The organism is Aeromonas sp. 9A, assembly GCF_963900955.1.
Taxonomy (GTDB): Bacteria; Pseudomonadota; Gammaproteobacteria; order Enterobacterales; family Aeromonadaceae; genus Aeromonas; species Aeromonas salmonicida.
Genome location: NZ_CAWRFG010000001.1, coordinates 4187822 through 4645609, shown reverse-complemented (window position 1 = coordinate 4645609; position 457788 = coordinate 4187822). Strand labels below are relative to the sequence as shown.

The window sequence follows — 457788 nt, the reverse complement described above, 5'->3', positions numbered from 1 at the left end:
CTGCCGAAGAGCTCGCAAACCTGTTTGTGGGCGTCTGCGGTGAGCAACTCGACGAGCATGGCCAGAACCTGATCCGGGTAATGGCTGAGAATGGTCGCTTGGGTGTGCTGCCGGCGGTCCTTGCTGAATTTGTCGCGTTCAAGGCTGAACTGGATAAAGAAGTTCAGGCTGACGTGATTTCGGCGATCGAACTGACCGACCAGCAGAAAGCCAATATTCAGGCTTCTCTGGAAAAACGTCTCGCGCGCAAAGTGAAGCTGAATTGCAGCATGGATGCGTCCTTGATGGCCGGGGTGCTCATCAAGGCCGGTGATCTGGTTATCGACGGCTCTGTCCGCGGTAAGCTGGATCGCATGGCCGACGCGCTGCAATCTTGATTGGGGTATTAGAGCATGCAACTGAATTCCACTGAAATCGCCGAGCTTATCAAGCAGCGCATCGCGCAGTTTGATGTCAAAAGTGAAGCGCGTAACGAAGGTACCATCGTCTCTGTGAGCGACGGTATCATTCGTATTCACGGCCTGGCCGATGCCATGCAGGGTGAGATGATCGAGCTGCCGGGCAACCGCTTCGCTCTGGCATTGAACCTGGAGCGTGACTCCGTTGGTGCTGTGATCATGGGTTCCTATGACGGTCTGTCAGAAGGAATGAAAGTAAAAGGCACTGGCCGTATTCTGGAAGTGCCGGTAGGTCGTGGTCTGTTGGGCCGGGTGCTGAACACCCTGGGTCAGCCGATCGACGGTAAAGGTCCGGTCGAAAACGACGGCTTCTCGCCGATCGAAGTGATCGCCCCGGGCGTTATCGAGCGCAAGTCCGTTGATCAGCCGGTTCAGACCGGTCTGAAAGCCATCGATGCCATGATCCCTATCGGTCGTGGCCAGCGTGAGCTGATCATCGGTGACCGTCAGGTGGGCAAGACCGCCATCGCGATCGATACCATCATCAACCAGAAAGACTCCGGTATTAAGTGTGTCTACGTTGCGATTGGCCAGAAGGCCTCCACCATCGCCAACGTGGTACGCAAGCTGGAAGAGCACGGCGCCCTGGCCAACACCATAGTGGTGGTTGCCTCTGCGTCCGAAGCTGCCGCCCTGCAATACCTGGCTCCGTATGCCGGTTGCTCCATGGGTGAGTACTTCCGTGACCGCGGTGAAGACGCGCTGATCATCTATGATGACCTGTCCAAGCAGGCCGTAGCTTATCGCCAGATCTCCCTGCTGCTGCGCCGTCCGCCAGGACGTGAAGCTTACCCGGGTGACGTTTTCTATCTGCACTCCCGTCTGCTTGAGCGTGCTGCTCGCGTCAACGCCGAGTACGTAGAGAAGTTCACCAATGGTGCCGTGAAAGGCCAGACCGGTTCTCTGACCGCGCTGCCGATCATCGAAACCCAGGCCGGTGACGTGTCTGCATTCGTACCGACCAACGTGATTTCCATCACCGATGGTCAGATCTTCCTGACTTCACAGCTGTTCAACTCCGGTATTCGTCCGGCGGTTGACCCGGGTATCTCCGTATCCCGTGTGGGCGGTGCTGCTCAGACCAAGATCGTCAAGAAGCTGTCCGGTGGTATCCGTACCGCACTGGCCCAGTATCGCGAGCTGGCGGCATTCGCCCAGTTCTCTTCTGATCTGGACGAGGCAACTCGCAAGCAGCTGGATCACGGTGTGAAAGTGACCGAGCTGATGAAGCAGAAGCAATACTCTCCGATGAGCGTTGCCCAGCAGTCGCTGGTGCTGTTCGCCGCCGAGAAAGGCTATCTCTCCGATGTCGAACTGAACAAGATTGTCGACTTCGAAGCCGCTCTGCTCTCTTACGCCAATACCCAGCATGCTGAGCTGATGGCTGAAATCAATGCCAAAGCAGATTACAACGACGCGATCGTTGGCAAGCTGACTGCGTTGCTGGATGACTTCAAGGCAACCCAGACCTGGTAAGCGTGTGTGGCAGCGCGAGCTGCCACCTGATGGAGAGTAAGAGATGGCCGGCGCAAAAGAGATACGTAACAAGATCGGGAGTGTGAAAAACACTCAGAAGATCACCGGCGCTATGGAAATGGTGGCAGCAAGCAAAATGCGCCGTGCGCAGGAACGCATGTCTGCCAGCCGTCCGTACGCTGAAACCATGCGCAAGGTGATCGGCCATATCGCCCAGGGGAACTTGGAATACAAGCACCCCTACCTCATGGAACGTGAGGTCAAGCGAGTGGGTTACATAGTCGTCTCCACCGACCGTGGCCTGTGTGGCGGTTTGAACATCAACCTGTTCAAGGCTGCCCTCAATGACATGAAGCAATGGAGCGCGAAAGGTGCCAAGGTTGACCTGGCTCTGATCGGCAACAAGGCCTCCAGCTTCTTTGAACGGCACGGCGCCAAGGTGCAAGCTCATGTCGCAGGACTGGGTGACAACCCGAGCGTCAATGACCTGATTGGTTCAGTCAAGGTCATGCTGAAGGCTTACGACAACGGTGAGATTGACAGGCTGTATCTGGTGTACAACAAGTTCGTGAACACCATGGTGCAGCAACCACGGGTCGATCAACTGCTGCCTTTGCCCGTAACTGAAGACAGCAAGCTCGCCAAGAAACACCACTGGGATTACATCTATGAGCCGGATCCCAAGCAACTGCTGGACACCCTGCTGATTCGCTATGTCGAATCCCAGGTATACCAGGGGGTGGTAGAAAACTTGGCAAGTGAACAGGCAGCCCGAATGGTTGCCATGCAAGCCGCGACTGACAACGCCGGCAACCTGATTAACGACCTGCAACTGGTGTACAACAAGGCCCGTCAGGCCAGTATTACCCAGGAACTGACAGAGATCGTATCCGGTGCTGCTGCGGTGTAAGGCAAGGGTTATCAAAGGTTTAGAGGATTTGACATGAGTAACGGTTTCATCGTCCAAATCATCGGCGCTGTGGTGGACATCGAGTTCCCGCAGGATGCCGTGCCCCAGGTGTACGACGCAGTCAAGGTCGTCAGCGAAGGTCAAGGTCAGGGTCTGGTGCTGGAAGTTCAGCAACAGATCGGTGGCGGCGTCGTTCGTTGCATCACCATGGGCTCCTCCGACGGTCTGCGTCGTGGGTTGGAAGTAATGAATAGCGGTAAATCCATCCAGGTGCCGGTCGGTGTATCGACTCTGGGTCGGATCATGAACGTACTGGGTGAGCCGATCGACGAAAAAGGTCCGATCGGTGAGGAAGAGCGTTGGTCCATCCACCGCGCGGCCCCCAGCTACGAAGATCAGTCCAACAGCAACGACCTGCTGGAGACCGGCATCAAGGTTATCGACCTGGTATGTCCGTTCGCCAAGGGCGGTAAAGTCGGTCTGTTCGGTGGTGCCGGTGTAGGCAAAACCGTCAACATGATGGAGCTGATCCGTAACATCGCCATCGAGCACAGCGGTTATTCCGTGTTCGCCGGTGTGGGTGAGCGTACCCGTGAGGGTAACGACTTCTACCACGAGATGATGGAGTCCAACGTACTGGACAAAGTATCTCTGGTTTACGGTCAGATGAACGAGCCGCCCGGAAACCGTCTGCGCGTAGCGCTGACCGGCCTGACCATGGCCGAGAAGTTCCGTGACGAAGGTCGTGACGTGCTGTTCTTCGTGGACAACATCTACCGTTACACGCTCGCGGGCACCGAGGTATCCGCACTGCTGGGCCGTATGCCGTCTGCAGTAGGTTACCAGCCGACCCTGGCCGAGGAGATGGGTGTTCTGCAAGAGCGCATCACCTCCACCCGGACCGGTTCCATCACGTCAGTCCAGGCCGTTTACGTGCCTGCAGATGACTTGACCGACCCGTCTCCGGCGACCACCTTCGCCCACCTGGACGCCACTGTCGTTCTGTCCCGTCAGATCGCGGCACTGGGTATCTACCCGGCCGTTGACCCGCTGGACTCCACCTCCCGTCAGCTGGATCCGCTGGTCGTTGGCAAAGAGCACTACGAGACTGCTCGTGGCGTTCAGACAGTACTGCAGCGTTACAAAGAGCTGAAGGACATCATCGCCATCCTGGGTATGGATGAACTGTCAGAAGAAGACAAACTGACCGTAGCCCGTGCCCGTAAGATAGAGCGTTTCTTGTCCCAGCCGTTCTTCGTGGCAGAAGTGTTTACCGGTTCTCCGGGCAAATACGTGCCGCTGAAAGAGACCATCCGTGGTTTCCAGGGCATCCTGAAAGGCGAGTATGACGATCTGCCTGAGCAGGCGTTTTACATGGTTGGCAGCATCGACGAAGTCGTCGAGAAATCCAAGAAACTGTAAGCCTCGATAGGAGGGCCCATGGCTGAGATGATCTCCTTTCACCTGGATGTGGTGAGCGCCGAAGGGAAACTGTTTTCCGGTCGCGTGCAATCTGCTCAGGTATCAGGCCTCGAGGGTGAGCTGGGTCTCCGTCACGGTCATGCTCCGTTGTTGACTGCCATCAAGCCGGGCCTGGTCCGTCTGGTGAAGCAGAATGGAGCGGAAGAGGTGCTGTACATCTCCGGCGGTATGCTGGAAGTACAACCCGAATCTGTGACCGTACTGGCGGACACTGCGATTCGTGCCAAGGATTTGGATGAGGCGAAAGCCCTGGAAGCCAAACGTGCGGCCGAAGCGCGGATCCACAGCTCCCATGGTGATATCGACTACGCCCAGGCCGCCACCGAGCTGGCCAAGGCGATGGCCCAACTGCGGGTTATCGATATCGTCAAAAAGAATTACCGTTAATTGCGGTGATGTAAAAAGCGACCTTCTGGTCGCTTTTTTTTTGCTCGTTGGATAGACTCCGCCGAGTATTTTTTCATGTTCCAAAGGTCGAATTATGTCCCTCAACGTCGTGATCCTGGCTGCGGGTAAAGGTACTCGCATGCGCTCTGCCCTGCCCAAAGTGCTGCATCCGGTAGCCAATAAACCCATGGTTTCCCATGTGATCGACACCGCCCGCCAGGTCGGTGCCGAGCAGTTGCATCTGGTGTATGGCCACGGTGCCGAGCTGTTGAAGGAGCGGATCCTGGCGCCCGACTTGAACTGGGTGCTGCAGGCGCAGCAACTGGGTACCGGCCATGCCGTCGCCCAGGCGATCCCGTTCTGGAAAGATGAAGATGACGTGCTGGTGCTGTACGGCGACACCCCGCTGATCCAGCCAGAGACACTGCAACGGCTGCTGGCCGCCAAGGCCGACAAGGGCATGGCGCTGCTGACAGTGGTACTGGACAACCCCACCGGCTACGGCCGTATCGTGCGGGAAAACGGCCAGGTGGTCGGTATCGTCGAGCAGAAGGATGCCAATGCCGAGCAGCTGACCATCCGTGAAGTGAACACGGGTGTGCTGGTAGCCAACGGCGCCGACCTGCGTGGCTGGTTGTCGCGCCTGGACAACAATAATGCCCAGGGCGAACTCTACCTGACCGACGTGATCGCTATGGCCCATGCCGATGGTTGCCCCATCGCCGCCGTCCATCCTGACAGCGCCATGGAAGTGGAAGGCGCCAACAACCGGGTTCAGCTGGCAGCGCTCGAGCGCAGCTACCAGAAGATGCAGGCCGAGAAGCTGATGATCGCCGGTGCGACCCTGCTCGACCCCGCTCGTTTCGATCTGCGTGGGTCGCTCGAGATCGGCGAAGAGGTGGTGATCGACGTCAACGTCATCATCGAAGGCAAGGTGACGCTCGGCAACCATGTGCGCATCGGGGCCGGCAGCGTGCTGAAGGATTGCGTCATCGGCGATCATACCGAGGTGAAACCTTACTCCATCATCGAAGGGGCTCAGGTGGCGGATCTGTGTTCCGTCGGCCCGTTTGCCCGTCTGCGTCCTGGCGCCGTGCTGGAGCAGGATGCCCACGTCGGCAACTTCGTCGAGATGAAGAAATCCCGTCTCGGGGTCGGTTCCAAGTGTGGTCACCTCACTTATCTGGGGGATGCCGAGGTGGGTGCCAAGGTGAACATCGGTGCCGGCACCATCACCTGCAACTACGACGGTGTGAACAAGTTCCAGACCATCATAGAGGACGATGTGTTTGTTGGCTCCGATACCCAGCTGGTAGCGCCGGTGCGCATCGGCAAGGGTGCTACCCTGGGGGCCGGTTCAACCATCACCAAGGATGTGGCCGAGAACGAGCTGGTCATCACCCGTGTGCCCCAGCGCCACATCAAGAATTGGGCCCGTCCGGTCAAGAAGAAGTGATACCCGATCAATAAAATGCAACCGGCGCCTGATGGCGCCGGTTTTGTTTCTGGCAGATCCCTTATGGTTCGCGGGTGGGTGAGTTGTTGCCCATCACGCGATACCAGTCCAGCTTGCGGGTCAGCATCATGACCAGCGCCAGTATGGCGAACAGCAGCAGGGCGCCGAGCAGCAGGGCTATCTCTTCTGCCTGCAACAGGCCGAACAGTATGGCGTAAACCAGCCCCAGCAAGGCCGCGAAGCCGAGCCCCTGTTTAGGCCCGCCCAGCACATGGCTAAGGTAAAAACCGTTGAGCAGCACGCTGGAGAGACTGGCGATGAGATACGCCCAGCCAAAGCCCAGATGTTCGGTCAGTGCCAGCAGCACCAGATAGAATATTGCCAGCCCCATGCCCACCAGAGCGTACTGGATCGGGTGTACCCGCAACCCCTTGAGCAGTTCGAACATGAAGAAGCTGATGAAGGTGAGGCCGATAAACAGCAGTGCATACTTGGCCGCCCGCTCGTTCAGCTGATAGTGATCCACCGTCTGCACCAGGCTGACGCTGAAGGCGGGCAGATCGCCGCTGACTCCCTTCATCATGCGATTGAAGCGGGTCTCCATGTCGGTGGCAAACCAGCTGGTCTGCCAGCTGGCCTCGAAGCCTTGCTGATTCAAGGTCCGGTTGCCGGGGAGAAAGTCGCCGATGAAGTTGGGGTGAGGCCAGTTGCTACTGAGGTGAAGCTTGCTGTCCTGGCCGAGCGGCACCACTTCGAGGGTGTTCATGCCCTGCAAATTCAGTTCGATATGGAAGACGCCATTGTCGTCCGGCAAGGTATCGAGGGGGGCATGGATACCGGCCAGACCGTCACCCAGCCGGGCACCAGGGGCAAACGGAATGCGCGCTTCCCCCAATTGCAGTTCGGGGACGCTGTTGATACCGCGGGCATCGGACAGCACCAGGCTCAGATAGGGTTTGCCCGCCACCAATGCCGGATCGGCGCCATCGACGCTCAGATCGGGATCACCGGATACCAGTGTCTTGCCTTCCAGCCGGGTTGGCAGATGCCCGGAGAGGGTGATCCGGGTCTGGTAGACCTGGGCCTGATAGATGCCGAGCTTGCGGGGGGTCACTTCCATGCTGGCCCGCACATCCAGCTGTTCCGGCAGCAGGTAGCGGTAGAGCTGCAGCTTGCGTTCGAAGCGCTTGCCATCCTGCTCCATGATGACGGTGCGGGTGTATGGCTGCACCACGACCGGCCCGAGCAGCCGCTGCGGTCCGCTGCTGCTGGCCATGATGCTGTGGATGGCCTGACTGCGATAGGCCTGACGCTCCCGGTTCAGCTCCATGATGGATTGCACCGGCACCATCAGCAGCAGGCTGAGCAACAGCAGCAGAAAGATCTTGTGGGTGAATATCTGTTTGACCATGACACGTCTCCTTGTTGACGGGAACAAGTGTGCCGGGCTTGGGTGAAGAGGAGATGGGGCCGTGTGAAGCGGGAGTGAAGGGTGATAAAAAAACCGGCGCCTTGCGCCGGTTCTGGGATCACAGCTTCTTCAGCTGGTCAGGCAGGGCGGCAAACACCTCTTCCTTCGCCTTGAGCGAGGCGAATTGCTTGCCGGGCTTTTGCACGACAGTGTGGACAAAGATGAGCTGCTTGCCCGGTTTGCTGGCCCAGCCGACAAACCAGCCGATCTGCTGATCCCGATTGAGGGTGCCATCCAGCAGCTTGGGGTAGCCCATGCCGGTCTTGCCGTGGATCTGCCAGCCATCGATGTCGGGCTGGCGCAGGATATTGGCCGTGTGCTGCAGTGTCTGTGCGGAGACCGGCAGCTTGCCGCTCACCATCTTGCCGAGGAAGCGGGCCTGCTCCTGAGGGCTGATGGCGAGGCTCGAACTGAGCCAGGCCTGGGTCAGACCATCGTGCTTGCCGGGATTGCCCGCAAGATCACGGTTGCCGTAGTCGAAGCGGTCGACATACTGCTGGAAGCGCTCCGTCCCCAGCCACTCCGTGAGACGCTGGGAGTACCAGACCACAGAGTAGGTGAGCCAGCGGCTCGGGGTGGTGGTCTCGCGCCAGGCTGGCAACCAGTCATCGTCGCCGGGTTTGAATGGCAGAGCGGGCAGATTTTCATCCACCAGGAAGCCGCTGTCATAACCCATCAGCGCCAGCGGTATCTTGAAGGTGGAGGCGGGTGGCAACTGGCTGGAGCAATCCCCCTGGCTGCTGATGGGCTTGCCTGTGCCATCGGCAAACAGCATGCAGCCGGAGGCCGCGCTGGCTGGCAGTGAGAATATCAGGCCTGCTGCGAGCAGGCCGGGTAACAGGATCCGGGACATGGGGTCTCCTTGGAGAATGGGACAAAGGGCCGGGAGGCGGCAGCATAGCGCCGCTTTATGTGCCGAATGTGAAGTATCAGCCAGCTGGCAGCCAGAGTTCGGCCAGCACGCCACCTTCTGGCTGGTTGCAGAGGTTCAGCCGACCGCCATGCTGGCGTGCTACTTCTGTGGCAAAGCTGAGCCCCAGACCGCTGCTCTTGCCCTTGTCTGGTCTGGGCAGGGAGTAGAAACGCTCGAAGATGCGTGGCAGGGCATAGTCCGGAATGCCGGGGCCCTGATCCCGTACCTGAAAGCGATAGCCGTCTGCATGCATCTCGCCGGTCAATCTGACCGTGCTGCCGGCAGGGGAGAAGTCGAGGGCGTTGTCCAGCAGGTTGCCGAGGGCTTGCTCTACCAGCAGGGGATCCCACTTCTGCTTTGAGGCGTCGGCCAGTTCGGCCACCAAGGTTACCTGACGACGCTGGGCTATGATCTGGCGGGCATCAAGCACCCGCTTGCCCAGTCTGGCGGGTTCGGTTGCCTGGCGATCCAGCCCCTGCCCCGATTCCAGCTTGGCCAGTTGCAGCATGCGTTCTATCAATTGTTGCATGCGGGCTGTTTCCAGATTGATGTTGCCGATGAAACGTCGGGCCACCTCGGGGGGGGGCGCTTCGGCCAGCAGCTCTCCAGCCCCGCGAATGGCGGCCAGCGGGCTTTTGAGCTCGTGGGTCAGGCTGTGTACATAGGATTCGATATAGGCCTTTCCATCGAGCTGACGGCGCATGGTTTCGAGGGAGCGACCGAGTCGCTCCAGCTCCGGGCTGTGGAGTCCCGGCAGAGTGGCGGGCTGGTTGTGACTGACCGCATCGGCGTAGTGCACCAGCTTGCCGATGGCGCGGTTGAGCCACCATACCAGCAGGGCGCCGATCAGCAGAGAGATGAGCAACAGCATGGCTGCCGCCTGCAATAGCTGGTGTTCGCTGCGCTCTATCATTGGCATCAGAGTGCGGTTGGGTTTGGCGACCGTGAGGGAGCCCAGTATGTTCCCCCCTTCACGCAGCGGCGCGGCCACGTGCATGACGGAGCTGGCGGGATCATCCGGATCGCTGCGGGTACTGCGAGCCCCGTACTGGCCGCGCAGGGTACGGTAGACGTCGTTCCAGCGCGAATAGTCCTTGCCCAGATCCACCCCGTCCGAGTCATAGACCACCTTGCCTTTAGCGTCGGTCACATAGATGCGATATTCAGCCTGTTGCTTGAGGTGCCCGTCGATCAGGGCATTGATGGGGCTCTGGTTGAGGCGGGCGAAGGCGCTGGCCAGCCTGCCATCGGCCATTTTTCCTTCCTGCAGATCGTCCAGTGCCAGCGGTGCCAGCATCTGGGCCATGTCAACCAGGGTATCTTCAGTGGCGCTGCGCACCCCGGGTTTTATCTCCTCGACGAAGATCTCCAGCACAAACCAAGCCGCCAGCGCGAAGATCAGCACCAGTCCGCACAGCAGTTGCAGTCCTATTCTCATACCAGTTCTATCCGTTTGTATCCGGGCGCCAGACCATATGCTTGCTGCAGGCCGATCCTCATGCCAGTTCCAGGCTGTAGCCCAGCCCGCGATGGGTCAGGATCAGGTTGGCGTCAGCGTCACGTTCCCGCAGCTTGGCGCGAATGGTCTTGATGTGGGTGTCGACGGTGCGATCCAGGCTCTCTTCCGCCTCGCTCCACACCAAATCCATTAACTGCTGACGAGAGTAGACCCGCCCAGGTGCCTGCATCAGCGTCTTGAGCAGCAGGTACTCGTAACGGGTGAGGGCCAGCGGTTGGCCGTGAAAGCTGATGCGGGCCCTCTCCTCATCCAGTGCCAGCAACTGGCTCGGTTGGGTGGCTGCCGGCTGGCTGCGGCGCAGTATCACTCGTACCCGGGCACACACCTCCCGTGGCGAGAACGGCTTGGCCACATAATCATCGGCGCCAATTTCCAGCCCGATCAGCCTGTCTATCTCCTCGCTGCGGGCGGTGAGAAACATCAGGGGGGTGTCGCAGCGGGCCCGTACCTGCTTGCATAACTCGAAGCCGCTGATATCCGGCAGCCCCACATCCAGGATCAGAAAATCGGGTCGCGTCTGTTTCAGTCGCGTCAACAGCGGCTGGCCAAGGGGAAACCACTCCACTTCGAAACCATCGGTTTGCAGCGCATAGATCAGGGTGTCGGCGATGCTGGCCTCATCTTCCACCAGCCAGATGACTTTTTTTTGCATGGCGTCCTCGTCGCAAATCAGCTGCCCCATTCTGGCATCGAACCAAATCGGATCCTATTTGCTGTTTTACTTTTCCGAAAAAGGCGCTAACATTTCGTCATTCTTTCGAATCGAAACTTAATGATGACCAAACGTAATACTCAGCAGCGCCGTCACACTATAGTGAATCTGGTGCAGGAGCAGGGTGAAGTGAGTGTCGATACCCTCGCCAAGCACTTCTCCACCTCGGAAGTGACCATCCGAAAAGATCTCGCTGTGCTGGAAACCGGTGGTCTGCTGTTGCGTCGTTATGGTGGTGCCGTGCCTCTGCCGAGCGAGATGGTGGTGGACAGCAATCCGGAGCAAGTTTCGAAACGAAAGCTATCAATTGCCCGTGCCGCCGCCGAACGGATCCGCGATCACAATCGCGTCATCATCGACAGCGGCAGCACCACCAGCGCCATGATCCCCATGCTGGGCAACAAGCGCGGCCTCATCGTCATGACCAACTCCCTCAATGTGGCCGGTGCCCTGCGCGAGCTGGAGAACGAACCCACTCTGCTGATGACCGGTGGTACCTGGGATCCCCACTCTGAATCCTTTCAGGGTCAGGTGGCGGAGCAGGTGCTGCGCTCCTATGACTTTGACCAGCTGTTCATCGGTGCCGATGGCATAGATCCCGAGCGAGGCACCACCACCTTCAACGAGCTGGTGGGCCTGTCCCGGGTGATGGCAGAGGTATCGCGGGAGGTCATCGTCATGGTCGAGTCGGAGAAGATTGGCCGCAAGATCCCCAATCTGGAGCTGCCCTGGTCGAGCATCCATACCCTGGTGACCGATGAAGGGCTGGCCACCTCGGCCAGAGAACAAATTCAAGCCAGGGGGATCACGCTGATCTGCGCCCCGGTTGTTGGCTGACATTTTTATCTGAACCATCCAAATCAATTTCCGTTTATTACGTCTTGAGGAGAAGTGTATGTGTGGCATCGTCGGGGCCGTAGCCCAACGTGATGTGGCTGAAATCCTGGTAGAAGGCCTGCGCCGTCTGGAATATCGCGGCTACGACTCGGCCGGTGTGGCCGTGTTCAGCGCCAACCAGCCGCTGCAGCGGGTTCGCCGTCTGGGCAAGGTGGCCGAGCTGGCCAAGGCGCTGGAGGAGCAGTCCGTCCATGGTGGAACCGGTATCGCCCACACCCGCTGGGCTACCCATGGCGAGCCGTCCGAGCGCAATGCCCACCCCCACGTCTCCGAGCATATTGTTGTTGTGCACAACGGCATCATAGAGAACCACGAAGAGCTGCGTGCCGAGCTGCAGGGGCTGGGTTATGTGTTCAGCTCAGACACCGACACCGAAGTGATCGCCCATCTGGTGCACCATGAACTGAAATCTGCCGACAGCCTGCTGGCCGCCATGCAGATTGCGGTGAAACAGCTGCGCGGTGCTTATGGCACTGTGGTGATGGACAGCCGTGATGACAGCCGCGTGGTCGTGGCTCGCTCCGGCTCCCCGCTGGTGATTGGCCGTGGCATAGGCGAGAACTTCATTGCCTCCGACCAGATGGCGCTGCTGCCGGTGACCCGTCGCTTCATCTTCCTGGAAGAGGGTGACGTGGCCGAGGTGACCCGTCGCGACGTGCACATCGTCGATACCCACGGTGACGCCGTGGTGCGCGAGGAGCTGGAGTCCGAACTTTCTCACGATGCCGGTGACAAGGGCGAATACCGTCACTACATGCTCAAGGAGATCTACGAGCAGCCCAAAGCGATTACCAATACCCTGGAAGGTCGTCTGGGTTCGGATCACGTTGTGGTCGAGTCGTTCGGCAACGGCGCCCGCGCCATTTTTGACAAGGTCGAGCACGTCCAGATTGTCGCCTGCGGCACTTCCTACAACTCGGGCATGGTCGCTCGCTATTGGTTCGAAGAGATAGCCGGCGTCTCCTGCGACGTGGAGATCGCCTCCGAGTTCCGCTATCGCAAATCCGTGGTGCGTCCCAACAGCCTGCTGGTGACCCTGTCCCAGAGTGGCGAGACCGCCGATACCCTGGCCGCCCTGCGACTGGCCAAGCAGTCCGGCTACATGAGCTCGCTGGCCATCTGCAACGTGCCGGGTTCCTCTCTGGTGCGTGAATCGGATCTGGCCTTCATGACCCGTGCCGGTGCCGAAATCGGCGTGGCTTCCACCAAGGCATTCACCACCCAGTTGGCCGGTCTGCTGATGCTGGTGGCCTCCGTTGGTCACTGCCGTGGCAACCTGAGCGCCGAAGCCGAGGCCGAGCTGGTCAAGGCGCTGCAAGCACTGCCACTGCGCATCAAGGAAAGCCTGGCGCTGGCCAAGGACATAGAAGCGCTGGCCGAAGAGTTCGCCGACAAGCACCACAGCCTGTTCCTCGGCCGTGGCAGTCAGTACCCCATCGCCATGGAGGGGGCGCTCAAGCTCAAAGAGATCTCCTACATCCATGCCGAAGCCTATGCCGCCGGTGAACTGAAGCACGGCCCGCTGGCGCTGATCGATGCCGAGATGCCCATCATAGTGGTGGCGCCGAACAACGATCTGCTGGAGAAGCTCAAGTCCAACGTGGAAGAGGTCCGTGCTCGTGGCGGTATTCTCTACGTGTTCGCCGATGCGAACGCCGGCTTCAAGAGCGATGCCACCATGCGGGTGATGAGCCTGAACCACGTGGAAGAGATGATTGCCCCCATCGTTTACACAGTGCCGTTGCAGCTGCTGTCCTATCATGTTGCCCTCATCAAGGGCACGGACGTGGATCAGCCACGCAACCTGGCGAAATCCGTGACAGTGGAATAAGCCCTGGTCCGGAATGAAAAAAGAGCCGCAATGCGGCTCTTTTTTTGTTTGGTTATCTGGCGGAGTAGTCGTTATGACAACCGCAGGTTGGTGATGGTCACGTCGTCCAGCGAGGGCACTATGATGCCGCTGGAGATGCTCTTGGCGATCGCCTGGTTGCGGTTCTTCGAGTCCGTCTTGTTGGTGACCTGATTGAGGTGGAAATTGACTGTGCGTTCGCTGATGCCGAGTATGGTGGCGATCTCCCAGGAGGTCTTGCCCTCACTGGCCCAGAACAGGCACTCCTTCTCCCGATCCGACAGCTCAGTGAGGTGCTTCATCAAATCCGGTCTGCTCTTTATCAGCTGCAACGCCGAATTGAAGATGTAGCTGGCGCAGAACGACAGCAAGGGAACGTTTTCAAACATCAGATCAGAATTGGATTTTTCCTTGCTGATGAAAGAGAGGATGCCGTGTTCCCCCTGCGGCGTATGCAGCGGGAAGGAGACACCGTTTCTTACTCCGAAATCGGCTGCCAGATTCATGACTTCCCGGCTGGCGCTGGGTAGCCAGGGTGAGTCGCAGTCGAGCTTGTTCCAAAAGATGGGCTGGGTCTGCTTCAGGCCCAGGAACACCACTGGATCCTGGGTCAGGTAGTGCCGTTCGCTGTAGGCTTCGAACCAGCTGGTGGGGCAGTTGTTGAACAGTGCCACATGGGATTTCTGCATGCTGATGGGGAAAATAATCAGCAGACGGAAGTAATCAAAGCCCATTTGATGACTGAAGCGCTCCAGTTGCTGCTGGATCTCGCTGGTCTTCTTGGCCTTGGTGAATCGATCGATGTGTTCCCAGATCGCATCGTTAAACATGTACATCTCCTTTTTCGATCCCTATCACATTGATCGAAAAGATATTTTTTATTTATTGATTTGGTGTTGTGACTACCAACGCCAGTGACTCCCGTGCTTGCTTAAAAATTATCCTGTTTTTTCCACCGAAGGCCAAGAAAATCATCTGATTGCCACTGACCCCACTCTTTGAGATAATGAGAATAGTTATCATTGTTAAGATTTATATCATGAACAAGTTTTGGGGTTTGGCCTTGTTGCCATTGTCAGTCCACTTCGCTGCCAGCGCCGACGATCTGGTCGCGCCTGCACTGAAGAACAGCATAGCCGCCGGGAAAGTCTCCCAGCAGCGTGTGGAAAAAGCCGCCGATGCGGCCGTTGCCGCCAGACTGGAGCTGCAAAATGCGCAGCTGCAACTGCGTGATCTGGAAGCCTACAACCGCTACATGCAGTCTTTGGTGGCCGATCAGCAGAATGAGCTGGGCAAGTTGAGCCAGCAGCTGGAGGCGGTGCAAGAGACCCGGCAGGGCCTGATCCCGCTGATGCTGCAGATGCAAGCCGATCTGGAACAGCTGGTGCAAGATGATCTGCCGCTGCGCAAAGAAGATCGCCTAGCACGGGTTGAACAGCTGAAAGCGACTCTGGCCAGAGCCGATGTGAGCGAAGCGGAGAAATTCCGTCAGCTGCTGCAGGCCTATCAGATTGAAGCCGAATACGGCAGCCGGATGGACAGTTATTCCGCCGAGCTGGCGCTGGATGGCGCGCAGCGCCGGGTCGACGTGTTGGCGCTGGGCCGTGTCTCCCTGCTGGCCATGACAGCCGATCGCAGCCAGGCATGGCGTTGGTCTACGGAAGCAAAGCAGTGGCAAGCCCTCGACAGTCAGTGGCTCTCCCCCATCGCCGATGCACTGGAGATGGCCACCGACAAGAAAGTCCCGCAATTGCTCCATGTGCCCCTGTCGGTCAGCCGTAGCCAGGAGGCTCAGTCATGAAATGGTTCCCCCTCGTTATCGCCCTCTCCCTGGGTGCCAATGTGGCCGTCGCCGATGAGGCCTGGCAGCAGCAGGAGCAGGCTCGCGAACAGCAGGCTCAGCAGGATCTGGCGACCGTCTCCAAAGAGCTCAATAGTGCCCGCGCCAAACTGGCCGAGGCGCAGCGTCTGAGCAAGGAGCTGGCCAGCCAGTTCGCCAGCAATGAAAAGCAGCTGGTCGAGCTCAACGGCCAGTGGGAGCAAGCCTCCGGCGACATGAATGAAATTTTTGCCGTGACCCGTCAGGGCGCCAGCGATGCGGTCAAGCTGCTGGCCGAATCTGCGGTCGAGGGTCAATATCCCGATCGCCTCGCCCCGTTGAAAGCCATGGCGCAGGAGAAGCAGGTACCGGATCGCGCCGCCCTCGCCCTGTTGCCTGCGACTCTGCTGCAAGAGATCCGCGAGTCTGGCCGGATTGCCCAATTCGACGGCAAGGTGCTCGATGCCCAGGGCGCTGCCAGCGAGCAGTCGCTGACCCGGGTTGGCAGCTTTGCCCTGTTTGGTGGTGACGCTTTCCTGCAGCCCACAGCCGAGGGGTTGAGCCCTGTGCTGGGTCTGCCAGGTGGTGTGCTCTCCGAGGTCGCGGCCTATCAGGGTCAGGAGGGAGAAACTCTGCCGCTGGATCCTTCCCACGGCACCCTGCTGGAGATGTTGGCACAGGCGCCTACTTTCTGGCAGCAAGTTCAACAGGGTGGCCAGGTCGGCGCCATCATAGTGTTGCTGGCCGCCATCGGTCTGGGGATCGCCGCAGTGCGATTGTGGAGCCTCTCCCGCGAGCTGACTCTGGTGCGTCGCCAGCTCAAGAGCGGCGAATATCACGCCGACAATGCCCTCGGTCGGGTACTGACGGTCGCGGAGCAGCATCCCGAGCTGAGCATGGAAACCCTCGAGCTGAGGCTGGATGAGGCCATCCTGCAGGAGACGCCCCGCATGGAGCGCGGCATCGGCATGGTCAAGGTGATCGCGGCTATCGCTCCCATGCTGGGTCTGCTCGGTACTGTGACCGGCATGATCGGTACCTTCCAGGCCATCACCCAGTTTGGTACCGGCGATCCCAAGATCATGGCGGGCGGCATCTCAATGGCGCTGATCACCACGGTTCAGGGTCTGGTTGCTGCCATTCCGCTGATCCTGGCTCACAGCCTGCTGCAGTCCCGCTTCACCGAGCTCTCCAATGTGCTGGAGCAGCAAGTCGCCGGCATCCTGGCCGAGCGCGCCGAGAGCAATAACAACGGGATGGAGCGGGCAGCATGATGCTCGACATCTGGCAACAGTTGCAGAGCTTCATGGGGCGTGGCGGCCCCGTGCTCTGGGTCATTCTGGCCCTGCTGGTGCTGATGTGGATTCTGATGATCGAGCGGCTGCTCTACCTCAATCTGGGCTTTGGTCCCTTGCAGCAACAGCTGCTTGGCCGCTGGCAGGCGCGCAGTGAGCGCCACAGCTGGCATGCCAGGGCCATTCGTGGTCGCTGGCTGGCTCAGGCCGAGCTTGAGCTCAACCGTCATCTGATCTTCATCCGCACCCTGGTGGTGCTCTGCCCCATGCTGGGCCTGCTCGGTACAGTGACCGGCATGATAGGCGTATTCGATGCGTTGGCCGCGGCCAACCGCTTTAACCCGGAGAGCATGGCGGGCGGTATTTCTCGCGCCACCATCCCCACCATGGCAGGCATGGTGGTGGCCCTCTCCGGCGTCTTGTTACTCAGCCGACTCGAGAGCCAGGCCAAGCGTGCGCTGGCCAAGACCCGGGACGGCCTGCGAGAAGAGAAGGTAATGCAATGAGACGGCAATCCAAACGTCAGCGTGACGAAGTGCAGATCGACATGACTCCCATGCTGGATATCGTGTTCATCATGCTGATCTTCTTTATTGTCACCACCTCCTTTGTGCGTGAAGCCGGGCTTGAGGTGCATCGGCCCCAGGCCAGTCAGGCCAAGGCGCAGAAATCCTCCAGCATCATGCTGGCGATAGGTGCCCAGGGCCAGATCTTCCTCGACCGCAAGCAGATAGACGTGGAGCGGGTACAGGCCAGTATTGCCCGCCTGTTGGCGGAACAGCCCGATGCCAGCCTGGTGATCCAGGCCGACGAGCGAGTACCGCACGGCAAGGTAGTGCGGGTGATGGATGAGGCCAAGGCGGCGGGCATTGCCAATATTGCCGTGGCGGTGGCACCGAAATGAAATACAAGTTGATGAGTCTGGGACTGGGAATTGCCCTCAGTATGGGGATCCTGCTGTTTATGGCCACGCTGGTTGAACCGCCCCGAGGCGAGAAGGTGGCGAGTGAGCAAAAATCCATCGTCATCAACATGCAGAATGAAGTGACAGAGGTGCAGGTGCGTGAGCGCCCGGTACCGCAAGAGCCTGAACCCCTGCCGGAACCTCCCGCCGCACTGGCGTCGACTCCCCTGCCGTTGCCGGCTGCAGCGCCGCTGCCTTCGGTGCAACCTAGCCTGGATCTGGTCTCCAGCCTCAGTGCTGTGCAGGTCTATGCCCCCGGTGTGGCGACCAGCACGGCTCCCGTACTGAGCGGTAACTTTCATGGTCAGCAGCAAGGCGCCGGTGTCGGCGCCGGCGATATGTTGATGCCGCTGCAACGGATCGAACCGGTTTACCCCTATCGCGCCCAGCAGGCGGGGATCGAAGGCGCCGTGACCCTGCGCTTCAGCGTCGATGCAGAAGGGCGAGTGCAGGATGTGGAAGTGATCGAGGCCAAGCCCAAGCGTCAGTTCGAGCGGGCGGCCATTCAGGCGATCAACAAGTGGCGTTATCAACCAAGACCGGGTGCTGCCGACAAGCTGGTGCAAGTCATCACGCTCAAATTCAAACTGGAGTCATAACTATGTTGCGGATCTGGATCTGTCTGCTGGCCTTGGTCAGCCAAGCCTGTCTGGCCATGGAGGTCAGCCCTCACTTCTCCCGCCAGCTTGAACCCGTGATGAAGCTCTATCAGTCCGGCCAGTGGCAACAGGCTCAGAGCAAGGCGTCTGTACTCAAGCCAAACACCGATGCCGAGCGCGCCTGGCTGGCCCAGTTGCAGGCTTCGCTGGCTGCCAATTTGCAGCAAACCGCCCAGGCAAGCCGCTATGTGGAGCAGGCGCTCACCTATAAAGAGTGGCCCGAGCAACAACAACTCCAGCTGCTGCGCCTGCGTGGCGATATCCAGGCCCAGCAATCCAACTGGTCTGGCGCCATCGCAAGCTACAAGGCGGCACTGGCGATCAAACCCGACGATGCCTTGCGCCTTCGTCTTGCCGGCCTCTATTACCACAACAAACAGTATGGCGAGGCCGCCAGCCAGAGCGAACAACTGTTGAAAAAGGGCTGGCAGAAGCAGGCAGCCATCATTCGCCTCTCTGCCCTTACTGCCTTGCAGCGCTACGGGGTAGCAGCCGATCAGGCCGCCGAGCTGATCCGCCACGAGCCGAAAGAGAGTAAATGGTGGCAACAGGCGGTTTCGCTCAACCTCTCTGCCAAGCGTGGTGATCAAGCGCTGGCTCTGTTGCAGACAGCCATCGATAGAAAATTGATGGACGATGCCGCCGCCCGCAATCAGTTGATCCGTCTTTATGCCTGGCAGGGGCTGCCTTATCGTGGTGCTCGTCTGCTGGAAGCTGCCATGGCCAAGGGACAGATGAAGCAAAGTGCCGAAAACCGGCAGTTGCTGGCCCAGTTGTGGGAGGGCGCTCGTGAATGGCCAAAAGCGGTTGATAGCTGGCAGTTGCTCGCCAAACAGCATGCTCAGCCCAAAGCGGCCATGCGTGCAGCCGAACTGCTGCTTCAACAAGGCAAGACGGAAGCCGCTATGACCCAGCTTGCTGCCATCAAGTCAGTGAAAGGCGAACAGGGTAATAGAGCCAAGGCGTTGCTGGTGCAGGCATACCTTAATAAGGAGCAATATACCCAGGCGCTGAAACTGGCCCGTGAACTGCAACAGCAGGATAACTGGCAACAGCGGGCAACCAGCTGGGTCAACTATATTCAGGCCCAAAGCGAAGAATTGAGCAAAAAATCGGCGTAAATAGAGGCTTATGTCTTGGTTTCAGGGGGTTCAGCCTGCTTTTTCAGCAAACGAAAGCATTTTTGCAAAAAGCCCTTGTCATCCCGGCGCGGCTCCCTATAATGCGCCCCTACCAGCACGGCGGAACACGCCGAACTGATGAGCCAGCTTCCTTGCGAAGTCGGCGCCGAAAGAAAAGCGAAAACAACCGCTTGACTTTCGAAGTGAGGAGCGTAATATGCGCCTCCTCAACGCGACAAGCGTGACGCTCTTTAACAATTTGAATCAAGCAATCTGTGTGGGCACTCACAGCATCGAACATCAAACAATTTTGTTGATTTTCAATGTCTGGTGAAGTGANAAATCGTTATTCACGTCAGCTTTCTCAGATTATTCGGTTCGTCCTGAACCTCACTCTTCGAGCCCGCCTTCGGCGGTTTCGATTTGTTCCGGACAAATCGATGAAGAATTTGCCTGGCGGCCATAGCGCCGTGGAACCACCTGATCCCATGCCGAACTCAGAAGTGAAACGCGGTAGCGCCGATGGTAGTGTGGCATTCGCCATGCGAGAGTAGGACACTGCCAGGCTTCAATTAAGCAATCACAGCGATGTGGTTGGTCGTGTGACAACGTAAGGTTGTTGCGGACAAGAGATTTAGATAACGCACGCAGTGCGGTCTTTACCGGTTAGTGTGCTGATATGGCTCAGTTGGTAGAGCGCATCCTTGGTAAGGATGAGGTCCCCAGTTCGACTCTGGGTATCAGCACCAGTAAATATTAAAGCCTCCCAATCGGGAGGCTTTTTTGCATCTGCGTTTCTCAGTTTACTGAGATTTTTCTGGCATCCAGATAGAGACGGGTCTGATCCTAGGCCCCTATTTCGGTCAATCCTGCCTTCATTCCGGTCAATTCCCTTTATTGTTGCCGTTTACCAATAGTGTCAGCTTCATATGTATTCAACATGAATGCTGTTCTATTAAATTGATCCGAGCTAAGTTGTCGATTGGAAAGGTAATAGGTGTCAGAAAAAGGATGAAAAACATGCTGATAAAGAATGTGTGTCTGACTGACAGGGAGGGGGTGTGGCAAATCCTCTGTCAGGATGGGTTGATCCGGACCATAGCGCCCATGAGCACTCATATTCTGTCTGCCCGGGAGCTGGATGGGGAAGCAGGCCTGGCTATTGCACCTTTTATCGAACCTCATATTCACCTCGACACTACCCAGACCGCCGGGGAGCCGAGCTGGAACCTGTCCGGTACCCTGTTCGAGGGGATAGAGCGCTGGGCCGAGCGCAAGGCGCTGCTGACTCATGAAGATGTGAAGCAGCGGGCCATCCAGACCCTGAAATGGCAGATGGCCAACGGCATCCAGTTTGTCCGCACCCATGTGGATGTCTCCGACCCCAATCTGGTGGCCCTGAAAGCCATGCTGGAGGTGCGGGAGGAGATGAAGGAGTGGGTCGAGCTGCAGATCGTCGCCTTCCCGCAGGAGGGGATCCTCTCTTATCCCAACGGCAAGGCCTTGCTGGAAGAGGCGCTCAGGCTGGGAGCCGATGTGATTGGTGCCATACCCCATTTCGAGTTCACCCGGGAATACGGGGTCGAAAGTCTGCATTACATCTTCGATCTTGCCGAGAAGTATCAGGTTCTGGTGGATGTTCATTGTGACGAGATCGATGACGAGCAGTCCCGCTTTATCGAGACACTGGCGACCCTGGCCTACGAGCGCGGCATGGGCCATAGGGTGACCGCCAGCCATACCACAGCCATGCACTCCTACAACGGGGCCTATGCTTCCCGCCTGTTCCGTCTGCTCAAGATGGCGGATATCAACTTCGTCGCCAATCCGCTGGTGAACATCCACCTGCAGGGCCGGTTCGATACCTATCCCAAGCGTCGTGGCATTACCCGGGTGAAGGAGATGCTTGAGGCCAACATCAATGTCTGCTTCGGCCACGATGATGTGTTCGATCCCTGGTATCCCATGGGCACCGCCAACATGCTGCAGGTGCTCCACATGGGGCTGCATGTGTGCCAGATCATGGGGTATGAGCAGATCAACGACAGTTTGAAACTGATCAGCAGCCATAGCGCCCGCACCCTGAATGTGCAGGATCGCTACGGCATCGCGGTGGGCAAGCCAGCCAATCTGCTGATCCTGCCCGCTGAGAATGGCTTTGATGCGGTGCGCCGTCAGGTGCCGGTGCGTTACTCCATTCGCCATGGTCGGGTGATTGCCGAGACCAGGCCAGCCCAGACCTCACTCCATCTGGATCGGGTCGAGCCGGTCGATTTTCGCCGCTAAGACGGCACTGCTGTGTCGATTAATTGCCTGTCTGTCCTCTACTGTGGATATTTTGCATAATGTCGGCCTGATATTACGGAGTCTGCCCCATGCAAACCTGGTTATTTGTTGCAGCCGGTGGTGCTATCGGTGCCTGCCTGCGCTTTGGTATATCCGAGCTGATGGCGTTATTGCTTGGTCGCCATTTCCCCTATGGCACCCTGGTGGTCAATGTGGTGGGCTCTTTCATCATGGGTATCGCCTTTGCCCTCATCAGTCACGGTCATGTGGTGGAACACCCTGTGAAGCCATTGCTGATGGTGGGGATTCTCGGGGCCCTGACTACCTTCTCTTCCTTCGCGCTGGATACAGTCGTGCTGGCGCAGCAGGGGGCCTACCTGAAGGCGGTGCTGAATATGGGTCTCAACCTGTCCCTCTGCCTGGCCATGGTGTTGCTGGGGATGCAGTTGGTCGCCAGCCGGGTTTAAGGTGTCCGCACGCCATTGGCTCTGGTAAACTGGCGACCATTCTTTGCTCTATGGGTGTTTAAGGGATGTCAGAACAGACTACGACAACGCATTTTGGCTTTAAAACCGTGGCCGCGACCGAGAAGGAAACTCTGGTTGCCGGCGTCTTCCATTCGGTGGCAGCCAAGTATGATCTGATGAACGATCTGATGTCGTTCGGCATCCACCGCCTGTGGAAGCGCTTCACCATCGATTGTTCCGGTGTGCGCAAGGGCCAGAAGGTGCTGGATCTGGCCGGTGGTACCGGTGATCTGACCGCCAAGTTCTCCCGCATCGTCGGCGAGACAGGTCAGGTGGTGCTGGCAGATATCAATGACTCCATGCTCAAGGTGGGCCGCGACAAGCTGCGCAACCTGGGGGTGGCGAACAACGTATCCTATGTGCAGGCCAACGCCGAGGCACTGCCCTTCCCGGACAATCACTTCGATGTCATCACCATCGGCTTCGGCCTTCGCAATGTGACCGACAAGGACAAGGCGCTGGCCTCCATGTTCCGTGTGCTCAAGCCGGGCGGCCGTCTGCTGGTGCTGGAGTTTTCCAAGCCGGCCAGCGAAGTGATCGCCAAGCTCTACGATCTCTACTCCTTCAAGTTGTTACCGAAAATGGGCGAACTTGTCGCGAACGACGGTGAAAGCTACAAGTATCTGGCAGAATCCATCCGCATGCACCCGGACCAGCAGACCCTGAAGGGGATGATGGAAAATGTCGGTTTCGAGCAGGTTGAGTTCTACAACCTGACCCAGGGTGTGGTTGCCCTGCACCGTGGTTACAAGTTTTAAGGTTGCCTATGCCGATGGATGCCATGGTCACTGCCGTGATCGAAACCAGCCTCAATCAGCTGCTGACGCTCGACAAGCAGAGCCCGGAGCGGTTGCGCAAGCTGACGGGCAAAGTGCTCAAGCTGGAATTGCGTGAGCTCAAACCGCTCTGGTTCGTCTTCTCCGATCGCCGGCTCGATGTGCTGGCTCAGCATGAGGGTGAGGCCGATGCTGTGCTCAGCCTGTCGCTGACGGCGCTTGGCCTGCTGAAAGACCCGTCCGCTCTTACCCGTTATATCCGCGAGGAGAAGCTGGATCTGAGCGGCGATCCCCAGCTGGTGCAGGCGTTCAGTGTCTTGCTTGGCGAGCTGGATATCGACTGGGAAGAGGAGCTGTCGCGCTATACCGGCGACGTGCTGGCTCACACCCTGTTCAGCGGTGCCCGTCAGGCGTGCCGCGTGCTGGGGCGCGAGCTGTGCCGCTCCCAGCGTCAGTTGGCCGAATACCTGACCGAAGAGATCCGGCTCGCTCCCGGTCCGCTGGAGGTGGCGAGCTTCAACGATGATGTCGAGGTGCTGGCCCAGCAGCTCAAGGCCGTCGAGCTGCGACTGGCACGCTTCGAACAGCAGGTAGCCTGATGACCCCGAAGGAGTTCAAGCGCCTCTATCGCATCATCACCATACTGCTGGAGCAGGGCATAGATGAACTGGTGCCTGCCCGCTATCAACCCTGGCCAGGTCGTCTGGCTCGTCGCAGCCTGTTCTGGCTTAAGAAAAAGCAGCCCGACCTTAGCCGGGGTGCCCGCATTCGCCTCGCCTTCGAGGCTCTCGGCCCCATCTTCATCAAGTTCGGTCAGATGCTGTCTACCCGGCGTGATCTTCTGCCGCCAGATATCGCCGAAGAGCTGGCCATGTTGCAGGACAGGGTTCCCCCCTTCTGCGGTCAGGCAGCCCGTCTCAAGATCGAGGAGAGCCTGGGTTGCCCCGTCGAGACGCTGTTCGACGATTTCGACGAGACACCGCTGGCATCGGCCTCCATCGCGCAGGTTCATACCGGTCGATTGAAGGAGAATGGCCGCGAGATCGTCATCAAGGTGATCCGCCCGGATATAGAGCCGGTCATCGAGGCCGATCTGCGTCTGATGCAGACCCTGGCCCGTCTGGTGGCCCGTTTCGTACCCCAGAGCGCGCGCCTGCGACCCATCGAGGTGGTGGAAGAGTATCGCAAGACCATACTCGACGAATTGAACCTGATGCGAGAAGCGGCCAATGCCATCCAGCTGCGCCGCAACTTCACCGGTTCCGATGCGCTCTACGTGCCCGAGGTGTTCACCGAACACTGCCGTGAGCATGTGCTGGTGATGGAGCGCATCTACGGTATACCGGTTTCCGACATTCCGGCATTGGAAGCCAACGGCACCAACATGAAGCTGTTGGCCGAGCGGGGTGTGGAAGTCTTCTTCACCCAGGTGTTCCGTGACAGTTTCTTCCACGCCGACATGCACCCGGGCAACATCTTCGTCTCCTATGAGCATCCCGACAATCCGCTCTGGATCGGCATAGACTGCGGCATAGTCGGTACCCTGAATCGGGAAGACAAGCGCTACCTGGCCGAGAACTTCCTCGCCTTCTTCAACCGCGACTATCAAAGGGTGGCGGAGCTGCATGTGGAGTCTGGCTGGGTACCACCCGATACCAAGGTGGATGAATTCGAATTTGCCATTCGCACAGTGCTGGAACCCATTTTCGAGAAGCCGCTGTCCGAGATCTCGTTCGGCCACGTGCTGCTCAACCTGTTCAATACAGCCCGTCGCTTCAACATGGCGGTGCAGCCGCAACTGGTGCTGCTGCAAAAGACTCTGCTTTATGTGGAGGGGCTGGGTCGTCAACTCTATCCCCAGCTGGACCTGTGGCAGACCGCCAAGCCTTATCTGGAAAACTGGATGCACGAGCAGGTCGGGCCCAAAGCGGTGTGGAATGCCATCAAGGAGAAGGCGCCATTCTGGGCGGAGAAGCTGCCGGAGTTGCCCGAGCTGGTCTACGAGACACTGCGCCAGACCCGTCACCAGCAGCGCCACTTCGACCAGATGTTTGCCGATTTTCGCCGTCATAGCCGGCGGCAGGGGCAGGCACGCTACCTCTTAGGGGTTGGAGCCAGCCTGCTGTTGGTGGGTGTATTCTTGCTGACTCAAAAACAACACATTGAATGGGGACAAATCAGCCTGGCTGGTGCCGGATTATGCTGGCTGCTTGGGTGGTTCAAGGCCCGTTCACACTAATTGCCTGCTTGCACACCTCAAGTGCCAGTTTGGAAAAGATTGCGTGCTGGTATCAGTATCGTGCTCGTCAATAACACACTCGCGCTCCTTGGCGCCAATTTTGGAGAAATATCATGGGTGGTATCAGTATTTGGCAGTTGTTGATCATCGCGGCCATCGTAGTCTTGCTGTTCGGCACCAAGAAATTGCGCGGGATCGGTGGTGATCTGGGCGCGGCCGTCAAAGGCTTCAAGAAAGCCATGTCTGACGAACCCGAGACCAAGCCGGCCGAGAAGGATGCAGATTTCGATCCGAAACAGCTGAACGATGCGGCCACTAGAGCCGAGGCCGCCAAGCAGAAAGACAAAGATCAGGCTTAAGCCATGTTCGATATCGGTTTCTGGGAGCTGGTTGTCATTGGCATCGTCGCCCTGGTGGTGCTCGGTCCCGAGCGGCTGCCCGTGGCGATCCGTACCGCCAGCCACTGGATCAGACTGATCCGCAGCACTGCCAACTCGGTCAAGTCCGAGCTGGAGCAGGAGCTGAGGTTGCAAGAGCTGCACAACGACCTGAAGAAGGCCGAACAGTTGCAGATGAGCAACCTGAGCCCCGAGTTGCAGGAGTCTATCGAGCAGTTGAAGGCGGCGGCACAATCGGTGACCCGTCCCTATGAACAGCAAAATACCATCCATCCTGCCCCGGCTGCTGCCGAGGTGAAGGTTGAACCTGCGCAACCTGCCGCGGCCATGACTCATGACGAGGCGCCCATGGCGACATCCGTTCAGAGCACGGATGTCCCTGCCGACAAAAAAGAGGAGGTGAAGCCATGAGTCAGGCCGAACAACCTCTGATCAGTCATCTGATCGAACTGAGAACCCGGTTGCTGCATGCCATTTCGGCCATCCTGCTGGTGTTTGTCTGTCTGGTTTACTTTTCCAACAATATCTACGACTTCGTAGCCCAGCCGCTGCTCAGCCAGTTGCCGGCAGGCACCAGCATGATAGCGACGGATGTGGCAACCCCCTTCCTGACCCCCATCAAGCTGACGATAGTGGTCTCCTTCTTCCTGGCCATACCTTATCTGCTGTATCAGGCCTGGGCCTTCATCGCCCCCGGTCTGTACAAGCATGAACGGCGTCTCATCATGCCGTTGGTCTTCTCCAGTGCGGCACTGTTCTACGCCGGCATGGCGTTTGCCTACTACGTGGTGTTCCCGCTGGTGTTCGGTTTCTTCACCAGTACGGCGCCCGCCGGCGTGACCATCGCCACCGACATCGCCAGTTATCTGGACTTCGTGCTGACCCTGTTCTTCGCGTTCGGGGTGGCGTTCGAGATACCTGTGGCCACCATACTGCTCTGCTGGACCGGGGTGACCAACCCCCAAAGCCTGCGGGAGAAGCGCCCTTACGTCATCGTCGGGGTATTCGTGGTCGGCATGTTGCTGACGCCACCCGATGTCTTCTCCCAGACCCTGCTCGCCATTCCCATGTGGGCTTTGTGGGAGATAGGTCTGTTCTTCGCCCGCTTCTACGTGAAGAAAGAGGATGAAGAGCAACAGGAACAACCGGATGTGGAGAGCTGAGGCTCTGTTCGTCACCTGTTTGCCTGACGGCGAGAGGATGACGAAGTCCGCAGGAATAGCAGAACGAGGGGAGCTGAGGCTCCCTTCCTCTTTTCATGCCCCCGTTCGAGGCGTATGGTGATGCCCCATCGAGTAGATGGTTTTCAAATACCTGATATGTCTTCCTTTTGTTTGGAACGTCTCATCCCATGATCGACATTGGTCTCAACCTCACCAGCAGCCAGTTTGCCGGTGAACAGCCTGAACTGGTGGCACGCGCCCGTGCCGCCGGGGTCGAGGCACTGATCCTGACCGGTACCGATCTGGCCGGTAGCCGCGAAAGCGCTGACCTGGCTGCGCTGTGGCCGGGTTACTGTTTCTCCACCGCCGGTGTGCATCCTCACGATGCCAAAAGCGTCGATGATGCAACCCTGCCAGCCCTGCGTGAGTTGGCAGCCCTGCCACAGGTAGTCGCCATCGGCGAGTGCGGTCTCGACTACAACCGAGATTTCTCCCCCCGTCCGGTGCAGGATGCGGTGTTCGACGCCCAGCTGGCGCTGGCTGCCGAGCTAGGGATGCCGGTATTTCTGCATTGCCGCGATGCCCATACCCGTTTTGTCGAGATCCTGCGTCCCTGGCTACCCAAACTGCCGGGGGCCGTGCTGCACTGCTTCACCGGTTCCGACGAGGAGCTGGACGAATGTCTGGCGCTGGGACTGCATATCGGGGTGACTGGCTGGCTCTGCGACGAGCGCCGTGGTCAGCTGCTGCGCGAGCAGGTGGCTCGCATTCCGGCCGGTCGGCTGATGATAGAGACAGACGCCCCCTATCTGGTACCGCGGGATTTGAAACCCAGACCCAAACGCAACGAACCCGCTTTTTTGCCGCATATCGCCAAGGTGGTGGCGGCCTGCCGTGGTGAAGCGCCCGAGGCCTTGCTGGCCCATACCCGGGCCACCTCCGCCGCGTTCTTCCAACTTCCTCTTCAGGAGTGATTCATGGCTACAACTCTTCCGGGCGCCTTTCCGGGTCGCCGCCTGCGCCGGGTGCGCAAACATGATTTCAGCCGTCGTCTGGTGCGCGAGAACGTACTGACCGCCAACGATCTCATCTATCCCGTGTTCGTGCTGGAGGGGGAGAACCGTCGTGAGGCCGTCACCTCCATGCCGGGGGTGGATCGTCTCTCCATCGACCTGCTGCTGGCGGAAGCCGAAGAGCTGGTCGCCCTCGGCGTGCCCGCTATTGCACTCTTCCCGGTGACCCCGCTGGAGAGCAAGAGCTTGTTGGCGGAAGAGGCTTACAGCCCGGACGGTCTGGCCCAGCGGGCGACCCGCGCCCTCAAGGCTCGTTTCCCCGAGCTGGGGGTCATTACGGATGTGGCACTCGACCCCTTCACCACCCATGGTCAGGACGGCATCATAGATGATGAAGGCTATGTGCTGAACGACATCACCACGGAAATCCTGGTGAAGCAGGCGCTCTCCCACGCCGCCGCCGGGGCCGATATCGTTGCGCCGTCCGACATGATGGATGGCCGCATCGGCGCGATTCGCGCCGCACTGGAAGCGAACGGCTTCATCAATGTCCAGATCATGGCCTACTCCGCCAAGTATGCCTCCTGCTACTACGGCCCGTTCCGCGATGCGGTGGGCTCTGCCGGCAACCTCGGCAAGAGCAACAAGGCCACCTATCAGATGGATCCGGCCAACAGCAACGAGGCGTTGCACGAAGTGGCGCTTGATATTCAGGAAGGGGCTGACAGCGTCATGGTCAAGCCGGGCATGCCCTACTTGGACGTGATCCGTCAGGTGAAGGATCAGTTCGGCGTGCCGACTTTTGCTTATCAGGTGAGCGGCGAGTACGCCATGCACATGGCGGCGATCCAGAACGGTTGGCTGAAGGAGAAGGAGAGCATCATGGAGTCCCTGCTCTGCTTCAAGCGAGCCGGTGCCGATGGCATTCTCACCTACTTCGCCAAACGGGTTGCCCAGTGGCTGCAGGAAGACGCCAGACGCTGATGTCCGCCGTCTCATTTCGCTCACAATGCCGGCCCCTGGGTCGGCATTGTCGTCTCTGATAGCTGGATCGCTGCTTTAATGAGCATGTTTTCGCGAAAAGTGGGCAACTGACCCGGTTCACGGCGGCAAAGGCTTGATTAATGAGGTTCCTGCCTACATCTTAGGTAGTCCAAGCAGGCTTCTGGACGGCAGGGGCTGTAAGAGAATTTAGAGGTACCGCAGGATGAACAACCCTTTGCTGACAATGGACTCGCTGCCCCCCTTCAGCCAGATCCAGCCCGAACAGGTGCAAGCTGCCGTGACGCAGGCCATCGCCGATTGCAAACAGAAGATCAGCGATGTGCTGGCCCAGCGCGATTCCCATACCTGGGACAGCCTGATTGCCCCGCTGGAAGAGGTGAATGACCGCCTGGCACGAGTCTGGTCGCCGGTCAGCCATCTCAACTCCGTCCTCAACAGCGAAGCGCTGCGCGCGGCCCACGACGCCTGCCTGCCGCTGCTGTCCGAATTCCAGACCTATGTCGGTCAACATGAAGGCCTCTATCAGGCTTATCTGGGCCTCTTTGAGAGCGATGATTTCCCTCGCCTCGATGGTGCCCAGCGCAAGGAGATCCAGAATACCCTGCGCGATTTTCGTCTGTCCGGTATCGGTCTGTCCGCCGAGGCGCAGCAGCGCTACGGTGAAATCCAGGCCCGTCTCTCCGAGCTCGCCTCCCGCTTCAGCAACAACGTGCTGGATGCGACCCAGGGCTGGACCAAGCTGGTGAGCGACGAGGCCGAACTGGCCGGTCTGCCACAAAGCGTACTGGCTGCCGCCCGTCAGCTGGCGGAGCAGAAGGGTCAGCAGGGCTGGTTGTTCACCCTGGATATCCCCTCCTATCTGCCGGTCATGATGTATGCCGACAACCGCGAACTGCGTGCCGAGCTGTACGAGGTATTCACGACTCGCGCCTCGGATCAGGGCCCGAACGCCGGCAAATGGGATAACTCCGCCATCATGACTGAGCTGCTCACCTTGCGTCGCGAGCTGGCCCAGCTGCTGGGCTTTGGCAGCTATGCCGAGCTTTCCCTGGCGACCAAGATGGCGGAAAAGACCGAACAGGTAGTGGGTTTCCTCACTGATCTCGCAGCCAAATCCCTGCCGCAAGGCAAGGCCGAGCTGGAAGAGATCCGCACCTTTGCCGCCGAGCATCACGGTCAGCGCGAGCTGGCGGCCTGGGATCTTCCCTATTACGCCGAGAAGCTCAAGCAGCACAAGTTCTCCATCTCCGACGAGCAACTGCGCCCCTACTTCCCTGCCAACAAGGTAGTGAAAGGGCTGTTCGAGGTGGTGAAGCGGGTATTCGGCATCAAGGTGCGCGAGCGTCTCGGCATCGACACCTGGCATCCGGACGTGCGTTTCTACGACATCTTCGATGCCGAGGATGAGCTGCGCGGCAGCTTTTACCTCGACCTCTATGCCCGTGAGCACAAGCAGGGCGGCGCCTGGATGGATGTCTGCCTGGGTCGTCGCTACCGTCAGGATGGATCCTTGCAAAAGCCGGTGGCCTACCTGACCTGCAACTTCAACGGCCCTGTGGATGGCAAACCGGCCCTGTTTACCCACGACGAGGTGGTGACTCTGTTCCACGAGTTTGGCCACGGCATTCACCACATGCTGACCCAGATCGACGTGGCCGGTGTCGCCGGCATCAACGGCGTGGCCTGGGATGCGGTGGAACTGCCGAGTCAATTCCTGGAGAACTGGTGCTGGGAATCCGAGGCGCTGGCCTTTATCTCAGGCCACCATGAGACCGGCGAGCCATTGCCTGCCGATCTGCTGGAGAAGATGCTGACCGCCCGCAACTTCCAGGCCGCCATGCAGATGTTGCGTCAGCTGGAATTCGCCCTGTTCGACTTCCGTCTGCACCAGGAGTTTGACCCGACCAACCCGGATCAGATCCCGACCCTGCTGGCCGAGGTGCGCAGCCAGGTGGCCGTGATGACGCCGCCTGCGTTCAACCGTTTCCAGCACAGCTTCTCCCACATTTTTGCGGGCGGCTATGCGGCGGGTTACTACAGCTATAAATGGGCCGAAGTGCTCTCGGCAGATGCCTTCTCCCGCTTCGAGGAGGAGGGGATTTTCAATCCGGCCACAGGCCAATCCTTCCTGAAGAACATCCTGGAGAAGGGCGGTTCCAAGGAGCCGATGGAGCTGTTCCGGGCCTTCCGTGGCCGCGAGCCCCAAGTGGATGCTCTGCTGCGCCATAGCGGGATTGCCGCGTGAGACTCAGTGCCCCAGGCGGCCTTGAGCTTCAAGCAGGTACACTTTTGCGGCATAGTGGGATCTCCGCGTGATTTTTGAGATAAAAAGGGACCTTTTGGTCCCTTTTCTCAAGGCTTTTTAATATCTTGCGGAGTGCATGTTTGCACTGTCCCCGCCTCTTGAGTAGAGTCGGGTTCTACCTTCCAGGGAGAGAAAGAACCTTGCCATGAGGCGAGCACTCGAGTCTGTCTATCAAATCATCTCAAGTCTGTCTCATTCGAGTGGTCAGGGATATTTCGATACCTTTGTGAGTGAAATCGCAGCAGCGATCGGGGCCGACTTCGTCCTGATTTCAGGTAGGGATCAAGCGGGGCTGTTTTTCAAGGTCCATGCCGCCCATCCCGCATCTCTCGATACCACAAGCTTCACTTTTCCGGTCAGCGCCACCCCGGGGGAAATCACCCTGCAAGAGGGGGAGGCCTGGTTCAGCGACCGCGTCCAGCAGTTGTTCCCCCATGCTTCTGTGTTGCAGGCCTGGCATATCCAGGCCTATGCGGGGACCGCCCTCAAGAATGCCCAGGGCGAGACCATAGGCATCTGCAGCGTGCTATTCAAACGGCCGCTCGCCAACATGGACAAGGTGATGGGGCTGTTGCGACTGCTGGCCCCACTGGCCGGCCGTGAGCTGGCGCTGATGCTTCAGCAGCAGCCGGTGCAGAGCCAGCCCGAGTATCACCACTTCCTGCACACCATGATGTCACACGCCCCTGTGGGGATCGGCAAGCTGGATCTGGATGGCAAGATCCTCTGGACCAACCCGGCCATCGAAAAGATGCTGGGCTACAGCCAGAGCGAGCTGCTGCACCGTACCGCCGCCGAGCTTAACCACCCGGAAGACTGGCTGCGCAGCGTCTCCTGCTATGCGGAGCTCAAGCGTGGCGAGCGCACCGCCTTCACCCAGGAGAAGCGTTACCTGCATCGAGATGGCCAGGTGCTGTGGGGTCGGGTGACCGTCACTCTGGTGCGGGATGAACATTTGCAGCCCGACTACCTGATGGTTGTGCTGGAAAATATCGATCCCCTCAAGCGCCATGCCGAGCAGCTCAAGCTCTCCCACCGGGTCTATGACAACCTCTCCGAAGCCATTCTGGTGTGTGATGCCGACAGTCGCATCATCTCGGTCAATCCGGCGTTCGAGCAGATCACCGGTTACAGCGGGGAGGAGGTGTGCGGCCAGCGTCCCAGCATGCTCAAATCCGGGCTGCACGATCAGGCCTTCTATGCCGACATGTACCATGCGCTGGAGCGGGTGGGCGTCTGGCGGGGGGAGGTGTGGAACAAGCGCAAGAATGGCAAGCTCTACCCCCAGCAGTTGATGATCAGCACCTTGCGGGAAGGGGGCAAGATCAGCCAGTACATAGGCATTTTCAGCGATCTCTCCCAGACCAAGCTGGCGGAACAGAAGATTGCCGCCCAGGCCAACTACGACAACCTCACCGGCCTGCCCAACCGCTGGCTGTTTGGTCGCTGCCTCAGCCGCTTCTGCGAGCGGGGCGAGCGCTTCGCGCTCATGGTACTGGATCTCAACAACTTCAAGGCGGTCAACAACAGCATGGATCACCACGCTGGTGATGCCCTGCTGCGCGAGGTATCGGATCGGCTGGTGAGCCGGGTGCGCACCGAAGATCTGGTGGCCCGTATCGGCGGCGACGAGTTCGCGTTTCTGGTGCCCGGCATCGTCAACCGCCGTCAGGCCGAGGTGTTTGCCAAACAGGTGATCGGCGGCTTTGCCCGCCCCTTCATGCTGGCCAACCAGCACCTCTATGTGACGGCCACCATAGGCATCACCCTCTGCCCGGGGGATGGTGTCGAGAGCGACGAGCTGCTGCGCAACGCGGAGCAGGCGTTGTTTGCCGCCAAGCGCCAGGGGCGGATGCTGGGCAGCTACTGCGCCTCCATGCGGGAAGAGGTGCGCCAGCGCCACCAGATGCAGCAGGATCTGGCGGAGGCCATCAAGCTCGAGCAGCTGACCATGGCCTATCAGCCCATCTGGGACAACCGCAGCGGCCGGGTGGCCAAGCTGGAGGCACTGGTGCGCTGGTATCACCCGCACTGGGGTCAGGTCTCACCGGCGGACTTCATTCCGCTGGCGGAAGAGGCTGGGCTCATTCAGGGGCTGGGTGCGCTGGTGCTGTGGCAATCATGCCGGGATCTGGCGCGCTTGCAGCAATCCGGCTTCCCGAACCTGCAGATGTCGATCAACCGCTCCACCCTGGAGTTCCAGACCATAGATCCGGAGGCGAGCGAGTGGCTCAAGGTGATCCACCACTTCGGACTCGACCCTTGCGACATCGTCATCGAGATCACCGAATCTCTGCTGATGGAGACCAGCGATCAGCACAGGGTGCGGATCGATGCCCTGCGCGAGGCGGGCTGCAAGCTGGCCATCGACGACTTCGGCACCGGCTATTCGGCCCTCAACTACCTGCGCAACTTCCCTGTGGATCTGGTCAAGATTGACAGGGCCTTCGTGCGCCATATCCCGTTCAACGAACAGGACAGGCTGCTGCTCGACGGCATCATCAACATAGTGCACAACCTCGGTATGCAGGTGGTGATCGAGGGGGTGGAGACCCGCGAGCAGCTCAACTTCCTCTGCCAGAAGGGGTGTGCCTTCACTCAGGGTTTCCTGCTCAGCCGCCCGCTTGCCTATGACGACCTGGTCGAATATCTGCAACTCAACGACAAGAGCATGTTCCTGCAGATCAGCTAGCAGATGATCACTCTACTGGTTTCAGCTTGTCCTGCCTGCCCTTCAGTGTCTGATAGTCGTCACCGAGATAACGCAGATAGATACGATCCAGTATCCCCTCTTCCAGCATTTGCTGGAGGGCCTTGTTGTACGCGGGCAGCAGTGCTGCCCTCTGCTCGCCAAAGCAGAGGTAGAGCGGAGTCGAGTCGATGAAGGGGGAGAGGGCGCGGATCTGGACATCTTGCTCCTTCGACAAGATGGGGGCAGAGAAGTAATCCAGGATGATCATGTCGACCCGGCTCTTTTCGAGCAGCAACAGCAGCTGCTTGTCCGAGTGCGCCTTGATTGGCACCCAGCCGGTATGGTTCTTGATTTTCTCCGTGTAGTCATAGCCCCTGACCATGCCGACCTTCATCCCTTTGGCCAAGTCCCATGAGAAACGTTGCAAGGGGCTGTCGGCGCGCACATAGGCAGCCAGGGGGTAAAAAGCGGTAGCGAGATCCGAGTGATGACACTCTGACAGCGGGGCATTATCCAGAATGCCGTCGGCGAGCCGGGTTCTGACATATTGCTCGCAACGCCCCCAGGGCAACTCGATCAGGGTGAGATTCATCCCCAGACGTCGGGCAACCTCCCGATGGATCTCCACCGATATCCCCTCGGTCAGACGTCCCTGTTCCGCATAGGAAAAGGGGGGCCAGTCTACCCCGCATACCTTCAGGTCTGTACTGCTCTGTGCAGCGAGCAACAGGGCGATGAGCATGTGCATGGGGTTTTCCTCCCTACAGCGATGGAAAGGGGCTGTGGTACACTCGGTTTACTGAACTTAGAACGCCTTCAAAGACCATGCAAATCCTCCTCGAAGACCCCACCAAGGCCGCGCAGGCACAAGCGCTGGCCAGCCAGCTGAACCAGACCGACTACCCCCAGTTCGCGCTGGTGTTTACGCCCGAGCGGCTGGAGCTGCGCAAGCTGGACGAACCCAAGCTGGGGGCCGTCTATGTGGACTTTGTGGAAGGAGCCGTAGCCCACAGACGCAAGTTCGGCGGCGGGCGCGGCCAGTCCATTGCCAAGGCGGTCGGGCTCAAGGCCGGTGCAATGCCTACCGTGGTGGATGCCACTGCCGGGCTCGGCCGCGACGCCTTCGTGCTGGCTTCCCTCGGCTGCAAGGTGACCTTGATTGAGCGCAGCCCTGTGGTGGCGGCTCTGTTGCAGGATGGATTGATACGGGCGGCGCAGGATCCCGAGATAGGCCCTTGGGTCAGCGAGCGGATGCAGCTGCTGCAAGGCCCCGCGGTGGATAACCTGCTGGCGCTGCCAGAACGGCCTGATGTCATCTACCTCGATCCCATGTTCCCCCACAAGCAGAAGTCGGCGTTGGTGAAAAAAGAGATGCGGGTGTTCCAGTCGCTGGTGGGGCCAGATCTCGATGCGGATGCCCTGTTGCCGGCGGCCCTCAAGATGGCGGAGAAGCGGGTGGTGGTGAAGCGCCCCGACTACGCAGGCTGGCTCAATGAGCACAAGCCCAGCATGGCCATCGAGACCAAGAGCAACCGCTTCGATGTCTATGTCATGGCGGCGTTGGCGGCGGGTTAACAGCCAGTGTGAGCCGCGGATGTAAAAAAGGAGGGCCAACACCATGTTGGCCCTCCTTTTTTTTACTGGATTCAGCGAGTTGGAGCGAAGCGGATCAGCTTCTCTTCCCCTTGCCAGTTCAGGCGCAAGGTCGCCAACTCTGCCAGGCTGAGCCGCTCGCCACTGTGCAACAGCAGATACTCGACACCCTCGCTGGCTTCTATGGTGCGGATCTTGTCATCCCACTGGTAACCATCACGGCTGGTGAGGCTCACCGGCAATTGCCAGCTGGCGGCAATTTCAAGCCAGTCGTAGAGATCGCAGCTGATGGGTTGGTAATCCGGCATGATCGGCTCCCAAACAAGCAAGTTTCTGGGTCAGGCTTCCAGCAAGCGAGTAGGCCAGCCCATCTTCTGCTGGCGTTCCACTTCGAGACGCAATTCGCTGGCGCGCAGGTAGTGCTCGTCCATCCACCCCTTGGGCAGGGTCAGGGTCAACGCCTCTTCCTCGGCCTGCAGGGTGAAGTTGGGTACTGTGCCCTGGGTACGGCGCATGCAGAGGATCAGCGAGATGCGCAGGATGCGGGCCAACCGGATCGCCTGACGACCCGTGACGGCACCCTGTTTTTCCAGGGTTTCCAGCTTGAATTCATCCCGCTGGTTGAACAGCAGGGCCGACAACAACTTCTTCTGTGCTGGGGTAAAACCCGGCATGTCGATATTGTCTATGATGTAGGCCGCGTGTTGCGGGGCCTTCTTGTACTCGATACAGAGGCCAATCTCGTGCAGCAGGGCCGCATAACGCAGGATAGGCCGACCGTAACGTTTGGAGAGGCGCCAGGCCGGTTGCAGCTGGTTGAACGCCTCTATGGCGGTGTCACGCACCCGCTCGGCGTGCTCTTTATCCAGCTGATAGCGGCTGATGAGGCTGTCGGCGGTACGATCCCGGGCATCGCAGTCGTGATTGTTGCCAAGCAGACCGTAGATAAGCCCTTCGCGCAAGGCACCGCCCGCCAGGGTCATGCTCTCTATGTTCAGGGTTTCGAAGATGGCGATCAGGATGGCGAGACCGGAGGGGAACACGGTCAGCCGCTCGGCCGCCAGTCCTTCCAGCTGTAGCCGGTCCAGCCTGCCGCAGGCGATGGCCTGACCCATCAGCTCCTGCAACTTGGGCAGGGTGACCCGCTCGCTCTTCCCTTGCGCCAGCATGATCTCCTGCAGCGCCTGTACAGTGCCGGAGGCGCCGACGCAGGTGCGCCAGCCAAGGACGCAGTAATCTTCCGCCACCTTCTCCAGCACCGCCTTGGCGGCGGCAATCGCCTGCGCAAAGCGGGCTTCACTCAGCTCGCCATCACCGAAGTGGTTGTTAAGCCAGGTGACGCAGCCCATGTGCAGGCTGTTGAGCAGTTTCGCTTCGCTGTGCTCGCCAATCACCAGCTCTGTGCTGGCGCCGCCGATGTCGATTACCAGCCGGTTGCCTTCCCCGGCCGAGGTCCAGGAGACACCCTCGTAGATGGTCTTGGCCTCTTCCTCGCCAGAGATGATCTCTATGCTGTGGTTGAGCACCCGTTCCGCTTCGCTCAGGAACTCGTCGACGTTGGTGGCAAGGCGCAGAGTGGCCGTGCCCACCACCCGTATATTGTCGGCCGGAATGTCCTGCAGCTGCTCGGAGAACAGACGCAGGCAGTCCCAGCCCCGCTCCATGGCGGCACGGCTGAGACGAAATTCCGGATCGAGCCCGGCGGCGAGGCGAACCTTGCGCTTGACCTTGGTGACGGTGCGCAGGGCACCGGCGACCTCGCGCACCACCAGCATGTGAAAGCTGTTGGAGCCGAGGTCAATGGCGGCATAGAGAGGCGAGTTGTGCAACTGGGCCTGTCCTTCAGCTCTTGCGTGGCGGACGACGACGGTTGTTGCTGTTGCCACCGCCCTGGCGATCCCGCATGTTGCGGTTCACCGGCTGACGGTTGCGAACGACCCGTTTCGGGGCAGTCACGTCATCCAGCAGCGCTTCACGGTCGTATTTGCTGACCGGGATCGGGTGGTGGATGTACTCCTCGATGGCCGGCAGGTTGAAGGCATAGTCTTCACAGGCCAGGCTGATGGAGTGACCGCTCTTGCCGGCACGACCGGTACGACCAATACGGTGTACATAGTCTTCGGCATCGTCGGGCAAGTCGTAGTTGAAGACGTGGGTCACATCAGGAATGTGCAGACCACGGGCAGCCACGTCGGTAGCGACCAGTATGTCCAGGGTTCCCTTGGTGAAGTCTTCCAGGATCTTCATCCGCTTCTTCTGCGGCACGTCACCGGTCAGCAGACCGACGCGGTGGCCGTCATTCTCCAGCCACGCATGCACGTCTTCACAGACATGCTTGGTGTTGGCGAAGACGATGGCTTTTTCCGGCCACTCTTCTTCCATCAGGGAGAGCAACAGCAGCATCTTGTCTTCGTTGGAGGGGTAGAACAGCTCCTCCTGAATGCGGATGCCGGTCATCTGCTCCGGCTCTATCTGCACATGTTCCGGGTGGTTCATGTGTTCATAGGCCAGCTCCTGCACCCGCAGGGAGAGGGTGGCGGAGAACAGCATGCTCAGACGCTCGGTCGGGGCAGGCATGCGGCGGAACAGGAAGCGGATGTCCTTGATGAAGCCCAGATCGAACATGCGATCCGCTTCATCCAGCACCACGACCTGAATATTGCTCAGATCGATTACCTTGGACTTGAAGTAGTCGATGATGCGACCCGTGGTGCCGATCAGGATGTCGACGCCCTGCTCCAGCACGGCCAGCTGCTTGTCGTAACCTTCGCCACCGTAGGCGAGGCCGAGTTTCAGGCCGGTGGATGCGGAAATGGTGTCGGCATCGTTGTAGATCTGCACTGCCAGTTCCCGGGTGGGCGCCATTATGATGGCTCTGGGTTGGTTAACCAGACGGGGATTGCTCAGCGGGTGGGTCAGCAAATAGTTGAATGTCGCGGCCAGGAAGGCAATGGTCTTGCCGGTCCCTGTCTGAGCCTGACCGGCGAGGTCATGACCTTCTACCAGCAGTGGCAGAGACAGCGCCTGGATGGGCGTGCAATAGTGAAATCCCTTTGATTCCAGACCAGCCAGAACTTCGGGTTCGAGGCCCATTTGGGCGAATTTTTCGGTCGTTAAGTGTGTTTTGCTCATGGCGGTAGGTTATCAGGTTAGGCTTGCAATAATAAACAGGATCATTTCAAATAGGGCAACTATTGCCTTTGTTGATACGTCAATAAAGCCTTAATTACTGACTGGAGTTGGAGATGAGTGACAAGATTGTTCAGCTGAGCGATGCCAGCTTCGAGGCAGATGTAATCAAAGCCGATGGCGCCGTTCTGGTCGACTTCTGGGCCGAATGGTGTGGTCCGTGCAAGATGATTGCCCCTATCCTGAACGAAGTCGCCCAAGAGTATGCCGGTCGTGTGACAGTGGCGAAATTGAACATCGATCATAACGCCGACACGCCGCCCAAGTATGGCATTCGCGGTATTCCGACCCTCTTGCTGTTCAAGAATGGCGAAGTGGCTGCGACCAAGGTCGGCGCCCTGTCCAAGACTCAGCTGAAAGAGTTTCTGGACGTTAACCTGTAATAATCAAAAAGGAGCGCATTGCAATAATGCGCTCCTTGTGTTTTATCACCTAGACGCTCATCCCGATTGGTGCTAGCTTATCGTTCGTTTGCTAACCTTTTTGCCTGACTCTTTGCTTAGCAGCAGCCTGGCAAGTCAAATCCGATCAGCATCAATCCAGCAGACTGTCTCCTCATTTCAATCCTTGCTTACAGACTTTCACCACTATGAATCTGACTGAATTAAAGAACACTCCTGTGTCCGAGCTGGTAAAGCTTGGCGAATCCATGGGGTTAGAAAATCTGGCTCGGGCGCACAAGAAAGATATTATTTTCGCAATCCTCAAGGCGCACGCCAAGGGTGGCGAGGATATCTTTGGCGACGGTGTGCTGGAAATCCTGACCGACGGTTTTGGCTTCCTGCGTAGTGCAGATGGCTCCTATCTGGCTGGCCCGGACGATATTTATGTCTCCCCGAGCCAGATCCGCCGTTTCAACCTGCGAACCGGCGATACTGTTTCCGGCAAAATCCGGCCACCGAAAGAGGGCGAACGTTATTTCGCGCTGCTCAAGGTCAACGAGGTCAACTACGACCGTCCGGAAAACGTCCGCAACAAGATCCTGTTTGAAAACCTTACCCCCCTGCATGCCAACGAACGTCTGCGCATGGAACGGGGTAACGGTTCTACCGAAGATATCACAGCCCGTGTGCTGGACCTGGCTTCCCCCATCGGTAAAGGCCAGCGTGGTCTGATCGTGGCGCCGCCCAAGGCCGGTAAGACAATGCTGCTGCAGAACATCGCCCAGAGCATTGCCTACAACCACCCGGACTGTGAACTGATCGTCCTGCTGATCGATGAGCGTCCGGAAGAAGTGACCGAGATGCAACGCATGGTGAAGGGTGAAGTGATTGCTTCCACCTTCGACGAGCCTGCTTCCCGTCACGTTCAGGTTGCCGATATGGTTATCGAGAAGGCCAAGCGTCTGGTCGAGCACAAGAAGGATGTGGTCATCCTGCTGGACTCTATCACCCGTCTGGCCCGCGCCTACAACACTGTCATCCCGTCATCCGGCAAGGTACTGACAGGTGGTGTGGATGCCAACGCCCTGCACAGACCCAAGCGCTTCTTCGGCGCCGCTCGCAATGTTGAGGAAGGCGGCAGCCTGACCATCATAGCCACCGCGCTGGTGGATACCGGTTCCAAGATGGACGAGGTTATCTACGAAGAGTTCAAGGGTACCGGCAACATGGAACTGCACCTCTCGCGCAAGATTGCCGAGAAGCGCATCTACCCGGCCATCGACATCACCCGTTCCGGCACCCGGAAGGAAGAGTTGCTGACCACCGGTGATGAGCTGCAGAAGATGTGGATCCTGCGCAAGATCATTCATCCCATGGGTGAGATCGACAGCATAGAGTTCCTGATCGACAAGTTGGCGGCCACCAAGACCAACGACGAATTCTTCGACTCCATGCGGCGTCAGCAGAAGTAATCTGGTCGGAAAATGAAAAACCGCGGCTCATGTCGCGGTTTTTGTTTATCTATTTTCCGGTCGCCTGAGTAGTATGAAACCTCGATGTCACAAGGATAGGGACGTCATGAAGCTTGTATTCTGGATATGGCTGGGCTGGTTGATGGCCTTGCCGGCACATGCCTCGCCTCCTTCCCCACCCAGGGCTGCGCTGGTGGCCGACGAAGGATTGCAGGGCCATCTCGATTTTCTGGCTGGCCGATTGCAGCAGGGGCAGTTTGCCGCCATCGATGCGCTGCTGGACTCCCTGGCCGTGGGCCAGCGCGAATATCTGCTGTGCCAGCTGCTTGCCACCCTCGGCAAGACTTCCGGGGCCAGTACCCCGGAGCAGCTTGCCTGGGTGCGCGCCCAGGCGGTCAAGGCACCCCGATGGCTGGTAGAAAAAGAGGTGGATGGCTTTCTGGTCCAGCTGCCCGCCTACGATTTTGCCGCTGCGGCGCGGCTGGTGCTGAACCGCTGGCAACAGCAGGCCTGGCAGGGCAATTATCGCCAGTTGCTGGCGCAGGACAGCTTCCAGTTCAAGCAGATATACAACAGCCGCAACCCTGAACTGGCCTTGCAGCAAGAGGCGCTGCTGGCGGTGCTCGATCAGCAGCCTGCTTCTGTTTTGCAGCGTGAAGCCCATCGACTTGCCGCCATGAACATTTTCCTGCCCGATAACCAGCTGCTGCGACAACTGGTCGAACGCACCGGCGATAGCGCTCTCTATCTAAAGCTGTGGCGTCAACCAGTGGATCACGATAGCGTGGCCGCCCTGAAAAGCGTGGCTCGTTTTCACCAGGGTCAGGATGCAAGCAGCCTGCTGATCGCCGCCAGCCGCAACAGTCGCCTGAAACAGCCAGCCTTGTACCAGCTCAGCCAGCTCTCCCCCTTGCCCGAGGCGGCTCAGCAATTCCTGCTGGCCGAGCTTGGCAATCGCAATTACAGCGGTCAGGTCGCCAGCCTCTTGCTGCAGATGGATGAACCCAGGTTGCTTGCCCAGTTCGCCGATCGGCTCACACGACAGGAAAAGCGTCATTCGAGTTCAGTGATGCTGCCTGATACGGGTACACCCGCTGCCCAGCCAGGGTTATAATGCGGCACCTCCTGAACCCGGTAGGGTACCTGCATGAAATACAAGGATTTGCGTGATTTCATCGCGCAGCTGGAACAAAACGGACAACTAAAGCGCATCACTCGCGAGATAGATCCCTATCTGGAGATGACCGAAATCAGCGATCGCACCCTGCGTGCGGGTGGCCCGGCCCTGCTGTTCGAGAATCCCAAAGGCTACTCCATGCCGGTGCTGACCAACCTGTTCGGCACCCCGGATCGGGTCGCCATGGGAATGGGCCAGCCCAACGTCGGCGCCCTGCGCCAGGTGGGCACCTGGCTCTCCTACCTGAAGGAGCCCGAGCCGCCCCGTGGGCTCAAGGAGCTGATGGAGAAGCTGCCCATCTTCAAGCAGGTGCTCAACATGCCGACCAAGCGGCTCTCCTCCGCCCCTTGCCAGCAACTGGTGCTGGAAGGGGAGGCGGTCGATCTGGACCAGATCCCGATCCAGCACTGCTGGCCCGGTGATGTGGCGCCCCTGGTCACCTGGGGTCTCACCATTACTCGCGGCCCTTACAAGAAGCGCCAGAACCTCGGTATCTACCGCCAGCAGAAGATCGGCAAGAACAAGCTGATCATGCGCTGGCTCGATCATCGCGGTGGCGCCATCGATTTTCGCGAGTGGCAGGAAGCTCACCCGGGGGAGCGTTTCCCCGTGGTGGTGGCGCTTGGCGCCGATCCTGCGACCATACTCGGTGCTGTGACCCCTGTGCCCGACTCCCTCTCGGAGTATGCGTTTGCCGGTCTGCTGCGTGGTAGCCGCACCGAGGTGGTAAAGGCCCTCAGTTGCGATCTGGAAGTACCCGCCAGCGCTGAAATCGTGCTGGAAGGTTATCTGGAGCCGGGCGAGTTGGCGCCGGAAGGACCCTATGGGGATCACACAGGTTACTACAACGAGGTGGACGAGTTCCCGGTCTTTACCATCACCCACATGACAATGCGTCGCGATGCCATCTATCACAGCACCTACACTGGCCGTCCACCCGATGAGCCTGCCGTGCTGGGGGTGGCATTGAACGAAGTGTTCGTGCCGCTGCTGCAAAAGCAGTTCCCCGAAATCGTGGACTTCTACCTGCCGCCGGAGGGGTGTTCCTACCGGATGGCGGTGGTGACCATCAAGAAGCGTTATCCCGGCCATGCCAAGCGGGTGATGCTGGGTGTCTGGTCCTTCCTGCGCCAGTTCATGTACACCAAGTTCGTTATCGTCTGTGACGACGACATCAACGCCCGTGACTGGAAGGACGTGATCTGGGCCATCACCACCCGGATGGACCCTGCCCGTGACACCACACTGATCGAACACACTCCCATCGACTATCTCGACTTTGCCTCGCCTGTGTCGGGTCTGGGTTCCAAAATGGGGCTGGATGCTACCAACAAGTGGCCGGGGGAGACCAACCGTGAATGGGGTCAGCCCATAGTCCAGGACGAAACGGTGAAGCAGAAGGTGGATTCCATCTGGGCCGAGCTGAATATTCTCGGCTAAACACGGCAGCCATGGTGCAAAAGGTTGAGGATCTCCGGGCGGAATTGGGTATGCTCGGGGAACCTGACCAGATGCACTGGTCGTCAGTCCACAGTGAATCAATGAGCGAAAGCGGGCCGAGCGAGCCCGTCACAAGGATAAGAATGCAACGTATCAAGTGCCGCGTAGAGGAACTGCGCGAATATGCCGACACCATCTGGCACGTGGCTCTGACGCCGCTGCAAGAGATCAGCTTCAAACCCGGTCAGTATCTGCTGGTGGTGATGAGTGATTCGGACAAGCGTCCCTTCTCCATCGCCAACTCACCGACTCGCCCCGGTGTGCTGGAACTGCAAATCGGTGCAACCCCGGAGAACGCCTACGCAGGCCAGGTGTTGGCCCGTATGCGCGAGCAGGGGGAAATAGAGATTGAACTGGCGGCAGGCAAGGCCTTCCTGCGGGAAGAGTCGCCCCGTCCACTGATCCTGATGGCGGGTGGCACCGGCTTCTCCTATGCCCGCTCCATCCTGGAGTATCTGATCGATACCGGCAGCAAGCGTCCTGTGTTCTTCTACTGGGGCGTGCGTCAGGCCCACTGGCTCTACGAGCTGGAGCAGATGCAGCAGTGGGCGAGCGATTATGTGCCGCTGACCTTCATCCCTGTGGTGCAAGAGCCGGAAAGCGACTGGACCGGCAAGAGCGGGCTGGTGCACAAGGCCATCATGGATGATTTCGTCAGTCTGCATGACTACGACATCTATGTGGCTGGCCGTTTCGAGATGGCGGGCGCGGCGCGCGAGGAGTTCAAGATCCTCGGTGCAGAGCCTGAGCGCATCTTCGGCGACGCCTACGAGTTCATCTGAGTTCGGAATGGGAATCGGTAGGTATCAAACCGGCGGCAGTCGTACATGTCGGCCGATTACGCTTCGCTAATCGACCCTGCCGGCTTCTCTTCGGCGAGCCAGAAACAACAAACCCCAGCCAGGCTGGGGTTTGCTTTATGTGCTGTCCGGACCAGCGGCCACGGCCGGGTTATTCGCCCTTGGCGCCAAACTGCTGTTCCAGCTGTGCCAGCTTGGCCTCGAGGGCCGTCAGCTTCTCACGGGTGCGCAGCAGCACCTTGGTCTGCACGTCAAACTCTTCGCGACTGACCAGATCCAGCTTGTTGAGCTGAGACTGCAGCACCTGACGGATCTTCTTTTCAACCTCTTCACCCATGCTGCGAATGCCGGGCGGCAGGGAGTTGTGCACCTGTTTGGCGATCTCTTCCAGTTTCTTCGGGTCGATCATGTGATTCTCCTTAAGCAATGGCGCCATTCTACCGACAATTCATCCCCTTTGCCGAGATCGGGGTGGCTTTTTGCCATCAGGAGCACAGGGTGTGCTGGTCGGGTCTGGTATCCGGAATGAAGCTGTTAACCTATCGAGTCCCGTTTCTATTCCAATTCCTTGATGTTGTACACAAAAAAAGCAGATCAGATGACCGACCAGACGCTTAACAATTGTTGCGTTGCTGTTAAGATGGTTCGGTCGGGTTTTCACCCTCCCCCGTCAGCACATCATGGATAACAACTAAAAAGAGATAAGGATATGAAAAAGAAGCTCATTTACGCCGCAGTTGTCAGTGCCCTGTTGGCTGGCTGTGGTGGCAGTGACGATAACAAAGGCGATACCTCAAGCTATCTCGACTATCTGTTGACCGGTTCCAATGCGGTGCGCCCCAGTGCCCTGGCGGCACGGGCCAGCGATGGCACCCTGAAGTTCTCTACCGAGACGGCAGATCTCTCCAATCCTGTCTCTGCCATGTCAACGCTGGATGGCTGGTCCACGACCCAGGCTATCCAGATTGTGCCCGTCACCTCGTCCGGCATTCAGGTTCAGGCACCGACTGCGGCCGAGTTCAGTGCCTCAGTGGCGCCGCTCTACCTGCTGGAGCTTGCCTTCGACAGCGCTGCGTTGCGCCCGAATGGCGTGAAGAAGGTGCTGACCTACGGGGTGGATTTCGTGGTGGCCGCATCGGCTGGCAAGTTGAATCTGGTGCCGCTCAAGCCGCTCAATCCCTCTTCCTACTACATGATAGTGGCCACCGATTCGCTGAAAGACAGCACCGGCAGCCCGGTACGGGCAGGTAGCGACTACAGCAACTACAAGAACAACGCGGGCAGCAATGCGCAGGAGCAGACCATCAATGGTCTGATCGCGCTGCAGGAAGGGTTGTTCAAGGCGGCAACGGGTATCGCCACGGATCACGTGATCTTCTCCGACTGGTTCGGTACCCAGTCAGGCGCCGATGTGCTGGTGGCCGTGAAAGGCGCCGCCGCATCTGTCGTGTTGCAAGGGCTGGATGCCGCCAAGGTATGGAAGCAGGATGCGTTGGGCAATACCAGCCTGCCCGGTACTTACACCCTGGCCGTGACCGGCAACGATGACTTCCTGACCCAGCTGGACAATGAGCAGTTCCTGCCGCAGGAGCAGAAGGATGCCATTGCCGCCGCCGTCGCCGCCAGCCCGACGCTGACCGGCATCGCCGGCATGACGCAGGTCTACACAGGTACGGTCAAGCTGCCTTATTTCCTCTCCTCACCGGCGACCGCCGGTTCATGGGACAAAGCCAAGACCCAGTCCTGGCACGGTGCCATCCCCAGCCTGTACGCCATCGCCAATGCGCTGAAGGCATCTGACAGCGAAGTGATCGCCGGTCTGGTGGGCGCGGGTGTGGATCCGGCCCTGCTGGCAGAGTTGATGGCCGATCCGACTCGTCAGAGCGAGTTGCTGGCCGAGGCGAGCAAGCTGGTCGGGGTGACCCTCACCTCCGGCGGCAAGCCGCTGGATGCCGAGCAGAACATTGGTCGCTTCAATCCGTTGCCGGCACTGGAAGAGGTGCAATCCGTGCCGATGCGCATCTTCGCCAAGGATGCACTGAACACCATCACGGACGTGATCATCTATCAGCACGGCGTCACCTCGGTGAAAGAGAACGCCTATGCACTGGCACTGGGTCAGATTGGCGCCGGTATGGCGGCGAGCAAGAAGGTGGCGCTGGTGGTGATCGATCATCCGCTGCACGGTGAACGTGGCTTCGCCTTGAGTGGCAGCATGGATACGGTGACCACCTCCGACAATCCGACGCCGTATCTGAACCTGAGCTACCTGACAGTGGCGCGGGACAACCTGAAACAGAGCGTGGCGGATCTGCTGGGTCTGCGCATGGCGGTGGGTCTGGCCAATAGCCAGAACGCCATCGGCAGTGCCGGCAACCTCAAGGTACATTTCCTGGGTCACTCCCTGGGCGCTATTGCGGGAGCCAACCTGCTGGCGGTTGCCAACCAGCCGATCGGCAACCCGACGGCGGATGCCCTGTTCAAGTTTGATACCGGTGGTCTGGCCATGCCGGGTGGCGGCATAGCACCGCTGTTGCTGAACTCGCCGACCTTCGGCCCAACCATCAAGATGGGCGTGCTGACCGGTGGCAGTGCCGAGCTGAAGGCGGCTTTCACCGCCTATGCGCCCAACTGCCAGACAGCAGTGCCAACCTGCTTCGTCAACGAGTTCCTGCCTAGCCTGGATGCAACCACTCAGGCGACCGCAGCCAGCACACTGCAGAGCTACAGCTTTGCGGCCCAGTCGGTACTGGATTCGGCGGATCCGATCAACCTCGCCAGCGGCATCAAGGCGGACTTCCCGCTGTTTGCCACCGAGATAGTGGGTGACGGTGCCCTGAGTCTGTCGGATCAGGTGATCCCGAACAGCATAGCGTCCGCTCCGCTGGGGGGCACAGAGCCGCTGTTCAAGCTGCTGGCCCTGCAACCGCTGACCGCCACAGGCGCAGCCAACCACCATGCTGCTCGTTTCGTGGCTGGCGGCCACAGCTCCTTGCTGGCACCGGACGAGAACTTCGATCCGACCGGCGACGTCACTACCGAGATGCAGACCCAGTTCGGCAGCTTCTTTATGAGTGGCGGTACTGCGGTGCAGGTCACCGACAGTTCTCTGCTCAAGCAATAACGCTGCAGACCATAAAAAACGCCGCCCCTCGGGGCGGCGTTCTCGTTTCTGCGAGCGGGGCGGGGCCCGGCCGTCAGGCAGGCTGGTGGTGTCTGTCCAGCCAGCCTTGCAACAGGCCTACCAGCAGGCCAACCAGATGGGCCATGTTGGCGGTGCTGGTGCCAAGCATGTCGAAGAAGCCGAGCACCAGCCAGAACAGCATGAAACCCATCAGGGCCGGTGGCAGAGTGAGACCGCAGGCCGGCTGCAGTTTGCTGCGCAGCCAGCAGTAGCCCAGCAGGGCATAGACAACACCGGAGAGGCCGCCAAACAGCGGTCCGCTGACGAAGAACTCGGCGATATTGGGCAGGGCAGCCCCCACCAGCAACAGGACCAGCAGCTTGCCGCTGCCGAGGCGTTGCTCTATCTGGCCCCCCAGATACCACCACCAGAGCAGGTTGAACACCAGATGCAGTATCGAGAAGTGGATAAAGGCCGGGGTGAAGTAACGCCACGCCTGCCAGTCGGTGAACTGGGCCAGGGTCGGGTGGAACGCCAGCTCGTCGAAGATGGGCAGGCCGATGGCATCTAGGGCATAGATGGCCAGACAGGCGATGATCACCACCAGGGTCAGTGGCCCCGCCTGATGGAGGAAATCGGTGACGGGATCCGTCATCCCCTTGCTGTAATCGATGCGGGCATCCGCCTGACCTGACTGCCAGGAGGCCTCCATGTAGCGGGGATGGGACGGATCGGCCAGAAAGCGCTTCACCTCCAGCTGGGCCTGGGCGAGGCGCTGTTCATCCGCCAGCCAGACCGAGACGCCGAGCTCTGACTGGGTCAGCTCGCAAGAGATGCCGAGGGTGGCGAGATAGTCCACCAGCGCCTGGGCCATGCGGGCGTTGTCGAGCACCAGCAGCTGGATCATGCGTCGCCTGCCTCGATGGGAAACTCCCGGCGCCACGCCTCGAAGCCGCCATCCAGGCTGTAGACCTCGTCATACCCCTGTTGCAGCAGGTACTGGGCAGCGCTCTGGCTGCTGTTGCCGTGATAGCAGATCACGATGACAGGGGTGTCGAAATCCACCTCGTCCATGAAGCGCACCAGGGTGCCGTTGGTGAGGTGGAAGGCACCGACCGCATGAGCTGCCTCGAAGGATTGGGGATCGCGAATATCCACGAGGCGGGCTTCACCGGCAGCGAGCTTCTGGTGGGCATCATGGGCACTGATATGGGCAAACTGGTCCATTTGCATGTCCTGCGAATAGGTAACTGGAGGCCAGTTTACCGCAAGCCTGCGCTGGTGCTAAGCCCGCAATGTGTCCGGTCGTCCCGTCGGGAAGATCGCAATTTTCTTCAATATCAGAACCAGGCTCATGGGTAGGGTGAGATCTCGATATCTTCAACGAGCATTATCCATGGAAATGAGTCTGTTGTTATCCATGGCCGGGTTTGCCCTGGCCATGTCCATCTCTCCCGGCCCGGTCAATCTGGTCGCCCTCAGTGCGGGGGCGCAATATGGTTTTCGCGCCAGCCTGCGCCATGTGGTGGGGGCCACCCTGGGTTTCATCCTGTTGTTGCTGCTGATGGGGCTGGGTCTCGGCGCTGCCCTGTCGCACTGGCCAGTGGCGCTCGATGGCATCCGCTGGGGAGGCATCCTCTTCCTGTGCTACATGGCCTGGCTGCTGATGATGGACAGCGGAGAGATAGAGAGTGAAGGCGGCACGCCACCCGCTTTTTTATACGGCGCCCTGATGCAGTGGCTCAATCCCAAGGCCTGGCTGGCGGCCAGCATGGGGATGGGGGCCTATGGAGCCGTGGGCGATGTGGGCCAGATAGTGTGGTTTACCAGCCTCTATCTGGTGATCTGTCTGGTTTCTATCGCTTGTTGGGCCTATGTCGGCAGTTGTCTGCAGGCAGTTTTGCTCTCGCCTCACCGCTTGCGCTGGTTCAACCGGGCGATGGCCATGTTGCTGTTGCTCAGTGCCGTTTATCTGGTTCTGGAACCTTGAGGAAGGCACTGCGACTGGTATTGACCCGGGGTCGCGGCGACCAGCCGCTTGAACTGGCGCTGGAAGTGGGCCTGATCGGAGAAGCCCGTCGCCAATGCCACCTCGACCAGGGGCCGTCCCTGAGCGAGCAGGGTTCGTGCCTGGCGTATCCGCTGGTTGAGCAGGTAAGCGTGCGGGGTCATGCCGTAATGGCGGCTGAATACTCGCACCAAGTGGGACGGGGTCAGCCCGGCGACTGTGCTCAGATGCTGCAAAGTGAGGGGCGTCGCATACTCGTCCTTTATCAGCTCGGCGGTGCGTCTCAGATGCAGGGGCGGTGGCTCGCTCCATCTGGTGGGAGTGAGCCTTGCCAGCAGCTGGTGGCTGAACAGGTGGCAGGCGACCTCCTTGGCGAGGTGATCTTGCTGGTCATCTTGCAAAGTACGATAGAGGCGTAGCAAACCTGCATACAGCAAGGGATCCCGACTGGCCGTCATGTCGAAGGGGCGAAAATGGGCCCCCAGCCCGGCTTCCTCCTGCTGGCCGCGCAGCCAGTCGGTATCGAGGTAGAACATCAGATAAGACCAGGGGTGATCGGCGATGGGGTTGCAGGCATGTACCTCTTCCGGATTCATCAGTACCAGGGTGCCTGCGTTGACCTCCTGTTTTGTCTGCTGGTTGAGATAGTGACTGTGACCACCCGTGATGGCGCCAATGGAGAAATGGGCGTGGCTGTGTTTTTCATAGCAGACGCGGCGGCCATCCTGCACCGCTCGCGCCTCTATGAACGGCAGGGCAGGGTCACGCCAGAAGCTGTGGTGATCCGCCTCCGCCCTGGCCCTGCTCATGGGTTAACCACCCAGATAGGCCTGCCGAACGGCCGGGTTGGCCAGCAGGGCAGCCCCCGAGTCTTGCAGCACCACATGGCCGTTTTCCAGCACATAGCCCCGGTCGGCCAGCTTGAGCGCCTGGTTGGCGTTCTGCTCCACCAGAAAAATGGTCATCCCTTTCTGGCGCAGCTGCTCTATGGTGTCGAAGATCTGCTGGATGACGATGGGGGCCAGCCCCAGCGAGGGTTCGTCCAGCAGCAGCAGGCGCGGCTTGCTCATCAGGGCGCGACCTATGGCCAGCATCTGCTGCTCGCCGCCGGACATGGTGCCGGCCCTTTGCTGCAGTCGCTCGTGCAGGCGGGGGAACAGGGTGAACACCTGATCCAGCAGGCCGTGCTGCTCTTCCTTGTCGACGAAGAAGGCACCCATCAGCAGGTTCTCCTCCACCGTCAGGCGGGCGAAGATGCGGCGCCCCTCCGGCACCACGGCTATATCCTTGCGCATGATGCGAGCCGTGCTGAGGGAGCTTATCTGCTCCCCCTCGAACCAGATGCTGCCGCTGCTGGGCTTGGGCTCGCCGCACAGCGTCATCAACAAGGTGGTCTTGCCGGCGCCGTTGGCGCCGATCAGGGTGACGATTTCCCCCTCTTTTACCTCGACGCTGACATCGTGCAGCGCCTGAATTTTGCCGTAGTGGGTCGATACGTTGCGAAGTTCTAACATCGTGACTCCTTGGGTCCTACGATTCGCCCAGATAGGCCTTGATCACAGCCGGATTGTTGCGGATCTCATCCGGCTTGCCGTGGGCCAGCGGCGCCCCCTGATTGACCACGAAGATGCGGTTGGAGATGCCCATCACCAGCTTCATGTCGTGCTCAATCAGCAGCACTGAGACGCCGAATTCGTCCCGCAAGCTGATGATGAGATCGTTCAGCTCATCGGTTTCGTTCGGGTTGAGGCCGGCGGCCGGTTCATCCAGCATCAGCAGGTCGGGCCGGGTCGCCATGCAGCGGGCTATCTCGAGGCGGCGCTGCTGACCATAAGCCAGGTTGCCGGCGGCCCGATTGGCGAGATCCTTGAGCCCAACCTTCTCCAGCCAGAAGGCGGCCTGTTCCAGCCCCTCCTGCTCGGCACGGCGAAAGGCCGCTGTCTTGAACAGACCGGCGATAAAGCCGGTGTTGAGGTGCCTGTGCTGGGCGACCAGCAGGTTCTCCACCGCCGTCATCTCCTTGAACAGCCGTACATGCTGGAAGGTGCGCACAATTCCCTTGCGCGCTATGAGGTGACCGGGCAGCCCCTGGATCTCCTCACCCTTGTAGCGGATGGTGCCGCCGCTCGGGCGGTAGAAGCCGGTCAGGCAGTTGAAGACTGTGGTCTTGCCCGCGCCGTTTGGTCCTATGATGGAGATGACCTCCCCCCTGTCGACATCCAGCTTGACGCCGTTGACTGCGAGCAGTCCACCAAAGCGCATCGACAGATCAGAGACTTCCAACAACTTCTTCTGATTCGCGCTCATTTCTGTAGCTCCAGGTGAGGTCTGGTCATCGGCAGCAGTCCTTGTGGCCGCCAGATCATCATGAACACCATCAAGAGGCCGAACATCAGCATGCGGTACTCGTTGAATTCACGGGCCAGCTCCGGCAACACAGTCATGACGATGGCCGCCAGCACCACCCCTATCTGGGAGCCCATGCCGCCCAGCACGACGATGGCGAGCACTATGGCCGACTCGATGAAGACGAAGGATTCAGGGCTGATAAACCCCTGACGGGAGGCGAAGAAACTGCCGGCGAACCCCGCAAAGGTGGCACCTATGGTGAAGGCGGTCAGCTTGATGATGGTGGGGTTCAGCCCCAGGGACTTGCAGGCGATTTCGTCTTCCCGCAGCGCTTCCCAGGCTCGGCCCAACGGCATGCGCAGCAGGCGATTGATGACGAACAGGGTGGCGACAACCAGCACCAGTGCCATCAGATAGAGGAAGATCACCTTGTGGTTGGCGTTGTAGGCGATGCCAAAGAAGTCGTGGAAGGTACCAAAGCCCCCATCTTTGACGGTACGGTTGAATTCCAGTCCAGCCAGGGTCGGCTTGGGAATGCCGGAGATGCCGTTCGGGCCGCCGGTGAGGCTGGTCATGTTGTTGAGCAGGATGCGGATTATCTCGCCAAACCCCAGGGTGACGATGGCCAGATAGTCCCCCCGTAGCCGCAATACCGGAAAGCCGAGCAAAAAGCCGAAGGTGGCGGCCATCAGCCCTGCGATGGGCAGGCACTCCCAGAAGCTCAGGCCGAAATAGGTGTTGAGCAAGGCATAGCTGTAGGCACCGACGGCGTAAAAGCCCACGTAGCCCAGATCCAGCAGGCCAGCCAGACCGACCACCACGTTGAGCCCCAGCCCCAGCATGATGTAAATCAGCGCCAGGGTCGCCAGATCGATGGCACCGCGAGAGGCCATGAAGGGCCAGCTCACCGCAAACAGCAGCACCAGAATGGCGGTGACATTGTAGAGCCGTGGCGCTTCTTCCGGGCTTGGCAGCACCAGCTTGGTGAAACCGGTGGAGAAGCCGCTGATGGAGGCCTGAAACAATCTGCCGATCTGGCCACGCAACAGCTGGAACCAGAACACCAGTGCCGCCCCGCCCACCAGCCAGGCCAGCGATATGTCGAGGCGGCTCACGACCAGCAACTGGCTGCCTTGCGTCTCTAGCCGAAAGCCAAGCAACCAGAAGGAGAGCACCATCAGCACCAGGCTGGCGATGCAGGCATGAATAAATTGATGTTTCATACTTTTTCGACCTCCGGACGACCCAGAATGCCGGTGGGCATGAACAGCAAGACACCGATCAGCAGGACGAAGGCCATCACATCCTTGTATTCGGTGCTGAGATAGCCAGCGGTGAGCGCTTCAACCACCCCCAGCAGCAGGCCGCCGAGCACGGCGCCGGGTATGCTGCCGATGCCGCCCAATACAGCCGCGGTGAAGGCTTTCAGCCCGGCCATAAAGCCGAGATAGGGATTGATGACGCCGTAGTACATGCCGAGCAGCACGCCGGCGACGGCGGCCAGGGTGGCCCCCAGCACGAAGGTGATGGAGATGACCACATGGGTATCAATCCCCAGCAGGTTGGCCATCTTGATATCTTCCGAACAGGCCCGGCAGGCCCGTCCCATGCGGGATCGGCCGATGAACTGGGTGAGTGCCAGCATGGTGATGAAGGTCACCACGAAGATGATGAGCTGCATGTAGGAGAGGCTGGCCTGAAAGCCGTCTTCTCCACCCAGGGTCCAGCCCCCGGAGATCAGGGTGGGCATGGCGATATCCCGCGAGCCCTGCGCCATTCGCATCATGTTTTGCAAGAAGATCGACATGCCGATGGCGGAGATGAGGGGGATGAGGCGGTTGCCGCCCCGCAGCGGGCGATAGGCGACCCGCTCTATGGTCCAGCCATAGGTTCCGGTAATGATGATGCTGACCAGGAAGGCGCCTCCCAGCAGCAGGAAGGTGCTGTCGATGCCCATCATCATGAGCCCGGCCATCACCATAAAGGCGACATAGGAGCCGATCATGTAAACCTCGCCGTGGGCGAAGTTGATCATGCCGATGATGCCATAGACCATGGTGTAGCCGATGGCGATCAACGCATAGGTGCTACCTATGGTTAACCCGTTCAGCAGTTGCTGAACCAGGTAAAGGAGGTGTTCGGACATACTACGTTCCCTGTGCTTGCCCGCAAGAAGGGAGGGGTGACTCACGTCACCCCGACCGGCAGATTATTTGACTTGAGTGGAGGTACCGTCGGCGTGCCACTGGAACACACCGAATTCAAAGCCTTTCAGGTCGCCACTCGGTGCCCAGCTCAGGGTGCCCATGACGGTCTCGATCGGCGTGGCCTTGATGGCGGCAGCGACGGCAGCCGGGTCATCTTCACCCGCCTTGGCGATACCGGCAGCCAGGGTTTGCACCGCGGCGTAGGTGGTCCAGACGAAGGGACCGGAAGAGTCCTGTCCCTTGGCCTTGAACGCGGCGACCAGCGGGGCGTTGGCCGGCACCAGATCGTATTTGTTCGGTAGGGTGACCAGCAGGCCTTCTGAAGCCGGGCCACCGATGGCGGAGATGTCCTTGTTACCTACCCCTTCCGGACCCATGAACTTGGCCTTGAGCCCTTTCTCGGCCGACTGGCGCAGGATCAGACCCAACTCGGGGTGATAGCCGCCGTAGTAGATGAAGTCGACGTTCTCTTTCTGCAGTTTGGCGATCAGGGCGGAGAAGTCCTTGTCACCGGCTGTGATGCCTTCGAACGCCACCACTTTCACGCCGGCTTTATCCAGCGAGGCTTTCACGCTGGAGGCGATGCCTTCACCGTACTGCTTCTTGTCGTGGATGACGGCCACGCGCTGGGGCTTGACCTGCTCGATGATGTACTTGGCGGCAGTCGGGCCCTGATCGCTGTCCAGACCTATGGTGCGCAGGGTCAGCTGGTAGCCACGTTCGGTGATCTTGGGGTTGGTGGAAGCGGGGGTGATCATCAGCACGCCTTCATCTTCATAGATGTCGGAGGCTGGCAGCGTATTGTCGGAGCAGAGGTGGCCGACTACGAACTTGACCCCGTCGTTGATCACCTTGTTGGCGATCGCCACCGCCTGCTTGGGATCGCAGGCATCGTCATAGATGACGGCTTCGATCTGCTTGCCTGCGATACCGCCAGCCTTGTTGATCTGTTCGACCGCCATCTTGCCACCGGTGAACTGCATGTCACCGTATTGGGCGACCGGGCCGGTCACAGGGCCGGCGATGCCGATCTTGATGGTGTCCGCCGCATGGGCCAGCGATACCGATCCGAACAGAGCCATAGAAACCGCTGTCCTGACTGCAATTTTGCTCAACTTATTCATCGATTCGTCCCTTAATCAGTGGATTGTTTCATTTTCCATGTGTCATTCCGAACCAGGATCCCGCCAGTCCGGCAATAGGTATGGTTCTATCATTCCTCGCTGGGCAATAACAAGCTGTTAAAGATACTAACCAGAGAGGGTGGAATAAGGATTTTTTGAAACAAATAACTGATATTGCTAGTTTGCTTGGGTGTTACTGCTGATTTATCAAGTTAACATCTTCACAACAAGGTGTGCTGGTGGTAAATAGTAGAGGAAAAAACTGACGATATTTTACTCTGACGCTGCTCCCAATTTGACCAAAATCCGTTTGCGCAAATGGAGGTGACCGCCTAGATTAGCCAGCATTGACAAATCATTGGCAGTGCCCGTTAAAACCAAGCCTTTATTCGGGAAATCTGCTAATGTTCCGCCTTTGATATTCAGGAGACAGAGATGGCCACTATCAAGGATGTCGCCTCGCGCGCAGGCGTATCCATCTCCACCGTCTCACATGTACTCAATCACACCCGTCGGGTTAGCGAAGATGCAACCCAAAAAGTGCTTGAGGCGGTGGCAGAACTCAACTACGCGCCCAACTCGGTAGCGCGCAGCCTCAAGATAAACTCAACCAAGACCATAGGCATGCTGGTGACCACCAGTGCCAACCCCTTCTTTGCGGAAGTGGTGCAAGGGGTCGAAGCTTACTGCTTCGAGCAGGGCTACAGCCTGATCCTGTGCAACACCGAAAACCAGCCGCCCCGCCAGCAGCATTACCTGAGAATGCTGATGGAGAAGCGGGTCGATGGCCTGCTGGTGCTGGGGACCGACATCGACACCCCGCTGCGCGACATGCTGCGCATCCACAAGAATGTGCCACAGGTGGTGCTGGATTGGGGAACCGAGTGCGATTTCGCCAACGTGATCAATGACAACGCCCGCATAGGTGCGCGTCTGGCCGTGCGCCATCTGCTGGAGCAGGGTCACACGGACATCGTCTGTATCACGGGCCAAATCTCCAAGCCGACCACCCAGCAGCGACTGGCCGGGGTACGCGATGCCCTGGGCGAGCAGGGTCTGACTCTGAAAGAGGAGCAGATCTTCGAAGGGGATTACGAGAGCCAGAGCGGTTTCGATGCCATGCAGCGCATCCTGGCCCTCACGCCTCGCCCGACGGCTGTGTTTGCCTTCGATGATCCCATGGCCATAGGTGCTATCTGCGCTGCCTGGGAAGCCGGGGTCAAGGTGCCGGATGATATCTCCATGATCGGCTATGACGACGTGGAAATGGCGCGTTTCTCCAGCCCGCCGCTCACCACCATACGCCACCCCAAGGCCGAGCTCGGCCTGCTGGCGGTGAAGCATCTGGTGAGCCGGATCCGCAACAAGGCGCTGGAAGTCGAGTCCATGACGGTAGAGCCCGAGCTTATCGTCCGTCGCTCGGTCAAATCCCTGCGTTGACCGCCACGCCGTATTGCACGGCGATAGTCGGCACCACGAAAAACCCCCTCTTACCGAGGGGGTTTTTGTTTATGGGCGATTTATTGCAGCGCTGGCCAGAAATCCTTGTTGGCGGCCACCAGGTCATCCAGGATGGCCTTCGCCACAGAGGCGCTCGGCACCGTCTTGGACAGGGTGATCGCCTGCCACAGCTTCTGGTAAGAGCGCTCGACCCAGGCTTCCACCACCAGCTTCTCGACGGCCACCTGCTGGCCCATCAAGCCTTGCTGGAACAGGGGGATATCGCCGACCTGCAAGGGCTCGGGCCCGCTGCTGCCCACCAGGCAGGGGATTTCGACCATGGCCTCGGGGTCGAAGTTGTTGATGGCACCCCGGTTGGGGACTATCAGCAGCATCCGCTCCTGGGTGTTGAAGGCGATGGCGGTGGCCAGATCCACTATATAAGAGGCGTGCTCGTCTATCTCCAGCTCGCCCGCTTCTGAGTGGCCCGCCTTGACGATGGCGCGGCAGGCGCTGAACACCTGTTTCTCGCGGTGCTCCATCACCTCGTTGGCGCGGGTATGTTCCGGGTTGGCGTGGGCCACCACATAGTCCGGAAAGAGATAGTACTTGAGGTAGGTGTTGGGCAAGGTATCCGGATCGAGTGCCCACACATCCCTGGCCTTGGCGAAGGTATCGTTCCAGCTTGCCTCGGCATGGCTGGCGTGATCGGGCACATAGCCGTGGCGGGCGACGTGCTCCTTGATCGTCGGCATCAGGTCGTTGCCTGCCAGATCCTCGATGCGGGTCCACCAGCCGAAGTGGTTGAGGCCGTAGTAGCGCACCCGCATCTCTTTACGGGATTTAAGGCCGGCGATCTGGGCCATGCGGCCCTCGATCCCGATCGGCATGTCACAAATGTTCAGGATCTTGGCGTTGGGGCGCAGGCGACGGGTTGCCTCCGCCACTATGGCGGCCGGGTTGGAGTAGTTCAGCATCCAGGCGTTGGGGGAGTACTGCTCCATGTAATCGACCAGCTCCAGCACGCCACCTATGGAGCGCATGCCGTAAGCGATGCCGCCCGGGCCGCAGGTCTCCTGACCGACCACGCCGTGACGCAGGGGGATCTTCTCGTCCAGCTCGCGCATGGGGTATTTGCCGACCCGGATGTGGGCCATGACGAAATCCACCTCGCTGAATGCGGCCTTGGGATCGGTACCGTAGCTGAAGGCAATCTCGGGTGCCTTCTCCTTGAGCAGGATCCTGCATGCCTCGGCGATGACTTCCTGGCGGGCACCATCGTTGTCGTAGAACTTGATCTCCTTGAGCGGGAAACGATGCTGGTTCTCGAGCAGCATGAGGACGATACCCGGTGTGAAAGTGCTGCCGCCGCCGGCGATGACTACAGAGAATTTTTTCATGATCATGACTCCGTTACGAAAGAAGAGGATTGAGTGGGGTTGTTCATTATCGATTCCATATTTTCACGTACCTGTGGCACATGCAGACCTATGATTATTTGAATGCTGTCGCCATGACGAACCACTCCATGGGCGCCCAGTTGTTTGAAAACTTCATCTGCTGCGACCGAGCTGGAATTTATCAGCGACATTCTTAATCGGGTGGCGCAGTTATTCAGGTTTCTTATGTTTTTGCTGCCGCCGAGTGCTTCGATAATTTGATTCGCAATATCACCACCCCGCTGTTGTTTGGCTGCCTGATAATCTGCTTTTGAATAAAGCTTTATTTCGCTGTCTTCCCGTCCCGGGGTTTTTAAATTGAATCTCATAATGAGGCTTCTGAATATCAGGAACCAGAGTCCGGTGAACGCCAGGCCTATGGCTATCTGGGTAAACATCATGCCGGCATGGTTGTGGAACATGGGGATCCAGTTCTGCGGCAGGAACTGGTCGAGCAGGCCGCCGCCCATGTTGCCGACGACGCCGAACAGGTACATGACGGTGGCCATGGTGGCAGCCAGCAGGGCATGGATGGCAAACAGCAGAGGCGAGATGAAGAGGAAGGTGAACTCCAGCGGCTCCGTGATGCCCACCAGCATGGCGGTAAGGGTTGCCGGGATCAGCAGACCGGCCACCTTGGCCTTGTTCTCACGGGTGGCAGTGGCGTAGATGGCCAAGGCAATCCCCATTGCACCGAAGATCTTGGAGTTGCCGTGCAGGGCGAAGCCACCCTGGGGGAACAGCTCGATGAGCGGACGCGTGCTCTGGCTGAACTCCTGCAGATGCTGGGCCCAGTAAAGCTGGATGCCGCCTTCCACCGCGGCCGGGCCGAAGATGAAGGGGCCATAGATGAAGTGATGCAGGCCGGTCGGGATAAGAATGCGCTCGAGGAAGGTGTAGACCCAGACACCGAGCGGGCCCGAAATCAGCATGAACTCCTGCAGGGAGGCGATACCCATCTGTACCTTGGGCCACCCCAGCAGGGTCAGCCAGGCACAGGGGATCATGACGAAGAAGGCGATGATGGTGACAAACGAGCTGCCCTGAAAGATGCCGAGAAAGACGGGAAGCTGTCGATCAAACAGGCGGTTGTGCAGGGCAGTGACGATACCCGAGATGACGATGGCCCCTATGATGCTGGTATCCAGCGTCTTGATCCCGGCCACCATGGCCAGGCCGCTTTCACCACCGACCGTCTGGCTGAAATCGACTCCGAAATAGTCGCCCCAGGTCATCCCCATGGCATTGATGAAATAATTCCAGGTCATGAAACTGGCTAGGACGGAGAGACATGCTCGGGCTTGCGCCTTATTTGCCAGCCCAATCGGCAAACCAATGGCAAATATTAGCGGCATGTTTCTGAATACGGTCCAGCCACCTTCTTCAATAATATGTACTATTTGAAAAAACAAACCTTGCGGGTTTGCCAGCGCCTCTCCCACGAACATGGGATTTTTCAGCATGATTGCAATGCCCACTACCATACCTGCAAATGGAAACAGTAGTACAGGAGTAAACATTGCTCCGCCAAAGCGTTGAATTTGACTGAGCATATATAGTCCCTTTATTAAAAGAGTTTTTGATGGGGTGTTGTCTGTGTTGCTGAATTGAACCTAACAACAATGGGTCAAGCCCTCATGAAATATGTGGTGGTTATGTGATCCGGCGCATGCTCTTATTTAGACAAAGAGATCTAAATTTTGAGATATTGTTGTACATCTTGTTTTTGTGACGTTCTTGTCGTTTTATTTGAATTTAAAATTGTTTATTTTCAATTGGTTGAGCCTGGAGCTCCTGAATGAGAGGGCCGCGGGTACAGGCCGGGAGAGGTCTATCAGTGATCTATAAATCGGTGGCAGATCGGCTGCGTATCCGGGTCAATGGCGCGGATTGCCGGGTGGGAGACGTATTGCCGAGCGAGAAAATGCTGGCGAGCCAGTTCGGCGTGTCACGCATGACGGTGCGCAAGGCAGTGGACATGCTGATCGAATGGGGGCTAGTGGTGCGGCGCCACGGCAGCGGCACCTATGTGACCAAGAAGGATGTCCAGCATGAGACCAAGGGGCTGAGCGGCTTTACCGAGCTGATGCGCGATCAGGGTCGTCTGCTCACCAGCAAGGTGCTGGAGTTTCGTACCATGCCGGCCCCACCGGCGATTGCCAGCCACCTCAGGGTCAAGGTAAACGAGCCCGTCTATTTCTCCAGCCGGGTGCGTTCTGTGGACGGTCGGGCCCTGCTGGTGGAGGAGAGCTACATGCCGGTGCGGCTGTTTCGCACCCTGTCGGTGGCTCATCTGGAGGGGTCCAAGTTTGCCTATATCGAGAACGAGTGCCAGCTCCCCATCGCCGGCAACTACGAGAGCTTCAGCGCCGTGCTGGCCGACCGGCAGATGGCCGAGCTGCTGCATATCGAGCAGGGGGCGCCCATCCTGCGGCTGACCTCCCTCTCGTATGGCGAGAACGGGGAGTTTCTCAACTACTCCATCATGTTTCGCAACGCCAACGACTATCACGTCGACTACCACCTGCGCCGTGCCCGCGACTGACCCCGCCGCTGATGGACCATGCCGTTGCCCCTGTCACAGCACAGGCACCACGAAAACCCCCCTCGTCACCGAGGGGGGTTTTGTTTATGGGCGGGGTGCGTCTCAGGGCTTGAGGCCGAGCCGTCTGGCGAGCCGGTGCAGGTTGCCGCCGTCCATCTCCAGCGCTCGGGCGGTGGCGGCCCAGTTGCCGTGCTGGGCTGCCAGGGTCTGCTCGATCAGCCGGAGCTGGAAGGCATCGGTGGCCGTGCGCAGCCCCATGCCTGCCGTCATCTGCTGCGCTGCCTGTTCCACAGGAATGCGGCTGGATGAGGAGGCGCTGCCGGTGGCAAGGTTGAAGTGGTGGCAATCCAGTGCTGGGGCCTGACTGCCCTGCTCGGCCCGCGCCAGCACGGCGGCTCTGTGGATGGCGTGCTCCAGCTCCCGCACGTTGCCCGGCCAGTCGTAGCTGGCGAGCAGTTGCAGCGCCCTGGGCTCGATGCGCAGCCGCTCCAGCCCCAGGCTGACCCGGCAGCGTTCGCAAAAATAACCAGCCAGCAGGGGGATGTCGTCCGGCCGCTCCCGCAGGGCGGGGGCGTGGATCGGGAAGACGCTCAGGCGGTGGTAGAGATCGCTTCGAAATTGCCCCTCGACCACCGCCTGTTTCAGATCCCGGTTGGTGGCGGCCAGGATACGTACGTTCACCTTGAGGGGGGTGTCGTCACCGATGCGCTGCAGATCCCCGTATTGCAGCACCCGCAGCAGCTTGGCCTGCAGCGACAGGGAGAGCTCGCCGATCTCGTCCAGGAACAGGGTGCCCTTGTCGGCCAACTCGAACTTGCCCGCCCGGTTGTGAATGGCGCCGGTGAAAGCCCCCTTCACGTGGCCGAACAGCTCGCTCTCCGCCACCGATTCCGGCAGGGCGGCGCAGTTGAGATAGACCAGTGGCGCGCTGGCACGGGGTGAGCCCTGATGCACCGCCTTGGCGATCAGCTCCTTGCCGACTCCCGTCTCCCCTAGGATCAGCACGTTCAGCTCGGAGCTCGCCACCACGTTTATCTCGTGGCGCAACCGGTCCATGGCCGGGGAGCGGCCAATCATCTCGAGCTGGCCCGGCCCATTCTGGGTGGAGGGGGCGAGGGGTTCGCTGCTCTGGCGGGCGAGCCGTTCCAGCAACAGGGCGTTGCTGAGGGCGGCGGCGGCCAGGGCGCCCACCAGTCGCAGCTCCTCGTCGCTGATGCCGTCGAACTGGGTCGGGTTCATGCCGTCTATGGTCAGGGCGCCGATGAGCGTCTGATCCGAAAACAGTGGCAGGCCAACGCAGGCGTGCACCCTGAAGTCGTCATGATCCGGGATCAGGCCGTCATAGGGGTCGGGCAGGTTGCTGTCGGCGGGGAAGCGCACCACGTCACCTGCACGGGCGATGGCCTCCATGCGCGGATGGTCCGCCAGCGCGAAGCGGCGGCCCAGCACGTCCTGCATCAGGCCGTCGATGGCCAGCGGTATGAACTGGCCCCCCTCGTAGCGCAGCAGGGCCGAGGCGTCCGAGTGCAGCAGGCTGCGCACGCTCTGGATCAGACGGTGGAACCTGTCCTGATGGGAGATGCCGAGTTGCAGGTCGAGGGCGATGCGCGCCAGGCTGTCGGTTGAAATCACGAGAATTGTCCAAATGACAGTGTCTTTGTGTTTTTGACTATGAGTGGTAGTTGTCTAAATGACAACGCCTGAAATACGTTTTCTATAAAAACAATGAGTTACGAGTTGGCACGTCAACTGCAATGGTCCGTTCAGTCGTACATTCGCTATTGCATTCTGAGGAACAACTTGATGACCATTCACGTCAAAAACAACATTCACTGGGTCGGCCAACGGGACTGGGAGGTGCGCGATTTTCACGGCACCGAGTACAAGACCCACAAGGGCACCAGCTACAACAGCTATCTCATCCGCGAAGGCAAGAATGTGCTGATCGATACGGTCGATCACAAGTTCAGCCGCGAGTTTGTGCAGAATCTGGCGGCCGAGATCGATCTCGCCTCCATCGACGTTATCGTGATCAACCACGCCGAGGAGGATCACGCCGGCGCCCTGACCGAGCTGATGGCCCGCATCCCGGGCACCCCCATCTACTGCACCCACAACGCCATCGACTCCATCACGGGTCACCATCATCATCCAGAGTGGAATTTCCACCCGGTGAAAACCGGCGACAGCCTGGATATCGGCAACGGCAAGCAGCTGGTGTTTATCGAGACTCCCATGCTGCATTGGCCCGACAGCATGATGACCTATATGACGGAGGATGCTGTGCTCTTCTCCAACGACGCCTTCGGCCAGCACTACTGCGACGAGCACCTGTTCAACGACGAGGTGGATCAGATTGAGCTGATGGAGCAGTGCCAGCGCTACTACGCCAACATACTCACCCCCTTCAGCCCGCTGGTGACCGCCAAGATCAAGGAGGTGCTGGGCTTCAACCTGCCGGTGAGCATGGTGGCAACCTCCCACGGCATCGTCTGGCGCGACGATCCCACCCAGATCATCCTGAAATACCTGGAGTGGGCCGACCACTACCAGGAGGATCGCATCACCCTCTTCTACGACTCCATGTCCAACAACACCCGCATGATGGCCGATGCCATCGCCCAGGGCATCCACGAGGTGGACCCCGGGGTGGCGGTGAAGATCTACAACGTGGCGCGCCACGACAAGAACGAGATCCTGACCCAGGTGTTCCGCTCCAAAGGGGTGCTGGTGGGCTCCTCCACCATGAACAACGTCATGATGCCCAAGGTGGCGGGCATGCTCGAAGAGATCACCGGCCTGCGTTTTCGCAACAAGCGCGCTTCGGCCTTCGGCAGCTACGGCTGGACCGGCGGTGCCGTTGACCGGATCCAGACCCGGCTGATGGATGCGGGTTTCGACATCAGCATCTCCCTCAAGGCCAAGTGGCGCCCCGACGGATCGGCGCTGGCCCTGTGCCGCGAGCATGGTCGCCAGCTCGCCCGCCAGTGGGCACTGCACCCGCTCGAGGCGCCCCGCCCGATCATCACAACTAGCGCCGCAGCGGCTCCGGTAGTTGAGGCAGGAGTTGTGGTTGAGATGAGTGTCCCCGCTTTTTCTGGTGCGATGGGGATCCCTGCATCTCGCGGCGTGGCCCCGACCACCTGCGAGCAGGACGATGACCAGCCCATGCTCTGCACCGTCTGCCAGTGGATCTATGACCCGGCTCTGGGTGAGCCGGATCAGCTGGTGGCGCCGGGTACCCCCTGGGCCCGGGTGCCGGAGAGCTTCCTTTGCCCTGGCTGCGGCATCGGCAAGGAGGTATTCGAGCCCTGCGCGATGGAGGCCTGTGTATGAAGGCTGCGACTCTGAGTGAGGCCGGTGTCAGCCGGGAGATATTGGTGATCGGCAGCGGTTTCGCCGCCCAGCAACTGGTCAAGAGCCTGCGCAAGCTGGATGCCGAGCAGCCCATTTGTCTCATCACGGCCGACAGCGGCGACGAGTACAACAAGCCGGATCTCAGCCACGTGGTGAGCCGAGGTTGCACCGCAGCGGCCATGACCCGGCTGAGCGGCAGCGACTTTGCCGAGCAGCAGCGCATCGCGTTGCTGCCCCACTGCCCCGTGCTTGGCATCGATCCTGCTCGTCGTATTGTGATGACCGGGCAGGGGGAGTTTGCCTATGGTCAGCTGGTGCTGGCCACCGGCGCCAGTGCGGCCCGCCCCTACCTGCCTGGCAGTGAGCATCTGGTGACCCTCAACAGCCTGCAAGAGTACGCCGCTGCCGAGGGGCCAATCCAGCAGGCCCGCCGCATCATGGTGCTGGGGGCAGGACTGATTGGCTGCGAGCTGGCGATGGACATGGCGAGCTATGATCGCGAGGTCACTCTGGTGGATCTGGCCGACAGCCCGCTCAGCGCCCTGTTGCCTGCAGTGCTGAGTCAGCCACTGCAGCAGGCACTGCGCAGTCAGGGAGTGAAGTTGCAACTGGGTCAGGGTATCGCTGAACTGAGCCTGCTCGATCCCGATCGGCCCCAGGGTGGCTGGCGCGTCACCCTGAGTAACGGGCGCGTCAGCGAGCAGGATCTGGTGATCGCCGCCATCGGCCTGAAGCCGAATCTGGTACTGGCACAAGCCGCCGGGCTCGCGGTCGAGCGCGGCATCCTGGTCGACGACAGCTTGCAGACCAGCGCTCCCCATATCTTCGCACTGGGTGATTGCGCCCAGTGGCGAGGACAGCTGCTCCCCTTCCTGCAACCCATAGTGCTGGGGGCCAATGCGCTGGCGCGTACCCTGCTTGGCATGCCGACCCCACTGACCCTGCCGCCCATGCTGGTGAAGGTGAAGACGCCGCGTTATCCCTTGCAGCTGGCGGGCCGCACCAAGGGCGAGGATCTCGCCTGGCAGTGCCGCTGGAACAGCCAAGGCATGGTGGCCGAGGCGCACGGCGAGGATGGCGAGCTGTGCGGTTTCGTGGTGGGAGGTGATCAGATGAGTGCCGCCTTCCCGCTGCTGCGCCAGTTGCCCCGTTGATTCATTGATAACGTCAGGTCGGGTTGACCCGGCCACTTGAGGAGAATTGCTATGTCCATGCAACTTATTCCGTCTCACTGGGTGGTGCGTCGTTCCACTCCCTTCTTTACCCGCGAGAATGTGCCCCAGGCCCTGCTCAGCCACCACAATACGGCGGCCGGGGTGTTCGGCCAGCTCTGCGTGATGGCGGGCACAGTCACCTATCACGGCTTTGCCGACGAGCAGGCCGAGGAGCCCGAAGTCAGCCTGGTGATCCGGGCCGGGGAGTTTGCCACCAGCCCGCCCCAGTACTGGCACAGGGTCGAGCTGTCGGAGGATGCCCGCTTCAACATCCACTTCTGGGCCGAGCAGGCAGAATCCGATCAGCCCCTGTTCAACAGCCGCAAAGGGTGAGAACGGGTGGGGGCCAATCCGGGTGAATGGCCCCCTCTGCCCATGCAGATCAAAATAATCAACTCAGATGTTGGTTATTCTGTGCCCCTGAGTCGAATGAGTGCTGTGGGGGGAAAATGAGTGTGTTCGAAGCCGTGACCCTGGCCTGTGGCCTGGTCTATCTGGTCCTGTTGCAATGGCAGGCAGGGCCCGGCTGGTCATGGCGCCTCTCCCTCGGCTTGCTGCTCGTCGGCTGGTTGGTGGCGGCGGATCTCACCCTCTGGCTCGCACTGGGGCTGGTGGTTGGCACCCTCAGCCTGTTTCATCGCTACAAGCCGCTACCGATGCCAAGCGAGATCAACAGCCAGCCGCTGCGGGAGTGGACCCGCCATCTGCTGCTGCTCTGCTGGGGGCTGGTGACTGTGCAGTATGGCCTGCATATCTGGCAGCTGGGGCAGGGGATACCTCCCTGGCTGGTGCGTCCGGACGTGGTCGACAGCTTCCTGCCCATCGCCGGTGGGCTCGGGCTGCGGGCCTGGCTCAGTCAGGGCATAGTGGACCCCCATCATCCGGCTGCCACCATCACAGTGCTGGTGCTCTGCCTGTCGGCCCTGCTGCTGGGGCGGGCCTTCTGCGCTTGGTTCTGCCCGATCGGGCTGGTGGGTGAGTGGTTGCATCGTCTGCGCAGTCGATTGATGGCGGGGGAGTGGACGCCGCCGCGCTGGCTCGATGCCGTGCTGCGTTCCCAGAAATTCCTGGTACTCGGCTTTTTGCTCTTCATCATTCTGCTGGCGGTGCCCGCTGCCGCCCTGCCCGGCTATCTCGCCAGTCCCTATCATCAGGCGGCGGACATGAAGATGGGCGCCTTCTTCTTCAATTTGAACCTCATCTCCGGCCTCTGTCTGGGCTGGGTGCTGCTGATCACTGCCCTTTTTCGGCAGGGCTTCTGCCGCTACCTCTGCCCCTACGGCGCCTGGCTCGCCCTGCTGGGCTTGTTGACCCCGCTGCGCATTCGCCGCGACCCGGCCCGCTGCCTGCGCAGCGTTGGCCATGACTGCGACAAGTGCAGCCGGGCCTGCCCGTCCCGCATTCAGGTACATCAGCTGATCGCGGTGCGCAGTCTGGAGTGCAGCAGCTGCCTGAGCTGTGTCGCCGCCTGCCCCAAACGGGCCGATGCGCTGCACCTTGGCAGCAAAACGAGCCGGCTCACTCCTCGCTGGCTGCTGGGCCTGCTCTGCCTGCTGTTGTTGATACTGCCGCTGTTCTCCTACGGCCTGCTGGATATCTGGGTCAGCCAGACACCGCGGGCGGTGCGGGCCCAGCTGCTGCAGCTGTTGCCCCAACTGGCGCATTGAGCACCGATGAGTCAGTGGCAGGTGCTCCTCTGAGGGGCGCCGGGCTGTCTGAGGATGCATCCGCATTTGATACCTGAGGGGTAGCAGGGTAAAGTCCCTTCCCCGACATGATGGCCCTGCTGCCATGTCGGGCCGGCAGCTAGCCCCGGTCACACCTTGCTCCGCTTTCGAAGCAGCAAGCACCCGGCGCCGGCAGCAAGATGAGCGCGATCTACCATGACAACCGGCGTAGCAAATGCAACGGTCCGCGGTCGCGATCAGATCAACAATCGTCTTTGGAGAAGTAAATGGGACAGAAACCATCTTTGGTGGGCGGGGCATGCATCATTGCCGGCGTCTGTGTGGGGGCCGGCATGCTGGGCTTGCCGAGTGCCGGGGCGGGCGCCTGGACCATCTGGTCCATCCTGGCCATTACCCTGACCATGGTAGTGATGACGGTCTCTGGCTGGATGCTACTGGAATCCTATCAGGGCTACCCGCTGCGCGTGTCGTTCGATACCGTGACCCGGGAGTTGCTGGGGGACAAGGTCAACGCCCTCAACAACATCACCGTCTACTTCGTCGGTGGCATACTGCTTTACGCCTACATCACCTCGGCCGGTCTCATCATAGATGGGATGACGGGGATCGGCAGCCACTGGGCCTCAGTTCTGTTCACCCTGGGCTTCTCCGGGCTGGTATGGCACTCGACCCGGGCTGTGGATCGTATCTCGGTCGTGCTGGTCATCGCCATGGGGCTGAGCTTCGTGTTCGGCATCTCGGGTCTCTCCCTCAACATCAAGCCGACCCTGTTGTTCGATACCCTGAGCGAGCACGCCAGCTATGCACCCTATGCGCTCGCCATGCTGCCGGTGGCACTGACCTCGTTCGGTTATCACCACTCTGTCTCCTCCATGCGCGCCTATTACGGTGAGGAGCGCCGCGCCCGTTACGCCATTCTCGGTGGTACCGCCATAGCGCTGCTGTTCTACCTGATCTGGCTGGTGAGCGTGTTCGGCAACCTGCCGCGCAGCGAGTTCGGGCCCGTGGTGGCGCAGGGCGGCAACGTCGACGTGTTGCTCAAGGCCTTGGCTTCGGTGATAGAGTCGGAGGCCGTCTCCAACGCCCTCAACCTCTTCTCCATGGCCGCTATCCTCTCCTCCTTTATTGGTGTGGGTCTGGGTGTGTTCGACTATCTGGCGGATCTGTTCAAGTTCGACAACAGTCCCAAGGGCCGCGCCAAGTCATGGGGTGTGACCTTCCTGCCACCGCTGCTGCTCTCCCTGCTGTTCCCGTTCGGTTTCCTGATGGCCATCGGCTACGCAGGCGCAGTGGCGACCCTCTGGACCTGCATCATACCGGCGCTGCTGGCCTGGAAGGTGCGCGCCGGCAAGAGCGAGCAAGGCGGCAAAGGTGATGGCTTCCGCGCGCCGGGCGGCCTGCCGATGATAGTGGGGGTCTTGCTGTTCGGTGTGCTGACCGCGCTCTTCCACCTGCTCAATATGGCGGGTCTGCTGCCTGTCTATACCGGCTGATCAAGCCTGGCCAGTCCCACCTGCACTTGTGGGGGATCAACAAAACGGCGCCTTCGGGCGCCGTTTTGGTATAAGGCCAGTGCCCCACTCTTCCCTTGCATCCTGCCCATGCGCCCAGCAAGGGCACACTTCGCTCGCCATCGAAGCGTTGCTGCGGTAGCTCCCTTAATCTGCAGGCTCTTATCGCAAGCAGAATGGAGAGGCAAGGATGTACGATATTCACGTGATGTTGCCCGATAACCCGGGCTCGCTGGGGCAGTTTGGTCTCTTGATGGGACGGGCAGGCGTCAGCCTGGAAGGCGGGGGCATGTTTACTGCGGGTGGAGCAGGTCATGCCCATTTTCTGGTTGAGAATGGTGCCAGGGCGGCCCAGGCTGCAGAGCAGGCCGGTTTGACGGTAGTTGCGGTACGTGAAGTGCTGGTGCGTCGTCTGAAACAGGAAGTGCCGGGTCAGCTTGGCGCCATCTGCAGCGCCTTGGGGGATGCATCGGTCAACATCATCATCCTGTACAGTGACCATGCCAACCAGCTGATACTGGTGACGGATGATATCGACAAGGCCCGCACTGTCACGGCCGAGTGGCAATAGCAACGACGAGCAGAGCGTAGAGATATGAGCGAACAGGACACCCTTGAACAAGGTCTGGCACAGGTGGCGGCCGCCATTGCCGACAGTAGTCGCGCCCGCATGCTGTGCGCCCTGATGGATGGCCGTGCCTGGACGGCCACCGAGCTGAGCACTGTGGCCGAGGTGTCGGCATCCACTGCCAGCAGTCACCTTGCCATGCTCCAGCAACAGGGACTGACGGCCTGTGTCCGGCAGGGCAAGTATCGCTACTACCGCATCGCGAGCCACGAGGTGGCGCTGGTTGTTGAGCAACTGATGGGGCTGGTGGACATGGGCGCCGGTGCGCTCAGGAGTAAGACCCCGGAACGACTGCGCTTTGCCCGCACCTGTTATGACCATCTGGCGGGCGAGCTGGGGGTGAGACTCCATGACAGCCTGATTGCCCGAGGTTGGCTGGACGCCAGCAGTTATGCCCTGACTCCTGAGGGGGAGCACCATTTCGCGCAGCTTGGGGTTGATTGCCAGCCGAGTGGCAAGCGCCACTTTGCTTGCCACTGTCTCGACTGGAGCGAGAGGCGCATGCATCTGGGAGGCGAGCTGGGAACCCGGCTGCTTGCCCATCTTTTGGACAAGGGGTGGCTGGTGCGAGGACTGGGCAGTCGTGAGCTGATCCTGACCGATCGGGGCCAGCGGTTGCTGCAACAGCGGTTCGGCGTTGTGCCACCGTAGTCTGCCATTCAGCTGGTTTGGGCTATAGTTTGGTTCTCTTTGGAGCCTGACTATGGAGATGGCTATGGCATGGACTATCGATGATTCTCAACCCCGGATCCTCTACAACAAGGACAAGCATGTTGCTGTGACCCCGTCGGCCATGAGCAAGTATCACGAATGGCGGCGGGAGATCGAGCGCGGCTCGGATCCCAAGAGTGCCGCCGGCAAGGTCGGCGATATGCACTACGAGCAGCTGAGCGGCAACAACAAGGGGGTCTACACGATCCGGCTCAGTCAGGAGCACAGGGTCGCCTTTACCATCAATGGCACCCTGCAACAGGTCAAGGTGATCAGCATTGGCGGCCACTTCCCTCCGAGTTAGTGTGAGGGGGTGTGCTGCAACAAGAAAAACGGCGCCTTTTGGCGCCTTTTTGATAACAAAAGCTAGCCGTTCGGGGGGGGGGCCATCTGACGTTGAACTCAGCGGTAGCGGGCTGCGGTGATGAATTGGCCGAAGGTTTCACACCAGACGATGACGCTGCTGTAGCGGGCTGGATCGATGCTGGCGGGCAGTGGCACGATAAAGTTGTCGAAGGTTTTGACCGGCCCGACGTGCACCATCTGCGCTTTCAGGCGGGAAAAATCCGCCTCGGTTTCGACAAATTCCGGTGATAGATAGAGCTGGTAATCGGGCCCAGGTGCCAGTTGCCCCATCAGGCTGACGGCGTCGGGCCCAATGCTCACCTTGCCTTCCCCCCAGTGCAGCCGGTCGCTGTCTTTGAGATCCCGACGAAAGGTGCCGCTGAAACTGGCCTGCTGCTGGCTGGCCGCTACCGCTTCACTGCTCGGTGCGGGTGGGGCGATCAGTATGGGCAGGGTATAGATGCCGGCGGCAAACCCCAATCCCCCTATCAGCAGATGAGTCGCCAGCAGCAGGGCCAGGGTCTTGCGTTGCATCATGTCTCTCTCCTTGATAAATGGATGACGATGCCGCTAGCCGCGGCATCCCCACAGACGGGTCACGCTGCTCGCCATCATGCTCCCGGGTCAGGTGAGTGATGGGGGGGATTATGATGATCGATGGCGGGGGCGCTTGCCTGGCTCACCTCTCCCGTTTTACTGAAGGGCATCGAAATCCACGGGGGGCAGTATTTCGAAACCGGGTTTGGCAAACAGATAACCTTGCATCAGGTCTATCCCCATCTCCTGCAGACATGCCATTTCATCCCGGGTTTCGATCCCTTCCGCCAGGGGGGTGATGTTCAACTCCTCAAAGAGGGCGAGACAATGGCGCACAATGGCCTGGCGGACCTTGTCTTTATCGATCCCCCTCAACAGATGCATATCCAGTTTGATGATGTCTGGCAGAAAATCTGCCAGCAGATTGAGACTGGAATACCCGGCGCCAAAGTCATCCATCGCCGTCTTGAAACCGAGTGCCTGGTAGTGATCCACTATGTGGCGAATATGCTGGTTATCCGCCACGCGCTCCACTTCGGTGAACTCGAACATGATCTGCTCGATGGGAAACTGGTGCTCCCGCGCTGCTTGCAAGGTGGTGCGGATGCAGCGCTCCGGACGATAGACCGCATTGGGCAGGAAATTGATGCTCAGCATTCCCTGCATCTTGAGTTTGGCCGCCAGTGCAATGGCTTTGATCCGGCAAAGCTGATCAAAGCGGTAGCGATTGTCATCGTTGACCCGTGAAATCACTGAGTGGGCTGGTTCGTTATTGATCCCCCTGACCAGCGCTTCATAGCCAAATATGGTACGGGTGCGACAGCGAATTATGGGTTGAAAGGCCATGGTGAAATCGAAGCCGAGATCCCCGCTTTCCTGGCACTGCTGGCACGATAGCTGGGGGGGAGCAGAAGGTATGTCCATGCTTTCCTCATAAGGGGGACTGGTGAGCCGGAGCGCGATATCAAGCCTATATCCAGCCTCAAATGATAACAAGCCTGGATGGCGCCCGGAAAACGGTCTGCCAACAGGTGAATTTGCTGCCATTGAACACTAAACGCTATCTGCCGGAAAGAGGCCAGGCCGGTTGCCAGGGTGTGCTCTCTTGCAGCGCTTGTCGTTGATAACGGGCTATGGCGCCTTCCTGTTTCATCTGGCGGATAACGAGCGCCAGCTGGGCCACCAGGTTTTTATGTCTCTCGTGCAGATAAACATATGAGTCAAGGGTATCCATGATGCCTGCGGAATAGATCCTGGTACCGGCTTCAGACCTGGTGATCTGCACGGCTATAGCCTGCCTGGCTACCATGGTTTGCTCAATATAGAGATCGCTGCGCCCTTTGAGCAGTTTGCCCATTCCCTGATCCACAGTGCTGATATCAAACAGCTGGGCGGGTGCCACCACCCTGGACAGTGCCAACTCTGGCAACTTGGCCCCGCGGCGGTATTCCACCCGATAAGAGGTGCCGAGCAGGCTGCTCCACCCCTTGAGCTGAATACCCGGAATGGCGGCATACGCCTCATAGGAGAGGGTGAAGTGGGATTCGGGGACTTTTAGCAGGTGGCGGGTTTGCAGTTGATATTCGGTGGCACGATGTATCTCGCCATCGACCTCGCCACTCTCGGCCATATGGGGGGCTCGCCCGCCCGGGTAACCGGCATAGATGAAGTCGTAGCCAAGGCGCGCAAAGGCATCCTGATAAATCAGCTTCAGCCAGCGGCCGTACATGGACTCCTTGGTATCCAGCGAGCTCACCAGGGTGATGGTGCCTTTGGTCGGTGCGCCCATTACCAATGAGACGTGCAGCAGGAGCAGCATGGCAGAAAAGAAGAGGCAGAAGCTGGGTCTCTGCAGCATGAATTTCCCTGATGGTCAGCGGCTATTAACAGGAGGTTGCTTTCATCATCCTAGCCCACGGCCGTCGCCGATTCAGATTTTTCGGGGGTGAACCGTGCCTGAAAAAGCGATGAGTGTGCCAGCTATGTTACGCCCGGTCACGGCTCGGCGCGACTGGTGCGATCAGGTTCGGCAGGACATGGAGGGGGAGTGAGTTGTCAAAGGCTGGAACTAGGTGGGTGTCCCAGTTTTTCGTCTGCTCCAATCCGAGCCTGCACCGTGAACGGGTCGAGAGCCGGACGGCCGATATTGCGGGGTTTGCATTGCCGGACTGGCAGGCGGTGCTCGACCGTGAATATGAACCCTGGGACAGGGAGCGGCTGATACTGGATAGTGCCACCCTGTCGGTAGCCCAGAGCGTGGAGAAGATTGTCGCCACGTTGGCAAAGCCGTTGTAGGTTCGATTAGCGCAGCGTAATCGGACGATCGAGATGTTTTTGTTTTGGTTGTTCCTGCGAGTCTGCGGCAGCCAGCCGGAGGGGGCAATTCGGCTGGCCGTTATGGCGGGAGAATCGATTTACGCGAACGTCCGATTACGCCTGACGGCTAATCGAACCTACGGGCTGCTCGGATGAGAGAAAAATTGGTGGGTGTCACATTTTTTAATTGTGTTAATGTGTTTTTATTAAATCTGTTCAGGGATATGAGTAGCAATTATGGATATTGTAGATTTTATAAGACAATTCTTTTTTGAGTTATCAAAGCAATTAGAAGCATCAGACTTATACCTCGCGATCTTTGCCGCTTTATTAGGTGCAGTGGTCGGAGCACTGCTTACAATGCTTGTATCGATTCTCTCTGGATTTTTTAATAAATTAAGCTATAACAAATTGGTTAGAATGCAAATTCATCATATAACCGAATCCAATATAATGCGATGTCAAGTTAATATAGGTGTTCTAAATAATGAGATTGATGGATTATCTTCTCGGAGGAAATTCACATTGAATGGTCTTGCTTTGCTTCAAGACTACGAAAATACGTTACTTTATACACCAGCAAAATTTAGACCTACAGAGCTTTTTTTAATCCGCATGCAAACCACAGCATTGAACTCACATCATGCGCAGCTGGCGTCAATGCTAGAACAACGAGCCAGACTGGATATAGAAATTAGAAAAGCCCCCCAAGGTGAGCAAGAGTGGGAGTTAACAGGGCTAAGACTCGAGTATGATAGGCATCTTAAAAATAAATTTTCTGAGATACAAGAATTTACAAAAGCCCTTAGAGATTATATTGACCTTGGATGTTTCAAACGATTCGTTATGAATTTCATTCCTCTAAGAGTGATTAAAAGCCAGTCAATGGAAGTTGTCATGGAGACACCAACTCAGACCAACTAACTGGCACTCTACATCACATTGGAGGACCAATTAGGTAGATCTATTAATTATTTCTTCACTATTAAACCGCCTTTTTTATTAGTGAATATTAAATATATTGGTAAGGATTCAATAAAAAAGGCGCCTCGCGGCGCCGTTTTTAATATCACTTACTCAACCAAGATCACTGCAACAGGGAGATATCCGCTACTTGCAGGAACAGGTTGCGCAGGTTGTTCAGCAGTGCCAGACGGTTGGCCTTGAGGGCCTCGTCGTCGGCCATCACCATGACTTCGTTGAAGAAGGTATCGACCGGCTCGCGCAGGGCGGCCAGACGGGTGAGGGCAGCCTGATAGTCACCGGCAGCGAACAGCGGTGCCAGTTCGGCTTGCAGGGCAGCAACCTGAGTTGCCAGCGCCTTCTCGGCAGCGTCCTGCAGCAGTTCCGGTTTGACGGCAGTCGGCAGTTCGCCTTCGACCTTGGCCAGAATGTTGCTGACGCGCTTGTTGGCAGCAGCCAATGCCAGTGCGGCATCCAGACTGCGGAAGTGGCTGACGGCCTTGACGCGACGATCGAAGTCCAGCGGACGGGTCGGGCGGCGGGCCAGCACGGCCAGCACAACATCGGCACCTATGCCTTCGTCCTGATAGGCGGCGCGGAAGCGACCCAGCATAAAGTCGACCACATCGGTGACGACGGTTTTGTTGGTCAGCTTGTCGCCGTAGACACGTACTGCTTCTTCCACCAGTTCAACCAGATCCAGATCCAGCTGCTTCTCGGTCATGATGCGCAGGGCACCGATGGCGGCGCGGCGCAGAGCGAACGGGTCTTTGTCACCCTTGGGCAGCATGCCGATGCCAAAGATACCGGCCAGGGTGTCGAGCTTGTCGGCCAGCGCCACGGCGCAGGCTTCCAGAGCGGACGGCAGGGCATCACCGGCGAAGCGCGGCATGTACTGCTCGTTGAGGGCTACGGCCACCACTTCGTCTTCGCCATCGTGACGGGCGTAGTGCATCCCCATGACACCCTGGGTGCTGGCGAACTCGCCGACCATGTTGGTCATGAGATCACACTTGGAGAGCAGACCGGCACGCTTGGCCTGAGCCACGTTGGCACCGATGCGCTCGGCGATAAAGCCGGCGACGGTCTCGATGCGCTCGACCTTGGCCTTGACTGTGCCCAGCTGTTGCTGGAACAGCACGGTTTCAAGGCGCGGCAGGCGGGAGGCCAGAGTCTGCTTGAGGTCAGTCTTGAAGAAGAACTCGGCGTCAGAGAGACGGGGGCGAACCACCTTCTCGTTGCCGCTGATGATCTGGCTCGGGTCTTTCGACTCTATGTTGGTGACGAAGATGAACTTCGGCAGCAGCTTGCCGTGCTTGTCGTAGACCGGGAAGTACTTCTGGTCACCCTTCATTGTGTGCACCAGCGCCTCAGCCGGCACGGCCAGGAACTTCTCTTCAAAGTTTGCGGTCAGCACGACCGGCCACTCGACCAGTGCGGTGACCTCTTCCAGCAGGGCGTCGTCCAGATCGGCAACGCCACCGAAGGCGGCAGCGGCCGCTTCGGCGTCAGCCTTGATCTTGGCCTTGCGCGCCATAAAGTCGGCAACCACTTTGCCTTTTTCCAGCAGGATCTGCGGGTACTGGCCGGCGTTGTCGATGGTGAACTCGGGCTCGCCCATAAAGCGGTGACCGCGAATGGTGCGGGCAGAGTCGATACCCAGAATGTGAGCGGGAACCAGATCCCCATCCAGCAGCAGGGTCACGGTGAACACCGGACGCACGAACTGGATGGTCTTGTCGCCCCAGCGCATCATCTTGGGGATGGGCAGCTTGGCCAGTGCAGCAGCGACCAGTTCGCCCAGCAATTCTTTAGCCGGACGGCCTTCGACCTTGGCGGTGTGAACCAGCCACTCACCCTTGTCGGTGACCAGACGCTCGGCCTGTTCAACTGTGATGCCGTTGCCACGGGCCCAGCCTTCGGCAGCCTTGGTCGGCTTGCCTTCGGCATCGAACGCCTGGGAGACGGCCGGGCCGCGCTTCTCGACGCTCTTGCTCGGCTGCTCGCTGGCCAGCGCGTGTACCTTCAGCGCCAGGCGGCGCGGTGAGGCGAACCACTCGACGTCGCAGAAGGCCAGGTCGGCCTTGGTCAGCTCGGCTTTGAAGTTGTCGGCAAAGGCTTCGGCCAGGGAGCGCAGGGCTTTTGGCGGCAGCTCAGCTGTGCCGATCTCTACCAGAAATGTATGTTGTGCCATGTCCGTTCCTTAACCTTGCTTGTTCTCAGTGCGCTTGCACATGGGGAAACCCAGCGCTTCGCGGGAGGCGTAGTAAGCCTCGGCCACGGCCTTGGTCAGGGTGCGAATGCGCAATATGTAGCGCTGACGCTCGGTGACCGAGATGGCCTTGCGGGCATCCAGCAGGTTGAAGGAGTGGGCAGCTTTCAGAATGCGCTCGTAAGCGGGCAGCGGCAGCGGTGTTTCCAGTGCCAGCAGGTGCTGGGCCTCTTTCTCGTACTGCTCGAAGCAGTGGAACAGGAAGTCCACGTCGGCGTGTTCGAAGTTGTAGGTGGACTGCTCCACTTCGTTCTGGTGGAACACGTCGCCGTAGGTGGTCTTGCCCAGCGGGCCATCGGACCAGACCAGGTCATAGACGCTGTCCACGCCCTGGATGTACATGGCCAGACGCTCGAGACCATAGGTGATCTCGCCGGTCACCGGCTTGCACTCCAGGCCGCCAACTTGCTGGAAGTAGGTGAACTGAGTCACTTCCATGCCGTTGAGCCACACCTCCCAGCCCAGACCCCAGGCACCCAGAGTCGGGTTTTCCCAGTTGTCTTCCACGAAGCGAATGTCGTGGATTTCAGGATCCATGCCCAGCTCTTTCAGCGAGCCGAGGTAGAGTTCCTGAATGTTGTCGGGGGAAGGCTTGATGATCACCTGGAACTGGTAGTAGTGCTGCAGGCGGTTCGGGTTTTCACCGTAGCGGCCGTCGGTCGGACGGCGGGACGGTTGCACGTAGGCGCAGGCGATGGGCTCCGGGCCCAGAGCGCGCAGACAGGTCATGGGGTGTGAAGTACCAGCACCCACTTCCATGTCCAGCGGCTGAATAATGGTACAGCCCTGGCGGGACCAATAGTCCTGCAGCTGCAGGATCAGGCCCTGAAAGGTTTTGACATCGAATTTTTGCATAGTGTTTTTCGCGCGAAGTGAAATCAGAGCAAGATTTGCTGAATGTGAACCGAAGGAGTATACCGTCTGGCATGGTCGGATAATAGGCGAAATTGTAGGGGATTCATGGGGCGGGGCTGCGCCGGGCCTGGTTGGCCCGGGATGGAAGCCCCCTCATGTGGCCGATGAAATCCCCTTGTCGGACAGAGAGTCGGGCAGAGAAAAACAACAGGAGACGAAGAATGGAACTGCGCTGCGCCTGGGTGACCAAGGACCCGGAATATATTGAATACCATGACAAGCAGTGGGGCCGGCCGGTCTATGACTCCCGCGAGCTGTTTGCCAAGCTCTGCCTCGATGGCCAGCAGGCGGGGCTGTCGTGGATCACCATCCTCAAGCGTACCGAGAGCTACCATCGAGCCTATGCCGACTTTGATCCTGTGCTGATCGCCCAGTTCGGCGAGCAGGATGTAGAGCGGCTGATGGAGGACACCGGCATTATCCGCAACCGCCTCAAGGTGCAGTCGATCATCAAAAACGCCCGTGCCTATCTGGCGTTGCAAGATCAGGGGATCGACTTCGCCGACTTCCTCTGGGGCTTCGTTGGTGGCGCTCCCATGGTCAACCAGCGGCAGGGCAACGGCGATATTCCGGCCACATCAAAGGAGTCGGATGCCATGTCGAAGGCACTCAAGAAGCTCGGCTTTAACTTCGTCGGCAGCACGATTTGCTACGCCTTCATGCAGGCAGTGGGGATGGTGAACGATCATCTGGTCAGTTGCCCCTGCCACGCCGAGTGTCAGCAGCCCGCCTGAGGCCACTTATCGACCGTGCCAGACTCCCGTCAATAGGCTATCGGTCACGCCGAATGGCCTGGGGGTGTCGGCCACCCTCTTCCTTGCGATAAGTTCGGCTGCATTTGTAGCCGAATTTGGCCCGCCAAGCGCCGCTGGCGCGCAAAAAACGCTCACTCTCGCCAGCCGTTCAGACCTGCGTCAGACAATGGCGTGATGGCGCGTTACAATCCGGCCCCCGGCATGGTGCCGGACTGTATTCATAGAGGTTTTTTCATGCGAGCCAAGATACTGGTGCCAGCCCTGGCACTGACCGTTGCCCTGAGTGGCTGTACTACCAATCCCTATACTGGCGAACAGCAGACTGGCAAGGCCGCCTGGGGTGCGCTGGCCGGCGCCGCGGCGGGCGCCGCCGTGGGGGCGCTCTCCTCCAGCAAGGGGGATCGCAAGAAGGGTATTCTGACTGGCGTGGCCGCCGGCGCCGCCCTGGGTGGCGGTATCGGTTACTACATGGATGTGCAGGAAGCCAAGCTGCGCGAGAAGCTGCAGGGCACTGGCGTCAGCGTGACCCGCAATGGCGACGAGCTGATCCTCAATATGCCGAACAACGTCACTTTCGACAGCTCCAGCGCCCAGCTCAAAGCGGCCGGTGCCAATACTTTGTCCGGCGTTGCCATGGTGGTTGCCGAGTTCGACAAGACCCGCCTGAACGTGGTCGGTCACACCGACAGCACAGGCTCTCGCGATCTGAACATGAAGCTCTCCGCCCAGCGTGCCGATGCCGTAGCCGCCCAGCTGATCGGCCATGGGGTAACGGGTAGCCGTATCTCCACCCAGGGTGTGGGCCCGGATCAGCCGGTTGCCACCAACAGCACTGCCGCCGGCAAGGCTCAGAACCGCCGGGTTACCATCACCCTGATCCCGACCGCGTAAGTTGCCCCGGTTTGTGGTAACGAAAAGGCCCCGCCAGTGATGGCGGGGCCTTTTGCTATCCGGTGTTGCGGACTTAAACGGCCGCAGTGCTTGCGTCAGGGTAGCCAGGCATACCGTTCGGCTTAAACTGCCGCAGTCAGCTGCACTTCCACCTTGTAGCCTTCGTGGGCAAGTCGGGCTTGTACGCAGGCGCGTACCGGTGCCGTGCCAGCCGGGATCCAGGCATCCCACTGTTCGTTGAAGGCGGCGATATCCGCAATGTCCTTCAGATAGATGTTGGCCATCAGGATCTTGTCGACCCCGGAGCCGTTGGCTTCCAGCAGGCGCTGCAGGCTGGTCAGCACTTCGCGGGTTTGCTGGTGAATGTCGGCGTCATCTGTGGCGGGCACTTCCACCACGTAGAGGGTGCCGTTGTGGATGACCACGTCTGACCAACGCTGGGTGGTACCGACTCGGGTAATGGCTGTCATGTTTGCTCCGAAACTGGGCTTATTGACCCTTGCGGATCAGATAGCGGTAGGGGGCCTGCTCTGTCTCGCTGGCGACCAGGGTGTGATCCATGAAGCGGCAGAAACTGGGGATGTCGCGAGTGGTTGAGGGATCGTCGGCGCTGATCAGCAGAGTCTCGCCCTGGGCCATCAAGCGCACTTTTTTACGCACCATCATTACGGGTTCCGGGCAACGAAGCCCGATTGCGTCCAACTCATGAGTCGCATTGCAGAATAAAGTAGTCATCAATAATCAACCTTCAACCGCACTTTCTTGCGCGCTATCGTCACGGGTTCGGGGCAACGAAGCCCGATTGCATCCAATTCATGGGTTGCGTCGCAGAATAAAGTACTCATCAATAATCAACCTTCAACCTATTCAGCTGCCAATGATACTCAAGGCGAAAAAATAATCAAACAATGAGGCCTTAATGCAGCATATGTAACCAAAGTGTGATCTGGCCCTACCCACATCTCGCCTTATGAGTAATATAAAAATTGAATCATATTCAACAAGGAGGTGTGAATATGCAGGTCTCCTACGGCAGATTGCAAGCCTACGCAGGCATGGGGTTCTTGGCTTTCGCCATGATAGTGATGGGCAGCCCGATCGGTAATACCGGCACCTGGTTCGGTGCCATGGTGATGATAGGGTTGGGGCTCTGGATCGAGCTCAGCGATTACTACGACGAAGATGAGGACGAGAACGACAATCCTTGAACAGTTAGTTTCTCCCACAACGACAAAGGCGGATCACCATCCGCCTTTGTCGTTTCTGGCTGTCGAGAAAAGGATTAGCGGGTCGAGCGCATGGCCCGCTCCAGATGCAACGCCGTCTGCTGCGGATTGGCATTGGGATCGTTGAAGAAGTTGCTCAACACATCCATGATCGCCTGGCGCATGTTGGTCGGCGTTGCCATCCCTTCCGCCATGCTGGGCAGCAGATTGCCCTCTCGCTCCGCCAGCAGGAAATCCTGATAGGAGCGCAGGGCGCAGCGATCGAACTTGCTCATGTCCGGCTTGGTAAGGGCGGGGATCGAGCCCTTCACCCGGTTGAACTCCTGCTGGAAGCGCGGCGTCATCAGCAACTGGGCCAGTTCACCCTGTGCCTGCAACTGGGCGGGATCCCGCTGCTTGAACATGGCGATGGAGTCCAGGTTGTAGCTGAACAGACCGTCGCTGCCCGGGCTGGACAGGCACTCTATGTCTTCACCCGGCCTGTAGTTGCTCACGCTCAGCTCCCCCTTCACCCAGTCCCCCATCAGCTGCATGGCGGCTTCGCCGGTTTCCAGCTGGGTGGTAGCCTGATGCCACTTCAAACCGACGAAGCTCTTGGGTACGTAGGCGCGCAACTGCTGGAAGCGAGTCAGCACCCGTACCATGTCGGGGCCGGTCAGGGTCGCGCCGTCCAGTTCGACGAAGGCCTTGCGATAGAAATCCTTGCCTCCCTCGCCCAGCGCCACCGTTTCGAACAGCACCGCCAGCTGCCAGGGTTCGTTGCCGATGGCGAGCGGTGTGATGTTCTGTGCCTTGAGCTGCTCTGCCACCACCACGAACTGGTTCCAGTCGGTAGGCGGGGTCAGCTCCAGCTTGTCGAACACCTTGCGGTTGAGCCAGAGCCAGTTGACGCGGTGAATGCCGGTGGGCACCGCCATCAGGGCGCCATTCTGGCTGAGGGTTTCTCGCACCATGGCCGGTAGCTGCGGATACCAGCCCAAGTGTTCGGCCATGGGTGTGAGGTCGCGAAGAAAGCCGAGCCCGGCCCACTCCCGCAACTCGTAGCCTTTGAGGTGTGCCGCCTCCGGCGGGTTGGCCGCCAGCGCCCGGCTCTTGAGTACCGTCATGGCGCTCTTGCCGCCGCCGCCCTGCACCGCGAAGTCGTTCCACTGGTTGCCCTGCTCGGTCCACTCGGACTTGAGCACCTCCACCGCCTTGGCCTCGCCACCGGAAGTCCACCAATGCAGCACCTCCACCTGGGAGGCGCCTACAGGCAGGGAGAGCAGGGCGACAATGGCAAACGGGAACAACTTCATACTGTGACAGCCTTGAGTGAAGGAGAGTGGTCGGTGCCGACCGCACTCCACCCGTGCAGCACCCCGACACGCTGGGAGGCGGCAACGGGCGAAGAGATCAGGGCGATGACAGAAAAAGATAACCACTTCATAAGGTTACTGCCTTGGTAGGGAGAGGGTGGCCTGCAGGCCGCCCTGCGGGCGATTTTCCAGCACCAGATCGCCGCCATGGGCGTGGGCTATGTTGCGGGCTATGCCCAGACCAAGGCCGGTACCGGCCAGATCCGTGCTGAGCCGGTAGTAGGGCTCGAAGATGCGCTCGAACTGATCGTCCGGCAGGCCGGGGCCCTCATCCATGATGAAGAGGATCAGCATCTCCTCGTCGTCCATGATGATGATGCGCACCTTCTGGCCGTATTTGATGCCGTTGTCCACCAGGTTGCCGATGCAGCGCTTGAGCGCCAGCGGCTTGCCACGGTAGAGCTGCTTGCAGTGGCCCTCTATGGTCAGCCGTTCGTCATGCAGGTTCATGGACTCGGCCATCTGCTCCAGCATGGCGTCTATGTCCAGCTGCTCTATGTTCTCGTGGATGTCGGTGTCTTTCACCGTCTGCAGCGCCCCTTTGACCATCAGCTCCAGCTCGTCCAGGTCCTTGTTGAACTTGCCGATCTGCACCTCGTCATCGAGCAGCTCGACTCTCAGCCGCAGCCGGGTGATGGGGGTCTTGAGATCGTGGGAGATGGAGCTGAACAGCCGCTCCCTATCATCGATATAGCGGCGGATGCGGTGCTGCATGATATTGAAGGCGCGGGTCGCCGCCACGATTTCCGATGCCCCTTCCTCTTTGAGGGATGGCTGGTCTATATCCTTGCCCAGGTTGACCGCCGCCTTGGCGAGACGACGCAGCGGGCGGGTCTGCCAGCGCACCAGCAGGAAGGTGAAGAAGCAGAGAAACACCGTCATCAGGGCGATGAAACGCACCTGGTTGCTCGGCATCACTGTATCGTCGAGGGTCATGTAGGGGGCGGGCAGCAGGGCTGCCAGATAGAGCCATTCACCCGGCTCTATCTCTATCTGGGTCACCAGCACGGGCGGATTGAGCGGTTCCAGCGACAGGGTATAGCGGGCCCAGGAGGAGGGCAGATCCGCCAGCAGGGTGTCGTTGTTGAAGACGTGCAGGTCCTCGGGTCGGGAGAAATCCACCTTGATGGCCATGGCGTCCGAGAGCTTGCGGACCAGCACCCCCTGCACCTCTTTCAGCACCAGCGTCTTGCGCTCGCTGTCGGGGATGGCGCTGATGTGGATCTCTTCCTCGTTGAGTGACACGAAGAAGCGGCTCCCCCCCATATTGCGCAGCTGATCCAGCGCTATGTGGCGGTACTGCAGCGGAAGGGATTTGAAGAAGTTGACGGTGGAGGCGGCCGACAGTGCCAGATTGCGGGTGGTGCTGAGCATGCCTTCCAGCTCCCGTTTCTGGATCTGTTGCATCCAGATACCGGTGAGTATGGTCTGGGAGAGCAGGATGGCGAGCAGCAGCAATAGCAGCATCCGCGACAGCAGGGAGCGGGGGACCAGCGCCCGCCAGAACCAGCCACTCCTCATGGGATCTCGTGCCTTTTGTCGATCAGCATGCCGTTGCTACCTTTTTACCCTTCACGGGATCTCGTGTACTTCGGCAATCAGCATATAGCCACTGCCGCGTATGGTCTTGATGATGCGCGGGCTCTTGCCGTTGTCACCCAGCTTCTGGCGCAGACGGCTGATCTGCACGTCGATGCCGCGCTCCATCGGCAGGCTCTCGCGGCCCCGGGTGGCATCGGAGATGGTGTCTCTGTCCAGCACCACGCCGGGTTGCTGCAGGAACATGCCGAGCAGCAGGGCGTCACTGCCGGAGAGGTCCAGCAGGCTGCCATCGTCGTGGGTCAGCTGGTGGCTCAGGGTGTCCAGGGTCCATTCGGCAAAACGCAGGCGGCGGCTCGGTTCTTTCTCTTTTTCCGGCTGGCGGAATTCGGCGCGGCGCAGCAACGCCTTGATACGAGCCTGCAGCTCGCGCGGGCTGAACGGCTTGGCGATGTAGTCGTCGGCGCCGAGTTCGAGGCCGATCACCCTGTCTGCCTCATCGGAGGCGGCGGTCAGCATTATGATGGGTACCTGGGAATCGCGACGGATCTGTTGGCACAGGGTAAAGCCGTCGTCGCCGGGCATCATGATATCGAGAATAATCAGGTCCGGGCTGTGCAGGGCGAGCTGCTGGCGCATCTCGTTGCCTTCCGCCGCCGTCAATACCTGGAAACCGGCCCTGGTCAGGTATTCATTGAGCAGCTCGCGGATCTCTTGGTCGTCGTCGACGATCAGCAGTTGTTTGCTCGTTGACATATGTATGTGCATCCACCCATTTTTTTGTGCAGATTGAACCTGTCGGGGGAGCAAAAAGCAAGCAAGCCCCCCATCTAATGTGAGGTTATGGGCAATATCCTCCCATATAGCGCTCTCTAAATAAAAAAGGCCGACCCAAACGGGGCGGCCAACACGCAGATTCCGACGACAGGAGATCACCCCGTGTGGCGATCTCGACAGACTCGATGACGGGCCGGCAAGGCCGACCCCAAAAAGACAATTCTGGCTCGCCCTCACTGTCGCAGTGAGGGCGAGCCGTTGGCATCACACCCGTTCGAACACTGTGGCTATGCCCTGGCCCAGACCGATACACATGGTGGCAAGACCCAGATTGGCGTCCTTCTCCTCCATCAGGTGGATCAGTGTGGTGGAGATGCGGGAGCCGGAGCATCCCAGCGGGTGACCCAGGGCGATGGCGCCACCGTTCAGGTTGACCTTCTCTTCCGCCACGTCCAGCAGTCCCAGGTCCTTGACGCAAGGCAGTGACTGGGCGGCGAACGCCTCGTTCAGCTCGACCAGATCGATGTCGCCTATGGTCAGACCGGCACGCTTGAGCGCCTTCTGGGTAGCAGGCACAGGGCCATAACCCATGATGGCGGCATCGCAACCGGCCACGGCCATGGAGCGCACCCTGACGCGCGGGGTCAACCCCAGCGCCTTGGCCCGATCTGCGCTCATCACCAACATGGCCGAGGCGCCGTCGGACAGAGCCGAGGAGGTGCCAGCGGTCACTGTGCCGTTGACCGGGTCGAACACAGGGCGTAGCTGGCTCAGGGTTTCGACCGTGGTCTCCGGGCGGATCACCTCGTCGTAGTCGTAGAAGAAGCGGGCGCCGCTGGCGTCATGCCCTTCCAGACCGACGATCTCTCTTGCGAAGCGCCCTTCCACGGTCGCGGCATAGGCGCGGCGGTGGGAGCGGGCGGCAAACTCGTCCTGCTGCTGGCGGCTGATGCCGTGCAGCTTGCCCAGCATCTCGGCGGTCAGCCCCATCATGCCGGAGGCCTTCGCTACCGACTTGGCCATGCCGGGGTGGAAGTCGACCCCGTGGCTCATGGGCACATGGCCCATGTGCTCGACGCCGCCGATGATGAAGATGTCCCCATCACCCACCTGAATGGCACGGGAAGCATCATGCAGCGCCTGCATGGAGGAGCCACACAGCCGGTTGACGGTGACAGCACCTACCTGCTTGGGGATCCCTGCCAGCAGGGCGGCGTTGCGGGCTATGTTGAAGCCCTGTTCCAGGGTCTGCTGCACGCAGCCCCAGTAGATGTCCTCGATCTCGTTCGGGTCGAGGTTGGGGTTGCGCAGCAGGATGGAGCTCATCAGGTGCGCGGACAGATCTTCTGCACGCACGTTGCGGAAGGCGCCGCCCTTGGACCGGCCCATGGGGGTCCGGATACAGTCGACAATGACTACGTCTTTCATGAATGGATCTCCTTTCCGCAATCAGTAGAAGGTTTTGCCCTGGGCAGCCATCTCGCGCAAGCGGTCGCTGACACGGTAGAGCGGGCCCAAGTCGGCATACTGGTCGGCCATGGCCACGTAACGATCCAGACCTATGGTGTCCAGATAGCGGAACACGCCACCACGGAAGGGAGGGAAGCCCAGACCATAGACCAGCGCTATGTCGGCCTCGGCCGGCGTGGCCACTATGGCCTCTTCCAGGCAGAGCACCACCTCGTTGATCATGGGGATCATCATGCGGGCTATGATGGCTTCCTTGTCGAAATCCTGTTTCGGCTTGGCAATAGGGGCCAGCAGCTCGTAAGCGGCCACATCGGCCACCTTCTTCGGCTTGCCCTTCTTGTCCTGCTCGTAGGCGTAGAAGCCCTTGCCATTCTTCTGACCGAAGCGGCTGGCGTCATACATCACATCGATGGCGGTGCGGCCTTCCTTGCTCATGCGAGCCGGGAAGCCCTGCGCCATGACGTCACCGGCATGGTGACCTGTGTCGATGCCGACCACGTCCAGCAGGTAGGCGGGGCCCATGGGCCAGCCAAACTCCTTCTCCATCACCTTGTCGACGGCGGCAAAGTCGGCGCCATCGGCGACCAGCTTGTTGAAGCCGAAGAAGTAGGGGAAGAGCACCCGGTTGACGAAGAAGCCCGGGCAGTCGTTGACCACCACCGGCGACTTGCCCATGGCGGCGGCGTAGGCCACTACGCGGTTGATGGTTTCATCGGAGGTCTGCTCGCCGCGGATGATCTCCACCAGAGGCATACGGTGCACAGGGTTGAAGAAGTGCATGCCGCAGAAGTTTTGCGGGCGCTTCAGTCCCTTGGCCAGCAGGGAGATGGGGATGGTGGAGGTGTTGCTGGCGAGCACTGCGTCTTCGCCAATGATCCCTTCCACTTCGCCCAGCACGGCGGCCTTCACCTTGGGATTCTCGACCACGGCTTCGACCACCAGATCCACATGCTTGACGTTGTCATAGCTCAGGGTCGGGGTAATGGCTGAGAGCACCTGGCCCATCTTGATGCCGTCGATGCGGCCCTTCTCGAGCTGGCCGTTGAGCAGCTTGGTGGCTTCACCCATGCCCAGCGCCAGCGCTTTTTCGTTGATGTCCTTCATCACCGCCGGAATGCCCTTGCTGGCAGACTGGTAGGCGATGCCGCCCCCCATGATGCCGGCGCCCAGCACGGCGGCGTGGCTGGTGGCCTTAGCTGCCTGCTTGGCCGCTTTCTTGGCCAGCGCCTTGATGTGTTGATCGTTGAGGAAGATACCGACCAGCGCCTTGGCGACATCGGTCTTGGCCAGCTTGATAAAGCCCTGTGCCTCGACCACCAGCGCCTCGTCACGGCCCATGCCAGCGGCGGCCTCGACGGTTTTCACCGCTGTCATCGGCGCCGGATAGTGTTTGCCCGCCACGGCGGCAACCATGCCTGCGGCGGTGGTGAAGCTCATCATGGCTTCCAGCTTGGAGAGACGCAGCGGGGCCTTCTTGGCGGCGCGGCGACTCTGCCAGTTCAGCTTGCCCGCGATGGCATCTTTCATCATCTGCACGGCGGCGCTGTGCAGTGCCTCTGGCGCGACCACGGAATCGACGGCACCCACCTTGAGGGCATCATCGGCACGGACATCCTTGCCTGTGGTGATCCACTCCAGCGCGTTGTCGGCACCGATTAGGCGCGGCAGACGAACCGTGCCGCCAAAGCCTGGCATGATGCCGAGTTTGGTCTCTGGCAGGCCAATCTTGGCGCTGGTATCGGCCAGACGAAAATCGGTGGAGAGTATGGTCTCGCAGCCGCCGCCCAGGGCGTGGCCCTTGATGGCAGAGAGGGTCGGCACCGGCAGATCTTCGATGGCGCTGAAGATGTCGTTGGCCTTTTTCAGCCAGCCGAGCAGATCTTCTTGCGGCAGATCGAACAGTTCCAGGAATTCGGTAATATCGGCGCCGACGATAAAGGCGTCTTTGCCGGAGGTGAGGATCAGACCTTTTAGTTCACGTTCTTGTTTTAATGCGGCGATCGCTTCGCTCAGTGAGAGCAGGGTAGCGCGATCCAGCTTGTTGACTGAACCCGGGGCATCAAACCTCAGTTCGGCAATGCCGTTTTCGAGGTAGCTGACCGACAGGGTTTCGCCTTGGTAGATCATGAGAGTGTCTCCTTGTTCCCACTCGGTGGGGGGTGTTGCTCCTTTATCCCCAGCAGGGGGCGAGGCTCACTATTGATCCAAAAGAAGACAATTTCAACACCTATTTAAAACATTTGTTTAACAGGTTTCGAGTAAAAGCTCGCCTCAGGTTAACAGTCAAAATAAAGGCGTCTGATGACGCCTTTATTAATCTTGAACCTTGTCAGCGGGCTAGTTCAGGCCGATCTCGATACTGGCTCAGCACCTCGGGATCGGCGAGAGCATGAGTATTGTTGACGGGTCTGTTGTGCACCACTTCCCGCACTGCCAGCTCCACTATCTTGCCGGACTTGGTGCGGGGGATCGCATCCACCTGCAGGATACGGGCGGGTACGTGGCGGGCCGTGCAGTGCTGCCTTACTTGCTGGCAGATGCGCTCGCGCAGCGGCTCGTCCAGCTTGAGCCCGGGCTTGAGTTTGACGAACAACACCACCCGCTCGTCCTGCTGCCACTGCTGGCCGATGACGATGCTCTCTTCCACCTCGTCCAGCTGCTCCACGTAGCGGTATATCTCGCTGGTGCCGATGCGCACGCCCCCCGGATTGAGAGTGGCATCGGAGCGGCCATAGAAGAGGATGCCGCCAGTGTCGGTCAGCTCGATCCAGTCGCCGTGGCACCAGATGTTGTCGAATCGTTCGAAGTAGGCGGCGTGGTACTTGTCCCCGCTCTCGTCCCCCCAAAAGCCGATGGGTTGGGCCGGGAAGGGCTTGGTGCAGACCAGTTCCCCCTTTTCCCCCTGCACCGGCTGGCCCGCTTCGTTGAACACCTGTACCGCGAGGCCGAGGCCGCGTCCCTGGCTCTCGCCGCGATAGACGGGGCTGATGGGATTGCCGATGACGAAGCAGGAGCAGATGTCGGTGCCGCCGGAGATGGAGCTCAGTTGTACATCTTTTTTGATGCCTTGATAGACGTAGTCGAACCCTTCCGGTGAAAGCACAGAGCCTGTGCTGCAGATGAGCCGCAGCTGTGGCAACTCGTGGGTCTTGATGGGGGCATAGCCCTGCTTGTGCAGGGCATCCAGGTACTTGGCCGAGGTGCCGAACAGGGTAATCTTCTCGTCGCGCGCCAGATCCCACAACACGTTGCCGTCCGGATAGAAGGGGGAGCCGTCATAGAGCACCAGAGTCGCACCGGAGGCGAGGGCGCTCACCAGCCAGTTCCACATCATCCAGCCGCAGGTAGTGAAGTAGAACACCCGCTCCCCCGGCTTGATGTCGCAGTGCAGCTGATGCTCCTTGAGATGTTGCAGCAGGGTGCCGCCTATGCCGTGGACGATACATTTTGGCTTGCCGGTGGTGCCGGACGAATAAAGGATATAGAGCGGATCGTTGAAGCCCATGGGCTCGAACTGCAGACTGGCATCCGGCTGGCTGGCCAGCACTTGCTGCCAGTCGTGGCCCAGTTGCAGGGGATTGCCGAGCAGGGGGATCATCACCGTCTGCTCTATGCTGTCGATCTGGCTGACCACGCCGGCCACCTTGGCCTGGATGTCGATGGCCTTGCCGTTGTAGCGATAGCCGTCTACGGCAAGCATTACCCTGGGCCGAGTCTGGCCGAAGCGCTCCACCACGCTGGCCTCGCCAAAGTCGGGGCTAGTGGAGGTCCAGATAGCGCCCAGGCTGGTGGTTGCCAGCATGGCCACCACGGTTTCCGGGATATTGGGCAGGTAGGCGGCGACCACGTCGCCCCGACCTATCCCCTGGCTGCGCAGCCACTGGGCCAGTCTGGCCACCTGATCAGCCAGTTCACGCCAGCTCAGGGTGCGGCTTGGGCTGCCTTCGATGCGGGAGATAATGGCCGGACTCTCATCCTGGCGGCGCAGCAGGTTTTCGGCGAAGTTGAGTCGGCTATCGGGGAACCAGCGGGTGCGCTGCATATCCTGGCGGTTCTCTGCCACTATGTCGCCGAGTTCCCCTTTGACACCGCAGTGCTGCCACACCAGAGGCCAGAAGCGAGTAGTCTTTTCCACCGACCACTGATAGAGCTGGGCATAGCTGTGCAGTTGCAGGCCGTGGAAGCGGTTGACCTCGCCCATAAACTGCTGGAGATTGGATTGTTGAATCCTGTCCTGATCCGGTTGCCACAGGCAAAGATTGTGCATGAGTAGTCCCTGACTGCATGTATCTACCGGCAGTGTATTGAATTGTTTTTTATTTGTTAATGATTGGTTTTTGTTTCATAACAAAAGCTTTGTAACGTATGCGTTACCTCACGAAGCGATAGCTTGACGGTTCGAGCCTTGATTCGCTTGATGTTATGCTGAAATCACATTTTCCCCGGAGCAGGACGCCATGAGCAGCTACAGCCAACTTTTTGCCCAGCACCTCGATACCTTGCAGCATCGTACCCGCGACATACTGCAGCAGCAGGGGCTCAGCGGCCTGGCCATCCACTCCGGCCAGACTCACCGCATCTTCCTCGACGATCAGGATTATCCCTTCAAGGTGAATCCGCACTTCAAGGCCTGGTTGCCGGTACTGGACAATCCCCACTGCTGGTTGCTGGTGGATGGTGTGAGCAAGCCGGTGTTGCTGTTCTACCGGCCGGTGGATTTCTGGCACAAGGTGGCAGAGCTGCCCAACGCCTTCTGGGTCGACTTCTTCGACATCCGCTTCCTGACGAGGCCGGAGCAGATCGCCGATCACCTGCCTGCCAGCAAGCAGGAGTGGGCTTATCTGGGCGGTCATCTGGAAGTGGCCGAGCTGCTGGGGCTGGGTCAGCCCAACCCGGAAGCCGTGCTCAACTATCTGCACTATCACCGCGCCTACAAGACGCCCTATGAGCTGGAGTGCCTGCGCGAAGCGAATCGCATCGGTGTGCGTGGCCACATCGCGGCCAAGGACTCCTTCATGGCGGGGGCGAGCGAGTTCGAGATCAACCTGGCTTATATGAAAGCCGTTGGCCAAGGGGCCAATGACGCGCCTTACGGCAATATCGTTGCCATCAACCGCAATGCGGCCATCCTCCACTACACCCACTTGTCTGCTTTGCGGGTGCCGGATGCGGAACGTTACTCCTTCCTCATCGATGCAGGGGTGGACTTTCACGGTTATGCCTCCGACATTACTCGTACCTGGGCCTGGCGCAGGGGCGAGTTTGCCGATCTGATTGCGACGCTGGACTCACAACAGCAGGAGATTATCGAGGAGATCAAGCCGGGGCGGCGCTACAGCGAGCTGCATCTGCAGATGCACCACAAGCTGGCGCGACTGCTGCAATCCGTGGAGCTGGTGGACATGTCAGTGGATGAGATGATCCACACCGGCGTGACCAATGTCTTCTTCCCCCACGGCCTGGGTCACTTCCTTGGCCTGCAAGTTCACGACGCGGGTGGTTTCATGCAGGATGAGCGCGGTACGCACCTGTCTGCCCCCGAACAGTTCCCCTACCTGCGTTGCACCCGGGTGATGGAGGTGGGCCAGGTGTTCACCATAGAGCCGGGTCTCTACTTCATCGACAGTCTGCTGGAGCCACTGCGTCAGAGTGAGCAGGGCAAACGGGTCAACTGGAACAAGGTGGAAGCGCTGCGTCCGTTCGGCGGCATCCGTATCGAGGACAACATAGTGCTGCATGCCAACGGGGTGGAGAATATGACGAGACAAGCGGGTCTCTGATGGCGGCTGGCTATTCCATCCCTGCCGCGCCGCTGGAGCTCAGTGAAGAGATCAAGAAGAGCCGCTTCATCACGTTTATTGCCCATACACCGACGGTCGAGGTGGCCAAGGTCTGGGTAAACGAGATAAAGCAGTTGCACCCCGGGGCCCGGCATCACTGCTGGGCTTTTGTTGCCGGGGCGCCGCAAGATAGTCAGGTTTACGGCTTCAGCGATGATGGCGAGCCTTCGGGGACTGCTGGCAAGCCTATGTTGGCCCAGCTGATGGGATCCGGACTGGGTGAGATAGCCGCCGTTGTTGTGCGCTACTACGGTGGTGTGCTGCTGGGTACCGGCGGTCTGGTCAAGGCCTATGGTGGCGGTGTCGGCGCAGCCCTCAAGCGACTGGAGACTCAGATCAGGCATCAGCAAACCCCTTCTCTCATCCAGTGTGATTACACCGACATGGGCGCGGTAGAGGCGCTGCTCAGCAGCCATCGCGGTCAGGTACTGGATGCCGATTATGGTGCTCGCGTCACTTTGCAGGTCGCGTGGGAATCCTCTGTTTGGGCCCAGGTTGATCGGGAATTGACCGACCGAACCCATGGACGGGTATCCCTTCGCTCCTTAGATGGCTAGAATCCATCGCTCTTTTAGCCTGAAGAGGGAGCCGGAATGCACATTCTGAGCATTATTCGCATCGTTGGCCTGCTGGTTGCGCTGTTCAGCTCGACCATGTTGTTGCCCGCCATGGTTGCGTTTGGTTATCGGGATGGTGGTGGTGCCGAGTTCGTCAGCTCCTTTTTTATCGCGCTTCTGCTTGGCGTGCTGCTCTGGTTCCCCAACCGCCATCACAAGAAGGAACTCAGATCGAAAGAGGGCTTCCTCATCGTCGTCTTGTTCTGGACTGTGCTGGGCAGTGTGGGCGCAGTCCCGTTCATTATCGGCGACGTCCCCGGTATGTCGGTCTCGGAGGCCTTTTTCGAATCTTTCTCCGGCCTGACCACCACGGGAGCAACCGTGCTGACCGGGCTGGATAACCTGCCCAAGGCCTTCCTGTTCTATCGTCAGTTGCTGCAGTGGCTGGGGGGGATGGGGATCATAGTGCTGGCAGTCGCCATCTTGCCGCTGCTCGGCATCGGTGGCATGCAGCTTTATCGTGCCGAGATCCCGGGGCCGGTCAAGGATACCAAGGTGACGCCACGCATTGCCGAGACTGCCAAGGCGCTCTGGTTCATCTATCTCTTGCTGACCATGCTCTGCGCCCTTGCTTACTGGCTGGCGGGGATGTCGCTGTTTGACGCTATCTGCCACTCCTTTTCCAGCCTCTCCATCGGCGGTTTCTCCACCCACGACGACAGTATCGGCTTCTTTAACAGTCCGGCGATAAACCTCATCACAGTGTGCTTCCTGCTGATCGGCAGCATCAACTTCGGCCTGCATTTCATGGTGTTTACCCATACGCCGGTGCGTCTGCTGAGCTATCTGCGCGATCCTGAAGTAAAAGTGTTCCTCGGTATCCAGCTGTTCCTGTTTTTGTTCTGCGCGGTCGTGCTGCTGCATCACAACCACTATGAACATTGGCAGGAGACCCTCAACCACGCCCTGTTTCAATCGGTATCGCTCGGCACTACCACGGGTTACAGTACCACCAGTTATGCGGATTGGCCCTCTATCCTGCCCATGATGCTGATGTTCTCTTCCTTTATTGGTTGCTGCGCCGGCAGTACCGGAGGGGGCATCAAGGTGATGCGTTTCATGATCCTGTTCATGCAGGGGGTGCGGGAGTTGAAGCGGCTGGTGCATCCGCGCGCCGTCTATACCCTCAAGCTGGGCCGCAAGGCGGTGTCGGACCGCATCGTCGAGGCAGTATGGGGTTTCTTCGCCACTTACATTATTCTGTTTGTGCTGTTCATGCTGGCACTGATCGCCACCGGGATGAATGAGGTGACTGCTTTCTCTGCTGTGGCGGCGACGTTGACCAACGTGGGACCGGGTTTGGGGGATGTGGCCTCCAACTTTGCCGGTACCAGCGCCGCAGCAAAATGGATACTGATCCTGGCCATGTTGTTTGGTCGATTGGAAATTTTCACGCTTCTGGTACTGTTTACCCCCGCATTCTGGCGTAGTTGAGGTTGTTATGGACAAGATTCTGGTGCTTTATTCCTCTCGGGACGGCCAAACCCGCAAAATCATAGATGTCATGCTGGAGGAGATGCCGGGATGCGAGGTGGTGATGCATGATCTGCATGCCCTGCCCATGTGCAACCTCAGCAAGTACAAGAAGGTGCTGATCGGCGCATCTATCCGTTATGGTAATTTTCATCCCAGCTTGCTCAGCTTTATCCACGCTCATCAGGAGCAGCTGGAGGTGGCCAACGCTGCCTTCTTCTGCGTCAATCTGACCGCGCGCAAGCCGGAGAAACAAACGCCGCAGACCAATGCCTATATGAAGAAGTTCCTGCGCCTCTCTCCCTGGAAACCCAAGACCTTGGGAGTGTTTGCCGGTGCGCTTCAGTATTCCCGCTATAACTGGTGGCAGACCCGTATCATTCAGCTGATCATGAAGATGACAGGTGGTAGCACGGATATCAGCAAGGATCTCGAGTTTACTGATTGGGAAAAGGTGCGCAGTTTTGCCCGGGAATTCTGGTCAAAAAGATAGCAACCTGATGTGAATACAGGGTTTATTGCCCGAAGGAGCCCCGCTGATACGGGGCTTTCGTTTAATAAAACAACGGTTGAACCGCAAAACCACAAAAAGTGCCATTTTTTGCAGTTTTTCTCTTGTCATCCCGGCGTGGCTCCCTATAATGCGCCCCTACCAGCACGGCGGAACACGCCAACCTGATGAGCCAGCTTCCTCGCGAAGCCGGCGCCGAAAGAAAAGCGAAAACAACCGCTTGACTTTCGAAGTGAGGAGTGTAATATGCGCCTCCTCAACGCGACAAGCGTGACGCTCTTTAACAATTTGAATCAAGCAATCTGTGTGGGCACTCACAGCATCGAACATCAAACAATTTTGTTGATTTTCAATGTCTGGTGAAGTGACCAAGACGATTTCTTAGCAATAAGAAGTCGAACAGTTTATTTCAGCAATTCATTGAGCCGCTGAAGTTCATTGCCTAGGTAATGAATGAACGCAAACCAAACTTAAATTGAAGAGTTTGATCATGGCTCAGATTGAACGCTGGCGGCAGGCCTAACACATGCAAGTCGAGCGGCAGCGGGAAAGTAGCTTGCTACTTTTGCCGGACCTCTGATAATCGGCAAAAGATTTAGCGAAAGGCTAACCAAATAGCGGAGCGGTAGTTCAGTTGGTTAGAATACCGGCCTGTCACGCCGGGGGTCGCGGGTTCGAGTCCCGTCCGCTCCGCCACTACTTAAGAAGCCCAGTCGAAAGACTGGGCTTTTTTTCATTTCCGATACCGCACTCCTTTTCTCTCACATCAACACTACCATCATCCGATCATCGCCCCTGAGAGAGGTTGCCGCTATAATGGCCGCCCTCAAGCAAGGTGGTGGTATGAAAGCAGAGTATCTACAGCGATTCGGGGGCATAGCCCGTCTTTATGGTCAGAGTGCGCTGCGCTCCTTCAGCCAGGCGAAAGTCTGTGTGGTCGGGATCGGTGGCGTCGGCTCCTGGGCGGCCGAGGCGTTGGCTCGGGCTGGCATCAACCAGATCACCCTGATCGACATGGACGATATCTGTATCACCAACACCAATCGCCAGATCCATGCCATGCAGGGCACGGTTGGCCGTCTCAAGACGGAAGTGATGGCCGAGCGCATCCGTGCCATCAACCCGGATTGCGAGGTGATCGAGGTGGATGACTTTGTCACCGCCGACAACCTGGCCGAGCATATCAAGCGGGAGTTTGACTATGTGGTGGATGCCATCGACTCGGTCAAGGCCAAGGTGGCGCTGATTGCCTTCTGCAAGCGCAACAAGATCCCGGTGATCGTGGCAGGCGGTGCCGGTGGACAGATGGATCCCACCCAGATTACCGTGGCCGACCTGGCCAGGACCATTCAGGATCCGCTGGCCGCCAAGGTCCGCTCCGACCTGCGTCGGTTGCACAACTTCAGCAAGAATCCGGCGCGCAAATTCGGGGTTGAGTGTGTCTTCTCAACCGAGCAGCTGAGTTATCCGGATGGCAATGGTGGTACCTGCCAGGCTAAGGGGGCCAGTGATGGCAATATGAAGATGGACTGCGCTTCCGGTTTTGGCGCCGTGACGCCGGTGACGGCCACTTTTGGCTTGGTTGCCGCGTCCCGGGTATTGAAGAAGATTGCCGAGCGGGGAGCCCGCGCCGAGAAAGAGGCCGGCAATGAAGACACAGGGTCGATTGGCGAAGCCTGATCGACCACTGTACTAGGTGGGTTAGGTGTGTAAACCCACCAGGTTGTTCACAGATTGAAGACGGCTGATGGGGGGCTGGTAGCCCAGACTTGCATGAGGACGATGCCAGTTGTACTCATGCAGCCACGGTTGCAGGTGTTCTGCCCGTTGCGCTGACGAGTCATAGCTCCGTGCATAAGCCCATTCACGCAGCGCTGTCTGAATGAAGCGCTCTGCTTTGCCATTCGTTTGGGGCGTGTAAGGTTTGGTGCGCAGGTGCTTGAGTCCCAAGCGACGACACAGCTTCTGGAAGCGTTTCGACCGATAACAGGCGCCATTGTCAGTGAGTAGCCGACGGAAGCGAATGCCGAGCCCGGCGTAGTAGCGAAGTGCCTGTAACAGCGCCAGGCAGGCACTGCGTCCCGTTTCATCAGGCAGCAGGGCGCTGAAGGCCACACGGGAATGGTCATCAATCGCCACATGCGCATACTCCCATCCCGCTCCACGGGAATCCAGGCGGCGGTCACCAGTCACCCGATGGCCGGGACGACGGAAGCGCCCCAACTTTTTGATGTCCAGATGCAGCAAGTCACCCGGTTTCTCATGTTCATAGCGTTGTACTGGAGGGGCAGGTTCCAGATTAGCCAGCCGATTCAGTCCCCTTCGTTGCAGGATACGGGCGACAGTACTGTGCCCTATGCCCAGAGATTGGCTGATGTGCCGATAGGTTTGTCGCTGTTTGCGCAGTTCGATAATCCGCTGTTGGCGCAGGTCATCAATGGCATGAGGGCAGGATGCAGGTTGAGAAGAGCGATTGTACAAGCCATCAGGCCCCTCCTGGCGATATCGAGTGAGCCACTTGTAAGCGGTGCGGGTACTGACGCCGGCAGCGTGAGCGGCCTCTTCAACGCGCAGGCCCTGCTCAAGGATACGCTGGACAAGGAGCTGTCGACCAAAGACGGTTAATCGGGCATTTTTATGGTTGTTCACTGGGGCACCTCGGATGATTGGTTTGGTTGGCGCCTCCAGTTTTCCGGGAATGCCCCGAGTGAACAACCTACAGAGAGATCACAGTTAGGCAGCCTGCTCCCGGATTGCCAACACGATAGCTCTGAGCCCGTTGCCCCGCGACGGGCTCAAGTGTTTCTCCAGCCCCAGTTCGGTGAAATAGCCCTCCATGTCGAAGGAGTGGATCGCCGCTGCAGGTTGGTGGTTGAGCGCCGCCAGTACGATGACGATCAGACCACGCACAATGCGGGCATCGGAATCGCAAGCAAAGTGCCAGTTACCATCCTCACCTTTCTCCCCTTTCAACCAGGCCTGGCTCTCACACCCCTTGAGGCGAAATTCCTCCTGCTGCAATTCGCCGGGCAGTGCAGGCAGCTGTTTGCCGAGCTGGATGATGAGTCGGTACTGGTTCTCCCAGCCGTTTGCTGCCGCAAATTGCTGACGGATGCTATTTGCGTCGGGCTCAACGCCTATCCGGGTATAGGTTGCGAGGCTGTTCATTGGATTGTCTGCCTTAGAAGAAGTCACTGAGTTTGTGCAGGGCGGCCAGCAGGGCGTCGACATCGTCCCGATTGTTGTAGCAGGCCAGCGAGGCGCGCATCGTGCCGCCGATACCGAGCGATTCCATCAGCGGCATGGCGCAGTGATGGCCGACCCGCAGCGCAATGCCCTGCATGTCGAGCAGGGTGGCGGCATCTTGCGGGTGGATGTCGTCCAGCAGAAAGGAGACCGCGCCGGCGCGCTGACCGGGTTCGCCGACCAGACGCAGCCCTGGCACCTGTTGCAGTCCGGCAACCAGATAGTCGGTCAGCGCCGCTTCATGGCTGGCCAATGAATCCTTGTCCTGCTCCATCACAAAGCCGATGGCAGCGGCCAGGCCGATGGCGCCGGCAATATGAGGAGTACCAGCTTCAAACTTGAAGGGCAGGGTATTGAAGGTGGTGCCGCTGAAGCTGACCCTGTCGATCATCTCGCCGCCGGCCTGCCAGGGGGGCATCCGCTCCAGCAGTGCAGTGTGGCCCCACAGCACTCCGATGCCGGTCGGGCCATAGAGCTTGTGGCCGGAGAAGGCGTAGAAGTCGCAGCCGATAGCCTGCACATCTACCTCGAGATGGGCCACTGCCTGGGCGCCGTCGATGAGGCTCAGGGCCCCGACCGCCTTGGCCGCTGCCACCATCTCTTTGACTGGATTGACGGTGCCAAGGGCATTGGAGACGTGGGCCACGCTCACCAGCCGGGTACGTGGCCCCAGCATGGCCTGATAGGCCGCCAGATCGAGATCGCCCCGCTCATCGAGAGGGATGACCCGGATCACGGCACCGGTACGCTGGGCGACCAGCTGCCAGGGGACGATATTGGCGTGATGCTCCAGGGTGCTGAGCACGATTTCATCCCCCGCCCTCAGCTCGCTCATCCCCCAGCTCTGGGCCACCAGATTGATCGCCTCAGTGGTGCCACGGGTCCATATTACTTCGTGGCTGCGAGGGACATTGATAAAGCGGGCAACCGTCTCGCGGGCATCTTCGAAGGCGCGTGTGGCCCGGCCGCTCAGCGCATGGGCGGCGCGGTGCACGTTGGCGTTGTCGGCCCGATAGTAGTGCGCGATTGCATCCAGCACCACCTGGGGTTTCTGGGTGGTGGCGGCGTTATCCAGATAGATCAGAGGGTGGCCGTTGACCTCTTGCGCCAACGCCGGAAACTGGCTGCGCAGCCGGGCGTGCTGTTGCTGATTCATGCTCCCCTCATCTCGTCTGGAAAAGTCGGTCATGATCCGGAAAATGGCGGGCAAACACAAGATGAAGTGGCGGGATCCCGTGCCCGGTTTCGGCTGCCTGCGGGATCTCTGTTACAATGCCGCCCCTCATCATAAGCCAAGAGATCCGGCCCATGAAGCTCAACCCCAATCAGAACGAAGCGGTCAAGTTTGTCTCCGGCCCTTGCCTGGTGCTGGCGGGTGCCGGATCGGGCAAGACCCGCGTCATCACCAACAAGATTGCCTATCTGGTACAGCAGTGCGGCTACAACGCGCGCAACATCGCCGCCGTTACCTTTACCAACAAGGCCGCGCGGGAGATGAAGGAGCGGGTCGGCCAGACCCTGGGTCGCAAGGAGGCGCGGGGACTCATGGTTTCCACCTTCCATACCCTGGGCCTCGACATCATACGCCGTGAGCATAAGAGCCTGAATCTCAAGGCGAACTTCTCCCTTTTTGACGATACCGACCAGCTGGCGCTGCTGAAAGGGCTGACCGAGGCGGAGCTCGACAACGACAAGGACAAGCTCTCGGCCCTTATCAGCCAGATCTCCAACTGGAAGAACGACCTCATACTGCCGGCGCGTGCCATGCGTATCGCCCAGGGGCCGGAAGAGGTGCTGATGGCCCAGCTCTACGAGCGCTATCACCGCCAGATGGTGGCCTATAACGCGCTCGACTTCGATGACCTTATCGTGATGCCGACCCTGCTGCTCAAGAGCAATGAAGAAGTCCGCACCCGCTGGCAAAACAAGATCCGCTACCTGCTGGTCGATGAGTACCAGGACACCAACACCAGCCAATACGAGCTGGTGAAGCAGATCGTCGGTGAACGGGCCCGCTTTACCGTGGTAGGGGACGATGACCAGTCCATCTACTCCTGGCGCGGTGCCAAGCCGCAGAATCTGGTGCTGCTCAACGAAGACTTTCCGAGTCTCAAGCTCATCAAGCTGGAACAGAACTACCGCTCCAAGGGGCGCATTCTGAAATGCGCCAACATATTGATTGCCAACAACCCTCACGTGTTCGACAAGGCGCTCTTCTCCGAGCTCGATTACGGGGTGCCGGTCAAAGTGTTGTTTGCCAAGAACGAGGAGCACGAGGCGGAGCGGATCGCCGCCGAGCTGATGGGCCACAAGTTCATGAACCGCACCCGGTTCAAGGATTACGCCATCCTCTATCGTGGCAACCATCAGTCCCGCATCTTCGAGAAGGCGCTGATGACCAACCGCATTCCCTACCGTATCTCGGGCGGTACCTCGTTTTTCTCCCGCACCGAGATCAAGGACATCATGGCCTACCTCAAGCTGCTGGTTAACCCGGATGAGGACACCGCCTTCCTGCGGGTGGTCAACCTGCCGCGCCGCGAGATAGGCCCCACAACGCTCGAAAAACTGGGTCAGTATGCCAACCAGCGTGGCAAGAGCCTGTTTGCCGCCAGCTTTGAGCTGGGGCTGGAACAGTCCCTTTCCGGCCGAGGCTTGAGTGCACTACAAGCATTTACCAACTGGCTGGTGCGATTAGGCGAGCAGGCGCAGCGGGGCAACCCGGTTGAGGCGGTGCGGGACATGATCAAGGAGATCCACTACGAGGAGTGGCTCTACGAGACCTCCCCCAGCCCAAAAGCGGCCGAGATGCGGATGCAGAACGTCTCCACCCTCTACCGCTGGATCACCGAAATGCTGGAAGGGGATGAGCTGGAAGAGTCGATGACGCTCGCCCAGGTGGTCACCCGCCTTACCTTGCGCGACATGATGGAGCGCAACGAAGGAGAAGATGACGCCGATCAGGTGCAGCTGATGACACTGCATGCCTCCAAGGGGCTGGAGTTCCCCTACGTCTTCATGGTGGGGATGGAAGAGGGCCTGTTGCCCCATCAGACCAGTATCGATGAAGACAACGTGGAGGAAGAGCGGCGCCTCGCCTACGTGGGCATTACCCGTGCCCAGACCGAGCTCACCTTCACCCTCTGCAAGGAGCGGCGCCAGTATGGAGAGTCGGTAAGGCCCGAGCCGAGCCGCTTCCTGCTGGAGCTGCCCCAGGATGATCTTGAGTGGGAAAATCACAAGAAGGTGACGGCCGAGGAGCGCCAGCAGAAAGGGCAGGTCGGTGTCGCCAACCTGCGAGCGCTGTTCAAGAAGGATTGAGCCGACACAGCTAGCCGCGTTCACCCTTGGTCTGGCTGAGCAGGGGAGTGATATCTGCCCCCGGCATAGGTGGTGAAATGTAGCGTCCTTGTCCCATTAGGCAGCCCATGTCGATCAGCTTCTGCAATTGCTGCTGGTTCTCGATCCCTTCGACTACCAGAGTGAAATCCAGATCCTGGCAGATGTCCCGTATGGCGCGGATCAGCGCCAGATCCTTGGGGGATTGCAGCATGCGATGGGTGAAACTGTCATCCACCTTGATGTAGTCCACCGGGAAGTGGAACAGGGCATTGAGTGAGGAGAAGCCGGTGCCAAAATCATCCAGACTGATCTGAATGCCTTTGGCCCTCAGCTCATGCAAAGAGGTGAGGGCATCGGAATCCTGCCGCGACAGCTCCCGCTCGTTAAATTCGAAAATCAGGTAACCCGGTGCTATCCCCTCGCTCTCAATAATGTCGACCAGTCGCATGATCTGATCGTGGTTGACCAGATGCTTGCCGGAGAGGTTGATCGCAACCTTGAACTTGCTCTGGCTAGATATGGGCAGCCAGTTCTTCAGTTGTTGGCAGGTGTGGCGCAATATCTGGTAATCCAGTTCCTGAATAAGGCCGCACTGCTCCGCCAACGGGATGAAGTCGAAGGCATCCTTGAGTACACCCTCCTCCGTGATCCAGCGAGCCATCACCTCCAGCCCTGTCAGACGGCTGTCCTTGAGCCGGATCACCGGCTGGAAATAAGGCACTATGCGCCCCTCTCGCAGGGCTCTGGCCAGCATCTCTTCCGGTGAGGTCCAGGTCTGGGCCGAGCACTCTTCCGAATAGCTGACAATGCGGCTGCGACCGTTGCGCTTGGCCTGATACATGGCCAGGTCGGCCTGATGCAGAAGCTGACTGATATCTGAAGTCTGCTCCGACACGCTAGCCACCCCCAGGCTGACCGTGATGCTCAGCTCATTGCTCTGCAGCCGGAACGGATAGGAGAGGCGGCTGATGACGCGGTTGAGAACAGGGCTGATATCCTCCTCGTCCTTGCTGTTGTCCAAGTAGATGACAAATTCGTCCCCTCCCAGTCTGGCCACCATGTCGTTTTGTCTGATGCAGGTTTGCAGACGGCGACTCATCTCTTTGAGCAACTGATCGCCAGCGCTATGGCCCAGGGTGTCATTGACCTGCTTGAAGTGATCCACATCGACGAAGATGAGTGCAAACCCCGGCGTCTTGTAGCGGTGGAAGTGGGTCATGGCATGATTGAGGTGATTCATCAGCAGCGCCCGATTCGGCAACTGGGTCAGCGGATCGTGCAGGGCATCGAATTGCAGCCTGCGTTCGAGCTCCTGGTGTTGCTTGAGTTGCTTCTGCAATCTGAGATTGGTTTGCCGCAGCTGTTGCAGGCGCTGGTTGATGGAGTCTTCCGAGTTGATGTCGTGCAGCTGCTGCCGGATCCGCCTTAGCTCCAGCAACAGGGTCAGCTGGCTGCGCAGGAAGTCGAGGAACAACCGGTTATCTGTCTCCAGCGGCTGCTGAGTACTGATAAGGAAGTGGGCGAAGTATTGCTGCTGCAGGCGCAAGGGCTGGCTGTACCAGTGCAACTGCTCTTTGTGCTGTTCCATGTTGTTGGTGCTGTGGCACAGGCTGGTTATGAACTCATTGCTGTGCGGTGGCTGCTCGGGATATATTTTTTCCAGCCGATGGCTGTCGATTCGGACCAGCAACATGTCCTGAATGGCCAGTATCTGGCGTAGCACAGCTTCCAGCTGGGAGAACAGTGCCTGGCTGGGCAGGGTATTGGCCAGGCGGATAATGCGATTGATGCTCTCAATCTTTTTTTGCCAGTCCGGATCCTTGCGGATAAGGGGGGAGGCCAGTTCCGATAGCTGGGAGCCTGCCTGGGTTTCATTCAGCCGCTTGGCGAGACATTCCAGCAACAGGCGCAGTGTGGGCAGATCCTTGGGCTGGCAGCAGGCCAGTAACCACTGTATCTGACCGTGCTCGACCGGCAGTATGCACCAGCCTTTCGCCTCATCGAGCTGGTCAAGCTGATCGGAGATCCGCGACTCCTCCAGCCCCAGCTGCAGTTTGAAACGGTCAGAAATCTGATGCTCGCAGACCCAGTGCAGCCCCGCTTCCGATAAGCCCAATATGCCAAAATGTTGCAGAGGACAGAGCTGGTTCAGCTGCTGGATCAGGGTGTCATACTCTTTAGGGGTGGCCTCGGAGGGTGCTGGGAAGTCCATAATAGAGGAGACCAACGCCAACAAGGGAGTCGAGTAATGCGGTGCTGTGGGTTGGGCTGACATAGAAACTCCCGGTTTGCCTACCTTACAAAGAGTAGTCGGAAGTAAACAGATTGAAAGGGCCGCAATTGCGGCCCTTTCAATCACTTAGAGGTTGTCGGTCATGTAGTGAATGGCGTTTTCGATCTCTTCATCGCTACAGGTGACGCAAGTCCCTCGTGCTGGCATCACACCGCTCTTGCCGGTGAAGCCTTCAATTGCATGTTTTTTCAAAATATCAAAGCCTTGGGCTATACGTGGTTCCCACAAGGCTTTGTCACCATGCTTGGGCGCCCCCGCAATCCCCATGTCATGACAGGCAAAGCACGCCCCTTTGTACACGGCCTCGCCATCACGTGGGCCGGATGGTGCTGCCGCCACAGGAGCTGCGCCTGCAGTCGCAATCCCTTCCAGTTCCTTGGCGGTATAGACCTGACCGACGGGCTTGATCCGCTCGGCAATCGCGTCCGGTGACATCTCATCGGCAGCAAGTACAACGCCGGACAAACTGGCAGCCGTCATTCCGACAGCCAGCAAATAGCTCAGTTTTTTCAACACGCTCATGTACTCCCAGCAGGCTTTTATTATCCCTAGAAAACGGCTGGATTATAACCGAATAGTTACAGCCATTTAAACGCTTGTGTGTGAAGTGTTAAGCACTCTGCGTGCAAAGTTTCTTCGTCAGATCACAAACTGGTGAGGATGCATGATAAAAAACCCCGGTATTCACCGGGTTTCATGAAAGAGGGCGACCCAAGGGCTTATTTGTCCCAGCTGAGGATCACCTTGCCGGACTTGCCGGACCCCATGGCTTCGAAGCCTTGCTGGAAGTCATCGATATGGAAATGATGGGTGATGATGGGAGTGAGATCCAGGCCTGACTGGATCAGGCTGGCCATCTTGTACCAGGTCTCGAACATCTCGCGGCCGTAGATCCCTTTGATAAACAGTCCCTTGAAGATCACCTTGTTCCAGTCTATGGCCATGGTGGAGGGGGGGATACCGAGCATGGCAATTTTGCCGCCGTGGTTCATCTTGTCGATCATGTCCTGGAAGGCCGAGGGCACACCGGACATCTCCAGCCCCACGTCGAAGCCCTCAGTCATGCCGAGTTCGCTCATCACGTCAGCAAGTTTCTCTTTACTGACGTTGACGGCGCGGGTGGCGCCCATCTTGCGAGCCAGCTCCAGCCGATATTCGTTGACGTCCGTGATCACCACATGACGGGCTCCCACGTGGCGACAGACGGCTGCAGCCATGATGCCGATGGGGCCTGCACCTGTGATGAGCACGTCTTCGCCCACCAGGTCGAAGGAGAGCGCAGTGTGCACTGCGTTGCCGAACGGGTCGAAAATGGCGGCCAGTTCATCGGGGATGTTGTCAGGCAGCTTGAAAGCGTTGAAGGCCGGGATCACCAGATATTCGGCGAAGGAACCCGGGCGGTTGACGCCGACCCCTATGGTGTTGCGGCACAGGTGGGTGCGGCCGGCCCGGCAGTTGCGGCAGTGGCCACAGGTAATGTGGCCCTCGCCGGAGACCCGATCCCCCACGGCGAAGCCACGCACTTCCTGGCCGACGGCGACCACTTCGCCAACGTATTCATGACCGACCACCATGGGCACGGGGATGGTCTTTTGGGCCCATTCGTCCCAGTTGTAGATGTGCATGTCGGTGCCACAGATGGCGGTCTTGCGGATCTTGATCAGCAGATCGTTGTGGCCGAGCTCAGGTACCGGGACATCCGTCATCCAGATGCCGACTTCGGCTTTGAGTTTGGAGAGTGCTTTCATGGTTGTTCCTTCATGCCAGTCAGTCACGATGAATGCAGAAAAAAGGGGCTGCAGCCCCTTGGTTCAAATCAGATGACACCGAGTTCGCGGCCGATGCCGATGAAGGCATCGATCGCCTTGTCCAGCTGCTCACGGGTATGAGCGGCGGACATCTGGGTGCGAATACGGGCCTGGCCCTTGGGGACGACAGGGAAGGAGAAGCCCACCACGTAGATGCCGGCGGCCAGCATGCGGCTCGCCATCTCGGAGGCCAGCTTGGCATCCCCCAGCATCACAGGGATGATGGCGTGATCGGCACCTGCCAGGGTGAAGCCGGCAACGCTCATCCGTTCGCGGAAATACTGGCTGTTCTCTTTCAGGCGTGCGCGCAGCTCGTGACCTTCGGCCAGCATGTCGATCACCTTGATGGTGGCCGAGACGATGGAGGGGGCCAGCGAGTTGGAGAAAAGGTAGGGACGGGAGCGTTGACGCAGCCAGTCGATAACCTCTTTCTTGCCTGAGGTATAGCCACCGGAGGCGCCTCCCAGAGCCTTGCCCAGAGTGCCGGTAATGATGTCGACTCTGTCCAGCACACCGCAGTATTCGTGGGTGCCGCGACCGTTGTCGCCAATGAATCCGACTGCGTGGGAATCATCCACCATCACCATGGCATCGTACTTGTCGGCCAGATCGCAGATGGATTTCAGATCGGCGATGACTCCATCCATGGAGAAGACGCCGTCGGTGGCGATCAACTTGAAACGGGCACCATCGGTGTTGGCCTGTTTGAGCTGGGCTTCCAGCTCGGCCATGTCGTTGTTGGCATAGCGATAGCGCCTGGCCTTGCACAGCCGCACACCATCAATGATGGAGGCGTGGTTGAGGGCATCGGAAATAATGGCGTCTTCGGCACCGAACAGGGTTTCGAACAGGCCGCCGTTGGCATCGAAGCAGGAGGAGTAGAGGATGGTATCCTCGGTGCCGAGGAAGGCAGAGAGCTTCTGTTCCAGCACCTTGTGGTTGTCCTGGGTACCGCAGATGAAGCGAACCGAGGCCATGCCGAAGCCGTGGCTATCGAGCCCCTGATGGGCTGCTTCGATAAGGTCCTTGTGGTTGGCCAGTCCCAGATAGTTGTTGGCACAGAAGTTCAGTACCTGCTCACCGCCCACCGCAATCTGGGCCTGTTGGGCCGAGGTGATGATGCGCTCCTGCTTGTACAATCCTTCAGCCTGTACTTGGCCAAGTTGCTCGGTCAGGTGACGATAGAATCCGTTAGACATCCTCGATCCTTATTGGCTATTGCAGCTGTTTATCAACAATGGGCAGTATTTTACTGCAATCTGTTGCGGTGAATTCAAATGATTGTGCTGACATTCAACAATTGTGAAACAGATCTCACCCTGCTGGTTGGGCCAGTTGACTGTAATGCTGCTCCAGCTGACGGATCTGCCCGGCCACCTGGGGCTGGATATAGGGACGCAGCAGGAACAGCACCCGCAATACCCCCTGGTAGAGCAGTGGCTTGGTGATGCGGGTATGGGGGGCCTGGGCAATCTGGAACGGGATCCAGCAGGTCACCACCATCTTGATGGTCTGGCCAAGGTCGGGCAGGTCCTCGTCGTTGACATCTATGATACCCCCTTCGCGCAGGCTCCTGAGCAGGGCGACCACGGAGGAGCGCAACTGCTCCTGGGCCTTGAGATACTTCTGCTGCAATGGCTCATCGCGACTGAGGATGTCCGGTAAATTTGCGTAGAAAAAACGGAACTGCCACATCAGATAAAAGATGGCATCCAGGTAGCCCATCAGGTTTTCCAGCTTGATCTCGTTGCTGCGCGCCGGGGTAAAGCTCTCGCTCAGGTGACGGGCATATTGATCAAAAATCGAGTGGATGATGTCTTCTTTATTCCTGAAATGGTAATAAAGGTTGCCTGGGCTGATGCCCAGATGGGCGGCAATGTGGTTGGTGGTGATGTTGCGTTCACCCTGATCGTTGAACAGCTCGGTGGCGCTGTGAATGATCCTGTCTCTGGTTTTCATCACTGTTCCCTCTGGCGGGCCCCTTGCATCAAGGTCGAATCCCCTTGCGGCCCGTGATAAACTTTTCGGCAATTTCAAATTGGCTCACTATACACAGCTTTAACAAGCAGTCACATGTGACCATCAACGTACGCGAGGCAAACTCCATGATCGTAGTAACTGGCGGTGCTGGCTTTATCGGCAGCAATCTGGTCAAGCAGCTGAACGCTCAAGGACGGACCGATATCGTGGTCATCGATGACCTGACCGACGGCACCAAGTTCGTCAACCTGGTCGATCTGACCATTGCCGATTACATGGATAAGGACGAGTTCCAGGCGCGGATCGTCTCTGGTGACGAGTTTGAAGAGTGGGATGACGGCATCGAGGTGATCTTCCACGAAGGTGCCTGCTCCGCGACCACTGAGTGGAACGGCAAGTTCATCATGGAGGTCAACTACGAGTACTCCAAGGATCTGTTCCACTACTGCATCGAGCGGGAAATTCCGTTCATCTATGCCTCCTCCGCCGCGACCTACGGTGGCCGCAACGACAACTTCATCGAAGATCCCAAGTTCGAGCAGCCGCTCAACGTCTATGGCTACTCCAAGCAGCTGTTCGACCAGTACGTGCGCCGCTGGCTGCCGGAGATCAACTCCCAGGTCGTGGGTCTGAAGTATTTCAACGTCTACGGTCCGCGCGAGCAGCACAAGGGTTCCATGGCCTCTGTGGCTTTCCACCTCAATACCCAAGTGAAGCAGGGTGACAATCCCAAGCTGTTTGAGGGCTGTGACGGTTTCCCGGATGGTGGCCAGATGCGTGATTTCATCTATGTGGACGATGTCTGCAAGGTTAACCTCTGGTTCTGGCAGAACCCGCAGCACTCCGGCATCTTCAACTGCGGCACCGGCCGTGCCGAGCCTTTCCAGAACGTGGCCGAGGCAGTGATCAAGCATCACCAGCAGGGCGCCATTGAGTACATCCCTTTCCCGGATCACCTCAAGGGTCGCTATCAGAGCTTCACCCAGGCAGACCTGACCAGGCTGCGCGGTGTCGGTTATGACGGCGAGTTCAAGACAGTGGCCGAAGGCGTGGCCGATTACATGGCCTGGTTGAACCGGGCGTAAATCAGCCTTATGGAGTCCGGGCCGTCTCCTAAAGAGATGGCCCGTATTTTTAGTATTAAAACCTCCAACTGAAGTGACTTTAAGTATGAAAAAGAAAGTGCTATTCCTGATGGAGACATTGGGGGGAGGAGGGGCTGAAAAGGTATTGGTTAATATTGTCAATAGTCTTGATGATATCAAGTATGACGTCACGTTGTTGTTATTGAAACGTGAGGGAATGTATTTATCAAAAATACCACCTCATGTAAAAATAAAATACCTGCTAGATGCAGAGCCTACGGGGCTAGTCCGTAGAGGAATGATGTATTCGCTAAAGAAAAGATGGCTTAATGCAGTTCTATCAAAGCCATGGCTAGCCAATATGTCGTTCCCAGAGGAGTATGATGTCGGGGTTTCTTTTCTGGAGGGTGACAGTAGTTTGCTATTATCTCACCTGGATGGTCCCAAGAAAAAAATAGCATGGGTACATATAGACTTGGAGAAACATCATACCCTGCCAAGAAAGATAGAGAAGGTCGTATATGAGAGCATGGATCAAATAATCTGTGTTTCGGAAGGTTCCAAGCAATCAGTTTTGAGCCTTTACCCTGCTCTGAATGATATTACCTCAGTCATTTACAACCCGATAGATATAAAAAAAATCATTGACGGTGGCAAACAAAAAATCAGAGTAGGTACTGGTCTCAATGTATTGGCTGTTGGTCGCTTGCTCAATGATCAAAAGGCATTTGATGTTCTATTGGATGCTCACAGAATAAACATCTCTGCGGGATTGAATTATCACTTGACGATTCTTGGTGAGGGATCGGACAGGTCGACCCTGGAAGCCTATATCACAGAGCATCAACTGGGTGATAATACTAGTCTGCTTGGTTTCAAAGATAATCCTTATCCCTACATTGCAGGTTGTGACATATTTGTCATTTCTTCTCATTATGAAGGGTATCCAGTTGTACTGGTTGAGGCGATGACGCTCGGCAAACCCATTGTGTCAACCGATTGTACCGGACCCAAAGAGGCATTAAGTAATGGGGCGTTTGGTCATTTGGTACCCATTGCGAATGCACAAGCGTTAGCTGATGGTTTGAAAATGCTATTGGAGAATGATTCCATTCGTGAACGCTATGCTGAGTTATCGAAGCAGCGATCTGAATTTTTCAGCTTCGAACGCAGCATGCGAGATATTGAGACACTATTAAATACCTAGTCATTGCCTCATCGGCATGATGAAATTCGTCTACCGCTCTCTCATGAGAGGGTAGAGAGATGTATAGAATACGTTGTGGGTGGGAAAAATATGAACATATTGATGGCACTCTCCCAGCTCGAAGTGACGGGAGCTGAGGTCTATGCCACCACGGTCGGTAACGAACTGACCCGGCGTGGCCACAACGTTTTTTACGTTTCAGATACGCTGACCAAGCCTACCCTGGGGCCGGTGTTCAAGCTGAGGTTCAACAAGCGCAGCATACTGCGCCGTTTCTGGCATGTGTTTTACCTCATCTACCTCATCAAGAAGCACCATATTCAGTTGGTACATGCCCACTCCCGAGCCTCCGGCTGGAGCAGCTATGTGGCCTGCAAACTGACCGGTACTCCTATGATCACCACGGTACATGGACGTCAGCCGGTACACGCCTCCCGCAAGGCGTTCCATGCCCTTGGCTATCGGGCCGTTGCCGTTTGTGAGGATATTGCCCATCAGATTGTCGACAATCTGGGGGTGGATCCGGCCATAGTGCAGGTACTGCGCAACGGTATCGAGACCGACAAGTTTCAGCCCGTGTTGGCGCCGGATAACCCCAAGCCGGTGATCGCCATCATAGGTCGTCTGAGTGGCCCCAAGGGCGAGCTCTGTTATCGCCTGCTGGATGAGGTGCTTGATCTGGACACTTGTCAGGTTCGTGTGGTGAGCGGCAGTCAGGTGCCCGAGCGTTTCTGTCGCTTCCAGAACCAGGTCGATTTTGTCGGTTATGTGGATGATGTCCCTGCCTTGCTGGCGGGCTGCGATCTGGTGATCGGGGCCGGTAGGGTCGCAATGGAGGCACTGCTGTGCGGCCGTCCTGCGTTTGCCATCGGCGAGGCCAAGGCTATTGGACTGGTGACTGAACAGAATCTGGCGGAGGCGCTGGCCAGCAACTTTGGCGATATAGGACCGCAGGATCTGGCGATCGACTTCGCTGCCTTGAAGGCGCAAATTCTGCCTGCGTTGGCCAGCAGGACTGTGCCGGACGTTATTTGCCAGCGCATTCAGGCTGAGTATGGCTTGCAAGGGGTAGTATCCGTGCTGGAGTCTGTCTATCAGGATGCAGTGGTGGAAACCCTGCGCCGGGAGATGCCTGTCGTCATGTATCACCGCTTTATCGAGCACGACAGCGAGAAGGGGGTGCATGGTACCTGGATGCCGATTGCCATGTTTGAGAAGCATCTGCGCTTGCTGAAATGGTTGGGCTACGAGACGCTGACCTTCCGCGATCTGGCTGACAGGGGCTTCATTCATCGCCTGGAATATGGCAAGAAGTACCTGATGATCACCGCCGATGACGGCTACCAGGACAACCTGACCCGCATGCTGCCATTGCTTGAAAAATACGGGTACAAAGCCGTGGTATATGTGGTGACGGGAGAGGAGCATAATCGCTGGGACGTGGAACACCCCACCAACCCGGATACCCAGATTTCCCTGATGAATGGGGAGCAGATAAAAGCACTGGTGGCCTCCGGCCATGTGGAGATTGGGGGCCATACCCTGACCCATCCACGGCTGAGCAAGCTCCCCCCAGAGCAACAAGCCCATGAAATAAGAGAAAATAAACGACAGTTGGAAGCATTGCTTGGCTATTCGCTGCTGTCGTTTGCTTACCCTTATGGGGACATGGATGATAGCGCCAAGGAGCAGGCACAGGCCGCTGGTTACCGCTTTGCCGTAGCCACCAACAGTGGTCCCCGAGCCATGCATCAGGATCCCTATCGGATCCGTCGCATCGCCATTTTCCCTCGTACCGATGTTTTTGGCCTGTGGCGGAAGATTCGGGGTAACTACGTATTCAGGAAATAATAATTGATGTCCATTAGAAGCCTTGAACTGCTCGACAAAGCTACGACAGCCTTGTTTGCGCTGGTGATTATGTTTTCATTTTGCGGCCTTTTTTTGGTGCCAGCCGGCCAGACAATTCTTGCCAATCTACTCGTCGTGGCATCCGTATTTGGTCTGCTAAATTACTTTTTTGGTAAAAAGCGAAACGTCGGGCTTGAGGACCGGCGTATTCTCTGGGTATTGGCAGCCTATGCAGCCATGATTTTTGTAAACCGGCTGATCCATGGTGATCAATATGGTGTGATGCGTGGTTTATTCTATGTTGTCGTGTTTGCGTTGCTGATACCACGCAAGCCAGCTCTGTTGACACTGGGCTATGCTGCGATTGTCACTGGGGGTATTGGCTTGGGTATTATGAGCCTCTGGCAATATCAGAGTGGTATTGTCAGAGTTGAAGGATTTACCAATGCCATTCTCTTTTCGCAGGCTGCATTGACACTGGCGATATTGAACTGGTTTGTGTTCCAGCAGAGACAACTGTTGAGCTGGATAAGGTATGGCGCCTTGGTCGCTTTGGTGGCGGCCCTGTTTGCTCTCTACCTGTCCCAGAGTCGTGGTGTCTGGCTGGCTCTCGGTGGTGTTGTCGTGTATATCATCTGCTATAAGGGGTGTTTCAAGCCTTGGAAATACGCTGCGATTGCCGTGTTATGCACGGTTGCTCTGGGAGCAACGTATCATAGCAATCAGTTGATCCAGAAACGGGTAGCGGCTGCGGTGTCCGACATGCAGAAAATGGATAAAGGGTCGTATGATTCTTCATGGGGGCTTAGGGTCGTGGCATGGCAGAGTGCTTGGTTGGGGTTTGTTGATGCTCCCGTCTTTGGAGTGGGAACCCGCGGTTTTGATAGCTTGAAACAGGAACAGGCTGCAAAAAAACTAGTTTCTCCCCTTATTCTTCACCCTGCTCTGGCTCATGCTCATAACCAGTATATGCAGAATATGGTTATTCGCGGTAGCGTTGGTTTTTTTGCTCTAGCAGTCTTTTTATTTTATCCAATAGGATTAGCCATAAAGAATATGGGGTGGATGTCAGCGGGTGTTTTTATCCCGTTAACATTTGCTATCAATGGACTGAGTGACGTTCCATTTGAACATCAAAATGTATTATATTTATATGTCTTGAGTATGATATTTGTTTGGTATTCATCTGAAATAGAAGTAAATGAGAGCGCATTATGATTCCGATATTTGTCATTAGTCTTTCTCGAAGTCAAGATCGGCGAGCAATGCTTATTAAACAGATGAAGCATCTTGGCCTTGAATTTACATTTTTCGATGCAGTCGATGGTAAATCTTTGAGTGATGCTGAGTTGCAGCATGTTGACTTTCCCCTTGCCCGTGAGACGTGTGGTCACGATCTCAGCATGGGTGAAGTAGGCTGCGCCATGAGTCATATCAGGTTGTATGAGATGATGGTGGAAAAAAACATAGAGCGTTGTGTGGTGCTGGAGGATGATATATATCTCCATATGCACTTCAACGCGATTATGGAGAGCGCCATTGCAAAGAGTCATTCTGAGATTATTTTCCTGTATCATGGCAAAGCCAAATGTTGGCCATGGATGAAGCCTTTGCCCGAGGGATATCGTCTTGCAAGATATCGCACCCCAAGTCGTAGCTCTAAACGTGGAATAATCTCTACTGCTGGTTATATATTGACATTGTCTGGTGCTAAAAAATTATTAAGCAAGGCATATCCAATCAGAATGCCATCTGATTATCTGACCGGGCGGTTGCAATTGAATGGACTGACTGCATCTGGAGTTGAGCCGAGCTGCATGGATGTAGGGTTGTTTGAGACGACGATCGATGATCGCAACTATGGTCCTCATCTGGCTAACCGAGAGGTCGAATCGTGATTGGATATCTGCAGCTATTACGCGACCGGATTCGTCGGGCCTTGGGAATTCTTTTTTTTGACAAGAAGACTCCTCTTGGCTTGCAAGGAGACATAAGTCATATTTTAGTGATTCGTTGGGATGCCAAGATAGGCGATTCATTTGCCTCATCATTTTTCTTCCGAGAGCTGAAAAAGCTGCCTAATAAATTCATTACTGTTATTACCTCCCCTGCCTTGGCACCTTTGTATCGAGAGGAGTTTGGTGTTGACCATGTGATAGAAGTAACTAAAAGGCCAAGTTACAAAACTCTTTGCGATATAGCCTTGTCAATTCCTCATGTGGATCTGGCAATACATCTCACCGAAGGGATGAAGATGAAAGACTTATACTTTTTGTATAAGTTATCGCCAACCAATATCGCATCGCTGGATGATAATGTCGCACGGGTAAATATAAAGCTCTCTGATACTACCAAGGGCATGCTATTTCAAGAGAAGTATACATATATATTGAACATGTTAGGGTTAATGGATGTAGATACTACATATATCATCCCCGATGTTGCTAGAGACAAGGTTATATCTGGCTGCGGCAATAGTATTGTTATCAATCCTTTTGGTAGCACGCGTTACAAGTCCATGTCACAAGGAAAGGTAACGGAATTGCTGACTGTTTTGGGTCAGTGTTTCCCCACTCGTCATTTTGCTCTACTTTCCTCACCTGCCACTCGTGAGGATGCACAGAAAATGATAAATGGTTGTGGTGCAAACAATGTGGTGCTACTGGAAGGGGTGAATACAATTGAGGATGCAATTTATTGCATTCGGGAAGCCAGCGTGGTCATTTCGGTCGATACTGCCATCGTTCATATCGCAGCTGGACTCAAAAAACCACTGATCGCTATTTACCCACTACATGGGAATGAGTTCAATCAATGGCTACCAAGTCCCTCACCCTTAACCAAGGTGATATTTAGCCACTCTCCAGGCATCAATGCGGATATGAACAATGTAGAAAGTCATGCAATATCTGACGCGCTTTCTATGTTGCTTTCAGTTGAGCAATAAGTGTACTCAGTCTTTCCGTCACCATCTCGGGAGTAATGAGGCGATAGAGTTGTTCATTCGTGCCATTTTTATTCAGTGCTGATAGCTGGTCAGTTTCTGCCCCCTTGGCATCGAAGATATCGATGGCTTGATAACGGGGGTGGTTGACCGGGTTGGCGATGATCTTGTCGCCGCCCGGGGCGACTATGGTCAGCAGGGGCAGGTCGATGGCCTGGGCCATGTGGCGCGGGCCTGTATCGTTGCCGACAAACAGCTGACAATGGGCGAACAGACCCACCAGTTCCCGCACCGAGCGGGTCTTGATGTGGTCAAACACGCTGGCCTGCAGCTCGGTTGACAGCAGCGGTTTGAGGCTGCGGTTGTACTCTTCTTCTCCCGGCCCGCAGTAGATCAGGATCTGGGCGTTGTGCTGTTCGATGAGCCATTGGGCAACCTGGGCGAAGCAGTCGATGGGCCAGCGCTTGTAGTGCCCCAGCGAGTTGACCCCCATGGCGATCAAGAGTCGCGCGGGATCGACGCCGGCCGCCTGCAAGGTTTCACGTCCCTGCTGTTTTTCTTCCTCACTCAGCCAGAGATGGTAATTGCGATCTTCTCTGGCAAGGTTGAGGGGTTTTAGCAGCGAGAACCTGTCGTCAACTAGGGTGCTGTTGCCCTGGAATTCTGTGTCTTTGCGAAAGCGCACCATGCGGTTGTGGCCGAGTCGCCAGGGGAAGGAGTCAAATCCTATCCGCAATCTGGCACCGGAGAAGAGGCAAGTCAGCAGGCCGATCATCTGGCCCTGGCTGTTGACCACCACGTCATAGTTTTCGCGGCGGATATCCAGCAGCAGGTCCTTCATGTAACGCCAGTCGTTGCGTCTGGCTTTCTCGATGACGATGAGTCGAGCGATATTGGGATTGCCCTGCGCCATACCCGCGCAATAATCCATGACCAGATAGTGAACTTCCCCGGTTGGATCGTTCTGCTTGAGGTTGTTGCACAGCGCGGTGGAGATCAGCACATCCCCTATCTGTTTGGTTTGAACTACAAGGTATTTCATAAGGCAGGCCTCAATAGAGGTCGTTGTTGATCATCAGCGTGCCAGCATACCGCACAAGCGAGTCAGATGCTGTCGGCGCTGAGTGAAAATCTGATCTGGCTCAAGCCAATGGTGGTGTGGTGCGAACACAAAGTAGAAGCCCGTCGCTGACGGGCTTCTTGCATCCATCACTCTATACTCTGGATCTGATTGTATGACTAACTGTAAATGGCTATAAAAATCATAGGTATGATGTGATTTTTCTTATTTTTTTAGAAAAAACTACCCAAAGTACTACCCAGACAATGGTCATAGCCCCCTGTTTATGCTGAACCATCCCCGCGCTGGCCAAGTGGAGGTGGGAAAAGTGGGAAACAGGGAAAACTGGGCCTGGATGTGAGGTGGTAATGGTTGGTGCTTATGTTTTGTCTCTGGCCAGGATTCATTTCACTTGGTTGACTACCGTGTTAAACGCTGCGCTCTGGTACTGAGCCCATCCAGAATCGAGTCCGCAATCTGGGCGGGAAATGTCTCTGGTAACTGCTGACGGACGGCCAAGATCACTTCATCCACCCTGCTTGCCATTTCGTTTAGGATCATTTCCATTTGCACCTTTTCAAATCCCACCGCTTTGGCTGTCTGATAGAAATGGCGAGGAAATATCTGCTCTATCGCATATTTCTTGCCCTTGGTCGCGGTCAGGCCCATGGCCAGCTTTGCATCGCGTGGGTGTAGACCTCGACCACCAAACGCGGGATACATAGAGAGGATGTCGTAAAATGGGGTCAGGCGAAAACGCCCTTCCGGTTCAATAAAGACCGAGAAGTTCTTGGCATGGCCATCGGTGGCCGCCAGCAGCCAGAACAGCACCTGAGATTTCATCAACAGGTAGCGATCCGGTTCTGGTGTCGCAGAGCCCAGCAAGGTTTTCATGATGTCAGTGATCCCCGGTCCTCCATGGCTCTCGTACTTTCGTGCTGACGGAACATTCAATACCTGACAGAAATCCTCTTGAGGAAGCCGCATGATCCAACTGCGATCGGCAGCGTAACGTCTGTCAAAGCGTTCCACAGCAAGTGCTTTGACTTGGCCAACCTGCATCATGAAGCAGTGAGGTACGGGTAGACCAAACTCCTTGGCAATCAGAGTGCAGATATATTCGTTTTCTACGCTCTGGGAGAGGTCTATCGAGTAGGAGTGGCTTTCAATCTTGCCGATGGGGAGTTTGATAATGTGGGTTGTCGGTGTTGCGTTGAGTGGCAAGTACCAACGGCCATCGAGATAGAGCAGTGCTGTTTTTTCTTGCGCCCCGGCGATGGAGATCCGGAACTCCTCTTGCTCCCTGACCATCCCCAAAGGGATTCCTGATTTGTAGCTGGTTAGGATCTGCTCCAGTTCGTCATCGGAAAGTGCCTTGTAGTCGATTCGCCTGACATCTGGAACATCGTGCCCTTCAGTAACCAGCTGTAATGCCCCTACGCTATCCTGGCCAATGCAACTGAGCAGATCGAAGGGCTGGGTTGATGCCGCTTGATAGCGTGCTACAACCCTGTTCCTCACCTCCGTATTATCTGGCAGCAGGTTATCGAAGAAGTTATAGGCTTCATCGCCCCGGTAGGCCTGATGGCGCAATGGCATGGAGAGTGAGATCGGACGGCTGCCCGGTTGTGCTAGCCACGACTCATGGTACTGAAACTGATGGGCACCACTGGTAGTTTTGGTGAATGTGCCTACCCGATAGCCGTTCATGTAGACAGCCAGATGGGCCATTACCACTCCTCCTTCCAGCCTGACGCAGGGCTATCGGATGACTCATTGCGGGGTTTGATGTCCAGTGACAATTCGAGTGCCGCGAGGATCTTGAACAGGGTCTCCAGCTTGGTGGACTCAGGGTTGAGCTCGCAGCTGGAGACTGTGTCTTGCCTAATTCCCACTTTCTCGGCCACTTTACCCTGGGAGAGCTTTTGCGAAAGCCTGGCATCCTTGATACAGGCGCTCAGCTGCTTGGCGCTGGTTACTTTCATGATTCGACTACCTGGTCGCGTGCCTTCTTCCAATTTACACGCTATGACAGGTATATCAATATTTACCTGTTATAGGAGGTAAATATAACTTACACGCTATAGGCGGAATTTAACACTTATCCCCTATAGCGGGTAAGAGAACGGTAAACGGAGATATGACGTCGAAGTTTCAATCAATATGGGCAGCCAACCAGTCGAGACCTTGCTCTGCAAACGTGAACAGCTGGTCGCTATGCCAGGATTGTGATGGACGCTACGCATTATCGTGCAGCAAACCTACCGATCCTGACTGAAGTATGTGGGTGGTCTGTATCAAGCGTTCAAAGACAACTCAAAAGTGATCTATTGGTGAAGGCGCAGACTTGAAGTGTGTTCCGTCGGATCAAAAGGCTACCGAAAGGTCGTGTTTTGATGCCGTGCGATGGTTCCAAAAAGGTATGCCCTTCAACAAGCATTCACTACGACCTAGTTATGCGATTGCCAGACGTATCCTTGGCCAGAAGGTACGCTATCAAGAGCAGCCCTCCATGTTGCTTTATGAGTCTGAAATCAACAAAACTCGGCTGATTTTATGAGAGAATCTTGAGCAATATTGTCCCCCGACCGGAAGAGTGCTCATGGCCGAGATCAACAAAGCAACCCTCACCGAAGCCGACATCATCTCCAAATACCTGCTGCCTGCCATCAAGGTGGCGGGGTGGGATGACCTGACCCAGGTCCGCCAGGAGGTGAAGCTGCGGGATGGCAAAGTGGTGGTGCGCGGCCAGATGGCGGCACGTAAAAAGGTCAAATCGGCCGATATCGTGCTCTATCACAAGATGGGCTTGCCACTGGCGGTGATCGAGGCCAAAGCCAACAAGCATGAAATTGGCAAGGGGATGCAGCAAGGGCTCGATTATGCCCGTCTGCTGGATGTGCCGTTCGTGTTTGCCAGTAACGGCGATGGCTTCGTGTTTCATGACAAGACCAATCCGGCCAAGCTGGAATCCGAGATCGCGCTGGAGGACTTCCCCAGCCCGGGCCAGCTCTGGGACAAACTCTGCACCTGGAAGGGCTACACCCAGGCTCAGCTGCCTGTCATCAGTCAGGACTACTACTCGGATGGCAGTGGCAAATCTCCCCGCTACTACCAGCTGCAAGCCATCAACAAGACCGTAGCAGCCATCTCGAAAGGTGAGGATCGGGTATTGCTGGTGATGGCCACCGGCACCGGCAAGACTTACACAGCGTTCCAGATCATCTGGCGTTTGTGGAAGGCGGGGGCCAAGAAGCGCATCCTGTTTCTCGCCGATCGCAACATTCTGGTGGATCAGACCAAGATCAATGACTTTCAGCCCTTTGGCCCGGCCATGACCAAGGTCACCGGACGCACTGTCGATCCCGCCTATGAGATCCACCTTGCTCTCTATCAGGCGCTCACCGGGCCAGAAGAGTCACAGAAAGCCTTTAAGCAGGTCTCACCCGACTTCTTCGACCTGATCGTGGTGGATGAATGTCACCGGGGCAGCGCCGCCGAAGACAGCGCCTGGCGCGAGATCCTCGAATACTTCTCATCGGCCACCCAGATTGGTCTCACCGCCACACCCAAAGAGACCGAAACAGTCTCCAGCACCGATTACTTCGGTGACCCTGTCTATACCTACTCCCTGAAAGAGGGGATTGAAGATGGTTTTCTTGCCCCCTACAAGGTGGTGCGGGTCGATATCGATGTGGATCTGCAGGGGTGGCGTCCCACCAAAGGGCAGATGGACAAACAGGGCAACCTGATTGAAGACCGTATCTATAACCAGAAGGATTTCGACCGCACTCTGGTGATCGACGAGCGTACCCAGCTAGTGGCCGAAACCATCACCAACTACCTCAAGAAAACCGACCCGATGGCCAAGACCATCGTGTTCTGCAACGACATCGATCATGCCGACCGGATGCGACGGGCGCTGGCAAACCTCAACCCCGAGCAGATGCTGAAAGATGACCGCTATGTGATGAAAATCACCGGCGATGATGACCTTGGCAAGGCCCAGCTCGACAACTTCATCAACCCGAAAAAGCCCTACCCAGTCATCGCCACCACTTCCGAGCTGATGACCACTGGCGTTGATGCCAAGACCTGCAAGCTGGTGGTGCTGGACCAAAACATCCAGTCCATGACCAAGTTCAAGCAGATCATCGGCCGTGGCACCCGTATCGACGACAAGTACGGCAAGCTCTGGTTTACCATTCTCGACTTCAAGAAGGCCACCGAGCTGTTTGCCGATCCCCGTTTCGACGGCGAGCCGGAGCGCGTCATGGTGGTCAAACCGGCAGACATCAACAACCCGGATGATGGTCTGGGCGATCTCATCGACGGCGCCGATCCACTGCCAGCCGATGAACCCGGCGATAATGACGATCCGTTTGCCCCCGGGGTTGATGAACAACCCGGCAGTTACACAACCGGTAGTGACGGTGGCCACAGTGGCGCAGGGAGTCAGGGCGCAGGCCCGCTGGGTGGCCCCGAGCCCGGGGTCAGCAAGTATTATGTCAACGGCGTGGCGGTCAGCGTCATCGCCGAGCGGGTGCAGTATTACGATGCCGATGGCAAGTTGGTGACCGAATCCTTCAAGGACTACACCAAGAAGACCCTGCTCAAAGAGTTTGCCACCCTCGATGCCTTCACCAAACGCTGGCAAGCCGCCGAACGCAAGCAAGCCATCATGGATGAATTGGCGCAGGCGGGCGTGCTGTGGGAGGTGTTGGAGCAGGAAGTGGGTAAGGATCTCGACCCGTTCGACCTTATCTGCCACGTGGTATACGATCAGCCGCCACTGACCCGGCGCGAGCGGGCCAACAACGTCAAAAAGCGCAACTACTTCACCAAGTACAACGACACCGCCCAGCAGGTGCTGACCAGTCTGCTCGACAAGTATGCCGATCAGGGGGTGACCGAGATTGAGACCAAGGATGCGCTAAAAGTGGCCCCCTTTACCGAGTTGGGTCGCCCGCTGGAGTTGGCCAAGAAGGGCTTTGGTGGCGCCAAACAGTTCGAGCAGGCCATCACCGAACTGGAGCAAGAGATCTATCGCCACACTGATCGCGAGCAGCAGAGCGCCTGACGACCTGACTGCTTCTGAACTACCATGCGGCCATTCCAATGATGGCCGCTTGTTTTATCGATACTCCTGACGCATTCGCCCCTGTATTCGTCACCATTTTTGTAAAAAGCAGAGATTCTCATGTCATCCATCAGCTCAGTCATCAAATCCATTCAGGACATCATGCGCAAGGACGCCGGTATCGACGGTGATGCCCAGCGTCTCGGCCAGCTCTCATGGCTGCTGTTTTTGAAAGTGTTCGACGCCCAGGAAGAGGAGCTGGAGTTTGAGCAGGATAACTATCGCTGCCCCATTCCCGAGCGCTTCCTGTGGCGCAACTGGGCGGCCGATAGCGAAGGGCTGACCGGTGATGCCCTGCTCGATTTCGTCAACAACGATCTGTTCGACAGCCTGAAAAACCAGCCTGCCAATATCAGTCTCAACCCCCGTGGTTATGTGGTGAAAGAGGCGTTCAGCGATGCCTTTAACTACATGAAGAACGGCACCCTGCTCAAGCAGGTGATCAACAAGCTCAACGAGATCGACTTTACCGACAGCAGCGAACGCCACCTGTTTGGCGACATCTACGAGCAGATCCTGCGCGACCTGCAGAGCGCCGGTAATGCGGGTGAGTTCTACACCCCCCGCGCCGTCACCCGCTTTATGGTCAACCGCATCGACCCCAAACTCGGCGAGCGGATCATGGACCCGGCCTGCGGCACCGGCGGCTTCCTCGCTTGCGCGTTTGATCATGTCAAAGAGCACTATGTCGAGACCGCTGCCGACCATCAGACCCTGCAGCAGCAGATCCTGGGGGTCGAGAAGAAGCAGCTGCCGCACCTCCTTTGCACCACCAACATGCTGCTGCACGGCATCGAGGTGCCGGTGCAGATCCGCCACGGCAACACCCTCGACAAGCCGCTGTCGAGCTGGGATAGCGATATCGACGTGATCCTCACCAACCCGCCTTTTGGCGGCACCGAAGAGGATGGCATCGAGCAGAACTTCCCCGCCGATCTGCGCACCCGTGAAACCGCCGACCTGTTCCTGCAACTCATCATCGAAGTACTGAAAAAGGGCGGTCGCGCCGCCGTGGTGCTGCCTGACGGCACCCTGTTTGGCGAAGGGGTCAAAACCAAGATCAAGCAACTGCTCACCAGCGAGTGCAACCTGCACACCATAGTGCGGCTGCCCAACGGCGTGTTTGCCCCCTATACCGGCATCAAGACCAATATCCTGTTCTTCTCCAAGGGTCAGCCCACCAAGGATGTCTGGTTCTACGAGCACCCCTATCCGGCTGGCGTGAAGAACTACAGCAAAACCAAGCCGATGAAGTTCGAGGAGTTTGAGGCCGAGATTGCCTGGTGGGGGGATGAGGCTGACGGTTTTGCTGCCCGGGTAGAGAACGAACAAGCCTGGAAGGCCAGTATCGACACCATCATCGAGCGCAACTTTAATCTCGATATCAAAAATCCCCATGTCGGCGAGCAGATAAGCCATGACCCCGACGAGCTGCTGGCGCGCTATGCCACAGAGCAGGCTGAAATCCAGACCCTGCGTGACCAGCTAAAAGCCATTCTGGGTGACGCCTTGGGCAAAGGTGCGGTCAAGCAAGAGGGGCAGGCATAATGGCAATCGAGAATCTGATTACCGACCACCTGGATCTCTGGAGTGCGACGGTGCGCCCGAAAAGCAGTGCCGGGCGCGGCGCGAGCAGCAAGCTGGAACTTACTGGTATCAAAAAGCTGCGTGAGCTGATCCTGGAGTTGGCGGTGCGCGGCAAACTGGTACCGCAAGACCCGAGCGATGAACCGGCCTCCGTGCTGTTGGAACGGATTGCAGCCGAAAAGGTGCGGCTGGTCAAAGAGGGCAAAATTAAAAAGCCCAAGGCATTACCGAAAGTTAGTGAGCAAGATAAGCCGTTTGAACTGCCAAAAGGGTGGGTAATTACCCGTTTGGGAGAGATAGGTATATGGGCTACTGGAAACGGATTTCCTACCAATGAGCAGGGCCTTGAAGATTTAGAAATTCTTTTTTGCAAGGTTAGCGATATGAATCTTGATGGAAACGAAAGATTCATTTTGAAAACCATGAATACGGTCAGTGAAGATACTGCACGTAGAATAAAGTTAAATTTACACAAAGCTGGCGCCGTTATATTCCCAAAGATTGGCGGGGCAATTGCAACAAATAAAAGAAGAATAATATCCAAGGCAACAGCAATAGATAACAATTGTTTGGGCATTACTCCTTATAGTGAAGTAGCATCCGATTATTTATTCTTTCTTTTAACATCTATTGATATGGCCAAGTATCAAGTCGGAACATCTGTCCCTGCATTAAGTCAAGGCACTTTGGAACTGATCCCAATTGGAATTCCCTCCATAGATGAACAACACCGCATCGTCGCCAAAGTGGATGAGCTAATGGCCCTCTGCGACCAGCTGGAGCAGCGCAGCGAATCACAGCTAGCGGCCCATCAGACGCTGGTGGAGACCCTGCTTGCTACGCTGATAGACTGTGCCGATGCCGACGAACTAGCGCAAAACTGGGCGCGGCTAAGCACTCACTTCGATACCCTCTTTACCACCGAGGCCAGCATCGACGCCTTGAAACAGACCATCCTGCAAATGGCTGTCACTGGTACTTTGGTTTCTTGGGGGAATAATGTCAGAGAAGAAAAACTTAAAAATTGTATCTCATTTGGCCCGAGAAATGGTTTTTCGCCAAAGGAAACTACAGAAGATACCGGGTTTTATGTATTGAAATTAGGCGCAACATCTTATGGCTGCCTAAATTTAACTGAGATTAAAAACATTGATATTGCTATTGAAAAAGAATCACATCTATTCATACGAAAAAATGACATTCTAATTCAACGAGGTAATTCTGCAAATTATGTCGGCTCTAACTGCCTAGTTGAATGTGATGTTGATGGAATCATTTATCCTGACTTGATGATGAAGATTATGGTGAATCATAAAGTCAGTGCAAAATATCTGTCTCTATGGTTGTCATCTCCGAGATCTCGGCGCTTCATGTGGGATAGGATGACAGGAACATCTGGGACCATGCCAAAAATAAGTAAGAAGGTTGTGGAGGAAATACCAGTAATGGTTCCTTTAATGGCATGCCAAAATGACATTGTTGCCAAAGTCGATGAACTGATGACCCTCTGCGATCAATTGAAATCCCGCCTGCAAACCAGCCAGCAGACCCAGCTTGCCCTGGCCGAGTCGCTGGTGGCAGGCGCCCTGTCCTGATAAGTCGCTTGCGGCATTCGCCCGATGATAAGAGGCATTGATGATGAAACCCAGTCGTAACGATCCTTGCCCCTGTGGTAGCGGTAAAAAATTTAAACGTTGTTGTATGACCCGCGAGGGCAAGCTGCATGCCGACGTGCAGGATGAGGTCGCCGCCATGTTGGCCATGAACCCACATTTGAGCCTGGCGGAACTCAATGTGGCGTTACAGCACAAAATGGCGGATTGTAATAACCAACCGCATCCCGATTTTTGTGGGGTGACGCCGACCCAAATGGCCAATTGGCTTTATGCACCGTTCGATCAATTACAGTGGCTCACCATCAGCACGCCAGAACATCTTGCTGCCAGCCCGGTGATGCGCTATCTAGGCCTCATGCTTGATGAGGCCATGGCGCAATCCGGGTCATTCAACGCCACCAGCAAAGGCAACTTGCCGACCAAATTAGTCAAACAGGCCTGTGCGTTATTGCCGGAGTTTGCCGTGGCGCAGGGCGCAGGTGACATCAGGTTCAGCGAGTTTGCGGGCAATAACGAAGACAAATTCAATGCCCTGCACTACACCAGAGTGTTAGCCGAACTCAGTGGGATTATTTATCGCCGCAGCGGTCGTTATCATGTGAAAAAAGCAGCGCAGAAACAGTATCAGGCGGCAGGGATACAGCCCTTTTTTAAACCTATGCTAGCGGCTGCCGTCAGCCAATATAACTGGGCGTATTTTGACCAATATCCATTCGATGTCGATGTGCGTATGTTTTGGGTGTTTATGCTGTGGCGCCTGCAACACCACCACAGTGCCGCCGAGTTGGTGCAAGAGGTGATGACGGCGTTCCCCGATGTGCTCTTGGCCATCCCTGCCGACCATTACTTCTCACCGGAAAGCAATTTGGGCACGCTCATCGAGTTACGGTTTATTGAACGATTTTTACAATACTGGGGATTTGTGACGATTGAGCCGAAGCGTTATATCAACGCTGAGCCGGTCGCCAGAAGGGTTCATATCCAGCCTTTGTTACAGCAAACCTTTCAATTCACCCTTAACCGATAGCAAGGTCATCGTGAGCGAATATCAATACTACAAATTTGAGCGTGTCGATGGGCAGTTAGCCCCTCACGCCCGCCAGGCACTCAGAGCCATTTCAAGTCGAGCCGAGATTACCGCGACCGCTTTTCAGGTCTATTACACCTACAGTGACTTGAAGGCCGATCCTGTCGAGCTGATGTTAAAATATTTCGACATCGGTTTTTACTATGCCAATTGGGGCTCTATTTATGCTTATATCAAGTTGCCTGCCGGCACGATCCCCGATGCGTTACTTGGCTTTTCGCTCGATGGCCTTCATGCAGATGAACGCGATGAATGGCAATTGCTGACTTTTTCTATCGAAGAGTACGGCGAATATTTTGACGATGAACATGCTGACGACTTTTTCCAACACTTAGCCGCTTTGCGCAGTGCCTTACTTCAGGGTGATTGGCGTCTTGTCTATTTTATGTGGCTGAAAGAGTGCGAATTTAATGAAGAAATTGATGGGGTACCTTTAATTCATTTCGATTTTGAGCACCTCAGTGAGGAGGTGCAGGCTTTTGCCACCCTTTATGATATTCCCTTGGCTTGGGTTAACGCGCTGGCGATGGTGCTGAATGCACACCCCAGTCACCCAGCCAAACAGGCCGAGTTGCAGTTTGACGGCTGGTTCCATCATCTCACTGACGCGGAGAAACAGACGCTATTAAGCACGCTGTTTGAACAAGGCCAGTTAACCCGTCATCAAGCCTTGGCGATGACGCGAAAAGAATCGGCCAACCAGGATGAAGCCTATCACTATTGGTTAACTCCTGACGTGATTACGCCTTACGTTGCACAAGCGCAACGCCAATTACAGCAAGCGCAAGCCGACGCGATCGCAAAGAAAATGGCGATTGAGAAAGCGGAAAAAGAGAAAGCATTGACGGATATCTACCATCAGCGCGAACACGCTTGGCAGCAAGCACAAGAGCAAGCGGATCGCACGTGTGCCAGTGGCTACGATGCGGCATCACGCTTTTTGCATCAGTTATGCGAAGCCTATCAGCTCAAAGGCGATAGCCCCGCGTTTGCCCTGCGCTTTAAGCGATTTGTGGTGGCGAATAACAGCCGTAAAGCGCTGTTAACCCGGCTGAAAGATCTGCTGTAGGCGGGTATCCGGTTACGCAACATGAGTCTGAGTTGTTGAGTTATGTTCCCGGCCGCCATGCTGTTCGCCTCAACCTCAACATGACCCCTGGCGGCGAACGGGGAGCCATCATCGTCGAACAAAACAAGCAGGCGCGGCATGCCGGTTGTCACCGACATCGGCCCATCTATGTGGCCGGTAAAATGAAAAAAGCCCTGTATCTACCCTGCTATTCACAAGGTAATACGGGGCTTTAAAGAGATCCTTGGGCGGCTGAAAAAACTATTCGATGTTCTGAATTTGCTCGCGCATCTGCTCGATCAGGACTTTCAGCTCGACGGCGGACTGGGTCACCTCGGCGTTGATGGATTTCGAACCGAGCGTGTTCGACTCGCGGTTGAACTCCTGCATCATGAAGTCGAGACGACGGCCACAGGCGCCACCCTTCTTCATGATCTTGATGGTCTCACTGATGTGCATCTCCAGACGATCCAGCTCTTCGGCCACGTCGATCTTCTGGGCCAGCAGCACGATTTCCTGCTCGATACGGGCCGGATCCAGCTCCACCTTGGCTTCGGTCAGGCGATCGGTGAGCTTCTGGCGCTGCCACTCTATGATCTGCGGCAGGTGTATGCGCACCTTCTTCACTTCCACCTGGATGCCATCCAGACGCTGCTGGATCAAGTTCTTGAGGTTGGCCCCTTCGCTGGCACGGGAGGCGATAAAGTCTTCCATGGTCTGGTCAAACCCGCCAAGCAGCTCGGTGGCGACGGCGTCCATGTCTTGTTCGGCGGCGGCCATGACACCCGGCCAGCGCAGCACGTCGACCGGGTTGAGCTGGCCCTGGCCCGCTTCTTTCATTACCCAGTTGGCGCTGTCGATGATGAGCTTGGCCAGCTCTTCATTGATGTGCAGCTGGCTGGCGGCGGCCTGAGCGGCTTCGAAACGCAGGTTGCACTCCACCTTGCCGCGCTGCAGCTTGGCACGGAAACGCTCACGCAGCACCGGCTCCAGGCTGCGCAGTTGCTCCGGCAGACGGATATAGGTTTCCAGATAGCGCTGGTTGACCGAACGAATTTCCCAAACGGCTGTGCCCCAGTCGCCCTTGAATTCCTTGCGGGCGTAGGCGGTCATGCTGTGAATCATTGATTGTTCCGGGCTTGATGAAGTGTGCGGCCAGTATACTCAGCCAGACTTGTCCCGTCAGCCATAGCCGTGGCTTTAGAACCCGTTCCGGCTTTTGTGGGACAGTGTTGAGCCGGCCCGGTGCTGCCCTGGCTCATGAACGAGGGTGATGGACGCCGGTTCCTGCGTGGTTACTCACCCTTGCGATGACTGCTCACGACCGATGATGAACGGCTTCTTAGCGGCTGATATTTGGGGCTGGATCACTTATACTCCTTCGCCAATTTGAGCCAGCCCAGAGGTCCGTTCCATGTCACGTCCAAGCGATCGCAGTGCCGCGCAACTTCGCCCGGTTACCATTACCCGCAATTTCACCAAACATGCAGAAGGCTCAGTGCTGGTGGAGTTCGGTAACACTCGCGTGCTGTGCACCGCCAGCGTCGACACCAGCGTACCGCGCTTCCTGAAAGGGAAGGGTCAGGGTTGGGTCACTGCCGAATACGGCATGCTGCCGCGCTCCACTCACTCCCGGATGAACCGCGAAGCGGCCGCCGGCAAGCAGAGTGGTCGTACCCTGGAGATTTCCCGTCTGATCGCCCGCTCCCTGCGCGCGGCGGTAGACCTGACCGCACTGGGTGAGCACTCCATCACAGTTGACTGTGACGTGTTGCAAGCCGATGGCGGCACCCGCACCGCCTCCATTACCGGTGCCTGCGTGGCGCTGGTGGATGCGCTGAACTGGATGGTCGAGAAGGGCATGCTCAAGCAGAGTCCGCTCAAGCAGATGATCGCCGCCGTCTCTGTCGGCATGTATCAGGGCGAAGCCATCTGCGATCTGGAGTACATCGAAGACTCCGCCGCCGAGACCGACATGAACGTGGTGATGACCGAAGATGGTCGCATCATAGAGGTGCAGGGCACTGCAGAGGCCGAGCCCTTCACCCATGAAGAGCTGCTGGCGATGCTTGGGCTCGCCAAGGGCGGCATTGAAGAGATCATTGCGCTGCAGAAGCAGTCACTCTCCTGATTTCTGTTTTGAAAAACGCGGCATTGACCGCGTTTTTTTATACCCCACACCAGTAAACGACAAGCCAAGCAAGGAGCCAGAATGAAAGCCTACCAGCGTCAATTTATCGAGTTCGCCCTGGAGAAACAGGTCCTCAAATTCGGTGAATTTACCCTGAAATCCGGTCGTAAAAGCCCCTACTTCTTCAACGCCGGTCTGTTCAACAGCGGCCGCGATCTGGCCCGCCTCGGCCGCTTCTATGCCGCCGCCCTGATGGATGCCGGCACCCCGTTCGATGTGCTGTTTGGCCCGGCCTACAAGGGGATCCCCATCGCCTCCGCCACCGCTGTGCAGCTGGTGGAGCAACACGATGTGGATGTGCCCTGGTGCTTCAACCGCAAGGAGGCCAAGGATCACGGCGAGGGCGGCAATCTGGTGGGCAGCCCGCTCAAGGGGCGCATCATGCTGGTGGATGACGTCATCACCGCCGGGACCGCCATCCGCGAATCCATGGATCTGATCCAGGCCAACGGTGCCTCCCTGGCGGGCGTGCTGATCGCGCTGGATCGTCAGGAGAAGGGCAAGGGCGAGCTCTCCGCCATTCAGGAAGTGGAGCGTGACTACGGCGCCCACATTATCGCCATCATCCAGATGAGCGATCTCATCGCCTATCTGGAAGAGAAGCAGGCCGAGCAGCCGGAGCTGGCAGCCCAACTTGTGGCCATGCAGGCTTATCGCGCCCAGTACGGCATCTAATCGCCCTCTGTTCTAGCGCTAACAAGCCATGCATCGGCGCTCGCCTCTTGCCCGGGTAATCCGGCAGGGGCGGGCGCCGTTTTTTTTATGTTTAAAAAGTGCGTGTCGTGGCTTGAGCTTGCCCTTACAGTAAAGGTTAGGGTTTGTCGGTCGGCAGCCAGTTTGGCCGATTGGTTCCGAGGAGGACACCATGACCACCCAGATTCAAGACCCCATTCATCTGCAACTGCCGCTCAGCGGCATGAGCTGCGCTAATTGCGCCAGCCGCATCAGCACTGCCCTTAACCAGCTTGAGGGAGTAACGGCCACCGTCAACTTCGCGTTGGAGCAGGCGGCCATCGAGCTAGGTGACCCGGCCCGCTTGCCCGAAGTACTCGACAGCATTACCGGGCAGGGTTATGGCTACGGCCATGAGACCCTCTCCTTCCAGATCAGCGGCATGACCTGCGCAGGCTGTTCAGCACGTCTCAACAAGATGCTGGCGGCATTGCCTGGCGTTATTTCGGCTGAGGTCAATTTCTCCATCGAGCAGGCCCGCATCGAGCTGGTGCCGGGTATGCAGACGCCGGCCTCGTTGCGCGAACGTATAGAGGCGCTCGGCTTTGGAGCCCAGTTGGCGCAGGGCTCTGCCAGCGGTCGCCGCCAGCAGTTGCAGGCGCGGGAGGTGCAGGAGGCTGCCGCCGCACACAAGGCGCTGATCCAGGTTGTTATTTCAGCTCTGCTGACCCTGCCGCTGCTGGTGGGCATGATCGCCATGGCGGGGCTGCTGCCCTGGCATCTGCCCGCCTGGCTGGAGCTGGTGCTCGCTACCCCGGTGCAGTTCTGGATTGGGGCCCGCTTCTATCGCGGCGCCTGGCTCGCTATCAAGAACCGCTCCGCCAACATGGATGTGCTGGTGGCGACCGGCACCAGTGCTGCCTACTTCTACAGCCTCTACCTGCTGCTGACGTTGGGGATGGCCGCCAGCGGCAAGCTCTATTTCGAAGCGAGCGCCATCATAATTACCTTGATTTCACTCGGGAAACTGCTGGAGGCGCGCGCCCGCCGCAGTACCCAGTCCGCCATTCGCGAGCTGATGGCGCTGCGGCCGGAAACCGCCACCGTCTGGCGTGGCGAGCGCTGGCAGAGCCTGGCCATAGATGAAGTGCTGCGCGGCGATCGGTTGCGGGTGCTGGTGGGCGAGCGAGTGCCTGTGGATGGCAAGATAGTGAGCGGCGCAAGCGATCTCGATGAGTCTATCCTCACCGGTGAGAGCTTGCCGGTACCGCGGGGTATCGGGGAGGGCGTGCTGGGCGGCGCCATCAACCGCTCCGGCGTGCTGGAGATCGAAGCCACTACCGTGGGGGAGGATTCCAGCCTCAGCAAGATCATCGCCCTGGTGGAGAGCGCCCAGATGGGCAAGGCACCGCTGCAACAGCTGGTGGACAAGGTGTCCGCCGTGTTCGTGCCTGTGGTGATGGCCATTGCCCTGTTCACCTTGCTGGTGTGGTACGCCTACGGCCACGACTTCGGTCAGGCACTGCTGGCTGCCGTGGCCGTGCTGGTGATCGCCTGTCCCTGTGCGCTGGGGCTGGCGACGCCGGCAGCCATAGTGACAGGCACCGGGGTGGCGGCCCGTCACGGCATTCTGATCAAAGACGTGGATACCCTGCAGAAGGCGCACGCCATCAAGGCGCTGATCTTCGACAAGACAGGTACCCTCACTCAGGGGCGGCCCGTGCTGGCAAGCTGGAGCGGCAATGACGAGCAGTTGCGGCTCGCGGCCGCCTTGCAGCAGGCGAGCGAGCATCCGCTGGCGTTGGCGATGCGCGAGGCAATCGGCAAGGAGGTGGTACTGCCTCAGCCTGACGAGGTCGAGGTACGGGTCGGTGCCGGCATCCTCGGCACAGTGGCAGGCCACTCGGTCGCTATCGGCAATTCATCGTTGCTGGCTCAGCTCGGGATTGATCAGTCGCTGCAGGATGAAGAGCCTGCTGACGGTGCGACCCGGGTCTGGGTTGTCATCGACGGCGTGGCCGTCGGCATCGCCGCCCTGGCCGATACCTTGAGGCCAGAGAGCCCGGAAGCCATCTCCATCTTGCGTCAGCGTGGTATCGCCAGCTGGCTGGTGAGCGGCGATGCGCCGGCACCCGTGGCCCATATCGCCGCCAAGCTGGGGCTGGACGGAGCCTTTGACTCTGTGCTGCCTGCGGGCAAGGTGGAAAAAGTGGAGGCGCTGCGCGCAAGCACTCATGGGCTGGTGGCCATGGTGGGCGACGGGGTGAACGACGCCCCTGCGCTGGCGGCGGCGGACGTGGGCATCGCCATGGGCTCCGGCTCCGATGTGGCAATGGAGACCGCCTCCATCACTCTCATGCGATCTGACCCTCGCTTGGTGGCCGATGCCATCGACATCTCTGCAGCCACCTGGCGCACCATACAGCAGAACCTGTTCTGGGCCTTCGTATTCAATATCATCGGCATTCCGCTGGCGGCGCTGGGTTATCTCAGCCCCGAGCTGGCGGGGGCGGCCATGGCCCTGAGCAGCATCACGGTATTGAGCAATTCCCTGTTACTGAAACGCTGGCAGCCCAAGGCGGCGCACACACCAGCCCTCATCCAGATTGGTAAGGAGACATAAATGAACATCAGCAAGGTTGCCAAGGCCACGGGGCTGACCGCCAAGACGATTCGCTACTACGAGAGTATCGGCCTCATTTCAGCCCCTGTACGCAGCGATAACGGTTATCGCAGCTACACGGAGGGTGCGTTGCGGGAGCTGCGCTTCGTCAAGCGGGCGCGGGAGACAGGCTTCAATCTGGAGGAGTGCCAGGAGCTGTTGGCGCTCTATCGGAACGAGCACAGAACCAGCGCTCAGGTGAAGAAGCTGGCGCAGGAGAAAATAGTTGATCTGCGCAGCCGCATCGCAGGCTTGCAAGCCATGCTGACCTCCCTCGAAGGGCTGGTCTGTTGCTGCCACGGGGACGAAAATCCTGAGTGTCCTATCCTGGACGAGCTGGAACGCGGTTGACTAACCGCTTAATAACAGACGTTTTATTGTTGGCCCGGAAGGGGGAGTGGTAGACTGTGCGGCTCTTGTAAAGGGAGCATGCAGTTGACTCAGAGTGTGACACGTCAGGTGAAGCAGGCCATCATGGCCCAGCTTTATACTCACTCCTCATTCAGCCTGCCTTGCCTGGGCCTGCTGGCACTCGGCTGGAGCCTGCTGTTCCACGATTACCTGCCCGCCGGCGAGGCGCTCGGCTGGTTGGCTCTGGTCTGCCTGCTGCTGCTGTGTCGTGGCTGGCACCTGCGCTGGCGTCAGTCCAGTCTGACGCAGACCCCCTTGCCAGTGCTGGAACGCGAGCTGTTCATCGGGGTCACCATTACCTCCATCATCTGGGCGCTCGGTGTGCTGCTCTACATGGACAAGCTGCCCGACACCTATCGTGCCGCCATGATGATGCTCTCCAGCCTGATCCTCACCGGCAGTGCCATCATGCTGTTTGGCAGCCGCCGCTCCCTCTATGGCGCCGTCTTGCCACTCGGGCTTGCCATGCTGTTCGAGCTGGGGGCCGGCAACGAGCAGGAGCGGATTGTCTCCTGCATGCTGGCAGGCTATCTGTTTGTCTTCTTGCCGACCCTGCTGCGCCGTCTGCGGCGGGATCAGGTCGCCTCTCTCTACCACCGCTTCTCCAACGCCGATCTGGTGGCCGAGCTGAAGGCCGTCTCCGAGCATTTGCGTCTCACCTCCCGCCTCGACGGCCTGACCGGCATCGCCAACCGCGCCCACCTCGACGACTCTCTGGAACGGGCATGGCGCCGCTGTCACCGCGCCCGGGCGCCCCTGTCGCTGGTGCTGGTGGATGTAGATTATTTCAAGCAATTCAATGATCTGTATGGTCATCAGCAGGGTGACGAGTGTCTGCAACGGGTGGCGGCGTTGCTGGCCGAGGTGCAGCGCCGCGAGGATGATCTCGCCGCTCGTTACGGCGGGGAGGAGTTCGCTCTGTTGCTGCCCTGTACCAGCATGCAGGGGGCCTTGCAGATTGCCGAAAACGTGCGAATGGCCCTCAAGGATCTGGGTATCCCCCACCAGAAATCCCTGGTCTCTGGCCGGGTCAGTTGCAGTTTCGGGGTCGCCACTCTGGTGCCGGATCAGAGCGGCTCCATCGCGGAGCTTATCCAAAAAGCGGATGCGGCCCTCTATCAGGCCAAGCATAATGGACGGGATCGTATCGAAGTAGCCTTGATGGGTAAGGTTGCCTGAGTTTCACATGACAGATTAAAGAGGTTGTCTATGCAATGTCATCGTATCGAAGAGCTGCTGGAGTTGTTGCAGCCTGCCTGGATCAAGGAACAGGATCTCAGCCTGGTGCAGTTTGTTGCCAAACTGGCGGCGGAAGCTGGCTATGACGGCGCCTTGTCCGACCTGACCGACGACATGCTGATCTACCACCTCAAGATGCGGGAATCCGACAAGCAGGCGATGATCCCGGGTCTGGCCAAGGATCATGTACCCGATTTCAAGGAAGCCCTGCTCAAGGCTCGCGGCATCAAGTGATCCTGGCTCGGTACAAACCGGGCTGAGTGGCTTCAAGAGAATCTCAATGAGAGGTGTATCGTCAACCGGCGATACGCTTTTTTTGTTGCTGAAAATTGCGACACGACTCGAACATTAGATACATCTTACCCACACAATTAGCAGGCTGTTTAAGATATAATCCGCTCCATAACAAATAAGGGAGCTGTGTCTTGCAATGGCCGATCATGAAAAAATCGATATCAAGGATGTGACTGACAAGGGCGTCACCGGGACTTTCAACCCGAACACGTTCAAAGCCAGCGATGACAGGTTCAATCCCGGCAACCGCATTTACGTGAGGGCACAGACCGGCTATTGGCAGCGGATGCGCAAGGTCATGGGCTGGTTCTTCGTGGTGCTCTTCGTCGCCTTGCCCTGGTTGCGCTATGACGGTCGTCAGGCCGTGCTGTTCGATGTTGGCCATCAGCAGTTCCACATTTTTGGTGCCACCATCTGGCCGCAGGATCTGACCCTGCTGGCCTGGATCTTCATGATCGCCGCCTTTGCCCTCTTCTTCGTGACCACCTTCCTCGGCCGGGTCTGGTGCGGCTATCTCTGCCCGCAGACGGTCTGGACCTTCATGTTCATCTGGTTTGAAGAGAAGCTGGAAGGCGCCGCCAACAAGCGGCGCAAGCTGGATGCTGCTCCCTGGAGTGGCGAGAAGCTGGCCCGCAAGGGGGCCAAGCATCTGGCCTGGATCCTGCTATCCCTCGGTACCGGTCTCACTTTCGTCGCCTATTTCCAGGATGTGACCGAGCTGGTGCCCGACTTCTTTACCCTGCAGGCGAGTGGCTGGGTCATCTTCTGGGTACTGTTTTTCACGGCCTGTACCTACGGCAATGCCGGCTGGATGCGTGCCATCATGTGTATCCACATGTGCCCCTATGCCCGCTTCCAGTCAGCCATGTTCGACAAGGACACCTTCATCGTCGGCTACGACACCAAGCGTGGTGAGACCCGGGGTGCCCGTAGTCGAAAAGCGGATCCCAAGGCGCTGGGGTTGGGGGATTGCATCGATTGCGACCTCTGCGTTCAGGTCTGCCCGACCGGCATCGACATCCGCGACGGCCTGCAGTACGAGTGCATCAATTGTGGTGCCTGCGTCGACGCCTGCGACCAGACCATGGATCGGATGGGCTATCCGAAAGGGCTGATCAGCTACACCACAGAGCACAAGCTGGCCCATAACAGCACCCATGTGGCGCGGCCCAAGCTGCTCGGTTATGGCCTGGTGATGGTCATCATGCTGGGGGTGTTCGTCTACAACGCCATGTCCATCATGCCCATGGGGCTCGACATACTGCGGGATCGCAACCAGCTGTTCCGCGAGAACAGCGAGGGGCTCATCGAGAACACCTATACCCTCAAAATCCTCAACAAGACACTGCATGCCCAGACCTATCAGCTGGATGTGGAAGGGCTGCCGGAGCACGAGTGGTTCGGCCCCCGCGAAGTGACCCTGAAGGCGGGCGAGATCTACACCCTGCCGGTGAGCGTGGCGGTCGATCCCTTCAACCTGAAGAAGCCGACCCTGGATATACAGTTCGTGCTGAAACGGGATGGGGCGGCAGCCGATGACAGCAAGGGCACACTGCGTCAGGCCAGCAAGTTTATCAGCCGGCTGTAATGGGAATAGTTGGTGCAACTGATTGGTTTGGAACGCCATTGAGCTTAGTGGTGATAGAATGGGGCGCAACGGCGCCCCTTTTTAATGGTGGATGACATGCGTTTCAACTATTCCGACCTTACTCCCGACCTCATCATGGATGCGCTGGATCTCAGCGGTCTGCGACTCGACTCCGGTCTCATCGAGCTCAACAGTTACGAAAACCGGGTCTATCAGTTTCAGGACGAGGAGCGCCGCCGCTATGTGGTGAAGTTCTACCGTCCCGGTCGCTGGAGTCGTGCCCAGATCCTGGAAGAGCACGACTTTGCCGCCCGACTCAATGAGGCGGAGATCCCGGTCGCTGCGCCGCTCTCCTTCGCGGGTGAAACCTTGCTGGAGCACCAGGGCTACCCCTTTGCCATCTGGCAGAGCGTGGGAGGCCGCCAGTTCGAGGTGGACAACCTGGATCAGCTGGAGTGGGTGGGGCGCTATCTTGGCCGGATTCACCAGATCGGTGCCAGCCGATCCTTCCATCACCGCGTCCGACTGGATGTGGAGAGCATGCTGCACGAACCGCGCGAGCTGCTGGCATCCGGTGAATGGCTGCCGAGCGGGCTGGCCAAGCAATTCTTCGGTGTACTCGACGAGCTGATCAAGCACGTCTGCGATGCTATGACTCTGGATGTGGCACAGATCTCCCTGCATGGTGACTGTCATCCGGGCAATATTCTGTGGCGTGACGGCCCCATGTTTGTCGATCTCGACGACTGCCGCACCGGCCCCGCCATCCAGGATCTCTGGATGATGCTGAGCGGCGAGCGCCACGAGCAGTTGATCCAGCTCGATACCCTGCTGGCTGGCTATGAGGAGTTCATGGAGTTCGACCCGCGCGAGCTGGCCTTGATTGAGCCGCTGCGGGCCATGCGCATCGTTCACTATATGGCCTGGCTGGCACGGCGCTGGGAAGATCCCGCCTTCCCCCGTCACTTCCCCTGGTTCAATACCGACCACTACTGGCGTCAGCAGATTGCGACCCTGCACGATCAACTGGCCGCGCTCAAGGCACCACCTTTGACCCTGACGCCGGGGTGGTGAGCGAGGGCGCGTCGGCATCAGCCCACAGCGATTGTCTGTCGATGACGCTCTCTGCCGTAGCGCCTGCCGGTGTGGCCCTTTGCCATTGACGTCTGAGTGGTGACGCAATAGGCTTGGCACTGCTTCGGTTCGCCGGGCGTGCCTCACAGTGATCCCTTAACAGGAAACGTCATGAAAAAAGTACTATTTTTCCTCGCTGCCATGCTGATGATCCCCATGGTTCACGCCGCCCCCGAATTCAAGGAAGGCGTTAACTATGACGTGGTCAAACAGACAGGCAGTGCCCAGCCGGAAGTGGTGGAGTTTTTCTCCTACTACTGCCCGCACTGCGCGACCTTCGAGCCGATCGTTGAACAGTTGAAAGCGGGGATGCCAGAAGGCGTTCCCCTCAAGAAGAACCCGGTGGCCTTCCTGGGCCGCGAGATGGGTCCGGAAATGCAGCGCGCCTATGCCCTGGCCAGCCTGCTGAATGTTGAAGCCAAGCTGACCCCGGCTATCTTCAACAAGATCCATACCCAACGCCAGTATCCGCAGAGCCGCTCGGATGTGAAGCAGATCTTCCTGGATAACGGCGTGCCGGCTGAAGAGTTCGACGGTGCCGTCGACAGCTTCGCCGTATCCGGCATGGTGTCCCAGTTTGATCGCAACACCGAGAGCTACAACATTCGCGGTGTGCCGGCCTTCCTGGTCAACGGCAAGTATATGGTTAAGATCGAATCCATTACTTCTCAGGAACAGTTCAGCCAGTTGGTGAATTTCCTGCTGGCCAAGAAAGACTGATCCCGCAGTAACCCATGGAAAAAGCCCGCCGGTGCAAACCGGCGGGCTTTTTGTTTATCGGGATTGGAGCCTGGCCAGCTCGACGCCGGCTGCTTGCTCCCGATTCAGATCTGGCAGTCCCGCTGGGAGGGGGCTGGGCGCGGCAAACGGGAGCGGCGGCTGATCCCCTCAGCCAGCCAGACCAGCAGCAAGATGGCCAGGATCAGGGTGGCTGCCTGATCGTAACGGAACAGGCTGAGCGACACATAGAGCTGCTGCCCCAGCCCCCCTGCGCCCACCACCCCCAGTATGGTAGCGGCCCTCAGGTTCATCTCGCCGCGATAGAGGCTGTAGGCCAGCCATTGGCGTGACACCAGTGGAAACAGCCCGTACCAGAAGCTGGCCGTGGGGCCGGAGCCGCTCAATTGCAGGGCGAGGCGAGGGGCCTGATCCGCATTCTCCAGCGTCTCCACGAACAGCCGGGCCAGCACACCCGTGGTGTGCAGGGTGAGCGCCAGTATGCCCGCCACCGGCCCCAGCCCGACCGCGATCACCAGCAGGCTGGCGAAGATGAGCTCCGGCACGGATCGCAGCAGGTTGAACAGCAGCCTCAGTGGCCAGCAGTGGCGGGCAAGGCAGGCCAGCGGCAGGGCCAGCAGGGCGCTCAACAGGGTACTCAGCAATGCCATCTGCACCGTATCGAGCAGGCCAAGGCCGACTGTTCGCAGAAAAGGCCCCGACCAGTCCGGTTGCAGAAACTCGCCGATGAACCGGCCCAGCCCGCCGAAGGAAAAACTCAGCATGCGCCAGTCGAGCTGGTGGAGTGCCATGGCGCTGGCCAGCCCCAGGCAGGCAAGCAGTTGCAGGCCGGGGGAGCGGGTGTGGCGCAGCCAGGCGCTGAGGCCGTCGGCTAGGGTCACCAGCAGGATGAAGGCCAGCAGCAGGGTCACTACCTCGCCACCGGCAAACATGCGCAACGAGAGTTCGAGCTGCTGGCCGAGCCCGCCGGCACCGACGAAGCCCATGATAACGGAGGCGCGCAGAGCACACTCCCAGCGATAGACTGTGTAGGAAAGCAGCTCCTGGCGCACCGCGGGCAGCACGCCGTACCAGAGCGCCTGCAGGCGGCCGCTGCCGCCGAGCAGCAGGGCGCGGGCCGGTTGCAGGGCGTCGCTCTCCATGATCTCGTTGTAGACCTTGGCCAGCATGCCGCCGTAGCTGACGGCGATGGCCAGGATGGCGGCCAGGGGCCCGAGCCCCGACAGACGCACGAACAGCAGCGCCCAGATGAGCTCGGGCAGGCTGCGCAGCAGAATGGCGATGAGCCGGCTGAAAGAGCGCAAGGCGCCGCGCAGCGGGCTGGGGATGGGGCCCAGCTCGGCCAGCGACAGGGCGCGGGAGCCGAGCAGGGCGAACGGAATGCCGAGCAGCAGGGCACCGGCCAGCCCCAGAGTCGCCACGGCCAGACTCTCCAGGGTAGCGGTCAGGGTCAGGGCCAGAAAGTCCTGATCCAGGCGGGGTGGCCAGCTGGTGGCGAGAAAGTTGCCCATCTGTCGCCAGCTCTGACCATCAAGCAGGCCCAGCCAGCCGTCGGCCTGCTGCCACAGGCTGTAGCCGACCAGGGCCAGCAGCCAGGGCAGAGGATGGCGCCAGCGGCTCATCAGCCGATGCACGGCAGTGCCTCCTGGTCACCGGCCTGGTCACCGGCGTAGAGGGCAGCCAGCATGGCCGGGGTGACGGCGGCGGCGGGGCAGTCGAACTGCACCCGTCCCTCGCGCAGGCCTATGATGCGCGGGAAGCGCTCGAGCGCCAGTTCGACCGCGTGCAGGCTGGCGATCAGGGTGCTGCCGCGAGCTCGGGCTTGCGCCAGCAGGGCATCCAGGCTGCTCCGGGCGAGCACGGGATCGAGGGCGGAGACGGGTTCATCGGCCAGCATCAGGTCCGGCTGCTGATAGAGCACCCGGGCTATGCCGACCCGCTGTAGCTGGCCACCGGAGAGCTCGCCGCAGCGCTGCTGCCACTTGTCGGCGAGGCCGAGGCGGGCCAGTTCGGCCCGTGCACCGTCCGGATCGCAGGGGCGCAGCAGCGAGAGCAGGGCGCGAACGAGGGACCACTGGCCGAGTCTGCCAGCCAGCACGGCAGTCACCACAGGCTGGGAGGCGGGCAGCGGAGGCTGCTGCCAGACCATGCCGATCCGGCTGCGCAGCCGCTGGCGGGCCCGGGTGGAGAGGGCCCAGGGATCTGCCCCCCACAGGGAGAGTGCCAGTTCACCGCGCAGCTCTGTGCCGATCAGCCGCAGCAGGCTGGTCTTGCCCGCGCCGCTCGGCCCTATGATGGCGACACACTCCCCCGCCTCGATCTGCAGGTGAAGCGGATGCAGGATGCGGCTCTCGCCGAGCCGCAGCCCTGCTCCATTCAGCGCAACGGCGATCACTTCAGCAGACCGGCCTGGGTCGCGGCCGCTTCTATGCCCAGGTAGTTCTCGGGCCTGGTTTCGATGAAACGGCTGGCCCGTTGCAGCTTGAGGATCTCGGCCTGAGCCGGGACGGCAGGATCCAGGCTGAGGAAAGCCTGCTTGATTTTATCCTGCAGCGCCGGATCCAGGTCGCCACGCACTGTCCAGTTGTAATCAAAGTAGGTCGGCGTGGTCCAGATCACCTTCACCTTGGCGGTATCGACCTTGCCCTCTTCCACCAGCTTGTCCCACACGGAGGCGTTGAGCGCACCGGCCGGCACCTTGCCGGAGGCGACCCAGGCGACGGTGGCGTCGTGGGCGCCGGAGAAGGCGACATGGGCGAAGTCACGCTCCGGATTGATGCCCTGCTCGGCCAGGAAGTGGCGCGGCATCAGGTGACCCGAGGTGGAGGAGGGGGAGCCGAAGGCGAAGTCCTTGCCCCTGGTATCGGCCAGGGTCTTGATGCCGCTGTCGGCGTTAGCGATGAATTTGGAGGTGAACTGGGCATCCTCCTGGCGCTGGACCAGCGGCACTACCTTGTCGGCCCGACGATGGGCCTGCACATAAGTGAAACCCCCGAGCCAGGCCATGTCGAGCTTGCCGGCGGCCAGCGCCTCGACCACGGCGGCGTAATCGTTGACCGGTACGAACACCACCTCGCGCCCCGTCTTCTCGGCCAGATATTCTCCCAGCGGGGCGAACTTGCGCTGCAACTCGGTGGGGGCTTCGTCCGGGATGGCGGATACCCGCAGCGGCTCGGCGGCAGTGGCGCCCAGGCTGGCCAGCAGGGTGGTGAGGGCAAATATCCATTTAGAGGTCATGGGCGGTTCCTTGTGGTCTGTCGTTCGGGCAAGAGAAAGGCCCGACACCAGTCGGACCTTTCAAGAGGGTCATGGTAGGGGGCCACCGGCGCTCTGCGCAAGATGGGCTCCTCAAAAAGGCATGTTACACCCCGACGTGGAAGGCCTGCTTGAGGTTGCGGATGAAGTCCGCATCCCGGCACAGTGTCTTGCCCGGGCTGTCGGAGATCTTGGCGACCGGGCCGCCGTTGCACTCCATCAGCTTGAAGACGATGTTCATGGGGCTGACACCGGGCAGATCGCAGGTGAGCTTGGTGCCGATGCCGAAGCTGGTGTTGATGCGGCCACGGAAGTGGCGGAACAGCTGCACCGCCTTGTCGAGGTTGAGTCCATCGGAGAAGACCAGCGTCTTGTCTGTGGGGTCTATGCCGAGGCGCTGGTAGTGGCTGATGGCCTTCTCGCCCCACACAACAGGGTCGCCGGAGTCGTGGCGCAGACCCTGATAACGGCTGGCCAGCTCGAAATCGAAGTCACGCAGGAAGGCGTCCATGGTGATGCAGTCGGTCAGGGCGATCCCCAGGTGGTTGGTGAATTCGTCCAGCCAGCTGGTGAGGGCGGCGCGTTGGCTGTGCTCGAGCGGGAAGCCGAGCTGCTGGTGAGCCTGGAACCACTCGTGGGCCTGGGTGCCCACGGCTGGTAGTTGGTATTTTTGGGCCAGCAGGTAGTTGCTGGTGCCGCGAAATGCCGGCAGCCGCTCCTTGAGACGGCCCACTACCGCATCCTGCACCGCATGGGAGAAGCGGCGACGGGTACCGAAGTCGATGAGGTTGAACTCGCTCATCTCTTCCGGGCTGAGGTCCTGTTCCAGCTTGTCGATCTTTTGATCGAGCCGATCCAGCGCCTGGCTGACGCCAAACTGGGGGTAGCGGAAGCGGTTGCGCATCTCGCTGATGATGGCGAGCACAGGGATTTCCCACAGGATCACATCCTGCCAGGACCCTTCGACCCGCACATTGATGCGGCCATCCTGCTCGAACACCTTGAGCAGGGAGGCATCAAGCGGTTTGCGGCGCAGGTGGTCGAGGTAGTCAGGGGTGAAGAAGGGGCGCTCGGCCAGAAAATCGAGCTCGGGTTTGGTCAGTCGCAGGGATCCGGCGAGACGCAGTTGCTCCTCGATCTGGCCCATCATGGGCAGCAGATCTTCTTCGTTGCGGCTGTGGAATTCGGCCACTACCTCGGCATCAGGATAGCGGTGGAACACCGCCTGCTGCATATGCAGCTTGTAGGCATCGGTGTCGAGCAGGCTGGTGAGGATTGGAGGCATATCAGGCTCCTCGCAGACTGGTGAGCACGATGGTGCTCCCCTGCTGCATGTGTAACGTGCAGGCATCGGTGTCGAGCAGGCTGGTGAGAATCGGTGGCATATCAGGCATCCAGCAGGCGTTGTATATCGATCAGGGTCTGGGCCAGCTCGGCCCCGGCTTCGATCATCTGGGAGTGGGCGCTGGCAACCGTATCCGGGGCTATGCCACGGCAGGCATCGAGATGGACGATCACCCGAAAACCGGCGTGGCGCAGTTGCAACACGCTGGTCTTGACGCAGTAGTCGGTGGCGAGGCCGCCGACCAGCACAGTGTCGACCTTGCGGGCTTGCAGAAACTCGATGAGTCCTGTGCTGCGCCGTTCGGCCAGGTCGTGGAAGCAGGTGCCGTAGGGATGCAGATCCGGCTCGACCCCCTTCCAGACGAAGAAGTCGTAATCGATGGGGGCGGGCAGGCCATCCAGCAGCTCGAAGCCTTGGGTGCCGGGCACGCAGTGTACCGGCCAGGTGAGGTCGGCATTGGGCAAGTCCAGCGGCAACAGCATGCCGGCGGGGTCACTGACGGCCCAGGCTGCGTTGGCGGGATGGGAGTCTTTGCTGCCAATACGCAGGGTGGCGAGGGTGGCCTGAGCGTTGAGCGCAGCCACAATATCATCCCCGCCCACGACGGGCAGTTCGTTCGGGCAGAGGGGAGTAAATCCCTTCTGCGCATCAATATCCAGGCTGGCGACGGTTCCCATGATTGGCTCCTTCACATACTATTCGTGTGATATTATCTACCAAACATTAATGGAAGGCGAGCAGGGCGATCGACATGCTGAGAATGAGTCTGGATATGGTGGTGCTGCGGTTGTACGAGGAGCGGCTCGAGCTGTTGCTCGAAACCCGCGATCACCCCCCCTTTGCCAACTGCTGGCAACTGCCGGCACTGCGCATCGACGAGACTCGGGATCGGGACCTGGACACGGCCCGCCATCGCCTGCTGGCGGAGTGGGGGCTCGGCCATTGCTACAGCGAACAGGTCTGCACTCTCGGCAATCTGGAGCGGGATCCCCGTGGCTGGTCCACCGCGCTGGTCTACCTCTGTCTGGTCGATCCGGAAGTCGAAGCCGTGCACGGTTGCTGGCATCCACTCTCGGCCCTGCCCGGCCTCAGCCTCGCCTTCGATCATACCCAGCTTATCGCCAGAGGGCTGGAGAGACTGCGGATCAAGAGTCGCTACAGCACCTTGCCGCTGCAACTGCTGGGGCCCGAGTTCACTCTCTCCGAAGTGCAGCGTGCCTTTGAAATCATTCTGCAAACTCCGATGAACACGGCGGCATTTCGCAAGCGCATCCATCGTGCCGACATTCTGGTGGATACCGGCCGCAAGCGCACCGGCAAGCAGCGCCCCGCCATCCTCTACCGGTTGGAGAGCCCTTGCTGCGTCATGTTCGATCAGGTGATGCACGGGGCAGAAGCGTGAGTGCGTTCCCTGTTCGTGTGCTGGTGAGCGCCTGCTTGCTGGGTCAGCCGGTACGTTACGATGGCCAGAGCAAGGGGATTGTCAGCGACTGGCTGAGTGAGCTTGGCGCCGAGGGGCGAACGCACTCTTTCTGCCCCGAAGTGGCCGGCGGACTGCCGACTCCGCGCCCCCCTGCCGAGCGGCAGGGCGACCAGGTGCTGACCGCGAGTGGACTGGATGTGACGGCCGAGTTCGATCGCGGTGCCGAGCTGGCTCTTGCGCTCTGTCAGGCGCAGGGGATTCGCTTCGCGCTGCTGAAAGAGGGGAGCCCCTCATGCGGCAGCGACCGTATCTATAACGGCCGCTTCGAAGGTGTGTCAGTTGCGGGTGAGGGCAAGACCACGGCCCTGCTGCGTCGCAACGGCATCGCAGTGTTCAGCGAGGAGCAGTTGCCAGAACTAGCCTTGGCGCTTGTTTCGGCAATCGCCAAGGAGTCGGACTCAACGCCAAACTGACCCATAGCATCGGCCTGTATCACTTGTGCCCGCACAACGTCAGTTTCCTACCAACGCGCATTCAGCCACTCCTGAAAACCACTCTCAAACTGTTGCCATGGCCACCAACCTGAAGGCCAGCCCTGCTGCCTAGTAGAGCTGGATTGGCGAGGGGTCTTTTACTGCGCCTTGTCTGCCAGCAGTTGGCTAAGGGTCTGGTCCTTTTCGTGCCAGATCCCGTTCAACCACTGTTGAAACGTCTGTTGGAACTCGGGGTCATTGAAGTAATCCCCTACCAGCTTGCGTTCAATCGGCAGAAAGCGGACCTGAACCTTGATCTCCTTCACCCGACCGCACATGAAGTCCCAGTAACTGGGGATACCACCCGGATAGGCGATGGTCACATCCACCAATTGATGCAGCTGGTCGCCCATGGCCGCCAGGGTGAAGGCGATGCCGCCTGCCCTCGGGTGCAACAGATGGCGATAAGGCGCTGCCTGTTTGTCGTGCTTGTGGGCGGTGAAGCGGGTGCCCTCCACGAAGTTCATCACACTCACCGGAATGTGGCGAAACCTGGCACAGGCCTTTCGGGTTGTTTCTATGTCTTTTCCCTTCAGATGTGGCCATTTTTCCAGAAATTTACGGGAATAGCGCCGCATGAAGGGGAAGTCCAGCGCCCACCAGGCCAGACCGAGAAAAGGTACCCAAATCAGCTCTTTCTTGAGGAAAAACTTCAGGAAGGGGATTTTTTGATTAAAAACCCGCTGCAGTACCAGTATGTCGACCCAGGATTGATGGTTGGCAATCACCATGTACCACTCATCACGGCTTCCTTTGTCCGCGCCGACCACCTCGAAAGAGGTCCCTATGATGGTTTTCTGGATCAGGTTGTTGACACCGATCCAGCAGCTTGCGCAGCCATCAAGCAGAGCGTTGCAGAGGGTACGCCAGCCTTTGAGCGGCAACAGCAGCTTGAAAATGCCCAGCAAGAAGATGGGGATAAACCAGAAGAGGGTGTTGAAAAAATAGAGCAGGGTCGAGAGGCTGCCGCGCAGCCGCTCTATCAGCTTGTTGTGCATGAGTCGGGTCCGTCTCGTTGTCTGTGGGTGGCAACCAAGTGGTCAGATCTGTGACCATAATATCAGCCGATGAGCCGCTAGACCATGCACGGGACCATCACGCATGTGGGACTCACTATCTCTCTATCCCAGCCATTCAGCCGCTGCGCAGCCGCGACAGCAGCCTGTCCATGGCTCTGTAGCCGAGTGCTTCGATCAGATGCTCCTTCTCGATCGCAGGTCGCCCCGCCAGATCGGCTATGGTGCGTGACACCCGCAGTATGCGGTGCCAGGCCCGGATGCTGAGGCCCAGCTTCTGGATGGCATTCTCCAAAAACTCGGCATCTTGCGGCAATAATCGGCAAATATCTTCGATTTCACGACTATCCAGCAGATTGTTGAGCTTGCCATTGCGGCTCAGCATTCGCTCCCGCGCCGCCAGTACCCGATCGCGGATCTGCTGGCTCGATTCCCCCCGCTCCGCCTTGCCGGTGAGACTCCCCTTGGGCAGCAGCGGCACCTCCACCGTCAGGTCGAAGCGATCGAGGAAGGGGCCGGAGAGCTTGCCGAGATAGCGCAATATCTGATCCGGGCTGGAGCGGGTCTGGCCGTCACCATAGTGGCCGCAGGGGCTGGGGTTCATGGCGCCCACCAGTTGAAAGCGGGCGGGAAAATCCACCTGACGGGCGGCGCGGCTGATGGTGATGTGGCCCGTCTCCAGCGGTTCGCGCAGGGAGTCGAGCACCTTGCGCTCGAACTCGGGTAGTTCGTCCAAAAACAACACCCCGTTATGGGCCAACGAAATTTCGCCGGGCCGCGGATGGCTGCCACCGCCCACCAGCGCTACCGCAGAGGCACTGTGGTGCGGCGTGCGATAGGGTCTGTGGTGCCAGTGACCGGCGCGCGGGGTCAGGCCGCCGATGGAGTGGATGGCGGCGGTCTGCTGCGCCTCCTGCTCGCTCAGGGGTGGCAAGATGCCGGGCAAACGGCTGGCCAGCATGCTCTTGCCGGTACCGGGCGGGCCTATGAACAGCAGATTGTGGCTGCCGGCGGCAGCGATCTCCAATGCCCGCTTGGCCTGTGACTGGCCGATCACATCCTGCAGATCCGGCACATCGGGCAGGGAGTCCGTGGTCTGGGGCTCCGGCAGAGGCAGCTCATATTGACCTGCCAGCCAGGCGGTGACGGCCAGCAGCTGGTGGGCGGTACGCACCTCGGCATCCTGAATGAGGGAGGCTTCGGGGCCATTTTCTCTCGGTACCAGCAGGGTGCGCCCCGCATCGCGGCAGGCGAGCACGGCGGGCAGCACCCCGAGCACGGGACGGATCTCGCCGGTCAGGGCCAACTCCCCTAAAAATTCGTGATTGAGCAGGTATTTTGCCGGTATCTGCTTGGAAGCGGCGAGAATGCCGATGGCGATAGCCAGATCGAAACGGCCTCCCTCCTTGGGCAGGTCGGCGGGGGCCAGGTTGACCGTGATGTGTTTGCTCGGGAACTCGAAATTGCCGTTTAGCAGGGCACTGCGCACCCGATCCCGGGATTCCTTCACCGACGTTTCCGGCAATCCCACCATGTTGAAGGCGGGCAGACCGTTGGAGAGGTGAACTTCCACCGTGACTTGCGGCGCCGCTATCCCCAGGCTGGCACGGCTATAAACCACAGCTAATGACATAAATCCCGTCCTTGGTTTGATGTATGTGCTGGTTAACCGTTTTTTATTGGTTTTTTGTTCCAGCCGCAAGGCTGCTGCTTAGTCAAAATCAGAGTCTTGTCAGGTAAAAAAGGCTTGCCCAATAAAAATCACCGTGCTAGTTCTAATAGCCATTCGCGGTGCAAACCGCCCCAATTTCACAGGATTTCCGGTTGTAACTATGAACATGGCCTCCCGTTTCGTCAGCATTATTGTGGTCCTAGTGGTGATTATTATCTCACCGCTCGGGGCTCGTTTAGCTGCACGGAACAAGGGATAGACCCACCACCGGACAGAACGAAACAAGCGACCCCCGAGCCTCACAGCTCGGGGGTTTTTTTTCGACTACAGGACAGGATTTTCCACATGAACGGCGCGCAGTTTTTGGTACAGGCTCTCAAGAAACAGGGTGTGACCCAGGTGTTTGGTTACCCGGGCGGAGCCATCATGCCGGTCTACGACGCCCTGTATGACGGGGGTCTTGCCCATCAGCTCTGCCGCCACGAGCAGGGCGCCGCCATGGCTGCGGTGGGCTATGCCCGCGCCTCCGGCCAGGTGGGGGTCTGTATCGCCACCTCCGGCCCCGGCGCCACCAATCTGGTGACCGGGCTGGCGGAAGCACTGCTCGATTCCGTGCCTCTGGTGGCCATCAGTGGTCAGGTGCCCTGTTCCGCCATAGGTACAGATGCGTTTCAGGAGGTCGACGTGCTCGGCATGTCCCTCTCCTGCACCAAGCACTCCTTCATGGTGACCGATGTGGTGGATCTGGGGCGTGTGCTGGAAGAGGCCTTCGCCATCGCCACCGAAGGTCGTCCTGGTCCTGTGCTCATCGACTTTCCCAAGGATGTGCAGCTGGCCGCCGTGCCAGCGCAGAATCTGTTGTTTGCGGTGGAGGAGCCTGAGGCCCTCAACCCCTCAGACTTGACCGCTGCCCGCACCCTGATCGCCGCCGCCGAGCGCCCCGTGCTCTACGTCGGTGGCGGAGTGGGTATGGCCAATGCCGAAACCCAGCTGCGCGAGTTTGCCGCCGTCACCGGCATGCCGGCGGTCACCACCCTCAAAGGGATTGGCGCGCTGGATCCTGACAGCCCTGTCTATCTGGGCATGCTCGGCATGCACGGTACCAAGTCGGCCAACTATGCGGTGCAGCAGTGCGATCTGCTGCTGGTAGTGGGTGCCCGGTTCGATGACAGGGTGACCGGCAAGCTGGAAGAGTTTGCCCCAGAAGCCAAGGTGATCCATCTGGACGTGGACGCCGCCGAGTTCGGCAAGCGCCGCGCCGCCGAAGTGGGCATCACCACGGATCTCAAGCGGGTGTTGCCCGCCCTGGCCATGGCACTGGCTATCGATCCCTGGCGTGAGCACTGCGCTAACATGGCCCGCGAGTATGCGTTTCGCTACGACCATCCCGGCCAGCCCATCTATGCCCCGGCCCTGCTCAAGCAGCTTTCGGCCCGGCTGCCGGACACCAGCGTGGTGGCCTGCGACGTGGGTCAGCACCAGATGTGGGTGGCACAGCACATGCGTTTCACCAGTCCGCGCAACCATCTTTCCAGTGCCGGTCTCGGTACCATGGGGTTTGGTCTGCCCGCCGCCATCGGCGCCAAGATGTCGCGCCCCGATGACGAAGTGGTGTTGGTGAGCGGCGATGGCTCCTTCATGATGAACGTGCAGGAGCTGGGCACCATACGCCGCGCCCAGCTCCAGGTGAAAATGGTGCTGATCGACAACCAGCGTCTCGGCATGGTGCGCCAGTGGCAGGAGCTGTTCTTCGATGGCCGCTACAGCGAGACCATCCTCTCCGACAACCCCGATTTCGTCGCTCTGGCCGCCGCCTTTGGCATCCCGGGTGAGACCATCACATGCAAGGATCAAATCGCAGCAGCCCTCGACCGCCTGCTGGGGAGCGAAGGCGCCTATCTGCTGCATGTGGCCATTTCAGAGGAAGAAAACGTCTGGCCCCTGGTTCCGCCGGGAGTCGCCAACCACAAGATGATGGAGCAACGCCCATGAACCCGCACACCTTTGCGCAGCCAGCATTTGCACAACACACCTTGCACATTCACGCCCAGCCCAGACCCGAAGTGATGGAGCGGGTATTGAGGGTGGTGCGCCACCGCGGCTTCAATCTCTGTGCCCTCAGCATGGAGATGGGGGCGGAGCAGGATTGCCAACAGCTGCGGATCACGGTTACTGTCGAGTCGGAGCGTCCCATCCAGCAGTTGTGGAGCCAGCTGGTCAAGCTGGTGGACGTCTCCCGGGTCGATGCACTGGAACAGCAACCCCGGATCAGAGCTTAAGGAGCAACAGCAATGTCACAGTCTTCCCAATCCCCCACTCAGCCCAAGTACATCTGGTTCAACGGCAGCCTGGTGCCCTGGCAAGATGCCCAGGTGCACGTCATGAGCCATGCCCTGCACTACGGCTCCTCTGTGTTCGAGGGCGTGCGCGCCTACGACACCCCCAAGGGCACCTGCATCTTCCGGTTGCAGGAGCACACCCGCCGCCTGTTCGACTCCGCCAAGATCTACTGGATGGAGGTGCCTTACAGCGAGGCCGAAGTGAATGAAGCCTGCCGCGCCGTGGTGCGCGAGAACGGCCTCAAGAGCGGTTATCTGCGTCCGCTGGCCTTTATCGGTAATGTGGGGCTGGGACTGCATCCACCGCTGGATGCCAAGGCCGAGCTCATGGTGGCTGCCCTGCCGTGGGGGGCCTACCTGGGGGAAGAGGGTCTGAAAAACGGGGTGGATGTGTGCGTCACCTCCTGGAACCGGCTGGCCCCCAACACGATTCCGACCGGCGCCAAAGCCGGTGGCAACTACCTCTCCTCTCAACTCATCAGCCGGGAAGCCAAGCGCAACGGCTACGCCGAAGGGCTGGCGCTGGATGTGAACGGCTACCTGAGCGAAGGCGCGGGTGAGAACCTGTTCCTGGTGAAAAATGGCGTGATCTTCACCCCGCCTGCCACCGCTGCCATCCTGCCCGGCATTACCCGCGACACCATCATGACCCTTGCCCGCGATCTGGGTTATGAGGTGCGCGAGCAGGCGCTGCCCCGTGAGGCGCTATACGTTGCGGACGAGATCTTTATGACGGGCACTGCCGCCGAAGTGACGCCTGTGCGTTCGGTGGACCGGATGCAGGTAGGTGCCGGTTGCCGTGGCCCAGTGACCGAGCAGTTGCAGAACGCCTTCTTCGGGTTGTTCAACGGCCAGACAAAGGACAAATGGAACTGGCTGACCCCGGTCGATGACAAGTAACGGGTGACCGAGAACGGGGAGGTGCCATGCCTCCCCGAGTCGCTTCTGGTCAGGGCATCCGTGCTGTGCCCTGACCAGGATCGATTCCCGATCCGCGAGTCACACATTCAAGAAATAATGCGCCCCATGGGCATTCAGGGAGTAGAGACAATGCCGAAGTTGAGATCCGCCACCACCACCCACGGACGTAACATGGCCGGGGCCCGCGCCCTCTGGCGCGCCACTGGCATGATAGACGAGGATTTCGGCAAGCCCATAATAGCCGTGGTCAACTCCTTCACCCAGTTCGTGCCCGGCCACGTTCACCTCAAGGATCTCGGCCAGCTGGTGGCCCGCGAGATCGAAGCCGCCGGCGGCGTGGCCAAAGAGTTCAATACCATAGCCGTGGATGACGGCATCGCCATGGGCCACGGCGGCATGCTCTATTCGCTGCCGTCTCGCGAGCTTATCGCCGACTCGGTGGAGTACATGGTCAACGCCCACTGCGCCGATGCCATGGTCTGCATCTCCAACTGTGACAAGATCACTCCGGGGATGCTGATGGCCGCCCTGCGCATCAACATACCCGTGATCTTCGTCTCCGGCGGCCCCATGGAAGCGGGTAAGACCAAGTTGTCCGATCAGATCATCAAGCTGGATCTGGTGGATGCCATGATCCAGGGCGCCGACCCCAAGGTCTCCGATGCCCAGAGCGAACAGGTGGAGCGCAGCGCCTGCCCTACCTGCGGCTCCTGTTCCGGCATGTTTACTGCCAACTCCATGAACTGCCTGACCGAGGCGCTGGGGCTTTCCCAGCCGGGCAACGGCTCCATGCTGGCGACCCACGCCGATCGCGAGCAGCTGTTCAAGCTGGCGGGCCAGCGCATCGTCACCCTTGCCAAGCGCTGGTATGAGCAGGACGATGCGTCGGCATTGCCGCGCAATATCGCCACCAAGGCGGCATTCGAGAATGCCATGGCGCTGGATATCGCCATGGGCGGTTCCACCAATACAGTGCTGCACCTGCTGGCGGCGGCCCAGGAGGCCGGGGTGGACTTCACCATGGCCGATATCGACCGCATGTCTCGCAAAGTGCCCCAGCTGTGCAAGGTGGCCCCCTCTACCCAGAAGTACCATATGGAAGATGTGCACCGTGCCGGTGGCGTGGTCGCCATTTTGGGTCAGCTGGAGAAGGCGGGTCTGGTGCACGGTGACACCCGTACCGTACTGGGTGGCTCCCTGGCCGAGCTGCTCAACGAATACGACGTCAGCCGCCAGCCGAGCCAGGAGGTGGTGGACTTCTACCGCGCCGGGCCAGCTGGCATCCGCACCACCAAGGCGTTCAGCCAGGATTGCCGCTGGCCCGAGCTGGATGTAGACAGAGCCGAGGGGTGCATCCGCTCGCTGGAGCATGCCTACAGCCTGGAGGGGGGCCTCGCCGTGCTCTCCGGCAACCTGGCCCTTGATGGCGCCATCGTAAAAACGGCCGGGGTAGATGACGAGAACCTCTGTTTCCGTGGCCCGGCCCGGGTATTCGAGAGCCAGGACACGGCGGTTGCCGGCATTCTGGATGGCACGGTCAAGGCCGGTGAAGTGGTAGTGATCCGCTACGAAGGGCCAAAAGGGGGTCCGGGCATGCAGGAGATGCTCTATCCCACCACCTATCTCAAGTCCATGGGATTGGGCAAACAGTGCGCCCTGATCACCGATGGCCGCTTCTCCGGCGGCACTTCGGGTCTCTCCATCGGCCACGTCTCGCCTGAGGCGGCCTCTGGCGGCACTATCGGTCTGGTGGAGGATGGCGACATCATCAACATCAACATCCCGGCCCGCAGCATGGTGCTGGAGGTGGCCGACAGCGTGCTGGCCGCCCGCCGTGTTGCCGTGGAAGCCCGTGGCTGGAAGCCGCTGGATCGTCAGCGTCAGGTCTCCTTTGCCCTGCGCGCCTACGCCATGCTCGCCACCAGCGCCGACAAGGGCGCTGTGCGTGACCGCAGCAAGCTGGAGGAGTGATAATGAACTCTGCGAGAAATTATTCGAACAAAGTGCTGCTCGCCTCCCTCTGTGCCGACAAGGGCGCTGTGCGTGATCGCAGCAAGCTGGAGGAGTGATAATGAGCCTTTATCGTTTGCTCCGTGATGAGCCGGGGGCAGTATGCGCCCATCAATGCGAGACGGAGGAATAACTCATGGTCTCTGCGGCTGATTATCTACGCAAGGTGTTGCTCTCCCCCGTCTATGAGGCGGCGCGGGTGACACCATTGCAGACCCTTAAAAAATTGTCTGAACGGCTTGGCAACCATGTGGCGCTCAAGCGTGAAGACTTGCAACCCGTGCACTCCTTCAAGCTGCGCGGTGCCTACCACAAGATCGCCACCCTGACCCAGGAGCAGAAGGATCACGGCGTCATCGCCGCCTCTGCCGGCAACCATGCCCAGGGGGTCGCCCTGTCGGCGGCCAAGCTCGGCATCAAGGCCATCATAGTGATGCCCAAGACCACGCCGGACATCAAGATCGATGCGGTACGCCGCCAGGGCGGCAATGTCATGCTGTTTGGCAACAGTTTCGATGAGGCCTATGCCGAGAGCCGCCGCCTCTCCGAACTGGAGGGCTACACCCTGATACCGCCGTTTGACGACGTCGAGGTGATCGCGGGCCAGGGCACTATCGGCAAGGAGTTGCTGGAGCAGGATACCCACCTCACCCACGTCTTCGTGCCTGTGGGTGGCGGTGGCCTGGCCGCCGGTGTGGCGGTTTATATCAAGCAGCTGCTGCCGGACGTCAAGGTGATCGGGGTGGAAGCGGAGGGGTCCGCCTGCCTCAAGGCGGCCATGGAGGCCGGCGAACCTGTCAATCTGGAGCGGGTCTCCCTGTTTGCCGACGGTGTAGCGGTCAAGCGCATTGGCACCGAGACCTTCCGCCTCTGCAACCAGTATCTGGACGAGGTGGTGACCGTCTCCAACGACCAGATCTGCGCCGCGCTGAAAGACATCTTCGACGACTGCCGTGCCATTGCCGAACCTTCCGGCGCCCTGTCGCTGGCGGGGCTCAAGGCCTACAGCGAGCGGGAGCAGGTCAAGGGCGGGCGGATGGCGGCCATTCTGTCGGGCGCCAACGTCAACTTCCACAGCCTGCGTTATGTGTCGGAGCGCTGCGAGATCGGCGAGAAGCGCGAGGGCATGCTGGCGGTGACCATACCCGAGCGCAAGGGGGCCTTCCTCGACTTTTGTCGCCAGCTTGGGCCTCGCATGGTGACCGAGTTCAACTACCGCTATTCGGATGCTGCCCAGGCGTCGTTGTTTGTCTCGGTGCGCCTGACCGGCGGCGGCGAGGAGCTTGGCCAGATCATCGATCAGCTCGGTGGCAACGGCTATCCGGTGGTCAACATGACAGAGAGCGAGCTGGCCAAGAACCACGTGCGCTACATGATTGGCGGCCGCCCGGCCCGGCCCCTCGGTGAACGTCTCTACAGCTTCAAGTTTCCGGAGCAGCCGGGCGCCCTGATGCGCTTCCTGGAGACCCTGGGCTGTCGCTGGAACATCAGCCTGTTCCACTACCGTAACCACGGCGCCGACTACGGCCGCGTGCTCTGCGCCTTCGAACTGCCGAACGAGGACGTGGCCGCCTTCCACGACTACCTGCGCGAGATTGGCTACGGTTGGAAAGAGGTCAGTGACGACCCCGCCTACCGGCTGTTTCTGGCCAGCTGATACAGAGCGAAAAGCAGGAGGGAGGCGTTATGCCTCCCTCTTCATTTTTGGGCCTGTTTCTCGGGGCTTAGGTGGCGACAGCGACATATTGGCCACCGGAAGAGCCGAGTTTATGCAGCGCTTTCAACGCACTATGAAAATCCTCATGCACAGGGTCGTTTTCCCGTCTGGAATGTCGCCAGCTTCACACTCTTGAGTCCCTGGTCATTTGAGGCTGACAAGAGATGGGATAACCTGAGTGGCGGGGCCAGCTTGGCCCCATCAGGGAAGAGAGCGCATTGCGCGCCCACAACGACTTATCGCAGAGGCTTTCACCATGAATAAATCGATACTTGCCGCTCTGGTCAGCGGCCTGCTTGCGACCGGGGCCGTGCAGGCTGCCGCCCAGGACAATACCTGGTATGCCGGGGGCAAGGCCGGTTGGTCCAAGTACTTCGACGTCGACCAGAAGCAAGTGGTTTCGGATACCCTGGGGGCGCTGCAAAATACCGGCACCAGCAAGGATGCTCTCGGACTGGGAGCGTTTGCCGGTTATCAGCTCAACCCCAACCTGGGTTTCGAGTTCGGCTATGACTGGCTCGGCAAGTACACCTCGTCCGGTGAGCTGAGCGGGGTCAGGGTGGAGGGGGAAGCCAAGAGCCAGATGATCCAGGCCACCATGAAGATAGGGTTTCCGGTCAATGATGCGCTGGATCTCTATGGCCGGATTGGTGGTGGCTACGCCTGGACAGACAGCGAGCTGTCAGCCCGGACGGCGACCGATTTCATCAAGGAAACCGGCGACAAGCATGGCGCAGTTTTTGTCGGGGCCCTGGGCGCCGAATATGCTATCGACCGTGACTGGGCCGCCCGTCTCGAATATCAGTACACAACCCCGCTGGGAGATGCCTCCCTCGATCGTTCCGGCATAGAGATGGATAACGGCCTGCTCTCTGTGGGCATGCTCTATCGCTTCGGCCTGCACGGGAACGAGGTGGTGGCCCCTGCTCCGGCCCCCGTCGTGGAACCCGCACCTGCCGTTGTGGTGGCCCCCAAGACGTTCAGCCTGAGTTCGGATGTGCTGTTCGAGTTCAACAAGGCCACCCTCAAGCCGGCTGCCAGTCAGGCGCTCGATACTCTGTTCAGCCAGATAGTGGCCGCCAATCCCAAGGACGGTGCCGCGACTGTGGTGGGGCATACCGACCGTATCGGCTCCGATGCTTACAACCAGGCATTGTCGGAACAACGTGCTCGCACAGTGGCCGACTATCTGATCGCCAAGGGACTGTTTGCTGACAAGGTGCGGGTCGAGGGACGTGGCAAATCCTCCCCTGTGACCGGCAACAACTGCACCACTGGCTCCCGGCCTGCGCTGATCGCCTGTCTGGCCCCGGATCGCCGGGTCGAGATCCACCTGGAAGGGGTCTCCCAGCCAGTCCAGTAACGGCATGGACGGGATAGCGAGATAACAAGGAGGGAGGCGCTGCCTCCCTCTTTGCTTTATGTGGTTTTGAGCGGCCACAGCTTCAGCCGTTGAAAACCTTGGCCCAGCAGGATCAGCAGCAAGGCGCCCGGCAGCACTGTCTGCCACAGGAAGGGCCACTCCTGTCCCGTCATCAACACCAGCAAGGGGTTGGCGCCAGCGGGGGGATGGATGAGATCCAGGCCCTGCATCAGCGCGATGGCCAGACCCACTCCCAATGCCAGCTGCAACTCCAGCGGCAAGGGGAGCCACTGCACCAGCAGTCCGACGCTGGCGGTCAGCAGATGGCCTCCGAGCACCTTGGATGGACGAGCCAGCGGGCTTGCCGGCAGTGAAAACAGCAGCAAACAGCTTGCCCCGAAAGGCGCCATGATCAGGGCCGTGTGCCAACTGACGTTCAACCAGCCCATTATCCCGATCGCCAAGGCGGCCCCCAACCCTGCCCAGAACGGGCCATACCATTTTTTCATCACGTTTCTCTCTTGGTTTGTCTGACGTGATTAGGCACATTAGGTAGACAGATCGGTGTACTTCAAGGGATGAATCGTGAGTGAAAAGCGCCAACAGCTGATGGCAACCGCCTATCGCCTGTTCAATCGCCATGGTTTTCACGCGACCGGCATAGATCGCATCTGGGCAGAGGCGGGTAGTACCAAGCGAACCCTCTACCGCCATTTTCCGACCAAAGATGCCTTGATCGAGGCTGTACTGCTCTCCCGCGAGCAGGAGTTCTTCGCCCTGCTCGAGGGGAAGCTGGCAGGTCTGGAGGGGAGGGAGAGTCGATTGCAGGCTCTGCTCGACGGATTCGGGGAGTGGTTTGGTCGCAGTGATTTCTACGGTTGCAACTTCATCAATGCCAGCGCCGAATTTGCCGATCCGCGTCATCCGGTGCGCAAGCTGGTGGTGGCGCACAAACAGGCGCTGTTGAACTGGGTCAGGATGCAGCTCGGGTGCAGCATCCCGCAAGCTACCGGACTTTGTCTCTTGCTGGAGGGCGCCGTTGTTATGGCGCACAGCTATCAGCAGCCGCTGGCACTGGTGCAGGCAAGATCGCTGGCCCTGGCCTTGTTATGTGCCGATGATGACGCAACCGTGACCTGATATAGCCAATCGGTGTTAAGCCCCCGGTTGCAGCTGGTCGATAATTGACCAGATGTATAGCGCCGAGGGCGATCAGATGCGCATCGATCACTACGACCTCCAGGGGGAGGTGCAACACCAGTATCAGCAGCTACAGACTCGCAAGGTACGTAATCTGGGGCCTGTTGCCCCGGTTGTGCCCGGGAATACGACAGCCGGTGAGGCCACCCCTGCTGCAGGTCCGGCTGCGGTTCCTGTTGTGGAACGCGTGGTGGCGGAGCTGATGCGCTCAGCCAGAACGATCTCGACGCAGGGAGGGGCGGCTCAGCAAGGTGCCATGGGGACTGAGGGGGTGCCCTCTCTGGTCAAGCCGGAAGCCGAGGAGACCAATCCGAATGACGGCCTGGATAACCGGCTGCGGCTGATCAAGCTGATGATAGAGGCCATGCTCGGCCACGAGATAGAGCTGCCCAAACCCATCAAGTCATCTGGAGGGGAGATGGAGGGCGTGGCCCAGGGAGAGGCCGCCCCTCAGGCAGCGGAGCCGGATCAGGCGGTGGAGGTGACCGACACTCTGCTGGAACAGGAGCAGCTCAATGTAGTGGCATCGGCCAGCGTGCAGACCAGTGACGGCCAGACCCTGCAGCTTGATCTCGGCTTTGTACTCGACTGGCGGCAGCTTGAAGTGAGTCAGCGCCGCACCACCCTCAATGCCCTGAAAGACCCGCTGGTGCTCAGTCTGGATGGCAAGATAGCCGATCTGACCGAGGCAAGGGTCAACTTCGATATCGATCAGGATGGCAAGGATGACAGCCTGCCGGGTTTGAGCGAAGGCAGCGGTTTCGTGGCGCTGGATCGCAACGGCAACGGCGCCATAGACGATGGTGGCGAGCTGTTCGGTGCCCGTTCCGGCAACGGTTTTGGTGAGCTGGCCGCGCTGGATGAAGATGGCAACGGCGTACTGGATGAACGAGACAGCCACTTCTCTGCCCTGCAGTTCTGGCACCCGGACCATGCCCCCATCGCCCTGGTGGAGCTTGGGATAGGTGCCATACTGCTGCGCCCCCTCGATACGCCCTTCAACCACCTGGGGGAGAGCGGCAATCAGGGGGTCTTGCGCCAATCCGGCCTCTACCTCACCGAGCAGGGCAAGGGGGGCTGGGTGCAGCAGATCGATCTGCGGGTCTGAACCCGGACCCAGGCTGGCGAATCGCGGGATCGCGAGTCACCACTTCTGGCGAGTCGCCGTCAGCGCTTGAGCAATATACGAACTGGTTCAGTTCAGCTCGGTGGGGTCAATATCCAGACTCCAGCGTACCTTCTTGGTCTCGGGCCAGCCATCCAGCTCCTTGACCGCCCAATCCATCAGTTGTGCCAGCGGGGCCCGGTTCGGCCCCTGCACCAGCAACTGCATCCGGAACTTGCCCGCCTTGCGTTCCATGAAGCCGCTGATGGGTCCCAGCACCTGCACGTGGGGGTAACGGGCGCTACGCAGCGTATCTGCGAGGCGAGCGAGAAACAGCTGTACCTCATCGCGGCCGTTGGCCTCGGCCCGAAACAGCCCCTGATAGCTGAACGGTGGCAACCCCAGCAGGTGGCGCTCTTTCAGCGCCGTGTCGGCGAAGTGGCCGTAGCCGTTCTGGGTCAGATCCTGCAACAGGGCATGTTCCGGGTGGTGGCTCTGTAACACCACCAGACCGGGCTTGCTGGCGCGACCTGCGCGACCCGCCACCTGGGTGTAGAGCTGGGCCAGTTTCTCGGCGGCGCGAAAATCGGCGGAAAACAGGGCACCATCCACATCCAGCAGGCCCACTAACGTCACATCCGGGAAGTGGTGGCCCTTGGCCAGCATCTGGGTACCGATCAGGATCTTGTACTTGCCCGCCTTGATGTCGCCGAGATGGGTCTCCAGCTCCCCTTTACGACGGGTGTTGTCTCTGTCGATGCGCACTACGGGGTATTGGGGGAACACAGTGGTGAGCAGCTGCTCAAGCTGTTCTGTGCCCACCCCTGAGCCTATCAGCTCCTTGCTGCCGCACTCGGGGCAGCTGTGGGGCAGGGGGCGCACGCTGTCGCAGTGGTGGCAGTGCAGGCGACGCCCTGCCTGATGCCAGGTGTACCAGGCATCACAGCGCTCGCAGGCGGCGCTCCAGCCACACTGGTGGCAGATCAGCGACGGGGCATAGCCGCGCCGGTTGAGAAACAGCATCACCTGATTGCCGGCCACCAGGTGCTCCGCCATCAGCTGCTCCAGCTGGGGGGAGAGCCCGGCCTGCAGCCGAACGCTCTTGATATCCAGAATCACCTGACGGGCGGTCTGGGCGTTGCCGGCGCGGCGCGTCAGGCTGAGGTGGTGATACTTGCCGGTTCTGGCGTTGTGCAGCGTTTCCAGCGACGGGGTGGCCGAGCCGAGCAGTATGGGAATGCCGGCGCGATGGGCCCGCATCACGGCGAGATCCCGGGCGTGGTAGCGAAAGCCGTCCTGCTGCTTGAAGGAGCTGTCGTGTTCCTCGTCGATGATGATGATGCCGAGGTTCTTGAACGGGGTGAAGACGGCGGAACGGGTTCCTATCAGGATGGCGGCGCCGCCATCGCGGCAGGCGAGCCAGGCATCGAGCCGCTCCCTGTCATTCATGGCGGAGTTCATCGCCACCACGGGCACCTTGAAACGGCGGCGGAAGCGATTGATGGTCTGGGGGGTGAGACCAATTTCGGGCACCATCACTAGCGCCTGCTTGCCCGTCTTGAGCAGGGGCTCGAGAATGCTCAGGTATACCTCTGTCTTGCCGGAGCCTGTGATACCGTCCAGCAGGAAGGCGCCGAACTGGTCGCTCTGGCTGGTGACGGCGGATACCGCCAGCGCCTGCTCGCCGTTGAGGCGCAGCCCTTCTCCCGCGTCAAAGTGCGTCGCCCAGTCACCATCATGACTCGGCTCCAGGCTGCGTTTCTCCAGCAGGCCCTTCTTCTCCAGCGCCGTGAGCGCCGCGCTCTGGATCTCCTCCTGCTTGAGGGCGGACGGGGTTTGCGGCCCCTTGCGCAGTAAAGCGAGGGCCTGTTGCTGCTTGGCGGCCCGCTTTAGCTCATTGAGGTCCATATCCATCCCGGCTTGCGTGGCAAACCAGAACTCCAGCTCCCGATAGGCAGCTGGCTCCCCCTTGCGTACCAGCACCGGCAGAGCGTGGGGCAGCACCTCTCCCAGCGGATGCTGGTAGTAGTTTGCGCTCCAGTTCATCAGCGCCAGTATGTCCGGCCCCAGCACTGGCGTGCTGTCGAGCACCCTTTTCAAGGGTTTCAACTTGGCTCTGGGCACCTGGCTCTCGGCCGGATGATCGACCACCAGCCCGACCAGCGTCTGGGGGCCAAAGGGGATCTCGACCCGACAGCCGGGCTCAGGCAGGGGCAAGGGAGAGAGATAGTCGAAGTGACGGCGTAACGGTACCGGGACAGCGACACGAACCAGATCCAGCGTTTGGGAAGAATTCACCAGGGATTGCCTATTTTTTCTGCGAAGCCACTTGCCTGATCTCAGGCATTTCCTATATTATTCGCAGCCTTTGAAACTGTGTTCAACAATCGTGTGGTGTCCGACAGAAGATCGGATAGCGACACGGCCTGATAATTGAGGTTGTCCATGAAAGCTGGTATCCATCCCGAGTACGTAGCCATCACCGCCAAGTGCTCTTGCGGTAACGTCATCAACACTTTCTCTACCATGGGTAAAGATCTGAACCTGGACGTGTGCTCCGCATGCCACCCGTTCTATACCGGCAAGCAGAAAGAAGTTTCTAGCGGCGGCCGTGTAGACAAGTTCAACAAGCGTTTCGGTGGCTTGACTGCCAAGAAGTAATCTTACTTCTGAAGAATTCTGAAAAAGGCGCCCATCGGGCGCCTTTTTCATTGGTCGACGTTTTGTATTGAACTGGTTTGCCCTATGGTGTTGGCTCAATCAAGGGAGATGCATGTCTGTCGATGACAGCACCTTCATGGTGAGCATGAACAATACGGGAGGAGTGCCAATGCGAAATTGTCTGGTGATGGGAGCCGCGGGTTATATCGGTTCCTATCTGGTCCCTCACCTGCAAGGGCTGGGTTATCGGGTGATCGCTGGCGCTCGTCGCCCCTGCCGCCTGCCGCAGGGCGTGGAGTTTCGCTTTGCCGACAGCCTCAAGCCCATCACACTGCTGCCTGCGCTGGCGAACATAGACACCGTCTTCTATCTGGTCCACGCCATGGGTGCCGGCGCCGATTTTCACCGGCTGGAGCAGCAGGGAGTGAAGAACTTTGCCGCCGCCGCCCGCGCCGCCGGGGTGCGCCGCATCATCTATCTGGGTGCCATTCAGCCCGAGCAGTGCAACAGTCGTCACCTCAACTCCCGCCGCTATTGTGGTGAACTGTTTCGTGACTCGGGTGTGCCGACGGTGGAGCTGCGCTCCGGCATCATCATAGGGCCGGGCTCGGCTGCCTTCGAGGTGATGCGGGATCTGGTGTTCAACCTGCCGATGATGGTGACCCCCAAGTGGGTGCGCTCTCGCACGCCTCCCATCGCCCTCTCCAATCTGTTGCACTATCTGGGCGGGCTGGTGGAAGTTGAGGGAGTGGATGGTCAGGTGCTCAATGCCGTTGGCCCCGAGCTGCTCAGCTACCAGCAGCAGTTGCAGAAGTTCGCCGCCCACATCGGCAAGCGCTGCCCCATTATTCCCATCCCCTTCCTGAGCCCCAAGCTTTCTGCCTGGTGGCTGCAATTCGTCACGTCTGTGCCGCAGCCGGTGGCCAAGGCGCTGGTGGGTGGTCTCAAGCACGATATCCCTGCCGATGATGGCCCGCTGCGGGCCTTGCTGCCCCAGACACTGCTCAGTTTTGACGAGGCGCTGGCGGAGAGTCTGGCGCTGGAGCAGAAGCTCGGGGCCGAGCAGCAGGGGGAGGAGACGCCGCTGGGCTTGCGCTGGCGCCATCCCGAGTACGGCTTCTATGATCGCACCGCCAGCGGGGAGGCCATCTGTCTCGCCTCGCCAGAGGTGGTGTGGCAGGTGTTGCAGCAGTTGGGGGGGGAGCAGCGCTACTTCTACATGAACGAGCTGTGGGTGGTGCGCGAGTGGATGGATCACCTGATCGGCGGCCCGGCCCGTACCCGTGGTCGCACCAACCCGGATCGTTTCGTGAAGGGGGACATGCTGGACTCCTGGCAGATCCTGGGGGTGGACGAAGGGCGCAGGCTGGATCTGCTGTTCAACATGAAGGCGCCCGGGGTGGGGCGACTGGCGTTCAACATACTGCCGGAGGAGTCCGGTCTGACCCGGATCAGGGTTACCGCCCACTGGCATCCCCAGGGGGCCTGGGGGCTGGCCTACTGGCTTGCCATGCTGCCGTTTCATCTCTTCATCTTTCAGGGGATGACGGAGGCCATCGCCAGACAGGCAGAAGCCAAAGCAGGCATCCCTGTGATGGGGTGAAACCATATCTATAACTAAATGGGTATTCATGGTTAGCATGACATGCTAATTACTGAATTATCATTGGCCGCCTGCAATACTTTCCTCTGTGAAAGGCCGGCGGTTTTCTTTATGATCCCCAGCCCTCGCCTGTCGCGAGCCAATGCACCACATCATTCACTTCCGTATCGGGGTCCCCCATGTCCGATCTTCGTCAACAAGCACTCGATTACCACGCTCAGCCCGTGCCGGGCAAAATTGCCATCGCCCTCACCAAGCCCGCCGAGACAGCCCACGATCTGGCGCTGGCCTACAGCCCGGGTGTGGCCGAGCCGGTGCGCGAGATCGCCGCCAATCCCGACGATGCCTACCGCTACACCGTCAAGGGCAACCTGGTGGCCGTCATCTCCAACGGTACTGCCATACTGGGGCTGGGCAACCTGGGTCCGCTTGCTTCCAAGCCGGTGATGGAGGGCAAAGCCCTGCTGTTCAAGCGCTTCGCCGGCATAGATGCCATCGACATAGAGGTGAAGCACGAGACCAGCCAGCAGTTCATCGACACTGTGGCGGCCATCGCCGACACCTTCGGTGGCATCAATCTGGAAGACATCAAGGCGCCGGAGTGCTTCGAGATCGAAGAGGCGCTGATCGCGCGCTGCGACATTCCCGTGTTCCATGATGACCAGCATGGCACCGCCATCGTCACCGCCGCCGGTCTGCTCAATGCGCTGGAAGTGCAGGGCAAGCGCATCGAACAGAGTCGCATCGTCTGCATGGGGGCGGGGGCTGCGGCCACTGCCTGCATGGATCTGCTGATCAAGTGCGGCGCCGCGCCACACAACATCTTCATGCTCGACCGCCAGGGGGTGATCCACACAGGCCGTACCGACCTGAACCGCTACAAGCAGCGTTTTGCCAACGATACGTCGCTGCGCACCCTGATGGATGTGATTGAAGGGGCTGATGTGTTTGTCGGTGTGTCCGGTCCGGATGTGCTGCCCGCCGAAGCAGTGGCCCTGATGGCACCCAATCCGGTCATCTTTGCCTGCTCCAACCCGGATCCCGAGATCAAGCCGACCCTGGCCCACTCGGTGCGCGATGACCTCATCATGGGTACGGGCCGCTCCGATTATCCGAACCAGATCAACAATGTGCTCTGCTTCCCCTTCATCTTCCGCGGCGCGCTGGACGCCCGCGCCAGCCGCATCAACGATGCCATGAAGATAGCCGCGGTCGAGGCGATCCGCGGTCTGGTGAAGGAGCCCGTACCGGCCGAGGTGCTGACCGCAGCAGGGGTGAGCGCGCTGGCCTTCGGCAAGGATTACGTCATTCCCAAGCCGATGGATGCCCGTCTGCTGCCACGGGTGGCCCGTGCCGTGGCGCTGGCGGCGGTCGCCTCCGGTGTGGCGCGCGTCGCGCTGCCGGCAGACTACATGCTGGAATAAGTCTGCGGCGCCATGCCGACCACGACAGAAGGGGCCCCATGATTGGGCCCCTTTTTGTTACGGGAAGCTTGATGCGTCGTTATTTGGTCTTGGGAGCGACCTTGACGGCCGGTGTCTTGGCATGAGTGGCCTTGTGATGCTTTTTCACCATCTTGGTCTGGGTCGCCTGAGGGGCGGCTGCCTTGGTGGGGGTGGCTGCCATGGTGGGGGTAGCTGCCATGGTGAAGCCGGAGGTCAGGGCGAAGACAGCGGCCAGGCTCAGGGGGATCAGCTTGTTCATATTCCAGTTCCTCATTCGGTTTGATGACATGGAGCTTTTCTCCATGACTTCATCCTAGGGCTGTTCCGCTGGCGGTTCAGTGAGCGACTGGTGACGGTTTGTATCCAAATGTACAGGCAGCCTGAGGCAGAAGCGGGCGCCGACTGCACTGGGCAGCAACTGCACCTCACCACAGTGGTGGCGGGCTATGCTGCGCACTATGGCGAGGCCGAGACCGGCGCCGCCGGTACGGCGATCCCGGCTCTGATCCAGGCGCATGAAGGGCTCGAAGATCTGGGGCGCCAGCGCCGGATCTATGCCGGGGCCGTCGTCGGCCACCTCCAGCAGATAGTGATCCTGCTGCTGGCTCATGGCGAGGGTCACCCGGCTGGTGGCGTGGCGCAGGGCGTTGCCGATGAGGTTCTCCAGCGCCCGGTCCAGCAGGCGGGGATCGCCGCGCCAGGGCAGGGAATGGGTGGGACACACCAAGTCGAGTCGTTTTTCTGGCCGCAGCGCCTGCCAGTCCGGTAGGTGGCTGCCGGCCCAGCTGGCCAGCTCCAGCTCGCTGCATTGCAACGGCAGCTCGGGACGATCCAGCCTGGCGTAGGTGAGCATCTCCTCGATGAGGGCGTCCAGTGCCCCCAGATCGCGCTCCAGCCCCTGTTGTTCCGCTGCCGATGGTTGAGGGGCCAGCATGGCGAGCCGGTAGCGCAGCCTGACCAGCGGGGTGCGCAGTTCGTGGGCGATGGCATCGGTCAGCTGTTTGCGACTGGCCAGCATGGCTTGCAGCTGCTCCGTCATCTGATCGAAGGTGCGTCCCACCCGGCCCAGGCTGCTGCCGGGCGGCAGGCCGGTGCGGCTGGAGAGATCCCCATCACCCACCCGACGGGCGGTTTGTTCGAGACGTTGCAGGCCACGCCAGTGCGGGCGCAGCCAGAGCAGGATCGGCAGACCGAGGGAGAGACCTATGGCCAGCAGCAGCCCCACATCGACCCAGTGCAGCTCGTGCAGATAGGAGAGATAGGGCACTGGGCCGACGATCAGCACTTGATCGGTGCCCGGGATGCGCTGCAGGAAGGTGTCATCCCCTTCGACGATGACTATGTTGCCCGCCTCGAGAAAGGCCTGATCCTCCTTGGCCAGCGGCTGGTTGGCGAGGGCGCCGATCTGCAGCGGCAGGGTGAGCTGGCGACTCTGCTCCGCCATGCGCACGGGCCAGCGCTCTTTCGGCAATCGCGCCAGTTCGCCGGTGAGCAGGCCGAGGGAGCCTTGCATCATCCGCTCCAGATAGCGGTCGCCCGCCCGCTCGGCGCTGACCTGATAGACAAGGCCGACCAGCAGTATGGCCAGGGTGAAACAGCCGATCAGCAGCAGGTAGAACTGGATAAACAGACGGCGCATGGGATCCCTCATCTTTCCTTGATTGCGTTGTTGCCCCTCATCCTCCGCAAGGGGAGAAGGGATCATCAACATCATTCGGTGGCTGCTTATTCCCAGGCGTGGGGTACCAGCAGATAACCCTTCTGGCGCACCGTCTTGATGCGGGTCGGGTTGTTGCTGTCATCCCCCAGCTTGCGGCGCAGGCGGGAGATGGCCACATCCATGCTGCGATCCTGGCCGTCGTAGTCGCGGCCACGCAGGCTGCGAAACAGCGTCTCCCGTCCCAGGATCTGTCCCGCATGGCAGGCCAGCTCCCACAAGAGGTCGAAGTCGGCGGTGGAGAGGGGGATGCTGTCGCCATCGAGCCGAACGTCCCGACCCGGCCCGTCGATCCGCAAGCGGCCGAACTGCAGGCGCTGGGGCGGCGTATTGGCCACGGCTGCTTGCGGTGCCTGTCCCTGCTGGCGGAACTGGACCCGCAGCCGGGCCAGCAGCACAGGGGGCGGCGTTGTCTTGAGGATGTAGTCGTTGGCTCCCAGCTCCAGACTCAGGATCTGGTTCATGTCGCTGTCGAGAGAGGTGAGCATGACGATGGGGCCCTTGAAGCGTGGCCGCAGATCCCGGCACAGTGAGAGACCATCCTGCCCAGGCAGCATGATGTCGAGCAGCACCAGGTCTGGTTGCTCGGCTTCGATTCTGGCAAGTGCCATGTCGCCTCTGGGCTCCAGCAGTACTTCGATGTCGTGACGGGCAAGCCAGCTGCTGATGAGCTTGCCTATTTCGGGATCATCTTCAACAAAAAGAATGCGTTGCATTGTGGCGTGACACCCTGGCAGTGGCGCGGATGCGCGCCTGCCAGCATACCGGCTCCCCGCGTGGCGTGCACCGGGATAACTAATCAAACAGGGCCCTTGGGCCCTTGGGCCCTGTGGTCACGCCGGTCGTGGAGACCCGCCGAATCAGCCTGCCTTGCGCTTCAAGTAGACCCCGGCTTCCATGTGATGGGTCCAGGGGAACTGGTCAAACAGGGCGAAGCGGGCGACTTCGTGGGTCTCGCCCAGCACCGCCATGTTGGCCTGCAGTGTCTCAGGGTTGCAGGAGATGTAGAGGATGTTGTCGTACTCCTGCACCAGTTTGACAGTGGCATCGTCGAGACCGGCGCGGGGCGGATCGACGAAGATGGTGTTGCACTGGTAACTTTTGAGATCGACTCCCTTGAGGCGGTTGAACTCCCGCTCGCCGCGCATCGCCATGGTGAACTCTTCGGCCGACATGCGCAGTATGATCAGGTTGTCGACGCCGTTGGCGGCGATGTTGAACTGGGCGGAGTCGACGCTCGGCTTGGCAATCTCGGTGGCCAGCACCTTGCGGAAGTTCTGGGCCAGCGCGATGGAGAAGTTGCCGTTGCCGCAGTAAAGCTCCAGCAAGTCCCCTTCGCTCCCCCTGGTCACATCCAGCGCCCAGCCCAGCATCTGCTCATTGATGGCCGCGTTGGGCTGGGTGAAGCTGTTCTCCACCTGCTTGTAGGTGAGCTGGCGGCCGGCCACGTTGAGCTGCTCGATGACGAAGTCATCGAGCAGACAGATCTTCTGCTTGTGGGCGCGGCCAATCAGCCGCAGGTCGAACCCCTGAGCCCGCAGATCGGCTTGCAGCGTCTCGGCGGCTTGCTGCCATTCGGCTTCGAGTTTGCGATGGTAGAGCAGGCTCACGATGATCTGGCCGGATTGGGTCGAGAGGTAATCGATCTGGAACAGCTTGCGACGCAGCACAAAGTGCGGGCGCAACCCTGCCAGCAGCACCGGCATCAGCTGGTTGATCAGAAGGCTGGCGGTGGGGAAGTGAGCGACCCGGATGATCTCCTTGGTGGCCTGGGCATACATGCAATGGAAGAGGTCATCCCCTTCGTGCCAGATGCGAAATTCGGCGCGCATCCGGTAATGCTCGGCGGGTGAGGCATGCACCTCCAGCGCGGGAGGATTGAAGCCGGCAAACAGCTGGGTGAGTCGCTCGCGCTTTTCGTCGAGCTGGGCCTGATAGTCGGCGGGGGTCCGCAGGGCCTGGGAGTCGGCGCCAGCTTGCTGGATTTGGGTCATGATATACCTCACATGCACACCGGCAGGGCCGGGTCGAAATCGGGGGGAAGGCAGCAGGCCACCCAAAGGGGCCCGATTTTAAAAGCCAGCCGCAGATTGTCCAGTATTTTGTGGTCAAGAAGTGTTCAGTCAGGCCGATACCTGATCTACAGGCATGGTGGGAGGACACATTATGCAAATCGACGGCGTGGGCTCAGCCCAACCCAAGGGAGTGGGCGTTTCGCCCAAGGCACCCCAACAGGCACAAGAGAAGCAGGCCAGCAGCGGGGAAGAAGTCTCCTTGCACCAACCACCCAAGTGGGCGCAGGTACTGGTACAGCAGGCGTTGCAGTTTGCGCTGGAGATCAACGGTCAGCGCTATCAGGCGCCCAAGGCAAAAGAGCCGGAGGTGGTCACCCCCGAGACCCTGTTCGACTTCCAGTCGGTGGCAGACAATGTGTTGCAGTTCATCACAGGACGGCTTGGTGCCGCCCGTGCGGACGGCAAGTCCGATGATGACCTGACCGAAATGATGGAACAGGCCCGCAAGGGCGTGGACATGGGATTTGGTGCCGCCAGGGAGCAGCTGGGTGACTGGGCCACCGAGAACGAAGACATCAAGACCGGCATCGATCAGAGCTACAAGCTGATCCAGGACGGGCTTGAGGAGTTCGAGAAAGAGTTCTTTGGCAAGGTCTCCACCACCGAGATGGGAGCGGCCGAGATGGCCAGCCGTCAGCAGGGATACCTGGAGATCCAGACCAAGGATGGGGACAAGGTGGTACTGCGCTTCAACGACAGCTGGCAGGTCAAATCCGAGAACAGCGAGAGTGGCAGTCAGTTCAGCCTCAAGTCGAGCCAGAGCTTCAGCTTCTCGCTGGAGGGGGATCTCAGCAGCGACGAGATGGATTCCATCGGCAAGCTGATCAAGGGGATCGACGATCTGGCGGGAAACTTCTTCTCCGGCAATTTCGAGGACTTGCTGAAGAAGGCGGGCGAGTTGAAGCTGGATGACAGCCAGCTGGCCTCCTACTCCCTCAAGCTCAAGCAGAGCGTCAAGCTGAGCCAAACCTACCAGGGGGCCAGCTCCCTGCAGGATCTCCTCAAGCCGCTGGCGGATTACCTGCCCAAGCTGAATCAGGTACAGCAACAGGCGGATACCCTGCTGCCGGAGTCGCAGCAGCAGGCACTGACACCTGCGGTGCTGGCGGCCCGTGGCCAGACCGAACCGGCTCAGGTCAACAGCTTTACCAGCTTCAACCAGCGGATGCTGGAGGCGCTGCGAATGATAGGCCAGTTCCAGCCTGCGACCGAGCCCGCCAGCAAGAGCGTCTGAGCCGCCATCGCCCGGTTCAAGCCATAAGCTGCCGTTTGCCAGCTCCTCCGAGGGCTGGCAAACTGGCTCTTTTCCCAATCCGGTCAGCCCATGAACCCGAATCCCAAGAAGCTAAGAGACAAGCGCGAGCTCTGCTACCCCTTCATCTTCGAAACCCAGTTCCAGTGTGATTACGAGATAGCAACCGACGAGCTTTGCTGTCAGGTGGGGGCCGTGCTCGCCCAGCTTCCTTCGGAAGAGGAGACCCGCGAGATGGTGGCCGACCTGGGGGCCCTGCAGCGACTCATCTACAACCTCAACGGTTCGGTACGGGGCAAGCTCGGTATTTTTGAAGAGGATCTGGCGTGGTTGAAAACGCGGTATGACCACTACAACGAGGCGAGCCGCGGCCGGGTCACGGGTTTTGTCTTGCCTCGTGGCCCGCAGCCCATCCCCACCCTGCACCTGTGCCGCTGCGGCAGCAAGAAGGTGGTGCGGCTGCTGGTACGCCTCGAAGAGAGCGGCGTCCGCTTCGATCCCATCCTCTATCGCTTCGCCAACCTGCTGGCCAACTTCTTCTTTGTGCTGACCGTCTTCCTCAAGCAGTTGTGGCAGGTGGAAGAAGTGCCCTACGTCAGCATCAATTACTGACCAAGTGGCTGAAAATGCTTTTATTTTTCTGGAAGATAAAAGACGATCAGGCCATGCCGTTGCAATCTGGATGGCGCCGATAGCGGAGCGGGGGAAGTCATGAAGACGATTCATCTCAGTGGCAGTTCATTCTTGATGCCGGGCAATCTGGCCTGGCGGTCGCTGGCTGCCCATGGCGAGGTGCAGGTCGCGCCCCATGGGCAGTGGCTGCAAACCCTGATGAATCCATCTGAAGCGGTTGCCCCCCAGACTCACATCATCATCTGGCTGTGGGAAGATCTGGTGCCGGCACAGACGCTGGTAGCGTGGAGCGGTTTGGCACAAGAGGCGCAACAGCTGGCTGTGGCCGCCTTCGTCGCATCACTCTGTCAGCCCCTGCAACAGCGTTTGCAGCGTCGGCCGCAGGATCATCTGCTGGTCGGGGTCTGCAGTCGTTCCCCTGTCTCCGTATTTGGCGCGGCGCCCTCAGCGCTTGCCTGTCTGGCCCGTGAATGTGAGCGTCAGCTTGCCCATTTGCGGCGGCAGCATCCCGGCCTGGATGACCTGCACCTGCCGCTCTGGTTGCAACAGCAGGGTCGCCACCACTGTTTCGACAATCGCAATCACTATCTGATGTCCTGTCCCTTCTCCATGGCCGGGTTGGCCAGTCTGGCGCAGTGGATTGCTCCCTTGCTGCAGCGGCTGCACAGGCCAGCTCACAAGGTGTTGGTACTCGATTGCGACAATACCCTCTGGGGTGGCGTGGTCGGCGAAGATGGCGTGGGTGGCGTCCTGCTGGGGCAGGATGGGGTGGGTCGTCTCTATCAGGCCTTCCAGCAGGCGGCCATTTACTGGCATGGGCAGGGCGTCATATTGGCGCTCTGCTCCAAGAATCTGGCCGACGATGTGTGGCGGCTGTTCGAGCAGCACCAGGGCATGGTGCTTGAGCGCCAGCACATAGCCGCGGCCGAGATTGGCTGGGAGCCCAAGTCCGCCGGCCTGCGGCGCCTGGCCGCGCGGCTCAATGTGGGGCTGGACAGTCTGGTGTTCTGGGATGACAGCGAGCTGGAGCGCGCCGAGGTGCGTGCCAATTGCCCCGAGGTTACCGTCATCACGCCCCCCGCCGAGATCTGGGGTTGGCCCGATGCGCTGATGATGCTCGCCGAGCTGCAAAGCCGCCACCAGAGCCGGGATGACGGCTTGCGCCAGGGCTCCTATCAGGCACAGGCAGAGGCGAATGCAGTGCGCCAGCAACTGGGTGACGAACAGGCCTTCTTGCAACAGTTGGGGCTGCGGGCGAGCTGGCAGCCGCTCTCCCAAAGCAACCAGCTGCGGGCAGAGCAGCTGAGCCAGAAGACCAACCAGTTCAATCTCTCCGCCCGGCGTTATCAGGCGGGTGAGCTGGCACAGCTTGCCAGTACGCAGGGCGAGGTCTGGCTGGCCTCGCTGCAGGACAAGTTTGCCGATCACGGCATGACGGCCCTGCTGGTTCTACGCCCCCTCAATGAGGGGGCCGTGCTGCTCGATACCCTGGCCATCAGCTGTCGGGTGCTGGGGCGAGGCTTCGAACACTGGCTGCTGGCGCAAGTGGCTGCCCGACTGATGGCAAAAGGCGTTGACCAACTGGTGATAAGCATGGTGCCCACGGATCGCAACCAGCCGGCGCGGGATTTTCTGGCGACCCTGCGGACCCGGCCGATAACCACTCCAGCGGGATTGACGCCGCTGGCGGACGAGATGTTCCTCTGCCTGGATCTCCCCTCTCTTTCTCTCCCGTTTCTGGAGTTTTATGCCAATGAATGACCTCATCGCGCTGGTTCGCCAGCAATTTCCCCAGGCCAGCATCAACGAGCAGGCCGCCCTCGGCCTCGGCAGCTTTCCCGAGTGGGACTCTCTGGGTCACTTCAATCTGCTGCTGCTCATCGAGCAGCACTTTGCCGTGCGGTTCGAACCGCAGGAGCTGGCCGAGCTGAAGAGCCTGGCCGATATCAGGCAGGCTCTGCTACGCAAAGGGGTTGCCGAGTGAAACAGGCCATCGAACAGGCGCTGAGCGAACTGGGGATCCCCAAGGGGAGCGCCCTCATGGTGCACTCGGATGCCATGGTCGTGGCCCAGTTTCCCGGTATGGGCAATGCCCAGGGGATAGCCGCCTTTTGGACCTGCCTGGAGCAGTGGCTGGCGGGGGATCTGCTGGTGCCGACCTTCACCTACAGCCCAATGGCGGGCGAGTGCTTCGACCCGGCCTTCACCCCGAGCAAGGTGGGACTGATGACGGAGGTGTTCAGGCAGCGTGACGGCGTCACCCGCACGCTGGATCCCATCTTCAGCTTTGCCATCAGTGGCCCCCACGGGGCCGAGCTTGCGGCCCGTGAGTGCCACGACTGCTTCGGTCAGGAGAGCCCGTTTGGCTGGCTGGCGGAGCAGGATGGCTGGTTGCTGGGATTGGGCTGTCACCCGGACAGGATCACCTTTACCCACTATGTGGAACAACGGCTGGCCGTGCCCTATCGCTATCACAAATTATTCGAGGGGCAGGTGTGTGTCGCCGGCGCCTTGCGCAACTGGCAGGCCGACTACTATGTGCGGGATCTGGCGCTGGCCAGCGAAATCGACCTCTCCCGGCTGGTGGCCCTGTTGCAGGAGAGGGGCGCCTGGCATCAGACCCTGTGCCAGCGGGTACCGGTCTGGGCCGTGTCCTGTCGCGATTTCATCCTGGCCGCCAGTGAACTGGTGGCGACGGCGCCATTCGCCCTGATCCGTGCAGGAGGGGAATCCCATGCAGTTTGACCATATAGGTCTGGTGGTGCCGGATCTCGCCAGCGGTGAGGCTTATTGCCGGGAGGTGCTGGGGCTGACTCGCTTCTCGGTGGCGGTGGAAGATCCGTTGCAGAAGGTATGGGTGCAGTTCGTGCACGATGAGGGCGGCCTTTGCTATGAGCTGGTGGCGCCGGCGACAGAAGATAGTCCTGTGACCCAGGTGCTCAAGACCCGGCGCAACGTCATCAATCATCTGGCCTATCGGGTGGCCTGCCTCGCTGAGAGTGCCGCCAGACTGCGGGATCAGCGTCACCTTCCCCTTGGTCCCAGCCAGCCGGCCATCGCCTTTGGCGGTGCCCACGTCCAGTTTTTCCTGAGCCCCCTTGGCCATATAGTCGAATTGATCGAGGAGCCCGCATGACCTCTCCACACAATACTGGCTACCTCCCTGTGGACTGGGATGATCAGGCTCAACTGGGCGAGCAGTTGCATCGCTTGTTGACCCTGCTGTTCCCCCTCAACCGCAGCCTGACCGGTGATGGCGTGCGCCAGACTCTGGCCCTGATCCGCCAGCACTGCCTGCCTGATCTGCAGATCCGGGAGGTGGCCAGTGGCACCGAATGTTTCGACTGGACAGTGCCCGATGAGTGGAACGTACAGCAGGCCTACATAGTGGGGCCGGACGGTCGCAAGGTGGTGGATTTCAAGGATCACAACCTGCATCTGGTGGGTTATTCTGAGCCGGTGCGCTGCACCCTCTCCCTGGCCGAACTGCAGCCCCATCTGCACTCCTTGCCCGACATGCCGGATGCCATCCCCTATGTCACCTCCTATTACAAGCGTCGCTGGGGCTTCTGCTTGCCGCACAAGGTGCGCGAGGCGCTGCCGGAGGGCAACTACGAGGTGGTGATCGACGCCAGCCTGGCGCCGGGCTCGCTGACGTATGGCGAGTGGGTGCTGCCGGGAGAGAGCGAGCAGGAGATACTGCTGTCCAGCTACACCTGTCACCCCTCCATGGCCAACAATGAGCTGTCAGGCCCCTGTGTCGGTGTCTTCCTGATGGCCTGGCTCGCCTCCCTGCCAAAGCGCCGTTACAGCTATCGATTGATGCTGGTGCCCGAAACCCTGGGGGCCATCGTCTACCTCTCCCGCCATCTGGACCACCTCAAGCAGCACACCCTGGCCGGCTTCAACCTGACCTGCCTGGGCGATGAGCGCAGCTACTCCTTCCTGCCCTCACGCCAGGGCAACACGCTGGCCGATCGCATCGGCCGTCATGTGCTGGGCCACCTGGCGCCGGGTTACAAGGCTTACAGCTTCCTGGAGCGAGGCTCCAACGAGCGCCAGCTGTGCGCCCCCGGCATCGACCTGCCGGTCACTACCCTGATGCGCAGCAAATATGGCTGCTATGCCGAATACCACACTTCGCTCGATGATCTCTCGCTGGTAACCCCTGCCGGTCTGGCGGGCGGCTTCCTGGCGCTGCGCCGGGCCATCGAGTGTCTGGAACTGGATGAGCGTTGCGAGGTGACAGTGCTGGGAGAGCCCCAGCTGGGCAAGCGGGGTCTCTATCCGGATCTGTCGACTCGCTATTCCGGTTGGCAGGTGAGGGAGATGATGAATCTGCTGGCCTACAGCGATGGCCAGCTGACCATGTTCGAGATCGCCGAGACCATCAAGGTGCCTTTCTGGCGGGTGGTACCACTGGCCAGCATGCTGCTGGAAGCAGGGCTGCTGCGTCGCCTCAGCCAGCGGCCGGATTACTCGATCACCAGATAGGCCGGCCCCGGGTTGTGCGGGGTGCGGCGGATGGCGTAGCGATCCAGCCCCAGCACCTCCTTGAGGGCCAGGGTTTCCCCGGGAAAGGCGGGCCAGTTCAGCTCATCGAATGCCAGCACCGACCCCCTGGTGAGGTGCGGCTTGATGAGCTCGAGGCAGCGACGGGTCGGTTCGTAAAGATCAAAGTCAAAATAGGCCAGCGCTATCATGGTTTCCGGCTGACGGGCCAGATAGGCGGGCAGCGTCTCGGTCACATCCCCCTTCACCAGTTCGTGCTTGACGATATGGCCCAGCGGGCTTTCTGCTTCATGGGCGGCGAGCAGTTGTGCCAGATGTTGCTCATAGTCGGGTGTGACGCCGTAGGCGCCCGGCTGGATGGCCGCATCCGACCCATCTTGCGGTGCATGGGAGGGGAAGCCGCTGAAGGTGTCGAATCCTACCAGCTTGCGATTGTAGTTGTAGGGCTCATACATGCCGCGAAACGAGGAGAAGAGCGCCAGGTTCTGACCCCAGCGGGTACCGAAATCCATGATGACGCCGTGTACCGGAATGATCTTCTGGTAGAGCTCATGCATGAACAGAATGCGGGAGAGCGACTGGCGCTTGAGGTAGAGGCCCAGATTGTTCTGCAGCTCGGCCGGTGGCAGCGGGCTGGCGCGCAATAGTTCGCTGAACGTCTGGCGACGAGACAGCTCCTCGTCGGAGGCATTGGAAATAGCCTTGATCATGAAACATCTCCTGCTGTGGTGGGGGCGGAAGGGGTTGTCAGGGTATGCACCAGCTCATATTCGAGGTAATCGGCCAGCCCCAGCCAGTCTTGCCGCTCCTGGCTGCGGAGCAGGGCGGCTATCAGCTCGGGGGGCAGGCTGCCCCGTGCGGTGAGGGCCTCCTGCAGCAAACCGGGCAGAGTCTGGCTCGCGGCAAGCGACTGCCCCAGCCTGAACTGGTGTGCCAGCGCCCTGATGCGGGTTGTCAGACTATCACTCATGGCAGGTACTCCGGGTGGTAGCTGCAGCCCGCTATCTCGGCCCCTTCCCGGCTGCTGTTCCAGAAATGCACCTCGGGATGGCGCGCTATGTATCGCTCAAGTTCGGTGCGATAGGCGGAGAAGTTCGGGTTGGTCTTGACCCGGCGACCGTGCCCGTCGAGGGTCCAGCTGAGTGCCTGGCTGGCAGTGGGGCCGAGTGCGCCATCCGCCCATCCGGAGTGGGTTAGCTCGCCGGGGAAGGCAAAATCCGTTCCCAGCAGAATGACCTGCTGGCAGCCCATCTGCACGGCGAGGTCGACGGCGGGATGGATCACGCTGCCGCCCGAGTGCAGGGTTCCCTTGGGGATCTCCTGCATCAGTGCCTGGTACATGAGACTGCGGGAGTAGGCGGCCTTGCGCGGCCCCTGCCAGGCCAGCAGCGCTGCCGTCGGCACAGTGGGGTAGTAGACCAGGGTGGTCTGGGCCGATTGGTCGGCCGGCAACCGGCTGCCGTGAATGGCGTCATCTATGGTGACCACTATGTCTGGCCGGATGCCGTGGCGCAGCAAAAAAGCGAGCGCTGTGTCGACGCTGATCAGCAGGTAGTCCTGACGCCGGGTCTGCAACTGGGCCTGCAAGGTGGCCAGATTGGTTTGCAGGGTCGGGCCGCTGGCGACGATCAGGGCATGTTTGCCTCGTGCCAGCCCGAACAGGCTGGCCACGTCGCCATCGCTTGTCAGCAGCTCGCGGTTTTCGGCCAGCCGGCGGGTGACAGCCGGATGCTCGGCATCGAACCTGGCGCTGGCAAACGGCAGCTCTATCTCGCTTACCAGCCGGTCCCGGATACGGGCTGCGGCGTCTTCCACCAGCAGCAACTCGGGCGGCAGGGCGAAGAAGGGCAGACGGATCTCGCTCTCGTCCCCTGCCATCATCAGTTCGACCCTGGGGTCAGCCAGCCAGTCCTGCTGATCCAGCAGCCGCAGCACCAGGGCAAACAGGGCGCCATTCATGATCTTCACTTCCAGCCGCTTGAGGCCGGTGCGGCCCAGCAGGGCGCGCGGCAGATCGCCGAGCCCAGTGCCGTAGAGGTGCAGCACGGCGACCTCGGGCAGGCTGGCCGCCTGCAGCTCGGCCTCTTTCACCCTGTCATGACGACTGGTGAGCTGGATGCCGTCGATGCTGAGGGTCGAGCCCAGCCCTTCGGTCAGCTCGGCCTGGATGCTCTCCACGTCCTGCGCCTGCAGGCGGGGCCAGAGGGCGGGCCAGCGCTGGCGGATAAGCCTGCCGTGCTGGGCGAGCAGTTCATCACTCATCTTTGTTTATCCACTCCCAGCTCAGCGGCTGATTGGCTGCCATGTCGCGACTGACCCGCTTGCCGATGAGTCGATCGTAATCGGCGGGAGGCAGGCCGAGGGCAGGCCGCACCGACTTGATGTGGGCGGCGGTGAGCGCCTCTCCGGCCGCAATATCTTTGACCAGATAGAGGGAGCGGCGAAAGGCGCGGTTGCCTTGCTCGCTCTGGGTGAGCTGGTAGTCGGCCACTCCGAGCGCCGCATGGGCGGTGTTGACCGAGGCAATGAGCTCGGTGAGTTCGGCAGGCTCCATGGAGAAGGCGCAATCCGGACCGCCGTCGGCGCGGGCCAGGGTGAAGTGTTTCTCGACGAGGGTCGCCCCGAGTGCTGTGGCGGCGATGGCGGTCGCCGATCCCAGAGTGTGATCCGAGAGCCCGACCTCGACGCCAAAGCGCTGGCGCAGCATGGGGATGGTGCGCAGGTTGTATTCGGCCGAGGGCGCCGGATAGCCGCTGACGCAGTGCAGCAGCGCCAGCTGGCCGCTGCCATGCTTGAGTGCCATCTCGACGGCGGCGGCGATCTCGGCCTCGTTAGCCATGCCGGTGGACATGATGAGCGGCTTGCCGGTCTGGGCGGCGTAGCGGATCAGGGGCAGGTCCACCAGCTCGAAGGAGGCAATCTTGTAGGCCGGGCAGTCGAGGGATTCCAGCAGATCCACGGCGCTGAAATCGAACGGGCTGCTGAATACCGTCAGCTCCAGCTCGCACCCCTTGGCAAACAGGGCCTGATGCCATTCCCACGGCGTGTGCGCCCACTCATAGAGGTCATACAGGCTGTGACCATCCCACAGGCCGCCGTGGATCTGGAACTCGGGCCGATCGCTTTTGAGGGTGATGGTATCGGGTCGGTAGGTCTGCAGTTTGACCGCACTGGCCCCGGCCGCCTTGGCGGCGGTCATGATGGCCAGCGCGCGTTCCAGGTTGCCGTTGTGGTTGGCCGAGAGCTCGGCGATCACGTAGGGCGCCTGCGCCGGGCCTATGGATTGATGGGCGATCTGCATCTGTGGTCAGACTCCTGTGCCAAGTTGCCAGCCTTGCGGCGCCGGCTGCCAGGGGGCAGGGGGCGCTATCTGCGGTGGCTCGGCAAGATAGAGGGGAAATTGGGAGAAAATTGTTTGCAAGCGATGTGCCAGCTCTTGCCATTGCGGTGGCGTGAGTGTCGTATGGGTCTGCCATACCAGCTGCGGGCCGCACAGGGTCAGGGTAAGCAGAAGTTTGTCATCCTGCTGGAACCGCCACTGCTGGCCGTCAGGTATCAGTTGATAATCGGCTTGGGGCAGCAGCCAGGCGGTGAGGCGATCCAGCCCCAGGCCATCCACCTGTTGCTGGCCGCGTTGGCGATAGTCATCAGCCTGTCGCTCCAGCCGCTGCAAGGCCTGCATGAGCCGCGCCGGCTCGGCCAGCTCGTTCAGCATCAGCCGTTCGGCCAGCTGGAAGCGGGCTATCACTTGATCGTTGAACTGCTGGTTGTCGACTATGGGCACCGCCAGGGTCGGCAAGCCGAGACAGGCCCGCTCCCAGGTCATGCCGCCGGCAGCGCCGATGGCGAAGTCGTGCTGATTCATCAACTGCGCCATCTGATCGCTCTGGCGCAGCAGCGCGATCTTGAGCTCGGACAGCTCGGCCACCCTCTGCTCCAGCTCGGGCCAGAAGGGGTTGGCGCCGCCTGCCACCAGGGTCCACTGTATGGTTCGCGCCCACGGCAAGCGGGCCAGACTGTTGAGGGTGGTGAGGCAGGCGCCGGCCGGGTCGGCGCCACCGAAGCAGATGAGCCCTCGCTGCCACTGGCTGGTTTGTTGACGTGCCAGTTGGCGACAGGCGGGCCGCAGCAGGGCATAGTCGGTGCCCAGCAATAGTCGGCAATCGGCCGGGATCAGCGGTTGATAATCGGCGGCTGTGCGCAGTGGTCCCTGATCCAGCAGCAACTGGCAGTGATGCGGACGGTCGGCCAGATCGTCGATCACCAGGACGTGGCCACAGTGGACCGCCAGTTTTTGTTCGACCATGTGGTCAATTTGGTAGTGATCGAACACCAGCCAATCGGGCTGCAAGCCAGGCAGGGGGCCGGCGTCGCCCAGCGTGACCAGAGGGTGGTGGTGATGGGGCTGCAGCAGCGGCAGCAGATGCGCGGGCAAGTCGTGGCAGAGAAAGTGGCACTCGGCCCTCGCCGCCCGCAGCCGATCGGCGATGGCCAGGCAGCGCATCAGATGGCCCAGCCCTATTTCGGCTCCGGCATCGAGCCGGAAGGCGACGTTAAACGCCATCCTGGCTCAGCACCCGATAGAGCAGTTCGGCCAGGTGCCAGTCTTCCGGCGTATCTATGTCGACTACCCTGTGCCTCGGTAGAATATGGCCGATCCCTTCCCCGCCCACCGGGCTGATGCCCCCCATCCAGGCCGCGCGGCTGCCCCAGTAGAACTGGCCGGCATCCTGGTAGGCGGGCTCCAGATCCTGGGATCGTTTCGCCATCTGATCCGGCCAGAAGGGGGTGACCTTGCCCTGTTCGTCCATGCGTACCGCCCGCTGGATGGGGAAGCCGAATTCGGCCACCGTGTAGACGAAGGGGGCCTGGCTGGCGAGCATGCGGTCGTGGGCGGCGCTCAGATCGCCGGCCTGAATGAGTGGCACAGTGGCATAGATGCAGCAGTAGTATTCCGCCTGCATGCCGAGATCGTCGAGTTGCCGGATGGCATCGATCACCACTGGGGTGGTGCCGGTATGATCGTCGGCCAGGCTGGCGGGGCGCAGGAAGGGCACCTCGGCGCCGAGTTGGCGGGCCAGGTCGGCGATCTCCTCATCATCGGTGGAGACCACAATTCGGCTGAAGCAGCCTGCCGCTCTGGCCGCTTGAATGGCGTAGGCGAGCATGGGCTGGCCGCAGAAGGGGCGGATATTCTTGCGGGGAATGCGCTTGCTGCCGCCCCGGGCCGGAATGATGGCGATGGCCATGGTACTCTCTCCCTGAGGGACGGGGTCTGGCATCCCCGCCCGGATAATTGCTGACAACTCTTTGATTATTTTTGAGATTATACCGAGTTTTCATCTTATATTATTGAGCTTTGCTACGGAATCGCCCTGCTATGGTCGATAACATGGGCAAGTGATGGGAAGTGGGTGGTATTGAGCATGAGTTATGGTGTCGAGCTGCGCCCGGTTCAGCCGTGGGATTTGCCCACACTGAGGCGCTGGCGCAATCAGGATGAGGTACGGCTGCAGATGGTCGAACAGGCGCTCATCTCCCCCCGCCAGCAGCGGCAGTGGTTTGTCAGCAGCCGTGAGCGGCCGGATCAGCAACACTGGGTGCTCTGGTGTCGGGGTCAGCGGGCAGGCTACGTAAATCTGAAAGGGGAAGCGCAGCAGCCATTGCAAGGTCAGCCTGTGGCTGATGCGGGCCTCTATCTGGGCACCTCCAGCGTGCGTCACCCCATGCTGGCCGTTGCCGCCGCCCTGTCCCAGCTCGATCAGGGTTTCGATACCTTTGAGCTCGGCTGCATCCGCACCCTGGTGCGCACGGGCAACGGCGCCGCCCTGCGCCTGAACGAACAGCTGGGTTATCGCCAACATGGGCAGGAGGGCGACTTTCTCGCCCTTGAACTGCAACCCGCCGATTATTATGCCGCCCGTGAACGGCTACGGAGATTTTTCAGATGACTACAGCGTTGGAACAGGTTTTTGCCGATGCCCTCGGCATAGACGTCGGCACCGTCAGCGACGGGCTGGCTTACAACAGCATTCCCCAGTGGGACTCCGTCGCCCACATGGGCCTGATAGCCCAGCTGGAGGATTGCTACGGCGTCCTGCTCGATACCGATGACATCATCGACATGAGCTCGGTCGCCAAGGCGCGGGAGATCCTGGCCAAATACGGGGTCGCCCTCTGATGCAGGGGCTGCTGCAGGGCAAGCGGGTACTGATCACGGGCGCCGGGCGCGGCATTGGCCTCGCCATCGCCCGCAAGTTCGCCGCGCAAGGAGCCGAGCTGTGGCTGGGGGGCCGCGATGAAGCGGCCATGAGTCAGCTGGCGGCCGCCCTCGGCGCCGAGTTTGGTGTCACCTGCCAGCCGCTCTGTTTCGATGTGGCCGAGCCGCAGGCGGTCAAGCAGGCCTTTCAGCAGCTGTTTGCCCAGACCCGTCAGCTGGATGTACTGGTCAACAATGCCGGGATACTTGAAGAGGGGCTGCTCGGCATGGTCAATCAGGCCCAGCTGGAGCAGACCTTCAGCCACAACACCTTCAGCGTTGTCTATTGCAGCCAGTACGCCGCCCGCCTGATGCAGCGCAGCGGTGGTGGCAACATCATCAATCTCGCTTCCCTGATGGGACGGGTGGGCGCCGTCGGGCTCAGCAGCTATGCCGGCAGCAAGGCGGCGGTGATCGGTATTACCCAGTCACTGGCCAAGGAGCTGGCCGCCAGCCAGATCCGGGTCAACGCCATCGCCCCCGGCTTTATCGATACCGAGATGGCGCATGCCATCCCTGACCAGAAGTTCGCCGAACGTCTCGCCAGCATCGCCATGGGGCGGATCGGCACGCCGGACGAGGTGGCCAAGGTAGCGCTGTTTCTCGCCTCCGACCTGTCGAGTTACGTGACCGGTCAGGTCATAGGTGTGGATGGAGGCATGTTGGTCTGATGAAGCAACTCCATCCTCTACTCGCTCATCTGCATGAGGACAACCCGGCGCTGGCCTGGCGGGATCCGCTGGATGGCTGGCTCTCCTACGGCGAGTTGGCACGGCGGGTGATGCAAGTGGCAGCGACTTACCCGAGTGAGCGCAGCCTTGTCTATCTACCCTTCTTCACCCGCACTTCCCATCTGCTGCATTATCTGGCCGCCCTCAGGCTGGGGCATGCGGTGATGCTGGCGGATCCCGCTCTCCCTTCGAGCCAGCACGATGCCAGCTGCCAGCAGTTCGCAGTGACCTGCCGGGTAAATGAAGAAGGGGAGTTGATCCGTCTCAGGGATGCCAGCCCGCTGTTACACCCCGAGTTGGCGGTGTTGCTGCCTACCTCTGGCAGCACGGGCAGTGCCAAGTGGGTGCGCCTCTCGGGCCGCAATCTGGCGGCCAACGCTGCTTCCATCGCCGACTATCTGGCGCTGACGATGACTGAACGAGCCATCACCAGCCTGCCGCTGTTTTACTCCTATGGCCTCTCGGTGCTCAACAGCCATCTGCTGGTGGGTGCCTCCCTGGTGCAGAGCGAGGGGAGCGTGCTGGATCGCACCTTCTGGCAGCAGGTCGAGCAGCACGGCGTGAGCAGCTTTGCCGGCGTGCCCTTTACCTATCAGATGCTGGCCCGGCTGCGTTTTGACTGGGCCCGGTATCCCTCCCTGCAGACCCTGACCCAGGCGGGGGGGCGACTCGAACCCGCGCTGGCGCAGCAGTTTGCCGAACAGGCCCTGCGGCTGGGGCGCCGTTTCTTCGTCATGTATGGCCAGACAGAGGCGACGGCGCGCATGGCCTGGCTAGCAGCGCACGAGGTGGCCACCCATCCGGATGCCATCGGTCGCGCCATTCCCGGCGGCCACTTCTCTTTGCGCGAGCTGGAGGGGGGCAAGCCCGGGGAGGGTGAGCTGGTCTATCGCGGTGACAACGTCATGCTGGGCTATGCCACTACCGTCGAGGATCTGGTGCAGGGCGCCCTGCTGCAGGAGCTGGCCACCGGCGATCTGGCTCGCAATGACGAGGCTGGTCGCTACTACATCTGTGGCCGTCTCAGTCGTTTTCTCAAGCTGTTCGGCAAGCGGATCAGCCTGGCGGAGGTCGAGAGCCAGCTCCATCGCTGGGGCTGGTCGGGGGCCTGTGGCGGGCGTGATGACTGCCTGCTGGTGGTCGTCGAACCCCATGGCGAACTGACGGCCGACGGCTTGCAGCGCGAGCTGGCGCAGTGGCTGCAGGCGCCGCCACGGGCGGTGCGGGTGATGCAGGTGGCACAGCTGCCGCGCACCACCAACCACAAGATTGACTATGCCGCCCTGACCAGACTGGCGGAGGAGGCGTGATGGAAAGCTTGCTCGCCGTCCCCATCTTCGACCTGCCCCAGGCTGCCAAACAGGCGCTGTTGCTGGCGCGGCTCAATGCCCTGACCCATCACCATGTCGAGCACTGCCTCCCTTATGCCAATGTGCTGCATGCCTTCGGCTGGACGGCAGAGGCTGCCGATTATGGCGCTCTGCCCTATCTGGCGGCCCGGCTGTTCAAGCTGGCCCAGTGGCAGAGCGTGCCCGAGGCCGAGGTGTTCAAGGTGCTCACCTCGTCGGGCACCACGGGGGCGCCATCACGGATAGTGCTGGATCGGGAGACCGCAGCATTGCAGAGCAAGGTGCTGGTGAAGATACTGCAGGAGTTTGTCGGTAAGCAGCGGCTGCCCATGCTGCTGGTGGAGCAACCCGCCCTCATCCAGAACCGCAGCGGATTTTCGGCACGCGGCGCAGGCGCCCTGGGGCTCTCCTTCCTCGGCCGGGACCACACCTATGCCCTCGACGAGCAGATGCGGCCCAACTGGCCGGTAATAGAGGCGTTTTGCGACAAATACGCTGGTCAGCCTGTGCTGCTGTTCGGCTTTACCTTCATGGTCTGGCAATGCCTGCTGGAGCCCCTGCGCGAGCGCGGACTGCACCTGCCCTTTGAGCAGGGTATTTTGTTTCACAGCGGCGGCTGGAAGAAGCTGCAGCATCTGGCGGTTGACAATCCCGCCTTCAAGGCACGTTGCCGCGAGCAGCTGGGGCTGGGTCGGGTACACAACTTCTATGGCATGGTGGAGCAGGTGGGATCCATCTTCGTCGAGTGCGAGCAGGGGCATCTGCATGCCCCGGTGTTTGCCGATCTGCAGGTGCGGGATCCGCTCACCCATCAGCCGCTCGGGGTCGGTCAGCCCGGTTTGTTGCAGGTGATCTCCGCCATTCCCGGCAGTTATCCTGGCCACAGCCTGCTGACCGAGGATCTCGGCGTGCTGCTGGGGGAGGATGATTGCCCCTGTGGCCGCCATGGCCGTTATTTTCAGGTATCAGGGCGCCAGCAAGGCGCCGAGGTGAGGGGATGCAGCGACACCTTCCAGTGACGCCGCCGCAGGCGGTAGAGGGGCTTTGGTTGACGGGGCCCGATGTTAGCTTCGTAGCACCGGCTGCCAGCTGGCAGACGTTCTGCCCGCAACCGCAGCCCTGTTTTGCTCCCGTCATCTGTGACTTCGTGGCGGCCCTGTCGACCCGCCTGCAGCAGGAGGGGCGGCGTCATCCAGATCTGGCCGCGTTCGGCTTCTGGCTGCGGCCGCGCCAGCTGGCCAGAGAGCGGCAGCGGCAGCGGCTGCAGGGGCGGGGGCCGGTGGGCGTCGTGTTTCACCTGGTGCCCTCCAACGTGCCGACCGTGGCCTTCTACTCCTGGCTGGTGGCCCTGTTGATGGGCAACCCCTGCGTGGTGCGGCTGTCGTCGCGCCACGATCCGGTACAGGAGGCCATGCTGACCATACTGAACGACCTCTTCAGCCAGGTTGAGTGGCAGGGGATCGCCATGCGCACCCGCTTCATTCGCTATGGCCACGACGAAGGCACCACCGGCTGGTTGTCGGCCCGCTGCCGGCTGCGCATCATCTGGGGCGGCGACGAGACCATCCGCCAGGTGCGGGCCATTCCTCTCTCCCCAAGTGCACAGGAAGTGGTATTTCCGGATCGCCGCTCCATGGCGGTGCTAGACAGCCACTGGCTGGCCGGGCTGGATGCTGTGGGCTGGCAACAGACCCTGGGGGCCCTGCAACAGGACTGTACCCGTTTCAATCAGCAGGCCTGCGCCTCCCCCACTACCCTCTGCTGGCTGGGCGAGCCCGACGACGAGTTGCGCCGCCGACTGCTGGTGGCCCTGTTTGCTCCCTTTGCCAACGATCCCGCTCTGGTGATGGAGCGGCTCATCCACAGTCAACAAAATGCCGCCCTGGACGGTGAGATGCAGCTGAGCGCATTCCCGGGTGTCACCTTATTGACTCCGGCCGCCTCCCTGCGGCTCGCACACGTCGGAGGAGGTACAGTCGCCGAGTTTGTGGCCGATACCCTGAATGAGCTGCTGTTGCAGCCGTGGGATATGCAGACCTGTGTCTGGGTCGGTGCACACAAGGCGCAGCTTGAGGATGCCTTGCCGAATGCGCCCGCCTGCCGCATAGACCGGGTGGTGGCACCGGGACAGGCGCTGGCATTCGAGTGGCACTGGGATGGCATCGACATGCTGCAAGTTTGCAGCCGTGGCCTCGCCCAGCATGAATAATCGGGTGTGGCTCACATAAATCCCGCAGCTTCAATGGATTAGCTTGGTCAGGCATATCTCTTGCAGTAAAACCTGACAGAGAGGGGGGAAGGGTTGACAGGGACCGTGCGGTAGCCTTGCCCATTTTCTCCCATCCGCTTCTTTTCTACTCATCTTCTCTTGGATTTCCCTATGAAAGTCAGCGTATTGGTGCCTGTCTACAATCTGGCGCGCTTCATCGAACCCTGCCTGCTCAGCCTGCTCGAGCAGCAAACGGATTTCGAGTTCGAAGTGATCGCCATCGATGACGGCTCGAGTGATGACTCCTGGGCTATCTTGCAGCGGCTGGCGCGGCAGTGGCCGACACTGCGCATTCTGCAGAACGAACAGAACATGGGGCTGGCCAAGACCCAGAAACGGCTGCTTGCAGAGGCAAGGGGTGACTATCTTGCCTATGTGGATGGGGATGACCTGGCCCTGCCGGACAAGCTGCAGCGCCAGGCAGATTATCTGGATGCACACCCGGGTTGCACCCTCTGCTACCACGAAGCCGAGATGTTCGATGATGAGACCGGGGCACGGATCAAACTCTTCACCCGCGATTATTACAATGCTCGCTATCTAGAACCCGTGATGACGCGAGAGGCCTTGATCCGCTTCGGGGTATTCGTCAATGCCAGCTCTATCATGTTTCGGCGCTATGAGGGGATGGAAAATGCCATCGACGAGGGGTGCAAGATCATCCTCGATTACCCCTGGCATATTCTGAATCTCTCTCTCAACCCGGGAACCCTCGACTTTATCCCCGAGCTGCTGGGGCGCTATCGCTTCCACACCCAGAGCTTTGGCGGGCAGACCCGCAAATCGGCCGAGCGTCGTGAGCAGTCGCTGCGCGACCTGCTGCGGGCTTGTGACAATGCCGGTGACTTTGGCGCTGATCCTGTGACTATTGCCCAGGGGCGCGCCCATCACTACTACTCTGCTGCGCTCTATTTCTTGCGGCAGGGAGACTACGCCCGTTTTCTCAACCTGCTTGAGCAGTCGGTGAGCGAGGTGGCCACGCTGGCGCCGGGCTGGTTTTTCGACAAGCGGCATCAGCTGGCGTGGGAGGGGCGCACCAATCCGGCCAGCGTCGTGCAACAACTGTTTGGAGATGTAGCGTGAGTTATCAGGCGATTGTCATCGGAGCCGGGCTGTCCGGCGCCGTCATGGCGGAGCGAATGGCCAGCCAGCTTGGCTGGAAGGTGCTGTTGCTGGAACAGCGCGACCACATAGGTGGCAACTGCTTCGACGAATATGACGAACATGGGGTGCTGATCCATCGCTATGGACCGCACCTGTTTCATACCGACAAGCGGGAAGTTTGGGATTACCTGTCGCAGTTTACCGCCTGGCGGCCTTACGAGCATCGTGTGCTGTCACGGATCGATGGCCAGTTGGTGCCAATCCCGTTCAACCTGACCAGCATAGAGCGTTGCTTCCCGGCCGAGAAGGCAGCGGCTATGATTGAGGCTCTTCAGGCTAGGTTCGGTGAGGGGGCCAGAGTGCCCATCATGGCGCTGCGGCAGGAAGCTGAGCCTCTGCTGGCTGAGCTGGCACAGTTCATTTATGAGCGTGCCTTCGTCAACTACACCAGCAAGCAGTGGGGTGTATCACCAGAGCAGGTCTCGCCCGAGGTCACTGCGCGAGTGCCGGTCGTCGTCAATCGTGATGACCGTTACTTCATCGATCCTTGGCAGGCGGTGCCCGAGCAGGGTTACACCGCCATGTTCGAGCGCATGCTGGCGAACCCCTTGATTGAGGTCAGGCTCTCCACCCCCATGGGATCCCATGTTTGTCTGGATTGGCAACAGAAACGGATACTGCTGGATGGCGTGCCTTTTGCCGGACCGCTGGTCTATACCGGCATGCTGGATCAGCTGATGCCGGAGGATCACTATGGTCTGCCGTATCGCTCGCTGCGCTTTGAGCACTGTCATCTGTCGCAAGCTCAATTTCAGCCGGTGACCACGGTCAATTACCCGAATGAAGAGGCCTATACCCGCATCACCGAATTCAAGCATCTGACCGGGCAGCAACATCCCGGCACCAGCATCGTTTATGAATATCCCTGTGCCTATGTGCCAGAGCAGGGGCTGGAGCCTTACTACCCGCTGTTTACCGATATAGCCAAACAGAATTATCAGGCTTGCCGCGATGAATTGGCCCAGTTCCCGCAGCTGATAGCCTTGGGCCGCCTTGCTGAGTATCGCTATTTTGATATGGATGATGCGGTGGATAATTCATTACGCTGTTTCGAACAAGTAGGTGCAACCTGCTAATATTTAACATACAAAAGCAAGCCAGCTGGAAATAAAATGAAATCAATTTGTGTAGTTATATGTAACTTCAATAAACAAGATTGCGTGCTTGGGGCAATTGAATCAGTACAAAATACGGCTGGCGAATTGGCAGATATTTTTGTTGTAGATAACGCATCAACAGATGACTCTGCAGCCTTGATTCGACAACACTATCCTAATATTAGACTTGAAGTATTAAAAGAAAATATTGGTGGCTCTGGGGGATTTGCTTATGGCATGCGCCAAGCACAACAAACAGGGTATCGTTATATTGCGTTGCTGGATAATGATGCTGTCGTGCTACCAAATACCCTAGCTGGGATGATGGATTTACTCGCTAATCACAACGATATAGGTGTTGTGGGGCCAGCAGTGTGTAAGATGGATAATCCTGAGGTAGTACAGGAGGTTGGTGCCAACGTTTCCTTGAAGGATGCTACCTTTAATTTTCACCTTAATTTCGCAGGCGAATCCTATTCTTCGATAGTGATGGAACTAGTGGATTGTGACTATGTGCCTGCCTGCTGTCTGATGACAAAGGCTGAAATCATCGAACGGGTTGGTGTATTTGATGAGGACTTTTTTCTTTATTGGGATGACATTGATTGGTGTGTACGAGTCAAAGATGCCGGTTGGCGTGTAGTCGCGCAGCCACAACTACAGGCTTTGCACAAGGGAGGTGGTGCTAATGCTACTAATACATTGCCCCGCTACTACTACTGGCGTAACAAACTGCGCTTCTTCGCAAAGCATCCTGTTTGCTATCCTCCCCATCAGGTCAAACATTATGTACAGCGCAGCTTGGCGCGAAACATCACCTTCCAGCATTTGAACGCTATGGACGAATTACTTGTTGCCATGCAACGTGGTTTAGACGATGCCGCTATCGGTATCGGTGGGCGTTATCAGGGCGCAGCCTTTCCGGATCGCGGTAGTGGCAAGCAAAAACTGCTTCAGGTCATGGTACCGCCCGGGGTTTACCGGCTAGATATGAGCGCCGTGACAAAGTCTGATATGTCAGCTGCAAGAAAACACAACAGCATGTGTCGTTTCATCGTCAGTTGTGGCCAATTTAGTGTAGAGAGTCACCGTTTTGTGCTGGATCCTGCATTGTATGAGGCCTTGTCGAAGAGCATCCTTGACTGGCCAGAGTGCGTCAACACTGTGCCGCTGCCTGAGTCGCCCACTGCTGTCCGCCTGGTCGTGGTTCCTCACTTGTTTGATGCTACCTCAACCGAGGTGGCACATGATGAGCAGCTAACCGATCTGCTCTGGAATTTGCTACCACAGACTGTCGACGGGGCAATAGCCTTGCAGATCGCCACTGTGTTGGAGTCGGCACGTCAGTCAGTAGATGCATTTTTTGCTGCGGAGGCATGATGGAAATAATGGCGGGGTATGGGTTTATTCTAGCTGTCTATAACGTGAATCTTAAAACACGTGGGCACATGGGCGTTATGCGCAAGGTGCTGGCTCAGACGCAGGGTTTTAGTCTAAATCACAAACAGGTACATATGATCTGTGGCGATGGCCCAGATATTGTGCGGCTGGTGTTCGAAGCGGGGAGCGAAGTTCAGCGAGAGATCATCACCACAGCGGTGGCACCAGGAGATTTCTTTGTGCATGTCGCAGCGTGGATTGCCGGGCAGCAGGCGATGGCACGCTCGTTCGAGTGGGCCTACGTCCGTTACCACCCGATGCATAACGACGAGCTAGTGCAATTGGCTCGCCGACTGCGCGAGGTGGCAGTGCCCTTGTTCATCGAGATGTATACACTGGAATATCAGAATGAACTGCCAGCACTAGTGTCCAAGATCGATCAGGCATTTTTCCTACAACTAGCACCGCTTGTGGCTGGATTCTTTACCCCCAGCCGAGTGGCGCCGGGAGCCACATTGCAAGGCAGGCCCCTCTGTAAGATAGGGAATGGGGCCACCTGGGTTGAACCACAAGCGCCAGAGCCCAAGCAGGATATCCGCAAAGCTTTCCATCTGCTGGGTGTCGGCTATCTGGCGCGCTGGCATGGGTATGACCGCCTGTTCCCGCTGATACCCGATTTCGTCAAAGCCTACCCGGATGTTGATCTGCGATTGTTCCTTGTGGGCCAGGGGCCTGCGTCCGTGCAATTAGCGCAACAGGCCCAAGAGTTAGGGGTTGCCGAATATGTGACATTTACCGGAGCCCTGGATCCACTGGCGCTTGCCAATCGATATGCAGGCGTGCATCTTGGTCTTGGAACGTTGGGCTTCCACCGCACTGGAGTCAGCTACGCAGAACCATTAAAGCACCGAGAATTTATGTTTTACGGTTTGCCATTTGTTTATAGCGTGGAAGATTCTTTTTCTAAAGCAACTCTGCCTGGAACTTGGATGTTGCCAGCAGATGATTCTCCGGTGGATTTTATTTCGCTCTATCAGGAGTATAAAAAACTCAACATGGATGAAGTAGCTAAATCATTGCGGACATATGCAGAAAATAATTATAGCTGGGAGCGGCAAACAGCTCATGTTTTGCAAACTATGCGCGATACTAATTTGTGATGTTGTAGAGTAACTTGGTATGCAGATCAGTATCGATAAGGAGAGCACTTGGGAAAAATTTATCACTGCCCTCTCTGTGACTATTATGGTGAATTGATTTCAGACCTTATGCACAGTGCCCCCGCTGCTTAGGTCTCGAGCGGCATCGTCTGCAATTTTCTGTTTTGCAAAAATTGCTAGATAAAGAAACTATGCAGAGAATGAGTGCGTTACATTTCGCACCAGAACCAGGTATGCGGACATTTTTTGATGGGCATTTTGGTTCCTATAAAACCGCTGATTTGGCAATGGACGATGTCGACTATCAAGTGGATATTCAATCGTTGCCATTTTCCGATGGACAATTTGACTTTGTGTTCGCCTTGCATGTTCTGGAACATATTCCTGATGATCGAAAAGCTTTGTCTGAAATTCATCGCATTTTAAGACCAAATGGTATTTCTATATTACCTGTTCCAGTTATTTGTGAGCATACAATCGAATATGATGAACCAGACCCATCACAAGATTATCATGTCCGCGCACCTGGGTTAGATTACTATGAGCGCTATAAAAGCGTCTTTTCATCTGTAGAGATGATAAGCTCATTTGATGTTGATGAAAACATCCAGCCTTTTGTCTATTTAAATGATGAGTATATTATCTATGATGGCGAGTAGGTGCATCCGTATTGGGTAGAGGGTCGTAAATTTATAGATATAGTTCCAATATGCTATCGTTGATTATAACGATGAGTGGTTGTGGTGTAATTTCAACTTTAAAGGAAGTTGTGCAATGAAAAAAATTCTTATTTTTCGCACTCACCTTCTGCCCTATTCTGAAACATTCATTTTAGCTCAAGCTAGCAATCTTGAACACTGGTCAGCTACGTTACTTGGAGAAACACAATTAGGTAAAGGGTTGCCACTCGATGGACTGACTGTTGAAACTTTATTGGAAAGTGAAGCAGCACATACGGCCTTATCTATACAGCGAGCATTGAATGACTATGTGCAAACTTCGTTGTTGTCTCGAGCGGATGGGTATAAGGATGCTGGCTTCAGCTTAATTCACGCACATTTTGCGATTGATGGCTTGAGGGTATATCCGTTAGCCAAAAAAATGAATGTGCCACTGATAATTACATTGCATGGATATGATATAAACATCTATAAAGAATGGTGGCATAACGGAAGTGGCGGAAGAGCAATGGCCTCATATCCTGAAAGACTTATAGCTCTCGCCAAAGAAGAAAATGTTCATTTCCTGGCTGTTTCAGAAGCGATAAAAAACCGCGCTATAGAATATGGGTTACCCGAAGAAAAACTAACTGTTAGTTATATTGGCGTTGATTGTGAGCAATTCAAGCCATCTGATATAGCCATGTCGGAGCGACTGCAGGTCCTCTTCATTGGAAGATTAGTCGAAAAAAAGGGATGTCAGTATCTCCTTGCCGCATTTTGTAAAATTCAGGAGAAGTTTAGAAATATAAAATTAGTTGTTGCCGGATCGGGACCGCAAGAAACAATGCTCAAAAATTTTGCGATTGAGCATAACATTCGGGTTGAATTTTTAGGGGCTCTCGGTCTAGAAGAGATACAGCAGGAGCTATCAAAGTCTCGTGTTCTGTGCCTGCCAAGTATTACTGCAGAAAATGGTGATGCTGAGGGCCTACCTATCGTTGTATTAGAGGCGCAGTCTTGTGGTGTGCCAGTTATTACATCTGCTCGCGGTGGGGCGACTGAAGGCATTGTGGATGGTGTTACTGGCTATTCACATAAGGAAAAAGATATTGACGAGATATCCATGCTTTTGGATAGGGTCTTGACAGACCATGAGCTTTCAGAAAAATTTGGTATCAATGCTCGAGAAAATATATTGAAAAACATGAATATTAAAAACTGCATGCAACGGCTAGAGAGTATTTATGACCAAATTTACTATGCGAGCTGCATTGATTGACCTAAAGATCTAGAACTGAGCTTGGCATTTCAAAAGAGACCAATGTTTGGCTAAAGTGAACTGACGATTTGCAAGCAGTATCAATTACATTTGAAACAGTACCTTTCTTTTTTGTACAGCCTTCTCAGGGATGATGTGGAGTGAGAGTACACATGAAAAATACATATATCTTCTTTATTCGCAATCCCGAGCTTGGTGGTGCTCAAACATATTTTATTCGCGTCATTGAATACTTGTTGTCTATTGGTGAAGAGGTTGCTGTGTTGGCAAGTCGAGGCGATTATGTTGCTAATTACTTTGACCAAACCACTCATTGCGTTGATGTTATTTATATTCCAGATGATATGGATTACTCATTATGGAAAGCTCCGTCAGCTAGAGAAGTTATTGCCCAGTATGGTGCTCAGTTACGAGCAAGTAGGCATGGTTTTCTGCGAATAGTAACCTATAATGTGCCCAACGTCCTATTTTCAATATGTTTATTCAATCAGGAAAAAAATTGGTCCTTGACTACAATCACCATGCACCATGAAGAGTGGACACATTGGGAGCCATCTGTCGGCTTTGTGCAAGAAGAGTGTATGAATCCTCACTATCGTAATACCTTGTGGGATGAATATAGACATTTATTAATCCAGCTGGATAAAACGCGCAGTCTGTTTTGGGGTGGGTATCTGGTTAAACAGTATATGAGTTATGTTTTTAAATATGCTTTTCATGTCGACAGTATATGTCAAACACCAACAGAAAAAATAAGATCATTGTGTTTATCCAAGCCGGATAGTCATCAATTAAACATACTATGGTGTGGTCGATTTGATTCATTTAAAAGCCCTGGTCTAGTGCAATTTTCCTTGGAGCTCGAACATTTTGCTGTGCAGCATTCGAATGTTTCAGTCTCACTTCATCTGGTTGGGAGAGGAAATAGTGAGGCGCAGATGTATATTGAGAATGCCATGGTTAAAATTAAGGATATCACCGTCAGTTTTGATGGAGAGGTTCCTTTCTCTGAAATGCCCCGGTATATATCCGCGGGTCAATTTGACTTTGGTATTGCGATGGGAACGACGCCCTTGCTTTTTGGGTCGTTAGGATTGCCGACTATTTTGATTGATGTTGGCTCAATTGGTTTAATGCCGAAAATGAAAGGTACTTGGCTACATGAGACGGACCTGAATGTCACAGCTGGTTATGGATTGGCATTAGATGTATTGGGTGAAGATACGGTCAAGCTTTATGGTCGACGTTCATACTATGATTTAATCAGTGACTATATGACATGGAATTCAACTAAATGGCGTGATGTTTCTCAAAAAACAGTTGACTATGTTAAACGGAATCATGCTGCCGAATCGGTGTTTTCTGTAGTAAAAAAATCCATCGATCGTGCAAATTGGGCTGTTTTTGATGTTCGTTTTCCAGCACCGCTAGCCTCTCCATTGCTGCAGCGATTATTGCAGTGCAATGGCAAAATTTACATATTTGGTGCCGGTGGGTTGGGCTGCAAGTTCTACGAAATATTTAGTGAGTATTGCCGGCTAAATCCAAAGTATTCAGCAATTAAAATTGTTGGATACATAGATAATTCACCGCATAAGCATGGTATGCAGGTTGGAGCATTGCGATGCCAGCATATAAGTACTGTCAGCATTGTTGATGCATTTTTTATTGTAGCATCAGATTACTATACGGCCATTATTGAACAATTGGGATCACTTGGTGTTGCCGATGAAAATATATGCAGTGTCGGTCAATCGTTACGGCAAACTGGTTATGTTTGAGCCAACAAGTAGTGTTCGCGCTCAGAAAAAACAGGGCTCACATATAGAGATTAAATAACTGGCTATCTGTTTTTGTTAATTTATAATTTCCGCCAATATGGCACAATAATCAGCTAAACCATGCAATGGTCAACATCACTGCCATCTGTGATGAGGAGGTACTATTGAAAGTTGTAAATTGGACACGAAACGATTTTTATAAAATTTTGGCCGCGGCATTTTCTTCTCTTGGTAACCGGCCGCGTTTGGCCGAACTTGGCGTCCTGCGTGGCGAGAATGCGATGGTCATGTACCAAACCATGCAGCCAAGTCACATGACGTTGGTCGATAGTTGGCTTGCTTTACCGCCACTTCCGCAGTTAGGTGCTTACAGCCCATTTGAAAAGCTGCCAAATTGGGTTAGTGATCCAGACGTGTTTGCCGATTATTTTGGTGGCTCAATGCGTGAGCAAGATACTTTCGATGCGCTTTACGAGATTTGCTGTGAACGCTTCAAAGCGATATCTAATGTTCGCCTGTTGCGCGAGTCAACCGAAATTGCGTTTGAGACCCTAAAGGCGGAAGGTGTACGTTTTGAGTGTGTGTATGTGGATGCCAACCATCAGTATGAATGGGTGTTGCGTGATCTGATGTTATATCAGGAGCTTGTTTCGCCCGATGGCTGCATCATGCTCAATGACTGTGCTTTCTCGGATGACGGCATGCGGCAGAATCTTGGGGTACTTGAAGCGGTAGCTCATTTCATCAAACGATCGCCGTTTCGGCCGATTGCGATGACAGTTGGAGCTTTTGCAGATCTGATCCTCGTGAGAGAGGGGTCACGCCTTGAGGACTTGTGTGATCAACTGTTTGTGGCTTCCGATGTGAATTGGGTTGAGGTGCCAGACCAGCTGCTTGGTGCGGCGAAGGTCGTGACCGGTGCCAGAAAACTTAACGTCAGTTTTATCTGAATAAATAATGTTTGATGTCAACCTATACCGCATCGAGAGTGGGCTATATGGTGATTAATTTTTTGTTAAACTGACGCAAGGTGGATTGATATGGCTAACAATGATATGAATGATAAATTAGCGCTTCAATCACGTGATGGTGAATTGGTTTATACATCCAATGAAAAATCAAACAATACTCAGCAACTGAAAGCTTTGGTTCAACAATTATCCCCTTTATTTGGGGAAGCGTGGCATAGGCATAATCTAGTATCATTGCGGGTCGATTCTGTGGCGCGAGTTCTATATTATGCCGAGTTGTATAAAAAAATAGTCGATGTGCCCGGTGTTATTTGCGAATTTGGTGTGCACTGGGGCGCCGGTATGTCATTGCTTATTAATATGCGCAGCATCTTTGAGCCGTTTAATCAAAGTCGCGTGATTCATGGCTTCGATACGTTCGAAGGTTTTCCATCGGTAGATGTGAAAGATGGCGCATATGCGAATACTGGCGATTATAAGTCGATAGAGGAATATGAAGATAAACTTGCGCAGCTGTTAAAACTGCATGAAAGCTTTGCACCGATGAATGATCTGATAAAACATCGGCTTATTAAGGGAGATGCCTCGGTGACCATAGATAAATGGCTGGAAGATAACCCGCATGCTATTATTTCTATGGCCATTTTTGACATGGATCTTTATAAGCCAACCAAAGACGTACTGGAAAAAATTCTCCCTCGACTCACACGTGGTTCATTGCTGGTTTTTGATGAATTGAATTGCGAGTTTTTCCCTGGTGAAACCAGAGCGTTGGACGAAGTACTGGGTCTCAATAATTTACGTCTGTATAGAACTCCATTGCAGTCACATTGCGCATGGGCAGTCTATGGTGACTAAGTTGGATGCAATGGATTCTCAATTTTTTTACGCACCTAGGGATCAGTCGCTGTATATTGAAGTACGACATACTCCTTGGAACGATGTGGTTTTGGCGAGAAGAACATGCGAAATTATAGATCATTGTCCAAGCAGTTCAGAGTTTAACTCTTTGCTGCCTCAAGCTATTGCATTCATAAAAAAATCGAATTTTGAATATGTTCAGGCCAGAGTTGATCATTTTAGAGAAAAACGGCATGCTCTTGAGATAGCCGGGTTTTATTATGCTGAACTTAGCTACGAGCTATCATTTCGCAACCCTAAGACTTATTCGTTTGATCGCGATTTGAGTGGCCGCTTGGAGCTGGCTCCTGTGCAGTCACCGCAAGAGATTGATTTCATCAAGGCCATGGCACGAGATAATTTTAAGCACGGAAGAATGCTTGAGGATTTGAATATTGAATATATTGCTGCTCAGCAGCGGACAGCGAACTGGATCGATGTGTTAGCCAATGCCCCTCATGAGCTACTGATTGCCAAACATGGAGATAAACTAGTTGGTTTTCATGCACAGCGTCTTTCTGTCGATGGCGAATCTCTCGACTGGATTTTGACCGGAACCTGCTCAGCATATGCAATGCTCTCGGTTCCACTTTGGCATACTGTTTTTAAACTAGCGCAAGCCAGAGATATTAAGCTAATCAAAACAGTTATCTCCGCTGCAAATGTCGGGGTACTTAATCTGTACAACTCGTTTCCATTCCGAGTTGAGAAGGCTTTGTGTGGTTATCACTTGTTAATTGATGCATAGGCAATGTTGCTGACGTCTATCGAGGTTATACTGTTGTCAGCAGTCTAGGACTCTAATATAGACATGAAGTCGTTATTTTAGGTTGGATAATATGATCCCTTTTAATAAGCCTTATCTACATGGCCGCGAGTTGGTTTATATCGCGGAGTCAGTTGCCAGTGGAAAAATATCTGGTGATGGTATCTTCACTCGTAAATGCCATAACTATTTTGAGTCTAATTATCATTTCGGCAAAGCGTTGCTGACTACTTCTTGTACCGATGCCTTGGAAATGGCGGCAATTTTGCTCAATATCCAGCCGAGTGATGAGGTGATTGCTCCTAGCTATACCTTCGTTTCGACCGTTAATGCATTTGTTTTGCGCGGTGCAAGGATTGTTTTTGCTGATTCCTATCCTGATCATCCAAACGTTGACCCCAAACAGATTGCTAAGCTCATTACTCCGCGAACACGTGCCATTGTAGTTGTTCACTATGCGGGAGTGGCCTGTGATATGGATGCGATCATGTCGCTGGCTGAGCGATATAATATTCCGGTTGTGGAGGATGCAGCCCAGGCGATCGATGCATTTTATAAATCTCGCCCGTTGGGCAGTATCGGATGCTTGTCCACATTCTCGTTCCATGAGACGAAAAATATTATTTCTGGTGAAGGTGGTTTGCTGGTTATAAATGATCCGCAATATGTACCGCGAGCTGAAATAATCCGAGAAAAAGGGACGAACCGCAGCTCATTTTTTCGCGGTGAAGTCGATAAATATGGCTGGGTTGATATTGGCTCTTCATTTCTGCCATCGGACATCATAGCTGCTTATCTGTATGCCCAGTTGGAGCAGCTGGAAGCGATACAAAGGCGTAGGCTGGAAATATGGCATCGCTACTTACAGGAATTAACGCCAGTGGTCGGTGCATATGGGATCAAGCTACCATCAATTCCTGACTATGCCACCAACAACGCCCATATGTTTTATCTGGACTGTACCAGCCTCCAACAGCGTAGTCAGTTGATTAAACATCTGGATTTAGCCGGGATTAAAGCTGTTTTTCATTATCAATCTTTGCACAGCAGCCCCTATTTTCAGGAACTACATGATGGTCGAGCACTACCGAATGCGGATCATTTCACCGACTCGATCGTCCGTTTGCCGATGTATTTCGATCTGTCGAATGATGAGCTCGACTTTATTTGCGAGCAGATTGTTATCTGTCTTGGTCAACAAGCCTGAATCGCCCCGGGTTTTCTAGACACTCTGTTGCTGAAAAATAAACTGCCTTTCAAACTCTACCGGCGACAGCCCATCATTGGAACCATGGTGTCTGATTGGGTTGTAAAACATTTCGATATAATCAAATACGTCGCTGTGGGCTTCGTCTCTTGTCGAGTAAATCCTACGCTTGATCCGCTCCCGTTTGAGCAACTGAAAGAAGCTCTCGGCGACAGCGTTGTCGTGACAGTTGCCACGTCGGCTCATCAGGTTGTGAGCCTTCAGAAAGTCCTGCCATTCCCCACTGGTAAACTGGCTGCCCTGATCCGAATGCACTAACACAGGCTGCTTGGGCTTTCGGCGCCAGATGGCCATCAAGAGGCATCAACCGCCAAGTCTGCCATCATGTGTGGCTTCATCGCCCAACCGACGATCTGGCGAGAGAACAGGACGAGCACCACCGCCAGGTACAGCCACCCTTCTTGAGTGCGTATGTAGGTAATGTCAGTCACCCAGGATATGTTGGGGGCTGGCACCTTAAACTGACGTGCCAGCGTGTTTGGGGCAACCTGTGGGCTCTTGCCTCCATCATGCCCCTTACGGCGTTGATAGCCCGTTTGCGAACGTAGCCCTTCCCGCTTCATTAATTTGGCCACACGGTGCTTGCCGCAGGCTTCCTCCAAGTCACGAAGATCGCGATGGATCTTGCGATAACCGTAGACAGCACCACTTTCCAGCCAGGATTGCTTGACCAATCCGGTCAGTCGTTCCTCCTCCTGCTGCCGTGGCGACGCGGGCTGTTTCAACCACGCATAGAAGCCACTTCGGTGAACCCCCAGGGTCTGGCACAGGGTAACGACACTGTACCGGTCGAGTCGGGAGGTAATGAGGTTTATCTATTTTTTGCTAGCGCAAAACTCAGATATTCAGAGATATCCATCGTCAGATAAAGCACTCGGTAGTTATATTCCACACAAAACTCATGCACTGCTTCGATGACACCATAGCGATATTGAGATCGCCAGTTGCCCTGGATGTAGTCGTGACCAGCAATGATACCGGTTGATTTTACTTTTCTAGCACAGGCTCTGAGCTCATCCCGGGTTAATTCATAACTGTGAGTCGTATCGATATATACCCAGTCAAAGGTCTCATCCGGGAAGCTTTCCAGCGCCTCCAGCGAAGGCTTGCGGTGAATGATTACCTCGCCACGCTGCTGTTGCTGATGAAAATGGCTGTTCACACTCAGGTACAACGATTCACCGTAACGCTCTGAGCCCCATATATCCACCAGATGCAGCTTGCTGGGTTGGCATATCTCAGATATCTGGCGGCTAAAATCCCCTGCCGCCACGCCCAGTTCGGCAACTACCCCGTGTTTGGGCAATAGCGCCAGTAGCGACAGCCGATCAGTCAACAGGGTTGCGCCCTCGATATGGTGTTGCAACAAGGGGATCTTGGGCAGTATATCTTCGCGTTTGGTACGCACCGCTTGTAGGGCATTCTCATATTCACGGCTGGTCTGCACGACTACCTCATCAAACTCCTCGACTGAAATCCCCGGCTCGATGCCATAACTGGCCAGCGTCTGGTTGATCTCGCTGACAAAACAGCTTGCGATGACGATTTTGTCGAATTGGAGCCCCGTAAGCTGACTGGGGTGATAAACCGGTCTGTTCATCCAGCGTGAGCCCTGTTTCGCTAGGTCACTGTCAACAAAGCCCAACAGGGTATGGTTCAATGCCAATGCCGGTAAGAAATGCAGCGCTTGGGTCGAGGTTCCGTAAATCAGAATGTGCATAAGGCGCTCCGCGGATCGGGATCAGATCGTTGATAACAAAAAGGAGTGAATGTGCACTTGCTGGGCAGCGCTTAAAGCTGGAAACAGCGGCAAGGTGATGGCTCCGGCGTAAAACTGATCGGCAATAGATTGGGGCATTTGGCCCCATTTTTGATAGCAGGGCTGTTTGTAGATCGGCATATAGTGGACATTGGCACCTACACCATTCTCGCGTAGTCGCTGGAACAGCGCCTGGCGATGCTCTGGAGCAACATGGTGCACATAGAGATGAAAGGCGCTGCGCCGTTCTGGGCTGAAGTAACGGGGCAAGAGTTCAGGTGCCAGCGTTTCAAAGTAACGACGGGCAATCTCACTGCGCTTGGCGATCCAGGCGTCAAGATTGCTCATCTGACTCAACCCCAACGCCGCCTGTATATCTGTCATCCGGTAATTGAAACCCAGCATCTGTTGCTCGTAGTACCAGGGGCCGTCCGGTTCGTTGATGAAGTCTTCCGGTTCACGGGTGATGCCATGGCTGCGCAGCATGCGCATGGTTTTGGCCAGGGCGGGGTCATTGGTCATGGCCATGCCGCCTTCGCCGGTGGTGATGATTTTCACCGGATGGAAGCTGAAGACTGTGATGTCGCTGTAGCGGCCATTGCCGGTCGGTTCGCCGTGATAGCGGGCGCCGAGGGCGTGGCAGGCATCTTCTATGATGCGAAAACCGTACTCCCGGCCCAGACTATGGATCTCTTTCATATCGCAGGGCAAGCCCGCGAAGTGCACCGGAATCACTACCTTGGGCAGGTGTCCTTCCGCCTTGGCGACAATCAGTTTGCGCTCCAGCTCCAGTGCGCACATGTTGCCGGTATCCGGCTCTATGTCGACGAAGTCAACCTGAGCACCGCAATAAAGTGCGCAGTTCGCCGAGGCTACAAAGCTGATGGGGGAGGTCCAGACCCAGTCTCCCTGGCCGACACCCAGAGCCAGACAAGCGATGTGCAGAGCGGCCGTACCCGAGTTCACGGCGACGCCAAAGCATGCGCCACAGTAATCGGCGACTGCTTGCTCGAAGCGAGGAACGACCGGGCCCTGTGTCAGAAAGTCCGACCTCAGTACCTCGACCACGGCCTCGATATCCGCCTCGCTGATCGACTGTCTGCCGTACGGGATCATTCCATTACCACCTTGTCATTCAACTCTCTTAGCTGGGCCACCGTCAGGAAGTCGCTGTTGTTGCGGGAGTTATATTCGAAACCCTGTTCGACCATGAGACCCTTCTCGCCCACAGCTGTGACTGAGAAGTCATTGTTGCGATTATTGAAATTGATGGTGGGACCGATGATGAAGAAGTCGTCGAACTCGAAGGTGTGGTAGGAGTCGTCGGAAGGGCACATCACCTCATGCAACTTCTCACCGGGGCGAATACCGATAATTTCCTGGGCCAGCTGGGGCGCCATGGCGGTAGCCAGGTCGGTGATCCGTACCGAGGGCAGCTTGGGCACGAAGATCTCGCCGCCCTTCATCCTCGGGAAGTTGTTCATCACAAAATCCACTCCTTGCTGCAGGGTGATCCAGAAACGGGTCATCTCGGCATGGGTGATGGGCAGTGTGCTGGCACCCTGGTCAATTCGTTTTTGGAAGAAGGGCACCACTGAGCCGCGTGAACCTACCACATTGCCGTAGCGCACGACCGCGAAGCGGGTTGGATCCTGGCCTGCAATATTGTTGGCCGCCACAAACAGCTTGTCGGAAGCCAGTTTGGTGGCGCCATACAGGTTGATCGGGTTGGCAGCCTTGTCGGTAGAGAGGGCAATCACCTTCTTGACCTGATTGAGCAAGGCGGCCTGGATGACGTTCTCCGCCCCATGAATGTTGGTCTTGATGCACTCCATGGGGTTGTATTCAGCGGCGGGGACCTGCTTGAGTGCGGCCGCGTGCACGACGTAATCGACGCCGCGCATCGCCATGTTCAGCCGGTTGGCATCCCTCACATCCCCGATGAAATAGCGCATGCAGGGGTCGTTGAACACCTGTTGCATCTCGAACTGCTTCAGTTCGTCGCGGGAGTAGATGATGAGCCGCTTCGGCTTGTAGCGTTCCAGTACTGTCTTGACCAGCATCTTGCCAAACGAGCCAGTGCCGCCGGTAATCAATAGGGTTTTATTGTCGAACATGACGGATTCTCGCTAGTGATGCCAAGAGGCAAGCAATATATGTGCCTGGAACCAGTTTAGCCGAAAAGGGCTGGAAGCAGTTTTGTATGATGCCAGTTTTATTCCACTATGAGTGAAGTAACTAGATGATTCATAGAGAAATCCAACCCAGTTCAAACAACTTTATGCGATCTCTGATGCTTTAACAAAAAGCGGAACATCCGGTTCCGCTTTTTTGACGCTTAGCTGGAGATCAGCACTCTGGCCGAGTTGGCGGGTATGGTCACTTGTACCTGTCCCTGTACCACTTCGTACTTGTCACCGTTGAAGGCATCGGTGAAGCGGCTGGCGGGGCTGGCGGTCTGCCACAACGGTAGGCTGATGGTGCGTGGCTCGGTCGGATGACGGTTGCAGGCGACCACAACTTGATCGCTTTGCAGGGTTCGAGCGAACACATAGCTGTGAGGGCCGGCGTAAAGAGTCTGGATATCGCCACGGCGCAGAGCAGGCCGCTGCTTGCGGATCTGGATCAGCCGGCGGTAGTGATCGTGCAGCACGTGGTCCCAGGCCGTGGTCTCCCACGGGAAGCAGCGACGGCAATCCGGGTCCTTGCCACCCGAGAGCCCCACCTCGTCGCCGTAGTAGATGGACGGCACGCCGATATAGGTGAGCAGCAAGGTGGCGGCCAGCTGCATCCGTTGTTTATCCTCTCCCAGCAGATGGAGGAAGCGGGCGGTATCGTGGCTGTCCAGCAGGTTGAACTGGGCTAGCTGGTTCTTGAACGGGATATGGGCCCGCGCCAGCTTGAGCCAGCGATCCAGCTCGTCGGCGCTGATCCTGATGGGGTGGTAGGCGATGTCCTGCCCGGCCAGGAAGGCGCGGATCGGGTGGGCAAAACCATAGTAGTTCATGGCGCCATCCTCCTGATCTCCCTGCAGCCACTGGCTCGCCTCGAAGAAGTGCTCGCCGAGCACATAGGCATCCGGGTTTTCCTGCTTCACGGCGCCGCGAATGGCACGCACATGGCCGCGATTGCCCTCGGCGGTACCACGCTCCCCCAGCATGTGGATGACGTCAAAGCGCCAGCCGTCTATCTGGTAGGGCGCCCGCATCCAGTAGCGCAGAATGGCGTCGTCGGCGCGATAGATAGCGTCCTGTACCTGCTCGCTGGAGAAGTCGAGCTTGGGCAGGCTGCGGATCCCCTTCCAGCTGACATAGTCCCCTTCGTTGTCAAAGGTGTAGAAGTTGCGCCACGGTGAATCCGGGTTGCTCTGGGCACCCTGTGGCGGGCAAAACCAGGGGTGCTGGGTCGAGGTATGGTTGACCACTGCATCCAGAATGATCTTCATGCCGCGCTGGTGCAGGTTACGGGTCAGCTCGGCGAACTGTGCATTGCTGCCGAGGTGGGCATCGACCTTGAAGTAGTCCTGGGTATCGTACTTGTGGTTGCTCGGCGAATCGAAGATGGGGTTGAGGTAGAGCGCCGTGACCCCGAGGGATTGCAGATAGTGCAGCTTGGCATCTATCCCCGCCAGGTCCCCGCCGTAAAACTCACAGGCGCCGAGCCCCTCTTCGTGGCGGCTGACCGGCTCACCCCACCCCTTGCTGATCACCGCCTTGCCGCGGTACTCGTATTCATGATGCTTCACGCTCAGGGCCGGATCGCCGTTGCAGAAGCGGTCGGGAAAGATCTGGTAGAACACCTGATCCTGCACCCAGGCTGGCGGCTGGTGCAGGCTGTTGAAACGAAAGTGCTGCTCCCGAGGCGGCATGGCCGAGCTGACGCCAGCGCCGTGCAACCACCACTGCTCCTCATCGGTCAGGCATTTGAAGCAGTAGAGGTGGATATCCTGCCCTTTGAGCAGTGGCAATGTGGCTTGCCACACCTGCAATCTGTCCCGGGTCGAGACTGGCGTCATCGCCAGCAGGTACTCTTCGTTGTCAGGTTCGTGGCGCAGCCACACCTCCCGGATCGGGGCATCCAGCTCGCTGAACAGGGTGAGTTGCAAGCTGTCGGCGCTCTCTTTGAACCAGGGCGCCACCTGGGGATGAAACAGAAATGGATGGGTCATGAGTGCTTATTGAGTTAGAAGGTCGGCGAGGGCATTACCCTGTTCGTGAAGCGTTTCGAGCTGGCCTGCCAGCGATTTGGGATCCAGCCCCAGCTGGTCGGCAAGCGGCTTGGGGAAACGGGCAATGATGGCCTGGGCGGGCACACCCGCATTCCAGGCGAAGGAGATGAAGACGGCGAGCCGGATCAGCACCGCCTCCTTGCTGACCGGATCGTGGGAGAGGGGATCCAGCTGCTGGGAGATGGCATCGACGAAGGCTTCCGACAGGTTCCAGCGCCGTGCCAGTTCGGCACCGAGCTGGGCATAGTCGTACCCCAGCATCTCCCGTTGGGCCTCTACCCGGCTGCTCCCCTTCTGGATCGCCATATTGATGAGCTCGGCCTCTTCCGGCAGTGTGCTCTGGATAAGCAGCTCACCTATGTTGTGGATCAGGGCACAGGTAAAGGCGGTCTCGGGATCCAGCACCTTGGCCTCCTGGGCCAGGGTCTTGGCGATAGTGGCAACCTGGAAGGTCTCGGTCCAGAACTTGTTCTTGTCGAAGCTGGGGGGGGCCTTGAAGGTGCCTATGATACCGGAGGCGACCACCACGGAGCGCAACCGGTTGAAACCGAGGCGGATCACCGCCTGCTCGATGGAGGTGACATCATTGCCACGGCGCAGGGCGGCCGAGTTGGCCATCCGCAGCACCTTGACGCTGATCACCTGGTCCATGGCGATCTTGCCCGCTATCTGGTCGATACGGGCATTTTCATCGCTGAAACTCTGCATCAACTCATGCAGTAGCTGCGGAATAGTGGGGAGTTGTTTGATCTTGTCAAACAGACGATCCATCGACATGGCTGAGGCAGCCTCCATTGCGAGCACTGCCTCATATTGTGCCACAGGCGGGACACTTGTTCCTGTTTGTGATGCCGGTTTCGTGAGCATGAGGGTCTGTTGATGTGCAGTTCCGACCGCAATTGAGTCAGTTTGACGCCGGCAGACAACCGCGCTTATAGCACCCAGTCACGCAAGGTGTATTCCAAACTGTGCTGTTTCCCCTTCAGGATCAAGGTCTGGGTGGTGCCGCTCAGGGTGGCGCCTTCGAGCAGTGTGGTGATGACTGCCTGCTCTATGGCGTCGAGAGGAGCCTGACAGGCCATCTCGGTACTGCCGAGGCTGGTAACCCAGAATCTGTCGCCCTCGAGGTGGCCCTGGCCGAAGTAGCGGTTGCAACCAGCGATACCGTTGACGGTGAAGTGTTCACCTATCTCGAAATCGGGCGGATTGTCGCGGGAGGCCGCAATGGCCTGGCCATCCAGCTTGTCGAGCACCCAGTGATGATGCTGCAAGTCTTGCTGGACGAACGAAGGGGTACTGCTGCAGGCGCTGAGCAGGAACAGGGCGAGCAGCAGTAGCAGGAATCTGGGCATGGAAGGGCTCCGGTAGTGGGAGCAACAAGCATACCTCCTGCGCCGTCCCCGGGGCAGGGCGAGGGGAGCCGACCCCGACTGCTTCTGTCGCCCTGTGAGTCAACCCTGTGTCGTTAAATGGCAACACCTTGCCGTGATCGGGATGCGTTCGATGCTGAACAGGCGATAAGAGCGCTTATCGTCTCTGTCTCCGTGAGGTGGAACTGCGGGCCTCAGTCAGCGAACAGACATGCGGCATAACGAGCAAGCCCTGCCGCCACCGAGCCGAAGTCATCGCCACCCTCAAGCGGAATGGTGGGCAACTTGTGACGAATAAAGGCGGCGATCAGCGGCGAACGGGCGCTGCCGCCAGTGACGAAGATGCGGTCCGGCTGCACTCCTGCATTGGTAATGGCTTCGTCCATCAGCTCGCCAATCTTCTCCAGCAGCAGGGCAGAGGCGCTGGCCAGCTGTTCACGACTGAGCTCGGCTTCCAGCCCCTTCTCCAGTTCACTCAGGGATTGGCGATTCAGCTCCTGCTCCGAGAGGGCGATCTTGCCCTGCTCGGCACGCCATACCAGCTGGTGGCTCAGTTTGTGAGCGCGCAGGTTGGCCAGCCGTCCCAGTTTGCTGCCCGGCAGGCTGTCGAGCTGCAGATCCTGCAGCTGACGCGCGGTATCCAGGCTGTAGAAACGGCCCTGGGCGCTGACGTCGTTGATGGCGGCGGCATCCCAGAACAGCGGGTGAGGCAGCGGTTTACCGGTCTTGAGGGTCTCGTGCATGCCGAGCAGCGGCATCATGCCTTCCACCGTCAGCCTGATATCGAAGTCGTTGCCGCCGATGCGCTGGCCGCTGTGGCCGAGCAGATCGCCGCTGCGATCCAGCTGGTCGCGATGGCTCGGGCCCATGCGCAGCATGGAGCAGTCTGTGGTGCCGCCGCCGATATCCACCACCAGCACGACGGCGTCTTCACCCAGCCGCGCCTCGAACTCGAAGCCGGCCGCCACGGGTTCATAGAGGAACTCCACCTGCTCGAACCCGGCCAGACGGGCCGCCTCGGTCAGGATGGCGATGGCCTGCCTGTTGCTCTCTTCCCCTGCCAGCCCCTGAAAGTTGACCGGTCGACCTATCACGGCGCGGCGTACCGGAGTGCCAAGCTGCTGCTCCGCCTGGCGGCGTACGTGCAGCATCATGGCGCAGACGATGTCTTCGAACAGGGCGATCTGGGGAGCCTTGAGGCCGTAGGCGCCGAGGAAGGATTTCGGCGACTTGATGTAATAGCCATCGTCCGGCTCCTCCAGATAGCGCTCCAGCGCCGCAGCGCCGAAGCTGAGTTCGTCGATCAGCCCCTCTTCCCGCATCTGGCGGCGTACCGCCTGGGCACGGGTAACCACAGGGCCGCGCAGCTTGAGGTATTCGGCCTGCTGGGCCGGTGCCAGCCCTTCGGCCAGCAGGCCGGCGATGGCGTCTCTGTGGGGCGCGTGCAGCGTGGAGGGGAGATAGCGGGAACCACCTAGAGTCAGCAGCCTGGGGCTGCCTTGTTCCATCACGGCGACGGCACAGTTGGAAGTACCGTAATCAAATCCGATAAACATGGGCAGCCAGACTCCTGAATAAAAAAGGGCAGGTAGCCTACCCGATGACGTCGGGTCTCACAACCCGGCACCCCGGATATTGAGGTCGCAGGGGAAAATACACAGGGGGGAGCATGTCGGTGTGGAACACAGAGGGAATGGCTCCCTCTGTCGTTCATGGCTACGGGTGCGAGAGGATTACTCCACCTCGTTGTCGCTATGGCCCCGGCTCTCTATGGCCTTGAGGTTGCCGAGGGTGGTATCGGCGATGGCGTGCAGCGCTTCGCGGGTCAGGAAGGCCTGATGGCCGGTAAACAGCACGTTGTGGCAGGCCGACAGACGACGGAACACGTCATCGGTGATCACCTCATTGGACTTGTCGGAGAAGAAGAGGTCTTCCTCTTCCTCATAGACGTCCAGCCCCAGTGCGCCGATGCGAGCGGTCTTGAGCGCCTCTATGGCGGCGTTGGAGTCGAGCAGGCCGCCCCGGCTGGTGTTGATGATCATCACGCCATCCTTCATCTTGGCGAACGCCTCCTTATTCAGCAGGTGATAGTTCTCCTTGAACAAGGGGCAGTGCAGGCTGATGACATCGGACTGGCGAAACAGGGTGTCGAGATCCACGTACTCGGCACCCAAGTCGATGGCCGCCTGACTCGGGTAGGGATCGCTTACCAGCAGACGCATGCCAAAGCCCTTGAGGATGCGCAGGGTGGCGATGCCGATCTTGCCGGTGCCGATAATGCCGGCGGTGCGGCCATGCATATTGAAGCCGACCAGCCCCTCCAGCGAGAAGTTGGCATCGCGGGTGCGCTGATAGGCCTTATGAATGCGGCGGTTGAGGGTCATCATCAGCCCCACCGCATGTTCGGCAACGGCTTCGGGGGAGTAGGCGGGGACCCGTACCACTTTCAGCCCCAGCTCCTTGGCGGCAGCCAGATCCACATTGTTGTAACCGGCACAGCGCAGGGCGATGACCTTGGTGCCGTTGGCGGCCAGCTCGGTCAGCACTTCCCGGTCGGCGTCGTCATTGACGAACAGGCACACCACGGGGAAGCCGTGGGCCAACCGGGCTGTCTTGGCCTCCAGCCGTACGTCGAAGAACTCCAGCTCATAGCCGTACTGGCTGTTGGCCTGATTGAAGTGTTCCTTGTCGTAGCTCTTGGTACTGAAAACGGCGACTTTCATGGTGTGCTCTCCGCAAATAATGATGTAGTTAAATTACAACAAATGTGGGCCGTCATCACGGGATAAATAGGGCCGATTCAGCCCCATGGCATGATGGGAACCGCACTCACTGCGCTTTTATACGAACCATCTACCAATTTGGTGCTGTAAGTCAGATAAACCAGCGCATTGCGCTTTTCGTCGTAAAAACGCACCACTTTCTGCTCCTTGAACACCAGTGAGGTGCTGACATCGAACACCTCCTCCCCCGCTTTGAGCTTGGCAGGCAGTGAGATGGGGCCAGTCTGATGGCAGGAAAGCGAGGCGTGAGAGGGATCTTCCGCCAGTCCCAGCCCGCCTTTGACGCCACCGGTTTTGGGGCGTGCCAGGTAGCAGGCAATGCCGGCGATTTTGGGGTCATCGAACGCTTCTACCAGGATCTTGTGGTTGGGGCCGAACAGTTTGAAGGCGGTACTCACCTCCCCTATGGGGTCGGCCTTGTCGGCCAGGGCCGGCATTGCCATCAGACAGCACGCCAGCAGCAGGCCTTTATTCATGTTTCGCATATGATTTCCTTGAGTTGTCAGCAGCGGGCAAGGCGCGATCCCGGCACTCTGGCTGCCACGACCCCGCTTGCCTCAGAGGGCTGTCTGCCCCCGATCCCTGATGGCCGGGGGATAATCCCGGCAGTGATGCCAGCGCCGCTCAACGCGCACGCCGTTCGAACACTGTTACCGCGGAGGATACTCCCAATATTGGGCTGGAATACTGTTGAGCAAGGGAGTCATGTCCGGGTTGGGGAGCTGAATGGTGACCCGTTTCTCCAGATTGGCGCTGGCGAGGGCTTCACGGATCTTGGGATTCTCACGGAAGAAGGTCATGAAGCTGCCATCGGCATAGGCCCGTTCCAGCCCTGTCTGGATCGCCTTGGCCAGCTTGGGATACTCGGGGCTGACGAAAAAGAACTCGGCAAAGGGATAGCGGATCAGCAGGCGCTGATCGATGACCAGATTGGGGTATTGCGCCACCAGTTCGCTGCGCTCGGCAAAGATCTCCACCAGACTGCGCGGGAAGAAATCGAGCTTGTCGCCGTCGTTGATGAGACGAAACAGAGTGCTGTAGCGACCGGAATAAGTCGGGATGCCAGCGTTTTCCAGGATCTTGTTGTCAGCCCAGCCCACACCTTGTGCCGCTTTCAATTGCTTGAGATCGGCCAGCGAATTGATCTGGTTGAACTTCTCCTGAGCGTCGCTGTGGATGAAGGAGAGGCGCAGGCCTTCCAGACCGCGAAACAGCGGGATCGGGACGGCAATGAGGGAGGATTCTAGTGCGCTGGAGGTACCCATCCAGAATACATTGATGGTCTTTCCCTTGCTCAGCTGTTGCTGCAGGCTGTACTGGTTGAGGTTGAGTTCGACCTGCTCGATGCGAAACGGCTGTCCGGCATGTGTCAGCGCCAGTTCCAGCAGTTTGAGTTGATATTCCTTGTCGAGATCGTTGATTGGTCGGCTGGGAACCTTGACCGTGAGGGTCTGTGCTTGTGCCAGCAACGGCAGACACAAGCACAGTCTGAGGAACCATTTCACTCTCTGCTCTCCTGTAGAATCCGGGACTTGCCCGGAGTCTAACAGAAGAATCAGGCAACGCGACGGTACACGTGAGTGTCGTTGAATTCCTTGGTACTCTGGCATTCAACGCAGAAGCGGGACTCGGGACGAGCCTGCAGCCGCTTGAGAGAAATCTCGTCACCGCAAGATTCGCAGTAACCAAAATCCCCTTCGTTGATACGCCTTAACGCACCCTGCAGCTTGCGCAGGTGCAACTTGTCATGCTCGATGCGGTTCAGCTCCAGACGACGGGCTTCCTCGATACTGGCACGGTCAATTTCATCAGCCATCTCGTTGGTATCGGTGGCGATGGCCTGGCTGGCCTGGGAGTTGAGGCGATCTTCGAGTTCGAGGATCTGACGCTCGATCTGCCCCTTGTAAAAGGCCAGTTGGTCTTTAGTCATGAAATCACACATACGGTTTACTACCAGTCAGTTACTAACCCAATTATCCCTGTTTATGGGGGCTGTCTGCCTGCAGACCAAGCCCTGTGTCCTGAATTTGCACCAAATCCAAGCAGGAGAGTGCAAATCAGGGCGGGCCTTGTACCAAAAAAATGCAGGCATGCAAAGCAAATAGGATAAGGATTGTGCGCCCTTGCAAAAAAATGACCTGATTCGGACAGGGTCTGACTGAGAACATGGAGGATCAGGCACCCTCGTTGGCATCGGCCTTGCAGTGGGTCTTGGGTGAGCCAAGGTGTTTAGTATTTGGTGTCGGAATGGTCATTATATGCACCGTTATTTATAATTTTTTAAACACCACCGCTTGACATCAGCCTTGACGGCGGGCTTTTATGGTGTTGTTGATTACAATTTGATAACAAGGGTGTTCCATATACTAGACACCCTTGCCAATGGCAATCGTAAAGTCGGGGTTTAACATGGACAGTATCAAGGGCTGGATGGAGAGCAATCGCATCACGGAAGTGGAGTGCCTGTTTCCGGATTTCACCGGTAATGCCCGAGGCAAGATCATTCCAGCCAACAAATTTTTGCGCGAAGGGGGCATGCGGCTGCCCGAGGTCATCTTCACCCAGACGGTGACCGGCGAGTACCCGGATGACGACAGCATGATAGACCCGCTGGAGCGGGACATGCAGCTCTACCCGGACCCCAACACCATTCGTTTCGTGCCCTGGGCCCTGGAGCCGACCGCTCAGGTGATCCACGACTGTTTCGACATCAATGGCAATCTGATCGACATAGCGCCGCGTTCGGTGCTGCGTCGGGTCCTGTCATTTTATGAGAAGCAGGGCTGGAAGCCGGTGGTCGCCCCCGAGCTCGAATTCTACCTGGTCAAGCGCAACGAAGACCCCGACTATCCTCTGGTACCGCCCATTGGCCGCAATGGCCGCCCGGAGACGGCCCGCCAGTCGTTCAGCATCGATGCGGTCAACGAATTCGACCCCATCTTCGAGGACATGTACGACTACTGCGAGGCGCAGGAACTGGAAGTGGACACCCTTATCCACGAATCCGGCGCCGCCCAGATGGAGATCAACTTCCTGCACGGCGATGCCATCGATCTGGCCGATCAGGTGTTCCTGTTCAAGCGCACCATGCGGGAAGCGGCTCACCGTCACGGCATCTATGCCACCTTTATGGCCAAGCCGATGAGCGACGAGCCGGGCTCCGCCATGCACATCCACCAGAGTCTGGAAGATGCAGATGGTCGCAACCTGTTCGGCACGGACAATGGCGGCAATACCGAGCAGTTCATGCACTTCATCGCCGGTCTGCAGAAATACACGCCAGCCGTGACCGCCTTGCTGGCGCCGAACGTCAACTCCTATCGTCGGCTCACCTTTGGCGAGAGCGCGCCGCGCAACGTGCAGTGGGGCGTAGAGAACCGCACCTGTGGCCTGCGGGTGCCCTTCTCCGATGCCAGTGCCCGCCGGGTAGAGAACCGTTTTGCTGGCGCCGATGCCAACCCCTATCTGGCGCTGGCTGCGACCCTGGCCTGCGGCTACCTCGGCATGATGGAAAAGCTGGATCCGTTGCCGGAAATGAAGTCGAGCGCCTATGACCTGCCTTACAGTCTGCCCCGCTCGCTGGAGGAGGCTCTGAGCCATCTTGAGCAGTGCGAGCCCCTCAAGGAGATGCTGGGGGAGCGTTTCATCCGCGCCTTCGTGGCGGTCAAGCGCAAGGAGTACGAGACCTACTTCGGGGTGATCAGCCGCTGGGAGCGCGAGTTCCTGCTGCTGAACGTGTGATCCCGTGGGCGTGCCAGCCCTTACAGCGGGGGAGGCCAGACCCGGCCTCTCCTCTCCTTGTATCGAAGACACCAGAAAGCATGCCAGCTGTGAGTGGCAGTGACTGAAAGAGCGCCTGCCACCCGGATTGATTGACGAAAGAGTCCCGCTTAAATCGAAGGAACCGAGGAGCAAATACAATGCAGCACACGACACGTGAGTGGCAGCAGCTGGATGCCAGCCACCACCTGCATCCCTTTACCGATTTTCAGGCGCTGAACCAGAAGGGCAGCCGCATCATCACCAGGGCCGAAGGCATCTATCTGGAAGACTCCGACGGGCGTCGCATTCTGGACGGCATGGCGGGACTCTGGTGCGTCAACATGGGCTACGGTCGTCAGGAGCTGGTGGAGGCAGCCACCAAACAGATGCAGCAACTGCCCTACTACAATCTTTTCTTCCAGACCGCACATCCTCCGGTGATCGAGTTGGCGACCCTGCTGGCCGAGGTGACTCCGCCCCATCTCAATCATGTCTTCTTCACCGGCTCTGGCTCCGAGTGCAACGATACGGTGCTGCGGATGGTCCGCCACTACTGGGCCAGCAAGGGGCAGCCGGACAAGCAGGTGATCATCAGCCGCCACAACGCCTATCACGGCTCCACCGTGGCGGGTGCCAGTCTGGGTGGCATGAAGGGGATGCACGCCCAGGGCGGCCTGCCCATTCCCGGCATAGTGCACATCGATCAGCCCTATCACTTCGGCGAGGGGCAGGGCATGAGTGCCCACGAGTTCGGTCTGGAGCGTGCCCGCCAGCTGGAGCAGAAGATCCTGGAACTGGGGGTGGACAAGGTGGCCGCCTTCATCGGCGAGCCCATCCAGGGCGCCGGCGGCGTCATCATTCCCCCCGACAGCTACTGGCCCGAGATCCAGCGTATCTGCGATCACTACGGGATCCTGCTCATTGCCGACGAGGTGATCTGCGGCTTTGGCCGTACCGGCCACTGGTTCGCCAGCGAGGGATTCGGCATCAAGCCGGACCTCATGTGCCTGGCCAAGGGCATCACCTCCGGCTATCTGCCCATGGGGGCCGTGATGGTGGGGGATCGCGTTGCCAGGGTGCTGGTGGACGAGGGCGGCGAATTCAACCACGGCTTCACCTATTCCGGTCATCCGGTGGCCTGCGCCGTCGCCATTGCCAACATTAATCTTATGCAAAGCGAAAGCATAGTTAAGCGAATTCATGATACTATCGGCCCCTATTTGCAGCGCCGCTGGCGCGAGCTGGCGGACCATCCGCTGGTGGGCGAAACCCGTGGCAAAGGCTTGGTGGCCGCGCTGGAAATAGTGCAGGACAAGCAGACCAACAGCCGCTTCCCGGCTGGGCTGCAAGCCGGCATGACCTGCCGGGAATTCTGCTTTAACAATGGCTTGGTGATGCGGGCGGTCGGCGATACCATGATCATATCGCCCCCCTTGGTCATCACCGAGGAACAGGTGGATGAATTGGTCAATCTGGCCAAGCTCAGTCTTGATCTGACGGCGGCAAAGCTGAAAGGGTAGGCGGGGGCTGGGCAGGTTGGCTTGCGCATATAATTTGCTTAGGAGACAAGGATGATGTCTTTCAAAACGGGAATGATTGCCGCTTCTGTGGCGCTGGTCATGGCAAGTACCGGGGCGATGGCCGACGAGAAGGTGTTGCACGTCTACAACTGGAGCGACTATATCGCGCCGGAGACCCTGGAAAACTTCCAGAAAGAGACGGGCATCAAGGTGGTATACGACGTGTTCGACAGCAACGAGGTGCTGGAAGCCAAGTTGCTGGCGGGCAGTTCAGGTTACGACATAGTCGTGCCGTCCAACCCCTTCCTGGCCAAGCAAATCAAGGCGGGCGTGTTCCAGAAACTGGACAAGTCCAAACTCTCCAATTGGCAAAACATGGATGCCGACCTGTTGAAGGCGCTCGAACCGAGCGACCCGGGCAACCAGTACTCCATTCCTTACCTGTGGGGCACCATCGGCTATGCCTACAATGCCGAGAAGGTAAAAGCCGTGCTGGGCAAGGACGCGCCGGTGGACTCCTGGGATCTGGTGTTCAAACCGGAGAACATGGCCAAGTTGAAGGAGTGCGGTGTCTCCTTCCTCGACTCACCGACCGAAATGCTGCCGGCCGCCCTGCAATATCTGGGCTTCAAACCGGATAGTCAGAAGCCGGACGAGTTGAAGCAGGCCGAGGCACTGTTCCTCTCCATCCGCCCCTATACCGCCTATTTCCACTCCTCCAAGTACATCTCGGATCTGGCCAACGGCAATCTCTGCGTCGCGGTCGGCTATTCCGGTGACTTGCAGCAGTCCAAGGCGCGGGCGGCGGAAGCCAACAACGGCGTGGCGCTGACCTACAGCATTCCGAAAGAGGGGGCGGGCAGCTTCTTTGACATGATTGCCATTCCGGCGGATGCCAAGAACGCAGAGTCCGCGCACACCTTCATCAACTACCTGATGAAGCCTGAGGTGATCGCCAGCATCACCAACTTTGTGCAGTTCCCGAATGGCAACAAGGCCGCGACGCCTCTGGTGGATGAGGCTATCCGTACCGACCCGGGTATCTACCCCAACGCCGAGACGCTGCAGAAGATCTATACCTTCCCGGATCTGCCGGCCAAGGTGCAGCGCCTGATGACCCGCAGCTGGACCAAGATCAAGTCTGGCAAGTAAGTGACGAGTACCCCTCCCGGTCTGCAGTTCGGCCGGGAGGGTGGTGACAACCCGACAGGTTGAACGGCGCGTATGGATGCGCAGCTGGCATACCAAAAACAGATGAGGACTGATACGTGCACACAACCAAGACTGTGACTATGACCCTGGCCCTGGGGTTGGCAAGCCTGGCTCATGCCGCCCCCGTGGTTCATTTCTACAACTGGTCCGATTATATCGGTGAAACCACTCTCAGTGATTTCCAGCAGGCAACCGGGATCAAGACCGTCTATGACGTGTTCGATTCCAACGAGACCCTGGAAGGCAAGTTGCTGACCGGACGTACTGGTTACGATCTGGTGGTGCCTTCCAACAACTTCCTGGCCAAGCAGATCACGGCAGGTGCATTCCAGAAGCTGGATCCCGCCCTGCTGCCCAATCTGGTCAACCTGGATCCCGTCTTGCTCAAGCAGCTCGACAAGGTGGATCCGGGTCACCAATACGCAGTCCCCTATCTGTGGGGAACCAACGGCATCGGTTACAACGTCGACAAGATCAAGGATGTGCTGGGAGTCGACAAGATTGACTCCTGGGCTGTGATCTTCGAACCGGAAAATATGCAGAAGCTGTCCCGTTGCGGTGTCGCCTTCCTCGATTCGGCGGACGAGATGATCCCGGCAGTGCTCAACTACCTCGGACTCGATCCCAACAGCCATAAGCCGGAAGATATCAAGCGTGCCGAGGAACAGTTGCTGAAGGTGCGGCCCTATGTGACCTATTTCCACTCATCCAAGTACATAGCCGATCTCGCCAATGGCGACATCTGTGTGGCGGCCGGTTTCTCCGGCGACATATTGCAGGCAGCGGCCCGTGCCGACGAGGCGGGCAAGGGGATCAATATTGCCTACAGCATCCCGAAAGAGGGGGGCAATCTCTGGTTTGACATGATGGCTATCCCGGCGGATGCCACCAATGTGAAAGAGGCGCATGCCCTCATCAACTATGTGCTCCAGCCCGAAGTGATCGCCAAGGTCAGCAACTATGTGGGCTATGCGAATCCCAATGCCAAGGCGGGAGAGTACATGGACGAGAGCGTGCGAGATGACGAGTCAGTCTATCCACCCCAGGCGGTGCTGGAACGACTCTATGTGCAGCAAGCGCATCCCCGGGCGGTGCAGCGTCTGATCACCCGGAGTTGGACCAAGATCAAGTCCGGAACCTAACCTTGGCGCCCACCCCGGGGCGCCAGATTGTTTATGGATCGGCCAAAGGCCGGTATCACGTTTGGGAGTTTGGTAATGGCGATAGCCTCCAGTGCCTACAAGAAAGCCCTCGAGGGCAACCAGCAGCGCAAAGAAGTGCTGGTCAAAATAGATCGGGTAAGCAAGCAGTTCGATGAAACGCTGGCGGTCGACAACGTGTCCCTCAACATCCACAAGGGGGAGATCTTCGCCTTGCTGGGAGGTTCCGGCTCCGGCAAATCGACCCTGCTGCGGATGCTGGCGGGATTCGAGCGCCCCACAGAGGGGCGGCTGTTCCTCGATGGCGTCGACATCACCGACATGCCGCCTTATGAACGTCCCATCAACATGATGTTCCAGTCCTATGCCCTGTTCCCCCACATGACGGTGGCGCAGAATATCGCCTTTGGCCTCAAGCAGGATGGCCTGCCCAAGGCGGAGGTGGATGCGCGGGTGGAAGAGATGCTCAAACTGGTGCAGATGGCCCAGTATGCGCGCCGCAAGCCGCATCAGCTCTCCGGTGGTCAGCGTCAGCGGGTCGCGCTGGCTCGTTCCCTGGCCAAGCGCCCCAAGCTGTTGCTGCTGGACGAACCCATGGGGGCGCTGGACAAGAAGCTGCGTTCACAGATGCAACTGGAGCTGGTGGAGATCATAGAGCGGGTCGGCGTAACCTGCGTCATGGTGACCCATGATCAGGAAGAGGCCATGACCATGGCCGAGCGGATCGCCATCATGCACCTCGGCTGCATCGAGCAGATAGGCAGCCCGATGGATATCTACGAAACCCCGGCTAGTCGGCTGGTGTGCGAGTTCATCGGCAACGTCAACCTGTTTGACGGTCTGCTGGTGGAGGATGAGCAGGACCATGCTACCATCGCCTGCGCCGATCTGGAACAGCCCATCTACGTGGGCCACGGCATCAGCTCCCGGGCCGAGAACAAGAAGGTGACCTACGCGCTGCGGCCGGAAAAACTGCTGATGAGTACCCAGAAACCGACCGAGATCGAGCATCCGGACTTCAACTGGACCAAGGGTGAGGTCTATGACATCGCCTATCTGGGTGGTCACTCGGTTTATCATATCCAGCTGCCCTCGGGCAAAATCGTTCAGGCTTTCATCGCCAATGCCGAACGCCACGGCAAGCGGCCAACCTGGGATGACCAGGTGTTCCTCTATTGGGAAGATGACAGCGGCGTGGTGCTGCAATCATGAAGGCATTGAGACGACTGAAGCGACTGGGTGGGCGCCAGCTGGTGATCGGCATTCCGTTCTTCTGGCTGTTCCTCTTCTTCCTGCTGCCCTTCATCATAGTGGTGAAGATCAGCTTCGCCGAAGCGGACGTGGCGATCCCGCCTTATACCGACGTGGTGAGCTGGGCCGACAATCAGCTCACCATACTGCTCAACCTGGGCAACTACCTGTTGCTGCAGGAGGATGAGCTCTACATAGCTGCCTATATTGGCTCCCTCAAGATAGCCTTCATCAGCACAGTGCTCTGTCTGTTGATCGGCTATCCCATGGCCTACACCATAGCGCGCGCCAACAAGGAGACCCAGACGGTCTTGTTGTTGCTCATCATGATGCCAACCTGGACCGCCATTCTGATCCGGGTCTACGCCTGGATGGGGATCCTCAGCAACAACGGCCTGCTCAACAGTCTGTTGATGGGCATCGGCCTCATCGACGAGCCGCTGCAGATCCTCAACACCAACCTGGCTGTCTACATCGGCATCGTCTACTCCTACCTGCCGTTCATGGTGCTGCCGCTCTATGCCAATCTGGTCAAGCATGACCAGAGTCTGCTGGAGGCAGCCTCCGATCTCGGTGCCCGCAACCTGACCCGCTTCTGGCGGATCACTGTGCCCCTCTCCAAGAACGGCATCATTGCCGGCTGCATGCTGGTGTTTATCCCGGTCGTGGGTGAGTTCGTGATCCCGGAGCTGCTCGGTGGCCCGGAGACCCTGATGATCGGCAAGGTGCTGTGGCAGGAGTTCTTCAACAACCGCGACTGGCCGGTGGCCTCTGCCCTGGCGGTAGTGATGCTGGCGGTGCTGATAGTCCCCATTATCCTGTTTAACCGCAACCAGGCTAAGGAATTGGAGGGCAAGGTATGAAGAAGGAACTGCTGATAGTCCCTCTGTCATCCCTGTTCAACTGCAACCAGGCTAAAGAGCTGGAGGGCAAGATATGAAACGTTTCGGTTTTGCCAAGATGATGCTGTGGCTGGGGTTGCTGTTTATCTACCTGCCCATGGTCATCATGGTGATCTACTCCTTCAACTCCTCCAAGCTGGTGACGGTATGGGGAGGCTGGTCCCTCAAGTGGTACTTCGGCCTTCTCGATAACAAGCAGCTGATTGGATCCGTGCTGCGCTCGTTGGAGATAGCGCTCTACACTGCGGTTGCTGCCGTGGCGCTGGGGACTGTGGCTGCCTTCGTGCTGACCCGGATCCCGCACTTCCGTGGCCGGACCCTGTTCGGCGGCATGGTGACGGCCCCCCTGGTGATGCCCGAAGTGATCACGGGTCTGTCGTTGCTGCTGCTGTTCGTCGCCATGGCGCAACTGGTGGGCTGGCCTGCCGAGCGTGGCATGCTGACCATCTGGATTGCCCATACCACCTTCTGTACCGCCTATGTGGCGATCGTGGTATCGGCGCGACTGCGGGAGCTGGATCTCTCCATCGAGGAGGCGGCCATGGACCTGGGAGCCAAGCCCTGGAAGGTGTTCTTCCTGATCACCATCCCCATGATCGCTCCTTCGCTGGCGGCGGGCGGCATGATGTCGTTTGCCCTGTCGCTGGATGATCTGGTGCTGGCGAGCTTTGTCTCGGGGCCGGGCGCGACCACCTTGCCGATGGAAGTTTTCTCGGCAGTGCGGCTCGGGGTGAAACCCGAGATCAACGCTGTGGCCAGCCTGATCCTGCTGTCAGTGTCGCTGTTCACTTTCAGCAGCTGGTATCTGATGGCCAGGGCGGAAAAACGTCGCCGTGCCGAGATCGCCATGACCACCCAGATGCAGGCAGTCGCCTAACCTCGTGCTAATATCCGCATTCTCTCGTCAATCCGGAGGATGAGAATGCGGATCTCCATCTTTAGTGGCCAGGGTACCGAACTGGTACCGGGCCTGGTCAGTGCCATCAACAAGCAAGCCACGACCATACCGCTCTGGTGCAGTTTTGGCGGCCTGGGTGGCGATGAGCAAAGTGACCCACGTCATCATGGCGGCCCGGATAGGGCGCTGCACTACTACCCTGCCGATCACTACCCCTGGTGGCACAACTGGCAAACCGCCATGGGCCTTGCTGCGCCCCGCACACCCTGGCAACCCGCCGCTTTTGGCGAGAATCTGTCCGGCCTTGGGTTGACCGAGGAGCAGGCCTGTATTGGTGATGTCTATCGGCTCGGTGAGGCGCTGATCCAGATAAGCCAGCCCAGGTCCCCTTGTTTCAAACTGAATCTGCGCTTTGGTTACCCCCAGTTCTCTCAGGTGATGCAACTCAGTGGTCGCTGTGGCTGGTTGTTGCGGGTGCTGGAGGAGGGGATGGTCGTACCGCAAGAGACGATGGAGCTGGTCGACAGACCCTATCCTGCTCTGACTGTGAAGCGCACCGCCGACATATTGTTCAACCAGGTGCGCAACGAGGCGGATCTGCTGTTGCTGCTGGAAAACCCGGCGCTCTCCCCCAATTGGCGCCAGCATGCGGCCAACTGGCTGGAACATGGTGTGGTGGCTGATTGGCAGCGCCGTTTGCTGGGCCCGGCCGAATTTCAGTTTTCCTGAGGTAGGTTGGAAAAATGTCACAGCGGTGCCCCCTTTCTGTGAACCCTGGGCCAAAGCGTTGAATAGTTGAACCAATGGCCACTTTTTTCCTGTCAAACGTAAAAAAGGCTTGTGTCATGTCAGGGCTTTAGGTAAATTATCGCCCCGCAGACATCGGTGTGTAGCGCAGCTTGGTAGCGCACTTCGTTCGGGACGAAGGGGTCGGAGGTTCGAATCCTCTCACACCGACCATATTAGAAAAGGCCGCTCAATGAGCGGCCTTTTCGCATCTGGATTTTGTTGATCCTCGGTACGAAAAATATTGCTGGTTGCTGGTTGCTGGTTGCTGGTTGCTGGTTGTGACCGAGGCATATCGATACCGAGACAGCTTTTCTTTTCTCTTTCCTCTTCTTGCCATCGTGTTGCGCAGCCATTAAAAGGGCCACCGCTCGGTGGCCCATGGGTGGAGTCTGATCCTGACTCCGGCACTCTAGATTGTGGCAATTTCGCTATGGGTCTTGTCTATGGTGCCCTCCTTGCGCGCCAGGCGCTTACTCAGATATGCCAATGCTGATGCCGCAATGCCTTGAAGCTGTGTTGAGGTTGCAAGGCCGCGTGCTTGGGGTACTCACTAATGAAATGTTCGATTCCCTCCATCAGTTGTGAACGTAATGAAGACACGGGCTCATGCCAGGCTTGCAGGCATAAATGGCCGGGGATCAACTGCTCCTGATAATCTTCCAGCAGCTGTTCTGGCCAGGGTTCAATACCGGAATTGCGTTGCAGTAGATAATGGGCGGCGGGTTCACGGGCATAAATGAACTGAATCTGGGCCAGATCGCGTTGGCTTAGCGTTTGACTGTTTATGTGACAGGTCAAATATTTTCCCGTCTTCAGATCCAAGAAGTGACCGCGTTGCCGACAGGCTACGATGCGATACCAAGGCAGGTGCGAACAGAGAGAGTATCCCTCAAGCTCCTGTTCCAGCCAGTGGCGACACTCGGGTGTCTGCACCTCGTCGAGCATGGACTCGAGCTGTGTCAACAAGGCTCTGGATGGTTTGGTGGCCAGTTTCGCACTCATCGCCTGCAATCCTCCCTCTGCACACAATCCCGAATTTCAGTATGGACCAGTGGGCGGCAGAGGGGGTAACGATTCTAATGATTAAAATCAGATTAGCAGCGTGGTTTTTATGCAATAGGTGGGGTCAGCCCACCAGATAGGTTCCGGTACCGAAGGCGATGTGGGTGCCCTCTTCGTTGTGCAGTTCCATCCGGGCTACGGCGACCTTGCTGCCAGCACGGATGATGTGGGCGGTGGCGATGAACTCGTTGCCGCGGCCCGGGCGCAGGTAGTCCACCCGCAGGTCTATGGTGCCGAGGCGGGAGAATCGCTCCTTGAGGTAGTTGGGGGAGAAATCTTCCAGCTCATCAATGCAGGAGGCGGCGACTATCATGCCGCCGGCCACATCCAGCAGGCTGGCGGTGACGCCGCCGTGCAAGATGTTGTGGAAGGGGTTGCCGATCAGCTTGTCATCCATCTTGATGCGCAGCTCCACCTTGTCGAAGTCGTAGTGGGTCACCTGCATGCCAATCAGCTTGTTGAACGGCATCCGCTCTGCGAACAGGTTGGCAATGCCACTGAGCGCCATCTTCTTCAGCATGTGTTTCATTCTCTGATACCGATCCCTGTCATCAAAGCCGAGTAAAAACTCCAGCCAGTCTGCAACACTTCCTTAACAGTCGCAATGGCAGGTTTATTGTGAGCGGCGGCTGCTTTAGAATGGCGACCCCAAAGGAGAGCCCATGACCGTCATTGCCGAAACCCTGCCCGATACTCCACTTGCCTTGTTGCAGGCGGTATTCGGCTACCAGCAATTTCGGCCGGGCCAGCTGGAGATCATCGAGCAGATAGTGGCGGGACGCGATGCCATGGTGCTCAAGCCCACAGGTGGCGGCAAGTCACTCTGCTTCCAGATCCCGGCGCTGCTGCGACCAGGGCTGGGCGTAGTGGTCTCCCCGCTTATCTCGCTGATGAAGGATCAGGTCGACAGCCTGCGCGCCAACGGTGTGGCGGCCATCTACATCAACTCGGCCCTGAGTCGGGAGGAGATGATCCAGAACTTTGCCGCCATGCGTCGCGGCGAGATCAAACTGCTCTACGTCTCCCCCGAGCGCTTGTTGCAGCACGAGTTCATGGATCGGCTGGCGGAGCTGCCGCTCGGCCTGTTCGCCATCGACGAGGCTCACTGCGTCTCCCAGTGGGGTCACGATTTTCGGCCGGAATACGCGGCGCTCGGCCGGCTCAAGCAGTGGTTCCCCCAGGTGCCCGTGGTGGCGCTCACCGCCACCGCCGACGAGGCGACCCGCAGCGACATGCTGCACCGATTGGAGCTCAATGATCCCTTCATCCATACCGCCAGCTTTGACAGGCCCAATATCCGTTACAGCCTGGTGGAGAAGTTCAAGGCGGCGGAGCAGCTGCTGCGCTATGTGCAGAGCCAGAAGGGCAACTGCGGCATCGTCTACTGCTCCAGTCGCAATCGGGTGGAGGAGGTGGCCGAGCGCCTCTCCCGCCACGGCAGCAAGGCCGCGCCCTACCACGCCGGTCTGCCCCTGGCCCAGCGCCAGCAGACCCAGGATGCCTTCCTCAAGGATGACATCGAGATAGTGGTGGCAACGGTGGCGTTCGGCATGGGGATCGACAAGCCGAACGTGCGCTTCGTGGTGCACTACGACATCCCCAAGAACATCGAATCCTACTATCAGGAGACGGGCCGGGCCGGCCGTGACGGTACCCCGGCCGAGGCGCTGCTGCTCTACGATCCCGCCGACATAGGCCGGGTGCGGCGCCTGCTCGACAACATAGAAAACCCGCAGCAGTTGCAGGTTGAGCAGTACAAGCTCAACGTGATGGCGGCCTTCGCCGAGGCGCAGACCTGCCGCCGTCAGGTGCTGCTCAACTACTTCGGTGAATACAACGACAAGCCGTGCGGCAACTGCGACATCTGTCTGGATCCACCCAAGAGCTACGATGGCACCGAAGATGCCCAGAAGGCGCTCTCCTGCGTCTGGCGGGTGGGTCAGAGCTTCGGGGTGGGCTATGTGGTGGAAGTGCTGCGCGGCTCTCTCAACCAGCGCATCAAGGATCACGGCCACGACAAGCTGTCGACCTACGGCATCGGCAAGGATCAGAGCCACGAATACTGGATGAGCGTGATCCGCCAGCTGATCCACAAGGGGCTGCTGACCCAGAACATCACCCGCAATCTGGTGCTGCAGCTGACCGAGGCGTCCCGCCCTGTGCTGCGTGGCGAGATGAAGCTGGAACTGGCGGTGCCGCGGCTGCAACCCATCTCCAGTCGCAAGGAGAAGCGCAACGGCCTGCTGGACAACGCCAACTACGACAAACGGTTGTTCAAGGAGTTGCGCGGCCTGCGCAAGCAGATCGCCGAAGACGAAGAGGTGCCGCCCTACGTGGTGTTCAACGATGCGACCCTGGTGGAGATGGCTCAGCTGATGCCGATGACCGAGGCTGAGATGCTCGCCATCAACGGCGTCGGGCATCGCAAGCTGGAGCGCTTCGGCGAAGCCTTTATGGACCTTATCATCGACTACTGCCGGCGGTAGGCAATGACTCCAACCTCCCCCTCAAAAGGGCGGGAGGGGAGGCGAAATTTTTCACCTCCAACTCTGGGCAAGATGAGGGCCGGGGTCGTCTGGGTAAGGCGGGTTATTTCAAGCTGGCATAGAAGGCAGCCAGATTTTCCATGTCTGCTTCGGTCAAGGGGGCCATAAAAGGCACCATCAAGGGCTCCTGGCGGCTGCCATCCTTGAAGGCTTTCAGCTGTTTCACCAGATAGGCGTGGTTCTGGCCAGCCAGATGGGGATAGTTGGGGATCAGTGCCTTGCCTTCTACCCCGTGACAGGCAGCACAGACAGCCGCCTTGGCCTTGCCCGCTTCGATGTCGGCGGCCTTGGCCAGATGTCCCCAAGCCAGTGCCAGCAGCGGCAGGGCATACACCCATCTTTGCATCTTCTTTTCCTTGAAATGAAATAGCGCAATCGCCTGTTAGCCGAACTCGGCCGACGGCGGTATAAAGAGTGACACGAGCATACGCAGGGACGAATCGCACCACCATGAAGCTGATCAACACTTTTGCCACTGAATTGCCCTGGGCTTGTGAGCCTGTCGTCCCCCAGCCACTGCGTGAACCTAGGTTGCTGCATCTCAATCGTGGCCTGCTGGCCGAGCTGGGGCTGGATGGTGTCAGTGACACTGACTGGCTTGCCTGTTGTGGTCTGGGGAAGCCGCTGCCTGGCATGCAGCCTGTGGCGCAGGTCTATGCGGGCCATCAGTTTGGTGGTTACAGCCCGCGCCTCGGTGATGGCCGCGCCCTGTTGCTGGGGGAGCAACTGACCACCGATGGCCAGCGCTGGGATCTACATCTGAAAGGGGCGGGCAAGACGCCCTTCTCCCGCTTCGGTGACGGCCGGGCCGTGCTGCGATCCAGCATCCGCGAGTATCTTGCCTCAGAGGCGCTCCATGCCCTCGGTATCCCCACCACCCGCGCACTGGTGCTGGTGGGCAGCAAGGAGCCTGTCTACCGGGAGCAGGAAGAAACGGGCGCAACCGTGTTGCGTACCGCGCCCAGCCATCTGCGCTTCGGTCACATCGAATATTTTGCCTGGAGTGGTCAGGGGGAGAAGATCCCGGCTCTCATCGACTATCTGCTGCGTTACCACTTCCCTGAACTGGACAACGGCGCCGAGCTGTTTGCCGAAGTCGTGCGCCGCACAGCACGGCTTATCGCCAAGTGGCAGGCGGCGGGTTTCTGCCACGGTGTGCTCAATACCGACAACATGTCCCTGCTTGGTTTGACTCTGGATTACGGTCCCTACGGTTTCATTGATGCCTATGTGCCGGATTTTGTCTGCAACCACTCGGATCCGGATGGTCGCTATGCACTGGATCAGCAACCGGCGGTGGGTTACTGGAATCTGCAAAAGCTGGCTCAGGCGCTGGCCGGGCATGTCGACGGCGACGCCCTGGCCACCTCGCTTGCCCAGTACGAACATCAGCTGATGCTGCACTACTCCGAGCTGATGCGAGCCAAGCTTGGGTTGACGCAGTGGGAGGAGGAAGATCCCGCCCTGTTCCGCCAGCTGTTCCAGCTGCTGGCGAGCCAGGGGGTGGATTATCATCTCTTCCTGCGCCGCCTGGGTGAGGTGACAGGGAAGGGGGAGTGGCCTGTCTCTCTGCTGGCCTTGCTGCCGGATCCTGCCCTCTGGCAGGGATGGCTTGAACTTTATCGGGTCAGGCTGATCCGGGAGGGGAGCGAGGATGCTGTCCGCAAGGCACAGATGGATGCCATCAATCCCAAGTACGTGCTGCGCAATGCCCTGGCCCAGCAGGCGATAGATGCCGCCGAGAGTGGGGATATGACCCAGTTCGAGCGGCTGCTTGCTGCCTTGCAGCAGCCCTATGATGAACAACCCGAATATGCAGATCTGGCTACGCCCGTCCCTCAGTGGTATTGCGGTGGTGAGCTTTCTTGCAGTAGCTGAGGAATAAACCATGAATTGGCGCGTGAATCGCATCGAACTGGAACAAGGCGTTGTGATGCTGGATTGCCCGGGACTCTGCTGGGATACCTTTCCGGCGCTGGCCGAGGGCTTGTTGCAGGAGTGGGAGTTAGGGTTTGTCGACAAGGAGTGGGGCGCCGATCGTCACAGCTGGCGGCTGGAATTTGAAGGGAGTCAGCTCAGGCTGGAATATGAGCACTACAGCGGTTGCTGGCTGGCGGCAGTGCAGCCGGCAGATCGCGAGGTGGTGATCTGGCTTGGCCGACAGCATAAAGATTGAACTATCGGTTTGGGGCCTATGGTCTTGTTCCTTAGGCGACAATGGGCACTGGCCGAATCAGCAGCATAAAGATTGAACTATCGGTTTGGGGCCTATGGTCTTGCCCCTTAGGCGACAATGGCCGCTGGCCGGATCAGCAGCATAAAGATTGAACTATCAGTTGGGGGGCGTATAATCTCGCCCCTCAATTATCGCCAATGGTGGCGGTATGGGTTCCCTAACCCCATTAACCAAAAAGGTCACAATATGAATTTGACCCCTGCTCAGCACCGCACGGCGCTGGTGCGCCTCTCTTTGTTCCACATACTGATCATTGCCAGCAGCAACTATCTGGTGCAGCTGCCGATCACCATTTTCGGCTTTCACACCACCTGGGGGGCATTCAGCTTCCCGTTCATCTTTCTGGCCACCGACCTGACGGTGCGGATCTTCGGTGCCGGCCTGGCACGCAAGATTATCCAGACAGTCATGCTGCCTGCGCTGACGGTGTCCTATGTCCTCTCGGTACTGTTTTTCGAAGGCAGTTTCCAGGGGGTCGGTAATCTGGCCGAGTTCAACCTGTTCGTGGCGCGCATCGCTCTGGCCAGTTTCATGGCCTATCTGGTGGGCCAGTTCATGGATGTGGTGGTGTTCAACCGGCTGCGCCTGCTCAGGGCCTGGTGGGTGGCGCCAGCTGCCTCGACCCTGTTTGGCAATCTGGTGGATACCATCGCCTTCTTCAGCATCGCCTTCTGGCGCAGCACGGATCCCTTCATGGCCGAGCACTGGGTCGAGATCGCCACCGTGGACTATGTATTCAAGTTGCTGATAAGCCTTGGGTTGTTTGTACCGCTCTACGGTGTTTTGCTGCGTTACCTCAGCCGCAAGCTGGTGGGTGAGGCCGGATTGGCCGGTCTGCAAACGGCGACGCGCCAAGCCTGACGAGATTGACCACCCCGGCGGTGGTCAATTTTTTTGCACTTTCGGAAAATAAGGGTTGCTTAGTTAAATGAGAATGATTATTGTTAACTTGTTTTCCGGGAAAGACTTCATTCGTTCCAACGTGATGGACTTCTTGTGAAGGCACGACATTGCTCACATTGCTTCCAGTTATAGGGCCAGTTCTTCTGGCCCTCTTTTTTTGTCTTTTTTTCAGCAAGTTTCAGCCATAAAAAATGGGAGCCAGGGCTCCCATCGTCATGTTGATTCCGGCTTACTCGATATCGAGTGCCTCAGGGGAGAGGATCACCCCTGTGGTATCTGCGTAGAGATGATCATCAGGCAGGAAGGTGACGCCACCGAAGTTGACCGGCAGATCCGTCTCTCCCACGTCCTTGCTGTCGGCGCCGACCGGAATGGCCGCCAGTGCCTGGATGCCGATATCCAGATCTTCCAGGATGTCGACTTCGCGCACGCAGCCATAGCAGACGATCCCTTCCCACTCGTTCTCGGCGGCCGTGGTGGCAATGTCGCTGTCGATCAGGGCACGGCGCATGGAGCCACCGCCATCGATCAGCAGCACGCGGCCGACGCCGTTCTCTTTGACGAGCTCACGAATAAGACCGTTTGATTCGAAGCATTTCACCGTGGTGATGACGCCGCCGAAAGAGGCGCGGCCGCCGAAGGAGCAGAGCATGGGTTCGAGCACATCCACCATGTCCTGATAGATGTCGCACAGTTCTGAAGTGTTGTATTCCATTGTGTCAAATCCACCGCTGGAAACAGGTGGAACCAGTATAAGGAGTGGGACTGGCATTTCAATGAATATTCCTTGAACAACAACAGGGATAACGTTTTCTGCATAAGCTCAATGCAGTCCATCCCTTGTTTGTGAGAGGCCCATAGTGTTGATCCGTCATAAATTGATCCTGAATACCGCGCTGGTGGCCGTTGCCATGCTGGTGCTGAGCGCTCTGTTCCTCTACTCCAGCCAGGTAAGCCGCCACCTGGCTGAAGCCCAACGCAATGTGGACGGGCTCGAAATCGCCATGTTGAACCTGCGGCGTGCCGAGAAGGATTTTCTGATCCGCAAGGATCTGACCTTCGTCGAGCGCTTCAATAAAGAGTTGACTGATTTCCACACCCTCAACCGGACTCTGAGCACAGATGACAACATCAGCGTCGTGCACGGTGAACTGGCCCGGCTGGATCAGCAGATGGGGCTCTATGGCAAGGCCTTCAACGATCTGGTGACCCAACAGCAGACGATCGGGTTGGGGCCGGAAGATGGGCTTTATGGCCGCTTGAGAGCGGCGGTGCATCAGGTTGAAGAGGGGCTCAAACAGCTGGATCAGCAAGGGCTGCTCGTCACTATGCTGCAACTGAGACGGGCGGAGAAAGACTTCATGCTGCGCTCCGACATCCAGTATCTGGAGCGTTTCCAGACCCTACACAAGAGCTTCCAGGATAATCTGGCAACATTGCCGGAGGCTGACCGTGGCAAGCTGGAGCAGGCCAGCCAGCAGTACCGGCAGGACTTCGTTGCCCTAGTGCAGGGGATGCAGGTGCTGGGACTGAAAGAGGATGAGGGACTGCGCAACCAGATGCGGGATCTGGTGCATCAGACCGAGCAGGGCTTTGCGGCTGTCGGCCAGCATATTGCCGACGAGCTGGTACGGCAGACCTCCCGCCTCAACAGTCTGATGCTGGTGTGTGGCGGCGTGATCATAGTGCTGATTGGCGTCATGAGCGTACTGCTGGGTCGCAGCATAGACAGACCCATCTCGCGGGTGAATGACACAGTCAATCGCATCCGTCAGGACAATGACCTGCGCCTCAGGATTGAGTTGAAAGGGGCTGACGAGATGGCCCAGCTGGCGGGCAATCTGGACGTGATGCTGGGCGGCTTTCGCCATCTCATCGGCGACGTGAAGCAGAGCGTGCATACCCTGACCGAGGCGGCGGATCACCTCTCCAGCAACGTCAGGCGCACGAGCGAAGGGGCGTCAAGGCAGTTGCAGGAGACAGACCAGGTGGCGACGGCCTCCACCGAGATGGGTTCCACCATAGAGGAGATAGCACGCAACACTGAGCAGGCTGCCAACAATGCCCAGGCGACCAACATCAAGGCGATGGAGGGGCGCACCGCGGTCGAAAACACGGTTCGCCAGATCCGCTCGCTGGCGGGCAATCTGGAGAGCTCCTCCCGCGAGGTGGCCCAGTTGCAGAAAGAGAGCGAGACCATAGGCTCTGTGCTGGACGTGATCCGCGGCATTGCCGAGCAGACCAACCTGCTGGCCCTCAATGCGGCTATAGAGGCGGCGCGGGCGGGAGATCAGGGCCGTGGCTTTGCGGTGGTGGCAGACGAAGTACGCAGCCTCGCCATCCGTACCCAGAAGTCGACCCAGGAGATCGCCGGCATCATCAGCTCGCTGCAAAAACAGACCGGCAGCATAGTGGGCATGATGGCAACCTGCCGGGAACAGGGCAACAGCAGCTCGGAGCAGGCCAGCACGGCGGGTGATCTGCTGGGGCAAATCACCCAGGATGTCACTCACATCATGGACATGAGCACCCAGATCGCCGCCGCCATCGAGCAGCAGAGCCTGGTGGCCAACGAGGTGAATCGCAACGTGACCAACATCCGTGATATCGCCCAGGAGTCGAGTCTGATGGCGGAGGAGAATGCCAAGTCCAGCCATGGGTTGACCGAGCAGGCCAAGCTGCTCCACCAGGCGGTGGCCAAGTACCGGGTGTAGCTGCCCGAGCGGGATAGTCAAAGGGAGCCATAGTGGCTCCCTTTGTTGTTTGAGGCTGGTCGTTCCTAGATGAGGAACAGGGTGGCCAACCCGAGGAAGATGAAGAAGCCGCCGGTATCCGTGATGGCGGTGATCATCACGCTGGCGCCTATCGCGGGATCCCGGCCGAGACGGGTCATGGTCATGGGAATGATGACCCCCATCAGGGCGGCGACCAGCAGGTTGATCATCATTGCCAGCGTCATCACGGCACCCAGCGCCGGATCCTGATAGAGCAGATAGGTCGCGACCCCCATGGTACCGCCCCACACCAGGCCGTTGACGAGTGCCACCCCCAGCTCACGCCACAGCAGGAAGGAGATGTTGCCCGCCTGGATATGCTGCAGTGCCAGTGCGCGGACTATCATGGTGATGGTCTGGTTGCCAGTGTTGCCACCGATCCCTGCGACTATGGGCATCAGGGCCGCCAGCGCCACCAGTTGCGAGATGGTGTGCTCGAACAGGCCTATGACCCGTGACGCCACGAAGGCGGTACAGAGGTTGATGGCGAGCCAGGCCCAGCGGGTCTTGACCGCCTTGCTGACCGGGGCGAACAGGTCTTCATCTTCGCTGATACCCCCCATGCGGCGCAGGTCTGTGTCACTCTCTTCATACACCAGGTCCACCACCTCGGCGACGGTGAGGCGACCCATCAGCTTGCCCTTGGCATCCACCACAGCCGCGGAAATCAGGTCATCCCGCTCGAAGGTTCGGGCCGCCGCTTCATCGTTGTCTTCCGGGTCGAAGGTAACGGGATCCCGCTCCATGACGTTGGCGACCAGGGTATCCGGTTTGTGCAGCAGCAAAGTGGTGAGGGGCAGCTCCCCCTGCAGGCGGTTGCGCCTGTCGATGACGAACAGTTTGTCGGTGTTGACGGGGATCTTGCCGCGCAGGCGCAGGTAGCGCTGCACTGTCGCCAGGCTCACCTCGGCTCGCACCGTGATGATCTCGAAGTCCATCATGGCGCCGACAGTGTGCTTGCCGTAGCGGATCACGTCCCGTACCCGGTCGCGCTGGGGCGGGGCCATGGAGGTGAGCAGGCGGCCCATCAGGTTGCGAGGCAGGTATTGGCCCAGATAGATCTGATCGTCGATATCAAGGGAGCGCAGTGCATGTAGCAGCGCCTTGTCGCTCATGCCGTTGATGAGGCTGTCCCACACAGTCTCCGATGCCTCGACCAGGATCTGGCCATGCTTCTCTTCATTCACCAGCTGCCACAGCGCGTGCCGCTCGTCCGGCGGCAGGGATTCCAGGGTATCGGCGACGTCGGCGGCGGGCAGTCGGTTCACCAGACGGATTATTTCGCCAGTCTGGTCGCGCTGCGCTGCATCCTGTGCCGACTGGGGGTCGAGCAGGCTGTCGGTGAGGGCATCGTCGGCCAGCAACAGGGTGAGGATGCGCCTTCTGTCTTTTTCACGCTGTTTGGCGCTGTTCTTGACGGGGTGAGACATGAAACGGAATTCCTGAAATCGGTTGGCCGGATGACCTCCCCATAGGATACCAGACTCAAAACAGGAGGTTATGACCATGAGTGCCGTCAGACGTCATAAAAAACCGCCGCCATGATGGCGGCGGTCTGAATGGACTGGCAGATAGCGGGTTCAGGCCAGTGCGGCGGCTTGCATCCCATGGTTGGTCTGACCGAACCAGGCGAGCTTGTCGGCCAGGGTTACCACGGAGCCTACCATGATAAGAGCGGGACTCTCGACCCCGACGGCCAGCTCCGGCAGCTGGTCGAGGGTGCCGCGGATGACCCGCTGGCGAGGCTGGGTGCCCCGCTCGATCAGCGCCACCGGCGTTGTGCCCGCCTTGCCGTGAGCCGTCAGCTTCTGGCGTATGGTGGCGCACGATGAGAGTCCCATGTAAAACACCAGAGTCTGTTGATCCCGAGCCAGCAGGGGCCAGTCCAGATCCTGGGTGCCACCCTTGCCGTGGGCGGTGACGAAGCGCACGCTCTGGGCGTGATCGCGATGGGTGAGAGGAATGCCCGCATAGGCCGCGCAGCCGCTCGCCGCCGTGATCCCCGGCACCACCTGGAAGCCCACGCCGCTGCCGACCAGCGTCTCCAGCTCCTCGCCGCCCCGGCCGAAGATGAAGGGGTCGCCCCCTTTCAGCCGTACTACCCGCAGCCCCTTCTTCGCCTCTTCCAGCAAGAGTTGGTTGATGCCCTCCTGGGGCACGCAGTGGTTGCCCGCCTGCTTGCCGACGAAGATGCGTTTGGCATCGCGGCGCACCAGCGCCATCACCTCGTCGGAGACCAGCCGGTCATGGACCACCACGTCAGCCTGCTGCATCTGGCGCAGGGCGTGCAGGGTGAGCAGACCGGGATCCCCCGGGCCTGCGCCCACCAGAATCACTTCCCCCTTGGCACCGGCATCCTCGGCAAACAGAGCATCGGCCAGCTGGTTGGCCGATGCCTTGTCACCCCGTGCCAGCGCCTGACCGAGCCGGTCGGCGCCAAGCAGCCGCTCCCAGAACTGGCGCCTCTCTCCCATGCTGGCGAAACGGGCCTTGACCCGCTCACGCAGGCCGCCGGCAAAGGCGGCCACAGCGCCCAGGTGCTGGGGCAGCAGGGCCTCCAGTTTTTCGCGCAGCAATCGGGCCAGCACCGGGGCCTTGCCGCCGGAGGAGATGGCCACCATCAGCGGTGAGCGGTCGATGATCGACGGCATGATGAAGCTGGAGCGTTTGGGATCGTCCACCACGTTGGCGAAGATGCCCGCCTGGTTGGCGCTCTGGTAGACCAGCGCATTGACTTCACGCCTGTCGGTGGCGGCCACCACTAGCCACTTGCCCGTCAGGTGTGCCGGCTCGAACTCGGCAGCCAGCCAGTCGATAGTCCCGCTGGTGGCCAGCGCTGCCAGTTCGGGGTCGAGTGCGGGAGAGACCACAGTCAGGCGGGCACCGGCGTCCAGCAGCAGGCGCGCCTTGCGCTCCGCCACCTCACCGCCGCCGACCAGCAGTACGGGTTTGTTGTCGAGTCGGCAAAAGATGGGCAAGTAGTCCATGGGGCCTCCGGATCAGGCGGTTTGGGTCTGGCTGGTGGCGGCGTTGGCGTCTGTCACTGCGACCGGACGATCCGCTTTCGGGGTGGCATACCAGTAGCCTAGTCCCATGAAGAGGGCGCCGGAGACGGTGTTGCCGAGTGTCACCCACAGCAGGTTGTGGCCTATGCCGCCCAGGGTGTAGGCCTCGGAATGGGCACCGAACCAGGAGAGGGCGAACAGCGTCATGTTGGCGACCGAGTGCTCATAACCGGAGGCGATGAAGGCCAGCAGGCACCACCAGATGGCGATGAACTTGGCGGCACCTTCGATGCGCAGTGCCATCCAGATGGCGAGGCAGACCAGCCAGTTGCACAGCACACCTTTCATGAACAGGGTCAGGGCCGGTGCCTGGGTCTTGGCCAGCGCCACCTTGTGGGCCAGGCTGCCCGCATCCGGCAGCAGGCTGCCGCCGTAGGAGTAGATCAGCGCTACCGCAATGGAGCCGAGCAGGTTGCCGGCCCAGGTCTGGGGCAGGATACGCAGCAGATCGGTCATGGTGATCTTGCCCGTCTTCACCCCGAAGGTGAGGAACATGGTATGGCCGGTGAACAGCTCGGAGCCGGCGATGATCACCAGCGTCAGGGCGATGCCGAAGGTGGCTCCCATTACCAGCGGGCGAATGCTGGGGTCGACCAGGTTGCCCAGGGTGAAGATGAGGATGATGCCCAGGCCCACATAGGCCCCCGCCATGGCGGAGCTGAGCCAGAAGCCCAGCTTGTCGCTGCGCTCAAAGCGGTTGATGCGGGCCGCGTTGGCGGCGCACTTGTTGATGGTCTCGGTATACATAGGTGTTCTCTTTAAGGGGGCCGCCCGCGGGCAGCCCCGATATTCATGGAGTTAGACGGCGACCCAGACTTGTTGATCGCGTACCTCTACGGCAAAGGAGGCAATCGACATGGCCGGATTCTCGAAGCAGTGGCCATCGCTCAGACGAAAGCGCTGCTTCTTGAGCGGGCTGGCAACCCAGAGCGCGCCCTCGTGTTCGCAGATCAGGCCCCGCGACAGTACGTTGGCGGCGAAGAAGGGGTCCCGGTTGTCGATGGCGAACACCTCGGCCGCCGCGCTCGGGCGGAACAGGGCGATCTGGCGCCCTTCCAGCAGGGCACAGACGCCCGTGCCTGGAAAAATCTCATTGAGTTGACAGGCTAATTTCATCACTTTGCCTCCACTTCGATCTGGTAGACGGGAATGCGCTCCGCCGGAGTGGCGGGCCTGTGCTGATCGCGCTCGCTGACGAACTGCACGTCCGGGTCACGCTTGCCGCTGTTGATGAAGTGGCTGAAGCGCTTGAGCTGCTCCTCTTCATTCAGGGTGCGGGACCACTCGCACTCGTAGCTGTCGATCAGCACCTGGATGTCGCGCTCCAGGGTGGCATTCAGTCCCAGCTTGTCGTCGACGATTACCTCGCGCAGGTAGTCGACACCCCCTTCCAGGTTGCCGAGCCAGACCGAGGTGCGCTGCAGCTTGTCGGCGCTGGTGACGTAGAACATCATGAAACGGTCGATCAGCTTGATGAGGGTTTCCCGATCCAGGTCGGAGGCCAGCAGGTCCGCGTGGCGCGGCTTCATGCCGCCGTTGCCGCCCACATAGAGGTTCCAGCCTGCGTCCGTGGCTATGATGCCGACATCCTTGCCCTGAGCTTCCGCACATTCGCGGGTACAGCCGGAGACACCGAACTTCATCTTGTGGGGGGTGCGAATGCCCTTGTAGCGGTTCTCGAGGAAGACCCCGAGGCCGACGCTGTCCTGCACGCCGAAGCGGCACCAGGTACTGCCGACACAGGTTTTGGCCATGCGCAGCGCCTTGGCGTAGGCCTGACCTGTCTCGAAGCCCGCGGCCAGCAATTTCCGCCAGATGGCGGGCAGATCATCTTTTTGGGCACCGAACAGGCCGATGCGCTGGGCGCCGGTGATCTTGGTGTAGAGCTTGTAGTCGCGGGCCACTTCGGCCACCGCCAGCAGGCCTTCCGGGGTCACTTCACCACCGGCCATGCGCGGGATGACGGAGTAGCTGCCGTCCTTTTGCATGTTGCCGAGGAAGATGTCATTGGTGTCCTGCAGCTGGGTGTTGAGCGGGTTCAGCACATAGTCGTTCCAGCAGGAGGCGAGGATGGAGCCGACCGTGGGTTTGCACACCTCGCAGCCATAGCCGTGTCCGTGTCTGGCCAGCAGCTCGTTGAAGCTCTTGATCCCTTCCACCTTGACCAGGTGGAACAGCTCCTGGCGGGAGTGGGGGAAGTGGGCGCAGAGGTGGTTGTTGACCTCTATGCCCTGCTTCACCAGCTCGGCGTTGAGCACCTGGCTGATGAGCGGCACGCAGCCGCCGCAGCCGGTACCGGCCTTGGTGTGCTGCTTGATGGCGGCCAGCGTGGTGTGGCCCTCGGCGACCGCCTGGGCTATGTCGCCCTTGGATACGTCGAAGCAGGAGCAGATCTGGGCGGTGGACGGCAGGGCATCTACTCCCAGGGTCGGCTTGGCACCGGCATAGGCGGGCAGGATCAGGGTATCCGGGTGGGCGGGCAGCGGCATGGCGTTGAGCATCAGCTGCAGCAGGTTGCCGTAGTCATCCACATCGCCAACCAGCACGGCACCGAGCAGGCGGCTGTTGTCTTCGCTCACCACGATACGCTTGTAGACGCCGGCCTGATCGTCCTGGAATACATAGCTGTGGCTGCCGGGGGTGCGGCCATGGGCATCGCCGATGGAACCGACGGAGACGCCGAGCAGCTTGAGCTTGGCGCTCATGTCCGCCCCTTCGAAGCGGCTGTCGCCGCCGAGCAGGTGGTCGACCGTGATCTGGGCCATCTTGTAGCCGGGCGCCACCAGGCCGAAGAAGCGACCCTGCCAGGCGGCGCACTCACCGATGGCATAGATGTCGGGATCCGAGGTGAGGCAGTGATCGTCGACAGCTACGCCGCCGCGCTCGGCTATGGCCAGTTCGCAATAACGGCCGAGGGTGTCCTGTGGGCGTATGCCGGTGGAGAAGACCACCACATCTACTTCAAGCGTGCTGCCGTCGGCAAAGGCGAGGCGATGCCGGGCGTCACGACCGCCGTGCATCAGGATCTCGCTGGTGCTCTTGCTGGTGTGAACCTGCACCCCCATGGATTCGATCTTGCGGCGCAGCAGCTGGCCACCCTGACCGTCGAGCTGCTCCGCCATCAAGACCGGGGCAAACTCCACCACATGGGTCTCGAGGCCGAGCGCCTTGAGAGCGCCGGCCGCTTCCAGGCCGAGCAGGCCGCCCCCAATGACAACACCACTCTTGCCGCTCTTGGCGGCGCTGCGGATGGTTTTCAGATCCTCTATGGTGCGATAGACGAAGCACTCGTGGTGCTGACTGCCTGCAATGGGCGGCACCCAGGGGTAGGAGCCGGTGGCCAGCACCAGCTTGTCGTAACCGACCACAGTGCCCTTGTTGGAATGTACTTCGCGGGCCGCCCTGTCAATTTTTTTCACCGCTTCGCCGAGCAGCAGGCGGATGCCGTGCTTCTCGTAAAAACCGGGTTTGACGAGGGAGAGATCTTCGCTGGTGTGGTGGGAAAAGTAGGAGGAGAGATGGACACGATCGTAGGCGGGACGCGGTTCTGCACCGAAGACGGTGATCTCGAACTGGTCCGGATCGGCCCGCTCGATCAACTCTTCGATGAAGCGGTGCCCCACCATGCCGTTCCCTATGACGGCCAGCCTGACTTTGCTCATGATTGCCTCTAGTTTGGAGTAATAAAACATCATTCTGAGGCTAGGCTACCCAGTCGCAGGGACGGGACGATTGATGCAAATCAAGTGTCTATTTATATATCTCCTCAGGGGTAATTCGATACAATTCAGAGCTATACATAAATAGGTATACCAGTGGTGCGTTCTGGGCTTTGGCTGTCACGGGGCAAGGGGGGGCAAGAGGGGGAGCCCGTCTGGCCAGGCATAATGAAAGAAAACACCTCGGCAGAGGTGCTTTCACTGTGTGGCATCTGGGTGGTGCTGCGGATTATGGTGGCGCAGATCACCGCTCTTTCGGAGTGGCCTGATAGGGGGCGCGGGCGCAGGTTTCGCGGATGATGGTGCGCAGCCAGCGATGGGCCGGATCGGTGTCCAGCCGTGGGTGCCAGAGCAGGGCCAGAGTGATCCTGGGCAAGGTAAAGGGCAAGGGCAGAGTCACCAGATCGGCGTGCAGGGAGGCGCAGTGCAGGGCTGGTACTGTCGCCACCAGATCGCTGCCCCGCACCAGCGCCAGCGCAGTGGCAAACCCCGGCACCAGGGTGGCGATGGCACGCTCCAGCTTCAGGGCGGCGAGCGCCTCGTCGACGGGGCCGTGCTCCTGCCCGCGCCGCGACACCAGCACATGGCGGGCGGCGGCATAGCGGGCGGCGGTCAGGGGCCCCTCGCACAGTGGATGACCCGGCCGTACCACGGCGACGAAGCGATCTTGGAACAGCGCCTGGGTGCGCAGCTCGGGCGCCGTATTGGTGCCGATCACGCCGGTTTCAAAATCCAGCTCACCGCTGCGCAGGGGCTGGCTCTCCTTGTCGGGCTTGGCCATGAAATGCAGCCGCACCCCGGGCGCCTCGGCGGCGAGCCGCGCCAGCAGGGCCGCCCCGACACTCTCCACGAAACCGTCACTGGATCTGAGACGAAAGGTGCGCACCAGGTGGGCCGGATCTATCTCCTGCTGGGGGCGCAGTACGGCTTCGGCCTCCTGCACCAGCTGGCTGACCCGCTCGCGCAGGGCCAGGGCGCGTGGTGTTGGCACCAGCCCCCGGCCCGCGCGCACCAGCAGCGGATCCCCCGTGGTGTCACGCAGGCGGGCCAGCGCCCGGCTCATGGCGGAGGGGCTGAGTTTCAGCCGCCTGGCCGCCCCGGCCACGCTGCCCTCATCGAGCAGCGCATCCAGGGTCAGCAGCAGATTGAAATCGGGGGTGGTCATGGTCGTGCCCTCGCCGAGCCGGGTGTTAGGGGTGACCAACCTGATGGCGGTCGGTTGGATTCATCATACGCGAGAATCCGGCTCTTCATATGGCGTGCCGTGCAGCTATAAGTTGCAAGCCGTGCGTCTTCCGCCAGATACACGCTCTGACTAGCCTTGTCGGCATCATAGTTCGCCGGAGGTCATGCCCATGTCACATTCCATCAAAATCCCGACGCCTTTTGCCCGCCGTGTTGGCCTGCTGGCACTCGGTCTTGCCACCCTGTTGCCCATGCTGGCGGGGAGCATGGCCAACATGGTACTGCCCGCGTTGGGACAGGTATTTGCCGTCCCCTTTGCCAGCGTGCAATGGGTACTGGTGGCCTATCTGCTGGGGATCACCTGCCTGACAGTGGTGGCTGGCAGGCTTGGGGACAGGTTTGGCCGGCGGCGTTTGCTGCTCTGGGGCATGGCGTTGTTTGCATTGGCGTCCCTGCTGTGCGCCCTGGCTCCCACCATAGGTTGGCTGATTGCGGCGCGCGTCCTGCAGGGAGCCGGTGCTGCCTGCATGCTCTCTCTGGCGCTCGCCATGGTGGGGCAGCTGGTGCCACCAGAGCGGCGTGGCTGGAGCATGGGACTGCTCGGTACCCTGTCGGCCTGTAGCACAGCCCTTGGCCCCTCGTTCGGCGGCCTCTTGATCGGGGCGTTTGGCTGGCAGGCTCCCTTTCTGCTGCTGGTGCCCGTCAGCCTGCTGGCACTGGGTGCCGGCATGCTGGGTCTGCCACCTGAGGGCGCTTTGCCACAAAGAGAGAGGGTGAACCTGGCGAGTCTGTCGATGCTGGTGATGGCGCTGCTCTGCTACGGGCTGGCGCTGACCTCGGGAGGGATTTTGGCGCTGGGGTTGTGGGCGGGGGCTCTGCTTGTCACTGCACTGTTCATTCGCCGCGAGCGCCTCGACCCCTCTCCCCTGTTGCCACTGGTGCTGTTGGCCGAACCCAGGCTCAGGGGCGGCTTGCTCGCCAGTGCCCTGGTGGCCAGCGTCATGGTGGTGACATTGCTGATCGGCCCCTTCTACCTGAGGGGCGTGTTTGACCTCGATATGGCGACGGTCGGGCTCATGATCTCGGGGGGACCCCTGCTGGCCGCCTTGACGGGTATGCCTGCCGGCTGGCTGGTGGACAGGTTTGGCGTGCTATGGGTCGTTCGGCTGGGGTTGGCTGTCATGGTCATAGCAGCCCTTGGACTGGCAACCCTGACGGCAGGATATGGTCCGCTCGGCTATCTGTTGCCCATACTGCTGCTGACGGCCGGTTATGCATTGTTCCAGACCGCCAACAACAGTGCCGTGGTCGGTGGGGCGAGTGAGCAGGCACGGGGGGCCGTTGCGGGCTTGTTGACCCTGTCGCGCAATCTGGGTCAGCTGACGGGAGCAGCCGGGCTCGGTGGCCTGTTTGCCACTCTGGTGGGGACGCACAATCTGAGCATGGCCATGCCGACCGATCTGGTGTTCGGTACTCAGGTTACCTTTGCCCTGACCGGCCTGCTCACAGGGTTGGCGCTATGGCTGGTGGGGCGCAGACGAGAGGAGGCACTGGCGGTGGTGTGAGGATCATGAGACACAAAAAAGACGCCTCCATAGTGGAGGCGTCCAGAATAGTCAGTGCTGTGCCGAGACTCGCTTACAGGATAAAGCGGCTCAGGTCCTCATCTTCAATCAACTTGCCGAGGTGAGCGTTGACATAGTCGGTGTCGATCACGAAGGTCTCGCCGGACTTCTCGGAGGCATCGAAGGAGATGTCTTCCATCAGTCGCTCCATCACGGTATGCAGGCGACGGGCACCTATGTTCTCGGTGCGCTCGTTGACCTGCCAGGCCGCTTCGGCCAGACGACGGATGCCATCCTTGGTGAACTCGATATTGACCCCTTCGGTGGCCATCAGCGCCTTGTACTGATCGGTCAGGGAGGCGTTCGGCTCGGTCAGGATGCGCTCGAAGTCATCTGTGGTGAGCGCGGTCAGCTCGACCCGGATCGGCAGACGACCCTGCAGCTCGGGGATGAGATCCGACGGGCGGGCGACCTGGAAGGCGCCGGAGGCGACGAACAGGATATGGTCGGTCTTGACCATGCCGTGCTTGGTGTTGACGGTACAGCCTTCCACCAGCGGCAACAGGTCGCGCTGTACCCCTTCACGGGAAACGTCCGGGCCGGAGCTCTCGCCGCGTTTGCAGATCTTGTCGATCTCGTCGAGGAAGACGATGCCGTTGTTCTCGACCGCCGCTATGGCTTTTTGCTTCAGCTCTTCCGGGTTGACCAGACGAGCGGCTTCCTCTTCGATCAGCGCCTTCATGGCCTCTTTGACCTTGATCTTGCGCTTCTTCTTCTGGTTCTGGCCCAGGTTCTGGAACAGCCCCTGCAGCTGGTTGGCCATCTCTTCCATACCCGGCGGTGTCATTATCTCGACGCCCATCGGGGAGGCTGAGAGCTCCAGTTCGATCTCCTTGTCATCCAGCTGACCTTCCCGCAGTTTCTTGCGGAAGATCTGGCGGGTGTTGGAGTTGTCGGCTTTCTCTTCCTCACCCCAGGTGTTGCGCGGGTTGGGCAGCAGGGCGTCGAGGATGCGCTCTTCGGCGGCCTCCTCGGCGCGGTATTTCATCTTCTCCATCTCGGTCTCGCGCACCAGCTTGATGGCGACGTCGGTCAGATCGCGGATGATGCTGTCCACTTCCTTGCCCACATAGCCCACCTCGGTGAACTTGGTCGCTTCCACCTTGATGAAGGGCGCGTTGGCCAGCTTGGCCAGACGACGGGCGATCTCGGTCTTGCCGACACCGGTCGGGCCTATCATCAGGATGTTTTTCGGGGTCACTTCATGGCGCATCTCTTCACCGAGCTGCATCCGGCGCCAGCGGTTGCGCAGGGCAACGGCGACGGCGCGTTTGGCATCGGCCTGACCAATGATGTGTCGGTCCAGCTCGTGAACGATTTCTCTCGGGGTCATCTCGGACATGATGGCATTCCTGTATCCGGGGCGGGCAGGGCCCACCCCTTCGAAAATGGGTTACTTGGCTGGCTTATTTAGCTGAATAATCCAGCACTTCTATGGTGTGGTTGCCGTTGGTGAAGACGCAGATGTCGCCCGCAATCTTGAGGGACTTCTCGACTATGGTTTTGGCATCCAGCTCGGTGTTTTCCAGCAGGGCGATGGCCGCGGACTGGGCGAAGTTGCCGCCCGAGCCGATGGCGATGAGATCCTGCTCCGGCTGCACCACGTCACCGTTGCCGGTGATGATGAAGGATTTGTGCTCGTCGGCGACCGCCAGCAGGGCTTCGAGGCGGCGCAGGGCGCGATCGGTGCGCCAGTCTTTGGCCAGCGCCACGGCGGCACGCTCCAGATTACCCTGATGGGCCTGCAGTTTGGCTTCGAAGCGTTCGAGCAGAGTGAAGGCATCGGCAGTACCGCCAGCGAAACCCGCCAGTACCTTGCCGTTATAGAGACGATGAACCTTGCGGGCATTGCCCTTCATGACGGTGTTGCCGAGGGATACCTGGCCATCACCACCGATCACGACCTGACCGTTGCGGCGAACTGAAACTATGGTAGTCACTTTACTTACCTCGCTTGAGCCGAATAACGGCCTGACTGTGCATGGCAAGAAAGATGGGGATGCCCGACTGGCTTTTCAACCCTGGGGGAGTATCCGAAGCGGGTCGACCTCTATCGAGACTTGGTAGGACAGAAAGGAGAAAGGGCCGGGTCTGTCGACCCGGCCCTTTCTCAAGGTTCCCCTGACAGGGTTCACCCCTTCTTGGGGATGCAACCGCTGATGCCAGCGCTTTGCAGCTTGCGGTTGGCCGCATCTGTGGCTGCCTTGCCGCTGAACGGACCCACCATCACCTTGTAGACGGCACCACCGGCTCCGTTGACAACTTGCAGGCTGGAGGAGAGCCCGGCGGTGAAGGCGATACGGGCCTTGAGCGATTCGGCAGAATCCTGCGAACGCAGGGCGGCGCACTGCATCATGTAGCGTCCGCTGTCGTCGCCCGTGGCTGCCGCAACTTGTGGTTTGGGCGCCGCGGCCCGCTCACGTTCCAGTTCGGCACGGATCTCCCGCTCCATCCGCTCCCGGTCCGCCTGACGATCGATCACCTGCTCCTGGGCGCTGGCCACAGGGGCGGGTTTGGCCGGTTGAACCGGTTGCGGCTTGTAGGGCTGCACCTGACCAATGGGCGTACCCGGTTGGGGGATGTCGGTCGGCACAGGCTGCGGCAGTTTCTCCGGCTGCAGGGTGAGCGTCTCCGCCGGTGGCGGCGGCAACACACCCGGCTGGGGAGGTGGCGCTATGACATCGACCTGCTTGTTTTCAAGCCGTTCGATATAGCTCCACTTCTCCTGGGGTAGACCATTGTTCTGCGTTTTGGGCTTGTTGGCCTTGACCTGTTCTTCAATGGTGGGGGCATCGCTGCCCTTGCCATTGATCATGTACAGGAAGCCGCCGAAACCCGCCAGCAGCGCCCCGGCCAGCAGTGCCGGGATAACAGGAAAGCGGCGAGGTGCCGCTTTCTTGGTGTTACGACCACCGGCCCGTCTTCTCGGGCTGTTGCCGACGTAATCCCGGGTTGCCATCTATTACATGCGCTCCAGGGTATGAATGCCCAGCACGCCCAGACCCAGTTTCAGGACCTTGGCAGTGGCGGCGCACAGCAGCAGGCGGCTCTGGCGGGTGGCTTCATCGACGCCATCCTTGTTGATCGGACAGGCTTCGTAGAAGGTCATGAAGTTGCCTGACAGCTCGTACAGATAGGTACAGAGCAGGTGTGGCATGCCTTTGTCGGCAACGCCGTTGACCGCGTCGGAGAACTGGATCAGCTTCTGGGCCAGTACCTCTTCCGCCTCTTCGTTCAGGGTCACGTTGCCAATAAGCGTGCTGGCATCGATGTTGGCTTTGCGGAAGATGGACTGGATGCGGGTGTAGGCATACTGCAGATAGGGCGCAGTGTTGCCTTCAAACGACAGCATCATGTCCCAGTCGAAGATGTAGTCTGTGGTGCGGTTCTTGGAGAGATCCGCATACTTGACCGCGCCCATGGCGATGGCGTTGACCACGTTGGCCTTCTCTTCGGCAGAGAGGTCGCTGTTGCGGCTCTCCAGCAGGGCGGCGGCGCGCTCTTCCGCTTCATTGAGCAGGTCAACCAGCTTGACGGTACCACCGGAGCGTGTCTTGTAGGGACGGCCATCCTTGCCCAGCATCATGCCGAAGGCGTGGTGCTCGAGGGGCACGGATTCCGGTACATAGCCCGCCTTGCGGGTGATGGTCCAGGCCTGCATCAGATGCTGGTGCTGACGGGAGTCGATGAAATACATGACCCGGTCGGCGCCCAGGGTTTCATAACGGTATTTGGCACAGGCGATGTCGGTGGTGGTGTAGAGGAAACCGCCATCGCTCTTCTGGATGATGACGCCCATGGGCTCGCCATCCTTGTTCTTGAATTCGTCCAGGAAGACAACGGTGGCGCCTTCGCTCTCGACCGCCAGCCCTTTGGCTTTCAGGTCGGTGACGATTTGGGGCAGCATGTCGTTGTACATGGACTCGCCCATGATGTCCTTGTTGGTCAGGGAGACATTCAGGCGGTCGTAGTTGATCTGGTTCTGTTCCATGGTCATGTCGACCAGCTTCTTCCACATGGTGCGGCAGTACTCATCGCCACCTTGCAGCTTGACCACGTAGTTGCGCGCACGCTCGGCGAAGGCTTCGTCTTCGTCGTAGCAACGCTTGGCCTGGGTGTAGAAGGCTTCCAGATCCTTGAGCGCCATGTCGCTGGCGTGCTCGTTGGCCATCTTCTCCAGATAGGCGATCAGCATGCCGAACTGGGTACCCCAGTCACCAATGTGGTTGGCGCGCACAACGTTATGGCCGAGGAACTCCAGAGCACGAGCGGCCACATCACCGAGCACGGTAGAGCGGATGTGGTGCACGGCCATCTCTTTGGCGACGTTCGGCGCCGAGTAGTCCACCACCACGGTTTGCGGCGTCGGCAGCTTCACGTTGGCGTTGGCGCTGGTCACCATGGCCTCGACCTGGCCGGCCAGCCAGCGCTGGTCGAAGAAGAAGTTGATGAAGCCGGGACCGGCGATCTCGACCTTGGCGATCAGATCCGAGGCGGGCAGGTTTTCAATGATGGCAGCGGCCAGCTCACGGGGATTCTTGCGGGCCGGTTTGGCCAGCAGCATGGCCAGGTTGGTGGCCAGGTCACCATGAGCCTTCTCCTTGCATCGGTCTACTTGCACCCGGGCTTCCAGGTCCGCCGGCAAGACGCCTGCTGACTTGAGATTGGCTACCGTTTGTTCAAGTAGATGATGAATATGCTCTTTCATAACTGACCACCAAGGTTGCGCGTCGAAAAATGACTGATATATAAGGGCGTGAATTTTACCCGCATCGGCCCGAGAAAACTATAGGGACGGCCCGCCAGAGTTGGTCGGGCGGATATTTCACTGCATTTGCCACCACTATCCAGAATATTCACTGGGATAAGCGGTGCTTATCCATTTCTACTGCATATCGAATCGGCTTGTCCAGGCTATTTTCCCCTGATTGTTAAGGGTTTTTCTATTCCCACTGGCACTCAATGATCTGCTCTGGTGCGGGCGTCGTATCAACAGGCATCTCCAACAGAGGAATATCCTGATGAAACTGGCGCTGTTTCCCCTCTCGGCTCACCTGCTGCCCGGTGGCATCATGCCGCTGCGCATCTTCGAGCCCAGATACCAGCGCATGATCGCCGAGGCGGGAGATCAGGGCTTTGTGCTCTGCATGCTCGACCCCCGCCAGCCCGATGCGCTGCGCAACATGTACCCCATTGCTACCCGGGTGCGAATAGTCGATTTCGATCAACTGCCAGACGGTTTGTTGGGCATTACAGTGCTCGGCATGGAACGGGTCAGGATCGCCGATCTGTGGCAGGAGTCCGACGGGTTGAGAGTCGGCGAGGTGGAACTGCTGCCGCTCTGGCAGTCCGTGCGACTCAATGCCGACCAGCAATCCCTGGTCAGTGCATTGCAGGAGGTGTTCAACGACTATCCGGAGTATGCGGCGCTCTACCACGACCCCGACTGGGATGATGCCAGCTGGGTGGCCCAGCGCTGGCTGGAGGTGCTGCCCATTCCCGTGGAGCAGAAGCAGTGGCTGCTGGCGGCGGAGAACAACCAGCCCGCGCTTTCTCTGTTGAAGGGCTTGCTGGTTGCAAGTCATTGAGCGCGATTTTGCGGCTTATCGGGTGATCCTTTTTGCGCGCTTGGCGTAATGGTGATGACCACAACATTCAAGGTATGGCGCAATGGCATATACTGGCCAACCCCAATCGACTCTGCGCAGGATATCGCCCCCCATGGACAACCCAGATGGCGATCTGAAGTCTCTTCTCATCCGGGTGGCCGAGCAGGCTGACAAGGCCGCGTTTGCCACCCTGTTCACTCACTTCGCGCCGCGCATTCGCAGCTATGGCCTGCGTCACCTTGGCAGCGAGGCCAACGCCATGGAGCTGGTGCAGGAGACCATGTTGCTGGTGTGGCAGAAGGCTCGCCTCTACCACCCCGAAAAGGGGGCGCCAACCACCTGGATCTACACCGTGATGCGCAACCAGAGTTTCGACATGCTGCGCCGCCGCCGCGCCAGCAAGGAGGATCTCTGCGCCGAGGAGTTGTGGCCCATGCTGGAGTTCAGAGCGGAAGAGGAGCACCTGAGCGGTGGTGAGGATGCGGTGCTGACCCGCCAGATGGCGCACTATCTTGCCACCCTGCCGGAACCGCAACAGCAGGTGGTGCGCGGCATCTATCTGCAGGAGTTCTCCCAGCAGGAGCTGGCGGAGCGACTCGGCGTGCCTCTTGGCACCATCAAATCTCGCCTCAGACTGGCATTACAGAAATTGAAAGAGCAAGTGGAGCAAGGCCATGATTAAAACCCATCCGACTCACGCCATGTTGCGCGCCTTCGCCGCCGACGAGCTGCCCCTGCCGCTGGCCGTCGGTGTCTCTGCCCATTGTGAGCTCTGCCCCGAGTGTGCTGCCAGTCTGCGAGCCTGCGAAGAGGAACTGGCTCGCCAGTATCTGGAGCCGACCGAGCAGTCAGCCGAGGTGAGCGAGCCCATGCCAGCCGGACTCGACGCCGTACTGGCCGGCATATTGCAGCAGCCAGTGGCCAGCCAGGCCGAGCTCGGCCAACCGGCGCCGTCCACCCCCGAATTGCAGGTAGCCGGCCATTTATACCGCCTGCCCAGGGTGCTTGCCCGTCACCATGCCCCCAAGTGGCGCCATATCGGTGCCATTCGCCAGCACAGTTTGCCGCTGGACGAGATGGGGGCCCGCGCCAGTCTGCTTCACATCGAGGCCGGTGGTCGCATCCCCGAGCACACCCATCAGGGTTACGAGCTGACCCTGTTGCTGGCGGGCAACATGCAGGATGGTGACACCTGCTATCAGGCGGGGGACTTCATCTGGCGCGATGCCAGCCATGCCCACAGCCCGCATACGCCGGATGGTTGCCTCTGCTACACGGTGCAGGATGCGCCGGTCCAGTTCACCAAGGGACTGTCGCGGCTGCTCAACGGCATCACCCATCGTCTCTATTGAGGTGGGGCAGCAATAGAAAAAGGGACCGAAAGGTCCCTTTTTCATTCGGCTATTTGCCTGTCATCAGGCAACAAACACCAGGTAGACGGCGAAGGCTACGATAAAGCGGTAGATGGCGAACGGGATGAAGTCGAGGCGACGGATCAGCGCCAGGAAGGTCTTGATGGCAATCATGGCGACCACGAAGGCAGTGATGAACCCCACCGCAAACATGGGAAAGTCGGCCATGGAGAGGAGGTCGCGGCTCTTGTAGAGATCCAGCCCGCTTGCCGCCACCATCATGGGCACCGCCAGAATGAAGGAGAACTCGGCCGCTGCCTGACGGCTGATCCCCATCAGCATGCCGCCGCTGATGGTGGCACCGGAGCGGGAGAAACCGGGCCAGAGCGCCAGACACTGGAACAGACCTATGCCGAACGCCTGCTTGTAGCTGATGTCATCCAGGGTCTCGGAGCGTACCGCCGGACGAAACTTCTCGGCGATGATCAGCAAGATGCCGCCGGCAACCAGGGCGTACATCACGGTTTCCGGTCCGAACAGGTTGGCCTTGATCCAGCTGTGAATCCCCAAGCCGATGATCACGGCGGGCAGCATGCCGAGGATGATGTGCACCAGGGAGAGGGTGGCGTGATCCTGAGGTGGTTTCTGGCCAAAGTGGATGCCAATCAAGCCAAACAGGCGGCGCCAGAAGACGGCCACGACAGCGAGAATGGAGCCCATCTGGATCACCACTTCGAAGGTGGCGGCCTTGGGCCCTTCGAAGCCCAGCAGGTGGCCGACGATGATCATGTGGCCGGTCGAGGAAACGGGCAGAAACTCGGTCAGGCCCTCTACTATGCCCAGCACAAAGGCGACAAACAGGGCGTAAGACTCTGTCATGGTTCAGATCTCTTGGTTGATTGGTCCGGATAAGGTCAGCCCCGAGCTGGGTCGGGGTGGCCAATGATGGAGGAAAACCGGGCAGGCAACCAGAAAATATTGGGGTGCTGTGAGGGACTGTCGTCATACAGGGTTGCCAGATCCCACCCTGCCCCTCCCTTGTCAGGGGAGGGGGGCCATCTCTCGGGGAAGGTGCCGCCATCACGCCCCTCTTGTCCACGCCGATGCAGCAGTGGTTCCTCCCCCCTTGCAAGAGCGGCGGCGGGAGAGGGTCATGCCAAGGTCGTCTCTATCTGCCGTTGCAACGGCTCATCCAGCGGGGGTAAGGCGAGGGCATTGACAGCGTTCACTATTTGCTGGGGGCTGCTGGCGCCAATCAGGGCGCAGCTCACCACGGGATCGCGCAGCACCCACTGCAGCGCCAGTTGTGACAGATCCTGTCCTCGCTGCTGCGCCAGGGTGTGCAGGGCCCGGATCCTGGCCAGCTTGTCCGGAGTGATCTGTTCCGGCTTGAGAAAGGGGCTACCGCTGGCGGCACGGGAATCCGCCGGTATGCCCGCCAGATAACGGTCGCTGAGCAGGCCGCCAGCCAGTGGCGAAAAGGCCACCACTCCCACGCCTTGCTCACGGCAGACCGGCAGGGTTTCGGCCTCTATTTCCCGCTGGAACAGGGAGTATTTGAGCTGATTGACAAGGCAGGGGGGTCCCTAGTTCGGCCAGCCGGTTCGCCGCCCGGGCGGCCAGTTCGGCCGGATAGTTGGAAAGACCGACATAGAGCGCCTTGCCCTGACGCACCATGAGCGCCAGTGCCTGGCAGGTTTCTTCCAGCGGGGTGCGGGGATCCGGCCTGTGGTGATAGAAGATGTCCAGGTAGTCGAGTCCGAGCCGGCGCAGACTCTGATGCAGGCTGGCAAACAGATACTTGGCGCTGCCGCCGTCGCCGTAAGGGCCGTCCCACATCACATAACCCGCCTTGCTGGCAATGATCAGCTCGTCTCTGTAGGGGGCCAGACTGCCCTTGAGCACGCGGCCGAAGGTGGTCTCGGCGGAGCCGGGGGGCGGCCCGTAGTTGTTGGCCAGATCGAAGTGGGTGATGCCCAGATCGAATGCCTGATGCACCATGGCCTTCACCCTGGCGGGATCTCTGCCCTCGCCGAAGTTGTGCCACAGCCCCAGCCCTATGCTGGGCAGGCGCAGGCCGTGGCGGCCGACGGATCGATAGGGTTGGCGCTGGTAACGGTCGGGGGCGGCCAGGTAGTTGTCATCCATAAAGACTCCTGAATCGGCTCGATAACTGTCAGTGTGCTGTCATGCCCGGTGTCGTTGGCCAAAGCTCCCACCCTTGCCGGAAGAAAGGGCGCACACAAAGCGCTTCCCTGACAGAGGGGGTGTCAGCCGGTTCCTCCCCTGACAGAGGGGCGGTCGGGAGAATGACGCCACCAGCACCTGTTTTAGTCTGCGGGGATAAAACGGTAACGGGTCTGGTGATGATAGTGCTGGCCCGGCAGCAGCCAGGGATCACCGAGCGCTGGCCGGTTGGGACTGTCTGGCAGCTGCTGCGCTTCAAGGCAAAAGCCGTCGTAATCCTGATGGGGCTGACCGCTGCGGTTCGGCGTGTTGGCCAGCCAGTTGCCGGTGTAGAACTGCAACGAAGGCTGGTTGGTATAGACCTCCATCGTCAGCTGTTTATCCCCCGACACCACCTGCGCTGCTCGCCCCTGTTCAGGACCATTGAGGAGAAAAGCGTGATCGTACCCCTTGGCCTGCCGTTGCTGGGGGTGGCTCAGCCAATCCAGGCCTATGGGACGTGCAACCCGCAGATCGAAGGGACCTTCCACTGGCACAATGGTCAGCGGCAGGCCGCTGCCGTCGGTAGGCAGGAAGTAGTCGGCATTGAGACTGATGGCATGGTCGCGCACATCGCCGCCCTTGCTGTCCCCGTCCAGATTGAAATAGGCATGGCTGGTGAGGCTGACTGGAGTGGGGGCATCTGTGCTGGCTCTGAACTCCACCACCAGGTCGTACTGTTCCAGTCGATACTCCATCGTCACCCGCAAGTTGCCGGGAAAGCCCTGATCCCCTGCCTTTGACAGCAGGACGAGTTTGACCCGATCCGATTCCTGTTCCTTGATCTGCCAGATCCTGTGATGAAACCCCTCCTGTCCACCGTGCAGGCAGTGAGGCGGCTGATTGGCATCCAGAGCCCAGTGCTGGCCATCACGTACCAGCGCTGCCCCGCCGATGCGGTTGGCAAAACGGCCTGCGACGGCGCCCAGCCACACCTGTTGTGCGGGATAGGCTTCATCGGCGCAGCCCAGCAGCACTTCACGCCGTGAGCCTGCCACCGGCAGGGTGAGGGAGGTGAGGGTGGCGCCAAAATCGAGGCCGCGCAGGCGCAGCCCTTCTTCATTTTCCAGCTCGAATGGTGTCATGGCTTGCCTGCCCCTGTGCCTGTATGGGTACGGCAGACATGGCTGTCAGTCGTGATGATCGGGTGCATGCCGTCATGGGGAGTGAAGGCTGTCATAGCTTGCCCGCTCCTGCACTGGCGCGGCAGACATAGCTGTCGGCCTTGATGCCGAAGCGGGCCGGGTACTCGGCGTCGACGGCGGCAATCACCTCGGCGACCTGCGCCGGGCGCAGCAGGGCAACCACGCAGCCACCGAAGCCGCCGCCGGTCATCCGTACACCGCCCTCGCGGCCAAGCCTGGCTTTGATGATCTCCACCAGACCGTCGATGGGGGGCACGGTGATTTCGAAGTCATCGCGCATGGCGGCGTGGGACTCGGCCATCAGTTGGCCGAGGCGTACCAGGTCGCCGGACTCCAGCGCATCGGCGGCGGCCAGAGTACGGGTATTGTCGCCCACCACGTGGCGGGCGCGGCGGTAACAGACCTCATCCAGTCCGGCTTTGCCTGCTTCCAGTGCAGCCAAGTCCAAATCCCGCAGTGCCTTGACCCCGTAGTGGCGGGCGGCAGTTTCACACTGCTGGCGGCGGGTGTTGTACTCGCTGTCCACCAGACCGCGGCGCACGTTGGAGTTGACGATCAGCACCGCCAGATCGGATGGCATGGGGATGAGGCGGGTTTCGAGCGAGCGGCAGTCGATCAGCAGGGCATGATCCTGCTTGCCGCTGGCGGAGATCATTTGATCCATGATGCCGCAGTTGCAACCGACGAACTGGTTCTCCGCCTGCTGACCGTTGAGGGCAATCTCGGCCTGGCTGATGTGAAGCCCCAGCGCCTCCTTGAAAGCCTGGCCTATGGCCACTTCCAGCGAGGCGGACGATGAAAGGCCCGCCCCCTGCGGCACATTGCCCGAGACCACCAGATTGAGGCCGTGCAAGGCCTGGCCGCGCTCCTGCAGGTACTTCACCACACCGCGTACATAGTCGCTCCAGCGTTGGCTGGGGTGGTGCTCTATGGGCTGGTGCAGGTCGAACCGGTCGCGCTGGTTGTCGTAATCGGCGGCGATCACCTGCACCTGACTGTCGCTGCGCAGACCGATAGCGACGCAGGTTTCGTAGTCGATGGCACAGGGCAGTACGAAACCGTCGTTGTAGTCGGTGTGTTCGCCGATGAGGTTGACGCGGCCGGGGGCGCGCACCAGCAGGTCAGGTTGCTGTTCGAACTGCTCGACAAAAACGGCGCTGACGCGTTGGCTGGGGGTCATAGGGCCTCCTCATTGGCTTGGCTGGTGTGTTTGTAGTGAATTGGACTGAGTGCGCGAAGTCGTTCTGCCGCTTGTTCCGGCGTCAGATCTCGCTGGGTCTCTGCCAGCATCTCGAAGCCCACCATAAATTTGCGCACTGTGGCAGAGCGCAACAGCGGCGGATAGAAGTGGGCGTGCAGTTGCCAGGCCTCGGGGCAGTCTGAATGGGGCGGGGCGAAGTGCCAGCCCATGGAGTAGGGAAAGCTGCACTCGAACAGATTGTCGTAACGGCTGGTGAGCTCCTTGAGCGCCACCGCCAGATCCTGCTGCAGCTCGGGGGTGAGGCCGAGCAGGGAGGGCACATGGGTCTTTGGCAGCAGCAGGGTTTCGAACGGCCAGGCGGCCCAGAAAGGAACGACTGCCAGCCAGTGTGCTGTTTCCACTACGATGCGGCTGCGATCCGCCAGCTCCCGCTCCACATATTCGACCAGCAGCGGGCGACCGTGCTCGGCCAGCCAGTCGCGCTGGTGCTGCTCTTCGCGGGCGATCTCGTTGGGCAGAAAGTCACTGCCCCAGAGCTGGCCATGGGGATGGGGGTTGGAGCAGCCCATGACGGCGCCCTTGTTTTCAAACACCTGCACCCATTGCCACTGGCTCGACAGCTCGGCCACCTGTTCCATCCAGGTGGTGATCACTGCCTCTATGGCGGGCAGCGGCAGTTCGGGCAGTGTCTTGCCGTGATCCGGCGAGAAGCAGATGACCCGGCTGGTGCCGCGGGCGGCTTCCAGTTTCAGCAGGGGATCCTGGTCGCCGCGGGTGGCCGGTGTGTCTTGCATCAGGGCGGCGAAGTCGTTGGTGAAGACGAAGGTGCCCTGATAGTCCGGGTTCTTGTCGCCGGTGACGCGCTGGTTGCCCGCACAGAGGAAGCAATCCGGATCGTGGGATTGGCTCGGCGCCTGACTGACCTTCTCGACCTGACCCTGCCAGGGACGCTTGGCCCTGTGGGGGGAGACCAGCACATATTGACCGGTCAGCGGGTTGAAACGACGGTGGGGGTGATCAACCGGGTTGAACATCATCACTCCTCATTACCTGATGAAATGGATGGGGTGGCCGCCAACGTGGCCTGGAAGAGAGGGCGAGCGGCGCTGTGCATGCTTACGCCTCGTACCCCTGTGGATTTCTGGATTGCCAGCGCCAGCTGTCGGCGCACATGGTTGCGAGATCCCGGTTGGCGCGCCAGTTCAGCTCGCGCTCTGCTTTGCTCGGGTCGGCCCAGCACTCGGCTATGTCGCCAGGGCGCCGGGGTTCGATGCGGCAGGGTAGCGGTTGACCGGAAGCGGCTTCGAACGCTGCGACCATCTGCAGCACGCTCTGGCCCTGGCCCGTGCCCAGGTTGTAGGTATGTACGCCGCCCTGACGGGCGCAATGTTGCAGCGCTTTGACATGCCCCTCGGCGACATCCATCACATGGATGTAATCGCGCACGCCAGTGCCATCTATGGTGGGGTAATCGTTCCCAAAGACAGAGAGACAGTCACGACGACCGATGGCGACCTGGGTCAGAAAGGGCATCAGATTGTTGGGGATACCCTGGGGATCTTCCCCCATGGTGCCGGACTCGTGGGCCCCGACCGGGTTGAAGTAGCGCAGCAGCGTCATGCTCCAGTGCGGTTCGGCCCGGTGCAGATCCTCGAGGATCTCTTCGATGATCAGTTTTGATCGACCATAGGGATTGGTGGCGCTGCGGGGGAAATCTTCCCGGATGGGCGTGCTGGCCGGATCACCATAGACGGTGGCCGAGGAGCTGAAGACCAGGCTGTTGACCCCCGCGCGTTTCATCGCCTGCAGCAGGGTGAGGGTGCCAGCGAGGTTGTTTTCATAGTATTCGAGGGGAAGGCGGGTTGATTCACCGACCGCCTTGAGGGCGGCAAAATGGATCACTGCTTCTATCTGCTGTTCGGCGAAGATACGATCCAGCAGTGCCGGGTCACGTATGTCCCCCTGATAGAAGAGGGGGGCCCGCCCGCTGATGGCGGCGATGCGGGCCAGCACGCCCACCTTGCTGTTGCAGAGATTATCCACCACCACAGGCTCAATCCCAGCGGCCTGCAGGGCCAGGCAGGTGTGGCTGCCAATATAGCCGCAACCACCGGTGACCAGTACTTTCATCCTCTTCTCCATGCTGAAAAAAGCCTGTGAAGGAGTTTAGCCGAGCCCCTGACGAGCAAACTGTGAACTGCTTAACAAAAGCGTGTAAACGATTACACCTGCGCGTGTGGTCATAAATGACACGACTTGGCTTTTTCCCCTGTTATCACTGATGATGCCCGGTATAATGGCTCCGTCTTGAACTGTGAAATAAGTGAAAACAGCATGAGTACCATCAAGGATGTCGCCCGTTTGGCCAATGTATCTGTGGCAACGGTTTCACGGGTGATGAACAACTCACCCAAGGCCAGTGCCGCTTCTCGCGAGGTGGTACAAAAAGCCATGGCCGAGTTGGGCTATACCCCCAACGCCAACGCCCGAGCACTGGTCAGCAAGACCTGTGACACCATGGGCGTGCTGGTGGGTGACGTGGCAGATCCCTTCTTCGGTGCCCTGATCAAGGGGGTCGCTGCGGTGGCAGTGGAGCAGGGATTGCACCTGCTGATGGGTAATGGTTTTCACAGGGCGCAGCAAGAGCGCGAATCCATCGACTTGCTGATCGGCAAGCGGTGCGAGGCGCTGGTGGTACACAGCAAGGCGTTGAGTGACGAGGAGTTGATCGACTACGCCCTGCGGGTGCCCGGCATGGTGCTGATCAATCGCGACATTCCTGCCTTGAAGGGGCGCTGCATCGCTCTCAATAATCGACAGGGGGCCGCCACTGCGACCCGGCATCTGCTGGAGCTGGGCCACCGGCATATCGCTTTTCTCAGCTCGGACCACGCCATCGAGGATGCTACCTTGCGGTTGCAGGGTTACCAGGATGCCTTGACCGAGGCTGGGCTGCGCGCCGATCCTGAGCTGGTCGAGAGCGGCATGCCCAACGAGGAGGGGGGGGAGCGTGCCATGCTCAACCTGCTGGCCAAAGGGCAGTCCATCACGGCCGTGGTTGCCTACAACGATGCCATGGCGGCGGGGGCCATCTCAGTGCTGGCTGACAACGGCCTCAAGGTGCCTGAGGAGGTCTCGGTGGTGGGCTTCGATGACATCATCTACGCCCGATACCTGAGGCCCAAGCTTTCCACCATGCGTTATCCCATCGAACTGATGGCGGCCCAGGCAGCCAAGCTGGCGTTGCAGCTGGCTGCGGGTGAAAGTGAAGCTGTGCAGAGCCGCATTTACACCCCGACGCTGATCAATCGTCACTCTGTGGCACCCGTTCGAGCCTGACCCCTCCTGTTTCCGTCAGTTTCCTGTCCCGGATCGCCCTTTTTCAGGTGGGCGATCCGGCGGAGCTCATTTTTACCTTCATTTAGCGATTTTTTACCCTGTTTTACTTAACACAATGAGTGTAATCGTTTACATCTGTGTGAGCGAGATCGCCGATCCCTGGACAAAACTCCCCTACACTGCATAGGTTTTCAGCGTCGATGCAGGGAGAGAAAAAAGATGCTCAGGGAGATAGTGGCCCGTCAGGATTGGCAGACCCAGGCGATTACATCGGTGAATCGTCTGGCGGCTCATACCCCCTTGTTCAGCTGGCGCAGTGAGGCGGATGCCCGTGCCGCTCTCGCCTCACCGTCACGGTTGCTGCTGGATGGCGAATGGCGTTTCTCCTTCTTCGAGGCTCCGGAGTTCGTGCCTGAGCAGTGGCTAGAGCAGGATCTGGCGGATGCCTGTGCCATCTCAGTGCCCGGCAACTGGCAGCTGGATGCCGCCTATCCGGCGTCACGTCCCGCCACAGACGGTCCCATCTACACCAATATCAAGTATCCCTTCCCCTGTGACCCGCCCCGGGTACCAGCAGACAATCCGACCGGCTGTTACTCCCGCGAGTTCGAGTTGCCCGCCGACTGGCTGGCCAGCGGCCAGACCCGCATCATCTTCGACGGGGTGGACAGCGCCTTCTACCTGTTCTGCAACGGCCGCTGGATCGGTTATTCCCAGGACAGCCGGCTGCCTGCCGAATTCGATCTGAGTCCATACCTCAATGCCGGTCGCAACCGGTTGGCGGTGCTGGTGCTGCGCTGGTCTGATGGCTCCTATCTGGAAGATCAGGACATGTGGCGCCTCGGCGGGATTTTCCGTTCCGTCAGCCTGCTGCACAAACCCGAGCGCCATCTGATGGACGTGCGGCTGACACCCGTGCTGGATGCCTGTTATCGGGATGCTCGCCTCAAGGTGGAGTTGCAAGTCAATGAGGGCGCCGGGCTGGCGGTGGAGGCCAAGCTCTATTTCGGTGAGACGCTGATCGCCGACCGGCGCCAGCTGCTGGGCACTGGCGCCATCGACGAGAAGGGCGCTTACACAGACAGGGCCGAGCTATGGCTGGAGGTAGCGGCGCCGCACAAGTGGAGCGCCGAGACGCCCCACCTTTATCGACTGACCCTGACCCTGACCCTGCTGGATGAACAGGGCGTGCCCATCGAGAGCGAGGCCCATGACGTGGGCTTCCGGGCGGTGGAGATCCGTGACGGTCTGCTGCGGGTCAATGGCCAGCCTCTGCTCATTCGCGGCGCCAACCGCCACGAGCACGACGCAGCCCTGGGCCATGTGATGACCCCTGCCGCCATGGAGCAGGATCTGCGGTTGATGAAACAGCACAACTTCAACGCGGTGCGCTGCTCCCACTACCCCAATCATCCTGACTTTTATCGCCTGTGCGATCGGCTCGGTCTCTACGTGGTGGACGAGGCGAACCTGGAGACCCACGGCATGGTGCCCATGGGGCGACTGGCGCAGGATCCCGCCTGGAGTAGCGCGTTTCTGGAGCGGGTCACCCGCATGGTGGCGCGCGACTTCAACCACCCCTCCATCATCATCTGGTCACTGGGCAACGAATCCGGCTATGGCCCTGCCCACGACGCCATGTATGGCTGGCTCAAGCGCAGTGATCCGAGTCGTCCGGTCCAGTACGAAGGGGGCGGGGCAGACACGGCCGCTACCGACATCATCTGCCCCATGTATGCCCGTACCCATCAGGATCAACCCTTCCCGGCCGTGCCCAAGTGGGCGCTGGCCAAGTGGATCGGCCTGCCGGGCGAGACCCGGCCACTCATCTTGTGTGAATACGCCCATGCCATGGGCAACAGCCTGGGGGGCTTTGCCCACTACTGGCAGGCGTTTCGTGATCATCCCAGGCTGCAGGGCGGCTTCGTGTGGGATTGGGTGGATCAGGGGCTCGACAAGCAGACCGGCGATGGCCGCCACTATTGGGCTTACGGCGGTGACTTCGGCGACCAGCCCAACGATCGCCAGTTCTGCTGCAACGGCCTGCTGTTTCCGGACAGGGCGCCCCATCCCGCCCTGTTCGAGGCAAAGCGGGCCCAGCAATTTTTCGAGCTGACATTGCTGAGCCAGCATCCCCTGGTGGTGGGGATCGACAGTGAATACCTGTTCCGTACCACGGATAACGAATTGCTGCGCTGGCGACTGTGCGAGAACGGCGTTGTCGTTCTGGAGGGGGAATGCCCACTCACTCTCGCACCTCGGGCCAGCGTGGCGCTGACCTTGCTGGATACGCTGCCAGCCTTTGCGGCAGGCTCCCTCGCCTGGCTGGAGCTGGCCATAGTGCAACCCGCAGTTACTGCCTGGGCCGAGCCGGAGCATGAGGTGGCGCACCAGCAATTTATGCTGCCAACGCCCATGGCGATTCCGGCGGCGTTTAACCCCGCCGCGATAAGCGAGCAGCCGGATCACTGGCTTGTCTGCGCGGCTGGCTGCGAGTGGCAACTGGACAAAAGCAGCGGCCGCATCCGCAGTTGGCAGAAACATGGCCGCGAGCGACTGAGGGGGGCCATTGTCGATCACTTCTATCGCGCGCCGCTGGACAACGACATAGGTACCAGCGAAGCGGATCACACCGATCCCAACGCCTGGATTGCCCGTTGGGAAAGGGCAGGGCTCAACCATCTGCAGCATCGCTGTCTCGGGTTGGAGGTCAATGCTCATCAGGGCTGTGTGGTGGTCACCCACGGTTACTTCGTCAACGAGGCGCTCAAGCTGTCGACCCGCTGGCAGCACAGCTTTGGCGCCGATGGTGCCATGGGGCTCACCATCAGGGTGGAGGTCGCCGCAGACATGCCATCGCTGCCCCGCATCGGTGCCAGGCTCTGGCTGGATGAAGGAGTGAACCATGAGTTCAATGAGGTGAGCTGGCTGGGCCGCGGCCCCCATGAGAACTATCCGGATCGCCTGCTTGGCGCTGATCTCGGTCGCTGGCAGTTGCCTCTGACGGCTCTGCACACCCCTTATGTGTTCCCGACCGACAACGGACTGCGTTGTGAGACGCGCCAACTGTTGCTGGGGGACCTGACGTTCGAAGGGCAGTTCCACTTCAGCGTCAGTCGCTACAGTCAGCAGCAGTTAACCCTGGCGCGCCATCAGACCGATCTGGTGGCGCAGGGAGGCCTGCACCTCTGTCTCGATGGTTTTCATATGGGAGTGGGTGGCGATGACTCCTGGAGCCAGAGCGTGCGACCGGAATATTGGTTGCAGCCAGGGAGCTACTATTGGAGCTGTGTTCTACGCTGAATCTGACCTGTTCATAGGTAGCGAAAAGGCACGTTCAGGTCCTCACCAAGCAGGGTTAACTTCAACGCCATGATTTTTAATGAGTTTATTGCTATGTAACAGAGTGTAAACGTTTTCATTTTGTTGCCATGATCACAGACCGGCATACAACAAACTGATTACATTAGGCTGGCGCCAGTTCAATTGGTGTACAGCATTCCCTACAAAAACAGATAGAGAGATCGGAGCATAACAATGAAAAAAATCACGACAGTTGCCGCCGTACTGATGAGCCTGATGGCAGGGGCCACTGCCCATGCCGAAACCCGTTTGGGGGTTACCGTCTACAAGTACGACGACAACTTTATGGCTGTGGTACGCAAGGCCATCGAGAAGGAAGCAGCGGCAAACCCGGGTGTGGAGCTGCTGATGAATGACTCCCAGAATGACCAGTCCAAGCAGAACGATCAGATCGACGTGCTGCTGGCCAAGGGCGTGAAGGCCCTGGCGATCAACCTGGTTGACCCGGCGGCTGCCCCTGTCGTGATTGAGAAGGCCCGTGGCGAAGATATTCCGGTCGTCTTCTACAACAAGGAGCCGAGCACTGCCGATCTGGCCAGCTATGAGAAGGCTTACTACGTGGGTACCGACTCCAAGGAGTCAGGCATCATTCAGGGTCAGCTGATCGCCAAACACTGGCAAGCCCATCCCGAGTGGGATCTGAACAAGGATGGCGTCATCCAGTTCGTGCTGCTCAAGGGCGAGCCGGGCCACCCGGATGCCGAAGCCCGCACCTCCTACGTCGTCAAGACCCTGAACGATGGCGGTCTCAAGACGGAGCAGCTGCACATGGATACAGGTATGTGGGATACCGCCATGGCCAAGGACAAGATGGATGCCTGGATCTCCGGCCCCAACGCCAACAAGATTGAAGTGGTCATTGCCAACAACGACGGCATGGCGATGGGCGCCGTCGAGTCACTGAAAGCCCAGGGCAAGACCGCCATTCCGGTGTTCGGCGTCGATGCGCTGCCCGAGGCGCTGGCCATGGTCAAGAGCGGTGCCATGGCGGGGACAGTGCTGAACGATGCAGCCAACCAGGCCAAGGCCACCTTCGAGCTGACCAAGAATCTGGCTGAAGGCAAGCCGGCCGGTGAAGGTACCCAGTGGACTATCGTCGACAAGGTCGTACGTGTTGCCTACGTGGGTGTGGATAAAGACAACCTGTCTCAATTCGAGTAACTCCCTCCTCCAGGGCAAGGGAGATCCCCTTGCCCTTTTTTCAACCAGATGTGATGGCTGATATGACAACACAGCAACAATCAGAATGGCTGTTGGAGATGATTGACGTCAGTAAAAGCTTTCCCGGCGTCAAGGCACTCGATAATGTCAATTTACGGGTCCGTCCTCATTCTGTGCATGCGTTGATGGGCGAGAACGGGGCGGGGAAATCCACGCTGCTCAAGTGCCTGTTCGGCATCTATGAAAAGGATCAGGGCAAGATTTTCTTCAAGGGGCAGGAGGTCAATTTCACCTCCTCCAAAGAGGCGCTGGAAAATGGCGTCTCCATGGTGCATCAGGAGCTCAACCTGGTATTGCAGCGCACCGTGATGGACAACATGTGGCTAGGTCGCTATCCCACCAAGGGCTGGTTTGTCGACCACGGCAAGATGTATGACGACACCAAGCGCATCTTTGACGAGCTGGATATCGATATCGATCCCAAGGTCAAGGTGGGCACGCTCTCCGTGTCCCAGATGCAGATGATCGAGATCGCCAAGGCATTCTCCTATGACGCCAAGATCGTCATCATGGACGAGCCTACCTCCTCCCTGACCGAGAAAGAGGTAAACCACCTCTTCAAGATCATCAATAAGCTGAAAGAGAAGGGCTGCGGCATCGTCTATATCTCCCACAAGATGGAAGAGATCTTCCAGCTGTGTGACGAGATCACCATATTGCGGGATGGCCAGTGGGTGGCAACCCAGCCGCTCAAGGGCATGACCATGGATCAGATCATCGGCATGATGGTCGGTCGCGAGCTGACCCAGCGCTTCCCGGAAAAAACCAACCAGCCCAAAGAGGTGATCCTCGAGGTCGAGCATCTGACGGCCAAAAACCAGCCCTCCATCCAGGACGTGACCTTCAACCTGCACAAGGGGGAGATCCTCGGCATCGCAGGGCTGGTGGGGGCCAAGCGCACCGACATAGTAGAAACCCTGTTCGGCATTCGCGACCACAGTGCGGGTGCCATCAAGCTGCACGGCAAGGTAGTGGCGAATCATACGGCGCACGAGGCCATCTTGAACGGTTTCGCCCTGGTGACGGAAGAACGCCGCTCCACTGGTATCTATTCGCGCCTCGATATCGCCTTCAACTCCCTGATTGCCAACATGGACAGCTATAAGGGCTCCATGGGGCTGCTCAGCAACAACAAGATGAAGAGCGACACCCAGTGGGTCATCGACGCCATGCGGGTCAAGACGCCGACCCAGCAGACGCAGATCGGCTCCCTCTCCGGTGGCAACCAGCAGAAGGTCATTATCGGCCGCTGGCTGCTGACCCAGCCGGAGATCCTGATGCTGGATGAACCGACCCGCGGCATCGACGTGGGGGCCAAGTTCGAGATCTACCAGCTCATCCTGGAGCTGGCGAAGAAGGACAAGGGCATCATCATCATCTCGTCTGAAATGCCCGAGCTGCTCGGGATCACGGATCGCATCATGGTGATGAGCAATGGCCGGGTCGCCGGGATCGTCAACACCAAAGAAACTGACCAGAGCGAGATATTGCGCCTGGCATCTCTGTACCTCTAGAGACAGGAAGACATTTATGGAGTCGGCTAAAAATTTCAATCTGATGCAGGCGCTCAAGGAAAACGCCATCTACTTGGTGTTGCTGGTGCTGCTCATGGTCATAGTGATCCAGGAGCCATCCTTCCTGAGCCTCACCAACTTCAGCAATATCCTTACCCAGTCCTCGGTGCGGGTCATCATAGCGCTGGGGGTGGCGGGCATTATTATCACCCAGGGTACGGATCTGTCGGCCGGTCGTCAGGTCGGTCTGGCGGCGCTGATTGCGGCGACCATGTTGCAGGCGCTGACCAACGTCAACAAGGTGTTTCCCAGCCTGGGGGAAGTGCCTATTCCCGTGGTGATCCTGCTGGTGTGTGCCGTGGGGGCGTTGATCGGGCTGGTTAACGGTCTGATCGTGGCCTATCTGAACGTAACCCCGTTCATTACCACCCTGGGTACCATGATCATCGTCTACGGCATCAACTCCCTCTACTTTGACTCCGTGGGTGCCTCGCCGGTGGCCGGTTTTGACCCCCGCTTCTCGAGTTTCGCGCAGGGCTTTATCCGGATAGGGGGGTTCAAGCTTTCGTATCTCACCTTCTATGCGGCCATCGCCAGCGTCTTTGTCTGGGTGCTGTGGAACAAGACCCGCTTTGGCAAAAACATCTTCGCCATCGGCGGCAACCCCGAGGCCGCCAAGGTTTCCGGTGTCAATGTGGCGGTCAACCTGGTGATGATCTATGCCCTGGCCGGTGTCTTCTACGCCTTCGGCGGCATGCTGGAAGCGGGCCGTGTAGGCAGTGCCACCAACAACCTGGGCTTCATGTACGAGCTGGATGCCATCGCAGCCTGCGTGGTGGGTGGGGTTTCGTTCGCCGGTGGTGTGGGGACGGTTGCCGGCGTGATCACAGGGGTGCTCATCTTCACCCTGATCAACTACGGCCTGACCTATATTGGAGTCAGCCCTTACTGGCAGTTCATCATCAAGGGCGGCATCATCATACTGGCGGTGGCTCTGGACTCCATGAAGTACGCCAAGAAGAAATAACAATTGGCAGGGAGGGTTGGCATTGCCGGCCCTCCCTTCTGGAGGGAACCCATGCCATTCAAGGTCAAGATTTACCTCTTGCTGCTATTGGCCATTCTGGTCACCATCGGCACCGCCTGGTTCAGTGTGAATCACTTCATCAGTGGTTACATTCGAACCCAGTCCACCCAGAACATCAATGAACAGATAGTGCTCGTCAAAGAGAAGCTGGCGGGAGACATCAATCAGAAAATCCTGCTGGCGGCCAACCTCAACTTCGGCGTGACCAACGTCAAGAAGACTCTGCAAGAGACCGGATTTCACAACATCGTCAAGGTGATCGGCGACATGGCGTTCGACGTGGGCGGTGTCATCAATGATGCGGCCAAGGTGGATGCCCTGCGCAAGCTGATCCCCGAAGCCAACAACCAGATCACCATCAGCCCGTTACAACAGGTGGATGGCAAGCCGGTCATTACCATACTGGTGCCGCGCGGTGCCGATTCTGCCTACCTTTATTACCTCGATATGAGCGAGTTCAAGCATCTGCTGGAGAAAGTGAGCGGGGAAGGGCGCTACTTCTCCCTTGCTGACGGTCAGGGCAATGTGCTCTACAGCAGCAAGCCGCAGGGAGAGAGCGAGTCTCGCCCCAATCAGCTGGATATTCGTGGCAGCAGCTGGACCCTGACCGGTTATGTCGATCTCGACTATATCCGCGCCATGACCCAGGCACTCAACGGCAAGATTGTCATGGCCCTGCTGGCGGTGGCTGTCCTGGTGCTGGTGCTGGCCATGCTGGCGCTCAATGTGGCCTATCGTCCCATCCTCTCGTTGCGGGATCTGGTGCTGGAGCTTTCTCGCGGCAGCGGCGACCTGACCCGCAGACTGGCCGTGACGAGCAAGGATGACCTGGGCCAGATCTCGGCCGGTATCAACCGCTTCATCGAGCGTCTGCAGGAGATGATGAGAGAGGTGCAGGGGGCGAGTGGTCAGCTCAATACCGGCATCGAAGGATTGGCCACCCAGACCGGTGCTGCTCAATCCTTGCTGGCGGATCATGTGCGTGAGACCGAACAGGTGGTGACGGCCATCAATGAGATGAGTCGCACTGCGGTTTCCGTCTCGGAGAGTGCCGCCAGCACCGCCCAGCTCACCGGTCAGAGCCAGCAGCTGGCGGATCAATCCCGTCAGGTAGTCGATCAGGCCATGGCCAGCGTGATGGCGCTGGTGGACGAGGTGGCGGCGACGGCGCGATCCATCGAAGCCATGCAGCAGGATGTGCAGCAGATTGGTTCAGTGCTTGGGGTAATTGGCAGCATTGCCGAGCAAACCAACCTGTTGGCACTCAACGCTGCCATAGAGGCGGCTCGCGCCGGTGAACAGGGACGGGGTTTTGCGGTGGTGGCGGACGAGGTGCGCTCGCTGGCTGCCCGCACCCAGAAGAGCACGGCCGAAATCCAGACCATGCTGGCCAGCTTGCAGCGGGGAACCCAGACAGTGGTGGATGCCATGAGCAACACCAAGCAGAGTTGTCAGGGAGCTGCCGAGAACACCACCAAGGTAAACGAGTCGCTGGACTTGATGGCGGGTGAAGTGGTGGAGATCAACGATCTCATCAGCCACATTGCCACAGCTGCCGAGCAGCAGAGTGCGGTAGCGGAAGAGATCAATCGCAACATGAGTGCCATTGCCGAGGTGATCCGTCAGCTGACCAGCAACGGGGAAGAGACGGTGGCAAGCTCGGCGTCGATGCAGAAGACTTATGATCGGCTGAGAGAAATCGTGGGGCACTTCCGACTGGCGTAATAGCGCTATGGTGTGGCCGAGGTAAAAAAAGGCCAAAAAGATGGGGGCGACTTGCGTCGCCCCCGATAGTCTTATCGCTCATATCCTTGAACGAAGTTGCTCCCTGCAATCCCTGACTATACCTCTTCCTTTAGGTTTCCCCTTCCCAATCCTTTGGGGTGTCCTTTAGCCATCATGGCCTGACGAGTCATCCGTTCCCGTCGCACTTTCTCCGTCCTGGGAGGTGTCCTTTACCACATCCTGTGGTGAGTCCATTTGCCCAACCCTGGCAGCCAGTCTTCCTGACCGACTTCATTGCGTCCGTGCAGGAGTAACTATAAGGATTTCAGGAGGGACGACAACGGCAGAGTGAAAAACGTTTTTACCGATCTGGTTACGAAGGAAACCTTTATGGTTTTTTTGTTTTTAAAATCATTATGTTATTAATTTTTTGTTCAGGTTTTTCGATCCTGTCTTCCGACTATCGCGGGGTCTTTTCAGGCGCCTGGCTTACGCAGTCAATGGCGAATGTCTCACACTCTATTTAACTCGGGTTCAGGAAGTAGAGAGGGAGTCACTACAGGTGAGCAGGGGGATGATAATAGTTGCCAATAGGGTGAGATTCAGTTGTGCTCTTGCAGCCGCTCATAGATGGTTTGGCGCTCTTCCGGGCTAAGAGAGGAGAAATAGTGGGTGAACAGGCGCAACAGCAGGGATTTGTTCATACCGTCCTGCTGGGTCAGGTTGCCCAGCTCGTCGATGGCCGCCGTACTCAGGGAGAAAGTTGCCTTTTTATAGCTGGGTTTCAGGTGTTCGCCACGCTCGATAAAGGCGAGCGCCGTCAGGGCTTCATCCCGATGCAGGCTCAGCTCAAGACTGACTACTTTGGGTTTGCCCTTGGCGTAGAAATCCGCATCCTCGATAAACTCGTCGATGGTGAATTTCTTCTGATGATGCAGATTGTGCTTCTTCTTCAGGTCGGCAAGGCCCATTTCACACCTCCAGCTCCAAAAACTCTTTGGCGATGGTCCGGATCTCTTCGGCCGACTTGCCATCTGGCTCGATCTCCATGACGGAGAGCCCCTTCTCTTCGCTGTCGTCATAGACGTTGCGGCTGTAGGTGATGGCGTTGAGTACATCGACCCCGAACGAGGAGCAGACCTCCTTGGCCTCCAGAATGCGTTTTACCTGGTTGGGCAGAGCAGGGCACTGGGTCAGTACAACGGCAGCCTTGAGTGTGGGATTGACCATCTTGCAGGTGGTGATGAGGTCTTCCATGTGCGGCAACGTCTTGAGGTCGCGGCGCTTGGGTCTAAGCGGGATCAGGGCATGGGTGGCCACCGCCATGGTGGAGCGCAGAGCCCGGTTATCCTGACCACCGCAGTCGACGATGACGTAATCGTAGCGGTTCTTCAGGCTGAGCAGGTCGTTGCGAATATTGCCATAGAGCTGTACGCAGTTGATTTGTGGCAGCTCCGGATTGTCGTTGCGCTCCTGGATCCAGTCGGAGGTGGTGCGCTGGGGGTCACAATCGACCAATAACACTTCGCCATGAAACCGGGTTCTGAGGTCGACTGCCAGATTCTGAGCCAGGCAACTCTTGCCGCTCCCACCCTTCTCACCACCGACCAGCAGGATCATGACAGTCCCCTATCCCTATGAAAAATAGCTGCCTTGAGTATAGGAGGGGGTTGATGCATGACAAGCCAAGAGGAGCCGGGCTCCTCCTGGCTTTCACACTCAGTAGTGCTGACGACCTCCGTACCACTGACACACATACTCGGGGACCAGCATCTGGGGTGCCTTGTCCACGTGGCAGACCACCATGGGGATGGCAGGGGCGCCTTGTGCGCTGACCAGGGACGGTGTTGCGGGCAGAACCAGGGCGGCAAGCAGAAACAGGGACTTGATCTTCATGACTATCTCCTTGGTGACAGAACAGGGCGTGATCCGGATCACTTTCTGAGTTAAGTCGAGTCGGCCTGTGACGCAAGGTTGCGAAATAAATTCAACTAATGAAAAAAGTTTGAAAAGAGGGTGTGGCAGGGGCGGTGAAAAATGCATGACCAAGATGCTGGTTTTGTGCATATCCATATAAAAGGTATGTCACTGATAGCTTGCGGCACAGGCCTGTGCTGGCGGGTCTGGCACAATGCCATGATCTGGGACAAGAAGAGGATTATTCAGCGAGCGATCCGGTTATGACTATTTATCTTGGTATCCCTCCCTTTAAAATCAGTGAAGAATTCATTTTTTTGAATATTAAATTCAATAGATTAAGAATTTCTATTTATGTGTATGAAAAACAAGTGTTTTTTGTTTTGGTTTGTTTTGCGCTATCGAGATTTAAAATGAATGAAATAAGCTGAAATATGAAATTAAAGTGTAGGAAATTGCTTATTCAAGCGGTTCTCTTGAATGGGAGATTGTCAGTTCTGTTATGCTCGTCAAAGAATAAACTGTGGTTTTATTCAGTTCTGGCTGAATGTGATCAATGTCCAAGTTTGGCGTGATTTGCAGGTCTAACCTCGGTCTCGAAAGGCAAGGGCAGGATAGAACACAAGCTGAGTACCCTACATAAAGAATATCCCGCCTTAGCCACGAGCATGAATAGAAGGAATCTATTCAATCACTCGCAGGGACCACTGCTAGACGGAATATAATCATGAGCAAATTTTATGTAGGTTCTGAAGTTGGCCAATTGCGCCGCGTCATGCTGCACCGCCCCAACCTCAGTCTGAAGCGTCTGACCCCCTCCAACTGCCAGGATCTGCTGTTTGACGATGTCCTGTCCGTTGAGCGTGCCGGTCAGGAGCACGACAAATTCGCTCAGGTACTGCGCGATCAGAATGTCGAAGTTTTCCTGCTGACCAATCTGTTGGCTGAAACTCTGGATGTACCGGAAGCCAAAACCTGGCTGTTGCAACATCAGGTCTCCGATTATCGTCTCGGCTCTTCTCTAGCCAATGACGTGCGTTGCTTCCTGGCGGACATGCCGCACCGTGAGCTGGCCCGCATCCTCTCCGGCGGCCTGACCTACTCAGAGATGCCTTACAGTGGCGTCAACATGGTCGTCGGTATGCACGCTCCGACCGATTTCATCATTGAACCTCTGCCGAACCATCTCTTTACCCGTGACACCTCCTGCTGGGTTTACGGTGGCGTCTCCATCAACCCCATGGCCAAGGCCGCCCGTCGCCGTGAAACCAACCATGTGAAGGCCATCTACCGCTGGCACCCGCAGTTTGCCGGTCAGGACTTCATCAAGTACTTCGGTGATGAGGATCATGACTACGACAACTCCACCATCGAAGGGGGAGATGTGTTGGTGATCGGTCGCGGCTCCGTGCTCATCGGCATGTCCGAGCGCACCACGCCGCAAGGGGTCGAGCACCTGGCTCGCAGCCTGTTCAAACACGGTCAGGCCAAACAGGTCATCGCCATGCAACTGCCGAAACACCGCAGCTGCATGCACTTGGATACCGTCATGACCCACATGGATATAGATACCTTCTCCGTCTATCCGGAAGTCATCCGCAAGGACGTGAACTGCTGGAGCCTGACTCCGGGCGGTGCCACCGGTATGAACATCAAGGAAGAGGGTTACTTTGTTTCCGCCATTGAAAAAGCGCTGGGTGTGGATCAGCTCAAGCTCATCACCACGGGTGGTGACAGCTTCGAAGCCGAACGCGAACAGTGGAATGATGCCAACAACGTGCTGACAGTGCGTCCTGGCGTGGTGGTGGGGTATGAGCGCAACACCTACACCAACGAGAAATATGACAAGGCCGGCATCACAGTGCTCTCCATTCCGGGTGAAGAACTGGGTCGTGGCCGCGGCGGCGCCCGCTGCATGAGCTGCCCGATGGAACGTGACGGCATCTGACAAGACGGCATGGCGCCGGCAGAGGCTGGCGCCACACATATCAAGACTCGAGATCAACACTCATGAAAAAACCAACTGTCGTCGTCGCCCTGGGTGGCAATGCCCTGCTCCGTCGTGGCGAGCCCCTTGAAGCGGATATCCAGCGCAAGAACATCGCCACCGCCGCCAAGACCATCGCCCTGATAGCTCAGGAGTACAACGTGGTACTGGTGCACGGCAACGGCCCGCAAGTCGGCCTGCTTGCCCTGCAAAACAGCGCCTATACCAAGGTGTCTCCCTATCCCCTGGATGTGCTGGGCGCCGAGTCCCAGGGCATGATCGGCTACATGCTGATCCAGGAGCTGAAAAATCTGATGCCGAGCCGCAACGTCACAGCGCTGCTGACTCAGGTGCAGGTTGACCCCAAGGATCCGGCGTTTGCCAATCCGACCAAATTTATCGGCCCCGTCTATGAGGAAGCGGAAGCCCGCGCCCTGGCTGAAGAGAAGCGCTGGGTGGTCAAGGCTGACGGCAAGTTCTTCCGCCGCGTGGTGCCGTCACCGCTGCCCCAGCGCATCGTCGAAGGCGATGCCATCGAAACCCTGATTGCACAAGGACACCTCATCATCTGTACCGGTGGTGGTGGCATTCCCGTGACCTGGGATGGCAAGTGCCTGACCGGTATTGAAGCCGTCATCGACAAGGACATGTCTGCCGCCTATCTGGCCAAGCAGATCAAGGCCGACGCCCTGCTGATCCTGACCGATGCCGATGCCGTCTACCTGGATTGGGGCAAGCCGACCCAGCATCCGCTGCGAGTCACCAGCCCGGATGAACTGGCTGGCGTCAAGTTCGATGCCGGTTCCATGGGGCCCAAGGTTGAGGCGTCCTGTGAATTTGTCAAAGCGACCGGCGGCATGGTCGGGATCGGCTCGCTGGAATATGGTCTGGCCATCCTCAAGGGAGAGGCGGGTACCAATATCATCGCCACTCGCACCGTGGGTGTGTAGCCAATAGCGCACCCGAATGTGACTCGAACAAATTTGAACTGTGAATGCGTAGCCAACACGACTGCCTATTTGGTCTGAACAAATATAGAGAGAGAACTCATCATGGCTTTTAATCTGCGTAACCGTAACTTCCTGAAACTGCTGGACTTCACCCCACGCGAAATCCAATACATGATCGATCTCGCCATCGACCTGAAAAAAGCCAAATACGGTGGCTATGAGCGCAAACACCTGACCGGCAAGAACATCGCCCTGATCTTCGAGAAGACTTCCACCCGCACCCGCTGTGCGTTTGAAGTGGCGGCCTTCGACCAGGGCGCGCAAGTCTCTTACCTCGGCCCAAGCGGTTCCCAGATTGGTCACAAGGAGTCCATGAAGGACACCGCCCGTGTACTGGGGCGCATGTATGACGGCATCGAATACCGCGGCTACGGCCAGGAGATCGTGGAAGAGCTGGGCGCTTATGCCGGTGTCCCGGTCTGGAACGGCCTGACCAACGAATTCCACCCAACCCAGATCCTGGCCGACTTCATGACCATGCTGGAGCACGGCAAGGGCAAACGTCTGGATCAAATCAAGTTCGCCTACCTGGGTGATGCCCGCAACAACATGGGCAACTCCCTGATGGTCGGTGCCGCCAAGATGGGCATGGATATTCGCCTGGTCGCTCCGAAAGCCTTCTGGCCGGAAGAGGATCTGGTTGCCAAGTGCCGCCTGATCGCCGAAGAGACAGGCGCTCGCATCACCCTGACCGAAGATGTGAAAGAGGGTGTGATGGGCACCGACTTCCTCTACACCGACGTCTGGGTATCCATGGGTGAAGCAAAAGAAGCCTGGGATCAAAGGGTGAAACTGATGACCCCATATCAGATCAACATGGACGTCATCAACGCCACCAAGAACCCGGATGTGAAGTTCATGCACTGCCTGCCGGCGTTTCACAACGATGAAACCACCATGGGCAAGGAAGTGGCTGACAAATATGGGATGAAAGGTCTGGAAGTGACCGAGGACGTGTTCGAATCAGAGCACAGCATCGTGTTTGACGAGGCCGAAAACCGGATGCACACCATCAAGGCAGTGATGGTTGCTACGCTGGGCGACTAAGGTCGCAGTAGTGGTGCCGGGGGGCAACCCCCGGCTTTTCGACCATGTGACAGCGGCATAATACCTCTAACCCTACAACCCGCAGCTTGCATGGATACCACACCACAGAAGGAAGCTGGACCATGACCAAATTCAAGTTCCCGTCAGCCTACACCATACTGTTTGTGCTGATCGCCTTGGTGGCCGCCCTGAGCTGGGTAGTGCCAGCCGGCAAATACGACATGATCATGAACGACGCCCTCGGCAAGGAAGTGCCGGTGGCCGGAACCTACAAGCTGGTAGAGGGGAATCCCCAGGGGATAGTCGACGTGCTGCTGGCACCTATCGATGGTCTCTACAACCACGACACTTATGAGGCAGGCGCCATCGACGTCTCCCTCTTCATCCTGATCATCGGTGGTTTTCTTGGCATTGTGACCAAGACGGGTGCCATCGATGCCGGTATCGAACGGGTCACCGATCGGCTGCGTGGCCGTGAAGAGTGGATGATCCCGATCCTGATGGCGTTGTTCGCCGCAGGGGGCACCATCTACGGCATGGCCGAAGAGTCGCTGCCCTTCTACACCTTGCTGGTGCCCGTGATGATGGCCGCCCGCTTCGACCCGGTAGTGGCCGCTGCGACCGTGTTGCTGGGTGCCGGTATCGGTACTCTGGGTTCTACCATCAACCCGTTCGCCACCGTCATTGCCGCCAACGCGGCGGGCATCTCCTTCACCGACGGCATCTGGCTGCGCGTCGCCATGCTGGTGGCCGGCTGGTTGCTGTGCGTGGCTTATGTGATGCGTTACGCCAAGATGGTGCGCAACGACCCCAGCAAATCCCTGGTGGCTGACAAGTGGGAAGAGAACCGTGCTCACTTCCTTGGCAACAAGAGCGACCAGATGCTGGAGTTCACTCTGACTCGCAAGATAGTGCTGGGTATCTTCGTCGCCGCCTTCGCCGTGATGATTTACGGTGTTGCCGTGCTCGGCTGGTGGATGGCGCAGATCTCCGGCGTCTTCCTGGCCGCCGCCATCATAGTCGGTGTCATCTCCCGCATGAGTGAAGAGGAGCTGACCACCAACTTCATCGACGGTGCCCGCGACTTGCTGGGTGTGGCCCTGATCATTGGTATCGCTCGCGGTATCGTGGTGGTGATGGACAACGGCATGATCACTCACACCATTTTGCACAGCGCAGAAGGGATAGTGACCGGTCTCTCCACAGTGGTGTTCATCAACGTCATGTTCGTGCTGGAAGTGGTGCTCTCCTTCCTGGTGCCGTCCTCCTCCGGTCTGGCCGTGCTGACCATGCCTATCATGGCGCCGCTGGCCGACTTCGCCAACGTGGGTCGCGAGCTGGTGGTGACTGCTTATCAGTCTGCCTCCGGTCTGGTGAACCTGGTGACCCCGACCTCCGCCGTCGTCATGGGCGGTCTGGCCATCGCCAAGGTGCCTTATGTGCGCTGGCTGAAGTGGGTGGCGCCGCTGCTCGGTATCCTGACAGTGCTGATCGTGGTCTGCCTCAGTCTGGGCGCCGTGCTCTCATGACACCGATGACATGCAATATGAAACGGGAGCCTGCGGGCTCCCGTTTTTCCATGGCCGAGAAACAGGACAGGGAAGTCGGCGATCCTCTTACATGAGCCCGCAATCACAGGTGGGCAAGACAACAAAAAGGCGACCCGGGTCGCCTTGCTGCATTCAGGGGAGGAGCTCAGCGGGCCTGCTCCAGGGTGCGCACCACGGCGGCGTGGGCCTGACGGGTACGGCTGATATGGCGCGGGGCGACCAGCACAACATCGTTGCCGGCGACGGCGCCCATGATCTCGGGGTTGGCGTTGCGATCCAGCAGGCGGGCCACGACGGTGGCGGCGCCCGGTGTGGTGTGGATCAGCACCATCTGCTGGTTGTGCACCACTTCGCGCACCATGTCGTGAATGGAGCGGGTGCTGCCGGCGGGTTCCAGCTGATCGTCCACTAGTGTGTAGACCTTCTTGCCGTTGGCATTCTGGGCCTTGGCCACGCCGAGGCGACGCAACAGACGGGAGATGGTGGACTGGCTGATGTCGGCAAAGCCGCGCATCGACAGCTCGCGGCGGATCTCTTCCTGGGTGCTGTAGCAGTGCTGGCCGATGATCTGGCGACAGGCATCCAGCTGGGCCAGATCGGGCTCTTGTTCAACGGGACGACTGAGGGTTTTGACCACGGCGATTTCCTTTGACTGTGACCGGAGGCTATCGCTCGATATCTGCCATCAATGCTTTTTTATAGCTAAAAATTCTGATGGTAAGACGTGAGGCAGGGAATCAACGATGCTTAGCCTTTATAGGATGGCAAATTATAGCTAAACGGAGAATCTGTGATGTGACAGGGGTCAAAAATGGGCCCCTTGGGGCCCGATTGGCTATCAATAACGTTCGCTGACGATGTCCTGGGTGAAGGACTTCTCGCAGTATTTGCACTTCATGCGTACCACGCCCTTCACCTCGCGCACCCGGAAGTAGCTGTCCACCGGCTCGTTGTGGGAGATGCAGTTGGAGTTGGGGCAGTGGAACACACCGGTGATGAACTCAGGCAGTTCCAGCTGATGCTTCTTCACCACGGCGAAGTCTTCGATGATGTTGACGGTCGCCTTGGGGGCGAACAGGGCCAGCTGGTTGGCCTGTTCCGCGGTCAGGCGGGTGTTCTCTATCTTGATGAGATCCTTCTTGCCTAGCGCACCGGATTTGAGGTTGAAACCGACGGTGATCCGCTCCTGAGTCTCGATCAGCTGGAACAGCTTGAGGATCTTGATACCCTGGCCGGCGGGGACGTGGTCGATGACGGAGCCGTGACGGATGGCTTCGACTTGCAGTTGATTCTTCTCGGACATGATGTTCCCCTTTTCCCTTAGACGGTTTCGTTCAGTACCAGAGCCAGCAGTGCCTGGCGCGCGTAGACCCCGTTTTCCGCCTGCTGGAAGTAGTAGGCGTGAGGCGTCTTGTCGACCGCCACATCGATCTCGTCGACGCGGGGCAGGGGGTGCAGGATCTTCATGGTGGGTTTGGCCCCTTCCAGGGTCGCCAGCTCCAGCACGAATTTGGCGGCCATGTGCTTGTATTCGGTCTCATCGAAGCGCTCTTTCTGCACCCGGGTCATGTAGAGGATGTCGAGCTCCGGCATCACCTCTTCCATGGTTTCGTGCACGCTGAACCGTATGCCCTTCTCTTCCAGCTCTTCGCAGATGTAGTCCGGCATCGCCAGCGCTTCCGGGGAGATGAAGAAGAAGCGGCAGTTGAACAGGCTCAGGGCCTGGGCCAGGGAGTGAACTGTGCGGCCGTATTTCAGGTCACCCACGAAGGCCACGTTGAGGCCATCGAGCTTGCCTTGTGTCTCATGGATGGAGAAGAGGTCGAGCAGGGTCTGGGTCGGATGCTGGTTGGAACCGTCACCACCGTTGATGACAGGCACGCGGGAGAACTCGGAGGCGAGACGGGCGGCGCCCTCTTTCGGGTGGCGCATCACCACTGCATCCGAGTAGGAGCCGATGATCTTGATGGAGTCGGCCAGGGTCTCGCCTTTCTTGGCACTGGTGTTGCCGCCGTCGGCGAAGCCGATGATGTTGCCACCCAGGCGCTGGACCGCGGTCTCGAACGAGAGGCGGGTACGGGTAGACGCTTCGAAGAAGCAGCTGGCAATCAGCTTGTCTTTCAACAGGCGGGTGTCGGGCTCGGCCTTCAACCGCTGTGCGGTTGCGACCACCAGTTCCATGTCGGGCCGGGTCAGGTCCGAAATGGAGATGACATGTTTCTTATAGAGTGGATTGGTCATCGTCTGCATTCCCTTTGACATCAATGAAGGTTTTTCGGGCACAAAAAAAAGCCCCTGAAACAGGGGCCTTTTTTAAAAATAACTGGGGATCTGTGGGGCGGGAACCGGAAACAACGGGGCCGCTCTGGTGCGCACCACCCGTCTGCAAGGCTGTTTTCCGAATCAAAAACTGCATCGTCTTGTCCCGACCTTTTTCAAAACCGGACAGATTATAGGGCTGGTTTTTAAATTGTCAAAAATTTATTTCAAAGGCAGGATTTGTGCAGGAAAACGTTTAAGTGCAGTGAACGGGTCGGCAAACCCACACGCTGTGTTCTGTTTGCAGGGGTTGTTGATCTTCGGCCATGGAACGCAGATAGGCGAGTCTGTGGTGTCCTTCCAGCAGGCAATAGGGTTGTGGCAGCGGCTGCCCGTCCGGGTAACGGCTATCCAGCGCCGTGGCCAGCACTATGATGGGCTCTGACCAGGTGCCTTGCGTCAGCATGTAGTCGCCGAGCCAGGATCGGCGTACGTAGCGGTTGTGGCGCAGCATCTCGCCCCAGCGCTCGATCACCTCCATATGACGGGAGCCGGTCTGGGCGATGATCCGCTCGGTGGCCCACTGCTCGCACTCGAACTGGTGACGGGCGAGATCGATAAAGCTCCAGTTGGACTCAAAACCGCGCCAATGGCGATAAATCCACTGAGAAAGCACGCTGTGGGGAATGAAGGGTACCTGCGGGGCAACCCGGTCGAGATAGTCGGACAGGGACTCCGTCTTGCGTTCATCCCTGAAGTTGAGCGGCGCCAGTTGTTGGAGCAATCGGTAATTGAGCATGAACAGCCTCCCGGAACCAATCTTCACCCTACCCCCATTTATGTGGCTTTCCTACCCTGACAAGGCTGTAAATACAGCAAGTTACCCCGTCAGGCTGCGCAAATTGCCGCGAGTTGCTCGTCATTTGTGCAATCGAATCGAAAGTGAGAAAAAAGCCTTTACCTTTGAACCCGGCTTTGTATAATTCGCCTCGTTTGTTGCAGGGGCGTAGTTCCAATTGGTAGAACAGCGGTCTCCAAAACCGATGGTTGCGGGTTCGAGTCCTGCCGCCCCTGCCATTTTCAGAAAAGCCAGCTCATTGAGCTGGCTTTTCGCATTTCTGCGTTCCCGGTTTTGTTCCCCTGTTTCCCTCTCTCTTCCCTGTGTTGCGGTCGTTTCGCGGCAGTTGTCTCGCTTCACATTCAACGCCTGCCTTGACCGCTAGTCGCTATTGCACCAATCCGCCCTGTCGTTTCTGGCAATCGTGCTTCATGGCTCCCTGTGCTACACAAGACGGGCGGTGCCATTGCGCCTTGATGGCACTCAGATAGCCAATGCTCAAGCCGTGGATTGTGGGCGTGAACATCACTTGCGGAGATAGACTAATGAACGAGGCAGTTGAAACCCGACTGAACAAGTCTCGCCCCGGCGGCTGGGTACCCCGGGACAGTGCCCATATAGCGCGCTGGATCCGGCGGATGAAGCACTATGTCGCCAACCAGCCGGGTGAGCTGGTGCCCCCCATCGCCGAGCTGCGGGATCTGGTCAATGCCGATCCCTGGTTGCACGCCCAGGCAGAAGCCATGTTCAAGGAGGCCTGGCGTCACAAGCATCTGACCCCGCTAGGCCAGGTCGAGGTGCGATCCTTCGAGGAGTTTCTGGGGTTGCTCAACGGCATCATGACCACGGCACCCGAGGCATATCAGGATATTCCGACGCACGAACCCTCCGGCCTTATCGGTTTCCCCATCAATGCCCTGCTCGACTGGCCCATGGCGACCCAATCCGGTTATCACTTCTTTGCCAACGCTCTGATCAATCAGCAGTTCAAGAAAATCCTCGATTACTGGGCGCTGTTTCTGCAAAGCCCGGCCTCACGCTATGTGCTGAATGAGCCGGTCAGCAGGCTGGATAAAGAGACTCTGGTGGTGCCCTGGCTCGGCAAGGCGGCCAAGAGCGAGATGGTCAAGGTGGCCTGCGGGGCCCTGGGGGAAGGGACAAATCCGACACCTGGCAGCTTTGAGCAGATTTTCCAATGTGACCCGTCGGCCGAGTATCACGGCTTCAGTTGCTGGGATGACTTTTTCACCCGCACCTTTCGTTCCGGTGTGCGACCCATTTCGGCACCTGGGGATGACAACGTCATCGTCAACGCCTGCGAATCGGCGCCGTTGCAGGTGAAGAAAGGGGTGAGCCGCAGCGATCAGTTCTGGCTCAAGGGACAGCCCTATTCGCTGGACAACATGCTCGATTTCGACGATCTGGCGCCCCGCTTCGATGGCGGCACCGTGTATCAGGCCTTCCTCAGTGCGCTCAGCTATCACCGCTGGCACAGCCCGGTGAGCGGCACCATCCGCAAGGTGCGCGTGGTCAACGGCACCTACTATCTGGAGAACCAGTTCGAGGGCTTTGTCGACCTGCAGGGGGCGGATCCCAGCGCGCCCAACAACTCGCAGCCTTTCCTTACCTCGGTGGCAACCCGGGCGCTGATCTTCATCGAAGCAGACAACCCCAAAATCGGGCTGATGTGCGTGGTGCCTGTGGGCATGGCCGAGGTGTCGAGCTGCGATGTTACCGTGAGGGCGGGGGACAGGGTGAAGAAGGGGGATCCGCTCGGCATGTTCCACTTCGGCGGCTCGACCCACTGTCTGGTGTTCCGCCCCGGGGTCAAGCTGGAGTTCGAGTTTTACGGTCAAACCCCGAGTCTGGATGCTGGCAATATGCGGCTGAATACCGCCATCGCCCGGGTGCGCTAGGTAGGCGCGTGTGACGGGATACAAGACGGGCCGCCTCTCAAGGCGGCCTTTTTACGTTGGTTGGGGTTGCACCGACAGTGGATCAAGAGGGAAAGGATGAGTGCCGGATGGAAAGGAGCGTTGCCAGTGGGATAGCTACTGATGCATTTAAAATCAAGGGATTGGTATTCATGGAACAGGATTTTCAGTCGATATAGTCCACACAAGGTATGCAGCTTTGTTTGACGCCATTGAGACAGCCATAAGGATATCCCATGAATCTCTCCCTTCGCGGCAAGTTGTTGGCCACCAGTCTTGGCGTGGTCCTGATCACGGTCTGCCTGCTGGGCATGACCGCCTTCTATACCCTGAAAAACCAGACCCTGAGCGCCATCGACAGCGAGGCGCGCAACTATGCCAGCGCCTACGCCGAGGGGATCGGAAAATGGATGCAGGACAGGCGTGAGAGCCTGACCGCCCAGGTCAATGTCATCGCCAACCACCCGACGTCCGAGCTGGTGCCCCATCTGCAGCAGACCTTGCGATCCGGCGGCTTCGGGCTGGCCTACTACGGCTCGGAGGAGGGGGTGATGACCCGCAACGATCCCTCCCTCAACAAGGGTGACTATGACCCGCGTGCGCGACCCTGGTATCAGGATGCGGTCAAGGCGGGCAAGCTCATCATCACGGAACCTTATGTCAGCGTGACCATGCAGCAGCTGGTGGTGACCCTGGCCGAACCCGTGATGCAGCAGGGCCGGCTGGCCGGTGTGGTCGGTGCCAACCTGGCGCTGGAACAGCTCATCAAGGATGTGCTGGCGATGCGGGTGCAGGGGGATGGCTACGCCATGCTGCTGGACAAGAGCGGCCTCATCGTCGCTCACCCGAACAAGGATCTGGCGCTCAAGAAGAGCCAGGACTTGGCGCCTGAGCTCGATGCCAACCGCTTGGTGGGCATGAGTCAGCAGGGCGGCCAGCAGGCGGTGCAGATCGGCGGACGTGACACCAAGATGCTGGTGTTGCCGATCCCCAACACCGACTGGCTGCTGGCCATGGTGATGCATGAGGATGTGCTGATGGCGCCGTTGCAGAGCCTGCTGTTGCAGTTGTCACTCATCAGTGCGGGTCTGATCCTGGTGTTCGGCCTGGTGCTGACCAGCACCTTCAAGTACCTGTTCCAGGATCTGGGCCGGGTGGCAGGGGCGTTGCACGATATCGCCCACGGCGAGGGGGACCTTACAGTCCACATCAACACCCGCAGCAAGGATGAAGTGGGCCAGCTGGCCGAGAGCTTCAACCAGTTTGTGGCTCGCCTGCACGGCATCGTCAGCCGCTTGCGGGATGTGACCGTCGAGCTGGCAGCCCAGTCCCGTACTCAGGCGGCTGGTGCCCTGGCTCGCAGCCAGCGGGTGCGCCAGCAACAGGACGAGATCGTGATGGTGGCGACTGCGGTGACCGAGATGGCTTCTGCGACTCAGGAGATCGCCGGTAACGCCGAGTTTGCGGCCACCACCTCGGGGGATGCGGTCAAGCTCGCCGTTGCGGGCCAGTCCCAGGTTGGCCAGAGCCAGCGCAGCATCACAGGGCTGGCGGATGAAGTGGCCGATGCCAGCCAGATCATCAATGAGCTGGATGCCCATGCCCAGAAGATCAGCGGCATTCTGGCGACCATCAGCGGCATCGCCGAGCAGACCAACCTGCTGGCGCTCAACGCCGCCATCGAGGCGGCACGGGCCGGCGAACAGGGCCGTGGCTTTGCCGTGGTGGCGGACGAGGTACGGGTGCTGTCCAAGCGTACCCACGACTCCACCGACGAGATCCAGCAGATGATCGAAACCCTGCAGCAGACCACTCGCCGTGCGGTCGGTGGCATGGAGACCAGTCGCCAGCTGGCGGGCACCAGCGTGGAGGATGCGGAAGCCGCCAACCAGAGTCTGTCACTGATCAACCAGGCCATAGGTTCCATCAGCGACATGGCGACCCAGATAGCGGCGGCGGCCGAAGAGCAGACCTCGGTCACCAGCGAGATCAGCCGCAATACCGAGAACATACGCCACGTTTCTCAGGAGCTGGCTGAGCAGGCGGGCGAAGAGGCCGCTCAGGCCGCCGAGCTCAAGTTGCTGACCGAGCGGCTGGAGCAGGAGATAGGCCGCTTCCGGCTCTAAACCGGCCAGCAATAACCGGCCAGCAATAAAAAGGGCAGCCCGCGGGCTGCCCTTTTGCATGTCCGTAGGTTATCCGGGCTGCTTGACCCAGATGAGCTTGTCGGTGGCAAAACCCAGCCCTCTCGCCTTGGCGACCAGGGCATCGACCTTGGCTTTCGGCGGGTTGGGGGAGCGGGAGAGGATCCAGAGATAGTCGTGGTTGTAGCTGGTCACCAGGGAGAGCTGGTAATCGGGGTCAAGATCGATGACGTTGTAGCCGCCGTAGAAGGGGCCGAAGAAGCTCACCTTGAGCCGCGCCTCGTCCGGCTTGTCAACGAAATAGGCCTTGCCCTCGGCCTCGCGCCAGCTGCCATCGCTCTGTTTGCCGCGATTGATCACCCTGACGCCGCCATCGTCCCGCAGGCTGTAGCTGGCGCTGACCTCTTCCAGCCCCCGCTCGAAGCTGTGATCCAGACGCGCTATCTCATACCAGGTACCAAGATAGCGGTCGAGCTGGAAGCCGGTGACGGGACGGATGCCATCGGCCATTCCGGTACAGGCCGTCAACAGCAGGCCACACAACAGACAGAACAGTGAACGCATAAGTTATCCCTCTTTTTATCCCTCAATGATACGAAGTTGGCCGTCCCGAAAGCGGGAGGCCTGATCGGTTGGCGTGCTGCCGAAATAGCGTTTGTACTCCCGGCTGAACTGGGAGTTGCTCTCGTAGCCGACTCTGGCCGCGGCGGCACCGGCCTTGATGCCGTCGTGCAGCATCATGAGCCGCGCCTTGTGGAGGCGAAATGACTTGATGTACTGCAGCGGCGAGGTGGAGGTGACCGCCTTGAAGTGGTGGTGAAAGGCGGAGACGCTCATGTTCACCTCCCGCGCCAGCTCCTCCATGGTGAGGTTGTCGGCGAAGCGCGACTCTATCATACGCAGCACCCGGGCTATCTGGCCTACATGGTTGTGACGGTTGGCCAGCGCCTGCAGCGCCGGGCCTCCCCCCTCGTGCAGCGCGTAGAAGAGCATCTCCCGCACTGTCTGCGGTCCCAGCACCCGGGCGTGGTGGGGCTTGTCCATCAGGTCGATCAGTCGCTCGGCAGCACAGAACATTTCTTCGGACAGGGGGACTGAGTGGACACCGCTCTTTTGCACAGCCGGGGCGGGCAGGGCATCCCCCAGTTCCAGCAACAGCTCCTGCAGGGTGGCGACGTTGATCTCGAGGGAGAAACCGACAAGCGGCTGCTCGGGGGAGGCAAAACACTCGCACTCACAGGGCAGCGGCAGCGTCATCAGCAGATAGTGGCTGGGATCGTAACGAAACACCTGATCCGCCAGATAGCCCACCTTGTGTCCCTGCAATATCACTATCATCCGTGGCTGGTAGAGCACTGGGGTGCGACCGTGGTACTCGGTGGTGTAGATGAGGTTTACCTGCTCAACCGGAGAAGCTGTGATGCCGGGAGCCGTGACGTGACGGGTCAGTTTGGCGGCGAGGTCGGTGTAACGGTTCTGCATGGAGTCTCTTTTGTGGTGATTCTGGCGGGTTTGTAGAAATAGGCAAGAATCAAGCAGGATGTTGTCTTGATGGTAGAGGTGGTCTGGAGAAAAATGCAATCACATTTTGCGGCCTGGCCGCCCGAAACATAGAAAGGCAATGTCGATGAACAACTTTACTCTCCATACCCCGACCAAGATCCTGTTCGGCAAGGGCCAGGTTGCCCAGCTTCGTGAACAGCTCCCGAGCGATGCCCGCATCCTGATCACCTATGGCGGTGGCAGTGTGGTGCGTACCGGCCTGCTGGCCCAGATCCGCGACGAGCTGGCGGGCATGACACTGTTTGAATTCGGTGGCATCGAGCCCAACCCCACTTACGAGACCCTGATGGGGGCGGTGGCGCTGGCCCGCGCCGAGCGCATCGACTTCCTGCTCGCCGTTGGCGGCGGCTCAGTGCTCGACGGTACCAAGTTTATCGCCGCCGCTGCCCATTACGATGAGGCCCGGGATCCCTGGCACATACTCGAGACCGTTGGTAACGAGGTGCGCTCCGCCATTCCGCTCGGCGCCGTGCTGACCCTGCCGGCCACCGGTTCCGAGATGAACATGGGTGCCGTGGTGACTCGTCGCAGCACGGGTGACAAGGTGCACTTCTTCTCGCCCTTCGTGATGCCGCGCTTCGCCGTGCTGGATCCCGTGCTCACATACACGCTGCCGGCTCGTCAGGTGGCGAACGGTGTGGTGGATGCCTTCATCCATATCCTGGAGCAGTACCTCACCTACCCGGTCAATGCCAAGGTGCAGGATCGCTTCGCCGAAGGCCTGTTGTTGACCCTCGTCGAAGAGGGCCCCAAGGCGCTGGTGGAACCGGAAAACTACGAGGTGCGCGCCAACATAATGTGGAGTGCCACCATGGCCCTCAACGGTCTGATCGGTGCCGGTGTGCCCCAGGACTGGGCTACCCACATGCTGGGTCACGAGCTGACCGCCCTGCATGGCCTGGATCACGCCCAGACCCTGGCTGTGGTGCTGCCCGCCCTGTTGCAGGCCAAGCGCCAGCAGAAGCATGCCAAGTTGCTGCAATACGCAGAGCGGGTGTGGGATCTGCGCAGCGGCAGCGAGAGCGACCGTATCGACGGGGCGATTGCCGCCACCCGTGACTTCTTCGAGCGGATGGGCGTCAAGACTCGCCTGCGGGACTATGGTCTGAGCGAGTTGGGCATCGACACCCTGATCGGCAAGCTGGCGGAGCACGGCATGACCGCCATTGGCGAGCACGGCGATATCGATCTGGTGCAGAGCCAGCATATTTATGAAGCCGCCTGGTAACCGCACAGGGGCAGAACGTCGGGATCGAAACGATTAATTCAGAGGGGTCGGGGCCTGCCATTTGGCGGGTGGCCGGCCCCTTGTCTGTTACAAAACAGTTACTTTTCCTGTTTTCGCCCCGATATCTGTGATCGGAGCAGATTTCGTAAGAACAAAAAGCGCTAAGATAGAGGGCCGGTAAAACATTTTTTTTGACTGGTTGGATCACTTTTTCCAGTGCTTTTTACTGGTATAAGTCGCTAATTTGGTTTGTTTTTTTAAATCCAGGTCCGGGATGGGCTGAATTCTGTACGCGCACCATCGGGACTGCGGTTGTAATAAAACTCCAAAATTTGATACTAATCACCTTCGCGCCTGAGAAGCGGGGGCCTGACCATGACAGGAGGTTGAGGTAAAGCCTACTGATTTTCATAACAAAGGGCCCGTGACCTGCACTTTGGTCATGTCTTGTTTCGCCAGAAATGCGACACTGGGCAGCGATTGTTTATTAACCATCAGGGAATAGTCATGCAGATTGGAATACCGAGAGAGAGTCTCGCCGGTGAGACCCGGGTCGCAGCGACCCCGGCCACCGTTGAGCAGCTGAAAAAGCTCGGCTTCGAGGTCGCCATCGAGGCCGGTGCCGGCCAGCTGGCCAGCTTCGATGATGCCGCCTTCGAGGCTGCCGGTGCCAGCGTGGTACCGAGCGTCTGGCAAGCCGACCTTATCTTCAAGGTCAACGCGCCGACCGATGCCGAGATCGCACAAATTAAAGATGGTGCCACCCTGGTGAGCTTCATCTGGCCTGCCCAGAACCCTGAGCTGGTCAAGAAGCTGTCCGAGCGCAACATCAATGTGATGGCGATGGACATGGTGCCGCGGATCTCCCGTGCCCAGTCCCTCGATGCCCTCTCCTCCATGGCCAACATAGGCGGCTATCGCGCCGTGGTCGAAGCTGCGCACCAGTTTGGTCGCTTCTTCACCGGCCAGATCACTGCCGCCGGTAAAGTCCCGCCCGCCAAGGTATTGGTGATCGGTGCCGGTGTGGCCGGTCTGGCTGCCATCGGTACTGCCGGTTCCCTCGGCGCCATCGTCCGCGCGTTCGATACCCGTCTGGAAGTGGCCGAGCAGATCGAATCCATGGGGGGTGAATTCCTCAAGCTGGACTTCGGCAGCGAAGATGGTGCCTCCAGCGATGGTTATGCCAAGGTCATGTCCGATGAGTTCATCGCAGCCGAGATGGCGCTGTTTGCCCAGCAGGCCAAGGAAGTCGACATCATCATCACTACCGCCCTGATCCCTGGTCGTCCGGCTCCGAAGCTGATCACCAAGGAGATGGTCGACAGCATGAAGCCGGGTTCCGTGATCGTGGATCTGGCTGCGGCGACGGGTGGCAACTGTGAATACACCAAGCCGACCGAGTTGTTCGTGACCCCCAACGGCGTCAAGGTGATCGGTTACACCGACCTGCCGGGTCGTCTGCCTGCCCAATCCTCCCAGCTCTACGGTACCAACCTGGTCAACCTGATGAAGCTGATGTGCAAGGAGAAGGACGGCCAGGTTGCCATCGACTTCGAAGACGTGGTCCAGCGCAACATGACGGTGATCCAGGCCGGTGAAGTGACCTTCCCGCCGCCCGCCATCTCCGTCTCTGCCGCGCCGCAGAAGCCCGCAGCTGCCCCGATCAAGAAGGCCGAAGCGAAGCAGCCCTCCAACAAGAAGTTCGTGTTCGGTGCCCTTGGCATCGCCGCCTTCGGTTGGGTGGCAGCCGTGGCACCTGCCGCCTTCCTGTCTCACTTCACCGTATTCATCCTGGCCTGCGTGGTCGGTTACTACGTGGTGTGGAACGTCTCCCACTCCCTGCATACGCCGCTGATGTCGGTCACCAATGCCATCTCCGGCATTATCGTGGTCGGTGCCCTGCTGCAAATTGGTCAGGGTTCTACGCTCGTCACCGCGCTCTCGTTTGTCGCCGTGCTGATTGCCAGTATCAACATCTTTGGTGGCTTCACAGTCACCCAGCGCATGCTGAAGATGTTCCGTAAGGATTAAGGGGGTTTAACGTGTCTCAAGGACTGGTAACAGCATCCTATATCGTTGCCGCCGTGCTCTTCATCCTCAGTCTCGCGGGACTGTCGAAGCAAGAAACGGCCAAGCATGGCAACTTGTTCGGTATCGCGGGTATGGCCATCGCCCTGCTCGCTACCGTATTCAACCCGGAAACCAGTGGCGTGCACTGGATCATCCTGGCCATGGTGATCGGCGGTGCCATCGGCGTGCGTCTGGCTCTCAAGGTCGAGATGACAGAGATGCCCGAGCTGGTAGCCGTGCTGCACAGCTTCGTGGGCATGGCGGCCGTGCTGGTGGGCTTCAACAGCTTCATCGACTTGCACCCGTCTGCGCCCGCCGAGGTGGTGGTGTCCGTCGGTTCCAACCTGGATGCGACGCTGGCTGCTGCCCGGGCGGCGTTCGAGCAGGCGGCCAGTGTCGCCCAGGTCGAGCACCTCTCCGGCGCCATGCTGAACATCCATCTGGTGGAAGTGTTCCTGGGCGTCTTCATCGGTGCCGTGACCTTCACCGGTTCCGTGGTGGCGTTTGGCAAACTGCGTGGCCTGATCTCTTCCAAGCCACTGATGCTGCCCCATCGCCACAAGCTGAACCTGCTGGCCGTGCTGGCCTCTCTGGCGCTGATGGTCTACTTCGTCAATGCTGGTGGTTCTACCTTCGCCCTGTTGGTGATGACCCTGATCGCCTTCGCCTTCGGCTGGCATCTGGTTGCCTCCATCGGTGGCGCCGACATGCCGGTCGTGGTCTCCATGCTCAACTCCTACTCGGGTTGGGCAGCGGCAGCGGCGGGCTTCATGCTCTCCAATGACCTATTGATCGTGGTGGGTGCCCTGGTAGGTTCCTCCGGTGCCATCCTGTCTTACATTATGTGCAAGGCGATGAACCGCTCCTTCATCTCCGTTATCGCCGGTGGCTTCGGCTCCGACGGCGTGGCCTCCACGGCCGACCAGGAGATGGGCGAATACCGCGAAACCAGCGCCGAGGAAGTGGCTGATCTGCTGAAGAACGCCAGCTCCGTCATCATTACCCCGGGCTACGGCATGGCGGTGGCGCAGGCCCAGTATCCGGTGGCTGAAATCACCCAGAAGCTGCGTGATCGCGGCATCAAGGTGCGTTTCGGTATCCACCCGGTTGCCGGTCGTCTGCCAGGTCACATGAACGTGCTGCTGGCGGAAGCCAAGGTCCCGTACGATATCGTGCTGGAAATGGACGAGATCAACGACGACTTCAACGATACCGATGTGGTATTGGTGATCGGTGCCAACGACACCGTCAACCCGGCTGCGATGGAAGATCCGGGCAGCCCGATCGCCGGCATGCCGGTGCTGGAAGTCTGGAAGGCGCAGAACGTCATCGGCTTCAAGCGCTCCATGAACACTGGCTATGCCGGTGTCCAGAACCCGCTGTTCTTCAAAGAGAACACCCAGATGCTGTTTGGCGATGCCAAGGCCAGCGTCGAGGCCATCCTGAAAGCGCTGTAAGCGTCGGCCAGGAGAGACAAAAGGAGGCTTCGGCCTCCTTTTTTATTACTCACTTTTTGGTATATCCTCAGCCAATGCATGGATGGAGATCACGGCATGATGTGGCGTAAAGGATGGATCCTGCTCTGCCTCTGGTGGGGATGGACGGTACAGGCAAACGAACAGCCGAGCCTGACTCTGTTGACCGAGTTGTGGCCGCCCTATGTGATGCGGCTGGACGACGGCAGCCTGGGGGGCGCCGATCTGGAGCTGGCCCGCAAAGTACTCACAAAAATGGGCTATCGCACCACAGTCAAGGTATTGCCCTGGAAACGGGTGCTGCAGGAGGCCAGATTCCAGAACGGAGATGCCATCGTCGATGCCTTCTTCGAAGAGCGGCGACTGGAGTGGCTGCACTATCCGGATGAGCCGCTCTCCCAGAGTGGCGAAGTGATATTTTTCCCCCTGAACAAACCCGTCGACTTCCAGAGCCTCACCAGCCTCAAGGGGCTGCATATCGGCACCCAGGCGGATTATGCCTATGGCGAAGCCTTCCTCACCGCGACCGAGTTCACCCGCTTTCCCATGACGGGAGAGAGCAACATGATCAAGCAATTGCACATGATGATGGCGGGGCGGCTCGATGCCGTTGTGATGAACCAGAGGGTGGGGTTGCATCTGCTCAAGGGGCAGGGGTTGCAGGATCTGGTGGGCCATAGCATCAAGACGGTGACCGACAACAACCGCAACTTTCTCGCCTTCACCCACAAACCCGGCCACGAGCGCCTGGCCTATCAGTTTTCCCTCGCCCTCAAAGCCTTCAAGCAGACCCCCGAGTATCAGGCCCTGATGGCCCGCTACGGGCTCTGAGGCACGGCCAAGTCCCGTTTGTTGAGTCGTGTCACCAGGCGGGTCCTTTTGTTGTGCTCTCGTTCACAATCTGTGGCACTTTGCCGCCACTTGGGCATAATGCCTGCGCAAAAAGCGATATGGCTCAACTTTATTTGAGTCTGATTGCTTTAGCGTTACCCCAAGTTGACTGGATGACTCCTATGATGCAGGCCACCCCATTACGCCAAACCAGTGCGTTGACCGATGAAGAGCGCCACCTGATCGCCAGCTTCGAACCTGCCGTGGAGGCGCTCTCCGCCCTGTTCGGCCCGGGTTGTGAAGTGGTGCTGCACGCTTTTGACAGCCTGCATGCTTCCGTCATCAAGATCGCCAACGGCCATATCACAGGCCGGGAAGAGGGTGCACCTGTCACCGACTTTGCCCTCAACAAATTGCAGAGCGCCGCAGGCAGCCAGTGGAGCAGCTACTTTTCCCACACCCGGGAGGGGGGGCTGCTCAAGTCTTCCTCCATCACCATCAGCAACCGGGAGGGCAAACCCATCGGCATGCTGTGCGTGAACTTCAGCCTGGAGACGCCGCTCGGGGCCCTGCTCGATACTTTCTCGCTGCCCGCTGCGCCAGCGCCCCTCAACAACGAGACCTTTGCCAGCTCGGTTGACGATCTGGTCGCCCAGGTGATCCACAAGGTGGATCAGGATGCGAGCCTTGGCAGCAGCGTACGCAACAAGGCGATCGTGCACCGGCTCTACGACATGGGCATCTTCGAGATCAAGGATGCCGCCCAGCTGGTGGCCGAGATGCTCGGCATCTCCCGTCATACCGTCTATCTGCATATCCGCAACCGCAAAGCGGATCTGAACGAACAATAACAGCCCGATCGTGGGCGACAGAACATGAGAAAAACAGCAATGAAAGCACAATGGACCGACTTTATTACCCTGCTCAAGCGTGAAGTGGTGCCGGCCCTGGGCTGCACCGAGCCCATGTCGGTGGCGCTGGCTGCTGCCAACTGCCGCAAGCTGCTGGGACAAACGCCGACCCGTGTCAGCGTCTGGGTCAGCGGCAACCTGTTCAAGAACGGCATGGGGGTCGGCGTGCCGGGCACCGGCATGATAGGTCTGCCCGTGGCCGCCGCTGTCGGGTTCACGGGGGGCAACCCGGATGCGGGGCTGGAAGTGCTCAATACCCTGACCCCGGCCCAGGTGGAAGAGGCCAAGGCGCTGCTGCCCATCATCAAGGTGGACGTGAAGGATGTGCCGGATGTGCTCTACGCCGAGGTACTGGCCGAGGTGGAGGGTCACAGTGCCCGAGTGGTGATCTGCACCGATCACACCCGCATCGTCTTGATGGAGCTGGATGGTGAAGTGCTGATGGAGCAAAACAGTGCCCCGGGCGTGCAGATCCAGCCCGCCAAGTCTGACAAGCCCGCCATGACACTGCGCGAAATCGTGGCGTTTGCGTTGGAGGTGCCGCTGGCGGAGATCAACTTCATCGGTGCCGCCGCCACCATGAATCAGGCGCTGGCGGATGAAGGGCTGCAGGGTTACGGCCTGCGCATCGGCAAGATCCTGACCGAGCAGGTGGAGCGCAAGCTGCTCTCGGACGATCTGATGACGCTGGCGATGCGGCTCTCCTCCGCCGCCTCCGATGCGCGGATGGACGGTGCCATGTTGCCTGCCATGTCCAATTCGGGCTCCGGCAATCAGGGCATAGCCGCCACCATGCCGGTGGTCGCCGCCGCCCGCTTCCTCAAGGCGAGCGACGAGCAGCTGACCCGGGCGCTGGTGATGAGCCATCTGGTGGCCATCTACATCAAGACCCATCAGAACAAGCTGTCTGCCCTCTGCGCCGCCAGCACGGCTGCCATGGGGTCGGGGGCCGCCATCACCTGGCTGCTGGGCGGCCAGTTCGAGCAAATTAGTCACTGCATCAACAACATGATCGGTGACGTTTCCGGTATCATTTGCGACGGCGCAGGCAGTGCCTGCTCCATGAAGGTCTCTACCTCCACCTCGGCGGCAGTCAAATCGTCGCTGATGGCCATCAACAATCTGCACGTGCCCCAGAGCGAAGGCATCGTCTCCGACGACGTGGACGAAACCATCGCCAACCTGGGTCGCCTCTCCAAACTGGGGATGCTGGATACCGATATCGAGATCATCAACATCATGCGGGCCAAGCAACAAGGCAAAGCCCAGTGATGCAAGGGGTGGCGCAGGCCACCCTCTGTTTTTCCGTCTGCTGACGCCACTCCGGCCAAGGAGCGTCCGATGCGGTCGATGTCAGGGAGGAGCCTGCCCGGCACGTCCCGGTTTTGCGTCACCCCGGTTGCACCGGGGGACGTGCCGCCACGATGCGGCGAGTTTCAGGGAGGAGTGTGCGTACCGGGCACTCGTCCGTACACCTCGGGCCCGGCCCGATTATTTTGGGGAATATCGTCATGACTCTTAGCGTTATAGGTAATCTGGCCATTGCGGCCATCTTGCTGCTGTTTCTCTATCGCTTGCAGCAAAAACATGTGAGCTTCACCCGTCGGGTGTTTGCGGGTCTGGGGCTGGGCATACTGTTTGGTGCCGCCTTGCAACTGCTCTACGGGGCTGGTGCAGGGGTCATAGGCCAGACCATCGACTATCTGGATATCGTCGGCAGTGGCTATGTGAAGCTGCTGCAGATGATCATCACGCCGCTCATCATGGTCTCCATCATAGGGGCCATCCTCAAGCTCAATGGCGGCACTGCCCTTGGCAAGATCAGCGCCATGACCATAGGGGTGCTGATCTTCACCACCATGCTTGCCGCCGGCGCAGGCATACTGATGTCCAACCTGTTCGGTCTGACCGCTGAAGGACTCACCGCCGGTGCCGCCGAGACCGCCAGGGGCGCGGCATTGCAGACCACCCTCGGCAGCGTCGAAAGCATGTCCTTTGCCAAGATGGTGCTGGAATTCATTCCGGCCAACCCCTTCCTCGACATGACAGGTTCGCGCAAGACCTCCACCATAGCCGTGGTGATCTTCTCCATTTTCATCGGTCTGTCCGCCACCGGCATAGCCCGCAAGAAGCCGGAGATCTTCGAGAGCTTCGGCCGCTTCATGGAGGTGGCCCACGTCATAGTGATGCGGATGGTGACTCTGGTACTGCGCCTCACCCCCTATGGCGTGCTGGCGCTGATGGCCAAGGTGGTCTCCGGCTCCAACTATGCCGACATCCTCAACCTGCTCAACTTCGTCATGGCTTCTTACGGCGCCATTGCCATCATGTTCGCCGTGCATCTGCTGCTGGTGGGTCTGGTGGGGATCAATCCGCTGCGTTTTCTCAAGAAGATCATGCCGGTACTGGCGTTTGCCTTTACCTCTCGCACCAGTGCGGGCTCGATCCCGATGAACGTGCAGACCCAGACCAAGGCGCTCGGCATTCCAGAGGGGATCGCCAACTTCGCCGCCTCCTTCGGCTCCACCATCGGCCAGAACGGCTGCGCAGGCATCTATCCGGCCATGCTGGCGGTGATGATAGCTCCCACTGTGGGGGTCAATCCCATGGATCCCGGCTTCATCATGACGCTGATCGCCATCATCACGGTCAGCTCCTTCGGGGTGGCCGGGATAGGTGGTGGTGCGACGTTCGCCGCCTTGATCGTGCTCTCCGCCCTGGACTTCCCGGTGGCGCTGGCGGGCTTGCTCATCTCCATCGAGCCGCTGATCGACATGGGCCGTACCGCCCTGAACGTCTCAGGTTCCATCACTGCGGGCACTGTCACCAGCCGCTTGCTGGGCGAGACGGACATGCAGGTGTTCAACAGCGAGCATGAAGTGTGTCTGGACGGCGAAGAGTCCACCATCTGACCCGCTTGCCAGGGCAGGAGCCAGCCCCTGCCCATCGATAGACCAGAGGGAGGGCATGCCCTCCCTCTGTCATTGAAAGGAGAAAGTATGAGAATCCTGATCATAGGTGGCGAAGCCGCTGGTATGAGTGCGGCGGCCAAGGCCCGCCGTCTGGCCAAGGATGCTGAAATCGTGGTGTATGAGGCGTCCGAGGTGATCACCTTCGGTGCCTGCGGCCTGCCCTATTTTGTCGGCGACGAGTTTCAGGAGCCGGGATACATGGCCGAGTTCACCCCCGAGCAGTTCGCCGCCAAGGGGATCGAGGTCAAGACGGGCCATAGGGTGCTGTCGCTCGATGCCAGCGCCGGTACTGTGCAAGTGGAGCACCAGGGTGATGTCTTCACCGACACATACGATCGTCTGATGGTCGCCACCGGTGCCCGTGAAGTGATGCCCCCCATTCCCGGCTTGCAGCAGCAAGGGGTGTTCGGCCTGCGCCGCATGGCCGACGGTCTGGCGCTGAAGGCGGCTGTGCAGGACAAGCGAAATACCCGGGCCCTGGTGATCGGCTCCGGCTTTATCGGACTGGAAGTGGTTGAGGCGCTGGTGCATCAGGGTAAAGAAGTGCGCCTCATCGAACTGGCGGATCGGGTCATCCCAGATGCCTTCGACAGCGAAATCACCCGGCACATCGAAACCGAGCTGCGCGAGCAAGGGGTCTGTGTCCATCTGGGTGAGCGAGTCGAGGCTTTGCTGGGGAATGGCAGGGTGACCGGCGTGCGTACCGACAAGGGAGAGTATGAGGCCGACATAGTGGTGGTCTGCACAGGGGTCAAGCCCAACACCGAGTTCCTGGCCGACACCGGCATCAAGCGGCTGGCCAATGGTGCCATCGAGGTGGACAGGCAGGGCCGCACCTCGCTGGCCAACGTCTGGTCGGCTGGCGACTGCGCCAGCGTCTGGCACAGCGTCAAGCAGCAGCAGGTCTATGTACCGCTCGCCACCATAGCCAACAAGCTGGGGCGCATGGTGGGCGAGAACCTGGCCGGGGCCGAGCAGGTGTTCCCGGGCACGCTAGGCTCTGCGGCGCTCAAGGTGCTGGGGCTGGAGGCGGGTCGCACTGGTCTCTCTGAGCAAGAAGCCCAGGCGATGGGCATCGATTACCGCACCGTCGTCATCAAGGACAAGTGTCACACCAACTACTGCCCAGGCCAGTCCGATATTCACGTCAAGCTGGTCTACGAGGCGGGCAGCAAGCACCTGCTGGGTGGCCAGATCCTGGGTCGCAAGGGGGCGGTACACCGCATCGATGCGCTGGCGGTCGCCATCACAATGGGGGTCACTACCGAGCAGCTCGGCATGCTGGACTTTGCCTATGCGCCGCCTTTCTCCCGCACCTGGGACGTGCTCAATGTGGCGGGCAACGTCGCCAAATAAAAAGCGAGAGTATGACGACGCTGCATATATGCGCCGTCTCTCTGCTCCCGCACCTGGGACGTGCTCAATGTGGCGGGCAATGTCGCCAAATAACAGGATGGCGCAGTGCACTGCACCATCCCCTCGTCACGGCCCGGACCACATTGCAGGTATAAAAATCTATGGTCAGCCTGAACTTTGCAAGGCCAGATTGATGATGAGTACTGACAGGGCAGGCTTGCTCTAATCTATCCGGATTCTTGGTGGGCTATCATGCCCGATCCATGATGTGAGCCGCGAGTGCTTGCCGATGTCGAGTCCAAAGAGTGCGATAGTTGCCATGATGCTCTCCTGAAGTAGAAAAGAAACAGCCCAGCAAGCGTAGCCTGCTGGGCTGTGGGTCAGGCTGACCATCACATTAAACCGATGCCTAGGCATCGGTTTTTGTTGCTACCTGTCTAGCCGTTTCACTCAGCCGCGGCCGAGGCGGTTGTCCGGGTAGTTCTTGGCCAGCACTTCACGGGCATGCTGGGCCAGGGCCGGCATCTTCAGCGTGTCGTAGGAATCGACCATGATCTCCAGCGCCTTTTCGGTTTCAGCCGTGTCGGGATAGGTCTCGACAATCAGCTTGGCACGGTTGGCGGCGGCGATCAGAGCATCACGCTTCACGTAGTACTCGGCCACGCTCAGATCGTAGCGGGCAAGGCGGTTCTTCAGGCCGATCATGCGGGCACGGGCATCGGCGGCATAGACGCTGTTGGGATAATTCTGCAACAGCGTCTTGAAGTCCTGGAAGGCCTGACGGGCATAAGAGGGGTCTTTATCGTCCCGATTGATACCCAGGAAGTCCTGGAAGAAGTTGTAATCGCCGGCCATGTTGGTCAGACCGCGCATGTAGAACACATAATCGATATTTTTATGCGCCGGATTGAGGCGGATAAAACGGTCGATATTGGCGATCGCCTGAGCGGTATCGTCCTGTTTGTAATAGGCGTAAATCAGGTCAAGCTGAACCTGGTTGGAGTAGGCGCCGAAAGGATAGCGCGAGTCCAAAGCTTCCAGTAACTCGATAGCATTCACATAGTTACCGGCATCCAGCTTGAGGCGTGCTTTCTGGTACAGGGTCTCCGGCGGTTCGTCGGGTACCTTGGGTTTTGTGCTGGAACAGCCTGTGATCAAGGTAGCGACCAAGGCGAGTGACATCAGCAGGTGAGACTTCTTTCCCATCAACAACATCCGGTCCATTTCCACGAAATTGGCAAAGTATCCGTTATGCTTGGCTAAAAGAAAAGCTAGAATACCCGGATTATTTCGAATTGATACCCCCCGCTCAAGAGACCATACATGAGCCAGCATATTGAACTGACAGGCGAATTTCAGGATCACCAATTCGGGCAGCGACTCGACCAGGCCCTGGCCGAATTGTTTCCAGACTACTCCCGAACCCGCATCAAGGAGTGGATTTTACAGGACAGAGTGACCCTGGATGGTCAGGTTGCGAACACGCCGCGCGAGAAGGTACTTGCCGGGCAACAGGTGCATGTAGATGTCGAGCTGGAAGATGACACCCGCTGGGATGCCCAGGACATAGCACTCAACATCGTCTACGAAGATGAACACATTCTGGTGATCGACAAACCGGCCGGTCTGGTTGTTCACCCGGGCGCAGGCACGCCGGATGGCACCATTCTCAACGCCCTGCTGCACCGCTATCCCGACATCGCCGAGGTGCCTCGCGCCGGTATCGTGCACCGTCTGGACAAAGACACCACAGGTCTGATGGTGGTGGCCAAGACGGTACCGGCCCAGACCCATCTGGTGGAAGCGCTGCAGGCGCGCCAGATCACCCGTGAGTACGAAGCCATCGCCATCGGTCACATGACCGCAGGTGGCACGGTAGATGCCCCCATAGGTCGTCACCCTACCCAGCGTACCCATATGGCCGTGGTGCCCAATGGCCGTCCTTCCGTGACCCACTATCGGGTACATGAGAAGTTCCGTGGCCACACCCGTCTGCGTCTGCGTCTTGAGACCGGTCGTACCCACCAGATCCGCGTACACATGTCTCACATCAAGCATCCGCTGGTAGGGGATCCTGCCTACGGTGGTCGTCTGCGCCCGCTGCGCAATGCGACCCCCGAGCTGACCCTGGCGCTGCGTAACTTCAACCGTCAGGCGCTGCATGCCACCATGCTGCAACTGGCTCACCCCATCACGGGGGAAGTGATGCAGTGGCACTCGCCCACGCCGCAGGACATGCTGGATCTGATGGAAGTGATGCGGGCCGATACCCTCGCCAATCCGGATGATTTGGTCTGGAACTGATGAGCTGATGAACAAGGCTGTCCGCGACGGTTTCTGCCGTTGCCCGGCCTTGAATCATGCCTGAAACGGGGCTCCTTGACTGGCAACAGCGAAGGAGCCCCGTTTTTATATGTAGAAATGTGAGAGGAGCCACAGATGAAATGGATCGAACCCGACTGGCCGGCACCGGCTCGTGTCAGAGCGCTGTCGACCACCCGGGATGGCGGTGTGAGCCAGGGTGTCTTCGCCGGTCTCAACCTGGGAGCCCATGTGGGTGATGAAGTGGCGCGGGTTGAGGCCAATCGGGCCCGCCTGCAGCAGGCGGCGCAGATCCCCGGGTCCCTCAACTGGCTCAATCAGGTGCATGGCACCGCAGTGCATCAGGTCAGCAAGCAGTATGATGTCGTGCCGGATGCCGATGCAGCCTGTGCCCATGAGGCGGGGTTGGCCTGCATAGTGATGACAGCCGATTGCCTGCCGGTGTTGTTCTGTGACAGAACCGGCACTGTCGTGGCGGCCGCCCATGCCGGTTGGCGCGGATTGTTGGGCAATGAGCAGGGTGGCGTGCTGGAAGCCAGCATTCAGGCCATGGGGTGCAATCCTGCCGATATCCTCGCCTGGCTTGGCCCCGCCATAGGCCCCGGGTCCTTCGAAGTGGGGGGCGAAGTGCGCGACGCCTTTATGGCGCAGCAGGCCGAAGCAGAAGCTGCATTCGTACCTTCATCCAACGAGGGGAAATGGCTGGCGGATATCTACTTGCTGGCCAGGCTGCGGCTGGCCCGTGCCGGTGTGAGCGCCGTTTACGGTGGCGAGTTCTGCACCTTCGGCGATGGCGAGCGGTTTTACTCGTATCGCCGCGATGGCCAGACTGGCCGCATGGCATCGCTTGTCTGGCTGGCACAATAGCCTGTGCCCGGCTCTTTTCTCCGGAAAAGGGCCGGGATCCAGCCCATCCCCGCTTTGCAGAAAAAATAACCAGCCGCTGCCCTTGAAATAACCCGTACGGGCCTCATCTTTCTTGTCAGAAAGTTATGTTGTTTGCCGCGCAAGCGGCGTCTGCCTTGAAGGGGGAGTGCAATGCGCCTCGATCGTCTTACCAGCAAATTCCAGATTGCTATTTCCGATGCCCAGTCTCTTGCACTGGGTCGTGATCACCAATTTATCGAACCCGTCCATCTGATGACTGCGCTGGTCAATCAGGATGGCGGCTCCATTCGTCCACTGCTCACCCTGACCGGGATGGACATCAATACCCTGCGCTCACGCCTGGGGATTGAGCTGGATCGACTGCCCAAGGTGAGTGGCGTGGAGGGCGACGTTCAGCTCTCCAGCGGTCTCGGCCGCCTGCTCAACGTCTGTGACAAGCTGGCCCAGCAGCGCAAGGATCAGTTCATCTCTTCCGAGTTGTTCGTGCTGGCGGCCCTCGACGAGAAGGGCAACCTGGGTGAGCTGCTGCGTGCCCAGGGGCTGACCAAAGAGAAACTCGAAGCTGCTATCGACAAGGTGCGTGGCGGCAGAAAGATCGATGATGCCAACGCCGAGGAGAATCGCCAGGCGCTGGAGAAGTACACCATAGACCTCACGGAGCGGGCCGAACTCGGCAAGCTGGATCCGGTGATCGGTCGCGACGAAGAGATCCGCCGCACCATACAGGTGCTGCAACGCCGGACCAAGAACAACCCTGTGCTGATCGGTGCCCCCGGCGTCGGTAAGACCGCCATTGTCGAAGGGCTGGCCCAGCGCATCATCAACGGTGAAGTGCCGGAGGGGCTCAAGAACAAGCGGGTATTGTCGCTGGATATGGGGTCCCTGGTGGCCGGTGCCAAGTATCGCGGCGAGTTTGAAGAGCGGCTGAAAGCTGTACTCAACGATCTGGCCAAGGAGGAGGGCAACGTCATCCTCTTCATCGACGAGCTGCACACCATGGTCGGCGCCGGTAAAGGCGAGGGCGCCATGGACGCGGGCAACATGCTCAAGCCCGCGCTGGCCCGTGGCGACCTGCACTGCGTCGGTGCCACCACGCTGGATGAGTACCGTCAGTACATAGAGAAGGATGCAGCCCTCGAGCGCCGCTTCCAGAAAGTGCTGGTGGAAGAGCCGAGCGTGGAGGACACCATCGCCATACTGCGCGGCCTGAAAGAGCGTTACGAGCTGCACCACCATGTGCAGATCACCGATCCGGCCATTGTGGCGGCGGCTCAGCTGTCGCATCGCTATATCGCGGATCGCCAGCTGCCGGACAAGGCCATCGACCTCATTGACGAGGCCGCCGCCAGCATTCGTCTGCAGATTGACTCCAAGCCGGAGTCTCTCGACCGGCTTGAGCGACGCATCATCCAGTTGAAACTGGAGCAGCAGGCGTTGATGAAAGAGGATGACGATGCCAGCCGCAAGCGGTTGGATCTCATCAGCAAGGAGATTGGCGAAAAGGATCGGGAATACAACGAGCTGGATGAAGTGTGGAAGGCCGAGAAGGCTGCCCTCGCCGGTACCCAGCACATCAAGGCGGCGCTGGAACAGGCCCGTCAGGATCTCGATGTCGCCCGTCGTGCCGGCGATCTGGGGCGGATGTCAGAGCTGCAGTACGGCCGCATCCCCGAGCTGGAGAAACAGCTGGATCTCGCAACCCAGGCAGAGATGCAGGAGACCAGCCTGCTGCGCAACCGCGTCACCGACGTGGAGATAGCGGATGTGCTGGCACGCTGGACCGGCATTCCGGTGGCGCGCATGCTCGAAGGGGAGCGCGACAAGCTGCTGCGGATGGAAGAGAAGCTGCACAGCCGGGTGATCGGTCAGGAGGAAGCGGTCGAGGCCGTCTCCAACGCCATTCGTCGCTCCCGTGCCGGGCTCTCCGATCCGAACCGGCCCATAGGTTCCTTCCTGTTCCTCGGGCCGACCGGGGTGGGCAAGACAGAGCTGTGCAAGGCGCTAGCCGAGTTCCTGTTCGATACCCAGGATGCCATGGTGCGGATCGACATGTCCGAGTTCATGGAGAAACACAGTGTGGCCCGTCTGGTGGGGGCGCCTCCCGGCTATGTGGGTTACGAAGAGGGCGGTTATCTGACAGAGGCGGTACGCCGTCGCCCCTACTCCGTGATCCTGCTCGACGAAGTGGAGAAGGCGCACCCGGATGTGTTCAACATACTGCTGCAGGTGCTCGATGATGGCCGCCTGACCGATGGTCAGGGTCGCACCGTCGATTTCCGCAACTCTGTGGTGATCATGACCTCCAACCTGGGGTCGGATCTGATCCAGGAGCACCACTCAGAGAAGGATTACGACGAGATGAAGGCCCTGTTGATGGAGGTGCTGACCCGCAGCTTCCGACCGGAGTTCATCAACCGGATCGACGAGACAGTGGTGTTCCATCCGCTCGACGAGGATCACATCAAGTCCATTGCCCGCATCCAGCTCAAGAGCCTGATGGGTCGTCTGGAGGCCCAGGGTTACGAAGTGGAGGTGAGCGAGGCGCTGCTCGAGAAGCTGGTGCACGCCGGGTTCGACCCCGTCTACGGGGCACGTCCCCTCAAGCGGGCGATCCAGCACAAGGTGGAAAACCCGCTGGCCCAGGCACTGCTCTCCGGTCGTATCGTGCCCGGCAAGAAACTGCTGCTGGGGGCCGACAGCAACGGCCTGACCATGAACCAGTAAACCGACCTGTGTCGATGCCAACAACGCCAGCCCTCGGGCTGGCGTTGTCATATCTGTCAGCTGTGATATCGGAGAATAAAAAAACGGCAATCCTAAGATTGCCGGGAGGAATGTAGTCATGCGACCTGACGTGGGTTGAGCGGGTCGCAGGGGCAAGCCCCGGTTTCGCAGAGGGTCGGAATGATCCTCTCCTTACAGCATGCCCGTGATGCGCTCTCTCATCCCGGGCGGCCACACACCTGTCAGGCCTGACCTGAACGCCGCAGCATGCGGGTCAGACCCATTGAATCATCTTGCTTACAGCATTACAGCATTACAGCATGCCAGGGATGGCGGCCTTCATCTCTGAGGGCCAAACGCCGACCTGAACCTGACCTATGTGCTCTTTTTGCAGCAGCAACATGGCCAGACGGGATTGGCCTATGCCGCCCCCTATGGTCTGCGGCATCCGCTCTGCCAGCAGATCCTGGTGCCAGTCATATTGCAGGCGACCTTCATCACCGGTGATGGCGAGCTGGCGGCGCAGGGCCTCTGCGTCCACCCGGATCCCCATGGAGGAGATCTCGAAGCTGTCTTCCAGCACAGGGTTCCACACCAGAATGTCACCGTTCAGACCCGCCAGACCCAGTTCGCTGTGGCTGCTCCAGTCGTCATAGTCCGGAGCGCGCACATCGTGACGCTCACCGTGGGAGAGGGCGCCGCCGATGCCGATGAGGAAGACTGCACCCAGCTCCTTGGCGATGGCGCGTTCGCGCCCCTTGGCATCGAGATCCGGGTAGCGGGCCAGCAGCGCTTCGCTGTGGAGGAACTGGATCTCGCCCGGCAGGAAGGGAGTCAGTTCATGTTCGGCGCAGACGGCACGCTCGGTGGCCTTGATGGCGGCCCAGATGCCGCGCACGGTTTCTTGCAGATAGGCGAGATCGCGGCGCTCGCTCGGCATCACCTTCTCCCAGTCCCACTGATCCACGTAGACGGAGTGGATGGGGGTGAGCTTGTCTTCGTCCGGGCGCAGTGCCTTCATGTGGGTGTAGATGCCTTCACCCGGGCCGAAGCCGAAGCGACCCAGGGTCTGGCGCTTCCACTTGGCAAGGGAGTGAACCACTTCGTAGCTGTGTTCGGGGAGTGTCTTCACCTTGACCTGCACCGCATTCTCGCTGCCTGACAGGTTGTCCTGAGTACCATCTCCGACCCGGCTCAGAATGGGGGCTTGCACCTCCATCAGGCCCAGTTGCTGGGCGAGTTGGCGGGAGAACATCTCTTTGACGAAGCTGATCTGCTGTTGGCTGCGAATGTAGTGCTGTTTCATACTGAATACCTGTCTAGAACCCGTTGGATGTGACGATTCTTCAACAGAATGAACACTAAATTCAATATTCGATAATAGAAATAGGCTTTACACATTTTTTTGTTCAAAATAGACCGCAAATTAATGAGATATCGTCAACGGGAGTGCAAAAAAGTGCCGGAAAATTATCGGATCGATAATCTCGATCAGGCCATCCTCACCGCCCTGATGGAGAATGCGCGGATCCCTTATGCCGAGTTGGCCAAACAGCTGGCGGTCAGCCCGGGTACCATCCATGTGCGGGTGGAGAAAATGAAGCAGGCGGGGATCATCGAGGGCACGCGGGTGCAGGTGAACCCCAAGAAGCTGGGTTACGACGTTTGTTGCTTCATCGGGATCAATCTCAAAAGCGCCAAGGATTACCCCTCGGCACTGGCCAAGTTGCAGGCGCTGGACGAGGTGGTGGAGGCCTACTACACCACGGGTCACTACAGTATCTTCATGAAGGTGATGACCCGCTCCATCGACGAGTTGCAGACTGTGCTGATCCACAAGATCCAGACCATAGACGAGATACAGTCCACCGAAACGCTCATTTCGCTGCAGAACCCGATATTGAGAGACGTGAAACCTTGACGAGCAGCCTGATCGTCGGGATCAGGGTTCGATATAGGGAATGCCGTACTTGTCGTAGATGGCCTTGAGTCTGCCATCCCGCTTCATGCGCAACAACTCGGCATCGTAGGCGGCCATCATGGCTGGTGTATCGGCATCGGCCTTGGCCCTGGTCCAGACGGTGTAGTAGGGGCTGGCCTTGAGTGGCTTGGGCAGGTAATCGAGTTTGCCCTCCAGCCCCTCCTCTCTGATCTGGGCGAAGGCGGTAACCAGCGGCATGGGCACTGTATCGATGCGCCCGGCGATCAGTTTGCGCAGTTGCAGCTGGTTGATGGGGATCTCCTGGATCTGATAGACGGGGTCCTTGAGCGCCGCAGCCAGTTCGGGAGTGTAGGCAAAATCCTTGGTCAGCCCGATGCGCCAGGGTTTGAGGTCTTCCAGGGTATCGTAGCGGATCCTCAGCATGTCGGCCTTGCGCACGAAGAAGTGCCAGCTGTGGCGCAGATGGGATTGCTGTGGATAGAGCAGGTAGCTCTCTCGCTCCGGCTTGTAGGAGTGGGTCATCACAAGGTCATACACGCCGGTCTCGGCATTGCGGGTGAGGCGGGCACCCGCATCGGTCAGTTCGATCTTGATGGGGATCTTGAGCTTGTTGAAGATGGCGGTGACCACGTCCACATCAAGTCCGCCAGGCTGGGCCTTGTCATCCAGAAACTTCAGTGGCGGCTCAAGCGTACCGCCTATGACCAGTTCTTTGGCCTGGAGCCAGAGAGGGAACAGCAGACAGAGCAGGGGTAACTTTCGCAAACCAAATCTCCTGCACGGAATAGGGAATCGCCCACGGGCATGATTCAAGTATATTGGCCCGAATATTCAACAGAGACGACCCCGGATGGCAAATCCTGAAATCGAAAGTGAGTTGGATGGCATCGACAGGTTATCTGTCTGCTTCTATCGTCTTGGCTTGAGTCTGGCAGCTTTATTGCTTGTGTGTCGAGGGGCCAGCCTGCTGATCGGGCAGGATTTTTTAGCGCCCTCAGTCTGGTGGACGGCGCTGGTGGTGGCCAGCGGGGTATGCGGACTCTGCCTGCATGTCTATGACAAGCGCATCCGTTTCATCTTGCAGGTGTTTGCCTGGGGTGGCCTGGTGCTGAGTGCCAGCTGCGCGCCCGAGGTGCTGGTGTTGGGGGCGTCGTTGGCTACGCTCTCCGGACTGACGTTCAAGGAGCAGTTCTGCTTCGCCATTCCGGGCATCAAGGCGCTGCCCCTGTTGTTGCCGTTGCTGTGGGGACTGGAGTGGGCACAACTGGGCTGGGCAGCCGCGCCGGTTGCCCTGGCGTGCGGCCTGTTGCTTGGCTTGCTCTGTCTGGCAAAGTGGCGGATGCCCCTGCACTTCGACATCGGTGACAAGGGGCGTTACCAGATTTAGGTCTGATGGCAGCCTTTCATCTGCTGATTGAGGGCTTGCATCACTTGATGGCGGCTGATGATGCCGATCACTTTGCCCTGCTCCAGCACCGGATAGATCTTGGGTTTTGCCCCGGTCATCTGGCGCGCCAGATCCAGAATGCTGTCGTCCGGGTCGACCGAGAGAGGCGTCCGGCTCATCATGTCTTCCACTTGAGTGCGGGTATCGCAGTGGTAGCTGCCGGTGATCAGACTGGGAATGCAGTCCTGTTCGGAGAGAAACCCGACCAGCTGTTGTTGGTCATCCAGCACAGGCAGGCCGCTCAGCCCTGAGTGGTGCAGCCGATCCAGCGCTTCGGCCAGACCGAGTTGCGGGGTGAGGAAGTGGGTCAGGCGACTCATGTGATCGCGAATATGTAGCATATGATGGCTCCAGATGCGGGGTGTAGTGCCACTATGGGCGCTGTGAGGCGGACAAGGCCAGTGGTTTGTGCCATGGGGATTGATAGGTGCCGCCGTCGCGGGTATGCCAGTGGCTGGTGAGCAATGACAAAAGGAGAGGTTATGCGTGCATTGGTAACGGGCTGTGGCCGTCGACTCGGTTTCTACCTGTGTGAACAGCTGGTGGCAGCAGGCTGGCAGGTAACGGGCAGCTATCGCAGCGAGCGACCCGAGTTGGCTCGGCTGCGCGCCCTGGGAGTGACGCTGGTGCAGGCGGATTTTGCTTGTGAAGAGCAGGTCGGCCAGCTCATTGAGGTGCTGGCATCACAGCAGGATCTGGCCTTGGTGATCCACAACGCCTCGGCCTTCGAACCAGAGGCGGCAGATCCTGCGGCGCAGCTGGCCCAGTTCGATCAGTTCTATCGGGTACACATGGCGGCGCCATTTCGGCTCAACAGGGCGCTGGCGCCCCAGCTGGCCCGCAATGCCAATGCCAGCATCATCCATATCACGGATATCTACATTCACGCTCCGGCGCCCCAGTTTGCCAGCTATGTGGCCACCAAGGCCGGAGCCCACTCCCTTGCCATGAGCTTTGCCCGCGAACTGGCGCCTGCCATCCGGGTCAACACCATAGAGCCGGGCCCTATCCTGTTTCTCGACGAACATGGCGACGGGTGGCGCCAGCAAGTGCTGGCGAAGACGCCGCTGGCGCGGGAAGGCGGGCTTGAGCCTATCTGGCAGGCGGTGCAGCTACTGATGGGGAACGACTACATGACGGGGGCCAGCATCCGGGTAGATGGCGGCCGCAGCCTGGCGGTCATCTGAACCCTGACTGAGCCGCAAGGGGGTCAAGCCTACCTGCAGCTCCTCGATCACCTTGCCCTTCATCAGCCTGGTATGCAGTGGCAGCGTGACCTTGCGGTCATGCACTTCTCCCTGGCCATACAGCTCGGCCAGCAGTTCATTAAGATAGGCATCGACGCGAGTCGCGGCAAAATCGTCTGCGGCGCTGCTGGCCAGAATGTCGATATCCAGCGGCCGGTCGAGCACCTTGCAGTTCGGATCGCTGCGATCCCGGCCATGGGCCAGTTCCATGGCGATGAAGAGGGTTTTCAACTGCTGGGTTGTCAGCCCGCTTTCGGCAACGAACAGGCAGTTGAGGAAGTCGTGCCTGGAGTGCATTCCCACCGGTTTGGTCTGGATCACCGAACTCAGCTGCAGGCGGCCAAAGTGTTCAAGCAGTTCGCCAACCACCTGACTGACGTGAATATGGGGATCAAGATTCGATCCAATGCTGCACAGATAGAACATGCTCACCGATCCTTGGGTTGGGCTCATCTGAAATGTATACACGGCTCACGGTTATGGGATTAACTATGCATTAACATACAGTTGTCTGTTGTGATCAGGCTCTTGTTGGCAAGAAAGGAGGTTTGCATGAGTGTGGAACTGAAATGGGCACTGTTGACCGCATCCAGCGCGTTGGCAATGATCCTGATTATCTGTGTGGCATCCGTCGGTCTGGCGTGAACCCCGTCCCTCATTTGCGGTATGAACCGGCCTCCTGGCCGGTTTTGCTTTTTGGGGGAGTGCAGATATGCTGACCCACCCATGATGAATCGAGACAGCACAAGATGACCAAGGTACGCCCACGTTCCTTGCTGCAAGTGGTATTGATGGGCTTCGTCCTGGTATTGATGCCGCTGGGCGGCATGATCTGGCACGACAGTCAGGCCCTCGAACACTTGAGCCAGTTGACCAGCGACGAGCTGGAGCGGGCGGTGCGCGATACCCGTCGGGCGACCCTGCTCACAACCCAGGCCATTGATCTGGAACGTACTCTTCGCCGTTATGCGGTACTGGGGGATGAGCGCATCCTGGCCAGTTACCAGCAGCAGCTTGCCAGTTACCGCAGCCTGCTCGCCGCTCATCAGGGCTCGATCCCGGATGCCGAGGCTTACACCGGCCTCGAGCAGGTGCTGGCCTGGCTCGAGAGCCTGCAGGATCTGGCCAAGGCCAGAGCCGCCTCGGCCAGCCCGCAATTTGATGAATTTAATCAAATTAATCAGCAGCTTGAAGTGATTACCCGAGGCCAGGTCGATGAGCATGTGAGCCGGGTACGCGCCATGATTGCAGAATTGATGAGAGAGATCTGGTGGGTCAGCGGTTTCGTGGCCGTGCTCAGCCTGCTGCTGGTGTTGTTGTTTACCTATCTGATTATCCACCCTGTGCGTCAGATTGAGTCGCGGATCTTGAGTCTGGGCGCGGGTGTGGAGCCGGACAAACGACCTGTGGACGGGCCAGCAGAGTTGGTGGTATTGGGGGAGCGTATCAACTGGTTGCACGACAAGCTCAAGGAGCTGGAACAGCAGAAATACCAGTTCCTGCGCCATGTTTCCCATGAGCTCAAGACGCCGCTGGCGGTGCTGCGGGAGGGCTCGGACCTGCTTGGCGAGCAGCTGGTGGGGCCGCTTACGCCGGATCAGCAGGAGATCTGCCAGATGCTGGAGGAGAACAGTCGCCGATTGCAGACCCTGATCGAACGTCTGCTCGATTTCAACCGCCTCAGCCAGCAGGAGGTGTTTACCCTGACGCCGGTGGCGCTGGCGCCCTTGCTGTCAGAGTTGACAGCAGAGTACCGGCTGGCGCTGGAATCCAAACAAATCAGTGTACACTTGCCGACCGATCCCATCATGTTGCAGGCGGAGCCGTATCGCTTGCGGTTGATCCTCGATAATCTGTTTTCCAATGCGGTCAGCTATGGCGCCAGGGGTGGCCAGATCTGGATCCGCGCCGGGCAGGATGCCAACTGCGGCTGGCTGGAAGTGGCCAACGAAGGGCCCGTCATTCCGGTAGCCGAACGGGAGCGGATCTTCGAGCCATTCGAGCAGGGGAGTATAGTGCGGCAAGGTTTGTTGAAAGGCTCCGGCATGGGGCTTTCCATCGCCCGCGAGTCGGCGATGAGCCTTGGCGGTGAATTGGTATTGATTGAAGACGAACAGGCTGATGTCTGTTTCCGGTTGACGTTGAAGTGAAGCAAAAGATGAAACACTGTGTTGTTCCGGTATTGATGATGGGCCTGCTCACAGGCTGTTCTTTGCTGCCAGCGCGTGACCCGGCGGCGTCGCCGGATCTCGCCCTCGCCAAGCGCATGGAGTTTGCCAACAAGGAGATGCAGGTACGCCTGCAATACTCGGACTGGCTGCTGGCCAGTCACGCTCAGCAGCGGGCGCAGGAGCGTCAGCGCCTCAAGGGTGCGACCGATGTCGAAAGCCGGGTCAGTCTGGCCATGGTCAATACCCACCCCTCCGAGTCAGTGGCAAACCGTCGGGCCGGGCTGGACAAACTCAAGAGCCTGCTGCCCGAGCTCGGGCTCGATGCCCAGGCTTTCCTGCGCAGCTGGATTGCGCTGGGTGAGGAGCTGCTGGTACGTGACAGCCGTCGTGACGACCAGAGTCAGGAGGTGCAGCGTCTGCGCCGCCAGATTGAACAGCTCTCCGCCATCGATGAACAGCTCAATCAACGCAAGCTCAACGGCAGTGGCGAGGCCCTGCCATGAGCCGGATCCTGCTGGTTGACGACGATGTCAGCCTGCTCAAGCTGATGAGCATGCGCCTGCGCAGCCAGGGCTATGAAGTGGATACCGCCGACAGCGCCGAAGGGGCGCTGGACAGACTGCGCCAGCAACGGGCCGATCTGGTGTTGAGCGACTTGCGCATGGCCGGCATGGACGGCCTGGCGCTGTTCGAGCGCATCCAGTCACAGTGGCTGGGGTTGCCTGTCATCATAATGACAGCTCACGGCACCATTCCCGATGCCATCCAGGCTACCCGCTCCGGGGTGTTCAGTTTTCTCACCAAACCCATCGACAAGGATGAGCTGTTTGCCACCATAGAGCATGCGTTGAGCCTGACACGCCCAAAGCAGCAACAGGAGTGGCAATCGCTGATCCTGACCCGCAATCCGCAGATGGAACAGTTGTTGATCCAGGCCAACAGCATAGCCGGCATGGAAGTGCCCGTGCTGATCATGGGGCCGTCCGGTTCAGGCAAAGGGGTGATGACTCAAGCCCTGCATCAGGCCAGCAGTCGTCGTGACAAGCCGCTGCATGTCATCAACTGCGCCGCCTTGCCGTGGCCTGCGCTGGATCTGCAGCTGTTTGGCGAGGACGGTCAGTCCGGCCTGTTCGAACAAGCCAAAGGCGCGACCCTGTTTCTCGACGAGATAGGAGATCTGTCGGAATCGCTACAGGCCAAGCTGTTGCAGGTGTTGCAGGAGTACGGTCAGGGTACGCCAGAGGTGCGGGTCATCAGCTCCAGCCATCAGGACCTGGTGACGGCGATGGAAGAGGGGCGTTTTCGGGAAGATCTTTTCTACCGCCTCAATGTGGCCAACATCACTTTGCCACCTCTCAGCGCCCGCAGTGAAGACATTCCGCTGCTGGCCAGACAGGCGCTGGACGAATATCGCAGTCGTCACAATGACTGTGCGGCCCTGGGTTTTTCACCCGAGTCGCTGGCCATGCTGGCGGCCGCCGCCTGGCCCGGTAACGTGCGTCAGCTCTACAGTGTGGTGGAACAGCTGGCGAGCCTCTGTTGCAGTCCTGTGATTGGGGTGTCCATGGTGGAGTCCGCCCTGAGTGGCGGTGGCGGGGGCATCCCCTCGTTCAACGAGGCGCGGGCCGAGTTCGAGAAGGAGTATCTGATCCGTCTGCTGCGTACCACTGAGGGCAACGTGACCCTGGCGGCCAACATGGCGGGCAGAAACCGTACCGATTTCTACAAGTTATTGAATCGGCACGGCATAGAGGCGGCAAACTTCAAGTCGAAGGGATAAGCCGGGCAGTATAGGTTTGCGTCCCGGCGAAGGATTATCCGCTGGTGAGTGCCATTCAGGCGGGATCGACTACGGCGGTAGAGGTTTGGGCTTTCTGGGTTTTCTGGGATAGCCAGAGCCCGATCGCTTTCATCAGATAACCGAACAGTGCGCCTATCACCAGGGACGGCAGTATCAGGCGCCACTCCCCCGCGGCACCGAAGGTGGCGCAGCAACCGGCGAAGGTGCCGGGAATGTAGCCCAGCCACTGCTGCTTTGCCTGCACGCACATCAGGGTCGCAACCACCCCCGTCATCACATAACCCGCCATGCCCGCTCCCCACCAGGCATCCCCGTGGATCAGCAGCAATGCCCACAGCATGCCGCTCCCATTGCACAGCATGGTTTGCAACAGCGCCTTGTAGCCACCGCTGGAGGCGAAGTAGCTGGTGCAGCCGAGAAAGCCGACCCAGGAGATGAGGCCGAGTGTGACGGCAACCCAGCCCCAGACGGCAGAGAGGATCCCGGTCGTGATGGCGATGGCGATCAATGGGCTCATGGCGTGACTCTTCAGTAGTGGAAAGTAGTGGAATTCGTAAAGAAAGGGAGCCTACCCCGCGCAGGGGGGGCGGCAAGCAGGGGCGAGATTGTGTGTGATCTTCATCACTCATTTCAACTCAGGAATACGCTTGCGCTCGCGAAAAAAATTCATTGGAGGCGTGCTCGACCCTGCACCATAGTTATGGGCCCTGTCCTGCTGATGGAGTGAGTCTGATGGCGCCAAATGTGATCGTTCCTCTGCTGGTATTCGTAGCATTGTTCCTGATCGGAACCATGGCCAAGGCTCTGCCCCTTTACCAGCTCATGTAAATTTTCGTGAAATAAAACTCGGCCGGGGCAGGTCTTATGGTTGTTACCCTCATAGCCCCGGGAGTTTTTCCATGTTGATCAAGCGCCGTTCTTCTCATCATCCCACCGAACAGGATGTTACCCCGGAAGCCGTCTATCAGGATCGCCGCCTTATCCTCAAAGGGTTGGGGCTGGGGGCCGCCACCCTGGCGTTTCCCGCTCAGGCTGGCGTGCTCGACCTCTTCTCCGCCGACAAACCGGCACCTGCCGCATCGACCAGACCGCTCAACATTCGCGCCACCGCCAGACCTGAGGGCGTGATCATCACCCCGGAGGAGAAGGCCACCACCCACAACAATTTCTATGAGCTGGGTACCGACAAGGGGGATCCGGCTCGCAACGGTCACTATTTAAAACCCGAGCCGTGGCAATTGCGGGTAGAGGGGGAGGTGGCCAAGCCCTTCACCCTGGATGTGTGGGACCTCATCAACAAGACAGAGCTGGAGGAACGCATCTACCGGCTGCGCTGCGTAGAGGCCTGGTCCATGGTGTTGCCCTGGAGCGGCATCAGTCTGGCGGAGCTCATTCGCCGTGCCGAGCCCACCAGTCGCGCCAAGTTCGTGGCCTTCGAGACCCTCTATGATCCCGAACAGTTGCCGGGGCAGGCATCCCGTTCTCTTGGAGGAGGCATAGATTATCCCTATGTGGAGGGGCTGCGCATTGACGAGGCGATGAATCCGCTCTCCTTCCTGGCGATGGGCCTCTATGGCAAGACGCTGCCCGCCCAGAACGGGGCTCCGATCCGGCTGGTGGTGCCCTGGAAGTACGGCTTCAAGAGCATCAAGAGCATCGTCTCCATCCGGCTGGTGGAAGAGATGCCACCGACCACCTGGAATCTGCTGGCATCGAACGAATATGGCTTCTACGCCAACGTCAACCCGGAGGTAGATCATCCGCGCTGGAGTCAGGCCAGCGAGCGCTTCATCGGGGAGGGTGGCATCTTCGGTGCCAAGCGTCAGCCTACCCTGATGTTCAACGGTTATGCCGACGAGGTGGCCTCGCTCTATCAGGGAATGGATCTGAGACAATGGTACTGAGACTGACAACCGCTCATACCAAGGGCCGAACCCATGGGGTGGTCCTCCCTTATCAAGCTATGGATCCAAGAAAATGGTACTGAGACTGACAGCGGTTCACATCAAGGGCCTGCGAGTGCTGGTGCATCTGGGTTCTCTCTGCTTTCTGCTCTGGCTGGGGTATGCCTTGCCAGCCGGGCTGCTGGGGGGGGATCCTGTGCAGGGCTTGACCCACTATCTCGGCAAGGGGGCGCTCAATCTCTTGCTGATCACCCTGCTGGTGTCACCGCTCGCCAAGCGCTGGCGGCAGGGGCAGCTCATCAAGCTGCGCCGCCCTCTAGGGCTCTGGTGCGCGGCCTGGGCCGGGTTGCACTTTATGGTGTGGCTGGGGCTGGATCTGCAATTCGACTGGGGGCTCATCGGCGGCGAGCTGGTGAAGCGCAGCTACATACTGGTGGGGGCAGTGGCGCTCTTGTTGCTGGTGGCGCTGAGCATCACCTCTATCCCCACCCTGCTGCGGGTCATGGGGCCGGCCTGGCAGAAGTTGCATAACTGGATCTATGCCGTTGCCCTGCTGGTGCCGGTGCACTACTGGTGGTCGGTGAAGAGTGGCTGGCAGGAACCGCTCATCTACCTGCTGCTGGCCTGTGCTCTGCTATGGCCACGGCGGGAGAAGTTGCTGCGCCCCTGGCGTCAGCGTCAACGCCAGAAGCTGAAAGAGGCGTGAGTTGCCGCTCAGGCATCACAGCGCAGAACTCGCATAGCAAAAGAGGCCTAATCGGCCTCTTTTTTGGTGATGTCGCCCGTGTAGGCATCGACCAGCAACTGCACTCGCTGTTCGTCGGCATCCAGGGTTTCTACCTCGAATTTATCCCCTTCCAGCTCCACTTCCCGAATGTCGTGGTACCCTTGGGCCAACAACAACTTGACCAGCGCCGGCATGTCGAGACGCGCCTGGGCCGCCCAGCCGAGGGTGGAGAAAAGGCAAAGGATCAGCAGGAAACTGCGTGGGATCATATTCATTCCGGATTCATGGCTGGCAGACTATAAACGGCATTATGTTAGGTTTTTGGAGATGAATCACCCATGAATAGAGCCCTGTCTCTGCTTGGGTTGTTGCTGCCCGTGATGGCGCAGGCGACCACGCCGAACGAGGCCTTGCTGCAACAAGCTGTCAGCGAGGGTCGGGTCAGGCCCTTTCATGAGGTGATGGAGGTGGCCTCCCTTCTGCCGGTGCGCGTGCTGCGCGTCGACCTGGGGGAAGAGGATGGCATCTGGCTGTATGAGCTCAAGCTCATCGACAGCGAGAACAGCGTCATCAAGGTCGGCTATCGCGCCGACAACCTGGAGATGGTGTGGCTCAAGGGCCACCATCTCGAGCGGCTGTTCGAGCCACGCCCGCCGCAAGAGGAAGATTGACCTTTGGGTGGGTGCCAGGTTGGGCTCCAAACTGACAATCCGGCACAACTGTTCAACCCTCCCATCTCCGTTGACGCAAGAGTAACCCTGCTTTGGATACCCATTTATGCGAATTCTGATAGTTGAAGATGAGAAGACCCTGGCGGGCCAGCTGGCCGAACAGCTGCGTCTGTCCGGTTTCGTGACAGACCTCTGCCACGATGGCAACGAGGCCGGCTTTCTCGGCGAGACCGAGCCTTATGACGCCATCATCCTGGATCTCGGCCTGCCGGGTCGCGATGGCCTGAGCGTGCTGAAGGAGTGGCGCAGCAAGGGGATCGATACCCCTGTGCTGGTGCTGACCGCCCGCGGCCAGCTGCACGAGAAGATTGAGGGGCTCAATGCCGGTGCCGACGACTACCTCACCAAGCCGTTCCAGGTGGCGGAGCTGGTCGCCAGGGTGCAGGCGCTGGTCAGGCGGGCGGCCGGCAATGCCAGTTCGATCCTGGAGATCGGCGGAGTGCGGCTCGACATGGCGGCCTCCCAGGTGTGGTACGAAGGCACCCCCATCAAGCTCACCGCCCATGAATTTCGGGTGCTGGGCTACCTGATGCAGCACAGGGGCAAGGTGGTGTCGCGCAGCGAGCTGATCGACCACATCTATGCTCAGGATTTTGACCGCGACTCCAATACCGTCGAAGTCTTCATCGGCCGGATCCGCAAGAAGACCCACGCAGATCTCATTGAGACTGTGCGTGGCCTTGGATACCGGATCAACGAATGAGTCGGGCCTTGATGCAACCCCTGCCAGGGTGCGGTGAATGAGGCTGGTCAGGACCCTGCGGGGGCGGCTGGTGGTCATCGCCATGGTCTGGTGTGGTCTCTTCCTGTTTGCCACAGGTTTCAGCCTGCAAACCATGATGCGCAACTATTGGCAAGAGGCGGAAGCCGACGGCCTGCGCCTGCAGCTCTACGATCTGCTCTCCCGGCTCGAGATCCAGCCAGACGGCCTGCCCATCGTCACCGAACCCATGGCCGACCCTCGCTTTCGTCAACCCTATTCCGGCTACTACTGGCAGCTGGAGCTGGGGGATGAGGTGGTCAGCCGCTCGCGATCCCTGTGGGATGTGCACCTCAAGGTGCAGGGCCTGAAGTCGGCGTTCGGCGATCCGGATCTGTTTGTCGGCAGGGGACCCAACAAGGAGCCCCTGCTCATCATGACGCGTACCGTGCTGCTGCCCGGGTCGGATCGGACGTTTACCCTGGTGATGGCCAAGGACAGCAGCGCCTTGACCCAGACCCTCAAGAAGACCCGCATCAGCCTGTTCCTGGGCCTCGGCTTCGCCGCCACGGGTCTGGTGCTGGGCTTCATGTTCCAGATCGTCTATGGTCTGCGTCCGCTGCATTTGCTGCGCCGCGAACTGGGACGGGTACATCAGGGGCATCAGGAGGGATTCCGGCTGCGTTATCCGCTGGAGATACAGCCGCTGGTGGAAGACATCAACCGCCTGCTGCACCACTACAGCGAGCTGCTGCAGCGAGCCCGCTCCCATACCGGCAATCTGGCTCACGCCCTCAAGACGCCGCTCAGCATAATGCGCAATCAGGTGGCCCAGTTGTCGCCGGAGGATCAAACCGCCATCGGCGAGCAGCTTGACCAGATCCAGCGCCACATCGACTATCACCTCGGCAAAGCGCGGGTGACCGGCGCCGCCAAGATCCTAGGGGTGTCGACCCCGGTGCGGGCACGGGTGGAGTACATCTGCCGTGCCTTCTCCCGTCTCTATCCGGGCAAGGAGGTAGATCTGCAGGTGCCGGCCAATCTGGCGGTCGGGGTGGAGGAGCAGGACTTTGACGAGATGGTGGGCAACCTGCTGGAGAACGCCTACAAGTGGTCGGCCGGTCAGCTGCGTATTTCCAGCGCCGAGCTGGGGGGCTGGATCACGCTGCGCATCGAGGATGACGGTCCCGGCATGAGCGAGGATCAGATCGCCAAGGCTGTGTTGCGCGGGGTACGGCTCGACGAGAAGGTGCCGGGCTCTGGGCTCGGCCTCAACATAGTCTCCGATCTGGCCGAGGCCTATCGAGGCAACCTCATCATGGGTCGGGCCGAGTTGGGTGGTCTGGCTGCGTCTCTGTCACTGCCCAAGGTGGCCAGGGTAGAGAGCTAGATATTATCAGCCCCGTTATGGGGCGGATGGAATTGTGGTGGTCTGGTAGCTTCCCTTCACTGCCCAAGGTGGCAAGGGGGGAGGGTCAGGCATAAGATAAGACACTTGTTCAAGCCTGAGGAAGGGTAGCAATGACAGACGATCCATGGGCACTATGTCACCTTGATGACTCGTTCGATTCCTCCGTGTTGGGGATCAAGGGGGCACAGCTTCAGTGGTTTGAAGACAGAGATAGCCTGATCGCATTCCTGCTGGAAGATTTCATCGATCTGCTGGCCGATGCCGGCGAGCTGGACGAAGACGAAGTTGCCAGTGCCCGCGAGCGCTTCACTCTGCTGGTGGAGCAGATCAGCGACGATCGTGCCTTGGTGGATGCGCTCAACGATCTCGCCTCCGGCCTGCGCCGTATCGCCTGGCTGGGGCCGCTCTCCGAGCTGGCCGAAGTCAGTGATGACTTCGCCGCCGGCCTGCGCCGCTATTTCTGGACTCAATACGATGGCGACGAAGATGACCCGGATGCCTGGGTGCCGGAAGAGCTCTGGCCCCAGCTGGTGGAGTGCGCGGAAGAGTATATGCAGGAAGGCGACTTCTGAGTCACCTTATCCAAGCTCTGGTGGTAGAGCGGGTGGCGTGCGCGAAGAGTACATGCAAGAAGGCGACTTCTGAATCACCAAGCCATAGCACATTGACAGCAATAAAAAACGGCGCCTGATGGCGCCGTTTTGGTTGGCCGAGTGCGGACTCAGCCGTTGGCCGGGACCGCGTGAGCGGTGTTGGCCAGTGCCGGGCCACTGTATTTCTCGATCTGCAGCTGGGCCATGTGGCCGCAGTTGCCCTGCGCCAAGCTGGAGGTGCCCTCGTCGAAGGTCAGGCAGTTGACGTTGCCGTTCTTGCAAATGGCCCCCGCCTCACCCGGTTTGGCCGGGTCGAACCAGGCCCCTTCACAGATGCGCACCACGCCAGGACGTATGTCTTTCGACACCAAAGCGCCCACCAGGATCTGGCCGCGATCGTTGAAGGCGCGCACCAGATCCCCATCCTGAATACCACGCGCCTTGGCATCATCCGGGTGGATCAGGATGGCCTCCCGATCGGCGATGGCGAACTTGTCTCGCAGCGGCGTGTTGTCCAGCTGGGAGTGCAGGCGCTGGGTCGGGTGCGAGGTATTGAGCGACAGCGGATAACGGCTGGCCGTTTCGCTCTTCACCCACTCCTTGGGCTCATACCACTTGGGATGGCCGGCGCAGTCGGCATAGCCCATGCCGGCGATGGTGTTGGAGAAGATCTCGATCTTGCCGGACGGGGTGCCGAGCGGGTTGAGCAAGGGATTCTCGCGAAAATCGGCGTGACGGATCCACTGGCGGTTCGCCTCCGGAATGGGGAAGCGGATGTAGTTGTTGGATTCCCAGAACATGTTGAATGGCGGCAGCGCCACCCGCGCGCCACGGGCCTGTGCAGCCATGCCGTCATACATCTGCTTGAGCCACAGCATCTCGTCCTTGCCTTCGGTGTAGGCTTCCAGCAGGCCCAGCTTGGCGGCAATGGCGCTGAAGATGTCGAAGTCGTTGCGTGACTCGTGCTGGGGCGGTACGCACTGGTGCATGGGGAACACGTAGCGCTGGGAGTAATCGCCCCCCATCTCCAGATCGTTGCGCTCATAGCTGGTGGTGGCCGGCAGCACTATGTCTGCGTGCTTGGCGGTGGCGGTCCAGTAGGGTTCGTGGACTATCACGGTCTGCGGCTTGCGCCACGCCTTGAGCAGGTTGTTGGTGTCCTGATGGTGGTGGAAGGGGTTGCCACCCGCCACATAGACCAGCTTGATGTCTGGATAAGTCACCTGACGACCGTTGAAGTCGATGGTCTTGCCCGGGTTGGCGAGACAGTCGGCGATGCGGGCCACCGGGATCGGGGCCGGACTGTTCTTGGGCGCGTTGCCGGCCGAGATACCCGCCAGTATGCCGCCCTTGGCGGTGGGGCTGCCACCGGAGGAGTAGTGGTAGCTGAAGCCGTAGCCGCCACCGGGCAGGCCGATCTGGCCCAGCATGGCGGCCAGGGTCACCAGCATCCAGTTGGGCTGCTCGCCGTGATGCTGACGCTGCATGCCCCAGCCCGCCATGATCATGGTGCGCTTGGACGCCATGTCGAGGGCCAGCTGACGGATCACGGCTGCATCGACACCGCAGACTGTGCTCGCCCACTCGGCACTCTTCGGCTGACCATCCTCCTTGCCCAGCAGGTAGGTGAGGAACTTGTCGAAACCACTGGTGTAGCGATCGAGGAAGGCCTGATCGTGCTTTTGCTCGGTATACAGGGTGTGGGCCACCCCCAGCATCATGGCCACGTCGGTATAGGCGTTCGGTGCAATCCACTCGGCCCCGGCCAGCTTGGCGGTCTCGTTGTAGACGGGATCGATGCTAATGATGCGAGTGCCCTTCTCCTTCAGCGCCTGGAAGCCGGCCTGACCCTCGTGGTCCGGCATGTTCCAGCTGTTCTTCAGGGTCACCTGGGCGTTGACGCCCCACAGCACCACCAGTTCGGCGTGTTCGATCACGTTCGGCCAGGCGGTCTGCTGCTCATACACCTCGATGGAGCCCATGACGTGGGACATGATCACCTGAGCGGCGCCGGCGGAGTAGTCACCGGCATAACCGGTGAAGCCACCGGCCAAGTTCATCAGGCGGTGCAGCAGGGTTCGGCTGTTGTGGAACATGCCGACGCTCTTCCAGCCGTAGGAACCGGCGTGGATCGCCTGCGGGCCGAAGTCGCTCTGCACCCGACCTATCTCGCCGGCCACCAGTTCGATGGCCTTGTCCCAGCTCACTCTCACCCATTCATCGGCGCCGCGCAGCTCGGGTCTGGCACCAGGGCCCTGCTCCAGCCAGCTCTTGCGCACCATGGGGTACTTGATGCGGTTCTTGGCATGGACCTGGTAGGGCGCCATGTCGATGAGGTCGTTCGGCGCCGGATCATCGGCTACCGGCTGGACGCGCACCATGCGACCATCTTCGACTATGGCTTCGAAGGCACCCCAGTGGGCGCCGGTCAGTATGCCCTTTTGGGCCGGGACCAGGGTCGGGAACTGCTCCAGCGCCGTGCTGATGGCCCGAGCCAGAGCACTCTTCGGGAAGATGCCGGCGAGCAGCGGCAAGGCCGCGCAGGCGCCGAGCCCCTTGAGCAGGTTGCGGCGGGACAGATTGGTGTTCTTATCGGTAAAAAAAGTCATGACGATTTCCTCTGTGCCAGCCTTAGTGCGCCGCGCTCATGTCACTGGCATGTTTCTGGACATACTGGGTCAGCATGCGAGCCTGTTCCGGGGTCAGGGAGGTACGGGATTCCATCCCCTTGATGACGCCGATCCACTGGTTGGCATTGAAGTGATCCAGCGCCGTGAGGCCGTGGCAGCCGGTGCAGTTGTTGGACATCAGGGTGGAGGCGTATTGCCACAGCTTGCCCTGATCGCCGATGAGCTGGGTCTGATCCACCCAGGCGGTCAGTTTGACCTGATGCCAGGTGAGGTTGGTGGCGCTGTCGGTTTCGCTCTGGCCGGTGACCAGGGATTTCTTGGCGGCATCGCCGACCAGCACGCTCAGGATCCGCTTGCCGGGGGCTGCGTAGAAGACTTCGCTCACGCCGTCCTGTTGCCAGCCTTCGATCTGCACCTGGGCACGGCCATTCTCGTTGGCCAGTACTTCCACCTTGGTGGAGGGCATCAGGGTGCCTTCATCTGTCTTGGCGGCGGCATCGAGGAACAGCGGCGCCGTGGCGATGGCGTAACGGGTAGTGACGTTGGCCGGAGTCTGGGCGGCAGCCTGGGCCAGCTCGCTGGCACCGGCGGCAGCCAGTTCGCTCATGTCAGGCATGATGTGGGCGACACCGCGGTGGCAGTCGATGCAGGTCTGGCCTTCCTTGATGGCAACCGGGTGCTCGGCCCGGGCATTGGGGCGCTGGGCCAGAATGTCCATGGCGGAGTAGCTGTGGCAGCTGCGGCAGGTGGCGGAGTCGTTGGCCTTGAGCTGGTCCCACACTGTCTGGGCCATGCGCAGCTTGTGCGATTCGTATTTTTCAGGGGTGTCGAGGGTGCCGATCGCCTCGTGATAGATATCCTTCACGGCGCGGATCTTGGTCCACAGATAGGCGCTGGGTTCATTGGGGATGTGGCAGTCTGCACACTCGGCGCGGATCCCCTTCACGTTCTGGAAGTGGACGCTACCCTGATACTCGGCCAGCGGGGTCTGCATGGAGTGGCAGGAGACGCAGAACTCGGTAGAACTGGTTTTATGCATCACTGTCATGGTGACACCCAATGCCGCGACGCCCAGCAGGGCTCCGAGCAGCAGGAGCCAGAACCAGGTCTTTCTCAATAATTTTCCAAGCATGGCGGCATTTTCCTACGATCAAATATTACCAATATAGTAGTAGCTAGAGAGAGGTAGGGTGTTGACCTCTATCATGATTTTTATTTTGTAATGTTATTTTAAATACATTTATTATTTTGTATTTTATCATTTAATTGAATTTAATTTAATGTCCGCGCGTTCCCTATCCAATTCGAACCCGTTCGGGTCAGGTTTCATTACATGGCCCGCATTCGCATCCTGAAGGGGAGTCGCCCGCTTTATCCCGAGTCGTACCTCTGACCGACAGCGTGCTCGTGATCAGCGACCCCGCGGATGGCCAGGCTTGGGCTTTGCAAAAGGCTCGGTATATACTGTTCGCATATACAGTATCCAGGTGTGTTTACCATGCGACTCTTTATCGCCGAGAAGCCCAGTCTTGGCCGAGCCATTGCCGATGTGTTGCCCAAGCCCCACAAGAAGGGGGAGGGCTTCATCGAGACAGCCCAGGGGGATGTGGTGACATGGTGCATCGGCCACCTGCTGGAGCAGGCCGAGCCGGATGCCTACGACGCCGCCTTCAAGCAGTGGCGCATGGAGCAACTGCCCATCATCCCCGCCCAGTGGCAGCTGGTGGCCAAGCCCAAGACCAAGACCCAGCTAACCGTCATCAAGCGGCTGATCAAGCTGGCCGACTGTGTGGTGAATGCCGGTGACCCGGACAGGGAAGGGCAACTGCTGGTGGACGAGGTGATCGACTTTCTCGGCTACCCCAAGACCAGACCGGTGCAGCGCTGCCTTATCAGCGATCTCAATCCGCCGGCGGTGCGCCGCGCCCTCGACAAGCTCAGAGACAACAAGGAGTTCGTGCCGCTGGCGGTATCGGCACTGGCCCGCAGCCGTGCCGACTGGCTCTATGGCATCAACATGACCCGGGCTTACACCCTGCTCGGTCGCAAGGGCGGTTGCAGCGAACTGCTGTCGGTCGGTCGGGTACAGACCCCGCTGTTGGGGCTGGTGGTGCGACGGGATCTGGAGATAGAGGCCTTCGTACCCAAGCCCTTCTATGAGGTGCTGGCCTATCTGGTGACTGAAGGTAATGAGCGCTTCAGTGCCAAGTGGCTGCCCTCCGAGGCCTGCCTGCCCTGGCAGGACGATGAGGGGCGGGTGCTCAACCGGGCGCTGGCGGAGAAAGTGGTCAGTCGTATCAATGGCCAACCAGCATCGGTAGAAGAGGTAGAGGAACAGGCCCGCAAGCAGGCAGCACCGCTGCCCTACAACCTCTCCAGCCTGCAGATCGATGCTGCCAAGCGCTTTGGCATGGATGCCAAGCGAGTGCTGGATGTGTGTCAGGGGCTCTACGAGCGCCACAAGCTCATCACTTATCCCAGATCCGACAGCCGTCACCTGCCCAGCGATCACTTCAATCGGGCGGCCCAGGTACGGGAGGCCATCGCTGCCACTGCGCCGGCACTCGCCAGGGCGGTGAGCGAGGCGGACGGCAAGATCCGCAGCAAGGCGTGGAATGACAGCAAGGTGGATGCCCACCACGCCATCATCCCCACCGAGAAGCGTGGCAACGAGGGCAGCCTCAGCGGCGATGAAGCCAAAATCTACGGTCTGGTGGCGCGCCAATACCTGCTGCAGTTCTACCCTCCGTTCGAGTACAACGACAGCAAGGTGCTGCTGCGTATCGCGGGTGGCCTGTTCCTGGCCAAGGCGCGGCGGATCCTCAAGGCGGGCTGGAAGGCGTTGCTGGGGGTTGAAGAAGATGACGATGAAGAGAAAGCCGGTACCCTGCCCGCCCTGAAAGAGGGGGAGCAACTGCTGTGCGAGCGCGGTGAGCTGCTGGAGAAGATGACCCAGGCGCCCAAGTCGTTCACCGACGCCACCCTGCTGGCCGCCATGACCGGCATAGCTCGCTACGTGCAGGATCCCGAGATCCGCAAGACGTTGCGCGAAACGGACGGCCTCGGTACCGAGGCGACCCGGGCCGGCATCATAGACCTGCTGTTCAGGCGTCGTTTTCTGGTGCGCCAGGGCAAGAGCATCAAGGGCACGCCCACTGGGCGGGCACTGATCCTGGCGCTGCCCGCCACCGCCACCACGCCGGACATGACGGCTCTGTGGGAGCAGAGCCTGGGCCAGATTGCCGAGCGGCACGCCAGCTATCAGCAATTTATGGGGCCACTGACAGATCAGTTGAACGCCTTGATTGAGGGAGCCCGGCAGGATTCCGGTGCCAGCTTCAGCGCCCTGCCCAAGACTGCGTCGGGGGCCGGCAAGCCGCGTTTTACCCGTCGCAAGATCAGCGCAGGCACCACTGGCACTCCTCGCAAGAGTACCGGCAAGCGCCAGGCCAAGAGCAAGGCGACCTGAGTCGCCGCGCCGCAATACCAGGCTGGATAAGCCAAATAGAAAAAGGGGCCCTTGGCCCCTTTTTCTATATTGCACCTGGAACTAGCCCGTATAGACACTCTCTTCCGGGTACTTGATGCGGGTTTCGCTCGGGCGCGCCAGCATGAAAGCCAGGGTCAGCGGGCCGAGACGACCACAGATCATCACCAGAGCCAGGATAAGCTTGCTCGGCTCGCTCAAGGAGGCAGTAATGCCGGTAGAAAGCCCCACAGTGGCGAACGCAGAGACGGTCTCGAACATGATTTTGTCGAACGGCAGATCCTCGGTCACCATCAGCAGGAACATCGCCAGCATCAGTACCATGGTGCTGACTATGATGATGGCCAGCGAGCGGGTCACTATCTGGGGTGACAAGGTGCGACCAAAGGCTGTGACATGGGGTCGCTTGCTCAGGAAGGCACGGGTCGCCAGCAGCACCACCGCAAAGGTGGTCACCTTGATACCACCGCCGGTAGAGGTGGTACCCGCCCCGATAAACATCAGCATCATCAGGAATAGCAGGGCCGCAGGGGTCATCAGCCCGATATCCATGGTATTGAAGCCCGCGGTCCGCGCACTGGCAGAGTGAAAGAAGGCAGCCAGCCACTGTCCCCCAAGGGAGGTGGCGCCAAGGGTGCCCGGATTGTTGCGCTCCAGCAGCCAGAACATCAGGGTGCCCAGCAGCAGCAGGGCTGGGGTCATCACCAGCATCAGCTTGCTGTGCAGCTTCAGCTTGCGCCAGCGCCGGTTGCGCACCAGATCGACGACGACAGTAAAGCCGATTCCCCCGAGGACCAGCAGACCAGCGATGGTCAGGCTGATGATAGGGTCATCCCGGTAGTTCATCAGGTTATTGGAAAATAGCGAGAAACCGGCGTTGTTAAAGGCAGAAACCGCATGGAAGAAGCTGACGTAAAGGCCGTGTTCCCAGCCCATATCGGGCACCCAGCGGATGGCCATGACAGCGGTGCCGATCAGCTGGGCGATAAAGGCGAACAACACTATGCGTCTGACCAGCCCCACTATGTTGACCGAGCCCTCCTGTCCCAGCGCCTCCTTGGCCAGCACCTGCTGGCGCAGGCCGACCCGTTTGCTGAACATGGCGATCAGCAGCAGTGTCATTGTCATCTGACCCAGACCGCCAATCTCCATCAATATCAACAGGAAGATCTGCCCCTGCAGCGTGAAGGCGGTACCTGTATCCACCACACCGAGCCCGGTCACGCTGATGGCCGAGGTGGCGGTGAACAGGGCGTTGACGAAGGTCACCTCGCCATTGTGGCTGGAGGGTTGCACCAGAAAAATGGTGCCGATCAGCAGGATGACCAGAAAGCTGCCCAGGATCAGCTTGGCTTCGCTCCAGCGGGAGTTGTCATCCCGATGCAGGGCGAAGGCGTAGCTGCTGCGCCAATTGATCATAGGGTTTCCAGCCAGTGGTCGATGGCGTGTTTGTTGCCTGCCATGATCAGTATGTCGCCCAGTTGCAGCTCCATCTTGCCGGTCAGCACGTTATGCAGCACATCGCCTCGCTTGATGGCGAGCAGCTGAAAGTCGTTCTGCTGCAGCAGATGCAAGTCACCGAGATTGCGGGCATTTTGCTGCAGACCGATAACGACTTCGGTCAGCACCATATCGTGGCCCAGCTCCAGATAGTCGAACAACCGGTTGTCCAGCATGCTCTGGGCGACCCGTCGGCCCATGTCCCACTCCGGATTGATCACCTTGTCGGCCCCGACTTTATGCAGGATTTTGGCGTGAAACTTGTCACGGGCCTTGACCCACACCTTCTTCACGCCCGCCTCTTTCAGGACGAGAGTGGTGAGTATGCTGGTCTCGAGGTTGTCACCGATGGCGACGAAAACGATATCGAAGTTGGCCAGCCCCAGCTCGGCTACGGTAGCCTCATCGGTCGCATCGGCGACGACGACATGGCTGCACAGGGTAGCTATCTGGCGGGTCTTACTTTCGTCGATATCAATCGCCAGCACCTCGGCATCCTGCCGTTGCAGCTCTTCGCACAGGGCGCTGCCAAACAGACCCAGTCCGATGACGGCAAATTGGTTGTTCATGAGTACTTCCTCAGGAGTCGGAGCCGGATACTCTACTCCAGCAGATCGAGTCCGAAAAGAGGGCGGGATTTTTCGTCCGGCGGGAATATAAGGTAGACTGCCCGCTTGCTATTGTCGGGACACGCAGATGAAACTCACCCCCCACGCCTCCTTGTTGACGCTCAACACCCTGGCCCTCGATGCCCACTGCCTCTGGCTGGCGGAGGTAGACAATCTTGATGACCTGCCGCAGATCCTGGCCAGTCCTGAACTGGCAGAATTGCCCCGCCTGGTGTTGGGTGGCGGCAGCAATATATTGTTTTGCAATGATTTCGCTGGCCTGGTGGTACTCAACCGGCTGAAGGGTATCGCACTGCAGGATGAGGGGGAGCACTGGCTGTTGCATGTGGCCGCCGGTGAGGACTGGCATCAACTGGTGTGTCATGCCCTGCAACAGGGCTGGTATGGTCTGGAGAATCTGGCGCTGATCCCGGGCACAGTCGGCGCCGCGCCGGTACAGAATATCGGTGCCTACGGGGTCGAGCTGGCTCGTTTCTGTGCCTATGTGGAGGCATTCAACTGGCAGACTGGTCAGGTGGAGCGTATCAAGGCCGCCGATTGTCATTTCGGCTACCGTGACAGCATCTTCAAGCACGCCTGTCAGGATTCTCACTTCATTACCGCCGTCGGTCTGCGTCTGCCCAAGGCCTGGACGCCCATGCTGGGCTACGGCCCGCTGGCGGCGCTCGGTGACACGCCCACGGCGCAGGCCATCTTCGATACCGTCTGCGCCACCCGGATGGCCAAGCTGCCGGATCCCAACCTGCTCGGCAATGCGGGCAGCTTCTTCAAGAACCCCGTGGTAACGACGACGCTGGCCGATACGCTCAAGCAGCAATATCCGCAGATGCCCTGCTATCCGGCTGGGGAAGGGCAGGCCAAGCTGGCGGCGGGCTGGCTCATCGATCAGTGCGGCCTGAAAGGCTTCGCCATCGGCCGCGCCGCCGTCCATCAGGAGCAGGCGCTGGTGCTGGTCAATCTGGGGGGCGCCAGCGCCATGGAGTTGATCGCGCTGGCGGCCCATGTCCGTGATAGCGTGGAACAAAAGTTTGGCGTGGCACTGGAGCACGAGGTGCGCTTCATGGGGCCGCAGGGCGAAACCTGGCTCGACGAGGTGCTCTCATGACCCTGACTCCCATCAGACAGACCCTGATCACCCTGCTCAGCGACGGCCAGTTTCACTCCGGCGAACAGCTGGGCGAGCAGCTTGGCATCAGCCGGGCGGCGGTGAGCAAACACATGGCTGCGCTCAAGGAGCTGGGGTTGGATCTCTTTAGCCTGACCGGCAAGGGCTACCGGCTGGCGGTGCCGATGGCGCTTTACGATCAGGCCACCTTGCAAGCGCTGGCCCCGATGGCGCCGGTGCACTGTTTTCCGGTCATTGGCTCGACCAATCAGCACCTGCTGGATCGGGTCAATGATCTGCGCTCCGGCGAGAGTTGTCTGGCCGAGTGCCAGACCGCCGGGCGCGGTCGCCGTGGCAAAGCCTGGATTTCGCCGTTCGGTTGCCAGCTGATCCTCAGCATGTACTGGCGGCTGGAACAAGGCATGGCGGCGGCCATGGGGCTGAGTCTGGCGGTCGGCGTGGCAGTGGTTGAAGCGCTGGAGTCCCTTGGCTATCAAGGGGTCGAGCTCAAGTGGCCGAACGACCTCTACTATCAGGGCCGCAAGCTGGCGGGGATACTGGTGGAGATGAGCGGTAGCGCCGGGGCCAGCTGTCATCTGGTGATCGGCATCGGTCTCAATCTGGCGATGCCTGCCCGCGAAGGGGAGAAGATCGATCAGGCCTGGGCCGAGCTGCGCCACATCAATCCGGAACTGGTGGATCGCAATCAGTTGGCAGCCCGGATGATCGTCCATCTGCAGCGGGCGTTGCACACCTTTGAGCAACAGGGGTTGGCAAGCTTTGTCGATGACTGGAATCGGCTCGATCACTTTGCCGGTCGCCCGGTGCGCCTGCTGATGGGAGATCAGGAGATCCGCGGCATCGCCCGTGGCATCGACGATCGCGGCGCCCTGAGACTGGAGACGGGCGAAGGGGTCAAATTCTATCTGGGGGGCGAGCTATCCCTGCGCCGGGGCGACTAAGGGCCAGCAAGGCCGCTGATGATGCCAAATAGAAGAGGGGGCCTGCGGGCCCCCTCTTCGTTATCCGGCAACTGCTGTCATCATTTGCGCAGCTTGATCTGCTCGATGGCGTGCTCATGGCCCTTGGTCATGATCAGGTTGGCACGCTCACGAGTTGGTAGGATATTTTCCTGCAAATTCAAATAGTTGATATCTTGCCAGATGTTGCTGGCGATCCGGGTCGCCTCACTCTCCGCCAGTTTGGCGTAGTTATGGAAGTAGGAGTCGGGATCCGAGAAGGCACCGCTTCTGAACTTGAGGAAGCGTTCGATATACCAGGTGCGCAGCAGTTCGGCATCGGCATCCACATAGATGGAGAAGTCGACGAAGTCCGACACGAAGACCCGATGGGGCTCCTGGGGGTAGTCCATGCCGCTTTGCAGCACATTGAGTCCTTCCAGGATCAGGATGTCCGGCTGCTCCACCACCTTCTTCTCATCGGGAATGATGTCGTAGATAAGGTGGGAGTAGACAGGTGCCTCTACCTTCTCATGGCCGGCCCGGATATTGGCGACAAACTCCACCAGATGGCGGATGTCGTAGGATTCCGGGAACCCCTTGCGGCGCATCAGGCCGCGCTCTTCCAGTACCTTGTTGGGATAGAGGAAGCCGTCGGTGGTGACCAGCTCTACCCGCGGATGTTCCGGCCAGCGCTCCAGCAGCGCCTGCAGAATACGGGCCGTGGTGCTTTTGCCCCCCGCCACGCTGCCGGCAATGCTGATGATATAGGTACCCTTGCCGCGGGACTGACCGAGGAACTGCTCCAGTACCCGGCTGCGACGCTGCTTGGCTTTGACATAGAGATTGAGCAGGCGGGAGAGGGGCAGGTAGATCTCTTCCACTTCCCGCAATGACACCTTCTCGTTGATCCCGCGCAGGGTCTGCAGATCGTGTTCGGTCAGGGTCAGGGGGACCGAATCGCGCAATAACGCCCATTGATCGCGGGTGAATTGCAGATAGGGGTTATGCTCTGTCGTCATGGTGTCATCACTGTTTCTTGGGCAGGGCGACCATACACCAAGGGGTGGGGAGCGACAAGCTATGCTGCGGATCCGAGCAGGGAGTGAGTCCTTTTTTGCATACTTCCCGGCAATAATGCACATTTTGCAAGGCGCAATGGTTGCATCCCCAAAATCCTTACAATAAAATGCGCGACGCTTGGATGTCTGTCGTTATTTGCCCGGCAAAAGCGATAAAACAACGGGTGCAAGCAGAATTACCGTTGTGGCATTTATGCACCGGAGGGGTTCCCGAGCGGCCAAAGGGATCAGACTGTAAATCTGACGGCTCTGCCTTCGAAGGTTCGAATCCTTCTCCCTCCACCATATTTCTCTGCGGTTTGAGTTCTTTGGGTTAGAGAAATGCGGGCATCGTATAATGGCTATTACCTCAGCCTTCCAAGCTGATGATGCGGGTTCGATTCCCGCTGCCTGCTCCAAGATGCTGATATGGCTCAGGCGATAGCAAGAGTCACACCTTAGCGGGTGAGTTCGGCAATCGAACCTGGCTGCCAGCACCAACCTCTCTTCCCTACCAGATTCAAATCCATCATATAAACTGTTCTGTGGTTAGCTTGCCACCGCGTACTCAGCGTTAGTTTAGAGGGACGATCATGTCTAAAGAAAAATTTGAGCGTAACAAACCGCACGTTAACGTGGGTACCATCGGCCACGTTGACCACGGTAAAACCACCCTGACTGCAGCCATCACCAACGTGCTGGCCAAGCACTTCGGTGGTAAAGCTTTCGCCTTCGACCAGATCGACAAGGCACCGGAAGAGCGTGAGCGTGGTATCACCATCAACACCTCCCACGTAGAATACGATACCGCTACCCGCCACTACGCGCACGTAGATTGCCCGGGTCACGCCGACTACGTTAAAAACATGATCACTGGTGCTGCCCAGATGGACGGCGCGATCCTGGTAGTAGCCGCGACCGACGGCCCGATGCCGCAAACTCGTGAGCACATCCTGCTGGGTCGCCAGGTTGGTATCCCGTACATGATCGTGTTCATGAACAAGTGCGACATGGTAGATGACGAAGAGCTGCTCGAACTGGTCGAGATGGAAGTTCGTGAACTGCTGACCGAGTATGACTTCCCGGGTGATGACCTGCCGGTAGTTCGTGGTTCCGCGCTGAAAGCGCTGGAAGGCGACGCGGCATGGGAAGAGAAGATCATCGAGCTGGCTGGCCACCTGGATACCTATATCCCGGAGCCGGAGCGCGCAATTGACCTGCCGTTCCTGATGCCTATCGAAGACGTATTCTCCATCGCTGGCCGTGGTACCGTAGTAACCGGTCGTGTAGAGCGCGGTATCGTCAAAGTCGGTGAGACCGTAGAAATCGTGGGTATCAAAGATACCGTTTCTACCACCTGTACCGGTGTTGAAATGTTCCGCAAGCTGCTGGACGAAGGTCGTGCAGGCGAGAACATCGGCGCGCTGCTGCGTGGCGTCAAGCGTGAAGACGTAGAGCGTGGTCAGGTACTGGCCAAGCCGGGCTCCATCAAGCCGCACACCAAGTTTGAATCTGAAGTGTACGTACTGTCCAAAGAAGAAGGTGGTCGTCATACCCCGTTCTTCAAAGGCTACCGTCCGCAGTTCTACTTCCGTACAACCGACGTGACCGGTACCATCGAACTGCCGGAAGGCGTAGAGATGGTAATGCCAGGCGACAACATCAAAATGGTTGTTACCCTGATTGCGCCGATCGCAATGGATGACGGCCTGCGTTTCGCTATCCGTGAAGGTGGCCGTACCGTAGGTGCCGGTGTTGTAGCCAGCGTGATTGCTTAATCTTTGGCTTACATAAATAAAGCAAAGCCCCTATAATAGGGGCTTTCTTATGTAGGGGCGTAGTTCGAATTGGTAGAACAGCGGTCTCCAAAACCGATGGTTGCGGGTTCGAGTCCTGCCGCCCCTGCCATATACCTCGTCTCGTACGGGGCTTTTGTGTCTTTGGTTACGTCAGATACAGGTGGGTTGTATGAGTGTTAGTTCTGAGAGCCAGGGCGGAAGCAAGGATACCCTGCTTTGGGGCCTGGTTTTCATCATCCTGGCGGCCGCTGTAGTGGGTAATTACCTGCTCAACGATATTGTCGCTGCCGTCCGCGCCCTGGGTGTGGTCGTTGTCATTGCTGCTGCTGGTGCAGTAGCCCTGCAAACCACCAAGGGAAAGGCGACACTGGCATTTGCCCGTGAGTCTCGCCTGGAAGTCCGCAAGGTCGTATGGCCGACCCGTCAGGAAGCCATTCAGACAACCCTGATTGTGCTGGCGGTGACTGCCGTGATGGGGCTGTTGCTGTTCATGCTGGACGGTGCCTTGGTCTGGTTGGTCAACTTGATTACCGGAGTGTAAGGATAAGCCATGACTGAACAACGTGAACAACGTATGAGATGGTATGTCGTGCAGGCATTCTCCGGCTATGAAGGTCGGGTAGCTAAATCCCTGCGCGAACATATCAAGATGCATGGCATGGAAGACATGTTCGGTGAAGTACTGGTCCCGACTGAAGAAGTGGTCGAGATGCGTGCTGGCCAGAAGCGCAAGAGTGAGCGCAAATTTTTCCCGGGCTACGTGCTGGTTCAGATGCTCATGGATGAAACCACATGGCACTTGGTGCGTAACGTACCGCGTGTGATGGGCTTCATTGGTGGCACATCTGATCGCCCGGCTCCTATCTCTGATAAGGAAGCCGATGCGATCCTGAACCGCCTGCAAGATGCCCACGACAAGCCGCGTCCGAAAACCCTGTTTGAACCGGGTGAAATGGTGCGGGTTGCCGATGGTCCGTTCGCCGACTTCAACGGTACCGTTGAAGAGGTGGACTACGAGAAGAGCCGCGTGAAGGTCTCTGTTTTGATCTTCGGTCGCTCAACGCCGGTAGAACTGGATTTTGGTCAGGTCGAAAAGGGCTGATTAAACTCTGTACGTTAACGGTTGTCAGGGGCAGCGAATGTCACTATAATTCGCTGCCCCTTTATTAGTTGGGGAGCCGTTTGCAGGAGCATGTCTCCGAGGCGCTAGAACCCATTTCTGAGGTATTTTTCTAATGGCTAAGAAAGTCACGGCTTATATCAAGCTGCAAGTTAAGGCTGGCAGTGCTAACCCCAGCCCTCCCGTTGGTCCTGCTCTGGGTCAGCACGGTGTTAACATTATGGAATTCTGTAAGGCGTTCAACGCTCGTACAGAGAAGCTGGAAAAAGGCTCACCGACTCCGGTCGTGATCACCGTTTACAGCGACCGTTCCTTCACCTTCGAAACCAAGACTCCGCCTGCTGCCTTCCTGTTGAAGAAAGCTGCAGGTATCCAGTCTGGTTCAGCCAAGCCGAACAAAGACAAGGTTGGTAAGGTGACTGTTGCCCAGCTGCAAGAAATCGCCAAGACCAAAGAGCCGGATATGACCGGTGCCGATCTGGATGCAAAAGTACGTTGCATCGCAGGCTCCGCTCGTTCCATGGGCCTGGTAGTGGAGGATTAAGACAATGGCAAAACTTTCCAAGCGTATGCGCGTTATTCGCGAAAAAGTTGACGGTACCAAAGAGTACTCCATCAACGAAGCCATTGCCCTGCTGAAAGAACTGGCTACCGCCAAGTTCGTTGAAAGCGTTGACGTTGCTGTCAACCTGGGTATCGATGCTCGTAAATCTGACCAGAACGTTCGTGGTGCTACTGTACTGCCGCACGGTACCGGTCGTGATGTACGTGTTGCCGTATTCACCCAGGGTGCCAACGCCGAAGCTGCCAAAGCTGCCGGTGCTGAACTGGTTGGTATGGATGACCTGGCCGATCTGGTCAAGAAAGGCGAGATGAACTTCGACGTCGTCATCGCATCCCCGGATGCCATGCGTGTTGTTGGTCAACTGGGTCAAATCCTGGGCCCGCGTGGCCTGATGCCGAACCCGAAAGTTGGTACTGTAACCCCGAACGTTGCTGAAGCTGTGAAGAATGCTAAAGCTGGTCAGGTTCGTTACCGTAATGACAAGAATGGTATTATCCATACCACTCTGGGTAAGGTTTCTTTCGACGAAGTTCAGCTGAAAGAAAACTTGGAATCACTGCTGGTTGCCCTGAAAAAGGCCAAGCCGTCTTCCGCCAAAGGTATCTTCATCAAGAAAGTCAGCATCTCCACCACCATGGGTGCCGGTGTTGCCGTAGACCAAGCTTCTCTGGAAGCTCAGGCCTAATTGATGGATTTTACAAGGCGCAAAATTTAATCTATAATTTTGCGCCTTGATTGGTTGGGGGCTTCGACCTCCGTCCAAGACCGCAGGAGGCCGCAAAGCCTTAATCCTTCCTGCGTAGACGGTGCCGGAAACCCAGCGAGAAAGATTCTTTCTCTTCTGGAATCCTGCTACCGCATCGTTCCCCTCTGTTGTGAAGGTAGGGGGGATGTGTCAGTACTGAGTCATGAGACTCAGATTCAATCCAGGAGTTAAGCCAATGGCATTGGGACTCGAAGACAAAAAGGCAATTGTTGCTGAAGTCAACGAAGCTGCCAAAGGCGCCCTGTCCGCAGTTGTAGCCGATTCTCGCGGCGTCACTGTAGACAAGATGACCGTCCTGCGTAAAACCGCTCGTGAAGCCGGTGTGTACATGCGCGTTGTGCGTAACACCCTGCTGCGTCGCGCGGTTGAAGGTACCGAATTCGCGTGCCTGAACGACGTATTGACTGGTCCTACCTTGATTGCTTTCTCCAACGAACACCCGGGCGCTGCTGCTCGTCTGTTCAAAGAGTTTGCCAAAGCGAACCAAAAGTTCGAAATCAAGGCCGGCGCTTTTAACGGTGAGTTTATCGCCGCAGCACAAATTGATCGTCTGGCCACGCTGCCGACTTACGACGAAGCAATTGCGAAGTTGATGGCGACTATGAAAGAAGCCTCTGCTGGCAAGCTGGTTCGTACCATCGCTGCTGTGCGTGATCAGAAACAAGCTGCTGCTTGATTCTCGCCTATTTAGGCTGTTTGAGTTTATTCAACATCAGGAATTTTTGTCATGTCTATCACTAAAGACCAAATCATCGAAGCCGTTGCTTCCATGTCCGTAATGGAAGTTGTTGAGCTGATCGAAGCTATGGAAGAGAAGTTCGGTGTTTCTGCCGCTGTTGCTGTTGCTGCCGGTCCGGCTGCTGAAGCAGTAGAAGAGAAAACCGAGTTCGACGTAGTTCTGACTGCTGCTGGCGCCAACAAAGTTGCCGTCATCAAGGCCGTTCGTGCCGCTACCGGTCTGGGCCTGAAAGAAGCCAAGGACCTGGTAGAAGCCGCTCCTGCCAACCTGAAAGAAGCCATCTCCAAAGATGAAGCTGAAACTCTGAAGAAGCAGCTTGAAGAAGCTGGTGCTTCTGTTGAGATCAAATAATCTGCATTTATGTAGATTAGCCTGATAAAACAGGCTAGGGCTGGTGAATATTTGTTCACCAGCCTTTTTGCGCTGTAGACTGAGAGCATTTCACACCGTTTACGACTCTCGGTGCACCAGCAATCCGGACCGTATCATCGTCCGGGCCAACACAAAACGGTGTTGAGACAGAGCTGTCCCGCGGGACAGAGTGGGTCACTTATCAGCGAGCTGAGGAACCCTATGGTTTACTCTTATACCGAAAAAAAACGCATTCGTAAGGACTTCGGTAAGCGAGACCAGGTACTGGACACGCCTTATCTGTTGTCCATTCAGCTGGACTCCTTCAAGCAGTTCATCGAGGCTGACCCGGAAGGTGAATATGGCCTAGAGGCCGCTTTCCGTAGCGTTTTCCCGATCACCAGTTACTCCGGTAGTGCTGAGCTTCAGTATGTCAGCTATCGCCTGGGTGAGCCGGTATTTGACGTAAAAGAATGCCAGATCCGTGGAGTGACCTACTCCGCGCCGCTGCGTGTCAAGCTTCGTATGGTTCTGTACGATCGTGAAGCAGCTGCCGGCACCGTCAAAGACATCAAGGAACAAGAAGTATACATGGGCGAAATTCCGCTCATGACCGAGAACGGCACCTTTGTTATCAATGGTACCGAGCGGGTAATCGTCTCCCAGCTGCACCGTAGCCCGGGCGTCTTCTTCGACCACGATAAAGGCAAAACTCATTCATCCGGTAAGGTGCTGTATAACGCCCGCGTTATCCCCTACCGTGGTTCCTGGCTGGACTTCGAGTTCGATGCAAAAGACAATCTGTTTGTCCGTATCGACCGTCGCCGTAAATTGCCGGCTTCCATTATTCTGCGCGCCCTGGACTTCAGTTCCGAAGAAATCCTGGCCAACTTCTTCGAGACCATAGGTTTTGAAGTAAAAGATGGCAAGTTGATGATGGATCTGGTGCCGGAGCGCCTGCGTGGTGAAACTGCGACCTTTGACATCGTGGCCAATGGCGCCGTGGTGGTTGAGACCGGTCGTCGTGTGACTGCGCGTCACATCCGTCAGTTGGAAAAAGATGCCGTTACCCAGATTGAGGTACCGGTTGAGTATGTTGTTGGCAAAGTTGCTGCCAAGAACTACACGCATCCGCAAACTGGCGAAATGGTTGTGACTGCCAACCAGGCATTGAGCCTGGAAGCGGTTGCCAACCTGTCCCAAGCCGGCTTCAAGCACTTCGAGGTTCTGTTCACCAACGAACTGGATCACGGTGCCTACATGTCCGAGACCCTGCGTATCGACTCCAGCTCCAGCCGTTTGGAAGCCCTGGTCGAAATTTATCGCATGATGCGTCCGGGCGAGCCGCCCACCCGTGAAGCAGCAGAACAGCTGTTCGAGAACCTGTTCTTCTCTTCCGAGCGTTACGACCTGTCTACCGTAGGTCGGATGAAGTTCAACCGTCGTCTGTCCCGTGAAGATGAGACCGGCGCTGGCACTCTGACCAAAGACGACATCGTCGAAGTCATGAAGCGCCTGATCGACATCCGTAACGGCAATGACGAAGTGGACGATATCGACCACCTGGGTAACCGTCGTATCCGTTCTGTCGGTGAAATGGCTGAAAACCAGTTCCGTGTCGGTCTGGTGCGTGTCGAGCGTGCGGTCAAGGAGCGTCTCTCCCTGGGCGACCTGGACACTCTGATGCCGCAGGATCTGATCAACGCCAAGCCGATCTCCGCCGCAGTCAAAGAGTTCTTTGGTTCCAGCCAGCTGTCTCAGTTCATGGACCAAAACAACCCGCTGTCCGAAGTCACCCACAAGCGCCGTATCTCTGCGCTGGGCCCGGGCGGTTTGACCCGTGAGCGTGCCGGTTTTGAAGTTCGAGATGTGCACCCGACTCACTACGGTCGTCTGTGCCCTATCGAGACTCCTGAAGGTCCGAACATCGGTCTGATCAACTCTCTGTCCGTGTACTCTCGTACCAACGAGTATGGTTTCCTCGAGACGCCGTACCGTAAAGTCATTGACGGTGTGATCACCGACGAAGTGGACTATCTGTCTGCTATTGAAGAAGGCAAGTACGTGATCGCACAGGCTAACGCCGCGACCACCGAAGATGGCCGTCTGAAAGATGAATTGATCCCGTGCCGCCACAAAGGTGAATCCACCTTTATGAACGCCGACCAGATCCAGTATATGGACGTGAGCCCGCAGCAGATCGTATCTGTGGCAGCCGCTCTGATCCCCTTCCTGGAACACGATGATGCTAACCGAGCTCTGATGGGTTCGAACATGCAACGTCAGGCCGTACCGACTCTGCGTGCTGACAAGCCGCTGGTAGGTACCGGTATGGAACGCGCCGTGGCCGTTGACTCCGGTGTAACCGTAGTGGCCAAGCGTGGCGGCATGATCGACTACGTCGATGCCTCCCGTATCGTTATCAAGGTCAATGAAGATGAGCTGCTGCCAGGCGAAGCCGGCATCGACATCTACAGCCTGACCAAGTACACCCGTTCCAACCAGAACACCTGTATCAACCAGCGTCCTTGCGTGATGTTGGGTGAGCCGGTCATGGCCGGTGACGTGGTTGCTGACGGCCCGTCTACCGATCTGGGCGAACTGGCGCTGGGCCAAAACCTGCGCGTCGCGTTCATGCCGTGGAACGGTTACAACTTTGAAGACTCGATTCTGGTGAATGAGCGTGTTGTTCAGGAAGATCGCCTGACCACCATCCATATCCAGGAACTGGCCTGTATCTCCCGTGACACCAAGCTGGGTCCGGAAGAGATCACTGCCGACATCCCGAACGTGGGTGAAGCCGCACTGTCCAAGCTGGACGAGTCCGGTATCGTTTACGTGGGTGCCGAAGTGAAGGGCGGCGACATTCTGGTCGGCAAGGTAACACCGAAAGGTGAAACCCAGCTGACGCCGGAAGAGAAGCTGCTGCGCGCCATCTTCGGTGAGAAGGCCTCCGATGTGAAGGACTCCTCCCTGCGTGTGCCGAACGGTGTGTACGGTACCGTGGTTGACGTGCAAGTCTTTACCCGCGATGGCGTGGAAAAAGACAAGCGCGCCAAAGAAATCGAAGAGATGCAGCTGAAGGAAGCGAAGAAGGACTTGACCGAAGAGTTCAAGATCCTGGAAGACGGCATTTTCGGCCGCTCCCGCAACCTGCTGCTGGCCGCCGGTTACAGCGAAGATCGTCTGAACAAGCTGGATCGTACCAAGTGGTTTGAATTGGCCATCGAAGATGAAGCCAAGCAGATCGAGCTGGAACAGATCGCCGAACAGCACATCGAGCTGAAAGCCGACTTCGACAAGAAGTTCGAGAACAAGCGTCGCAAGATTATCCAGGGTGATGATCTGGCGCCGGGCGTACTGAAAATCGTCAAGGTTTACCTGGCAGTCAAGCGTCGCATCCAACCGGGTGACAAGATGGCGGGCCGTCACGGTAACAAGGGTGTTATCTCCAAGATCTGCCCGGTCGAGGATATGCCTCATGACGAATACGGCCGTCCGGTCGACATCGTACTGAACCCCTTGGGCGTACCGTCCCGTATGAACATCGGTCAGATCCTCGAAGTACACCTGGGCCTTGCTGCCAAGGGTATCGGCGAGAAGATCGACCGCATGATCAAGGAACAGCGCGCGCTGCACGAGATGCGTGACTTCCTGCAACAGGTCTATGACCTGGGCGAGAAAGACACCAAGCAAGTGGACATCGCCGAGCTGTCTGACGACGACGTACGTACCCTGGTGGGTAACCTGCGCAAGGGTCTGCCGGTCGCTACACCTGTCTTTGATGGTGCCAAAGAGCACGAAATCAAAGCCTTGCTGAAGCTGGCCGATCTGCCGGAATCCGGTCAGATCTCCCTGTTCGACGGTCGTACCGGCAACGTCTTCGAGCGTAAGGTCACCGTGGGTTACATGTACATGCTGAAGCTGAACCACTTGGTAGACGACAAGATGCATGCGCGTTCTACCGGTTCTTACAGCCTGGTTACCCAGCAACCGCTGGGTGGTAAGGCGCAGTTCGGTGGTCAGCGTTTCGGTGAGATGGAAGTGTGGGCCCTGGAGGCTTACGGTGCGGCATATACCCTGCAGGAAATGCTGACCGTCAAGTCTGACGATGTGAATGGCCGTACCAAGATGTACAAAAACATCGTGGATGGCGACCACCGTATGGAGCCGGGCATGCCCGAATCCTTCAACGTACTGTTGAAGGAAATCCGCTCTCTGGGTATCAACATCGAGCTGGACGAAGAGTAAGAGCTCGCTCTTATTGTTCGAGAATTGACGTGGGCGCCCCGCTGCTTTGGCAGTAGGGGCGCCGAGGTTAGACTCCTGACAGGGGAAACACGTGAAAGACTTACTCAAGTTTTTGAAGGCTCAGACCAAGACCGAAGAGTTTGACAGTATTAAGATCGGTCTGGCCTCTCCTGACATGATCCGCTCCTGGTCATTCGGTGAGGTCAAAAAGCCTGAGACCATCAACTACCGGACTTTCAAGCCGGAACGTGATGGTCTGTTCTGTGCCCGTATCTTCGGACCGGTGAAGGACTACGAGTGTCTGTGCGGCAAGTACAAGCGCCTGAAACACCGTGGTGTGATCTGCGAGAAGTGTGGCGTAGAAGTGACCCAGACCAAGGTCCGTCGCGAGCGTATGGGCCATATCGAGCTGGCCAGCCCGACTGCCCACATCTGGTTCCTGAAGTCCCTGCCGTCCCGTATCGGTCTGCTGCTGGACATGACCCTGCGTGACATCGAGCGCGTGCTGTATTTCGAATCCTATGTAGTGATCGAACCCGGCATGACCAACCTCGAGCGCAGCCAGATGCTCTCCGAAGAGAACTATCTGGACGCACTGGAAGAGTGGGGCGACGAATTTGACGCCAAGATGGGTGCCGAAGCAATCCTTGCATTGCTGCGTGCCATCGATCTGGAAGGTGAAGTCAAGACCATGCGTGAGGAGCTGGATCAAACCAACTCCGAAACCAAGCGCAAGAAGACCACCAAGCGTCTGAAGCTGATGGAAGCCTTCCTGCAGTCCGGCAACAAGCCGGAGTGGATGATCATGACAGTGCTGCCTGTGCTGCCGCCGGACCTGCGTCCGCTGGTACCGCTGGACGGCGGCCGTTTCGCGACTTCCGATCTGAACGATCTGTATCGTCGCGTGATCAACCGTAACAACCGCTTGAAGCGTCTGCTGGACCTGGCTGCACCGGACATCATAGTGCGCAACGAAAAGCGCATGCTGCAAGAGTCCGTGGATGCCCTGCTGGACAACGGCCGTCGTGGTCGTGCCATCACAGGTTCCAACAAGCGTCCGCTGAAATCCTTGGCCGATATGATCAAGGGTAAGCAAGGTCGTTTCCGTCAAAACCTGCTGGGCAAGCGCGTCGACTACTCTGGTCGTTCCGTTATCACCGTAGGTCCGACCCTGCGTCTGCATCAGTGCGGTCTGCCGAAGAAGATGGCGCTGGAACTGTTCAAGCCGTTCATCTATGGCAAGCTGGAATCCCGCGGTCTGGCGACCACCATCAAGGCCGCCAAGAAGATGGTGGAGCGTGAAGAAGCTGTCGTTTGGGATATCCTGGACGAAGTGATCCGCGAACACCCGGTTCTGCTGAACCGTGCACCGACCCTGCACCGTCTGGGTATCCAGGCGTTTGAACCGACCCTGATCGAAGGCAAGGCTATCCAGCTGCACCCGCTCGTTTGTGCCGCCTATAACGCGGACTTCGATGGTGACCAGATGGCGGTCCACGTACCGCTGACCCTGGAAGCCCAGCTTGAAGCGCGTGCGCTGATGATGTCTACCAATAACATCCTGTCGCCTGCCTCCGGTGAGCCGATCATTGTTCCTTCCCAGGACGTGGTCTTGGGTCTGTACTACATGACCCGTGCCCGTATCAACGCCAAGGGCGAAGGTATGGTGCTGGCCGGCCCGAAAGAGGCCGAGAAGGTATATCGCGCCGGTCTGGCCGATCTGCATGCTCGCGTCAAAGTACGTATCACCGAATATCTCCGTCAGGCAGATGATTCGCTGGTAGAGCGTACCGAGCTGAAGAACACCACTGTTGGTCGTGCGATCCTGAGCCTGATCCTGCCGAAAGGCATGGAATATGCCCTGATCGATGAGCCCAAGGTGCTGACTGCTGCAGAGCAGGCCGATCTGGATGCCAATCCGCAGAACTGGATCAAGAGTGTTTCCAACAAGGCGTTGGGTAAAAAGCTCATTTCCCGTCTGCTGAACACCTGCTATCGCAAGCAGGGCCTGAAGGACACCGTTATCTTCGCTGACCAGCTGATGTATACCGGTTTCCATTATGCGGCCCTGTCCGGTGCGTCCGTTGGTATCGATGACATGGTCATCCCGGATGCCAAGAAAGACATCATCGCCGCTGCCGAAGCCGAAGTTGCCGAGATCCAGGACCAGTTCCTGTCCGGTCTGGTGACCGCGGGCGAACGCTACAACAAGGTTATCGATATCTGGGCCAGCGCCAACGAGCGCGTCTCCAAGGCCATGATGGAGAACTTGTCCAAAGAGCGTGATGTCAACTCTCTGGGTGAAGAAGAAGAGCAAGCGTCGTTCAACAGCATCTTTATGATGGCCGACTCTGGTGCGCGGGGTTCCGCAGCCCAGATCCGTCAGCTGGCCGGTATGCGTGGCCTGATGGCCAAGCCGGATGGCTCCATCATCGAGACCCCTATCGTGGCTAACTTCCGCGAAGGTCTGAACGTACTGCAGTACTTTATCTCCACTCACGGTGCCCGTAAGGGTCTGGCGGATACCGCACTGAAGACGGCTAACTCCGGTTACCTGACTCGTCGTCTGGTTGACGTGGCACAAGACATGGTGATCACCGAGGACGATTGCGGCACTGTTGAAGGTCTGTGGATGACTCCGCTGATCGAAGGTGGTGACGTGGTCGAGCCGCTGCGTGAGCGCGTGCTGGGCCGTGTGGTTGCCGATGACGTGATCAAGCCGGGTACTGAAGACGAAATTCTGGTAGCGCGCAACACCCTGCTCGACGAGCAGCTGTGTGACCTGCTGGAGCGCAACTCCGTTGACCGTGTGAAGGTACGTTCTGCCATCACCTGTGAAACTGACTTCGGTAACTGTGCTCACTGCTACGGCCGTGATCTGGCTCGTGGTCACCTAGTTAACAAGGGTGAGGCTGTCGGTGTTATCGCCGCCCAGTCCATCGGTGAACCGGGTACCCAGCTGACAATGCGTACTTTCCACATCGGTGGTGCCGCATCCCGAGCTGCTGCCGAGAGCAGCATCCAGGTCAAGAACACAGGTAGCATCAAGCTGCAGAACGCCAAGTTCGTTCACAACAGCGATGACAAACTGGTTATCACCTCCCGTTCTACCGAACTGACCATCATGGATGACATGGGCCGTACCAAGGAAAGCCACAAGCTGCCTTACGGTTCCGTGCTGGAAGTGAAAGATGGCCAGGCCGTGAGCGCCGGTGACACCGTCGCCAACTGGGATCCGCATACCCACCCGATCATCACTGAAGTGGCGGGTCGCCTCCAGTTCGAGCACATGATCGATGGCGTGACCATCACTCGTCAGACCGACGAGCTGACCGGTCTCTCCTCCATCGTCGTGCTGGATGTCAACGAACGTCCGAGCGCCGGTAAAGAGATGCGTCCGACCGTGAAGCTGGTCGACCAGAACGGCAAGGATGTCATGATCCCGGGTACCGACGTTGCCGCCCAGTACTTCCTGCCGGGCAAGGCGATCGTGAACCTGGAAGATGGTGCCAACGTGGGCGTGGGTGACGCGGTCGCGCGTATCCCGCAAGAGTCCAGTGGTACCAAGGACATCACCGGTGGTCTGCCGCGCGTTGCGGATCTGTTCGAAGCACGTCAACCGAAGGAACCGGCTATCCTGGCCGAGATCTCCGGTACCATCTCCTTCGGGAAAGAGACCAAGGGCAAACGCCGTCTGGTCATCACCCCGACTGATGGTGGCGACGTCTACGAGGAGATGATTCCGAAGTGGCGTAACCTGAACGTGTTCGAAGGTGAAAAAGTTGAGAAGGGTGAAGTGCTGGCAGACGGTCCTGAATCTGCTCACGACATCCTGCGTCTGCGCGGTATCAGCCCGGTCGCCAACTACATCGCCAACGAAGTGCAGGACGTTTACCGTCTGCAAGGCGTTAAGATCAACGACAAGCACATCGAAGTCATCGTCCGTCAGATGCTGCGCAAGTGCGAGATCCTGAGCGCTGGCGACACTGACCTTATCGAAGGCGAGCAGGTTGAAGTGGCTCGCGTGAAGATTGCCAACCGTAAGCTGGTTGCCGAGGGTAAGACTCCGGCCACCTTCCGTCATATCCTGATGGGTATTACCAAGGCATCCCTGAGCACAGAGTCCTTCATCTCCGCGGCTTCCTTCCAGGAAACCACTCGTGTTCTGACCGAAGCGGCCGTTGGCGGCAAGCGTGATGAACTGCGTGGCCTAAAAGAGAACGTGATCGTGGGTCGTCTGATCCCGGCTGGTACCGGCTTTGCCTACCACCATGCCCGGATCAATCAGCGTGCCGCCGCAGCCCGTGCTGTTGGTGTGCCGCAGGTGACTGCCGACGAAGCTCAGCAAAATCTGGCGGATCTGCTCAACGCATCCGGCAGCTTTGACGAAGAGTAATCTTCTGCTGCAGTGATCGAAAAGGGCTCCTTCAAGGGGCCCTTTTTATTGGCTGTTTTCTCGTCAAAGCCAGTCGCCACGTGGATATTCGGATGATCCAGAGCAAGGTTGGAGAGTAAAAAATCAAAAAAAGTTGACTTTGCCCCCCCGCAATTGAAAACTCGGGAAAGTTGAATGGTTATTACAGAGGTAGAACATGACTGTCGGTATCGAGGAAGTGATGCTTCCCGAAGAGCAACTGATCGGTCGCACTTTTACAGACGAAGACAGGGAATTGTTGCGCTCCTATGGAGGGCTTATCGAAGGCTTGGCCGAACTGTTCGGCAAGCACTGTGAAGTGGTTCTTCACTCCCTGGAAAATCTGCACGAGTCCGTGATCAAGATTGCCAACGGGTTCAATACGGGACGGAACGAGGGGGCCCCCATTACCGATCTCGCGCTGCGTATGCTCAAGGACATAGAGAATACCGGCCAGGATTACACCCAGAGTTATTTTGCCCGCAGCCGTACCGGTGCCCTGATGAAGTCGAGTACCATCGCCATCAGGAACAGTGACAAGCAGGTGATCGGTCTTATCTGCATCAACTTGCACATCAATGCGCCTTTTCACGAGTTTGTCGCCGAGTTTTTTCCGACGCCGCAACAAGTTGAGCGCCAGTCACCGGAGACGTTTGCCAACAGTGTGGAAGAGCTGGTCGCCCAGACGGTGGATAACACCATCGATGAGATCAACCGTGATCCGACCGTTGCCAACAATGCTAAAAACAGGTTTATCGTGACCCAGCTGTTCGAGAAGGGCATATTTGATATCAAGGACTCGATCAATCTGGTCGCCGACAAACTGAATATTTCCAAACATACCGTTTATCTGTACATCCGACAGCGCAAGCAGGGTGAAGACGAGAACGAGTAAGCGCCATAGAAGGGGATAGACAAGAATGGCTAAAGAAGTTATTGCAACCGACAAGGCACCAGCCGCAATTGGTCCGTATGTTCAGGCTACCAAACTGGGCGAGCTGGTCTTCACCTCCGGACAGATCCCGCTTGATCCTGCCACCATGGAGATTGTGGCTGGCGGCGTCGAAGCGCAGGCCGAGCAGGTGATGAAGAACCTGGTTGCAGTATTGAAGGCGGCGGGTGCCGACACCAGCAAGGTGCTGAAGACCACCTGTTTCCTCAGCGACATGAACAACTTCGTTGCCTTTAACCAGGTTTATGCACGCTACTTTGGTGACTCGGCGCCGGCCCGCTCCTGTGTGGAAGTGGCCCGTCTGCCCAAAGATGTGCTGGTTGAAGTCGAAGCCATCGCTTACGTCTGATCCACGGCTGAATGAAGAGCCCCTCCCTGGAGGGGCTTTTTTGTCTTTGGCGTAGAATGGATAGAGACCTGCACAGGAGTCCGGATATGAGTTTGAGTTTCGCCCTGTTGGTGACGGGGCCTGCCTATGGCACCCAGTCGGCCAGCACCGCCTACCGTTTTGCCTTGAGCCTCATCGAACAAGGGCATCGACTATCACACCTGTTCTTCTATCAGGATGGGGTCTGCAATGGCAACGAACTGCACGCCCCCGCCTCCGATGAGAGCAACCTGGTGGCGCTGTGGCGTGAGTTGGCCATAGGGCAGGGGATACGTATCGATGTGTGCGTTGCCGCCGCCATGCGGCGTGGTGTGCTCGATGAGACTGAGGCGAAGGGGGCAGGCAAGGTGCAGTTCAACCTGCAGGCACCATTTTGCTTGAGTGGGCTGGGTCAGCTGGCCGAAGCCAGCCTGACCGCCGATCGCTTTGTCCAGTTCTAGGAGGGTGAGATGAACAAGATAGCTTTCATCTGCCGGCGTGGTCCCCATGGTACCGCCGCCGGACGGGAAGGGCTGGATGCCTTGCTGGCGACCTCGGCGCTGACCGAGTCGCTCGCCCTGTTCCTCATCGGTGACGGTGTCTTGCAACTGGTCAAGGAGCAGCAGCCTCAAGCCATCTTGCAGCGCCACTATGCACCGACCTTCAAGCTGCTGGAGCTGTATGACATCGAGGAAGTCTATGTGTGTGCCGACTCGCTTGCCGAACGAGGTCTGACGATGGATGACCTACTGATCCCTGCTGAGAGCCTCTCCCGTGCCGATATCTGCCGCCAGTGGGGCCAATGCGCTACCCATATCTGTTTTTGAGGTGACCATGATACAGCTGATACTGACGTCCCCCTTCCTGAGCCGGGATCTGGAACAGGCGCTCTGCTATCGCCAGCCGGATGATCTCTTGGTGCTGATGCAGGATGCCGTTATCGCGGCTACGGCCCCTCAATGGTGCGAGCGATTGGCAGATATTCCGCTCTATGTGATGCGAGAAGACTTGCAGGCGAGGGGATTGCAGCAGAGGATCGGGTTGGATCTGGATATGGCCGGTCTGGTCGCGTTGATCGCGGAAAAAGGGTCACCACAGACCTGGGGCGGCTAGCATCCATTTTTATCGATGAAGTTCAGTCAGTTATGACTCTTTACAAGGGATCCATTGTGCCCTTTTGCGGCACGGATTGTATAAATCTTGACTCCCTTGACAACAGGGCATAAAATTTCGCGTCCCCGTATCTGCGGGGAGGATTTTTCACATGTTTATGAAGTCATTATCAGGAGCCTTTTGATGGCAACTATTAACCAGTTGGTTCGCAAGCCACGCATCAAGCTCGTTGTTAAAAGCAACGTGCCTGCGCTGGAAGCGTGCCCTCAGAAGCGTGGCGTGTGCACTCGTGTATATACCACCACCCCGAAGAAGCCTAACTCTGCACTGCGTAAAGTATGCCGTGTACGTCTGACCAACGGCTTCGAAGTCACCTCCTACATCGGTGGTGAAGGTCACAACCTGCAAGAGCACTCCGTTGTGCTGATCCGTGGCGGTCGTGTAAAAGACTTGCCAGGTGTTCGTTACCACACCGTTCGTGGTGCGTTGGACTGTGCCGGTGTTAAAGACCGTAAGCAGGCTCGCTCCAAGTATGGCGTGAAGCGTCCGAAAGCTTAATGGTTCTCCGTTAAGTAAGGCCAAACGTTAATTCGTTTCTAGTTAGATAACTTTCTAGTTTTGGGTAACCCCTGAAGTTACGGAGAATTTGAAATGCCAAGACGTCGTGTTGTTGGTCAGCGTAAAATCCTGCCGGATCCTAAGTTCGGATCAGAGCTGCTGGCTAAATTTGTCAACGTAGTAATGGTTGACGGTAAGAAATCTGTTTCCGAAGCCATCGTATATGGCGCGCTGGACATCATTGCCACCAAATCTGGCAAAGATCACCTGGCCGTATTCGAAGAAGCCCTGGACAACATTCGTCCGGCCGTCGAGGTTAAATCTCGTCGTGTCGGTGGTGCAACCTATCAGGTGCCGGTAGAAGTTCGTCCGGTCCGTCGCAATGCCCTGGCAATGCGCTGGTTGGTTGACGCCGCTCGTAAACGTGGTGAAAAATCAATGGCTCAGCGTTTGGCTGGCGAGCTGCTGGATGCCGCTGACAATAAGGGTTCGTCTGTCAAGAAACGTGAAGACGTTCACCGTATGGCTGAAGCGAACAAGGCCTTCGCTCACTTCCGCTGGTAATCCGCTTGCGCAGGGTCTTTTGGCTCTGCGCACCTTCAGTTATCTAGGGGTCCGCTCCTAGTAAGAGGATGACAATGGCTCGTACAACCCCCATTGAGCGTTATCGTAATATCGGTATCTCCGCTCACATCGACGCCGGTAAGACTACTACTACCGAGCGCGTTCTGTTTTACACCGGTGTAAGTCACAAGATCGGTGAAGTTCACGATGGCGCCGCCACCATGGACTGGATGGAACAGGAACAAGAGCGTGGTATCACCATCACCTCCGCCGCGACCACCGCTTTCTGGTCCGGTATGGGTAAACAGTTCCAACCGCACCGTATCAACATCATCGATACCCCCGGCCACGTTGACTTTACTATCGAAGTAGAGCGTTCAATGCGTGTTCTGGACGGCGCCGTGATGGTGTACTGTGCCGTAGGTGGCGTACAGCCACAGTCTGAGACCGTATGGCGTCAGGCTAACAAATACAAAGTTCCCCGTATTGCGTTCGTCAACAAGATGGACCGTACCGGTGCGAACTATCTGCGCTGCGTTGAGCACATCAAAACCCGTCTGAAAGGTACCCCGGTTCCTTTGCAACTGAACATCGGTTCAGAAGAGAACTTCAAGGGCGTTATCGACCTGGTCAAGATGAAAGCCATCAACTGGAGCGAAGCTGACCAGGGCGTATCCTTCGATTACGAAGAGATCCCGGCCGAGCTGCTGGAACAGGCGCAAGAAATGCGCATGTCCCTGGTTGAAGCCGCTGCTGAAGCGTCTGAAGACCTGATGGAAAAATACCTGGGTGGTGAAGAACTGACCGAGGAAGAGATCAAGAAAGCTCTTCGTCTGCGCGTTCTGAACAACGAAATCATCCTGGTTACCTGTGGCTCCGCGTTCAAGAACAAGGGCGTACAGGCCATGCTGGACGCCGTGGTTGACTATCTGCCGGCTCCGACCGACGTAGCTGCCATCGACGGCCTGAAGCTGGACGGCGTTACCAAAGACGAGCGTCATGCATCTGATGACGAGCCGTTCGCTGCTCTGGCGTTCAAGATTGCCACCGACCCGTTCGTAGGCAACCTGACCTTCTTCCGCGTTTACTCCGGTGTGGTTAACTCCGGTGACTCAGTGCTGAACTCTGTCAAAGAGAAGCGCGAGCGTTTTGGCCGTATCGTTCAGATGCACGCCAACAAGCGTGAAGAGATCAAAGAAGTTCGCGCAGGCGATATCGCTGCCGCCATCGGTCTGAAAGACGTGACCACTGGTGACACCCTGTGTGACGAAAAATCACCGATCATCCTCGAGCGTATGGAATTCCCGGAGCCGGTAATCTCCATCGCGGTTGAGCCGAAAACCAAGGCTGACCAAGAGAAGATGGGTCTGGCACTCGGCCGTCTGGCGCAGGAAGATCCGTCTTTCCGCGTATGGACTGACGAAGAATCTGGCCAAACCATCATCGCCGGTATGGGTGAGCTGCACCTGGACATCATCGTTGACCGTATGCGTCGCGAGTTCAAGGTTGAAGCGAACGTAGGTAAGCCTCAGGTTGCCTACCGTGAAACCATCCGCGAAACCGTCAAGGATGTCGAAGGCAAGCACGCCAAGCAGTCTGGTGGTCGTGGTCAGTACGGTCACGTCGTTATCGACATGTACCCGCTGGAAGCCGGCAAAGCCTACGAGTTCGTTAACGACATCAAAGGCGGCGTGATTCCTGGTGAATACATTCCGGGTGTTGACAAGGGTATCCGTGAGCAGCTGAAATCCGGCCCGCTGGCAGGCTATCCGGTAATGGATCTGGGCGTGCGTCTGCACTTCGGTTCTTACCATGATGTCGACTCCTCCGAACTGGCGTTCAAAATCGCTGCTTCCATGGCCTTCAAGTCTGGTTACATGAAAGCCAATCCGGTACTGCTCGAACCGATCATGAAGGTCGAAGTCGAGACTCCGGAAGATTACATGGGCGACGTTATCGGTGACCTGAACCGTCGTCGTGGCCTGATCGAAGGTATGGAAGACGGCCCGTCCGGCAAGATCGTACGTGCCCTGGTGCCGCTGGCCGAGATGTTCGGTTATGCGACCGCACTGCGTTCCGCTACCCAAGGTCGTGCTTCCTACGCAATGGAATTCGCTAAGTACTCCGACGCCCCGAACAACGTGGCTCAGGCAGTTATCGAAGAGCGCAAATCCAAGTAATTTATGATTCCCCGCCTACGACGGTAGGCGGGTTTAACCTAGAAGGACTACGTCGTGTCTAAAGAAAAATTTGAGCGTAACAAACCGCACGTTAACGTGGGTACCATCGGCCACGTTGACCACGGTAAAACCACTCTGACTGCAGCCATCACCAACGTGCTGGCCAAGCACTTCGGTGGTAAAGCTTTCGCCTTCGACCAGATCGACAAGGCACCGGAAGAGCGTGAGCGTGGTATCACCATCAACACCTCCCACGTAGAATACGATACCGCTACCCGCCACTACGCGCACGTAGATTGCCCGGGTCACGCCGACTACGTTAAAAACATGATCACTGGTGCTGCCCAGATGGACGGCGCGATCCTGGTAGTAGCCGCGACCGACGGCCCGATGCCGCAAACTCGTGAGCACATCCTGCTGGGTCGCCAGGTTGGTATCCCGTACATGATCGTGTTCATGAACAAGTGCGACATGGTAGATGACGAAGAGCTGCTCGAACTGGTCGAGATGGAAGTTCGTGAACTGCTGACCGAGTATGACTTCCCGGGTGATGACCTGCCGGTAGTTCGTGGTTCCGCGCTGAAAGCGCTGGAAGGCGACGCGGCATGGGAAGAGAAGATCATCGAGCTGGCTGGCCACCTGGATACCTATATCCCGGAGCCGGAGCGCGCAATTGACCTGCCGTTCCTGATGCCTATCGAAGACGTATTCTCCATCGCTGGCCGTGGTACCGTAGTAACCGGTCGTGTAGAGCGCGGTATCGTCAAAGTCGGTGAGACCGTAGAAATCGTGGGTATCAAAGATACCGTTTCTACCACCTGTACCGGTGTTGAAATGTTCCGCAAGCTGCTGGACGAAGGTCGTGCAGGCGAGAACATCGGCGCGCTGCTGCGTGGCGTCAAGCGTGAAGACGTAGAGCGTGGTCAGGTACTGGCCAAGCCGGGCTCCATCAAGCCGCACACCAAGTTTGAATCTGAAGTGTACGTACTGTCCAAAGAAGAAGGTGGTCGTCATACCCCGTTCTTCAAGGGCTACCGTCCGCAGTTCTACTTCCGTACTACCGACGTGACCGGTACCATCGAACTGCCGGAAGGCGTTGAAATGGTAATGCCAGGCGACAACATCAAAATGGTTGTTACCCTGATTGCGCCGATCGCAATGGACGACGGCCTGCGTTTCGCTATCCGTGAAGGTGGCCGTACCGTAGGTGCTGGTGTTGTAGCTAGCGTAATCGCTTAATCGATTCGTTATTACAAACATCAAAAGGGGTGGCTTCGGCCGCCCCTTTTTCTTTTTGGGCCTTATGCCCTATGAGATACTTTGCAAAATCATTTATTGAGGTAATCCCCAGTGAGCAAGCCCGCCATTTTTCTGGACCGTGACGGTGTCATCAACGAAGACACAGGTTATGTCAGCCAAGTCGATGACTTCCATTTCCTGCCCGGTGTGATCGAAGCCCTGCAACTGTTAAAGAAGAAAGGCTATCTGTTGATCGTCGTCACCAATCAGTCTGGTATTGCCCGCGGCTACTTCAGTGAAGATGACTTCATGAATCTGACCGAATGGATGGATTGGTCACTGGCCGATCGGGATGTGGATCTCGATGGAATCTATTTCTGTCCACATCACCCGGATCACGGCGCGCCTTGTGATTGCCGCAAACCTGAGCCCGGCATGCTGCTGTTGGCGCAACAGGAGCTGGACGTCGACATGAGTCGATCCTACATGGTTGGCGACAAACCTTCCGACCTGAAAGCGGCAGCCAGTGCCAAGGTTGGTCATAAAGTCATGGTGCGTACTGGCAAACCTGTAACTGACGCCGGCATCGCCTTGGCGGATGCCATCTACGACAACCTGCACGATTTCGCCGTTTCAGTGCCCGTCGCGGGCTGATTTCGTTCGCTTAACATGCGCATTGGTGGCTTTGTGAGCGAACGGTTGATGAAAGCCATCTTTTTGCAATTATCTGCTTGCCAGAAAGATTCAACTCCCTATAATGCACCTCCATCGACAGGGCAAGCGGCAACGCAAACAACCTCGTCGATAACCTCGAAAAGCCTTTGAAAATAAGGCTTGACTCGAGAAGGCGGTTGAGTAGAATTCCACTCCCGCAGCAACACACTGTTGCGTCGATCTTTAACAATTTGAATCAAGCAATCTGTGTGGACACTCACAGCATCGAACATCAAACAATTTTGTTGATTTTCAATGTCTGGTGAAGTGACCAAGACGATTTCTTAGCAATAAGAAGTCGAGCAGTTTATTTCAGCAATTCATTGAGCCGCTGAAGTTCATTGCCTCGGTAATGAATGAACGCAAACCAAACTTAAATTGAAGAGTTTGATCATGGCTCAGATTGAGGGTCCTAAAGGGCCGTTGGAGACCACAACGTTGATAGGTGGGGTGTGTAAGCGCAGTGATGTGTTGAGCTAACCCATACTAATTACCCGTGAGGCTTAACCATACAACACCCAAGAAGTGTTTCTGGCCTTGTAGCGAATGAACGAACTACTAACTAATTCAGTGATAGCGAAGCCAACAGGCAAATCGTTATTCACGTCAGCTTTCTCAGATTATTCGGTTCGTCCTGAACCTCACTCTTCGAGCCCGCCTTCGGCGGTTTCGATTTGTTCCGGACAAATCGATGAAGAATTTGCCTGGCGGCCATAGCGCCGTGGAACCACCTGATCCCATGCCGAACTCAGAAGTGAAACGCGGTAGCGCCGATGGTAGTGTGGCATTCGCCATGCGAGAGTAGGACACTGCCAGGCACCCAATTAAACGATGATGTGAAAATTCACGTCATTGGCCGAGAGGATGACACCTCTGATAAGCGGCAAAAGATTTAGCGAAAAGCTAACCAAATAGCGGAGCGGTAGTTCAGTTGGTTAGAATACCGGCCTGTCACGCCGGGGGTCGCGGGTTCGAGTCCCGTCCGCTCCGCCACTAATTCGAAGGCCTTCCCGATCGGGAAGGCCTTTTTGATTTTGCGATCCCTCAAGTTTATCCGCTTCAACCTTCTCAATATTTCCTTGGCTGTATCAATTCAATCCCATTCAAGGTCTAAGGCCTGGCTTTTCCGTCCCCTTCATACACTTCAGTAAAACACGCAGAGCCAGACTGTGGTCATGTCGGGGTGAGTCCATTCCACTCTGTGTTTCTGGCGGGCGGGAATATTGATGTGATCGCCTGGGCCCAGTTGTACCGACTGTTGTGCCTGGGTCTGGGGATCAACGAACAGCAGATTGGCTTCGCCCTGTACGACCAGGATCCACTCATGTTCATCTTGATCGTACCACTCTCCCGGTGCTGTCTGATGTCCGTGAGAGAGAATGCGCTCTATCCGCAGGTGGTTGGTACTGACCAGATCCTGAAAGAGTTCGGTAGGCAGTGGCGAGGGAATATCGTTCAGCAGATTGCGTGTGTGCATAGATTATCTCCCGTCTGGCTGTGCGAATGGTTTCTCTGCAGTATAGAAGTGTGTCCCCTAGGTGAAGGTGATAGCAGTAACAAGCTGGTATGCAAACTTGTGTCCGAACGAGAACGCTTTCCGCCATTTTGATGAAAAAGTCAGGGAATTCGCTGCAATTTCGACAAATTCTTGCTATTTTGCGCGCCACAAACGCAAACGATTTCCTTCACACTTTCAGGACATGTCATGGCAAAGCAAGATATGGCCGCCCAATCAGGGAACGGCGGCTTTTTGGACTCTTATTTTTCCATTTCCGCGCGCGGTAGCAGTGTGCGCCAGGAGCTGTTGGCAGGGCTGACTACTTTCCTTGCCATGGTCTACAGCATCATAGTGGTACCGAACATGCTGGGTGCTGCCGGTTTTGAGCAAGGCCCCGTCTTCGTGGCCACCTGTTTGATCGCCGCCTTCGGCTCTCTGCTGATGGGGCTGTGGGCCAAGCTGCCCATGGCCATAGGTTGCGCCATCTCCCTCACCGCCTTTACCGCGTTCAGTCTGGTACTGGGTCAGGGACTGAGCATTCCGGTTGCCCTCGGCGCCATCTTCCTGATGGGTGTGCTGTTTACCCTGATCAGCGTCACAGGCGTGCGCCAGTGGATCCTGGATAACCTGCCCTCCGGTATCGCCCACGGCACCGGCATCGGTATCGGTCTGTTCCTGCTGCTGATCGCTACCAACGGCGTCGGCATGGTGATCAAGAACGAAGGGGCCGGTCTGCCGGTTCAGCTGGGTGAGGTGACCTCCTTCCCGGTCGTCATGACGGTACTGGGTCTGGCCGCCATCTTCGGTCTGGAGCGTCGGAAGGTTCCGGGCGGCATCCTGATGGTGATCATCGCCATCTCCATCCTCGGCCTCATCTTCGACCCGAAAGTGACCTGGCAGGGCTTCTTCGCCATGCCGAGCCTGACCGGCGAGAAAGGCTCTCTGGTTGGCAGCATGGATCTGCTGGGCGCCCTCAATCCGGTGGTCATTCCGACCGTACTGGCGCTGGTGATGACAGCCGTGTTTGACGCGACCGGCACCATACGTGCCGTGGCCGGTCAGGCGGGCCTTATCAACGAGCGTGGACACATCATCAGCGGCGGCAAGGCCTTGACTGCCGACTCCGTCAGCAGCATGGTCGCTGGCGTGGTGGGTGGAGCTCCGGCTGCCGTCTACATCGAGTCTGCCGCAGGCACCGCGGCCGGTGGCAAGACCGGCCTGACCGCAGCCTTGGTCGGCGTGCTGTTCCTGCTGATGATCTTTCTCTCGCCGCTCAGCTATCTGGTACCGGCTTATGCCACCGCCCCGGCCCTGATGTACGTCGGCCTGCTGATGCTGGGCAACGTCACCAAGCTGGACTTCAGCGATTCGGTCGATGCCCTCGCTGGCATGCTGTGCGCCGTCTTCATCGTGCTCACCTGCAACATCGTCACCGGCATCATGTTGGGCTTCGTGGCGCTGGTCGTGGGTCGTCTGTTTGCCGCCGAGTGGAAGAAACTCAACGTCGGTACCGTCATCATTGCCGCGGCACTGGTGATCTTCTATGCCGGTGGCTGGGCCATCTAACCCGTCCACTTATTCCGGTTGTAGCGAAGGGCCCTGCGGGGCCCTTTTTCATGGCTGTGAGGCCGCTAACAGTTTCTCGCCCGTTTGCCCTGCGTCGTTTCAGATTGAAACACCTATACCCCTTCTGCTGTTTCAAATCCGAACCGAACAGACCGTCATTTTTATCCTTTTTTCTGTCGTTAGACTGGCTCCATCAACCATTTGCCCACCCGTGCGGTGGCAAGCCAAGGAGTGAGCCATGAAGAAACTGATCAATGCCGTCGATGCCGTGGTCCGTGAACAACTGATGGGGATGGCCGCCGCCCACCCCGAGCTCAAGGTACGTATCGAACCCCACTACATCACCCGCGCCGATTCTCCAGTGATGGGCAAGGTAGCGCTGGTCTCCGGCGGTGGCAGCGGCCACGAGCCGATGCACGGTGGTCTGGTGGGCAAGGGGATGCTGGATGGCGCCTGCCCCGGCGAGATTTTTACCTCGCCGACTCCGGATCAGATGTATGAGTGCGGTCAGGCCGTTGATGGCGGCGCGGGCGTGCTGTTTTTGGTGAAGAACTACACCGGCGACGTGCTCAACTTCGAGACCGCGGTCGAGCTGCTGCACGGCGATGGCGTCAAGGTCGGCTTCTCGCTGATCGATGACGACGTGGCGGTGAAAGACAGCCTCTATACCGCCGGTCGTCGTGGCGTCGCCACCACAGTGCTGTGCGAAAAACTGGTGGGTGCCGCAGCCGAAGCGGGCTATGACCTGGCCCATTGCGAGGCACTGGCCCGTCGCATCAACAACCAGAGCCGCACCATAGGCGTCGCCATGCACGCCTGTACCGTGCCTGCCGCCGGCAAGCCCTCCTTCACTCTGGCGGACAACGAGATGGAGTTTGGCGTGGGCATCCACGGCGAACCCGGTATAGCGCGCCGCCCCTTCACCGACCTCAATACCCTAGTGGATGACATGTTCAGCGAGCTGGCGGACAACACCCCCTATGGCCGCACCCTGCGCCATTGGGACAGAGTCTCCGGCAGCTGGCAGGAAGAGCACACCTTCATCGAACCGCTCAACCGGGGCGATCGTGTCATAGCCCTGGTCAACAGCCTGGGCGGCACCCCGATTTCAGAGCTGTATGGCGTCTATGGTCGCCTCGCGGCCCTGTGCGAAGAGGCGGGCATCCATCTGGTGCGCAACCTGATAGGTCCCTACTGCACCGCCCTCGACATGACAGGTATCTCCATCACATTGCTCAAGGTGGACGACGAGCTGATGACCCTGTGGGATGCCCCCGTTCACACCCCCGCCCTGCGTCGCGGCTGCTAAGGAGCCCTTACTCTCATGCTAAGCAAACATCACATCGTCAACTGGCTGCTCGACTGCGAACACATCTTTACCGAACAGCGTGACTACCTCACTGCGCTGGATACCGATATCGGCGACGGCGACCACGGCCTCAACATGCAGCGCGGTTTTACCAAGGTGGCGGAGAAACTGCCTGCGGTGGCAGACAAGGATATCGGTCAGGTGCTGAAAACCACCGGCATGACATTGCTCTCCTCGGTTGGCGGCGCCAGCGGCCCGCTCTACGGCACTTTCTTCATTCGAGCGGCGGCCAGTACGGACGCCTGCCAAAGCCTGAGCCTGAGCCAGCTTGGCAAAATGCTGAGCGACGGAGTCGAGGGGATCGTCTCCCGCGGCCGCGCCGAGCCGGGCGACAAGACAATGTGCGACGCCTGGTGGCCGGCACTGGTGGCCCTGCAACAGGCGCAGCAGCAAGAGCTCCCCCTCAACGAAGCGCTGGACAAGGCAGTGGCCGCTGCCGCAGCTGGCACCGAGGCCACCATACAGATGCAGGCCCGCAAGGGGCGAGCCAGCTATCTGGGCGAGCGCAGCATAGGCCATCAGGATGCCGGGGCTACCTCGACCCTGCTGCTGCTGACCGCCCTGCGTGACAGAGCGAGGTTGTGACATGATCGGCATCGTAGTTGTCTCTCACAGCGCCATGCTGGCGGCCGGATTGAAAGCGCTGGCCGACCAGCTGGGCAGCCCGGCCAAACTGCTGCTGGCGGCCGGGGTCGATGACCCCGACCACCCCATAGGCACAGATGCCATCGCCGTGATGAGTGCGATAGAAGAAGCGGACGACGGCAGCGGTGTACTGGTGCTGATGGATTTGGGCAGCGCTCTGCTCAGCGCCGAAACCGCCCTCGAACTGCTGCCCCCCGAGTTAAGCGCCCGGGTGCGGCTCTGCCCGGCCCCGCTGGTTGAGGGCACCCTTGCCGCCGTGGTGGCGGCAGGTTCAGGTATGAGCCTCGACGAGGTGGCCGCAGAGGCGCTCGGCGCCCTAGGGCCCAAGCAAGCCATGTTGCCTGCCACAGATGCGCAGGTCGCCACTGAAACGGCACCGGCAGTCGACGAGGGCTGGCTGCGCTGCGAGGTGGTGGTCGACAACCCCCACGGCCTGCATGTGCGCCCCGCAGCCAGGTTGGTAGCAGCCCTCAAACCCTTTGCCGCCGAGCTGAAACTGCAAAAGGGGGATAAAGAGGCCAACCCCCGCAGCCTGACCAGGCTCACCATGCTCAACGTGCGTCAGGGAGACAGACTCACCCTGCTGGCACAGGGAGAAGATGCCGAGGCTGCCCTGACCTGCTTCCAACAGCTGGCAGCGGAACGTTTCGGCGACTGACCCGCCTGCTTTAAGGCGCGGCAACGGCCTCATCAGCCAGCAGCCGCGCCACTTAAAGACGAAGGACTCCCCGGCACAGCCGCCCCTTCGCCCCTGTTAGTTTCAAAAGAAGTCTTATGAACTAGAGAGAGGGATAGAATATGGACCGCATCATCATCAGCCCCAGCAAATACGTGCAAGGCAACGGGGCCCTCGCCAATATCGGCAACTACGTCAAGGCACTCGGTGCCAAGCCGCTCATTCTGGCCGATGCCTTCGTCACCAAGCTGGTTGGCGACACGGTTGCCACCAGCTTCCACGGCGTGGGCATCAAGCCCGAGTTCGACTGCTTCAACGGCGAATGCTCCCGCCCCGAGATCGACCGCCTGCTGGCCCGCTGCAACCAGACGCCGTTCAACGTCATCATCGGCATAGGTGGCGGCAAGACGCTCGATACCGCCAAGTCGGTCGCCTTCTACCAGAAGGTGCCTGTGGTCATAGTGCCGACCATCGCCTCCACCGATGCGCCAACCAGTGCGCTGGCGGTCATCTACACCCCACAAGGGCAGTTCAGCGAATACCTGATGATCCCGACCAACCCCAATATGGTCATCATGGATACCGGCGTCGTCTCCCGGGCCCCAGTGCGGCTGCTGGTCTCCGGCATGGGGGATGCGCTCTCCACCTACTTCGAGGCGCGGGCCAACAAGGTCTCCGGTTGCCAGACCATGGCCGGTGGTGCCTCTACCCTGGCGGCCCAGGCCATCGCCGAGCTCTGTTACAAGACACTGCTGGCCGATGGCTACAAGGCCAAGCTGGCGGTGGAGCAGGGGCTCTGCACCAAGGCGGTGGAGAACATCATAGAGGCCAACACCTACCTGAGCGGTATCGGCTTCGAGAGCAGCGGCCTGGCCGCCGCTCACGCCATCCACAACGGTCTGACCCAGCTCGCCGAGTGTCACCACCTCTATCACGGTGAGAAAGTGGCGTTCGGTACGCTAGTGCAGCTGGTGCTGGAGAATGCGCCCATGGCGGAGATCGAGACAGTGCTGGCCTTCTGCCGCTCGATCGGCCTGCCGACCAACCTGCATATGATGGGGGTCAAGGAGCTGGATATGGCGCGCCTGATGGAAGTGGCCAAAGCCTCCACCGCCGAGGGGGAGACCATCCACAATATGCCGTTCAAGGTCACTGCCGAGGATGTGCTGGCGGCCATAGTCACCGCCCACCAGCTGGGGCTGTAACCGCGCCACGGCTGACCTTGCCATATAAAACGGCCTCGCAACTGCGGGGCCTTGTTCTTTGAGGCTGGGCGGGTTGTGTCCTTCACGCTGCAGAGCCCATCATCACTATCCGTGATAGTCGGCGGGATCGATCTCGAGCAGCTTGAGCCGCCGCCACAAGGTGGTGCGACTGATGCCCAGATGCTGGGCCATCTGGCTCACCTGTCCCTTGCAGGCGTGGGCGCAGCGCAAAATGGCCTGCCGCTCCAGCTCGGCCAGGGTGAGCAGCGGTTGCCCCACCACCTCGTCCGCCACCAGCTGATAGCCGTGGCGAATGGCGGCGGGCAGCGCCTCCGGCGGGATCAGCCCCTGACCGGAGTGAAGCAGTGCATGCTCGACGGCGCTGCGCAGTTCCCCCAGATTGCCGGGCCAGGGATAGGCGAGCAGACAATCGAGGGCCGCCGGACTGAACTGGCGCACCGGCTCGCGCCCCTGCGCCCCTAGCTGCTGGCTGATAAGGCCCGGCAGATCGGCCGCGCGATCCCGCAGCCCTGGCAGCCACAGCTCGCACGCCTGCAGCGCATAGAGCAGCTGGCGGCCAAACAGTCCCTCCTGCACCAGTTGCTCCAGCGGGGCGCTGCTGGTCGCTATGATCCGCACCTTGAGCGGCAGGATGCGGGCCGAATCGAAGCGCTGGATGCGACCTGTCTTGAGCAGTTGCAGCAGTGCCGCCTGCATGGGGGTAGAGAGACACTCCACCTGCTCCAGCACGAGCGTGCCGCCGTGGGCCAGCTCGAACTTGCCCGCCCGCTCCTGCCCCGCCTCGTCAGATCCCATCAACTCCAGCGCCATCCGCTCGCTCGGCAGCGCCTTGCAGTTGAGGGTAATAAGCGGCCCGGCGGCCCGTTCACTGCCAAAGTGGATCGCCTCCGCCAGCTGGGCCTTGCCCACCTCCTCCTCGCCGCGCAGCAGGATCGGGCCCTGACTCTGGGCCGCCTGCCGGGCGTAGCGCAGCAGCTTGCGCATGGCGCTCGATTCGCCCACCAGTGCCGACAACTCGGGCACCGTCTGGCGCAGCTGGTGAATGGCCCGCAGCCGATCGACCGGGTGCAGCAGGGCGATAAAGCTGACCCCCTCCGGCCCCGGCAGCGGCTTGAGGCTCACCAGCGCATTGATAAACTCCCCCCCCTGCGCGCCGAGCCGCTCCAGCGTCACCTCCACATGACTCAGTGGCGTCTGCCCCTTGATGGCCAGCTGCAAACGCTGGGGCAACAACAGGTGCTGCTCCAGCGGCTGACCGAGACAGAGCGCAGGATCGAGCCGCAGCCGGTTGGCCGCCAGCCCGTTGAGGTAGCGTAGCCGGCCCTGGGGATCCCAGGCCAGCACGCCGTCATCCATGCCGTCGAGCAGGGCGTAGAGCTCGCTCAGGTGGTGCTGGGACTCCTGCATCAGGGTCTCCATCTGCAGCAGATGGGCCAGCTCGCGACCGGCACTGACGGTGAGCGCCAGATCGCCGGCGCTTGCCTCCTCCAACTTGCAGATCAGGGCTATGATGGCGACCTGACGGCCGTTGCTGTTGTAGACCGGACTGGCGCAGCCGTGCCACGGATGGAGGGTCTGGTTGAAGTGCTGGGGGCCGCTGACGCAGAGCGGCACTCCCTCCAGCGCCGCCAGATTGATAGCATTGGTGCCGATGCGCCCCTCGCTGAAAAAGGCGCCGGGGCCAAACCCCAGCGCCGCCAGCTCCGCCAGCGTATCGGGATGGCCGGTCTGGGCCAGCAGACAGCCGCTCTCGTCGGTGAGCAGCAGGGCGCAGGGGCGTCCCTCCATAAATTCGTAGAGATCTTCGAGGGCCATCTCGCCGGTGGTGAGCAAGTCCCGTTTGCGCTGGCGCAGGCTCTGCAAGGTCTGGCCCTTGGCGCTGTGGGGCGGATGCCAGAGGGTGGCACTGGTCTGGTGGGCGCAGCGCAGCCAGGATGCCTGCAGATAGTCAGGCCAGGGCAGCAGCGGCTGAAGGTCAGATGGCATGGTCACAGCAATATCCGGCAAGATGTGAGCCGACCATTTAACCACGCCAGCGCCCCCGATTCAGTGACCTGCCTCAGAGGGTGGCAAGCCCGCCCTCCTCCCGGTCGGGTTCACCGTCGGTAAATTGCTGGCCGAGCTACTCCTTCGATCTGTTGATATATTCCCCCCCGATCACACTACTGAGTTGTTTATGAAAAGGAGTTCAGATGGCGCTTTCCATTGCCGCCCCAGAAGTGTATTTTTGCTCGGTGGCAAAAAGTAGAGCCAAAAGAGGATGTTGCTCGAGCGCGCCCAGCACTATAGGTGTGACGGTAACATTTTGCTTTAAAATGATTTTTTCGTGGAATCGATCATGGCAAACCGGAGTTATATGGAAGGCTCTATTAACGGATTAGTACCGCCTTCTATCCAATCACTGTTATCTTCTTTCAACTATCGGAGGATTTGTGGCAGAAAAAAAAGGGCAACATTTGGTTTCCGCGTGCTATCTAAGCTCCTTTGTCACTAACCTATCTGAGGCTGAAAAACATAATCCTAAGCTTGAGGCTGGAATTTATGTGAATTCAAGAACGCTGGATGCTAGTTGGAAAATGAGAGGTATAAACCACAAAGTATTTAAAAAATCCTATTATTACAACCTGCCGGAAGATAACCCGAATGAACCGTACATTGAGAATTTTTTGTCCGGTGTAGAAAGGTCATACCGGAAGAATTTACAAAAGGTAGTAAATCGTGAACTTGATAGTGAAGTTATTTCTTTTCTTTCATACTTTGCCACTATACAGTACATAAGGGTGGATAAGTTTATCACTTCAATGCAAAACTCATGGGATCAAATTGCTAAATGGAGCGATGGATTTACAGGTGGCAATCAATATGCATCCATTCTAGAAAATATTGTTAAAAAACAAATCCCCACTGCTGATCTTGGTGGAATTATCAACTCTAATGCTTGCATTATCTATAACAGTACCAAATTTCTATTTATCACCACCGACAGCCCTGTTGTTCGAAAAAATGTCAACACATCTGATTTAAAGTTGATCATTCCACAAAATAACTTAGATCATTCAGTACCAGATTCTTATGAAAGCTCTTTTTTCTTTTTCTCTTTAACGCCATCAATTGCTTACGTTTCGTGCGACCTTATTAAAGCTGAGTCAACATTAGAATTTAACGATAGTGAATTAAGAAATATTTTCTATCTAAACTATTATTCAATACTAAATGCACACGAGCATGTTTACTCGTCTGTAATCGAACCCATTAAAGGAGAGGCGGAACTTTCCAAACATCTAAAAAATAACAAAGTTGGTCAGTTCATTAAAATTTACACAGATAGCAATAGACTTAGTATCAAAGGGAAGGTTATATCAAGTGATGAAAACAGTTTGTCATTTATCTGTCAGCCACCTAATCAACTAATACAGCTGAAGTTGGGGGAGGAAGTTAGCCTTGCCGAAGTATATGACTGTGGCAGTAGTATAATAGGCTTGAGAAATTGTTCAGTTCAAAAACTAGAAATAGATTCTGGCTTGGTGGTATTTGAGTCAGACTTTAAATTACGTATATAACAAACTCTTCAAGGTGGATTAGCCCGTAGGTTCGATTAGCCGTAAGGCGTAATCGGACATTCGCGTAAATCCATTCCACTGCTATAACGGCCATCCATATTTCCCCTCTGCCAGATACCGCTGATTCATGGAAACACCGGGACAGCGGTATCTCGATCGTCCGATTACGCTTCGCTAATCGAACCTACATCAGACGGTAATATGTGGGATATGCAGGTTGGCGCGGATCAGCCAATCTGACGCCATCGCCATCGCCATCGCCACAATCACAATCACCACAAATAACAGCCCGTAGGTTCGATTAGCCGTTAGGCGTAATCGGACGTTCGCGTCAATCAATTCCCACGCTATAACAGCCACCCGCATTTCCCCTCTGGTAGGCCGCCACTGGCTCATGGAAACACCGGAACAACGGCATCTCGATCGTCCGATTACGCTTCGCTAATCGAACCTACATGGGACGGTAATATGTGGGATATGCAGGTTGGCGCGGATCAACCAATCCGACACGATCGCCATAAATCACGATCGTCAAAAACCAAAGAGCCGCCCTTATGGGCGGCTCTTTTTATCAGCGATGGATGGCTGAATCGTCACTCGGCCTTGGGCGCTTCAACCGCAGCGGTCGCCGGTTGGTCATCTTCCTTGATCCAGGCATCCAGCAGGGTGTAACCCACCGCCAGCACGACCGGGCCAATGAAGAGGCCGATAATTCCCATGGTCAACAAGCCACCGATAACCCCCACCAGAATGAGGATCAGCGGCAGGTCAGCGCCACGCTTGATCAGGAAGGGGCGCAGGAAGTTGTCCATGGTGCCCGCAAACAGTGACCAGACCAGCAGGAAGGTGCCCCAGGTGGTGTCGCCGCTCCAGTAGAGATAGCCGATACAGGCCAGCAATACAGGGAAGGGCCCGATCTGGGCGACGATCAGCAGGAACATCACCACCACCAGCACCATGGTGTAGGGGATGCCAGCAATCAGCAGGCCGATACCGGCCACGGATGATTGCACCAGAGCTGTCACCACCACCCCCATCGCCACGGCGCGGATCGCCTGTGAAGCGAGCACGGTGGCATTGTCACCCCGTTGGCCCGCCAGCCGGTGGGCAAAGCGGCGAATGCCGGTCGCCACCATCTCACCCGAGTGATAGAGCACGCCGCAGATCCCGACTGTCAGCAGGAAGTGCACGAACAGCAATCCCAGATTGCCTGCCTGGGAGGCGAGCCAGCGGGCTGTCTGACCGAAGTAGGGGGCCAGCTTGGTAAACAGTACCTGGCCGCCGCTCGCCAGGATCTGTTGCCAGAACTCATACAGCTTGGTGCCCACCAGAGGGACCTGTTGCAGCCAGAGCAGCTCGGGGGGCGGTGAATGGCTGATGGTGGTGCCCAGCTCGATCAGCATGGGAGCTTGCTCCGCCACATTGGCCAGTGCCATGAACAGCGGAATAACAAACATCAGCAGCAGTACCAGCGTCATGAAGAGGGCTGCCAGCATGCGCTTGCCCCACAGCAGGCGTTGTACCATCCGCATCAGTGGCCAGGTGGCTATGGTGATCATGGTGGCCCACACCAGCGCAGGCAGGAAGGGGCGCAGCACCATGAAGCACGAGATGATGAGAATGCTGAGAAACAGCACGCCCAGCGTGATCTTGGCTAAATCCACTTTTTTCATATTCATAACAATCCCTTGTCGGAGCTGGAGCCCCTGGGTAACGGGTCAGAGTTCATGAGTGAGAGTATCCACCAGAGGCCGGCGCTCAACCAGAGCCCCAGGCAACAATAGAGTAGCCACTGGCCCAGAAGAGTGAGTCCTGAGCTGGTCAGCCAGAGTGGCAGCGACCACAGCAGCGCCCCGATGGGCAGGCCACCGAGCAGGGTAACCGTCAGCATTCGCAAGTATTGTGTCCGTGCGCGCGCCAAGGGTAGCAGCATGCCGAGCATCAGACCCAGGCTGAACATGGCAAGGCCAGCCAGGGCAGAGGATTGGCTCCACCAGGCGGCCAGTGCGCAGGCAAAGGTCAGACAGATCCAGCTCGGTGGTTTTGCTGAAATACCGGATAATCCGGCGTGAATTGCCAGCATCAGCGCGCCCAGCAGCAGTCCTGCCGCCACGTCCGAGAAGAAATGAACGCCGAGCCAGACCCGGGCCAACCCTGTCGTGGCAGCCAGCAAGAGTGCCAACGCTACGCTGCGCCAGGGATTGGCGGGCCAGCACAGCCTGAGCAGCACGCCCCAGAACAGCAGCGCCGAGGCAGCATGGCCGCTTGGCATGCCAAAGCCCTGTGCACTCTGTTGTGCCAGTACAGGATCGAGGTGGAAGGGTCTGGGCCAGCCGATACCCTCCTTGACCACGAGCACCATCAGGGCAAGGGTCAGCATGGCCAGCAACAGCTGACGCAGGCGAGGCCAGCCCAGCAGCGGCAGCAGCAAAGGTAACAGGGCAAGCTGAAACGCGCCTGAACCAAACAGATTGCTGGCATCAAGCCAGAGCACGTCAGCACCGAGCCAGCTCTGCAACTGCCGGATCAGCGGGAGCTCTGCCCGGTGCAACTCGTTGCCGTCGGTACTGAAGTCGTGCTGCCACAACACAGGGCTGTCGGGAATGTCGGCCAATCTGGGGGCCAACCAGTCGAGCTGCGCCGGGAAGCGGCGTTGTGCATGTGGCAACTGTGCCGGATCGATCAGCCTGGCATTGAGTATTTCACCGCCGAGGTTGGGGGCCTGCAACAGTGAGACGAAGCCCGATCCTGTTTGTACCCTGATGGGTTGCAGGGCCTGGCAGGCGAACAGGGCAGCTCCCTGCCATTGTCCCAATTCACCACTGATCCGGCTTCGCAACCCTGTCTCTTCAAACAGCTCGCGCTGCGCTGCCTGCTGCGGGGTCTCGCCTGCATCTATGTAGCCCCCGGCCAGGCTGTAGCGGGAGGAGACCCTGTCCTGCACCAGCAGCAGTTGTTGCTGATGCTTGACCACGCAGACGGCGGCGGTGGGATCGGCTGAGGCTGGTTGCACCAGCAGCAGGGCACAAAGCACTAAAAAACAGTAGCGAAACATGGCGCCTGAACTGTGGGTGTGGATGAGCGCAAGGGTCACAGAAATCAGATAGTTGGGCAATGATTTCAGGTCTGGATGCCAGCTAATGGCGGGTTTGGTACACGGCAGCAAGGCGAGGAAGGATTGCCGTGGGGTGAGGCAGTCCCTAGTATTGGCAGCTATGTTATTTTCATGCAGCAAACCTTGGGACCTTCCATGAGACAGTTTGGTTTTTTTCTGGGCATTGCCATCGGTGTCATCCTGATACTGTTCGGCAGCATCGTTATCTTTCAGGCCTTGCCTGCCGCACTGGATGTGCTGGAGATGCCGAGCCGAATCCCGTTCGTGCGTGAGGTCTACACCTGGCTGATGACCAGTGCCAGCGGCCTGACCGGTCAGCTCGAACAGAACTTCCTGGAAGCATTCCAGACTGTGCTCAAGCTGATCCTGCTCATCACATTCATGTGGGTCTGCGTCAAGCTGGTCAACATGGGGGTGCTGATCATCCGCGCCGGGGTGGATCTCATCCGCACCGCCATCGAGCACAGCGAAAGCACCCAGGCCAAGAAGTCCGAACACGACAGCCACTTCCAGTAACAGTGCGCTGCAATAAAACAGGCCACCTTAGGGTGGCCTGTTTGCATCTGTCTTCATTCAATCAGGGGCAGGTGATCCGCTGGCGGGGATTGCACCACATCCTGATAGCGGGCGATTAGCCGCTTGAATGCTTCCCCCTGTCTGACCTTGTCCAGCGCCTGTTGCAGGCGGGCGATCTGCTGCTTGTCGGCCGCAGGGTTGAAGGCGAAGCAGTTGTCCTGCTCTGCCAGGATGGCAACGGTGACGAAGGTATCAGCTTGAAAACCCAGCTGTTGGGCTTGGTGAAACAGCATCACTTCGTTGCCCGCCACCAGATCGGTGCGGGCCATGATGAGCTGGCGTACCACCTGATCCATCCGCTCCACATGACATCATGTTGGCAGTGCTTACCCCCTTGTTCAGCAGCAGTTGTTCCCCTACATCGGCCTGCATGACACCAATCTGCAACTTGGCCAGGTCGGCCTTGCTACTGATCCTGGGGGCATCTTGCTTGCGGCCCACCAGCGACACCCGGGAGTGGCTGATGGGACAGACCCAGAGGAAGTGAGGATCTCGTGCTTTGGTGCGAGCTGTTGTGAACAGTACGGCATCCGGTTGCTGGGTCAGCAGGTACCAGGCCTTGGCCCAGGGCATGAAGTGAATGGGTTGCTCCGGTTCCCCCATCTCCTGCCACATCAGTCTCAGCACTTCGACCGCCAATCCAGTGCCTTTGCCCTGCTCATCCTGACCATTGAGCGGCATGTTCTGTTCGGAATAGTAAGTGAATGTCGCAGCATGCAACGTCATGGAGAGGCAGTAGCAGATCATCAGGCTGAGCAGACGTGACATGACGGCACTCCTTGCGAAAAATTATCTTTTCCAGTTTAGAGGGCTATATCGAGAAGTTCATGATTTGCGCTACAAGCATGCGGTTTGCAGCCAAATATGGGGGAGAGGAGGGGAAAACAGGCCATCGTATGATGGCCTGTTCGGATTATTTGAGCAGCGCTTCCATCTCTGCTTCAGCGGCTGCGCGCGCCTGTTCGCTCTGTCGCCGAGCTGCGTCGGCCTGGGCTGCCGCATCAAGGGTGGCCTTGCTGCTGCTCACAGCCTGCTTGGTAGATTCGGACGCGGCCTTGTTGGCTTGCTGCTGCGCCGAGGCGGTGGCACTGCCCACCACCTGCTTGGTGGTATCCGCCATGGTCTTGCTGGCGCCTTGCTGTATTGAACCCAGCACATTGCCGAGTACAGAGGTGGTCGCTGCGGCCCCTGTCAGTACCTTGTTGGTATCGGTCAGAGCAGTGTTGGCACTGGATAGCGCGGTCGCAGCCGGTTTGGCTTGAGCCTGCCAGCCCTGCATCTCGGTTGGCCAGCTCGGTGTCGCTGCCGCCAGATTTTCGCCAAATACCTGAGGAGTTCCATCCCCCTTGAGCAGCATGACGGACATCTGGTTGGTCTGTGAGTTCCACACCATGCCCGCCTGCTTGGCTACATCAGGCATGGGTGCATAGCGGGAGACCACGTAGAACAGCGGGCCTTCCTGCTGCAGCTCGTTGGCGGTCTTTAGCAGTTGCATGGTGCTGTCGTAGTTGGGGCCCAGAATACTGGTCATCCGATCCTTGATGATGGGCTGTTCGAACAGATTGGCTTCGTTGGGATCGAAGCCCACCAGGGGTTTGAGCAGCGCCCACATCAGCTGGCTGGTCGGGCTCATCATCAACAGGGGGGCAACGCAGGCGGACAACATCAGGCTCAGGCAGGCCGCCTGGAGCAACGGCATGATACGCATTGGGATAATATCCAAATAACGATTTGATAAATAAGGTTATATTTGTCGATGGCTGACAAGTATACCGGGGTTTTCCTGCGCCGGTTTTGACGGGCGTGGGCAGGCTATCATACTGGGTTGGGAATGCCAGCCAGCGCTGGGCTTATTAATCAAGTTTGCGCCTGTTATGGTCGCCCGATACTGGTATCGCGCAAGGAGTGATGTCATGAATCGAATCAAGGGTGGGACGACTTGCCTGTTGCTGGCCATGTTGGGGACGAGCGGTGTGGCAGCCGAGCTTGTCAAGGTGACGCGGGCAGAGGTCGGGACCGAGTGGGTGTTGCCGTTGGGATCGCTGCCGGAACGGATTTGCTGATATCAGGAATCAGAAATATTCGCTGGGTGCCCGAATTCAACAGGGGAATCGCTGGCTGGAGTGTGGCCCGCAAAACGAGCAGGAGACCAATGGCCCATTGGCCTGGCGCTTGCCGCCTCAGGTGACGCCTGTGACCAGGGCACCGTCGGATAGCGAGACAATTAGCCTGGGCCAGTGAGGCTTTTCTTGATCCAGCTAAAGACATGGACGTGATCTCTATCGCATAATGCGGCTCTTTCCTTCTCTTGGCTGGGACCTAAGAAATGGCTCGTCGCTCTTCCAATACTCAACGTCGTCGCAGTAACTGGTGGTATAAACGCCTGTTGGTACGGGAACGGGCAGAGCGCGAAGCGCGTTCCGTTCGGGATTGATACAGCATTGAAAACGGAGCCTGGGGCTCCGTTTTTTTATTTGCCTGCTTGCGGCTTAGCGTTGCAGCGCAGCCAGTGCCAGCTCCACCCGCTTGGCGTACTCGGGGTCGGCCTGCTCAAGATGCCGGAGTTGGGCGACGACGATGGCGTCATCCTCCACGTTGATGAGGGAACGTGCCATATTGGCGGCGAGGCGCGAGCGCTGCCCCTCGTCCATGATGCGGAACAACTTGCCCGGCTGGCTGTAGTAATCGCTGTCGTAGTCACGAAAATCGTAGTGCAGAGCAGCCCCTTCCAGACTCAAGGCCGGTTCGTGCTGCTCGCTCGGCTGCTGGGTGCCAAAGCGGTTCGGCTGATAGTTGGGGCTGGCGCCGCCATTGCTGTCGCTGCGCATGGCGCCATCACGATGGGCACCGTGGTGGAACGGGCAGCGCGGAGCGTTCACCGGCAGCAGGCCGTGGTTGACCCCGAGGCGATAGCGCTGGGTGTCGCCGTAGGAGAAGAGCCGTCCCTGCAGCATGCGATCCGGGGAGAAGCCGATGCCGGGCACTACGTTGGCCGGGGTGAACGCCGCCTGCTCTACGTGGGCGAAGTAGTTGTCCGGGTTCTGGTTGAGCTCCAGCACGCCCACCGGGATCAGCGGATAGTCGCTGTGCGGCCACACCTTGGTGAGGTCGAACGGGTGGATCTGGTAGCTCTGGGCGTCGGCCTCCGGCATCACCTGCACATAGACCTTCCAGCGCGGGAAGTCGCCCCGCTCGATGGCATTGTACAGATCGGCCTGACTGGTTTCCCGATCCTGACCGACGGCATTGGCCGCCTCTTCATCTGTGTAGAAGCTGTGGCCCTGTTCGGTCTTGAAGTGGAACTTGACCCAGAAGCGTTCGTTGGCGTCGTTGATAAAGCTGAAGGTGTGGCTGCCGTAGCCGTTCATCTCCCGCAGACTCTTGGGAATGCCCCGATCGCTGAACAGTATGGTGACCTGATGCAGGGATTCGGGGTGGCGTGACCAGAAGTCCCAGGCGGCGGTGGCACTGCGCAGGTTGGTGCGCGGATCCCGCTTCTGGGTGTGGATGAAATCGGGGAATTTCAGCGGATCGCGGATGAAAAAGACCGGGGTGTTGTTGCCCACCAGATCCCAGTTGCCCTGCTCTGTGTAGAACTTGAGGGCGAAGCCGCGTACGTCTCGCTCGGCATCGGCAGCACCCTTCTCACCGGCCACGGTGGAGAAGCGCAGGAAGACCGGGGTCTGCTTGCCGATGGCGTTGAACAGATCGGCCTTGCTGAACTGGCTGATGTCGTGGGTCACGGTAAAGGTGCCGTAGGCGCCCGAGCCCTTGGCGTGAACCACCCGCTCGGGAATGCGCTCGCGGTCGAAGTGGGCGAGTTTCTCCATCAACCAGATATCTTGCATCAGCACGGGGCCGCGGGGACCGGCGGTAAGGCTGTTGTTGTTGTCGACGACGGGGGCGCCGTTGGCACTGTGCAGTGTCTTGTCAGTCATGAATGTCTCTCCTTGTTGATAGGGGGTCAGCCTACGGATCCCGCTCCTCATGGGCCAATGGGCCTTTCCTAGCCCTTTGATAGGTATCGCAAATGGGTATTGTGGGGGGATGACCCGGTACTGGTGATGGGGCATGATGAAAGTCAGCCAAAGGAGCCCCATATGCAGATCACCGTCCGTCATGCCGAACCCACCGATGCCCCCGCTTTGCGGGATCTCTATGCCATGCCTCATGCTCAGGCCGGTACACTGCAACTGCCTTATCCAGCGTTGGGGGTCTGGCAGCAGCGGCTGGAAAACAGCGGTGTAGTGGCGCTGGTAGCGGAGGTGGATGGTCTGCTGGTGGGCCAGATCTCATTGCATATGGAGCCCAATCCCAGGCGCAAGCATGTGGCCTGTATCGGTATGGGCGTGCGAGATGACTGGGCAGGGAAGGGCATAGGTTCGGCCCTGCTGGGCGCCGTGCTGGAAATGGCCGACAACTGGCTCAATCTGCGGCGCATCGAGCTCACCGTCTACAGCGACAACGATGCTGCGCTGGCGCTCTATCGCAAGTTCGGGTTCGAACAGGAGGGGCTGGCTCGCGGTTATGCGTTTCGCCAGGGCGAGTATGTGGATGCGCTCTACATGGCCAGGATCCGCCCGTGATTGACTACCGTCGCAGACTCATCCCTGTGCTGCGGGCGCTGGAGCGGGATCCGGATCTCTCCATCGAGGCGCTGGCGGATCGGGCCTGCCTCTCCCTCTACCATTTTCACCGGGTGTTCACCGCAGTGGCGGGCGAGACCCCCGGAGAGATGTGTCGGCGCCTGCGCATGCAGCGGGCTGCCTGGCAGCTCTGTTACACGAACGCCAGCGTCACTACCATAGCGCTGGGCGCCGGGTTGGCCAGCTCCCAGGCGTTTGCCAAGGCATTTCGGCGTCACTACGGCTGTACGCCGGGGGCGTTTCGCCGGGACAAGAGCAAGAATGGACACCTGTTGAGCAAGGATGGACACGCCAGTGACCGGCTGCTCCCTTATGCTGAAGACCACTCATCAGCAAGGAGCAACACCATGAAAACCATCGAGATGGATGCCCGCAACCTGGCCTATATTCGCGTCACCGGCCCCTATGGCGAAGGGTATGACCCTGTCTGTGGTCAACTGCACCAGTGGGCGAGTGCGCGGGGTCTGGCGCAGGGGGAGTGGATTTTCATCTACCACGACAACCCGGAAGTCACGCCGCCGGCCCAGTGCCGCACCGACATAGGTGTGACAGTGCCGGCGGGTACGGTCGGGGCAGGGGAGGTCGAGATCCAGCTTATTCCCGCCGGTCGCTACGCCCAGTCCCGCTATCTCATCACGGACCGCAGTCAGTACGGGCCGCGTTGGCAGGAGCATGTCGGCGATATAGTCGCCGCCGGTTTGGCGTTCGGTGACGGGCCCTGTTTCGAGCTATACCACAGCGTGAGCAATGACCCCTTGCGTGACGACGTCAGCTTCTGCTCCAGCGTTCAACGCTGAAGGGACAGGGGCCGAGTACAGCAAAACGTAACATTGTGGGTGTAACAACGAGTGCAATAAAAAGAGGAGCCGATATGGCTCCTCTTTTTGGCTTCGTTCTGTGCAATGCCGCGCGCGCCGCGCCGTTAGCCCTGCTTCGGCAGGCGATCCTTGCGCGATTTCCACCACCAGCGCAGGCGCACCTGAGAGATGAGCATGCCTGCCAGCATCAGGGCGCAGCCGACGATAGCCCGCTTATCGAGGATTTCGCCAAGCAGCAGCACACCGCCGATGGCGGCGAATACCGTCTCCAGACTGAGGATGATGGCTGCGTGGGCAGGATGGGCACCGCGCTGACCCACCACCTGCAATGTGTAGCCGACCCCGACCGACACCAGACCGGCGTAAAGCAGCGCCTGCCACCCGGCCACGGCGCCGCTGATAGTCGGCATCTCTATGGTGAAGGCGACGGCCAGGCTGAGCAGGCCGCACACCAGGAACTGCACACCCGCCAACCGGATCGGCGCGACCCGACTCGAATAGTGATCCAGTACCAGCAGGTGAATGGCCCAGAACAGGGCGCCCGCGACTTGTAGCAGATCGCCATAGCCTATGGTGAAGTCCTCGGTCACGCTGAGGTAATAGAGCCCCGCCATGGCGATGAGGGCGCCGACCCAGGTGTTGGTCCCTGTCTTGTGACGCAGGGCCAGCCCGATCACCGGCACCAGTATGATGTAGAGACCCGTTATGAAACCCGCTTTGGCAGCCGTGGTATAGAGCAGCCCCACCTGTTGCAGGGAGGCGGCACTGAACAGCACGGCTCCGGCGAGCAGGCCCCCGGTCAGCAGCAGGCGACGATCGTCGGACTGACCCGCGGGCTGGCGAGACTTGAGCCACCACAGCAGTGGCAGTAGAGAGGCGGCGCCGAGCAGGAAGCGCAGGCCATTGAAGGTGTAAGGCCCCATGTGATCCATCCCCAGGCGCTGGGCGACGAAGCCCAGCCCCCAGATGGCGGCGGCCATCAATAACATCATGTTCGAACGCATACGGATTCATCCCTGAGAAAGTGGCGGGCGCCCATCCTCACGGCGCCAGCCACCAAGATAACCGTGTGCGGGGGGATTTGTCTTTAGCGGCTCGCGAGTTTGGCTCGCCAGGGCTGGCTTATGTGAAGAGAGAACGACTACGCAGGAGCCGTATCACATCAGCTATTGGCAAGGCTTGCCAGCAGAGGGATCAGGGCGAGCAGCAACAGATTGCCGCGCAGGATCCAGATCACCCAGAACTGCTGCTGGATGGAGACCATAGGGGCCCGGCCATGACGCAGGGAGCGGCGCCAGCGATAGAAGAGGCGGCTGGGGTAGCCGAAACTGATGGCCATCAGGAAAAACAGCAGCAGCTTGGTACGATAGCCAGGGTTGGCGAGCAGTATTGCGGGTTGGTCCGGGTGAGCGAGCACTTGCAAGACACCCGTGATGAAGATGAGTAGCAGGGCCAGCGCTGCCAGACCGTCGGCCAGTAAAAGCTTGCGTACCTGCTCGATGGACATGCCGCGCCGGAACAGGAAATACTCGGAAGTGATCGCCCCTGTCAGGGTGATCACGGCGCAATAGTGCAGTGCCATCAGCAGGTCCGGGTTCAGCATCCGTGACAGATCCTTCTGATTAATAACATAGTGAGCTTCCTTTTGGACGCCATCCGGTCGGGCTGATATTCTGACATTACATCATGTCTGGTGGTAGCAGGAGTCCTGTTTGGGCAAGCGTGTCGTCTCCAAAAAAACCTGGTCTCTGGTTGCCAGAATGCGGCTGGGTTTGCTGCTGCTGTTCATTCCCGTTTTGATGCTGGGCGGCATCTACTATCTGCATATGGAACGCAGCCTGCAAAACGAGTTGCAGCAGCGTCTGCTCGCCACCAATCACCAGCTGCGCCACGTCTTTATCGAGCCCTATCTCCACGAGATGGAACGACAGTTTACGCTGATCTATGACCAGGTGAAGGTGGACGATATCAGCGGCCCCCGCCTGCACAACACAGATTCCTACCTGAAGGCCTGGCAGCTTTACAAGGGGGTCATGGCTGACCTGATCTACATCTATGTCGGCACGGCCGAGCGCCAGATGCTGATCTACCCCGAATGGCAGGCAGATGCCCAGTTCGATCCCAGGGTTCGGCCCTGGTATCAGCTGGCCAGCCAGCATGTGGGCGAAATGGTCTGGACCGAGCCCTACTACGACTACATCAATGGCAATCTGGTCATAGCGCTGGCGCGGGCCCTGACTGACCAGAGTGGCAAGGTGCAAGGGGTCTTTGCGGTCGATGCCATTCTGGCGCCTTTCTCGGCCCAGTTGAACCGGCAGGCTGACAATGGTTACCAGATGATCGTCAACCAGTCAGGCAAGGTGCTGGTACACCCGGATCCCGCCCGGTTGCTCAAGCCCATGGACCATCCTCAATGGCTTTCCCGTTTCAATCGGGAGGACGGCATCTTTCTGGACAAGGATTCCCAGTTGTTTGTGGCTTACAGCAAGTTGCCGGAGCGGAACTGGGTGCTCATCAGCGTGCAACCCGCGGCCAGTGTTCAGGCGGTGGTCGACAGGGTCTCCCTCAACGTATTGCTGATGGTAGCGCTGGCCTGCGTGCTCTATGTGATGCTGGCGCTGGTGTGGTCCCGCTATTTTCGCCGCATGCTCAATGAGATTTCCTCCATGATCCGGGCCAGCCGGACCCAACCCGACGATGTGCCCCAGGGGGGAATGCAGGAGCTCAAGCATGTCTATGCCGAGCTGGCCGAGGCGGGCAAGGATTATCACGAGGCCCGCCAGCAGGCCAATCTGGACAAGCTGACCGGTCTCTACAACCGTCGTTTCTTCGACGAGCGTTTGAATCGCCTGCTGATTGAGCGCCAGCCCTTCTGTCTGGCCATGCTCGATCTCGATAACTTCAAGCTGGTCAACGACACCTATGGCCACCAGACCGGGGATGTAGTGCTCAAGCGAGTATCACAGCTGGGTATGCAACTGCTGGGGGATCACGGTTGGGTCTGCCGTTACGGCGGGGAAGAGCTGGTGGTGCTGATGGCGAATCCGGACATCCACTTCTGCCAGATGTTGCTGGAGCAGTTTCGCAAGGGGGTGGAGTCACTGGATTGGCGTGAACCCGGCCTCAAGATCACCTTCAGTGGCGGGCTGGTGGCCAGCGGCGAGATAGCGCATGGCAAGACCCTGTTGGCGGTGGCCGACGCCGAGGTCTATCACGCCAAGCGCGATGGCAAGAACCGCATCTATCTGGGCAGCCTGCACGAAACGGTCGCCGAGAAGGGGATCCCGCCCAACGACAGCGTGTTGAGCAACGAAGAGGCCTGAAGGCCTCTTCTTCATTCAGCTGGCCAGCTGCCAGTCAAGGGTGGGCCAGTCGTGTTCGGCGGCGACTTGCCGCAGGCCGGGGGCCGGATTGACCGCATGGGGGTGGGCCACGGCCTTCAGCAGCGGCAGATCGTTGTGGGAGTCGCTGTAACCAAAGCTCTCCTGCCAGGGGGCTGCGTCTGTGGCAAACAGCTGGTTGATGCGTACTACCTTGCCCTCCTGAAAACTCAGGGTGCCGCGGGTCTGGCCGGTCAGCCGACCCTCCTCTTCATCCAGCAGTATGGCGACGCAGTGATCCATCCCCAGCATCTGCGCCATGGGCGCCACCAGATGCTCGCCGGAGGCCGAGATCAGCACCAGCGTGTCACCGCGTTGACGATGCCACTCGATGCGTGCCAACCCTTGGGGGTAGATCCGCTCCCGCAACACCTGCTCGGCGAAGTGGTGGCATTGCTGGCCGAGCCACTGACGTGACTTGCCCACCAGGGGCTGCAGGGTGAACGCCATGTACTCCTGCATATCCATCTTGCCCTGATGGTAGAGGGACATCATGGCCTGCTCCTCGGCGATCATGCCCGCCGGGGCCAGCTCCTGAGCCACCATGTATTCCAGCCAGAGGCTGGCGGAATCCCCGGCAATCAGGGTCTCGTCCAAATCAAACAGTGCCAGCGCCATGCCTGCTCCTAGCTATCCATAACTGTGATGATTGACGGGCGGCATGTTGGCCGCTCGCCGCTTTAAATAGGGCGTAATCCATCGCTTATGCTACCTCACACAGCTGATCCCGGGCCACCGCCAGGGTGACGGCCGTGCCCACCGGCAACAGGTCGCGGGCCGAGCGATTGAGGGTATCCACCGTCAAGAGCCCCGCTTCGCACTCCACCTGATAGCGGATGATGTTGCCGAGCAACTGCTGCTGGCGAATGACGCCGGGCAGGCAGGGATCAAGGCTCTGCTCCCCCGCAGGCAACAGGTTGATGGACTCGGGTCGCAGCGCCAGGGTGCCGCGAAAACGGGGGCCGAACAGCGACTTGGCCTGCTCGGGGGGCAGCAGGTTGTAGTGGCCGATAAAGCTCGCCACGAACTCGCTGGCGGGACGGGTGTAGATCTCTTCCGGCGTGCCGCTCTGGACGATGGATCCCTTGTTCATCAGGAACACCCGATCCGACATGGTCAGCGCCTCTTCCTGATCGTGGGTGACGAAGATGGTGGTGAGCTCGAGCCGCTGCTGGATCTCGCGGATCTGCAATCGCAGGCTGCGGCGGATGCGGGCATCCAGCGCAGAGAGGGGTTCATCCAACAGCAGGATCCGCGGCCGTACCACCAGGGCCCGGGCGAGGGCGACCCGCTGGCGCTGGCCGCCGGAGAGCTCGCCCGGATAGCGGCGCTCGAAGCCATCCAGCTCCACCAGACTCAAGGCCTCCTGCACGCTGGCGGCCAGCTCCCGTCCCGGCTGGGGCTTCATTTTCAGGCCGAAGGCCACGTTGTCCCACACCGTCATGTTGGGGAACAGGGCATAGCTCTGGAACACCATGCCGATGCCACGCTTCTGGGGCGCCTGCCAGGTGATGTCCTCACCGGCCACCCGTACCTGACCGCCATCGACCGGCGTCAGCCCGGCCAGCGCCCGCAGCAGGGTGGATTTGCCGCAGCCGGAGGGGCCGAGCAGGGTCACCAGCTCCCCCTTGCGGATGCCGAATTCGATCCCTTCGAAGACCTTGGTCTCGCCGTAGGATTTGTGCAGTTGGCTTACTTCTAGATGGAACATATGGGATCACCGATGGAATCTGTTCGCCGCCCAGGTGAGCAGCAGGGTCAGCAGGAAGTAGCTCATCACCAGCGCGCTGGTGAAGTGGCCCGAGGTGGCGCGCATGTTGTAGAGATAGACCTGCAGGGTTTCGTAACGGGTGCCCACCAGCATGTTGGCAAACACGAACTCACCAAGCAGGAAGGAGAGGGAGAGAAACAGCGCCGCCAGCAGCCCCTTGCGCAGATTTGGCAGCACCACCAGGGCGAAGGCGCGTGTGCTGCTTGCCCCCAGCAGGTGGGCGGCATCCATCAGATCCCGGAGCGGCACGCCCTGCAAGCTGTTGGCCAGCGCCCGATACATAAAGGGGAGCACCACCGTGAACCAGGTGCCTACCAGGATCCAGGGCGTACCGATAATCGGCAGCGGGCCGTCGGCGTAGATCTGCAGCAACCCCACCGAGGAGACCACGGGCGGCACCGCAAAGGGGAGCAGGATCAGCAGGTTCATCCAGGGATCCAGCTTGGGGAAGTAGTAGGCCACCACCAGCACGGTCGGGACCAGCACCAGGGTGCCCAGCAGCAGGGTAGCGAAGCAGACAAACAGGCTGCGGCCGAAGGCAGCCAGGAAGCGCGGATCCCCCCACAGTTGCAGATACCATTCCAGCGTGAAGCCGTCCGGCATCAGAGTCGCCCCCCAGCGGGTGGAGAGGGAGTAGAGCAGGGTCGCCAGCAGTGGCAGCAGCAGGGTTGCTACCAGGATGCTCAGCACCCAGCGCGGCCAGCTTGGTTGGAGTTCACTCATGGGAATTTCCCTTCGCATGGTAGCTGCGCTTGAGCAGCCATTGATTTGCCGCCGTCACCACTCCCAGCAGCACCATCAGGATCACCGCCAGCGCCGCCGCCAGATTGGGTTCGAGGAAGATGTCGCCGGAGACCAGACTGGCCACCCGTATGGTCACCAGGTTGAAGTTGCCCGTGGTGAGGGCATAGGCCGAGGCATAGGCTCCCACTGCATTGGCAAACAGTATGATGAGAGTACCGAGCAGTGCTGGCGTCAGCACCGGCAGTGCCACGTGCCACACATACTGCCTCTTGCTGGCCCCCAGCAGGGCGGCGGCCTGGGGCCAGTCATCCTGCAGTGCATCGAACGCCGGGTAGAGCAGCAGCAGGGCGAGGGGGATCTGGAAATAGGTGTAGATGAGGATGAGACCAGCCCCTGAGTAGAGGTTGAAACCGTCGATCCAGCCCCAGGATTTTAGCAGCAGTGTGATGGCGCCGTTGATGCCGAGAATGATGATGAAGGCGAACGCCAGCGGCACACCGCTGAAGTTGCTGGTCATGGTGACAAACGCCAGCAGGGTTCGCTTGACCCGCTCACCGCTCTGGCGCAGCGCCGCTGCCCCCAGGGTGCCGATGGCAAGCCCCGCCAAACTGGCGATACCGGCGATGCGCAATGAGTTGGTGAAGGATTGCAGGTAGAAGGGGGAGCTCAGGATCTCCCGGTAATGATCCAGGCCCCAGTCATCCGGGGTTTGAAAGCTGCCCACCAGCACCCACACCATGGGGGCGAGCTGGAACAGTATCATCAAGAGGAAAAACGGCAGCAGTACCAGCGCAGGCAGCCAGTGGCGACGGGCTTGACGCGGGATCACGGCTTGATCCGGCAGGATCCTTGTGGCGGCAGAGATCATCAGTGCACCTCGCGCAGGCAGGCAGCCTTGAGCAGCAGCAGGCCGCTAGGCTTGTCATGGGCAACGCCAAGCAAGTCGGCCATCAGGCCGCAGAGCTGGGTTTGTTGCAAGGCAGGTCCGGCAGGCCACTGAGCCACAAAGGCATCGCCAAACAGCCAGAGCGGCACAGTGCGCTCCTCGGGCAAGGTGCCGCCGTGGCTCAAGTCGTTGTTCATGCCGTGATCCGAGGTCACCAGTACTTGGTAACCTTCCCCCAGCCACTGGGGCAGCAGATCGGCCAGCAGACTGTCCATGCGGCGCGCCTGGTTGCGGTACTGGCGCGAGTCCAGGCCAAACTGGTGGCCCGCATCGTCCACTCCCATGGGGTGGATCAGCAGAAAATCGGGGTCATGCTGGGTTCGCAGCCATTCCCCATCCATCAGCAGATGGCTGTCAGGGTAGCTGTCATCCCAGTAGAAGCAGCCGTGCTGGATAGGCAGCTGTTCATCATGGGTATAGCGATCCCGTAGCGCCAGCCAGGGGCTGCGGTTGTAAAGTTCGCTCACCCAGTAATAGGCGGCGGCTGCCGTGCGCTTGCCGCTGGCTCGGGCGAGATGGAAGATGGATTCATGCTGGCTCAAGCGACTGACACCGTTGTGGGTGATGCCGCTGGCCACTGGCGGTACGCCGGTCAGGATGCACTCGTAGAGCGGCCGGGATAGGGAGGGCAGGGCGCAGCTCAGGGTCGTATACAAGCCGCGCTCCGCCTCCACCATGCCTGTGAGGTAGCCCATTGTGTGGGCTACCTCGGCAGACAGGCCATCCACAAGTACCACTATCACCTTGTGTTGCACTGGATACCCTTACTGCATGTTGATCATGACGGTTTCCTGCCACTGGCGCGGCAGGGCCTTGGAGCTCTGTTCCCAGGCTGCATGATCCTGCACCGGCTTGGCATTGGCATACTGCTCGGCAGGCAACAGCTTGGCTTTCACGTCATACGGCAATACCACATTGCTGCGGATGGGACGGGCGTAGCCACGGGCCAGGTTGATTTGACCTGCGTCCGAGAGGATGTATTCCCGCGCCAGCTTGGCGGCGTTGGGGTTCTTGGCCCACTTGTTGATGATGGTGGTGTAGCCGGCGATGACGGAGCCGTCGTTCGGGATAACCACATCAAACTTCTTGGGGTCTATCTTGTCGCGGTAGTTCAGTGCGTTGAAGTCCCACAGCACACCCACTTCCACTTCACCCTTCTCGATATTGGCGATGGAAGGGTCGTTCAGGGAGAGGCGTCCCTGTTTGGCCAGCTGGCCGAACAGCTCGAGCGCGGGTTTCAGGTTTTTCTCGCTGCCGCCGGTGGCATAGGCCGCCGCCAGCACGCCGTTGTTGGCCTGGGAAGCGACGCCCACATCACCCAGGGTCACCTTGTAGTCACCGCCGAGCAGGGATTGCCAGCTGGTGGGGGCGGCCTTGACCAGATCCTTGTTGATGAGGAAGGCGATGGTGCCGGTATAGGCCAGCATCCAGTGACCGTCCGCATCCTTGGCCCAGTTTGGAATGTCTGCCCAGGTGGAGGGTTTGTAAGGCTGGGTAACTCCCTGCTTGACCGCGACCGGACCGAAGGCGCCGCCCACGTCACCGATGTCGGCGGTGGCGTTGGCCTTCTCGGCGGCAAACTTGGCGATCTCCTGGGCCGAGCTCATGTCGGTATCCTGATGCTTGATACCGTAGATATTGCCCAACTGCTGCCAGGTGTCCTTCCAGTTGGCCCAGCTGTCGGGCATGCCGATGCTGTGGAGCTGGCCTTCGCCGCGGGCGGCCTTCTCAAGATCCGCGATATTTTCGGCTGCAAACAGTGGTTGGCTGATGGCCACCAGGGCCAGTGCACTTGCGATCACGCTTTTCATCATCCCATCCCTCTGGACTAGGTCAGTTAAGGTTCGAGAGGGATGCTAGAGGGGGAATATGACGGTGGCGGGGCGTTTTGATGGCAGTTTGATGACAATTGGGCTGTCATGGCACTGTCATCCAGACGGGTTACAACTCAGGGCCAATAGACGCTGGTCTACTCCAGCCGTAAACAAACCTGAATGACCAGGGGATGTGACAGTGACTGAGTTGCGATTGAGCGAGCAGGGTATGGCCGCTGGCCGGAGCCCCTCCAAGTGTGAACAGATTTGCCAGACCCTGCGCCGCTATATCGGCAGCGGCCAGCTGGCGGCGGGGCAGCAGCTGCCCGCCGAACGGGCCTTGAGCGAGCGCTTTGCCACCACCCGCATCACCATCAAGGAGGCACTGTCGAGCCTGGAAGCGGATGGCCTTATCTACCGGGCCGAGCGGCGTGGCTGGTTCGTGGCACCGCCCAGACTCACCTATGATCCCGCCATCCATACCCATTTCCACCAGTGGATCGGCGAGCAGCAGCGTATCGCCGAGACCCGGGTGCTGGCCCACGGCAGCGCCCTGGCCAGCAGCGAGCTGTGTCACTGGATGGGGCTGGATCCCTTCACGCCGCTTTACGAGATCCGCCGCCTGCGCCTGATCGACGATCGCCCCGTGCTCCACGTCAGCCACCATCTGCTGGCCAGTCGTTTTCCCGATATCGCCAGTGCGCCGCTGGCCAGCTCCCTCACCGAGCTTTATCAGCAGCGCTATGGCATAGGCCAGGGCGGGGCCAGCCTCGAGATCACCCCCTCGGCGGCGCGGGGCACCATAGCCCGCTCCCTCAATCTGGCGGAAGGGAGCCCTGTGCTGCGGCTGGTGCGGGTCAACTATGACGAGAGAGGGGGGCTGGTGGATTGCGATATCGAGCACTGGCGGCCGGATGCGATCCGCATCTGTCTGGATACGCGGGCGTTGCAGCCGGTCGCAGGCAGATCGCAGCAAACTCAACTCACCGAGTAGGCCCCAATCAGCGCAGCGGATCCCGCAGGATCCGCCGGGATCAGTTATCGATATTGGGGATCAGGTCGTCGAAGCTCTGATAACCGCAGTCCGCCAGCTGCAGCGACATTGTGTAGGTCTTGCTGCCCTCCCGCTGGCCGATGGCGGGGCGGTTGAGCTTGAGTTCCTGATGCCAGTACTCCTTCATCCGCTCGATCAGTGCCATGGCCTCGCTCTCGTCCAGATGAAGCTGGCACAGCGCCATGTAGTTGTTGGACTTGTGCATGTTCTCCACCAGATAGTCACCCAGCACCGACATGGCCTGGCGTGCCTGCTGGCGGGCGAAGCGACTGTGCTGCTCGAAGCTGATGCGCTCGCTGATGAGGAAGTGGTAGCTGTTGTCGATGCCGAGCTGCAAGATGCCGAGCTTCTCCAGCTTGCGCAGGTAGAGGTAGCAGGAGGCATCGGTCAGGCTGTACTCCCGCTTGAGATCGATCAGGGTCTTGTCGCGCCAGAAGATGTTGGCGAGAAAGGCATAAAGCCCCGGCTCCTTGTGAAACGCCTCGTCCTGCTCCTGGGTGAAGACGGCCCGGCGGCTCTGGACATCCTGGGTACGGTCCAGCAGCTCCTCGAACGAGAGTCCCACCAGGTGGCAGATCTCCAGCAGGGTATCGAACGGCAGGGAGGGCTTGTTCATCATGCGTTTGACGGTGGCGATGGAGACGCCCATGGCTTCTGCCAGGGTCTGATAGCGGATCCCCTTGTCGGTCAGGGTCTTCTTCAGGGTGTCGAGAATGTGGTTGGCCAGGGTCTGGCTATAGGTCATGCAACTATTCCTTTATCTGCATCTTTATGTTGTGTCAGAAACTGAGTTCTTTTCTGGTTATGGGCTCAGATATTGACACTTAAAAAAACCAGAGGAAATAAACCCGTTGAAAACGATTGAAATGGCCAGACCAGTTAGCGATGAAGGTTGCAGATAGTGATACTCAGCGGTGCATATCCTTCAACCGTTCAACATTTTACTGGTGATGCATAAAACATCGCGCATAATTCAAAACGAATCGGATTCAAGACCTTCCTGGTTGAGAAAACGATTGTTTGCTTCCAATTTAAGGGTTTTTTAAACCGCAAGGTTTTTATTCTTTCCTGGCATTGAGCGGAACTCGCAAGAGGTCCGCTTTTTTTCTTTTCCCCGAATTTGAGCCCGCCGTCAAGCAGAGGCGAGCGCCGCCTCCGTTTGTCATGCTGAGTGTTCCCTGTCTTACTCTCCCTTGCAGGGAAACAGTTTGGGGATCTCCCGCACCAGCCAGCTCTTGGCCTTGCCCATGGTATCGCGGCGCCAGGCCAGCACGACCTGGATCTGGTGACGATATTCGGGGCTGATCACCTTGAGCCGACCGGCCTTGATGTCCTCTTCTATCCAGCTCAGTGGCATGGTGCCGACACCTATTCCCGCCAGCAGGGCATCACGCTTCTCTGTCATTGTGCTGACGGTGAGGCGTGGCTGCTTGTCCAGCAGGCGATAGGTGAGCACGGGTTTGCGCAGTGCAGAGTCGGCTACCGCTATGGCGCGGTAGCGGCGCAGCGTCTCGTCCGCCAGGGGCTCGGGCTCCTGGTGCAGTGGGTGATCCGGGTGGGCGACATAGAGCATCACCTCTTCCTGCAGCGCCTGATGCTTGATGCCGGTCATCATGATGTCAGGGTTGAGAGAGGAAATGAGCAGGTCTGCGCGGCCATCTTCCAGACACTCCCAGCTGCCCGCCAGCACTTCGGCGCGAAACCTCAATCGGGTATCCGTCAACTCGGCCAGTCTTTCAACCAGGGGATAGAGCGCCTGTACCGGCACCAGGGCATCAACGGCTATGGTGATGTCGGTTTCCCAGCCCCGGGCCAGCGCCCGGGTTTCGCCCACCAGATGTTCGGCTGCCTCCAGCAGTACCCGGCCCCGCTCCAGCAGCATGCGGCCGGCCGGGGTGAACTTGGTTCTGTGGCCGCTGCGATCAAACAGCATGGCGTCCAGCTCGTCTTCCAGCTTCTGTACCGTGTAGCTCAGCGCCGAGGGGACCTTGCCCAGCTCATCTGCGGCCGCCGCGAAGCTGCCGCGACGATCGATGGCGTCCAGCACCCGGATCGCCTCCAGGGTCAGCGCCCGTTCCTTGTTCGATTCCTTGGCCATTTCATACCTTCAATTTTTTTGAACATGTTTGCCAGTTTATCTCGATAACAACTTAGGCCAAGTCACTTTAATATTCAATCAACGCTTAGGCAGGAAGGCCGAGCGGCCAAATAAAAGGTAGTTCCGGGCTGTGACATCGTAAATCAGGATGTCTGACTTCGGTGAAAGAACAACACACTATTTGAATAACCTCTTGCACGGATGCATTGATTCTGGCCAAACCGGCCCAGGCAATGACACAAATACCAAGAGAGTAAATGAACATGAAAAACGTAATCAAGATGTTGGCCGTTGCAGGCCTGATGACCGCAGGTTTTGCACAGGCTTCTGTTCCTGCCGACCTCAATGCCGCACCGGGCGTGCTGTTTGTAAACTGGCATGCAACCGCTGCGATGGATGGCAAGGCCAACCCCATGCTGGAAGTGCGCGATGAGTCCGGTGATCTGGTTGCCTCTGTCCACGCCAATCTGATGGGCGCTCAGCAGGTGAAGATACCAAGCCGCACTCAGGGCAACCTGACCGTCAGCCTGGGTGATCAGAGCAGTGACTACCGCATCCCGTTCGGTCTGGGTGACGGCCGCCAACGTTAATCGACCTATTTGGTACGTGAGGATCACACCATGATGCAATTGAGAGCCGCAGAAGCGCGCGGCAAGGCCAACTTCGGCTGGCTGGATGCGCGCCACAGTTTTTCGTTCGGGCACTACTATGACCCGGACTGGATGGGACACTCGGTGCTGCGGGTCATCAACCAGGATCTGGTGTCACCCGGTGGCGGCTTCGCCACTCACCCTCACGCCAACATGGAGATCCTGACCTGCGTGCTGAGCGGCACCATAGAGCACAAGGACAGCCTCGGCCATGCCGAGCAGATACCGGCAGGGGATTTCCAGCTGATGAGCGCCGGGTCAGGCATCCGGCACAGCGAGAACAACCCCTCGCAGACGGAGCCGCTCTCCCTGTTGCAAATCTGGATCGAGCCGAACGAACACGGCACGGCCCCCGGTTATCAGCAGAAGAAGATTGAAGCCAACCCGGGATTGACCCTGGTGGCATCTCCGGATGGCGAAGCAGGATCCTTCAGGATCCGCCAGCAGGCCCGCGTATGGCAGTTGCAGCTCGAACCCGGCGAGAGTCTCACCTGGGCGCTGGCTGGCCGACACGGTTACCTGCAGATGATTTCAGGGGAGCTGACCGCCAACGGTCTGGCTGCCCGACCCGGCGACGGGGTACTCAGTCGTGATGAACCCAAATGGGATCTGGTGGCAACGAGTGCCAGCCAAGCCCTGTTATTTGACCTACCCTGAAGCAGTCAGCGGTGATTTGACGTAAAACGAGGAATTTGAAATGGACAAGATGAGAGATATGGCACTGCTGGTGGGTCGTGTACTGCTGGCGCTGATGTTTGTGATGGCAGGCTGGAGCAAGATCGGCGGTTATGCCGGTACTCAGGGTTATATGGAAGCCATGGGCGTACCCGGGTTCATGTTGCCGCTGGTAATTTTGCTTGAGCTGGGTGGTGGTCTGGCGGTGGTCTTGGGCCTGTTTACCCGCAGCATCGCCGTATTGCTGGCCGGTTTTACCCTGATGGCCGCCTTTATTTTCCACTATCAGCCTGCGGATCAGATGCAGATGTTGATGTTTATGAAGAACGTCTCGGTGGCCGGTGGTTTCCTGGCCCTGGCGGCGGCCGGTGCAGGGGCCTTCAGTCTGGATGCCCGCCTCGGCAAGAACTGGTAATACCCTGAAGGTTCAAGTTTTCCAACGCCTTTTAGCCGGTGCAACTGCACCGGCTTTTTTGTGCCCGGGACAAATGTGCGACCGCCCGCATATTCTGCCGCCGGCGCCATCAGGGGCAACAAGCGCCTTTTGCATCTTCCCCCCCGATCCCTGACAATCTCATTTCGTGTGAAGTGACGGGAATCGCTCATCTTTTTCCGTGCTCACCCCCTCGTTTGAATTGGCGGGAGTCGTCCATGTTTACCCTTTACCACTCCAATCAGCTGGATCTGCTCAAGGAGCTGCTGGTCAACCACATCCGGCAGGCACCTCTCGCTCACCCCTTCGAGCAGGAACAGATCCTGGTGCAGAGTCCTGGCATGGCCCAGTGGCTCAAGCTGGAACTGGCCAAGGCATTCGGCATCGCCGCCAATATCGAATTTCCGCTGCCCGCCAGCTTTATCTGGGAGATGTTCACCCGGGTGCTGGCGGATGTGCCGCGCCAGAGCCCCTACAACAAGGGCGCCATGAGCTGGCAGCTGATGACCATTTTGCCCGCCCTGCTGGATCGTCCCGCCTTCGCACCGCTCGCCGCCTATCTGGGCGGTGGGGATGAGCAAGATCCTGCCGGGGATCCCGAACAGGTTCGACTGTGGCAGCTCTGCCAGAAGGTGGCGGATCTGTTCGACCAGTATCTGGTTTACCGGCCTGACTGGATCGCTCGCTGGGAAGAGGGGGAAGGGCTGGTCGGAACAGGGAGCCAGGATCTGGCCGGAGTGAGTGGTCAGGATTGGCAGCCCGAACTGTGGCGCGAGCTGGTGGCCCGCACCCTGGCACTGAGCCCCAGCGGCTACCACAGAGCCAACCTCTACGAGGAGTTCATCCACGAGCTGCAACGTACACGGGATCTGCCGGGCAAGCTGCCCCAGCGGGTGTTCGTGTTCGGTATCTCGGCGCTGCCACCGCGCTATGTGGAAGCCCTGCTGGCCCTTGGCAGCCGACCCGAGGTGGAGGTGCATCTGTTCGTCACCAATCCCTGCCGCTACTACTGGGGGGATCTACTCGATCGCAAAACCCTGGCGCGGCTGGAGAACAAGCTCAAACCGGGCACGGACCTCGACACCCTGCAGGGGCCCGCCAACCCGCTGCTCGCCTCCATGGGCAAGCTGGGGCGCGACTACCTGCACCAGTTGATGGAGCTGGAGGTGCCACAAATCGAGGCCTTCGTCGATATCGATGAGGTGGATGCCACAGGCAATGTCAGGCTGCTGCGCGCCATCCAGAAGGATGTGCTGGAGCTGGGTTCGCGGGGCGAGGGCCAGTTCGATCTCGACAGCAGCCACCACAAGAGCCCGATCGATCCAACGGATGGATCCCTGCAGATCCACGCCTGCCACGGCCCGATGCGGGAACTCGAAGTGCTGCACGACCGGCTGCTGGCACTGTTCGAGCAGGACCTGTCCCTCACCCCGAAGGATGTGGTGGTGATGATGCCGGATGTGAACAGCTACGGCCCCTACATTCAGGCCGTGTTTGGGGCGCGGGGCCAGATCCCCTTTGCGGTCTCGGATCGGGCAGCCAGCCAGGAGAGCCCGCTGCTGCAAAGCTTCCTCGCCCTGTTGCACCTGCCTGGCGCCCGCCTCGGCGCCGGCGAGCTGCTCGCCATTCTGGAGGTGCCCGCCGTGCTGCGCCGCTTCGAGCTGGATGACGACGAGTTCAACCAGCTGCGGGTCTGGGTGCAGGAGACCGGCATCCGCTGGGGTCTGGATGATGCCTACCCGGAGCGCTTTGAGCTGCCGCGCATGTCCGGCAACAGCTGGCTGTTTGGCTTGCGCCGCATGTTGCTGGGCTTTGCCATGGGGGATGGGGAGCCGGTGGCGGGCATGTCGTTCTGCACCGATCATGGTGCAGGGCAGCAGGGCGCTGTGGCCAGCATATTGCCCTATGCCGAGATCGAAGGTCAGCAGGGCCTGGCCCTTGGCAAGCTGGCCTGGTTTGTCGACTCCCTGGCGGAGTTTCTGCCCCGTTTGCAGCGTGAGCAGAGCCTGCCCGAGTGGTCAGCCTGCCTCCTTGATTTGCTGGATCGCTTCTATCTGGCCGACGAGGAAGAAGAGCGCCTGCTGCAACTGATCCGCAGCCAGCTGGCCGAGTGGCAGACCCAGCTCGGCGAGGCCCGCTTCGATCAGCCCATCACCGCCGACCTGCTGCAAGATTACCTCGGCAAGGTACTGGGGGAGTCCCGCTCCAGCCAGCGCTTCCTCGCCGGTCAGGTCAACTTCTGTACCCTGATGCCGATGCGCTCCATCCCCTTCAAGCAGGTCTGCCTGCTCGGCATGAACGACGGCGTCTACCCGCGCACCCTGGCCCCCATGGGGTTCGATCTGATGGCGGTGGCGTCGCGGCGCGGGGATCGCTCGCGCCGCGATGATGACCGCTACCTGTTCCTAGAGGCGCTGCTCAGCGCCCAGCAGGGGCTCTATATCAGCTATCAGGGCTTCAGCGCCCAGGACAACAGCGACAAGGTGCCGTCCGTCTTGCTGGCGGAGCTGATCGATTATGTACGCCAGGGCTTCGTGCTGGCGGGGGATGAGGCGCTCGACGACGAGACCTCCGGCGAGCGGCTGCTCAAGCACCTGGTGGTCGAGCACCCGCTCACCCCCTACAGCCGCAGCTACTTCTATCCGGAAGCAGAGTCCCGGCTCTTTACCTATGCCGCCGACTGGCTGCCTGCCCTCAATCCGGTGCGTGGCGCCGCCAACTTCCAGAGTGGCGAGCTGCCGTTGCCGCCCGAATGGGGCAAGGAGCAGGGGCTGGAGCTGGCGGAGCTGCTGCGCTTCTATCGCCAGCCCGCCAAGTATTTCCTCAACCGCCGCCTCAAGGTGTGGTTTGAACTCAACGAAGCCAATATTGAAGACAGCGAGCCATTCGAGCTGGACGGTCTGCAACACTACCAGCTCAAGGCCCTGCTGCTCGATTCCCATCTGGCCGAGGGGGACAGCGCAATACGGCGTGAGCGGTTGCAGCTCACTGGCCTGCTGCCCCAAGGCTGGTTCGGCAGCTTGCTGCTAGATGATCTGGACGCCGAGATGGGCAAGCTGGCGGAGCGCCTGCGCCCCTGGGTCAGTGAAAAACAGGCGGTGGAGATCGATATTTCCCTGGCCCAGGGCCAGCTGCAAGGGTGGATCGACACCCAGAAGGGGCGCTTGCTGGTGGTGAAACCCGGCAGCTTCAACGGCAAGGATCTGCTGCTGGGCTGGATCCAGCACCTCTGCCTCTCCCTGAGCTGTGCCCCCGGTGACACCCTGCTGTTCGATGCCAAACAGAGTCTGCGGCTGCCCAAGCTCTCGGCCGACGAGGCAAGGCCCAAGTTGGCGGCGCTGGTGGCGCTCTGGGCGCAGGGGATGAAGCGACCGCTGCCGTTTTTCCCCAACACGGCCTGGGATTGGCTCAAGTCGATGGAGAAGGAGCCCGACAAACCGGATGCCGCCGACAAGGCGGCCCTCACCCGTTTCAACGGCGGCTGGATGATCAATGGTGAGGGGGCAGACGCTTACGTTGCCCGCTGCTTCCCCGAACTCGATGACGAGGCGCTGGGGCAGTTGCAGGCGCTGGCCCGCGAGCACCTGACCCCGCTGCTCAAGACCCTGGAGGAGCTGAAATAATGGCTAACCCGCTCAATACCCTGCGCTTTCCCCTCCACGGTGAACGACTGATCGAAGCCTCTGCCGGTACCGGCAAGACCTACACCATAGCCGGTCTCTACCTGCGGTTGCTGTTGGGGCACGGCCCGCTTATCGAAGAGGGGGCGGATGCCGGTCAGCCCAGCGCCCACGAACGGCCGCTCTCTGTGACCGAGATCCTGGTGGTGACCTTTACCGAGGCGGCCACCGCCGAGCTGCGCGGGCGGATCCGCGCACGCATCCACGAGGCGCGCCTCGCGTTTTTGCGCGGTGAGAGCAAGGATGTGCTGCTGACCCAGCTGCTTGAAGAGGTGGAGGACCACGAACTGGCGGCCCGCCGCCTGCTGGCCGCCGAACGGCAGATGGACGAGGCGGCTGTGTTTACCATCCACGGCTTCTGCCAGCGGATGCTGACGCAGAATGCCTTCGAGTCGGGTGCCCTCTTTGAAACAGAATTTCTCACCGATGACAGCCAGCTAAGGCTGCAGGCGGTGAGCGACTACTGGCGCGCCGAGTTCTATCCGGTGGATAAAACCCTCGCCAGTTCGGTGCGCGCGCTCTGGCCGAGCCCCGCCGCCCTGCTGCGGGAGATGAGCAGCTGGCTCGACAACAGCGAGCTGGAGATACTGCCTGCGCTGGGGGATGAGACCCTTGCCGCTCGTCATCAAGCGGCCATGGCCCGTATCGAAGCGGTGAAAAATGGCTGGCTGGCGCAAGGGGACGAGATCCGCCGCCAGACAGAGGGGCAAATCAAGCTCTATACCGGCAAGAACTACGAAGGCTGGCTCGCCAAGATCGGGGACTGGGCACAGGATCCGACCAGCGGTTATACCCTGCCCAAGGATCTCGAGCGCTTCGGCCAAGAAACATTGGAGGCCAAGCTGAGCAAGGGGAAGGCGTTACCAACCCTGCCGCTGTTCAGCGAAATCGATGCGCTGCTGGCGAGCCGCCCGGGTATTCGCGACCTTATCCTGCAACGGGCGGCCAGGGTGGTGCGCAGCCGGATGCAGGCGAGCAAGCGCCAAGCCCATCAGCTCTCGTTCGATGACCTGCTCAAGGATCTCGACGGGGCGCTTGGTTCGGGCCTTGGCGAGCGGCTCTGCGATCGGATCCGCGCCACCTATCGGGTGGCGATGATCGATGAATTTCAGGATACCGACCCCCAGCAGTACCGCATTTTCCATCGGCTCTACGGCGGCCACACAGACACGGCGCTGTTGATGATCGGTGACCCCAAGCAGGCCATCTACGGCTTTCGCGGCGCTGACATCTTTACCTACATTCAGGCGCGGCGAAATGTGAGCGCCCACTACACCCTCGGGCGCAACTGGCGCTCCAGCAGTGCGCTGGTGGGGGCGGTCAACGGCCTGTTCGAGCGGGCCAAGGATCCCTTTATCTACGAGGCGGATATTCCCTTCCTGCCGGTGGAGGCGCAGGGCAAGAGCAAGGCGCTGCTGCTCGATGGTGCCACCGCCCCAGTGCTCCACTGCTGGCAGCTGACCGGCCAGCCCACCTTCAATCGGGGGGATTACCAGAGCAAGATGGCGCGCGCCACCGCCGCCGAGATCCACCGCCTGCTGACCCTGGCCCGCGAGGGCAAGGCGAAGATAGGCGATCAGGCGGTGAAGGCCGGAGATATCGCCGTGCTGGTGCGAACCGGCGCCGAGGGCAAGCTGGTGCAGCAGGAGCTGGCGCGCCTCGCCATCGCCTCCGTCTACCTGTCGAACCGCGAGAGCGTGCTGGAGCAGACGGAGGCGCGGGAGATCCTGCTGATTCTGCACGCCTGCCAGAATCCGAGCGAAGAGCGCAGCCTGCGGGCGGCGCTTGCCACCGGGCTGTTTGATCTGGATGCCAAGGCGCTCGATGGGCTGGCCAGCGACGAGCGGGCGTGGGAGAGCGCGGTGCAGGAGTTTATGGAGTACCGCAAGATCTGGCATCGCCGTGGCGTGCTGGCGATGCTGCGGGCCCTGCTGCACCGGCGCAATCTCGCTTCCTCCCTGCTGGCGAACCCCTATGGGGAGCGGCGGCTGACCAACTTCCTCCATCTGGCTGAGCTGCTGCAACAGGTGAGCAGCGAGCTGGATGGGGAATATGCCCTGCTGCGCTGGCTGGGGGAGGCGGTGAGCCGCCCGAGCGGCCAGGATGCGGAACAGGTACTGCGCCTCGAATCCGAGCGCAAATTGGTACAGATAGTCACCATCCACAAATCCAAGGGGCTGGAGTACCCCCTGGTGTTCCTGCCCTTTATCTGCAGCCACAGAACCGCCGAGACCCCGCTCTATCACGAGGCGGATGAAGCGGGCAATCGCACCATTCTCGACCTGACCGGCGCCGACTCGTCGCTTGCCGAAGCGGACAAGGAGCGCCTCGCCGAAGACTTGCGACTGCTCTACGTGGCGCTGACCCGGGGCGTCTACGCCACCTGGCTGGGGCTGGCACCGGTGCGGGCCGGTAACGGCAAGTCGGAGAAGACAGACCTGCACCACACCGCCATCGGCTATCTGCTGCAAAAGGGCGAAGAGGGGGATGCCGATACCCTGGCGACCGCTTTGACCGAGCTGTCGCAGGCGCTGCCCGGTGTGGCTGTCGGTGAGCCCTCGCTCACCCGTCCGGCCCCGCTGCCGACAGAAGAGGAGCAGTTGGGCGAGCCGCAGGTGCGCCGCTTTACCGGTTCCCTCGAACGGGATTGGTGGATCAGCTCCTACTCCGGGCTGGCGGCGCAGGGCCACGGCCACAGCAAGGGTGTCTTGGCCAATCCCGGCTTCGATGACGAGGTAGCCACAGAGTCGGCGAGCGCGGCTGCCTTGCTGGCCGAGTCGGGGGAGGTGGCAGCGCCTGAGCCCTCCATCTTCACCTTCCCGAAGGGGGCACGCCCCGGCACCCTGCTCCACAGTCTGTTCGAAACCATCGATTTTCAGAGCGCCGGTGGCGAGTCGCTGGCGCACCATATCGCTGCCCTGCTGGCGCAAGATGGCTTCGACGAGGACTGGGCGCCCGTGCTGCAACAGCAGGTGGAGACGGTGCTCGATACCCCGCTGGATACCGGCTTTGACGAGCCGGTGCGGCTGCGGGATCTGGCGCCCGAGCGCAAGCAGGTGGAGCTGGAGTTCTTCCTGCCCATGGGGCGGGTGACGGCACCGGCGCTGACCGCGCTTTGCCAGCAGCATGACCCGCTGTCGCGGGGCAACAAGCCGCTGAGCTTTGCCACAGTGCAGGGGATGCTCAAGGGCTTTATCGATCTGGTGTTCGAGTGGCAGGGGCGCTGGTATCTGCTCGACTACAAATCAAACCACCTCGGCATGAGCCCCGCCGATTACAGCCGACCGGCGCTGGAGCGGGCCATGTGTGATCATCGCTACGACCTGCAATACCAGCTCTACTCGCTGGCGCTGCACCGGCTGCTCACCCTGCGCCTGCCGGGCTACGACTTCGAGCAGCACTTTGGCGGCGTCTTCTATCTGTTCCTGCGCGGCATGCCGCAGGGGGGCATTTTCCATACCCGCCCGAGCCGTGAACTGGTGCTGGGGCTGGATCGGTTGTTTAGCGCAGGCAGTGAGCCGCCAGCAGCGGGATCCCACCCATTGAACGAGGTAGAGGCATGAGCGACACCATGATCAGCACGGCGACCAGCGCCATCATGATCGAACGGTTGAAAGCACTGGCGCTGACGGGGCGCATTCGCCAGCTGGATCTGCAATTTGCCAAGCTGGTGGCCGATCTTGGCGGCAGCCCCGAGCTGGTGCTGGGGGCTGCGCTCACCTGCTTCGAGCTGGGGCGCGGCCATGTCTGTCTGCCGCTGGAGATGCTGGCACATTCTGGTAACGAAAAGCCATCCCTGCGACCGTTCGGGCTGGATCCCCAGCAGAGCCGGGATCTGCTGGTGGATCTGGCGGATCCTGGCCGCTGGCCCGCCCTGTTTGCGGCAAGCCCCTTGGTCGGTACGGAACAGGATGAGGGGCTCGCCCCGCGCTGGCCGCTGCGGCTCTGGCACGGGCGGCTCTATCTCACCTGCTACCACGATTTTGAACTGGGGGTGGCTCGTCATCTGCGCGCTTTGAGTGAACGCGCCGAATGGCCGGAGATTGCTCCCGCCCTGTCGCGGCTGTTTGCCCGCGACTACGGGCTGGTGTTCGCGGCGCTGCTCAAGGCCCGCCTCGCCCCCGACTTCTCGGCCCGCCACTTTATCGAGAAGTATCTCGATCTGGTGTTCCCGAGCGAGGTGGATTGGCCCGCCATCGAGGCATTGCTGGCCAGCGCCCAGGCGGCGAGCGACCTTGGCAAGCTGGATACGCTGGTACCCGAGGCGCTCTGTTGCAACGGCCAGAAGCTGGCGGCGGCCACCGCGGCGGCGCGCCCCTTTGCGGTGATCTCCGGCGGCCCCGGCACCGGCAAGACCACGACTGTGGCCAAACTGCTCGCCATTCTGGTGGAGACCGGCCTGCAAGCCGGCAAGGCACCGGCGATCCGGCTGGTGGCCCCCACCGGCAAGGCGGCGGCGCGCCTGACCGAGAGTATCGGCTCTGCCCTGCAGGCCCTCGATCTGCCCCCCGAATGGGTCGAAGCGATCCCCACCGAAGCGGGCACCTTGCACCGGTTGCTCGGGGTCATTCCGGGGCGCAGCCAGTTCCGCCACCACGCAGGCAACCCGCTGCACCTCGACTTGCTGGTGGTGGATGAGGCCTCTATGGTCGATTTGCCGATGATGGCGCGCCTGCTCGATGCGCTGCCAAGCCACGCCCGCCTGATCCTGCTCGGCGACAAGGATCAGCTCGCCTCGGTGGAGGCGGGGGCCGTGCTCGGCGATATCTGCAGCTTTATCGAACAGGGCATCAGCCCGGCGCAGGCGGATTGGCTCTCCCGCCAGACCGGCTACCGCTTGCAGGGCACACCCGCGGGGGCACCGGTGCGTGACAGCCTCTGCTTGCTGGCCAAGAGCTGGCGCTTTGATCAGCACTCTGGCATCGGTCAGTTGGCGCGCGCCTGCAACAGCGGCGAGGCCACGGCGGTGGAGGCAGTCTGGGGTATGGGCTTTGCCGATATCAGCCTGCACCCCTGGGCCGGGGAGGCCTACGAGGCCCTGATTGCCCAGGGGGTGGCCGGTTACGGCGCTTATCTCAAGGCGGCCCGTGCGGGGGAGGATCCCGCGACCGTATTCAAGGCATTCAACAGCTTCCAGATCCTCTGCGCCCTGCGCGACGGCCCGTTCGGGGTGCTGGGGCTTAACGAGCGGCTGGAACTGGCCCTGTCACGGGCTGGCCTGATTGCCCGCGACGGCGACTGGTATGCCGGTCGCCCTGTGATGGTGGTGCGCAACGACCACGGGGTTGGCCTCTACAACGGCGATATGGGGCTCTGCCTGCCCGATGAAAGCGGGCGGTTAAAGGTATGGTTTGAGCAGCCGGACGGCACCCTGCGGGCGCTTCTGCCCAGCCGCCTGCCGCCCCACGAGACTGTCTACGCCATGACCATCCACAAATCCCAGGGTTCCGAGTTCGCCCATACCGTGCTGGTGCTGCCCGACAGCCCCAGCCCCTTGCTGACCCGCGAGCTGGTCTATACCGGCATCACCCGCGCCAAGGCCCGGCTCGATCTCTACGGCGATCGCGCCCTGTTGGCACAGGCAGTACGGAAAAAGACCGAGCGTTATTCCGGTCTGGCGGAGAGGTTGTCGTATTAACTTTTTATTATTTGTGGTGTAACGAATTCAAATAGGCAATAAGGATTTTTATCAATGGCATATGTTAGTGAGTTGTCTGAACAGGATAATATAACGCCAGCAGCACCTACAGCTAGGCTTGTTGCTCAACGATTGGGACGAACTTTAACTGCACGATTCCAAGATTACATACACAAAAGAGAGTGTGAGCCAACCCAGTCTGACTATGAAGTTAAAATGGCAAGTCGCGCATTGGCTGCATTTTCAATATCATATTTGGCCGATGTGGATGACGTCCTTGCTGGTCAATGTGTTTGCGATAGCAGTCAGGATGGCGGTATTGATGCTATTTGTGTCAACCATGCAGAAAAGAAAATCGTTATAGTGCAGTCGAAATATAATCAAGCTGGAAATGGTACGTGGACAAATGCAGATTTTCTAGCATTTAAGCATGCTTGTGAATTATTGCAGATGTCACAATATGATCGGTTTGATGAAATTTTGTCAAATATGTCAGAGGATATTGAGGTTGGGCTTAACTCTATAGACTATAAAATATTATTTGTCATGACCCATACGGGTAAGAGAGGCGCCGCTAACAATATCCTTGCTGATATGATTTCATGGCAGCGAGAGTTGAATGATGCGGCACTGATTGGTTCTGACATAGATAATTCTCAGTTGCCATTTCAAGTTCACTTGGTTTCAGCGGAAGATTTAACTGAGTGGTTACAAGCTGGTTCAAATATCAAGGTTGATTTAAATGATGTAGAGTTAGACCACTATGGATTGATGTTGGAGCCGTACCAAGCATTTTATGGTCAAATTAGTGGTGATCAAGTAGTTGATTGGTGGAGAGCACATGGAACAAAATTGTTTTCTAAAAACATTAGGAATATTTTAGGAAGTACAGAAGTAAATGAGTCAATAAAAGCCACTGCAATCACTAATCCTGAGTTATTTTGGTATTTTAATAATGGTGTAACTCTGCTGGTATCAGAAATAGAGCCACATAGAAGAAACTCTAATAGAGGCACATCAAGGGGGACTTTCAAATTTTCGAATGCCAGTGTTATTAATGGAGCGCAGACTGTAAGCACACTCGGCGAGGTATTTAAAAACAGTGATACACAACAAGATTTAATTGAAAAGCTTCGGTTGATAAAAGTTCCCGCTAGATTAATTAAGGTGAATGACAATGATAATACTGAAATTGCAAGCTTGATTACTAGGGCAAATAATCACCAAAATAGAGTCTTGGGGCGAGACTTCGCATCTCAACATGTTGAACAGATTCGGCTTGCTCGAGAGCTGGTTGTTGAGGGATACAAATATCAGTTGTTAAGGACTGACAACCAATCGGTAATTATGGATGAAAACTCGATTGATTTAGACGAAGCTCTGAATGGATTGGCATGTTTAACTCTTTCACCATCAGTTCTTGCAACATTAAAAACACAGCGTGGTAAGTTTTTTGATAATTTAGATGGTGCTCTATATCGTCAAATTTTTAATCCTAGTGTTTCTGGTGTGAAGTTAATTAACTCTGTAAGGCATTTAAGATGTATTGAGAGTCTTATCTCATCAAAGCTTGATTCTATTGACCGATATGAGAATAGTAAGCGCCATTTGATTGTAACTCATGGAAATAGAGTCTTTTCTGCAATACTTCTTAATAAAGTGTGCAACATTATTAATGCGAATGATGTTGTAGTGCCTGATAGTAATTCAATATCTGGTAAGTTAGACTTAGTTATAGGGTTTGCTGAGGAGTTCATAGAGAGTAACTATTCCAATGCATATCCCGCTCGCTTCTTTGGTAATGTGGAAAAAGTAACAGAGATAATTGGTGCTATAACCAATAGCATTGATTGGAGATCTTAATATGTGATCTCGTATGTTGGGCTTCGCAGGCTCAGCGCCAACCTACCGATTGTGTAGGTTGTGGCTGAGCGTAGCGAAGCCCAACATTTACCGCGAAATCTCTTTTTCCCTTCCCCTCATCCCCAGCCCTTCGCCTCCTTTTTAATAAACGGGAGAAGGGAGATTGAGCTCCCTTTGGTCTGGTTCGCACCACGGGATTATCTGGCATTTGTAGGTTCGATTAGCGAAGCGTAATCGGACGATCGCGTAATTGGTCAATCGGGTAATCGAAAATCAGACAATCCAACATCGCATCATAGAAATATCGTTAAACCCGCTACTCCCGAAGTTCCCCCGATTGCCAACGCCATATCCCCGATGCTGCATCATCCCCTCTCCCTTTTGGAGAGGGCAGGGTGAGGGAGCGGGTTCAATGCCCACTTCGCCCACTTGGTAAAATCGGGTAGGGTGCAATGAACGAAGTGAATTGCACCGCTGCTATTTATCTGGCAAAAGGTGTAATGCGCTTCTCTTATTACACCCTACCTACTGACATTAATCTGATGTTCAGGTTAAAGTGATATTATTAAATCTGATTAACAATACTGGAGATTAATATGAGTATTACTTTTGAAAAAGCGACTTTGCAGCATAAAGAGCAGGTCTTGAGTTGGCTAAATAAACCTTACGTCCAAGAGTTTTGGGACAACAGTGATGCCTATCGAGAAGATCTTGATATCTTTATGAAAGGCCGAAAAATAACAAGCCCCTATTTTGATGGAATATTTGATTATTGGATTGGGTGTAAAAATGGTGAGCCATTTTGCCTCATGATGTCAAATAAAATATCGGAAGGTGATGAAATTCCCGATCTCTGGAAATCGTATCTATCAAAAACAGGAAGTACTGTCAGCCTGGATTTTATGATCGGTGAGGAAGGTTTCCTTGGAAAAGGACTTGCAGCAATAGCAATCAACGAGTTCATCACGTTTTTCCGTTCAACAATAGATGCTACAGCGGATACGTTTATCATCGATCCGGAACGAGACAATAAAAAAGCGTTACGGGCGTATGAAAATGCAGGTTTTGTAAAGGCTGGAGAGTTTTTAGCTATTTCTGGTGTTTTTGAAGGTTATGAGACGATACTCATGACGAAAAAAGTTTAAGTTTCGTACTGCTACACATCATGTACATGACCTCAAGATAATTCATTAGGTAAAACACCCTCCAAAGTCCTATTTAGCATTTATTTTCTCTGGTTGGTTTGGCGGGGGGGTTACGCCTGCGCATCCCAACCTTTCCCCTATGCTCCTTGTCGCCATATTTGCTGACTACGGCAATGAGATTGTCCCTCACCTCCAGCCCTTGCGTGGCTGGCGAACGCGGTTCTCCCGTTGGGAGAGGGCTAGGGTGAGGGGCCAATCAAGGGGCTAAACAGTCAGCTCCAGCCGGTTGCCTTCCGGGTCGAGGAAGGTGCTTTCGTAATAGCCGTCGCCGGTCCAGCGGGGGCCGTTCAGGTGTTTGACCTCGGCGCCCTTGAGCAGCTTGAGGCGGGCCGTCATCTTGTCAACCGCCTCCACGCTGCCGAGGGAGAAGGCAATATGTGCCAGCCCCTGCAAGGGGTGCGGCAGACTGGGATCTGCCGGAAAGAGGATGGGGCTGTGCATCAGCTCCAGACTGGCGCCCCCCTCGAAACGCACGAAGTAGGACGAAAACTGTTTGGCCGGATTGTGGTATCGCTCATTCGCCTGCCCGCCAAACAGGGTGCAGTAGAATGTCTTGAGTGCCTCCAGATCCTGTGCCCAGATGGCGACGTGATGTATGTGCATGGCCTGTCTCCTGTGACTTGATACCGACCATGCTATGCTGGGTCTTGAACGTTCGACATGGCTGAGCCCGTCCTGATGATGTCTGAAACTGCCAATCCTGAAGTCATTGACGTCTCCCCCGACTGCCGCGAGCAGATCTGTTGTGACAGTCTGTTGCCCGCCCTTGCACAAGAGCAGGTGTGGCTGGCGGGCTGCTCATGTCTGCGTACCCACTACAGGATCGAGCGTTGCTTTGAGGACGTGCACTGTTTTCTGCTCACCCTGGGGGGCGAGGGGGAGGTGTTGATTGGCGATCGTCTTGAGCGGCTGCAAGTCGGGGAGTGGGCCCTGATCCCGGCGGGCCAGCCGCTCTGCTATCAGCTACCAGAGACGCTATTACCGGAGGGGCAGTCGCCAGAGCCGCCAGCGCCGGAGCCACAACCGGCGGCGAGTGGTGATTGGGATCTGGTGTGGCTGCTGCTGCACAAGGATTCTCCCTGGGATGCCTTCGCCAGCCACTCCAGGCTGGGGTGTACCTCCCAGCAGGGGACCCTGGTTCGCACTATCGAGAACCTCTATGCGGAGCAGGAGCGCCACCAGGACCCGCTGCTCAGTGCGTTGCTGGTAGAACAGCTTGGCTTTTATCTGCGCCGCCTGCTGCAAAAGGGGGAGGTGCAGAGTCGTGGTGAGCGGCAGGCGCTGCGTCTCGAGTTGATGCTCAAAGAATCCCTGACCGAGTGCTGGGACATAGGGCGTATGGCTGACGCCTTGCATCTCTCGCAGCGCCAGCTCTATCGTCTCTGTCAGCAGCACTTCGCGCTGGCCCCCATGGCCTTGCTGCAACGGCTGCGGTTGCAACGGGCCGCTCTCTTGCTGGCCAGCGGCGGCGACTCGGTGAAACAGGTGGCCCAGTTGTGCGGCTTCAAGAACGAGTACCACTTCTCCACCGCCTTCAAGCGCCAGCAAGGTCTGGCTCCCAGCCATTATCGCAATCTGCACCATCCCGCATTTAAAGCCGGATCCGCACGGAGAGGCGGCACTGAGTCGATAGAATAAGCGGCGCACAGACCTGATCGGCAAAATAGCGAAATAGGCGTTGCCTGGCACCATTTGGCGCGGCAACTGAGCTATGTTGGCCCGCATCTAATGAGATGCCCAAACATGGGTGAAGCATGGGGGAAATAAGCCGGGTGAATATCTGTTCGGATCAGGTAACAAAGCCATTGCCGGATTCGGATATAGATCGTCAAATAACCTGAATGGCGGATTTAACTTATATTCTGGCGGATGGAAACCGGGGGAGAAGATCCATTGGCGGGAAAAGCAGGGGGAGATCTCCCCCTGAGGAACAAGATAACTTAGAAGTGGTAACGAAGACCCAGCTTGAACGTATCCATTGAGTGGTGATCGTCACCCAGTGTCAGGGCGCTGAATTGACGCTCATAGCCGATACCGGCAGAGATGCTGCTGTTGAAGGCATAGTCAAAACCGACTTCCAGATTGGGATGAACCCGGCCTTTCGCTTCGTCGATGCGACCCTGCTCGTTCACTCCCAGCGCGGGTATGCTGCCGTTGCCAATCACTTCGACTTCGGTGCGGGTATAGGCGAGGCCAGGTTTGGCGTAGGCAGAGAAGCCATATGCCAGCGGCTGACTGAACTTGGCGGCCAGGCTGATGCTGCGGGTGTCTATGGTGGTGTCAACAAAGCCGGTGGCCACTGAACTGGTGATCCACATCAGCTGGCTCATCTGCTGGGCATGCAGACCACCTTCAATGGCCAGCCAGGGTTTGAAGCTGTAACCCACGATCAGGCTACCGCCATCGAGACGATCGTCCATCAATTTGGCGTCATACGCTTGCTGCGCCATGCCATCCAGATCTGCCTTGGAGGTGATCAGATCCAGCCCTGCATACCAGCCTTCTGCACAGGCGGCAGTGCTGATACCCAGACCGAGCAGGGAGAAAACGAGCGCTTTATTGAAGGTATTCATGGATAAATTATTCCTGTATGCGTGAACTCTGCGTGGTTGAAATACCTCTATCCATGAAGTTTATTTATATTCCCTTTATCCGCCATTGCTGGAGGGCCGCGGATTATAGTCAGTGCATCCGGCAATAACAACCTATTGTCGTCATGGATTTTAATATTATGGAAAATAATGGCAGAGCATCATGTTCAATAAATGACTCATTTAGAGTTTTAGCTTTATTTATATAAATAAAAACAAGGTGGGCTGGCAAGATATAATGGCAGGGGCGAATTTGAATGGCACAAATCTGATTTTATTGAATATTTTCCTTCATCTGTCGGTAATGACATTTCGATCGTTGGTTTGTTTATTGTGCGGATGTAAACAGAGGTCATCATGGGCATGATGGGCATGATGGCGGTTATTCGTTCAATCCCACAGAATACCTCAAGCCCGATAAACAGCGCACCTTTGCCCTGTGTTGAACACATTTTTGCCATTGGCACCACAGGGGCATGACGATGGCGCAGGGCACTGCGCACCCAGGATATTCACACAGCACCCATTTTGGGGCGATAAAAAACAGGGCCGGAGGTTTGCCTCCGGCCCTGTGGCATTGTGCTTGTTCAGTCGGTCAGATGCTGGATTTGACGGTGACGAACTCGGGGTAGGCATCGATGCCGCATTCGTGCACGTCGACTCCCATCATCTCTTCCTCTTCGCTGACCCGCAGCCCCATGGTTGCCTTGAGCAGGCCCCAGACGATGAGAGAAGCACCAAACACCCAGCCGAAGATGACGGCCGCACCCAGCAGCTGGGCCGAGAAGGTGGCGCTCTCGTTGGAGAGGGGCACTACCATCAGGCCGAACAGACCGCAGACACCGTGTACCGAGATGGCGCCGACCGGATCATCAATCTTCAGGCGATCGAAGGCGACGATGGCGTAGACCACCAGGGCGCCGGCCAGGGCACCGATCAGGCTGGCGAACAGCGGGCTGGGGGAGGCTGGGTCGGCCGTGATGGCAACCAGGCCGCCGAGCGCGCCGTTGAGGATCATGGTGAGATCCGCCTTGCCCCAGGTGAGCTTGCTGACCAGCAGGGCGCCGACCACACCGGCTGCCGCTGCGGCATTGGTGTTGACGAACACTGTGCCGATGGCGGTTGCGTCGGCAGCGGTGGAGAGCACCAGTTGCGAGCCACCGTTGAAGCCGAACCAGCCCATCCAGAGGATCAGGGTACCCAGGGTTGCCAGCGGCAGGTTGGAACCCGGTATGGGGTAGATCTCACCCTGCTTGCCATATTTTCCGCGGCGGGCGCCGAGCAGCAACACGGCGGCGAGGGCGGCGGCGGCACCGGCCATATGCACTATGCCGGAGCCTGCGAAGTCGGAGAAACCGGCCTCTTTGAGGAAGCCGCCGCCCCAGGTCCAGTACCCTTCCATCGGGTAGATGACGCCCGTCATCACCACACAGAACAGCAGGAAGGACCAGAGCTTCATCCGCTCGGCCACGGCCCCCGAGACGATGGAGGTAGCGGTCGCCACGAACACCACCTGGAAGAAGAAGTCGGAGTGCAGTGAGTGACCGGCATCGTCAGCCTGGGTGCCGATCAGGCTGCCGAAGCTGGGCAACCAGCCACCGGCGGTGTTGTCCACGTACATGATGTTGTAGCCAACCAGCAGAAACATGATGCAGGCAATGGAGTAGAGCAGGATATTCTTGGTCAGGATCTCGGTGGTGTTCTTGGCGCGTACCAGCCCGGCTTCGAGCATGGAGAAGCCGGCGGCCATCCACATGACCAGCACGCCGGATATCAGCAGATAGAAGGTATCGAGCGCATAGCGCAGCTCTGAAACGGACTTGATCAACTCTTCCATGTTGTGTTCCTCGGTTCCTGTTGTATCAAAGGGCTTCTGCGTCAGTCTCGCCGGTGCGGATCCGCACGGCAGCCTGCAGGTCATAGACGAAAATCTTGCCGTCACCGATCTTGCCGGTGTAGGCGGTCTTGCAGATGGCTTCGACAATGTGCTCGACGTTGTCGGCCAGGGTGGCGATCTCCAGCTTTACCTTGGGCAGGAAATCGACCTGGTATTCGGCGCCGCGATAGAGTTCGGTGTGCCCCTTCTGGCGACCGAAGCCCTTGACCTCGGAGACGGTCAGCCCCTCGACGCCGAGACTGGCGATGGCTTCGCGAACGTCATCCAGTTTGAATGGCTTGATAATGGCGGTGATCAGTTTCATGCAGCTTCCCCAATCCTTTGGTGGTTGACCCTGATCAAAGCAATTAGTGGGCCAAAAGTATTAGTGTTTATTTTCAATACTTTAAGTTTATCTCTGGCCTATTTAGTGTAATGTTTACCCAATCTGGACAGGGCCGCGCCAAAGCGGTGCCCCTCATTGGTGCAATTATCGCCACCTACTGACACGCAGCCGCAGGGGGGGGCCCTGGCTCGGCTGGATGAATCCCTTGTCGACTGGGTGTGCACGGCGCAAGGGCTTGCCTGTGTCATCCAGGATTTATAACCGGACAGACGCAGTAACCTGAACCACACTGGTTGCAGCCGTTGTTCATACGAACCTGACTTCTGCCGATAATATGGCCAATGGCAGGGCAGGTCTGGGCGGGCAAAGAGAGGCGGTCAAGCTGCCGGGTGATAGTCCCCCTCCGCTGTTTTTTCAACAATCGGGCTTGAGCATCCCCGCCACTGTACGGGGCAGAAGAACAAGGATGGTCTTTATGCTGCAAGAGAGTGACACGATCAGGATCTCGGACCTCAGTGAGGCCGTAGTGCACGGCATTCTGGAGGTGGTCAGTGACGGGATCTGGGATTGGAACGTCAATACCGGTTTTGTCTATCGCAACCCGGGCTGGTATCAGATGCTGGGCTATGAGCCCCACTCCCTTGGCAACAACGTCTTCACCTGGGAGAGCGTGATCCACCCCGACGACATCGCACGGGTGATGGCCTGCTTCGATGCCTATCTGACGGGGTCGGCACCCGACTATCGGGTCGAGTACCGCTGCCACTGTCAGGATGGCAGCTACATCTGGATCGAGGATTGCGGCCATATCATAGCGCGCAATCCGGATGGTTCAGTGGCGCGCATGATAGGTGCCCACCGCAATATCCATGCTCGCAAGCTGCTCTATGAACAGCTTGAGTCACGCAACCATTCACTGGAGCAGTTGGTGGCAGAGCGCACGGCTGAGCTGGTTCAGCTCAATGGAAGCTTGCAGCAAAAAGCGGAAGAGAACCGCCAGCTGGCAGAAACCGATGCCCTGACCGGCGCCGCTAGCCGTTATCGGCTCGAGCGGGATATCCAGATGGAGTGCGAACGGGCCAAGCGCTTTCATCAGCCGTTCTCGGTGATCGCTATTGACGTGGATGACTTCAAGCAAATCAATGACAGCCATGGCCACGCCGCCGGGGATCAAACCCTGATCAACGTAGTGGCGCGGGTGCAAAGCCATATTCGCGAGATTGACCTGCTGGCCCGCTGGGGTGGGGACGAGTTCATGGTGGTGCTGCCCAATACCGCTCTTGCTGATGCCAGGCGGGTGGCCGACAAGCTGAGGGCGCTGATCGCCCAGTCACAGGTCTGCGAGCAGCGCGATATCACCCTGAGTTTCGGGCTGGCGGAATACCGGCTGAATGAACCCCTGAGCCAGCTGATGGTGCGGGTGGATAGGGCGCTCTATCAGGCCAAGCTGGCGGGCAAGAACCAGATCGGTGAATAGATGACAAGGGCCTGTTTTCACCGGTTGCCCGGTCGCGACCGGTTGTCGGATTTCTCTCATTTACCCCCCGAATGCGTATTGACCGCGCGATTGCCTTGACTCCTGTTGAGGGCGCTGGTTTGATGCGCGCTCTTTAATCCCCCATGAGACATGAATCGATGAAAAAGAGCATCCTGATTGCCCTGACTGCACTGCCCCTGTTTGCCCACGCCGGTCTGATGGACTCCCTGACTGATACAGTGACCAGCAGTGTGACCAGCAGTGCCAAAGAGATGGCTGGTACCGCCATGGACAGCGCCTCCAACGAAGCGATCAAGAGTGCACTGGACATAAAGGAAGGCGGCTCCAACAAGCAAGCCATCAAGGACAAGCTGGGCGCGCCCGTCACCACCAAGACCGAAGCCGGTCTGGAAGTGTGGACTTATGACCTGAGCGCCCTGAACAAGGCCTCCCCGCTGCTGGCTGAAACCACCAAGACTCTGCTGAAAGAGTCCGAAGTGGCACAGAAGAACGTGGTCATCAAGTTCGAAGGCGAAACCGTCAAGACCCTGAACCTGGCCGACAAAGCCAAGGCTTGAGTCTGAATGACGTGCATGAAAAAGGGGCCTGATGGCCCCTTTTTGCTGGTTGACGTTCATGATCAAACCTTGAAGCGCCGCACCAGGGCCAGCAACTGGCGGTTGGAGCTGAGCAGCGACTCGGCGCTCTGCTCCGTGTTGCGGCCATTTTCCACCAGCAGGTTGAGCATGTCGCGGATGCTCACCATGTTGCGGTTGATCTCCTCTGTCACCCGGCTCTGCTCCTCGGCAGCGGTGGCGATCTGGCTGCTGAGATCGTGGATCTGCACCACTGAATCGGCCATGCCGTCGAGCCCCCCTGTCACCTGCCCAGTGGTATCTGCTGCGGCCTGACAGCTGCGTTTGGTCTGCTCCATGGCGACGACGGCGTCGGCCACCCCCTGAGTGAGGCGCGACAACATGCTGCCCACCTCGGCCGTGCTCTTCTGGGTACGGGCAGCCAGGGCACGCACTTCGTCAGCCACCACAGCGAAACCGCGGCCCTGTTCACCGGCCCGGGCTGCTTCGATGGCGGCATTGAGCGCCAGCAAGTTGGTCTGGGCGGCGATGCCACCTATCACCCCGAGCACGCTGCCGATCTGCTTGGCATCTTCCTGCATCTCCAGCACCTTGGCGGCGGCGAGATCCACTTCGTCGATCAGGGCTACTACGCTGGCGGAGGCCGATCCCACTACCTTGCGTGAATTGGCTGCCTGGCCGTTGGCGGCTTCGGTGAAGCTGGCCGAGTCGCTGGCGTGTTGTGCCACGCTGTCGGCGGTGGAGCTGAGCTCGGTGAGGGCGGTGACCACCTGATCCGTCTCGGCGGCATGTTCACCAAGGATCCGTCTTGCCTGACCCGTCTGCTGATCGAGCTGCGCCAGTTCGCGGGTGATGAGGTCGGTGGCGTCAGTCACCTGCACCATCATCTGCTGCAAATAGGCGATGAAGCGGTTCACCGACAGGGCGATGTGATCCAGCTCGTCATTCCCCTTCACCTGGATGCGGGCGGTCAGGTCGGCATCGCCGGCAGAGAGGGCGTCGATATTCTGTTTGAGGGTCTGCAAACGGCTGCCGAGCTGAGTGATGGCCAGCAGCATCAGCACGAACAGCAGCCCGACCAGGGGCAACTGGATTGCGGCCAGCGTGGTGAGCACGTCCTGGCTGTCCTGGGTCAGGGTGCTGGTTGGCAGGGCGGTGGCCAGCAACCAGGGAGTCCCCTCTATGGCCTGCAGCAGCAATGTCTGTTCCTGCCCCTGATCCTGGAAAGTGGTGCGCAACAGCCCTGTACCCCGGCTCTGGCCGAGCAGGCTGGCGATGGCACCGGCGAAGGGGTAATCGGCGTGAGCCGAGAGGTTGCCCAGCACAACATCCCCGTTCAGACGGGCATTCTTGCTCAGGATCTTGCCGTCAGCCTCGATGATCATCACCTGGCCCCCGATCTCCTGCTCTTTCCTGGCCACCAGATCGTTGAAGAAACCCAGGGTCACATCTATGGTCGATACCCCGAATAGGGCGCCGTTGCGATAGATCCCCATGGCGCAGTTGGTTCTCGGCTGCTGGCTGGCACCGTCCTTGTAGGCCGCCGCCCAGACGCACATGCCCTGGGGAGCCTGTTGCCCCGCCTTGTGCCAGGGCTGTTCGAAGTAATTGGGGGCCTCGGCCGAGTTCCAGTAGGTGTTGGGGATCAGCTTGTTGGCCGCATCCCTGTGAAAGAAGGTGCTGAACTTGGCGCGGCCCGCTTCCCGTTGATCCGGCAGCGGCCAGATGCCGCCGCCAAACACCATGGCATTGCCATATTGATCGATCAGCGCAGGCAGCAGGGCATCAATTTGCTCGCTTGGCAGCTGGGCGACCAGCTGGGTGATGCTGCGGGACTGGCTCTGTACGCCGTTGAGCTCATCGAGGATGTCGGTGGCGATCTCGCTGACCAGCAGTGTCACATTCTGTTCACCGGCCTTTTGCAGCGCCGGCTTGATCCAGATCTGGATGCCGATGACCGTCAGGGCGCACACCAGCACCATGAATCCCACGAAGACGGCTGTATATCGTCCCTTGATTGTTCCCAGACTCCACCCCATAACGACTCCTGTCTGTTGTTGGCACTGTCTTGCGTGACCTTGTTGTTTGAGTCGCCATTATTAGCCATTTCGAACATAAAACGTTTGTTATCGCTCACAGAACCCGGAGCAGAAGATAAGGGAAATGACGGCTCGACGGGGTGATCCCCCTGCCATGAGCCAGTGCGCGGGAAAGTGGAAAAAAGAAAGGGTGGCCGAGGCCACCCTTGTGCTGATTGCGATGCGCTTACTGGTGCGCTTCGGCAAACTGCTTCATCGCGTCGGCGTGCTTGGTCATGCCGTCGGCGCGCAGGTTCAGGTTCTTCACGAATTCGGCTTTCTTGGCCGGGTCTTCGATCCTGTCATAACGTTGTTGCAGGTTGGCCTGGATCTGCTCCGGGGTCATGTTCTGCATGCGGGCCATCTTGTCGTGGCGGCCACCGTGGTGCTTGCCACCTTTCATGCCGCTGCCATCCATGGGGCAATTGGTCATGGCGCCGGCCTGGGTAGTGGCAACGGCTTCGCTTGCGGCATAGGCGCCGAGCGGCAGGCCAAGGATCAGGGTGGCGGTCAGCAGAGTTTTGGTCAGAGTCTTCATGGTATATCTCCTTGCGGATTGAGTTCGGATTCGGCTTGCTCGCCTTGACCTCAAGTAAACACCAGACTGGTGTCTGAACTTTGCCAGTTGAAGCCTATTTTGTAGCAGAGTGTGACATCGGGATCTTGTATTTCACCTTGCTGAAGACGGTAGCGAAAACAGGGGGCTACCCATAGAAGGATGGTTGCCTCCCGGTTAAATTTGTCTGCTCATCGGATCAGGGGAATAAGTGATAGTGGCGGGCCGAAATATATTCAGTGCCGGTATGAACCAATAAAAATACCCCACCGGATGCAGTCTCTGGCGGGGTATTTCTATGTCACCGGTCAGGCAACATCATTATCGTGAGAAAACCACAGGGTGAATAGGTTGGCTCAGCGCTGGCGGCCGCTGCCAACGCTGTAAGGCATGCGATAGCTGTCGCTGTCATCGTTCAGGCTAAGGGTGAGATTGCCCTGGGCTCTCATCGGCAGACGGACCTGCTGCATCCCTTTCAGCTCGGCGGGCACCTGCTTGAGCAGATCGCCGGAGGCGTTGCGGATCATCAGGGTCGGGTTGGCGCTGCTGCTGCTGGCGTTATCGTGCCAGTTGACGAACAGCAGGCCGGGGGCTGCGCTGACGTCGGCCGGAATGGCCGCTTGTGCCATGCCGATGTGGGCCAGTCCGGCCAGTGCAAACAGGGTCAGGGTCTTTTTAATCATCATTGTCTCCTTGGTGTGGCTCGCCGAAGGATGCCGGCGTTGTGCGTCATGGTGTCAGGCGCCGCCCGAACCGGGCGCGGTCTGCATCATGGGGAAGGGAAGTGTGTCTCGTCGGGTGCAGGGAGGCTGGCCGCCGTGATGCCATCGCCATCCGAAGGGGGATCCCGGGTCAGGCGGTCTGTCTTTGCAGCTTGGTGCGGTTTGGCCGCCGCTCTGGCAAGGGCCTCACTGGCGGCATAAGCCAGCATGAAGGGCGTGGTGAGGGCGAGCATTGCCTGTCTCCTGCAATGAGCGAATATGGACGAGCCCCAGTAAACCTTCGCCTTGTGTCTCAATTTTGCCGAGTGACCGCTTTTTTGTAGCAGAGTGTGGCATCTTGCTGATCTGGCACACTTTGACACAAACCGCCCGACAGATTTTCGTATACTCGTGCCAGCTCTAACAGGAGAGGCTCTCATGAACCAAAGCAGCACCCACATTCTGGTCGTCGACGATCACAGCGAGATCCGCGATCTGCTGAAACGCTTCCTGGAGCAGCATGGCCTGCGGGTCAGCTGTGCCCGGGATGGCAAGGAGATGAAGCGGTTGCTGGAAGAGCGGGAGTTCGATCTGCTGGTGCTGGACCTGATGATGCCGGGGGAGGATGGCCTGACTCTGTGCCGGGAGCTGAGGGCGAAATCCTGCATGCCCATCATAATGCTCACCGCCATGGGGGAGGAGACGGACCGCATCATAGGGCTGGAGATGGGAGCCGATGACTATCTTGCCAAGCCGTTTAACCCGCGGGAGTTGCTGGCTCGCATCAAGGCGGTGATGCGTCGCACCAACGTCGAGCCGCAGCCCGCCCCAGAGACCCTGACCCGGGATCTGCGCTTCGATCGCTGGCTGCTCGACATCAACCGGCGGGAGCTGGTGGATGAGGAGGGGGTGGGGCTGAGCCTCTCTACCGCCGAGTTCGACCTGTTGCGGGTGTTTCTGGAACGTCCCCAGCGGGTGCTGAGTCGGGATCAACTGCTGGATCTGGCCCGTGGCCGGGAGGCTGTCGCCTTCGACCGGGCTATCGATACCCTGGTGAGCCGGCTGCGCCGCAAGCTGGAGCGGGATCCCAAGAACCCCGAACTTATCAAGACCATCTGGGGTGGCGGTTACCTGTTCGCCGCCGATGTGACCCAGGTGTGACCTCGTGGCCATGATCAAGCGATTGTGCTCCCGCCTCTGGCCCAAGGGGCTCACCGGCCAGATCATACTGGTGGCGCTGGCCGGGTTGGTGTTGATCCAGCTGCTCAGCATCCAGATCTACCGCTCGGATCGGGAGGAGGCGCTCGGCTACATCAACAGCCGCAATGCCATGCAGCGCATCGTCTCTGTGGCGCGTCTGCTGGCCCTGTCACCCCCCTCGCTCTACGACGAAATTCTCAAGGCGAGCCGCAGCGATACCCTGCTGCTGCGCCTCTCTGACGAGCCGCTGCAACCGGAGAATCGCAGTCCCCGTTTCGAGCAGCAGGTGCGTTCACGGCTGGGCTATCCGCCGTCACTGATGGTGGAGATCAGCGCCGAGCTGAAGCAGGATGCCCAGCGCAGCCGCGCCTGGAAACACCACTCCCGCATGATCAAGGACCGCAAGGGGATGCCGCCACCGCAGGACATGCGGCTGTATGGCTCCATCCAGTTGCCGCGCGGGGGCTGGCTGCAGTTCAGCTCTCTGGTGGACAAGGAGTCGTCGAGCTGGTCCTGGCAGACCACCTTCAACCTGATGCTGGTAGCTAGCATGGTGATTGGCCTGATGATCTGGCTGTTTCGTCGGGCGACCCGGCCGCTCAAACAGCTGGCCGCCAGTGCCGACCGGCTGGGGCGTGGCGAGGATATAGAGCCGCTCCACGAAGAGGGGCCGACCGAGATCCGTGAATCCATCCAGGCGTTCAACCGCATGCATACCCGGCTCGACCGCTTCGTGCAGGACAGAACCCGGATGCTGGCGGCCATCTCCCATGACTTGCGCACCCCCATCACCAGTTTGCGGCTAAGAACCGAGTTTCTGGCCGAGGGAGAAGACAAGGAACGCATTCAGCAGACCCTGCAACAGATGGAGCAGATGCTGGCGGCCACCTTGAGCTTTGCCCGGGAAGAGGGGCAGCAGGAGGCGACCAGAGAGCTGGATCTGGTCAGTCTGCTGGAGAGTCTGTGTGACGATTATGCCGATACCGGTCAGCCGGTGACTTGCCTGGTGGAGGGAAAGCAGGTCTATGCCTGCCGCGCCAATACCTTGCGGCGGGTGCTGCAAAACCTCATCGGCAATGCCATCAAGTACGCCGGCAGTGCCGAGGTATCGCTGGAGCGCACCGAGAGTGAGCTGTTGATCCGGGTCTGCGATCGGGGGCCTGGCATAGATCCTGAACGGCTGGAAGATGTGTTCAAGCCGTTCGTGCGACTCGATGAGGCGCGCAATATCGAATCCGGTAGCGTTGGGTTGGGGCTCTCCATCGCTCGCACCCTGGTACACCAGCATGGGGGCGAGCTCACCCTGCACAACCGGGAGCAGGGTGGGCTGGAAGCCAGGATCAGCCTGCCCCTTTAACTGTTGTCGAGGCTGTATGAGGAGGGCGCCCAGGTGGCGCCCTCCTTGGTTTATTTTGCTGCTATCAGACTGAAATAACGCCAATTTCATACTGGGTCATGCTTGCTCTTCTATGATGAAGCTAGTGATAATAAATGGCCGCATAGATGTCCAATAACAAGGTGGGTTCAGGAATGGCGGTCTCTTCTGGGGCAGGTCGGCGGGTCAGCTGGGGCGCAGGTTTGCTGCTCCTTGCACTCTTGCTGCCCGTCTGGGCTACCCCCGCGGTCAAACCCCTGATAGTGGCCAACTCCAAGGCCTGGCAGCCCTTCTCCTACATCAATGAGGAGGGGCAGCCGGATGGCCTGCTGATCGATCTCTGGCGCGAATATGGCCGCGTCACCGGTCGCCCGATCCAGTTCAAACTGGTGGACTGGCAGACCTCGCTGGACCTGGTGCGTACCAGGCCGATGTCCATGGCGGCCTGCTCTGGTCACCGGAGCGCAATCCGCTCTATGACTATGGCCAGGGGCTCTCCCGTCTCGATTCCCAGCTGTTCTTTGCCAACTCCCTGCGCGGCACGGATGTGAACTACTACCTGCAGCACGAGAGTGTGGGTGTGGTGGCGGGAGGGTATGAGGAGTACTACGCCCGCAAGCACTTCCCCACCACCCACCTGCAAACCTTCAGCGACAACGATGCCATGCTGCGCGCCGCCTTCAGCGGTGAACTGGATGCCTTCATCGCCGATCTGCAGGTGGCGAACTTCTATATCTACACCTCGGCGGATCCCAGCCGCTTCATCCCGGTACGCCACCTCTACAGCGACGAGATACGCTTTGCGGTCGCCAAGGGCAATCACGCCCTGTTGCAGGAGCTAGAGCTGGGGTTTTCCCGCCTGGGTGAGGCTGATCGGGAGCGGATCATCCGCAAGTGGATGCATATCGAGACAGTCTATCCACTCCACCTCTGGCCCTGGTTACTGGCGCTGGGAGGCATGGTGCTGCTGGTCTACATAGTGCAATTGCGACGGGCGGTGGCAAGCCGCACCGCCGAGCTGATCCTGGCCAATGCGCGGCTTGAGCGCCTCGCTGGCACAGATTCCATGACGGGGATCCTGAACCGGCGTGCCTTTCTGCCCGAGTTTGAGCAGCGGCTGGCCAGCGGACAGGCCTCGGCCCTGCTGTTGTTCGACATAGATCGCTTCAAGGGGATCAACGATCACTTCGGTCACGGGGTCGGTGACGAGGTGCTCTCGGCGCTGGTCGAACGGGTGCGGCTGGTGTTGCCGGTCGGGGCGCTGTTTGCCCGTATCGGGGGGGAGGAGTTCTGTATCAGTCTGCCGATGGCGGATATGGCTGCACTGCAGGCCTGGGCCAGCCGGATAGGTCGGGAAGTGAGTCTGCGCAAGTTGCAGACCAGTGCCGGTGAGCTGGGGCTCTCCATCAGTACCGGGGCCGTCTGGGTGCCTGATGGTGTCAGAGCCGATGGCCGGTGGGTGTTGTTGCAGGCGGACAGGTTGATGTATGGCGCCAAGTCGCTGGGACGCAATACCTGGCAGGCGGCCTGTTATGCCGAGGAGAAGGAAAATGCGGCAGAAGAAGAGTAGGCCGCCGCCCCAGGGGGCGGCGGCTCATCATCAGAAGTTGTAGGTCATCCCCAGGTTGTAGCGACGACCGTCCAGCACGGTACCGAAGCTGGTGTAATCCACCGTCTTGTCGAACAGGTTGTAGATGCCGGCGGTCACGTTCAGGTTCTTGTTGGCCTTGTAGACCAGACCTGTGTCAAAGAAGGTGTAAGAAGGCGTGCCCTCTGCCATCTTGACCCGGCTCAGGTAATCGGAGGTCTTGCTGCGGAAGTTGACCCTGGACCAGAGGCTGACCTCTTCTGTGGTCTGCCAGTCGATCGTGGTGTTGAACATGTGGCGCGGCATCTGGTTCAGTGCCTTGCCTTCCATCGGGCCGCTCTTCTGCTCGGACTGGGTGAAGGTGTAGCTGGAGGCCAGCGACCACTCTTCATTGATGGTCCAGTTGGCAGTCCCTTCCACCCCGCGCATGTTCGCCTTGTCGACGTTGATGCGGTCGCTGATGAAGTCATAGGTGTGACCGTTCAGGGTGCAGGAGGGGTCGCTCTTGCTGGTGCAACGGCGGATCTCGGAGATCTTGTCCTCGAAGTCGGTGTTGAACAGGGTCAGCCCCGTGCTCAGCCCTTCCTGACCATCCCACAGCAGGGCGATTTCCTGGCTCACGCTGGTTTCCGGCTTGAGTTCCGGGCTGCCGACCAGCATGCCGTCCTGGGTGCCGCCCCCCGTGGCCTGGCCCCAGTTGGCGGCCGACATGCGCAGATCCGGTGAACGGTAGCCGGTGGAGACGCCCCCTTTCAAGGTCCAGAACTCGGCCGGATGCCAGACCCCGTACAGACGCGGGCTCCAGTGGGTGCCGTAGTTCTGATCCCTGTCCATGCGCACGCCGCCGGTCAGGGCGAAGGTGTCGGTCAGTGCCCACTCGTCTTCCACGAACATGGCCCAGCTCCAGCGGGTCAGCTGATTGGCGCGGTTGGCCACATTGAGCTGGTTGCCCTGATCCTGCAGATCCTCGTAGCGGTACTGGCCACCCAGGCTCAGGTAGTGATCCCCCAGCTCAAACTGGGTATGGGTATCGGCTATGGTGTTGATCAGCTTCATCTGGCGGCCGGGGTTGGTGTTCTCTTCCCGCTGCAGATAGCTGGTGGAGGAGCCAAAGTCATAGCGGCCGTCGTGGGTGATGGCGTAGTTGGTGCGCTCGTAAGTGCTCAGGCTGGGCTTGGACTTGGCCGGGATGGACTCACCCGGCGTGCGATCACGATCCTGCAGACCGCGGCTGGCCTCGAAGTCGAAGCGATTGTGCTCGTCAGGGGTCAGGCTGAACACGGCAGTGCCGCTGCGCATCTCCTGTTCGGCGAAGCCATTCTGGAACTGATCCTCACCGCGATGGGAAAGCTGGCCGTTCAGACGCACCCCCAGCAGCCCGTCTACCAGAGCGCCGGCCGTGTAGGCGTTGGTCTGGAAGATGTTGCCTGAGTCCTTGTTCTCCTGGAAGGTGGAGTCAGCATGCAGCGAACCCTGCCATGCCGTCATGCTGGCTGTCTTGCGGGTGATGACGTTGATGACGCCGCCCATGGCATCCGATCCGTAACGGGAGGACATGGGGCCACGCACTACCTCGATACGCTCTATGGCTTGCAGCGGTGGCAACCAGCCCTGCTCTATGCCCGGGCCATCGCTGTTGGGACGAGTGCCACGGCTGTCGACTCGCTTGCCATCCACCAACATCAGCGTGTATTTGGAGCCCATGCCACGAATGCTGATGTCACTGCTGCTGCCACCCCCGGTGATCACCACGCCCGGCACATCTTTCAGTGCATCGGTCACGTCACGGTAGGCGCGTTTTTCCAATTGCTCACGGGTCACGACCGAGATGGAGGCGGCGGTATCTTCGATCTTCTGCTGGAAGCCGGAAGCCGTCACAACCATGACTTCCTGTTCGGCGGCATATGCGTGGGAAGCGAGGGCGGCGAGAATGAGCGTGGTCAGCTTGTTGCGGTGCATTTTTATCATGTTGGCCTGAACTCTTTTAATGAGAAAGTGACATTCATCCTTTGGGTGAACTCGATGGGGTGACTTCACTGCATCCCGCGTGAAATCAGGACCGGGAAGGTTCAATTGAATAATCCTCCCGTTTGTCGGCTGGCATTGTAATGATCAGTGAAAGATGTGTAAACGATAATTAATCTCATTAAGTTTATTGAGCCGTCATAGGGCTGGCAGGGCGGGGAGTACTTGGGTGACATAAAGCAGCAAGATGAACAGAGTCGAGGGAGAGATGAAAGGGCTGAGAGAGAGGGGGTAAGCGGGGTAAACACGGAATTTCAGACAACAAAAAACCCGCCTAGGCGGGTTTTTTAATTCTTGCAGAAGGTCTTCTCAGCAGGCGTTAGCTAGCGTGAAGGCTTCCTTGCTTGAATTACAGACCAACTACGTTGGCAGCAGCCGGGCCTTTCTGGCCTTGCTCGATGGTGAACTCAACGCGCTGACCTTCGTCCAGAGTTTTGAAGCTGGTGGACTGGATTGCAGAGAAGTGTACGAACACGTCTTTGCTGCCGTCAGCCGGGGAGATGAAACCAAAACCTTTCTCGGCGTTGAAGAATTTAACGGTACCAGTCATTTTGTTAGACATAATAATTTCCTAAAATAGTGTTTTAAGTGCCAAAAATTGGCAATCTATGATTTTTCGTCAGCAATACGTATGGGGAGCACTAAAGAAGGAGAATTATTTAATAAGAATTATCTTAGATAACTCTTATACTAATCACTGCTTTACTAAAATGACTGCCTAACATAAACAGGTCTGAACTACCGAACCATCGAGAGAGATTAAAACATGCTCTCTTCGTTAAAGCAAACTTTATCTCAATATTAATTTCTGGTTATCGACGTGCTACCAACTTCATATTGTCACATGAGCCACGGCGTTCACTGGCGAGATTGAGCGCTGGCCCTTGCTATGATTGGCGCCGAGCTTTTTTGTGACTGCTTTCTGACTGGCGTAGAGGCGTTCCTGATCAAGAGCGGTATAGCAGTGCTCTTCCTTGGTTGCCGCAGGGCCTGAATGGCAAACGCCCACCCACATCGGTCTGGTGTGGGTGGGCGTTCATCAACACAGCGCTAACTCAGCGCTTGCTGCGAAACTTGTTGCTGACGGAATCGATCCAGCTGAAGGTTTCTGGCAGTACCTGATTTCTGGCCCGTTCTTTGGCCTTTTCCCGAGCCAGTTTGGAAGCCACCTTGGCCGCCTCTGCACGATCTGCCACGATTTTAAGCCGGCCTTCCTCACGGATCCTGTTACGTTCTGCGTTGGTCAGCTGATGATCAGCATTGGCCTGGGCTTTTTGGAGCAACAGGGTTATCTCGGCCTTTTCGGCTTCGGTGAGGTCTTTCATTTCCAACTTTTTCACGGCGCGCTCCTGGGGCGGCTGGGGGGTAGAATACATTAACACATTTTCGCCGACTATTTCTTATGCAATCCGCTCCGCTGGCATAAAAGAGCCGGTTCTGCACTTTTCTCCGTCATTTATCTGCCAGTTCACTGCAGATTTCTCGTATGTCCCGGTTTGTCTGGTACATCTCTCAGCTGTGGCCGCTCGGTTCGACATGGATCAGCACTATGGCATGAGGTATGTGACGCATTATGCCTTCTTCTATCCGATCGCAGATGGCGTGGGAGTGTTCGATGCTCATCTCCTTGGGCAGGGTCAGATGGAAATCGATGTGGCGACGGCGTCCGGCCTGGCGACTGCGCAGGGCGTGAAAGCCCCCATGCTCCGGGCAGCACTGTTCGATCACTCGGGTCGTCATGGCCAGCTCCTCCTCGTTCATGCTGTGGTCCAGCAGTGGTTGAAAAGCTTGGTCAAGCATGGATATTGCTTCTCTGAGAATGAAGAGCGCCACGCAGATGGCGACTATGGGGTCGAGCAGATAGAGGTTGTAACCCAGCCCGGCGGCGAGCCAGATACCCGACAGACCGACAGCCACCCCGAGGGAGGTCAACACGTCTGCCTTGAGGTGCAGGGCATCAGCTGCCAGGGCAACGGATTCTTCCTCTTTGGCCACCCGATACAGATAGGTGGAGACGCCGCTGTTGACCAGCGCCGAGATCAGCATGACCAGTACGCCAAAACCTACGCTTTCGATCGGCGTTGGTGTAATCAACTTGCCAATAGCTTCGAAGATGATCCAGCCAGCGGCCAGCAGGATCAGCAAAGCTTCGATCACGCCGGAGACGTTTTCTATTTTGTCATGTCCATAAGGATGGCGTTGATCGGGGGGAATATCTGACCTGCGTACTGCAAACAGGGCGATGAGAGCCGCCACCAAGTCCATTGCCGAATGAATTGCCTCCGAAATAATACTGACTGAGCCACTCAGAATGCCCGCGAATATCTTCATGATAATCAATGTGATGTTTGAGCAAACGGAGACCAGCGCCGCCCTCGTTTTTCTGGTCATGGGATGTCCTTATTCTCGGGAACATAATTATTAAAATAAGTTGGGATAATATCAGCTTGAAAATAAAACCGCCTATTCAGGTTGTAATATTTTGTTTCTGACGGTAGTGAGAATGCTTATCTAAATTACCTTTTCTTATTTAAAGAATAGTTGTTTTTGATTTGGTGATTTATTTCGATTCGTGAGGGAATATGTCAGGGGAGGCGAATTTTATCAGGCATACTCAGGTTTTTTGGCCTTTCATGCCATCAGGTATCCGATCTGGGCCGTGGTGGAGGCATGACTCAGGACGAACCCTGGCTGATGAGGGTGGATTCTTGCGCAACATTGGGGGTATGCTGGAGTGAGTGCGATCAATCGGTCGTCACTGAAAGCGTACTACTGAAGTCTACGATTCGGATGGCATGCTGGAACCTGGGTTCCAACTGTCTGGGTAACATTTTTGGAGTTTGATGATGAGTAACAAAGAACATCACAACGGCAAAGATGCCAAGAAAAAACCGCAGATGTCACTGAAAGAGAAGCGCGACGCCAAACGTCAGAAAGCAGACCTGAAAAATGGCAGCGCTATAAAGTAACGCTCCTCCACGCTGTAGTTCCTCTGGAGCCAGTATCAAGCCAGCCTTTCACAGGCTGGCTTTTATGTTTTTGCCTTATGGTGTGGCGCCGTAGGACTCGAAGATCTTCCTATAGCGTCCGTCGGCTCGCATAGCATCCAGTTGGCGATCGAACCTGCGTTGCAGCTCCACCTGACGAAAGGCGAAATGGTAATGGGTTGGCGCAAACAGGTCATATTGCCTGACCCGGCCACTAGCATAGAGCTCGGCGCCATATTTGCTGTCGGCCAGCTCTGCCAGATAGTAGTAAAACACCCGCTGCTCCAGGATCACTGCATCCACCCGCCCCAGCATCAGTCTGTGAACCTGCCCCTGTTGTTTGGCGACCTCCTCATAGCGGGGATTTTGATCCGCCATGCTGGCAAAGGCACCTCCCAGTATCTGGCGAGCCCGCTGAAAGGCGCTGACTCTCAGGGTTTTCATATCGTCCAGTGTGCTGATATGAGTCTTGCCGAGGGTGAACACCCGGTTATGGAAGGCGATCACTGGCTGTGACAGGAAGACATTGTTCAGCATGCCGGGCTTGACGTTGATGATGGCGTCAAGCTTGCCGGACTCCATCATCCGGAAAGTGCGTTCCAGTGGCAGATATTCAAAGCGGGGCTCATAGCCACTGTCGCGAAAGGCCTCTTTAAACAGGTCGAGCTCGATCCCGCGTCCCTCTTCCTCGATCACATAGGGGGGGATGGCGAAGCTGACGCCCACCCGCAGCAGTTCGGCGGCAAATAGCCGGGGGGCCACCATGGCGGTGGTCAGACAAATGGTGAGCAGTAGCGTGCGATGCAGAAACACCATGAGTTCTCTCTGGCAAACGAGTCGCCCTGAGCATAATCCCAAGACGGCCTGTGACACGTGGAAATAACGGCCACATTCACACAGGAATAGCACTGCATGCCGTGCCTGCGTCAATAACAGGTAAAAAAAGGCCCTGCATGAACAGGGCCTCTCGGGATTCATTGCGGATCAGAACGGGATATCGTCGTCGAAGTCCATCGGCGGCTCGTTGTAGACAGGCGGTGCTGACTGGGGCTGTTGGGCCGGACGACCATAACCGCCTTGTGGCTGCTGCATGTTTTGCTGCGGTGCGGCGGCAGGACGAGCCTGGTTTACCGGCTGCTGGGCTGGCATGCCTTGTTGTGGTTGACCCCAGTTGCCTTGCGCTTGAGGTTGGCCACCCATGTTTTGGCCAGCGCCACCTTGCGGGCGACCACCCAGCATCTGCATCACGCCACTGAAGCTGTCTACCAGCACTTCAGTGGTATAACGCTCTTGGCCACCTTGATCCTGCCATTTACGAGTCTGCAGTTTCCCTTCGACATAGACCTGGGAGCCCTTCTTCAGGTACTCGCCAGCCACTTCGGCCAGCTTGCCCATGAACACCACACGGTGCCATTCGGTACGCTCTTTCTGCTCACCGGTCTGCTTGTCGCGCCAGGTTTCAGAGGTGGCCAGGGTGATATTGGTCACGGCACCGCCACTCGGCATGTAGCGTACTTCCGGGTCTTGTCCCAGGTTACCGATCAGAATGACTTTATTGATGCCTCGACTGGCCATAATCTCTCTTCCACCCTTATATACCGGCCAGGCCATATGCCCGGACCAATTCAACATATCGTTTGTTTTCTGCGAGATAGGCAGCATCGCTTGGCGACACTGACACATCATGCGATGACTGAACCCGGTTCAGTCGGCCAGCTGGCCAATGTTCCGCTTTCAGATTTTGGCCGCAATAATAACAGTTGGCGTGAACGAGCGCACATCTTCCTGCCCTGCCATCCTCCACCCGTAGCATTGACCGAAGGATTAACTTACACGAGGCCGACCATGGCCAGCAAGCGAGCAGGGCTGGATGGCCTGAGCAAACGTAGCAAAACGGGTTCCGACTGTACTGTGACACTCTTTGCCGGGCACAGTGCCAGTATTCCACCCAAATGGGGGGGGATGGCTAGTCATTTGTATTGCTTGGGAAATTGGTGAGTTTCAAAAGAGGCACACTGGCGTCTAATGCTTTTTTAATGCTGCAGCGTTTGGGGGGCTTGGTACTCTCTGCTGCCAAAAAAACCATGGCCTGAATGTTCAAGGACGTGCTCTTCATGACCACCCCATACACCATAGTCGTACTGGTGACTGAAAATAATGTGCAGGCGACCAGTTTTCAGAGCTATCTGGCTGAGCAGCTAGCACTCCCCATCCTGCTGGTAAGCGCCCTGGAGGCGCTGCCGGAACAGGATGGGCGAGAGTCACATCCATTATTTCTGGTCGATCTGGATTACCTCAAGTCGAGCCAGCAGAGTGGGTGGCCGAGGGAGATCTCCAGTCGCTTCGGGGAAGCCAACACGATATTGCTCAATGCCCCGACCAGCACGGATCGCGAGTTGTTGCTGATGTGGCCTCACACCAGCGGGCTCTTCTTCCGCCAGGATCCGCTGGATCGGCTGGTGCTCGGCATTCGCAAGGTGTTGCAGGGGGAGTACTGGATCCCGCGCCATTTGCTGTGCGATCTGGTCAACTACTACCGCAAGGGGGGAGAACATCACCTGCGCAACCAGACGCTGCTGACTGCGCGCGAGCAGGAGATCATCCGCTACCTGATGACGGGTGCCTCCAATACCGAGATTGCCGACAGCCTGTTTGTGAGCGAGCACACCATCAAGTCCCACCTCTATAACGTCTTCAAGAAATTGAACGTCAAGAACCGGTTGCAGGCGGTCAGCTGGGCCAAAGAATATCTCTGAAATCGATGGAGATGATGGATGAAACCTGTCTATTCATCCAGTAGTCTCTATGCCATACTGATTCGCTCTGATTTGTGTATCGAGCGTGCAACAAGATGGAAAAGATAGTGGTCCGGGGTGCTCGCACCCATAACCTCAAGAACATCAATCTGACCTTGCCCCGCGACAAGCTGATCGTGGTTACCGGCCTCTCCGGTTCAGGCAAGTCTTCCCTGGCGTTCGATACCCTCTATGCCGAAGGGCAGCGTCGCTATGTGGAGTCGTTATCTGCCTATGCCCGTCAGTTTCTCTCCCTGATGGAGAAACCGGATGTGGATCATATAGAGGGGCTCTCCCCTGCCATCTCCATCGAGCAGAAGTCCACCTCTCACAACCCGCGCTCGACCGTTGGCACCATCACCGAAATTTATGACTACCTGCGTCTGCTTTTTGCGCGGGTAGGTGAGCCCCGCTGCCCGACTCATGCCATCCCGCTCGCCGCCCAGACCATCAGCCAGATGGTGGATCAGGTGCTGGCCCAGCCGGAGGGCAGCAAACTGATGCTGCTGGCCCCCGTGGTACGGGATCGCAAGGGTGAGCACACCAAGTTGCTGGAGAATCTGGCGGCCCAGGGCTATATCCGGGCCCGTATCGATGGCGAGGTGTGCGATCTCTCGGATCCACCCACCCTGGAGCTGCACAAGAAGCACACCATAGAAGTGGTGGTGGACCGCTTCAAGGTACGCGATGACCTGGCGTTGCGGCTGGCCGAATCGTTCGAGACGGCATTGACCCTCTCGGGCGGTATCGTGCAGGTGGTGCCCATGGATGGGGAGGAGGGGGTTGGGCCCATGACCTTCTCTGCCAACTTCGCCTGCCCCGAGTGTGGCTACTCCATGTCAGAGCTGGAGCCGCGCATCTTCTCCTTCAACAATCCGGCCGGTGCCTGCCCCACCTGTGATGGGCTCGGGGTACAGCAATACTTCGATCCGGCCAAGGTGATCCATGATCCTTCCATCAGTCTGGCCAACGGCGCCATTCGTGGCTGGGACAAGCGCAGTTTCTATTACTTCCAGATGCTCAAATCCCTCTCCGATCACTACAAGTTTGATCTGGAGGCCGCGTGGGAAGATCTGCCCCTCAAAACCCAGGAGGTGATCCTGCGTGGCTCGGGCCGTACCGAGGTCGAGTTCCGTTACATGAACGATCGCGGTGATGTGGTGGTGCGCAAGCATCCGTTCGAGGGGATCCTGCACAACATGGAGCGCCGCTACCGTGAAACAGAGTCCAACTCGGTACGGGAAGAGCTCTCCAAGTACATCGCCAACAAATCCTGTACCAGTTGCGGCGGCAGTCGACTGCGGGAAGAGGCGCGCCACGTATTCGTGGACAACCGCAACCTCTCCGCCATCGCCGAACAGTCCATCGGGGATGCGCTGGCTTTCTTCGAGGGACTGAGCCTGACTGGCCAGCGCGCCCAGATCGCCGAGAAGATCCTGAAAGAGATCGTCGAACGGCTGGGCTTCCTGGTTAACGTCGGCCTCAACTATTTGAGTCTCTCACGCAGTGCAGAGACCCTCTCCGGCGGGGAAGCCCAGCGTATCCGGCTGGCGAGCCAGATTGGCGCCGGCCTGGTTGGGGTCATGTATGTGCTGGATGAACCTTCCATCGGCCTGCACCAGCGTGATAACGAGCGGCTGCTCACGACCCTCATCCATCTGCGCGACCTGGGCAACACCGTCATCGTGGTGGAGCACGACGAGGATGCCATTCGCTTGGCTGACCACGTGCTCGACATAGGCCCCGGGGCCGGGGTGCATGGCGGTAATATCGTGGCCCAGGGGACACCCCAGCAGATCATCGACAACCCGGATTCGCTGACCGGTGACTATCTCTCTGGCCGCAAGCGGATTGCCATTCCTGCCGAGCGTACCCCGCTCACCGGCAAGTGGTTGAAACTCAAAGGCGCGAGCGGCAACAATCTGTGTAACGTCAATCTGGATCTGCCTCTCGGGGTGATGACCTGCGTCACCGGCGTTTCCGGCTCCGGCAAGTCGACCCTGATCAACGACACCCTGTTCCGCATTGCCCACCGCGAGCTCAACAAGGCGACCGAGTCGACCCCGGCGCCCTATCGCAGTGTCGAGGGACTGGAGCACCTGGACAAGGTGGTGGATATCGACCAGAGCCCCATCGGTCGTACCCCGCGCTCCAACCCGGCCACCTATACCGGCCTGTTCACCCCGATCCGCGAGCTGCTTTCCGGCACGCAGGAGGCGCGCTCCCGTGGCTATCTGCCGGGTCGCTTCTCCTTCAACGTCAAGGGCGGTCGCTGCGAAGCCTGTCAGGGGGATGGGGTCATCAAGGTGGAAATGCACTTCCTGCCGGACGTTTACGTGCCATGCGATGTCTGCAAGGGCAAGCGTTACAATCGCGAGACTCTGGAGGTGAAGTACAAGGGCAAGAACATCCACGAAATACTGGACATGACGGTGGAGGACGCGCGTGCCTTCTTCGATCCGGTACCGGCAGTGGCGCGCAAACTGCAAACCTTGATGGATGTGGGTCTCTCTTACATTCGCCTTGGTCAGTCAGCGACGACGCTCTCCGGCGGCGAGGCGCAGCGGGTCAAGCTGGCGCGCGAGCTCTCCAAGCGGGACACCGGCCAGACCCTCTATATCCTGGATGAGCCGACCACAGGGCTGCACTTCCACGATATCCAGCAGCTGCTCAAGGTATTGCATCAACTGCGGGATCGCGGCAATACCATCGTTATCATCGAGCACAATCTGGACGTCATCAAAACCGCCGACTGGATCGTCGATCTGGGACCCGAGGGGGGCGCTGGCGGCGGTCGCATTCTGGTGACGGGCACGCCGGAGCAGATCAGCCGTTGTGAGGATTCTCATACGGCGCGCTTTTTGGCGCCGCTGTTGGTAAAATAATCACAGCAGTCATGAAACAAGGGGCCCTGGGCCCCTTGTTTTTTATGGAAGTGATTCAGTTGCCGCCCCAGGAGGTGGATACTCCATACTTGGTACAAGACAGTTTTCGCTCCCTCGTTTGCCGTCCAAAGGATATTGGCGTTCATGGCTCAACCTTCTCGCTCCATCGATCATTTGCTGGCCTACTCCATGTTTCCCGTCTGGGCCGGAGCCATCATGATGCTGCTCATCGTGATTGCCCTGGCTCAGGTGCCGGCGGCGCAGCGGGTCGAAGAGCGGCGAATGAAGGAGCACCTGCAGCGGGTGATCAAGGCGGTGCAGGGTGATATTAGTGCCATCAATGCCTTCACCCGGGATTGGGGCATCTGGGATGAGAGCTATCGCTTTCTGGCTCACCCCAATCAGGCCTATATTCGTTCCAATTTGCTGGTCGATACCCCGATGCGGGATTTCGAACTCAACGTATTGAGCTATATGGATTTGCAGGGGGCCGAGATCTGGACCCGCACCCTGCTGCCCGAGACGCCAGGCACGGACACGACCCTGCTTCCCTTCTTCCTGGATGACCTCAAGCTGCAGTTGCTGCGTGAATCCCGTCAGGAGGGGATTCGCAGCCTGAGCGGTGTGAGGGGATCCCAGTGGGGACCCCTCATTTACTCGCTCCAGCCGGTGACCAACACCCTGGGAAACGCCACACCCAATGGCTATCTGCTGGTGACTCGCTGGCTGGATGCTCGCTATCTGCATGATCTGGCTGAGCGCACAGCCCTCTCTTTGACCCTCTCCCAGCCAAAGCCTTCCGATAACTTCCTCTCCTTCAAGCCACTCAAGCCACAGATGAGCTATCGCCTGGTTGATCTGGGCCTGCAGCGGATCAGGGGAGAGGGGCTGCTGCTCGACAGCAATGGCGACCCCGTGTTGACCCTGATAGTGGAAGACGATCGTGATGTGTTGCAGGGGGCGATGGAGGGGGCTATCTGGACCTTCTTTGGCATGTTGTTGATCAGCATCGCCTGCGTTCTGATGGCCCTGGCCCGCTTGAGAGCCATAGTGTTGGGGCCGGTCAGCGAGATGGTTAAGGCGTTGCAGAAATTTGGCGACAAGCAGGATGTGAGCCTGCTGCCGCTTATCGACAGTAGCCAGGAGATGGCCCTGCTCAGCCGCAAGTTCAGGGAGATGGCGGCCAAGATCAGTCTGCACCACAGCGCCTTGCAGGCGCACTCTTCCAGGATGGAGGTCGCCGCCTATACGGATCCGCTCACACATGCCTCCAATCGGCGCTACCTCGACGAGTGGTTGCTGAGCCGGGATAACGTCACCGCTGCCAGGGTGCTGGTGATCCTGGACCTGGACTACTTCAAGCAGGTCAATGATCGCTTTGGCCACGACATGGGAGATCTGGTGTTGTGCCAGCTGGCCGCATTGATGCGCAATGCTCTCGGCGAGGAGGAGCCGCTGATCCGGCTGGGCGGGGAGGAGTTCCTGCTGCTGTTGACCTGTGAGGAAGCGGAGCGGGTGGCAGATCGGATTGAGCGCTTGCGCCGCAAGATTGCCGAATATCGGTTCGGTCGGGAAGAGGTGCCCCTCCGGATGACGGCATCACTAGGGTATTGCAGTTACCCCCTGCACCCCGAGCTGAAAGATTCGTTCTGGAATCTCAGCTTCAAGCTGGCGGACATGGCGCTGTACAGGGCCAAGCAGGAGGGGCGGGATCGCTGGCGGGGATATAGCGGTGAACTGGCCCGGGAGCAGTGGGCATTGAGCCCGGAACAGATAGTGGAGGGAGAGTTCCTCTTGTGTCAGGCATCTCATCTCCGTCAGCCCGCTTGATGAGCCTGTATTGACAGTAGGATGCCGGGGATAAATACCTGCCACATCAGCTGGAAAAATGGGATCTCATATGATGGCTGCGCGGAGACTATTGTGTTTCCCTTTGGTCTGTTTTTTATGAATATTCCGCTCACAGCCGAGTCACATTTGATACAAAAATACGTTGCCATGAAGACTAAGTAGTCACAAGCCGCTGCTTAAATCCACCATAAGATATATTTGAATGGCCATTTAATGGGGCTTGGTCTAAATTTATTTAGATTAATGTATTGTTATTGATGACATTTTCTTTATTTCACTAGGGCTTCAGGTGGTCTGGAAGCTGCTGTACACATCTATCTATTTCTTGGTAACTTTTGAGCTAAATCAATAACCCTGCATTCACATCCTTTTATAGTCTTCAGGCTTGCAACATAGAACGAAAACTAAAAGGAAAAATGTGATGAAAAAGATCCTCCCTCTGATGATCGCAGCCGCACTTGCTTCTCCCGTCGCCATGGCCCACCAGGCTGGCGATATTCTGGTGCGCGGCGGCCTGGCATTTGTCTCTCCTCAAACGAGCAGTGATGACGTACTGGGTACCGGCGAGCTGGAAATTGACAGCAACATGCAGCTGGGTCTGACTCTCTCTTATCTGATCACGGATAACTGGGGTGTCGAGCTGTTGGCAGCCACTCCGTTCTCCCACTCCGTTTCCACTGCTGGTCTGGGTGAGGTTGCCAAGGTCAAGCACCTGCCACCGACCCTGATGGCGCAGTACTATTTCGGTGATGCCAAGAGCAAGGTTCGTCCTTACATAGGCGCAGGTGTGAACTACACCACTTTCTTTGATGAGGAAGGACGTGGTGCCTTGGCAGGAACCGATGTCAGCGTAGACTCTTCCTGGGGCATGGCCGGTCAGGTCGGTCTGGACATGGCGATCAACGATCGCTGGTTTGTCAACGCCTCTGCCTGGATCATGGATATCGACACCGATGTACACACTGCCGTCGGTACCATCAAGACCTCCATCGATCCCATGGCCTTCATGTTTGGTGTCGGCTATCGCTTCTGACAAGTAGCCGAACCGGTCCGTCAAGGGCCTTTACAGCTAAGCACGTCTCTTTGGCCCGACACTGTTCGGGCCCTTTTGTGTCTGCGTTATCCTCTGTCAATTGTGATCCAACCCTATATGGATCAATAAAATAACCCAAGCCCACCCTCTATAATTCGCCGCTTGTGCCGATAGTGTCTATGTTCACGTTACCTTCCCCCCACGAGTGAGGATGTCTCCATGGGTTTATCTATTGTGCAGCGGATCATCGCCGGATTTGTGTTGATGCTGCTGCTGTTGATCCTGCTTGGCGTGATCAGCACGGTGAAGATCAGGGGTATCAACGACGGTTTGTCGCAGGTATCCGACCAGGCGACGCCACTGGTGATTGCCGTTGCAGGCCTGAAAGGCGCCCTGCAAGACAGCAACCGCTGGGTATTGGTCTATCGGACCAGCGAGGAGGCAAGTCAGTTGCCACAACTCGCCAGCCAGTTCAAAGAACAGCAAGCCCGCTTCACTCAGCTGAGCCAGGAGATGGGCAAGTTCACCGGGGTCGCTGAGGCCAATGCCCGCTTCCAGCAGGTGGATAGCGCCACCAGGCAGTTCTATGGTCTGGCGGACCAGGTGCTCGCCCAGCACAGCCAGTGGGTCAATGCCCTGGTTCAGCGCCACAAGCTGGAGATCGATTTCATCCGGCTGGAGGACACCTATCAGCGTGCAGCCGATCTGCTGCTGCAACAGACGGCAAGCAAACGCTCCATGCGCAACAAGGCCGAACTCATCACCTCCGGGATCGCCCGTGATCTGAAAAACATTCGCCGAGCCGATGCCAAAACCGACCTCAATGAGCTGGAAAAGGTGCTCAGCAAGGATATAGAGATGGCCCGCAAGCGTCTCGAACGCGTGCTGGTTCCCGACGATGTGAAGCAGCGTTTCGTGTCCAACCTGGATCGCATGCAAGAGCTGGCACTCGGTCAGCAAGGCTTGCTTGCCACCATGCGCAATGCCCAGCAACTGGCGGCATCCCTGCAGACGTTGAACCAGCAGCTCGACGCCAGCTTGGTCAACAGCTTGAGCCTGCTCGACCAGATGGGTCAGTCGGCCGGTACTATCGCCAGCCAGAGCCGTACTACGGCGGATGATGCGGTCAGCAGTGCCAGCTTCTGGATCCTGATCGTCGCCGCCATTTCGGCCGTGGCAGCGCTCATCATCGGCTATACCACGGCGCGCAGCATTCAGCGACCGCTGCAGATGATCAACAAAGAGCTGAATTACATGGCTGCCGGGGACATGACCCGCCGTATCAACTATCAGAGCAGTTGTGAGTTCGGCAGCCTCTCCCGCTCTATCGACACCCTGGCGGGCAAGACGGGGGAGTTGCTCTCCCAGATCAATGCTGGCTCTCTCCACCTGGTGGAGGAGGCGAGCCGCGCAGCCGAGATCAGCGAGCGGGCCATGTCACGGGTGCAGGATCAGAAGAGCCAGACCGATCAGGTGGCTGCTGCCATCACAGAGCTGGAAGTGAGCGCCACCGAGGTGGCCCGCTCTACCGATGGCACCAAGCGTGAGGTGGATCTGGCTGATGACGAGGCACGCAGTGGCCGCCAGAAAGTGGCCACCACTCGCAAGATCACCGAGCAGCTGGCGGGCGCAATGGAAGAGGCGGTCGGCATTACCTACAAGCTGGGTGAGTTCAGCAACAACATCGGCAGCATCCTCGATGTGATCCGCAGCATTGCCGAACAAACCAACCTGTTGGCGTTGAACGCCGCCATCGAAGCGGCCCGTGCCGGCGATGCCGGTCGCGGTTTTGCCGTGGTGGCTGATGAGGTGCGAGCGCTTGCCAACCGTACCCAGACCTCGACCGAAGAGATCCAGGCGATGATCGAGAACCTGCAGAACTCGAGCAAACAGGTGGTGGAGGTGATGGGCCGCAGTCAGGACCAGACCCGCAGTTGTGTTGAACAGACTCGCGAGATGGATCTGGCATTGCAGTCCATTGCCGAGCGGATGACCTCCATCAAGTCGATGGCGGATCAGGTTGCCCATGCCGCCCAGGAGCAGATTTCGGTCAGCCAGGGGGTGGCTCGACATATCGCCGGCATCGCCGACGTGGCCTATGAGACCGAGCGGGAGGCGAGAGAGTCGGCAAGCAGCAGTGAAGTGCTGGCGGATCTGGTCGCCAAGCAGCAGCAATTGATCGCACATTTCAAGGTCTAGGAGGGCTTATGTCTAACAAGTGGATTGGGGCCCTGAGTCTCCTGTTATGTGGTCAACTGGTGGCCAGTGAGCTGGTGATCGAAAGCTGGCGGACGGATGACAAAGTATTGTGGGAGCAGAAGATAATTCCTGCTTTCGAGGCTGCTCACCCGGGAATCCAGGTGAAATTCAATGGCGTGCAGAATGTCGACTACATGCCGACCCTGTTGACCAGTCTGAAGGATGGCAAGGCAGGAGATCTCATTACCTGTCGCCCGTTTGACGACTCCCTTGCCCTGTTCAAGGCCGGTCATCTGGCGGAGCTGACCGAGATGTCGGGGATGGAAAACTTCCCGAGTTTTGCCCAGTCACCCTGGCAAACCGATTCCGGTGCCCAGACCTTCTGTGTGCCCATGGCGTCAGTGATCCACGGTTTTTTCTACAACAAGAAGATATTCAGTGAGTTGGGCCTGACCATACCGCAAACCCGCGATGGTTTCTTTGCCGCGTTAGACAAGGTGAAAGCTGACGGTCGCTATGTGCCGCTGGCCATGAGTGGTGCCGAGAGCTGGGTTTCGTCCGAACTCGGTTTTCAGAACATAGGCCCCAACTACTGGAAAGGGGAAGATGGTCGTCTGGCGCTGATCGGCGGGCAGGAGCGGCTCGACAACCCGCAATACGTCAAGGTGCTTGAGGAGCTGGCCCGTTGGCGCCCCTACCTGGGAGAGGGGGGTGAGAACCGGGACTATGCTGCCACCAATGAACTGTTCACTTCCGGCAAGGCCGCCTTCTACGTGGCGGGATCGTGGGAAATCGCCCCCTTTACCGGCAAGGTCGATTTTGGCGTCATGCGCCCACCAGTAGCCAAACAGGGTGAGGGTTGTTTCTTTACCGATCACACCGATATCGGTATGGGCATGAACCCTGCCAGCAAGAACAAGGAGGCGGCCATGGCGTTCTTGCAGTGGCTGACCACCCCCCAGTTTGCCGAGCTCTATACCAACTCGCTGCCGGGGTTCTTCTCCCTCTCCAACCACTTCTTTGATGTCACCAATCCGGCGGCGAAGGAAATGATGGAGTGGCGCGATCAGTGTGATTCCACCATACGGGTGGCGACCCAGATCCTCTCCCGTGGCAAACCCAAACTGGGGGATGAGCTGGCCGAGGTGAGTCAGGCCGTGCTGCTGGGCAAGATGGCACCACAAGCGGCGGCAGACCGGCTGGAGCAAGGGCTGAAGGGCTGGTATCCACCCCATCAGGGCAACAAGGCCAAGGGGCAGGATTGCCAATGTGAGGCACCGGCTGTTCCCGCCACTGTCGTACCTGCGGTACCCACCACTGAGGCTCAGGTCGCACCAGCGCCTTCGGCTACCCCCGCGACCGAGGTACCGGTCGAACCTGCACCTTCGGCTGTCCCTGCCACGACAGAGGTGCCTGCCGTTCTTGCGCCATCTGCGGTCACACCCGTCGTGACAGAGGATGCCCCCGCCGCGCCCATTCCATCGATCACGCCGGTTATGCCAGCCTCTGCGGCGGCCGCCCCGTTACCGGCGCCATCTGCCGAGATTGAGCAGGCACTGTCCGAAGAGTTGGAAGCGCCACAGCAGTAAATGGCAACACCATAAAAAACGGGAGGCACCAGCCTCCCGTTTTCATTTCTGCCTGCCACTCGGACTATTGGGTCTCATGGGGCCAGCGGCAGAGACTGCCGATGCGGGCCACAGGGGTAAAGCCCAATGAACGATAGACCCGCTGAGCGTGGTAGTGCTCGTCGGCTACTATGATGAGCTGCCTGGCCCGCTCCAGCCCCTGGCGTGCGACCTGGCTCAGCAACTGACGGCATAGCCCCCGGTTACGCCACTCCTGATGAGTACGTACCAGTTGAAACCGACCCATGGTCCCGGTGAAAAAGAGGCCGCAGCTGGCAACCAGCTGATCCTCCTGCCAGATCCCCCACCACTTCCCGAGTCCATCCGCGATCATGGCTTCATACAGGCGACGTCGGGACTGCAGGTAGGGGAGATAGTTTTCCACCGAGTGACCGGGATCTCGCTCATTGAGCTCAAACGCCAGCCAGACATCCCAGTCGGCGGGTGAAAAAGGGCGGGCTTCTGCGGCTTGGTCGATAGTGGCAGCCTGGTGAAGGTTGGTGGCATCCAGCGCCAGCACAACGCATTCCATGTATTGATATCCCGCCGCCACGAAACCTGCTACTCGGCTGTTCTGGCCTTCTGCCAGCGGCCACTGAAAGGTGCGATGCTGCACTCTGGGGTCCAGCCCGATCAGCTTGTCAAAACTGGCCTCGAGCCAGCCTTTGTCACGATCGCTGGGGGGAGTGGGGAGCAGCAGGTAGTTGCCAAAATAGTAATCGGGAGCATCAGGGGTGCGCACGGCCCAGAACTGCTCATGGTCTACCACGTTGCCCTGATAGCGATCGAACAGCAAGTCTGTTGCAAAACCGGGGTGGGTATCCATGACGAGGCTCCTGCGAATGGCTCAATTGGTTATCGGCAGGGAAGGGAAGAGGTTGAAAAAGGGGCCGGAGAAACCTCCGGCCAAACAATCACACGCAGATTCAGAACGTCCAGGACGATCTGTGTTCATCATAACGCGACTCCACGGCTTTTGGGATGGGGTGCCAATCGTTACTTCAGGTTAATTGCCAAATAAACAGCAGAGTCTCACTCCTATCTGTAAATCAGGGTTGACTTTGATCCGTTTTCTCATAAAGATAGAAAGACGTTTGGACGTCTAAACATCCGTTTTGACGTAGAGGAATGGGTTGCAGGGCAGGGAGAGAGCAGATGGGATTTCACAGTGCACGTCAGGTTGAGGCACTCAACCAGAGTCTGGCCGATTTAAGCGGTGACATAGGGGTTAGTTTCGAGTTTTTTCCACCCAACAGTGAAGGGATGGAAAACACCCTCTGGCAGTCCATCGAACGGCTGAAAGTGCTGGAACCCAAGTTCGTCTCCGTGACCTACGGTGCCAACTCCGGCACCCGGGATCGCACCCACAAAGTGATCAAGGACATCAAGGAGCGTACCGGCCTGATTGCGGCGCCCCATCTGACCTGTATCGATGCCAGTCGCGACGAGCTGCGTACCATAGCCCGCGATTACTGGAACAGCGGCATCCGCCATATCGTGGCCCTGCGCGGTGACTTGCCGCCCGGACTCGACAAGCCGGATATGTATGCCACCGATCTGGTGGCCCTGCTCAAGTCAGAAGCTGATTTCGATATTTCGGTGGCCGCCTATCCGGAAGGTCATCCCGAGGCCAGAAGTGCGCAGTCCGACTTGCTCAACCTCAAGCGCAAGATTGATGCCGGTGCCAACCGCGCCATCACCCAGTTCTTCTTCGATGTGGAGACCTACCTGCGCTTTCGGGATCGCTGTGCCGCCATCGGCATAGATGCTGAAATCGTGCCCGGGATACTGCCGGTCTCCAACTACCAGACCCTGGCCAAGTTCGCCGGTTTTACCAACGTGAAGATCCCGCGCTGGATGCATCAGCGTTTCGAGGGGCTGGACAACGATCAGATGACCCGCAACCTGGTGGGCGCCAGCATTGCCATCGATCAGGTGCGCGTGCTGAGTCAGGAGGGGGTGAAGGATTTCCACTTCTATACCCTGAACCGCTCAGAGCTGACCTACGCCATCTGCCATACCCTGGGGGTCAGGCCGAAGGACCCGGCCTGACACAGGTTGCCGCAGGCACAAAAAAAGCCAATGAGTTGCTCATTGGCTTTTTTTCATAGCGGCTTGTCAAGGCCGGGTTGGGGCTATCTCTTTTGGTTCGAGATCGATGACCGCATTGCCGGCGGCACCCGGATACTGGTGATAGCTCTGGTCCTGCTCCAGGGTGTAGAAGGTATCCAGATAGTCATCGTTGTTGGTCATCCAGGAGTCGGGCAGCGCCTTGACGATACGACCGCCGAGATCCAGGAATGGCAGCGCCTCCGGCACGCCGCCAGCGGTAAAGGCGAGCTTGAGGGCATCGATGAACAAGGCGCTCAGCTCCTTGTAGTTGACGTTGTCATCCTGCTCCATCATGACGATGTCGACGGCACCCCAGCGGTAGCGATCCCAGTACACCAGGATCTGGTTGGGGGTGTAGTCTGTGTTGTCATAGTCGAGGTAGGGCATGTCGACTATGTCGACCACGGGCTCATCCCGGCTGGGATTGACCCCGGCGACCACTGCATAGACTTCGGCCGCACCCAGCAGCCAGGGCTCCTGATCATCCTTCAGTCTTATCTTCTTCAGGATGCTGGTCTTGAGCGGTGCCGTACTGGCGGCTGTGCGCGGGGCAGCCTGCAGATCGGCTGCGGCCAGCGCCTTGCGCATCACCTTCAGGCCGGCGTTCTTGGCCTTGACGGGGTCTGCTTCCACCACCAGGACAGGTCGCGCCGGTGCCTTGTCCACATCCAGATAGACGGGATTGCCGGCGCTGTCGAAAGCTTCGATCGCGCTCCAGCTCTTCTCATCTCCGCTCGGTACATAGGCAACCAGGGGTTCGACCCCTTGTTGCAGTGCGGCGGCCTGCTCCGGGTTGGCCAGTCGCAGTTGCATCAACTGCTTGACCTCGCCGTCCAGCCCTTGCCGACTGATGGCGGCCTGGTTGGCATCGCTCGCCTGCCGTTTCAGCCGTGGACTGGCCTTTTGCAGCAGGTTGGGCAGCGGGCTCTGGTATTCCTGATTGCTCAGCAGTGGCAGCAGGTTTTTCTGCTGTAGCGCGAGCTGGCGTGCCAGCTCCCGATCCGAGTCGGCAGCATGGGCGGTGGTGGCGCCCAGCAGTGCCAGTAACAAAATGACAGCCTGATTCCTCATTATTGTTCTCCAGTTTATGAGTCTGACAGAGGCACGCATCGGGGAAGAAGAAGTGCCTCGGCACCACTTAATGGCAATTAGTTTCAGCTGTGAACCAATTTTTCTGAATTATGTGCTGTGTCTCACGGGAGGCTCCCCAGATGGTCAGGTCAGTTTCTTCGTTGATTGACTTGATGCAGGATGACACCGACGAGCAGCCCCCAGCAGGCGGCGCCGACACCCAGCAGGCTGATCCCGGAGGCCGTGATGATGAAGGTGAGCAGGGCGGCTTCGCGCGCCTCGTCTTGCTGCAATGCCGTGTGCAGGCTGCTGCCTATGGTGCCGAGCAAAGCCAACCCTGCCACGCAGGTTACCAGCGTGGCAGGAAAAGCGGTGAACAGGGCGGCCACGCTTGCCCCGAAGCAACCGGTCAGCAGATAGAAGCCGCCAGCCCAGACGGCAGCCGGCCAGCGACGGCTGGCGTCGGGATCCACGTCCTTGCCCATGCAGATGGCGGCCGTAATGGCGGCGAGGTTGAAGGCATAACCGCCGAAGGGGGCCAGCAACAGGCCGGTCAGGCCGGTCCAGGTGATCAGGGAGGAGGTGGCCGGTTGATAGCCGTGAGCTCGCAATATGGTAATGCCGGGCATGTTCTGGGAGGTCATGGTGACGATGAACAGTGGCAGGGCTATGCCGAACAAGGCATCGAAGGAGAAGCTCGGCCAGGTCCAGACCGGGCTGGCGAACTGCCAGTGCAGAGTGTCGAGTTGCAGATCCCCCCGCAGGACACAGAGGGTTATTCCCATCGCCAGCACCAGCACCATGGTGTAGCGAGGCCAGAGATGGCGGCCCAGCAGGAAGGCCAGCAGTAGAATGCCAAGCAGCAAGGGATCTTGTGGCGCGACCCTGAACAGATCCAGCCCGAATCTGAGCAAGACTCCGGCCAGCATGGCGGCGGCCAGCGGAGCCGGGATATGCCGCATCAGGCGATCGAACCAGCCGCTGATGCCGCACAGGGTGATCAGCAGGGAAGAGATAACGAAGGCGCCTATGGCCTCAGCCAGGGTGAAGTTGCCCAGGCTGGTGATCAGCAGGGCGGCCCCCGGGGTCGACCAGGCGGTCAGTACGGGTATGCGGTAATAAAAGGAGAGGCCGATACAGCTTGTTCCCATACCGATACCCAGCGTCCATAGCCAGGAGGCAAGCTGGGTGGCATCGGCCCCCGCCGCAGTAGCAGCCTGAATGATCAGGATGACGGAGCTGGTGTAGCCGACCATCACGGCGATGAAACCTGCCACCAGGTGGGGAAGGGCGAAGGGCATAGTGACGTCCTTGTCGGATTGTGACTGGTTGTGCGTTATTACGTACAATGTGTGCTCTGACTATATCGCCGTGCGCTATAGCGCACAAGGCGATTCATGCAAGAGCAATGAAGAGGCAGTCATGCAAGAGATGAATCAGCATCTGGCCCAACGTCTGAAGGGGTTGCGCAGCGAACTGGGCTGGAGCCTGGATGTGGCGGCCCGTGAGACGGGGGTAAGCAAGGCCATGCTGGGGCAGATTGAGCGGGGAGAGTCCAGCCCTACTGTGGCTACCCTGTGGAAGATCGCCACCGGCTTTAGGGTCTCCTTCTCCAGCTTCATCGAGCCAGCCCCAGCAGCGCAGGGAGAGGTACTCTATCGTACCGCCGACGCCATTCGTCAACAGCCTGCGGGAGAGGGCATGCAGGTCGCTCCCTTATTTCCTTATGAGAAGCGATTTGGTTTTGAATTGTTTGAACTGACGCTGCTACCCGGGTATCAGCGCGAATCCGAACCCCATGAGCCCGGTGTGACCGAGCATGTCATCGTCATCAGTGGTCTGATGGAGGTGCTGGTGGGAGGGGAGTGGCGTTCACTGGCGCAAGGGGAGGCGGTCCGCTTTGCCGCCGACCGCCCCCATGGTTATCGCAATCTGGGAATTGCCCCTGCGATCTTTCACAACCTGATCCACTATCCGGCGGCCAGGCCCCGAGAATAAGCCCGGATGATCAGCCCGGACGGCCATCCACTCTGGGGCGGGTCAGTATGGGGGCATAAACCCAGACGAACAGGCCATAGGCGCCGACCCAGGCCAGGCCACTCAGGTTCCAGCCGTGCAGGGTATAGGCAGGCCAGAGTAGCGGGATCACAACCCGGATCACCGTTGCCACTATGACCAGTGCGAACGCGCAGCTTATCCGGTGCCCCACTTGCAAGGCTCGGCCGCTATGGCCGAGGGAGACGCGCGCTATCATCCCAAGGATCATGGTGCCCATGCAGCCGGCGCTGAGCAGGTGGCTGGCCGTCGACAATGTGATGGGCAGGCCGGCGGCCTGCGCTCCGAGAGCGAGTAGACCGAGCGGAATAAACAGGTAGGCGAGATGCAGTGACCACAGCAGGGGATGCGCAAGGGTGGTCGGCAGGCGCCAGCGCAGTTGTCGCCACAGATGCAAGCCTGCCGCCACTATATATAGAGGCACCATATAAGTGCTGGTGGTCCATTGGGTGGGGAGCAGCAGCCAGCACAGCAAAATAAGCCACAGCGATGCGAGTGCTATGCGCTCCAGCCACGGCAGGGGCGCGGCTTTCTCCAAGCCGGTACCTCGGGCGGTGAAGAAGGGGATGACTCGTCCTCCCATCACTGCAATCAGGGTCGTGAACAGCAGCACTGTCGTGATCAGCAGATGCTCTATGACGATCCACTCCCCATGCCATAGCCAGCTGGCGCCATTGAGCAGCGTCAGTACCACGAGCAGGGGGACAAAGAAGAGGTTGCGCCATTGGCGGGTCACTATGATGGGCTTGGCCAGGAACCAGGCGCAGAGCGGTAGCCACATCAGATCCATCATCATCAGAGCAGGGTTCCCTTCTCCCAGCCAGGGCAACAAGCACCTAGGTGCGGCCCACAGACCCACGACCAGTGCCAACGGCCAGCCCCGAACGCCGGTATGGGCCGTCCAGTTTTGTACAGCGGTCAGCAGAAAGCCCGCCACTATGGCCGCACCGAAACCAAACAGCATCTCGTGCGCATGCCACCAGATGGGGTTGCCGACTCCTGGCAACAGGATCCAGCCATTGAGCTGTGCCAGCCAGCCCAGCATGGCCAAGGCAGAGAAGAGGGCCCCAAGCAGGAAGAAAGGCCGAAACCCCAAGCGGAACAGAGGAACTATCTGTTCTTCTTTACGGCTATCCAGGATCTGATGCATGGTTAAACCTTAATTGACATTTGAAAAGCCAATTATAAAGTGACTTTTCAAATGTTCAATTTAAATCCAGCCAAAGCCTGAATTGATGGGGTTGTGAGCAAAAAGGCACGGGTTTGCTGCATATCTGAGCGAACGAACAATTGTGATGAAAAAGCCCTTGTCATCCCGGCGCGGCTCCCTATAATGCGCCCCTACCAGCACGGCGGAACACGCCAACCTGATGAGCCAGCTTCCTTGCGAAGCCGGCGTCGAAAGAAAAGCGAAAACAACCGCTTGACTTTCGAAGTGAGGAGCGTAATATGCGCCTCCTCAACGCGACAAGCGTGACGCTCTTTAACAATTTGAATCAAGCAATCTGTGTGGGCACTCACAGCATNCTGAACCTCACTCTTCGAGCCCGCCTTCGGCGGTTTCGATTTGTTCCGGACAAATCGATGAAGAATTTGCCTGGCGGCCATAGCGCCGTGGAACCACCTGATCCCATGCCGAACTCAGAAGTGAAACGCGGTAGCGCCGATGGTAGTGTGGCATTCGCCATGCGAGAGTAGGACACTGCCAGGCACCCAACACGAAAAACCCCGCTCACCGAGCGGGGTTTTTTATTGCCTGAAATTCAAGTTTTGGTCGGCTATCACCTTATGATGGCACATTCCATATGACCTTAGCTCAGACACCAAAGCACTACTGGCGTCTTGCCTCCTGACGTGACCGCTTCGTGCGCTATCATGGCTCTTGAGTTTTAGTGTTCCTATTGATGTTCTCCTGCCAAAACCCGCTGCCAAGCCTGCAATTAGGGTTGTATATGCCTCATAACTCGGTAGAGTAAGGGCATCTCGGGTTTACCTGTACACTCTCTTTTTTCTCTCTTGTACCGGTAATGCTTGGCCTGCTTTTATCAACCTTAAGTCAGTGGTATCGATATGGAACAAGTAAACAAGTCCACCTTCAGCGATGTACTGGAATATGTGCGTATGTCCCGTCGCCAGAACAAACTCAAGCGTGAAATCGCGGACAACGAGAAGAAGATCCGTGACAACCAGAAGCGTGTATTGCTCCTCGACAACCTGAGTGACTACATCAAGCCCGGTATGAGTATCGATGAGGTTCAGGCCATCATCGCCAACATGCGTACCGACTATGAAGAGCGCGTTGATGATCACATCATCAAGAATGCCGAGCTGTCCAAAGAGCGTAAAGACCTGAGTGCCAAGCTCAAAGCCATGAGCTCCAGCAAGTAAGCAAGCCTCTTTGCTACCTGAAAACACCGGCTTTAGGCCTAATGCCGATCAGTTAAGGATCCATTGACCGATCCTGCTGATGTGTAAAAATCCGAAACCTGTTGATTTGGTTTCGGATTTTTTATGCGTATTGAACAGGCCCTCGACTTCCTTCACGCCAGCATGTGTTGAGCTAACCCATACTAATTACCCGTGAGGCTTAACCATACAACACCCAAGAAGTGTTTCTGGCCTTGTAGCGAATGAACGAACTACTAACTAATTCAGTGATAGCGAAGCCAACAGGCAACTCGTTATTCACGTCAGCTTTCTCAGATTGAAGTAATTTGCCTGGCGGCCATAGCGCCGTGGAACCACCTGATCCCATGCCGAACTCAGAAGTGAAACGCGGTAGCGCCGATGGTAGTGTGGCATTCGCCATGCGAGAGTAGGACACTGCCAGGCAGACCGCCTATCCGCAGGTGCGCATGCTCTGCCAGATGGAGCTGACCAGCCACCTGCTTGTTCAGGCTGTCATGGAGAGTTGCGCCATCAACGAGATGGCGCTGGCCGAACAGCTTGTCGCGCGCACGCCGGACCACTCGCTGACCCTGTTCGACAAGGGGTTTTACTCCCTCGGTCTGCTACACGCCTGGCAAACTGCTGGCAGCGAGCGTCACTGGCTGCTGCCGCTCAAAAAGGGCACGCAATACGAGGTGGTACGCAAGCTGGGGCGCCAGGATGCACTGGTGCATCTCAAAACCAATCCACAGGCACGCAAGAAGTGGCCGCAACTGCCGGACACGGTGGAAGCCCGCTTGCTGACCCGCACTATCAACGGCAAGGAGCGGCAGGTGCTGACCTCAATGGTTGACCCGATGCGCTTCCCGGGGGCTGACATCGTCGAGCTCTACAGCCATCGCTGGGAAATCGAGTTGGGCTATCGGGAGATGAAGCACAGCCTGCAACAACACCGACTGACCCTGCGTAGCAAGAAGGCGACGGGGATACGGCAAGAGCTGTGGGGCGTGCTGCTGGCGTACAACCTGCTGCGCAGCCAGATGGTGAAGATGGCGGCGAGTCTAAAGGGATACACGGCAAGCCAGCTGAGCTTTCACATGGCATCGGTGTACCTCATCCATGAACTGAGTTGCATGCCGTACATGTCCGCGGGAAATATCCCGAAGCGGGTGGCGGAGCTGGAGCAGCAGGCGGGGCAGTTTGTGCTGCCGGCACGAAGGGAACGAAGCTACCCCCGCTGCGTGAAGCCAAGGCCACAGAAATACAGTGTAAAAAAAGCCAATAAAAACAATGCCAGTCAGGCTTAACTGACTGGCATTACGGCTTTAGGCCGGTGTTTTGTTTTCTGCCATCAGCTCGGATCTCTCATCAAGCTGCAACAATCGGCTCCCCTTTTTTTGATCGCCCTGTTACCATCGCTACAAAGCGGTCAACAGTTTTCAAGCCATTGACTTGAAAAGACTAAGCTTGAGTGAAACACAATAAATTGCGCAACCATGGCGGGGCTGATATGGGCGCATTAGAACAGACGGATTTGAACAAAGTGGCATCTCAAGATTCATCTGTCCCAAGCGCGGACGGCAAGTACAAGCGCAAGCGTCGTCCCTGGTGGCGTTGGTTGTTCTGCTTTCTCTTTTTACTGTGCCTGGCGGCTGCTATTGCCCTGGTTGGCTATGAGATGCAGACCTCCCGGCTGCAGTCGCAGGAGATCTCCCGCTATGCGGCCAAGCTGACCTATCAGGTCGAAGCTGGCCCCAGCAAGCAAATAATCTTCCCTGAGGATGGCCCCTTCGACAAGCGGCTCGGCTATGTGCTGCTGCCCATGATGCAGGAGCGTCTGCTGCAACGGGGTTATCAGGTCAGCGAGCAGACACATTTTTCCGATGCGCTCTATGACTATGCCAGCCGTGGTTTCTTTGTTCCCTATACCGAGAAAGTGCAGGCCGGTCTGACCCTGCATGACTGCCGTGCCGAGCCCTTCTATCAATTCAAGTATCCGACTCACTATTACCCGGATTTTGCTTCCATTCCTCCCCTGGTCATCCAGTCGCTGTTGTTTATCGAGAACCGCGATCTGCTGAGCAACGAGCAGCCGTTGGCAAACCCGGCGGTAGATTGGCCCCGCTTTGCCAAGGCAGCAATGTCGCAGGTGGGCAAGGCACTGGACATGCAGGATCAGTCCGCAGGGGGCAGCACACTGGCGACTCAGGTCGAGAAGTACCGTCATTCTCCCGATGGTCTGACCCTGTCACCGACCGAGAAGATCCGCCAGATGGCGTCAGCCAGTGTGCGGGCGTATCGGCTGGGGCCGGAAACCCTGGAGGCGCGCAAGCTGGTTGCCTGGGCTTATCTCAACTCTGTGCCACTCTCGGCTGCCCCTGGTTATGGCGAGGTACATGGGCTGGGTGATGGCTTGTGGGTCTGGTTTGGCGCCAATGTGAACGAGGTCAATCGGCTGCTGGATCCGGCTCGTAACCAGGATGCGGCACTTGAAGATCAAGGACTTGCCTTGCGGCAGGTTGTTTCGCTGATGATCGCACACCGTCGCCCTTCCTATTATCTGGCGCAGGGACGGGATGCACTGGCGACCCTGACGGACAGTTATCTACGACTGTTCGTGCAGGAGGGAATGATCACGCCGCCACTGATGGAGGCTGCGCTCAAGGCCAAACTTGGTTTCCGCGACTTCCTCCAGTCCCCCGCTATGACCCGAGTCAACAACAACAAGGGTTTGCAGGTCGCGCGCACTCGCCTGAGCCGCCAGCTCGGGGTGCAGCTGTATGATCTGGACCGGATGGATATGAGCGCGGATACCAGCCTCAATATGCCGCTGCAAAACGAGATCTCCCGTTATCTGCAACAGCTTGCCGATCCCGCGTTTGCTGCTCAGGTCGGCCTGTTTGGTGAGCGTCTGCTCTCGCCGGAGAAGACAGGGGATGTGCGTTACAGTTTCACTCTGTTCGAGAAATCACCGGAAGGTTTCAAGGTACGAGTGCAGACGGACAACACGGATCAGCCATTCGACATCAACGAAGGCAGCAAGCTGGAGCTGGGTTCCACTGCCAAGTTGCGGGTATTGACCACCTATCTGGAAATCATTGCAGAGCTGCATGACAACTATTCCGATATGCCAGCAGAGAGCTTGCGCAAGATTGAGGTATCGGGTCAGGACAACCTCAGCCGCTGGGCCGTCTCCTATCTGATGACGGCCAAGGACAAGAGCCTGCCGCTGATGCTGGAGGCCGCACTGGATCGCCAATACTCAGCCAGTCCGAACGAAGGCTTCTTCACCGGGGGCGGTATGCACACCTTCAACAACTTCCGCCGTGAGGATAACGGACGCATTCCTGCAATACGAGATGCACTGCGCGAGTCAATCAACTTGCCGTTCGTGCGTCTGATGCGGGACATAGTGCGCTACAGCCTCTATCGGGAGGGCAACCGCGCCCAGCTGCTCAAGGATGACAAGGATCCCCGTCGTACCGAGTATCTGGCCAAGTTTGCCGATAAGGAGGGGCAAACCTATCTGCTGCGCTTCTGGCGCAAGTATCGCGGCAAGACGGCGGATGAGCAGCTCGACACCTTCCTGGATGGCCTCAAGCCCAGCGCGGTACGACTTGCTGCCGTGCATCGCTATCTGATGCCGGATGCCTCGCAGGAGACCTTTGCCGCCTTCCTGGCCAAACGGTTGCCGCGTGACAAGCTCAGCGAAAGACGCATTGAGCAGCTTTACACCAGCTATGGCCCAGGCAAGTATTCCTTGCCGGATCAGGGTTACATCGCGCGGGTTCATCCGCTGGAGCTGTGGTTGCTTGCCTATCTCAAGGAGTTCGACAAGGCGACCTTTGCCGATGCGGTTGAAGCCAGCCGGGATGAACGACAAGAGGTATATAGCTGGTTGTTCAAAACTCGTCACCGCAGTGCCCGTGACAGCCGTATCCGTACCATGCTGGAGGTCGAGGCCTTCCTCGACATCCATCAGCGTTGGGCCAAGCTGGGTTATCCGTTTGACCATTTGGTACCATCGCTGGCAACGGCTCTGGGTAGCTCGGGGGATAGACCCGCCGCGCTGGCCGAGTTGATGGGGATCATTCAGAACGGTGGCATTCGGGCTCCCACCCTGCGTATCGAACATCTCTCGTTTGCCAAGGGCACACCATTTGAGACCAACTTTGAGCCCGTTCACACCGAGGGCACCCGGGTGCTGCCCGCAGAAGTAGCGACTGCTTTGCGCAATGCACTCTCCAAGGTGGTGGAAGGGGGAACTGCAAGGCGTATCGCCGGTGCCTTTGCTCTGCCTGATGGCACTGTGCTGCCGATGGGGGGCAAGACGGGGACAGGTGACAACCGGATCGAGACAGTGGGTCGTTATGGCAATGTCACCAGTTCGCTGGCGCGCAACCGGACCGCGACCTTTGTCTTCTTTCTGGGAGAGGACCACTTCGGTACCCTGACCGCCTATGTGCCGGGCAGCCAGTCTGACAAGTTCCGCTTCACCTCTGCCCTGCCAGTGCAGGTGCTCAAGGGGATGGCTCCACTGCTGATGCCTTATCTGCAACCCGGTACTCATACACAGTGTATGGCGGGTAATTAGCTCGCAAACCAGAATAAAAAAACGGGGCCATATGTTGGCCCCGTTTTACGCTGTGTCGCTTGCTGCTCGCCATGAGGCGTGAGCCATCACTTACAGCAGGTCTTCGATTTCGCCACGCAGGTATTGGTACATTTCGCGATAGGCGACCGGCGGCTTGTTCAGTTCCCGTTCCTTGTTGGCGGAGCGGATCAGCTGGCGCAGCTTCTGGCGATCCAGCTCGTGGAACTGGGACATCAACTCGTTGAGTGCGCTGTCGCCTTCGTTGATCAGGCGCTCACGCCACTGTTCCAGGCGATGTAAGCGGGCATTCACGGTGGAGTGGCGGTTCTTGATGATGGAGAGCGCTTCTTCGATCGGCTCGATATCACGGCTGCGCATCAAGCGGCCAATGAACTGCAAATGGCGACGGAAGGACTCATCCTTCTTGGGCTTGAGTTTGCGGCCCAGCTCGACAGCATCGGCAAGCTCTTCATCCAACGGGATTTTTTCCAGCTCGCTGTGGCTTAGAGAAACTATCTCTGCGCCCAGCTTTTGTAGCACCTCTGCATCACGCTTGAGCTGAGTCTTGCTGGGGCCCCAGTCTTCCAACTCGTTGTCGTCTTGATATTGACTCATCGGTCTCTTGATTCCTGTCATTCACGTTGGTGGATATGTTACCAGCTTCTCCCGCTGGGCGCAGGGGTCTGATATGCTTAGCCCCTTTCCTTCCTTCATATAGATGTGAGTTATGGATCAGCAAGACCAAATTCGCCAGGATCAAGCCCATCTCGAGGCCGTCGTTGCCGAGGCACTGGAGATAGCCAAAGGACTGGGCGCCTCGCTGGCCGAAGTCTCCATCAGCAAACAGACCGGGTTGTCGGTGAACACCCGGGGTTGTGAACTGGAAAGTATCGAATTCAACAAGGATGGTGCTCTGGGCATTGCGGTTTATCGCGATGGTTGCAAGGGTTCATCTTCTACCACGGATCTGGGCAAGCCAGCCATCCGCGCCGCCGTCGAAGCGGCCATGGAAATCGCCCGCCATACCTCTGCCGATGATTGTGCCGGTCTGGCAAATGCCGAGCTGCTGGCCTGGGATGCCCCCGATCTGCAACTGTGCCACCAAATCGAACTGGATCCCCAGCGCGGGATCGAGCTGGCCATCGAGTGTGAGCGGCTGGCGCTGGGTCGCGATGCCCGCATCAAACACTCCGATGGGGCCGGTTTCTCCAGCCACCTCGGCATCAAGGTCTATGGCAACAGCCACGGCTTCGTCAAAGGCTATGCTGCGTCACGCAACTCCCTGAGCTGCGTGCTGATTGGCGAGCTGGATGGCGACATGCAACGGGACTACGGCTACTCCTCGAGTCGTGACCTGGGCGGGCTCTGGAGTCCGCAACGCATCGCCGATGAGGCGGTGGAACGCACCGTCTCCCGACTGGGTGCCCGCAAGATCTCCACTCGCCATGCGCCCGTGCTGTTTCACCCGGACACAGCCGCCGGCTTGTGGGGCCATCTGGTGATGGCCATCAGCGGTGGCAACCTCTATCGCAAGTCGAGCTTCCTGCTCGACAAACTGGGCAAGCAGATCCTGCCCCAGTGGCTCACTATTCAAGAGTTTCCCCACCTGCTGGGTGGACTGGCCAGTACGCCGTTTGACGGGGAAGGGGTACTTACCCGGAATATGGACATTGTGCGCAACGGCGAGCTGATGAGCTGGCTGCTTACCTCCTACTCCGCCCGCAAGCTGGGACTGACCACCACGGGTCATGCCGGTGGCATCCATAACTGGCAGGTTTCCAACACGGGTCAGGATTTCCAGGGGATGCTCAAGGAGATGGGGACTGGTCTGCTGGTGACTGAGCTGATGGGGCAGGGGGTCAACATCGTCAATGGCGACTACTCCCGTGGCGCAGCCGGCTTCTGGGTTGAGAATGGCGAGATTGCCTACCCGGTGGAAGAGATCACCATAGCAGGCAACCTGACCGAGATGTTTAGCCATATCGTGGCGGTGGGGTGTGATGAAGATGAGCGCTCCAGCCTCAAGACCGGTTCCGTACTGGTGGAGAATATGAAGCTGGCGGGACATTAATACCCGCCCTCACGCTGAATCCATGATATGAAAAAGGCCCCCTCGCCAACGCGAGGGGGCCTTTTTAACAGACATGTTCAAGGGATGGCAATCACTTGATACGCTCGATGCGCCCGCCCAGACCTTGCAGCTTGTGCTCGATATCTTCGTAGCCACGGTCGATGTGATAGATACGGTCGACTATGGTGGAGCCTTCGGCGACGAAGCCTGCCAGCACCAGACTGGCGGAGGCACGCAGGTCTGTGGCCATCACCTGGGCACCCTTGAGTTGCTCGGTGTCACGGCAGATGGCCACATTGCCCTGCAGCTCTATGTCCGCACCCATTCGCACCAGTTCCGGTACGTGCATGAAGCGGTTCTCGAAGATGGTCTCTGTGACCATGCCGGTGCCCTTGGCGACGGCGTTCAGCACGGTGAACTGTGCCTGCATGTCGGTCGGGAAGGCCGGGTAGGGAGCTGTCTTGATGGTGACCGGCTTGAGAGTGCGGCCTGTCATGTCGAGGGTGATCCAGTCAGCCCCTTTCTCGATCAAGGCGCCAGCCTCTTCCAGCTTGACCAGTACCGCCTCCAGCAGGGAAGGATCTGTCTTGCGACAGGTGACTTTGCCACCGGTAACTGCTGCGCCAACCAGGAAGGTACCGGTTTCGATACGGTCAGACTGCACGCTGTAGCTGCCACCGTGCAGACGCTCGACACCGTCGATGGTCAGAGTGTCGGTGCCCGCGCCTTGAACCTTGGCGCCAAGCGCGTTGAGGAAGTTGGCCAGATCGACCACTTCCGGCTCACGGGCGGCGTTCTCGATCACGGTGCGACCGTCGGCCAGGGTAGCGGCCATCATCAGATTCTCGGTACCTGTGACGGAAACCATGTCCATCAGGATATGAGCACCCTTGAGGCGACCATCGACACGGGCCTTGATGTAACCGTCCTCGATGGCAATCTTGGCACCCATCAGCTCCAGGCCGTGGACGTGCAGGTTGACAGGACGGGCACCGATGGCGCAGCCACCGGGCAAGGAGACGTCGGCAGCCCCGAAACGGGCAGCCAGCGGGCCGAGCGCCAGTATGGATGCGCGCATGGTCTTCACCAGCTCGTAGGGGGCGACGTGGTTGTTCACCGCACCGGTCAGCACTGTCACGTTGCCGTTGACCTTGGTGGTGGCGCCCAGCATCTCCAGCAGCTTGAGGGTGGTGCCCACGTCTTTCAGGCGCGGTACGTTGGAGAGGTGGATCTCCTCATCACACAGCAGGGTGGCGAACAGGATCGGCAGGGCGGCATTTTTGGCGCCAGAGATGGTCACTTCGCCGTTGAGAGTACAACGACCATCGATCTTGAATTTGTCCATTTACTTAGATACCAATCAGGAGGGCAGTAGGAATTTACGTTCGCGTTTCCACTCGGCATCGGTAAAGGCCTTGATGGAGAGTGCGTGGATGGCGTTGCTGGCGATCTTGTCCATCAGCGGGGCATAGATGGCCTGCTGCTTCTTGACCCGGCTCATGCCGTCAAACATGTCACCGACGGCGATCACTTGATAGTGACTGCCGTCTCCTTTGACATGGACTTCGGACAATGGCAGAGCCTCAAGGAGTATCGCTTCAATTTCAGAGACTTGCATTATGCGTCCTCGGTTGTGAGCGGAGTTGACTGAAACAGACTGGCCACCCCATACAGGTTGGCCAGGGTATAAAAATCAGTGGAGGCGCCCACCAGTTGCGGTGTGGCGCCTCGTACCAATACGGCTTTGGCCCATTTGACCAGCAGTGCCAGCCCGGCGGAGTCCAGGGTGGTGACGCCACTCAGTTCGAGCCGATCTTCCTGCCACCACTCGGCGCGGCGTTGCCACAGGGCATTGACCTGTGGCGCCTGCAGATCGCCGCTAAATTTCATGACTTGATGACCAACGGCTTGGCGTTGTGAGCGCGCAGCTGGGCGATCACTGCATCTATGCCATTCTGGCGAATGAGGCCACCCAGCTCGTTCTGCTTGGCGGAGAGCAGGCTGATCCCTTCGGCGACCATGTCGAAGGCCTTCCATTCGCCGGTCTTGTTGTTCTTGCGCAGCTTGAATTCGAGGAAAATATCCGGCTTGCCGGTCTCTTTCACGCTGACGTTGACGGCTGTGATATTGCTGTCACCCGGCGCCTTGCCCGGCTCGACTTTGACGGTTTGCTTGTCGAAATGGGCCAGCGCATCGGCATAGGAACTCACCATGTACTCGGTGAACACCTCGACGAAGGCGTCACGCTGAGCCGGGGTGGTCTGCTTGATCTGGTTGCCGAGCACCTTGTAGGCAGCGAAGCGGTTGTCTACGTAGGGCAGCAACTCTTCACGGATGATGACCCGCAGGTGATCCGGATTGCTCTTGACCTGGGACTTGTCCGCCTTCAGGCGGGCAAAGGTCTGCTTGGCCGCTTCGTCCACCAGGGCATAGGGGTCGGCGGCATTGGTGGCGTGAGCCCCCAGGGAAAACAGCATGCTGGTCATCAGACCCAGCAACAGGGCGATCTTCTTGAACATGGTTACTCCTTACTTGCTGTCGGATTTGGTGTCGGAAGACTGGCTATAGAGGAACTTGCCAATCAGGTCTTCCAGCACAATGGCTGATTTGGTGTCTTCAATCATGTCGCCATCCTTGAGCATGCTGGTACCCATCTCCTCATCGCTGAAGCCGGGCATCAGGCCGATGTACTGCTCGCCGAGCAGGCCTGAAGTCAGGATGGAGAGGGTGCTGGTTTCGGAAAACTCGCCGGCACTCTTTTGCATCAGCAGGGAGACGACAGGCACCTGGCTCTTGGCATCCAGTGTGATGTCGCTGACCCGACCGACGACGACGCCACCAACCTTGACCGGTGAACGTACTTTCAGGCCGCCGATATTATCGAAATGGGCGCGCAGGGTATAGGTTTCTCCTTCCGGTTTGAAACTCAACCCTGCTACTTGCAGTGCCAACGCCAGAATGGCACCGATGCCGGCCAGCATGAAGGCGCCAACCAGGAATTCTACTTTGCTGAACTTCATCTTTACCTTATCCAAACATGACTGCGGTGAGTATAAAATCCAGGCCGAGCACGGCCAGGGAGGAGTGGACCACGGTACGGGTTGTGGCCTGACTGATCCCGGCCGAGGTCGGCTTGGCATCATAACCGTTAAAGAGCGCAATCCAGGTGACCACCAGGGCGAAGATCAGGCTCTTGATGGCACCTTGCATAATGTCATCCTGCCAGTCGACGGATGCCTGCATGGCGGACCAAAAGCTGCCTTCGTCCACCCCCAGCAGATCCACACCGACCAGCTTGCCACCGAAGATGCCGATCAGGCTGAACATGAAGGCCAGCAGCGGCATGCTGATGACGCCGGCCCAGAAGCGAGGGGCCACTACCCGGCGCAGCGGGTCGACCGCCATCATCTCCAGACTGGATAGCTGTTCTGTGGCCTTCATCAGGCCGATCTCGGCGGTCAGTGCAGAGCCGGCGCGACCGGCAAACAGCAGGCCGGTCACCACGGGACCCAACTCCCGCAACAGGGAGAGGGAAACCAGCGGGCCCAGGCTCTGCTCGGCGCCGAAGTCTTTCAATACGTTGTAACCCTGCAACGAGAGCACCATGCCGATGAACAGGCCGGAGACCAGAATGATGGCAACGGACTGCACACCCACGACATACAACTGCTGAAGCAGCAGAGGGAAGTGCTTGCGTGGCTCGGGTTTGCCCGCCAGCGCATGAAACAGCATTATGGTGGCACGGCCGATGGAGCTGATGACGCGCACGCCAACCCGGCCCAGCTTGCTTACTTGGCTTATCAACATCACAGATCCTGTAGCAGGTCGCCTGCCGGAAAATGAAACGGGACAGGACCGTCGGGCAATCCAAGCAGGAATTGCTCGACTTCGGGATTATGCTCTTCGCGCAGCTGCGCCGGCGTACCGTGCGCCACCACCTTGCGGTTGGCGATGATATAGGCGTAATCGGCGATGGTCAGCACCTCGTTCACGTCGTGGGTCACGATGACGGAGGTGATGCCGAGGGCGCTGTTCAGCTCCTTGATCAGCTTGACCAGCACCGCCATCGTGATGGGGTCCTGGCCGACAAACGGTTCGTCATACATGATGAGGTCCGGATCCAGCGCTATGGATCTGGCCAGTGCGGCACGGCGTGCCATGCCACCGGAGAGCTCGGACGGCATCAGCTGAGCTGCCCCGCGCAGACCCACGGCCTGCAGCTTCATCATGACGATGGTGTGGATCAGCTCCTCCGGCAGACCGGAATGCTCCCGCAGCGGGAAGGCCACATTGTCGTAGACCGTCATGCCGGTAAACAGGGCGCCGCTCTGGAACAGCATGCTCATCCGCTTGCGCACTTCGTACAGGCGAGAGCGGGAGAGGGTGGGGATATCTTCCCCGTCAAACAGGATATGACCGGACTCCGGCTTGATCTGGCCACCGATCAGCCGCAGCAATGTGGTCTTGCCGATGCCGCTCGGGCCCATGACCGCAGTGACCTTGCCACGGGGAATGGTCAGGTTGATCCCGTCGTATAACAGCCGATCTCCGTGACTGAAGGTCAGATCGGAGATGGTGATAAGGTCATTGTTCAAACAATTGTCCATCCGGTGTAAATGAAGAGCGAATTTTATGGGCTAGTCTAGGTCTAAGCAACAGCAAGGAACAACTATTGAACAGCCTGCCTCCTCAAAAGCGCGACAGTTTTGCGTCACAGATTGTCTCTCTTTTGAGACCGAGAAGTATCCGATTCGCTTATCTCGACAGACTTTTTTATAATCCCGCAGCAAATTTCCGCCCGGAGCTGTGCCTTTATGTCTGTAAAGCCTGAGAAAGTGTCTGAACTGTTCGATTTTCGTCGCAGCGCTCGTACTGTGCTGGACATTGAAAAACAAGCGATTGATGGACTCTATCAGTACCTGAACGATGCCTTTGACAAGGCATGCGAGCTGGTGCTGCGCTGCAGTGGCAAGATAGTGGTCACCGGCATGGGTAAGTCAGGTCACATCGGGAGCAAGATTGCTGCCACCCTGGCCAGCACTGGCACCCCTGCCTTCTTCCTCCACCCGGGTGAAGCCAGCCACGGGGATCTGGGGATGATCTCCAGCGGTGACCTCATCATCGCCATCTCCAACTCCGGTGAGAGCGACGAGATCCTGGCCCTGCTGCCGGTGCTCAAACGTCGCGGCATCCAGTTGATCTGCATGACAGGCAATCCGGCCTCCACCATGGCCAAAGAGGCCAACGTGCATCTGTGCATCAAGGTGGATAAAGAGGCCTGCCCGCTGGGCCTGGCGCCGACCTCCAGCACTACGGCTACTCTGGTGATGGGCGATGCACTGGCGGTTGCCCTGCTGGAAGCCCGCGGCTTCACCGCCGATGACTTTGCGCTCTCCCACCCTGGTGGCTCCCTTGGCAAGCGGTTGCTGCTGCGGGTCGGTGACCTGATGCATAGCGGCGATCTGTTGCCCCAGGTGGGGATAGATGCCACCATCAGCCAAGCGCTGCTGGAAGTGAGTCGCAAAGGTCTGGGCATGACGGCGGTCGTCAACGAAGAGGGTCTGCTGGCCGGACTGTTCACCGATGGTGACTTGCGCCGGATCCTGGATCTGCAGGTGGATATCCATCACACCTCGATCGCCAAGGTGATGACGACCAACTGTGTTACCGTTGGCCCCGAGATGATGGCGGCAGAAGCTGTCAAACTGATGGAAACCAGAAAGATCAACGGATTACTGGTGGTGGATGGTGACAAGCGCCCGCTGGGGGCCTTCAACATGCATGACCTGCTGAAAGCCGGAGTAATTTGATGCAAAACGTACCGACCCTTTATGGTCCGGTGACGCGCAGCCAATACGACAGGGCGGCGCAAATCCGCCTGCTGGTGTGCGATGTGGATGGGGTGCTCTCCAACGGCCTCATCTATATGGGCAATGACGGCGAAGAGCTGAAGACCTTCTGTACCCGCGATGGCGCCGGTATGCGGGCCCTGCTCAATGCCGGGATTGAAATAGCCATCATCACCGGGCGCAACTCCCGCATCGTCAGCGATCGGATGAAGAGCCTGGGAGTGCAGCATCTGGTACAGGGGGCGGATCAGAAGCTGCCCCACTTCGAGGCGCTGCTGACAAAGCTAGGTCTGGAAGCGTCACAAGCCGCCTATATGGGGGATGACACCATAGATCTGCCGGTGATGCAGGCCTGCGGGCTCGGCATTGCCGTGGCCGATGCTCATCCGCTGGTGCTGAGTCGTGCCGATATGGTGACCCGGCTTGGCGGTGGCATGGGCGCGGTGCGCGAGGTGTGTGACCTCATACTGCAGGCGCAAGGGCATGGCGATTATCAGCCAGAGGCCTCGGTATGAGCAGACAGACGCTGTTGTTCGCTCTGCTGTTTCTGGTGGCGCTGGCCGCCTGGCAGATTGGTGACATCGACCTGACGCCGGAGCCGACCACCAAGGCAGAAAACTACCAGCCGGACTTCACCGCCAGGAACCTGGTGACCACCCGTTTTGATGTCAACGGTCGACGCACAGAACGGCTGGAGTCCGAGTATGCGGAGTATTACCAGATCATCGAGCAGGCTACCTTCAACAAGCCGGTGGTCTACATGTTTGACAAGCAGGGTGAGGCCGAGTGGAAAGTCACGGCCGACACAGGTGTCCTCAATACAGATGACAACGTGATCCTGCGCGACAAGGTACATCTGGATGGCCTGCTGCCCACCTCCTTCATCTCCACACTGGATACCCCCTATCTGGAGCTGGATCTGGTGACTCAGAATGTGAGAAGCAATCAGCATGTCAGCATAGTGGGTAAGGAATTCCAGACCGAAGGCGTTGGCCTGAAGGGTCATCTGGAACGCAAATATTTTGAATTACTGGATCAGGGCCATGCCATCTATTTCAATGAAAAACGCTAATCTGGCCCTCGCGGCTTTGCTGCTGTGCGGCACAGTGAGTGCCAAAGAGTCCGACTTTGCCGAAAAGGTCTATGTGGATGCGGTCAGACAGGTGGCCGAGATGCAGGACAACCGCATCACCTTCAGTGACGATGTCATCATCACTCAGGGCACCATCAAGATTAAGGCTGACAAGGTGGTGGTGATCCGTTCCGGCGACAAAGGGGCCGAGGTCATGACGGCCTATGGCAAGCCTGCTACCTTCTTCCAGATCCTGGACAACGGCAAACCGGTCAACGCCCACGGCAACAGCATTCGCTACGAGCTGAAAAATCGCCTGGTGACCATTACCGGCAACGGTCAGCTCAAACAGGAAGACAGCCAGGTCAACGGTGACCTGATCCGCTACGACATCGTCAAACAGAAGATGATCGCCGAGAGCAAGGGGCCGACCCAGCGGGTCAAGACGGTGTTCCTGCCTGATCAGGTAGAGAACTTCGACAAGCCCGCCGACCAGAAGAAGCAGGGAAAATAAACCATGGCAGTGTTGAAAGCAGCCGGCCTGCAAAAAAGTTACAAGCGTCGCATGGTGGTCAGTGACGTGAGTCTGGAGGTGGGTACCGGCCAGATCGTCGGCCTGCTCGGCCCGAACGGTGCCGGCAAGACCACTTCCTTCTACATGATAGTGGGGCTGGTGCAGAGCGATGCCGGCCTCATCACCATTGATGATCAGGACATCAGCCAGCAGCCCATGCATATCCGTGCCCGTAACGGCATCGGCTATCTGCCGCAGGAGGCCTCCATCTTCCGTCGTCTGTCCGTGTTCGACAACCTGATGGGGGTCATGCAGACCCGCAAGGGGCTGAGCCGCGAAGAGCGTGAAGACAAGGTCGAACAACTGCTGGAAGAGTTCAACATCACCCATATCCGTGACAACCTGGGTCAGAGTCTGTCAGGGGGGGAGCGACGCCGGGTCGAGATCGCCCGCGCGCTGGCGGCCGAGCCGCGCTTTATTCTGCTGGATGAGCCGTTTGCCGGGGTCGACCCCATTTCTGTGATAGACATCAAGAAGATCATCCAGCATCTGAAAGATAGAGGCCTTGGTGTCTTGATCACCGACCACAACGTCAGGGAGACTCTGGACGTATGTGAGAAGGCTTATATCGTCAGCCACGGCAAGATGATCGCCGAAGGTGCACCGGCCGAGATCCTTGCCGATGAACAGGTCAAGCGCGTCTATTTGGGCGATCAATTCAGTCTATAGTAAGGGGGCATCTCTTCATTTCCTTTGACGACTGCCTCGCTGAACATAAGGATATCCCGACGTAGATGAAGCCGACATTACAGTTGCGTCTCGGTCAGTCCCTGACCATGACGCCGCAATTACAACAAGCGATTCGTCTGCTCCAGCTCTCCACCCTGGAACTCCAGCAGGAAATTCAGCAAGCGCTCGACAACAATCCTTTGCTTGAGCAAGAGGAGAATGAGGTTCAGGAGACCAGCCCGGAAGAGCCCGTCGACGACAGTCAGCTCGACTCCAGCGATGCCATGGCCCAGGATCAGATGCCGGACGAACTGCCGGTAGATACCACTTGGGAAGATGTCTATTCAGCCGGCACAGCCCAGAGCGCAGGCCCCATCCACGATGGGGAGGACAGCGTCTATCAGGGGGAAACTACCGAGAACCTGCAAGACTATCTGCTGTGGCAGATGCGCCTCACCCCGTTCAGCGATCTGGATGCCGCCATTGCGCTGGCCATCATAGATGCCATCGATGACTCCGGTTATCTGACCGTCTCTCTCGAAGATATACAGGCGGCGGTGAGCAGCGAGGATGTCGAGGTGGAACTCGACGAGGTCGAGGCCGTGCTCAAGCGGGTGCAGCATTTCGATCCGGTCGGCATCGCCGCGCGCTCGGTGCAGGAGTGTCTGCTGATCCAGCTTGGCCAGTACGCTCCTGAACTGCCCTGGCTCAATGAGGCCAGGGAGGTGATCAAGGAGCACATGGACTTGCTCGGCAACCGCGATTACCGCACCCTGGCGCGCAAGACCAAGCTCAAGGAGAGTGACCTCAAGGAGGTGCTGGACCTTATCCAGCAGCTGGAGCCCAGGCCGGGTAACGGCATCATACAGAGTGACTCCCAGTACGTGATCCCGGATGTCACCGTCGTCAAGAAGGGCAACAAATGGGTCGTCGAGCTCAATCCTGATTCTGCACCGCGCATCCGGGTCAACGAGACCTATGCCGCCATGGCCCGTCAGGCGCGTACCAGCCAGGATACCCAGTTCATTCGCTCCCACTTGCAAGAAGCCAAGTGGTTCATCAAGAGTCTGGAGAGCCGCAACGACACCCTGCTCAAGGTGGCGACCTGTATTGTCGAGCAACAACAGGGCTTTTTCGAGTATGGTGAAGAAGCCATGAAGCCCATGGTGCTCAACGATATCGCCGAGGCGGTGGAGATGCATGAGTCGACCATTTCCAGGGTAACGACCCAGAAATACATGCATACCCCCCGCGGCATCTTCGAACTGAAGTTTTTTTTCTCCAGTCATGTGAACACAGAAGGAGGAGGAGAGTGCTCATCGACCGCAATTCGCGCGCTGATCAAGAAGCTGGTGACGGCGGAGAATCCCGCCAAGCCGCTAAGTGATAGCAAGATCGCGGATTTGCTGGCCGAACAGGGTATTATGGTGGCGAGACGCACGATCGCAAAGTACCGTGAATCCTTGTTGATCCCGCCATCCAATCAGCGCAAACGCCTGGTTTAGGCAAAACAAAAGGAAGACGTTATGCAAATTAACCTGACCGGACACCATGTCGAGATCACCGAAGCTCTGCGTGATTATGTGAACAACAAATTTGCCAAACTCGAGCGTCACTTTGACCACATCAACAATGTTCATGTGGTGTTGAGCGTAGAAAAACTGAACCAGATCGCCGAAGCCAAGCTGCATGTCAGCGGTGGTGAGGTGTTCGCCAATTCACAGCATGCTGATATGTATGCTGCGATTGATACCCTGCTGGACAAGCTGGATCGGCAGATCATCAAGCACAAAGATAAGTTAAATCAAAAATAACTATGCAACTTGAACACATACTGAGTCGGGACTGCACCAAAAGTGCGGTCCCTTGTACCAGCAAAAAACGTGCCCTCGAGATCATCAGTGAATTAGCCGCTGAGCGCTTGGGGACCTCTCGCCAGACACTGTTCGAGTGTTTGCTGGCACGAGAAAAAATGGGCAGTACCGGGATCGGTGCCGGTATCGCCATTCCCCACGGCCGGATCGGTGACGAGTTTCCGCCGACCGCCATCCTGATGACCTTCGCAGAGCCTATCCCCTTCGACTCCATCGACAATCAACCGGTTGACCTGCTCTTTGCCCTACTGGTGCCGGAAAGCGAGTGCAAACAGCACCTCAAGACCCTTTCCCTGATGGCATCCAAACTGGGCGACAAGGCGGTTTGCCGCCAGTTGCGCCAGGCAACCAGCGATGAAGATCTCTATCAGATCATGACGTCGGCCTGATATTCGGGCCCTCGTGATGACCCCAAGCGGTGAGGCAACAAGATGCAATTAATAGTGGTAAGTGGGCGCTCCGGCTCGGGCAAGACAGTGGCCCTGCGCGTGCTGGAGGATCTGGGTTATTACTGTGTGGATAACCTGCCGGTCAACCTGCTGCCCCAGTTGATCGTGTCGGTCGAGAGCCAGTATGACAAGCTGGCGGTCAGTATCGACGTGCGCAACCTGCCGGTGAGCGCAGACAAGCTGGAGACCCTGCTGGCCCAGGTTCGCAATGAGGGCAGGGTGGAATTTTCCAGCTTCTTCTTCGATGCGGAGAACTCCACCCTGCTCAAGCGCTACGGCGAGAGCCGCCGGCTGCACCCCTTGTCTCGCAAGCAGCTCTCACTGGATGAGGCGATCCGTGAAGAGACCAATCTGCTGGCGCCGCTCTCCTCGACCGCCGATTTGCGTATCGACACTACCAGCCTCAGCATTCATGACCTGAGTGAGCTCATCAAGACCCGGGTGCTTGGCAAGAAAGAGAACGAACTGGTGCTGGTGTTCGAGTCGTTCGGCTTCAAGTACGGCATCCCCAAGGACGCTGACTTCGTGTTCGATGCTCGCTTCCTGCCGAATCCACACTGGATCCCCGAGCTCAAACCCTTTACCGGCAAGGATGAGCCCGTGGCCCGCTACCTTTCCAGCCAGCCAGACGTGATGCAGTTCATCCTGCAGATTGAAAACATGCTGGCGACCTGGTTGCCACATCTGGAGCGCAACAATCGTAGCTATGTCACTGTGGGAATTGGTTGCACTGGGGGCCAGCACAGGTCCGTGTTCATCGCAGAGCAGCTGGCTGGCGCGTTCCGCTTGCTCGGCAAGAACGTCCAGATCCGCCACCGCACCCTCGACAAAAGTACGCCGCAACATTGATGGACCAATAGGAAGATCAGATGACCGTCTCAGCCTCGGTGGAAGTGAAGAACAAACTGGGTATGCATGCCAGACCGGCCATGATGCTGTTCGAGCTGGTACAGGGCTTCGATGCCCACGTGCTGCTGCGCAATGAGGACGGCATCGAGGCCGATGCAGACAGCGTGATCGGCCTGCTGATGCTGGATTCAGCCCAGGGCAAGCAGGTGGAAGTGCAGGTGGAGGGCCCCGAAGAAGTGGAGGCGCTGGCCGCCGTGGTGGCGCTGTTCACCTCCGGCTTCAACGAGGAGTGACTCACTCCCCGCCCTGGTTCAGGAACCGGTGCGCGCCAGCCCCTTGAAGCTGGCAAAATCCCGACAAGCCAGCAGATTCTTGCTGGCTTTTTCGTTCATCAGCGCCAGAAACAGATCGTAGAGCCCCATCGCCTCTTCGTAGTCCGCCTTGCTGATGGCCAGCACGAAGATGAGGGTGGCTGTTTCGCCATTGCCCCAGTCGATCCCCTGTGGTGCCAGCACTGTATAGACCAGGGTGCGGCGGGCCAGTAGGCCTAGGGAGTGGGGCAGGGCTATGCCTTCTCCCAGCAGGGTGGAGACGATGCGCTCCCGTTCGTGGAGTGAACTTCTGAACCCCGCTTCCACCAGGTCTTCCTGTTCCAGCTGATCGCAGATGCGGGCGAACAGCTGACTCTGGTTGAGTGGCTCATTGACCACCATGAAGTGGTCGGCATCGAAGTATTTGTCGAGCAGGTAGGGGCGGGTGCGGTCGATCAGCACCAGTTTGCCGAGCTGCTCCAGCTGATACTGGGTCGGGAAAGGTGCCACCTGCACCACGGGCACGTTCTTCTCGCTCACCTTGACAGTGCTGATGACAAAATCCTGCTCGATCCGCGTCAATCCCTCGTAATCTCGCACCGACTCCAGGCTGGCCAGTTGCAGCTGGGGATATTCCCGCTTGATGCGCGCCTCCAGTACCCGGAAGGTGGCGTTGCCGGCATCGCACAGCAGCAGTGCCTGGGGACGGCGGGTGTAGCCGATGTCGTAGTGGCGCTCCAGCCCTACCCCGATATGGATTACCAGGTAGCCGATCTCGTGGTGGGTCAGCCGGTAAGGTGTCTGTTTTATCCACTCCGAAATGGCGGCCAGCGTGATGTCGTAGGCGAGGGGGTAGTACTGCTTGATGTGATCCGCCAGCGGATTGTGGCTGCCGATCTGGTATTTGACCCGCAGCAGCATGGCGCTGATATGGGTCTGCAGATCCGCTCGCAACTGCAGGTCGCCGCGCAGATCATAGGGATAGTGCTGCTGGATATAGGCAAGCAGATGCTCGACCAACTGCTCGCTCTCGGCGGCCATGGCCGGGCTGAGCCTGGGCGTGTCGGCGGTGAGGCGGGCCTGGATCTGGATGGCGAGGCAGGCGATCTCCTCCTCTCCCGGTGGCATCAGGGTCGGCAGCTCTGCATAAATGTCACTGGCTACGGCGGCCAGCGTCTCTGTGATGTCTTCGCTGGCAAACTGGCGCAGCTCGTGCCCCGCAGCCTGCCGCAGCAGGGCGACGGCACAGTAGATGGTGAGCTGCTGCAAGCTCTCGTCGGCGAGGCGCAGCTGATGGCGGCTGAGCTGGGCATGGATGTGATTGCCCACTACCTCCAGCGTCTTGCCGGGGCAAAGGTTGGGCAGCAGGCTCTGCAACTGGTTGTTGTGAAGCAGCTCTTGATAGAGCAACTGGGTGAGGCAGGCCCGGATCGCCGTCTCCCCACCCTGGATGCGCATGCCCAGCCGTGGCTTGCTGTCGATGAGCAAGCCAAAGTGGGCGAGCCGCTCCCGCACCTCCGCCATATCCCCCTGCAGCGCCGCCCGGCTCAGATACCAGGTATCCGCCAGTTCGTCGAGCTTGATCCCCTGTTCCGCCGTCAGCAGTAAGATCTGCAGGTGCAGCACCCGCTCGCGGCTGGTGCGCGGCAGGCTGCTCTCCTGCTCCTGGGCCGCCAGCAACTCATCAAACAGCCCCTGATTGTAAATCTTGAGCTGGTAGCCGCTGCCGCGCTGGTGGATCAGGTGGGCGCCGTGGGTGGCAATCAGCTCGTTGAGGGTCGCCACGTCGGTGCGCACAGTACGGGTGGAGACATTGAGGCGGCGAGCCAGCTCCTCCTGTGGCAGCGGTTCGGCATGGAGCTGGGTCAGCAGTTGATGGAGTCTGGGGTGGGGCAGCTTGGTCATGAGGGGGGACGGGACTCCTGTCGCGAAATAAAGGGTCGATGTTAACAAGCGGGTCATTAACAAGCCAGGCACCGGCCAGTGATCGGACCGGTGCCATCTTTCATCACGCCAGCAGTCGTTGCACCGTGGCGAGCAGGGTGCGTACATCCTGGGTGCGGGTCTGGCCGCTCTCGCTGTCGATGATGGAGCTGTAGACGTGGGGGATAACCTTTTCGACCCCTGCGTCCAGCGCGATCCGCACTATCTCTTCGAAATTGTCGAGATCGATGCCACCTGTGGGCTCCAGCCAGAAGCCGTGGTGGGCACAGGCCTCGGCCACCGCCTGATACTCGTCACGACACTCCAGCCCTCCCATGGGGAAGAACTTGACCGAGCTGCCGCCCATGTCCTTGAGCATGGCGATGGCAGTGTCGATGGGCACAATCCCGTCCGGTTGCTGGGCACTGAGGGGCCCGGTGGAGATCTTCACCATGCCGGGGGTGCCTGTGGGGGAAATGAGGCCATTGACCAGCGTCTCTGGCTGGCCCAACAGCGCCCGGCTGGCACCCACCCCGGTGAAGACCTGATTGACGTGCTGGGGCTGCAGCTGGCAGGCCAGCTCAGCTACCATGGCGGACTGGCGTGGATCGCCCGCCCCCAGCCCGATGGATAGGGCGTTGTTGATGAGTTTCGCGTACTCCTTCATATCGGCGACGGCGGAGGGCACATCCGAATAGTTTTTGGAGAGCACGCCGACCAGCACATGGCCTTCGGCCGCCTCATAAATGTCGACAGCATTCTGTTTGGACCCCGCCAGTACGTTGAGGCAGACACGGTTGCGGTAGTAATTGGGAGTTAGGGACATCAGCGATTCTCCTGAACGAGGTTGGCAATGGCGGAGTGGATTTGGTCGAGCTGGGGCACGGTGACGCTGCGAACATCGATCTCGATATGCCCCTCGTTGGCCTTGTAGCCACGACAGTAGATGGCAGGCGTGCCCTGTTGCAGTCGAGCCACCAGTTGGACTGTGGTCATGCCGATCTGCTGGTGGTCAAAAGCGATATCGGTACGGGCTATGTCGCGCCCCGCACTGTCCCATACCACTTTGGCGCTGACGCCCGGAAGCTGGTTGAGGCGCTCGATGAAGGGGGCCATCTTGGCGACCATGGCTGCACCGCTCTCCTTCTCTTTTTCCAGGTAGCGCTCGATGGCGCGGGTCAGGCCGAGAATCCCCTCCTTGCCCACCTTCATGGCCCGGCCTATGCCGTTGGCCTGCTGCTTGACCCACTCCACATACTGACGTTTGCCGAGCACCAACCCGCTGGTGGGCCCTTCGATGGCCTTGGCGCCACTGTAGATCACCAGATCCGCCCCCTGGTTGTAATAGAGACGCAGGTCCTCTTCCGCTGCCGCATCGACGATCAGTGGCAGCTGGCGAGCCTTGGCCACTTCTGCCGCCTCTGCCACCGACAGAATGCTCTTCTGCACGCAGTGATGGGACTTGATGTAGAGGATGGCTGCGGTATTGGGATTGATGGCGGCGGCCAACTGGGCAGGGGAGCACTCGTTGGCATAACCGGCCTCCACCACCTTGCCGCCACCCAGGTTGACCATGGTGCCGACCGGCGCGCCGAAGTTGACGTTGTGCCCCTTGGGCAGCACGATTTCACTCGGCACCCCGTGGGCATGGGCGTGCAGCTGCTCCAGCCGGTAGGGGTCGCCACGCACTATCACGGCGGCCACCGACTGGGCTATGCCGGCGCTGGCGCAGGAGACCACCACAGCATCTTCCACATCCAGCAAGCCTGCCAGGTAGGCGCCTGTCTTGTTGACCAGATCCTTCACCTCGAAGTAGTGGCCCAGGCCGAAGTTGACCGCATCGACCACCTCCTGCTCGGGGGTGGAGACGCCGAGAATGGTCATGCGCCCGGAGGCGTTGATCACGGGTTTGAGCTGATATTTCTCATAAACAGAAGGCATGGTGTGATTTCCCATAGTGAGTCAGAACCAGGTCACCACCCACCAGGGCGGCGAGGGGAAGCAGTTGCAGGTCGCCGCTGCGCGACTGTGCCTCGGTATCCATAAACAGGGTCGGGCCGCTGGCCAGTTCGAACAGGGTCAGATCGGCATCGGCGCCCACCTCGAGCCGCCCCTTTCCGGCCAGGCGCAGGGCATCGGCGGCATGGTCGGTGACGCAGGCGAGCACCTGCTCCAGCGTCATGCCGATGGCGAGAAACTTGGACATGACGTGGGCCAGGCTGTAAACGGGCCCCTTGATGCGGTTCTTGCAGTAGATGTCTGAGCTGATGGTGCGGGGCAGGATCCCCTGCCGGATAGCCAGCTCCGCCACCTCGAAGCTGAAGCTGGCGCCGCCGTGGCCGATGTCGAGCAAGAGCCCCCGTTTCATCGCCTCGCGCACCGCGACCCGCAGCTCGCCAGCCGGGGTCAGGATGCGGTTGGGTTTGCCGTTGAAGCAGTGGGTCAGCAGATCGCCATCCCCCAGCAGGGAAACTATCTCGTCCAGATCCGGTGGCGTGTTGCCTACATGCACCATCAGCGGCAGCCGGCCGTGGGCCTGTTGCAGCGCCTTGGCCATGCGCAGTGGTTGCAGGCCATTTTCGCCCACCACGCTGCCGCTCATGCGTGCCTTGATGCCGACGATGAAGTGCGGGTGGCGGGCAATGGCGGCGGACGCGAATGTGGCATCCAGATCCCGGCTGTCCGCCAGCTCGTTCTGGCGCAGCAGGCCGATGCGGGAGATGTTGAGCAGGGCGTGCACCCGGGTCTTGCAGCCCGAGGCCAGCCGCTGGAAGTCGTCCACGTCGTCGGCGCCTGTGCTGCCCGCGTCAATGACTGTGGTGACGCCGGACTCCACCCCTACCTTGTCCGGCTCATCATGATAGATGGGGGAGGCGGGATAGCAGTGGGTGTGGCCGTCGATCCAGCCAGCGCTCACATGAATACGACCGGCGAGGTTCAGGGTCCGCTTCGTTTCTGCTTGGGCTGGCTGCTGGCCGATTGCCGCTATCTTGCCGTCCCGGATGGCGATATCGATGAGCTCGCCATTTCCCAGGCGTCCCGCTCTGATGATCATGTCATGCATTGTGATGACCTCGAAGAGGCCGCCCCGCAGGGCGGCGAGTGCTTATGCTAGGGCGACCGGGAAGAAGGTGCCGAGCAACATGGCACCCAGGATGGCGCCCCCTGTGATGGGCTTGCTCCATACATAGAACAGCAGTGCCCCCAGCAGGGAACCCAGTCCTATGGGGATGGAGGCACCCATGGCGGAGAGGATGATCAGGGGGCCCAGGAAGCGGCCCGAGCTGTTGCCTGCCCCCATCATCACGTCCGCACCGTAGGTGGAGTTGCTCTGGTTGATGGTGAACTTGCGCGCCAGGATGATGATGTAGCCAATCGCCAGACCAATCACCATGCCGGTCACCAGGGAGGCGCCGAAGTTCTCCACTGGATAGAGAATGCCGGCCCCCAGCAGCAGGGCGGGCACGCCCAGGCCGACGCCGGTTTGGATGGCGCCGCCTATGTCCAGGATCCCCACCAGGGAGCCCTCTATGATGCGGGCAAACAGGAAGCTGGCGCCAAAGGCCGCCACAGCACCGTAGGCACCCGTGTCCATGCCGGCTTTCAGCATGGCGACGAAGGCCACCTCGTTGAAGGCGCCGACACCGTACAGGTAGTACATGTGGGTTCCGGCAAAGACCCCGGCCGACAGCAGGCCGACGAAGATGGGGAAGGACCAGTCTGCGTACCAGAAGTTGTTTCTCAGTTTCTCATCCATGGTGTGGCCCCTTATTTATTGGCAAGCAGGTTATGGACGTTTTCCAGCCACAGGGGGATGCCCATGTGGAAGGATTCAATCAGCTTGAGGTCAAAGCCGCGGAAGAAGCCGCTCAGCACGAACAGCAGGACGATAGCACTCATCATCACCTTGGTGACATGGTTCCAGCCGCTCTCTTCGACCCCCTTGCCGATCAGAATGCCGAGCACCAGACCCGGTACTGCGTTGCCCATGATGAGCTGCGCCAGACCGCCGAAGATGGTGGCCCAGAAACCGGACTTTTTGCCCGCTTCGATGGCGGCCAGCCAGAAGATCACCGGCATGACAGTATTGACCAGCAGGTTGGCGGCAGGCACCAGCACCTTGACTGCTGTCACCTGCAGGGCGGCCGGTACAGCGGCAGCCGTGCTGTTGAGGAAGGCAACCACGATGGCGCCAATGATGCCGCAGGCGATGGCCATCTTTTTCGGGTCGTGCAAAGTGCTGGCGAGATCCCGGTTGCGGATCATCAGGGCCGCCGCCCCCCAGTTCGGCAGGATGCGGTGATCCACGTCCTGGGTGAAGGCACCAGCCGCCACGGTCGAGGCCCAGGCGTTGAAGAAGAAGCCCAGACCGAAGGAGAAGTGGGAGGCGGGATCCCCTTCGCATGAATTGAGCTCACCCAGAGTACGAAAAGCACCCATGCCCTGCACGGTCGGGGCGTGAAACATCCGCGCCGCGCCGGCCCCCACCCCGACGCCCACCAGGCCGCCGATGATGAGTGACTTGATAAATATGATTAGAAACATCCAATGTATCCCTCTTGTGGGGTTGTCACTGCGGGGGGTGTCACACCAGGGTGAACGTCACCTTGTCGGCATCCAGGCTGGTGACCTTGACCGTGATCTCCAGCTGGACGCGGAATTCGCGGCGCTGGCGCGGCAGGAAGAAGAACAGGAACTTCTCCACCCGGACCGACTCCTCGGCCTTGAGCACCTGCACCTCGACCGGTTCGATCCGCAGCATGACGTGCGGGTTGTCCTTGAGCAGAGTGTGCTGCACCTGGCTGAGGGCGGCGGCGAACGCCTGCTGGCGGGTCGCCCCCTTGCCGTTGACGATGACCTGGGTGGTGACGTCCTCTTTCATCAGGCGCGTCCGTGCTTCTTGACGAAGGCTTCTACCAGCTTCTGGCCAAGCTCTTCCTTGTCCATGAAACCAAAACCCAGCACCACGCAGCCGTCATTGATGGCGGTGACCCCCTCCTCGACGGAGCGCATGCCGTAGCGGCACTTGTAGCCGTACTTGGTCTGGGCCGTGATGGCACCGGCGCCACCGCTGCCGCAGAAGGAGATGCCGAGATCCGCCTGCTCCTTGTTCATCACATCACCGAGCTTCATATCGGCGGCCATGCCGGGTATCACGGTCACGCTGGCGCCGGCGGCTTCTGCCCCTGCCCCCACTTTCTGACCCTTGCCGAGACGATCTCCAATCACGAGTTTGATGGCTGACATCTGGATATCTCCTTTTGTTATTGATTCAGCGCTGAGCTGAGTTCATTTTCTTTGGCGACTTCGAAATGGACGGACAAGAGGTGAGCCTCTTCATAGGCCAGCTTGTCCAGCCAGGCGACGACCTGTTCGGCCAGGCGCAGGGAAAGGGGGGAGATCTCGTCAAACAGGCTGAGATCGACCTCCGGCAGGGATTCCCCGCTATGGGAACGCCACACCATGGCTTTGACATGGGAGGCCAGCATCTGCTTTTGCACCTCGTTGGGACGTATGCCCTGATCGCCTAGCAGGGTGTGGATGCGAGCCAGGATCAGGTCGGTCTGGTGCAGCAACGCCGGGCTGTCCGGGGTCAGGTTCTGGTCATGAGTCTCTGTGTGCAATGTCTGCTCTCCAAGGCTGGCAGAAGGTATGGAGTTACCCTAAGCCCGCAGGGGCGTACAGAGGAGGCAGCGTTTTTCCGATTCGAAGCGGAAATTCCCGTGCGAAGCGGCTTAAAAGGCCCATTTTTGTGTACCAGCAGGGGAAAGGGAGCTTATCGGGGCTGGATTAGTGTGATCGATGGCGCACTTCTCTGGCAGATGGCCCCAGAGTCGCACAGGCTGAAACTGTGAGTCGTCTCACGTATGAGGGGAGCGAGGATCCGCAGAAATGACAAAGGGCGGTTACCCGCCCTTGTGATATGAAGAGACAAGAGGGTCAGCTGGCGTTAGCGCCACTGACATTCGTATTGGCCTTGCCCTGCTGGTAGCGCAGGTCTTCCTCTATGGTGACCTCCACTTCCAGCGGCTTGCCATCACGAAACACTGATATGGTGAGTTTGGTGCCGGGACGACTCTCGACAATCTTGTCCATGGCGGAGCGCACGCCGCTGAGCGCTTCCCCATTGATCTTGAGCAGCACATCCCCCCGTTTCAGACCTCCCTTGCTGGCCGGACCGTCAGGATCCAGACTCTCGATCACCAGTCCGCGCAAATCACCGAGGTTCATCATGCGCGCCACTATGGGGTTGAGTTCAACGCTGGAGATGCCGAGGTAGCCGCGAATGACACGGCCGTTGGTGATCAGCTCATCCATGATCCGTTTGGCCAACCGGTAAGGGATGGCGAAGCTGATGCCGTAGCTCTCCTGATTGCCGTTGAGGTGATAGGCGGCCGTGTTGATGCCCACCAGATCGCCGCGGCCATTGACCAGGGCGCCCCCCGAGTTGCCTTCGTTGATGGCCGCATCGGTTTGAAGCAGGTCCTGCCGCCCATTTCCGTCCGGTCCCATGCTGGAGAGACCAAGGCGACCGGTCGCACTGATGATGCCCTGGGTGATGGTCTGGCCGACGTTGTAAGGGTTGCCGATGGCGAGCACAACGTCTCCCACATCCGGCTGCCTGTCGGGATCCTGGGGGATCACCGGCAGGTTGTCCGATTCTATGTAGAGCACCGCCAGATCGGTTAACTGATCGGTTCCGACCAGCTCGGCACTGAACACCCGCCCATCCTGCAGTGCGACTATGATTTGGTCCGCATCGGCGATGACGTGATAGTTGGTCAGCACATGACCGCGCTGGTTCATGATGACACCCGAGCCCAGCCCCTGGGGTCTGAGTTCAGCCTGATTGCCCTGATTGCGGGAGAAACTGCGGGTGTAGATGTTGACGACGGCAGGGCCGGCTCTATGAGCAGCGTAAGAGAAGCTCAGTTCACGGGCATTGGTGATGATGCCGGGGAGTTGGGCACCGCCACGGAAATCGGGAAACAGCAGCAACAGGAGAGCCGCCACGGTGAGACCGAAGCCGACAGACTTGCCCAAGTAACTGATCAAAGGTGGGATTTTCATGTCATTCTCATCCGTACATGCAGCGGGCAGAGAATAACACTATCGGTGGATAAAAATCACCCGCGGCGAGGGCCGCGGGTGTGAGGTTATTAACGGATCACCAGATAGAGCGAAGACTCTCCGCGCTGTATGTTCAGCGCCAGCACATCCGGCTTGTTTTTCAATGCCTTGGTCAGCTCGGCCAGCGAGTTTACTCGCAGGCGGTTGACGCCAATGATGATGTCGCCTTTCTGCAGACCGGAGGCCGCAGCAGGGGAGCGAGCCGCTATATCGGAGACAGCCACGCCTGTCACCGGCTCCGAGGTGGTGCTGAGCTTGGCCCCTTCCAGTGCAGGGTGCAGGACGCTGGCCAGGATCTCGCTGTCATCGGCCTTCTTCAGCATGACCTTGACGGTTTCTTCTTTGCCGTCGCGGATGAGGCCCAGCGCGACCTGCTTGTCGGCACCCATGGTCGCTATCTTGGCTCGCAGTTCGCCAAACGAGCGGATTGCCTTGCCATCTATGCTGACGATGATGTCGCCTGGCTTGATACCGGCCTTGGCGGCGGCGGAGTCAGGCATGACCTGGTTGACGAAGGCACCATCCTTCTTGTTGTAACCGAAGGTTTTGGCGATATCCGAGGTCAGTTCAGAGCCCGTGATCCCCAGCTGGCCACGGCGAACCTCACCGTACTTGACGATCTGTTCCGACAGGTCACGCACCATGTTTGACGGAATAGCAAAGCCGATACCTATGTTGCCACCGTTGGGGCCCAAAATGGCGGTATTGATGCCGATCAGCTCACCACGCAGGTTGAGCAGGGCGCCGCCCGAGTTGCCGGAGTTGATGGCCGCATCGGTCTGGATGAAGTTTTCCAGATTTTCGATGTTGAGGCCACTGCGTCCCAGGGCGCTGACGATGCCGGAGGTGACTGTCTGGCCCAGGCCAAACGGGTTGCCGATGGCCAGTGCGTAGTCGCCGACCCTCAGTTCGTCTGAATCGGCAAATTTGATCTGCACCAGATCCTCGGCCTTGATTTGCAGCAGGGCGATATCGGACTGTTTGTCTTCACCTATCTTCTTGGCCGCATATTCACGACCATCTTTCAGGTTGACCTTGATCTCGTCCGCCTCGTGTACGACGTGGGCGTTGGTGATCACGTAGCCCTTCTTGGCATCTATGATGACGCCGGAGCCCAGCGCCTGGAAGGGCTGCTCGCTCACCTGCTCATCAGGCATGTTGGGGCCGAAGAAGAAGCGGAATTGTTCAGGTAGACGCTGGCGAGTGATTTTCTTGCCAGAGACGGAGATATTGACCACGGCAGGCGTGACCTGTTCGAGAACCGGCGCCAGGCTCGGCATCTCCTGATTGTTCGCCAGCAAAGAGGGCAGTGCAGCCTGCACAGGGACCGCAGACATGGCGATACCGACACTGAGGGCTAGCACACTGAGCACAGAAAGAGGTTTACGCATATGAAAAACAGCTCCCAGAAAAAGTTGCAATGCAATCGTCAAGGTCTGACCACAACACAGCGCAATTAGTTCCGCGGGGAACTAACTGGACTGCTTGAGCAGACCGGAGGCGCTGGCATAGTCACGGGGCGGAATGCCCGGTTCTTCGTTGGCCGGAGTATCGGCACTTTCTTCAAGCAGTGCTTCACGGAACAGCGGTTCCTGTGCCTTGGCCAGGAATTTGCTCTGCTCAGCCATGTGGCGATAGAGGGTCTGATACTGCTCGGCAAGCTGCTCCATCAGGGCGGCGCTGTCGGCAAAGTGGGTATTGATCTGGCCCTGGTAGCTTTCCAGCTCCGTGTGCGCTTTTTTCAGCTCTTGTTCCAGACGTCCGGCATCCCGGCTGCGCACCGTGAAGCGACCGATGATGATACCGATAATCAAGGCGGCGACAGCCAGCAGGATCCCGTTTAACAGACTCATAGATGCTCCTTGTTACAGCTAAATCAATGTGTGTTGAGGCGGCCTGGATGGCCGCTACGCCTTGATGGCACTATACCGTGCACCCCGAGAGCGTGATACCATTTTGTCCTTCATTCAGGGACTTGGAGGTGGTTGACAGGATGACCCCGCAGCAAAAATATCAGCAGGATTTGCAGCGCCCCGGCTTTGTGGCCGACCCGGCCCAGGCGATGGCCGTGGCCCGTCTGCAGCGACTCTATCAGGATTTGTGCCAAAGCCCGACTCCGACCAGATCCCGCGGCCTGTTGGGCTGGTTGCAAAAGCCCAAGGCCAAGGAATCCGTCCTCGGACTATATATGTGGGGCGGAGTGGGCAGAGGCAAGACCTGGCTGATGGATACTTTTTTCGAGAGCCTGCCGGGGACGCGAAAACTGCGTATCCACTTCCACCGTTTCATGCACAGGGTGCATGACGAACTCAAGGGGCTGACCGGCCAGGCCGATCCGCTCAAGCTCATCGCCAGCAAGCTCGCCAGCGAGACAGATGTCATCTGTTTCGATGAGTTTTTTGTCTCCGACATCACGGATGCCATGCTGCTTGGCACCCTGTTCCAGGAGCTGTTTGGTCATGGTGTTGTGCTGGTAGCGACCTCCAACATCCCGCCACAGGACCTTTATCGCAATGGTCTGCAACGAGCCCGTTTTCTGCCAGCAATCGAGCTCATCGAGCGTCATTGCGAGGTACTTAACGTGGATGGTGGCATCGACTATCGCTTGCGTACCCTGGAGCAGGCAGAGATATATCACTTCCCGCTGGATCAGCAGGCAAAATCCAATCTGGACCGATATTTCCAACAGTTAACGGGTCTGGAGCAGGTCAACGCTGGCAGTGTCGAGATCAATCATCGTCAATTGACGTCGCTGGGAATGGGGGAAGGTGTGCTGTATATGGAGTTCGAGCAACTTTGCTGTACTCCTCGCTCACAGGGCGACTATATAGAGCTGGCCCGCCTGTTTCATACTGTGCTGCTTGCCAATGTGCAACCCATGGGGGCGGGCACGGATGACGCGGCTCGCCGCTTCATCGCCATGGTGGACGAGTTCTATGAACGGCACGTCAAACTCATCATGTCGGCGGCTGTCCCCATGACAGAACTCTACGGGAACGGGCTGTTGAATTTCGAATTCAAACGTTGTCTTTCACGGCTTCAGGAAATGCAATCGCACGAATACCTTGCCAGAGTGCACCTTCCTTAGTCACAATACCGCGCCTGCCAGTCGGATGGGCATCTGCGGCAGGTAGGGCCGGGCGACATTTGCTAGCTTCATGGCAGTGAAATTAGCAGGTGATATTTAAGGCAACTTCACTTATAATCGCCCGGCCCACGTTACAGCTGTCGATAAGACAGCGACACTTTAAGCTTTACTTGTATTCGAAGGGGTACAGGTAGGCCATCGTTTGTTGTTTGTGGGAGAGCCCCCATAAGCAATTGGGTCTGTAACAGGTAATTGGGTTTAACTTAATGAAAACTTTCGTTGCCAAGCCAGAAACCGTAAAACGTGACTGGTACATTGTGGACGCAGAGGGTAAAACTCTGGGTCGTATCGCAACCGAGATCGCTTCTCGTCTGCGTGGTAAGCACAAAGCTGAATATACTCCGCACGTTGACACCGGTGATTACATCATCGTTGTAAACGCTGAGAAGGTACATGTAACCGGTAAGAAATTTACCGATAAAATCTACCATTCTCACTCCGGTTTCCCGGGTGGTATCAAGTCAATCAGCTTCGACAAGCTGATCAAGCGTAAGCCGGAAATGGTAATCGAAGCTGCTGTCAAAGGTATGCTGCCGAAGGGTCCTCTGGGCCGTGCCATGTTCCGTAAACTGAAAGTTTACGCAGGCGCCGAGCATGCTCATGCTGCTCAGCAACCTCAAGTACTGGATATCTAATCGGGAACTGGCAACATGGCAGAAAATCAATACTACGGTACCGGCCGTCGCAAAAGCTCCACTGCTCGCGTGTTTATCAAAGCGGGTAGCGGTAAAATCGTAATCAACCAGCGCTCCCTGGAGCAGTACTTTGGCCGTCCGACTGCCCGCATGGTAGTTCGTCAGCCGCTGGAACTGGTTGAGATGACCGAGAAACTGGATCTGTACATCACCGTTAATGGTGGTGGCATCTCCGGTCAAGCTGGTGCGATCCGTCACGGTATCACTCGTGCTCTGATGCAGTACGATGAAACCCTGCGCGCCGAACTGCGTAAAGCAGGCTTTGTTACTCGCGATGCCCGTAAGGTTGAGCGTAAGAAAGTCGGTCTGCACAAAGCTCGTAAGCGTCCGCAGTACTCCAAGCGTTAATTCGCTTTTTGTACTCACTCTCACGAGTGTCAAAAAAGCCTGGCCATGTGCCAGGCTTTTTTTATTGGTAATATTACCTACGCCAATGCTAACACCACGTCACAAAAGACAAAAAAATGTATATTTATTGTTTTTGCCCTTCGCTGGTCTTTCTTGTCAAGTTGTTATCTTTTCTTTAAAATTCCCTCGGTTTTTCTGTGACAATTGTAACTCCGCTTCCGCCGCTGTTGTCACGGAAGAAAGGGGAACAGGGACACAATAAGAATGTGCGGAGTCCACATGGGAGAGTTTTTGGATGAGCAATGCGCCAGTTGATACCGGTCGCCGCAGATTTCTTACCTGGTCAACGGTTGCCGTTGGTGGGGTAGGAGCTGCTTTTACCGCAGTGCCGTTTATAAAGTCATGGAACCCGAGTGCCAAGGCCAAAGCGGCGGGCGCTCCGGTAGAAGTGGATATCAGTAAGTTGGAACCAGGCCAGCTCATCCGTGTTGAGTGGCGAGGCAAACCGGTCTGGGTGGTGAAACGCACCAAGCAGACGCTGGATGCACTGGCGGCTCACGATGGCCAGCTGCGGGATCCCGCATCTGACGAACCACAGCAGCCGGATTATGCCCATAACGGCTACAGATCCATCAAACCCGAAATCTTTGTTGCGGTCGGTATTTGTACCCATCTGGGATGCTCTCCTTCCTACCTGCCGGATAACTTCGGTGAGCAGGTTCAAGGCGTGACCTCCGGATTCTTCTGCCCGTGCCATGGCTCCAAGTTCGACATGGCTGGTCGAGTGTTCCAGGGGGTGCCTGCACCCTTGAACCTGGTCATTCCGCCGTACCAATATCTTAGCGACACCACCATCCTGGTCGGTGCCGATGATGGCAAGGAGGCCTGACCATGTTTTCCAAACTGATGGGCTGGATTGACTATCGCTTTCCGCTCACTGCCATGTACAACGACCATATGGCCAAGTACCCGGCACCAAAGAACCTGAATTTCTGGTACTTCTTTGGTTCGCTGGCCATGTTGGTACTGGTTAATCAGATCATCACCGGCATCTGGCTGACCATGAACTACAACCCCTCCGCTGAGGGTGCCTTTGCCTCAGTCGAATACATAATGCGTGATGTGGACTACGGCTGGCTGCTGCGCTACATGCACTCCACTGGGGCCTCTGCGTTCTTTGTGGTTGTGTATCTGCATATGTTCCGCGGCATGATCTATGGCTCTTATCAGAAGCCGCGTGAGCTGCTCTGGATCTTCGGCATGCTGATCTTCCTGGTGCTGATGGCGGAAGCCTTCATGGGATATCTGCTGCCCTGGGGCCAGATGTCATTTTGGGGGGCTCAGGTCATCATCTCGTTGTTTGGTGCCATTCCGGTGATCGGAGAGGATCTGACCCTGTGGATCCGTGGTGACTATGTCATCTCGGGGGCGACCCTGAACCGCTTCTTCGCGCTACATGTCATAGCGTTGCCGCTGGTGCTGGTGATGTTGGTGGCCATGCATATACTGGCGTTGCACGAAGTGGGTTCCAACAACCCTGACGGCATCGACATCAAGAAGCACAAGGATGCTAACGGCTGGCCGCTGGATGCGGTGGCTTTCCACCCTTACTTCACCGTCAAGGACATGATCGGCGTGGCCGGTTTCCTGTTCTTCTTCTGCGCCATCATCTTCTTCAAGCCGGATATGTGGGGCTACTTCCTCGAGAAGCCGAACTTTGAAGTGGCCAATGGTCTGAAAACGCCCGAG

At 58.7% G+C, this 457788-nt stretch carries 410 protein-coding genes, 8 tRNA genes, 4 rRNA genes, 9 pseudogenes and 1 other annotated feature (2 of these 432 only partly in view); of the genes and pseudogenes, 254 read left to right on the top strand and 177 right to left on the bottom strand.

The genetic code is table 11. The features are described from left to right. The 6 genes from atpH to glmU all read left to right on the top strand — a co-directional run. Positions 1 to 377: the 3' portion of a F0F1 ATP synthase subunit delta gene (gene atpH / locus AACX78_RS21495; protein ID WP_005319621.1), read on the top strand. 157 nt of this gene lie to the left of the window's left edge; the window shows 377 of its 534 coding nt (coding positions 158-534); the start codon falls outside the window, past its left edge; its stop codon occupies positions 375 to 377. A 15-nt stretch (positions 378 to 392) separates the two neighbouring features. Further along, a complete protein-coding gene (gene atpA / locus AACX78_RS21490; protein WP_005319624.1) occupies positions 393 to 1934 on the top strand; it encodes a F0F1 ATP synthase subunit alpha in 1542 nt (513 codons plus the stop codon). A 43-nt stretch (positions 1935 to 1977) separates the two neighbouring features. Continuing rightward, positions 1978 to 2844 (top strand): F0F1 ATP synthase subunit gamma, encoded by an 867-nt coding sequence (gene atpG / locus AACX78_RS21485; RefSeq protein WP_005319626.1) that lies wholly within the window; start codon positions 1978 to 1980, stop codon positions 2842 to 2844. A gap of 33 nt (positions 2845 to 2877) precedes the next feature. Further along, positions 2878 to 4266, top strand: a complete 1389-nt coding sequence (gene atpD / locus AACX78_RS21480) for a F0F1 ATP synthase subunit beta (protein WP_005319628.1) — start codon at positions 2878 to 2880, stop codon at positions 4264 to 4266. Positions 4267 to 4284: 18 nt separating this feature from the next. Beyond that, the gene (locus AACX78_RS21475) at positions 4285 to 4713 is read left to right on the top strand and encodes a F0F1 ATP synthase subunit epsilon (RefSeq protein ID WP_005319630.1); all 429 of its coding nucleotides are present in this window, start codon (positions 4285 to 4287) and stop codon (positions 4711 to 4713) included. Positions 4714 to 4807: 94 nt separating this feature from the next. Beyond that, on the top strand, positions 4808 to 6169 hold the full coding sequence (gene glmU / locus AACX78_RS21470) for a bifunctional UDP-N-acetylglucosamine diphosphorylase/glucosamine-1-phosphate N-acetyltransferase GlmU (protein WP_159167375.1): 1362 nt from the start codon (positions 4808 to 4810) through the stop codon (positions 6167 to 6169). A gap of 61 nt (positions 6170 to 6230) precedes the next feature. Here the strand turns inward: glmU and creD are convergent, their stop codons facing one another. The 4 genes from creD to blrA form a co-directional block, all read right to left on the bottom strand. Further along, the gene (creD, locus tag AACX78_RS21465) at positions 6231 to 7580 is read right to left on the bottom strand and encodes a cell envelope integrity protein CreD (RefSeq protein WP_159167374.1); all 1350 of its coding nucleotides are present in this window, start codon (positions 7578 to 7580) and stop codon (positions 6231 to 6233) included. A gap of 118 nt (positions 7581 to 7698) precedes the next feature. After that, on the bottom strand, positions 7699 to 8493 hold the full coding sequence (gene blaOXA / locus AACX78_RS21460; RefSeq protein WP_159167373.1) for a class D beta-lactamase: 795 nt from the start codon (positions 8491 to 8493) through the stop codon (positions 7699 to 7701). 76 nt (positions 8494 to 8569) lie between these two features. Continuing rightward, positions 8570 to 9991, bottom strand: a complete 1422-nt coding sequence (blrB, locus tag AACX78_RS21455; protein WP_058395563.1) for a beta-lactam sensor histidine kinase BlrB — start codon at positions 9989 to 9991, stop codon at positions 8570 to 8572. 58 nt (positions 9992 to 10049) lie between these two features. Next, entirely contained in the window at positions 10050 to 10724 is a 675-nt protein-coding gene (gene blrA / locus AACX78_RS21450; protein ID WP_159167372.1) for a beta-lactam response regulator transcription factor BlrA, read from the bottom strand. A 123-nt stretch (positions 10725 to 10847) separates the two neighbouring features. Here blrA and AACX78_RS21445 point away from each other — a divergent pair, with 123 nt between their 5' ends. Both AACX78_RS21445 and glmS read left to right on the top strand, forming a co-directional pair. Beyond that, positions 10848 to 11621 (top strand): DeoR/GlpR family DNA-binding transcription regulator, encoded by a 774-nt coding sequence (locus AACX78_RS21445; RefSeq protein WP_005319642.1) that lies wholly within the window; start codon positions 10848 to 10850, stop codon positions 11619 to 11621. A 58-nt stretch (positions 11622 to 11679) separates the two neighbouring features. Further along, positions 11680 to 13512 (top strand): glutamine--fructose-6-phosphate transaminase (isomerizing), encoded by a 1833-nt coding sequence (glmS, locus tag AACX78_RS21440; RefSeq protein WP_159167371.1) that lies wholly within the window; start codon positions 11680 to 11682, stop codon positions 13510 to 13512. Positions 13513 to 13583: 71 nt separating this feature from the next. Here glmS and AACX78_RS21435 read toward each other — a convergent pair whose 3' ends face one another. Beyond that, on the bottom strand, positions 13584 to 14360 hold the full coding sequence (locus AACX78_RS21435) for a helix-turn-helix transcriptional regulator (RefSeq protein ID WP_005321862.1): 777 nt from the start codon (positions 14358 to 14360) through the stop codon (positions 13584 to 13586). 209 nt (positions 14361 to 14569) lie between these two features. On the opposite strand from AACX78_RS21435, the gene AACX78_RS21430 reads away from it, so the two are divergent. The 20 genes from AACX78_RS21430 to AACX78_RS21335 all read left to right on the top strand — a co-directional run bounded on the left by AACX78_RS21430 (position 14570) and on the right by AACX78_RS21335 (position 33792). Then, positions 14570 to 15331, top strand: a complete 762-nt coding sequence (locus AACX78_RS21430; protein WP_058395565.1) for a DUF3450 domain-containing protein — start codon at positions 14570 to 14572, stop codon at positions 15329 to 15331. Next, positions 15328 to 16623: a MotA/TolQ/ExbB proton channel family protein gene (locus AACX78_RS21425; protein WP_159167370.1), complete on the top strand. Its 1296-nt coding sequence runs from the start codon at positions 15328 to 15330 to the stop codon at positions 16621 to 16623. Before AACX78_RS21430 ends, AACX78_RS21425 begins: the two co-directional genes overlap by 4 nt. Further along, positions 16620 to 17150: a MotA/TolQ/ExbB proton channel family protein gene (locus tag AACX78_RS21420; RefSeq protein WP_005321870.1), complete on the top strand. Its 531-nt coding sequence runs from the start codon at positions 16620 to 16622 to the stop codon at positions 17148 to 17150. The genes AACX78_RS21425 and AACX78_RS21420 overlap by 4 nt, the downstream gene beginning before the upstream one ends. Then, the gene (locus tag AACX78_RS21415) at positions 17147 to 17548 is read left to right on the top strand and encodes an ExbD/TolR family protein (protein ID WP_005321875.1); all 402 of its coding nucleotides are present in this window, start codon (positions 17147 to 17149) and stop codon (positions 17546 to 17548) included. Before AACX78_RS21420 ends, AACX78_RS21415 begins: the two co-directional genes overlap by 4 nt. Then, complete coding sequence (locus tag AACX78_RS21410; protein WP_159167369.1) at positions 17545 to 18207, top strand: energy transducer TonB; 663 nt, start codon at positions 17545 to 17547, stop codon at positions 18205 to 18207. Before AACX78_RS21415 ends, AACX78_RS21410 begins: the two co-directional genes overlap by 4 nt. A 2-nt stretch (positions 18208 to 18209) precedes the next feature. Then, positions 18210 to 19388 (top strand): tetratricopeptide repeat protein, encoded by a 1179-nt coding sequence (locus tag AACX78_RS21405; protein ID WP_159167368.1) that lies wholly within the window; start codon positions 18210 to 18212, stop codon positions 19386 to 19388. 452 nt (positions 19389 to 19840) lie between these two features. Further along, positions 19841 to 19955, top strand: a 5S ribosomal RNA gene (gene rrf / locus AACX78_RS21400). Positions 19956 to 20061: 106 nt separating this feature from the next. Next, positions 20062 to 20137 (top strand) — tRNA-Thr (locus tag AACX78_RS21395). A gap of 271 nt (positions 20138 to 20408) precedes the next feature. Continuing rightward, positions 20409 to 21674, top strand: a complete 1266-nt coding sequence (locus AACX78_RS21390; RefSeq protein WP_159167367.1) for a cytosine deaminase — start codon at positions 20409 to 20411, stop codon at positions 21672 to 21674. Between the two features lie 89 nt (positions 21675 to 21763). Then, complete coding sequence (crcB, locus tag AACX78_RS21385) at positions 21764 to 22141, top strand: fluoride efflux transporter CrcB (RefSeq protein WP_159167366.1); 378 nt, start codon at positions 21764 to 21766, stop codon at positions 22139 to 22141. A gap of 65 nt (positions 22142 to 22206) precedes the next feature. Further along, the gene (gene ubiE, locus AACX78_RS21380) at positions 22207 to 22959 is read left to right on the top strand and encodes a bifunctional demethylmenaquinone methyltransferase/2-methoxy-6-polyprenyl-1,4-benzoquinol methylase UbiE (RefSeq protein ID WP_005320731.1); all 753 of its coding nucleotides are present in this window, start codon (positions 22207 to 22209) and stop codon (positions 22957 to 22959) included. 8 nt (positions 22960 to 22967) lie between these two features. Next, on the top strand, positions 22968 to 23576 hold the full coding sequence (locus AACX78_RS21375; protein ID WP_159167365.1) for a ubiquinone biosynthesis accessory factor UbiJ: 609 nt from the start codon (positions 22968 to 22970) through the stop codon (positions 23574 to 23576). Further along, entirely contained in the window at positions 23576 to 25216 is a 1641-nt protein-coding gene (ubiB, locus tag AACX78_RS21370; protein WP_159167364.1) for a ubiquinone biosynthesis regulatory protein kinase UbiB, read from the top strand. The genes AACX78_RS21375 and ubiB overlap by 1 nt, the downstream gene beginning before the upstream one ends. Positions 25217 to 25329: 113 nt before the next feature. Further along, positions 25330 to 25575 carry a Sec-independent protein translocase subunit TatA gene (gene tatA / locus AACX78_RS21365; protein WP_159167363.1) on the top strand — a complete coding sequence of 82 codons (246 nt, stop codon included), beginning with the start codon at positions 25330 to 25332 and terminating at the stop codon, positions 25573 to 25575. A gap of 3 nt (positions 25576 to 25578) precedes the next feature. After that, the gene (gene tatB / locus AACX78_RS21360; RefSeq protein WP_159167362.1) at positions 25579 to 26025 is read left to right on the top strand and encodes a Sec-independent protein translocase protein TatB; all 447 of its coding nucleotides are present in this window, start codon (positions 25579 to 25581) and stop codon (positions 26023 to 26025) included. Further along, complete coding sequence (gene tatC, locus AACX78_RS21355; protein WP_159167361.1) at positions 26022 to 26777, top strand: twin-arginine translocase subunit TatC; 756 nt, start codon at positions 26022 to 26024, stop codon at positions 26775 to 26777. Before tatB ends, tatC begins: the two co-directional genes overlap by 4 nt. Positions 26778 to 26965: 188 nt before the next feature. Beyond that, the gene (locus AACX78_RS21350) at positions 26966 to 27751 is read left to right on the top strand and encodes a TatD family hydrolase (protein ID WP_159167360.1); all 786 of its coding nucleotides are present in this window, start codon (positions 26966 to 26968) and stop codon (positions 27749 to 27751) included. A gap of 3 nt (positions 27752 to 27754) precedes the next feature. Next, positions 27755 to 28774 carry a porphobilinogen synthase gene (gene hemB, locus AACX78_RS21345; protein ID WP_111589783.1) on the top strand — a complete coding sequence of 340 codons (1020 nt, stop codon included), beginning with the start codon at positions 27755 to 27757 and terminating at the stop codon, positions 28772 to 28774. Positions 28775 to 28997: 223 nt separating this feature from the next. Further along, positions 28998 to 31040 (top strand): oligopeptidase A, encoded by a 2043-nt coding sequence (gene prlC, locus AACX78_RS21340; protein WP_159167359.1) that lies wholly within the window; start codon positions 28998 to 29000, stop codon positions 31038 to 31040. 205 nt (positions 31041 to 31245) lie between these two features. Then, positions 31246 to 33792 (top strand): sensor domain-containing phosphodiesterase, encoded by a 2547-nt coding sequence (locus AACX78_RS21335; RefSeq protein ID WP_159167358.1) that lies wholly within the window; start codon positions 31246 to 31248, stop codon positions 33790 to 33792. Positions 33793 to 33799: 7 nt separating this feature from the next. Here AACX78_RS21335 and AACX78_RS21330 read toward each other — a convergent pair whose 3' ends face one another. Then, on the bottom strand, positions 33800 to 34540 hold the full coding sequence (locus tag AACX78_RS21330) for a substrate-binding periplasmic protein (protein ID WP_159167357.1): 741 nt from the start codon (positions 34538 to 34540) through the stop codon (positions 33800 to 33802). A 77-nt stretch (positions 34541 to 34617) separates the two neighbouring features. Here AACX78_RS21330 and AACX78_RS21325 point away from each other — a divergent pair, with 77 nt between their 5' ends. Continuing rightward, positions 34618 to 35367: a class I SAM-dependent methyltransferase gene (locus AACX78_RS21325; protein WP_159167356.1), complete on the top strand. Its 750-nt coding sequence runs from the start codon at positions 34618 to 34620 to the stop codon at positions 35365 to 35367. Positions 35368 to 35438: 71 nt separating this feature from the next. Here the strand turns inward: AACX78_RS21325 and AACX78_RS21320 are convergent, their stop codons facing one another. The 3 genes from AACX78_RS21320 to rhlB are packed head-to-tail and all read right to left on the bottom strand — an operon-like array spanning position 35439 to position 38517. Then, on the bottom strand, positions 35439 to 35693 hold the full coding sequence (locus AACX78_RS21320; RefSeq protein ID WP_159167355.1) for a Rho-binding antiterminator: 255 nt from the start codon (positions 35691 to 35693) through the stop codon (positions 35439 to 35441). A gap of 30 nt (positions 35694 to 35723) precedes the next feature. Next, on the bottom strand, positions 35724 to 37214 hold the full coding sequence (gene gppA / locus AACX78_RS21315; RefSeq protein ID WP_058406732.1) for a guanosine-5'-triphosphate,3'-diphosphate diphosphatase: 1491 nt from the start codon (positions 37212 to 37214) through the stop codon (positions 35724 to 35726). A 13-nt stretch (positions 37215 to 37227) separates the two neighbouring features. Then, positions 37228 to 38517 carry an ATP-dependent RNA helicase RhlB gene (gene rhlB, locus AACX78_RS21310; RefSeq protein ID WP_011899248.1) on the bottom strand — a complete coding sequence of 430 codons (1290 nt, stop codon included), beginning with the start codon at positions 38515 to 38517 and terminating at the stop codon, positions 37228 to 37230. A gap of 113 nt (positions 38518 to 38630) precedes the next feature. On the opposite strand from rhlB, the gene trxA reads away from it, so the two are divergent. The 5 genes from trxA to fre all read left to right on the top strand — a co-directional run bounded on the left by trxA (position 38631) and on the right by fre (position 43888). After that, on the top strand, positions 38631 to 38957 hold the full coding sequence (gene trxA, locus AACX78_RS21305; RefSeq protein ID WP_005320671.1) for a thioredoxin TrxA: 327 nt from the start codon (positions 38631 to 38633) through the stop codon (positions 38955 to 38957). Between the two features lie 206 nt (positions 38958 to 39163). Beyond that, complete coding sequence (rho, locus tag AACX78_RS21300) at positions 39164 to 40429, top strand: transcription termination factor Rho (RefSeq protein ID WP_005320670.1); 1266 nt, start codon at positions 39164 to 39166, stop codon at positions 40427 to 40429. Positions 40430 to 40535: 106 nt separating this feature from the next. After that, on the top strand, positions 40536 to 41543 hold the full coding sequence (locus AACX78_RS21295; protein WP_159167354.1) for a hypothetical protein: 1008 nt from the start codon (positions 40536 to 40538) through the stop codon (positions 41541 to 41543). A gap of 33 nt (positions 41544 to 41576) precedes the next feature. Beyond that, positions 41577 to 43046, top strand: coding sequence for a 4-hydroxy-3-polyprenylbenzoate decarboxylase (gene ubiD / locus AACX78_RS21290; protein WP_159167353.1), 1470 nt, complete (start codon positions 41577 to 41579; stop codon positions 43044 to 43046). A gap of 143 nt (positions 43047 to 43189) precedes the next feature. Beyond that, complete coding sequence (gene fre, locus AACX78_RS21285) at positions 43190 to 43888, top strand: NAD(P)H-flavin reductase (RefSeq protein ID WP_159167352.1); 699 nt, start codon at positions 43190 to 43192, stop codon at positions 43886 to 43888. Positions 43889 to 44057: 169 nt separating this feature from the next. On the opposite strand, the gene ubiK is transcribed toward fre, so the two are convergent. Then, on the bottom strand, positions 44058 to 44315 hold the full coding sequence (ubiK, locus tag AACX78_RS21280) for a ubiquinone biosynthesis accessory factor UbiK (protein ID WP_005320662.1): 258 nt from the start codon (positions 44313 to 44315) through the stop codon (positions 44058 to 44060). Positions 44316 to 44615: 300 nt separating this feature from the next. Between ubiK and AACX78_RS21275 the strand changes: the two genes are divergently transcribed. Beyond that, positions 44616 to 47030: a VolA/Pla-1 family phospholipase gene (locus AACX78_RS21275; protein ID WP_159167351.1), complete on the top strand. Its 2415-nt coding sequence runs from the start codon at positions 44616 to 44618 to the stop codon at positions 47028 to 47030. Positions 47031 to 47103: 73 nt separating this feature from the next. Here the strand turns inward: AACX78_RS21275 and glpG are convergent, their stop codons facing one another. Then, positions 47104 to 47937: a rhomboid family intramembrane serine protease GlpG gene (glpG, locus tag AACX78_RS21270; protein ID WP_111589773.1), complete on the bottom strand. Its 834-nt coding sequence runs from the start codon at positions 47935 to 47937 to the stop codon at positions 47104 to 47106. Further along, the gene (gene glpE / locus AACX78_RS21265) at positions 47934 to 48257 is read right to left on the bottom strand and encodes a thiosulfate sulfurtransferase GlpE (protein WP_021139521.1); all 324 of its coding nucleotides are present in this window, start codon (positions 48255 to 48257) and stop codon (positions 47934 to 47936) included. The genes glpG and glpE overlap by 4 nt, the downstream gene beginning before the upstream one ends. 169 nt (positions 48258 to 48426) lie before the next feature. Here glpE and AACX78_RS21260 point away from each other — a divergent pair, with 169 nt between their 5' ends. Further along, positions 48427 to 49020 carry a LysE family translocator gene (locus AACX78_RS21260; protein ID WP_159167350.1) on the top strand — a complete coding sequence of 198 codons (594 nt, stop codon included), beginning with the start codon at positions 48427 to 48429 and terminating at the stop codon, positions 49018 to 49020. Here the strand turns inward: AACX78_RS21260 and AACX78_RS21255 are convergent. The 6 genes from AACX78_RS21255 to AACX78_RS21230 form a co-directional block, all read right to left on the bottom strand. Beyond that, positions 48999 to 49847, bottom strand: a complete 849-nt coding sequence (locus AACX78_RS21255) for an AraC family transcriptional regulator (RefSeq protein ID WP_159167349.1) — start codon at positions 49845 to 49847, stop codon at positions 48999 to 49001. The two genes, AACX78_RS21260 and AACX78_RS21255, sit on opposite strands and share 22 nt — an antisense overlap. 3 nt (positions 49848 to 49850) lie before the next feature. Further along, complete coding sequence (locus AACX78_RS21250) at positions 49851 to 50552, bottom strand: ABC transporter ATP-binding protein (protein ID WP_005320651.1); 702 nt, start codon at positions 50550 to 50552, stop codon at positions 49851 to 49853. Between the two features lie 16 nt (positions 50553 to 50568). Next, positions 50569 to 51345, bottom strand: a complete 777-nt coding sequence (gene livG / locus AACX78_RS21245; RefSeq protein ID WP_159167348.1) for a high-affinity branched-chain amino acid ABC transporter ATP-binding protein LivG — start codon at positions 51343 to 51345, stop codon at positions 50569 to 50571. Then, positions 51342 to 52610, bottom strand: coding sequence for a high-affinity branched-chain amino acid ABC transporter permease LivM (locus AACX78_RS21240; RefSeq protein WP_059113636.1), 1269 nt, complete (start codon positions 52608 to 52610; stop codon positions 51342 to 51344). The genes livG and AACX78_RS21240 overlap by 4 nt, the downstream gene beginning before the upstream one ends. Beyond that, entirely contained in the window at positions 52607 to 53533 is a 927-nt protein-coding gene (gene livH / locus AACX78_RS21235) for a high-affinity branched-chain amino acid ABC transporter permease LivH (protein ID WP_005320646.1), read from the bottom strand. Before livH ends, AACX78_RS21240 begins: the two co-directional genes overlap by 4 nt. Positions 53534 to 53596: 63 nt before the next feature. Then, complete coding sequence (locus AACX78_RS21230) at positions 53597 to 54718, bottom strand: branched-chain amino acid ABC transporter substrate-binding protein (RefSeq protein ID WP_021139526.1); 1122 nt, start codon at positions 54716 to 54718, stop codon at positions 53597 to 53599. 435 nt (positions 54719 to 55153) lie between these two features. On the opposite strand from AACX78_RS21230, the gene AACX78_RS21225 reads away from it, so the two are divergent. After that, positions 55154 to 56158: a substrate-binding domain-containing protein gene (locus AACX78_RS21225; RefSeq protein WP_005320642.1), complete on the top strand. Its 1005-nt coding sequence runs from the start codon at positions 55154 to 55156 to the stop codon at positions 56156 to 56158. Between the two features lie 80 nt (positions 56159 to 56238). Here AACX78_RS21225 and AACX78_RS21220 read toward each other — a convergent pair whose 3' ends face one another. Together AACX78_RS21220 and AACX78_RS21215 are read right to left on the bottom strand one after the other, a co-directional pair. Next, a complete protein-coding gene (locus tag AACX78_RS21220) occupies positions 56239 to 57564 on the bottom strand; it encodes a 6-phospho-alpha-glucosidase (protein WP_236556364.1) in 1326 nt (441 codons plus the stop codon). Then, positions 57561 to 59150: an alpha-glucoside-specific PTS transporter subunit IIBC gene (locus tag AACX78_RS21215; protein ID WP_159167346.1), complete on the bottom strand. Its 1590-nt coding sequence runs from the start codon at positions 59148 to 59150 to the stop codon at positions 57561 to 57563. Before AACX78_RS21215 ends, AACX78_RS21220 begins: the two co-directional genes overlap by 4 nt. Positions 59151 to 59434: 284 nt before the next feature. On the opposite strand from AACX78_RS21215, the gene AACX78_RS21210 reads away from it, so the two are divergent. Then, positions 59435 to 60142: a GntR family transcriptional regulator gene (locus AACX78_RS21210; RefSeq protein WP_159167345.1), complete on the top strand. Its 708-nt coding sequence runs from the start codon at positions 59435 to 59437 to the stop codon at positions 60140 to 60142. Positions 60143 to 60244: 102 nt separating this feature from the next. Here the strand turns inward: AACX78_RS21210 and norR are convergent, their stop codons facing one another. Then, the gene (gene norR, locus AACX78_RS21205) at positions 60245 to 61774 is read right to left on the bottom strand and encodes a nitric oxide reductase transcriptional regulator NorR (protein ID WP_159167344.1); all 1530 of its coding nucleotides are present in this window, start codon (positions 61772 to 61774) and stop codon (positions 60245 to 60247) included. Between the two features lie 171 nt (positions 61775 to 61945). Here norR and norV point away from each other — a divergent pair, with 171 nt between their 5' ends. The 8 genes from norV to AACX78_RS21165 all read left to right on the top strand — a co-directional run bounded on the left by norV (position 61946) and on the right by AACX78_RS21165 (position 69555). Then, entirely contained in the window at positions 61946 to 63478 is a 1533-nt protein-coding gene (norV, locus tag AACX78_RS21200; protein ID WP_159167343.1) for an anaerobic nitric oxide reductase flavorubredoxin, read from the top strand. Continuing rightward, entirely contained in the window at positions 63475 to 64653 is a 1179-nt protein-coding gene (gene norW / locus AACX78_RS21195) for an NADH:flavorubredoxin reductase NorW (protein WP_159167342.1), read from the top strand. The genes norV and norW overlap by 4 nt, the downstream gene beginning before the upstream one ends. A 51-nt stretch (positions 64654 to 64704) precedes the next feature. Further along, a complete protein-coding gene (locus AACX78_RS21190) occupies positions 64705 to 65046 on the top strand; it encodes a DUF1971 domain-containing protein (protein WP_125609275.1) in 342 nt (113 codons plus the stop codon). A 116-nt stretch (positions 65047 to 65162) separates the two neighbouring features. Further along, positions 65163 to 66380, top strand: a complete 1218-nt coding sequence (locus tag AACX78_RS21185) for a 4Fe-4S binding protein (RefSeq protein WP_159167341.1) — start codon at positions 65163 to 65165, stop codon at positions 66378 to 66380. A 287-nt stretch (positions 66381 to 66667) separates the two neighbouring features. Further along, positions 66668 to 67894 (top strand): aromatic amino acid transporter, encoded by a 1227-nt coding sequence (locus AACX78_RS21180; RefSeq protein ID WP_159167340.1) that lies wholly within the window; start codon positions 66668 to 66670, stop codon positions 67892 to 67894. Positions 67895 to 68102: 208 nt separating this feature from the next. Next, complete coding sequence (locus tag AACX78_RS21175; protein ID WP_059169309.1) at positions 68103 to 68483, top strand: hypothetical protein; 381 nt, start codon at positions 68103 to 68105, stop codon at positions 68481 to 68483. A 24-nt stretch (positions 68484 to 68507) separates the two neighbouring features. Further along, the gene (locus AACX78_RS21170; RefSeq protein WP_159167339.1) at positions 68508 to 69191 is read left to right on the top strand and encodes an ArsR/SmtB family transcription factor; all 684 of its coding nucleotides are present in this window, start codon (positions 68508 to 68510) and stop codon (positions 69189 to 69191) included. Between the two features lie 64 nt (positions 69192 to 69255). After that, the gene (locus AACX78_RS21165) at positions 69256 to 69555 is read left to right on the top strand and encodes a toxin (protein ID WP_021139539.1); all 300 of its coding nucleotides are present in this window, start codon (positions 69256 to 69258) and stop codon (positions 69553 to 69555) included. A 98-nt stretch (positions 69556 to 69653) separates the two neighbouring features. Here the strand turns inward: AACX78_RS21165 and AACX78_RS21160 are convergent, their stop codons facing one another. The 3 genes from AACX78_RS21160 to AACX78_RS21150 form a co-directional block, all read right to left on the bottom strand. Continuing rightward, positions 69654 to 70130: a DM13 domain-containing protein gene (locus AACX78_RS21160; protein WP_113721465.1), complete on the bottom strand. Its 477-nt coding sequence runs from the start codon at positions 70128 to 70130 to the stop codon at positions 69654 to 69656. 159 nt (positions 70131 to 70289) lie between these two features. Beyond that, positions 70290 to 71057, bottom strand: coding sequence for an EAL domain-containing protein (locus AACX78_RS21155; protein ID WP_159167338.1), 768 nt, complete (start codon positions 71055 to 71057; stop codon positions 70290 to 70292). 136 nt (positions 71058 to 71193) lie between these two features. Continuing rightward, positions 71194 to 71991: a hypothetical protein gene (locus AACX78_RS21150; protein ID WP_159167337.1), complete on the bottom strand. Its 798-nt coding sequence runs from the start codon at positions 71989 to 71991 to the stop codon at positions 71194 to 71196. A gap of 233 nt (positions 71992 to 72224) precedes the next feature. On the opposite strand from AACX78_RS21150, the pseudogene AACX78_RS21145 reads away from it, so the two are divergent. Next, a pseudogene (locus AACX78_RS21145) lies at positions 72225 to 72428 on the top strand (adenylyl-sulfate kinase); the annotation flags it as partial. A gap of 258 nt (positions 72429 to 72686) precedes the next feature. Further along, positions 72687 to 73373, top strand: coding sequence for a hypothetical protein (locus AACX78_RS21140; protein WP_159167336.1), 687 nt, complete (start codon positions 72687 to 72689; stop codon positions 73371 to 73373). A 163-nt stretch (positions 73374 to 73536) separates the two neighbouring features. On the opposite strand, the gene glyS is transcribed toward AACX78_RS21140, so the two are convergent. Both glyS and glyQ read right to left on the bottom strand, forming a co-directional pair. Then, complete coding sequence (gene glyS / locus AACX78_RS21135; RefSeq protein ID WP_159167335.1) at positions 73537 to 75606, bottom strand: glycine--tRNA ligase subunit beta; 2070 nt, start codon at positions 75604 to 75606, stop codon at positions 73537 to 73539. 9 nt (positions 75607 to 75615) lie between these two features. Further along, the gene (glyQ, locus tag AACX78_RS21130; protein ID WP_005320598.1) at positions 75616 to 76539 is read right to left on the bottom strand and encodes a glycine--tRNA ligase subunit alpha; all 924 of its coding nucleotides are present in this window, start codon (positions 76537 to 76539) and stop codon (positions 75616 to 75618) included. A gap of 221 nt (positions 76540 to 76760) precedes the next feature. Here glyQ and AACX78_RS21125 point away from each other — a divergent pair, with 221 nt between their 5' ends. Beyond that, complete coding sequence (locus AACX78_RS21125; RefSeq protein ID WP_159167334.1) at positions 76761 to 77333, top strand: DNA-3-methyladenine glycosylase I; 573 nt, start codon at positions 76761 to 76763, stop codon at positions 77331 to 77333. Between the two features lie 255 nt (positions 77334 to 77588). Beyond that, the gene (locus AACX78_RS21120) at positions 77589 to 78245 is read left to right on the top strand and encodes an OmpA family lipoprotein (RefSeq protein WP_159167333.1); all 657 of its coding nucleotides are present in this window, start codon (positions 77589 to 77591) and stop codon (positions 78243 to 78245) included. A 122-nt stretch (positions 78246 to 78367) separates the two neighbouring features. On the opposite strand, the gene AACX78_RS21115 is transcribed toward AACX78_RS21120, so the two are convergent. From AACX78_RS21115 to AACX78_RS21105, 3 genes and pseudogenes are all read right to left on the bottom strand, one after another. Continuing rightward, positions 78368 to 78715 carry a RidA family protein gene (locus AACX78_RS21115; RefSeq protein WP_155604029.1) on the bottom strand — a complete coding sequence of 116 codons (348 nt, stop codon included), beginning with the start codon at positions 78713 to 78715 and terminating at the stop codon, positions 78368 to 78370. 19 nt (positions 78716 to 78734) lie between these two features. Beyond that, positions 78735 to 78980, bottom strand: coding sequence for a sulfurtransferase TusA (gene tusA, locus AACX78_RS21110; protein WP_201302918.1), 246 nt, complete (start codon positions 78978 to 78980; stop codon positions 78735 to 78737). Between the two features lie 14 nt (positions 78981 to 78994). Continuing rightward, positions 78995 to 79090, bottom strand: a pseudogene (locus AACX78_RS21105) (sulfurtransferase TusA); the annotation flags it as partial. 171 nt (positions 79091 to 79261) lie between these two features. Here AACX78_RS21105 and AACX78_RS21100 point away from each other — a divergent pair. Further along, positions 79262 to 79453, top strand: coding sequence for a hypothetical protein (locus AACX78_RS21100; RefSeq protein ID WP_005320579.1), 192 nt, complete (start codon positions 79262 to 79264; stop codon positions 79451 to 79453). A gap of 74 nt (positions 79454 to 79527) precedes the next feature. Here AACX78_RS21100 and AACX78_RS21095 read toward each other — a convergent pair whose 3' ends face one another. From AACX78_RS21095 to AACX78_RS21065, 7 genes are all read right to left on the bottom strand, one after another. Beyond that, complete coding sequence (locus AACX78_RS21095) at positions 79528 to 80766, bottom strand: ABC transporter substrate-binding protein (protein WP_159167331.1); 1239 nt, start codon at positions 80764 to 80766, stop codon at positions 79528 to 79530. After that, complete coding sequence (locus AACX78_RS21090; protein ID WP_265178815.1) at positions 80763 to 80897, bottom strand: hypothetical protein; 135 nt, start codon at positions 80895 to 80897, stop codon at positions 80763 to 80765. Before AACX78_RS21090 ends, AACX78_RS21095 begins: the two co-directional genes overlap by 4 nt. A gap of 4 nt (positions 80898 to 80901) precedes the next feature. Then, positions 80902 to 82347: an ATP-binding protein gene (locus tag AACX78_RS21085; protein WP_021140662.1), complete on the bottom strand. Its 1446-nt coding sequence runs from the start codon at positions 82345 to 82347 to the stop codon at positions 80902 to 80904. 51 nt (positions 82348 to 82398) lie between these two features. Beyond that, the gene (locus AACX78_RS21080) at positions 82399 to 83121 is read right to left on the bottom strand and encodes a response regulator (protein ID WP_005320571.1); all 723 of its coding nucleotides are present in this window, start codon (positions 83119 to 83121) and stop codon (positions 82399 to 82401) included. Between the two features lie 285 nt (positions 83122 to 83406). Beyond that, entirely contained in the window at positions 83407 to 84570 is a 1164-nt protein-coding gene (gene fadA, locus AACX78_RS21075; RefSeq protein ID WP_005320563.1) for an acetyl-CoA C-acyltransferase FadA, read from the bottom strand. 21 nt (positions 84571 to 84591) lie between these two features. Next, positions 84592 to 86739 carry a fatty acid oxidation complex subunit alpha FadB gene (gene fadB, locus AACX78_RS21070; protein WP_159167330.1) on the bottom strand — a complete coding sequence of 716 codons (2148 nt, stop codon included), beginning with the start codon at positions 86737 to 86739 and terminating at the stop codon, positions 84592 to 84594. Positions 86740 to 86941: 202 nt separating this feature from the next. Next, a complete protein-coding gene (locus AACX78_RS21065; RefSeq protein ID WP_159167329.1) occupies positions 86942 to 88879 on the bottom strand; it encodes an acetoacetate--CoA ligase in 1938 nt (645 codons plus the stop codon). Between the two features lie 190 nt (positions 88880 to 89069). Between AACX78_RS21065 and pepQ the strand changes: the two genes are divergently transcribed. From pepQ to tcdA, 6 genes are all read left to right on the top strand, one after another. Then, positions 89070 to 90392 carry a Xaa-Pro dipeptidase gene (gene pepQ / locus AACX78_RS21060; protein WP_021140665.1) on the top strand — a complete coding sequence of 441 codons (1323 nt, stop codon included), beginning with the start codon at positions 89070 to 89072 and terminating at the stop codon, positions 90390 to 90392. Continuing rightward, complete coding sequence (locus tag AACX78_RS21055; RefSeq protein WP_159167328.1) at positions 90392 to 91009, top strand: YigZ family protein; 618 nt, start codon at positions 90392 to 90394, stop codon at positions 91007 to 91009. Before pepQ ends, AACX78_RS21055 begins: the two co-directional genes overlap by 1 nt. A gap of 36 nt (positions 91010 to 91045) precedes the next feature. Continuing rightward, positions 91046 to 92503, top strand: coding sequence for a TrkH family potassium uptake protein (locus tag AACX78_RS21050; protein ID WP_159167327.1), 1458 nt, complete (start codon positions 91046 to 91048; stop codon positions 92501 to 92503). Between the two features lie 7 nt (positions 92504 to 92510). Further along, positions 92511 to 93035 (top strand): menaquinone-dependent protoporphyrinogen IX dehydrogenase, encoded by a 525-nt coding sequence (gene hemG, locus AACX78_RS21045; protein ID WP_201302917.1) that lies wholly within the window; start codon positions 92511 to 92513, stop codon positions 93033 to 93035. A 637-nt stretch (positions 93036 to 93672) separates the two neighbouring features. Next, positions 93673 to 93749: transfer RNA gene (locus tag AACX78_RS21040), tRNA-Asp, on the top strand. Between the two features lie 147 nt (positions 93750 to 93896). After that, positions 93897 to 94733: a tRNA cyclic N6-threonylcarbamoyladenosine(37) synthase TcdA gene (gene tcdA / locus AACX78_RS21035; protein WP_159167325.1), complete on the top strand. Its 837-nt coding sequence runs from the start codon at positions 93897 to 93899 to the stop codon at positions 94731 to 94733. A gap of 21 nt (positions 94734 to 94754) precedes the next feature. On the opposite strand, the gene AACX78_RS21030 is transcribed toward tcdA, so the two are convergent. The 3 genes from AACX78_RS21030 to AACX78_RS21020 form a co-directional block, all read right to left on the bottom strand. Beyond that, positions 94755 to 95702, bottom strand: a complete 948-nt coding sequence (locus AACX78_RS21030; protein ID WP_159167324.1) for an IS481 family transposase — start codon at positions 95700 to 95702, stop codon at positions 94755 to 94757. Positions 95703 to 95786: 84 nt separating this feature from the next. Then, a complete protein-coding gene (locus tag AACX78_RS21025; RefSeq protein ID WP_201302916.1) occupies positions 95787 to 96221 on the bottom strand; it encodes a SufE family protein in 435 nt (144 codons plus the stop codon). 13 nt (positions 96222 to 96234) lie between these two features. Continuing rightward, positions 96235 to 97455, bottom strand: coding sequence for an aminotransferase class V-fold PLP-dependent enzyme (locus AACX78_RS21020; RefSeq protein ID WP_159167322.1), 1221 nt, complete (start codon positions 97453 to 97455; stop codon positions 96235 to 96237). A 152-nt stretch (positions 97456 to 97607) separates the two neighbouring features. Between AACX78_RS21020 and rep the strand changes: the two genes are divergently transcribed. Beyond that, positions 97608 to 99620: a DNA helicase Rep gene (gene rep, locus AACX78_RS21015; RefSeq protein ID WP_159167321.1), complete on the top strand. Its 2013-nt coding sequence runs from the start codon at positions 97608 to 97610 to the stop codon at positions 99618 to 99620. 10 nt (positions 99621 to 99630) lie between these two features. Here rep and AACX78_RS21010 read toward each other — a convergent pair whose 3' ends face one another. The 5 genes from AACX78_RS21010 to AACX78_RS20990 all read right to left on the bottom strand — a co-directional run bounded on the left by AACX78_RS21010 (position 99631) and on the right by AACX78_RS20990 (position 105701). Beyond that, positions 99631 to 101916 (bottom strand): putative bifunctional diguanylate cyclase/phosphodiesterase, encoded by a 2286-nt coding sequence (locus tag AACX78_RS21010; protein WP_159167320.1) that lies wholly within the window; start codon positions 101914 to 101916, stop codon positions 99631 to 99633. An 84-nt stretch (positions 101917 to 102000) separates the two neighbouring features. Beyond that, positions 102001 to 102456 carry a c-type cytochrome gene (locus tag AACX78_RS21005; RefSeq protein WP_059113834.1) on the bottom strand — a complete coding sequence of 152 codons (456 nt, stop codon included), beginning with the start codon at positions 102454 to 102456 and terminating at the stop codon, positions 102001 to 102003. Positions 102457 to 102653: 197 nt separating this feature from the next. Next, positions 102654 to 103682, bottom strand: a complete 1029-nt coding sequence (tdh, locus tag AACX78_RS21000) for an L-threonine 3-dehydrogenase (protein ID WP_159167319.1) — start codon at positions 103680 to 103682, stop codon at positions 102654 to 102656. Between the two features lie 68 nt (positions 103683 to 103750). Next, positions 103751 to 104941, bottom strand: coding sequence for a glycine C-acetyltransferase (locus AACX78_RS20995; protein WP_159167318.1), 1191 nt, complete (start codon positions 104939 to 104941; stop codon positions 103751 to 103753). A 115-nt stretch (positions 104942 to 105056) separates the two neighbouring features. Continuing rightward, positions 105057 to 105701 (bottom strand): TetR/AcrR family transcriptional regulator, encoded by a 645-nt coding sequence (locus tag AACX78_RS20990; protein ID WP_005318149.1) that lies wholly within the window; start codon positions 105699 to 105701, stop codon positions 105057 to 105059. A gap of 146 nt (positions 105702 to 105847) precedes the next feature. Here AACX78_RS20990 and rfaD point away from each other — a divergent pair, with 146 nt between their 5' ends. From rfaD to AACX78_RS20960, 6 genes are all read left to right on the top strand, one after another. Beyond that, positions 105848 to 106807 (top strand): ADP-glyceromanno-heptose 6-epimerase, encoded by a 960-nt coding sequence (gene rfaD, locus AACX78_RS20985; RefSeq protein ID WP_096120032.1) that lies wholly within the window; start codon positions 105848 to 105850, stop codon positions 106805 to 106807. Positions 106808 to 106892: 85 nt separating this feature from the next. Next, a complete protein-coding gene (locus AACX78_RS20980) occupies positions 106893 to 108014 on the top strand; it encodes a glycosyltransferase (protein ID WP_159167317.1) in 1122 nt (373 codons plus the stop codon). 90 nt (positions 108015 to 108104) lie between these two features. Then, positions 108105 to 109865 carry a polysaccharide deacetylase family protein gene (locus AACX78_RS20975; protein ID WP_159167316.1) on the top strand — a complete coding sequence of 587 codons (1761 nt, stop codon included), beginning with the start codon at positions 108105 to 108107 and terminating at the stop codon, positions 109863 to 109865. A 6-nt stretch (positions 109866 to 109871) separates the two neighbouring features. Continuing rightward, positions 109872 to 111083 carry an O-antigen ligase family protein gene (locus AACX78_RS20970; RefSeq protein WP_159167315.1) on the top strand — a complete coding sequence of 404 codons (1212 nt, stop codon included), beginning with the start codon at positions 109872 to 109874 and terminating at the stop codon, positions 111081 to 111083. Further along, on the top strand, positions 111080 to 111763 hold the full coding sequence (locus AACX78_RS20965) for a glycosyltransferase family 25 protein (protein WP_159167314.1): 684 nt from the start codon (positions 111080 to 111082) through the stop codon (positions 111761 to 111763). The genes AACX78_RS20970 and AACX78_RS20965 overlap by 4 nt, the downstream gene beginning before the upstream one ends. Continuing rightward, positions 111760 to 112812, top strand: coding sequence for a glycosyltransferase family 9 protein (locus AACX78_RS20960; RefSeq protein ID WP_159167313.1), 1053 nt, complete (start codon positions 111760 to 111762; stop codon positions 112810 to 112812). The genes AACX78_RS20965 and AACX78_RS20960 overlap by 4 nt, the downstream gene beginning before the upstream one ends. Here the strand turns inward: AACX78_RS20960 and AACX78_RS20955 are convergent. The 3 genes from AACX78_RS20955 to AACX78_RS20945 all read right to left on the bottom strand — a co-directional run bounded on the left by AACX78_RS20955 (position 112787) and on the right by AACX78_RS20945 (position 115854). After that, the gene (locus tag AACX78_RS20955; RefSeq protein ID WP_159167312.1) at positions 112787 to 113851 is read right to left on the bottom strand and encodes a glycosyltransferase family 9 protein; all 1065 of its coding nucleotides are present in this window, start codon (positions 113849 to 113851) and stop codon (positions 112787 to 112789) included. The two genes, AACX78_RS20960 and AACX78_RS20955, sit on opposite strands and share 26 nt — an antisense overlap. Positions 113852 to 114289: 438 nt before the next feature. Continuing rightward, positions 114290 to 115600, bottom strand: coding sequence for a type II toxin-antitoxin system HipA family toxin (locus tag AACX78_RS20950; RefSeq protein ID WP_159167311.1), 1311 nt, complete (start codon positions 115598 to 115600; stop codon positions 114290 to 114292). Further along, on the bottom strand, positions 115600 to 115854 hold the full coding sequence (locus AACX78_RS20945; protein WP_159167310.1) for a helix-turn-helix domain-containing protein: 255 nt from the start codon (positions 115852 to 115854) through the stop codon (positions 115600 to 115602). The genes AACX78_RS20950 and AACX78_RS20945 overlap by 1 nt, the downstream gene beginning before the upstream one ends. 617 nt (positions 115855 to 116471) lie before the next feature. On the opposite strand from AACX78_RS20945, the gene hsdR reads away from it, so the two are divergent. The 6 genes from hsdR to AACX78_RS20915 all read left to right on the top strand — a co-directional run bounded on the left by hsdR (position 116472) and on the right by AACX78_RS20915 (position 124604). Then, positions 116472 to 118949, top strand: a complete 2478-nt coding sequence (hsdR, locus tag AACX78_RS20940; RefSeq protein ID WP_159167309.1) for an EcoAI/FtnUII family type I restriction enzme subunit R — start codon at positions 116472 to 116474, stop codon at positions 118947 to 118949. 120 nt (positions 118950 to 119069) lie between these two features. Continuing rightward, positions 119070 to 120557 carry an N-6 DNA methylase gene (locus AACX78_RS20935; protein WP_159167308.1) on the top strand — a complete coding sequence of 496 codons (1488 nt, stop codon included), beginning with the start codon at positions 119070 to 119072 and terminating at the stop codon, positions 120555 to 120557. Further along, entirely contained in the window at positions 120557 to 122191 is a 1635-nt protein-coding gene (locus tag AACX78_RS20930; protein WP_159167307.1) for a restriction endonuclease subunit S, read from the top strand. Before AACX78_RS20935 ends, AACX78_RS20930 begins: the two co-directional genes overlap by 1 nt. Before the next feature lie 40 nt (positions 122192 to 122231). After that, entirely contained in the window at positions 122232 to 123239 is a 1008-nt protein-coding gene (locus AACX78_RS20925; RefSeq protein WP_201302915.1) for a YecA family protein, read from the top strand. A gap of 10 nt (positions 123240 to 123249) precedes the next feature. Then, positions 123250 to 124368, top strand: coding sequence for a hypothetical protein (locus AACX78_RS20920; RefSeq protein ID WP_159167306.1), 1119 nt, complete (start codon positions 123250 to 123252; stop codon positions 124366 to 124368). A gap of 32 nt (positions 124369 to 124400) precedes the next feature. Next, the gene (locus AACX78_RS20915) at positions 124401 to 124604 is read left to right on the top strand and encodes a hypothetical protein (protein ID WP_159167305.1); all 204 of its coding nucleotides are present in this window, start codon (positions 124401 to 124403) and stop codon (positions 124602 to 124604) included. A gap of 25 nt (positions 124605 to 124629) precedes the next feature. On the opposite strand, the gene AACX78_RS20910 is transcribed toward AACX78_RS20915, so the two are convergent. After that, complete coding sequence (locus tag AACX78_RS20910; protein ID WP_042870412.1) at positions 124630 to 125493, bottom strand: YicC/YloC family endoribonuclease; 864 nt, start codon at positions 125491 to 125493, stop codon at positions 124630 to 124632. 289 nt (positions 125494 to 125782) lie between these two features. On the opposite strand from AACX78_RS20910, the gene rph reads away from it, so the two are divergent. From rph to AACX78_RS20865, 9 genes are all read left to right on the top strand, one after another. Continuing rightward, complete coding sequence (gene rph / locus AACX78_RS20905) at positions 125783 to 126499, top strand: ribonuclease PH (protein WP_042870411.1); 717 nt, start codon at positions 125783 to 125785, stop codon at positions 126497 to 126499. Positions 126500 to 126580: 81 nt separating this feature from the next. Continuing rightward, positions 126581 to 127234 carry an orotate phosphoribosyltransferase gene (gene pyrE / locus AACX78_RS20900; protein WP_159167304.1) on the top strand — a complete coding sequence of 218 codons (654 nt, stop codon included), beginning with the start codon at positions 126581 to 126583 and terminating at the stop codon, positions 127232 to 127234. Positions 127235 to 127424: 190 nt separating this feature from the next. Then, positions 127425 to 129854 carry a heavy metal translocating P-type ATPase gene (locus AACX78_RS20895; RefSeq protein ID WP_159167303.1) on the top strand — a complete coding sequence of 810 codons (2430 nt, stop codon included), beginning with the start codon at positions 127425 to 127427 and terminating at the stop codon, positions 129852 to 129854. Next, a complete protein-coding gene (gene cueR, locus AACX78_RS20890) occupies positions 129855 to 130244 on the top strand; it encodes a Cu(I)-responsive transcriptional regulator (protein WP_005318178.1) in 390 nt (129 codons plus the stop codon). A gap of 84 nt (positions 130245 to 130328) precedes the next feature. Continuing rightward, on the top strand, positions 130329 to 131483 hold the full coding sequence (locus tag AACX78_RS20885) for a GGDEF domain-containing protein (protein ID WP_181455381.1): 1155 nt from the start codon (positions 130329 to 130331) through the stop codon (positions 131481 to 131483). A 30-nt stretch (positions 131484 to 131513) separates the two neighbouring features. Then, positions 131514 to 131777, top strand: a complete 264-nt coding sequence (locus AACX78_RS20880; RefSeq protein ID WP_005318183.1) for a YihD family protein — start codon at positions 131514 to 131516, stop codon at positions 131775 to 131777. Positions 131778 to 131973: 196 nt separating this feature from the next. Next, positions 131974 to 133425, top strand: a complete 1452-nt coding sequence (gene ccoG, locus AACX78_RS20875) for a cytochrome c oxidase accessory protein CcoG (protein ID WP_096120015.1) — start codon at positions 131974 to 131976, stop codon at positions 133423 to 133425. An 84-nt stretch (positions 133426 to 133509) separates the two neighbouring features. Beyond that, on the top strand, positions 133510 to 134499 hold the full coding sequence (locus AACX78_RS20870; protein ID WP_159167302.1) for a serine/threonine protein kinase: 990 nt from the start codon (positions 133510 to 133512) through the stop codon (positions 134497 to 134499). 171 nt (positions 134500 to 134670) lie between these two features. Then, positions 134671 to 135279, top strand: a complete 609-nt coding sequence (locus AACX78_RS20865) for a thiol:disulfide interchange protein DsbA/DsbL (RefSeq protein WP_159167301.1) — start codon at positions 134671 to 134673, stop codon at positions 135277 to 135279. Between the two features lie 104 nt (positions 135280 to 135383). Here the strand turns inward: AACX78_RS20865 and AACX78_RS20860 are convergent, their stop codons facing one another. The 5 genes from AACX78_RS20860 to AACX78_RS20840 form a co-directional block, all read right to left on the bottom strand. Continuing rightward, entirely contained in the window at positions 135384 to 136919 is a 1536-nt protein-coding gene (locus AACX78_RS20860) for a PhnE/PtxC family ABC transporter permease (RefSeq protein ID WP_159167579.1), read from the bottom strand. Further along, positions 136919 to 137692 (bottom strand): phosphonate ABC transporter ATP-binding protein, encoded by a 774-nt coding sequence (locus AACX78_RS20855; RefSeq protein WP_159167300.1) that lies wholly within the window; start codon positions 137690 to 137692, stop codon positions 136919 to 136921. The genes AACX78_RS20860 and AACX78_RS20855 overlap by 1 nt, the downstream gene beginning before the upstream one ends. Beyond that, positions 137689 to 138534, bottom strand: a complete 846-nt coding sequence (locus AACX78_RS20850; RefSeq protein WP_159167299.1) for a putative selenate ABC transporter substrate-binding protein — start codon at positions 138532 to 138534, stop codon at positions 137689 to 137691. The genes AACX78_RS20855 and AACX78_RS20850 overlap by 4 nt, the downstream gene beginning before the upstream one ends. Positions 138535 to 138658: 124 nt before the next feature. Then, positions 138659 to 139837, bottom strand: coding sequence for a nicotinate phosphoribosyltransferase (pncB, locus tag AACX78_RS20845; protein ID WP_159167298.1), 1179 nt, complete (start codon positions 139835 to 139837; stop codon positions 138659 to 138661). Between the two features lie 101 nt (positions 139838 to 139938). After that, entirely contained in the window at positions 139939 to 140574 is a 636-nt protein-coding gene (locus AACX78_RS20840; protein WP_159167297.1) for a nicotinamidase, read from the bottom strand. A gap of 74 nt (positions 140575 to 140648) precedes the next feature. Here AACX78_RS20840 and AACX78_RS20835 point away from each other — a divergent pair, with 74 nt between their 5' ends. Beyond that, positions 140649 to 141299, top strand: coding sequence for an NUDIX hydrolase (locus AACX78_RS20835; RefSeq protein WP_011898224.1), 651 nt, complete (start codon positions 140649 to 140651; stop codon positions 141297 to 141299). Further along, positions 141296 to 141793 (top strand): DUF523 domain-containing protein, encoded by a 498-nt coding sequence (locus AACX78_RS20830; protein WP_159167296.1) that lies wholly within the window; start codon positions 141296 to 141298, stop codon positions 141791 to 141793. Before AACX78_RS20835 ends, AACX78_RS20830 begins: the two co-directional genes overlap by 4 nt. 158 nt (positions 141794 to 141951) lie before the next feature. Here the strand turns inward: AACX78_RS20830 and AACX78_RS20825 are convergent, their stop codons facing one another. Together AACX78_RS20825 and AACX78_RS20820 are read right to left on the bottom strand one after the other, a co-directional pair. Continuing rightward, positions 141952 to 142851 carry an acyltransferase gene (locus AACX78_RS20825; protein ID WP_159167295.1) on the bottom strand — a complete coding sequence of 300 codons (900 nt, stop codon included), beginning with the start codon at positions 142849 to 142851 and terminating at the stop codon, positions 141952 to 141954. A gap of 136 nt (positions 142852 to 142987) precedes the next feature. Beyond that, positions 142988 to 144502 carry a YifB family Mg chelatase-like AAA ATPase gene (locus AACX78_RS20820; protein WP_159167294.1) on the bottom strand — a complete coding sequence of 505 codons (1515 nt, stop codon included), beginning with the start codon at positions 144500 to 144502 and terminating at the stop codon, positions 142988 to 142990. Positions 144503 to 144886: 384 nt separating this feature from the next. Between AACX78_RS20820 and ilvG the strand changes: the two genes are divergently transcribed. The 6 genes from ilvG (at position 144887) to ompA (ending at position 152891) form a co-directional block, all read left to right on the top strand. Next, on the top strand, positions 144887 to 146533 hold the full coding sequence (ilvG, locus tag AACX78_RS20815; RefSeq protein WP_159167293.1) for an acetolactate synthase 2 catalytic subunit: 1647 nt from the start codon (positions 144887 to 144889) through the stop codon (positions 146531 to 146533). After that, on the top strand, positions 146530 to 146820 hold the full coding sequence (gene ilvM / locus AACX78_RS20810) for an acetolactate synthase 2 small subunit (protein ID WP_159167292.1): 291 nt from the start codon (positions 146530 to 146532) through the stop codon (positions 146818 to 146820). Before ilvG ends, ilvM begins: the two co-directional genes overlap by 4 nt. Positions 146821 to 146832: 12 nt before the next feature. Beyond that, positions 146833 to 147780: a branched-chain amino acid transaminase gene (locus AACX78_RS20805; protein ID WP_159167291.1), complete on the top strand. Its 948-nt coding sequence runs from the start codon at positions 146833 to 146835 to the stop codon at positions 147778 to 147780. A 150-nt stretch (positions 147781 to 147930) separates the two neighbouring features. Further along, the gene (gene ilvD / locus AACX78_RS20800; RefSeq protein WP_159167290.1) at positions 147931 to 149772 is read left to right on the top strand and encodes a dihydroxy-acid dehydratase; all 1842 of its coding nucleotides are present in this window, start codon (positions 147931 to 147933) and stop codon (positions 149770 to 149772) included. Positions 149773 to 149947: 175 nt separating this feature from the next. Next, positions 149948 to 151468: a threonine ammonia-lyase, biosynthetic gene (gene ilvA / locus AACX78_RS20795; RefSeq protein ID WP_159167289.1), complete on the top strand. Its 1521-nt coding sequence runs from the start codon at positions 149948 to 149950 to the stop codon at positions 151466 to 151468. Between the two features lie 316 nt (positions 151469 to 151784). Further along, the gene (ompA, locus tag AACX78_RS20790; protein ID WP_159167288.1) at positions 151785 to 152891 is read left to right on the top strand and encodes a porin OmpA; all 1107 of its coding nucleotides are present in this window, start codon (positions 151785 to 151787) and stop codon (positions 152889 to 152891) included. A gap of 56 nt (positions 152892 to 152947) precedes the next feature. Here ompA and AACX78_RS20785 read toward each other — a convergent pair whose 3' ends face one another. Further along, positions 152948 to 153400, bottom strand: coding sequence for an HPP family protein (locus tag AACX78_RS20785; protein ID WP_159167287.1), 453 nt, complete (start codon positions 153398 to 153400; stop codon positions 152948 to 152950). Positions 153401 to 153476: 76 nt separating this feature from the next. On the opposite strand from AACX78_RS20785, the gene AACX78_RS20780 reads away from it, so the two are divergent. Then, a complete protein-coding gene (locus AACX78_RS20780) occupies positions 153477 to 154031 on the top strand; it encodes a TetR/AcrR family transcriptional regulator (protein WP_159167286.1) in 555 nt (184 codons plus the stop codon). 52 nt (positions 154032 to 154083) lie between these two features. Then, entirely contained in the window at positions 154084 to 155199 is a 1116-nt protein-coding gene (locus AACX78_RS20775; RefSeq protein WP_159167285.1) for a hypothetical protein, read from the top strand. A gap of 87 nt (positions 155200 to 155286) precedes the next feature. On the opposite strand, the gene priA is transcribed toward AACX78_RS20775, so the two are convergent. Beyond that, positions 155287 to 157494 carry a primosomal protein N' gene (gene priA / locus AACX78_RS20770; RefSeq protein ID WP_159167284.1) on the bottom strand — a complete coding sequence of 736 codons (2208 nt, stop codon included), beginning with the start codon at positions 157492 to 157494 and terminating at the stop codon, positions 155287 to 155289. A gap of 147 nt (positions 157495 to 157641) precedes the next feature. Between priA and rpmE the strand changes: the two genes are divergently transcribed. From rpmE to AACX78_RS20755, 3 genes are all read left to right on the top strand, one after another. Continuing rightward, positions 157642 to 157857, top strand: a complete 216-nt coding sequence (rpmE, locus tag AACX78_RS20765; protein WP_005318234.1) for a 50S ribosomal protein L31 — start codon at positions 157642 to 157644, stop codon at positions 157855 to 157857. A 169-nt stretch (positions 157858 to 158026) separates the two neighbouring features. Beyond that, entirely contained in the window at positions 158027 to 159460 is a 1434-nt protein-coding gene (locus AACX78_RS20760) for a DUF2867 domain-containing protein (protein ID WP_042467752.1), read from the top strand. Between the two features lie 179 nt (positions 159461 to 159639). After that, positions 159640 to 160884: a malic enzyme-like NAD(P)-binding protein gene (locus tag AACX78_RS20755; protein ID WP_159167283.1), complete on the top strand. Its 1245-nt coding sequence runs from the start codon at positions 159640 to 159642 to the stop codon at positions 160882 to 160884. Between the two features lie 79 nt (positions 160885 to 160963). Here AACX78_RS20755 and AACX78_RS20750 read toward each other — a convergent pair whose 3' ends face one another. The 4 genes from AACX78_RS20750 to trmA all read right to left on the bottom strand — a co-directional run bounded on the left by AACX78_RS20750 (position 160964) and on the right by trmA (position 164616). Next, on the bottom strand, positions 160964 to 161164 hold the full coding sequence (locus tag AACX78_RS20750) for a hypothetical protein (RefSeq protein ID WP_201302914.1): 201 nt from the start codon (positions 161162 to 161164) through the stop codon (positions 160964 to 160966). 54 nt (positions 161165 to 161218) lie between these two features. After that, positions 161219 to 162544 carry a two-component system sensor histidine kinase RstB gene (rstB, locus tag AACX78_RS20745; protein ID WP_159167578.1) on the bottom strand — a complete coding sequence of 442 codons (1326 nt, stop codon included), beginning with the start codon at positions 162542 to 162544 and terminating at the stop codon, positions 161219 to 161221. An 86-nt stretch (positions 162545 to 162630) separates the two neighbouring features. Further along, positions 162631 to 163338, bottom strand: a complete 708-nt coding sequence (gene rstA / locus AACX78_RS20740) for a two-component system response regulator RstA (protein WP_159167281.1) — start codon at positions 163336 to 163338, stop codon at positions 162631 to 162633. Positions 163339 to 163482: 144 nt separating this feature from the next. Continuing rightward, positions 163483 to 164616, bottom strand: a complete 1134-nt coding sequence (gene trmA, locus AACX78_RS20735) for a tRNA (uridine(54)-C5)-methyltransferase TrmA (protein ID WP_159167280.1) — start codon at positions 164614 to 164616, stop codon at positions 163483 to 163485. Between the two features lie 172 nt (positions 164617 to 164788). Between trmA and AACX78_RS20730 the strand changes: the two genes are divergently transcribed. From AACX78_RS20730 to AACX78_RS20700, 7 genes are all read left to right on the top strand, one after another. Continuing rightward, positions 164789 to 165931 carry a DUF5610 domain-containing protein gene (locus AACX78_RS20730; RefSeq protein ID WP_059111892.1) on the top strand — a complete coding sequence of 381 codons (1143 nt, stop codon included), beginning with the start codon at positions 164789 to 164791 and terminating at the stop codon, positions 165929 to 165931. A 90-nt stretch (positions 165932 to 166021) separates the two neighbouring features. Further along, on the top strand, positions 166022 to 166561 hold the full coding sequence (locus AACX78_RS20725; RefSeq protein ID WP_159167279.1) for an ATP--cob(I)alamin adenosyltransferase: 540 nt from the start codon (positions 166022 to 166024) through the stop codon (positions 166559 to 166561). A 99-nt stretch (positions 166562 to 166660) separates the two neighbouring features. Then, positions 166661 to 168343, top strand: a complete 1683-nt coding sequence (locus AACX78_RS20720) for an HAD-IIIC family phosphatase (RefSeq protein WP_159167278.1) — start codon at positions 166661 to 166663, stop codon at positions 168341 to 168343. After that, positions 168336 to 168566 (top strand): acyl carrier protein, encoded by a 231-nt coding sequence (locus AACX78_RS20715; RefSeq protein WP_043142890.1) that lies wholly within the window; start codon positions 168336 to 168338, stop codon positions 168564 to 168566. The genes AACX78_RS20720 and AACX78_RS20715 overlap by 8 nt, the downstream gene beginning before the upstream one ends. Beyond that, entirely contained in the window at positions 168563 to 169327 is a 765-nt protein-coding gene (locus tag AACX78_RS20710; RefSeq protein ID WP_159167277.1) for an AAC(3) family N-acetyltransferase, read from the top strand. Before AACX78_RS20715 ends, AACX78_RS20710 begins: the two co-directional genes overlap by 4 nt. Then, positions 169317 to 169718 (top strand): VOC family protein, encoded by a 402-nt coding sequence (locus AACX78_RS20705; RefSeq protein ID WP_159167276.1) that lies wholly within the window; start codon positions 169317 to 169319, stop codon positions 169716 to 169718. The genes AACX78_RS20710 and AACX78_RS20705 overlap by 11 nt, the downstream gene beginning before the upstream one ends. Beyond that, positions 169715 to 171076, top strand: coding sequence for a DUF4910 domain-containing protein (locus tag AACX78_RS20700; RefSeq protein WP_159167275.1), 1362 nt, complete (start codon positions 169715 to 169717; stop codon positions 171074 to 171076). The genes AACX78_RS20705 and AACX78_RS20700 overlap by 4 nt, the downstream gene beginning before the upstream one ends. Here AACX78_RS20700 and AACX78_RS20695 read toward each other — a convergent pair. From AACX78_RS20695 to pseF, 6 genes are read right to left on the bottom strand one after another with little or no spacing between them, the layout of a single operon-like run. Next, a complete protein-coding gene (locus AACX78_RS20695; RefSeq protein ID WP_043554223.1) occupies positions 171058 to 171804 on the bottom strand; it encodes a crotonobetainyl-CoA--carnitine CoA-transferase in 747 nt (248 codons plus the stop codon). The two genes, AACX78_RS20700 and AACX78_RS20695, sit on opposite strands and share 19 nt — an antisense overlap. Further along, positions 171801 to 172064 carry a hypothetical protein gene (locus AACX78_RS20690; RefSeq protein ID WP_043142876.1) on the bottom strand — a complete coding sequence of 88 codons (264 nt, stop codon included), beginning with the start codon at positions 172062 to 172064 and terminating at the stop codon, positions 171801 to 171803. Before AACX78_RS20690 ends, AACX78_RS20695 begins: the two co-directional genes overlap by 4 nt. Beyond that, on the bottom strand, positions 172061 to 173356 hold the full coding sequence (locus AACX78_RS20685; RefSeq protein ID WP_159167274.1) for a motility associated factor glycosyltransferase family protein: 1296 nt from the start codon (positions 173354 to 173356) through the stop codon (positions 172061 to 172063). The genes AACX78_RS20690 and AACX78_RS20685 overlap by 4 nt, the downstream gene beginning before the upstream one ends. Beyond that, positions 173349 to 174395, bottom strand: a complete 1047-nt coding sequence (gene pseI, locus AACX78_RS20680) for a pseudaminic acid synthase (RefSeq protein WP_159167273.1) — start codon at positions 174393 to 174395, stop codon at positions 173349 to 173351. Before pseI ends, AACX78_RS20685 begins: the two co-directional genes overlap by 8 nt. A 6-nt stretch (positions 174396 to 174401) precedes the next feature. After that, complete coding sequence (gene pseG, locus AACX78_RS20675; protein ID WP_159167272.1) at positions 174402 to 175658, bottom strand: UDP-2,4-diacetamido-2,4,6-trideoxy-beta-L-altropyranose hydrolase; 1257 nt, start codon at positions 175656 to 175658, stop codon at positions 174402 to 174404. Then, positions 175648 to 176343, bottom strand: coding sequence for a pseudaminic acid cytidylyltransferase (pseF, locus tag AACX78_RS20670; protein ID WP_159167271.1), 696 nt, complete (start codon positions 176341 to 176343; stop codon positions 175648 to 175650). The genes pseG and pseF overlap by 11 nt, the downstream gene beginning before the upstream one ends. A gap of 165 nt (positions 176344 to 176508) precedes the next feature. On the opposite strand from pseF, the gene AACX78_RS20665 reads away from it, so the two are divergent. The 17 genes from AACX78_RS20665 to rffA all read left to right on the top strand — a co-directional run bounded on the left by AACX78_RS20665 (position 176509) and on the right by rffA (position 194069). After that, complete coding sequence (locus tag AACX78_RS20665) at positions 176509 to 177045, top strand: GNAT family N-acetyltransferase (protein WP_159167270.1); 537 nt, start codon at positions 176509 to 176511, stop codon at positions 177043 to 177045. Next, the gene (locus AACX78_RS20660; RefSeq protein WP_005318271.1) at positions 177042 to 177275 is read left to right on the top strand and encodes an acyl carrier protein; all 234 of its coding nucleotides are present in this window, start codon (positions 177042 to 177044) and stop codon (positions 177273 to 177275) included. Before AACX78_RS20665 ends, AACX78_RS20660 begins: the two co-directional genes overlap by 4 nt. Next, positions 177275 to 178024 carry an SDR family NAD(P)-dependent oxidoreductase gene (locus AACX78_RS20655; RefSeq protein WP_159167269.1) on the top strand — a complete coding sequence of 250 codons (750 nt, stop codon included), beginning with the start codon at positions 177275 to 177277 and terminating at the stop codon, positions 178022 to 178024. The genes AACX78_RS20660 and AACX78_RS20655 overlap by 1 nt, the downstream gene beginning before the upstream one ends. Further along, complete coding sequence (locus AACX78_RS20650) at positions 178024 to 179394, top strand: AMP-binding protein (RefSeq protein WP_159167268.1); 1371 nt, start codon at positions 178024 to 178026, stop codon at positions 179392 to 179394. The genes AACX78_RS20655 and AACX78_RS20650 overlap by 1 nt, the downstream gene beginning before the upstream one ends. After that, positions 179394 to 180452 (top strand): LuxE/PaaK family acyltransferase, encoded by a 1059-nt coding sequence (locus AACX78_RS20645; RefSeq protein WP_159167267.1) that lies wholly within the window; start codon positions 179394 to 179396, stop codon positions 180450 to 180452. The genes AACX78_RS20650 and AACX78_RS20645 overlap by 1 nt, the downstream gene beginning before the upstream one ends. Next, on the top strand, positions 180431 to 181642 hold the full coding sequence (locus AACX78_RS20640) for an acyl-CoA reductase (RefSeq protein WP_159167266.1): 1212 nt from the start codon (positions 180431 to 180433) through the stop codon (positions 181640 to 181642). Before AACX78_RS20645 ends, AACX78_RS20640 begins: the two co-directional genes overlap by 22 nt. 171 nt (positions 181643 to 181813) lie before the next feature. Beyond that, positions 181814 to 182785 carry a glycosyltransferase family 2 protein gene (locus tag AACX78_RS20635; RefSeq protein WP_236556362.1) on the top strand — a complete coding sequence of 324 codons (972 nt, stop codon included), beginning with the start codon at positions 181814 to 181816 and terminating at the stop codon, positions 182783 to 182785. Further along, positions 182782 to 183942 carry a UDP-galactopyranose mutase gene (gene glf, locus AACX78_RS20630; RefSeq protein ID WP_159167264.1) on the top strand — a complete coding sequence of 387 codons (1161 nt, stop codon included), beginning with the start codon at positions 182782 to 182784 and terminating at the stop codon, positions 183940 to 183942. Before AACX78_RS20635 ends, glf begins: the two co-directional genes overlap by 4 nt. 36 nt (positions 183943 to 183978) lie before the next feature. Continuing rightward, positions 183979 to 185343, top strand: coding sequence for a glycosyltransferase family 2 protein (locus AACX78_RS20625; protein WP_159167263.1), 1365 nt, complete (start codon positions 183979 to 183981; stop codon positions 185341 to 185343). Then, entirely contained in the window at positions 185343 to 186503 is a 1161-nt protein-coding gene (locus AACX78_RS20620; protein WP_159167262.1) for a glycosyltransferase, read from the top strand. Before AACX78_RS20625 ends, AACX78_RS20620 begins: the two co-directional genes overlap by 1 nt. 200 nt (positions 186504 to 186703) lie before the next feature. Continuing rightward, complete coding sequence (locus AACX78_RS20615; protein WP_201302913.1) at positions 186704 to 187162, top strand: class I SAM-dependent methyltransferase; 459 nt, start codon at positions 186704 to 186706, stop codon at positions 187160 to 187162. Between the two features lie 115 nt (positions 187163 to 187277). Next, on the top strand, positions 187278 to 188444 hold the full coding sequence (locus AACX78_RS20610) for a glycosyltransferase (RefSeq protein ID WP_159167260.1): 1167 nt from the start codon (positions 187278 to 187280) through the stop codon (positions 188442 to 188444). A gap of 152 nt (positions 188445 to 188596) precedes the next feature. Next, a complete protein-coding gene (locus AACX78_RS20605) occupies positions 188597 to 190225 on the top strand; it encodes a hypothetical protein (RefSeq protein ID WP_159167259.1) in 1629 nt (542 codons plus the stop codon). A gap of 164 nt (positions 190226 to 190389) precedes the next feature. After that, complete coding sequence (locus AACX78_RS20600; protein ID WP_159167258.1) at positions 190390 to 191175, top strand: class I SAM-dependent methyltransferase; 786 nt, start codon at positions 190390 to 190392, stop codon at positions 191173 to 191175. 90 nt (positions 191176 to 191265) lie between these two features. Next, positions 191266 to 192054 (top strand): TylF/MycF/NovP-related O-methyltransferase, encoded by a 789-nt coding sequence (locus AACX78_RS20595; protein ID WP_201302912.1) that lies wholly within the window; start codon positions 191266 to 191268, stop codon positions 192052 to 192054. Further along, positions 192044 to 192844: a hypothetical protein gene (locus tag AACX78_RS20590; protein WP_159167257.1), complete on the top strand. Its 801-nt coding sequence runs from the start codon at positions 192044 to 192046 to the stop codon at positions 192842 to 192844. The genes AACX78_RS20595 and AACX78_RS20590 overlap by 11 nt, the downstream gene beginning before the upstream one ends. A gap of 91 nt (positions 192845 to 192935) precedes the next feature. Further along, complete coding sequence (rffA, locus tag AACX78_RS20585; protein ID WP_159167256.1) at positions 192936 to 194069, top strand: dTDP-4-amino-4,6-dideoxygalactose transaminase; 1134 nt, start codon at positions 192936 to 192938, stop codon at positions 194067 to 194069. Between the two features lie 15 nt (positions 194070 to 194084). Here rffA and AACX78_RS20580 read toward each other — a convergent pair. From AACX78_RS20580 to AACX78_RS20525, 12 genes and pseudogenes are all read right to left on the bottom strand, one after another. After that, positions 194085 to 194935 (bottom strand): annotated as a pseudogene (locus AACX78_RS20580) (IS3 family transposase); the annotation flags it as partial. 5 nt (positions 194936 to 194940) lie between these two features. After that, positions 194941 to 195849, bottom strand: a complete 909-nt coding sequence (locus AACX78_RS20575) for a class I SAM-dependent methyltransferase (RefSeq protein WP_201302911.1) — start codon at positions 195847 to 195849, stop codon at positions 194941 to 194943. Positions 195850 to 195870: 21 nt separating this feature from the next. After that, complete coding sequence (gene pseC / locus AACX78_RS20570) at positions 195871 to 197004, bottom strand: UDP-4-amino-4,6-dideoxy-N-acetyl-beta-L-altrosamine transaminase (protein WP_159167255.1); 1134 nt, start codon at positions 197002 to 197004, stop codon at positions 195871 to 195873. Further along, positions 197001 to 198005, bottom strand: coding sequence for a UDP-N-acetylglucosamine 4,6-dehydratase (inverting) (pseB, locus tag AACX78_RS20565; RefSeq protein WP_096118939.1), 1005 nt, complete (start codon positions 198003 to 198005; stop codon positions 197001 to 197003). The genes pseC and pseB overlap by 4 nt, the downstream gene beginning before the upstream one ends. A 221-nt stretch (positions 198006 to 198226) precedes the next feature. Further along, the gene (malZ, locus tag AACX78_RS20560) at positions 198227 to 200056 is read right to left on the bottom strand and encodes a maltodextrin glucosidase (RefSeq protein WP_159167254.1); all 1830 of its coding nucleotides are present in this window, start codon (positions 200054 to 200056) and stop codon (positions 198227 to 198229) included. Between the two features lie 6 nt (positions 200057 to 200062). Next, positions 200063 to 200911, bottom strand: coding sequence for an HDOD domain-containing protein (locus AACX78_RS20555; protein WP_005318309.1), 849 nt, complete (start codon positions 200909 to 200911; stop codon positions 200063 to 200065). Positions 200912 to 201048: 137 nt separating this feature from the next. Further along, entirely contained in the window at positions 201049 to 201468 is a 420-nt protein-coding gene (locus tag AACX78_RS20550) for an META domain-containing protein (protein WP_058395143.1), read from the bottom strand. Positions 201469 to 201680: 212 nt separating this feature from the next. Beyond that, entirely contained in the window at positions 201681 to 203042 is a 1362-nt protein-coding gene (yegD, locus tag AACX78_RS20545) for a molecular chaperone (protein WP_159167253.1), read from the bottom strand. Positions 203043 to 203219: 177 nt separating this feature from the next. Then, positions 203220 to 204209: a 2-hydroxyacid dehydrogenase gene (locus AACX78_RS20540; RefSeq protein ID WP_159167252.1), complete on the bottom strand. Its 990-nt coding sequence runs from the start codon at positions 204207 to 204209 to the stop codon at positions 203220 to 203222. A gap of 77 nt (positions 204210 to 204286) precedes the next feature. Then, the gene (locus AACX78_RS20535; protein ID WP_059168260.1) at positions 204287 to 204745 is read right to left on the bottom strand and encodes a CreA family protein; all 459 of its coding nucleotides are present in this window, start codon (positions 204743 to 204745) and stop codon (positions 204287 to 204289) included. A 174-nt stretch (positions 204746 to 204919) separates the two neighbouring features. Next, positions 204920 to 205774 (bottom strand): hypothetical protein, encoded by an 855-nt coding sequence (locus tag AACX78_RS20530; RefSeq protein WP_058395140.1) that lies wholly within the window; start codon positions 205772 to 205774, stop codon positions 204920 to 204922. A gap of 50 nt (positions 205775 to 205824) precedes the next feature. After that, positions 205825 to 206211 (bottom strand): TraR/DksA family transcriptional regulator, encoded by a 387-nt coding sequence (locus tag AACX78_RS20525; protein ID WP_005318322.1) that lies wholly within the window; start codon positions 206209 to 206211, stop codon positions 205825 to 205827. A 467-nt stretch (positions 206212 to 206678) separates the two neighbouring features. On the opposite strand from AACX78_RS20525, the gene AACX78_RS20520 reads away from it, so the two are divergent. The 9 genes from AACX78_RS20520 to AACX78_RS20480 all read left to right on the top strand — a co-directional run bounded on the left by AACX78_RS20520 (position 206679) and on the right by AACX78_RS20480 (position 215934). Then, positions 206679 to 208010, top strand: a complete 1332-nt coding sequence (locus AACX78_RS20520; RefSeq protein ID WP_159167251.1) for a glutamine synthetase family protein — start codon at positions 206679 to 206681, stop codon at positions 208008 to 208010. Positions 208011 to 208189: 179 nt separating this feature from the next. Continuing rightward, positions 208190 to 209551, top strand: a complete 1362-nt coding sequence (locus tag AACX78_RS20515; protein WP_159167250.1) for an aspartate aminotransferase family protein — start codon at positions 208190 to 208192, stop codon at positions 209549 to 209551. A 54-nt stretch (positions 209552 to 209605) separates the two neighbouring features. Beyond that, a complete protein-coding gene (locus AACX78_RS20510) occupies positions 209606 to 210703 on the top strand; it encodes a polyamine ABC transporter substrate-binding protein (protein ID WP_081097817.1) in 1098 nt (365 codons plus the stop codon). A gap of 140 nt (positions 210704 to 210843) precedes the next feature. Further along, entirely contained in the window at positions 210844 to 211905 is a 1062-nt protein-coding gene (locus AACX78_RS20505) for a polyamine ABC transporter substrate-binding protein (RefSeq protein WP_219593972.1), read from the top strand. A gap of 75 nt (positions 211906 to 211980) precedes the next feature. After that, complete coding sequence (potA, locus tag AACX78_RS20500) at positions 211981 to 213135, top strand: polyamine ABC transporter ATP-binding protein (RefSeq protein WP_005318332.1); 1155 nt, start codon at positions 211981 to 211983, stop codon at positions 213133 to 213135. After that, complete coding sequence (locus tag AACX78_RS20495; protein WP_005318334.1) at positions 213132 to 214037, top strand: ABC transporter permease subunit; 906 nt, start codon at positions 213132 to 213134, stop codon at positions 214035 to 214037. The genes potA and AACX78_RS20495 overlap by 4 nt, the downstream gene beginning before the upstream one ends. Before the next feature lie 73 nt (positions 214038 to 214110). Beyond that, positions 214111 to 214953, top strand: coding sequence for an ABC transporter permease subunit (locus tag AACX78_RS20490; RefSeq protein WP_005318337.1), 843 nt, complete (start codon positions 214111 to 214113; stop codon positions 214951 to 214953). Between the two features lie 45 nt (positions 214954 to 214998). Beyond that, entirely contained in the window at positions 214999 to 215703 is a 705-nt protein-coding gene (locus AACX78_RS20485; protein WP_159167249.1) for an MOSC domain-containing protein, read from the top strand. Between the two features lie 154 nt (positions 215704 to 215857). After that, positions 215858 to 215934: transfer RNA gene (locus tag AACX78_RS20480), tRNA-Pro, on the top strand. Between the two features lie 303 nt (positions 215935 to 216237). Here AACX78_RS20480 and AACX78_RS20475 read toward each other — a convergent pair. Beyond that, a complete protein-coding gene (locus AACX78_RS20475; RefSeq protein WP_005318344.1) occupies positions 216238 to 216765 on the bottom strand; it encodes an AbiTii domain-containing protein in 528 nt (175 codons plus the stop codon). Between the two features lie 124 nt (positions 216766 to 216889). Beyond that, a complete protein-coding gene (locus AACX78_RS20470; RefSeq protein ID WP_059111850.1) occupies positions 216890 to 217354 on the bottom strand; it encodes a thioesterase family protein in 465 nt (154 codons plus the stop codon). A gap of 133 nt (positions 217355 to 217487) precedes the next feature. Between AACX78_RS20470 and recQ the strand changes: the two genes are divergently transcribed. Further along, positions 217488 to 219311 (top strand): ATP-dependent DNA helicase RecQ, encoded by a 1824-nt coding sequence (gene recQ, locus AACX78_RS20465; protein WP_113721301.1) that lies wholly within the window; start codon positions 217488 to 217490, stop codon positions 219309 to 219311. A gap of 103 nt (positions 219312 to 219414) precedes the next feature. On the opposite strand, the gene AACX78_RS20460 is transcribed toward recQ, so the two are convergent. Further along, positions 219415 to 219717 carry a c-type cytochrome gene (locus AACX78_RS20460; protein WP_021138464.1) on the bottom strand — a complete coding sequence of 101 codons (303 nt, stop codon included), beginning with the start codon at positions 219715 to 219717 and terminating at the stop codon, positions 219415 to 219417. A gap of 104 nt (positions 219718 to 219821) precedes the next feature. Here AACX78_RS20460 and AACX78_RS20455 point away from each other — a divergent pair, with 104 nt between their 5' ends. The 3 genes from AACX78_RS20455 (at position 219822) to AACX78_RS20445 (ending at position 222468) form a co-directional block, all read left to right on the top strand. Then, entirely contained in the window at positions 219822 to 221249 is a 1428-nt protein-coding gene (locus AACX78_RS20455) for a protein adenylyltransferase SelO (RefSeq protein ID WP_159167248.1), read from the top strand. A 10-nt stretch (positions 221250 to 221259) separates the two neighbouring features. Then, on the top strand, positions 221260 to 221547 hold the full coding sequence (locus tag AACX78_RS20450) for a DUF3630 family protein (protein ID WP_096118931.1): 288 nt from the start codon (positions 221260 to 221262) through the stop codon (positions 221545 to 221547). A gap of 246 nt (positions 221548 to 221793) precedes the next feature. After that, positions 221794 to 222468 (top strand): 7-cyano-7-deazaguanine/7-aminomethyl-7-deazaguanine transporter, encoded by a 675-nt coding sequence (locus AACX78_RS20445; RefSeq protein ID WP_059111846.1) that lies wholly within the window; start codon positions 221794 to 221796, stop codon positions 222466 to 222468. Between the two features lie 271 nt (positions 222469 to 222739). Here AACX78_RS20445 and rraA read toward each other — a convergent pair whose 3' ends face one another. Further along, positions 222740 to 223225, bottom strand: a complete 486-nt coding sequence (gene rraA / locus AACX78_RS20440; RefSeq protein ID WP_005318362.1) for a ribonuclease E activity regulator RraA — start codon at positions 223223 to 223225, stop codon at positions 222740 to 222742. A gap of 145 nt (positions 223226 to 223370) precedes the next feature. On the opposite strand from rraA, the gene AACX78_RS20435 reads away from it, so the two are divergent. After that, positions 223371 to 225224: a methyl-accepting chemotaxis protein gene (locus AACX78_RS20435; RefSeq protein WP_159167247.1), complete on the top strand. Its 1854-nt coding sequence runs from the start codon at positions 223371 to 223373 to the stop codon at positions 225222 to 225224. Between the two features lie 65 nt (positions 225225 to 225289). Here the strand turns inward: AACX78_RS20435 and mgtE are convergent, their stop codons facing one another. The 6 genes from mgtE to AACX78_RS20405 all read right to left on the bottom strand — a co-directional run bounded on the left by mgtE (position 225290) and on the right by AACX78_RS20405 (position 233233). Next, positions 225290 to 226714, bottom strand: coding sequence for a magnesium transporter (gene mgtE, locus AACX78_RS20430; RefSeq protein WP_059168226.1), 1425 nt, complete (start codon positions 226712 to 226714; stop codon positions 225290 to 225292). A 150-nt stretch (positions 226715 to 226864) separates the two neighbouring features. After that, positions 226865 to 228271, bottom strand: a complete 1407-nt coding sequence (gene cysG, locus AACX78_RS20425; RefSeq protein WP_159167246.1) for a siroheme synthase CysG — start codon at positions 228269 to 228271, stop codon at positions 226865 to 226867. Positions 228272 to 228283: 12 nt separating this feature from the next. Continuing rightward, positions 228284 to 229096, bottom strand: coding sequence for a nitrite transporter NirC (gene nirC / locus AACX78_RS20420; RefSeq protein WP_159167245.1), 813 nt, complete (start codon positions 229094 to 229096; stop codon positions 228284 to 228286). Between the two features lie 51 nt (positions 229097 to 229147). Continuing rightward, a complete protein-coding gene (nirD, locus tag AACX78_RS20415) occupies positions 229148 to 229465 on the bottom strand; it encodes a nitrite reductase small subunit NirD (RefSeq protein ID WP_159167244.1) in 318 nt (105 codons plus the stop codon). Beyond that, a complete protein-coding gene (gene nirB / locus AACX78_RS20410) occupies positions 229465 to 232011 on the bottom strand; it encodes a nitrite reductase large subunit NirB (RefSeq protein ID WP_201302910.1) in 2547 nt (848 codons plus the stop codon). Before nirB ends, nirD begins: the two co-directional genes overlap by 1 nt. Before the next feature lie 301 nt (positions 232012 to 232312). Next, positions 232313 to 233233 (bottom strand): LysR family transcriptional regulator, encoded by a 921-nt coding sequence (locus AACX78_RS20405; protein ID WP_159167242.1) that lies wholly within the window; start codon positions 233231 to 233233, stop codon positions 232313 to 232315. A gap of 190 nt (positions 233234 to 233423) precedes the next feature. On the opposite strand from AACX78_RS20405, the gene AACX78_RS20400 reads away from it, so the two are divergent. Next, entirely contained in the window at positions 233424 to 234818 is a 1395-nt protein-coding gene (locus AACX78_RS20400; RefSeq protein WP_159167241.1) for an MFS transporter, read from the top strand. 73 nt (positions 234819 to 234891) lie between these two features. Here AACX78_RS20400 and hslU read toward each other — a convergent pair whose 3' ends face one another. From hslU to argS, 4 genes are all read right to left on the bottom strand, one after another. Then, the gene (gene hslU / locus AACX78_RS20395) at positions 234892 to 236220 is read right to left on the bottom strand and encodes an HslU--HslV peptidase ATPase subunit (protein ID WP_005318386.1); all 1329 of its coding nucleotides are present in this window, start codon (positions 236218 to 236220) and stop codon (positions 234892 to 234894) included. A 64-nt stretch (positions 236221 to 236284) separates the two neighbouring features. Further along, positions 236285 to 236818, bottom strand: a complete 534-nt coding sequence (gene hslV, locus AACX78_RS20390) for an ATP-dependent protease subunit HslV (RefSeq protein ID WP_005318389.1) — start codon at positions 236816 to 236818, stop codon at positions 236285 to 236287. 191 nt (positions 236819 to 237009) lie between these two features. Further along, positions 237010 to 237837 (bottom strand): SPOR domain-containing protein, encoded by an 828-nt coding sequence (locus AACX78_RS20385; RefSeq protein WP_059168219.1) that lies wholly within the window; start codon positions 237835 to 237837, stop codon positions 237010 to 237012. 3 nt (positions 237838 to 237840) lie between these two features. Beyond that, positions 237841 to 239586, bottom strand: a complete 1746-nt coding sequence (gene argS / locus AACX78_RS20380) for an arginine--tRNA ligase (protein ID WP_058395123.1) — start codon at positions 239584 to 239586, stop codon at positions 237841 to 237843. A gap of 313 nt (positions 239587 to 239899) precedes the next feature. Between argS and AACX78_RS20375 the strand changes: the two genes are divergently transcribed. The 3 genes from AACX78_RS20375 to AACX78_RS20365 all read left to right on the top strand — a co-directional run bounded on the left by AACX78_RS20375 (position 239900) and on the right by AACX78_RS20365 (position 241839). Beyond that, a complete protein-coding gene (locus AACX78_RS20375; RefSeq protein ID WP_201302909.1) occupies positions 239900 to 240466 on the top strand; it encodes an LON peptidase substrate-binding domain-containing protein in 567 nt (188 codons plus the stop codon). Between the two features lie 133 nt (positions 240467 to 240599). Next, positions 240600 to 241169 carry a sigma-70 family RNA polymerase sigma factor gene (locus tag AACX78_RS20370; protein ID WP_201302908.1) on the top strand — a complete coding sequence of 190 codons (570 nt, stop codon included), beginning with the start codon at positions 240600 to 240602 and terminating at the stop codon, positions 241167 to 241169. Then, positions 241162 to 241839 carry a ChrR family anti-sigma-E factor gene (locus AACX78_RS20365; protein WP_159167238.1) on the top strand — a complete coding sequence of 226 codons (678 nt, stop codon included), beginning with the start codon at positions 241162 to 241164 and terminating at the stop codon, positions 241837 to 241839. The genes AACX78_RS20370 and AACX78_RS20365 overlap by 8 nt, the downstream gene beginning before the upstream one ends. A 63-nt stretch (positions 241840 to 241902) precedes the next feature. Here AACX78_RS20365 and bacA read toward each other — a convergent pair whose 3' ends face one another. From bacA to galE, 6 genes and pseudogenes are all read right to left on the bottom strand, one after another. Next, positions 241903 to 242718 (bottom strand): undecaprenyl-diphosphate phosphatase, encoded by an 816-nt coding sequence (gene bacA / locus AACX78_RS20360; protein ID WP_021141140.1) that lies wholly within the window; start codon positions 242716 to 242718, stop codon positions 241903 to 241905. A 272-nt stretch (positions 242719 to 242990) separates the two neighbouring features. Next, a pseudogene (locus AACX78_RS20355) lies at positions 242991 to 243987 on the bottom strand (aldo/keto reductase). A 182-nt stretch (positions 243988 to 244169) separates the two neighbouring features. Beyond that, a complete protein-coding gene (gene galM / locus AACX78_RS20350) occupies positions 244170 to 245150 on the bottom strand; it encodes a galactose-1-epimerase (protein ID WP_159167237.1) in 981 nt (326 codons plus the stop codon). A 91-nt stretch (positions 245151 to 245241) separates the two neighbouring features. Then, positions 245242 to 246390, bottom strand: a complete 1149-nt coding sequence (galK, locus tag AACX78_RS20345) for a galactokinase (RefSeq protein WP_159167236.1) — start codon at positions 246388 to 246390, stop codon at positions 245242 to 245244. Then, complete coding sequence (locus AACX78_RS20340) at positions 246387 to 247445, bottom strand: UDP-glucose--hexose-1-phosphate uridylyltransferase (protein WP_087757450.1); 1059 nt, start codon at positions 247443 to 247445, stop codon at positions 246387 to 246389. Before AACX78_RS20340 ends, galK begins: the two co-directional genes overlap by 4 nt. A gap of 82 nt (positions 247446 to 247527) precedes the next feature. Further along, complete coding sequence (galE, locus tag AACX78_RS20335; RefSeq protein ID WP_159167235.1) at positions 247528 to 248541, bottom strand: UDP-glucose 4-epimerase GalE; 1014 nt, start codon at positions 248539 to 248541, stop codon at positions 247528 to 247530. A 204-nt stretch (positions 248542 to 248745) separates the two neighbouring features. Here galE and AACX78_RS20330 point away from each other — a divergent pair, with 204 nt between their 5' ends. The 6 genes from AACX78_RS20330 (at position 248746) to AACX78_RS20305 (ending at position 258660) form a co-directional block, all read left to right on the top strand. Beyond that, on the top strand, positions 248746 to 249750 hold the full coding sequence (locus AACX78_RS20330; RefSeq protein WP_159167234.1) for a substrate-binding domain-containing protein: 1005 nt from the start codon (positions 248746 to 248748) through the stop codon (positions 249748 to 249750). 219 nt (positions 249751 to 249969) lie between these two features. Beyond that, on the top strand, positions 249970 to 253053 hold the full coding sequence (locus AACX78_RS20325; RefSeq protein WP_159167233.1) for a beta-galactosidase: 3084 nt from the start codon (positions 249970 to 249972) through the stop codon (positions 253051 to 253053). 234 nt (positions 253054 to 253287) lie between these two features. Next, positions 253288 to 254274 carry a galactose/glucose ABC transporter substrate-binding protein MglB gene (gene mglB / locus AACX78_RS20320; protein WP_059111830.1) on the top strand — a complete coding sequence of 329 codons (987 nt, stop codon included), beginning with the start codon at positions 253288 to 253290 and terminating at the stop codon, positions 254272 to 254274. 53 nt (positions 254275 to 254327) lie between these two features. Next, positions 254328 to 255848: a galactose/methyl galactoside ABC transporter ATP-binding protein MglA gene (gene mglA / locus AACX78_RS20315; protein ID WP_021141103.1), complete on the top strand. Its 1521-nt coding sequence runs from the start codon at positions 254328 to 254330 to the stop codon at positions 255846 to 255848. 16 nt (positions 255849 to 255864) lie between these two features. Further along, positions 255865 to 256875, top strand: a complete 1011-nt coding sequence (mglC, locus tag AACX78_RS20310) for a galactose/methyl galactoside ABC transporter permease MglC (RefSeq protein ID WP_017412477.1) — start codon at positions 255865 to 255867, stop codon at positions 256873 to 256875. A 51-nt stretch (positions 256876 to 256926) separates the two neighbouring features. Further along, entirely contained in the window at positions 256927 to 258660 is a 1734-nt protein-coding gene (locus tag AACX78_RS20305; RefSeq protein ID WP_159167232.1) for a methyl-accepting chemotaxis protein, read from the top strand. Between the two features lie 602 nt (positions 258661 to 259262). Here AACX78_RS20305 and AACX78_RS20300 read toward each other — a convergent pair. The 3 genes from AACX78_RS20300 to AACX78_RS20290 form a co-directional block, all read right to left on the bottom strand. Next, positions 259263 to 259631, bottom strand: coding sequence for a hypothetical protein (locus AACX78_RS20300; RefSeq protein WP_005318419.1), 369 nt, complete (start codon positions 259629 to 259631; stop codon positions 259263 to 259265). A 1-nt stretch (position 259632) separates the two neighbouring features. Beyond that, positions 259633 to 260280 (bottom strand): AAA family ATPase, encoded by a 648-nt coding sequence (locus AACX78_RS20295; RefSeq protein WP_159167231.1) that lies wholly within the window; start codon positions 260278 to 260280, stop codon positions 259633 to 259635. 99 nt (positions 260281 to 260379) lie between these two features. After that, complete coding sequence (locus AACX78_RS20290; RefSeq protein ID WP_005318424.1) at positions 260380 to 260556, bottom strand: hypothetical protein; 177 nt, start codon at positions 260554 to 260556, stop codon at positions 260380 to 260382. A gap of 748 nt (positions 260557 to 261304) precedes the next feature. Here AACX78_RS20290 and arcA point away from each other — a divergent pair. The 4 genes from arcA (at position 261305) to AACX78_RS20270 (ending at position 266150) form a co-directional block, all read left to right on the top strand. Next, the gene (gene arcA, locus AACX78_RS20285) at positions 261305 to 262525 is read left to right on the top strand and encodes an arginine deiminase (RefSeq protein WP_058395113.1); all 1221 of its coding nucleotides are present in this window, start codon (positions 261305 to 261307) and stop codon (positions 262523 to 262525) included. Between the two features lie 62 nt (positions 262526 to 262587). Continuing rightward, complete coding sequence (gene arcC / locus AACX78_RS20280) at positions 262588 to 263514, top strand: carbamate kinase (protein ID WP_159167230.1); 927 nt, start codon at positions 262588 to 262590, stop codon at positions 263512 to 263514. 102 nt (positions 263515 to 263616) lie between these two features. Beyond that, positions 263617 to 264621: an ornithine carbamoyltransferase gene (argF, locus tag AACX78_RS20275; RefSeq protein ID WP_159167229.1), complete on the top strand. Its 1005-nt coding sequence runs from the start codon at positions 263617 to 263619 to the stop codon at positions 264619 to 264621. A 122-nt stretch (positions 264622 to 264743) separates the two neighbouring features. Continuing rightward, entirely contained in the window at positions 264744 to 266150 is a 1407-nt protein-coding gene (locus tag AACX78_RS20270) for a YfcC family protein (RefSeq protein ID WP_005318432.1), read from the top strand. 166 nt (positions 266151 to 266316) lie between these two features. On the opposite strand, the gene AACX78_RS20265 is transcribed toward AACX78_RS20270, so the two are convergent. From AACX78_RS20265 to AACX78_RS20250, 4 genes are all read right to left on the bottom strand, one after another. Further along, positions 266317 to 266808, bottom strand: a complete 492-nt coding sequence (locus AACX78_RS20265) for an arginine repressor (RefSeq protein WP_005318434.1) — start codon at positions 266806 to 266808, stop codon at positions 266317 to 266319. A gap of 201 nt (positions 266809 to 267009) precedes the next feature. Continuing rightward, positions 267010 to 267474, bottom strand: a complete 465-nt coding sequence (gene pyrI / locus AACX78_RS20260; protein WP_005318436.1) for an aspartate carbamoyltransferase regulatory subunit — start codon at positions 267472 to 267474, stop codon at positions 267010 to 267012. 17 nt (positions 267475 to 267491) lie between these two features. Next, entirely contained in the window at positions 267492 to 268412 is a 921-nt protein-coding gene (gene pyrB, locus AACX78_RS20255; protein WP_059111826.1) for an aspartate carbamoyltransferase, read from the bottom strand. A gap of 274 nt (positions 268413 to 268686) precedes the next feature. Continuing rightward, positions 268687 to 269229, bottom strand: coding sequence for a hypothetical protein (locus AACX78_RS20250; protein WP_159167228.1), 543 nt, complete (start codon positions 269227 to 269229; stop codon positions 268687 to 268689). Positions 269230 to 269430: 201 nt separating this feature from the next. On the opposite strand from AACX78_RS20250, the gene AACX78_RS20245 reads away from it, so the two are divergent. The 3 genes from AACX78_RS20245 to AACX78_RS20235 all read left to right on the top strand — a co-directional run bounded on the left by AACX78_RS20245 (position 269431) and on the right by AACX78_RS20235 (position 273328). Further along, positions 269431 to 269507, top strand: a tRNA-Trp gene (locus tag AACX78_RS20245). A 306-nt stretch (positions 269508 to 269813) separates the two neighbouring features. Then, on the top strand, positions 269814 to 271184 hold the full coding sequence (locus AACX78_RS20240; protein ID WP_159167227.1) for a phosphatidylserine decarboxylase family protein: 1371 nt from the start codon (positions 269814 to 269816) through the stop codon (positions 271182 to 271184). A 254-nt stretch (positions 271185 to 271438) separates the two neighbouring features. After that, on the top strand, positions 271439 to 273328 hold the full coding sequence (locus AACX78_RS20235; RefSeq protein ID WP_159167226.1) for a methyl-accepting chemotaxis protein: 1890 nt from the start codon (positions 271439 to 271441) through the stop codon (positions 273326 to 273328). A gap of 69 nt (positions 273329 to 273397) precedes the next feature. On the opposite strand, the gene AACX78_RS20230 is transcribed toward AACX78_RS20235, so the two are convergent. Both AACX78_RS20230 and AACX78_RS20225 read right to left on the bottom strand, forming a co-directional pair. After that, positions 273398 to 273910: a lipocalin family protein gene (locus AACX78_RS20230; protein ID WP_017412275.1), complete on the bottom strand. Its 513-nt coding sequence runs from the start codon at positions 273908 to 273910 to the stop codon at positions 273398 to 273400. A gap of 15 nt (positions 273911 to 273925) precedes the next feature. Then, complete coding sequence (locus tag AACX78_RS20225) at positions 273926 to 274828, bottom strand: AraC family transcriptional regulator (RefSeq protein ID WP_159167225.1); 903 nt, start codon at positions 274826 to 274828, stop codon at positions 273926 to 273928. A gap of 145 nt (positions 274829 to 274973) precedes the next feature. Here AACX78_RS20225 and yqhD point away from each other — a divergent pair, with 145 nt between their 5' ends. From yqhD to AACX78_RS20185, 8 genes are all read left to right on the top strand, one after another. Then, positions 274974 to 276137 (top strand): alcohol dehydrogenase, encoded by a 1164-nt coding sequence (gene yqhD, locus AACX78_RS20220; protein ID WP_021140788.1) that lies wholly within the window; start codon positions 274974 to 274976, stop codon positions 276135 to 276137. Between the two features lie 507 nt (positions 276138 to 276644). Continuing rightward, positions 276645 to 278168: a Re/Si-specific NAD(P)(+) transhydrogenase subunit alpha gene (locus AACX78_RS20215; RefSeq protein WP_021139838.1), complete on the top strand. Its 1524-nt coding sequence runs from the start codon at positions 276645 to 276647 to the stop codon at positions 278166 to 278168. A gap of 11 nt (positions 278169 to 278179) precedes the next feature. Beyond that, a complete protein-coding gene (gene pntB / locus AACX78_RS20210; RefSeq protein ID WP_059111821.1) occupies positions 278180 to 279664 on the top strand; it encodes a Re/Si-specific NAD(P)(+) transhydrogenase subunit beta in 1485 nt (494 codons plus the stop codon). Between the two features lie 96 nt (positions 279665 to 279760). Beyond that, positions 279761 to 280513 (top strand): substrate-binding periplasmic protein, encoded by a 753-nt coding sequence (locus AACX78_RS20205; protein ID WP_159167224.1) that lies wholly within the window; start codon positions 279761 to 279763, stop codon positions 280511 to 280513. Between the two features lie 182 nt (positions 280514 to 280695). Further along, complete coding sequence (locus AACX78_RS20200) at positions 280696 to 281364, top strand: helix-turn-helix transcriptional regulator (RefSeq protein WP_201302907.1); 669 nt, start codon at positions 280696 to 280698, stop codon at positions 281362 to 281364. A 24-nt stretch (positions 281365 to 281388) separates the two neighbouring features. Continuing rightward, the gene (locus AACX78_RS20195) at positions 281389 to 282696 is read left to right on the top strand and encodes an L-cysteine desulfidase family protein (protein WP_159167222.1); all 1308 of its coding nucleotides are present in this window, start codon (positions 281389 to 281391) and stop codon (positions 282694 to 282696) included. A gap of 239 nt (positions 282697 to 282935) precedes the next feature. Next, positions 282936 to 284336, top strand: coding sequence for an L-cystine transporter (locus tag AACX78_RS20190; protein ID WP_042467774.1), 1401 nt, complete (start codon positions 282936 to 282938; stop codon positions 284334 to 284336). Between the two features lie 87 nt (positions 284337 to 284423). Then, positions 284424 to 285752 carry a CoA-disulfide reductase gene (locus tag AACX78_RS20185; protein ID WP_159167221.1) on the top strand — a complete coding sequence of 443 codons (1329 nt, stop codon included), beginning with the start codon at positions 284424 to 284426 and terminating at the stop codon, positions 285750 to 285752. 450 nt (positions 285753 to 286202) lie between these two features. Here AACX78_RS20185 and AACX78_RS20180 read toward each other — a convergent pair whose 3' ends face one another. After that, entirely contained in the window at positions 286203 to 286958 is a 756-nt protein-coding gene (locus AACX78_RS20180) for an outer membrane protein assembly factor BamD (protein WP_201302906.1), read from the bottom strand. Positions 286959 to 287075: 117 nt separating this feature from the next. On the opposite strand from AACX78_RS20180, the gene rluD reads away from it, so the two are divergent. The 3 genes from rluD (at position 287076) to clpB (ending at position 291686) form a co-directional block, all read left to right on the top strand. Beyond that, complete coding sequence (gene rluD, locus AACX78_RS20175; RefSeq protein ID WP_005318472.1) at positions 287076 to 288056, top strand: 23S rRNA pseudouridine(1911/1915/1917) synthase RluD; 981 nt, start codon at positions 287076 to 287078, stop codon at positions 288054 to 288056. 135 nt (positions 288057 to 288191) lie between these two features. Next, positions 288192 to 288941 carry a peptidoglycan editing factor PgeF gene (gene pgeF / locus AACX78_RS20170; RefSeq protein ID WP_159167219.1) on the top strand — a complete coding sequence of 250 codons (750 nt, stop codon included), beginning with the start codon at positions 288192 to 288194 and terminating at the stop codon, positions 288939 to 288941. A 171-nt stretch (positions 288942 to 289112) separates the two neighbouring features. After that, positions 289113 to 291686, top strand: a complete 2574-nt coding sequence (clpB, locus tag AACX78_RS20165; protein WP_159167218.1) for an ATP-dependent chaperone ClpB — start codon at positions 289113 to 289115, stop codon at positions 291684 to 291686. 313 nt (positions 291687 to 291999) lie between these two features. On the opposite strand, the gene asnA is transcribed toward clpB, so the two are convergent. Then, positions 292000 to 292992 (bottom strand): aspartate--ammonia ligase, encoded by a 993-nt coding sequence (asnA, locus tag AACX78_RS20160; protein ID WP_058395101.1) that lies wholly within the window; start codon positions 292990 to 292992, stop codon positions 292000 to 292002. A gap of 153 nt (positions 292993 to 293145) precedes the next feature. Here asnA and asnC point away from each other — a divergent pair, with 153 nt between their 5' ends. After that, positions 293146 to 293607 carry a transcriptional regulator AsnC gene (gene asnC, locus AACX78_RS20155; RefSeq protein ID WP_005318482.1) on the top strand — a complete coding sequence of 154 codons (462 nt, stop codon included), beginning with the start codon at positions 293146 to 293148 and terminating at the stop codon, positions 293605 to 293607. A gap of 21 nt (positions 293608 to 293628) precedes the next feature. On the opposite strand, the gene AACX78_RS20150 is transcribed toward asnC, so the two are convergent. Next, complete coding sequence (locus tag AACX78_RS20150) at positions 293629 to 294393, bottom strand: substrate-binding periplasmic protein (RefSeq protein ID WP_159167217.1); 765 nt, start codon at positions 294391 to 294393, stop codon at positions 293629 to 293631. 85 nt (positions 294394 to 294478) lie between these two features. On the opposite strand from AACX78_RS20150, the gene AACX78_RS20145 reads away from it, so the two are divergent. Next, on the top strand, positions 294479 to 295015 hold the full coding sequence (locus tag AACX78_RS20145) for a DUF2301 domain-containing membrane protein (RefSeq protein WP_159167216.1): 537 nt from the start codon (positions 294479 to 294481) through the stop codon (positions 295013 to 295015). On the opposite strand, the gene AACX78_RS20140 is transcribed toward AACX78_RS20145, so the two are convergent. Further along, positions 295012 to 295416, bottom strand: coding sequence for a CBS domain-containing protein (locus AACX78_RS20140; protein WP_059113722.1), 405 nt, complete (start codon positions 295414 to 295416; stop codon positions 295012 to 295014). The genes AACX78_RS20145 and AACX78_RS20140 overlap by 4 nt on opposite strands. A 141-nt stretch (positions 295417 to 295557) precedes the next feature. Between AACX78_RS20140 and AACX78_RS20135 the strand changes: the two genes are divergently transcribed. Then, entirely contained in the window at positions 295558 to 296262 is a 705-nt protein-coding gene (locus AACX78_RS20135) for an SDR family oxidoreductase (protein ID WP_159167215.1), read from the top strand. On the opposite strand, the gene AACX78_RS20130 is transcribed toward AACX78_RS20135, so the two are convergent. Next, a complete protein-coding gene (locus tag AACX78_RS20130; protein ID WP_059113720.1) occupies positions 296188 to 296748 on the bottom strand; it encodes a 2-amino-4-hydroxy-6-hydroxymethyldihydropteridine diphosphokinase in 561 nt (186 codons plus the stop codon). The genes AACX78_RS20135 and AACX78_RS20130 overlap by 75 nt on opposite strands. A 126-nt stretch (positions 296749 to 296874) precedes the next feature. Here AACX78_RS20130 and cydH point away from each other — a divergent pair, with 126 nt between their 5' ends. The 4 genes from cydH (at position 296875) to AACX78_RS20110 (ending at position 300273) form a co-directional block, all read left to right on the top strand. Then, positions 296875 to 296967 carry a cytochrome bd-I oxidase subunit CydH gene (cydH, locus tag AACX78_RS20125; RefSeq protein WP_096071838.1) on the top strand — a complete coding sequence of 31 codons (93 nt, stop codon included), beginning with the start codon at positions 296875 to 296877 and terminating at the stop codon, positions 296965 to 296967. Positions 296968 to 297071: 104 nt separating this feature from the next. Then, positions 297072 to 298472: a sensor histidine kinase gene (locus tag AACX78_RS20120; RefSeq protein WP_159167214.1), complete on the top strand. Its 1401-nt coding sequence runs from the start codon at positions 297072 to 297074 to the stop codon at positions 298470 to 298472. Between the two features lie 8 nt (positions 298473 to 298480). Beyond that, positions 298481 to 298996: a hypothetical protein gene (locus AACX78_RS20115; protein ID WP_159167213.1), complete on the top strand. Its 516-nt coding sequence runs from the start codon at positions 298481 to 298483 to the stop codon at positions 298994 to 298996. Next, positions 298993 to 300273, top strand: a complete 1281-nt coding sequence (locus AACX78_RS20110) for a sigma 54-interacting transcriptional regulator (RefSeq protein ID WP_059168192.1) — start codon at positions 298993 to 298995, stop codon at positions 300271 to 300273. The genes AACX78_RS20115 and AACX78_RS20110 overlap by 4 nt, the downstream gene beginning before the upstream one ends. Positions 300274 to 300328: 55 nt before the next feature. Here the strand turns inward: AACX78_RS20110 and AACX78_RS20105 are convergent, their stop codons facing one another. Further along, positions 300329 to 300811: a DUF1097 domain-containing protein gene (locus AACX78_RS20105; protein WP_159167212.1), complete on the bottom strand. Its 483-nt coding sequence runs from the start codon at positions 300809 to 300811 to the stop codon at positions 300329 to 300331. Positions 300812 to 301193: 382 nt separating this feature from the next. Between AACX78_RS20105 and msrP the strand changes: the two genes are divergently transcribed. Both msrP and msrQ read left to right on the top strand, forming a co-directional pair. After that, on the top strand, positions 301194 to 302198 hold the full coding sequence (gene msrP / locus AACX78_RS20100; RefSeq protein ID WP_159167211.1) for a protein-methionine-sulfoxide reductase catalytic subunit MsrP: 1005 nt from the start codon (positions 301194 to 301196) through the stop codon (positions 302196 to 302198). Positions 302199 to 302271: 73 nt separating this feature from the next. Next, positions 302272 to 302904: a protein-methionine-sulfoxide reductase heme-binding subunit MsrQ gene (msrQ, locus tag AACX78_RS20095; RefSeq protein WP_159167210.1), complete on the top strand. Its 633-nt coding sequence runs from the start codon at positions 302272 to 302274 to the stop codon at positions 302902 to 302904. Between the two features lie 47 nt (positions 302905 to 302951). Here the strand turns inward: msrQ and AACX78_RS20090 are convergent, their stop codons facing one another. Next, on the bottom strand, positions 302952 to 303200 hold the full coding sequence (locus AACX78_RS20090) for a PepSY domain-containing protein (protein ID WP_005318514.1): 249 nt from the start codon (positions 303198 to 303200) through the stop codon (positions 302952 to 302954). Positions 303201 to 303263: 63 nt separating this feature from the next. On the opposite strand from AACX78_RS20090, the gene AACX78_RS20085 reads away from it, so the two are divergent. The 4 genes from AACX78_RS20085 to AACX78_RS20070 all read left to right on the top strand — a co-directional run bounded on the left by AACX78_RS20085 (position 303264) and on the right by AACX78_RS20070 (position 306339). After that, the gene (locus tag AACX78_RS20085; RefSeq protein ID WP_005318516.1) at positions 303264 to 303596 is read left to right on the top strand and encodes a PepSY domain-containing protein; all 333 of its coding nucleotides are present in this window, start codon (positions 303264 to 303266) and stop codon (positions 303594 to 303596) included. A gap of 106 nt (positions 303597 to 303702) precedes the next feature. After that, a complete protein-coding gene (locus tag AACX78_RS20080; protein ID WP_005318517.1) occupies positions 303703 to 304359 on the top strand; it encodes a response regulator transcription factor in 657 nt (218 codons plus the stop codon). Positions 304360 to 304396: 37 nt separating this feature from the next. Continuing rightward, positions 304397 to 305746, top strand: a complete 1350-nt coding sequence (locus AACX78_RS20075) for a sensor histidine kinase (RefSeq protein WP_159167209.1) — start codon at positions 304397 to 304399, stop codon at positions 305744 to 305746. Positions 305747 to 305877: 131 nt separating this feature from the next. Further along, a complete protein-coding gene (locus AACX78_RS20070) occupies positions 305878 to 306339 on the top strand; it encodes a hypothetical protein (protein ID WP_058395093.1) in 462 nt (153 codons plus the stop codon). Between the two features lie 149 nt (positions 306340 to 306488). Here AACX78_RS20070 and torA read toward each other — a convergent pair whose 3' ends face one another. Then, on the bottom strand, positions 306489 to 308969 hold the full coding sequence (gene torA, locus AACX78_RS20065) for a trimethylamine-N-oxide reductase TorA (RefSeq protein ID WP_159167208.1): 2481 nt from the start codon (positions 308967 to 308969) through the stop codon (positions 306489 to 306491). A gap of 22 nt (positions 308970 to 308991) precedes the next feature. After that, positions 308992 to 310122: a NapC/NirT family cytochrome c gene (locus AACX78_RS20060; protein WP_159167207.1), complete on the bottom strand. Its 1131-nt coding sequence runs from the start codon at positions 310120 to 310122 to the stop codon at positions 308992 to 308994. 366 nt (positions 310123 to 310488) lie between these two features. Here AACX78_RS20060 and AACX78_RS20055 point away from each other — a divergent pair, with 366 nt between their 5' ends. Then, a complete protein-coding gene (locus AACX78_RS20055) occupies positions 310489 to 312459 on the top strand; it encodes a DNA topoisomerase III (RefSeq protein WP_159167206.1) in 1971 nt (656 codons plus the stop codon). 81 nt (positions 312460 to 312540) lie between these two features. On the opposite strand, the gene AACX78_RS20050 is transcribed toward AACX78_RS20055, so the two are convergent. Next, the gene (locus tag AACX78_RS20050) at positions 312541 to 313896 is read right to left on the bottom strand and encodes a TrkH family potassium uptake protein (protein WP_159167205.1); all 1356 of its coding nucleotides are present in this window, start codon (positions 313894 to 313896) and stop codon (positions 312541 to 312543) included. Then, entirely contained in the window at positions 313893 to 314546 is a 654-nt protein-coding gene (locus AACX78_RS20045) for a potassium channel family protein (protein ID WP_005318531.1), read from the bottom strand. The genes AACX78_RS20050 and AACX78_RS20045 overlap by 4 nt, the downstream gene beginning before the upstream one ends. A gap of 127 nt (positions 314547 to 314673) precedes the next feature. On the opposite strand from AACX78_RS20045, the gene murB reads away from it, so the two are divergent. Together murB and birA are read left to right on the top strand one after the other, a co-directional pair. Further along, positions 314674 to 315711: a UDP-N-acetylmuramate dehydrogenase gene (gene murB / locus AACX78_RS20040; protein WP_159167204.1), complete on the top strand. Its 1038-nt coding sequence runs from the start codon at positions 314674 to 314676 to the stop codon at positions 315709 to 315711. Continuing rightward, complete coding sequence (birA, locus tag AACX78_RS20035) at positions 315708 to 316673, top strand: bifunctional biotin--[acetyl-CoA-carboxylase] ligase/biotin operon repressor BirA (protein WP_159167203.1); 966 nt, start codon at positions 315708 to 315710, stop codon at positions 316671 to 316673. The genes murB and birA overlap by 4 nt, the downstream gene beginning before the upstream one ends. 80 nt (positions 316674 to 316753) lie before the next feature. On the opposite strand, the gene coaA is transcribed toward birA, so the two are convergent. Beyond that, entirely contained in the window at positions 316754 to 317692 is a 939-nt protein-coding gene (coaA, locus tag AACX78_RS20030; RefSeq protein WP_042063823.1) for a type I pantothenate kinase, read from the bottom strand. Positions 317693 to 317952: 260 nt separating this feature from the next. Between coaA and AACX78_RS20025 the strand changes: the two genes are divergently transcribed. The 24 genes from AACX78_RS20025 to AACX78_RS19910 all read left to right on the top strand — a co-directional run bounded on the left by AACX78_RS20025 (position 317953) and on the right by AACX78_RS19910 (position 340416). Next, positions 317953 to 318037, top strand: a tRNA-Tyr gene (locus AACX78_RS20025). A gap of 38 nt (positions 318038 to 318075) precedes the next feature. Further along, a tRNA-Gly gene (locus tag AACX78_RS20020) sits at positions 318076 to 318150 on the top strand. Between the two features lie 174 nt (positions 318151 to 318324). Continuing rightward, positions 318325 to 319509 carry an elongation factor Tu gene (gene tuf, locus AACX78_RS20015; protein WP_033135315.1) on the top strand — a complete coding sequence of 395 codons (1185 nt, stop codon included), beginning with the start codon at positions 318325 to 318327 and terminating at the stop codon, positions 319507 to 319509. A gap of 53 nt (positions 319510 to 319562) precedes the next feature. After that, positions 319563 to 319639, top strand: a tRNA-Trp gene (locus AACX78_RS20010). A 60-nt stretch (positions 319640 to 319699) separates the two neighbouring features. After that, positions 319700 to 320071, top strand: coding sequence for a preprotein translocase subunit SecE (gene secE / locus AACX78_RS20005; protein ID WP_159167202.1), 372 nt, complete (start codon positions 319700 to 319702; stop codon positions 320069 to 320071). Between the two features lie 9 nt (positions 320072 to 320080). Next, a complete protein-coding gene (nusG, locus tag AACX78_RS20000; protein WP_005318554.1) occupies positions 320081 to 320632 on the top strand; it encodes a transcription termination/antitermination protein NusG in 552 nt (183 codons plus the stop codon). 133 nt (positions 320633 to 320765) lie between these two features. Next, positions 320766 to 321194, top strand: a complete 429-nt coding sequence (rplK, locus tag AACX78_RS19995) for a 50S ribosomal protein L11 (protein ID WP_005318556.1) — start codon at positions 320766 to 320768, stop codon at positions 321192 to 321194. Between the two features lie 4 nt (positions 321195 to 321198). Then, positions 321199 to 321900: a 50S ribosomal protein L1 gene (gene rplA, locus AACX78_RS19990; RefSeq protein WP_159167201.1), complete on the top strand. Its 702-nt coding sequence runs from the start codon at positions 321199 to 321201 to the stop codon at positions 321898 to 321900. A 256-nt stretch (positions 321901 to 322156) separates the two neighbouring features. Then, positions 322157 to 322657 carry a 50S ribosomal protein L10 gene (gene rplJ / locus AACX78_RS19985; RefSeq protein ID WP_005318563.1) on the top strand — a complete coding sequence of 167 codons (501 nt, stop codon included), beginning with the start codon at positions 322157 to 322159 and terminating at the stop codon, positions 322655 to 322657. A gap of 51 nt (positions 322658 to 322708) precedes the next feature. Beyond that, positions 322709 to 323071, top strand: a complete 363-nt coding sequence (gene rplL / locus AACX78_RS19980) for a 50S ribosomal protein L7/L12 (protein ID WP_005318565.1) — start codon at positions 322709 to 322711, stop codon at positions 323069 to 323071. 222 nt (positions 323072 to 323293) lie between these two features. Beyond that, entirely contained in the window at positions 323294 to 327322 is a 4029-nt protein-coding gene (rpoB, locus tag AACX78_RS19975) for a DNA-directed RNA polymerase subunit beta (RefSeq protein ID WP_005318568.1), read from the top strand. 91 nt (positions 327323 to 327413) lie between these two features. After that, the gene (rpoC, locus tag AACX78_RS19970; RefSeq protein WP_005318570.1) at positions 327414 to 331718 is read left to right on the top strand and encodes a DNA-directed RNA polymerase subunit beta'; all 4305 of its coding nucleotides are present in this window, start codon (positions 327414 to 327416) and stop codon (positions 331716 to 331718) included. A gap of 196 nt (positions 331719 to 331914) precedes the next feature. Further along, on the top strand, positions 331915 to 332631 hold the full coding sequence (locus tag AACX78_RS19965; protein WP_005318572.1) for a helix-turn-helix transcriptional regulator: 717 nt from the start codon (positions 331915 to 331917) through the stop codon (positions 332629 to 332631). A gap of 25 nt (positions 332632 to 332656) precedes the next feature. Next, positions 332657 to 333037, top strand: a complete 381-nt coding sequence (locus AACX78_RS19960; RefSeq protein ID WP_005318574.1) for a RidA family protein — start codon at positions 332657 to 332659, stop codon at positions 333035 to 333037. An 86-nt stretch (positions 333038 to 333123) separates the two neighbouring features. Continuing rightward, complete coding sequence (tusD, locus tag AACX78_RS19955; RefSeq protein WP_005318576.1) at positions 333124 to 333516, top strand: sulfurtransferase complex subunit TusD; 393 nt, start codon at positions 333124 to 333126, stop codon at positions 333514 to 333516. Between the two features lie 9 nt (positions 333517 to 333525). Next, positions 333526 to 333882: a sulfurtransferase complex subunit TusC gene (gene tusC / locus AACX78_RS19950; RefSeq protein WP_159167200.1), complete on the top strand. Its 357-nt coding sequence runs from the start codon at positions 333526 to 333528 to the stop codon at positions 333880 to 333882. 7 nt (positions 333883 to 333889) lie between these two features. After that, positions 333890 to 334168 carry a sulfurtransferase complex subunit TusB gene (gene tusB / locus AACX78_RS19945; protein WP_159167199.1) on the top strand — a complete coding sequence of 93 codons (279 nt, stop codon included), beginning with the start codon at positions 333890 to 333892 and terminating at the stop codon, positions 334166 to 334168. Positions 334169 to 334351: 183 nt separating this feature from the next. After that, entirely contained in the window at positions 334352 to 334726 is a 375-nt protein-coding gene (rpsL, locus tag AACX78_RS19940; RefSeq protein WP_005306278.1) for a 30S ribosomal protein S12, read from the top strand. Between the two features lie 93 nt (positions 334727 to 334819). Next, the gene (rpsG, locus tag AACX78_RS19935) at positions 334820 to 335290 is read left to right on the top strand and encodes a 30S ribosomal protein S7 (protein ID WP_005318583.1); all 471 of its coding nucleotides are present in this window, start codon (positions 334820 to 334822) and stop codon (positions 335288 to 335290) included. A gap of 74 nt (positions 335291 to 335364) precedes the next feature. After that, positions 335365 to 337470 carry an elongation factor G gene (gene fusA, locus AACX78_RS19930; protein WP_005318585.1) on the top strand — a complete coding sequence of 702 codons (2106 nt, stop codon included), beginning with the start codon at positions 335365 to 335367 and terminating at the stop codon, positions 337468 to 337470. A gap of 54 nt (positions 337471 to 337524) precedes the next feature. Beyond that, on the top strand, positions 337525 to 338709 hold the full coding sequence (tuf, locus tag AACX78_RS19925) for an elongation factor Tu (RefSeq protein WP_033135315.1): 1185 nt from the start codon (positions 337525 to 337527) through the stop codon (positions 338707 to 338709). Between the two features lie 111 nt (positions 338710 to 338820). Then, entirely contained in the window at positions 338821 to 339363 is a 543-nt protein-coding gene (gene gmhB, locus AACX78_RS19920; RefSeq protein ID WP_159167198.1) for a D-glycero-beta-D-manno-heptose 1,7-bisphosphate 7-phosphatase, read from the top strand. Between the two features lie 473 nt (positions 339364 to 339836). Beyond that, positions 339837 to 339921 (top strand) — a sequence feature (23S ribosomal RNA rRNA prediction is too short). Between the two features lie 205 nt (positions 339922 to 340126). After that, positions 340127 to 340241 (top strand): 5S ribosomal RNA (rrf, locus tag AACX78_RS19915). Positions 340242 to 340339: 98 nt separating this feature from the next. After that, positions 340340 to 340416 (top strand) — tRNA-Asp (locus tag AACX78_RS19910). Between the two features lie 151 nt (positions 340417 to 340567). Here AACX78_RS19910 and AACX78_RS19905 read toward each other — a convergent pair. Further along, positions 340568 to 340900, bottom strand: coding sequence for a cupin domain-containing protein (locus AACX78_RS19905; protein WP_021139898.1), 333 nt, complete (start codon positions 340898 to 340900; stop codon positions 340568 to 340570). A gap of 228 nt (positions 340901 to 341128) precedes the next feature. Between AACX78_RS19905 and AACX78_RS19900 the strand changes: the two genes are divergently transcribed. The 5 genes from AACX78_RS19900 to AACX78_RS19880 all read left to right on the top strand — a co-directional run bounded on the left by AACX78_RS19900 (position 341129) and on the right by AACX78_RS19880 (position 346382). Beyond that, a complete protein-coding gene (locus tag AACX78_RS19900) occupies positions 341129 to 342487 on the top strand; it encodes an NCS2 family permease (protein ID WP_201302905.1) in 1359 nt (452 codons plus the stop codon). A gap of 238 nt (positions 342488 to 342725) precedes the next feature. Next, a complete protein-coding gene (dhaK, locus tag AACX78_RS19895) occupies positions 342726 to 343796 on the top strand; it encodes a dihydroxyacetone kinase subunit DhaK (RefSeq protein WP_159167197.1) in 1071 nt (356 codons plus the stop codon). A gap of 15 nt (positions 343797 to 343811) precedes the next feature. Beyond that, positions 343812 to 344441, top strand: a complete 630-nt coding sequence (gene dhaL, locus AACX78_RS19890) for a dihydroxyacetone kinase subunit DhaL (protein WP_159167196.1) — start codon at positions 343812 to 343814, stop codon at positions 344439 to 344441. Position 344442: 1 nt separating this feature from the next. After that, entirely contained in the window at positions 344443 to 345159 is a 717-nt protein-coding gene (dhaM, locus tag AACX78_RS19885; protein ID WP_159167195.1) for a dihydroxyacetone kinase phosphoryl donor subunit DhaM, read from the top strand. Between the two features lie 140 nt (positions 345160 to 345299). Continuing rightward, entirely contained in the window at positions 345300 to 346382 is a 1083-nt protein-coding gene (locus tag AACX78_RS19880) for a glycerol dehydrogenase (RefSeq protein ID WP_159167194.1), read from the top strand. Positions 346383 to 346487: 105 nt separating this feature from the next. Here AACX78_RS19880 and dhaR read toward each other — a convergent pair whose 3' ends face one another. Beyond that, positions 346488 to 348389, bottom strand: coding sequence for a dihydroxyacetone kinase operon transcriptional regulator DhaR (gene dhaR, locus AACX78_RS19875; RefSeq protein ID WP_159167193.1), 1902 nt, complete (start codon positions 348387 to 348389; stop codon positions 346488 to 346490). 446 nt (positions 348390 to 348835) lie between these two features. On the opposite strand from dhaR, the gene AACX78_RS19870 reads away from it, so the two are divergent. Continuing rightward, positions 348836 to 349963, top strand: a complete 1128-nt coding sequence (locus AACX78_RS19870) for a DUF4238 domain-containing protein (RefSeq protein ID WP_159167192.1) — start codon at positions 348836 to 348838, stop codon at positions 349961 to 349963. A 189-nt stretch (positions 349964 to 350152) separates the two neighbouring features. On the opposite strand, the gene AACX78_RS19865 is transcribed toward AACX78_RS19870, so the two are convergent. From AACX78_RS19865 to AACX78_RS19855, 3 genes are all read right to left on the bottom strand, one after another. Continuing rightward, a complete protein-coding gene (locus tag AACX78_RS19865; protein ID WP_159167191.1) occupies positions 350153 to 350359 on the bottom strand; it encodes a hypothetical protein in 207 nt (68 codons plus the stop codon). 197 nt (positions 350360 to 350556) lie between these two features. Beyond that, complete coding sequence (gene ydiK / locus AACX78_RS19860; RefSeq protein WP_201302904.1) at positions 350557 to 351642, bottom strand: AI-2E family transporter YdiK; 1086 nt, start codon at positions 351640 to 351642, stop codon at positions 350557 to 350559. Beyond that, on the bottom strand, positions 351639 to 353018 hold the full coding sequence (locus AACX78_RS19855; protein ID WP_159167190.1) for a bifunctional NUDIX hydrolase/phosphatase PAP2 family protein: 1380 nt from the start codon (positions 353016 to 353018) through the stop codon (positions 351639 to 351641). The genes ydiK and AACX78_RS19855 overlap by 4 nt, the downstream gene beginning before the upstream one ends. Before the next feature lie 195 nt (positions 353019 to 353213). On the opposite strand from AACX78_RS19855, the gene AACX78_RS19850 reads away from it, so the two are divergent. Beyond that, positions 353214 to 353594 carry a hypothetical protein gene (locus AACX78_RS19850; RefSeq protein ID WP_181455349.1) on the top strand — a complete coding sequence of 127 codons (381 nt, stop codon included), beginning with the start codon at positions 353214 to 353216 and terminating at the stop codon, positions 353592 to 353594. Positions 353595 to 353647: 53 nt separating this feature from the next. Here AACX78_RS19850 and AACX78_RS19845 read toward each other — a convergent pair. Together AACX78_RS19845 and AACX78_RS19840 are read right to left on the bottom strand one after the other, a co-directional pair. After that, positions 353648 to 354422 (bottom strand): annotated as a pseudogene (locus tag AACX78_RS19845) (substrate-binding periplasmic protein). A 178-nt stretch (positions 354423 to 354600) separates the two neighbouring features. Beyond that, positions 354601 to 355362, bottom strand: a pseudogene (locus AACX78_RS19840) (hypothetical protein); the annotation flags it as partial. Positions 355363 to 355567: 205 nt separating this feature from the next. Here AACX78_RS19840 and AACX78_RS19835 point away from each other — a divergent pair. Further along, positions 355568 to 355895, top strand: a pseudogene (locus tag AACX78_RS19835) (DUF1496 domain-containing protein). Positions 355896 to 356143: 248 nt separating this feature from the next. On the opposite strand, the gene AACX78_RS19830 reads toward AACX78_RS19835, so the two are convergent. Further along, entirely contained in the window at positions 356144 to 357592 is a 1449-nt protein-coding gene (locus AACX78_RS19830; RefSeq protein ID WP_159167188.1) for a catalase, read from the bottom strand. A 162-nt stretch (positions 357593 to 357754) separates the two neighbouring features. Between AACX78_RS19830 and AACX78_RS19825 the strand changes: the two genes are divergently transcribed. Both AACX78_RS19825 and AACX78_RS19820 read left to right on the top strand, forming a co-directional pair. Further along, the gene (locus tag AACX78_RS19825) at positions 357755 to 358240 is read left to right on the top strand and encodes a GNAT family N-acetyltransferase (RefSeq protein ID WP_059169386.1); all 486 of its coding nucleotides are present in this window, start codon (positions 357755 to 357757) and stop codon (positions 358238 to 358240) included. After that, positions 358237 to 359097, top strand: a complete 861-nt coding sequence (locus AACX78_RS19820; RefSeq protein ID WP_159167187.1) for an AraC family transcriptional regulator — start codon at positions 358237 to 358239, stop codon at positions 359095 to 359097. Before AACX78_RS19825 ends, AACX78_RS19820 begins: the two co-directional genes overlap by 4 nt. 125 nt (positions 359098 to 359222) lie before the next feature. Here the strand turns inward: AACX78_RS19820 and AACX78_RS19815 are convergent, their stop codons facing one another. Both AACX78_RS19815 and AACX78_RS19810 read right to left on the bottom strand, forming a co-directional pair. Next, positions 359223 to 360122 carry a DMT family transporter gene (locus AACX78_RS19815; RefSeq protein ID WP_159167186.1) on the bottom strand — a complete coding sequence of 300 codons (900 nt, stop codon included), beginning with the start codon at positions 360120 to 360122 and terminating at the stop codon, positions 359223 to 359225. A gap of 158 nt (positions 360123 to 360280) precedes the next feature. Next, a complete protein-coding gene (locus tag AACX78_RS19810) occupies positions 360281 to 360721 on the bottom strand; it encodes a DUF2214 family protein (protein ID WP_005316642.1) in 441 nt (146 codons plus the stop codon). A 109-nt stretch (positions 360722 to 360830) separates the two neighbouring features. On the opposite strand from AACX78_RS19810, the gene AACX78_RS19805 reads away from it, so the two are divergent. Continuing rightward, positions 360831 to 362441: a sensor domain-containing diguanylate cyclase gene (locus AACX78_RS19805; RefSeq protein ID WP_159167185.1), complete on the top strand. Its 1611-nt coding sequence runs from the start codon at positions 360831 to 360833 to the stop codon at positions 362439 to 362441. A gap of 15 nt (positions 362442 to 362456) precedes the next feature. Here the strand turns inward: AACX78_RS19805 and AACX78_RS19800 are convergent, their stop codons facing one another. From AACX78_RS19800 to AACX78_RS19775, 6 genes are all read right to left on the bottom strand, one after another. Continuing rightward, entirely contained in the window at positions 362457 to 363116 is a 660-nt protein-coding gene (locus AACX78_RS19800; protein WP_159167184.1) for an HAD family hydrolase, read from the bottom strand. Between the two features lie 85 nt (positions 363117 to 363201). After that, a complete protein-coding gene (locus AACX78_RS19795) occupies positions 363202 to 364209 on the bottom strand; it encodes an ABC transporter ATP-binding protein (RefSeq protein WP_159167183.1) in 1008 nt (335 codons plus the stop codon). A gap of 6 nt (positions 364210 to 364215) precedes the next feature. Then, a complete protein-coding gene (locus AACX78_RS19790; RefSeq protein WP_059113360.1) occupies positions 364216 to 364992 on the bottom strand; it encodes an ABC transporter permease in 777 nt (258 codons plus the stop codon). Continuing rightward, on the bottom strand, positions 364985 to 365881 hold the full coding sequence (locus tag AACX78_RS19785; protein WP_159167182.1) for an ABC transporter permease: 897 nt from the start codon (positions 365879 to 365881) through the stop codon (positions 364985 to 364987). The genes AACX78_RS19790 and AACX78_RS19785 overlap by 8 nt, the downstream gene beginning before the upstream one ends. Then, positions 365881 to 366714 carry an alkaline phosphatase family protein gene (locus tag AACX78_RS19780; RefSeq protein ID WP_159167181.1) on the bottom strand — a complete coding sequence of 278 codons (834 nt, stop codon included), beginning with the start codon at positions 366712 to 366714 and terminating at the stop codon, positions 365881 to 365883. The genes AACX78_RS19785 and AACX78_RS19780 overlap by 1 nt, the downstream gene beginning before the upstream one ends. Before the next feature lie 9 nt (positions 366715 to 366723). Then, a complete protein-coding gene (locus AACX78_RS19775) occupies positions 366724 to 367770 on the bottom strand; it encodes an ABC transporter substrate-binding protein (protein WP_159167180.1) in 1047 nt (348 codons plus the stop codon). Between the two features lie 232 nt (positions 367771 to 368002). Between AACX78_RS19775 and AACX78_RS19770 the strand changes: the two genes are divergently transcribed. Continuing rightward, a complete protein-coding gene (locus tag AACX78_RS19770) occupies positions 368003 to 368767 on the top strand; it encodes a UTRA domain-containing protein (protein WP_201302962.1) in 765 nt (254 codons plus the stop codon). A 40-nt stretch (positions 368768 to 368807) separates the two neighbouring features. Here AACX78_RS19770 and AACX78_RS19765 read toward each other — a convergent pair whose 3' ends face one another. After that, positions 368808 to 369572, bottom strand: coding sequence for a helix-turn-helix domain-containing protein (locus AACX78_RS19765; RefSeq protein ID WP_159167178.1), 765 nt, complete (start codon positions 369570 to 369572; stop codon positions 368808 to 368810). A 438-nt stretch (positions 369573 to 370010) separates the two neighbouring features. Next, positions 370011 to 370925, bottom strand: a complete 915-nt coding sequence (locus AACX78_RS19760) for a LysR family transcriptional regulator (protein WP_159167177.1) — start codon at positions 370923 to 370925, stop codon at positions 370011 to 370013. Between the two features lie 257 nt (positions 370926 to 371182). On the opposite strand from AACX78_RS19760, the gene AACX78_RS19755 reads away from it, so the two are divergent. The 8 genes from AACX78_RS19755 (at position 371183) to AACX78_RS19720 (ending at position 385009) form a co-directional block, all read left to right on the top strand. Continuing rightward, a complete protein-coding gene (locus AACX78_RS19755) occupies positions 371183 to 371515 on the top strand; it encodes a hypothetical protein (RefSeq protein WP_017411873.1) in 333 nt (110 codons plus the stop codon). Positions 371516 to 371545: 30 nt separating this feature from the next. After that, positions 371546 to 372232 (top strand): pirin family protein, encoded by a 687-nt coding sequence (locus AACX78_RS19750; protein ID WP_159167176.1) that lies wholly within the window; start codon positions 371546 to 371548, stop codon positions 372230 to 372232. Between the two features lie 40 nt (positions 372233 to 372272). Then, positions 372273 to 372665: a DoxX family protein gene (locus tag AACX78_RS19745; protein ID WP_058395795.1), complete on the top strand. Its 393-nt coding sequence runs from the start codon at positions 372273 to 372275 to the stop codon at positions 372663 to 372665. A gap of 236 nt (positions 372666 to 372901) precedes the next feature. Next, positions 372902 to 376306, top strand: a complete 3405-nt coding sequence (gene recC, locus AACX78_RS19740; protein WP_159167175.1) for an exodeoxyribonuclease V subunit gamma — start codon at positions 372902 to 372904, stop codon at positions 376304 to 376306. Beyond that, positions 376306 to 379926, top strand: coding sequence for an exodeoxyribonuclease V subunit beta (recB, locus tag AACX78_RS19735; protein WP_159167174.1), 3621 nt, complete (start codon positions 376306 to 376308; stop codon positions 379924 to 379926). Before recC ends, recB begins: the two co-directional genes overlap by 1 nt. Next, on the top strand, positions 379923 to 382001 hold the full coding sequence (recD, locus tag AACX78_RS19730; protein ID WP_159167173.1) for an exodeoxyribonuclease V subunit alpha: 2079 nt from the start codon (positions 379923 to 379925) through the stop codon (positions 381999 to 382001). The genes recB and recD overlap by 4 nt, the downstream gene beginning before the upstream one ends. 54 nt (positions 382002 to 382055) lie before the next feature. Beyond that, positions 382056 to 383864 (top strand): AIPR family protein, encoded by a 1809-nt coding sequence (locus AACX78_RS19725; protein ID WP_159167172.1) that lies wholly within the window; start codon positions 382056 to 382058, stop codon positions 383862 to 383864. 596 nt (positions 383865 to 384460) lie between these two features. Then, positions 384461 to 385009, top strand: coding sequence for a GNAT family N-acetyltransferase (locus tag AACX78_RS19720; RefSeq protein WP_159167171.1), 549 nt, complete (start codon positions 384461 to 384463; stop codon positions 385007 to 385009). 264 nt (positions 385010 to 385273) lie between these two features. Here the strand turns inward: AACX78_RS19720 and AACX78_RS19715 are convergent, their stop codons facing one another. Further along, positions 385274 to 385672 carry a VOC family protein gene (locus AACX78_RS19715; RefSeq protein WP_159167170.1) on the bottom strand — a complete coding sequence of 133 codons (399 nt, stop codon included), beginning with the start codon at positions 385670 to 385672 and terminating at the stop codon, positions 385274 to 385276. A gap of 57 nt (positions 385673 to 385729) precedes the next feature. Here AACX78_RS19715 and AACX78_RS19710 point away from each other — a divergent pair, with 57 nt between their 5' ends. Beyond that, positions 385730 to 386707, top strand: a complete 978-nt coding sequence (locus AACX78_RS19710; RefSeq protein ID WP_236556360.1) for a helix-turn-helix transcriptional regulator — start codon at positions 385730 to 385732, stop codon at positions 386705 to 386707. A 302-nt stretch (positions 386708 to 387009) separates the two neighbouring features. On the opposite strand, the gene AACX78_RS19705 is transcribed toward AACX78_RS19710, so the two are convergent. The 4 genes from AACX78_RS19705 to glnK all read right to left on the bottom strand — a co-directional run bounded on the left by AACX78_RS19705 (position 387010) and on the right by glnK (position 389861). Beyond that, positions 387010 to 387642, bottom strand: coding sequence for a porin family protein (locus AACX78_RS19705; RefSeq protein ID WP_005316583.1), 633 nt, complete (start codon positions 387640 to 387642; stop codon positions 387010 to 387012). Between the two features lie 215 nt (positions 387643 to 387857). Continuing rightward, positions 387858 to 388163: a hypothetical protein gene (locus AACX78_RS19700; RefSeq protein ID WP_159167169.1), complete on the bottom strand. Its 306-nt coding sequence runs from the start codon at positions 388161 to 388163 to the stop codon at positions 387858 to 387860. Between the two features lie 92 nt (positions 388164 to 388255). Then, the gene (locus tag AACX78_RS19695) at positions 388256 to 389497 is read right to left on the bottom strand and encodes an ammonium transporter (protein WP_159167168.1); all 1242 of its coding nucleotides are present in this window, start codon (positions 389495 to 389497) and stop codon (positions 388256 to 388258) included. A 25-nt stretch (positions 389498 to 389522) separates the two neighbouring features. Continuing rightward, positions 389523 to 389861: a P-II family nitrogen regulator gene (glnK, locus tag AACX78_RS19690; protein ID WP_159167167.1), complete on the bottom strand. Its 339-nt coding sequence runs from the start codon at positions 389859 to 389861 to the stop codon at positions 389523 to 389525. A 496-nt stretch (positions 389862 to 390357) separates the two neighbouring features. Between glnK and AACX78_RS19685 the strand changes: the two genes are divergently transcribed. Together AACX78_RS19685 and AACX78_RS19680 are read left to right on the top strand one after the other, a co-directional pair. Further along, positions 390358 to 391359 (top strand): sensor domain-containing diguanylate cyclase, encoded by a 1002-nt coding sequence (locus AACX78_RS19685; protein ID WP_159167166.1) that lies wholly within the window; start codon positions 390358 to 390360, stop codon positions 391357 to 391359. Between the two features lie 158 nt (positions 391360 to 391517). Beyond that, positions 391518 to 391937: a hypothetical protein gene (locus AACX78_RS19680; protein ID WP_159167165.1), complete on the top strand. Its 420-nt coding sequence runs from the start codon at positions 391518 to 391520 to the stop codon at positions 391935 to 391937. A gap of 62 nt (positions 391938 to 391999) precedes the next feature. Here the strand turns inward: AACX78_RS19680 and AACX78_RS19675 are convergent, their stop codons facing one another. From AACX78_RS19675 to AACX78_RS19660, 4 genes are all read right to left on the bottom strand, one after another. Beyond that, positions 392000 to 393994, bottom strand: a complete 1995-nt coding sequence (locus AACX78_RS19675; RefSeq protein ID WP_159167164.1) for a methyl-accepting chemotaxis protein — start codon at positions 393992 to 393994, stop codon at positions 392000 to 392002. 226 nt (positions 393995 to 394220) lie between these two features. Beyond that, positions 394221 to 394571, bottom strand: a complete 351-nt coding sequence (locus tag AACX78_RS19670) for a hypothetical protein (protein ID WP_005316566.1) — start codon at positions 394569 to 394571, stop codon at positions 394221 to 394223. Between the two features lie 374 nt (positions 394572 to 394945). After that, positions 394946 to 395272, bottom strand: a complete 327-nt coding sequence (locus tag AACX78_RS19665) for a hypothetical protein (RefSeq protein WP_159167163.1) — start codon at positions 395270 to 395272, stop codon at positions 394946 to 394948. Between the two features lie 86 nt (positions 395273 to 395358). Then, entirely contained in the window at positions 395359 to 395544 is a 186-nt protein-coding gene (locus AACX78_RS19660; RefSeq protein WP_159167162.1) for a hypothetical protein, read from the bottom strand. 184 nt (positions 395545 to 395728) lie between these two features. On the opposite strand from AACX78_RS19660, the gene AACX78_RS19655 reads away from it, so the two are divergent. The 3 genes and pseudogenes from AACX78_RS19655 (at position 395729) to AACX78_RS19645 (ending at position 399435) form a co-directional block, all read left to right on the top strand. Beyond that, positions 395729 to 396451 carry a response regulator gene (locus AACX78_RS19655; RefSeq protein WP_005316557.1) on the top strand — a complete coding sequence of 241 codons (723 nt, stop codon included), beginning with the start codon at positions 395729 to 395731 and terminating at the stop codon, positions 396449 to 396451. Positions 396452 to 396461: 10 nt separating this feature from the next. Continuing rightward, a complete protein-coding gene (locus tag AACX78_RS19650; RefSeq protein ID WP_201302902.1) occupies positions 396462 to 397847 on the top strand; it encodes an ATP-binding protein in 1386 nt (461 codons plus the stop codon). A gap of 102 nt (positions 397848 to 397949) precedes the next feature. Then, positions 397950 to 399435, top strand: a pseudogene (locus AACX78_RS19645) (transporter substrate-binding domain-containing diguanylate cyclase). Between the two features lie 30 nt (positions 399436 to 399465). Here the strand turns inward: AACX78_RS19645 and AACX78_RS19640 are convergent. The 4 genes from AACX78_RS19640 to AACX78_RS19625 all read right to left on the bottom strand — a co-directional run bounded on the left by AACX78_RS19640 (position 399466) and on the right by AACX78_RS19625 (position 403869). Continuing rightward, positions 399466 to 401412 carry a ligand-gated channel protein gene (locus tag AACX78_RS19640; RefSeq protein ID WP_159167571.1) on the bottom strand — a complete coding sequence of 649 codons (1947 nt, stop codon included), beginning with the start codon at positions 401410 to 401412 and terminating at the stop codon, positions 399466 to 399468. 415 nt (positions 401413 to 401827) lie between these two features. After that, positions 401828 to 402040 carry a transcription antiterminator/RNA stability regulator CspE gene (gene cspE, locus AACX78_RS19635; RefSeq protein ID WP_005316548.1) on the bottom strand — a complete coding sequence of 71 codons (213 nt, stop codon included), beginning with the start codon at positions 402038 to 402040 and terminating at the stop codon, positions 401828 to 401830. A gap of 493 nt (positions 402041 to 402533) precedes the next feature. Continuing rightward, a complete protein-coding gene (locus AACX78_RS19630) occupies positions 402534 to 402818 on the bottom strand; it encodes a DUF3811 domain-containing protein (RefSeq protein ID WP_011899186.1) in 285 nt (94 codons plus the stop codon). A 172-nt stretch (positions 402819 to 402990) separates the two neighbouring features. Beyond that, positions 402991 to 403869: a cation diffusion facilitator family transporter gene (locus tag AACX78_RS19625; protein WP_034524357.1), complete on the bottom strand. Its 879-nt coding sequence runs from the start codon at positions 403867 to 403869 to the stop codon at positions 402991 to 402993. 455 nt (positions 403870 to 404324) lie between these two features. Here AACX78_RS19625 and AACX78_RS19620 point away from each other — a divergent pair, with 455 nt between their 5' ends. Next, positions 404325 to 404447 carry a hypothetical protein gene (locus AACX78_RS19620; RefSeq protein WP_005316524.1) on the top strand — a complete coding sequence of 41 codons (123 nt, stop codon included), beginning with the start codon at positions 404325 to 404327 and terminating at the stop codon, positions 404445 to 404447. Between the two features lie 75 nt (positions 404448 to 404522). Here AACX78_RS19620 and AACX78_RS19615 read toward each other — a convergent pair whose 3' ends face one another. Both AACX78_RS19615 and AACX78_RS19610 read right to left on the bottom strand, forming a co-directional pair. After that, on the bottom strand, positions 404523 to 405281 hold the full coding sequence (locus AACX78_RS19615; RefSeq protein WP_159167160.1) for a substrate-binding periplasmic protein: 759 nt from the start codon (positions 405279 to 405281) through the stop codon (positions 404523 to 404525). Positions 405282 to 405449: 168 nt separating this feature from the next. After that, positions 405450 to 406040, bottom strand: coding sequence for a single-stranded DNA-binding protein (locus AACX78_RS19610; RefSeq protein WP_005316531.1), 591 nt, complete (start codon positions 406038 to 406040; stop codon positions 405450 to 405452). A 518-nt stretch (positions 406041 to 406558) separates the two neighbouring features. Here AACX78_RS19610 and AACX78_RS19605 point away from each other — a divergent pair. From AACX78_RS19605 to AACX78_RS19580, 6 genes are all read left to right on the top strand, one after another. Then, positions 406559 to 407221, top strand: coding sequence for a LuxR C-terminal-related transcriptional regulator (locus tag AACX78_RS19605; protein ID WP_159167159.1), 663 nt, complete (start codon positions 406559 to 406561; stop codon positions 407219 to 407221). A 95-nt stretch (positions 407222 to 407316) separates the two neighbouring features. After that, on the top strand, positions 407317 to 410145 hold the full coding sequence (uvrA, locus tag AACX78_RS19600) for an excinuclease ABC subunit UvrA (protein ID WP_159167158.1): 2829 nt from the start codon (positions 407317 to 407319) through the stop codon (positions 410143 to 410145). Between the two features lie 144 nt (positions 410146 to 410289). Next, positions 410290 to 411975 carry a sensor domain-containing diguanylate cyclase gene (locus AACX78_RS19595; RefSeq protein WP_201302901.1) on the top strand — a complete coding sequence of 562 codons (1686 nt, stop codon included), beginning with the start codon at positions 410290 to 410292 and terminating at the stop codon, positions 411973 to 411975. A gap of 442 nt (positions 411976 to 412417) precedes the next feature. Beyond that, positions 412418 to 413029: an OmpW family outer membrane protein gene (locus AACX78_RS19590; RefSeq protein ID WP_021140735.1), complete on the top strand. Its 612-nt coding sequence runs from the start codon at positions 412418 to 412420 to the stop codon at positions 413027 to 413029. Between the two features lie 219 nt (positions 413030 to 413248). Beyond that, positions 413249 to 415228: a methyl-accepting chemotaxis protein gene (locus tag AACX78_RS19585; RefSeq protein ID WP_159167157.1), complete on the top strand. Its 1980-nt coding sequence runs from the start codon at positions 413249 to 413251 to the stop codon at positions 415226 to 415228. Positions 415229 to 415236: 8 nt separating this feature from the next. Next, positions 415237 to 416817 carry an ABC transporter substrate-binding protein gene (locus AACX78_RS19580; RefSeq protein ID WP_159167156.1) on the top strand — a complete coding sequence of 527 codons (1581 nt, stop codon included), beginning with the start codon at positions 415237 to 415239 and terminating at the stop codon, positions 416815 to 416817. A 64-nt stretch (positions 416818 to 416881) separates the two neighbouring features. On the opposite strand, the gene AACX78_RS19575 is transcribed toward AACX78_RS19580, so the two are convergent. Then, positions 416882 to 417682 carry a GNAT family N-acetyltransferase gene (locus AACX78_RS19575; RefSeq protein WP_159167155.1) on the bottom strand — a complete coding sequence of 267 codons (801 nt, stop codon included), beginning with the start codon at positions 417680 to 417682 and terminating at the stop codon, positions 416882 to 416884. 329 nt (positions 417683 to 418011) lie between these two features. Here AACX78_RS19575 and metF point away from each other — a divergent pair, with 329 nt between their 5' ends. Continuing rightward, positions 418012 to 418908: a methylenetetrahydrofolate reductase gene (gene metF / locus AACX78_RS19570; protein WP_021140731.1), complete on the top strand. Its 897-nt coding sequence runs from the start codon at positions 418012 to 418014 to the stop codon at positions 418906 to 418908. Between the two features lie 66 nt (positions 418909 to 418974). Here the strand turns inward: metF and AACX78_RS19565 are convergent, their stop codons facing one another. Both AACX78_RS19565 and AACX78_RS19560 read right to left on the bottom strand, forming a co-directional pair. Continuing rightward, positions 418975 to 420039, bottom strand: coding sequence for a DUF3103 family protein (locus tag AACX78_RS19565; RefSeq protein WP_021140730.1), 1065 nt, complete (start codon positions 420037 to 420039; stop codon positions 418975 to 418977). A 149-nt stretch (positions 420040 to 420188) separates the two neighbouring features. Next, the gene (locus AACX78_RS19560; RefSeq protein WP_159167154.1) at positions 420189 to 421340 is read right to left on the bottom strand and encodes a benzoate/H(+) symporter BenE family transporter; all 1152 of its coding nucleotides are present in this window, start codon (positions 421338 to 421340) and stop codon (positions 420189 to 420191) included. Between the two features lie 121 nt (positions 421341 to 421461). Between AACX78_RS19560 and AACX78_RS19555 the strand changes: the two genes are divergently transcribed. Further along, on the top strand, positions 421462 to 422037 hold the full coding sequence (locus tag AACX78_RS19555; RefSeq protein WP_201302900.1) for a helix-turn-helix domain-containing protein: 576 nt from the start codon (positions 421462 to 421464) through the stop codon (positions 422035 to 422037). Between the two features lie 10 nt (positions 422038 to 422047). Here AACX78_RS19555 and AACX78_RS19550 read toward each other — a convergent pair whose 3' ends face one another. Next, positions 422048 to 423244 carry an NnrS family protein gene (locus AACX78_RS19550; RefSeq protein WP_159167153.1) on the bottom strand — a complete coding sequence of 399 codons (1197 nt, stop codon included), beginning with the start codon at positions 423242 to 423244 and terminating at the stop codon, positions 422048 to 422050. A 446-nt stretch (positions 423245 to 423690) separates the two neighbouring features. Between AACX78_RS19550 and rrf (AACX78_RS19545) the strand changes: the two genes are divergently transcribed. The 5 genes and pseudogenes from rrf (AACX78_RS19545) (at position 423691) to AACX78_RS19525 (ending at position 429076) form a co-directional block, all read left to right on the top strand. Further along, positions 423691 to 423805 (top strand): 5S ribosomal RNA (gene rrf, locus AACX78_RS19545). 359 nt (positions 423806 to 424164) lie between these two features. Further along, on the top strand, positions 424165 to 424482 hold the full coding sequence (gene tmaR, locus AACX78_RS19540; RefSeq protein ID WP_005314445.1) for a PTS system regulator TmaR: 318 nt from the start codon (positions 424165 to 424167) through the stop codon (positions 424480 to 424482). A 329-nt stretch (positions 424483 to 424811) separates the two neighbouring features. Continuing rightward, positions 424812 to 424926: ribosomal RNA gene (gene rrf, locus AACX78_RS19535) — 5S ribosomal RNA — on the top strand. Further along, positions 424926 to 425789: pseudogene (locus AACX78_RS19530) on the top strand (IS4 family transposase); the annotation flags it as partial. The gene rrf (AACX78_RS19535) and the pseudogene AACX78_RS19530, both read left to right, overlap by 1 nt. Before the next feature lie 203 nt (positions 425790 to 425992). Next, on the top strand, positions 425993 to 429076 hold the full coding sequence (locus tag AACX78_RS19525) for a transglycosylase domain-containing protein (RefSeq protein ID WP_159167152.1): 3084 nt from the start codon (positions 425993 to 425995) through the stop codon (positions 429074 to 429076). A gap of 90 nt (positions 429077 to 429166) precedes the next feature. Here AACX78_RS19525 and yjgA read toward each other — a convergent pair whose 3' ends face one another. After that, on the bottom strand, positions 429167 to 429691 hold the full coding sequence (gene yjgA / locus AACX78_RS19520) for a ribosome biogenesis factor YjgA (RefSeq protein ID WP_021140203.1): 525 nt from the start codon (positions 429689 to 429691) through the stop codon (positions 429167 to 429169). Positions 429692 to 429803: 112 nt separating this feature from the next. Here yjgA and pmbA point away from each other — a divergent pair, with 112 nt between their 5' ends. Continuing rightward, on the top strand, positions 429804 to 431147 hold the full coding sequence (gene pmbA / locus AACX78_RS19515) for a metalloprotease PmbA (RefSeq protein WP_159167151.1): 1344 nt from the start codon (positions 429804 to 429806) through the stop codon (positions 431145 to 431147). Positions 431148 to 431238: 91 nt separating this feature from the next. Here pmbA and murA read toward each other — a convergent pair whose 3' ends face one another. From murA to mlaF, 7 genes are read right to left on the bottom strand one after another with little or no spacing between them, the layout of a single operon-like run. Then, complete coding sequence (murA, locus tag AACX78_RS19510; RefSeq protein ID WP_159167150.1) at positions 431239 to 432492, bottom strand: UDP-N-acetylglucosamine 1-carboxyvinyltransferase; 1254 nt, start codon at positions 432490 to 432492, stop codon at positions 431239 to 431241. Positions 432493 to 432507: 15 nt separating this feature from the next. Continuing rightward, positions 432508 to 432765 carry a BolA family iron metabolism protein IbaG gene (gene ibaG, locus AACX78_RS19505; protein ID WP_005306001.1) on the bottom strand — a complete coding sequence of 86 codons (258 nt, stop codon included), beginning with the start codon at positions 432763 to 432765 and terminating at the stop codon, positions 432508 to 432510. Beyond that, positions 432765 to 433037: an STAS domain-containing protein gene (locus AACX78_RS19500; RefSeq protein ID WP_087756667.1), complete on the bottom strand. Its 273-nt coding sequence runs from the start codon at positions 433035 to 433037 to the stop codon at positions 432765 to 432767. Before AACX78_RS19500 ends, ibaG begins: the two co-directional genes overlap by 1 nt. Then, positions 433034 to 433666, bottom strand: a complete 633-nt coding sequence (gene mlaC, locus AACX78_RS19495) for a phospholipid-binding protein MlaC (RefSeq protein ID WP_159167149.1) — start codon at positions 433664 to 433666, stop codon at positions 433034 to 433036. Before mlaC ends, AACX78_RS19500 begins: the two co-directional genes overlap by 4 nt. Before the next feature lie 9 nt (positions 433667 to 433675). Continuing rightward, the gene (gene mlaD / locus AACX78_RS19490; protein WP_005314428.1) at positions 433676 to 434167 is read right to left on the bottom strand and encodes an outer membrane lipid asymmetry maintenance protein MlaD; all 492 of its coding nucleotides are present in this window, start codon (positions 434165 to 434167) and stop codon (positions 433676 to 433678) included. 7 nt (positions 434168 to 434174) lie between these two features. Continuing rightward, the gene (mlaE, locus tag AACX78_RS19485) at positions 434175 to 434954 is read right to left on the bottom strand and encodes a lipid asymmetry maintenance ABC transporter permease subunit MlaE (protein WP_005314426.1); all 780 of its coding nucleotides are present in this window, start codon (positions 434952 to 434954) and stop codon (positions 434175 to 434177) included. After that, positions 434954 to 435754 carry a phospholipid ABC transporter ATP-binding protein MlaF gene (mlaF, locus tag AACX78_RS19480; protein ID WP_011898278.1) on the bottom strand — a complete coding sequence of 267 codons (801 nt, stop codon included), beginning with the start codon at positions 435752 to 435754 and terminating at the stop codon, positions 434954 to 434956. Before mlaF ends, mlaE begins: the two co-directional genes overlap by 1 nt. 207 nt (positions 435755 to 435961) lie before the next feature. Here mlaF and AACX78_RS19475 point away from each other — a divergent pair, with 207 nt between their 5' ends. The 10 genes from AACX78_RS19475 (at position 435962) to npr (ending at position 442776) form a co-directional block, all read left to right on the top strand. Beyond that, positions 435962 to 436957, top strand: a complete 996-nt coding sequence (locus AACX78_RS19475) for a KpsF/GutQ family sugar-phosphate isomerase (protein ID WP_034524103.1) — start codon at positions 435962 to 435964, stop codon at positions 436955 to 436957. Next, positions 436957 to 437511: a 3-deoxy-manno-octulosonate-8-phosphatase KdsC gene (gene kdsC / locus AACX78_RS19470; RefSeq protein WP_159167148.1), complete on the top strand. Its 555-nt coding sequence runs from the start codon at positions 436957 to 436959 to the stop codon at positions 437509 to 437511. Before AACX78_RS19475 ends, kdsC begins: the two co-directional genes overlap by 1 nt. Continuing rightward, positions 437508 to 438068 carry an LPS export ABC transporter periplasmic protein LptC gene (gene lptC, locus AACX78_RS19465; RefSeq protein ID WP_021140208.1) on the top strand — a complete coding sequence of 187 codons (561 nt, stop codon included), beginning with the start codon at positions 437508 to 437510 and terminating at the stop codon, positions 438066 to 438068. The genes kdsC and lptC overlap by 4 nt, the downstream gene beginning before the upstream one ends. Beyond that, on the top strand, positions 438055 to 438582 hold the full coding sequence (gene lptA, locus AACX78_RS19460) for a lipopolysaccharide transport periplasmic protein LptA (protein ID WP_005314414.1): 528 nt from the start codon (positions 438055 to 438057) through the stop codon (positions 438580 to 438582). Before lptC ends, lptA begins: the two co-directional genes overlap by 14 nt. Positions 438583 to 438585: 3 nt before the next feature. Beyond that, the gene (lptB, locus tag AACX78_RS19455) at positions 438586 to 439311 is read left to right on the top strand and encodes an LPS export ABC transporter ATP-binding protein (protein ID WP_005314412.1); all 726 of its coding nucleotides are present in this window, start codon (positions 438586 to 438588) and stop codon (positions 439309 to 439311) included. Positions 439312 to 439376: 65 nt separating this feature from the next. Beyond that, a complete protein-coding gene (locus AACX78_RS19450; protein WP_099994508.1) occupies positions 439377 to 440816 on the top strand; it encodes an RNA polymerase factor sigma-54 in 1440 nt (479 codons plus the stop codon). Positions 440817 to 440837: 21 nt separating this feature from the next. Beyond that, a complete protein-coding gene (gene hpf / locus AACX78_RS19445; RefSeq protein WP_005305957.1) occupies positions 440838 to 441125 on the top strand; it encodes a ribosome hibernation promoting factor in 288 nt (95 codons plus the stop codon). Between the two features lie 2 nt (positions 441126 to 441127). Then, the gene (ptsN, locus tag AACX78_RS19440; protein ID WP_005314406.1) at positions 441128 to 441574 is read left to right on the top strand and encodes a PTS IIA-like nitrogen regulatory protein PtsN; all 447 of its coding nucleotides are present in this window, start codon (positions 441128 to 441130) and stop codon (positions 441572 to 441574) included. Positions 441575 to 441616: 42 nt separating this feature from the next. Further along, entirely contained in the window at positions 441617 to 442483 is an 867-nt protein-coding gene (gene rapZ, locus AACX78_RS19435) for an RNase adapter RapZ (RefSeq protein ID WP_005314405.1), read from the top strand. A 20-nt stretch (positions 442484 to 442503) separates the two neighbouring features. Next, on the top strand, positions 442504 to 442776 hold the full coding sequence (npr, locus tag AACX78_RS19430) for a PTS phosphocarrier protein NPr (RefSeq protein WP_005314403.1): 273 nt from the start codon (positions 442504 to 442506) through the stop codon (positions 442774 to 442776). Positions 442777 to 442794: 18 nt separating this feature from the next. On the opposite strand, the gene AACX78_RS19425 is transcribed toward npr, so the two are convergent. The 12 genes from AACX78_RS19425 to AACX78_RS19370 form a co-directional block, all read right to left on the bottom strand. Beyond that, the gene (locus AACX78_RS19425) at positions 442795 to 444699 is read right to left on the bottom strand and encodes a BglG family transcription antiterminator (protein WP_159167147.1); all 1905 of its coding nucleotides are present in this window, start codon (positions 444697 to 444699) and stop codon (positions 442795 to 442797) included. A gap of 103 nt (positions 444700 to 444802) precedes the next feature. Continuing rightward, positions 444803 to 445543, bottom strand: coding sequence for a 2-dehydro-3-deoxy-phosphogluconate aldolase (dagF, locus tag AACX78_RS19420; protein WP_159167146.1), 741 nt, complete (start codon positions 445541 to 445543; stop codon positions 444803 to 444805). Then, entirely contained in the window at positions 445543 to 446658 is a 1116-nt protein-coding gene (locus tag AACX78_RS19415; RefSeq protein ID WP_159167145.1) for a DgaE family pyridoxal phosphate-dependent ammonia lyase, read from the bottom strand. Before AACX78_RS19415 ends, dagF begins: the two co-directional genes overlap by 1 nt. Continuing rightward, positions 446642 to 447781 (bottom strand): amidohydrolase/deacetylase family metallohydrolase, encoded by a 1140-nt coding sequence (locus AACX78_RS19410; RefSeq protein ID WP_159167144.1) that lies wholly within the window; start codon positions 447779 to 447781, stop codon positions 446642 to 446644. Before AACX78_RS19410 ends, AACX78_RS19415 begins: the two co-directional genes overlap by 17 nt. 42 nt (positions 447782 to 447823) lie before the next feature. Continuing rightward, positions 447824 to 448474 (bottom strand): DUF4310 family protein, encoded by a 651-nt coding sequence (locus AACX78_RS19405; protein WP_021140216.1) that lies wholly within the window; start codon positions 448472 to 448474, stop codon positions 447824 to 447826. Between the two features lie 11 nt (positions 448475 to 448485). Then, entirely contained in the window at positions 448486 to 449262 is a 777-nt protein-coding gene (locus tag AACX78_RS19400) for a DUF4311 domain-containing protein (protein ID WP_005314394.1), read from the bottom strand. Between the two features lie 40 nt (positions 449263 to 449302). Beyond that, the gene (locus AACX78_RS19395) at positions 449303 to 449599 is read right to left on the bottom strand and encodes a DUF4312 family protein (RefSeq protein WP_159167143.1); all 297 of its coding nucleotides are present in this window, start codon (positions 449597 to 449599) and stop codon (positions 449303 to 449305) included. Beyond that, the gene (locus tag AACX78_RS19390) at positions 449599 to 449964 is read right to left on the bottom strand and encodes an SFCGS family glycine-rich protein (protein WP_021140219.1); all 366 of its coding nucleotides are present in this window, start codon (positions 449962 to 449964) and stop codon (positions 449599 to 449601) included. The genes AACX78_RS19395 and AACX78_RS19390 overlap by 1 nt, the downstream gene beginning before the upstream one ends. A 17-nt stretch (positions 449965 to 449981) precedes the next feature. Next, positions 449982 to 450341 carry a transcriptional regulator gene (locus AACX78_RS19385; RefSeq protein ID WP_159167142.1) on the bottom strand — a complete coding sequence of 120 codons (360 nt, stop codon included), beginning with the start codon at positions 450339 to 450341 and terminating at the stop codon, positions 449982 to 449984. 316 nt (positions 450342 to 450657) lie between these two features. Further along, on the bottom strand, positions 450658 to 451788 hold the full coding sequence (gene degS / locus AACX78_RS19380; RefSeq protein WP_058394607.1) for an outer membrane-stress sensor serine endopeptidase DegS: 1131 nt from the start codon (positions 451786 to 451788) through the stop codon (positions 450658 to 450660). 89 nt (positions 451789 to 451877) lie between these two features. Then, positions 451878 to 453239 carry a Do family serine endopeptidase gene (locus tag AACX78_RS19375; RefSeq protein WP_159167141.1) on the bottom strand — a complete coding sequence of 454 codons (1362 nt, stop codon included), beginning with the start codon at positions 453237 to 453239 and terminating at the stop codon, positions 451878 to 451880. A gap of 81 nt (positions 453240 to 453320) precedes the next feature. Beyond that, the gene (locus AACX78_RS19370; RefSeq protein WP_159167140.1) at positions 453321 to 453701 is read right to left on the bottom strand and encodes a YhcB family protein; all 381 of its coding nucleotides are present in this window, start codon (positions 453699 to 453701) and stop codon (positions 453321 to 453323) included. A gap of 140 nt (positions 453702 to 453841) precedes the next feature. Between AACX78_RS19370 and zapE the strand changes: the two genes are divergently transcribed. From zapE to AACX78_RS19345, 5 genes are all read left to right on the top strand, one after another. Next, entirely contained in the window at positions 453842 to 454936 is a 1095-nt protein-coding gene (zapE, locus tag AACX78_RS19365; protein ID WP_159167139.1) for a cell division protein ZapE, read from the top strand. 266 nt (positions 454937 to 455202) lie between these two features. Beyond that, positions 455203 to 455631: a 50S ribosomal protein L13 gene (gene rplM / locus AACX78_RS19360; protein WP_005314367.1), complete on the top strand. Its 429-nt coding sequence runs from the start codon at positions 455203 to 455205 to the stop codon at positions 455629 to 455631. Between the two features lie 15 nt (positions 455632 to 455646). Further along, a complete protein-coding gene (gene rpsI, locus AACX78_RS19355) occupies positions 455647 to 456039 on the top strand; it encodes a 30S ribosomal protein S9 (protein WP_005314365.1) in 393 nt (130 codons plus the stop codon). A gap of 295 nt (positions 456040 to 456334) precedes the next feature. Beyond that, a complete protein-coding gene (petA, locus tag AACX78_RS19350) occupies positions 456335 to 456928 on the top strand; it encodes a ubiquinol-cytochrome c reductase iron-sulfur subunit (protein WP_005314362.1) in 594 nt (197 codons plus the stop codon). Between the two features lie 2 nt (positions 456929 to 456930). Next, positions 456931 to 457788: the 5' portion of a cytochrome b gene (locus AACX78_RS19345; RefSeq protein WP_059112781.1), read on the top strand. The gene runs 360 nt beyond the window's last position; 858 of the gene's 1218 nt are visible here — the first part of the coding sequence; the start codon lies at positions 456931 to 456933; the stop codon falls past the right edge of the window.

What these genes read in the sequence shown, in the direction of transcription:
- atpA (WP_005319624.1), top strand. Translation starts at nt 393, where the DNA reads ATGCAACTGAATTCCACTGAAATCGCCGAGCTTATCAAGCAGCGCATC.
- atpG (WP_005319626.1), top strand. Translation starts at nt 1,978, where the DNA reads ATGGCCGGCGCAAAAGAGATACGTAACAAGATCGGGAGTGTGAAAAAC.
- atpD (WP_005319628.1), top strand. Translation starts at nt 2,878, where the DNA reads ATGAGTAACGGTTTCATCGTCCAAATCATCGGCGCTGTGGTGGACATC.
- AACX78_RS21475 (WP_005319630.1), top strand. Translation starts at nt 4,285, where the DNA reads ATGGCTGAGATGATCTCCTTTCACCTGGATGTGGTGAGCGCCGAAGGG.
- glmU (WP_159167375.1), top strand. Translation starts at nt 4,808, where the DNA reads ATGTCCCTCAACGTCGTGATCCTGGCTGCGGGTAAAGGTACTCGCATG.
- creD (WP_159167374.1), bottom strand. Translation starts at nt 7,580, where the DNA reads ATGGTCAAACAGATATTCACCCACAAGATCTTTCTGCTGCTGTTGCTC.
- blaOXA (WP_159167373.1), bottom strand. Translation starts at nt 8,493, where the DNA reads ATGTCCCGGATCCTGTTACCCGGCCTGCTCGCAGCAGGCCTGATATTC.
- blrB (WP_058395563.1), bottom strand. Translation starts at nt 9,991, where the DNA reads ATGAGAATAGGACTGCAACTGCTGTGCGGACTGGTGCTGATCTTCGCG.
- blrA (WP_159167372.1), bottom strand. Translation starts at nt 10,724, where the DNA reads ATGCAAAAAAAAGTCATCTGGCTGGTGGAAGATGAGGCCAGCATCGCC.
- AACX78_RS21445 (WP_005319642.1), top strand. Translation starts at nt 10,848, where the DNA reads ATGACCAAACGTAATACTCAGCAGCGCCGTCACACTATAGTGAATCTG.
- glmS (WP_159167371.1), top strand. Translation starts at nt 11,680, where the DNA reads ATGTGTGGCATCGTCGGGGCCGTAGCCCAACGTGATGTGGCTGAAATC.
- AACX78_RS21435 (WP_005321862.1), bottom strand. Translation starts at nt 14,360, where the DNA reads ATGTTTAACGATGCGATCTGGGAACACATCGATCGATTCACCAAGGCC.
- AACX78_RS21430 (WP_058395565.1), top strand. Translation starts at nt 14,570, where the DNA reads ATGAACAAGTTTTGGGGTTTGGCCTTGTTGCCATTGTCAGTCCACTTC.
- AACX78_RS21425 (WP_159167370.1), top strand. Translation starts at nt 15,328, where the DNA reads ATGAAATGGTTCCCCCTCGTTATCGCCCTCTCCCTGGGTGCCAATGTG.
- AACX78_RS21420 (WP_005321870.1), top strand. Translation starts at nt 16,620, where the DNA reads ATGATGCTCGACATCTGGCAACAGTTGCAGAGCTTCATGGGGCGTGGC.
- AACX78_RS21415 (WP_005321875.1), top strand. Translation starts at nt 17,147, where the DNA reads ATGAGACGGCAATCCAAACGTCAGCGTGACGAAGTGCAGATCGACATG.
- AACX78_RS21410 (WP_159167369.1), top strand. Translation starts at nt 17,545, where the DNA reads ATGAAATACAAGTTGATGAGTCTGGGACTGGGAATTGCCCTCAGTATG.
- AACX78_RS21405 (WP_159167368.1), top strand. Translation starts at nt 18,210, where the DNA reads ATGTTGCGGATCTGGATCTGTCTGCTGGCCTTGGTCAGCCAAGCCTGT.
- AACX78_RS21390 (WP_159167367.1), top strand. Translation starts at nt 20,409, where the DNA reads ATGCTGATAAAGAATGTGTGTCTGACTGACAGGGAGGGGGTGTGGCAA.
- crcB (WP_159167366.1), top strand. Translation starts at nt 21,764, where the DNA reads ATGCAAACCTGGTTATTTGTTGCAGCCGGTGGTGCTATCGGTGCCTGC.
- ubiE (WP_005320731.1), top strand. Translation starts at nt 22,207, where the DNA reads ATGTCAGAACAGACTACGACAACGCATTTTGGCTTTAAAACCGTGGCC.
- AACX78_RS21375 (WP_159167365.1), top strand. Translation starts at nt 22,968, where the DNA reads ATGCCGATGGATGCCATGGTCACTGCCGTGATCGAAACCAGCCTCAAT.
- ubiB (WP_159167364.1), top strand. Translation starts at nt 23,576, where the DNA reads ATGACCCCGAAGGAGTTCAAGCGCCTCTATCGCATCATCACCATACTG.
- tatA (WP_159167363.1), top strand. Translation starts at nt 25,330, where the DNA reads ATGGGTGGTATCAGTATTTGGCAGTTGTTGATCATCGCGGCCATCGTA.
- tatB (WP_159167362.1), top strand. Translation starts at nt 25,579, where the DNA reads ATGTTCGATATCGGTTTCTGGGAGCTGGTTGTCATTGGCATCGTCGCC.
- tatC (WP_159167361.1), top strand. Translation starts at nt 26,022, where the DNA reads ATGAGTCAGGCCGAACAACCTCTGATCAGTCATCTGATCGAACTGAGA.
- AACX78_RS21350 (WP_159167360.1), top strand. Translation starts at nt 26,966, where the DNA reads ATGATCGACATTGGTCTCAACCTCACCAGCAGCCAGTTTGCCGGTGAA.
- hemB (WP_111589783.1), top strand. Translation starts at nt 27,755, where the DNA reads ATGGCTACAACTCTTCCGGGCGCCTTTCCGGGTCGCCGCCTGCGCCGG.
- prlC (WP_159167359.1), top strand. Translation starts at nt 28,998, where the DNA reads ATGAACAACCCTTTGCTGACAATGGACTCGCTGCCCCCCTTCAGCCAG.
- AACX78_RS21335 (WP_159167358.1), top strand. Translation starts at nt 31,246, where the DNA reads ATGAGGCGAGCACTCGAGTCTGTCTATCAAATCATCTCAAGTCTGTCT.
- AACX78_RS21330 (WP_159167357.1), bottom strand. Translation starts at nt 34,540, where the DNA reads ATGCACATGCTCATCGCCCTGTTGCTCGCTGCACAGAGCAGTACAGAC.
- AACX78_RS21325 (WP_159167356.1), top strand. Translation starts at nt 34,618, where the DNA reads ATGCAAATCCTCCTCGAAGACCCCACCAAGGCCGCGCAGGCACAAGCG.
- AACX78_RS21320 (WP_159167355.1), bottom strand. Translation starts at nt 35,693, where the DNA reads ATGCCGGATTACCAACCCATCAGCTGCGATCTCTACGACTGGCTTGAA.
- rhlB (WP_011899248.1), bottom strand. Translation starts at nt 38,517, where the DNA reads ATGAGCAAAACACACTTAACGACCGAAAAATTCGCCCAAATGGGCCTC.
- trxA (WP_005320671.1), top strand. Translation starts at nt 38,631, where the DNA reads ATGAGTGACAAGATTGTTCAGCTGAGCGATGCCAGCTTCGAGGCAGAT.
- rho (WP_005320670.1), top strand. Translation starts at nt 39,164, where the DNA reads ATGAATCTGACTGAATTAAAGAACACTCCTGTGTCCGAGCTGGTAAAG.
- AACX78_RS21295 (WP_159167354.1), top strand. Translation starts at nt 40,536, where the DNA reads ATGAAGCTTGTATTCTGGATATGGCTGGGCTGGTTGATGGCCTTGCCG.
- ubiD (WP_159167353.1), top strand. Translation starts at nt 41,577, where the DNA reads ATGAAATACAAGGATTTGCGTGATTTCATCGCGCAGCTGGAACAAAAC.
- fre (WP_159167352.1), top strand. Translation starts at nt 43,190, where the DNA reads ATGCAACGTATCAAGTGCCGCGTAGAGGAACTGCGCGAATATGCCGAC.
- ubiK (WP_005320662.1), bottom strand. Translation starts at nt 44,315, where the DNA reads ATGATCGACCCGAAGAAACTGGAAGAGATCGCCAAACAGGTGCACAAC.
- AACX78_RS21275 (WP_159167351.1), top strand. Translation starts at nt 44,616, where the DNA reads ATGAAAAAGAAGCTCATTTACGCCGCAGTTGTCAGTGCCCTGTTGGCT.
- glpG (WP_111589773.1), bottom strand. Translation starts at nt 47,937, where the DNA reads ATGATCCAGCTGCTGGTGCTCGACAACGCCCGCATGGCCCAGGCGCTG.
- glpE (WP_021139521.1), bottom strand. Translation starts at nt 48,257, where the DNA reads ATGGACCAGTTTGCCCATATCAGTGCCCATGATGCCCACCAGAAGCTC.
- AACX78_RS21260 (WP_159167350.1), top strand. Translation starts at nt 48,427, where the DNA reads ATGGAAATGAGTCTGTTGTTATCCATGGCCGGGTTTGCCCTGGCCATG.
- AACX78_RS21255 (WP_159167349.1), bottom strand. Translation starts at nt 49,847, where the DNA reads ATGAGCAGGGCCAGGGCGGAGGCGGATCACCACAGCTTCTGGCGTGAC.
- AACX78_RS21250 (WP_005320651.1), bottom strand. Translation starts at nt 50,552, where the DNA reads ATGTTAGAACTTCGCAACGTATCGACCCACTACGGCAAAATTCAGGCG.
- livG (WP_159167348.1), bottom strand. Translation starts at nt 51,345, where the DNA reads ATGAGCGCGAATCAGAAGAAGTTGTTGGAAGTCTCTGATCTGTCGATG.
- AACX78_RS21240 (WP_059113636.1), bottom strand. Translation starts at nt 52,610, where the DNA reads ATGAAACATCAATTTATTCATGCCTGCATCGCCAGCCTGGTGCTGATG.
- livH (WP_005320646.1), bottom strand. Translation starts at nt 53,533, where the DNA reads ATGTCCGAACACCTCCTTTACCTGGTTCAGCAACTGCTGAACGGGTTA.
- AACX78_RS21230 (WP_021139526.1), bottom strand. Translation starts at nt 54,718, where the DNA reads ATGAATAAGTTGAGCAAAATTGCAGTCAGGACAGCGGTTTCTATGGCT.
- AACX78_RS21225 (WP_005320642.1), top strand. Translation starts at nt 55,154, where the DNA reads ATGGCCACTATCAAGGATGTCGCCTCGCGCGCAGGCGTATCCATCTCC.
- AACX78_RS21220 (WP_236556364.1), bottom strand. Translation starts at nt 57,564, where the DNA reads ATGATCATGAAAAAATTCTCTGTAGTCATCGCCGGCGGCGGCAGCACT.
- AACX78_RS21215 (WP_159167346.1), bottom strand. Translation starts at nt 59,150, where the DNA reads ATGCTCAGTCAAATTCAACGCTTTGGCGGAGCAATGTTTACTCCTGTA.
- norV (WP_159167343.1), top strand. Translation starts at nt 61,946, where the DNA reads ATGACCATTCACGTCAAAAACAACATTCACTGGGTCGGCCAACGGGAC.
- norW (WP_159167342.1), top strand. Translation starts at nt 63,475, where the DNA reads ATGAAGGCTGCGACTCTGAGTGAGGCCGGTGTCAGCCGGGAGATATTG.
- AACX78_RS21190 (WP_125609275.1), top strand. Translation starts at nt 64,705, where the DNA reads ATGTCCATGCAACTTATTCCGTCTCACTGGGTGGTGCGTCGTTCCACT.
- AACX78_RS21185 (WP_159167341.1), top strand. Translation starts at nt 65,163, where the DNA reads ATGAGTGTGTTCGAAGCCGTGACCCTGGCCTGTGGCCTGGTCTATCTG.
- AACX78_RS21180 (WP_159167340.1), top strand. Translation starts at nt 66,668, where the DNA reads ATGGGACAGAAACCATCTTTGGTGGGCGGGGCATGCATCATTGCCGGC.
- AACX78_RS21175 (WP_059169309.1), top strand. Translation starts at nt 68,103, where the DNA reads ATGTACGATATTCACGTGATGTTGCCCGATAACCCGGGCTCGCTGGGG.
- AACX78_RS21170 (WP_159167339.1), top strand. Translation starts at nt 68,508, where the DNA reads ATGAGCGAACAGGACACCCTTGAACAAGGTCTGGCACAGGTGGCGGCC.
- AACX78_RS21165 (WP_021139539.1), top strand. Translation starts at nt 69,256, where the DNA reads ATGGCATGGACTATCGATGATTCTCAACCCCGGATCCTCTACAACAAG.
- AACX78_RS21160 (WP_113721465.1), bottom strand. Translation starts at nt 70,130, where the DNA reads ATGCAACGCAAGACCCTGGCCCTGCTGCTGGCGACTCATCTGCTGATA.
- AACX78_RS21155 (WP_159167338.1), bottom strand. Translation starts at nt 71,057, where the DNA reads ATGGACATACCTTCTGCTCCCCCCCAGCTATCGTGCCAGCAGTGCCAG.
- AACX78_RS21150 (WP_159167337.1), bottom strand. Translation starts at nt 71,991, where the DNA reads ATGCTGCAGAGACCCAGCTTCTGCCTCTTCTTTTCTGCCATGCTGCTC.
- AACX78_RS21140 (WP_159167336.1), top strand. Translation starts at nt 72,687, where the DNA reads ATGGATATTGTAGATTTTATAAGACAATTCTTTTTTGAGTTATCAAAG.
- glyS (WP_159167335.1), bottom strand. Translation starts at nt 75,606, where the DNA reads ATGGCACAACATACATTTCTGGTAGAGATCGGCACAGCTGAGCTGCCG.
- glyQ (WP_005320598.1), bottom strand. Translation starts at nt 76,539, where the DNA reads ATGCAAAAATTCGATGTCAAAACCTTTCAGGGCCTGATCCTGCAGCTG.
- AACX78_RS21125 (WP_159167334.1), top strand. Translation starts at nt 76,761, where the DNA reads ATGGAACTGCGCTGCGCCTGGGTGACCAAGGACCCGGAATATATTGAA.
- AACX78_RS21120 (WP_159167333.1), top strand. Translation starts at nt 77,589, where the DNA reads ATGCGAGCCAAGATACTGGTGCCAGCCCTGGCACTGACCGTTGCCCTG.
- AACX78_RS21115 (WP_155604029.1), bottom strand. Translation starts at nt 78,715, where the DNA reads ATGACAGCCATTACCCGAGTCGGTACCACCCAGCGTTGGTCAGACGTG.
- tusA (WP_201302918.1), bottom strand. Translation starts at nt 78,980, where the DNA reads ATGACTACTTTATTCTGCAATGCGACTCATGAGTTGGACGCAATCGGG.
- AACX78_RS21100 (WP_005320579.1), top strand. Translation starts at nt 79,262, where the DNA reads ATGCAGGTCTCCTACGGCAGATTGCAAGCCTACGCAGGCATGGGGTTC.
- AACX78_RS21095 (WP_159167331.1), bottom strand. Translation starts at nt 80,766, where the DNA reads ATGAAGTTGTTCCCGTTTGCCATTGTCGCCCTGCTCTCCCTGCCTGTA.
- AACX78_RS21090 (WP_265178815.1), bottom strand. Translation starts at nt 80,897, where the DNA reads ATGAAGTGGTTATCTTTTTCTGTCATCGCCCTGATCTCTTCGCCCGTT.
- AACX78_RS21085 (WP_021140662.1), bottom strand. Translation starts at nt 82,347, where the DNA reads ATGAGGAGTGGCTGGTTCTGGCGGGCGCTGGTCCCCCGCTCCCTGCTG.
- AACX78_RS21080 (WP_005320571.1), bottom strand. Translation starts at nt 83,121, where the DNA reads ATGTCAACGAGCAAACAACTGCTGATCGTCGACGACGACCAAGAGATC.
- fadA (WP_005320563.1), bottom strand. Translation starts at nt 84,570, where the DNA reads ATGAAAGACGTAGTCATTGTCGACTGTATCCGGACCCCCATGGGCCGG.
- fadB (WP_159167330.1), bottom strand. Translation starts at nt 86,739, where the DNA reads ATGATCTACCAAGGCGAAACCCTGTCGGTCAGCTACCTCGAAAACGGC.
- AACX78_RS21065 (WP_159167329.1), bottom strand. Translation starts at nt 88,879, where the DNA reads ATGCACAATCTTTGCCTGTGGCAACCGGATCAGGACAGGATTCAACAA.
- pepQ (WP_021140665.1), top strand. Translation starts at nt 89,070, where the DNA reads ATGAGCAGCTACAGCCAACTTTTTGCCCAGCACCTCGATACCTTGCAG.
- AACX78_RS21055 (WP_159167328.1), top strand. Translation starts at nt 90,392, where the DNA reads ATGGCGGCTGGCTATTCCATCCCTGCCGCGCCGCTGGAGCTCAGTGAA.
- AACX78_RS21050 (WP_159167327.1), top strand. Translation starts at nt 91,046, where the DNA reads ATGCACATTCTGAGCATTATTCGCATCGTTGGCCTGCTGGTTGCGCTG.
- hemG (WP_201302917.1), top strand. Translation starts at nt 92,511, where the DNA reads ATGGACAAGATTCTGGTGCTTTATTCCTCTCGGGACGGCCAAACCCGC.
- tcdA (WP_159167325.1), top strand. Translation starts at nt 93,897, where the DNA reads ATGAAAGCAGAGTATCTACAGCGATTCGGGGGCATAGCCCGTCTTTAT.
- AACX78_RS21025 (WP_201302916.1), bottom strand. Translation starts at nt 96,221, where the DNA reads ATGAACAGCCTCGCAACCTATACCCGGATAGGCGTTGAGCCCGACGCA.
- AACX78_RS21020 (WP_159167322.1), bottom strand. Translation starts at nt 97,455, where the DNA reads ATGAATCAGCAACAGCACGCCCGGCTGCGCAGCCAGTTTCCGGCGTTG.
- rep (WP_159167321.1), top strand. Translation starts at nt 97,608, where the DNA reads ATGAAGCTCAACCCCAATCAGAACGAAGCGGTCAAGTTTGTCTCCGGC.
- AACX78_RS21010 (WP_159167320.1), bottom strand. Translation starts at nt 101,916, where the DNA reads ATGTCAGCCCAACCCACAGCACCGCATTACTCGACTCCCTTGTTGGCG.
- AACX78_RS21005 (WP_059113834.1), bottom strand. Translation starts at nt 102,456, where the DNA reads ATGAGCGTGTTGAAAAAACTGAGCTATTTGCTGGCTGTCGGAATGACG.
- tdh (WP_159167319.1), bottom strand. Translation starts at nt 103,682, where the DNA reads ATGAAAGCACTCTCCAAACTCAAAGCCGAAGTCGGCATCTGGATGACG.
- AACX78_RS20995 (WP_159167318.1), bottom strand. Translation starts at nt 104,941, where the DNA reads ATGTCTAACGGATTCTATCGTCACCTGACCGAGCAACTTGGCCAAGTA.
- AACX78_RS20990 (WP_005318149.1), bottom strand. Translation starts at nt 105,701, where the DNA reads ATGAAAACCAGAGACAGGATCATTCACAGCGCCACCGAGCTGTTCAAC.
- rfaD (WP_096120032.1), top strand. Translation starts at nt 105,848, where the DNA reads ATGATCGTAGTAACTGGCGGTGCTGGCTTTATCGGCAGCAATCTGGTC.
- AACX78_RS20980 (WP_159167317.1), top strand. Translation starts at nt 106,893, where the DNA reads ATGAAAAAGAAAGTGCTATTCCTGATGGAGACATTGGGGGGAGGAGGG.
- AACX78_RS20975 (WP_159167316.1), top strand. Translation starts at nt 108,105, where the DNA reads ATGAACATATTGATGGCACTCTCCCAGCTCGAAGTGACGGGAGCTGAG.
- AACX78_RS20970 (WP_159167315.1), top strand. Translation starts at nt 109,872, where the DNA reads ATGTCCATTAGAAGCCTTGAACTGCTCGACAAAGCTACGACAGCCTTG.
- AACX78_RS20965 (WP_159167314.1), top strand. Translation starts at nt 111,080, where the DNA reads ATGATTCCGATATTTGTCATTAGTCTTTCTCGAAGTCAAGATCGGCGA.
- AACX78_RS20955 (WP_159167312.1), bottom strand. Translation starts at nt 113,851, where the DNA reads ATGAAATACCTTGTAGTTCAAACCAAACAGATAGGGGATGTGCTGATC.
- AACX78_RS20950 (WP_159167311.1), bottom strand. Translation starts at nt 115,600, where the DNA reads ATGGCCCATCTGGCTGTCTACATGAACGGCTATCGGGTAGGCACATTC.
- AACX78_RS20945 (WP_159167310.1), bottom strand. Translation starts at nt 115,854, where the DNA reads ATGAAAGTAACCAGCGCCAAGCAGCTGAGCGCCTGTATCAAGGATGCC.
- hsdR (WP_159167309.1), top strand. Translation starts at nt 116,472, where the DNA reads ATGGCCGAGATCAACAAAGCAACCCTCACCGAAGCCGACATCATCTCC.
- AACX78_RS20935 (WP_159167308.1), top strand. Translation starts at nt 119,070, where the DNA reads ATGTCATCCATCAGCTCAGTCATCAAATCCATTCAGGACATCATGCGC.
- AACX78_RS20930 (WP_159167307.1), top strand. Translation starts at nt 120,557, where the DNA reads ATGGCAATCGAGAATCTGATTACCGACCACCTGGATCTCTGGAGTGCG.
- AACX78_RS20925 (WP_201302915.1), top strand. Translation starts at nt 122,232, where the DNA reads ATGATGAAACCCAGTCGTAACGATCCTTGCCCCTGTGGTAGCGGTAAA.
- AACX78_RS20910 (WP_042870412.1), bottom strand. Translation starts at nt 125,493, where the DNA reads ATGATTCACAGCATGACCGCCTACGCCCGCAAGGAATTCAAGGGCGAC.
- rph (WP_042870411.1), top strand. Translation starts at nt 125,783, where the DNA reads ATGTCACGTCCAAGCGATCGCAGTGCCGCGCAACTTCGCCCGGTTACC.
- pyrE (WP_159167304.1), top strand. Translation starts at nt 126,581, where the DNA reads ATGAAAGCCTACCAGCGTCAATTTATCGAGTTCGCCCTGGAGAAACAG.
- AACX78_RS20895 (WP_159167303.1), top strand. Translation starts at nt 127,425, where the DNA reads ATGACCACCCAGATTCAAGACCCCATTCATCTGCAACTGCCGCTCAGC.
- cueR (WP_005318178.1), top strand. Translation starts at nt 129,855, where the DNA reads ATGAACATCAGCAAGGTTGCCAAGGCCACGGGGCTGACCGCCAAGACG.
- AACX78_RS20880 (WP_005318183.1), top strand. Translation starts at nt 131,514, where the DNA reads ATGCAATGTCATCGTATCGAAGAGCTGCTGGAGTTGTTGCAGCCTGCC.
- ccoG (WP_096120015.1), top strand. Translation starts at nt 131,974, where the DNA reads ATGGCCGATCATGAAAAAATCGATATCAAGGATGTGACTGACAAGGGC.
- AACX78_RS20870 (WP_159167302.1), top strand. Translation starts at nt 133,510, where the DNA reads ATGGTGGATGACATGCGTTTCAACTATTCCGACCTTACTCCCGACCTC.
- AACX78_RS20865 (WP_159167301.1), top strand. Translation starts at nt 134,671, where the DNA reads ATGAAAAAAGTACTATTTTTCCTCGCTGCCATGCTGATGATCCCCATG.
- AACX78_RS20860 (WP_159167579.1), bottom strand. Translation starts at nt 136,919, where the DNA reads ATGAGCCGCTGGCGCCATCCTCTGCCCTGGCTGCTGGCCCTGGTCGGC.
- AACX78_RS20850 (WP_159167299.1), bottom strand. Translation starts at nt 138,534, where the DNA reads ATGACCTCTAAATGGATATTTGCCCTCACCACCCTGCTGGCCAGCCTG.
- pncB (WP_159167298.1), bottom strand. Translation starts at nt 139,837, where the DNA reads ATGCCTCCAATCCTCACCAGCCTGCTCGACACCGATGCCTACAAGCTG.
- AACX78_RS20840 (WP_159167297.1), bottom strand. Translation starts at nt 140,574, where the DNA reads ATGGGAACCGTCGCCAGCCTGGATATTGATGCGCAGAAGGGATTTACT.
- AACX78_RS20835 (WP_011898224.1), top strand. Translation starts at nt 140,649, where the DNA reads ATGCTGAGAATGAGTCTGGATATGGTGGTGCTGCGGTTGTACGAGGAG.
- AACX78_RS20825 (WP_159167295.1), bottom strand. Translation starts at nt 142,851, where the DNA reads ATGCACAACAAGCTGATAGAGCGGCTGCGCGGCAGCCTCTCGACCCTG.
- AACX78_RS20820 (WP_159167294.1), bottom strand. Translation starts at nt 144,502, where the DNA reads ATGTCATTAGCTGTGGTTTATAGCCGTGCCAGCCTGGGGATAGCGGCG.
- ilvG (WP_159167293.1), top strand. Translation starts at nt 144,887, where the DNA reads ATGAACGGCGCGCAGTTTTTGGTACAGGCTCTCAAGAAACAGGGTGTG.
- ilvM (WP_159167292.1), top strand. Translation starts at nt 146,530, where the DNA reads ATGAACCCGCACACCTTTGCGCAGCCAGCATTTGCACAACACACCTTG.
- AACX78_RS20805 (WP_159167291.1), top strand. Translation starts at nt 146,833, where the DNA reads ATGTCACAGTCTTCCCAATCCCCCACTCAGCCCAAGTACATCTGGTTC.
- ilvD (WP_159167290.1), top strand. Translation starts at nt 147,931, where the DNA reads ATGCCGAAGTTGAGATCCGCCACCACCACCCACGGACGTAACATGGCC.
- ilvA (WP_159167289.1), top strand. Translation starts at nt 149,948, where the DNA reads ATGGTCTCTGCGGCTGATTATCTACGCAAGGTGTTGCTCTCCCCCGTC.
- ompA (WP_159167288.1), top strand. Translation starts at nt 151,785, where the DNA reads ATGAATAAATCGATACTTGCCGCTCTGGTCAGCGGCCTGCTTGCGACC.
- AACX78_RS20785 (WP_159167287.1), bottom strand. Translation starts at nt 153,400, where the DNA reads ATGAAAAAATGGTATGGCCCGTTCTGGGCAGGGTTGGGGGCCGCCTTG.
- AACX78_RS20775 (WP_159167285.1), top strand. Translation starts at nt 154,084, where the DNA reads ATGTATAGCGCCGAGGGCGATCAGATGCGCATCGATCACTACGACCTC.
- rpmE (WP_005318234.1), top strand. Translation starts at nt 157,642, where the DNA reads ATGAAAGCTGGTATCCATCCCGAGTACGTAGCCATCACCGCCAAGTGC.
- AACX78_RS20760 (WP_042467752.1), top strand. Translation starts at nt 158,027, where the DNA reads ATGCGAAATTGTCTGGTGATGGGAGCCGCGGGTTATATCGGTTCCTAT.
- AACX78_RS20755 (WP_159167283.1), top strand. Translation starts at nt 159,640, where the DNA reads ATGTCCGATCTTCGTCAACAAGCACTCGATTACCACGCTCAGCCCGTG.
- AACX78_RS20750 (WP_201302914.1), bottom strand. Translation starts at nt 161,164, where the DNA reads ATGAACAAGCTGATCCCCCTGAGCCTGGCCGCTGTCTTCGCCCTGACC.
- rstB (WP_159167578.1), bottom strand. Translation starts at nt 162,544, where the DNA reads ATGCGCCGTCTGTTTATCCAGTTCTACCTGCTGCTGATCGGCTGTTTC.
- rstA (WP_159167281.1), bottom strand. Translation starts at nt 163,338, where the DNA reads ATGCAACGCATTCTTTTTGTTGAAGATGATCCCGAAATAGGCAAGCTC.
- trmA (WP_159167280.1), bottom strand. Translation starts at nt 164,616, where the DNA reads ATGACCCAAATCCAGCAAGCTGGCGCCGACTCCCAGGCCCTGCGGACC.
- AACX78_RS20730 (WP_059111892.1), top strand. Translation starts at nt 164,789, where the DNA reads ATGCAAATCGACGGCGTGGGCTCAGCCCAACCCAAGGGAGTGGGCGTT.
- AACX78_RS20725 (WP_159167279.1), top strand. Translation starts at nt 166,022, where the DNA reads ATGAACCCGAATCCCAAGAAGCTAAGAGACAAGCGCGAGCTCTGCTAC.
- AACX78_RS20720 (WP_159167278.1), top strand. Translation starts at nt 166,661, where the DNA reads ATGAAGACGATTCATCTCAGTGGCAGTTCATTCTTGATGCCGGGCAAT.
- AACX78_RS20715 (WP_043142890.1), top strand. Translation starts at nt 168,336, where the DNA reads ATGAATGACCTCATCGCGCTGGTTCGCCAGCAATTTCCCCAGGCCAGC.
- AACX78_RS20705 (WP_159167276.1), top strand. Translation starts at nt 169,317, where the DNA reads ATGCAGTTTGACCATATAGGTCTGGTGGTGCCGGATCTCGCCAGCGGT.
- AACX78_RS20700 (WP_159167275.1), top strand. Translation starts at nt 169,715, where the DNA reads ATGACCTCTCCACACAATACTGGCTACCTCCCTGTGGACTGGGATGAT.
- AACX78_RS20695 (WP_043554223.1), bottom strand. Translation starts at nt 171,804, where the DNA reads ATGATCAAGGCTATTTCCAATGCCTCCGACGAGGAGCTGTCTCGTCGC.
- AACX78_RS20690 (WP_043142876.1), bottom strand. Translation starts at nt 172,064, where the DNA reads ATGAGTGATAGTCTGACAACCCGCATCAGGGCGCTGGCACACCAGTTC.
- AACX78_RS20685 (WP_159167274.1), bottom strand. Translation starts at nt 173,356, where the DNA reads ATGAGTGATGAACTGCTCGCCCAGCACGGCAGGCTTATCCGCCAGCGC.
- pseI (WP_159167273.1), bottom strand. Translation starts at nt 174,395, where the DNA reads ATGCAGATCGCCCATCAATCCATAGGCCCGGCGCAGGCGCCCTACGTG.
- pseG (WP_159167272.1), bottom strand. Translation starts at nt 175,658, where the DNA reads ATGGCGTTTAACGTCGCCTTCCGGCTCGATGCCGGAGCCGAAATAGGG.
- pseF (WP_159167271.1), bottom strand. Translation starts at nt 176,343, where the DNA reads ATGGCCATCGCCATCATTCCGGCCCGGGGCGGCAGCAAGCGCATTCCC.
- AACX78_RS20660 (WP_005318271.1), top strand. Translation starts at nt 177,042, where the DNA reads ATGACTACAGCGTTGGAACAGGTTTTTGCCGATGCCCTCGGCATAGAC.
- AACX78_RS20655 (WP_159167269.1), top strand. Translation starts at nt 177,275, where the DNA reads ATGCAGGGGCTGCTGCAGGGCAAGCGGGTACTGATCACGGGCGCCGGG.
- AACX78_RS20650 (WP_159167268.1), top strand. Translation starts at nt 178,024, where the DNA reads ATGAAGCAACTCCATCCTCTACTCGCTCATCTGCATGAGGACAACCCG.
- AACX78_RS20645 (WP_159167267.1), top strand. Translation starts at nt 179,394, where the DNA reads ATGGAAAGCTTGCTCGCCGTCCCCATCTTCGACCTGCCCCAGGCTGCC.
- AACX78_RS20640 (WP_159167266.1), top strand. Translation starts at nt 180,431, where the DNA reads ATGCAGCGACACCTTCCAGTGACGCCGCCGCAGGCGGTAGAGGGGCTT.
- AACX78_RS20635 (WP_236556362.1), top strand. Translation starts at nt 181,814, where the DNA reads ATGAAAGTCAGCGTATTGGTGCCTGTCTACAATCTGGCGCGCTTCATC.
- AACX78_RS20625 (WP_159167263.1), top strand. Translation starts at nt 183,979, where the DNA reads ATGAAATCAATTTGTGTAGTTATATGTAACTTCAATAAACAAGATTGC.
- AACX78_RS20620 (WP_159167262.1), top strand. Translation starts at nt 185,343, where the DNA reads ATGGAAATAATGGCGGGGTATGGGTTTATTCTAGCTGTCTATAACGTG.
- AACX78_RS20615 (WP_201302913.1), top strand. Translation starts at nt 186,704, where the DNA reads ATGAGTGCGTTACATTTCGCACCAGAACCAGGTATGCGGACATTTTTT.
- AACX78_RS20610 (WP_159167260.1), top strand. Translation starts at nt 187,278, where the DNA reads ATGAAAAAAATTCTTATTTTTCGCACTCACCTTCTGCCCTATTCTGAA.
- AACX78_RS20605 (WP_159167259.1), top strand. Translation starts at nt 188,597, where the DNA reads ATGAAAAATACATATATCTTCTTTATTCGCAATCCCGAGCTTGGTGGT.
- AACX78_RS20595 (WP_201302912.1), top strand. Translation starts at nt 191,266, where the DNA reads ATGGCTAACAATGATATGAATGATAAATTAGCGCTTCAATCACGTGAT.
- AACX78_RS20590 (WP_159167257.1), top strand. Translation starts at nt 192,044, where the DNA reads ATGGTGACTAAGTTGGATGCAATGGATTCTCAATTTTTTTACGCACCT.
- rffA (WP_159167256.1), top strand. Translation starts at nt 192,936, where the DNA reads ATGATCCCTTTTAATAAGCCTTATCTACATGGCCGCGAGTTGGTTTAT.
- AACX78_RS20575 (WP_201302911.1), bottom strand. Translation starts at nt 195,849, where the DNA reads ATGCACATTCTGATTTACGGAACCTCGACCCAAGCGCTGCATTTCTTA.
- pseC (WP_159167255.1), bottom strand. Translation starts at nt 197,004, where the DNA reads ATGATCCCGTACGGCAGACAGTCGATCAGCGAGGCGGATATCGAGGCC.
- pseB (WP_096118939.1), bottom strand. Translation starts at nt 198,005, where the DNA reads ATGTTCGACAATAAAACCCTATTGATTACCGGCGGCACTGGCTCGTTT.
- malZ (WP_159167254.1), bottom strand. Translation starts at nt 200,056, where the DNA reads ATGACCCATCCATTTCTGTTTCATCCCCAGGTGGCGCCCTGGTTCAAA.
- AACX78_RS20555 (WP_005318309.1), bottom strand. Translation starts at nt 200,911, where the DNA reads ATGGAGGCTGCCTCAGCCATGTCGATGGATCGTCTGTTTGACAAGATC.
- AACX78_RS20550 (WP_058395143.1), bottom strand. Translation starts at nt 201,468, where the DNA reads ATGCCCAGATTCCTGCTACTGCTGCTCGCCCTGTTCCTGCTCAGCGCC.
- yegD (WP_159167253.1), bottom strand. Translation starts at nt 203,042, where the DNA reads ATGTTTATCGGATTTGATTACGGTACTTCCAACTGTGCCGTCGCCGTG.
- AACX78_RS20540 (WP_159167252.1), bottom strand. Translation starts at nt 204,209, where the DNA reads ATGAAAGTCGCCGTTTTCAGTACCAAGAGCTACGACAAGGAACACTTC.
- AACX78_RS20535 (WP_059168260.1), bottom strand. Translation starts at nt 204,745, where the DNA reads ATGAATAAAGGCCTGCTGCTGGCGTGCTGTCTGATGGCAATGCCGGCC.
- AACX78_RS20525 (WP_005318322.1), bottom strand. Translation starts at nt 206,211, where the DNA reads ATGTGTGATTTCATGACTAAAGACCAACTGGCCTTTTACAAGGGGCAG.
- AACX78_RS20520 (WP_159167251.1), top strand. Translation starts at nt 206,679, where the DNA reads ATGGACAGTATCAAGGGCTGGATGGAGAGCAATCGCATCACGGAAGTG.
- AACX78_RS20515 (WP_159167250.1), top strand. Translation starts at nt 208,190, where the DNA reads ATGCAGCACACGACACGTGAGTGGCAGCAGCTGGATGCCAGCCACCAC.
- AACX78_RS20510 (WP_081097817.1), top strand. Translation starts at nt 209,606, where the DNA reads ATGTCTTTCAAAACGGGAATGATTGCCGCTTCTGTGGCGCTGGTCATG.
- AACX78_RS20505 (WP_219593972.1), top strand. Translation starts at nt 210,844, where the DNA reads ATGACCCTGGCCCTGGGGTTGGCAAGCCTGGCTCATGCCGCCCCCGTG.
- potA (WP_005318332.1), top strand. Translation starts at nt 211,981, where the DNA reads ATGGCGATAGCCTCCAGTGCCTACAAGAAAGCCCTCGAGGGCAACCAG.
- AACX78_RS20495 (WP_005318334.1), top strand. Translation starts at nt 213,132, where the DNA reads ATGAAGGCATTGAGACGACTGAAGCGACTGGGTGGGCGCCAGCTGGTG.
- AACX78_RS20490 (WP_005318337.1), top strand. Translation starts at nt 214,111, where the DNA reads ATGAAACGTTTCGGTTTTGCCAAGATGATGCTGTGGCTGGGGTTGCTG.
- AACX78_RS20485 (WP_159167249.1), top strand. Translation starts at nt 214,999, where the DNA reads ATGCGGATCTCCATCTTTAGTGGCCAGGGTACCGAACTGGTACCGGGC.
- AACX78_RS20475 (WP_005318344.1), bottom strand. Translation starts at nt 216,765, where the DNA reads ATGAGTGCGAAACTGGCCACCAAACCATCCAGAGCCTTGTTGACACAG.
- AACX78_RS20470 (WP_059111850.1), bottom strand. Translation starts at nt 217,354, where the DNA reads ATGAAACACATGCTGAAGAAGATGGCGCTCAGTGGCATTGCCAACCTG.
- recQ (WP_113721301.1), top strand. Translation starts at nt 217,488, where the DNA reads ATGACCGTCATTGCCGAAACCCTGCCCGATACTCCACTTGCCTTGTTG.
- AACX78_RS20460 (WP_021138464.1), bottom strand. Translation starts at nt 219,717, where the DNA reads ATGCAAAGATGGGTGTATGCCCTGCCGCTGCTGGCACTGGCTTGGGGA.
- AACX78_RS20455 (WP_159167248.1), top strand. Translation starts at nt 219,822, where the DNA reads ATGAAGCTGATCAACACTTTTGCCACTGAATTGCCCTGGGCTTGTGAG.
- AACX78_RS20450 (WP_096118931.1), top strand. Translation starts at nt 221,260, where the DNA reads ATGAATTGGCGCGTGAATCGCATCGAACTGGAACAAGGCGTTGTGATG.
- AACX78_RS20445 (WP_059111846.1), top strand. Translation starts at nt 221,794, where the DNA reads ATGAATTTGACCCCTGCTCAGCACCGCACGGCGCTGGTGCGCCTCTCT.
- rraA (WP_005318362.1), bottom strand. Translation starts at nt 223,225, where the DNA reads ATGGAATACAACACTTCAGAACTGTGCGACATCTATCAGGACATGGTG.
- mgtE (WP_059168226.1), bottom strand. Translation starts at nt 226,714, where the DNA reads ATGTCTCACCCCGTCAAGAACAGCGCCAAACAGCGTGAAAAAGACAGA.
- cysG (WP_159167246.1), bottom strand. Translation starts at nt 228,271, where the DNA reads ATGGACTACTTGCCCATCTTTTGCCGACTCGACAACAAACCCGTACTG.
- nirC (WP_159167245.1), bottom strand. Translation starts at nt 229,096, where the DNA reads ATGTATACCGAGACCATCAACAAGTGCGCCGCCAACGCGGCCCGCATC.
- nirD (WP_159167244.1), bottom strand. Translation starts at nt 229,465, where the DNA reads ATGAAATTAGCCTGTCAACTCAATGAGATTTTTCCAGGCACGGGCGTC.
- nirB (WP_201302910.1), bottom strand. Translation starts at nt 232,011, where the DNA reads ATGAGCAAAGTCAGGCTGGCCGTCATAGGGAACGGCATGGTGGGGCAC.
- AACX78_RS20405 (WP_159167242.1), bottom strand. Translation starts at nt 233,233, where the DNA reads ATGACCACCCCCGATTTCAATCTGCTGCTGACCCTGGATGCGCTGCTC.
- AACX78_RS20400 (WP_159167241.1), top strand. Translation starts at nt 233,424, where the DNA reads ATGTCACATTCCATCAAAATCCCGACGCCTTTTGCCCGCCGTGTTGGC.
- hslU (WP_005318386.1), bottom strand. Translation starts at nt 236,220, where the DNA reads ATGTCCGAGATGACCCCGAGAGAAATCGTTCACGAGCTGGACCGACAC.
- AACX78_RS20385 (WP_059168219.1), bottom strand. Translation starts at nt 237,837, where the DNA reads ATGGCAACCCGGGATTACGTCGGCAACAGCCCGAGAAGACGGGCCGGT.
- argS (WP_058395123.1), bottom strand. Translation starts at nt 239,586, where the DNA reads ATGAAAGAGCATATTCATCATCTACTTGAACAAACGGTAGCCAATCTC.
- AACX78_RS20375 (WP_201302909.1), top strand. Translation starts at nt 239,900, where the DNA reads ATGAAACTGGCGCTGTTTCCCCTCTCGGCTCACCTGCTGCCCGGTGGC.
- AACX78_RS20370 (WP_201302908.1), top strand. Translation starts at nt 240,600, where the DNA reads ATGGACAACCCAGATGGCGATCTGAAGTCTCTTCTCATCCGGGTGGCC.
- AACX78_RS20365 (WP_159167238.1), top strand. Translation starts at nt 241,162, where the DNA reads ATGATTAAAACCCATCCGACTCACGCCATGTTGCGCGCCTTCGCCGCC.
- bacA (WP_021141140.1), bottom strand. Translation starts at nt 242,718, where the DNA reads ATGACAGAGTCTTACGCCCTGTTTGTCGCCTTTGTGCTGGGCATAGTA.
- galM (WP_159167237.1), bottom strand. Translation starts at nt 245,150, where the DNA reads ATGACACCATTCGAGCTGGAAAATGAAGAAGGGCTGCGCCTGCGCGGC.
- galK (WP_159167236.1), bottom strand. Translation starts at nt 246,390, where the DNA reads ATGACCCCCAGCCAACGCGTCAGCGCCGTTTTTGTCGAGCAGTTCGAA.
- AACX78_RS20340 (WP_087757450.1), bottom strand. Translation starts at nt 247,445, where the DNA reads ATGTTCAACCCGGTTGATCACCCCCACCGTCGTTTCAACCCGCTGACC.
- galE (WP_159167235.1), bottom strand. Translation starts at nt 248,541, where the DNA reads ATGAAAGTACTGGTCACCGGTGGTTGCGGCTATATTGGCAGCCACACC.
- AACX78_RS20330 (WP_159167234.1), top strand. Translation starts at nt 248,746, where the DNA reads ATGAGTACCATCAAGGATGTCGCCCGTTTGGCCAATGTATCTGTGGCA.
- AACX78_RS20325 (WP_159167233.1), top strand. Translation starts at nt 249,970, where the DNA reads ATGCTCAGGGAGATAGTGGCCCGTCAGGATTGGCAGACCCAGGCGATT.
- mglB (WP_059111830.1), top strand. Translation starts at nt 253,288, where the DNA reads ATGAAAAAAATCACGACAGTTGCCGCCGTACTGATGAGCCTGATGGCA.
- mglA (WP_021141103.1), top strand. Translation starts at nt 254,328, where the DNA reads ATGGCTGATATGACAACACAGCAACAATCAGAATGGCTGTTGGAGATG.
- mglC (WP_017412477.1), top strand. Translation starts at nt 255,865, where the DNA reads ATGGAGTCGGCTAAAAATTTCAATCTGATGCAGGCGCTCAAGGAAAAC.
- AACX78_RS20305 (WP_159167232.1), top strand. Translation starts at nt 256,927, where the DNA reads ATGCCATTCAAGGTCAAGATTTACCTCTTGCTGCTATTGGCCATTCTG.
- AACX78_RS20300 (WP_005318419.1), bottom strand. Translation starts at nt 259,631, where the DNA reads ATGGGCCTTGCCGACCTGAAGAAGAAGCACAATCTGCATCATCAGAAG.
- AACX78_RS20295 (WP_159167231.1), bottom strand. Translation starts at nt 260,280, where the DNA reads ATGATCCTGCTGGTCGGTGGTGAGAAGGGTGGGAGCGGCAAGAGTTGC.
- AACX78_RS20290 (WP_005318424.1), bottom strand. Translation starts at nt 260,556, where the DNA reads ATGAAGATCAAGTCCCTGTTTCTGCTTGCCGCCCTGGTTCTGCCCGCA.
- arcA (WP_058395113.1), top strand. Translation starts at nt 261,305, where the DNA reads ATGAGCAAATTTTATGTAGGTTCTGAAGTTGGCCAATTGCGCCGCGTC.
- arcC (WP_159167230.1), top strand. Translation starts at nt 262,588, where the DNA reads ATGAAAAAACCAACTGTCGTCGTCGCCCTGGGTGGCAATGCCCTGCTC.
- argF (WP_159167229.1), top strand. Translation starts at nt 263,617, where the DNA reads ATGGCTTTTAATCTGCGTAACCGTAACTTCCTGAAACTGCTGGACTTC.
- AACX78_RS20270 (WP_005318432.1), top strand. Translation starts at nt 264,744, where the DNA reads ATGACCAAATTCAAGTTCCCGTCAGCCTACACCATACTGTTTGTGCTG.
- pyrI (WP_005318436.1), bottom strand. Translation starts at nt 267,474, where the DNA reads ATGTCCGAGAAGAATCAACTGCAAGTCGAAGCCATCCGTCACGGCTCC.
- pyrB (WP_059111826.1), bottom strand. Translation starts at nt 268,412, where the DNA reads ATGACCAATCCACTCTATAAGAAACATGTCATCTCCATTTCGGACCTG.
- AACX78_RS20250 (WP_159167228.1), bottom strand. Translation starts at nt 269,229, where the DNA reads ATGCTCAATTACCGATTGCTCCAACAACTGGCGCCGCTCAACTTCAGG.
- AACX78_RS20240 (WP_159167227.1), top strand. Translation starts at nt 269,814, where the DNA reads ATGAACGAGGCAGTTGAAACCCGACTGAACAAGTCTCGCCCCGGCGGC.
- AACX78_RS20235 (WP_159167226.1), top strand. Translation starts at nt 271,439, where the DNA reads ATGAATCTCTCCCTTCGCGGCAAGTTGTTGGCCACCAGTCTTGGCGTG.
- AACX78_RS20230 (WP_017412275.1), bottom strand. Translation starts at nt 273,910, where the DNA reads ATGCGTTCACTGTTCTGTCTGTTGTGTGGCCTGCTGTTGACGGCCTGT.
- AACX78_RS20225 (WP_159167225.1), bottom strand. Translation starts at nt 274,828, where the DNA reads ATGCAGAACCGTTACACCGACCTCGCCGCCAAACTGACCCGTCACGTC.
- yqhD (WP_021140788.1), top strand. Translation starts at nt 274,974, where the DNA reads ATGAACAACTTTACTCTCCATACCCCGACCAAGATCCTGTTCGGCAAG.
- AACX78_RS20215 (WP_021139838.1), top strand. Translation starts at nt 276,645, where the DNA reads ATGCAGATTGGAATACCGAGAGAGAGTCTCGCCGGTGAGACCCGGGTC.
- AACX78_RS20205 (WP_159167224.1), top strand. Translation starts at nt 279,761, where the DNA reads ATGATGTGGCGTAAAGGATGGATCCTGCTCTGCCTCTGGTGGGGATGG.
- AACX78_RS20200 (WP_201302907.1), top strand. Translation starts at nt 280,696, where the DNA reads ATGATGCAGGCCACCCCATTACGCCAAACCAGTGCGTTGACCGATGAA.
- AACX78_RS20195 (WP_159167222.1), top strand. Translation starts at nt 281,389, where the DNA reads ATGAGAAAAACAGCAATGAAAGCACAATGGACCGACTTTATTACCCTG.
- AACX78_RS20190 (WP_042467774.1), top strand. Translation starts at nt 282,936, where the DNA reads ATGACTCTTAGCGTTATAGGTAATCTGGCCATTGCGGCCATCTTGCTG.
- AACX78_RS20185 (WP_159167221.1), top strand. Translation starts at nt 284,424, where the DNA reads ATGAGAATCCTGATCATAGGTGGCGAAGCCGCTGGTATGAGTGCGGCG.
- AACX78_RS20180 (WP_201302906.1), bottom strand. Translation starts at nt 286,958, where the DNA reads ATGGGAAAGAAGTCTCACCTGCTGATGTCACTCGCCTTGGTCGCTACC.
- rluD (WP_005318472.1), top strand. Translation starts at nt 287,076, where the DNA reads ATGAGCCAGCATATTGAACTGACAGGCGAATTTCAGGATCACCAATTC.
- pgeF (WP_159167219.1), top strand. Translation starts at nt 288,192, where the DNA reads ATGAAATGGATCGAACCCGACTGGCCGGCACCGGCTCGTGTCAGAGCG.
- clpB (WP_159167218.1), top strand. Translation starts at nt 289,113, where the DNA reads ATGCGCCTCGATCGTCTTACCAGCAAATTCCAGATTGCTATTTCCGAT.
- asnA (WP_058395101.1), bottom strand. Translation starts at nt 292,992, where the DNA reads ATGAAACAGCACTACATTCGCAGCCAACAGCAGATCAGCTTCGTCAAA.
- AACX78_RS20145 (WP_159167216.1), top strand. Translation starts at nt 294,479, where the DNA reads ATGGCAAATCCTGAAATCGAAAGTGAGTTGGATGGCATCGACAGGTTA.
- AACX78_RS20140 (WP_059113722.1), bottom strand. Translation starts at nt 295,416, where the DNA reads ATGCTACATATTCGCGATCACATGAGTCGCCTGACCCACTTCCTCACC.
- AACX78_RS20135 (WP_159167215.1), top strand. Translation starts at nt 295,558, where the DNA reads ATGCGTGCATTGGTAACGGGCTGTGGCCGTCGACTCGGTTTCTACCTG.
- AACX78_RS20130 (WP_059113720.1), bottom strand. Translation starts at nt 296,748, where the DNA reads ATGTTCTATCTGTGCAGCATTGGATCGAATCTTGATCCCCATATTCAC.
- cydH (WP_096071838.1), top strand. Translation starts at nt 296,875, where the DNA reads ATGAGTGTGGAACTGAAATGGGCACTGTTGACCGCATCCAGCGCGTTG.
- AACX78_RS20120 (WP_159167214.1), top strand. Translation starts at nt 297,072, where the DNA reads ATGACCAAGGTACGCCCACGTTCCTTGCTGCAAGTGGTATTGATGGGC.
- AACX78_RS20115 (WP_159167213.1), top strand. Translation starts at nt 298,481, where the DNA reads ATGAAACACTGTGTTGTTCCGGTATTGATGATGGGCCTGCTCACAGGC.
- AACX78_RS20110 (WP_059168192.1), top strand. Translation starts at nt 298,993, where the DNA reads ATGAGCCGGATCCTGCTGGTTGACGACGATGTCAGCCTGCTCAAGCTG.
- AACX78_RS20105 (WP_159167212.1), bottom strand. Translation starts at nt 300,811, where the DNA reads ATGAGCCCATTGATCGCCATCGCCATCACGACCGGGATCCTCTCTGCC.
- msrP (WP_159167211.1), top strand. Translation starts at nt 301,194, where the DNA reads ATGTTGATCAAGCGCCGTTCTTCTCATCATCCCACCGAACAGGATGTT.
- msrQ (WP_159167210.1), top strand. Translation starts at nt 302,272, where the DNA reads ATGGTACTGAGACTGACAGCGGTTCACATCAAGGGCCTGCGAGTGCTG.
- AACX78_RS20090 (WP_005318514.1), bottom strand. Translation starts at nt 303,200, where the DNA reads ATGAATATGATCCCACGCAGTTTCCTGCTGATCCTTTGCCTTTTCTCC.
- AACX78_RS20085 (WP_005318516.1), top strand. Translation starts at nt 303,264, where the DNA reads ATGAATAGAGCCCTGTCTCTGCTTGGGTTGTTGCTGCCCGTGATGGCG.
- AACX78_RS20080 (WP_005318517.1), top strand. Translation starts at nt 303,703, where the DNA reads ATGCGAATTCTGATAGTTGAAGATGAGAAGACCCTGGCGGGCCAGCTG.
- AACX78_RS20075 (WP_159167209.1), top strand. Translation starts at nt 304,397, where the DNA reads ATGAGGCTGGTCAGGACCCTGCGGGGGCGGCTGGTGGTCATCGCCATG.
- AACX78_RS20070 (WP_058395093.1), top strand. Translation starts at nt 305,878, where the DNA reads ATGACAGACGATCCATGGGCACTATGTCACCTTGATGACTCGTTCGAT.
- torA (WP_159167208.1), bottom strand. Translation starts at nt 308,969, where the DNA reads ATGACTTTTTTTACCGATAAGAACACCAATCTGTCCCGCCGCAACCTG.
- AACX78_RS20060 (WP_159167207.1), bottom strand. Translation starts at nt 310,122, where the DNA reads ATGCTTGGAAAATTATTGAGAAAGACCTGGTTCTGGCTCCTGCTGCTC.
- AACX78_RS20055 (WP_159167206.1), top strand. Translation starts at nt 310,489, where the DNA reads ATGCGACTCTTTATCGCCGAGAAGCCCAGTCTTGGCCGAGCCATTGCC.
- AACX78_RS20050 (WP_159167205.1), bottom strand. Translation starts at nt 313,896, where the DNA reads ATGATCAATTGGCGCAGCAGCTACGCCTTCGCCCTGCATCGGGATGAC.
- AACX78_RS20045 (WP_005318531.1), bottom strand. Translation starts at nt 314,546, where the DNA reads ATGAACAACCAATTTGCCGTCATCGGACTGGGTCTGTTTGGCAGCGCC.
- murB (WP_159167204.1), top strand. Translation starts at nt 314,674, where the DNA reads ATGAAACTCACCCCCCACGCCTCCTTGTTGACGCTCAACACCCTGGCC.
- birA (WP_159167203.1), top strand. Translation starts at nt 315,708, where the DNA reads ATGACCCTGACTCCCATCAGACAGACCCTGATCACCCTGCTCAGCGAC.
- coaA (WP_042063823.1), bottom strand. Translation starts at nt 317,692, where the DNA reads ATGACGACAGAGCATAACCCCTATCTGCAATTCACCCGCGATCAATGG.
- tuf (WP_033135315.1), top strand. Translation starts at nt 318,325, where the DNA reads ATGTCTAAAGAAAAATTTGAGCGTAACAAACCGCACGTTAACGTGGGT.
- secE (WP_159167202.1), top strand. Translation starts at nt 319,700, where the DNA reads ATGAGTGTTAGTTCTGAGAGCCAGGGCGGAAGCAAGGATACCCTGCTT.
- nusG (WP_005318554.1), top strand. Translation starts at nt 320,081, where the DNA reads ATGACTGAACAACGTGAACAACGTATGAGATGGTATGTCGTGCAGGCA.
- rplK (WP_005318556.1), top strand. Translation starts at nt 320,766, where the DNA reads ATGGCTAAGAAAGTCACGGCTTATATCAAGCTGCAAGTTAAGGCTGGC.
- rplA (WP_159167201.1), top strand. Translation starts at nt 321,199, where the DNA reads ATGGCAAAACTTTCCAAGCGTATGCGCGTTATTCGCGAAAAAGTTGAC.
- rplJ (WP_005318563.1), top strand. Translation starts at nt 322,157, where the DNA reads ATGGCATTGGGACTCGAAGACAAAAAGGCAATTGTTGCTGAAGTCAAC.
- rplL (WP_005318565.1), top strand. Translation starts at nt 322,709, where the DNA reads ATGTCTATCACTAAAGACCAAATCATCGAAGCCGTTGCTTCCATGTCC.
- rpoB (WP_005318568.1), top strand. Translation starts at nt 323,294, where the DNA reads ATGGTTTACTCTTATACCGAAAAAAAACGCATTCGTAAGGACTTCGGT.
- AACX78_RS19965 (WP_005318572.1), top strand. Translation starts at nt 331,915, where the DNA reads ATGACTGTCGGTATCGAGGAAGTGATGCTTCCCGAAGAGCAACTGATC.
- AACX78_RS19960 (WP_005318574.1), top strand. Translation starts at nt 332,657, where the DNA reads ATGGCTAAAGAAGTTATTGCAACCGACAAGGCACCAGCCGCAATTGGT.
- tusD (WP_005318576.1), top strand. Translation starts at nt 333,124, where the DNA reads ATGAGTTTGAGTTTCGCCCTGTTGGTGACGGGGCCTGCCTATGGCACC.
- tusC (WP_159167200.1), top strand. Translation starts at nt 333,526, where the DNA reads ATGAACAAGATAGCTTTCATCTGCCGGCGTGGTCCCCATGGTACCGCC.
- tusB (WP_159167199.1), top strand. Translation starts at nt 333,890, where the DNA reads ATGATACAGCTGATACTGACGTCCCCCTTCCTGAGCCGGGATCTGGAA.
- rpsL (WP_005306278.1), top strand. Translation starts at nt 334,352, where the DNA reads ATGGCAACTATTAACCAGTTGGTTCGCAAGCCACGCATCAAGCTCGTT.
- rpsG (WP_005318583.1), top strand. Translation starts at nt 334,820, where the DNA reads ATGCCAAGACGTCGTGTTGTTGGTCAGCGTAAAATCCTGCCGGATCCT.
- fusA (WP_005318585.1), top strand. Translation starts at nt 335,365, where the DNA reads ATGGCTCGTACAACCCCCATTGAGCGTTATCGTAATATCGGTATCTCC.
- AACX78_RS19905 (WP_021139898.1), bottom strand. Translation starts at nt 340,900, where the DNA reads ATGCACACACGCAATCTGCTGAACGATATTCCCTCGCCACTGCCTACC.
- AACX78_RS19900 (WP_201302905.1), top strand. Translation starts at nt 341,129, where the DNA reads ATGGCAAAGCAAGATATGGCCGCCCAATCAGGGAACGGCGGCTTTTTG.
- dhaK (WP_159167197.1), top strand. Translation starts at nt 342,726, where the DNA reads ATGAAGAAACTGATCAATGCCGTCGATGCCGTGGTCCGTGAACAACTG.
- dhaL (WP_159167196.1), top strand. Translation starts at nt 343,812, where the DNA reads ATGCTAAGCAAACATCACATCGTCAACTGGCTGCTCGACTGCGAACAC.
- dhaM (WP_159167195.1), top strand. Translation starts at nt 344,443, where the DNA reads ATGATCGGCATCGTAGTTGTCTCTCACAGCGCCATGCTGGCGGCCGGA.
- AACX78_RS19880 (WP_159167194.1), top strand. Translation starts at nt 345,300, where the DNA reads ATGGACCGCATCATCATCAGCCCCAGCAAATACGTGCAAGGCAACGGG.
- dhaR (WP_159167193.1), bottom strand. Translation starts at nt 348,389, where the DNA reads ATGCCATCTGACCTTCAGCCGCTGCTGCCCTGGCCTGACTATCTGCAG.
- AACX78_RS19865 (WP_159167191.1), bottom strand. Translation starts at nt 350,359, where the DNA reads ATGAGCCAGTGGCGGCCTACCAGAGGGGAAATGCGGGTGGCTGTTATA.
- ydiK (WP_201302904.1), bottom strand. Translation starts at nt 351,642, where the DNA reads ATGAATATGAAAAAAGTGGATTTAGCCAAGATCACGCTGGGCGTGCTG.
- AACX78_RS19855 (WP_159167190.1), bottom strand. Translation starts at nt 353,018, where the DNA reads ATGTTTCGCTACTGTTTTTTAGTGCTTTGTGCCCTGCTGCTGGTGCAA.
- AACX78_RS19850 (WP_181455349.1), top strand. Translation starts at nt 353,214, where the DNA reads ATGAGACAGTTTGGTTTTTTTCTGGGCATTGCCATCGGTGTCATCCTG.
- AACX78_RS19830 (WP_159167188.1), bottom strand. Translation starts at nt 357,592, where the DNA reads ATGACTGACAAGACACTGCACAGTGCCAACGGCGCCCCCGTCGTCGAC.
- AACX78_RS19825 (WP_059169386.1), top strand. Translation starts at nt 357,755, where the DNA reads ATGCAGATCACCGTCCGTCATGCCGAACCCACCGATGCCCCCGCTTTG.
- AACX78_RS19815 (WP_159167186.1), bottom strand. Translation starts at nt 360,122, where the DNA reads ATGCGTTCGAACATGATGTTATTGATGGCCGCCGCCATCTGGGGGCTG.
- AACX78_RS19810 (WP_005316642.1), bottom strand. Translation starts at nt 360,721, where the DNA reads ATGCTGAACCCGGACCTGCTGATGGCACTGCACTATTGCGCCGTGATC.
- AACX78_RS19800 (WP_159167184.1), bottom strand. Translation starts at nt 363,116, where the DNA reads ATGGCGCTGGCACTGTTTGATTTGGACGAGACCCTGATTGCCGGGGAT.
- AACX78_RS19795 (WP_159167183.1), bottom strand. Translation starts at nt 364,209, where the DNA reads ATGTTCCATCTAGAAGTAAGCCAACTGCACAAATCCTACGGCGAGACC.
- AACX78_RS19790 (WP_059113360.1), bottom strand. Translation starts at nt 364,992, where the DNA reads ATGAGTGAACTCCAACCAAGCTGGCCGCGCTGGGTGCTGAGCATCCTG.
- AACX78_RS19785 (WP_159167182.1), bottom strand. Translation starts at nt 365,881, where the DNA reads ATGATCTCTGCCGCCACAAGGATCCTGCCGGATCAAGCCGTGATCCCG.
- AACX78_RS19775 (WP_159167180.1), bottom strand. Translation starts at nt 367,770, where the DNA reads ATGAAAAGCGTGATCGCAAGTGCACTGGCCCTGGTGGCCATCAGCCAA.
- AACX78_RS19770 (WP_201302962.1), top strand. Translation starts at nt 368,003, where the DNA reads ATGGCCGCTGGCCGGAGCCCCTCCAAGTGTGAACAGATTTGCCAGACC.
- AACX78_RS19765 (WP_159167178.1), bottom strand. Translation starts at nt 369,572, where the DNA reads ATGACCTATAGCCAGACCCTGGCCAACCACATTCTCGACACCCTGAAG.
- AACX78_RS19760 (WP_159167177.1), bottom strand. Translation starts at nt 370,925, where the DNA reads ATGGCCAAGGAATCGAACAAGGAACGGGCGCTGACCCTGGAGGCGATC.
- AACX78_RS19755 (WP_017411873.1), top strand. Translation starts at nt 371,183, where the DNA reads ATGAACATGAAAAACGTAATCAAGATGTTGGCCGTTGCAGGCCTGATG.
- AACX78_RS19750 (WP_159167176.1), top strand. Translation starts at nt 371,546, where the DNA reads ATGATGCAATTGAGAGCCGCAGAAGCGCGCGGCAAGGCCAACTTCGGC.
- AACX78_RS19745 (WP_058395795.1), top strand. Translation starts at nt 372,273, where the DNA reads ATGGACAAGATGAGAGATATGGCACTGCTGGTGGGTCGTGTACTGCTG.
- recC (WP_159167175.1), top strand. Translation starts at nt 372,902, where the DNA reads ATGTTTACCCTTTACCACTCCAATCAGCTGGATCTGCTCAAGGAGCTG.
- recB (WP_159167174.1), top strand. Translation starts at nt 376,306, where the DNA reads ATGGCTAACCCGCTCAATACCCTGCGCTTTCCCCTCCACGGTGAACGA.
- recD (WP_159167173.1), top strand. Translation starts at nt 379,923, where the DNA reads ATGAGCGACACCATGATCAGCACGGCGACCAGCGCCATCATGATCGAA.
- AACX78_RS19725 (WP_159167172.1), top strand. Translation starts at nt 382,056, where the DNA reads ATGGCATATGTTAGTGAGTTGTCTGAACAGGATAATATAACGCCAGCA.
- AACX78_RS19720 (WP_159167171.1), top strand. Translation starts at nt 384,461, where the DNA reads ATGAGTATTACTTTTGAAAAAGCGACTTTGCAGCATAAAGAGCAGGTC.
- AACX78_RS19715 (WP_159167170.1), bottom strand. Translation starts at nt 385,672, where the DNA reads ATGCACATACATCACGTCGCCATCTGGGCACAGGATCTGGAGGCACTC.
- AACX78_RS19710 (WP_236556360.1), top strand. Translation starts at nt 385,730, where the DNA reads ATGGCTGAGCCCGTCCTGATGATGTCTGAAACTGCCAATCCTGAAGTC.
- AACX78_RS19705 (WP_005316583.1), bottom strand. Translation starts at nt 387,642, where the DNA reads ATGAATACCTTCAATAAAGCGCTCGTTTTCTCCCTGCTCGGTCTGGGT.
- AACX78_RS19695 (WP_159167168.1), bottom strand. Translation starts at nt 389,497, where the DNA reads ATGGAAGAGTTGATCAAGTCCGTTTCAGAGCTGCGCTATGCGCTCGAT.
- glnK (WP_159167167.1), bottom strand. Translation starts at nt 389,861, where the DNA reads ATGAAACTGATCACCGCCATTATCAAGCCATTCAAACTGGATGACGTT.
- AACX78_RS19685 (WP_159167166.1), top strand. Translation starts at nt 390,358, where the DNA reads ATGCTGCAAGAGAGTGACACGATCAGGATCTCGGACCTCAGTGAGGCC.
- AACX78_RS19680 (WP_159167165.1), top strand. Translation starts at nt 391,518, where the DNA reads ATGAAAAAGAGCATCCTGATTGCCCTGACTGCACTGCCCCTGTTTGCC.
- AACX78_RS19675 (WP_159167164.1), bottom strand. Translation starts at nt 393,994, where the DNA reads ATGGGGTGGAGTCTGGGAACAATCAAGGGACGATATACAGCCGTCTTC.
- AACX78_RS19670 (WP_005316566.1), bottom strand. Translation starts at nt 394,571, where the DNA reads ATGAAGACTCTGACCAAAACTCTGCTGACCGCCACCCTGATCCTTGGC.
- AACX78_RS19665 (WP_159167163.1), bottom strand. Translation starts at nt 395,272, where the DNA reads ATGATTAAAAAGACCCTGACCCTGTTTGCACTGGCCGGACTGGCCCAC.
- AACX78_RS19660 (WP_159167162.1), bottom strand. Translation starts at nt 395,544, where the DNA reads ATGCTCGCCCTCACCACGCCCTTCATGCTGGCTTATGCCGCCAGTGAG.
- AACX78_RS19655 (WP_005316557.1), top strand. Translation starts at nt 395,729, where the DNA reads ATGAACCAAAGCAGCACCCACATTCTGGTCGTCGACGATCACAGCGAG.
- AACX78_RS19650 (WP_201302902.1), top strand. Translation starts at nt 396,462, where the DNA reads ATGATCAAGCGATTGTGCTCCCGCCTCTGGCCCAAGGGGCTCACCGGC.
- AACX78_RS19640 (WP_159167571.1), bottom strand. Translation starts at nt 401,412, where the DNA reads ATGCACCGCAACAAGCTGACCACGCTCATTCTCGCCGCCCTCGCTTCC.
- cspE (WP_005316548.1), bottom strand. Translation starts at nt 402,040, where the DNA reads ATGTCTAACAAAATGACTGGTACCGTTAAATTCTTCAACGCCGAGAAA.
- AACX78_RS19625 (WP_034524357.1), bottom strand. Translation starts at nt 403,869, where the DNA reads ATGACCAGAAAAACGAGGGCGGCGCTGGTCTCCGTTTGCTCAAACATC.
- AACX78_RS19620 (WP_005316524.1), top strand. Translation starts at nt 404,325, where the DNA reads ATGAGTAACAAAGAACATCACAACGGCAAAGATGCCAAGAAAAAACCG.
- AACX78_RS19615 (WP_159167160.1), bottom strand. Translation starts at nt 405,281, where the DNA reads ATGGTGTTTCTGCATCGCACGCTACTGCTCACCATTTGTCTGACCACC.
- AACX78_RS19610 (WP_005316531.1), bottom strand. Translation starts at nt 406,040, where the DNA reads ATGGCCAGTCGAGGCATCAATAAAGTCATTCTGATCGGTAACCTGGGA.
- AACX78_RS19605 (WP_159167159.1), top strand. Translation starts at nt 406,559, where the DNA reads ATGTTCAAGGACGTGCTCTTCATGACCACCCCATACACCATAGTCGTA.
- uvrA (WP_159167158.1), top strand. Translation starts at nt 407,317, where the DNA reads ATGGAAAAGATAGTGGTCCGGGGTGCTCGCACCCATAACCTCAAGAAC.
- AACX78_RS19595 (WP_201302901.1), top strand. Translation starts at nt 410,290, where the DNA reads ATGGCTCAACCTTCTCGCTCCATCGATCATTTGCTGGCCTACTCCATG.
- AACX78_RS19590 (WP_021140735.1), top strand. Translation starts at nt 412,418, where the DNA reads ATGAAAAAGATCCTCCCTCTGATGATCGCAGCCGCACTTGCTTCTCCC.
- AACX78_RS19585 (WP_159167157.1), top strand. Translation starts at nt 413,249, where the DNA reads ATGGGTTTATCTATTGTGCAGCGGATCATCGCCGGATTTGTGTTGATG.
- AACX78_RS19580 (WP_159167156.1), top strand. Translation starts at nt 415,237, where the DNA reads ATGTCTAACAAGTGGATTGGGGCCCTGAGTCTCCTGTTATGTGGTCAA.
- AACX78_RS19575 (WP_159167155.1), bottom strand. Translation starts at nt 417,682, where the DNA reads ATGGATACCCACCCCGGTTTTGCAACAGACTTGCTGTTCGATCGCTAT.
- metF (WP_021140731.1), top strand. Translation starts at nt 418,012, where the DNA reads ATGGGATTTCACAGTGCACGTCAGGTTGAGGCACTCAACCAGAGTCTG.
- AACX78_RS19565 (WP_021140730.1), bottom strand. Translation starts at nt 420,039, where the DNA reads ATGAGGAATCAGGCTGTCATTTTGTTACTGGCACTGCTGGGCGCCACC.
- AACX78_RS19560 (WP_159167154.1), bottom strand. Translation starts at nt 421,340, where the DNA reads ATGCCCTTCGCCCTTCCCCACCTGGTGGCAGGTTTCATCGCCGTGATG.
- AACX78_RS19555 (WP_201302900.1), top strand. Translation starts at nt 421,462, where the DNA reads ATGCAAGAGATGAATCAGCATCTGGCCCAACGTCTGAAGGGGTTGCGC.
- AACX78_RS19550 (WP_159167153.1), bottom strand. Translation starts at nt 423,244, where the DNA reads ATGCATCAGATCCTGGATAGCCGTAAAGAAGAACAGATAGTTCCTCTG.
- tmaR (WP_005314445.1), top strand. Translation starts at nt 424,165, where the DNA reads ATGGAACAAGTAAACAAGTCCACCTTCAGCGATGTACTGGAATATGTG.
- AACX78_RS19525 (WP_159167152.1), top strand. Translation starts at nt 425,993, where the DNA reads ATGGGCGCATTAGAACAGACGGATTTGAACAAAGTGGCATCTCAAGAT.
- yjgA (WP_021140203.1), bottom strand. Translation starts at nt 429,691, where the DNA reads ATGAGTCAATATCAAGACGACAACGAGTTGGAAGACTGGGGCCCCAGC.
- pmbA (WP_159167151.1), top strand. Translation starts at nt 429,804, where the DNA reads ATGGATCAGCAAGACCAAATTCGCCAGGATCAAGCCCATCTCGAGGCC.
- murA (WP_159167150.1), bottom strand. Translation starts at nt 432,492, where the DNA reads ATGGACAAATTCAAGATCGATGGTCGTTGTACTCTCAACGGCGAAGTG.
- ibaG (WP_005306001.1), bottom strand. Translation starts at nt 432,765, where the DNA reads ATGCAAGTCTCTGAAATTGAAGCGATACTCCTTGAGGCTCTGCCATTG.
- AACX78_RS19500 (WP_087756667.1), bottom strand. Translation starts at nt 433,037, where the DNA reads ATGAAATTTAGCGGCGATCTGCAGGCGCCACAGGTCAATGCCCTGTGG.
- mlaC (WP_159167149.1), bottom strand. Translation starts at nt 433,666, where the DNA reads ATGTTCAAGAAGATCGCCCTGTTGCTGGGTCTGATGACCAGCATGCTG.
- mlaD (WP_005314428.1), bottom strand. Translation starts at nt 434,167, where the DNA reads ATGAAGTTCAGCAAAGTAGAATTCCTGGTTGGCGCCTTCATGCTGGCC.
- mlaE (WP_005314426.1), bottom strand. Translation starts at nt 434,954, where the DNA reads ATGTTGATAAGCCAAGTAAGCAAGCTGGGCCGGGTTGGCGTGCGCGTC.
- mlaF (WP_011898278.1), bottom strand. Translation starts at nt 435,754, where the DNA reads ATGGACAATTGTTTGAACAATGACCTTATCACCATCTCCGATCTGACC.
- AACX78_RS19475 (WP_034524103.1), top strand. Translation starts at nt 435,962, where the DNA reads ATGTCTGTAAAGCCTGAGAAAGTGTCTGAACTGTTCGATTTTCGTCGC.
- kdsC (WP_159167148.1), top strand. Translation starts at nt 436,957, where the DNA reads ATGCAAAACGTACCGACCCTTTATGGTCCGGTGACGCGCAGCCAATAC.
- lptC (WP_021140208.1), top strand. Translation starts at nt 437,508, where the DNA reads ATGAGCAGACAGACGCTGTTGTTCGCTCTGCTGTTTCTGGTGGCGCTG.
- lptA (WP_005314414.1), top strand. Translation starts at nt 438,055, where the DNA reads ATGAAAAACGCTAATCTGGCCCTCGCGGCTTTGCTGCTGTGCGGCACA.
- lptB (WP_005314412.1), top strand. Translation starts at nt 438,586, where the DNA reads ATGGCAGTGTTGAAAGCAGCCGGCCTGCAAAAAAGTTACAAGCGTCGC.
- AACX78_RS19450 (WP_099994508.1), top strand. Translation starts at nt 439,377, where the DNA reads ATGAAGCCGACATTACAGTTGCGTCTCGGTCAGTCCCTGACCATGACG.
- hpf (WP_005305957.1), top strand. Translation starts at nt 440,838, where the DNA reads ATGCAAATTAACCTGACCGGACACCATGTCGAGATCACCGAAGCTCTG.
- ptsN (WP_005314406.1), top strand. Translation starts at nt 441,128, where the DNA reads ATGCAACTTGAACACATACTGAGTCGGGACTGCACCAAAAGTGCGGTC.
- rapZ (WP_005314405.1), top strand. Translation starts at nt 441,617, where the DNA reads ATGCAATTAATAGTGGTAAGTGGGCGCTCCGGCTCGGGCAAGACAGTG.
- npr (WP_005314403.1), top strand. Translation starts at nt 442,504, where the DNA reads ATGACCGTCTCAGCCTCGGTGGAAGTGAAGAACAAACTGGGTATGCAT.
- AACX78_RS19425 (WP_159167147.1), bottom strand. Translation starts at nt 444,699, where the DNA reads ATGACCAAGCTGCCCCACCCCAGACTCCATCAACTGCTGACCCAGCTC.
- dagF (WP_159167146.1), bottom strand. Translation starts at nt 445,543, where the DNA reads ATGTCCCTAACTCCCAATTACTACCGCAACCGTGTCTGCCTCAACGTA.
- AACX78_RS19415 (WP_159167145.1), bottom strand. Translation starts at nt 446,658, where the DNA reads ATGCCTTCTGTTTATGAGAAATATCAGCTCAAACCCGTGATCAACGCC.
- AACX78_RS19410 (WP_159167144.1), bottom strand. Translation starts at nt 447,781, where the DNA reads ATGCATGACATGATCATCAGAGCGGGACGCCTGGGAAATGGCGAGCTC.
- AACX78_RS19405 (WP_021140216.1), bottom strand. Translation starts at nt 448,474, where the DNA reads ATGGATGAGAAACTGAGAAACAACTTCTGGTACGCAGACTGGTCCTTC.
- AACX78_RS19400 (WP_005314394.1), bottom strand. Translation starts at nt 449,262, where the DNA reads ATGTTTCTAATCATATTTATCAAGTCACTCATCATCGGCGGCCTGGTG.
- AACX78_RS19395 (WP_159167143.1), bottom strand. Translation starts at nt 449,599, where the DNA reads ATGAAAGAGGACGTCACCACCCAGGTCATCGTCAACGGCAAGGGGGCG.
- AACX78_RS19390 (WP_021140219.1), bottom strand. Translation starts at nt 449,964, where the DNA reads ATGTCAGCCATCAAACTCGTGATTGGAGATCGTCTCGGCAAGGGTCAG.
- degS (WP_058394607.1), bottom strand. Translation starts at nt 451,788, where the DNA reads ATGAAAATCCCACCTTTGATCAGTTACTTGGGCAAGTCTGTCGGCTTC.
- AACX78_RS19375 (WP_159167141.1), bottom strand. Translation starts at nt 453,239, where the DNA reads ATGCGTAAACCTCTTTCTGTGCTCAGTGTGCTAGCCCTCAGTGTCGGT.
- AACX78_RS19370 (WP_159167140.1), bottom strand. Translation starts at nt 453,701, where the DNA reads ATGAGTCTGTTAAACGGGATCCTGCTGGCTGTCGCCGCCTTGATTATC.
- zapE (WP_159167139.1), top strand. Translation starts at nt 453,842, where the DNA reads ATGACCCCGCAGCAAAAATATCAGCAGGATTTGCAGCGCCCCGGCTTT.
- rplM (WP_005314367.1), top strand. Translation starts at nt 455,203, where the DNA reads ATGAAAACTTTCGTTGCCAAGCCAGAAACCGTAAAACGTGACTGGTAC.
- rpsI (WP_005314365.1), top strand. Translation starts at nt 455,647, where the DNA reads ATGGCAGAAAATCAATACTACGGTACCGGCCGTCGCAAAAGCTCCACT.
- petA (WP_005314362.1), top strand. Translation starts at nt 456,335, where the DNA reads ATGAGCAATGCGCCAGTTGATACCGGTCGCCGCAGATTTCTTACCTGG.